The 451825-nt window shown below is 66.1% G+C and carries 423 protein-coding genes, 9 tRNA genes, 3 rRNA genes, 1 other RNA gene, 7 pseudogenes and 1 riboswitch (1 of these 444 cut by a window edge); of the genes and pseudogenes, 254 read left to right on the forward strand and 189 right to left on the reverse strand.

Features of this window, described 5'->3' with window-relative positions; translation table 11 throughout:
• The 4 genes from AB4851_RS19885 to nadC all read left to right on the forward strand — a co-directional run.
• Positions 1-123: the 3' portion of a mechanosensitive ion channel family protein gene (locus AB4851_RS19885; protein ID WP_414451898.1), read on the forward strand. 1122 nt of this gene lie to the left of the window's left edge; 123 of the gene's 1245 nt are visible here — the last part of the coding sequence; its start codon lies off the left edge, out of view; it ends in the stop codon at positions 121-123.
• A gap of 219 nt (positions 124-342) precedes the next feature.
• A complete protein-coding gene (locus AB4851_RS19890) occupies positions 343-1539 on the forward strand; it encodes a fatty acid desaturase (RefSeq protein ID WP_414451166.1) in 1197 nt (398 codons plus the stop codon).
• A gap of 130 nt (positions 1540-1669) precedes the next feature.
• The gene (gene nadA, locus AB4851_RS19895) at positions 1670-2797 is read left to right on the forward strand and encodes a quinolinate synthase NadA (RefSeq protein ID WP_414451167.1); all 1128 of its coding nucleotides are present in this window, start codon (positions 1670-1672) and stop codon (positions 2795-2797) included.
• Complete coding sequence (nadC, locus tag AB4851_RS19900; RefSeq protein ID WP_414451168.1) at positions 2794-3675, forward strand: carboxylating nicotinate-nucleotide diphosphorylase; 882 nt, start codon at positions 2794-2796, stop codon at positions 3673-3675. The genes nadA and nadC overlap by 4 nt, the downstream gene beginning before the upstream one ends.
• 102 nt (positions 3676-3777) lie before the next feature.
• On the opposite strand, the gene nadB is transcribed toward nadC, so the two are convergent.
• The 4 genes from nadB to radC all read right to left on the reverse strand — a co-directional run bounded on the left by nadB (position 3778) and on the right by radC (position 7042).
• Entirely contained in the window at positions 3778-5358 is a 1581-nt protein-coding gene (gene nadB, locus AB4851_RS19905) for an L-aspartate oxidase (protein WP_414442873.1), read from the reverse strand.
• 198 nt (positions 5359-5556) lie between these two features.
• Positions 5557-5724: a 50S ribosomal protein L33 gene (rpmG, locus tag AB4851_RS19910; protein WP_006478046.1), complete on the reverse strand. Its 168-nt coding sequence runs from the start codon at positions 5722-5724 to the stop codon at positions 5557-5559.
• An 11-nt stretch (positions 5725-5735) separates the two neighbouring features.
• The gene (gene rpmB / locus AB4851_RS19915; RefSeq protein ID WP_007586227.1) at positions 5736-5969 is read right to left on the reverse strand and encodes a 50S ribosomal protein L28; all 234 of its coding nucleotides are present in this window, start codon (positions 5967-5969) and stop codon (positions 5736-5738) included.
• A 281-nt stretch (positions 5970-6250) separates the two neighbouring features.
• Positions 6251-7042, reverse strand: a complete 792-nt coding sequence (radC, locus tag AB4851_RS19920) for a RadC family protein (RefSeq protein WP_414451899.1) — start codon at positions 7040-7042, stop codon at positions 6251-6253.
• 147 nt (positions 7043-7189) lie between these two features.
• Between radC and AB4851_RS19925 the strand changes: the two genes are divergently transcribed.
• The 7 genes from AB4851_RS19925 (at position 7190) to AB4851_RS19955 (ending at position 13683) form a co-directional block, all read left to right on the forward strand.
• A complete protein-coding gene (locus tag AB4851_RS19925; protein ID WP_414445646.1) occupies positions 7190-7645 on the forward strand; it encodes an FKBP-type peptidyl-prolyl cis-trans isomerase in 456 nt (151 codons plus the stop codon).
• Between the two features lie 2 nt (positions 7646-7647).
• Positions 7648-8628 (forward strand): 4-hydroxy-3-methylbut-2-enyl diphosphate reductase, encoded by a 981-nt coding sequence (gene ispH / locus AB4851_RS19930; protein ID WP_414442871.1) that lies wholly within the window; start codon positions 7648-7650, stop codon positions 8626-8628.
• A gap of 193 nt (positions 8629-8821) precedes the next feature.
• Entirely contained in the window at positions 8822-9823 is a 1002-nt protein-coding gene (locus tag AB4851_RS19935; RefSeq protein ID WP_414451169.1) for a hypothetical protein, read from the forward strand.
• A gap of 211 nt (positions 9824-10034) precedes the next feature.
• Positions 10035-10985 (forward strand): branched-chain amino acid ABC transporter permease, encoded by a 951-nt coding sequence (locus AB4851_RS19940; protein WP_414442869.1) that lies wholly within the window; start codon positions 10035-10037, stop codon positions 10983-10985.
• A gap of 11 nt (positions 10986-10996) precedes the next feature.
• On the forward strand, positions 10997-12169 hold the full coding sequence (locus AB4851_RS19945) for an ABC transporter permease subunit (RefSeq protein ID WP_414451170.1): 1173 nt from the start codon (positions 10997-10999) through the stop codon (positions 12167-12169).
• A 24-nt stretch (positions 12170-12193) separates the two neighbouring features.
• The gene (locus AB4851_RS19950; RefSeq protein WP_414442867.1) at positions 12194-12967 is read left to right on the forward strand and encodes an ABC transporter ATP-binding protein; all 774 of its coding nucleotides are present in this window, start codon (positions 12194-12196) and stop codon (positions 12965-12967) included.
• On the forward strand, positions 12967-13683 hold the full coding sequence (locus tag AB4851_RS19955; protein WP_414442866.1) for an ABC transporter ATP-binding protein: 717 nt from the start codon (positions 12967-12969) through the stop codon (positions 13681-13683). Before AB4851_RS19950 ends, AB4851_RS19955 begins: the two co-directional genes overlap by 1 nt.
• A 94-nt stretch (positions 13684-13777) precedes the next feature.
• On the opposite strand, the gene AB4851_RS19960 is transcribed toward AB4851_RS19955, so the two are convergent.
• From AB4851_RS19960 to AB4851_RS19970, 3 genes are all read right to left on the reverse strand, one after another.
• Positions 13778-14230 carry a GNAT family acetyltransferase gene (locus AB4851_RS19960; protein ID WP_414451171.1) on the reverse strand — a complete coding sequence of 151 codons (453 nt, stop codon included), beginning with the start codon at positions 14228-14230 and terminating at the stop codon, positions 13778-13780.
• A gap of 22 nt (positions 14231-14252) precedes the next feature.
• Positions 14253-15437: an acetylornithine transaminase gene (locus AB4851_RS19965; protein WP_414451172.1), complete on the reverse strand. Its 1185-nt coding sequence runs from the start codon at positions 15435-15437 to the stop codon at positions 14253-14255.
• A 304-nt stretch (positions 15438-15741) separates the two neighbouring features.
• Entirely contained in the window at positions 15742-16773 is a 1032-nt protein-coding gene (locus AB4851_RS19970) for a CDP-6-deoxy-delta-3,4-glucoseen reductase (protein ID WP_414451173.1), read from the reverse strand.
• A gap of 26 nt (positions 16774-16799) precedes the next feature.
• Here AB4851_RS19970 and AB4851_RS19975 point away from each other — a divergent pair, with 26 nt between their 5' ends.
• Positions 16800-17885 (forward strand): NAD-dependent epimerase/dehydratase family protein, encoded by a 1086-nt coding sequence (locus tag AB4851_RS19975; protein ID WP_414451900.1) that lies wholly within the window; start codon positions 16800-16802, stop codon positions 17883-17885.
• On the opposite strand, the gene AB4851_RS19980 is transcribed toward AB4851_RS19975, so the two are convergent.
• On the reverse strand, positions 17878-18066 hold the full coding sequence (locus tag AB4851_RS19980; protein ID WP_414451174.1) for a hypothetical protein: 189 nt from the start codon (positions 18064-18066) through the stop codon (positions 17878-17880). The genes AB4851_RS19975 and AB4851_RS19980 overlap by 8 nt on opposite strands.
• A 144-nt stretch (positions 18067-18210) precedes the next feature.
• Positions 18211-18927 carry a 16S rRNA pseudouridine(516) synthase gene (locus AB4851_RS19985; protein ID WP_414451175.1) on the reverse strand — a complete coding sequence of 239 codons (717 nt, stop codon included), beginning with the start codon at positions 18925-18927 and terminating at the stop codon, positions 18211-18213.
• A 66-nt stretch (positions 18928-18993) separates the two neighbouring features.
• Here AB4851_RS19985 and AB4851_RS19990 point away from each other — a divergent pair, with 66 nt between their 5' ends.
• Positions 18994-19839 carry a LuxR C-terminal-related transcriptional regulator gene (locus AB4851_RS19990; RefSeq protein ID WP_414451176.1) on the forward strand — a complete coding sequence of 282 codons (846 nt, stop codon included), beginning with the start codon at positions 18994-18996 and terminating at the stop codon, positions 19837-19839.
• A 19-nt stretch (positions 19840-19858) separates the two neighbouring features.
• Here the strand turns inward: AB4851_RS19990 and AB4851_RS19995 are convergent, their stop codons facing one another.
• The gene (locus AB4851_RS19995) at positions 19859-20857 is read right to left on the reverse strand and encodes a GlxA family transcriptional regulator (protein ID WP_414451177.1); all 999 of its coding nucleotides are present in this window, start codon (positions 20855-20857) and stop codon (positions 19859-19861) included.
• A 216-nt stretch (positions 20858-21073) separates the two neighbouring features.
• On the opposite strand from AB4851_RS19995, the gene AB4851_RS20000 reads away from it, so the two are divergent.
• On the forward strand, positions 21074-21772 hold the full coding sequence (locus AB4851_RS20000) for a response regulator (protein ID WP_414442860.1): 699 nt from the start codon (positions 21074-21076) through the stop codon (positions 21770-21772).
• A gap of 223 nt (positions 21773-21995) precedes the next feature.
• Positions 21996-22985, forward strand: coding sequence for a LysR family transcriptional regulator (locus AB4851_RS20005; protein WP_414451178.1), 990 nt, complete (start codon positions 21996-21998; stop codon positions 22983-22985).
• A gap of 398 nt (positions 22986-23383) precedes the next feature.
• On the opposite strand, the gene AB4851_RS20010 is transcribed toward AB4851_RS20005, so the two are convergent.
• From AB4851_RS20010 to AB4851_RS20020, 3 genes are all read right to left on the reverse strand, one after another.
• On the reverse strand, positions 23384-24493 hold the full coding sequence (locus AB4851_RS20010) for a hypothetical protein (RefSeq protein WP_414451179.1): 1110 nt from the start codon (positions 24491-24493) through the stop codon (positions 23384-23386).
• Positions 24494-24852: 359 nt separating this feature from the next.
• A tRNA-Leu gene (locus AB4851_RS20015) sits at positions 24853-24937 on the reverse strand.
• 157 nt (positions 24938-25094) lie between these two features.
• Positions 25095-26036: a CysB family HTH-type transcriptional regulator gene (locus AB4851_RS20020; RefSeq protein ID WP_414442857.1), complete on the reverse strand. Its 942-nt coding sequence runs from the start codon at positions 26034-26036 to the stop codon at positions 25095-25097.
• Between the two features lie 226 nt (positions 26037-26262).
• Here AB4851_RS20020 and AB4851_RS20025 point away from each other — a divergent pair, with 226 nt between their 5' ends.
• From AB4851_RS20025 to cobA, 6 genes are all read left to right on the forward strand, one after another.
• Positions 26263-27942, forward strand: coding sequence for a nitrite/sulfite reductase (locus tag AB4851_RS20025; protein WP_414451180.1), 1680 nt, complete (start codon positions 26263-26265; stop codon positions 27940-27942).
• 18 nt (positions 27943-27960) lie between these two features.
• A complete protein-coding gene (locus AB4851_RS20030) occupies positions 27961-28497 on the forward strand; it encodes a DUF934 domain-containing protein (RefSeq protein ID WP_414451181.1) in 537 nt (178 codons plus the stop codon).
• Positions 28494-29231: a phosphoadenylyl-sulfate reductase gene (locus AB4851_RS20035; RefSeq protein ID WP_414442854.1), complete on the forward strand. Its 738-nt coding sequence runs from the start codon at positions 28494-28496 to the stop codon at positions 29229-29231. The genes AB4851_RS20030 and AB4851_RS20035 overlap by 4 nt, the downstream gene beginning before the upstream one ends.
• A gap of 93 nt (positions 29232-29324) precedes the next feature.
• Positions 29325-30281, forward strand: a complete 957-nt coding sequence (cysD, locus tag AB4851_RS20040; RefSeq protein ID WP_414451182.1) for a sulfate adenylyltransferase subunit CysD — start codon at positions 29325-29327, stop codon at positions 30279-30281.
• A 23-nt stretch (positions 30282-30304) separates the two neighbouring features.
• On the forward strand, positions 30305-31621 hold the full coding sequence (locus tag AB4851_RS20045) for a sulfate adenylyltransferase subunit 1 (RefSeq protein ID WP_414442852.1): 1317 nt from the start codon (positions 30305-30307) through the stop codon (positions 31619-31621).
• A 68-nt stretch (positions 31622-31689) separates the two neighbouring features.
• Positions 31690-32457: a uroporphyrinogen-III C-methyltransferase gene (gene cobA / locus AB4851_RS20050; RefSeq protein ID WP_414451183.1), complete on the forward strand. Its 768-nt coding sequence runs from the start codon at positions 31690-31692 to the stop codon at positions 32455-32457.
• Between the two features lie 96 nt (positions 32458-32553).
• Here the strand turns inward: cobA and AB4851_RS20055 are convergent, their stop codons facing one another.
• Genes AB4851_RS20055 through lptF form a run of 3 tightly spaced genes read right to left on the reverse strand, consistent with a single transcriptional unit; the run spans position 32554 to position 35188 of the window.
• Entirely contained in the window at positions 32554-32928 is a 375-nt protein-coding gene (locus AB4851_RS20055) for a sirohydrochlorin chelatase (protein ID WP_414442850.1), read from the reverse strand.
• A 16-nt stretch (positions 32929-32944) separates the two neighbouring features.
• Positions 32945-34093: an LPS export ABC transporter permease LptG gene (gene lptG / locus AB4851_RS20060; protein WP_414451184.1), complete on the reverse strand. Its 1149-nt coding sequence runs from the start codon at positions 34091-34093 to the stop codon at positions 32945-32947.
• Positions 34094-34096: 3 nt separating this feature from the next.
• Entirely contained in the window at positions 34097-35188 is a 1092-nt protein-coding gene (lptF, locus tag AB4851_RS20065) for an LPS export ABC transporter permease LptF (protein WP_414451185.1), read from the reverse strand.
• A gap of 112 nt (positions 35189-35300) precedes the next feature.
• Between lptF and AB4851_RS20070 the strand changes: the two genes are divergently transcribed.
• The 3 genes from AB4851_RS20070 to AB4851_RS20080 are packed head-to-tail and all read left to right on the forward strand — an operon-like array spanning position 35301 to position 39152.
• Positions 35301-36812, forward strand: a complete 1512-nt coding sequence (locus AB4851_RS20070) for a leucyl aminopeptidase (protein ID WP_414451186.1) — start codon at positions 35301-35303, stop codon at positions 36810-36812.
• 46 nt (positions 36813-36858) lie between these two features.
• Entirely contained in the window at positions 36859-37275 is a 417-nt protein-coding gene (locus tag AB4851_RS20075; protein WP_414451187.1) for a DNA polymerase III subunit chi, read from the forward strand.
• 17 nt (positions 37276-37292) lie between these two features.
• Positions 37293-39152 carry a DUF2486 family protein gene (locus AB4851_RS20080; protein ID WP_414451188.1) on the forward strand — a complete coding sequence of 620 codons (1860 nt, stop codon included), beginning with the start codon at positions 37293-37295 and terminating at the stop codon, positions 39150-39152.
• Between the two features lie 89 nt (positions 39153-39241).
• On the opposite strand, the gene AB4851_RS20085 is transcribed toward AB4851_RS20080, so the two are convergent.
• Together AB4851_RS20085 and ilvD are read right to left on the reverse strand one after the other, a co-directional pair.
• On the reverse strand, positions 39242-39571 hold the full coding sequence (locus AB4851_RS20085) for a c-type cytochrome (RefSeq protein WP_414451189.1): 330 nt from the start codon (positions 39569-39571) through the stop codon (positions 39242-39244).
• A gap of 124 nt (positions 39572-39695) precedes the next feature.
• Positions 39696-41369, reverse strand: coding sequence for a dihydroxy-acid dehydratase (ilvD, locus tag AB4851_RS20090; protein ID WP_414442843.1), 1674 nt, complete (start codon positions 41367-41369; stop codon positions 39696-39698).
• A 130-nt stretch (positions 41370-41499) separates the two neighbouring features.
• Between ilvD and AB4851_RS20095 the strand changes: the two genes are divergently transcribed.
• Positions 41500-42414, forward strand: a complete 915-nt coding sequence (locus AB4851_RS20095) for a LysR family transcriptional regulator (protein WP_414451190.1) — start codon at positions 41500-41502, stop codon at positions 42412-42414.
• Between the two features lie 92 nt (positions 42415-42506).
• Positions 42507-43397, forward strand: a complete 891-nt coding sequence (gene lgt / locus AB4851_RS20100) for a prolipoprotein diacylglyceryl transferase (RefSeq protein WP_414442841.1) — start codon at positions 42507-42509, stop codon at positions 43395-43397.
• 112 nt (positions 43398-43509) lie between these two features.
• Here lgt and AB4851_RS20105 read toward each other — a convergent pair whose 3' ends face one another.
• From AB4851_RS20105 to AB4851_RS20125, 5 genes are all read right to left on the reverse strand, one after another.
• A complete protein-coding gene (locus tag AB4851_RS20105) occupies positions 43510-44211 on the reverse strand; it encodes an SIMPL domain-containing protein (RefSeq protein WP_414442840.1) in 702 nt (233 codons plus the stop codon).
• A gap of 181 nt (positions 44212-44392) precedes the next feature.
• Positions 44393-44854: an EVE domain-containing protein gene (locus tag AB4851_RS20110; protein ID WP_414451191.1), complete on the reverse strand. Its 462-nt coding sequence runs from the start codon at positions 44852-44854 to the stop codon at positions 44393-44395.
• Positions 44855-44964: 110 nt separating this feature from the next.
• A non-coding RNA gene (ssrS, locus tag AB4851_RS20115) (6S RNA) lies at positions 44965-45148 on the reverse strand.
• 89 nt (positions 45149-45237) lie between these two features.
• On the reverse strand, positions 45238-45552 hold the full coding sequence (locus AB4851_RS20120) for a cell division protein ZapA (protein WP_414442838.1): 315 nt from the start codon (positions 45550-45552) through the stop codon (positions 45238-45240).
• The gene (locus AB4851_RS20125; protein WP_414451192.1) at positions 45549-45905 is read right to left on the reverse strand and encodes an ATPase; all 357 of its coding nucleotides are present in this window, start codon (positions 45903-45905) and stop codon (positions 45549-45551) included. The genes AB4851_RS20120 and AB4851_RS20125 overlap by 4 nt, the downstream gene beginning before the upstream one ends.
• A gap of 184 nt (positions 45906-46089) precedes the next feature.
• A riboswitch (cobalamin riboswitch) is annotated at positions 46090-46360 on the forward strand.
• A gap of 67 nt (positions 46361-46427) precedes the next feature.
• Here AB4851_RS20125 and AB4851_RS20130 point away from each other — a divergent pair.
• The 6 genes from AB4851_RS20130 (at position 46428) to cobC (ending at position 52780) form a co-directional block, all read left to right on the forward strand.
• On the forward strand, positions 46428-48350 hold the full coding sequence (locus tag AB4851_RS20130; protein WP_414451193.1) for a TonB-dependent receptor domain-containing protein: 1923 nt from the start codon (positions 46428-46430) through the stop codon (positions 48348-48350).
• Positions 48351-48421: 71 nt separating this feature from the next.
• Positions 48422-49468, forward strand: a complete 1047-nt coding sequence (locus tag AB4851_RS20135) for a FecCD family ABC transporter permease (protein WP_414451194.1) — start codon at positions 48422-48424, stop codon at positions 49466-49468.
• Complete coding sequence (locus AB4851_RS20140) at positions 49465-50277, forward strand: ABC transporter ATP-binding protein (protein ID WP_414451195.1); 813 nt, start codon at positions 49465-49467, stop codon at positions 50275-50277. The genes AB4851_RS20135 and AB4851_RS20140 overlap by 4 nt, the downstream gene beginning before the upstream one ends.
• Before the next feature lie 85 nt (positions 50278-50362).
• A complete protein-coding gene (gene cobT / locus AB4851_RS20145; protein ID WP_414451196.1) occupies positions 50363-51427 on the forward strand; it encodes a nicotinate-nucleotide--dimethylbenzimidazole phosphoribosyltransferase in 1065 nt (354 codons plus the stop codon).
• Positions 51428-51440: 13 nt separating this feature from the next.
• Positions 51441-52199 carry an adenosylcobinamide-GDP ribazoletransferase gene (locus AB4851_RS20150; protein ID WP_414451197.1) on the forward strand — a complete coding sequence of 253 codons (759 nt, stop codon included), beginning with the start codon at positions 51441-51443 and terminating at the stop codon, positions 52197-52199.
• Positions 52184-52780, forward strand: coding sequence for an alpha-ribazole phosphatase family protein (gene cobC / locus AB4851_RS20155; RefSeq protein WP_414451198.1), 597 nt, complete (start codon positions 52184-52186; stop codon positions 52778-52780). The genes AB4851_RS20150 and cobC overlap by 16 nt, the downstream gene beginning before the upstream one ends.
• A 21-nt stretch (positions 52781-52801) precedes the next feature.
• Here cobC and AB4851_RS20160 read toward each other — a convergent pair whose 3' ends face one another.
• From AB4851_RS20160 to cobU, 4 genes are all read right to left on the reverse strand, one after another.
• Entirely contained in the window at positions 52802-53719 is a 918-nt protein-coding gene (locus AB4851_RS20160; protein ID WP_414451199.1) for a cobalamin-binding protein, read from the reverse strand.
• A 3-nt stretch (positions 53720-53722) separates the two neighbouring features.
• A complete protein-coding gene (gene cobD / locus AB4851_RS20165; protein WP_414451200.1) occupies positions 53723-54766 on the reverse strand; it encodes a threonine-phosphate decarboxylase CobD in 1044 nt (347 codons plus the stop codon).
• Between the two features lie 114 nt (positions 54767-54880).
• Positions 54881-55825, reverse strand: a complete 945-nt coding sequence (gene cbiB, locus AB4851_RS20170; protein WP_414451201.1) for an adenosylcobinamide-phosphate synthase CbiB — start codon at positions 55823-55825, stop codon at positions 54881-54883.
• A complete protein-coding gene (gene cobU / locus AB4851_RS20175) occupies positions 55819-56388 on the reverse strand; it encodes a bifunctional adenosylcobinamide kinase/adenosylcobinamide-phosphate guanylyltransferase (RefSeq protein ID WP_414451202.1) in 570 nt (189 codons plus the stop codon). Before cobU ends, cbiB begins: the two co-directional genes overlap by 7 nt.
• A gap of 63 nt (positions 56389-56451) precedes the next feature.
• Here cobU and AB4851_RS20180 point away from each other — a divergent pair, with 63 nt between their 5' ends.
• The 3 genes from AB4851_RS20180 to AB4851_RS20190 all read left to right on the forward strand — a co-directional run bounded on the left by AB4851_RS20180 (position 56452) and on the right by AB4851_RS20190 (position 59426).
• Positions 56452-57963 (forward strand): cobyric acid synthase, encoded by a 1512-nt coding sequence (locus AB4851_RS20180; protein ID WP_414451203.1) that lies wholly within the window; start codon positions 56452-56454, stop codon positions 57961-57963.
• Between the two features lie 119 nt (positions 57964-58082).
• Positions 58083-58514 (forward strand): DoxX family protein, encoded by a 432-nt coding sequence (locus tag AB4851_RS20185; RefSeq protein WP_414451204.1) that lies wholly within the window; start codon positions 58083-58085, stop codon positions 58512-58514.
• A gap of 270 nt (positions 58515-58784) precedes the next feature.
• Positions 58785-59426 (forward strand): ParA family protein, encoded by a 642-nt coding sequence (locus tag AB4851_RS20190; protein WP_414442824.1) that lies wholly within the window; start codon positions 58785-58787, stop codon positions 59424-59426.
• Between the two features lie 114 nt (positions 59427-59540).
• On the opposite strand, the gene panD is transcribed toward AB4851_RS20190, so the two are convergent.
• The 4 genes from panD to AB4851_RS20210 form a co-directional block, all read right to left on the reverse strand.
• Entirely contained in the window at positions 59541-59927 is a 387-nt protein-coding gene (gene panD / locus AB4851_RS20195; protein WP_414442823.1) for an aspartate 1-decarboxylase, read from the reverse strand.
• A 45-nt stretch (positions 59928-59972) separates the two neighbouring features.
• Positions 59973-60812, reverse strand: a complete 840-nt coding sequence (gene panC / locus AB4851_RS20200; RefSeq protein ID WP_414451205.1) for a pantoate--beta-alanine ligase — start codon at positions 60810-60812, stop codon at positions 59973-59975.
• A gap of 318 nt (positions 60813-61130) precedes the next feature.
• Entirely contained in the window at positions 61131-61997 is an 867-nt protein-coding gene (locus AB4851_RS20205) for a segregation and condensation protein A (protein ID WP_414442821.1), read from the reverse strand.
• 4 nt (positions 61998-62001) lie between these two features.
• Complete coding sequence (locus tag AB4851_RS20210; RefSeq protein WP_414442820.1) at positions 62002-62190, reverse strand: DUF3460 family protein; 189 nt, start codon at positions 62188-62190, stop codon at positions 62002-62004.
• 377 nt (positions 62191-62567) lie between these two features.
• Between AB4851_RS20210 and AB4851_RS20215 the strand changes: the two genes are divergently transcribed.
• Positions 62568-64250 carry an autotransporter assembly complex protein TamA gene (locus AB4851_RS20215; RefSeq protein WP_414451901.1) on the forward strand — a complete coding sequence of 561 codons (1683 nt, stop codon included), beginning with the start codon at positions 62568-62570 and terminating at the stop codon, positions 64248-64250.
• Between the two features lie 22 nt (positions 64251-64272).
• The gene (locus AB4851_RS20220; protein WP_414451206.1) at positions 64273-68577 is read left to right on the forward strand and encodes a translocation/assembly module TamB domain-containing protein; all 4305 of its coding nucleotides are present in this window, start codon (positions 64273-64275) and stop codon (positions 68575-68577) included.
• Between the two features lie 83 nt (positions 68578-68660).
• Here AB4851_RS20220 and metG read toward each other — a convergent pair whose 3' ends face one another.
• Both metG and AB4851_RS20230 read right to left on the reverse strand, forming a co-directional pair.
• Entirely contained in the window at positions 68661-70811 is a 2151-nt protein-coding gene (gene metG / locus AB4851_RS20225; RefSeq protein WP_414451207.1) for a methionine--tRNA ligase, read from the reverse strand.
• 458 nt (positions 70812-71269) lie between these two features.
• Positions 71270-71920 (reverse strand): OmpA family protein, encoded by a 651-nt coding sequence (locus AB4851_RS20230; protein ID WP_414451208.1) that lies wholly within the window; start codon positions 71918-71920, stop codon positions 71270-71272.
• Between the two features lie 345 nt (positions 71921-72265).
• Here AB4851_RS20230 and apbC point away from each other — a divergent pair, with 345 nt between their 5' ends.
• The 5 genes from apbC to AB4851_RS20255 all read left to right on the forward strand — a co-directional run bounded on the left by apbC (position 72266) and on the right by AB4851_RS20255 (position 77803).
• Complete coding sequence (gene apbC / locus AB4851_RS20235; protein ID WP_414442816.1) at positions 72266-73354, forward strand: iron-sulfur cluster carrier protein ApbC; 1089 nt, start codon at positions 72266-72268, stop codon at positions 73352-73354.
• Positions 73355-73477: 123 nt separating this feature from the next.
• On the forward strand, positions 73478-74008 hold the full coding sequence (locus AB4851_RS20240; protein WP_414451209.1) for a superoxide dismutase family protein: 531 nt from the start codon (positions 73478-73480) through the stop codon (positions 74006-74008).
• Between the two features lie 107 nt (positions 74009-74115).
• On the forward strand, positions 74116-74685 hold the full coding sequence (gene dcd, locus AB4851_RS20245) for a dCTP deaminase (protein WP_414442814.1): 570 nt from the start codon (positions 74116-74118) through the stop codon (positions 74683-74685).
• A gap of 86 nt (positions 74686-74771) precedes the next feature.
• On the forward strand, positions 74772-77051 hold the full coding sequence (locus AB4851_RS20250) for an Orn/Lys/Arg decarboxylase N-terminal domain-containing protein (RefSeq protein WP_414442813.1): 2280 nt from the start codon (positions 74772-74774) through the stop codon (positions 77049-77051).
• A 2-nt stretch (positions 77052-77053) separates the two neighbouring features.
• Complete coding sequence (locus AB4851_RS20255) at positions 77054-77803, forward strand: lysozyme inhibitor LprI family protein (RefSeq protein ID WP_414451210.1); 750 nt, start codon at positions 77054-77056, stop codon at positions 77801-77803.
• Positions 77804-77833: 30 nt separating this feature from the next.
• Here the strand turns inward: AB4851_RS20255 and AB4851_RS20260 are convergent, their stop codons facing one another.
• The 4 genes from AB4851_RS20260 to ppc all read right to left on the reverse strand — a co-directional run bounded on the left by AB4851_RS20260 (position 77834) and on the right by ppc (position 84641).
• On the reverse strand, positions 77834-78247 hold the full coding sequence (locus AB4851_RS20260) for a DUF4902 domain-containing protein (RefSeq protein ID WP_414451211.1): 414 nt from the start codon (positions 78245-78247) through the stop codon (positions 77834-77836).
• A 248-nt stretch (positions 78248-78495) separates the two neighbouring features.
• The gene (gene argH, locus AB4851_RS20265; protein WP_414451212.1) at positions 78496-79902 is read right to left on the reverse strand and encodes an argininosuccinate lyase; all 1407 of its coding nucleotides are present in this window, start codon (positions 79900-79902) and stop codon (positions 78496-78498) included.
• Positions 79903-80131: 229 nt separating this feature from the next.
• Positions 80132-80995, reverse strand: coding sequence for a helix-turn-helix transcriptional regulator (locus tag AB4851_RS20270; RefSeq protein WP_414451213.1), 864 nt, complete (start codon positions 80993-80995; stop codon positions 80132-80134).
• Between the two features lie 331 nt (positions 80996-81326).
• Complete coding sequence (gene ppc / locus AB4851_RS20275) at positions 81327-84641, reverse strand: phosphoenolpyruvate carboxylase (protein ID WP_414451214.1); 3315 nt, start codon at positions 84639-84641, stop codon at positions 81327-81329.
• Positions 84642-84844: 203 nt separating this feature from the next.
• Between ppc and hemC the strand changes: the two genes are divergently transcribed.
• Genes hemC through AB4851_RS20290 form a run of 3 tightly spaced genes read left to right on the forward strand, consistent with a single transcriptional unit; the run spans position 84845 to position 89152 of the window.
• Entirely contained in the window at positions 84845-85813 is a 969-nt protein-coding gene (hemC, locus tag AB4851_RS20280; RefSeq protein WP_414451215.1) for a hydroxymethylbilane synthase, read from the forward strand.
• Entirely contained in the window at positions 85813-87960 is a 2148-nt protein-coding gene (gene hemDX, locus AB4851_RS20285) for a fused uroporphyrinogen-III synthase HemD/membrane protein HemX (RefSeq protein WP_414451216.1), read from the forward strand. The genes hemC and hemDX overlap by 1 nt, the downstream gene beginning before the upstream one ends.
• Position 87961: 1 nt before the next feature.
• Positions 87962-89152, forward strand: coding sequence for a heme biosynthesis protein HemY (locus tag AB4851_RS20290; RefSeq protein ID WP_414442806.1), 1191 nt, complete (start codon positions 87962-87964; stop codon positions 89150-89152).
• 113 nt (positions 89153-89265) lie between these two features.
• Here the strand turns inward: AB4851_RS20290 and AB4851_RS20295 are convergent, their stop codons facing one another.
• The 3 genes from AB4851_RS20295 to AB4851_RS20305 all read right to left on the reverse strand — a co-directional run bounded on the left by AB4851_RS20295 (position 89266) and on the right by AB4851_RS20305 (position 93055).
• Positions 89266-90570, reverse strand: coding sequence for an MFS transporter (locus tag AB4851_RS20295; RefSeq protein WP_414451217.1), 1305 nt, complete (start codon positions 90568-90570; stop codon positions 89266-89268).
• 175 nt (positions 90571-90745) lie between these two features.
• Entirely contained in the window at positions 90746-91504 is a 759-nt protein-coding gene (locus AB4851_RS20300; RefSeq protein ID WP_414451218.1) for an SDR family oxidoreductase, read from the reverse strand.
• Between the two features lie 111 nt (positions 91505-91615).
• The gene (locus AB4851_RS20305; RefSeq protein ID WP_414442803.1) at positions 91616-93055 is read right to left on the reverse strand and encodes an aldehyde dehydrogenase family protein; all 1440 of its coding nucleotides are present in this window, start codon (positions 93053-93055) and stop codon (positions 91616-91618) included.
• A 227-nt stretch (positions 93056-93282) separates the two neighbouring features.
• Between AB4851_RS20305 and ppa the strand changes: the two genes are divergently transcribed.
• Complete coding sequence (gene ppa / locus AB4851_RS20310) at positions 93283-93810, forward strand: inorganic diphosphatase (protein WP_414442802.1); 528 nt, start codon at positions 93283-93285, stop codon at positions 93808-93810.
• 143 nt (positions 93811-93953) lie between these two features.
• Here ppa and AB4851_RS20315 read toward each other — a convergent pair whose 3' ends face one another.
• Positions 93954-94430, reverse strand: coding sequence for a GIY-YIG nuclease family protein (locus tag AB4851_RS20315; RefSeq protein ID WP_414451219.1), 477 nt, complete (start codon positions 94428-94430; stop codon positions 93954-93956).
• Positions 94431-94879: 449 nt separating this feature from the next.
• On the opposite strand from AB4851_RS20315, the gene AB4851_RS20320 reads away from it, so the two are divergent.
• From AB4851_RS20320 to AB4851_RS20350, 7 genes are all read left to right on the forward strand, one after another.
• The gene (locus tag AB4851_RS20320) at positions 94880-95413 is read left to right on the forward strand and encodes a CS1 type fimbrial major subunit (RefSeq protein WP_414451220.1); all 534 of its coding nucleotides are present in this window, start codon (positions 94880-94882) and stop codon (positions 95411-95413) included.
• Between the two features lie 231 nt (positions 95414-95644).
• A complete protein-coding gene (locus tag AB4851_RS20325) occupies positions 95645-97774 on the forward strand; it encodes a TcfC E-set like domain-containing protein (RefSeq protein WP_414451902.1) in 2130 nt (709 codons plus the stop codon).
• 41 nt (positions 97775-97815) lie between these two features.
• Positions 97816-98496 (forward strand): pilus assembly protein, encoded by a 681-nt coding sequence (locus tag AB4851_RS20330; protein WP_414451221.1) that lies wholly within the window; start codon positions 97816-97818, stop codon positions 98494-98496.
• 23 nt (positions 98497-98519) lie between these two features.
• A complete protein-coding gene (locus AB4851_RS20335) occupies positions 98520-98996 on the forward strand; it encodes a hypothetical protein (RefSeq protein WP_414451222.1) in 477 nt (158 codons plus the stop codon).
• A 41-nt stretch (positions 98997-99037) separates the two neighbouring features.
• Positions 99038-100078, forward strand: a complete 1041-nt coding sequence (locus AB4851_RS20340) for a hypothetical protein (protein WP_414451223.1) — start codon at positions 99038-99040, stop codon at positions 100076-100078.
• A 9-nt stretch (positions 100079-100087) separates the two neighbouring features.
• The gene (locus AB4851_RS20345; protein WP_414451224.1) at positions 100088-100648 is read left to right on the forward strand and encodes a hypothetical protein; all 561 of its coding nucleotides are present in this window, start codon (positions 100088-100090) and stop codon (positions 100646-100648) included.
• Positions 100645-101316 (forward strand): hypothetical protein, encoded by a 672-nt coding sequence (locus tag AB4851_RS20350; RefSeq protein ID WP_414451225.1) that lies wholly within the window; start codon positions 100645-100647, stop codon positions 101314-101316. The genes AB4851_RS20345 and AB4851_RS20350 overlap by 4 nt, the downstream gene beginning before the upstream one ends.
• A 27-nt stretch (positions 101317-101343) precedes the next feature.
• Here the strand turns inward: AB4851_RS20350 and AB4851_RS20355 are convergent, their stop codons facing one another.
• Complete coding sequence (locus AB4851_RS20355; protein WP_414451226.1) at positions 101344-102513, reverse strand: GNAT family N-acetyltransferase; 1170 nt, start codon at positions 102511-102513, stop codon at positions 101344-101346.
• Between the two features lie 108 nt (positions 102514-102621).
• Between AB4851_RS20355 and AB4851_RS20360 the strand changes: the two genes are divergently transcribed.
• A complete protein-coding gene (locus tag AB4851_RS20360) occupies positions 102622-104313 on the forward strand; it encodes an NAD+ synthase (protein WP_414451227.1) in 1692 nt (563 codons plus the stop codon).
• A 54-nt stretch (positions 104314-104367) separates the two neighbouring features.
• Positions 104368-104706, forward strand: a complete 339-nt coding sequence (locus AB4851_RS20365; RefSeq protein ID WP_013699037.1) for a P-II family nitrogen regulator — start codon at positions 104368-104370, stop codon at positions 104704-104706.
• A 218-nt stretch (positions 104707-104924) separates the two neighbouring features.
• Here AB4851_RS20365 and AB4851_RS20370 read toward each other — a convergent pair whose 3' ends face one another.
• The 6 genes from AB4851_RS20370 to AB4851_RS20395 all read right to left on the reverse strand — a co-directional run bounded on the left by AB4851_RS20370 (position 104925) and on the right by AB4851_RS20395 (position 110820).
• On the reverse strand, positions 104925-106019 hold the full coding sequence (locus tag AB4851_RS20370; protein ID WP_414451228.1) for a porin: 1095 nt from the start codon (positions 106017-106019) through the stop codon (positions 104925-104927).
• A 675-nt stretch (positions 106020-106694) separates the two neighbouring features.
• Entirely contained in the window at positions 106695-107474 is a 780-nt protein-coding gene (locus tag AB4851_RS20375; RefSeq protein ID WP_414451229.1) for an ABC transporter ATP-binding protein, read from the reverse strand.
• 17 nt (positions 107475-107491) lie between these two features.
• Entirely contained in the window at positions 107492-108205 is a 714-nt protein-coding gene (locus AB4851_RS20380) for an ABC transporter permease (RefSeq protein WP_414442781.1), read from the reverse strand.
• On the reverse strand, positions 108202-108891 hold the full coding sequence (locus AB4851_RS20385; RefSeq protein ID WP_414451230.1) for an ABC transporter permease: 690 nt from the start codon (positions 108889-108891) through the stop codon (positions 108202-108204). Before AB4851_RS20385 ends, AB4851_RS20380 begins: the two co-directional genes overlap by 4 nt.
• A gap of 174 nt (positions 108892-109065) precedes the next feature.
• Positions 109066-109842, reverse strand: coding sequence for an ABC transporter substrate-binding protein (locus AB4851_RS20390; protein WP_414451231.1), 777 nt, complete (start codon positions 109840-109842; stop codon positions 109066-109068).
• A gap of 417 nt (positions 109843-110259) precedes the next feature.
• Positions 110260-110820 (reverse strand): periplasmic heavy metal sensor, encoded by a 561-nt coding sequence (locus AB4851_RS20395; protein ID WP_414451232.1) that lies wholly within the window; start codon positions 110818-110820, stop codon positions 110260-110262.
• Positions 110821-111052: 232 nt separating this feature from the next.
• Between AB4851_RS20395 and AB4851_RS20400 the strand changes: the two genes are divergently transcribed.
• A complete protein-coding gene (locus AB4851_RS20400; protein ID WP_414442777.1) occupies positions 111053-111778 on the forward strand; it encodes a response regulator in 726 nt (241 codons plus the stop codon).
• Positions 111762-113075 (forward strand): ATP-binding protein, encoded by a 1314-nt coding sequence (locus AB4851_RS20405; protein WP_414451233.1) that lies wholly within the window; start codon positions 111762-111764, stop codon positions 113073-113075. The genes AB4851_RS20400 and AB4851_RS20405 overlap by 17 nt, the downstream gene beginning before the upstream one ends.
• 163 nt (positions 113076-113238) lie before the next feature.
• On the opposite strand, the gene AB4851_RS20410 is transcribed toward AB4851_RS20405, so the two are convergent.
• On the reverse strand, positions 113239-113505 hold the full coding sequence (locus tag AB4851_RS20410) for a hypothetical protein (RefSeq protein WP_414442775.1): 267 nt from the start codon (positions 113503-113505) through the stop codon (positions 113239-113241).
• A 507-nt stretch (positions 113506-114012) separates the two neighbouring features.
• Between AB4851_RS20410 and AB4851_RS20415 the strand changes: the two genes are divergently transcribed.
• Both AB4851_RS20415 and AB4851_RS20420 read left to right on the forward strand, forming a co-directional pair.
• Positions 114013-115773 (forward strand): ABC transporter permease, encoded by a 1761-nt coding sequence (locus tag AB4851_RS20415; protein WP_414442774.1) that lies wholly within the window; start codon positions 114013-114015, stop codon positions 115771-115773.
• Between the two features lie 22 nt (positions 115774-115795).
• A complete protein-coding gene (locus AB4851_RS20420; protein ID WP_414442773.1) occupies positions 115796-117124 on the forward strand; it encodes an AAA-associated domain-containing protein in 1329 nt (442 codons plus the stop codon).
• 108 nt (positions 117125-117232) lie between these two features.
• Here the strand turns inward: AB4851_RS20420 and AB4851_RS20425 are convergent, their stop codons facing one another.
• Together AB4851_RS20425 and AB4851_RS20430 are read right to left on the reverse strand one after the other, a co-directional pair.
• The gene (locus tag AB4851_RS20425) at positions 117233-117733 is read right to left on the reverse strand and encodes a hypothetical protein (RefSeq protein WP_414451234.1); all 501 of its coding nucleotides are present in this window, start codon (positions 117731-117733) and stop codon (positions 117233-117235) included.
• Positions 117730-118362, reverse strand: coding sequence for a hypothetical protein (locus AB4851_RS20430; RefSeq protein ID WP_414451235.1), 633 nt, complete (start codon positions 118360-118362; stop codon positions 117730-117732). Before AB4851_RS20430 ends, AB4851_RS20425 begins: the two co-directional genes overlap by 4 nt.
• A 288-nt stretch (positions 118363-118650) precedes the next feature.
• Here AB4851_RS20430 and AB4851_RS20435 point away from each other — a divergent pair, with 288 nt between their 5' ends.
• Together AB4851_RS20435 and otsA are read left to right on the forward strand one after the other, a co-directional pair.
• Positions 118651-118872: a hypothetical protein gene (locus tag AB4851_RS20435; RefSeq protein ID WP_414451236.1), complete on the forward strand. Its 222-nt coding sequence runs from the start codon at positions 118651-118653 to the stop codon at positions 118870-118872.
• Between the two features lie 134 nt (positions 118873-119006).
• Positions 119007-120422 (forward strand): alpha,alpha-trehalose-phosphate synthase (UDP-forming), encoded by a 1416-nt coding sequence (gene otsA / locus AB4851_RS20440; RefSeq protein WP_414451237.1) that lies wholly within the window; start codon positions 119007-119009, stop codon positions 120420-120422.
• Positions 120423-120523: 101 nt separating this feature from the next.
• Here the strand turns inward: otsA and AB4851_RS20445 are convergent, their stop codons facing one another.
• The 3 genes from AB4851_RS20445 to AB4851_RS20455 form a co-directional block, all read right to left on the reverse strand.
• Positions 120524-121894: an MFS transporter gene (locus AB4851_RS20445; protein ID WP_414451238.1), complete on the reverse strand. Its 1371-nt coding sequence runs from the start codon at positions 121892-121894 to the stop codon at positions 120524-120526.
• A gap of 117 nt (positions 121895-122011) precedes the next feature.
• Entirely contained in the window at positions 122012-122515 is a 504-nt protein-coding gene (locus AB4851_RS20450; RefSeq protein ID WP_414451239.1) for a YbhB/YbcL family Raf kinase inhibitor-like protein, read from the reverse strand.
• Between the two features lie 147 nt (positions 122516-122662).
• Positions 122663-123046: a DUF5594 family protein gene (locus AB4851_RS20455; protein WP_414442766.1), complete on the reverse strand. Its 384-nt coding sequence runs from the start codon at positions 123044-123046 to the stop codon at positions 122663-122665.
• Between the two features lie 183 nt (positions 123047-123229).
• On the opposite strand from AB4851_RS20455, the gene AB4851_RS20460 reads away from it, so the two are divergent.
• Complete coding sequence (locus tag AB4851_RS20460) at positions 123230-123586, forward strand: ecotin precursor (RefSeq protein ID WP_414442765.1); 357 nt, start codon at positions 123230-123232, stop codon at positions 123584-123586.
• Positions 123587-123736: 150 nt separating this feature from the next.
• On the opposite strand, the gene AB4851_RS20465 is transcribed toward AB4851_RS20460, so the two are convergent.
• Positions 123737-124084 carry a hypothetical protein gene (locus AB4851_RS20465; RefSeq protein WP_414451240.1) on the reverse strand — a complete coding sequence of 116 codons (348 nt, stop codon included), beginning with the start codon at positions 124082-124084 and terminating at the stop codon, positions 123737-123739.
• Positions 124085-124252: 168 nt separating this feature from the next.
• Here AB4851_RS20465 and AB4851_RS20470 point away from each other — a divergent pair, with 168 nt between their 5' ends.
• Entirely contained in the window at positions 124253-124813 is a 561-nt protein-coding gene (locus tag AB4851_RS20470; protein ID WP_414442763.1) for an ecotin family protein, read from the forward strand.
• A 16-nt stretch (positions 124814-124829) separates the two neighbouring features.
• On the opposite strand, the gene AB4851_RS20475 is transcribed toward AB4851_RS20470, so the two are convergent.
• The 3 genes from AB4851_RS20475 to AB4851_RS20485 form a co-directional block, all read right to left on the reverse strand.
• Entirely contained in the window at positions 124830-125999 is a 1170-nt protein-coding gene (locus AB4851_RS20475) for a serine hydrolase (protein WP_414451241.1), read from the reverse strand.
• A 184-nt stretch (positions 126000-126183) separates the two neighbouring features.
• The gene (locus AB4851_RS20480) at positions 126184-126396 is read right to left on the reverse strand and encodes a hypothetical protein (RefSeq protein WP_414445638.1); all 213 of its coding nucleotides are present in this window, start codon (positions 126394-126396) and stop codon (positions 126184-126186) included.
• Between the two features lie 125 nt (positions 126397-126521).
• Positions 126522-126791, reverse strand: a complete 270-nt coding sequence (locus tag AB4851_RS20485; RefSeq protein ID WP_414442761.1) for a hypothetical protein — start codon at positions 126789-126791, stop codon at positions 126522-126524.
• Between the two features lie 200 nt (positions 126792-126991).
• Between AB4851_RS20485 and AB4851_RS20490 the strand changes: the two genes are divergently transcribed.
• Both AB4851_RS20490 and AB4851_RS20495 read left to right on the forward strand, forming a co-directional pair.
• On the forward strand, positions 126992-127378 hold the full coding sequence (locus AB4851_RS20490) for a DUF3592 domain-containing protein (RefSeq protein WP_414451242.1): 387 nt from the start codon (positions 126992-126994) through the stop codon (positions 127376-127378).
• Positions 127379-127548: 170 nt separating this feature from the next.
• Positions 127549-128109 carry a hypothetical protein gene (locus tag AB4851_RS20495; protein WP_414451243.1) on the forward strand — a complete coding sequence of 187 codons (561 nt, stop codon included), beginning with the start codon at positions 127549-127551 and terminating at the stop codon, positions 128107-128109.
• Between the two features lie 27 nt (positions 128110-128136).
• On the opposite strand, the gene AB4851_RS20500 is transcribed toward AB4851_RS20495, so the two are convergent.
• The gene (locus tag AB4851_RS20500) at positions 128137-129054 is read right to left on the reverse strand and encodes a LysR family transcriptional regulator (RefSeq protein ID WP_414451244.1); all 918 of its coding nucleotides are present in this window, start codon (positions 129052-129054) and stop codon (positions 128137-128139) included.
• Between the two features lie 92 nt (positions 129055-129146).
• Between AB4851_RS20500 and AB4851_RS20505 the strand changes: the two genes are divergently transcribed.
• Positions 129147-129884 (forward strand): glutamine amidotransferase, encoded by a 738-nt coding sequence (locus AB4851_RS20505; RefSeq protein ID WP_414451245.1) that lies wholly within the window; start codon positions 129147-129149, stop codon positions 129882-129884.
• Between the two features lie 226 nt (positions 129885-130110).
• A complete protein-coding gene (locus AB4851_RS20510; RefSeq protein WP_414450162.1) occupies positions 130111-131067 on the forward strand; it encodes an IS110 family transposase in 957 nt (318 codons plus the stop codon).
• A 16-nt stretch (positions 131068-131083) separates the two neighbouring features.
• Here the strand turns inward: AB4851_RS20510 and AB4851_RS20515 are convergent, their stop codons facing one another.
• Positions 131084-131854 (reverse strand): DeoR/GlpR family DNA-binding transcription regulator, encoded by a 771-nt coding sequence (locus AB4851_RS20515; RefSeq protein WP_414451246.1) that lies wholly within the window; start codon positions 131852-131854, stop codon positions 131084-131086.
• On the opposite strand from AB4851_RS20515, the gene AB4851_RS20520 reads away from it, so the two are divergent.
• From AB4851_RS20520 to AB4851_RS20555, 8 genes are all read left to right on the forward strand, one after another.
• Complete coding sequence (locus tag AB4851_RS20520; protein WP_414451247.1) at positions 131853-132026, forward strand: hypothetical protein; 174 nt, start codon at positions 131853-131855, stop codon at positions 132024-132026. The genes AB4851_RS20515 and AB4851_RS20520 overlap by 2 nt on opposite strands.
• A gap of 100 nt (positions 132027-132126) precedes the next feature.
• On the forward strand, positions 132127-133122 hold the full coding sequence (locus tag AB4851_RS20525) for a 2-keto-3-deoxygluconate permease (protein WP_414451248.1): 996 nt from the start codon (positions 132127-132129) through the stop codon (positions 133120-133122).
• A complete protein-coding gene (locus tag AB4851_RS20530; protein WP_414451249.1) occupies positions 133122-134399 on the forward strand; it encodes a four-carbon acid sugar kinase family protein in 1278 nt (425 codons plus the stop codon). The genes AB4851_RS20525 and AB4851_RS20530 overlap by 1 nt, the downstream gene beginning before the upstream one ends.
• A gap of 32 nt (positions 134400-134431) precedes the next feature.
• Positions 134432-135433 (forward strand): 4-hydroxythreonine-4-phosphate dehydrogenase PdxA, encoded by a 1002-nt coding sequence (gene pdxA / locus AB4851_RS20535; protein WP_414442753.1) that lies wholly within the window; start codon positions 134432-134434, stop codon positions 135431-135433.
• 483 nt (positions 135434-135916) lie between these two features.
• Entirely contained in the window at positions 135917-136966 is a 1050-nt protein-coding gene (locus AB4851_RS20540; protein ID WP_414451250.1) for a glycosyltransferase, read from the forward strand.
• A 1-nt stretch (position 136967) separates the two neighbouring features.
• Complete coding sequence (locus AB4851_RS20545; protein ID WP_414451251.1) at positions 136968-137369, forward strand: GtrA family protein; 402 nt, start codon at positions 136968-136970, stop codon at positions 137367-137369.
• A gap of 15 nt (positions 137370-137384) precedes the next feature.
• Positions 137385-139232: a hypothetical protein gene (locus tag AB4851_RS20550; RefSeq protein WP_414451252.1), complete on the forward strand. Its 1848-nt coding sequence runs from the start codon at positions 137385-137387 to the stop codon at positions 139230-139232.
• Between the two features lie 174 nt (positions 139233-139406).
• The gene (locus AB4851_RS20555) at positions 139407-139931 is read left to right on the forward strand and encodes an HD domain-containing protein (RefSeq protein ID WP_414451253.1); all 525 of its coding nucleotides are present in this window, start codon (positions 139407-139409) and stop codon (positions 139929-139931) included.
• A gap of 79 nt (positions 139932-140010) precedes the next feature.
• Here the strand turns inward: AB4851_RS20555 and AB4851_RS20560 are convergent.
• Positions 140011-140087 (reverse strand) — tRNA-Met (locus AB4851_RS20560).
• A gap of 168 nt (positions 140088-140255) precedes the next feature.
• Between AB4851_RS20560 and AB4851_RS20565 the strand changes: the two genes are divergently transcribed.
• Positions 140256-140456 carry a hypothetical protein gene (locus AB4851_RS20565; protein WP_414452008.1) on the forward strand — a complete coding sequence of 67 codons (201 nt, stop codon included), beginning with the start codon at positions 140256-140258 and terminating at the stop codon, positions 140454-140456.
• A 381-nt stretch (positions 140457-140837) separates the two neighbouring features.
• On the forward strand, positions 140838-141128 hold the full coding sequence (locus tag AB4851_RS20570) for a BrnA antitoxin family protein (protein WP_414451254.1): 291 nt from the start codon (positions 140838-140840) through the stop codon (positions 141126-141128).
• Positions 141129-141184: 56 nt separating this feature from the next.
• Here the strand turns inward: AB4851_RS20570 and AB4851_RS20575 are convergent, their stop codons facing one another.
• The 4 genes from AB4851_RS20575 to AB4851_RS20590 all read right to left on the reverse strand — a co-directional run bounded on the left by AB4851_RS20575 (position 141185) and on the right by AB4851_RS20590 (position 144199).
• A complete protein-coding gene (locus AB4851_RS20575; RefSeq protein ID WP_414451255.1) occupies positions 141185-141475 on the reverse strand; it encodes an Arm DNA-binding domain-containing protein in 291 nt (96 codons plus the stop codon).
• A 328-nt stretch (positions 141476-141803) separates the two neighbouring features.
• Complete coding sequence (locus AB4851_RS20580) at positions 141804-142535, reverse strand: DUF3800 domain-containing protein (RefSeq protein WP_414451256.1); 732 nt, start codon at positions 142533-142535, stop codon at positions 141804-141806.
• A gap of 26 nt (positions 142536-142561) precedes the next feature.
• Entirely contained in the window at positions 142562-143041 is a 480-nt protein-coding gene (locus tag AB4851_RS20585) for a hypothetical protein (protein ID WP_414451257.1), read from the reverse strand.
• 12 nt (positions 143042-143053) lie between these two features.
• Complete coding sequence (locus tag AB4851_RS20590; protein ID WP_414451258.1) at positions 143054-144199, reverse strand: helix-turn-helix domain-containing protein; 1146 nt, start codon at positions 144197-144199, stop codon at positions 143054-143056.
• Between the two features lie 247 nt (positions 144200-144446).
• On the opposite strand from AB4851_RS20590, the gene AB4851_RS20595 reads away from it, so the two are divergent.
• Positions 144447-144653 (forward strand): hypothetical protein, encoded by a 207-nt coding sequence (locus tag AB4851_RS20595; RefSeq protein WP_414451259.1) that lies wholly within the window; start codon positions 144447-144449, stop codon positions 144651-144653.
• A gap of 196 nt (positions 144654-144849) precedes the next feature.
• Positions 144850-145575, forward strand: a complete 726-nt coding sequence (locus AB4851_RS20600; RefSeq protein WP_414451260.1) for a hypothetical protein — start codon at positions 144850-144852, stop codon at positions 145573-145575.
• A gap of 43 nt (positions 145576-145618) precedes the next feature.
• Here AB4851_RS20600 and AB4851_RS20605 read toward each other — a convergent pair.
• Positions 145619-145690, reverse strand: a pseudogene (locus AB4851_RS20605) (DUF4102 domain-containing protein); the annotation flags it as partial.
• 320 nt (positions 145691-146010) lie between these two features.
• Between AB4851_RS20605 and AB4851_RS20610 the strand changes: the two are divergent.
• Positions 146011-147024: a tyrosine-type recombinase/integrase gene (locus tag AB4851_RS20610; protein ID WP_414451261.1), complete on the forward strand. Its 1014-nt coding sequence runs from the start codon at positions 146011-146013 to the stop codon at positions 147022-147024.
• Here the strand turns inward: AB4851_RS20610 and AB4851_RS20615 are convergent.
• The 16 genes from AB4851_RS20615 to AB4851_RS20690 all read right to left on the reverse strand — a co-directional run bounded on the left by AB4851_RS20615 (position 147021) and on the right by AB4851_RS20690 (position 155485).
• Entirely contained in the window at positions 147021-147326 is a 306-nt protein-coding gene (locus tag AB4851_RS20615; protein WP_414451262.1) for a hypothetical protein, read from the reverse strand. The genes AB4851_RS20610 and AB4851_RS20615 overlap by 4 nt on opposite strands.
• Entirely contained in the window at positions 147323-147646 is a 324-nt protein-coding gene (locus AB4851_RS20620) for a hypothetical protein (RefSeq protein WP_414451263.1), read from the reverse strand. Before AB4851_RS20620 ends, AB4851_RS20615 begins: the two co-directional genes overlap by 4 nt.
• A 3-nt stretch (positions 147647-147649) precedes the next feature.
• Positions 147650-148702 (reverse strand): DUF551 domain-containing protein, encoded by a 1053-nt coding sequence (locus tag AB4851_RS20625; RefSeq protein ID WP_414451264.1) that lies wholly within the window; start codon positions 148700-148702, stop codon positions 147650-147652.
• Between the two features lie 18 nt (positions 148703-148720).
• Complete coding sequence (locus AB4851_RS20630) at positions 148721-148921, reverse strand: hypothetical protein (RefSeq protein ID WP_414451265.1); 201 nt, start codon at positions 148919-148921, stop codon at positions 148721-148723.
• An 8-nt stretch (positions 148922-148929) separates the two neighbouring features.
• Positions 148930-149688, reverse strand: coding sequence for a PRTRC system ThiF family protein (locus AB4851_RS20635; RefSeq protein ID WP_414451266.1), 759 nt, complete (start codon positions 149686-149688; stop codon positions 148930-148932).
• Positions 149670-150050: a hypothetical protein gene (locus AB4851_RS20640; RefSeq protein WP_414451267.1), complete on the reverse strand. Its 381-nt coding sequence runs from the start codon at positions 150048-150050 to the stop codon at positions 149670-149672. The genes AB4851_RS20635 and AB4851_RS20640 overlap by 19 nt, the downstream gene beginning before the upstream one ends.
• A complete protein-coding gene (locus AB4851_RS20645; protein WP_414451268.1) occupies positions 150047-150847 on the reverse strand; it encodes a PRTRC system protein A in 801 nt (266 codons plus the stop codon). The genes AB4851_RS20640 and AB4851_RS20645 overlap by 4 nt, the downstream gene beginning before the upstream one ends.
• Positions 150848-150852: 5 nt before the next feature.
• A complete protein-coding gene (locus AB4851_RS20650) occupies positions 150853-151566 on the reverse strand; it encodes a PRTRC system protein B (RefSeq protein WP_414451269.1) in 714 nt (237 codons plus the stop codon).
• Positions 151563-152636: a PRTRC system protein F gene (locus AB4851_RS20655; RefSeq protein WP_414451270.1), complete on the reverse strand. Its 1074-nt coding sequence runs from the start codon at positions 152634-152636 to the stop codon at positions 151563-151565. The genes AB4851_RS20650 and AB4851_RS20655 overlap by 4 nt, the downstream gene beginning before the upstream one ends.
• On the reverse strand, positions 152633-153019 hold the full coding sequence (locus AB4851_RS20660) for a PRTRC system protein C (RefSeq protein ID WP_414440481.1): 387 nt from the start codon (positions 153017-153019) through the stop codon (positions 152633-152635). Before AB4851_RS20660 ends, AB4851_RS20655 begins: the two co-directional genes overlap by 4 nt.
• Before the next feature lie 18 nt (positions 153020-153037).
• On the reverse strand, positions 153038-153598 hold the full coding sequence (locus AB4851_RS20665) for a PRTRC system protein E (RefSeq protein ID WP_414451271.1): 561 nt from the start codon (positions 153596-153598) through the stop codon (positions 153038-153040).
• A gap of 325 nt (positions 153599-153923) precedes the next feature.
• Positions 153924-154124 (reverse strand): hypothetical protein, encoded by a 201-nt coding sequence (locus tag AB4851_RS20670; RefSeq protein ID WP_414440479.1) that lies wholly within the window; start codon positions 154122-154124, stop codon positions 153924-153926.
• Positions 154125-154131: 7 nt separating this feature from the next.
• A complete protein-coding gene (locus AB4851_RS20675) occupies positions 154132-154260 on the reverse strand; it encodes a hypothetical protein (protein WP_414451272.1) in 129 nt (42 codons plus the stop codon).
• Entirely contained in the window at positions 154257-154490 is a 234-nt protein-coding gene (locus tag AB4851_RS20680) for a hypothetical protein (protein ID WP_414451273.1), read from the reverse strand. Before AB4851_RS20680 ends, AB4851_RS20675 begins: the two co-directional genes overlap by 4 nt.
• 8 nt (positions 154491-154498) lie before the next feature.
• Positions 154499-154639: a hypothetical protein gene (locus AB4851_RS20685; protein ID WP_414451274.1), complete on the reverse strand. Its 141-nt coding sequence runs from the start codon at positions 154637-154639 to the stop codon at positions 154499-154501.
• Positions 154640-155023: 384 nt separating this feature from the next.
• Positions 155024-155485: a helix-turn-helix domain-containing protein gene (locus tag AB4851_RS20690; RefSeq protein ID WP_414451275.1), complete on the reverse strand. Its 462-nt coding sequence runs from the start codon at positions 155483-155485 to the stop codon at positions 155024-155026.
• A gap of 60 nt (positions 155486-155545) precedes the next feature.
• Between AB4851_RS20690 and AB4851_RS20695 the strand changes: the two genes are divergently transcribed.
• Positions 155546-155800, forward strand: coding sequence for a hypothetical protein (locus AB4851_RS20695; RefSeq protein ID WP_414451276.1), 255 nt, complete (start codon positions 155546-155548; stop codon positions 155798-155800).
• 35 nt (positions 155801-155835) lie between these two features.
• Here the strand turns inward: AB4851_RS20695 and AB4851_RS20700 are convergent, their stop codons facing one another.
• On the reverse strand, positions 155836-156021 hold the full coding sequence (locus AB4851_RS20700) for a hypothetical protein (protein WP_414451277.1): 186 nt from the start codon (positions 156019-156021) through the stop codon (positions 155836-155838).
• Positions 156022-156122: 101 nt separating this feature from the next.
• On the opposite strand from AB4851_RS20700, the gene AB4851_RS20705 reads away from it, so the two are divergent.
• The 33 genes from AB4851_RS20705 (at position 156123) to AB4851_RS20865 (ending at position 184781) form a co-directional block, all read left to right on the forward strand.
• The gene (locus AB4851_RS20705) at positions 156123-156641 is read left to right on the forward strand and encodes a hypothetical protein (protein WP_414451278.1); all 519 of its coding nucleotides are present in this window, start codon (positions 156123-156125) and stop codon (positions 156639-156641) included.
• 24 nt (positions 156642-156665) lie between these two features.
• Positions 156666-158030: a replicative DNA helicase gene (dnaB, locus tag AB4851_RS20710; protein WP_414451279.1), complete on the forward strand. Its 1365-nt coding sequence runs from the start codon at positions 156666-156668 to the stop codon at positions 158028-158030.
• A gap of 35 nt (positions 158031-158065) precedes the next feature.
• On the forward strand, positions 158066-159115 hold the full coding sequence (locus tag AB4851_RS20715) for a helix-turn-helix domain-containing protein (RefSeq protein ID WP_414451280.1): 1050 nt from the start codon (positions 158066-158068) through the stop codon (positions 159113-159115).
• Positions 159116-159129: 14 nt separating this feature from the next.
• On the forward strand, positions 159130-159543 hold the full coding sequence (locus AB4851_RS20720) for a hypothetical protein (RefSeq protein ID WP_414451281.1): 414 nt from the start codon (positions 159130-159132) through the stop codon (positions 159541-159543).
• A gap of 216 nt (positions 159544-159759) precedes the next feature.
• Positions 159760-159966 carry a hypothetical protein gene (locus AB4851_RS20725; RefSeq protein ID WP_414451282.1) on the forward strand — a complete coding sequence of 69 codons (207 nt, stop codon included), beginning with the start codon at positions 159760-159762 and terminating at the stop codon, positions 159964-159966.
• Positions 159966-160397 (forward strand): HNH endonuclease, encoded by a 432-nt coding sequence (locus tag AB4851_RS20730; RefSeq protein WP_414440467.1) that lies wholly within the window; start codon positions 159966-159968, stop codon positions 160395-160397. The genes AB4851_RS20725 and AB4851_RS20730 overlap by 1 nt, the downstream gene beginning before the upstream one ends.
• 161 nt (positions 160398-160558) lie before the next feature.
• Positions 160559-161062, forward strand: coding sequence for a hypothetical protein (locus AB4851_RS20735; RefSeq protein ID WP_414451283.1), 504 nt, complete (start codon positions 160559-160561; stop codon positions 161060-161062).
• Between the two features lie 44 nt (positions 161063-161106).
• Complete coding sequence (locus tag AB4851_RS20740) at positions 161107-162759, forward strand: terminase large subunit (protein WP_414451903.1); 1653 nt, start codon at positions 161107-161109, stop codon at positions 162757-162759.
• Positions 162759-163052, forward strand: a complete 294-nt coding sequence (locus AB4851_RS20745) for a hypothetical protein (RefSeq protein WP_414451284.1) — start codon at positions 162759-162761, stop codon at positions 163050-163052. Before AB4851_RS20740 ends, AB4851_RS20745 begins: the two co-directional genes overlap by 1 nt.
• Positions 163052-164257, forward strand: coding sequence for a phage portal protein (locus tag AB4851_RS20750; protein WP_414451285.1), 1206 nt, complete (start codon positions 163052-163054; stop codon positions 164255-164257). Before AB4851_RS20745 ends, AB4851_RS20750 begins: the two co-directional genes overlap by 1 nt.
• A complete protein-coding gene (locus AB4851_RS20755; RefSeq protein WP_414451286.1) occupies positions 164247-164912 on the forward strand; it encodes an HK97 family phage prohead protease in 666 nt (221 codons plus the stop codon). The genes AB4851_RS20750 and AB4851_RS20755 overlap by 11 nt, the downstream gene beginning before the upstream one ends.
• 16 nt (positions 164913-164928) lie before the next feature.
• On the forward strand, positions 164929-166146 hold the full coding sequence (locus AB4851_RS20760; protein WP_414451287.1) for a phage major capsid protein: 1218 nt from the start codon (positions 164929-164931) through the stop codon (positions 166144-166146).
• A gap of 132 nt (positions 166147-166278) precedes the next feature.
• Positions 166279-166653 carry a head-tail connector protein gene (locus tag AB4851_RS20765; protein WP_414451288.1) on the forward strand — a complete coding sequence of 125 codons (375 nt, stop codon included), beginning with the start codon at positions 166279-166281 and terminating at the stop codon, positions 166651-166653.
• 2 nt (positions 166654-166655) lie between these two features.
• Entirely contained in the window at positions 166656-167003 is a 348-nt protein-coding gene (locus AB4851_RS20770; protein ID WP_414440460.1) for a phage head closure protein, read from the forward strand.
• Positions 166975-167394, forward strand: coding sequence for an HK97-gp10 family putative phage morphogenesis protein (locus AB4851_RS20775; protein WP_414440459.1), 420 nt, complete (start codon positions 166975-166977; stop codon positions 167392-167394). The genes AB4851_RS20770 and AB4851_RS20775 overlap by 29 nt, the downstream gene beginning before the upstream one ends.
• Complete coding sequence (locus AB4851_RS20780) at positions 167391-167738, forward strand: hypothetical protein (RefSeq protein WP_414451289.1); 348 nt, start codon at positions 167391-167393, stop codon at positions 167736-167738. Before AB4851_RS20775 ends, AB4851_RS20780 begins: the two co-directional genes overlap by 4 nt.
• Before the next feature lie 61 nt (positions 167739-167799).
• Positions 167800-168264 carry a phage tail protein gene (locus AB4851_RS20785; RefSeq protein ID WP_414440457.1) on the forward strand — a complete coding sequence of 155 codons (465 nt, stop codon included), beginning with the start codon at positions 167800-167802 and terminating at the stop codon, positions 168262-168264.
• Between the two features lie 51 nt (positions 168265-168315).
• Positions 168316-168765: a phage tail assembly chaperone gene (locus tag AB4851_RS20790; RefSeq protein ID WP_414451290.1), complete on the forward strand. Its 450-nt coding sequence runs from the start codon at positions 168316-168318 to the stop codon at positions 168763-168765.
• Between the two features lie 2 nt (positions 168766-168767).
• Entirely contained in the window at positions 168768-169085 is a 318-nt protein-coding gene (locus AB4851_RS20795) for a DUF4035 domain-containing protein (protein ID WP_414440455.1), read from the forward strand.
• Between the two features lie 9 nt (positions 169086-169094).
• The gene (locus tag AB4851_RS20800; RefSeq protein ID WP_414451291.1) at positions 169095-173189 is read left to right on the forward strand and encodes a tape measure protein; all 4095 of its coding nucleotides are present in this window, start codon (positions 169095-169097) and stop codon (positions 173187-173189) included.
• Positions 173190-173231: 42 nt separating this feature from the next.
• Positions 173232-173567, forward strand: a complete 336-nt coding sequence (locus tag AB4851_RS20805) for a phage tail protein (RefSeq protein WP_414451292.1) — start codon at positions 173232-173234, stop codon at positions 173565-173567.
• Positions 173568-173570: 3 nt separating this feature from the next.
• The gene (locus tag AB4851_RS20810) at positions 173571-174659 is read left to right on the forward strand and encodes a hypothetical protein (protein ID WP_414451293.1); all 1089 of its coding nucleotides are present in this window, start codon (positions 173571-173573) and stop codon (positions 174657-174659) included.
• A gap of 12 nt (positions 174660-174671) precedes the next feature.
• Positions 174672-175361, forward strand: coding sequence for a phage minor tail protein L (locus tag AB4851_RS20815; protein WP_414451294.1), 690 nt, complete (start codon positions 174672-174674; stop codon positions 175359-175361).
• A 3-nt stretch (positions 175362-175364) separates the two neighbouring features.
• Entirely contained in the window at positions 175365-176093 is a 729-nt protein-coding gene (locus AB4851_RS20820) for a C40 family peptidase (protein ID WP_414451295.1), read from the forward strand.
• The gene (locus AB4851_RS20825; protein ID WP_414440449.1) at positions 176090-176686 is read left to right on the forward strand and encodes a tail assembly protein; all 597 of its coding nucleotides are present in this window, start codon (positions 176090-176092) and stop codon (positions 176684-176686) included. The genes AB4851_RS20820 and AB4851_RS20825 overlap by 4 nt, the downstream gene beginning before the upstream one ends.
• Before the next feature lie 7 nt (positions 176687-176693).
• A complete protein-coding gene (locus AB4851_RS20830) occupies positions 176694-180806 on the forward strand; it encodes a DUF1983 domain-containing protein (RefSeq protein ID WP_414451296.1) in 4113 nt (1370 codons plus the stop codon).
• Between the two features lie 283 nt (positions 180807-181089).
• Positions 181090-181800, forward strand: a complete 711-nt coding sequence (locus tag AB4851_RS20835; protein WP_414451297.1) for a hypothetical protein — start codon at positions 181090-181092, stop codon at positions 181798-181800.
• A 144-nt stretch (positions 181801-181944) separates the two neighbouring features.
• Entirely contained in the window at positions 181945-182319 is a 375-nt protein-coding gene (locus tag AB4851_RS20840) for a hypothetical protein (RefSeq protein WP_414451298.1), read from the forward strand.
• Positions 182297-182479, forward strand: coding sequence for a hypothetical protein (locus AB4851_RS20845; RefSeq protein WP_414451299.1), 183 nt, complete (start codon positions 182297-182299; stop codon positions 182477-182479). Before AB4851_RS20840 ends, AB4851_RS20845 begins: the two co-directional genes overlap by 23 nt.
• Positions 182480-182553: 74 nt before the next feature.
• A complete protein-coding gene (locus AB4851_RS20850) occupies positions 182554-182772 on the forward strand; it encodes a holin (protein ID WP_414451300.1) in 219 nt (72 codons plus the stop codon).
• Positions 182762-183298, forward strand: coding sequence for a lysozyme (locus tag AB4851_RS20855; RefSeq protein ID WP_414451301.1), 537 nt, complete (start codon positions 182762-182764; stop codon positions 183296-183298). Before AB4851_RS20850 ends, AB4851_RS20855 begins: the two co-directional genes overlap by 11 nt.
• Positions 183298-183852, forward strand: a complete 555-nt coding sequence (locus AB4851_RS20860) for a lysis system i-spanin subunit Rz (RefSeq protein WP_414451302.1) — start codon at positions 183298-183300, stop codon at positions 183850-183852. The genes AB4851_RS20855 and AB4851_RS20860 overlap by 1 nt, the downstream gene beginning before the upstream one ends.
• Before the next feature lie 140 nt (positions 183853-183992).
• Positions 183993-184781 (forward strand): DNA adenine methylase, encoded by a 789-nt coding sequence (locus AB4851_RS20865; RefSeq protein ID WP_414451303.1) that lies wholly within the window; start codon positions 183993-183995, stop codon positions 184779-184781.
• Positions 184782-184954: 173 nt separating this feature from the next.
• Here the strand turns inward: AB4851_RS20865 and AB4851_RS20870 are convergent, their stop codons facing one another.
• The 3 genes from AB4851_RS20870 to AB4851_RS20880 form a co-directional block, all read right to left on the reverse strand.
• Complete coding sequence (locus AB4851_RS20870; protein WP_414451304.1) at positions 184955-185335, reverse strand: hypothetical protein; 381 nt, start codon at positions 185333-185335, stop codon at positions 184955-184957.
• Between the two features lie 678 nt (positions 185336-186013).
• A tRNA-Arg gene (locus AB4851_RS20875) sits at positions 186014-186088 on the reverse strand.
• A gap of 109 nt (positions 186089-186197) precedes the next feature.
• Positions 186198-186380 carry a rubredoxin gene (locus tag AB4851_RS20880; RefSeq protein ID WP_414451305.1) on the reverse strand — a complete coding sequence of 61 codons (183 nt, stop codon included), beginning with the start codon at positions 186378-186380 and terminating at the stop codon, positions 186198-186200.
• A 214-nt stretch (positions 186381-186594) separates the two neighbouring features.
• Here AB4851_RS20880 and AB4851_RS20885 point away from each other — a divergent pair.
• The 6 genes and pseudogenes from AB4851_RS20885 to AB4851_RS20910 form a co-directional block, all read left to right on the forward strand.
• Positions 186595-187443: pseudogene (locus AB4851_RS20885) on the forward strand (ABC-F family ATP-binding cassette domain-containing protein); the annotation flags it as partial.
• Between the two features lie 195 nt (positions 187444-187638).
• Positions 187639-187953, forward strand: a pseudogene (locus AB4851_RS20890) (ATP-binding cassette domain-containing protein); the annotation flags it as partial.
• A 171-nt stretch (positions 187954-188124) separates the two neighbouring features.
• On the forward strand, positions 188125-188544 hold the full coding sequence (locus AB4851_RS20895) for a hypothetical protein (RefSeq protein WP_414451904.1): 420 nt from the start codon (positions 188125-188127) through the stop codon (positions 188542-188544).
• A 192-nt stretch (positions 188545-188736) separates the two neighbouring features.
• Positions 188737-190722 (forward strand): DNA topoisomerase IV subunit B, encoded by a 1986-nt coding sequence (locus AB4851_RS20900; RefSeq protein WP_414451306.1) that lies wholly within the window; start codon positions 188737-188739, stop codon positions 190720-190722.
• Between the two features lie 84 nt (positions 190723-190806).
• Complete coding sequence (gene parC, locus AB4851_RS20905; RefSeq protein ID WP_414451307.1) at positions 190807-193131, forward strand: DNA topoisomerase IV subunit A; 2325 nt, start codon at positions 190807-190809, stop codon at positions 193129-193131.
• 287 nt (positions 193132-193418) lie between these two features.
• A complete protein-coding gene (locus AB4851_RS20910) occupies positions 193419-193877 on the forward strand; it encodes a CopD family protein (RefSeq protein ID WP_414451308.1) in 459 nt (152 codons plus the stop codon).
• Positions 193878-193982: 105 nt separating this feature from the next.
• On the opposite strand, the gene AB4851_RS20915 is transcribed toward AB4851_RS20910, so the two are convergent.
• From AB4851_RS20915 to AB4851_RS20940, 6 genes are all read right to left on the reverse strand, one after another.
• Entirely contained in the window at positions 193983-196367 is a 2385-nt protein-coding gene (locus AB4851_RS20915; RefSeq protein ID WP_414442741.1) for an EAL domain-containing protein, read from the reverse strand.
• 416 nt (positions 196368-196783) lie between these two features.
• Entirely contained in the window at positions 196784-197662 is an 879-nt protein-coding gene (locus AB4851_RS20920) for a PhzF family phenazine biosynthesis protein (protein ID WP_414451309.1), read from the reverse strand.
• Complete coding sequence (locus AB4851_RS20925) at positions 197659-198117, reverse strand: RidA family protein (RefSeq protein ID WP_414442739.1); 459 nt, start codon at positions 198115-198117, stop codon at positions 197659-197661. The genes AB4851_RS20920 and AB4851_RS20925 overlap by 4 nt, the downstream gene beginning before the upstream one ends.
• 37 nt (positions 198118-198154) lie before the next feature.
• A complete protein-coding gene (locus AB4851_RS20930) occupies positions 198155-199342 on the reverse strand; it encodes a PLP-dependent aminotransferase family protein (RefSeq protein ID WP_414451310.1) in 1188 nt (395 codons plus the stop codon).
• 46 nt (positions 199343-199388) lie between these two features.
• Positions 199389-200300 (reverse strand): DMT family transporter, encoded by a 912-nt coding sequence (locus tag AB4851_RS20935; protein WP_414451311.1) that lies wholly within the window; start codon positions 200298-200300, stop codon positions 199389-199391.
• Positions 200301-200349: 49 nt separating this feature from the next.
• Positions 200350-201033, reverse strand: coding sequence for a VOC family protein (locus AB4851_RS20940; protein WP_414442736.1), 684 nt, complete (start codon positions 201031-201033; stop codon positions 200350-200352).
• Between the two features lie 364 nt (positions 201034-201397).
• On the opposite strand from AB4851_RS20940, the gene AB4851_RS20945 reads away from it, so the two are divergent.
• From AB4851_RS20945 to mctP, 7 genes are all read left to right on the forward strand, one after another.
• Entirely contained in the window at positions 201398-202891 is a 1494-nt protein-coding gene (locus AB4851_RS20945; protein WP_414451312.1) for a PLP-dependent aminotransferase family protein, read from the forward strand.
• A 164-nt stretch (positions 202892-203055) separates the two neighbouring features.
• Positions 203056-204954: a molecular chaperone HtpG gene (htpG, locus tag AB4851_RS20950; protein WP_414451313.1), complete on the forward strand. Its 1899-nt coding sequence runs from the start codon at positions 203056-203058 to the stop codon at positions 204952-204954.
• A complete protein-coding gene (locus AB4851_RS20955; protein ID WP_414451905.1) occupies positions 204954-205553 on the forward strand; it encodes a chorismate--pyruvate lyase family protein in 600 nt (199 codons plus the stop codon). Before htpG ends, AB4851_RS20955 begins: the two co-directional genes overlap by 1 nt.
• Positions 205554-205561: 8 nt before the next feature.
• Positions 205562-206074: a DNA-deoxyinosine glycosylase gene (locus tag AB4851_RS20960; RefSeq protein WP_414442733.1), complete on the forward strand. Its 513-nt coding sequence runs from the start codon at positions 205562-205564 to the stop codon at positions 206072-206074.
• Between the two features lie 137 nt (positions 206075-206211).
• Positions 206212-207129, forward strand: a complete 918-nt coding sequence (locus AB4851_RS20965; RefSeq protein WP_414451314.1) for a spermidine synthase — start codon at positions 206212-206214, stop codon at positions 207127-207129.
• A gap of 287 nt (positions 207130-207416) precedes the next feature.
• The gene (locus AB4851_RS20970) at positions 207417-207659 is read left to right on the forward strand and encodes a DUF3311 domain-containing protein (RefSeq protein WP_414451315.1); all 243 of its coding nucleotides are present in this window, start codon (positions 207417-207419) and stop codon (positions 207657-207659) included.
• A complete protein-coding gene (gene mctP, locus AB4851_RS20975) occupies positions 207656-209206 on the forward strand; it encodes a monocarboxylate uptake permease MctP (protein WP_414451316.1) in 1551 nt (516 codons plus the stop codon). Before AB4851_RS20970 ends, mctP begins: the two co-directional genes overlap by 4 nt.
• 112 nt (positions 209207-209318) lie before the next feature.
• On the opposite strand, the gene AB4851_RS20980 is transcribed toward mctP, so the two are convergent.
• From AB4851_RS20980 to AB4851_RS21000, 5 genes are all read right to left on the reverse strand, one after another.
• Positions 209319-209753 carry a VOC family protein gene (locus AB4851_RS20980; protein WP_414451317.1) on the reverse strand — a complete coding sequence of 145 codons (435 nt, stop codon included), beginning with the start codon at positions 209751-209753 and terminating at the stop codon, positions 209319-209321.
• 189 nt (positions 209754-209942) lie between these two features.
• Positions 209943-210896 carry a transaldolase gene (tal, locus tag AB4851_RS20985; protein WP_414451318.1) on the reverse strand — a complete coding sequence of 318 codons (954 nt, stop codon included), beginning with the start codon at positions 210894-210896 and terminating at the stop codon, positions 209943-209945.
• A 378-nt stretch (positions 210897-211274) separates the two neighbouring features.
• A complete protein-coding gene (locus AB4851_RS20990) occupies positions 211275-212486 on the reverse strand; it encodes a benzoate/H(+) symporter BenE family transporter (protein WP_414442727.1) in 1212 nt (403 codons plus the stop codon).
• A 168-nt stretch (positions 212487-212654) separates the two neighbouring features.
• Positions 212655-213830 (reverse strand): vWA domain-containing protein, encoded by a 1176-nt coding sequence (locus AB4851_RS20995; RefSeq protein ID WP_414451319.1) that lies wholly within the window; start codon positions 213828-213830, stop codon positions 212655-212657.
• A gap of 85 nt (positions 213831-213915) precedes the next feature.
• A complete protein-coding gene (locus tag AB4851_RS21000; protein ID WP_414442725.1) occupies positions 213916-214758 on the reverse strand; it encodes an AAA family ATPase in 843 nt (280 codons plus the stop codon).
• Between the two features lie 269 nt (positions 214759-215027).
• Here AB4851_RS21000 and AB4851_RS21005 point away from each other — a divergent pair, with 269 nt between their 5' ends.
• Together AB4851_RS21005 and AB4851_RS21010 are read left to right on the forward strand one after the other, a co-directional pair.
• Entirely contained in the window at positions 215028-215390 is a 363-nt protein-coding gene (locus AB4851_RS21005; RefSeq protein WP_414451320.1) for a c-type cytochrome, read from the forward strand.
• A gap of 38 nt (positions 215391-215428) precedes the next feature.
• Complete coding sequence (locus tag AB4851_RS21010; protein WP_414442723.1) at positions 215429-215797, forward strand: c-type cytochrome; 369 nt, start codon at positions 215429-215431, stop codon at positions 215795-215797.
• Between the two features lie 123 nt (positions 215798-215920).
• Here AB4851_RS21010 and AB4851_RS21015 read toward each other — a convergent pair whose 3' ends face one another.
• Positions 215921-216355, reverse strand: coding sequence for a DUF1841 family protein (locus tag AB4851_RS21015; protein ID WP_414442722.1), 435 nt, complete (start codon positions 216353-216355; stop codon positions 215921-215923).
• A 189-nt stretch (positions 216356-216544) separates the two neighbouring features.
• On the opposite strand from AB4851_RS21015, the gene AB4851_RS21020 reads away from it, so the two are divergent.
• Positions 216545-217480 (forward strand): DMT family transporter, encoded by a 936-nt coding sequence (locus AB4851_RS21020; RefSeq protein WP_414451321.1) that lies wholly within the window; start codon positions 216545-216547, stop codon positions 217478-217480.
• Between the two features lie 111 nt (positions 217481-217591).
• Here AB4851_RS21020 and nth read toward each other — a convergent pair whose 3' ends face one another.
• A complete protein-coding gene (gene nth, locus AB4851_RS21025) occupies positions 217592-218236 on the reverse strand; it encodes an endonuclease III (protein WP_414442720.1) in 645 nt (214 codons plus the stop codon).
• Positions 218233-219090 (reverse strand): electron transport complex subunit RsxB, encoded by an 858-nt coding sequence (gene rsxB / locus AB4851_RS21030; protein WP_414451322.1) that lies wholly within the window; start codon positions 219088-219090, stop codon positions 218233-218235. The genes nth and rsxB overlap by 4 nt, the downstream gene beginning before the upstream one ends.
• Before the next feature lie 252 nt (positions 219091-219342).
• On the opposite strand from rsxB, the gene AB4851_RS21035 reads away from it, so the two are divergent.
• Entirely contained in the window at positions 219343-219975 is a 633-nt protein-coding gene (locus AB4851_RS21035) for a TetR/AcrR family transcriptional regulator (protein ID WP_414445634.1), read from the forward strand.
• Between the two features lie 111 nt (positions 219976-220086).
• Here AB4851_RS21035 and AB4851_RS21040 read toward each other — a convergent pair whose 3' ends face one another.
• Together AB4851_RS21040 and AB4851_RS21045 are read right to left on the reverse strand one after the other, a co-directional pair.
• Entirely contained in the window at positions 220087-221628 is a 1542-nt protein-coding gene (locus tag AB4851_RS21040; protein WP_414451323.1) for a polyhydroxyalkanoate depolymerase, read from the reverse strand.
• Between the two features lie 233 nt (positions 221629-221861).
• Positions 221862-223691: a glycoside hydrolase family 15 protein gene (locus tag AB4851_RS21045; protein ID WP_414442717.1), complete on the reverse strand. Its 1830-nt coding sequence runs from the start codon at positions 223689-223691 to the stop codon at positions 221862-221864.
• Positions 223692-223912: 221 nt separating this feature from the next.
• On the opposite strand from AB4851_RS21045, the gene AB4851_RS21050 reads away from it, so the two are divergent.
• On the forward strand, positions 223913-225121 hold the full coding sequence (locus AB4851_RS21050) for a lactonase family protein (RefSeq protein WP_414451324.1): 1209 nt from the start codon (positions 223913-223915) through the stop codon (positions 225119-225121).
• A 212-nt stretch (positions 225122-225333) separates the two neighbouring features.
• Here AB4851_RS21050 and AB4851_RS21055 read toward each other — a convergent pair whose 3' ends face one another.
• A complete protein-coding gene (locus AB4851_RS21055; RefSeq protein WP_414451906.1) occupies positions 225334-229254 on the reverse strand; it encodes a DNA translocase FtsK in 3921 nt (1306 codons plus the stop codon).
• Between the two features lie 144 nt (positions 229255-229398).
• Positions 229399-229947: an META domain-containing protein gene (locus AB4851_RS21060; RefSeq protein WP_414442714.1), complete on the reverse strand. Its 549-nt coding sequence runs from the start codon at positions 229945-229947 to the stop codon at positions 229399-229401.
• A 187-nt stretch (positions 229948-230134) separates the two neighbouring features.
• On the opposite strand from AB4851_RS21060, the gene purT reads away from it, so the two are divergent.
• The 4 genes from purT to AB4851_RS21080 all read left to right on the forward strand — a co-directional run bounded on the left by purT (position 230135) and on the right by AB4851_RS21080 (position 233720).
• The gene (gene purT / locus AB4851_RS21065) at positions 230135-231349 is read left to right on the forward strand and encodes a formate-dependent phosphoribosylglycinamide formyltransferase (protein WP_414451325.1); all 1215 of its coding nucleotides are present in this window, start codon (positions 230135-230137) and stop codon (positions 231347-231349) included.
• A gap of 70 nt (positions 231350-231419) precedes the next feature.
• Positions 231420-231581: a DUF6726 family protein gene (locus AB4851_RS21070; RefSeq protein WP_414442712.1), complete on the forward strand. Its 162-nt coding sequence runs from the start codon at positions 231420-231422 to the stop codon at positions 231579-231581.
• A 58-nt stretch (positions 231582-231639) separates the two neighbouring features.
• A complete protein-coding gene (locus tag AB4851_RS21075; protein ID WP_414451326.1) occupies positions 231640-232023 on the forward strand; it encodes an MliC family protein in 384 nt (127 codons plus the stop codon).
• Between the two features lie 224 nt (positions 232024-232247).
• A complete protein-coding gene (locus AB4851_RS21080; RefSeq protein WP_414451327.1) occupies positions 232248-233720 on the forward strand; it encodes a DEAD/DEAH box helicase in 1473 nt (490 codons plus the stop codon).
• Between the two features lie 103 nt (positions 233721-233823).
• Here AB4851_RS21080 and gluQRS read toward each other — a convergent pair whose 3' ends face one another.
• Both gluQRS and AB4851_RS21090 read right to left on the reverse strand, forming a co-directional pair.
• Positions 233824-234717 carry a tRNA glutamyl-Q(34) synthetase GluQRS gene (gene gluQRS / locus AB4851_RS21085; protein WP_414451328.1) on the reverse strand — a complete coding sequence of 298 codons (894 nt, stop codon included), beginning with the start codon at positions 234715-234717 and terminating at the stop codon, positions 233824-233826.
• A gap of 31 nt (positions 234718-234748) precedes the next feature.
• Complete coding sequence (locus AB4851_RS21090; protein ID WP_414451329.1) at positions 234749-235636, reverse strand: sulfurtransferase; 888 nt, start codon at positions 235634-235636, stop codon at positions 234749-234751.
• A gap of 280 nt (positions 235637-235916) precedes the next feature.
• Between AB4851_RS21090 and dnaE the strand changes: the two genes are divergently transcribed.
• Together dnaE and AB4851_RS21100 are read left to right on the forward strand one after the other, a co-directional pair.
• Positions 235917-239459 (forward strand): DNA polymerase III subunit alpha, encoded by a 3543-nt coding sequence (dnaE, locus tag AB4851_RS21095; protein ID WP_414451330.1) that lies wholly within the window; start codon positions 235917-235919, stop codon positions 239457-239459.
• Positions 239460-239630: 171 nt separating this feature from the next.
• Complete coding sequence (locus tag AB4851_RS21100; protein WP_414451907.1) at positions 239631-240818, forward strand: glycosyltransferase family 9 protein; 1188 nt, start codon at positions 239631-239633, stop codon at positions 240816-240818.
• Between the two features lie 61 nt (positions 240819-240879).
• Here the strand turns inward: AB4851_RS21100 and AB4851_RS21105 are convergent, their stop codons facing one another.
• From AB4851_RS21105 to AB4851_RS21115, 3 genes are all read right to left on the reverse strand, one after another.
• Positions 240880-242172: an O-antigen ligase family protein gene (locus AB4851_RS21105; protein ID WP_414451331.1), complete on the reverse strand. Its 1293-nt coding sequence runs from the start codon at positions 242170-242172 to the stop codon at positions 240880-240882.
• A 211-nt stretch (positions 242173-242383) separates the two neighbouring features.
• Positions 242384-243226, reverse strand: a complete 843-nt coding sequence (locus AB4851_RS21110) for a glycosyltransferase family 2 protein (RefSeq protein ID WP_414451332.1) — start codon at positions 243224-243226, stop codon at positions 242384-242386.
• Positions 243227-243373: 147 nt separating this feature from the next.
• Complete coding sequence (locus AB4851_RS21115) at positions 243374-244141, reverse strand: glycosyltransferase family 2 protein (RefSeq protein WP_414451333.1); 768 nt, start codon at positions 244139-244141, stop codon at positions 243374-243376.
• A 187-nt stretch (positions 244142-244328) separates the two neighbouring features.
• Here AB4851_RS21115 and msbA point away from each other — a divergent pair, with 187 nt between their 5' ends.
• A complete protein-coding gene (gene msbA, locus AB4851_RS21120) occupies positions 244329-246113 on the forward strand; it encodes a lipid A export permease/ATP-binding protein MsbA (protein WP_414451334.1) in 1785 nt (594 codons plus the stop codon).
• A gap of 92 nt (positions 246114-246205) precedes the next feature.
• A complete protein-coding gene (locus tag AB4851_RS21125) occupies positions 246206-246664 on the forward strand; it encodes an RcnB family protein (RefSeq protein WP_414442702.1) in 459 nt (152 codons plus the stop codon).
• Positions 246665-246754: 90 nt separating this feature from the next.
• On the opposite strand, the gene AB4851_RS21130 is transcribed toward AB4851_RS21125, so the two are convergent.
• The 5 genes from AB4851_RS21130 to AB4851_RS21150 form a co-directional block, all read right to left on the reverse strand.
• On the reverse strand, positions 246755-247393 hold the full coding sequence (locus tag AB4851_RS21130; protein WP_414451335.1) for an FUSC family protein: 639 nt from the start codon (positions 247391-247393) through the stop codon (positions 246755-246757).
• A 22-nt stretch (positions 247394-247415) separates the two neighbouring features.
• A complete protein-coding gene (locus AB4851_RS21135; RefSeq protein ID WP_414451336.1) occupies positions 247416-248708 on the reverse strand; it encodes an MFS transporter in 1293 nt (430 codons plus the stop codon).
• A complete protein-coding gene (locus AB4851_RS21140; RefSeq protein WP_414451337.1) occupies positions 248705-249688 on the reverse strand; it encodes a PRC-barrel domain-containing protein in 984 nt (327 codons plus the stop codon). Before AB4851_RS21140 ends, AB4851_RS21135 begins: the two co-directional genes overlap by 4 nt.
• A gap of 340 nt (positions 249689-250028) precedes the next feature.
• Complete coding sequence (locus AB4851_RS21145) at positions 250029-250358, reverse strand: TfoX/Sxy family protein (RefSeq protein WP_414451338.1); 330 nt, start codon at positions 250356-250358, stop codon at positions 250029-250031.
• A complete protein-coding gene (locus AB4851_RS21150) occupies positions 250355-251377 on the reverse strand; it encodes a LysR family transcriptional regulator (protein WP_414451339.1) in 1023 nt (340 codons plus the stop codon). The genes AB4851_RS21145 and AB4851_RS21150 overlap by 4 nt, the downstream gene beginning before the upstream one ends.
• An 81-nt stretch (positions 251378-251458) precedes the next feature.
• Here AB4851_RS21150 and AB4851_RS21155 point away from each other — a divergent pair, with 81 nt between their 5' ends.
• On the forward strand, positions 251459-252679 hold the full coding sequence (locus AB4851_RS21155; protein WP_414451340.1) for an MFS transporter: 1221 nt from the start codon (positions 251459-251461) through the stop codon (positions 252677-252679).
• An 80-nt stretch (positions 252680-252759) separates the two neighbouring features.
• Here the strand turns inward: AB4851_RS21155 and AB4851_RS21160 are convergent, their stop codons facing one another.
• The 10 genes from AB4851_RS21160 to upp all read right to left on the reverse strand — a co-directional run bounded on the left by AB4851_RS21160 (position 252760) and on the right by upp (position 261278).
• Positions 252760-253062, reverse strand: a complete 303-nt coding sequence (locus AB4851_RS21160; protein WP_414451341.1) for a hypothetical protein — start codon at positions 253060-253062, stop codon at positions 252760-252762.
• 132 nt (positions 253063-253194) lie between these two features.
• Positions 253195-254664, reverse strand: coding sequence for a ribonuclease G (rng, locus tag AB4851_RS21165; RefSeq protein ID WP_414442684.1), 1470 nt, complete (start codon positions 254662-254664; stop codon positions 253195-253197).
• Positions 254665-254671: 7 nt separating this feature from the next.
• Complete coding sequence (locus AB4851_RS21170; RefSeq protein WP_414442683.1) at positions 254672-255316, reverse strand: Maf family protein; 645 nt, start codon at positions 255314-255316, stop codon at positions 254672-254674.
• Between the two features lie 42 nt (positions 255317-255358).
• Complete coding sequence (gene rlmH / locus AB4851_RS21175; RefSeq protein ID WP_414442682.1) at positions 255359-255829, reverse strand: 23S rRNA (pseudouridine(1915)-N(3))-methyltransferase RlmH; 471 nt, start codon at positions 255827-255829, stop codon at positions 255359-255361.
• 41 nt (positions 255830-255870) lie between these two features.
• The gene (rsfS, locus tag AB4851_RS21180) at positions 255871-256320 is read right to left on the reverse strand and encodes a ribosome silencing factor (protein ID WP_414451342.1); all 450 of its coding nucleotides are present in this window, start codon (positions 256318-256320) and stop codon (positions 255871-255873) included.
• A gap of 1 nt (position 256321) precedes the next feature.
• Complete coding sequence (locus AB4851_RS21185) at positions 256322-257047, reverse strand: nicotinate-nucleotide adenylyltransferase (protein ID WP_414451908.1); 726 nt, start codon at positions 257045-257047, stop codon at positions 256322-256324.
• A gap of 28 nt (positions 257048-257075) precedes the next feature.
• A complete protein-coding gene (hemF, locus tag AB4851_RS21190; RefSeq protein WP_414451343.1) occupies positions 257076-258002 on the reverse strand; it encodes an oxygen-dependent coproporphyrinogen oxidase in 927 nt (308 codons plus the stop codon).
• A 149-nt stretch (positions 258003-258151) separates the two neighbouring features.
• On the reverse strand, positions 258152-259429 hold the full coding sequence (gene purD, locus AB4851_RS21195; RefSeq protein WP_414442679.1) for a phosphoribosylamine--glycine ligase: 1278 nt from the start codon (positions 259427-259429) through the stop codon (positions 258152-258154).
• Positions 259430-259536: 107 nt separating this feature from the next.
• Positions 259537-260265 carry a YebC/PmpR family DNA-binding transcriptional regulator gene (locus tag AB4851_RS21200; RefSeq protein WP_414451344.1) on the reverse strand — a complete coding sequence of 243 codons (729 nt, stop codon included), beginning with the start codon at positions 260263-260265 and terminating at the stop codon, positions 259537-259539.
• 362 nt (positions 260266-260627) lie between these two features.
• Positions 260628-261278, reverse strand: coding sequence for a uracil phosphoribosyltransferase (gene upp / locus AB4851_RS21205; protein ID WP_414442677.1), 651 nt, complete (start codon positions 261276-261278; stop codon positions 260628-260630).
• 242 nt (positions 261279-261520) lie between these two features.
• Between upp and AB4851_RS21210 the strand changes: the two genes are divergently transcribed.
• Both AB4851_RS21210 and AB4851_RS21215 read left to right on the forward strand, forming a co-directional pair.
• On the forward strand, positions 261521-262300 hold the full coding sequence (locus AB4851_RS21210) for an SDR family oxidoreductase (protein WP_414451345.1): 780 nt from the start codon (positions 261521-261523) through the stop codon (positions 262298-262300).
• A 53-nt stretch (positions 262301-262353) separates the two neighbouring features.
• On the forward strand, positions 262354-262737 hold the full coding sequence (locus AB4851_RS21215; protein ID WP_414442675.1) for a methylglyoxal synthase: 384 nt from the start codon (positions 262354-262356) through the stop codon (positions 262735-262737).
• 42 nt (positions 262738-262779) lie between these two features.
• Here the strand turns inward: AB4851_RS21215 and AB4851_RS21220 are convergent, their stop codons facing one another.
• Together AB4851_RS21220 and AB4851_RS21225 are read right to left on the reverse strand one after the other, a co-directional pair.
• The gene (locus tag AB4851_RS21220; RefSeq protein WP_414451346.1) at positions 262780-262908 is read right to left on the reverse strand and encodes a hypothetical protein; all 129 of its coding nucleotides are present in this window, start codon (positions 262906-262908) and stop codon (positions 262780-262782) included.
• A 69-nt stretch (positions 262909-262977) separates the two neighbouring features.
• Positions 262978-263181: a hypothetical protein gene (locus tag AB4851_RS21225; protein WP_414451347.1), complete on the reverse strand. Its 204-nt coding sequence runs from the start codon at positions 263179-263181 to the stop codon at positions 262978-262980.
• 262 nt (positions 263182-263443) lie between these two features.
• Between AB4851_RS21225 and AB4851_RS21230 the strand changes: the two genes are divergently transcribed.
• The 11 genes from AB4851_RS21230 to AB4851_RS21280 all read left to right on the forward strand — a co-directional run bounded on the left by AB4851_RS21230 (position 263444) and on the right by AB4851_RS21280 (position 277723).
• Positions 263444-264421, forward strand: a complete 978-nt coding sequence (locus AB4851_RS21230) for a quinone oxidoreductase family protein (RefSeq protein WP_414451348.1) — start codon at positions 263444-263446, stop codon at positions 264419-264421.
• A 291-nt stretch (positions 264422-264712) separates the two neighbouring features.
• The gene (kdpF, locus tag AB4851_RS21235; RefSeq protein WP_206130663.1) at positions 264713-264805 is read left to right on the forward strand and encodes a K(+)-transporting ATPase subunit F; all 93 of its coding nucleotides are present in this window, start codon (positions 264713-264715) and stop codon (positions 264803-264805) included.
• Complete coding sequence (gene kdpA, locus AB4851_RS21240; RefSeq protein ID WP_414451349.1) at positions 264802-266610, forward strand: potassium-transporting ATPase subunit KdpA; 1809 nt, start codon at positions 264802-264804, stop codon at positions 266608-266610. The genes kdpF and kdpA overlap by 4 nt, the downstream gene beginning before the upstream one ends.
• A 123-nt stretch (positions 266611-266733) precedes the next feature.
• Positions 266734-268821, forward strand: a complete 2088-nt coding sequence (gene kdpB / locus AB4851_RS21245; RefSeq protein ID WP_414451350.1) for a potassium-transporting ATPase subunit KdpB — start codon at positions 266734-266736, stop codon at positions 268819-268821.
• Between the two features lie 12 nt (positions 268822-268833).
• Positions 268834-269415 (forward strand): potassium-transporting ATPase subunit KdpC, encoded by a 582-nt coding sequence (gene kdpC, locus AB4851_RS21250; RefSeq protein WP_414451351.1) that lies wholly within the window; start codon positions 268834-268836, stop codon positions 269413-269415.
• Between the two features lie 118 nt (positions 269416-269533).
• Positions 269534-272464 carry a DUF4118 domain-containing protein gene (locus AB4851_RS21255; RefSeq protein ID WP_414451352.1) on the forward strand — a complete coding sequence of 977 codons (2931 nt, stop codon included), beginning with the start codon at positions 269534-269536 and terminating at the stop codon, positions 272462-272464.
• Positions 272457-273155 carry a two-component system response regulator KdpE gene (kdpE, locus tag AB4851_RS21260; protein WP_206131301.1) on the forward strand — a complete coding sequence of 233 codons (699 nt, stop codon included), beginning with the start codon at positions 272457-272459 and terminating at the stop codon, positions 273153-273155. Before AB4851_RS21255 ends, kdpE begins: the two co-directional genes overlap by 8 nt.
• Positions 273156-273390: 235 nt before the next feature.
• Positions 273391-273711 (forward strand): quaternary ammonium compound efflux SMR transporter SugE, encoded by a 321-nt coding sequence (gene sugE / locus AB4851_RS21265; protein ID WP_414451353.1) that lies wholly within the window; start codon positions 273391-273393, stop codon positions 273709-273711.
• 367 nt (positions 273712-274078) lie between these two features.
• Positions 274079-274696 carry a DUF4126 domain-containing protein gene (locus AB4851_RS21270; protein WP_414451354.1) on the forward strand — a complete coding sequence of 206 codons (618 nt, stop codon included), beginning with the start codon at positions 274079-274081 and terminating at the stop codon, positions 274694-274696.
• 41 nt (positions 274697-274737) lie between these two features.
• Positions 274738-277263, forward strand: a complete 2526-nt coding sequence (locus AB4851_RS21275; RefSeq protein ID WP_414451909.1) for an ABC transporter permease — start codon at positions 274738-274740, stop codon at positions 277261-277263.
• A gap of 43 nt (positions 277264-277306) precedes the next feature.
• On the forward strand, positions 277307-277723 hold the full coding sequence (locus tag AB4851_RS21280; protein WP_414451355.1) for a group II truncated hemoglobin: 417 nt from the start codon (positions 277307-277309) through the stop codon (positions 277721-277723).
• An 84-nt stretch (positions 277724-277807) separates the two neighbouring features.
• Here AB4851_RS21280 and AB4851_RS21285 read toward each other — a convergent pair whose 3' ends face one another.
• From AB4851_RS21285 to AB4851_RS21340, 12 genes and pseudogenes are all read right to left on the reverse strand, one after another.
• Positions 277808-279667 (reverse strand): ArnT family glycosyltransferase, encoded by a 1860-nt coding sequence (locus AB4851_RS21285; RefSeq protein WP_414451356.1) that lies wholly within the window; start codon positions 279665-279667, stop codon positions 277808-277810.
• Positions 279668-279989: 322 nt separating this feature from the next.
• The gene (locus tag AB4851_RS21290; protein ID WP_414451357.1) at positions 279990-280748 is read right to left on the reverse strand and encodes an SDR family oxidoreductase; all 759 of its coding nucleotides are present in this window, start codon (positions 280746-280748) and stop codon (positions 279990-279992) included.
• Positions 280749-280889: 141 nt separating this feature from the next.
• Positions 280890-281474, reverse strand: coding sequence for a TIGR00730 family Rossman fold protein (locus AB4851_RS21295; RefSeq protein WP_414442663.1), 585 nt, complete (start codon positions 281472-281474; stop codon positions 280890-280892).
• Positions 281471-282184 carry a TetR/AcrR family transcriptional regulator gene (locus AB4851_RS21300; RefSeq protein ID WP_414442662.1) on the reverse strand — a complete coding sequence of 238 codons (714 nt, stop codon included), beginning with the start codon at positions 282182-282184 and terminating at the stop codon, positions 281471-281473. Before AB4851_RS21300 ends, AB4851_RS21295 begins: the two co-directional genes overlap by 4 nt.
• Positions 282185-282398: 214 nt before the next feature.
• The gene (locus AB4851_RS21305) at positions 282399-282956 is read right to left on the reverse strand and encodes a diacylglycerol kinase (RefSeq protein ID WP_414451358.1); all 558 of its coding nucleotides are present in this window, start codon (positions 282954-282956) and stop codon (positions 282399-282401) included.
• A gap of 8 nt (positions 282957-282964) precedes the next feature.
• Positions 282965-283999 (reverse strand): glycosyltransferase family 4 protein, encoded by a 1035-nt coding sequence (locus AB4851_RS21310; RefSeq protein ID WP_414451359.1) that lies wholly within the window; start codon positions 283997-283999, stop codon positions 282965-282967.
• Between the two features lie 43 nt (positions 284000-284042).
• Positions 284043-284819, reverse strand: a pseudogene (locus tag AB4851_RS21315) (UDP-2,3-diacylglucosamine diphosphatase); the annotation flags it as partial.
• A gap of 62 nt (positions 284820-284881) precedes the next feature.
• Positions 284882-284981: pseudogene (locus AB4851_RS21320) on the reverse strand (UDP-2,3-diacylglucosamine diphosphatase); the annotation flags it as partial.
• Between the two features lie 298 nt (positions 284982-285279).
• Complete coding sequence (locus AB4851_RS21325) at positions 285280-285768, reverse strand: RDD family protein (protein ID WP_414451360.1); 489 nt, start codon at positions 285766-285768, stop codon at positions 285280-285282.
• A 23-nt stretch (positions 285769-285791) separates the two neighbouring features.
• Positions 285792-286571, reverse strand: coding sequence for a DUF3106 domain-containing protein (locus tag AB4851_RS21330; RefSeq protein WP_414451361.1), 780 nt, complete (start codon positions 286569-286571; stop codon positions 285792-285794).
• Positions 286572-286600: 29 nt separating this feature from the next.
• Positions 286601-287029 (reverse strand): DUF3619 family protein, encoded by a 429-nt coding sequence (locus AB4851_RS21335; RefSeq protein ID WP_414451362.1) that lies wholly within the window; start codon positions 287027-287029, stop codon positions 286601-286603.
• The gene (locus tag AB4851_RS21340) at positions 287026-287589 is read right to left on the reverse strand and encodes an RNA polymerase sigma factor (protein ID WP_414442656.1); all 564 of its coding nucleotides are present in this window, start codon (positions 287587-287589) and stop codon (positions 287026-287028) included. The genes AB4851_RS21335 and AB4851_RS21340 overlap by 4 nt, the downstream gene beginning before the upstream one ends.
• Positions 287590-287934: 345 nt before the next feature.
• On the opposite strand from AB4851_RS21340, the gene AB4851_RS21345 reads away from it, so the two are divergent.
• The 6 genes from AB4851_RS21345 (at position 287935) to AB4851_RS21370 (ending at position 294929) form a co-directional block, all read left to right on the forward strand.
• The gene (locus AB4851_RS21345) at positions 287935-289698 is read left to right on the forward strand and encodes an acetolactate synthase 3 catalytic subunit (RefSeq protein ID WP_414451363.1); all 1764 of its coding nucleotides are present in this window, start codon (positions 287935-287937) and stop codon (positions 289696-289698) included.
• A 118-nt stretch (positions 289699-289816) separates the two neighbouring features.
• Complete coding sequence (ilvN, locus tag AB4851_RS21350; protein WP_013698880.1) at positions 289817-290308, forward strand: acetolactate synthase small subunit; 492 nt, start codon at positions 289817-289819, stop codon at positions 290306-290308.
• Between the two features lie 90 nt (positions 290309-290398).
• Positions 290399-291415 carry a ketol-acid reductoisomerase gene (ilvC, locus tag AB4851_RS21355; protein WP_414442654.1) on the forward strand — a complete coding sequence of 339 codons (1017 nt, stop codon included), beginning with the start codon at positions 290399-290401 and terminating at the stop codon, positions 291413-291415.
• Positions 291416-291533: 118 nt separating this feature from the next.
• Positions 291534-292178, forward strand: a complete 645-nt coding sequence (locus AB4851_RS21360) for a phosphatidylserine decarboxylase (RefSeq protein ID WP_414442653.1) — start codon at positions 291534-291536, stop codon at positions 292176-292178.
• A 15-nt stretch (positions 292179-292193) separates the two neighbouring features.
• Positions 292194-293060, forward strand: a complete 867-nt coding sequence (gene pssA / locus AB4851_RS21365; protein ID WP_414442652.1) for a CDP-diacylglycerol--serine O-phosphatidyltransferase — start codon at positions 292194-292196, stop codon at positions 293058-293060.
• Positions 293061-293387: 327 nt separating this feature from the next.
• A complete protein-coding gene (locus AB4851_RS21370; protein ID WP_414442651.1) occupies positions 293388-294929 on the forward strand; it encodes a 2-isopropylmalate synthase in 1542 nt (513 codons plus the stop codon).
• 126 nt (positions 294930-295055) lie between these two features.
• Here AB4851_RS21370 and AB4851_RS21375 read toward each other — a convergent pair whose 3' ends face one another.
• From AB4851_RS21375 to AB4851_RS21385, 3 genes are all read right to left on the reverse strand, one after another.
• Entirely contained in the window at positions 295056-296591 is a 1536-nt protein-coding gene (locus AB4851_RS21375; RefSeq protein ID WP_414451910.1) for a SulP family inorganic anion transporter, read from the reverse strand.
• 66 nt (positions 296592-296657) lie between these two features.
• A complete protein-coding gene (locus AB4851_RS21380) occupies positions 296658-297317 on the reverse strand; it encodes a carbonic anhydrase (RefSeq protein WP_414451364.1) in 660 nt (219 codons plus the stop codon).
• Positions 297318-297720: 403 nt separating this feature from the next.
• Complete coding sequence (locus AB4851_RS21385; RefSeq protein ID WP_414451365.1) at positions 297721-298221, reverse strand: hypothetical protein; 501 nt, start codon at positions 298219-298221, stop codon at positions 297721-297723.
• A 497-nt stretch (positions 298222-298718) separates the two neighbouring features.
• Here AB4851_RS21385 and rpsO point away from each other — a divergent pair, with 497 nt between their 5' ends.
• From rpsO to AB4851_RS21510, 25 genes are all read left to right on the forward strand, one after another.
• Positions 298719-298988 carry a 30S ribosomal protein S15 gene (rpsO, locus tag AB4851_RS21390; protein WP_414442647.1) on the forward strand — a complete coding sequence of 90 codons (270 nt, stop codon included), beginning with the start codon at positions 298719-298721 and terminating at the stop codon, positions 298986-298988.
• A gap of 320 nt (positions 298989-299308) precedes the next feature.
• A complete protein-coding gene (gene pnp, locus AB4851_RS21395) occupies positions 299309-301447 on the forward strand; it encodes a polyribonucleotide nucleotidyltransferase (RefSeq protein WP_414442646.1) in 2139 nt (712 codons plus the stop codon).
• 110 nt (positions 301448-301557) lie between these two features.
• The gene (locus tag AB4851_RS21400; RefSeq protein WP_414451366.1) at positions 301558-302577 is read left to right on the forward strand and encodes an NAD(P)H-quinone oxidoreductase; all 1020 of its coding nucleotides are present in this window, start codon (positions 301558-301560) and stop codon (positions 302575-302577) included.
• Between the two features lie 136 nt (positions 302578-302713).
• Positions 302714-303469 (forward strand): triose-phosphate isomerase, encoded by a 756-nt coding sequence (gene tpiA / locus AB4851_RS21405; RefSeq protein ID WP_414451367.1) that lies wholly within the window; start codon positions 302714-302716, stop codon positions 303467-303469.
• 84 nt (positions 303470-303553) lie between these two features.
• Positions 303554-303952, forward strand: a complete 399-nt coding sequence (gene secG, locus AB4851_RS21410; RefSeq protein ID WP_414442643.1) for a preprotein translocase subunit SecG — start codon at positions 303554-303556, stop codon at positions 303950-303952.
• 110 nt (positions 303953-304062) lie between these two features.
• A tRNA-Leu gene (locus tag AB4851_RS21415) sits at positions 304063-304147 on the forward strand.
• A gap of 154 nt (positions 304148-304301) precedes the next feature.
• Positions 304302-304661 (forward strand): NADH-quinone oxidoreductase subunit A, encoded by a 360-nt coding sequence (locus AB4851_RS21420; protein ID WP_414445628.1) that lies wholly within the window; start codon positions 304302-304304, stop codon positions 304659-304661.
• 66 nt (positions 304662-304727) lie between these two features.
• Positions 304728-305207, forward strand: a complete 480-nt coding sequence (locus AB4851_RS21425; protein ID WP_004186402.1) for a NuoB/complex I 20 kDa subunit family protein — start codon at positions 304728-304730, stop codon at positions 305205-305207.
• Positions 305208-305226: 19 nt separating this feature from the next.
• Entirely contained in the window at positions 305227-305829 is a 603-nt protein-coding gene (locus AB4851_RS21430; RefSeq protein WP_414451368.1) for an NADH-quinone oxidoreductase subunit C, read from the forward strand.
• A gap of 9 nt (positions 305830-305838) precedes the next feature.
• On the forward strand, positions 305839-307092 hold the full coding sequence (locus AB4851_RS21435; protein WP_206126139.1) for an NADH-quinone oxidoreductase subunit D: 1254 nt from the start codon (positions 305839-305841) through the stop codon (positions 307090-307092).
• A 165-nt stretch (positions 307093-307257) separates the two neighbouring features.
• Positions 307258-307743 (forward strand): NADH-quinone oxidoreductase subunit NuoE, encoded by a 486-nt coding sequence (nuoE, locus tag AB4851_RS21440; protein ID WP_414445627.1) that lies wholly within the window; start codon positions 307258-307260, stop codon positions 307741-307743.
• Positions 307740-309059: an NADH-quinone oxidoreductase subunit NuoF gene (gene nuoF / locus AB4851_RS21445; protein WP_414442641.1), complete on the forward strand. Its 1320-nt coding sequence runs from the start codon at positions 307740-307742 to the stop codon at positions 309057-309059. Before nuoE ends, nuoF begins: the two co-directional genes overlap by 4 nt.
• 82 nt (positions 309060-309141) lie before the next feature.
• The gene (gene nuoG, locus AB4851_RS21450) at positions 309142-311472 is read left to right on the forward strand and encodes an NADH-quinone oxidoreductase subunit NuoG (RefSeq protein ID WP_414451369.1); all 2331 of its coding nucleotides are present in this window, start codon (positions 309142-309144) and stop codon (positions 311470-311472) included.
• Complete coding sequence (gene nuoH, locus AB4851_RS21455; protein ID WP_414442639.1) at positions 311472-312536, forward strand: NADH-quinone oxidoreductase subunit NuoH; 1065 nt, start codon at positions 311472-311474, stop codon at positions 312534-312536. The genes nuoG and nuoH overlap by 1 nt, the downstream gene beginning before the upstream one ends.
• A 16-nt stretch (positions 312537-312552) precedes the next feature.
• A complete protein-coding gene (gene nuoI, locus AB4851_RS21460; RefSeq protein ID WP_414442638.1) occupies positions 312553-313041 on the forward strand; it encodes an NADH-quinone oxidoreductase subunit NuoI in 489 nt (162 codons plus the stop codon).
• 114 nt (positions 313042-313155) lie between these two features.
• Positions 313156-313818, forward strand: a complete 663-nt coding sequence (locus AB4851_RS21465) for an NADH-quinone oxidoreductase subunit J (protein ID WP_414451370.1) — start codon at positions 313156-313158, stop codon at positions 313816-313818.
• An 18-nt stretch (positions 313819-313836) separates the two neighbouring features.
• Positions 313837-314148, forward strand: coding sequence for an NADH-quinone oxidoreductase subunit NuoK (gene nuoK, locus AB4851_RS21470; protein ID WP_206126132.1), 312 nt, complete (start codon positions 313837-313839; stop codon positions 314146-314148).
• 17 nt (positions 314149-314165) lie between these two features.
• Positions 314166-316208 (forward strand): NADH-quinone oxidoreductase subunit L, encoded by a 2043-nt coding sequence (gene nuoL, locus AB4851_RS21475; RefSeq protein WP_414442636.1) that lies wholly within the window; start codon positions 314166-314168, stop codon positions 316206-316208.
• A gap of 21 nt (positions 316209-316229) precedes the next feature.
• A complete protein-coding gene (locus tag AB4851_RS21480) occupies positions 316230-317723 on the forward strand; it encodes an NADH-quinone oxidoreductase subunit M (RefSeq protein ID WP_414442635.1) in 1494 nt (497 codons plus the stop codon).
• A 24-nt stretch (positions 317724-317747) separates the two neighbouring features.
• On the forward strand, positions 317748-319220 hold the full coding sequence (gene nuoN / locus AB4851_RS21485; protein ID WP_414442634.1) for an NADH-quinone oxidoreductase subunit NuoN: 1473 nt from the start codon (positions 317748-317750) through the stop codon (positions 319218-319220).
• Entirely contained in the window at positions 319221-319520 is a 300-nt protein-coding gene (locus AB4851_RS21490; RefSeq protein ID WP_414451371.1) for a DUF2818 family protein, read from the forward strand.
• Positions 319521-319556: 36 nt separating this feature from the next.
• Positions 319557-320147 (forward strand): NUDIX domain-containing protein, encoded by a 591-nt coding sequence (locus tag AB4851_RS21495; RefSeq protein ID WP_414451372.1) that lies wholly within the window; start codon positions 319557-319559, stop codon positions 320145-320147.
• Between the two features lie 260 nt (positions 320148-320407).
• Positions 320408-320836, forward strand: coding sequence for a DUF1178 family protein (locus AB4851_RS21500; protein WP_414442631.1), 429 nt, complete (start codon positions 320408-320410; stop codon positions 320834-320836).
• Between the two features lie 269 nt (positions 320837-321105).
• On the forward strand, positions 321106-321564 hold the full coding sequence (locus AB4851_RS21505; protein ID WP_414442630.1) for a MaoC family dehydratase: 459 nt from the start codon (positions 321106-321108) through the stop codon (positions 321562-321564).
• A complete protein-coding gene (locus AB4851_RS21510; RefSeq protein WP_414451373.1) occupies positions 321561-322064 on the forward strand; it encodes a MaoC family dehydratase in 504 nt (167 codons plus the stop codon). The genes AB4851_RS21505 and AB4851_RS21510 overlap by 4 nt, the downstream gene beginning before the upstream one ends.
• 61 nt (positions 322065-322125) lie before the next feature.
• On the opposite strand, the gene AB4851_RS21515 is transcribed toward AB4851_RS21510, so the two are convergent.
• The 4 genes from AB4851_RS21515 to AB4851_RS21530 all read right to left on the reverse strand — a co-directional run bounded on the left by AB4851_RS21515 (position 322126) and on the right by AB4851_RS21530 (position 326094).
• The gene (locus AB4851_RS21515) at positions 322126-323346 is read right to left on the reverse strand and encodes an acyl-CoA dehydrogenase family protein (protein ID WP_414451374.1); all 1221 of its coding nucleotides are present in this window, start codon (positions 323344-323346) and stop codon (positions 322126-322128) included.
• Between the two features lie 91 nt (positions 323347-323437).
• The gene (locus AB4851_RS21520) at positions 323438-324550 is read right to left on the reverse strand and encodes a phosphotransferase (RefSeq protein ID WP_414451375.1); all 1113 of its coding nucleotides are present in this window, start codon (positions 324548-324550) and stop codon (positions 323438-323440) included.
• Between the two features lie 25 nt (positions 324551-324575).
• Positions 324576-325295 carry a histidine phosphatase family protein gene (locus AB4851_RS21525; protein WP_414451376.1) on the reverse strand — a complete coding sequence of 240 codons (720 nt, stop codon included), beginning with the start codon at positions 325293-325295 and terminating at the stop codon, positions 324576-324578.
• A 7-nt stretch (positions 325296-325302) separates the two neighbouring features.
• On the reverse strand, positions 325303-326094 hold the full coding sequence (locus AB4851_RS21530) for an oxepin-CoA hydrolase, alternative type (protein ID WP_414451377.1): 792 nt from the start codon (positions 326092-326094) through the stop codon (positions 325303-325305).
• Positions 326095-326277: 183 nt separating this feature from the next.
• Here AB4851_RS21530 and AB4851_RS21535 point away from each other — a divergent pair, with 183 nt between their 5' ends.
• The gene (locus AB4851_RS21535) at positions 326278-326931 is read left to right on the forward strand and encodes a glutathione S-transferase family protein (RefSeq protein WP_414451378.1); all 654 of its coding nucleotides are present in this window, start codon (positions 326278-326280) and stop codon (positions 326929-326931) included.
• A gap of 11 nt (positions 326932-326942) precedes the next feature.
• Here AB4851_RS21535 and AB4851_RS21540 read toward each other — a convergent pair whose 3' ends face one another.
• Both AB4851_RS21540 and AB4851_RS21545 read right to left on the reverse strand, forming a co-directional pair.
• Entirely contained in the window at positions 326943-328115 is a 1173-nt protein-coding gene (locus tag AB4851_RS21540; RefSeq protein WP_414451379.1) for a pyridoxal phosphate-dependent aminotransferase, read from the reverse strand.
• A gap of 72 nt (positions 328116-328187) precedes the next feature.
• Positions 328188-328679 (reverse strand): putative toxin-antitoxin system toxin component, PIN family, encoded by a 492-nt coding sequence (locus AB4851_RS21545; protein ID WP_414451380.1) that lies wholly within the window; start codon positions 328677-328679, stop codon positions 328188-328190.
• Between the two features lie 57 nt (positions 328680-328736).
• Here AB4851_RS21545 and yaaA point away from each other — a divergent pair, with 57 nt between their 5' ends.
• Both yaaA and AB4851_RS21555 read left to right on the forward strand, forming a co-directional pair.
• Entirely contained in the window at positions 328737-329519 is a 783-nt protein-coding gene (gene yaaA / locus AB4851_RS21550) for a peroxide stress protein YaaA (protein WP_414451381.1), read from the forward strand.
• Between the two features lie 69 nt (positions 329520-329588).
• Complete coding sequence (locus AB4851_RS21555) at positions 329589-330740, forward strand: M14-type cytosolic carboxypeptidase (RefSeq protein ID WP_414451382.1); 1152 nt, start codon at positions 329589-329591, stop codon at positions 330738-330740.
• A gap of 97 nt (positions 330741-330837) precedes the next feature.
• Here AB4851_RS21555 and AB4851_RS21560 read toward each other — a convergent pair whose 3' ends face one another.
• The 4 genes from AB4851_RS21560 to AB4851_RS21575 all read right to left on the reverse strand — a co-directional run bounded on the left by AB4851_RS21560 (position 330838) and on the right by AB4851_RS21575 (position 334577).
• Entirely contained in the window at positions 330838-331458 is a 621-nt protein-coding gene (locus AB4851_RS21560; protein ID WP_414451383.1) for a BspC domain-containing protein, read from the reverse strand.
• A 160-nt stretch (positions 331459-331618) separates the two neighbouring features.
• Positions 331619-332293 (reverse strand): energy-coupling factor ABC transporter permease, encoded by a 675-nt coding sequence (locus AB4851_RS21565; protein ID WP_414451384.1) that lies wholly within the window; start codon positions 332291-332293, stop codon positions 331619-331621.
• 60 nt (positions 332294-332353) lie between these two features.
• Positions 332354-333178: a LuxR C-terminal-related transcriptional regulator gene (locus AB4851_RS21570; protein ID WP_414451385.1), complete on the reverse strand. Its 825-nt coding sequence runs from the start codon at positions 333176-333178 to the stop codon at positions 332354-332356.
• 181 nt (positions 333179-333359) lie between these two features.
• Positions 333360-334577, reverse strand: a complete 1218-nt coding sequence (locus AB4851_RS21575; RefSeq protein WP_414451386.1) for a DUF2863 family protein — start codon at positions 334575-334577, stop codon at positions 333360-333362.
• Positions 334578-334885: 308 nt separating this feature from the next.
• On the opposite strand from AB4851_RS21575, the gene AB4851_RS21580 reads away from it, so the two are divergent.
• From AB4851_RS21580 to AB4851_RS21620, 9 genes are all read left to right on the forward strand, one after another.
• Positions 334886-335038, forward strand: coding sequence for a hypothetical protein (locus tag AB4851_RS21580; RefSeq protein ID WP_414451387.1), 153 nt, complete (start codon positions 334886-334888; stop codon positions 335036-335038).
• Positions 335039-335185: 147 nt separating this feature from the next.
• Positions 335186-336716 (forward strand): 16S ribosomal RNA (locus tag AB4851_RS21585).
• A 64-nt stretch (positions 336717-336780) separates the two neighbouring features.
• Positions 336781-336857, forward strand: a tRNA-Ile gene (locus tag AB4851_RS21590).
• A gap of 36 nt (positions 336858-336893) precedes the next feature.
• Positions 336894-336969: transfer RNA gene (locus AB4851_RS21595), tRNA-Ala, on the forward strand.
• Positions 336970-337276: 307 nt separating this feature from the next.
• A 23S ribosomal RNA gene (locus AB4851_RS21600) occupies positions 337277-340156 on the forward strand.
• Between the two features lie 193 nt (positions 340157-340349).
• A 5S ribosomal RNA gene (rrf, locus tag AB4851_RS21605) occupies positions 340350-340463 on the forward strand.
• The 16S, 23S and 5S rRNA genes sit together here with 2 tRNA genes alongside, the layout of an rRNA operon.
• 159 nt (positions 340464-340622) lie before the next feature.
• Positions 340623-341021 carry a Cu(I)-responsive transcriptional regulator gene (gene cueR / locus AB4851_RS21610; protein WP_414451388.1) on the forward strand — a complete coding sequence of 133 codons (399 nt, stop codon included), beginning with the start codon at positions 340623-340625 and terminating at the stop codon, positions 341019-341021.
• A 225-nt stretch (positions 341022-341246) separates the two neighbouring features.
• On the forward strand, positions 341247-341393 hold the full coding sequence (locus tag AB4851_RS21615) for a DUF3563 family protein (protein ID WP_206128603.1): 147 nt from the start codon (positions 341247-341249) through the stop codon (positions 341391-341393).
• Between the two features lie 156 nt (positions 341394-341549).
• On the forward strand, positions 341550-341876 hold the full coding sequence (locus tag AB4851_RS21620; protein ID WP_414451389.1) for a hypothetical protein: 327 nt from the start codon (positions 341550-341552) through the stop codon (positions 341874-341876).
• 21 nt (positions 341877-341897) lie between these two features.
• Here the strand turns inward: AB4851_RS21620 and AB4851_RS21625 are convergent, their stop codons facing one another.
• From AB4851_RS21625 to AB4851_RS21635, 3 genes are all read right to left on the reverse strand, one after another.
• On the reverse strand, positions 341898-342743 hold the full coding sequence (locus AB4851_RS21625; RefSeq protein ID WP_414451911.1) for a 23S rRNA (adenine(2030)-N(6))-methyltransferase RlmJ: 846 nt from the start codon (positions 342741-342743) through the stop codon (positions 341898-341900).
• Between the two features lie 109 nt (positions 342744-342852).
• Complete coding sequence (locus AB4851_RS21630; RefSeq protein ID WP_414451912.1) at positions 342853-343824, reverse strand: potassium channel beta subunit family protein; 972 nt, start codon at positions 343822-343824, stop codon at positions 342853-342855.
• Positions 343825-344156: 332 nt separating this feature from the next.
• Positions 344157-345356 carry an amino acid aminotransferase gene (locus AB4851_RS21635; protein WP_414451390.1) on the reverse strand — a complete coding sequence of 400 codons (1200 nt, stop codon included), beginning with the start codon at positions 345354-345356 and terminating at the stop codon, positions 344157-344159.
• A gap of 326 nt (positions 345357-345682) precedes the next feature.
• On the opposite strand from AB4851_RS21635, the gene uvrB reads away from it, so the two are divergent.
• The 5 genes from uvrB (at position 345683) to AB4851_RS21660 (ending at position 351290) form a co-directional block, all read left to right on the forward strand.
• Positions 345683-347773, forward strand: a complete 2091-nt coding sequence (gene uvrB / locus AB4851_RS21640) for an excinuclease ABC subunit UvrB (protein WP_414442611.1) — start codon at positions 345683-345685, stop codon at positions 347771-347773.
• A 279-nt stretch (positions 347774-348052) separates the two neighbouring features.
• On the forward strand, positions 348053-348604 hold the full coding sequence (locus tag AB4851_RS21645) for an iron transporter (RefSeq protein ID WP_414442610.1): 552 nt from the start codon (positions 348053-348055) through the stop codon (positions 348602-348604).
• Positions 348605-348659: 55 nt separating this feature from the next.
• Positions 348660-348992, forward strand: a complete 333-nt coding sequence (locus AB4851_RS21650) for a cupredoxin domain-containing protein (protein WP_414442609.1) — start codon at positions 348660-348662, stop codon at positions 348990-348992.
• A 58-nt stretch (positions 348993-349050) separates the two neighbouring features.
• The gene (locus AB4851_RS21655; protein ID WP_414451391.1) at positions 349051-349893 is read left to right on the forward strand and encodes an FTR1 family iron permease; all 843 of its coding nucleotides are present in this window, start codon (positions 349051-349053) and stop codon (positions 349891-349893) included.
• A complete protein-coding gene (locus tag AB4851_RS21660; RefSeq protein WP_414442607.1) occupies positions 349890-351290 on the forward strand; it encodes a 4Fe-4S binding protein in 1401 nt (466 codons plus the stop codon). The genes AB4851_RS21655 and AB4851_RS21660 overlap by 4 nt, the downstream gene beginning before the upstream one ends.
• 264 nt (positions 351291-351554) lie before the next feature.
• On the opposite strand, the gene hemP is transcribed toward AB4851_RS21660, so the two are convergent.
• The 3 genes from hemP to AB4851_RS21675 all read right to left on the reverse strand — a co-directional run bounded on the left by hemP (position 351555) and on the right by AB4851_RS21675 (position 353480).
• The gene (hemP, locus tag AB4851_RS21665) at positions 351555-351797 is read right to left on the reverse strand and encodes a hemin uptake protein HemP (protein ID WP_414451392.1); all 243 of its coding nucleotides are present in this window, start codon (positions 351795-351797) and stop codon (positions 351555-351557) included.
• A gap of 219 nt (positions 351798-352016) precedes the next feature.
• On the reverse strand, positions 352017-352502 hold the full coding sequence (locus AB4851_RS21670) for an SRPBCC family protein (protein WP_414451393.1): 486 nt from the start codon (positions 352500-352502) through the stop codon (positions 352017-352019).
• A gap of 105 nt (positions 352503-352607) precedes the next feature.
• Positions 352608-353480 (reverse strand): pirin family protein, encoded by an 873-nt coding sequence (locus AB4851_RS21675; RefSeq protein ID WP_414451394.1) that lies wholly within the window; start codon positions 353478-353480, stop codon positions 352608-352610.
• 112 nt (positions 353481-353592) lie between these two features.
• Here AB4851_RS21675 and AB4851_RS21680 point away from each other — a divergent pair, with 112 nt between their 5' ends.
• Entirely contained in the window at positions 353593-354579 is a 987-nt protein-coding gene (locus AB4851_RS21680; RefSeq protein WP_414451395.1) for a LysR family transcriptional regulator, read from the forward strand.
• Positions 354580-354942: 363 nt separating this feature from the next.
• Here AB4851_RS21680 and AB4851_RS21685 read toward each other — a convergent pair whose 3' ends face one another.
• From AB4851_RS21685 to AB4851_RS21725, 9 genes are all read right to left on the reverse strand, one after another.
• The gene (locus AB4851_RS21685) at positions 354943-355362 is read right to left on the reverse strand and encodes an ExbD/TolR family protein (RefSeq protein ID WP_414451396.1); all 420 of its coding nucleotides are present in this window, start codon (positions 355360-355362) and stop codon (positions 354943-354945) included.
• A gap of 13 nt (positions 355363-355375) precedes the next feature.
• Positions 355376-356110 (reverse strand): MotA/TolQ/ExbB proton channel family protein, encoded by a 735-nt coding sequence (locus tag AB4851_RS21690; RefSeq protein WP_414442601.1) that lies wholly within the window; start codon positions 356108-356110, stop codon positions 355376-355378.
• Between the two features lie 57 nt (positions 356111-356167).
• Positions 356168-356875 carry an energy transducer TonB gene (locus AB4851_RS21695; RefSeq protein WP_414451397.1) on the reverse strand — a complete coding sequence of 236 codons (708 nt, stop codon included), beginning with the start codon at positions 356873-356875 and terminating at the stop codon, positions 356168-356170.
• A 219-nt stretch (positions 356876-357094) separates the two neighbouring features.
• Positions 357095-357331, reverse strand: a complete 237-nt coding sequence (locus tag AB4851_RS21700; protein ID WP_414442599.1) for a bacterioferritin-associated ferredoxin — start codon at positions 357329-357331, stop codon at positions 357095-357097.
• A gap of 170 nt (positions 357332-357501) precedes the next feature.
• Positions 357502-358371 carry a glutamate racemase gene (murI, locus tag AB4851_RS21705; RefSeq protein WP_414442598.1) on the reverse strand — a complete coding sequence of 290 codons (870 nt, stop codon included), beginning with the start codon at positions 358369-358371 and terminating at the stop codon, positions 357502-357504.
• Positions 358372-358419: 48 nt separating this feature from the next.
• Complete coding sequence (gene bfr / locus AB4851_RS21710; protein ID WP_414442597.1) at positions 358420-358896, reverse strand: bacterioferritin; 477 nt, start codon at positions 358894-358896, stop codon at positions 358420-358422.
• 172 nt (positions 358897-359068) lie between these two features.
• Complete coding sequence (locus AB4851_RS21715; RefSeq protein WP_414442596.1) at positions 359069-360592, reverse strand: fumarate hydratase; 1524 nt, start codon at positions 360590-360592, stop codon at positions 359069-359071.
• A 71-nt stretch (positions 360593-360663) separates the two neighbouring features.
• The gene (locus tag AB4851_RS21720; RefSeq protein ID WP_414451398.1) at positions 360664-361239 is read right to left on the reverse strand and encodes a TIGR00645 family protein; all 576 of its coding nucleotides are present in this window, start codon (positions 361237-361239) and stop codon (positions 360664-360666) included.
• A 181-nt stretch (positions 361240-361420) separates the two neighbouring features.
• Positions 361421-362326, reverse strand: coding sequence for a DMT family transporter (locus tag AB4851_RS21725; RefSeq protein ID WP_414451399.1), 906 nt, complete (start codon positions 362324-362326; stop codon positions 361421-361423).
• A 344-nt stretch (positions 362327-362670) separates the two neighbouring features.
• On the opposite strand from AB4851_RS21725, the gene acs reads away from it, so the two are divergent.
• From acs to AB4851_RS21745, 4 genes are all read left to right on the forward strand, one after another.
• The gene (acs, locus tag AB4851_RS21730) at positions 362671-364653 is read left to right on the forward strand and encodes an acetate--CoA ligase (protein WP_414451400.1); all 1983 of its coding nucleotides are present in this window, start codon (positions 362671-362673) and stop codon (positions 364651-364653) included.
• Positions 364654-364795: 142 nt separating this feature from the next.
• Positions 364796-365251 carry a DUF4212 domain-containing protein gene (locus AB4851_RS21735; protein ID WP_414451401.1) on the forward strand — a complete coding sequence of 152 codons (456 nt, stop codon included), beginning with the start codon at positions 364796-364798 and terminating at the stop codon, positions 365249-365251.
• Entirely contained in the window at positions 365245-367260 is a 2016-nt protein-coding gene (locus tag AB4851_RS21740) for a VC_2705 family sodium/solute symporter (RefSeq protein WP_414451402.1), read from the forward strand. The genes AB4851_RS21735 and AB4851_RS21740 overlap by 7 nt, the downstream gene beginning before the upstream one ends.
• Before the next feature lie 384 nt (positions 367261-367644).
• Positions 367645-367908: a PAAR domain-containing protein gene (locus AB4851_RS21745; RefSeq protein ID WP_414442590.1), complete on the forward strand. Its 264-nt coding sequence runs from the start codon at positions 367645-367647 to the stop codon at positions 367906-367908.
• Between the two features lie 173 nt (positions 367909-368081).
• On the opposite strand, the gene AB4851_RS21750 is transcribed toward AB4851_RS21745, so the two are convergent.
• Both AB4851_RS21750 and AB4851_RS21755 read right to left on the reverse strand, forming a co-directional pair.
• Entirely contained in the window at positions 368082-369215 is a 1134-nt protein-coding gene (locus AB4851_RS21750; RefSeq protein ID WP_414451403.1) for a PHB depolymerase family esterase, read from the reverse strand.
• Positions 369216-369486: 271 nt separating this feature from the next.
• Positions 369487-369576, reverse strand: a tRNA-Ser gene (locus AB4851_RS21755).
• A gap of 222 nt (positions 369577-369798) precedes the next feature.
• Here AB4851_RS21755 and AB4851_RS21760 point away from each other — a divergent pair.
• Together AB4851_RS21760 and AB4851_RS21765 are read left to right on the forward strand one after the other, a co-directional pair.
• Positions 369799-370653 carry a lytic transglycosylase domain-containing protein gene (locus tag AB4851_RS21760; protein ID WP_414451404.1) on the forward strand — a complete coding sequence of 285 codons (855 nt, stop codon included), beginning with the start codon at positions 369799-369801 and terminating at the stop codon, positions 370651-370653.
• A 213-nt stretch (positions 370654-370866) separates the two neighbouring features.
• Positions 370867-371838: a cupin domain-containing protein gene (locus AB4851_RS21765; protein WP_414451405.1), complete on the forward strand. Its 972-nt coding sequence runs from the start codon at positions 370867-370869 to the stop codon at positions 371836-371838.
• Positions 371839-372026: 188 nt separating this feature from the next.
• On the opposite strand, the gene AB4851_RS21770 is transcribed toward AB4851_RS21765, so the two are convergent.
• Entirely contained in the window at positions 372027-372740 is a 714-nt protein-coding gene (locus tag AB4851_RS21770; protein ID WP_414451406.1) for a DUF302 domain-containing protein, read from the reverse strand.
• Between the two features lie 116 nt (positions 372741-372856).
• Here AB4851_RS21770 and AB4851_RS21775 point away from each other — a divergent pair, with 116 nt between their 5' ends.
• The 11 genes from AB4851_RS21775 to hutG all read left to right on the forward strand — a co-directional run bounded on the left by AB4851_RS21775 (position 372857) and on the right by hutG (position 386557).
• A complete protein-coding gene (locus AB4851_RS21775; protein WP_414442585.1) occupies positions 372857-374302 on the forward strand; it encodes an NAD-dependent succinate-semialdehyde dehydrogenase in 1446 nt (481 codons plus the stop codon).
• Between the two features lie 296 nt (positions 374303-374598).
• Positions 374599-376062, forward strand: coding sequence for a cryptochrome/photolyase family protein (locus tag AB4851_RS21780; RefSeq protein WP_414451407.1), 1464 nt, complete (start codon positions 374599-374601; stop codon positions 376060-376062).
• Between the two features lie 129 nt (positions 376063-376191).
• A complete protein-coding gene (locus tag AB4851_RS21785; RefSeq protein WP_414451408.1) occupies positions 376192-377181 on the forward strand; it encodes an alpha/beta fold hydrolase in 990 nt (329 codons plus the stop codon).
• Between the two features lie 36 nt (positions 377182-377217).
• Positions 377218-378042, forward strand: a complete 825-nt coding sequence (locus tag AB4851_RS21790; protein ID WP_414451409.1) for a 4'-phosphopantetheinyl transferase family protein — start codon at positions 377218-377220, stop codon at positions 378040-378042.
• Between the two features lie 373 nt (positions 378043-378415).
• Positions 378416-379939: a histidine ammonia-lyase gene (gene hutH / locus AB4851_RS21795; RefSeq protein ID WP_414442581.1), complete on the forward strand. Its 1524-nt coding sequence runs from the start codon at positions 378416-378418 to the stop codon at positions 379937-379939.
• Between the two features lie 4 nt (positions 379940-379943).
• Positions 379944-380639, forward strand: a complete 696-nt coding sequence (gene hutC, locus AB4851_RS21800; RefSeq protein ID WP_414451410.1) for a histidine utilization repressor — start codon at positions 379944-379946, stop codon at positions 380637-380639.
• Positions 380640-380748: 109 nt separating this feature from the next.
• Complete coding sequence (gene hutU / locus AB4851_RS21805) at positions 380749-382437, forward strand: urocanate hydratase (RefSeq protein WP_414449460.1); 1689 nt, start codon at positions 380749-380751, stop codon at positions 382435-382437.
• Positions 382438-382448: 11 nt separating this feature from the next.
• Complete coding sequence (locus tag AB4851_RS21810; protein ID WP_414451411.1) at positions 382449-383084, forward strand: HutD family protein; 636 nt, start codon at positions 382449-382451, stop codon at positions 383082-383084.
• Between the two features lie 4 nt (positions 383085-383088).
• Positions 383089-384345: an imidazolonepropionase gene (gene hutI / locus AB4851_RS21815; protein WP_414451412.1), complete on the forward strand. Its 1257-nt coding sequence runs from the start codon at positions 383089-383091 to the stop codon at positions 384343-384345.
• On the forward strand, positions 384342-385718 hold the full coding sequence (locus tag AB4851_RS21820; RefSeq protein WP_414451413.1) for a formimidoylglutamate deiminase: 1377 nt from the start codon (positions 384342-384344) through the stop codon (positions 385716-385718). Before hutI ends, AB4851_RS21820 begins: the two co-directional genes overlap by 4 nt.
• Positions 385719-385753: 35 nt before the next feature.
• On the forward strand, positions 385754-386557 hold the full coding sequence (hutG, locus tag AB4851_RS21825) for an N-formylglutamate deformylase (protein ID WP_414451414.1): 804 nt from the start codon (positions 385754-385756) through the stop codon (positions 386555-386557).
• 55 nt (positions 386558-386612) lie between these two features.
• On the opposite strand, the gene AB4851_RS21830 is transcribed toward hutG, so the two are convergent.
• A complete protein-coding gene (locus AB4851_RS21830) occupies positions 386613-388097 on the reverse strand; it encodes an aldehyde dehydrogenase (protein ID WP_414451415.1) in 1485 nt (494 codons plus the stop codon).
• A 914-nt stretch (positions 388098-389011) separates the two neighbouring features.
• Here AB4851_RS21830 and AB4851_RS21835 point away from each other — a divergent pair.
• The 4 genes from AB4851_RS21835 to AB4851_RS21850 all read left to right on the forward strand — a co-directional run bounded on the left by AB4851_RS21835 (position 389012) and on the right by AB4851_RS21850 (position 393382).
• Positions 389012-389812 (forward strand): gamma-glutamyl-gamma-aminobutyrate hydrolase family protein, encoded by an 801-nt coding sequence (locus tag AB4851_RS21835; RefSeq protein ID WP_414451416.1) that lies wholly within the window; start codon positions 389012-389014, stop codon positions 389810-389812.
• A 30-nt stretch (positions 389813-389842) separates the two neighbouring features.
• Positions 389843-391177 (forward strand): glutamine synthetase family protein, encoded by a 1335-nt coding sequence (locus AB4851_RS21840; RefSeq protein WP_414451417.1) that lies wholly within the window; start codon positions 389843-389845, stop codon positions 391175-391177.
• Between the two features lie 42 nt (positions 391178-391219).
• A complete protein-coding gene (locus AB4851_RS21845; protein ID WP_414451418.1) occupies positions 391220-392653 on the forward strand; it encodes an aspartate aminotransferase family protein in 1434 nt (477 codons plus the stop codon).
• A 279-nt stretch (positions 392654-392932) separates the two neighbouring features.
• Positions 392933-393382 carry a DUF2846 domain-containing protein gene (locus AB4851_RS21850; protein WP_414451419.1) on the forward strand — a complete coding sequence of 150 codons (450 nt, stop codon included), beginning with the start codon at positions 392933-392935 and terminating at the stop codon, positions 393380-393382.
• A gap of 111 nt (positions 393383-393493) precedes the next feature.
• On the opposite strand, the gene AB4851_RS21855 is transcribed toward AB4851_RS21850, so the two are convergent.
• The 3 genes from AB4851_RS21855 to argA form a co-directional block, all read right to left on the reverse strand.
• Positions 393494-393568 (reverse strand) — tRNA-Val (locus tag AB4851_RS21855).
• A gap of 198 nt (positions 393569-393766) precedes the next feature.
• Positions 393767-394042, reverse strand: a complete 276-nt coding sequence (locus AB4851_RS21860) for an oxidative damage protection protein (RefSeq protein WP_414442569.1) — start codon at positions 394040-394042, stop codon at positions 393767-393769.
• A gap of 48 nt (positions 394043-394090) precedes the next feature.
• Entirely contained in the window at positions 394091-395458 is a 1368-nt protein-coding gene (gene argA / locus AB4851_RS21865; protein ID WP_414451420.1) for an amino-acid N-acetyltransferase, read from the reverse strand.
• Between the two features lie 23 nt (positions 395459-395481).
• On the opposite strand from argA, the gene hrpA reads away from it, so the two are divergent.
• The 5 genes from hrpA to AB4851_RS21890 all read left to right on the forward strand — a co-directional run bounded on the left by hrpA (position 395482) and on the right by AB4851_RS21890 (position 403745).
• Positions 395482-399852 carry an ATP-dependent RNA helicase HrpA gene (gene hrpA, locus AB4851_RS21870; protein WP_414451421.1) on the forward strand — a complete coding sequence of 1457 codons (4371 nt, stop codon included), beginning with the start codon at positions 395482-395484 and terminating at the stop codon, positions 399850-399852.
• 100 nt (positions 399853-399952) lie between these two features.
• A complete protein-coding gene (locus AB4851_RS21875; protein WP_414442566.1) occupies positions 399953-400948 on the forward strand; it encodes a YncE family protein in 996 nt (331 codons plus the stop codon).
• Positions 400949-400964: 16 nt separating this feature from the next.
• Entirely contained in the window at positions 400965-401960 is a 996-nt protein-coding gene (locus AB4851_RS21880) for a sterol desaturase family protein (RefSeq protein WP_414451422.1), read from the forward strand.
• A gap of 145 nt (positions 401961-402105) precedes the next feature.
• Positions 402106-402936 (forward strand): EI24 domain-containing protein, encoded by an 831-nt coding sequence (locus AB4851_RS21885; RefSeq protein ID WP_414451423.1) that lies wholly within the window; start codon positions 402106-402108, stop codon positions 402934-402936.
• Positions 402933-403745 carry a competence/damage-inducible protein A gene (locus AB4851_RS21890; RefSeq protein ID WP_414451424.1) on the forward strand — a complete coding sequence of 271 codons (813 nt, stop codon included), beginning with the start codon at positions 402933-402935 and terminating at the stop codon, positions 403743-403745. Before AB4851_RS21885 ends, AB4851_RS21890 begins: the two co-directional genes overlap by 4 nt.
• A gap of 130 nt (positions 403746-403875) precedes the next feature.
• Here the strand turns inward: AB4851_RS21890 and AB4851_RS21895 are convergent, their stop codons facing one another.
• Positions 403876-404340 carry a rhodanese-like domain-containing protein gene (locus AB4851_RS21895; protein WP_414451425.1) on the reverse strand — a complete coding sequence of 155 codons (465 nt, stop codon included), beginning with the start codon at positions 404338-404340 and terminating at the stop codon, positions 403876-403878.
• Between the two features lie 421 nt (positions 404341-404761).
• Between AB4851_RS21895 and glnA the strand changes: the two genes are divergently transcribed.
• The 4 genes from glnA (at position 404762) to AB4851_RS21915 (ending at position 411307) form a co-directional block, all read left to right on the forward strand.
• Positions 404762-406177: a type I glutamate--ammonia ligase gene (gene glnA, locus AB4851_RS21900; RefSeq protein WP_414442561.1), complete on the forward strand. Its 1416-nt coding sequence runs from the start codon at positions 404762-404764 to the stop codon at positions 406175-406177.
• A gap of 166 nt (positions 406178-406343) precedes the next feature.
• Positions 406344-407486 (forward strand): nitrogen regulation protein NR(II), encoded by a 1143-nt coding sequence (glnL, locus tag AB4851_RS21905; protein ID WP_414442560.1) that lies wholly within the window; start codon positions 406344-406346, stop codon positions 407484-407486.
• Between the two features lie 39 nt (positions 407487-407525).
• Positions 407526-409034, forward strand: a complete 1509-nt coding sequence (gene ntrC / locus AB4851_RS21910) for a nitrogen regulation protein NR(I) (RefSeq protein ID WP_414451426.1) — start codon at positions 407526-407528, stop codon at positions 409032-409034.
• A 152-nt stretch (positions 409035-409186) separates the two neighbouring features.
• A complete protein-coding gene (locus tag AB4851_RS21915) occupies positions 409187-411307 on the forward strand; it encodes a prolyl oligopeptidase family serine peptidase (protein ID WP_414451427.1) in 2121 nt (706 codons plus the stop codon).
• Between the two features lie 14 nt (positions 411308-411321).
• Here AB4851_RS21915 and tssE read toward each other — a convergent pair whose 3' ends face one another.
• From tssE to tssK, 6 genes are all read right to left on the reverse strand, one after another.
• A complete protein-coding gene (gene tssE, locus AB4851_RS21920; RefSeq protein ID WP_414451428.1) occupies positions 411322-411747 on the reverse strand; it encodes a type VI secretion system baseplate subunit TssE in 426 nt (141 codons plus the stop codon).
• Between the two features lie 14 nt (positions 411748-411761).
• Complete coding sequence (tssH, locus tag AB4851_RS21925) at positions 411762-414464, reverse strand: type VI secretion system ATPase TssH (RefSeq protein ID WP_414451429.1); 2703 nt, start codon at positions 414462-414464, stop codon at positions 411762-411764.
• 136 nt (positions 414465-414600) lie between these two features.
• A complete protein-coding gene (locus AB4851_RS21930; protein WP_414442555.1) occupies positions 414601-415086 on the reverse strand; it encodes an Hcp family type VI secretion system effector in 486 nt (161 codons plus the stop codon).
• A 67-nt stretch (positions 415087-415153) separates the two neighbouring features.
• Complete coding sequence (locus tag AB4851_RS21935; protein ID WP_414451430.1) at positions 415154-416914, reverse strand: OmpA family protein; 1761 nt, start codon at positions 416912-416914, stop codon at positions 415154-415156.
• Positions 416911-417609 (reverse strand): DotU family type IV/VI secretion system protein, encoded by a 699-nt coding sequence (locus AB4851_RS21940; protein ID WP_414451431.1) that lies wholly within the window; start codon positions 417607-417609, stop codon positions 416911-416913. The genes AB4851_RS21935 and AB4851_RS21940 overlap by 4 nt, the downstream gene beginning before the upstream one ends.
• A 26-nt stretch (positions 417610-417635) precedes the next feature.
• Positions 417636-418988, reverse strand: a complete 1353-nt coding sequence (gene tssK / locus AB4851_RS21945) for a type VI secretion system baseplate subunit TssK (protein ID WP_414451432.1) — start codon at positions 418986-418988, stop codon at positions 417636-417638.
• Between the two features lie 423 nt (positions 418989-419411).
• Here tssK and tssB point away from each other — a divergent pair, with 423 nt between their 5' ends.
• From tssB to tssJ, 9 genes and pseudogenes are all read left to right on the forward strand, one after another.
• Positions 419412-419924, forward strand: a complete 513-nt coding sequence (gene tssB, locus AB4851_RS21950) for a type VI secretion system contractile sheath small subunit (protein ID WP_414451433.1) — start codon at positions 419412-419414, stop codon at positions 419922-419924.
• Positions 419925-419997: 73 nt separating this feature from the next.
• Positions 419998-421530, forward strand: a complete 1533-nt coding sequence (gene tssC / locus AB4851_RS21955) for a type VI secretion system contractile sheath large subunit (protein WP_414451434.1) — start codon at positions 419998-420000, stop codon at positions 421528-421530.
• An 84-nt stretch (positions 421531-421614) separates the two neighbouring features.
• Positions 421615-421824: pseudogene (locus tag AB4851_RS21960) on the forward strand (hypothetical protein); the annotation flags it as partial.
• A 127-nt stretch (positions 421825-421951) separates the two neighbouring features.
• Positions 421952-422014, forward strand: a pseudogene (locus AB4851_RS21965) (hypothetical protein); the annotation flags it as partial.
• Positions 422015-422027: 13 nt separating this feature from the next.
• Positions 422028-422447, forward strand: coding sequence for a hypothetical protein (locus tag AB4851_RS21970; protein ID WP_414452009.1), 420 nt, complete (start codon positions 422028-422030; stop codon positions 422445-422447).
• The gene (tssA, locus tag AB4851_RS21975) at positions 422444-424036 is read left to right on the forward strand and encodes a type VI secretion system protein TssA (protein WP_414451435.1); all 1593 of its coding nucleotides are present in this window, start codon (positions 422444-422446) and stop codon (positions 424034-424036) included. Before AB4851_RS21970 ends, tssA begins: the two co-directional genes overlap by 4 nt.
• A 9-nt stretch (positions 424037-424045) precedes the next feature.
• Positions 424046-425860 (forward strand): type VI secretion system baseplate subunit TssF, encoded by a 1815-nt coding sequence (tssF, locus tag AB4851_RS21980; protein WP_414451436.1) that lies wholly within the window; start codon positions 424046-424048, stop codon positions 425858-425860.
• Positions 425824-426948, forward strand: coding sequence for a type VI secretion system baseplate subunit TssG (tssG, locus tag AB4851_RS21985; RefSeq protein WP_414451437.1), 1125 nt, complete (start codon positions 425824-425826; stop codon positions 426946-426948). Before tssF ends, tssG begins: the two co-directional genes overlap by 37 nt.
• A gap of 13 nt (positions 426949-426961) precedes the next feature.
• The gene (gene tssJ / locus AB4851_RS21990; RefSeq protein WP_414451438.1) at positions 426962-427489 is read left to right on the forward strand and encodes a type VI secretion system lipoprotein TssJ; all 528 of its coding nucleotides are present in this window, start codon (positions 426962-426964) and stop codon (positions 427487-427489) included.
• 244 nt (positions 427490-427733) lie between these two features.
• Here tssJ and AB4851_RS21995 read toward each other — a convergent pair.
• Positions 427734-427810, reverse strand: a tRNA-Met gene (locus tag AB4851_RS21995).
• A gap of 244 nt (positions 427811-428054) precedes the next feature.
• On the opposite strand from AB4851_RS21995, the gene xth reads away from it, so the two are divergent.
• Complete coding sequence (xth, locus tag AB4851_RS22000; protein WP_414442544.1) at positions 428055-428831, forward strand: exodeoxyribonuclease III; 777 nt, start codon at positions 428055-428057, stop codon at positions 428829-428831.
• A 92-nt stretch (positions 428832-428923) separates the two neighbouring features.
• Positions 428924-429541: a TetR/AcrR family transcriptional regulator gene (locus AB4851_RS22005; RefSeq protein ID WP_414451439.1), complete on the forward strand. Its 618-nt coding sequence runs from the start codon at positions 428924-428926 to the stop codon at positions 429539-429541.
• Positions 429542-429598: 57 nt separating this feature from the next.
• Here the strand turns inward: AB4851_RS22005 and AB4851_RS22010 are convergent, their stop codons facing one another.
• On the reverse strand, positions 429599-430240 hold the full coding sequence (locus AB4851_RS22010; RefSeq protein WP_414445624.1) for an NrsF family protein: 642 nt from the start codon (positions 430238-430240) through the stop codon (positions 429599-429601).
• Positions 430240-430788, reverse strand: coding sequence for a sigma-70 family RNA polymerase sigma factor (locus tag AB4851_RS22015; RefSeq protein WP_414451440.1), 549 nt, complete (start codon positions 430786-430788; stop codon positions 430240-430242). The genes AB4851_RS22010 and AB4851_RS22015 overlap by 1 nt, the downstream gene beginning before the upstream one ends.
• A gap of 417 nt (positions 430789-431205) precedes the next feature.
• Here AB4851_RS22015 and AB4851_RS22020 point away from each other — a divergent pair, with 417 nt between their 5' ends.
• From AB4851_RS22020 to AB4851_RS22035, 4 genes are all read left to right on the forward strand, one after another.
• Entirely contained in the window at positions 431206-431865 is a 660-nt protein-coding gene (locus AB4851_RS22020) for a cytochrome b/b6 domain-containing protein (protein WP_414451441.1), read from the forward strand.
• Positions 431866-431899: 34 nt separating this feature from the next.
• Complete coding sequence (locus AB4851_RS22025; protein WP_414451442.1) at positions 431900-432679, forward strand: molybdopterin-dependent oxidoreductase; 780 nt, start codon at positions 431900-431902, stop codon at positions 432677-432679.
• 77 nt (positions 432680-432756) lie between these two features.
• On the forward strand, positions 432757-433029 hold the full coding sequence (locus AB4851_RS22030) for a pentapeptide MXKDX repeat protein (RefSeq protein WP_414442539.1): 273 nt from the start codon (positions 432757-432759) through the stop codon (positions 433027-433029).
• A 206-nt stretch (positions 433030-433235) separates the two neighbouring features.
• Complete coding sequence (locus AB4851_RS22035) at positions 433236-434465, forward strand: lactonase family protein (protein WP_414451443.1); 1230 nt, start codon at positions 433236-433238, stop codon at positions 434463-434465.
• 65 nt (positions 434466-434530) lie between these two features.
• Here the strand turns inward: AB4851_RS22035 and AB4851_RS22040 are convergent, their stop codons facing one another.
• Positions 434531-435223 carry an aspartate/glutamate racemase family protein gene (locus tag AB4851_RS22040; RefSeq protein ID WP_414451444.1) on the reverse strand — a complete coding sequence of 231 codons (693 nt, stop codon included), beginning with the start codon at positions 435221-435223 and terminating at the stop codon, positions 434531-434533.
• 202 nt (positions 435224-435425) lie between these two features.
• On the opposite strand from AB4851_RS22040, the gene AB4851_RS22045 reads away from it, so the two are divergent.
• Together AB4851_RS22045 and dinB are read left to right on the forward strand one after the other, a co-directional pair.
• Positions 435426-436061: a LysE family translocator gene (locus tag AB4851_RS22045; RefSeq protein WP_414451445.1), complete on the forward strand. Its 636-nt coding sequence runs from the start codon at positions 435426-435428 to the stop codon at positions 436059-436061.
• 162 nt (positions 436062-436223) lie between these two features.
• On the forward strand, positions 436224-437366 hold the full coding sequence (gene dinB / locus AB4851_RS22050; protein WP_414451913.1) for a DNA polymerase IV: 1143 nt from the start codon (positions 436224-436226) through the stop codon (positions 437364-437366).
• 110 nt (positions 437367-437476) lie between these two features.
• Here the strand turns inward: dinB and AB4851_RS22055 are convergent, their stop codons facing one another.
• The 4 genes from AB4851_RS22055 to fixL all read right to left on the reverse strand — a co-directional run bounded on the left by AB4851_RS22055 (position 437477) and on the right by fixL (position 444046).
• Entirely contained in the window at positions 437477-439564 is a 2088-nt protein-coding gene (locus AB4851_RS22055; protein ID WP_414451446.1) for a M3 family metallopeptidase, read from the reverse strand.
• A gap of 257 nt (positions 439565-439821) precedes the next feature.
• Entirely contained in the window at positions 439822-440682 is an 861-nt protein-coding gene (folD, locus tag AB4851_RS22060; RefSeq protein ID WP_414442533.1) for a bifunctional methylenetetrahydrofolate dehydrogenase/methenyltetrahydrofolate cyclohydrolase FolD, read from the reverse strand.
• Positions 440683-440906: 224 nt separating this feature from the next.
• Entirely contained in the window at positions 440907-441545 is a 639-nt protein-coding gene (gene fixJ, locus AB4851_RS22065) for an oxygen response regulator transcription factor FixJ (RefSeq protein WP_414442532.1), read from the reverse strand.
• Positions 441542-444046 (reverse strand): oxygen sensor histidine kinase FixL, encoded by a 2505-nt coding sequence (gene fixL, locus AB4851_RS22070; RefSeq protein WP_414442531.1) that lies wholly within the window; start codon positions 444044-444046, stop codon positions 441542-441544. The genes fixJ and fixL overlap by 4 nt, the downstream gene beginning before the upstream one ends.
• Between fixL and AB4851_RS22075 the strand changes: the two genes are divergently transcribed.
• From AB4851_RS22075 to lpdA, 4 genes are all read left to right on the forward strand, one after another.
• On the forward strand, positions 444045-444170 hold the full coding sequence (locus AB4851_RS22075; RefSeq protein ID WP_414442530.1) for a hypothetical protein: 126 nt from the start codon (positions 444045-444047) through the stop codon (positions 444168-444170). The two genes, fixL and AB4851_RS22075, sit on opposite strands and share 2 nt — an antisense overlap.
• 140 nt (positions 444171-444310) lie before the next feature.
• Positions 444311-447007, forward strand: a complete 2697-nt coding sequence (gene aceE / locus AB4851_RS22080) for a pyruvate dehydrogenase (acetyl-transferring), homodimeric type (RefSeq protein WP_414442529.1) — start codon at positions 444311-444313, stop codon at positions 447005-447007.
• Between the two features lie 66 nt (positions 447008-447073).
• Positions 447074-448717, forward strand: a complete 1644-nt coding sequence (aceF, locus tag AB4851_RS22085) for a dihydrolipoyllysine-residue acetyltransferase (protein WP_414451447.1) — start codon at positions 447074-447076, stop codon at positions 448715-448717.
• A gap of 106 nt (positions 448718-448823) precedes the next feature.
• Positions 448824-450593 (forward strand): dihydrolipoyl dehydrogenase, encoded by a 1770-nt coding sequence (lpdA, locus tag AB4851_RS22090; protein ID WP_414451448.1) that lies wholly within the window; start codon positions 448824-448826, stop codon positions 450591-450593.
• Positions 450594-450793: 200 nt separating this feature from the next.
• Here lpdA and AB4851_RS22095 read toward each other — a convergent pair whose 3' ends face one another.
• Entirely contained in the window at positions 450794-451357 is a 564-nt protein-coding gene (locus AB4851_RS22095; RefSeq protein WP_414442526.1) for a phasin family protein, read from the reverse strand.
• Positions 451358-451825 lie beyond the last annotated feature (468 nt).

The following is a 451825-nucleotide window of genomic DNA, read 5'->3' on the forward strand; positions in this document are numbered from 1 at the left end:
GGGGTGCGCTCGGCCGTCAACCGCAGGCTGTGGCGGTTGTTCGCGGAGCATGGGGTTGCCGTGCCGTTGCCGCAGCGCGAAGTGCGGGTGATCGACGGGCGTTCGTTGCATGTCGAAGAATGAATTCGACCCTTTTCAAGGGTTTCGGGCGTGCCATTGGACCATTTTGGATCGATGGTCCACAGGTGGACTGCAATCCTCTTACGCCGTAGCAACAATCATTCATTTTTGACAGTTGCCGGGAACGGATACAGTAAAATTTCGTCCATACCCGGTATGCTTTCATTTCTATGACGTTGGCGCGCGCATACCGGCGCCATCTCCGAATTACAGGTAAATGCCTTGTTGAATTCTGTGCTCGACTTCCTGGCCCACGGGCTGCTGCACCTCTCCTGGTGGCAGATCATTCTGTTCACGCTCGTTGCCACGCACGTCACGATCGTGGCCGTGACCATCTATCTGCATCGCTGTCAGGCGCACCGCGCGCTCGATCTGCACCCGATCGTCAGCCACTTCTTCCGTCTGTGGCTGTGGATGTCGACGGGCATGCTGACGGGCCAATGGGCGGCGATCCACCGCAAGCACCACGCCAAGTGCGAAACCGAAGAGGATCCGCACAGCCCGCAAACGCGCGGCATCTGGAAGGTGCTGCTCGAAGGCGCCGAGCTGTATCGCGCCGAAGCGAAGAACGAAGAAACGCTGCGCAAGTTCAGCCACGGCACGCCGAACGACTGGATCGAACGCAACATCTACTCGAAGTACACGATCCTCGGCGTGAGCCTGATGATGGTGATCGACGTGGCGCTGTTCGGCATCGTCGGCCTGTCGGTGTGGGCCGTGCAGATGATCTGGATCCCGTTCTGGGCTGCCGGCGTCGTCAATGGTCTCGCGCACTTCTGGGGTTACCGCAATTTCAACTCGGCCGATGCCAGCACGAACCTGATTCCCTGGGGCATCGTGATCGGCGGCGAGGAAATGCACAACAACCACCACACGTTCGCCACTTCGGCGAAGTTCTCGAACAAGTGGTACGAGTTCGACATCGGCTGGATGTACATCCGTATCCTGTCGGCATTCAAGCTCGCGAAGGTCAAGAAGGTCGCGCCCACGCCGCGCCTCGTCGCACGCAAGGCCGTGCTCGACCAGGAAACGCTGCAGGCCGTGCTGTCGAACCGCTATGAAGTGATGGCGCGTTACGGCAAGGCATTCAAGCGCGCTTACCGCCAGGAACTGGCGCATCTGAAGGGCCTCGGTTCGAGCGAGAAGTATCAGTCGCTGCGTGGCGCGCGCAACTGGTTCCACAAGGGTGAAGACGGCCTGAACGAACCGCAGAAGCGCCAATTGCCGGAAATCTTCGCGAACAGCCAGAAGATGGAAACCTACTTCCAGTTGCGCCAGGATCTGGCCTCGATGTGGGATCGTTCGAATGCTTCGCGCGAACAGCTGCTGGCCCAATTGCAGGACTGGTGCCATCGTGCCGAACAAAGCGGCATCAAGGCGCTGCAGGAGTTCGCGACGCGTCTGCGCCGCTACGCATGATCTGAAATCGATTAGAATTTCGGAACGTCACAAACCCCGCGTTGGCGGGGTTTTTTCTTTTGTGCCGCCGATTTGGCGGTGGCCAATCGACAGCGATTCTGCCGTGCAGAGGAAGTAGAGGAGATACGAGATGCAAGCCGCGATCAAACCCGTCGAGTACGACCGGCCCGGCGCCGTGTGTGGAATCGGGCAAGCCTGGGCGAAGGTGCCCGACAGCCCGTCCGCGGCGGAGCGCGATGCGCTGAAGGCGCGGATCAAGGCGCTGCTCAAGCGCGAAAAGGCGGTGCTCGTCGCCCACTATTACGTGGACGCCGAGTTGCAGGAGCTGGCCGACGAAACCGGCGGTTGCGTAGCCGATTCGCTGGAAATGGCGCGTTTCGGGCGTGATCACAAAGCGCAAACCTTGATCGTCGCCGGCGTGCGCTTCATGGGCGAAACGGCGAAGATCCTGAGTCCCGGCAAGCGGATTCTGATGCCCGATCTCGACGCCACCTGCTCGCTCGACCTCGGCTGCCCGGTCGACGAATTCTCGGCGTTTTGCGACGCGCATCCGGATCGCACGGTGGTGGTGTACGCCAACACCAGCGCGGCCGTGAAGGCACGCGCCGACTGGATGGTCACCTCGTCGATCGGCCTGGAGATCGTCGCCGATCTGCACGCACGCGGCGAAAAGCTGATCTGGGCGCCGGACCGGCACCTTGGCAGCTATATCCAGAAGAAAACCGGCGCCGACATGCTGATGTGGCAAGGCTCCTGCCTGGTGCACGACGAATTCAAGGGCATCGAGCTCGACCTGCTGCGCGCCGAACACCCCGGCGCGAAGGTGCTCGTGCACCCGGAATCGCCCGAGAACGTGGTGGCGCTGGCCGATGTGGTGGGCTCGACCACGCAGTTGATCGACGCGGCCGTGAAGCTCGACGCGCAAACCTTCATCGTCGCCACCGACCTCGGCATCCTGCACAAGATGCAGCTTGCCGCGCCGGGCAAGACGCTGATCGCCGCGCCCACGGCCGGCAACAGCGCCACCTGCAAGAGCTGTGCGCAGTGCCCGTGGATGGCGATGAACGGCCTCGCGAATCTGGCCGACGTGCTGGAGCGCGGTCACAACGAAATCTTTGTGGATGCGACGCTCGGCGAGCGTGCCCGCCTGCCGATCGATCGCATGCTCGACTTCGCCGCGCAGCACAAGCGGCGCGTGCAGGCGAGCGGTGATCTGCAGCGCGATGCGCAACTGTTCTCGAACGTGGGGGCGGCATGACGGCAGCGGTGTCCCCGATCTACGACGAAATCGTCCATCAATACGGCGCGGCCTTCGAGGCCGCGATCGCGCGCAATATCGCCGATGCGATTGCCGAGGATGTCGGCAGCGGCGACCAGACGGGTCGCCTAGTGCCCGACGGCCCGGCGCGGCTCGCGCGGATCATCGTTCGCGAGAACGCGGTGCTGTGCGGCGTGCCCTGGTTTCAGGCCGTGATGCGCGCGATCGATCCGGCCATCGAGGTGGACTGGCGTTATCGCGAAGGCGAGCTGATGACGGCCGATTCGACCGTTTGCGAGCTGCGCGGTCCCGCGCGTTCGCTGCTGACGGCCGAGCGCAATGGCCTGAACTTCCTGCAATTGCTGTCGGGTGTGGCCAGCGCGACGCGGCGCTACGTCGATCTGATCGATGGTCAGCGTGCACGTATCCTCGATACGCGCAAGACGCTGCCGGGGCTGCGGCTCGCGCAGAAGTACGCGGTGCGCGTGGGCGGCGGCGCCAACCAGCGGCTTGCGCTTTACGACGGCATCCTGATCAAGGAAAACCACATCGCGGCGGCCGGCGGCGTGGGTGCGGCGCTCGATGCCGCGTTCGCCCTGGATGCCGGCGTGCCGGTGCAGGTGGAGGTCGAAACGCTGGCGCAGCTCGATACGGCGCTCGCGCACGGCGCGAAATCGGTGCTGCTCGACAACTTCACGTTCGACATGATGCGCGACGCGGTGCGCGTGGCCGGTGGCCGTGCCGTGCTCGAGGTGTCGGGCGGGGTCAATGCGGATACGGTCTGCGACATCGCCGCGACGGGCGTGGATCGCATCTCGATCGGCGCGCTGACCAAGGATGTGCGTGCGACCGATTATTCGATGCGGATCGTCGACTGAGAAACGGCTGGCCGCCTAAGCCAAAAACGAAGCCGCTCGCGGATGACCTCCGCGAGCGGCTTTGTCGTTTCGGGCTGCCGGAAATCGGCAGCGGCCGCGCGTTCAGCGACGCGGCAGCAGCACCGACGGCAATGCCTTCGGCAGCGTATCGGGCCAGTCGCGGCTGAAATGCAGGCCGCGGCTTTCGCGCCGCGAGCGCGCGCTTTCCACGATCAGCGACGCGACATCCACCAGATTGCGCAGTTCGAGCAGGTCGGGGCTGACGCGGAAATTCGCGTAGTACTCCTGGATTTCGTCGCGCAGCAGTTCGATGCGGTGCATCGCGCGGGCGAGCCGCTTGTCGGTGCGGACGATGCCCACGTAATTCCACATCAGGCGGCGCAACTCGTCCCAGTTATGGGCGACCACCACTTCTTCGTCGGGATCGGACACGCGGCTTTCGTCCCAGGCGGGCAGCGCACCGTGCGGCAGGCGCGCGTAGCCGGCCGTTTCGATCGCTTCGGCGGTGGCACGGCCGATCACCAGGCATTCGAGCAGCGAGTTGCTGGCCAGCCGGTTCGCGCCGTGCAGGCCCGTGTACGAGGTCTCGCCCACCGCGTAGAGGCCGGCTACGTCGGTGCGCCCGGCCAAGTCGGTGACCACGCCGCCGCACGTGTAGTGCGCGGCCGGCACCACTGGAATCGGTTGCTTGGCGATGTCGATGCCGAATTCGAGGCAGCGTGCGTGGATGGTCGGGAAGTGCTCGCGCAGGAACGCTTCGGGCTGGTGGCTGATGTCGAGATAGACGCAATCGATACCGCGCTTCTTGATCTCGAAATCGATCGCGCGCGCGACGATGTCGCGCGGCGCTAGTTCGGCGCGCGCATCGTGCGCCGGCATGAAGCGCGTGCCGTCGGGCAGCTTCAGCAGGCCGCCTTCGCCGCGTACCGCTTCCGAGATCAGGAACGACTTTGCGTACGGGTGGTAGAGGCAGGTCGGATGGAACTGGATGAATTCCATGTTCGCGACGCGGCAACCTGCGCGCGAGGCCATCGCGATGCCGTCGCCGGTCGCCGTGTCGGGGTTGGTCGTGTACAGATAGACCTTGCCGGCGCCGCCGGTGGCGAGCACCGTGTGCGGCGCCTCGATCGTGACGGTCAGCCCGGTGCGCACGTCGAGCGCATAGAGGCCGACGCAGCGCCCGCCGGGCAGGCCGATGCGTTCCGACGTGATCAGGTCGACCGCGTGGTGGTTCTCGAAAAACGTGATGTTCGGATGCTGGCGCGCCCGCGCGCTCAGGGTGGCCAGCACGGCATGGCCGGTGGCGTCGGCGGCATGAATGATGCGGCGATGGCTGTGGCCGCCTTCGCGCGTCAGGTGGAAGCCGAGTTCGGCGGCGGCGTCGCGCGTGAACGGCACGCCTTGCGAGATCAGCCACTCGATCGCCTCGCGGCCGTGTTCGACGATGAAGCGCGTGGTGGTTTCGTCGCACAAGCCGCCACCGGCCACGAGCGTGTCGCTGACGTGGTTCTCGACGCTGTCGGCCGAATCGAGCACCGCCGCGATGCCGCCCTGCGCGTAGTCGCTCGCGCCCTCCATCATCGATCGCTTCGCGATCAGCGCGACCTTGCGTGTTTGCGCGAGGTTCAGCGCGACCGACAAACCGGCAAGACCGCTGCCGACGATCGCCACATCGAAATTCATCTTGCTTCTCCGTTTCTGCGCCTTCATCCGGTATTCCCGTGCCGGCATGGCCGGCGGGAAGGGCAGAGCATACCGCGAACGCTGTGGCAATGTGTCACGGCCAAGGCAAAAAGACGATCGTCGGGAGGAAAAGCGGCGTGCCAAATAAAAAACCCCGCGATTGCGGGGTTTTTTGTGTCGCTAGACAGGGATCGAAGATTACTTGATCTTCGTTTCCTTGTATTCGACGTGCTTGCGGACGACGGGATCGAACTTCTTGATCGCCATCTTTTCCGGCATGTTGCGTTTGTTCTTCGTGGTCGTGTAGAAGTGACCCGTGCCTGCGGTCGATTCCAGCTTGATCTTGTCGCGTGCGCCCTTTGCCATGCTCGTGCTCCTTAGGCTTCGCCGCGTGCGCGCAGGTCAGCGAGCACGGTGTCGATACCGTTCTTGTCGATCAGGCGCAGGCCGGCGTTCGAAACGCGCAGACGCACCCAGCGGTTTTCGCTCTCCACCCAGAACCGGCGGTTTTGCAGGTTCGGCAGGAAGCGACGCTTCGTCTTGTTGTTGGCGTGGGAAACGTTGTTGCCGCTCATCGGCGCTTTCCCAGTTACTTGGCATACGCGTGCCATGAGAGCACTCCTAATACGCTGAATTCGGGTTCGATTGCCGATGAAGTTTCTTTGCACAACGACTGCGAACTCGCTGCCGTCTCGGAAAGACCTGGCCATCCTGAATGGCTAGACCCCTCGTCCCTTCTTTGGCTTCAGAACTGGTTGGAAAAAAGTCAGACGGCGATTCTAACAGAAAAAATTCTGGAAAATCAACCCTATTTCAGGTGCCGATCTCGGGGCGCGGCGATGGCCCGCGCCGGACGTGCGGGGTCATATCGAATGACGGCCCGTGGCGGGGTTCAGAGCAGCCCGGCGTGCGAAAACGACAAGGTGTCGCTGGCGCCGACCACGATGTGATCGATCAGCCGCACGTCCACCAGTGCCAGCGCCTCGCGCAGCAGCCGGGTGAGGCGGCGATCCTCGGCGCTCGGCCTTACCGCGCCGGACGGGTGATTATGCGCCACGATCAGCGCCGCCGCATTCAGTTCGAGCGCGCGGCGCACGATTTCGCGCGGGTAGACGGCCATCCGCGTCAGCGTGCCGACGGTGCTTTCCTCGCAATCGATCAGCCGGTGCTGCGCATCGAGATAGAGGCAGAGGAACGCCTCGCGGGTGCGGGTGCCGATCGTGAGCCGCAGATAATCGTGCACCGCCTCTGGTGAATCGATCAACGTGCGTTCCTTGCTGCGTTCGATCAGCGCACGGCGCACCAGCTCGGAGGTGGCGATCAACACGGCGGCGCGCGCCGCGCCGATGCCGGGCCGAGCGAGAACCGCCGCGGGCGACGCGTCGAGCAGGGCGCGCAGCGAGCGGAAATGCTCGAGCAGCGCCTGCGCCGTGATGGCGGTGTGCTTGCCGGCGATGCCGTTGCCGATCAGCAACGCGAGCAGTTCGCTGTCGGTCAGCGCGGCCGGCCCGCGCTCGAGCAGGCGTTCTCGTGGCCTGTCGTCGCAGCGCGGATGGCTTCGCGAGGCTTTCCCGGCAAGGCGCGCCGGCGCCAGGGGCGTTGCCGGGGAAGCGGCCGCGGCTGCGGCGGGCAGAGCGGCGCAGGCCGGCGAGGCGGGCGCCGGACCGGTGACGCCGGCGAGCATCGTGACGCGTTGCGGGGCTGACGGCATGGGATTTCTCCGTTTGACGCGCGGGGAGCGGTGTGAGCCGACATTCCGCTCCAAGCGCTCAGGTGACTTACAATGGATGTTTTGCGTTATGCCGCCCGGCGGCGGATTGAACGAGTACACATGAGCCTCATCGATATCTCAGAAGTGAAGCCCGGTTCCCACGTCACGCTTCACTACCGGCTTGCGCTCGGCGATGGTGCCGACATCGTCAACACCTTCGCCGATAAGCCGGCTACGTTGCTGATGGGTGCCGGCCAACTGGCCCCGGCGCTCGAAAGCATTTTGCTCGGCCTGAAGTCGGGGCACCATTCGACCTTCCAGCTAGCGGCTGGCGAGGCGTTCGGCCCCCGCAACCCGGACATGATCCAGCGCGTGTCGATGAAAACCCTGCGCGATAACGGCATGGTGGGCGACGATTTCACGCCCGGCGACCTGATCGAGTTCAACGCGCCCGACGGCGGCCGCTATGCCGGCGTGTTGAAGGAAGTGGGCGAAACCTCGGCGCTGTTCGACTTCAACCACCCGCTCGCGGGCCAGGCCATTACGTTCGAAGTGAAAATCATCGGGATTCTGTAACCATGAGCACAACCGATACGCTGTCCGGCCAGACCGTTGCCGCCGACGCCGAAATCCTGCTCGCTCAGCCGCGCGGCTTCTGTGCCGGCGTCGATCGCGCGATCGAGATCGTCGAGCGCGCCATTGCGATGCATGGCTCGCCAATCTATGTGCGCCACGAAATCGTCCACAACAAATATGTGGTCGAGGATCTGAAGAAGAAGGGCGCGATCTTCGTCGAGGAGCTCGAGGAAGTGCCGTCGGGCAACACGGTGATCTTCAGCGCGCATGGCGTGTCGAAGGCCGTGCGCGACGAGGCCGACGTGCGCGGCCTGCGCATTTACGACGCCACCTGCCCGCTCGTCACCAAGGTGCACGTCGAAGTGGCGAAGATGCGCCAGGACGGCGTCGACATCGTCATGATCGGCCACAAGGGCCATCCGGAAGTCGAAGGCACGATGGGGCAGGTCGAACGCGGCATGCACCTTGTCGAGAGCGTCGAGGATGTGCTCGCACTGGAGCTGCCCGATCCGGAGCGCGTCGCGCTCGTCACGCAAACCACCCTGTCGGTCGACGATGCCGCCGAAATCATCGCCGCGCTGAAGAACAAGTTCCCGGCGATCCGCGAGCCGAAGAAGCAGGACATTTGCTACGCGACCCAAAATCGTCAGGACGCCGTGAAATTCATGGTGCCGCAATGCGACGTGGTGATCGTGGTCGGCAGCCCGAACAGCTCGAATTCGAGCCGGCTGCGCGAAGTCGCGGAAAAACGCGGTGTGGACGCCTATATGGTGGATTCGCCGGATCAGATCGACCCGGCGTGGGTGGCCGGCAAGCGCCGCATCGGCGTGACGGCCGGCGCGTCGGCGCCCGAGGTGCTGGCCCAGGCCGTGATCGCGCGCCTGCGCGAACTGGGTGTGCGCAACGTGCGCGCGCTCGAAGGCATCGAGGAGAACGTCTCGTTCCCGCTGCCGCGCGGCCTCAATCTGCCGCCCGCCGCGTAAGCGGCCCGCTTCCGCCTCTCTCCGCCTCTCGGCCGGCCGGATATTTTCCGGTGCGGTCCCCGCTAAAAAAGCGCGCCCTCCGGCGCGCTTTTTGTTTTTCTGTGCCGATATTTCGTTTTGCAACCGTTTGCTTCGCATGTAGTGCAACCAGGTTGCGATATTTTTGCGGACGCTTCGCAAAAAAACGGTTGCAATGCAGGAAAACCCTGTCGAATCAGGAATATTGGTTATCTATAAATTGGAGTTACAATGCGCGCGTTTTCAGGCCGAAATGCATTGCAGACAAGGATTTTGCGATGCGCAGGAGACCGATTTAATGCAGCACAAGTTGGCCGTCGCCCTGTTCGTGGCATGCGGGGTTGCAATGCGTCGCGCAGCGGTTGAGCGGGGTGCGGCAGAGTGCACCGACGCAGGAAACGCGTGCCGGACCGATTCGGTTCGGCCGGTTCGACGGGGCGCGGCAAACGGGAAGCAGAACGATAACGAGGTCTGTTTGACGATCGAAGCAATGCATTCGCGTGACCGGTGCGCCGCGCGGGATCGCTCTGCGGTTCCGGCGTGGCAGGCGGAAGCGGTCACCCATCAAATTGGCATGAAAATTGCTCAATGGATGGAAAGGCTTGGGGCGGCTGGCGCGACACACGCGACGGTACGGCATGTCCCGGCCCATCGTCTCGGCTTTTTGGATGGTTTGGGTATTGTGCGAAATACGTTTTTCTTGAATCGCCCGGCGGTTGCGACCGTGGTTGCACCATCGGGGGAACGGGATGCCGATTCGATTGCACCGGGAGTGTGCGTCGGCATGCCCGATATCGGGGCAGCAGGGCACGGCGTTGCGCAGCACGTCGCCGTGCCGGCCGCGATCGCGTACCGCGCGACGCGGCAACCTCGCCGTCTCGGCGATGCGCTCGCATCGTCGAACGGTGGATCGGCCGCCGGGCATCACGCCGGCATCGCCGAGCTCAGGCCGACGCGGCAAGCCGCACGGTCATGCCGGACCGCGAGCCGGCAGGACGAGCGCATCGAAGCGCGCGCCACTTACCTCATGTCCGTTCCACGTCGCCCGTTCGCACGCCGTCCGGCGGCCTGCGCGCACCTCGGCGCGGACATGCGGAATGCGGCGGCCTTGGGTGCAAGGATGCCTAACGACTTCAGGGAGGCCAGGATTACCGTCCTCGATGTCGTGGAGATGTAGCGACGGGACTCGTGACGGCGCCGAACCCGTGCGACGCCGTTTTGTACCCATCCCGGTGGCGGACGAGGTTGTACAGGCCACGTACCGCGCGCCGGGATGTCATCACCCTTACCGGTATTTATTCGTACCCGCAGTGCTGTCGAGAGCGCCTATCCGTCGCCTACCCGCGTCGAGCAGCGTCTCCCCGATCGCACGGACCAAGGAGCTTTAAATGGATATTTTTGTCCAGCAGGTCATCAACGGACTGGTGCTCGGCAGTGTCTACGCCATCATCGCGTTGGGCTACACGATGGTGTACGGCATTCTCGGCATCATCAACTTCGCGCACGGCGACGTGCTGATGATCGGCGCGATGGTGGCGTTGTCCGCGATCACCGTGCTGCAGAACCACTTTCCGGGCCTCGGCAACGTCGCCACGCTGACCATCGCGCTGGTGATCGCCGCGGCCGTGTGCTCGATCGTGGGTTTCGCGATCGAGCGCATCGCCTACCGGCCGCTGCGTCGCGCGCCGCGTCTCGCTCCGCTGATCACCGCGATCGGCGTGTCGATCCTGTTGCAGACGGCAGGCATGATGATCTGGTCGCGTAACCCGCTGCCGTTCCCGCAACTGCTGTCGACCAACCCGCTGAACGTGATCCAGGCCACCGACGCGACGCCGGGCGCCGTGATTTCGCCGACCGAAATCGTGATCATCGCGGTGGCGTTCCTCGTGATGGCGGGCCTGCTGCTGCTGGTGCACAAGACCAAGCTGGGCCGTGCGATGCGCGCGATCTCGGAAAACCCGAACAACGCCAGCCTGATGGGCGTGAACCCGAACTTCGTGATCTCGGCCACCTTCATGATCGGCTCCGCGCTCGCGGCGCTGGCCGGTGTGATGATCGCGTCCGAATACGGCAACGTGCACTTCTACATGGGCTTCATCCCCGGCATGAAGGCGTTCACCGCCGCCGTGCTGGGCGGGATCGGCAACCTCGGCGGTGCGATGGTGGGCGGCGTGCTGCTCGGCCTCATCGAACAGCTTGGCGCCGGCTACATCGGCAACCTGACGGGCGGTGTGTTCGGCTCGAATTACCAGGACGTGTTTGCGTTCGTGGTGCTGATCATCGTGCTCGTGTTCCGTCCGTCCGGCCTGCTGGGCGAACGCGTGGCCGACCGCGCATAAGGAGACCCTCCATGACTTCCATTCAACCGATCGAAACCTCGACCACGCTGGTCGAGGAGCGCAACCTGGCCAAGACCCTCACGGTCGGCATCGTGGTGGCGATTCTCGTTGCCGCCGCGCCGTTCGTGATCGGCGCCGCCGGCGGCAATTACTGGGTGCGCGTGCTCGACTTCGCGATGCTCTACGTGATGCTCGCGCTGGGCCTGAACGTGGTGGTCGGCTTCGCCGGCCTGCTGGACCTCGGCTACATCGCGTTCTACGCGGTGGGCGCCTATGTCGCCGCGCTGCTGACCTCGCCGCACCTGACCACGCAGTTCGCATGGATCGCGGCGATGTTCCCGAACGGCCTGCATACGCCGTACTGGGTGGTGGTGCCGGTGGCGATGGCGGTGGCCGCGCTCGCGGGCGTGCTGCTCGGCGCGCCGACGCTGCGCCTGCGCGGCGACTACCTCGCGATCGTGACGCTGGGCTTCGGGGAAATCGTCCGGATCTTCATGAACAACCTCGACCGTCCGGTCAACATCACGAACGGGCCGCAGGGGATCACGGGCGTGGCGCCGCTGCACTTCGGCGGCTTCAACCTGTCGCAATCGCACTCGCTGTTCGGCCTCACGATCACGTCGGTCTATCTGTACTACTACGTGTTCGTGATCTGCTCGCTGCTGGTGATCTGGATCTGTACGCGCTTGCAACACTCGCGTATCGGCCGTGCCTGGGCCGCCATTCGCGAAGACGAAATCGCCGCCAAGGCGATGGGCATCAACACCCGTAACGTGAAGCTGCTGGCGTTCGCGATGGGCGCCTCGTTCGGCGGCCTGTCGGGCTCGATGTTCGGCGCGTTCCAGGGCTTCGTGTCGCCGGAATCGTTCACGTTCTGGGAATCGATCGTGGTGCTGGCCTGCGTGGTGCTGGGCGGCATGGGCCACATCCCGGGCGTGATCCTTGGCGCGGTGCTGCTGGCCGTGTTCCCGGAAGTGCTGCGCTCGACGATGGGCCCGCTGCAGCACGCGCTGTTCGGCCATGAAATCGTCGATACCGAAGTGATCCGTCAGGCGCTGTACGGCCTCGCGATGGTGCTGATCATGCTGTACCGCTCGGAAGGCCTGTGGCCCGCGCCGAAGCACGAGGACAGGATCGCGAAGCTGACCAAGCGCAACGGCAAGAAGACGGCAGTGCGCGCGTAACGCACGGATACGGAGAACCAAGCAATGAGCGACAACATTCGACTGTCCGTGCAGGGCGTCAACAAGCGCTTCGGCGGCCTGCAGGCGCTGTCCGACGTCGGCCTGCAGATCCGCCAGGGCGAGATCTACGGCCTGATCGGCCCGAACGGTGCCGGCAAGACCACCTTCTTCAACGTGATCACGGGCCTGTACACGCCGGATTCGGGCGACTTCAAGCTGGACGGCACCAACTACACGCCGACCGCGGTGCACGAAGTGGCGAAGGCCGGTATTGCGCGCACGTTCCAGAACATCCGCCTGTTCGGCGGCATGACCGCGCTGGAAAACGTGATGGTGGGGCGCCACGTGCGCACCCGTCACGGCCTGATCGGCGCGGTGTTCCAGACGCCGTCGGAGCGCCGTGAAGAGCGCGAGATCAAGGAACGCGCGATCGAGCTGCTCGATTACGTGGGCGTGCTGAAGTATGCCGACTACACCTCGCGCAACCTCTCGTACGGCCACCAGCGCCGTCTCGAGATCGCCCGCGCGCTGGCGACCGATCCGAAGCTGCTCGCGCTCGACGAGCCGGCAGCCGGCATGAACGCGACCGAGAAGGTCGAGCTCACGAGCCTGCTCGACAAGATCCGTTCGGATGGCAAGACGATCCTGCTGATCGAACACGACGTGAAGCTGGTGATGGGATTGTGCAACCGGATGACGGTGCTCGATTACGGCAAGGTGATCGCCGAGGGTCTGCCGCAGGACGTGCAGAAGGATCCGAAGGTGATTGAGGCATATCTCGGCGCAGGGGTGCACTGATGGCAGCGGCAATGTTGAAGATTTCGGGCTTGCAGGTGAACTACGGCGGCATCCAGGCGGTGAAGGGTGTCGACATGGAAGTTCGCCAGGGCGAGCTGGTCACGCTGATCGGCGCGAACGGCGCGGGCAAGACCACCACGATGAAGGCGATCACGGGCCTGAAGCCGTTCTCGGGCGGCGACATCACGTACGAAGGCGCCTCGATCAAGGGCGTCCCGGCGCACGAGCTGCTCAAGCGCGGCCTGGCGATGGTGCCGGAAGGCCGGGGCATCTTCGCGCGCATGTCGATCCTCGAAAACATGCAGATGGGCGCGTACCTGCGCAAGGACAAAGAAGGCATCAAGTCGGACATCGAGCGCATGTTCGGCTTCTTCCCGCGCCTGCGGGAGCGCGCGACGCAGTTCGCGGGCACGTTGTCGGGCGGCGAACAGCAGATGCTGGCGATGGCGCGCGCGATCATCAGCAAGCCCAAGCTGTTGCTGCTGGACGAGCCGTCGATGGGCCTGTCGCCGATCATGGTCGAGAAGATCTTCGAGGTGGTGCGCGAGATCTCGAAGGAAGGCCTGACGGTGCTGCTGGTCGAACAGAACGCACGTCTGGCGCTGCAGGCGGCCGACCGCGGCTACGTGATGGATTCGGGGCTGGTGACGATGGAAGGCAACGCGAAGGACATGCTCGACGATCCGAAGGTGCGCGCAGCGTATCTGGGCGAGTAAGCGGGCAGACCTTGCCTGCATGAAAAAGGCCGCCACGGGAAACCGCGGCGGCCTTTTGTTTTTGCCGCTCGCCCGGGCAGGCGAGGGCGGCCCGTCAGGCCGGCAGCGGAAGCCGCTTGCCGAACGACACGAGCGGCTCGACGCGATAGCCGAGCGCTTCGTAGAAGCGGCAGGCCTCGTCGTTCTCGGGCAGCACCTGCAGGTTGATCTTGGTGCAGCCGCGTGCCGCGAGCGCGGCTTCGGCGTGCGCCATCAGCACGCGGCCGATGCCGAGCCGGCGCGCCGCGCCCGCCACCGCGAACGAGTAGAGCCAGCCGCGGTGGCCGTCGTAGCCGACCATCACGGTGCCGACCAATTGCGCGTCGCGAAATGCCACGAAGAACAGCTCGGGCTGCGCCGCCAGCTTCATGTCGATCGATCGTCGTGGGTCGCGATGCGGCGTGCTCGTATCGGTGTAGCTCGGAAACGCTTCGCACCACAGCGCGATCACCGCTTCGGTGTCCGCACGGTCGAAGATCCGGATCGTCACGTCGTCGTCGGCATGCATCGCGAGCCTCGTCATGGTTCGATCAGAGCGTGTCGAGGATCGAGCGCAGCATCGCCATCATCTGGTCGATTTCCGCGTTCGTCACGTTCAGCGCCGGCATGAAGCGCAGCAGGTTCGGGCGGGCCGCGTTCAGCAGCAGGCCGTCCGGGCCCATGTCGCGCGCCTTCTCGACGATCTGCGGGCCGATGTCCTTGCCGAGCAGCAGCGCGCGCAGCAACCCTTCGCCGCGCTCGCCCTGGAAGCCGCGCTCCGCCGACAGTGTCAGCAAGCTCTGCTTCAGGTATTCAGAGCGTTCGCGCACGCTTTCGAGGAAGCCCGGCGCCACCAGTTGCGAGATCACCGAGTAGCCGACCGCCGTCATCAGCGGGTTGCCGTTGTAGGTGCCGCCCTGGTCGCCGGCCTCGAACACCGCCACCTCGGCCGTCGACAGCAGCGCGGCCAGCGGCACGCCGCTGCCGATGCCCTTGCCAAGCGTCATGATGTCCGGCGCGATGCCCGACAGTTCGTAGGCGAACAGCGTGCCGGCACGGCCGCAGCCGCTTTGCACTTCATCGACGATCAGCAGTAGGTTGTGCTGTTGGGTCAGTGCGCGCAGTTGCTGCATGAATTCCGGGGTGGCCGGGATCACGCCGCCTTCGCCCTGGATCGGTTCGAGCATCACGGCGACGGTTTTGTCGGTGATCAGTTGCTCGACCGAGGCGATGTCGTTCAGTTCGGCCTTCGGGAAGCCCGGCACCTGCGGCGCGTAGATCGTGTCCCAGCCCGGCTTGCCGCTGGCCGACATGGTGGCGATGGTGCGGCCGTGGAAGCTGTGGTTGAACGTGATGATCTCGAACGCGCCGTTCTTGAATTTGCGGCCCCACTTGCGCGCGAGCTTGATCGCGCCTTCGTTGGCTTCCGCGCCGCTGTTGGTGAAGAACACCTTGTCGAACACGCTGTGCTGCGTGAGCAGGCCGGCCAGCTTGGCCATCGGCTCGTTGTAGTAGGCCGGCGACGGGTTCAGCAGGCGCTCGGCCTGGCTTTTCAGCGCCTCGACGACGCCCTCGTTGCAGTGGCCCAGGCTGTTGACCGCCCAGCCCTGGATGAAATCCAGATAGCGCTTGCCGTTGTGATCGTAGAGCCACGAGCCTTTGCCGTGCGTGAACACGAGGTCGGGGCGGGTCGTGATGTACATCAGCGAGTCGATCGGATAATCGTTCAAAGGCATGGCTGCGGGCTCCAGCGGGTAGCGACAGGGGAAAAAAGGACAATAAAAAAGCCACGGAATGCCGTGGCTTGGTAGTTCGAACAGCTTGGGCGTAACGGGTACTGGTTACGCGTGCGTCCGTGACGAGCCGGCGGCATCCGTGCAATGCGGCGAGCGGCGACGTCGGAGGGCGGACAGGAAGCGGTTCATGGCGCAAGCATAAGGCATGACGTGGCGATAAGTAAACCGCGCGGTTGCGACAAACGCATGTCGCGCGGGGATTTTCGGCCGGCGCGTCGCGTGGGCGAGACGCCGGCCGCGCCGCTCAGACGGCGTTCGCGAGGTCGGCTGCGCTCGTGAACGAATCGGCGTAGAACTCGTCGGCCGGCAGCCCGTGATGGGCCGTGAAATCGCGTTGGGCCGATTCGACCATCACCGGCGCGCCGCAGGCGTAGACCTGATGACCGGACAGATCGGGCAGATCCTCGACCACGGCGCGGTGGACGAAGCCGGTGCGGCCTGCCCAGGCGTCGCCGGCGTCGGGCTCGGACAGCACCGGCACGAAGCGGAAATTCGGGATCTCGCGCGCCCATTGCTCGGCCAGCTCGAACATGTAGATGTCCTTCTTGCGGCGCGCGCCCCAGTACAGGCGCATCGGGCGCGTGAAATTGCTGTGCCGGGCATGCTCGATGATCGCCTTGATCGGCGCGAAGCCGGTGCCGGAGGCCAGCAGCACGATCGGCTTCTCGGAATCCTCGCGCAGGAAGAACGTGCCGAGCGGGCCTTCGAAGCGAAGGATTTCGCGCTCCTTCATGGTGTTGAACACGTGATCGGTGAACTTGCCGCCGGGCATGTGACGGATATGCAGCTCGACCGGGCCTTCCTCGTGCGGCGCGCTGGCCATCGAGTAGCTGCGGCGCGAGCCGTCCTTCAGGATGAATTCGAGGTACTGGCCGGCCAGGTACTGCAAGCGCTCGTTGGCCGGCAGTTGCAGCTTCAGCACGGCGACGTCGTCGGCCTTGCGCTCGATCGCGTTGACGCGGCACGGCAGCTTCTTGACCTGCACGCCGTCCACGCCGGCGATTTCACGTACGTCGATTTCGAGATCGCACTGTGCGCTCGCGCAGCAGAGCAGGGCCAGCCCGCGCGTGCGCTCGTCGTTCGACAGCGCCGACGCCGCATGCGGGCGTTGCTCGACCTGCCCTTGCACGATCTGCCCCTTGCAGGAGCCGCACGCACCGTTCTTGCAACCATACGGGAGATGCACGTTCTGCCGCAGGGCGGCCGCCAGCACGGTTTCTTCGGCCTCGACCTGGAATTGCCGGCCGCTTTGCTTGAGGGTTACGTTGAATGCCATAAGTCCATGAACCAAAAGTGGGGACCGTGCGAATCGGGCACGGCGGCTACAATGATTGCGCTACGAATTCCGGTAACACCATGATTGCGACACGAATCCTGCGCCGCTCGCGCGTACTGATCGTCGGCTGCGGCGATGTCGGCATGCGCTGCGTCGAACAGTTGCGCGCGCGGGCCTGCCCGCCGCGAATCATCGCGCTGACGAGCCAGCCGGCCCGCCGGGCGGAGCTGGCGGCAGCCGGCGCGGTGCCGATGATCGGCGATCTGGACCGCCGGGGTACGCTCGCGCGGCTCGGCGGCATCGCGCATCGGGTGCTGCACCTGGCGCCGCCGCAAGCGTCGGGCAACGACGATCGGCGCACGCGCGCCTTGATCGCGGCGCTCGGCGCCCGGCACGGTGCGCGGCGCGGGCCGGCCAGGCCGGCTGGCGCCGCGGCCGTGGGCCGCTTGCGAGCGGCCGGCGCGCCGTTTCAGGCAGCGCGTATTGTACCCGAGGGGATTCGGCCGGCTCCCGCGCTTGTCTATGCCAGTACGAGCGGCGTGTACGGCGATTGCGGCGGCGCGCGGGTGGACGAAACGCGCCCGGTGCGCCCGGCCAACGCGCGTGCCGTGCGGCGCGTGTCGGCCGAACGGCAACTGCGGCGGGCGACCGCACGCGGTGCGCTCGCTGCCCGGATCGTGAGAATTCCGGGCATCTACGCGGCCAACCGCCTGCCGATCGCGCGGCTGGAGCGCCGCACGCCGGCGCTGGTCGATGCCGACGACGTGTATACCAACCACATTCACGCCGACGATCTGGCCCGCATCCTGTTGGCCGCTGCCGTGCGCGGCCTGCCGTCGCGCGTGGTGCTCGCGTCGGACGACACCGAGATGAAGATGGGGGAGTATTTCGAGCGCGTCGCGCGGGCGAGCGGCCGCGCCAGCCCGCCGCGCATCACGCGCGCCGAAGCCGAGACGCGGCTCGAACCCGTGCAGTTGTCATTCATGCGGGAATCGCGGCGACTCGTCAACCGGCGGCTCAAGCGCGAACTGCGCGTGGCGCTGCGTTACCCCACGGTGGACGATTTCCTGCGCACGATTTCGCCGGACAGCGAACTCGGCTCGCTCAGATGATCGCGGGCAGCGCCTCGATCAACATGAAACAGAGCAGGGCGCCGATCAAGGCGCCGATCAGGTTCGGATCGTAGCGATGCCGCAGTCGCATGACGACCAGCAACGCGCCGATGGCGATAACGCCCATCACGGCGAATATCAGCACCATGGATGACAGTTCGATCGGATTGTTGACGTTCATGATCTTCCCCAGGGCCTCGCGGTTTGCTCGTTTTTTATCGTTGTGATTCGAGTATAGCGACGCAACGGCGCACGTCCATGCTGCAATGCGGCGACACCGTCTGATGCGCGCAACGCCATGGCCCCGCGAGGTGGGCAGCCGGTTTCAGCCGGCGGAGGGCACCGCGCGCAGCGAGTCCAGATCGGTGCTGTCGAGCCAACGCCATGCGCCCGGCGCGAGGTCGGCCGGCAACCCGTAGCCGCCGATCCGTTCCCGATGCAGCGCCTCGACGCGATTGCCCGAGGCCGCCACCATCCGCTTGACCTGGTGATACTTGCCTTCCAGCACGGTCAGTTCGAGCGTGCGCTCGCCGCGCGCATTCGCCGCGACCGCCGCGATCGGCTTCGGTTCGCCATGCAGCAGCACGCCGCCGCGCAGCGCCGCGAGTTGCGTGTCGTCGAGCGCGTGCCTGACTTCGGCCACGTAGGTTTTCGGCACCTTGCGCTTGGGCGACGTGTAGGCGTGGACGAACTGGCCGTCGTCGGACAGCAGCAGCAGGCCGGTGGTGTCCTGATCGAGCCGGCCGACGCATTGCACGCCGCGCGCCGCGAATGGTGGCGGCAACAGCGAGAAGACGCTCAGGTGATGCTGCGGATCGTGCGAGCACTCGTAGCCGGCCGGTTTGTTCATCGCGAGATAGGCGCGCTCGCGATAGGGCCAGCGCGTGCCGTCCACCTCGAAGTCGAGGCCTGCGGTATCGAACGCCGCATCGGCGTCGTCGCATGCGGCACCGCCGATCGATACGCGGCCGGTGTCCACGAGTGCGCGGCACTGGCGGCGCGAGCCGAAGCCCTGGGAAAAGAGGATGGTTTCGAGTTTCATGGCGCGCGCATTGTAACAAGCGGCACATCGGCCCACTGCGCGGCGCTGGCAGTTTTCGTGTGAAGCTTGTCCGAATATTTCACGCCGCCTGCCTATGATTCAACTATTAATTTTATGGGCGTGTGCAGCCTTGCCGCTTCGGGGCGGTCATCGCGGCAAAGCGCAAAGCCGACAATAATCATGCACGCACGATCGATATACGAAAAACACAATGGATCGGGAATGGAGCAGCGCGACCGGTGCGAGCCGGTCGCCAGGGAGGGACGGTTCATCGAGGTCGTCATCGCCGATTGCTTTCCCATCATGCGATACAGCCTGATGCGATTGCTCGAGAGCGAGCCCGGCATCGCCGTGGTCGCATCCGTCGGCGCGGTGCGAGATATCTACGCCGCTGTTGAACGCTACCCCCGTTGCACGCTGATCTGCGACTACAACTTCGGCGACGATGCGCAACCGGATGGCCTGCAACTCGTCGAGCGCATCGTGCGCTCGTATCTCGGGGTCAGGACAATCTTCATGTCGACGCACGCTCAGATGCCGATCGTCAGCCGCATTTTCAAACTCGGTGCGCATGCGTTCGTGCGCAAATGCGGCGAGGATCTGGTCGATGTCGCTGCGTTGATCCACAAGGTGCAGGATGGCGCGCGCCATTTCGAGTTCGACGCAACCAGCGTGTCGTTGCCGAGCGGGCCGTTCGGTGCGAGCACGGCGTGCGGTGGCGTGGCGGATTTGTCGGTACGCGAAATCGAAGTGATGCGGATGTGGGCGAAGGGGCTGACCGTCACGGAAATCGCGGTGCTGCGCAAGCGCAGCAAGAACACGATCAGCGCGCAGAAGGCCAATGCGATGAAGAAGCTCGGCGTGCGCAACGCCGTGGAGTTGCTGACCGTAGCGCGCAAGCTGTTGCCGTGAGCGGGCGCGCCGATTCGCTTCAACGAAAGCGCGCCCGGTAATCGAGCGGGCTGACGCCCACGTAGCGCTGGAAATTGCGCCGCAAGGTTTCGGTGCTGCCGAAGCCGCAGCGCTCGGAAATCAGCAGCAGCGAATCGTTCGAATCTTCCAGGCAACGTTTGACCGCTTCGACGCGCGCGCGAATCACGAATTCGGCGGGTGTCGAGCCGGTCGCGCGCGTGAACACGCGGGCAAAATTGCGCGGGCTCATCGCTGCGCGTTCGGCCAGGGTTTCGATGGTCAGGTTCTGATCGAGATTCGCCAGCAGCCACTGCTGCACCTGGCTGATCGGATCGGTTTCCACCATTTGCGCATTGAGCAACGCGCTGAACTGCGACTGCCCGCCGGGGCGCTTCAGGAACATCACGAACAGGCGCGCCACCGCCAGCGAAATCTTGCGGCCAAAGTCTTCCTCGACGAGCGCGAGCGCGAGATCCAGCCCGGCCGTCACGCCGGCCGAGGTATAGACCGGACCGTCCTTGATGAAGACCGGATCGCGATCCACCTGCACTTGCGGATAGAGCGATGCGAGCCTGTCGCATTCGCGCCAGTGCGTGACGGCGCGGCGGCCGTTCAACAGGCCCGCTTCGGCGAGAAAGAAGGTGCCGGTGCATGTCGAGACGATGCGCCGGACTTTGCCGTCCGCATCGGTGAACCAGTGACGCAGCGCCCGTGCGGTGTCTTCGATGATCGACATGTTGCCCGACCCACCGACGATCAACGTGTCGTAGCGCGCCAGATCCGTGTCCGAAAAACCGCGTTCCGCATAGAGCTTGAGGCCCGACGAACTCGTGACCGGGCCCGCTTTCGGTGCGATCAATTCGACTTCGTAGCCGGCATCGGCGCGGCCCTGGCCGGCGAGGCACGCGGTGGCGACGGTAAAGACCTCGAGCGGCCCGATCACGTCCATGAATAGCTCGCCATCGAATACCACGAACCCAATTCGGCGCTTCTGATCGAGGGTTTTATTCAGTGGCATGCAGTCTTATTTCCGGTCTATTGCTGCGGGCCAGTATGGCAGATTTTGTGGGGAAGCTGTCCTAAGAATCAATCGAGCAAAAGCTAGGATATGTCCTAGGCAATATGTTGGACAACCACGCGGCATGACGGATCGGCTTCGGCGTGCGATCGCAAGAAGATCGATCGATTCGAGACCTAGCATGCTTGCCGCACATTAAAGGGTAACGAAATGCAAATGCAATCCTTCATCAAGGGCGTGACCGAGCCAGGCCGCGTCTGCACGGTGCCCATCCGTGTGATCATTGCCGATCGCCAACCGGTGCTGCGTTACGGGCTTTCCCGTTTGCTCGAAGACGAGAACGACATCGACATCGTGGCCACCGCCAGTTCGGTCGACGAACTGTATGCGCAACTGAATCGCACGTCGTGCGATCTGCTCGTGTGCGACTACAACTTCTCGAACGATTCTCAACCCGATGGCTTGCAAATGGTTGAGCGTATTCTGCGTACCTATCCTGAGATTCGTACTATTTTCACGTCGACGCTCGATCAATTCGCAATGGTCGCACGCGTTGTCGAACTGGGCGCCGATGGCTTTATCCGAAAGGGCAGCGAGGATTTGATCGAGCTGGCCAAAATCATCCGCAAGGTATTCGGCGGCAGCAAGTATTTCGATTCGGAAACCTCGTCGATCGTGCTTCAACGCTTCGGTTCGGGCGGCACCGGTTACGGCAACGGTAGCCTGGTCGATTTGTCCTTGCGCGAACTCGAAGTCATGCGCATGTGGTCGAGTGGCATGACCGTCACGGAAATCGCAGCGGTGCGTCGGCGCAGTTGTAAAACCATCAGCGCGCAGAAGAAAGCAGCCATGAAAAAGCTCGGCGCGCGTAATTCGGTCGAGTTGCTGACTGCCGCAAAGCGTTTGTTCTCCTGATCGTTCCAACACGGCAAACAGCCTCATTCAGCGGTTTCTTCGTGGTGTCCCTGGCTACATTCTTTTGACATCGAGTCCCTGATATTAATAAGTTGTCCTGTTGTTTATGTACTGGTCGCGAGATGGTTCATATCTGGGTGCCGGTTGCCTGCATGGGTATCACCTGGAAAATCGAACGTCAGATACGCCGTCGATGAGCGTCATTCGGTATCGGAAGTGGAACATGCAAAACAAGCTACAGAACATGCGCATTTTCGCCTGTGTCGCAAATGCAAAAAGTTTTACCGCCGCAGCTCATCGGTTGAACACGACGATTCCTCAGGTATCGCGTGCCGTGGCGGCACTCGAGGCCTATCTGCAAACGCGGCTGCTCAATCGCACCACGCGCCGCATTGTTTCGACCGAAGCCGGCGAGCGTTATTTGCAGCGTTGCCAGGCGATCCTCGTGCTTATCGACGAAGCCGAAGCCGAGGCGCGCGAAGCCAGCATCAATCCGAGCGGCTGGTTGCGCGTGCATTGTATGGTCAGTCTCGGGCAACATTATCTCGTGCCTGCCGTCGCAAAATACCGGCAGCGCTATCCGGAAGTCCAGATCGAATTGACCCTGTCGCAACGTACACCAGGGCTGGTCGACGAGGGCCTCGATGTATCGGTCTTGGTGGGCGGTGATTTGCCGAATTCAAGCCTCGTTGGCGTCCGGCTCGGTGAAACCTTCGGTGTGTTGTGCGCATCGCCAGCGTACCTTGCGAAGCACGGCACGCCGCGTTGTCTGGCCGATCTCGTTACGCACAGCTATGTAACGTCCGATGCGGCATCGGCGGGCTCGGGTGAATGGGAATTGGTCGGACCCGACGGCAAGGCCAATGTATCGGTAACAGCCGCGCCGTTTCGAGTGAATACCTATGAAGCGATGGCGGTTGCGATTCGCGAGGGAATGGGCATCGGTATCCTGCCCGTCTATTCCGTCATTGATGCGATGCGTGCTGGCGACATCGTGCGTGTGATGCCTGAGTATCGTTCGTCCAAGCGCACCATTTCCGCGCTGTATTCGTCGCGGCACTATATCGATGCCAAGATCCGCACGTGGCTCGATTTTTTGCGAGACGAAATCGGGGCCGCACAACGTATCGAGCAGGAGGCTTTTCGGCCCTTCGACCCGTTGAACGATCCGAATGCGAATGGCACACCGTCGCCCGCTGATAAGCCTGTCTGAGCCTGTCCCCTTCCTCTGTTTTTCTTATTGCCGGCCCCGACATCCCCTATTCGGTTCAGGGTGCGCGTCGTTTGGCTCTCCTTACTCACGGTAGGCTTGCGATCAATGATGATCGCCGCTGCGCGATCCGTGACGTTCAGTCGATCTGTGGCCGAGTGGTCAGGAGTCACGCCCGCTTGCGACGGGGGGCGAGCATCGCCTATTCGCGGCCAAGTAGCAGGCCGCGTCGCCAATCCCCCTTTTTGAAGGCGACGAATGGCGATCGGATCTGGCGCTTGAGAGAGACGTGCGACGCGTTTTCGGTGTGACTCGGACGTCGGTTCGGCGACCGATAGGTCATCGCGTGAGCGACGCCTGTCGATTTCGCTCGGATGGCCGGCTGCGATAGCCAGGAATCTTCAGGCGGGCAGAGCCGCCAATACTTGCCGCAGCACGGCCGGGTCGACGTCGCCTTCGATGCGGATGGTTGCCTTGCCGATCACGATTTCGATATGCCCAGCGGCCGTTTTCGCAGCGGCCGGCATGGCAACGGGCGCGCTTGTGCCGGGCGTTGCGACGAGAATTGCCGGGGTTTCGCTGCGCAGTGGCACCAGCGGCTCCTGGGCACGAGACGTTTGGGCGAGGTGGGCGTGCGATACCGGATGCGCATAGGCACGCGTTGCGGCCGGATCGAGGTTGGGCGTGCCCAGCTTTCCATCGCTTACGGCGTTGACCGGCGCCGGCGTGGGTAGCGCTGCGGCGCGGTGAGGCGCAAATCTTTGCATCGCGCCGATCTCGCGCCAGCGTTGCGCACGCAATGCGTCACGATCATGGGCCACACGCGCATCGACTTTAGGGGCCGCAGCGCGAGGCGCTTGTGTGGTCTTGTGCGCTTGCTTGGTCGCTGGCGCCTTGCCTGCAAGCGGGATCTCATAATTCTGCTTGTGCTTGTGCTTGTGCTTGGCGGTGGCCGCATGTCGAGGCGTGGCGTGATGCGGCATGGCGTGCGACGGGGTGTGGGCCGGTGCTTTCTTCACCGGAGCCGCGGGCGATGGCGTTTCGGGCTGAATCGATGCGGTAGGCGAGGCCTTGCGGCTCTCTTCGGGCGTTGTGAGGCTCGCTCCGGGCGTCGTGACGGAGGCAAGCGCTGCAAGCGGCTTCGCGCCGCTTACGGCGGGCTGCATCGGCACGGCGTTTTCCAGCGGCTTTTCGTTGCTGCGCGAGGTGCCGAATACGAGGCCGCCCAGTACGCCGAGTGCACCGATCGTCCAGTAGGTTGCGAGGCGTATTTCGCGCGGCGAGATGCCGCCGGCCGCGCGAATGGATGCGACGTGCGCCACGGGAGCGGATTGCGGCCGGTTGGCGGTGCCGAAAAACGACGCGAACGCAGCACGACAGGTCGCGCGTACGAACGACGGATGACGATCGGTGGCATGACCAGCAAGCGCCCACGATTCACCGAACGGTACCGTACGCAACGCGTGCCAACCGGGAAGGGCGAGGTCGCCCGCGATGGGGATGAGTTTCATGACCATGATCGGGAAGGGTAGGAGGGGTGTGGGAGGGGCGGCGCGTGGGCCAATCGTTCGGCGCGCGACAAAAGTTGACCGAGTAGGCAAAGTGTAAAGTTCGACGGTGCGCGCGAGGGCACGACTCGGGAAAATCTGGTTTTTCCCGGCAAGGAATGGGGAAATCGGATGGGCTGTTTTCGGAATTTTTCCGATGGTGCTGGTGAGCTAGATGGGCTAGCTATGTGGGCCAGTCGGTGCATCGGGGTGATGCGAAACCCGACACACAACCCGCCGCGGCTACCAATGAAAAACCCGTGGCGATCAGCGGATCGACACGGGTTTTGAGAGGCTCCGGAAAGGTATCCGAAGCGAATATCTGGTGCCCAGGGCCGGAATCGAACCGGCACGCCTTGCGGCGGGGGATTTTGAGTCCCCTGCGTCTACCAGTTTCACCACCTGGGCAGAGAATTCGGACCTTGCGCGTGCGATTGCGCGCAGGCGAAACGGAGATTATGGCGGAAATCGTTGCGACGGGCAAGCAGCGCACCGCGATCGGGTGACAATCCCTTCTATATATAGTCCGCGCGAGATCAATAGGCCGTCAGCGCCGCCCCTTACCTCACAGCTCGTACGATTCCGCCTCGCCCTTGAGCGCTTGCTCGATCAGCTTGCGATTCAGCGTCGGTGAGAGCAGTTCGACCAGCGTATACACGTAACCGCGCAGATACGCGCCCTGCTTGAGCGCGACCCGCGTGACGTTGCTGCCGAACAGATGTCCGACCGGAATCGCGCGCAGGTTGCGGTCGCGCTCGGGATTGAACGCGATGTCGGCCAGGATGCCGACGCCCAGCCCCAGTTCCACGTAGGTCTTGATCACGTCCGCGTCGATCGCCTCGAGCACGATGTCGGGCGACAAGCCGCGCAGCGCGAACGCGTGGTTGATCTTCTTGCGGCCGGCGAACGCGTCGTCGTAGGTGATCAGCGGGTATTGCGCGAGATCGTCGAGCGAGGGCGGCCGGCGCTCCAGCAGCGGATGGTCGGCCGGCACCACGGCCGCGTGGTGCCACTGGAAGCACGGCAGCGACACCAACTCCTTGTAGTCGGCGATCGCCTCGGTCGCGATCGCGAGATCGGCCTGGTCGTGGATCACCATTTCGGCCACCTGCGTGGGGCTGCCCTGCAGGATCGAAAGATGCACCTTCGGGAAGCGCTTCTTGAATTCGGCGATCGCGCCCGGCAGCGAATAGCGCGCCTGGGTATGGGTGGCGGCGATGGTCAGGTTGCCCTGATCCTGCGCCGCATAATCCTTTCCGACCCTTTTCAGGCTTTCGACTTCCTGCAGAATCCGTTCGACCGAGGCGAGAATGATGCGTCCGGGTTCGGTCAACGAGCGCACGCGCTTGCCGTGCCGCGTGAAGATCTCCACGCCCAGCTCGTCCTCGAGCTCGATGATGGCCTTCGAGACGCCCGGTTGCGACGTAAACAGGGCCTTGGCCGCCTCGGTGAGGTTGTAATTCTGGCGGACGGCCTCGCGCACGAAACGAAATTGGTGCAGGTTCATATATAACCCTTCCGCATATGGACAGAATTTTTTAGTCGTTTGAAATATAAGGCGAGTTTATTACGATTCACCTTGGTTTTTCAAATATGGATATCTGTTTTCGTCATTAGCAAATGACACGGCCGCGGGCTAGACGGCTCGATGGGTCAGGCGCAGACGAAAACGGAGGTCGGGCACGGCGTGGCTAGGACGCCGAGCAGTCAACACGAAACCCTGGGGTCCCCGAATGTATCAGTACGACCAGTACGACCAGACGATCGTCGACGAACGCGTCGCGCAGTTCCGCGATCAAGTGCGCCGCCGGCTGTCGGGCGAATTGAGCGAAGACGAATTCAAGCCGCTGCGCCTGCAGAACGGCCTGTACATGCAGCGTCACGCCTACATGCACCGGATCGCGGTGCCGTACGGCAACCTGCGCAGCGATCAGCTCCGGATGCTGGCCCGCATCGCCCGCGAGAACGACCGCGGCTACGGCCATTTCTCCACGCGCTCGAACATCCAGTTCAACTGGATCAAGCTCGAGGAAACGCCCGACATTCTCGCCAAGCTCGCCTCGGTCCAGATGCACGGCATCCAGACCTCGGGCAACTGCATCCGCAACATCACGGCCGACCAGTTCGCCGGCGTCGCGCAGGACGAAGTGATCGACCCGCGTCCGTGGTCGGAAATCCTGCGCCAGTGGTCGACGTTCCATCCGGAATTCGCCTGGCTGCCGCGCAAGTTCAAGATCGCCGTGTCCGGCTCGAAGGTGGACCGCGCGGCCGTGCAGATGCACGACCTCGGCGTGTACCTGTCGCACGACGCGAACGGCCAGGTGGTCGCGAGCATCCTCGCGGGCGGCGGCCTGGGCCGTACGCCGATCGTCGGCGCGATCATCCGCGAAAACCTGCCGTGGCAGCATCTGCTGACCTATTGCGAAGCCGTGCTGCGCGTGTACAACCGCTTCGGCCGCCGCGACAACCTCTACAAGGCGCGGATCAAGATTCTCGTCAAGGCGCTGTCGCCGGAGAAGTTCTCGCAGCAGGTCGAGGCCGAGTGGCAACACCTGAAGGACGGCCCGTCGACGCTGACGCAGGCCGAACTGGATCGCGTCTCGCAATTCTTCGCGCCGCCGGCCTACGAAAAGCTCGCGGACACCGATACGTCCTACGAGCAGCACCTGCTCGAGAACAAGGCGTTCGCGCGCTGGGTCGAGCGCAACGTCGCGCCGCACAAGGTGTCGGGCTACGCGGCCGTCACGCTGTCGCTGAAGCCGAACAACGTCGCGCCGGGCGATGCGACCGACGCGCAGATGGACCAGGTGGCCGATTGGGCCGACCAGTATTCGTTCGGCGAGCTGCGCGTGTCGCACGAGCAGAACCTGATCCTCGCGAACGTCAAGAAGCACGACCTGTTCGCGCTGTGGGAAAAGGCCAAGGCGGCCGGCTTCGCCACGCCGAACATCGGCCTGCTGACCGACATCATCGCGTGCCCGGGCGGCGATTTCTGCTCGCTGGCGAACGCGAAGTCGCTGCCGATCGCGCAGGCGATCCAGGATCGCTTCGACGATCTCGATTACGTGTACGACCTCGGCGAGATGTCGCTGAACATCTCGGGCTGCATGAACTCGTGCGGTCACCACCATGTCGGCAACATCGGCATCCTCGGCGTCGACAAGGACGGTTCCGAGTGGTACCAGATCTCGCTCGGCGGCGAACAGGGCACCGGCGCGGACGGCCTGAAGCTCGGCCGCGTGATCGGCCCGTCGTTCTCGGCGCATGAGGTGCCGGACGTGATCACCAAGCTGGTGGACACGTTCGTCGAATCGCGCATCGACGGCGAACGCTTCATCGACACGTACCAGCGCATCGGTCTCGCGCCGTTCAAGGAACGCGTGTACGCAGCCCGCCAGCCGGCCCACGCGTAAGCAACGAGGAATTAGCAGATGGCTTCGATTATCAAGAACCGCGCCGTGATCGACGACGCATGGCAGGTCGTGCGGGCCGGCGAAGACGGCGTGCTGCCCGACGTGGACGCGCTGCCGGCCGGCAAGCTGCTGGTGCCGCTGGCCTACTGGCAGGCCGGGCGCGACGTGCTGCTGGCCGCGCGCGGCAAGGATCAACTCGGCGTGTGGCTCGCGCCGGACAGCGAACCGGCCGACGTGGTGGCCGACTTCGACAAGCTGACGGTGATCGCCGTCGATTTCCCGCGCTTCGGCGACGGCCGCGGCTACAGCACGGCGCACCTGCTGCGCAATCGCTACGGCTGGACCGGCGAGCTGCGCGCGATCGGCGACGTGCTGCGCGACCAGTTGCTGTACCTGTCGCGTTGCGGTTTCGACGCGTTCGCGGTGCGTGCCGACCGCGATCCGCACGATGCGCTGGCCGCGTTCACGGAATTCTCCGAGCGCTATCAGGGCGCGGTGGACGAGGCCGTGCCGCTGTTCCGCCGCCGCGCCGCCGCTGGACAGGTGAGCGCATGAGCGACGCCCTCACGCCCGAACTGAGCGCGAAGGTGGCCCGGCTCGACGCGTTGCTCGCGTCGATCGCCGAGCGCCACCCGCGCGTGAAGTTCGCGAGCAGCCTGGCGGCCGAGGACATGCTGGTGACGCACGCGGTGTTGTCCAAGGGCGTCGCGATCGGCATCTTCTCGCTGAACACCGGCCGGCTGCACGCGGAAACGCTCGGCATGATCGACCGCGTGCGCGAACGCTACGGCTACGAGATCGAGCAGTTCCATCCGCAGCAGGATGCGATCGACCAGTATGTGGCCGAGCACGGCCTGAACGCGTTCTACGAAAGCGTCGAGCTGCGCAAGTCGTGCTGCCACATCCGCAAGGTGGAGCCGCTGAACCGCGCGCTCTCCGGCGTCGATGCGTGGGTCACGGGCCAGCGCCGCGAGCAGTCGGTCACGCGTGCGGAGCTGCACGAGGAAGAACACGACGACGCACGCGGCATCGCGAAGTACAACCCGCTCGCCGACTGGACCGAAGCCGATGTGTGGGCGTACCTGAAGGCCTTCGACGTGCCGGTCAATCCGCTGCATGCGCGCGGCTACCCGAGCATCGGCTGCGAGCCTTGCACTCGGGCGATTCGCCCCGGCGAGGACAGCCGCGCGGGCCGCTGGTGGTGGGAATCGCGCGACAGCAAGGAATGCGGCCTGCACATCACGGCGGCCCCGGTATCCGAATTGCCGAACCGCGGCGCCAACGCCTGAGCCGGTCGACCCAATCGGCCAGGCAGCACGAACCCTATAGAACGGCGTCGTCCGCCATGACGGACGGCCAGCAACCCAGTAAGGACTGACATCATGAGCACGACGCTCGAACAATCCGCACCGCCCGCCGGCACCGCCAGCCGGATGGGTCACCTCGACTGGCTCGAGGCCGAATCGATCCATATCCTGCGCGAGCTCGTGGCCGAGTGCAGCAAGCCGGCCCTGTTGTTTTCGGGCGGCAAGGATTCGGTCGTCGTGCTGCATCTGGCGCTGAAGGCGTTCGGGCTGGGCGCGGGCCGCAAGACCTCGCTGCCGTTCCCGCTGGTGCACATCGATACCGGCCACAACTACGAGGAAGTGATCGACTTCCGTGATCGCCGCGCCAAGGAAATCGGCGCCGAGCTGGTGGTGGGCCATGTCGAGGATTCGATCAAGCGCGGCACCGTGGTGCTGCGCCGCGAAACCGATTCGCGCAACGCCGCGCAAGCCGTCACGCTGCTCGAAACGATCGAGCAATACGGCTACACGGCGCTGATTGGCGGCGCGCGCCGTGACGAGGAAAAGGCGCGGGCGAAGGAACGGATCTTCTCGTTCCGCGACGAATTCGGCCAATGGGACCCGAAGGCGCAGCGCCCGGAACTCTGGAGCCTGTACAACGCGCGCCTGCACAACGGCGAGCACCTGCGCGTGTTCCCGATCTCGAACTGGACCGAGCTCGACGTGTGGCAATACATCGCCCGCGAGAACCTCGAACTGCCGTCGATCTATTACGCGCACCACCGCGAGATCGTGCGCCGCAACGGCCTGCTGGTGCCGGTCACGCCGCTCACGCCGATGCGCGAGGGTGAAACGAGCGAGCAGGCGCTGGTGCGCTTCCGCACGGTCGGCGACATCAGCTGCACCTGCCCGGTGGACAGCGATGCCGACGACGTCGAGAAGATCATCGCCGAAACCGCCGTGACCGAGATCACCGAGCGCGGCGCGACGCGCATGGACGATCAGGCATCGGAAGCCGCGATGGAACAGCGCAAGAAGCAAGGTTATTTCTGAAGCACGCGAGGACAGAGAACATCATGAGCATCATCGAGAACCACGAAGACCTCGGCGTGTTGCGATTCATCACGGCAGGCAGCGTCGACGACGGCAAGAGCACGCTGATCGGCCGCCTGCTGTACGACAGCAAGGCCGTGCTGTCGGACCAGCTTTCGGCGCTGTCGCGCGCGAAGAACAAGCGCACGGTTGGCGACGAGCTCGACCTCGCGCTGCTGACCGACGGCCTCGAAGCCGAGCGCGAGCAGGGCATCACGATCGACGTCGCATACCGCTATTTCGCGACCGCCAAGCGCAAGTTCATCATCGCCGACACGCCGGGCCACGAGCAGTACACGCGCAACATGGTGACCGGCGCGTCCACGGCGCATGCGGCGATCATCCTGGTCGACGCCACCCGCGTGACGGTCGAGAACGGCGTCACGCAACTGCTGCCGCAGACCAAGCGTCATAGCGCGATCGTCAAGCTGCTCGGCTTGCAGCACGTGATCGTCGCAATCAACAAGATGGATCTGGTCGAGTATTCGGAATCCACCTATAACGTGATTCGCGACGCCTACGTGGGGCTCGCGCAGCAACTGGGCCTGAAGGACGTGAGCTTCGTGCCGGTGTCGGCGCTCAAGGGCGACAACATCGTCACGCTGTCGGACAGCATGCCGTGGTACGCGGGCGAACCGCTGCTCGACCTGCTCGAATCGCTGCCGGTGGCGATCGACGGCGGCGACGCGCTGCGCTTCCCGGTGCAGTGGGTGGCGCGCCAGGACGGCAACTCGGCCGACGATTTCCGCGGCTACATGGGCCGTGTCGAAGCGGGCGAAGTGAAGGTGGGCGACGAGATCGCGGTGCTGCCGTCGGGCCGCACGGCCACGGTGGCGGAGATTGTCGCGCCGGTGCCGGGCGGCACGGCTGCGGTAGAATCCGCGTTCGCCGGGCAGACCGTCACGATCCGCCTGGCCGAGGATGTCGACGTGTCGCGCGGCGACGTGTTCGTGCCGAACGCGCAGCGCATCGAGCCGGCCAAGAAGCTCGAGGCCGACCTGTGCTGGTTCGACGAAACGCCGCTGTCGCCGCAACGCAAGTATCTGCTGAAGCAGACCACCAACACGGTGTTCACGAAGATCGGCGCGGTCAGGCAGGTGCTCGACGTGCATACGCTATCGCAGGCCATTGACCGCCAGGATCTGAAGATGAACGACATCGGCCGCGTGGCGCTGACGCTGCAAAAGCCGATCGTCTGCGACACCTACGATGCGCATCCGGCCACGGGCGCGTTCGTGCTGATCGATGAGGCGACGCACCACACGGTGGCCGCCGGCATGATCCGCGCGTACTCCGCCTGAGGTCCGTACCGCCGGCCGGGGCGCTTTTTGCTGCCCGCCGCCGGCGGCGAACAACCGACGAAGAACATATGGGCAAGGTGTATCTGATTGGCGCGGGGCCGGGTGCGGCGGACCTCATCACGGTTCGCGGCGCGCGGCTGCTCGCGCAGGCCGACGTGGTGCTGCACGACGCGCTGGTCGAGCCGGAGATGCTCGACTACGCGCCGAACGCACGCCGCATCGCGGTCGGCAAGCGCTGCGGGCAGCGCTCGTCGGCGCAGCAATTCATCAACAAGCAGATCGTGGACGCCGCGCGCGAGCACGCCGTGGTGGTGCGCCTGAAGGGCGGCGACCCGATGCTGTTCGGCCGTGCCGACGAGGAAATGCGCGCGCTGGAAGCGGCCGGCATCGACTACGACGTGGTGCCGGGCATCACGGCCGCATTGGCCAGCGCGGCGGCGCTCAAGCGCTCGCTGACGCTGCGCGGCGTGTCGCGCAGCGTGGCGTTCGCCACCCAGAGCCGCGCGCCCGGCAGCGACGAGATCCGCGAGCAGGTCAACGCCGATTCGCTGGTGTTCTACATGGGCCGCGACAGCGCGCCCGGCATCGCGCAGCAACTGATCGACGCGGGCCGCCCGGGCGATACCCCGGTGGCGATCGTCGAGGCTTGCAGCACGCCGCGCGAGCGCAGCTTCGCGTTGACGCTGGCGCGGATGGCGGCGGGTGAGGCGCAGGCCTGGCTCGATGCCTCGCAACCGAGCCTGCTGATGATCGGCAATGCGTTCGCCGAGCGCGGGCGCGAGGCGGGCGAGGGCGATGCCGAGGGTGAAGGCGGCGAGATTCGCAACGCGGCCTGAGCGTCGCGCGTTGCCGCTCAGGCATTCCAGCAAAAACGCCGGCTTTCGAGCCGGCGTTTTTTCATGATGCGTGAAGCGTGCTTATCAGGCTTAGGCTCAGGCGTGCGCCTGTTGCACGCAGTAGCGCGCGATGGCGTCGAGTACCGAGTCGTCTTCGCCGATGGCCGACGCGCTGCGGATTTCGACATTCGGATGCGCGGCGCGGCAGACCTCGATGATCTCGGGCAGGTCGCGGCGCACGTGGCCGCCCTGACCGACGAACACCGGCACCACGGTGATCTTCGCGCAGCCGGCCGTGACGTGGGCGGCGATCGCCTCTTCGAGTTCGGGCGGCATCAGCTCCAGGAAGGCGAGCGCGACGGGACCGCTCGTGTGCGTGGCGCGTACGCGCTCGGCGAGCCGCTCGAACGGCTCCATCCAGCGCGGGTCGCGCGAACCGTGTCCGAACAGGATGATCCCGTGTTTGCTCATCTTCGCTCCTTGTCGATCAGTGGCGGTCGACCCACTTCAGCGCGAACAGCCCGAGCGCGAGGTAGATCAGACCAGGAAGCGCCGCCGTGAGCGGCGCGGGCCAGGTATTCAGCGTGCCGATATGCGAGAACAGCGTGTTGAAGAGCTGGAAGCTCATGCCGAGCATGATGCCGCCGAACACCTTCACGCCGACCACGCCCGCACGCGTATGCAGGTAGGCGAACGGCAGCGACAGCACCAGCATCACGAACACCGCGAACGGGTAGAGCAGCTTGCGCCACAGCGCGATGTCGTAGCGCTGCGTGTCCTGCTGGTTCTCGCGCAGATGCTGGATGTAGCGGAACAAATTGAAGATCGACATCCGTTCCGGCGACACCAGCAGCACCGAGAGGATCTGCGGCGTGAGGTCCGAGCGCAGCGAATATTGCGGCATCGACACCTGTTCCGAGCGGTAGACCGGGTTCAGCGCGTCCTGCGGGCCGGTGGCGGCCGGCACGATCGGCGTGAGCTGGGTATCGGTCACGTCGGTCAGCAGCCAGTGGCCCGGCGGCGCGTAGCGGCCCGCCTTGGCAATTCGCACATTCTGGAGCTGGAACTTCGAATCGAATTCGTAGATCCGCACGTTGCGCACGGTGGAGTCGGGCGACAGCGTGCCGACGTTGACGAAACGCGTGACCGGCTCGCCGTTGTCGCGCGCGGTGAGCGTGTCCTTGACCCATACGCCCGAGGCGAAGTCCGACGACACCGACGACCCGAGCGCTTCGAGCCGCACGCGCTCGGACAGTTGATCCGTGTACGGGCCGACGAATTCGCCGATCAGGTAGGTGGCGATCACGAGCGGCACGCCGATCTTCAGCAGCGAGCGCAGCGCCTGGTTGGTCGCGAGGCCCGACACGCGGAAGATCGTGAATTCGGAGTTCGCGGCCATCTGCGCGAACACGTAGATCGAGCTGATCAGTGCCGCCACCGGGATGATTTCGTAGAAGCGCGACGGCGTTTGCAGCGCCACGCGCAACACCGCGTAGCCGAAGTTGTAGGTGCCGTGCCCGACCGAGTTCAGTTCGCTGATCAGGTCGAAGAAGAAGAACAGGCCCGAGAACGCGAACAGCACGAAGATGAAGGTCAGGTAGATCTGCCGCGCGAAGTACTTTTCGTAGAGCCGCATCGGTCAGCTCCCCCGGCGGAACGTGGCGCGCGAGATCAGCGGCCGGTTGCGCACGCGCATCCAGAACAGGAACGCCACCACGCCGCCCACCGCCAGGTGCAGCACGACCAGGCCGACGGCGAACGGCAGCTTGCCGCGCTCGATCTGCGATTGCACCACGTTGAGCAGGTTCGAATACGTCAGATAGATCAGCACGGCCATCACGAGATTCACGGTGCGGCCGCGCCGCGGGTTCTGGTAGGCGAGCGGAATCGCCAGGATCATCAGATTGATCGCGATCAGCGGCAGGCCGGCGCGCCAGGCGAATTCGGCCAGGTTCTCGTTGGTCGGATTGCGCAGCAGGTCGAGCGTGGGCGTGCTGGTGGTGGTGGGCTGGGTGACCACCGCCTTGCTCTGGATCTTCAGGCCGTAGCGCTCGAACTGCATGATCTTGAAGTTCGGCTGGCCGGGCACGCCGTCGTAGCGCCGGCCCTTCTCCAGCACGATGAAGCGATCGCCGTTGGCTGCGGTTTCGGTGTGGCCCGTTTGCGACACCACCACGTTGACCTTGTCGGCCTCGGTGGTCGTGACGAACACGTTCTGCACCTTGGCCTGATCGGGCGTCATCTTCTCGATGAAGAACACGCGGTTGGTCGCGGGCGATTCGCGGAACTGGCCGGGCGCGAGCAGCGAAACTTCGTCGCGCTGCTGGAAGCGCGCCTTGATCAGCTTGCTCTGCTGGTTCGACCAGGGCCAGCCGACGAACGCGAAGAAGGCGATCAGCAGCACGAGCGGCGTGGCGAACACGCCGATCGGCTTGATGAGGCGCGTCAGGCTCACGCCGGAGGCGAGCCAGACCACCATTTCGGAATCCTTGTACCAGCGCGTGAGCACGATCAGGATCGACACGAACAGGGTGCCGACGAGGATCATCGCGAGGTAGCCGATCACGGTGAGGCCGATCAGCACGAGCACATCCTTGGGGCTGACCTGACCGGACGCTGCGTAGCCGACGATGCGGATCATCATCGACGTCAGCATGATCGTGAGCAGCACCATGAATACAGCGCCGGCCGTATACGCCAGCTCACGCCGGAGGGAGCGTTCGAAGATCATGTTTGATGCGAAGAGGGCGGGGAGGGGCGGGAGCGCGCGCCGCCACGGGAAAAATAGCGGATAATTGCGGCTTTCACCCACATAGCCCAGATTTTATCCGAGGACAAGCGCGATGGACTTTAGCATAAAAGGCTTTGATTGGAGCAAAGGTGCCTCCAAGGGGTTCCTGACCGGCAAGTCCGACTGCGTCGTGATCGGTGTGTTCGAATCGCAGACGTTGTCCGGTGCCGCGCTCGATATCGACGAGGCCACCAAGGGCCTGCTGTCGCGCATCGTCAAGGCCGGCGACATGGATGGCAAATCCGGCAAGACGCTGTTCCTGCACGAAGTCCAGGGAATCGGCGCGTCGCGCGTGCTGCTGGTCGGCCTCGGCAAGCAGGATGCGTTCGGCCAGAAGGCCTACCAGGATGCCACTCGCGCCGCCTGGCGCGCGCTGCTGGCCACCCGCATCGCGCAGGTCACGTTCACGCTCGCGCAACTGCCGGTGACCGACCGCGGCGCCGACTGGGGCGTGCGCGCCGCGATTCTCTCGCTGCGCAACGAAACCTACCGTTTCACGCAGATGAAGAGCAAGGCGGAGCCGGCGCCGGCCACGCTCAAGCGCATCGTGTTCAGCGTCGACACCACCGAAGAGAAGGCCGCCAAGACCGCGCTGAAGCAGGCCGTGGCGATCGCCAACGGCATGGATCTGACGCGCGACCTCGGCAATCTGCCGGGCAATGTCTGCACGCCCACCTATCTGGCGAACACCGCAAAGCAACTGGCCAAGGATTTCGGACTGAAGGCCGAGGTGCTGGGCCTCAAGCAGATCCAGGCGCTGAAGATGGGCTCGTTCCTGTCGGTCACGCGCGGCTCGGTCGAGCCGCCGCAGTTCATCGTGCTGCACTACCAGGGCGGCGGCGCCAAGGCCGCGCCGGTGGTGCTGGTCGGCAAGGGCATCACGTTCGACACGGGCGGCATCTCGCTGAAGCCGGGCGAGGGCATGGACGAGATGAAGTACGACATGTGCGGCGCCGGTTCGGTGCTCGGCACGATGCGCGCCGTGGCCGAAATGGGGCTGAAGCTCAACGTCGTCGCGATCGTGCCGACCTGCGAGAACATGCCGTCGGGCCTGGCCACCAAGCCGGGCGATATCGTCACGAGCATGAAGGGTTTGACGATCGAGGTGCTCAACACCGACGCCGAAGGCCGCCTGATCCTGTGCGATGCGCTGACCTACGCCGAGCGTTTCAAGCCGGCCGCCGTGATCGACGTCGCAACGCTGACGGGCGCTTGCGTGATCGCCTTGGGCCATCACAACAGCGGCCTGTTTTCGACTGACGACGCGCTCGCGGGCGAACTGCTCGACGCCTCGCGCGAAGCGGGCGATGCGGCCTGGCGCCTGCCGATCGAAGACGAATATCAGGAGCAACTGAAGTCGAACTTCGCCGACCTCGCCAACATTGGCGGGCGTCCGGGCGGCAGCGTGACGGCGGCCTGCTTCCTGTCGCGCTTCACCGAAAGCTACCCGTGGGCGCACCTCGACATCGCCGGCACCGCCTGGAAGAGCGGCGCGGCGAAGGGCGCCACGGGCCGTCCGGTGCCGTTGCTGTCGCAGTTCCTGATCGACCGCGCCGGCGCGTGAGCGAAGCCGTGACGAGCAGCCCGGCACGGGCCGGGTGGAGCGCGCGATGACGCGAATCGACTTCCATTCGAACGTCGGCGATTCGCTCGCGTATGCGTGTCGGTTGCTGCGCAAGGCGTATCTGGCGGGGCAACCCGTGGTCGTCTGTGCAGATCCGGCGCGCCTGCGCGCGCTCGACGAGCGGCTCTGGACCTTTGCGCCGCTCGATTTCATTCCGCACTGCTCGGTCGACAGCCCGCAGGCGTCGCAGACGCCGATCGTGCTGACCGCCGATCTGTCCCATGCGCCGCACGACGGCGTGGTGCTGAACCTCGGTGCCGAGGTGCCCGCGCAGTTCGCGCGGTTCACGCGGTTGCTGGAGGTGGTCGGCAACACGCCCGACGAGCTGGCCGCCGGCCGCGACCGTTACCGGTTCTATCGCGACCGCGGCTACGCGCTGAACAATTACAAGCAAGGCGGCTAGTCGCGCCTGGAGCCAACATGCCCGACGCCCACAACGCGTTCGACATTCCCGTTCTGACCGACGTGCTGGTGCCCGGCAAGGCGGCACTGGCGCGCGCGACGCCGCGGCCCGACATACCGCCACACGCCACCGATCTGCCGGACCAGCCGCCCGACGTGGCGCCGGGTGTCGCGGCGTCGGGTTTGCCTGCGGTCGAGGCGGGCCGGCCGCTTGCCACGGCTTACGATGCGCCGGCCGATGCGGTGGGCGCCGATGCGTTGCCGGTTTCGCGGCTTGCGCCGGCTGACGGCGAGCGGGGCGAAGAGGCAGCGCCGTTGGCGGTGGGTGGGCTGGATGCTTCGGCGGCGGCGTTCGTGGCGGACGAGCCTGAGTCGGTGCCACAAGAACTGGCGGCGGAGCCGCAGCCGCTTGAGCCGCATCATGCGCCCGAGCCGGTTGAGCCGACGCAGGCCGAAGCGCCGTTTGCGGCTCACGAGCCTGAGTTGGTGCCACAAGAACTGGCGGCGGAGCCGCAACCGCTTGAACCGCATCATGCGACCGAGCCGGTTGAGCCGACGCAGGCCGAAGCGCCGTTTGTGGCTCACGAACCTGAGTCGGTGCCACAAGAATTGGCAGCGGAGCCGCAGCCGCTTGAACCGCATCGCGCGATTGAGCCGGTTGAGCCGACGCAGGCCGAAGCGCCGTTTGTGGCTCACGAACCTGAGTCGGTACCGCAGGAGCTGGTGGCGGAGCCGCAACCGCTTGAACCGCATCATGCGACTGAGCCGGTTGAGCCGACGCAGGCCGAAGCGCCGTTTGCGGCTCACGAACCTGAGTTGGTGCCACAAGAACTGGCGGCGGAGCCGCAACCCCTTGAATCGCATCGCGCGATTGAACCGATCGAGCCGACGCAGGCCGAAGCGCCATTCGCCGCACCTGAATCCGAACCGGCATTGCACGAACCGGCAACCGAGCCGCAACCGCTCGAACGCCAGGAGACGGCCGCACCGGTCGAGCAGGCACATGCCGAAACACCCTTCCTCGTCCCCGAGCCACAACCACCGATTCCGCCAGCGTCCGCCGCTCAAGCCGAATCGCAGCCGCCCGAACCCGCAACCCTGACGCAACCCGAAGCCGCCTTCGCCTCGCCCGAACCCGCCGTGCCGGCGGAATTCGCAGCGATACCCGAGCCGCTCGCGTTGCATGAACCCACCGACGTGTCCGAGCCGACTCTGGCGGAAGCACGGTTCGTCGCGACCGAGCCGGCCGTGCCGCAAGAGTTGGCAGCCGCCCCCGAACCGTTACCGGTCCACGAACCGGAGCCGTCCGCCGCGCATGCCAGGCTCCCGTCCGTCATCCACGACGACGAACACGACACCCCGGATGGCGACCCGCTCGCCTACGCGCTCAATCTCGAGGACGACGAAGCGACCTCGGCACCTGCGGCGCAAACCGAAGCTGCGGCCAGCGATCTCGCCGACCGCACCGAATCGGCCCGGCAGCGCGCCGATGCGCTGCCGCCGCCTGCCTTCGCGCAACTGGCGCCGTTCGATGCGGTCACGCCGGTGCCGTCGCGCTTCACCGACGTCGAAACGCCGTTGCCGGCCGAGTTGCGCCACAGCGAATCGGTGGTGGTGCCGCAGCCTCCGCCGGTCAAGATCGATTCGCGCCGGATTGCCGAGCGTCTGCAAGGGCGCGTGAGCGCCTATCTGTCGGGCGAGGGGCGTGAGTTGATCGACGCGCGCAGCCGCGAAGTCGTGCAGCAGCACGCGGCCTGGCTGGTGGGCGAGGTGTCGCAACAGGTGGTGTCGGTGCTTGCGCCCGAGATCGAACGCTGGGTGAGCGAGGCAGTGGAAGAGGCGATCGCGCATCGCAACGCGCCCACGTCGGAACACTGACGCGACGCCACGGCAGAGCAAAAGGAAAACGCAGAATCAACGCCGCGCGATGCCTGACCGGCCGCGCGGCGTTCGTTTTTGCCGTCGCCTCACTTCAACGTCAGGATCCACTGCGCCAGCGCGCGAGCCTCGTCGCCCGTCACCTGCGTATTGGCGGGCATCGGCACCGAGCTCCATACGCCCACGCTGCCGCGCACGATGGTTTGCGCGAGATAGTCGACGGCGTCGGGGCGTGGCAGATAGCGGTCGGCAATGGCGTGGAACGACGGTCCCATCAGCGGATTGGCGATGGCATGGCATGCCATGCAATTCTTGCGTTGCGCGAGCACCGGGCCGCTGGCCGATTGCTGCGCGATGGCGGGGGCGCTCGATGCCAGCAGCGCAACAACGAGCGTGGCACCCAGAAACAGGGTTCTCATAGGGGTCTCCGCCGGCTCGTGGGCCGGCCTGGCTGTCCGCGCATTATAGAAGCAAAGGTGCATGGCTTCTTCGCACCTTGCTTCTCGCTGCGCATCGGCCCGCGAACGCGCGCCTGCCGCATGCTTACCCCGTCACGGCGCCCCGATTGGCCGGCAGCGCCAGCGCCGCGAATTTTGCCAGCACGCCACGCGTATAACGCGGCGCGGGGCGTTGCCAGGCGGCACGGCGGCGCGCGATTTCGGCCTCCTCCACGTTCAATTGCAGCAGCAGCCGGTGCGCGTCGATCGTGATCGAATCGCCTTCCTGCACCAGCGCGATCGTGCCGCCGGCGAACGCCTCGGGTGCGACGTGCCCCACCACCATGCCCCAGGTGCCGCCCGAGAAGCGCCCGTCGGTGATCAGCCCGACCGATTCGCCGAGCCCCTTGCCGATGATGGCGGAGGTCGGCGCGAGCATCTCCGGCATGCCGGGGCCGCCTTGCGGGCCGAGATAGCGCAGCACCACCACGTCGCCGGCGCGGATCCGGTCGTCGAGGATCGCCTGCATCGCGCTTTGCTCGTCGTCGAACACGCGCGCCGGGCCGGTGATCACCGGGTTCTTGAGGCCGGTGATCTTGGCGACCGCGCCGTCTTCGGCGAGGTTGCCCTTGAGGATCGCCAGATGCCCCTGCGCATAGAGCGCCCGGTCGATCGGGAAGATCACCTGCTGGTCGGCGCGCGGCACGGGCGGCACGTCGCGCAGCGTCTCCTCGATGGTCTTGCCGGTGATGGTCAGGCAATCGCCGTGCAGCAGCCCCGCGTCGAGCAGGAGCCGCATCACCTGCGGGATGCCGCCGGCCTTGTGCAGGTCGGTCGCGACGAAGCGCCCCGACGGCTTCAGGTCGCAGATCACCGGCACGCGCTGGCGGATTCGTTCGAAATCGTCGATGGTCCAGTCGATCTCGGCGGCGTGCGCGATCGCCAGGTAGTGCAGCACGGCATTGGTCGAGCCGCCGGTGGCCATCAGCACCGACACGGCGTTCTCGATCGAGCGCCGGGTGATGATGTCGCGCGGCTTCAGATCGCGCTTGACGGCTTCCACCAGCACGCGCGCCGATTCGGCGGCCGAATCGACGGTTTCCTGATCGGGGTTGGCCATCGTCGACGAATAGGGCAGCGCCATGCCGAGCGCCTCGAACGACGAGCTCATCGTGTTGGCCGTGTACATGCCGCCGCACGAGCCGGTGGACGGGCAGGCATTGCGCTCGATGCCGTCGAAATCCTCCTGCGACATGCGCCCGGCCGTGAACTCGCCCACCGCCTCGAACGCCGACACGATCGTCAGATCGTGCCCCTTCCAGTTGCCGGGGCGGATCGTGCCGCCGTACACGTAGATGCCCGGCACGTTCAGGCGTGCCAGCGCGATCATGCCGCCGGGCATGTTCTTGTCGCAGCCGCCGACCACCACCACGCCGTCCATCCATTGCCCCTGCACGCAGGTCTCGATGCAATCGGCGATCACCTCGCGCGACACGAGCGAATACTTCATGCCCTCGGTGCCCATCGACATGCCGTCGGAGATGGTGGGCGTGCCGAAGATCTGCGGATTCGCGCCGGCCGCCCTGACGGCCTCGACGGCCGCATCGGACAGCCGCTGCAGGCCCGCGTTGCACGGCGTGATGGTGGAGTGGCCGTTGGCGATGCCGATCATCGGCTTGTCGAAATCCGCCTTCTCGTAGCCGAGCGCGTAATACATCGAACGATTCGGGGAGCGGGCGACGCCTTGCGTGATGTTTTTCGAGCGACGGTTGTGGGACATGAGGGGCTCCATCTCGGGATTCTCGTGACCGGTCGCGAGGCACGGCCGGGGATCAGGCAAGGATGGTGGCTCCGGAAGTGCGTGTCCAATATATTATTCATCGCTTATTGAGTCGCAGAACATATCGATCATGGCTGAACCGACCCCCGATTTACGGCAGTGGCGCTATTTCGTCGCCGTCGCCGACGAGCGCCACTTCGGCCGCGCGGCCATGCGGCTGTCGATGACACAGCCGCCGCTGTCGCAAGCGATCCGCGCGCTGGAGGCGGCGCTGGGCGTCGAACTGTTCGTGCGCACGCGCCGCTCGGTGGCGCTGTCGGCGGTGGGCGCGGCGCTGCTGCCCGACGTGCGCCGGCTGCTGTCGGCGGCCGACGCCCTGCCGTCGCTGGCCACCAGCCTGGCCCGCGGCGAGGCCGGCACGCTGGCGCTGGCGTTCGTGTCGACGGCCGATTACGGCCTGCTGCCGGCGCTGCTGCGCGAGTTCGGCGCGCGCTATCCGCGCGTGCGGCTCAAGCTGACCGAGGCCACCAGCGACGTGCAACTGGAGATGCTGGCGGCCGGCGCGATCGACGCCGGCCTCGTGATCGCGCCGCTGCCGCCACGCCACGCAGCCGGGCTGTCGTACCTGACGGTGGCGCGCGAGCCGCTGGTGCTGGCGATGCCTGAGCAGGCCGCGCCCGGCGCCGAGGCGGAGCCGGTCCGGCTCGACGCGCTGGCCGATCTGCCGCTCGTGATCTTCCCGCGTCGTTTGGCGCCCGGCTTTTATGACATCATTACGGGCTGCTACGGCGCGCTTGGACTCACGCCGCGCATCGGGCAGGAGGCGATCCAGATGCAGACCATCGTCAGCCTGGTGTCGGCCGGCATGGGCGTCGCACTGGTGCCGCAATCGCTGCGTAACCTGCGCCGCACGGGCGTTGCCTACCGTCCGCTCGCGGGCGGCGCGCCGGTCGTCGAAACCGGCCTGGTCTGGCGCACGCAGGAAGTCGGTCCGGTGCTCGCGGGCTTCGTCGACATCGTGCGGCGCCTGGCGGCCACCGATTAAGATGCGCGGCGAACGCGCGCGGGATACGAACGTCAAATGGCAGGCGCGGCTCACGTAGGCCGCGCCGATTCAGCAACTCTCCACACCGACTCATGATCATTCACCCCAATTTCGACCCCGTCGCGATCCATCTCGGACCGCTGGCCGTGCGCTGGTACGGGCTCATGTATCTGCTGGGCTTCATCGCGGCGATCGTCGTCGGCCGCGTGCGGCTCAAGCTGCCGTATGTCGCCGCGCAAGGCTGGACCGCCAAGGACATCGACGACATGATGTTCTACGGCGTACTCGGCGTCGTGCTCGGCGGGCGTCTCGGCTATGTGCTGTTCTACAAGGCCGATTACTACTTCGCGCATCCGCTCGACATCTTCCGCGTGTGGGAAGGCGGGATGTCGTTCCACGGCGGCTTCCTCGGCGTGCTGTTCGCGATGGTGCTGTTCGCGTGGCAGCGCAAGCGCACCTGGCTGCAGGTCACCGATTTCGTCGCGCCGATGGTGCCGACGGGCCTCGCCGCCGGCCGCTTCGGCAACTTCATCAACGGCGAGCTGTGGGGCCGCGTGACGAGCCCCGATTCGCCGTGGGCGATGCTGTTCCCGGGCGCCTCGCGCGACGACGCGATTTGGCTGTCGCAGCATCCGGCGCTGGCCGCCAAGTGGCATCTGAACGACGTGTTCCTGCAATACCAGATGCTGCCGCGCCATCCGTCGCAACTGTACGAGATCGCGCTGGAAGGCATCGCGCTGTTCCTCGTGCTGTTCTTCTTCGCGCGCAAGCCGCGGCCGGTGGGCGCGGTGTCGGCGCTGTTCCTGATCGGTTATGGCCTCGCGCGCTTCACGGTGGAGTTCGCGCGCGAGCCGGACGACTTCCTGGGCCTGCTGGCGCTGGGGCTGTCGATGGGGCAATGGCTGTCGCTGCCGATGGTGGTGGCCGGCGTGCTGCTGCTCGTGTGGTCGTATCGCAAGGCACGTCGCACCGCGGCGGCCTGAGCGCGGCGTCGGATTCGACGCCCGATACGAAAACGGCCCGACCGGCTTGCGCTGGTCGGGCCGTTTGTCTTGCGGGCCACGCCGATGCGCGCCACCCGCTCGACGCCATGCGTTACTTCATCTGCACCGAGCCGTTCACGTTGACGGTGACGGTGGCCTTGCCGCCTTCCACGGCGATCGGCGCGGCGGCCTTGGCCGACATCATCGGCGCCGAATCCATCGCCATCATGCGCGGATACGGCTGCACGCTGCGCCCGCCGCCCACGCTGACCTCACGAATCGCGAAGCCGCCGTAGCCGAACGCCTTGGCGGCTTCGGCGGCGCGGTCGCGGAACGACTGGATCGCCTGCGTCGTCAGCTTCTGCTCGGCCGTGCGCTGCGCTTCCGGCGACAGCGAGAACGCGACGTTGCCGACCTGCAGCGAGCTCGACAGATCGCCCGCGAGTTTCGAGGCGGCCGTGAAATCGCGCGACTCCAGCACGACCTCGGTGCGGCCGCGCCAGGCGGAGATCTTGCCGTCGCGATCGGTGCTCGGATAGACCGAGAAGCCGCCGGTGCGCGCGGTGACGCCCGACACGCCGCGCGCACGCGACAGCGCCGCATCGGCGCGGCGGTTCAGCTCGGCGGTCAGGCTGCCCGGATCTTTCGCTTCCTGTTCGTAGAACAGCGTGATGTCGACCACGTCCTGCGGCACGTCGATGCTGGCTTGTGCCGACAGCGACAGCACGCCGGCCGGCTGCGGCGCGACCTGGGCGTGGACGGCGGGAATCATGGCGGACAGCGCGAGTGCCAGTGCGGCAGCGGATTTTTTCATCGTATGAGCTCCTGTTGGTGCGCGGCGCGAGGCAGGTTCGCCGGGGCCGCGCGTCTTGTCGAGGCAGCCGCGGGCAGCCGTGGCCCGCGATTGCGCGAGCGTTAGGCAGATGAAAGACGCATCGAGTTCCGGCGCTGTGCGGGCGATTTGACGATGTCTGACCCAGCGCAGCATCGGCGCGTCACTTCATCAGCTTCTCGGTGATGAAGCGCCATTCCGCGCGCGTGACCGGCGTGATCGACAGGCGGTTGCCTTTCGCGAGCACACGCATCTCGGCCAGTGCATCGTGTTCGCGCAGCGCCGCCAGTGCGATCAGCGGGCTCTTCTTCACGAAGCGCACGTCGACGAGCGTCCAGCGCGGGTTCTCGTGCGTCGACTTCGGATCGTGATACGGGCTGGCCGCATCGAACTGGGTGGGATCGGGGTAGGGGGTGGACGACACTTCGGCCAGCCCCGCGATGCCCGGTTCGGGGCAGCTCGAGTGATAGAACAGCACGCCGTCGCCGATCTGCATCGTGTCGCGCATGAAGTTGCGTGCCTGATAGTTGCGCACGCCGGTCCACGGCAGCGTGTGCTGCGGCGCCTTGGCGAGATCGTCGATGCTCGCTTCGTCCGGTTCGGATTTCATCAGCCAGAATTGCATGGATGCGCTCGCTGAAAGAGGGGGCTGAAGAGGCGAGAGAGCGGCATGACGCGCGAGAAAACGCGGCCGCCAATGAAAAACGGCACCGGGCGTGGCCCGATGCCGTTGAATAGGTCCCCGCCTTGGCCGCTAGGCCGGCATCCTGAACCAGGGGTTCAGAATTGGTCGCAGTTAGCAGCACTTCGGGTACATCAGACAGAGTGACGCGCTCGCCCGTGCTACAAATTTCCGCAACCGTGCACGAAGGCTATTGGTTCAAGGAATATATGACCTTGGCGAACCAGGCAGGGAAGCTGAGAGAACCTTGTGGATTCGATCTTGTGGACCGGACCCGTATGAACCGCTTGATTCGGAGCAGCCCTGAGGCCGTTCCGACGAGCCGCTTATCGCGCCTCTTGCTGGGCCAGTACCGCACCGAGCTGTTCATTCATGTGGTGCATTGTACGCCGGATTTCTTCCGCGGGAAATGCTTCGCCGTGACGAACGCTTTGTTGCAGCCGGAGCAACTCCGAAGCCAGCGACAGCGCAGCCATCACGGCGATGCGATCGGTGCCGCGCACGGAGCTGTTGGTGCGGATCTTCGACATCTCGGCATCGACGCGCGCCACCGCTTCGAGCAGCGCCGCTTCCGTTTCGGGCGAGCAGGCGAGGCGGTACGACTGGCCGAGAATCGATACTTCGATCTGCTTCGTGGTCATGCATGTTCTCCGTGGCTGGCCGCGTCGTTATCCTTGCCAACGGTCGGTTCCGCGGCGCCGAGCAGATCGAGCTGGCTGTCGCCGTCGGCGGCCTGCTTCGAGCGCGGCAGTTTCTCGAGGATCGCGTTGAGCTTGATCTGCGCATCGTCGATCTTCGCGGAGAGCGTGTCGCGCTCGGAGACGAGACCATTGCGTTCATCGCGCAATTGTTCGAGCTCGACGCGCACCGCTTCGGAATCGGCGCGCAATTGCGCGACCTGTTCCTCGAGCGCGAGCCGCTCGGTGTGATGGCGTTGATTCAGCGCGATCAGGCGGCCAATATTCTGAGATAGGGTTTCGAGTTCGTTAAGCATGTGCTGCGTCCTCTAAAGACCCGGCATTTTAGCGCGGAAAGCCCGCCGTACCGACATTTGTAACGTATCCAGACGTAACACCCCCCTTCCTGACGTGAAATGCGCCGCAAAGCACGGCATTTGATTCGTTGCACGACACGATGGCGGTGCCGGGCGGCTTTCTTGACGCGCAGTTTTGCGGCTCCTACACTGGCGCCGCTTCGGTGCTCGCGCGCCATGCCTCGGCGTGGCGCGCGGTTAAACGGGAAGCAGGGTGCGATGCCGGCAACGGCGCGCCAACCTGCGCTGCCCCCGCAACGGTAAGCGACCGCGTCGACGTTTTCAGCATGAACGCCGACGCAAGCCGTCCCTCGATCGGCCGCCTGGCGGCCGTGGCCACTGCGCGGCCTGTCGCGCGGGAAGGCGGGGCGTGCCGGTCGCCAGCCCGGATACCGGCCGAAGCGGGGAAGCGCGCCGCGCGCGGCTTCCGGAGGCGGGACCTGCGGGGAGGCAGGCGCCGCGCTGGCCCACAGGATGTTCTCGATGCGTACCCCGATTGTCCGCGCCGCGCTTGCCGCGATGTGCGGGCTCCCCTGTTTTGCGAGCGCGCAGGTTGATGCACCGCAGGCGGTGTCTTCCGCTGTGCCGAATGCAACGGCCCAGGCAACCGCCGCCATAACCACCGCCGCAAATCCCGCCGCCACCGCACTCGACCCGGTGGTCGTGACCGCGAGCCGCGGCCCGCAAAAGCTCGCCGACGCCTTGCCGCAAACCACGCTGTTCTCGCGCGACGACATCGCCCGCAGCAGCGCCACCGATCTGCCGGGCCTGCTCGCGCTGGCACCGGGCGCGCAGATCGTGCGCAACGGCGGCCCCGGCTCGACGGCCTCGCTGTTCCTGCGCGGCGCGCAATCGACTCAGTCGCTGGTGCTGATCGACGGCGTGCGGGTGGATTCGGGCAGCCTCGGCGCGGCGCAGATCGCCGACCTGCCGCTCGACCAGATCGACCATGTCGAGATCGTCAACGGCAACGTGTCGTCGCTGTACGGCTCGGGCGCGATCGGCGGCGTGGTGCAGGTGTTCACCAAGGATGGCGGCAATCATCCGCCGCGCTTCGACTTTTCGGTGGGCTACGGCAGCTATCACACGCAAACGCAGCAGGCCGGCGTGTCGGGCCGGCTCGACGCCGACGGGCGCACCACGTTCTCGCTGTCGCTGTCGCGCGAGAAGACCGACGGCTTCTCGGCGATCGACCCGGCGCTGCAGCCCGGCGCGAACCCGAACGCGAACGGCAACCTGAACGAAAGCGTGTCGGCCACGCTGCGGCATCGCTTCACGAACGGCTGGACGGCCGGCGTGAGCTGGTTCCAGTCGAACGACACCAACAGCTTCGACAACGCTTACGGCGCGCCCACCGATCTCAACACGCTCTACAGCCGCGTGCAGCAGATCTCGGCCTTCGCCGACGGCCGGCTGGCCGACTGGTGGACCACCCGCCTGCGCGTGTCGACCGGCAACGACCGCAGCCAGAACTGGCTGAACGGCGCCTACACCGACCGCTTCAACACCGACAATCGCCAATACACCTGGCAGAACGATTTCACGATCGCGCACGGCCAGACGATCCAGGCCGGCTACGAGCGGCTCGATCAGTCGTTCGATTCGGATCTCTATTCGGCACCGCAGCGGCATGTGAATTCGGGCTGGCTCGGCTATACGGGCCGCGTCGGCAACAGCCAGTTCCAGGCCAACGTGCGGCGCGATCAATACTCCGATTTCGGCGGCGCCAACAGCTACTATCTCGGCTACGGGCTCGATCTGGGCGAGCACTGGAAGGTCACGGCCAGCTACTCGGATGCGTTTCGCGCGCCGACCTTCAACGATCTGTACTATCCGCTGTCGGGCAATCCGGCGATCCTGCCCGAGCGCAGTCATTCGGTGGAGGCGGGCCTGCAATACGCGTCCGATGCGCTCGGCCTGCTGCGCCTGAACCTGTTCCAGACGCGCTACGCGAATCTGATTCAATACGTGCCGGGCCCGGGCGGCTTCATCTACACGGCCGAGAACGCGGGTCGCGCCAAGGTGCAGGGGCTGGAGGCATCGTGGCAGGGGCAGCTCGGGCGCACCGATTTGCGCGTGTCGGCCACGCTGCAAAACCCGGTCGACCAGAGCGCGGATCAGGATCTCGTGCGGCGCGCGCGGCGGTTCGCGGCGTTTTCGGCGAGCCATCCGTTCGGCGGCTGGCGCGTCGGCGGCGAATGGCTCGTCAGCGGTGCGCGCGACGATTTCGGCGAGCGGCTCGGCGGCTACGGCGTGGTGAACCTGACGGCGCGCTACGACATCACGAAGGCGTGGTACGTCAGCGCGCATCTCGACAACCTGTTCGACAAGGATTATCAGCTTGCCTATGCGTACAACACGCCGCGGCGCGGTGCCTACGTCACGATCGGCTGGCGGCAGCCGTGACGGCGGCGCGTCATGGAGCGTGACAGGGATGACGGCATGCAACGCGTCCTGAGCCAAGCCCGGAGCGGCCGATGAACGCGCCGATGCCGCGCGCGGCGACCATGACGCGCGCCCGTGCGATGACGATCTGGGCCGGGCTCGCCGTGGCGGCGGCGCTCGTGTTCGTGGCGTCGCTTGCGCTCGGCAGCGTGCCGATGTCGCCTTGGCGCGCGCTCGGTGCGTTGGTCGCGCCGGCCGGCGGCGACCCGCTGACGGGTGAAATCGTGCGCAGCCTGCGGCTGCCGCGTGCGTTGGCCGGCTTCGGTTGCGGCGCGCTGCTGGCGCTGGCCGGCGCGTTGTTGCAGGTGCTGCTGCGCAATCCGCTGGCCGAGCCGTACGTGCTCGGCGTGTCGGGCGGCGCGGCCGGTTTCGCGCTCGCGGCGATGATCGCCGGCGGCGCGTGGTGGCTCGTCGATGCCGCGTCGTTTGCCGGCGCGTTGCTGTCGATCGCGCTCGTGCTCGGCCTGGCGCGCCGCTCGCTGGTGCTGGCCGGTGGCCTGCACGATGGCGCGCGCGACGCTTCGCCCCGCTTGCTGCTGACGGGCGTGGTGATCGCGTCCGGCTGGGGTGCGCTGGTCACGCTGATGCTGTCGATCGCGCCCGACAACCGGCTGCGCGGCATCGTGTTCTGGTTGGCGGGCGATTTGTCGAGCGCCGCGCCGCCGTGGGTCGCGCTAGGCGCGCTGGCGTGTGCTGCTGCAGCGGCGTTGCCGGTCGCGCCGCAACTGAACGCGCTGCTGCACGGTGAAGTGGCGGCCGCCTCGCTCGGCGTGCCGGTGGCGCGGCTGCGCTTGCGCATCTACCTGATCGCCTCGCTTGCTGCCGCCGCCGCGGTGACCACGGCGGGCACCATCGGCTTCGTCGGGCTGGTCGCGCCGCATGCGCTGCGGCTCGCGTTCGGCAACGACCAGCGCATGCTGTTGCCGGCGTCGATGCTGGCGGGCGGCGCGGGCGTGATGGCGGCCGATCTCGTGGCGCGCACGGCGATCGCGCCCGCGCAACTGCCGGTGGGCGCGATGACGGCGCTGATCGGCGTGCCCGCGTTTCTGTGGATGCTGCTGCGCAGGCCGAGCCGATGAACACGCCAGCGTCCTTTGCCTCACACGAATGGCGCGCCCGCGACTTGACGCTGACCGCAGGCGAGCGCCGTCTCGTCGAAGGCTTGTCGCTGCGCTTCGCGCCGGGCGAGCTGTGGTGCATCGCCGGGCCGAACGGCGCGGGCAAGACCACCTTGCTGGCCGCGCTCGCGGGCTTGCGCGCACCGGCTGCCGGCCATGTCGAAGGCGACGGGCAACCGTTGCACGCATGGCGGCCCGACGCGCTGGCGCGTCGCCGCGCGGTGATGGCGCAGGCCCAGCACGACGCGTTCTCGGCCAGCGTGTTCGACACCGTGCTCGCACATCGCTTCCCCCATCTGGCCGGCTGGGGCTGGGAGCGCGACGCCGATCTGGCCGCCGCGCACGACGCGCTCGCATCGCTCGGCCTCGACGCCCTGGCCGCGCGCGACGTGCTGACGCTGTCGGGCGGCGAACGGCAACGTGTCGCGCTGGCCGGCGCGCTGTGCCAGGATGCGCCGCTGCTGCTGCTCGACGAGCCGTTCGCGCACCTCGACCTGCATCATCAGGCCGACTGTTTCGCCGCGCTCGTGCGCTGGCTGCACGCCGCGCCGCGCACGGCGATCGTGTCGTGCCACGATCTGAATCTGGCGCGCCGCTTCGCCACCCACGCGCTGCTGCTCGATGGCCGCGGCGGCGCGCAGGCCGGCCCCGCGCGCACGGTGCTGTCGGCCGAGGCGGCCAGCGCCGCGTTCGGCTATCCGCTCGTGCTGATCGAGCGCGACGGCCATGAAGCGCTGGTGCCGGCGTGGCCGGCCGAGCACGCACGATGAACCGTCACGACCCACGCTTGCCCGATTTCCGACCCAGCCCGGCGCGCCCCGCGTGCCGCATGCCAACCGAACCGACGATGTCCGCATGAACCCTCAATCGATTTCCTACACCGTTCCCCCGATCGCCGTGCCGGACCCGGCGCTGCGCGCGACGCTCCAGCATCTGATCGACACCAAGACCAAGCCGCCCGGCAGCCTCGGCAAGCTCGAAGCGCTGGCGCTGCAACTGGGCCTGATCCAGCAGAGCACGACGCCGCGCATCGAGCGCCCGGTGGTGATCGTGTTCGCGGCCGATCACGGCATCGCGGCCGAGGGCGTGAGCCCGTATCCGCAGGCCGTGACCGCGCAGATGGTGGCGAACTTCCTGGCCGGCGGCGCGGCGATCAACGCGTTCTCGAAGGTCGGCGGCTGCGAGCTGGAGATCGTCGACGCGGGCGTGGCCACGCCGCTGCCGGCTTCGCCGGCGCTGGTGTCGGTGCCGGTCGCGCCGGGCACGCGCAACTTCGCGCAGGAGCCGGCGATGAGCACGGCGCAACTGCATGCCGCGCTGGCGGCGGGCGCGGCGCGCGTGGCGCACCACGCGGCGCTCGGCACCAACGTGATCGCGTTCGGCGAGATGGGCATCGCCAATACTTCGGCGGCCGCTTGCCTGATGAGCCGCCTGGTCGGCGTGCCGCTGGCCGACTGCGTGGGTCGCGGCACCGGCCTCGACGATCGCGGGCTGGCCCACAAGCGCGCGGTGCTCGAAAAGGCGCTCGCGCGCGACGCCGGAGCGGTCGCGCCGCTCGACGTGCTGGCCGCGTTCGGCGGCTTCGAGATCGCGATGATGACGGGCGCGTTCCTGGCCGCCGCGCAGGCGCGCATGACGATCGTGGTGGACGGCTTCATCGCCAGTTCGGCGCTGCTGGTGGCGGTGGCGCTCGAACCGGCCGTGCGCGACTACTGCGTGTTCTCGCATGTGTCGGACGAGAACGGCCATCGCCGCATGCTGGCGCATTTCGGCGCCGAGCCGCTGCTCGCGCTCGACCTGCGGCTCGGCGAGGGCACCGGCGCGGCGCTGGCCTTGCCCCTGCTGCGCGCGGCCACCGCGTTCGTCAACGAGATGGCGAGCTTCGACGCGGCCGGCGTCGACAATCGCGACGACGCCTGAGGCGAGACGCACGATGCGCGCATCCGCCGAACTTCGCTATTTCTTCGTTGCGCTCGGCTATTTCACGCGCGTGCCGGTCCCGAAGCGGATCGGTTATGCATCCGGCGACCTCGATCATGCGGCGCGCTATTTCCCGCTGATCGGCGTGTGCATTGGTGCGCTGGCCGCGCTCGTCTACGGGCTGGCGGTGCGGGTCTGGCCGCCGGGCGTGGCGGTGCTGCTGTCGATGGCGGCCACGCTGATCGCGACCGGCGCGTTTCACGAGGATGGCCTGGCCGACAGTTGCGACGGCTTCGGCGGCGGCTACACGCGCGAGGACGTGCTGCGGATCATGCACGATTCGCGGATCGGCACGTTCGGCGCGGTGGCGTTGGTGGTGTCGCTCGCGCTGAAATGGCAGGCGCTCGCGGCGCTGCCGCCGTGGCGGGCGGCCTGGGTCTTGCTGGCCGCGCACGCGGCGAGCCGTGTCGCCGCGGTCAGCTTGCTGGTGTCGCTCGATTACGTGCGCGGCGAGGGCAAGGCCAAGCCGGTCGCGCAGCGCATGTCGGCGCGCGCGTTCGCGTTCGCGGCGGCGTGCGGGCTGCCCTGGCTGTTCTGGCCGGACTGGCGGCTCGGGCTGCTGACGCTCGGCGTGCTGGTGCTGTTGCGCGCGGCCGTCGCCCGTTACCTGCTGCGGCGGCTCGGCGGCTATACCGGCGATTGCCTCGGCTTCGCGCAGCAACTGGCCGAACTCGCGATCTACTTGACGGTGCTCGGATGGATGTCGTCCTGATCCGCCATCCGGCGCCGGCCGTCGAGGCGGGCCTCTGCTACGGCGCGTCGGACGTGCCGCTGGCCGGCGATGCCGCAAGCGAGGCGCGCGCGATCGTCGCGCGGCTCGATGCGCGCGGGTTGGCGTGGCCCGGCGTGATCGGCAGCAGCCCGCTCGTGCGTTGCGCATCGGTGGCGCGGGCGATGGGCAAGGCGTTGCAATGCGAGGTGCGCGTCGATGCGCGCCTGCGCGAGATCGATTTCGGTGCGTGGGAAATGCGCAGTTGGGACGCGATCGGCGGTGACGCGCTCGATCGTTGGCAGTCCGATTTGATGGGCGCGCGCGAACATGGCGGCGAGAGCGCGGCGCAGTTGATGGCGCGGGTGGCGCCGCTCGGCGCCGAATGGCTCGAAGGCGAGGCGCAGGGCAGCGCCGTGTGCGTCACGCATGCGGGCGTGATGCGTGCGCTGGCCGCGCAATGGCTCGGCGTGCCGCTCGCGAGTTTGCTCGCGCGCCGCATCGCCTATGGCGGATGTCTGTGGTTCACGCACGATGTCGCTCAAGGCTGGCAACTGCGTTTCTGGGACGACACCATCGCATAACGGCGGTATCAGTGCTCGACGTCAACGCCGGCGCGAGCGCGCCACATCCAGATCGCGGCACACCTGCTCCGCACCGAGCGCGAGCCGTGGTGTCGGCCGCGTCAACCAATCCCCGTCGATCGCGAACAGGTTGCCGCGTGCGACCGCCGTCAGTTGCGGCCAGCGTCGCCAGCGATCGAGGCTCGGCAGCGCGGCGTCGCCGACGGTCGCGCCCTGCGCCGTCGCCACGATCGCTTCGGGGTTGGCGGCCAGCACGGCTTCGTCGTCGACGGTCGGCGCGACCGGCTTCAGCGCCGCGAACACGTTGCGGCCGCCGCATACAGTCAAGACATCGCTGACGATCTGCGAGCCGTTCAGCGTGGTCAGCGGGCGATCCCAGATCTGCAGGAACACGTCGACGGGTGGTTTCGACGCGTAACGCTCACGCAGCGCGGCGATCCGCTGCCGATACGCGGCGGCAGCCGCGTCCGCCGTGTCGCGCGTGCCGAGCAGGCGGCCAAGCTTGTCGAGCGAGACGGCCACGTCGTCGAGCCGCTTCGGTTCGCTGACGTAGACGGGGATGCCGAGCGCTTCGAGCTGCGCCGTCTGCCGGTCGGCGTTGCCGTGGCGCCAGACCACGATCAGGTCGGGCTTCAGCGCGACGATCCGTTCGAGATCGAGCGAGCGGTTGTCGCCGACGCGCGGCAGCGCGCGGGCCGCCTCGGGATAGTCGCTGTACGACACCGCGCCGACCATCGCCGGGCCGCCGCCGGCCGCGTAGAGCAACTCGGTGGCGTGCGGCGCGACGCTGATCACGCGCTGGGCCGGCGCGGCGAGCGTGACGGTGCGGCCGGCGTCGTCGGTCACGGCGATGCCCGCCGACGCCGATGAGGAAGCCCATGTGGAAGCGGACGCCGCCCATAGCGCGACGGCGAGTGCGGCAACGTGAATGCGCGCCATCGTTCAGGATTCCGATGCAGCGGCGTGCGCCGAATAGCCGGCGAGCGCGGCTTCGAGCCGTTGCCATTCGTCCGGCGTGCCGGGCAGGCCGATCCGGATGCTCGGTGCGTGCGCGAAGAAGCGCGTCCAGATGCCTTGCGCGGCCAGCGCCTCGTGCAGCGCGAGCGCACGCGCGTCGCCGGTCCAGCAGAACAGCGGCGTGGCCTGTACCGCGAAGCCGTGCGCGGCCAGCAGCGCGGCCAGCCGCGCGCCGTCGGTGGCCAGGCGGGTGCGTGCCGCCTCTTGCCATGCGGTGTCGGCCAGCGCGGCCATGGCCGCATGCTGGGCCGGGCCGCTGACGGTCCATGCGCCGAGCGCGCCGCGCAGTTGCGCGAGCCGCGCCGGCTCGGCCAGCACGAAGCCGGCACGCACGCCGGCCAGCCCGAAGAACTTGCCGATCGAGCGCAGCACGAACAGCCCCGCCAGGTGCGTGTCGGCGGCGAGCGTGGCCGGTTCGTGCGCGCTGGCCGTATCGGCGAACGCTTCGTCGACGATCAAGGCGCCGCCACGCGCGGCCAGTTGCGCGTGCCAGTCGAGCAACTGCGCGCGCTCGATGCGTTCGGCCGTCGGGTTGTTCGGATTGCCGACGATCACGTAGCGCAGCGCATCGGGCAGGCGCGCGGCGCCGATCGAGAAGCGCTCGACGGCGTGGCCGTGGCGCATGAAGGCCGGCGCGTATTCGCTGTAGGCCAGCGCCGCGACGCCGGCCGTGCCCGGCTCGAACAGCGCGGGCAGCGCGCGGATCGCGGCCTGGCTGCCGGCCACCGGCAGCACGTGCGCCGCGTCGGGCGTGCCGTAATGGCGGGCGGCCAGCGCGGCGAGTGGTGCATCGTCGCCCGGCAGTTGCCGCCACGCGGCGGCCGGCACCGGCGGTACCGGATAGCCGATCGGATTGATGCCGGTGGAGAGGTCGAGCCAGTGCTCGAGCGCGATGCCATAGCGGCGCGCGGCGTCGTGCGGGTTGCCGCCATGCGTGATGGTGGGCGGGATCGGCGGGGAATCGTTCATGACGCGGGACGAAGAGGGCGACGCGGGAGGCAGCGAGGAAAGGCGCGAGCAAAGGCGCGAGGAAGGACGCGACGCAGGCGACCAGGAGCGAGGCCGCGCGTGGCGGCCCGGGCCTCAGCCATGATGGGTGGCGACCGCGATCGCCGCGCAGGCGAGCAGCAGCGCGAGCCAGAGGACGACGGTGCGCATCACCAGCGATAACGCCGCGCGCACGTGTCCCGGCGCGGCCGGCTCGCCCGAGCCGAGCGTCGGGCGCGATTCGAGTTCGCCGTGATAGACGGCCGGCCCGCCGAGCAGCACGTTGAGGCTGCCCGCGCCCGCGGCCATCACCGGGCCGGCGTTCGGGCTGTCCCAGTGGCGCGCCTGGGTGCGCCAGCAGCGCCACGCGTTGACGGTGTCGCCGAGCAGCGCGTAGCTCGCGGCCGTCAGCCGGGCCGGCACCCAGTTCAGCGCGTCGTCGATGCGCGCGGCGGCCCAGCCGAAGCGCAGCAGGCGCGGCGTGCGATAGCCCCACATCGCATCGAGCGTGTTGGCGAGCCGGAACATCAGCGCACCCGGGCCGCCGGCCAACGCGAACCAGAACAGCGCGCCGAAGATCGCGTCGTTGCCGTTCTCCAGCGCCGATTCGACGGCCGCGCGCGACAGCGCCGAGGCATCGGCGTCGCGCGTGTCGCGCGAGACGATGCGGCCGGTCAGCGTGCGCGCCGCGTCGAGATCGCCGCGCGCGAGCGCCACGCCGATCGGCGCGATGTGTTCGGTCAGGCTGCGCGCACCGAGCGCGAACCACAGCAGCGCGACGTGCACGGCCGCCGCGAACGGCCAGGGCAGCAGGGCGATCAGCAGCAGCGCGGCCAGCACCGGCGGCAGCACGGCGAGGCACCAGGCCGCGACGCCGAACGGGCGGCCGAGCCGGCCTTGATTGAGCCGCGCCTCGATCGCCTGCGCCAGCTTGCCGAACGCCACGAGCGGATGCGCGCGGCGCGGCTCGCCGAACCGCCAGTCCACCAGAAACGCGGCGACGGCGAGGATCGCGACGGCCGGCAACGAGAGCATCAGCATCGCGGCTCCGTGCCCTTGATGGCCATCGGCAGGCCCGCCACCACCAGCGTCACGCGCGTGGCGAGCGCGGCGATGCGCTGGTTCAGGCGGCCCAGTTCGTCGACGTAGCGGCGCGTTTCGGCGCCGAGCGGCACCACGCCGAGCCCGATCTCGTTGCTGACCACGATCACGCGTGCGCGCGAGGCGAGCAGCGCGGCTTCGAGCGCGCCGATGCGGGCCTGCAGCGTGGCGTCGTCCACGCCCACGCCCACGCCCAGGCAGTCGGCCGGGCACAGCAGGTTGGCGAGCCACAGCGTCAGGCAGTCGATCAGCACGCAGCCGTGCGGATCGTCGAGCGCGGCGACGGCCTCGGCCAGCGTGTCGGGTGCCTCGATCAGCGCCCAGGCCGCGGGCCGGCGCGCGCGATGATGGGCGATGCGGGTGTCGAATTCGGCGTCGCCGACCGTGCGCGCGGTCGCGACATAGGTGACGGCGCGGCCGCTGTCGGCCGCGAGCCGCTCGGCGTGGGCGCTCTTGCCGGAGCGCGCGCCGCCGAGGACGAAGGTGAGGTCATGCGAAGTCATCGCGTGATTGTAACGGCGCGGGCGATAATGCGGCCTTCGCTTTCCGCCTGGCCGCCCCGCACCATGACCGCTCCCGACCGCTCGCTTCCCCCGTTTCCGCGCGGCGCGCTGATGATCCAGGGCACCACCTCCGATGCCGGCAAGAGCACGCTGGTGGCCGGGCTGTGCCGGCTGGTGCGGCGTGCGGGCGGGCGCGTCGCGCCGTTCAAGCCGCAGAACATGGCGCTCAACAGCGCGGTGACGGTGGACGGCGGCGAGATCGGCCGCGCGCAGGCGCTGCAGGCGCTGGCCGCCGGCATTCCCGCGCATACCGACCTGAACCCGGTGCTGCTCAAGCCCACCAGCGATCGCGGCTCGCAGGTCATCATCCACGGCCATGCGCGCGCCAATCTCGACGCGCGGGCCTATCACGCCTACAAGCCGGTGGCCTTCCAGGCGGTGCTCGAATCGTTCGGGCGCCTGCGCGGCGGCTACGACGCGGTGATCGTCGAAGGCGCGGGCAGCCCGGCCGAGATCAACCTGCGCGAGGGCGACATCGCCAACATGGGGTTCGCCGAGCGCGTCGATTGCCCGGTGGTGCTGGTGGCCGACATCGATCGCGGTGGGGTGTTCGCGCATCTGCTCGGCACGCTCGCGTGCCTGTCCGACAGCGAGCGCGCGCGCGTGCGCGGCTTCGTCATCAACCGCTTTCGCGGCGATCCGGCCTTGCTGAAGCCCGGCCTCGACTGGCTGGAGGCGCAAACCGGCAAGCCGGTGCTCGGCGTGGTGCCGTATCTGCATGGGCTCGCGCTCGACGCCGAGGACATGCTGCCGAGCCTCGCGCGCACCGAGGCCTCCGACCGCGCGGCCGGGGTGCTGCGGGTGGTGGTGCCGGCCGTGCCGCGCATCAGCAACCACACCGATTACGACGCGTTGCGCGCCCATCCGCGCGTCGATTTCAGCTACTGGAAGAGCGGCCCGATTCCGGCCGCCGACCTGGTGATCCTGCCCGGCTCCAAGAGCGTGCAGCGCGATCTGGCATGGCTGCGCGCGAACGGCTGGGATACCGCGCTGAAGCGGCACCTGCGCTACGGCGGCAAGGTGATCGGCATTTGCGGCGGGATGCAGATGCTCGGGCGCGGCATCGACGATCCGCACGGCGTCGAGGGCGAACCGGGCCGGGTCGAAGGCCTCGGGCTGCTCGATTTCGAAACCGAATTGCTGGCGCGCAAGACGCTCGTGAACGTCACCGGCCACCTGGCCGACGGCGGCGCGAACGTGGCCGGCTACGAGATCCATATGGGCGAGACGCGCGGTCCGGCGCTTGATGCGCCGGCGCTGCTGCTCGACGAAGCGCACGGCGAGCACGGCGTGCGCGGCGACGGCGCGCGCTCGGCCGATGGCCAGATCCTTGCCACCTACGTGCACGGCCTGTTCGATGCGCCGGCCGCCTGCGCCGCGCTGCTCGACTGGGCCGGGCTCGATGGCGCCGAGGCGGTGGACTGGGCCGCGCTGCGCGAGGCGTCGATCGAGCGGCTGGCCGATACGCTCGGCGCGCACCTCGATCTCGATCGCGTGTTCGGCGCATTTGCTTGAGGCTGGCGTGGCGGTTCGATTGATTCCTTTTGGGAAGTAATTTAAGTCTGGTTGGCGATTTTTCGGTTTCCATGGTTCGAATACAGTTCGCTCCATCCCATCCGAAACAGGAGTTCGCCATGCATCCCAACCGATCCGCCGACCTTGGCGCCACGCTGCTGCGCGTGGTGCTCGGCATCTGGTATCTCGCCCACGTCGCCCAGAAGGTGTTCGTGTTCACGCTGCCGGGCACCGCGCAGTTCTTCGTCTCGCTCGGCCTGCCGGGCTGGCTGGCGTACCTGACGACGGCCGTCGAATTGCTCGGCGGGCTCGCGCTGCTGACCGGTATTCAGGTTCGGATCGCCGCGATCGTGCTGCTGCCGTTCATGCTCGGCGCCGTGCACGCGCATTTCCCGAACGGCTTCGGCTTCGCGTCGCCGAACGGCGGCTGGGAATACCCGGCGTTCTGGGCGGCCGCGCTGGCGGTGCAGGCGCTGCTCGGTGCGGGCGCCTATGCGCTCGGCGGCAAGCGGGCCGGGGCGAACCCGGCCGCGGCGCGGCACGCGGCCTGAGCGGGCGGGGCCGGCGCGGCGGGCCTGAGGCTCACGCGTCGGCACCCGCTTTGCCGGCTGGGCCGTGAAGCTTACGCGTCGGCGCCCGCTTCGCTGTCCGGGCCGTGAAGCTCAGGCGTCGTCACCCGCTTCGCCGGCCCGCGCCTCGTCCGATCGGCAAAACGCCTCGCGCCATCGCGGTGCAGGGCGTTTTGCCGATATCATCGCTCCCTGTATCCGCAACTTTTCGCGGCGCCCCCACCGGCGCCGCGTGGCATTCCGGGGGTGTACATGACGGTGATCGTGGTGGCAAATCCGAAGGGCGGCGTCGGCAAGAGCACGCTGTCCACCAATCTGGCGGGCTTTTTCGCGGCCCAGGGCGCCTGGGTGGCGCTGGCCGATCTCGATCGCCAGCAATCCTCGCACGGCTGGCTCGGCCTGCGGCCGGCCACGCTGCCGGCGATCGAGGCCTGGGCGCTGGATCCTTCCTCGCCGGCCAAGCCGCCGCGCGGCCTCGAATACGCCGTGATCGACACGCCGGCCGGTCTGCACGGCAACCGGCTCGACGTCGCGCTCGATCTGGCCGACAAGGTGATCGTGCCGCTCCAGCCGTCGATGTTCGATATTCTCGCGACCCAGCAATTTCTCGAACGCCTGGCCACCGAAAAGGCCGTGCGCAAGGGGCATGTGCAGGTCGGCATCGTCGGCATGCGCGTCGATGCGCGCACGCGCTCGGCCGAGCAGCTCCAGCGCTTTGTCGAGGGCCTGAAGCTGCCGGTGCTCGGCTACGTGCGCGACACGCAGAACTACGTCCAGCTCGCCGCGCATGGCCTGACGCTGTGGGATGTCGCCCGGAGCCGCGTCGAGAAGGATCTCGAACAGTGGCAGCCGATCGTCGAGTGGGCGCAGGCGAAACCGGCCAAGGGCGACTGAGCCGGGCCGGCTTGCCGGCCGCCGCGTGTTTCGCGCCACAAAGCAAAAAACCCGCCGTCCGCGAGGACGACGGGTTTTTTCTTGGCGGGTCGGCCGGCCGAATACCGCGCCGGTTCAGGTCCAGGTCTGGGTCGGGACGTGATCGCGGCTGCCCTTGATCTTGTTGGCCTCGTCGACGAACACCAGGTCCGGCTTCCAGCCGGCCTTCAGGTCGGCCTCGTCCACCACCGCGAACGCGGCAATGATCACCAGGTCGCCGAGCTGCGCGCGCCGCGCGGCCGAACCGTTCAGCGAGATCATGCCGCTGCCGCGCTCGCCCTTGATCGCATAGGTCGAGAAGCGCTCGCCGTTGTTGATGTTCCAGATATCGATCCGTTCGTTTTCGACGATGTTCGACGCTTCGAGCAAATCTTCGTCGATCGCGCACGAGCCTTCGTAATGCAGCTCGCAGTGCGTGACCGTGGCGCGGTGGATCTTCGATTTCAGCATGTGACGCTGCATGGCGTGTCCTGATGCGGGTTGGGCAGAAACGGCGGCCGTCGGCCGTCAGATTTCGAGGTTGTCGATGAGGCGCGTGGCGCCCAGCTTGGCGGCGGCCAGCACCACCAGCGGTTCGCCGGCTTCGAGCTGCTCGGCGCTGGGCGCGACCAGGTTGGCGCGGCGGCGCACCGAGATGTAGTCGGGCTGCCAGCCGCGCGCGGCCAGCGCCTCGCGGGCGGCCGTCTCGACCCGGGCGATATCGCGTGTGCCGCCCAGCATCGCATCGCGCACCTGGTGCAGCGCCCGCGCCAGCTCGGGCGCCTCGGCGCGCTCGGCGGCCGACAGGAAGCGGTTGCGCGAGGACATCGCGAGGCCGTCCTCGTCGCGCACCGTTTCGGCGGCCACGATGTCCACCGGCAGCGCCAGCTGATGGCACATGCGGCGCACGATCATCAGTTGCTGGTAATCCTTCTTGCCGAACACGGCCACCTTCGGCTGCACGCAGGCCATCAGCTTGGTGACGACGGTGCACACGCCGGTGAAGAAGCCGGGGCGGAACTCGCCCTCCAGAATGCCGCCGAGGTCGTCGGGCGGCTGCACGCGGTATTCCTGCGGCTCCGGATACAGATCGCGCTCGGTCGGCGCGAACACCACGTAGACGCCTTCGTTCTGCAGCTTGTCGATGTCGTCCTGGAGCGTGCGCGGGTATTTGTCGAAATCCTCGTTCGGGCCGAATTGCAGCCGGTTCACGAAGATGCTCGCGACCACCGGGTCGCCGTGCTGGCGCGCGAGCCGCATCAGCGACAGGTGGCCCTCGTGCAGGTTGCCCATGGTCGGCACGAAGGCCGTCCGGTTCTGGCCGCGCAACTGGTCGCGCAACTCCTGGATCGTGCTGATGACTTTCATGATCGGTAAGGCGGTTCCTCGCGCGAGTGGCGCGTTGCCGCCGCGCGGGGCGCGGCGTCGTGATCGAACGGTTCGCCCGCGACCGGGCGGGGTGGCGAGCGTCGGCGATTGTAGAGGATTTGCCGTTGCGACGCATCGATAAACGCACGATCGTTCGCTTTTTATTCTGTTATTTGCCGAGGAATGGGCCGATCGTCGCGGCGTTTCGCGGCCGGGCAACGGGGGCTGGCGCGGGATCGAACGAGGCAGGGGCGAGGCCGCCGGGCACGTCGGCCGCCCCGGAAACCGGGCCGGCCGCACCGCGCGGGACGGCAGGGTTCAGGCGGGCAGGTACGCGAGCCGCACGTAGATCGGCGCGAACGGTTCGGGCTGGGTGATTTCGATGAGCGATTCGCGCGCGAGTTCGAGCATGGCGATGAAGTTGACCACCACCACGCGCACGCCGCGCGAGGTGTCGAACAATTCGGCGAACTCCATGAAGCGCACGTTCTGCAACTGGCGCAGGATCAGGCTCATGTGCTCGCGCACCGACAGTTCCTCGCGCGAGATCTTGTGATGTTGAACCAGCTTGGCGCGCTTGAGCACGTCGGCCCAGGCGGCGCGCAGGTCGTCCGAATCGACGTCGGGGAAGCGCGGCGTGATGCTCTGCTCGATATAGACATCGGCGCGCAGGAAATCGCGGCCGAGCTGCGGCAATTGGTCGAGGCGCTGCGAGGCCAGCTTCATCTGCTCGTATTCGAGCAGGCGGCGCACCAGCTCGGCCCGCGGGTCCTCGGCTTCGTCGCCGGTGTCGGCCTTCTTGACCGGCAGCAGCATGCGCGACTTGATCTCGATGAGCATCGCGGCCATCAGCAGGTATTCGGCCGCCAGTTCGAGATTCGACTCGCGGATTTGATCCACGTAGCCCAGATACTGCGCGGTGACCTCGGCCATCGGAATGTCGAGGACGTTGAAGTTCTGCTTGCGGATCAGGTACAGCAGCAGGTCGAGCGGGCCTTCGAAGGTTTCGAGGAACACCTCGAGCGCATCGGGCGGGATGTAGAGATCCTGCGGCAGCTTGAAGAGCGGCTCGCCGTACAGGCGCGCGAAGGCCGCGATGCCGTCGACCGTGTCGGGCGTCGTATCGACGCCGGCGCGCGCGGCGAGTGCGTCTTCCGGCCGGGCGGCCTCGTCGGCGGCGCTCACGGGATCAGAAGTTCTGGTAGTAGACGTAGGACGTTTGCTTGACGCGCGAGGTTTGCTGGGCCGAACGTTCGTCGAGGTCGATCGGCTGCTTGTCCCACAGCAGCGCGCGGCCCTTGCGCTGTTCGTCTTCGAGCGCCGGCTTCTGTTGCTTGAGCTGGTTCAGAAATTGCGTGACGTCGGACTGATACGACATGGTGGATTCCGTTCTGGACAGGCCAGCCGCGCGTTCGCGGGCCGCCCGAGGTGGGGATGGCGGGATTTTACCGCATCGCGGGAACAGCCGGCGCCAATCCGCGTCGAATGCGCAGCTTGCCCGAACGTCAGGACTTTTGAACATCTTTCAAGCTTTGCCCACGGAAGCGCGATGGCGCTGTGGTCAAATGTGGGCTTTTATCCGATCTATCCTCGAGGGGGCGGTATTTGACAGGGCTGGCCATTCCACCAGACGAGCGTCGCGCCGGGTGCGCGGCCGCATGCGCTCGCACGGCCTTGCGGCCGTCCCCTTCGTTGCTGTCGCTGCCGCGCCTGGCCAGGCTCACGCTCGGCGGCTGCCTGGCCGCCGCGTTCGCGATGCCGGCCTGGGCCAAGTTCGAGGTGAACATCGACGCGCCGCGCTCGGTGCGCAGCCTGCTCAAGCAGCATCTCGACCTGTCGCGCTTCGCCAAGCGCGACGATATCTCCGACGATCAGTTCGAGTTTCTGATTACCGCCACGCCGCAACAGGTGCGCGACCTGACGGCCACGGCCGGCTATTTCTCGCCGGTGGTGTCGACCGACGTGCGCACGCGCGACGGCAAGCGCTCGGTAACGATCAAGGTCGATCCGGGGCCGCAAACCGACGTGTCGGGCGTCGATCTGCAATTCCACGGCCCGGTGGGCACCGAAGATCCGAAACAGGAGACGGCCGCGCGGCTGGCGTTCTCGCTGCACGAGGGCGAACCGTTCACGCAGTCGGGCTGGGACGACGCGAAGAACGCGGCGCTGCGGCAATTGCAAGCGCGCCGCTATCTCGGCGCGAAGATCCTCGCCTCGCAGGCGCGTATCGATCCGCGCACGCGCACGGCGAAGCTGTCGGTCACGTACGACAGCGGCCCGACCTTCACGATCGGCAAGCTCGACGTGTCGGGCGTGCGCCGCTACCCGGGGCAGATCATCGACAACGTCGATCCGCTCGGGGTGGGCGAGATCTACGACGTGCAGCGCATCAACGAACTGCAGCGGCAATTGCAGAACACGCCGTATTACGCGAGCGTGGCGATCGATGTCGGTGACGACACGTCGAAGCCGGACCAGACGCCGGTGCACGTGAAGGTCAGCGAGTATCCGTACAACAGCGTGCGCGGCGGGGTGGGTTACGCCACCGACACCGGGCCGCACGTGCAGGGTTCGTACACCTATCTCGACACGTTCGGCCGCGCCTGGCCGCTGCAGATCTCGGGGCGCATCGACCAGATCCAGCAATACGGGCAGGTGCAGCTGTCGATGCCGCCGAGCCCGCACGCGTGGACCAACAGCGTGCTGGCGTCGTACACCAACACCAACGTGTCGGATGTGCGGATCTACAGTGGGCGGCTCGGCGTGCAGCGCACCAAGACCAGCCAGAACATCGATTACACGTACTCGATCATGTATTACCAGGACCGGCTCGACCAGAACGCCGCCGGCCCGACCACCAGCCGCGCGCTGGTGCCGCAATGGTCGTGGACGCGCCGCAACGTCGACGATCCGCTGTTCCCGCGCTCGGGCAACCTGATCCACGCCGAGGCCGGCTTCGCGATCAAGGGCGTGGCGACCGACCAGACCTTCATCCGCGGCTATGCACGCGGCCAGCAATACCTGCCGGTCGGCAAGCGCGATCTGGTGCTGTTCCGCGCGGAGCTGGGCGGCGTGTTCACGAGCGGCGGGTCGGCCGGCGTGCCGGCCTCGCTGCTGTTCCGCGCGGGCGGCTCGAACTCGGTGCGCGGCTACGGCTATCAGAGCATCGGCAACAACGTCGACGGCTCGGTGCTGCCGACCAAGTACCTGATGACCGCCACCGCCGAATACCAGCACTGGTTCAACCACGATTGGGGCATGGCCACCTTCTACGATCTCGGCACCGCGACCGACGATTGGGGCGACAAGGTGTTCTATCAGGGCGTGGGCGTCGGCGCGCGCTGGCGCAGCCCCGTGGGGCCGGTCAATGTCGACCTGGCCTACGGCATCCGCAACCGCAGCGTGCGTCCGTACCTGACGCTCGGCATTGCATTCTGACCAGGGTTTTCCGGATTCCAGCATGACGAAGGACGATTCCACCGTACCGCCGGCCGGCGCCACGCCGGGCGGCCCGCCACCGGGTGAGCCGCCGCAGCCGCCGTCGACCGAGCCGCCTGCATCGAACCGGCGCCGGGGCCGGCTCGGCCGCGCGCTGGCCTGGACGGCCGGCGTGCTGGTGCTGCTCGTGGTGTTGCTGGTGGGAGCGCTGGCCGCCGCCGTGCTGACCGAGCGCGGTACGCGGCTGGCCTGGAACACGGCGGTCTCGGTGTTGGGCGGCCGGCTGGCCGGCACGCTCGAAGGCGGCTCGCTCGCGCACGGCGTGCGGATCGACAGGCTGGCCTGGCTGTCGCCGGGCGGCACGGGCACCGACGTGCGGATCGACCGGGTGGAGGCGCGCTGGGCGCTGACGCGCGCGCCGCTGCGCTTCACGCTCGATTACCTGCGGGCCGGCACGATCGACGTGAGCGTGGTGCCGTCGCCGCCGAGCACCACGCCGACCGTGCTGCCGCAGAACCTGAACCTGCCGCTGCAACTGGTGCTGCGCGAGGTGCGTTTCGATACGTTGCGCATCCACCAGGCCGGTTCCACGACCGAGCTGTCGCATTTCCTGCTGCACGGCGACAGCGACGGCCGTCACCATACGCTGGCGGTCGAGCGGCTCGACACGCCGTTCGGCGCGGTGAGCGCGAACGCGCGGCTCGACGGCCAGCGGCCGTTCGCGATCGAAGGCGCGGCCACGTATTCGGGCAAGGTGTCGAAGGAGCAGGTCGATGCGCATGCCACGCTGTCCGGCTCGCTGGAGGCGCTCGGCGTCGATCTCGACGCATCGGGGATGAAGCTGGCCGGGCGCGCGCATCTCGAGGCCGCGCCGTTCGGCGCGGTGCCGCTCACGCGCGCCACGCTGGCGTTCGATCACGTGAACCCGCGTGTGCTGGTGCCGAGCGCGCCCGAGGCCGATCTGAGCATCCATGCCGATCTCGCCCCGGCGGGCGAGGCGGCGGACGCGAACGACAGCGTGTCGGCGAAGGCGCTGGCGGCGATCATGGCTTCGGAGGCTTCTGGCGCTTCCGGGGCTTCCGGGGCTTCCGCAGCCTCGGCAGGTGCGTCCGCAACTGTGGCGGGCAGCGCTGCGTCGGCTGGGAAGGTACAAGTCCAATCACAAGCGGCGGCCAAGCCTGCTTCCGGCGCCAGCGGGTCTCAAGCCGCGGCCACCGCGAACTCGCACGCGCTCGTGGTGGTCGGCAAGCTCGCCATCGTCAACGCGAAGCCGGGCACGCTGGCCGAAGGCAAGCTGCCGCTGGTTGACATCCACGCGAACCTCCATCTCGACGCCCACGCCCAACGCATCGACGATTTCGCGCTGCGCCTGCTGCGCAACGGCAGCGTGACGGGCGGCGGCGCACTGGCTTCGCCGCGCGGCCGCTTCGACCTGAACGTCGCCGACCTCGATCCGACGCTGTTCTCCAGCGCGGTGCGGCCGATGCGGCTCGGCGGCCCGGTCGCCGTGACGCTCGACAACGGTTCGCAGCGCGCCACCGTCGATCTCAAGGACCCGAAGCTCGCGCTCGGCCTGAGCGCCGACGTCACGACCGACGCCAACGCCACCACGATCAAGCGCGCGCGCGTGTCGGCCGGCAAGGGCCGTGTCGATCTGAGCGGCGTGCTCAAGCACGACAAGACGTCGAGCTACGACCTCAAGGCCGCGCTCGTCGATTTCAACCCGCTGGCGTTCTCGACGCTGACGCCGGCTGCCAAAAGCGCCCCGGTCGCCAAGGGCGGCAAGCCGGCGGTGAAGGCCGCGGCAAAGCCCGTCGGCCGCCCGGTCGATGCGCGCGTGAACGGCACGTTGACCGCCACCGGCGCGCTCGCGCCGGCGCTGTCGAGCAAGCTTCAGTTCAAGCTCGGCGAGAGCGTCTACGACGGCGTGCCGATGACCGGGCAGGGCACCTTGCAGGTGGCCGGCATGCGCCTGCTGCCGAGCACGGCCGACCTGTCGGTGGCCGGCAATCGCGTCTCGCTGAACGGCAGCTTCGGCGCACCCGGCGACCGGCTGCGCTTCGCGATCGACGCGCCGCAACTCGACCGCCTGGGCTTCGGCCTGCAAGGGCTGGTGTCGGCGCACGGCGAGCTGACCGGCAGCATCGCGCACCCGAACCTCGCCGCTGACTACCGCGCCACCGGCGTGGTGATCGGCAGCAACCGGATCGGCTCGGCGCAGGGCAGCGCCGAGATTCGCGACGGCGCGAACGGCGCGCTGGCGTTCAGCGTCGATGCGAACGACCTGGCGCTCGGCTCGCTCGACCTGAAATCGGTCAAGGCCAAGCTCGACGGCACGCGCGCGAAACACACGCTCGACGCCACCGCGCTCGGCAGCGCCGACGGCCGCGTCATCAACCTGCACGTGGCGGCGGCCGGCGGCCTGATCGAGGCGGGCGGCGCGAGCCGCTGGGACGGCACCGTCTCGCAGCTCGTCAACCGCGGCACGCCGGCGGTATCGCTCGACGCGCCGCTCACCGTGTCGGCCGGCGCGGGCCGCGTGGTGCTCGGCGCCAGCAAGCTGACGATCGAGGGCGCGGTGCTCGACCTGCGCAGCTTCGTGCTCGATCACGGCGCGCTGCGCACGGCCGGCACGCTGACCAACCTGTCGATCGCGCGCGCGTTGCAGGTGCGCGAATTCCTGACCGGCGAGCGCGCGCCCGTGCGCACCGATCTCGTGCTCGACGGCGACTGGGACCTGTCGCTCGCCAATACGGCCAGCGGGCATGTGCAGATTCGCCGCCGCTCGGGCGACGTGACGATCGAGGCCGGGCGCGGCATCGCCTCGCTCGGCATCACCGACCTGAACGCGCGCGCCGAATTCGGCGCGGGCAACCGCCTGAACGCCACGCTGCATGCGAAGGCAAGCCGGATCGGCACCGCCGACGCCACGCTCGGCATCCCGTTCGCGATGAACGACGGCACCATCGGCGTGGCCGAGAACGGGCCGCTGTCGGGCAACATCGCCGTCGACGTGCCCGCGCTGCGCACCACCGGCGGCCTGCTCGGGCCGAGCTACCTGTTCGATGGCCGCGCCGCGCTGAAGCTGACGGTGGCCGGCACGCCGGCCAAGCCCGATCTGTCGGGCGACCTGACCGGCGACAAGCTGTCGGTCACGGTGGTCGATCAGGGCGTGCAGTTGAAGGACGGCATCATCCGCGTCAAGCTGACCGACAATCTCGTCGAGTTCCAGCAGGTGGAGTTCCACGGCGCCGACGGCACGCTGCGCGCGCTCGGCCAGGTGCGGCTCGACGGCAACGCGCCCGACCTGAAGGCCAGCATCGTGGCCGACAAGCTCGAACTGTTCGCCTCGCCCGACCGCAAGCTGTCGCTGTCGGGCAGCGCCAGCATCAAGAACGACGGCCCGCGCGGCCAGCTCGCGATCGACGGCAAGTTCGCCGTCGACCAGGCGCTGTTCGACCTGCCCGAATCGTCGGCGCCGTCGCTGTCCGACGACGTCGTGATCGTGCGGCCCGACGGCACCGTGCCGGGCGAATCGAAGAACGCGGCCGGCCTGCCGAAGTCGGTTGCCGACAAGCCCGCACCCGCGCTCGGCCCGCGCGCCAACATCGACATCGACCTCGGCGACCGCTTCCGGTTCAAGGGGCACGGCGCCGATCTTGGCCTGCGCGGCACCATCACCGTGATGAGCGCGCCGGGCAATCCGCTGCGCGCGGTCGGCAACGTGCGCGTGACCGAAGGCTCGACCTACTCGACGTTCGGCCGCAAGTTGTCGATCGAAAATGGCTTCTTCACGTTCAACGGGCCGATCTCGAACCCCGGCATCAACATCCTCGCGATGCGCCGCAACCAGGAGGTGGAAGCCGGCGTGCAGGTGACCGGCACCGTGCAGGCGCCCACCGCGAAGCTGGTATCCGAGCCGAACGTGACCGATAACGAGAAGCTGTCGTGGCTGCTGTTCGGCCATGGCACCGACACCGGCAACAACCTCGGCCAGCAGAACACCATGACCACCGCGCTCGCGCTGTTGGGCAGCGCGAGCGGCAAGCGCATCGCGCAGACGGTGGGGCTCGACGAGTTCACGGTGGGCCGCAGCGACGTGGGCCTGACCGATCCGCAGGTGGTGCAGATCTCGAAGGCGATCAACGAGCGCTTCGTGCTCGGCTACGAGCAGGGGCTGCAGTCGGCCAGCAACGCGTTCAAGGCGACGCTGAACCTGTCGCGGTTCTGGGCCGTGTCGGCGTACGGCGGGACGTTCCAGGGCGTGGACCTGAACTACACGCGGCGGTTCGACAAGTGGTGGTGGGCGCGGGGGCGCAGGCAATAAAAAACCCGCTCGGGGACGAGCGGGTTTTTTGCAGGGCCGGCGCGACGGGGTGGTCCCGGGGCGCGCGGCCGTGGCGCCGGGCGTCAGCTCACGCGCATGCCCGGCTTCGCGCCGCTGTGCGGCTCGAGAATATACAGGCCCGGTTCGGCGTTCTCGTCCTTCGACGAAGCCGCCAGCACCATCCCTTCCGACATGCCGAACTTCATCTTGCGCGGTGCGAGGTTCGCGACCATCACCGTCAGCTTGCCGACCAGATCCTCCGGCTTGTAGGCCGACTTGATGCCCGAGAACACGTTGCGGGTTTTTTCCTCGCCGACGTCGAGCGTAAGCTGCAGCAGCTTGTCCGAGCCTTCCACGGCCTGACACGCGACGATCTTCGCGATGCGCAGGTCGATCTTCGTGAAATCGTCGATCGAGATGATGCCGTCGCCGGCCGGCGCGGCGGCTTCCTTGGCGGGCTTCTTCTTCGCGTCCTTGCCGTCCTTGGCGGTGGCCGTGGCGGCCGCGCCGGCTTCGCCCGCCGGGGCGAGCGAGCTGCGGTTGGCGGCCAGCAGCGCCTCGATCTGCTTCGGATCGACGCGGCTGGTCAGGTGCTGATACGCATTGACCGGTTGCGTGGACGACAGCGGCGTGGCCGCATCGGCCCAGGTCAGCGGCGCGATGCCGAGGAAGCGTTCGACCGATTCCACCAGCTTCGGCAGCACCGGCTTCAGCGCGAGCGACAGCAGGCGGAACGATTCGAGGCTCACGCTGCAGGTTTCATGCAGCGCCACGGCGTTGGCCGGGTCCTTGGCCTGCTCCCACGGCTTGGCGGTATCCACGTAGACGTTCACCGCGTCGGCCAGCTCCATCGTCTGGCGCAGCGCGCGGCCGTATTCGCGCGCTTCGTAGTGCGCGGCGATCTGCGGGATGGCGTCGCGCAGCGAGGCGATCAGCGGGTGGTTCATCGCGCTGTCCTGCACGCGGCCGCCGAAGCGCTTGAACAGGAAGTTCGCCGCCCGGCTCGCGATGTTCACGTACTTGCCGACCAGGTCGCTGTTTACGCGCGCCTGGAAATCGTCGAGGTTCAGGTCGATGTCTTCCATCGTCGCGTTCAGCTTCGCGGCGAAGTAGTAGCGCAGCCATTCCGGGTTCAGGCCGGTGTCGATCACGCTCTTGGCCGTGATGAAGGTGCCGCGCGACTTCGACATCTTCGCGCCGTCGACGGTCAGGAAGCCGTGCGCGAACACGTTGGTCGGCGTGCGATGGCCCGAGAACTCGAGCATCGCCGGCCAGAACAGCGTGTGGAAGTAGAGGATGTCCTTGCCGATGAAGTGATACTGCTCGGCGTTCGAACCGGGGCGCGTCCACGCGTCGAAATCGAGGCCGAGCTTGTCGGCCAGGTTCTTGAAGCTCGCGTAGTAGCCCACCGGCGCATCGAGCCAGACGTAGAAATACTTGCCCGGCGCGCCGGGGATCTCGAAGCCGAAGTAGGGCGCGTCGCGCGAGATGTCCCAGTCGGCGAGCTTGGCTTCGCCGTCGTCGCCGAGCCATTCGCGCATCTTGTTGGTGGCTTCGGGCTGCGCGAGGCCGCCCACCCAGCCGCGCAGGAACGATTCGCAGCGCGGGTCGGACAGCTTGAAGAAGTGGTGCGTGGAAGTCTTGCGGATCGGCTTGGCGCCCGACACGACCGAGTACGGATTCAGCAGGTCGGTCGGCAGGTAGGTCGAGCCGCACACTTCGCAGTTGTCGCCGTATTGATCCTTGGCGTGGCACTTCGGGCACTCGCCCTTGATGAAGCGGTCGGGCAGGAACATTTCCTTGACCGGATCGTAGGCCTGCTCGATGTCGCGCTCGGCGATCAGCCCGGCCTGCTTCAGCGCCAGGTAGATGTTCTCGCTGAGGACGCGGTTTTCCTCGGAATCGGTCGAATAGAAATTGTCGAACGACACGCCGAAGCTGTCGAAATCGCGCTTGTGCTCGCCCCAGACGCGCTCGATCAGCTGCCTCGGCGTCAGGCCTTCCTGTTCGGCGCGCAGCATGACCGGCGTGCCGTGCGTGTCGTCGGCGCCGATGTAATAGATCTCGTGACCGTGCATTCGCATCGTCCGCACCCAGATGTCCGTCTGGATGTACTCCACCAGATGGCCGATGTGGATTTGCCCGTTGGCGTAGGGCAGGGCGGACGTGACGAGGATCTGGCGGCGGCTCGCGGGAGCGCCGGCCGGCACGGTATTGAGATCGGATGCGGACATAGGGTCGTCAGGAAAGCCGCGGCGAGCGCGGCATGGTACGGGGGGAAACGCGTTGGAACCTGCGATTCTAGCAGGCACGACACAATCGATCGTGGCGCGGGCGGCCCGAACGGTGCTGCCGCCATCGTGTCGTGGATTTTTCGCTGGATTCGGTGCGATTCAAACCGAAATCGGTTGAATTCGTGCATCGCGCGGACATCGCCGCAACAGTCTTTCGAATGGCTTTCCGTATGCGCACGACGCGGAAATTGTTGCAGGGCAGCAGCCGAATTTCAGGCAAAAAAAACCGGGGCGACTGGTGCCCCGGAGCAACAACGACAAGAGGAGAATGGTGACGCATCTGCAATGCAACAGACGCGTACCGTAAGGAAAGACCAAGGCAAAATCAATAAGTTCGAAATTTCTTCGAATCTGCGCCGATTAGCCCAAAGTCCTTGCCCGGTATGCCTCGCGTGTCGTTACTGTTGCGGTTGCTGCGGCGCGCGCAGGTAGATTTCGACGCGGCGGTTCTGGGCGCGGCCGGCTTCGGTGGCGTTGTCGGCCACCGGGTTCGAGGCACCCATGCCTTGGGCCGACAGGCGGCCACCGTTGACGCCGCGCTGCACCATCGCCGTCACGACGCTTTGCGCGCGGTTCTGCGACAGCGTCTGGTTATGCGCGGCCGAGCCGGTGCTGTCGGTGTAGCCCACCACCGCCGCGGTGATCTGCGGGTTCTGGTTCAGCGAGGAAGACAGATCGTTGAGCAGCGGCGCGAAGGCCGGCGTGATCGCGTATTGATCGGTTGCGAACGTCACCGAGCTCGGCACGTTCAGCTTCAGCGAGCCGTCCGGCTGTTCCGTCACTTGCGTGCCGGTGCGTTGCGCCGACGGGGCGATGCGGTTCTTGATCGCCTGCCAGTTGTAGCCGGTCACGCCGCCTGCCAGCGCGCCGATGCCGGCGCCGATCGCCGCGCCCTTGCCGCCGCCCGCCAGCGCGCCGATGCCGGCGCCGAGCGCGGCGCCGGCACCGGTGCCGACCGCGGTGTTGTTGCCCTGCGGGGAGGCGCAACCGGCGAGCAGCGCGCCGGCAAGAGCGAAGACGGACAAGCGCGTCGCGATTTTGGTATTCATGTCGAGTTCCTCTCTGAATTGAACGAGTCGGTCACTACGCGGTGCGACGCCTCGGCAACGAGACGCCGCCGGCAGGCTGCATGCCCCGTTCGAGACCAAGGCTGTTCGGACGAAGCAGCGTCCAGCCTCTACAATATAGGCGTTGCGGGGCCGATGTGGCCCCGAGGTGCACCGCTGGCGATCATTGCGCCCCCGCCGTTTTCGCGCAATGACGTGCAATAAATTCTTTCACTTTTCTTGCCTGCCGCGCTCTCGTCGGAGGATTGACGGCGTTGCGAAGGCAGCATCGCCGGCTGCGCGGCACGCCTCGCGCGGCATGGCGAACCACGATTCCACGGAGTTTCGATGAGTATTGAACGGGCCACTGTCGACGCCGCGCTCGCGGCGCTCGTCGATCCCAACACGAACCGCCCCTACGCGGCGGGCAAGGGTATTCGCGACGTCGCGATCGATGGCGACACCGTCACGCTGACGGTGGTGCTCGGCTATCCGGCGCGCAGCCAGCACGAGGCGGTGCGCCAGTGCATGGCCGAGGCGCTGGCTCGGGTGCCGGGCGTGCGCGCGGCGCGCGTGGCGGTCGAGCAGGACATCGTGACGCACACTGTGCAGCGCGGCGTGAAGTTGCTGCCGAACGTCAAGAACATCGTCGCGGTGGCCTCGGGCAAGGGCGGCGTGGGCAAGAGCACCACCGCCGTCAACCTGGCGCTCGCGCTGGCCCAGGAAGGCGCCACGGTCGGCATCCTCGATGCGGACATCTACGGCCCGTCGCTGCCGACCATGCTCGGCGTGCAGGGCCGCCCCGAGTCGCCCGACAACCAGTCGATGAACCCGATGATGGGCCACGGCCTGCAGGCCAACTCGATCGGCTTCCTGATCGACGAGGACAACCCGATGGTCTGGCGCGGCCCGATGGCCACCTCGGCGCTGGAACAATTGCTGCGACAGACCAACTGGCGCGACCTCGATTACCTGATCGTCGACATGCCGCCGGGCACCGGCGACATCCAGTTGACGCTGGCCCAGCGCGTGCCGGTGACGGGCGCGGTGATCGTCACCACGCCGCAGGACATCGCGTTGCTCGACGCCAAGAAGGGCTTGAAGATGTTCGAGAAGGTCGGCATCCCGATCCTCGGGCTGGTCGAGAACATGAGCATCCACGTGTGCTCGAACTGCGGCCACGAAGAGCACATCTTCGGCTCGGGCGGCGCGGCACAGATGGCGACCGAATACGGCGCGCCGGTGCTCGGCAGCCTGCCGCTCGACATCGCGATCCGCCAGCAGGCCGACAGCGGCACGCCCACCGTGGTGGCCGCGCCCGATTCGGCCGTGGCGGCGCGTTATCGCGAGATCGCGCGCAAGGTGGCGATCGCGATCGCGGAGCGTTCGAAGGACATGACGTCGAAATTCCCGTCGATCGTGGTTCAGAATACGTAAAACCCTGTCCTTCCTGCTGTTTCACGCGCCGGAACCCGGGGTATGATGGCGACTTTCCCCTGGTCCCCTTTTTTCAGGCCTGCGGGCGCGCTTATCCGGCGCGTGCGCCGGCGTGAGGATCGCATGAAACAACGATTCGACGGGACGGCCTGCGCCACCGCGCTCGCCGTTCTGGCCGCGATGGTCGTGCTGAACGGCTGCATGTCCTTCGCGTCGACCCACGAAAAGCGCGCCACCGCGCTGCTGCAACCCACGTTCGGCAGCCAGACGCGCGGCGCGCTGACCTTCGTCGAGCGCCCCGACGGCGTACAGGTGTCCTACAACTTCGTCGGCTTGCCGCCCGATACCGATCACGCGCTGCAGGTGCACGACCGCGGCGACTGCAACGCCGTGGACGGCGCCAGCGCCGGCCCGGTGTTCGCGCCCTCGGCCGACCGGCTGCGCGCCGGCGCGCGGGTGGCGGGCGATCTCGGCAATATCCACGCGGATTCCAACGGCGTCGCCGCCGGCTTCATCGTCGCGCCCGACGTGGCGCTCGACGGCGTGCGCTCGGTGTTCGGCCGCTCGGTGCTGATCCACCGCGACGCGGGCGACCCCGCCTTCCCGCAGCACGGCGCCGGCCCCGGCCTGGCGTGCGGCGTCGTCAGGCCGTGACGCAAGCTCGCGCGCCGGCCGTGATCGCGTAAAATGTGCGCCTTTCCTTGCCACCGGGCATGCCCGGTGGCGCGACCCCGATCTGTAGCCTTATCTGGCGCCTTCTTATGAGCATCAAGTCCGACAAGTGGATTCGGCGCATGGCCGAACAACACAAGATGATCGAGCCGTTCGTGCCCGGTCAGGTGCGCGAGTCCGAGGACGGCCGCAGGATCGTCAGCTACGGCACCTCGAGCTACGGCTACGACATCCGCTGCGCGGACGAATTCAAGATCTTCACCAACATCAATTCGACCATCGTCGACCCGAAGAACTTCGACGAAGGCTCGTTCGTCGACTTCAAGGGCGATGTGTGCATCATCCCGCCGAACTCGTTCGCGCTGGCCCGCACCGTCGAATATTTCCGCATTCCGCGCACGGTGCTGACCGTCTGCCTCGGCAAGTCGACCTACGCGCGTTGCGGCATCATCGTCAACGTCACGCCGTTCGAGCCCGAATGGGAAGGCTACGTGACGCTCGAATTCTCGAACACCACGCCGCTGCCGGCGAAGATCTACGCGAACGAAGGCGTCGCGCAGGTGCTGTTCTTCGAGAGCGACGAAGTGTGCGAAGTGTCCTACGCCGATCGCGGCGGCAAATACCAGGGCCAGCGTGGTGTCACGCTGCCGAAAACCTGATCTGGTTGGATACACGTTTTGCCAACCGGTTACCGGGTGACCGCTGCGCTTGACGCGCCGCGGTCGTTCTTTTTGGAGATTCGCCCATGAAGTTTCGCTTCCCCGTCGTCATCATCGATGAAGACTTCCGCTCCGAGAACATTTCGGGCTCCGGCATTCGCGCATTGGCCGAAGCGCTCGAAAAAGAGGGCGTCGAGGTCAACGGTCTGACGAGCTACGGCGATCTGACGTCGTTCGCGCAACAGTCGAGCCGGGCGTCGTGCTTCATCCTGTCGATCGACGACGACGAGCTGATGCTCGGCGAAACCGGCCCGGACGGCGAGCTGCCCGAACTGGCCACGGCGATCATCGAGCTGCGCGCGTTCGTGACCGAAGTGCGCCGCCGCAATGCCGACATTCCCATCTTCCTGTACGGCGAGACGCGCACCTCGCGCCATATCCCGAACGACGTGCTGCGCGAGCTGCACGGCTTCATCCACATGTTCGAGGACACCCCCGAGTTCGTCGCGCGGCACATCATCCGCGAAACCAAGGTGTACCTCGATTCGCTGGCGCCGCCGTTCTTCAAGGAACTGGTCAAGTACGCCGACGAAGGTTCGTACTCGTGGCACTGCCCGGGGCACTCGGGCGGCGTGGCGTTCCTGAAGAACCCGCTCGGCCAGATGTTCCACCAGTTCTTCGGCGAGAACATGCTGCGCGCCGACGTGTGCAACGCCGTGGACGAACTCGGCCAGCTGCTCGACCACACCGGGCCGGTGGCCGCGTCCGAGCGCAACGCCGCGCGCATCTTCAGCGCCGACCACCTGTTCTTCGTGACCAACGGCACGTCCACCTCGAACAAGATCGTCTGGCACGCCACCGTGGCGCCGGGCGACATCGTGCTGGTCGACCGCAACTGTCACAAGTCGATCCTGCATGCGATCACCATGACGCACGCGATTCCCGTGTTCCTGACGCCCACGCGCAATCACTTCGGCATCATCGGCCCGATTCCGCGCGACGAATTCAAGCCGGAAAACATCCGCAAGAAGATCGAGGCGAACCCGTTCGCGCGCGAGGCGCTGAAGAAGAACCCGAACGCGAAGCCGCGCATCCTGACGATCACGCAGAGCACGTACGACGGCGTGATCTACAACGTCGAGCAGATCAAGGATCTGCTCGGCGACCTGCTCGACACGCTGCACTTCGACGAAGCGTGGCTGCCGCACGCCGAATTCCACGAGTTCTACCAGGACATGCACGCGATCGGCGCGGGCCGCCCGCGCACCGGTTCGCTGGTGTTCGCGACGCACTCCACGCACAAGCTGCTGGCCGGCATCTCGCAGGCCTCGCAGATCGTCGTGCAGGATTCGGAGAACCGCACGTTCGACAAGCATCGCTTCAACGAGGCTTACCTGATGCACACCTCCACCAGCCCGCAGTACGCGATCATCGCCTCGTGCGACGTCGCGGCCGCGATGATGGAGGCGCCCGGCGGCCCGGCGTTGGTCGAGGAATCGATCGCCGAGGCGATCGATTTCCGCCGCGCGATGCGCAAGGTCGACGCCGAATACGGCGACGACTGGTTCTTCTCGGTGTGGGGCCCGGACACGCTGCCGGACGAAGGCATCGGCTCGCGCGAGGACTGGATCCTGCGCCCGAACGATCGCTGGCACGGCTTCGGCAATCTGGCCGAAGGCTTCAACATGCTCGACCCGATCAAGGCGACGATCATCACGCCGGGGCTCGACGTGGATGGCGAATTCGGCGAAACGGGCATCCCGGCCGCGATCGTCACGAAGTATCTGGCCGAGCACGGCATCATCGTCGAGAAAACCGGCCTGTACTCGTTCTTCATCATGTTCACGATCGGCATCACGAAGGGCCGCTGGAACTCGATGGTGACCGAGCTGCAGCAGTTCAAGGACGATTACGACAACAACCAGCCGCTGTGGCGCGTGCTGCCGGAATTCGTCGCGCAGTATCCGATCTACGAGCGCGTGGGCCTGCGCGATCTGTGCGCGCAGATCCACGACGTGTACCGCGCCAACGACATCGCCCGCCTGACGACCGAGATGTACCTGTCGGACATGGAGCCGGCGATGAAGGCGTCCGACGCGTTCGCCAAGCTCGCGCACCGCGAGATCGACCGCGTGCCGCTCGACGAACTCGAAGGCCGCGTGACCAGCATCCTGCTGACGCCGTACCCGCCGGGCATTCCGCTGCTGATCCCGGGCGAGCGCTTCAACGCGACCATCGTCAGCTACCTGCGGTTCGCGCGCGACTTCAACGAGCGCTTCCCGGGCTTCCATACCGATGTGCACGGGCTGGTGGCCGAGGAAGTGAACGGGCGCGTCGAGTACTACGTCGATTGCGTGCGCGACTGACGATGAGCGGCTTCGCGATCTTCAGTCCGGGCCGCCGCGCGCTGCGTGCGCGGGCGGTGGCCGCGGCGGCGCTGGTCGTGGCCGGCTGGTTCGGCGCGGCGGCGCCGGTGCCGGCGCATGCCGAGGTGGCGGCCGCCGATCCGATCGATGTCGCGATGCGCCAGTGTCTGGCACGGCGCGACCGTTCCTCGACGGTCGGCCAGATCCAGTGCATGGACGAGGCCCGCGCGCAGTGGCTGAGTGCCGTGGACGACGCGTTCAAGCAATTGGGCACGGTGGAGCCGGCCAGCGCCAGGCGGGGCTGGCAGGAAAGCCAGCGGCGCTGGCTGCTGTGGCGCAATGACGAGACGCTGCTGACGCAGGCGGTGTACGCCACCACCTCCGGCACGATGTATGCGCTGGCCAGCGCCGACATGCGCATCCAGCCGGTGCGCGATCGCGCGCTGTCGCTGCGCGACGCGGCCGATCGCTACAGCAAGCCGAACGGCGGCGCCGACGCCGTGCATCGCGTGCGCGCCTGTTCGGACGATGCCGCCTGCGAGCACGCGCTGTTCGACCTGAACCGCTATTACGTGAAGCTGCAAAAGCGCATGCCGGCGCGCGGCCGGCCGGTGCTGGTGCGGGCGCAGCGCGCCTGGGTCAGCTTCCGTGACGGCACCACGCCGATGATCAGCGAGCAGCAGCGCGTCGATCTGATCGGCGCGCGCGTGGCCACGCTCAAGCGTCTGTCCGAGACGGTCAACAACAAGTGACGGCGGGCGCGTCATGCGCCTGCTTTCGCTTCAGCCCGGGCGCCCCACCGCGCTGTCGGCGGCGAATTCCCCCACCACGCGTTGCCAGTCGAGCCGCTCGATCACGTCGCGGAACGCGCTGGCGGTCTGGCGCATGCCGAGATCGCGACCCGTTTCATCGAGCAGCATCACGTTGCTGCGCACGTCGTCGTCGGCTAGCGCGGTGCGCCCGCATTCGTCGACGAACCAGTCCCAGCCCACCGTGATGTAGCGGCAGGTGTCGCTGCGGCATTCCCATTCCGTGATGCCGGCGCAGCGCGCCATGATGTTGCCGACGTTCAGTTCGTCGAGCAGGCTGCGGTCGAGTTCGGTCGCGCGGTGCGCGAAGCTGAGCACCCGCAATTGATGCCGGGGAAGCCGGACATAGCCGTCGTTCGGCATGCGGTTCTGCGAGATGACGTGCATATTCGATATAAGGTTCGTCGATTTTCCGATAAGGATGATTTGGATTGCCAACTAAATTCGCGACCATGTAAACACATCGGCGCGCGGGCAATAACTGTCAGTTCTGGCAGGAGAGGGTTTTTGCGTAATCAATTGCGTTCGCAATTGATGAGGGCGTTGCCGTTATGCCTCTTACAGAACGCCGGCGAAAAAAACAAAACCCCACGTTCCGCAGAACGTGGGGTCGAAACCGGCGCGTGACGTTCCGGTCAGGCGAGCGCGGCGCGCGCCGCGGCGATGGCCGCGCGCACCTGGTCGGGCGCGGTGCCCCCCGGGTGATTGCGGCTTGCCACCGAGCCTTCGAGGGTCAGGTAGCCAAACACGTCGTCGCCGAGCAGATGCGCGACGTTCGGCAGATCCTGCTTCATCTGTTCGAGCGTCAGGTCGGCCAGGTCGATGCCGCGGTCGTCGCAGATCTTCACGGCGTGCGCGACGGCTTCGTGCGCGTCGCGGAACGGCAGGCCGCGCTTGACGAGGTAGTCGGCGAGATCGGTGGCGGTCGAGAAGCCCTGCAGTGCGGCGGCGCGCATCGCCTCGGCCTTGACCGTGATGCCGGCCACCATTTCGGCGAAGATCCGCAGCGTGTCGGCAACGGTATCGACCGTGTCGAACAGCGGTTCCTTGTCTTCCTGGTTGTCCTTGTTGTACGCGAGCGGCTGGCCCTTCATCAGCGTCAGCAGCGCCATCAGGTGGCCGTTCACGCGGCCGGTCTTGCCGCGCGCGAGCTCGGGCACGTCCGGGTTCTTCTTCTGCGGCATGATCGACGAGCCGGTGCAGAAGCGGTCGGCGATGTCGATGAAGCCGACGCGCGGGCTCATCCACAGCACGAGTTCTTCCGAGAAGCGCGAGACGTGCGTCATGACGAGCGCGGCCGCGGCCGTGAATTCGATCGCGAAATCGCGATCCGACACGGCGTCGAGCGAGTTCGTGCAGATGCCGTCGAAGCCGAGCGTGGCGGCCACGGCGTGACGATCGATCGGGTAGCTGGTGCCGGCCAGCGCGGCGGCGCCCAGCGGCAGGCGGTTCACGCGGGCGCGGCAGTCGCGCATGCGGCCGGCGTCGCGCGTGAACATTTCCACGTAGGCGAGCAGGTGATGGCCGAACGTGACCGGCTGCGCGACCTGCAGGTGCGTGAAGCCCGGCATGATCGTGGCGGCGTGTTGTTCGGCGAGGTCGAGCAGGGCGCCGCGCAGGTCGGTCAGCAGGCCGCCGATGCGGTCGATTTCGCCGCGCAGCCACAGGCGGATGTCGGTGGCCACCTGGTCGTTGCGCGAACGGCCCGTGTGCAGGCGCTTGCCGGCGTCGCCGATCAGCGCGGTCAGGCGCGCTTCGATGTTGAGGTGGACGTCTTCGAGGTCGAGCTGCCATTCGAATTCGCCACGCTCGATTTCGCCCTGGATCTGCGTCATGCCGCGCTCGATCGCGGCGAAGTCGTCGGCGTGGATGATCTTCTGCGCGGCGAGCATCTTCGCGTGCGCGAGCGAGCCGGCGATGTCGACGAGGGCCAGGCGCTTGTCGAAGAACACCGACGACGTGTAGCGCTTGACCAGCTCCGACATCGGTTCCGAGAAGCGGGCCGACCAGGCCTCGCCCTTTTTGTGCAATTGGGACGTCATGGCGATTCGTAAGGAGAGTGGAGCGGCGCGAGCCGCAGAGCAGATGCGGATTCTAGCATTCGACGGTGCGCGGGCCGGCCCGCAGCGGGCGGTCGGCGCCGTGGTGGCGGGTGTGGTTGCCTACGGCGCGCGCAGCACCACGGTGGTCGATGGCGCTGCCGTTGCTCACGGCGTGGGCGGCGCCACGGTGGCTGGCGCGGCGTACCGGGACGATGGCGGGTGCCGTTGCTTACGGCGTGGGCGTCACCACGGTGGCCGACGGCGTGCCGGGAATCAGCATCACGAATTTCAGATCTTCACGATGGGCGGGCTTCAGCGTGGTCTGCTGATAGACGACGCGGCCGTCGCGCGGATGGTCGAACGCACGCTCGCCGCCCTCGCGCTCGACCACGTCCTGCGAGGCCCAGTAGTGCGCGAATGCCTCGCTGCCGGCCACCAGCGAATCGATCAGCGTGCGGGTGGGCGCGTCGTTCAGGTGCCGGATCGAATCGGCGCGGAATTCGGCCACCAGCCGGCGCGCGCGCGTATCCCAATCGACGATCAGCGTACGTGCGGCCGGCGACATGAACGTGAAGCGCAGCAGGTTGCGATCCTGTTCGCCGCCGTTGCCAAGGTCGCCCGGCTGGTCGAGCCAGCCCGTAAACAGCGCGGTGGCCGGCTCGTTCCAGGCCAGTGCGTTCCATTGGCGATCGAGCACGTAGGCCGGCGCGGCGACCAGCCGGACGGCTGCCACCAGGGTGTCGGGCACATCGGCGGTGGCCAGCTCCGGCTCGGCCGGATCGCGCTGGGCGGCCAGTTCGAACAGGTAGGCGCGTTCGGCGCGCGACAGGCGCAGCGCCACGGCGATACGCGCCAGCGCTTCAGCGGAGGCCGACACCTGCCGGCCTTGCTCGATCCAGGTGTACCAGGTCGGGCTGACGCCGCAGAGCTGCGCGACTTCCTCGCGGCGCAGGCCCGGCGTGCGGCGGCGCGGGCCGGGCGGCAGGCCGACGGCTTCGGGCGTGAGGCGCTCGCGGTGGGCGCGGATGAAATCGCCGAGCGCGCGGGCGGGCGTGGCGTCGAGCGGGGGCGGGGCGGAACGGGACGGACTCATCGGATCGCGATGCGGCGGGGGATCGGAAACTCGAAAACTTGGAAAGCGACGGAAGCGGGTGCTGTCGATACCGGGATAGTGCCGGCCCTGGTACTGGTACCCGTGCGAGCGCCATTGTAGCGGGTCGCCGGGTGCGATGCCGCGACCGGGGCTGCGAACGGGCTGCAACCGGGGCTGCAAGCGGGGCTGCGAGCGGGCTGCGAGCGGGCTGCAAGCGGGGCGGCAACCGGCGCCGCAAAGAAACACGGCGCGAACACCGTTGCCGATGTCCGCGCCGTGGCGGGCCGGGGCCGAAACCCGGGCGTGCGAACCACTGCACGCCCGGATCGGCTTAGCCGGTATTGCGCAGGCCGGCCGCGATCCCGTTGATGCTCAGATGAATCCCGCGGCGCACGCGAGCGTTGGTGTCGCCGGCGCGGTGGCGCTTGAGCAGTTCGACCTGCAGGTGGTTGAGCGGGTCGAGGTACGGGAAACGGTTCTGGATCGAGCGCGCCAGCAGCGGATTGGCCGCGAGCCGCGCTTCGTGCCCGGTGATCTGGGCCAGCGCCGCCGCCGTGCGTTCCCATTCGGCCACGATCCGCCCGAACACCTGCTTGCGCAGCTTGCGGTCCGCCACCAGCTCGGCGTAGCGCGAGGCCACGGCCAGGTCGGTCTTGGCCAGCACCATGTCCATGTTCGACAGCAGGTGCGAGAAGAACGGCCAGGTCTTGTTCATCTTCTGCAGCAGCGCGAGGCGCTTGGCGCGCTCGGCCTCGTTCGCGGCGCCGTCCAGATAGGCGGCGAACGCGCTGCCGAAGCCGTACCAGCCCGTCAGCAGCAGGCGGCACTGGCCCCACGAGAAGCCCCACGGAATCGCGCGCAGGTCCTCGATCTTGCGGTTCTTCGGGTCCTGCAGCTTGCGCGAGGCCGGGCGGCTGCCGATGTTCAGCTCGGCGATTTCGCTGATCGGCGTGGAGGCGAAGAAGTAATCCTTGAAGCCCGGGGTTTCGTAGACGAGCGCGCGATACGCGGCCATCGCGGCGTCCGACAGCGTCTGCATCGCCGCCTCGAACGCCGGCAATTGCGCCGGGGCGTTGTTGCGCGGCAGCAGCGAGGCCTCCAGCGTGGCGGCCACCACCGTTTCGAGGTTGCGGCGGCCGATTTCCGGGTTCGCGAACTTGCTGGCGATCACCTCGCCCTGCTCGGTCAGGCGGATCTGGCCGTTCACCGTGCCCGGCGGCTGCGACAGGATCGCCTGATAGGTCGGGCCGCCGCCGCGGCCGACCGTGCCGCCCCGGCCGTGGAACAGGCGCAGCTTGATGTCGTGCCCGCTGAACAGTTCGACCAGCGCGAGTTCGGCGTGGTACAGCTCCCAGTTCGAGGTCAGGAAGCCGCCGTCCTTGTTGCTGTCCGAGTAGCCGAGCATGACTTCCTGCTCGCCGCCCTGGTGGGCCACCATCGCCTCGGCGCCCGGCAGCGCGAAGTAGTCGCGCATGATGTCCGCGGCGTTGCGCAGGTCGGCAATGGTTTCGAACAGCGGAATCACCATCAGGCCGTGCTTCGCGTTGCCGTGCGTGCCGAAGGTGCCGTCGAGCAGGCCGGTCTCCTTCTGCAGCAGCAACACCTCGACCAGATCCGACACCGTTTCGGTGTGCGAGATGATGTAGTTGCGCACGGCGCGCGCGCCGAACATCGCGCGTACCTCGCGCGCCTTCTCCAGCACGCCGAGTTCGCTGGTCGCCAGTGCCGAGTAATCGAGATACGGAATGCGCAACGGGCGCGGGTCGGCCAGGGCCGCCAGCAGCACGCGCAGCTTGTCGGCTTCGGCCAGCGCGGCGTAATCGGCCTCCACGCCGGCGCGCGCGAACAGTTCGGCGATCACCGCTTCGTGGATGTCCGAGCTCTGGCGCAGGTCGATGCTGGCCAGATGGAAGCCGAACACCTCGGCGGCCCGCACCAGCGGCGCGAGGCGCGGCGTGGCGAGCGAGGCGCCGTGGTGGGCGATCAGCGATTCGTGCAGCACGCGCAAGTCGCGCGCGAACGCTTCCGAATCGGGGTACGGCGTGGCCCGCACGGGCGGCGCGCCGCGGCCGGCGCTGCGCACGGCCACCGCGCCTTCGCCGAGGCGCACGCGCGCGCTCGCGGCGACGCGCGTGTAGATGCCGATCAGCGCGCGGCGGTACGGCTCGTCGACGCGGTGCGGCGACTGGTCGGGCGAGGCGGCGGCCAGCGCCTTGACGTCGTCGCTCGCGCCGACCAGCAGGTGCGAGACCGACAGCTCGGCGCCGAGCTTGTGCACCTGTTCCAGGTAATGCTCGAGGATCACCGTGCCCTGGCGATGGATCGCCTCCTCGAGCGTGGCCGCCGTCACGTTCGGATTGCCGTCGCGATCGCCGCCGATCCAGCTGCCCATCTGGAAGAACGCCGGCACGCGCGCGTCGAGGCCGTGCTCGGCCAGCGCTTCCTCGATGTCGGCGTAGAGCGCCGGCAGCTCGTCGAGGAAGGTCGCGCGGTAATAGGAGAGGGCGTTGTCGATTTCGTCGCCGACCGTCAGGCGCGCGTCGCGCAGCATGCGGGTTTGCCACAGCGTCGTGACGCGGGCGCGCAGCAGCGCTTCGTTGTGCGAACGCTCGCGGGCGGTCAGTTCCTGATCGCGCTGGGCCAGCAGGCGCGCGATGTCGTGCTGCGCGTCGAGAATGCTCTTGCGCTGCACTTCGGTCGGGTGCGCGGTCAGCACCGGCACGATCAGCGCCTCGTCGAAGAAGCGCCGGACCACGTCGGCGGACGCGTCGCCGGCCGCCTTCAGCGATTGCAGCGCGAACGCCACCGTGCCGGCCTGCGGCGCCGAGCCGGCCAGCGCGTGGATGCGGCGGCGGCGGTTGTGATGGCGATCCTCGGCGATATTGGCCAGGTGCGAGAAGTAGCTGAACGCGCGCACCACGCTGACGGTTTGCTCGGGCGTGAGCTTGCGCAGCATGCGGTCGAGCGTGGTGGCGGCCTCGCGGTCGTCCTCGCGGCGGAATTTCACGGCGTGCTGGCGGATCGTTTCCACCACGTCGAACACGGCGTCGCCTTCCTGCTCGCGCACCACGTCGCCCAGCAGGCGTCCCAGATAGCGGATGTCCTCGAACAGCGGCCGATCCTTGTCGTCGCGCGTACGGCCGTTCGTTTTCGGCGCGGCTTTGGTCTTGCCCGCGGCGCGAGCCGGCGCTGCTGCCGCCTTTTCGACGGCGGCCTGGGCTGCGGTCTTGGCAGTGGCGCGCTGTGCGGCGGCCGGTTTCACGGTGACGTCGGCGGCTTTTGCTGCCGGCTTGGCCACGGTCTTGGTGGTGGCACGCTGCGCGACAACCGGGTTCACTGCGGCGTCGACGGCTTTCGCGGCCGGCTTGGCCACGGTCTTGCCGGTGGCGCGCTGCGTGGCAACCGGGTTCACTGCGGCGTCGGCGGCCTTTGCATCCGGCTTGACTGCGGTGCGGGCGGTCCGGGGCTTCGTGGCGGCCGGCTTCGTCGCGGCGGTCGTGGCCGTGGTCTTGGCGGCTTTCGTGGCGACCGTCTTCGTGGCTTTCTGGGTGGCCGATGCGCCGCGGGCGGGGGCGGCAGTTTCGGTGTCGGCGGTGGACGAGGCAGTATTGCGGCGCGCGGTGCGCGCCGATCCGGAGGACTTCACGATGGGTTTCCTTGGGAAAGCACGAGTGAGCAGGGATTTCGGGCACTGACTGCGGTACTGACGATTGCGGGCGGCGGACCGCCGCGCATCACGTCGGCCGCCGGCGGGCGGCCGTGCTCGCGCGCCGCGCCGCCCGTAAAAGGGGGACGGGCGTGCGTGCTACCATTGTCCGATCCTGGTTCCCGTCCTTCGATGCCGCTGCAATGAATTCCGAGACTCTTACGGCCGACGCGCCGGCGACCCTCACGATCGCTTCGCGGGAGAGCCGCCTGGCGATGTGGCAGGCTGAACATGTGCGTGATGCGCTGCGCAAATTATATCCAGCTTGCGACGTGAAAATCCTCGGCATGACGACACGAGGCGATCAGATTCTCGATCGCACCTTGTCGAAGGTCGGCGGCAAGGGCCTGTTCGTCAAAGAGCTGGAGAATGCGCTGGCCGACGGCCGCGCCGATCTGGCCGTGCATTCGCTGAAGGACGTGCCGATGTCGCTGCCGGAAGGCTTCGCGCTGACGGCCGTGATGAGCCGCGAAGATCCGCGCGACGCCTTCGTCTCCAATCACTACGCCTCGCTCGACGAGCTGCCCACGGGCGCAATCGTCGGCACCTCCAGCCTGCGCCGCGAGGCGATGCTGCGCGCCCGATACCTCGATTTCGACGTGCGTGCGCTGCGCGGCAATCTCGACACGCGGCTCGCCAAGCTCGATCGCGGCGAATACGCGGGGATCATCCTGGCCGCCGCCGGCCTCAAGCGGCTCGGCCTCGGCGATCGGATCCGCTCGCTGATCGACGTCGAGACCAGCCCGCCTGCCGCCGGCCAGGGCGCGCTCGGCATCGAGACCGCCGCGAACCGCGCCGATGTGGCGCGCTGGCTCGCGCCGCTGCACGACACGCCCACGGCGCTGGCCACCGAGGCCGAGCGGATGGTGTCGCGCGCGCTGGGCGGCAGTTGCTCGGTGCCGCTCGCGGCGCACGCCGTCTGGCACGGCGATCAGCTCGAACTGACGGGCCGGGTGTCGTCGGTCAACGGCGCACGCGTGTTGAACGCCCGCCGCCGCGCGGCGATCGGCACGCCCGAGGAGGCGCTCGCACTCGGCCGCGAGGTGTCCGATGAGCTGGTGCAGCAGGGCGCCTTCGAAATCATCGAGGCGCTGACCGGAGCGCAAACCTGATGGCCGCCCGCGCGTTCACGGCGGTGCTGACGAAGCCCGAGGGGCAATCGGCGGCGCTCGCCGCGCAACTCGCGGCCGCCGGCATCGAAGTCTTCGATTTCCCGCTGATCGACATCGCCCCCGTGGCCGATCCGGCGCCGCTCGACGCGGCGTTCGCGCGGCTCGATGCGTATGCGCTGGTGGTGTTCGTCTCGCCGAACGCGATCGATCGCGCGCTCGCCCGCTACAACGCGATCTGGCCGCATTCGCTGCCGATCGGCGTGGTCGGGCCGGGCAGCGTGGCCGCGCTGGCGCGGCACGGCATCGCGGCGCCCGCACATCGCGTGATCGCACCCGTTGCCGGGCCGGACGACGAGAGCGGCACCGACGACGCCCCGCGCTACGACTCCGAAAGCCTGTTCGCGCAGATCGAGCGCGCGTTCGCCGCGAGCGGCCGCGCACCGGGCGCTTCGGCTGCCGCCGCGATTGCTTCGGATTCCCTCGAATCGCCGGATCAAGAATCGCCGCATCAATCATCCGACGAAACGCCGGCCCCGGCCGCTTCCACGCCCGCCTCCGGCCCGCTGGCCGGCAAGCGTGTGCTGATCGTGCGCGGCGACGGCGGTCGCGAATGGCTGTCGACGGCACTGCGCGACGCCGGCGCCGAAGTCGACCGGGTGGCCGCCTACCGCCGCATCGCGCCGGAGCCGTCGATCGGCGCCTGGGAGCGCGTGCATACGCTGCTGGCCGGTGCGCCGCACGCCTGGCTCGTCACGAGCTCGGAAGGCGTGCGCAACCTGCACGATCTGGCCGTCGATCACCTCACTTCCACCGAAACCGAAGCGCTCAAGCATGCCCCGGTCGTAACGCCACACCCGCGGATCGCGGACACGGCGCGGGCACTCGGTTTTGATACGATTACGCTGTCCGGCGCGGGCGACGAACGCATCGTCCGCGCATTCCGAACGTTGGCCGACTCGGCCGCTCACGCGGCGCAAGCCGCATCGGTGCCCTCCCGCATGACAGATACCAACGATTCCAGCAAGGCTTCCTCGCCGGGTACCGGCAGCGCCGCCGCGCGTCCCGCCGCACCGGTCACGCCCCCCAATCAACCGTTCACGCCGTTCGAGGCGAAATCCGCGCGACGTTCCGGCGGTGGCGCGGCCGGCGTGCTGCTGTGGTGCCTCGTGGTGGTGCTCGCCTGCGGCGCCGGCGCGGGCGGCTTCGTGCTGAACCGCAAGATCGAGAAGCTCGATCAGGCCACGCTGGCTCGCCAGAAGGCGGCCGACGCCGCCACCGCCGATGTGCGCACGCAGTCGGCCCAGGCGCTGGCGCAGGCGCATCAGGTGGACGAGCAGGTCGCGCAGTTCGCGGGCAAGCTTGCCGACGCGCAGGCGCACCAGGACGCGCTGCAACAGCAATATCAGGACCTGTCGCGCAACCGCGACGCCTGGCTGCTCGATCAGGTCGAGCAAACCCTGCAGGGCGCGAGCCAGCAACTGCAACTGACCGGCGACACGCAACTCGCGCTGGTGGCGCTGCAAAACGCCGATTCGCAATTGGCGACGTCGCAGGGCGCGCAGGCGATCGCCGTGCGCAAGGCCATCGCACAAGACATCGACAAGCTCAAGGCCGCGCCGTCGGTCGATCTCACCGGCATGGCGATCAAGCTCGACGACGCGATCGGCCGCATCGACGCGCTGCCGCTGTCGGGCGAAGCGCCGATCGCGCGCGCGCAGCCGCGCACCGCGCATCCGGGCGACGTGGCGAGCGAAGCCGCCGCCACCGGCCAGCCGAGCTGGAAGATCTGGTGGCACGACATCACGGCCGGCATCGGCGCGCAACTCACCAGCCTCGTGCAGGTGCGCCGCATCGACAACGCCGATGCGATGCTCAATTCGCCTCAGCAGGGCTATTTCCTGCGCGAGAACATCAAGCTGCGCCTGCTGACCGCGCGCCTGTCGCTGCTCGCGCGCAACGAGCCGGCCATGAAGTCGGATCTGCACGCGGCGCAAGCGGCGCTCGCGCGCTACTTCGACGCGTCGTCGAAGGACACGCACACGGTCGAGGATCTGCTCAAGCAGGTCGATGGCGCGTCGCTGGCGGTGGCGGTGCCGAACCTGAACACCAGCCTGTCCGCGATCCAACAGTTCAAGAGCCGGGGGTGACATGACGTTGCGAGGAATCCTCTGGTTGGCCGTGCTGTTCGCGATCGCCGTGGCGCTGGCCACGGTCGGCCGCTTCGACGGCGGGCAGGTGCTGATCGTCTATCCGCCGTATCGCGTGGACGTATCGCTGAACCTGTTCATCGTCGCGATCGTGGTGCTGTTCATCGTGATCTACGCCGTGCTGCGCATCGTGCGCAACATCTGGCGCATGCCGCATCGCGTGGCCGCCTACCGTGCGCGCATGCGCAACGAGAAGGCGCAGGGCTCGCTGCGCGACGCGATCTCCAACCTGTATGCCGGCCGCTTCTCGCGCGCCGAGAAGGCCGCGCGCGATGCGCTGGCCGTCGATGCCAACCAGAGCGCCGCCGGCCTGGTGGGCGCGGTGGCCGCGCACCGGATGCACGAATACGCGCGTCGCGACGAATGGCTCGCGAAGGTCGATGCAAACGAATGGCAGGAGGCGCGGCTGCTGGCCACCGCCGACATGCGCGCCGAGGCGCGCGATGCCGAAGGCGCGCTGGCCGCGCTGGCCGAAATGCAGGCCTCGGGCGGCAAGCGCATTCATGCGCAGCAGGTCGCGCTGCGCGCCCAGCAGCAACTGAAGAACTGGGCCGAGGTGCTGAAGCTCGCCAAGGTGCTCGAAAAGCGCGATGCGCTGCACCCGGCCGCCGCGGTGCGGATGCGCCAGCAGGCCGCCGAGCATCTGCTGCGCGACCGTCGCCACGATGCCGATGCGCTGCTCGAAGTCTGGCAATCGCTGTCGGCCGTGGAGCGGCAGTCGCCGCGCCTTGCCGATCTGGCCGCCGAGCTGCTGGTGGCGCTGGAGCGCCTGCCCGAAGCGCGCCGCATCGTCGAGGATGCGCTGGCCCATCACTGGGATGCGCGCCTGCTGCGCCGCTATCCCGATACGGCCGGCGTCGATGCGCTGCCGCTGATCCAGAAGGCCGAGGGCTGGAAGCGCGATCACCCTGACGACGCCGATCTGCTGGTCGCATTGGGCCGGCTCTGCGAGAAGCAACAGCTGTGGGGCAAGTCGCAGTCGTTCCTCGAAGCGGCGCTCAAGCTGTCCGACAACGACGCGCTGAAGGTGCGCGCGCACCGTGCGCTGGCGCGCCTGTTCGAGAATCTCGGCGACCAGGAAAAGGCCGCACGCCACTATCGCGAAAGCGCGCTGGCGATGCAGGTCGGTTGACACACCGCGCTACGTTGAGCGCGGCATCCATGCGAAACGGCAGCCCTCGGGCTGCCGTTTCGCATTGAGGGGCGACCCGAAAGGCCGCCGTGCCCGCGTGTGTTCAGTTCATTTCAGCGATTGACCAGCGCCTTCGGCACCGACAGCGCCAGCAGGCCGCCGAGCACGCAGAACGCCGCCAGCATGAACATCCCCGCGTTGTTGCTGCCCGTGGCCTGTTTGAGCCAGCCGATCATGTACGGGCTCAGGAAGCCGGCCAGGTTGCCGATCGAATTGACCAGCGCGATGCCGGCCGCGGCCGCGGTGCCGCCGAGGAAGGCGGTCGGCAGGCTCCAGAACAGCGGCAGCGTGGTCAGGATGCCGATCGTCGCGAGCGTCAGGCCCACCATCGCGAGCGCCGTCTGGTCGGCCCAGGCCACCGACAGCAGCAGCCCGATCGCCCCGAGCGCGGCCGGAATCGCCACGTGCCAGCGGCGCTCGCGGCGGCGATCGGCGCTGCGCGAGATCAGGATCATGCCGACCACGGCCGCCGCGTACGGGATCGACGACAGCAGCCCGATCGTGAACGAATCGGTCACGCCGGTGGACTTGATGATGGTCGGCAGCCAGAAGCCCACGCCGTACAGCCCCATCACGAACGAGAAGTAGATCAGCGCCATCAGCCAGACGCGCGGGCTGGCCAGCACGCGGCCGATCGGGGCGTCGTCCTTGAGCGCCTCCTCGGCCTGCACGTTGCGCGACAGCAGCGCCTTCTCCTCGTCGGTCAGCCAGCGCGCGCCGGCGATCCGGTCTTCCAGCCAGATCAGCACCAGCACGCCGACGATGATCGACGGAATGCCTTCGATCAGGAACAGCCACTGCCAGCCGGCCCAGCCGTTCATGCCGTGGAAGCTCTTCAGGATGTAGCCCGACACCGGGCCGCCGATCACGCCCGACAGCGCGATCGCCGTCATGAAGAAGGTGGTCATGCGCCCGCGCCGGTTGGCCGGATACCAATACGTCAGGTAGAGGATCACGCCCGGGAAGAAGCCCGCTTCGGCAATGCCGAGCAAAAAGCGCATCACGTAGAACATCGCGGGCGTTGTGACGAACATCATCGCCGCCGAAATCAGGCCCCAGGTGATCATGATCCGTGCGATCCAGACCCGCGCGCCGACGCGGTGCAGGATGATGTTGCTCGGCACCTCGAACAGGAAATAGCCGAAGAAGAAGATCCCGGCGCCAAGGCCGTACACGGTGTCCGACAGGTTCAGGGCGGTCGCCATCTGCAGCTTGGCGAAGCCGACGTTGACGCGGTCGAGATACGCAACCACGTAACAGAGCATCAACAGCGGCGCGAGCCGCCAGGTGACCTTGCGATAGGTGGCCGTCTCGAAATCGGACGGCTGGCCGGGGTAGGCCGGAACGGTGCTTGCCATGGGTGTTGTCTCCTGTGTGCGAATCGTGCGTCGAATGCGCACTGTGCGATTGTCGCGATGCCACGTCGTCGTGCTGCCACGTTGCGGCGCCGCCCGGGTGATGCGGTTTCGGGCGGCCGCCGGTCTTGCCGGACTACTGAAGATTCGAGGTCCTGCTGTTTTTTTGCCGAGCCGCTCAGATGCAGCGGCCGCCATCCACTTCGAGGCACACGCCGGTGATGAATTCGGCGTCGTCGGAAGCCAGGTAGAGCGCCGCGTTGGCGATGTCCTGCGGCGTCGAGAGCCGGCCGAGCGGGATCGTCGCGAGAAAGCGCTGGCGGTTCTCGGGGGTATCGGCCACGCCCATGAATTCGGTCATCAGGCCGGTTTCGCCGAGCACCGGGTTGATGCAGTTCACGCGGATGCGGTCGGCGCCGAGCTCGGCGGCCAGCGTCTTGCTGGCGGTGATCATCGCGCCCTTCGTGCTGTTGTACCAGACGAGCCCGGGGCGCGGCCGGATGCCGGCCGTCGAGGCGATGTTGACGAACACGCCGCCGCCGGCCTGGCGGAAATACGGCACAAGTGTTTGCACGCTCCAGAACAGGCTTTTCATGTTGACGGCGTAGACGCGGTCGTATTCGGCCTCGGTCACTTCCAGCACCGGCTTGTTGCGGTGGGTGGTGCCGGCGTTGTTGACGATCACGTGGACGCGCTGGAAATCCGCCAGCGCGGCGGCCAGCAGCGCCTGCCAGTCCTCGCCCTTCGACACGTCGCCGGCGATCGCGATCGCCTTGCCGCCGGCCACAGCGATCTCGCTGGCCACGCGCTCGGCCGCCGCGCCGTTCAGATCGTTGACGACCACGTTCGCGCCCTCGCGCGCGTAGGTCTTCGCAATGCCTTCGCCGAACCCCGAACCGCCGCCCGTGACGATGGCTGTCTTGCCTGCAAGCCGCATGAAGTGTCTCCGATGATGGGTGATCCTGCGCCTGGCGCGCGAGCCCGGCCCGCGCGTCGCGTGGTTGCTGCGTGCTGCTGAGTGCTTTTTGCGTGGTAGGTGCCGGCTTGGCTAGCCGTGCCTGAATGCGATGGTCTTGAGCACCGTGAAGCCGTACAGCGCCTCGAAGCCCTTCTCGCGGCCATGCCCCGACCGGCCGCTGCCACCGAACGGCAGCTCGACGCCGCCGCCCGCGCCGTAGTTGTTGACGAACACCTGACCGGCCCGCACGCGCCGCGCGAGCCGCATCTGGCGCGCGCCGTCGCGAGTCCAGACGCCCGCTACCAGCCCGTAGGCGGTGCCGTTGGCGAGCGCGAGCGCCTCGTCCTCGTCGTGGAAGCGCATCGCGGCCAGCACCGGGCCGAACACTTCCTCTTGCGCGAGGCGGTGGTCGGGCGGCACGTCGCGCAGCAGTGTGGGCGCCTGATAGAAACCGCTTTCGGGCGCATCCGGCACCACCTCGCCCTGCGCGGCCATCGCGATGCCGTCGTGCTGTGCGTCGGACAGGAAATCCCAGACGCGCTGCTGCTGCTTGGCGTTGATCAGCGGCCCGCAATCGAGATCGGCGCGGCCGGGGCCGACGCGCAGCGCGGCGAACGCGCCGGCGAGCCGGTCGAGCAGCGGCTCGTAGATGCCGCGCTCGATCAGCACGCGGCTGCCGGCCGAGCACGTCTGCCCGCCGTTCTGGATGATCGCGGACACCAGCACCGGCAGCGCAGCGTCGAGATCGGCATCGGCGAACACGATTTGCGGCGACTTGCCGCCCAGTTCGAGCGTGACCGGCACATGCCGCTCGGCGGCGGCCAGCGCGACGAGCCGGCCGGTGTCGGGCGAGCCGGTAAACGAGATGTGATCGATGCCCGGATGGGCCGACAGCGCGGCGCCGGCCTCGTGGCCGTAGCCGGTGACGATGTTCAGCGCGCCGGCCGGCAGCCCGGCCTCCGCCGCCAGCCGCGCCACGTAGAGCAGCGACAGGCAGGCATCCTCGGCCGGCTTGACGACGCAGGCGTTGCCGGTGGCGAGCGCCGCGCCCACGCTGCGGCCGAAGATCTGCATCGGGTAGTTCCACGGCACGATGTGGCCGGTCACGCCGTGCGGCTCGCGCACGGTCAGCACGGTGTAGCCGGCCTGATAGGGCAGCGTTTCGCCGTGGAGCTTGTCGGCCGCGCCGGCATAGAACTCGAAATAGCGCGCGAGCGCGGCGGCGTCGGCGCGGGCCTGCTTGAGCGGCTTGCCGGTATCGCGGCATTCGAGCTGCGCGAGCGCTTCCTGGTGGTCGGCCACGCGTTGCGAGAGCCGGTACAGCAGCCGGCCGCGTTCGGCGGCGCTGGTGGCGCCCCAGGCGCCTTCGCAGGCGGCGCGGGCGGCCTGCACCGCGGCGTCGATGTCGGCGGCGGTGCCGCGTGCCAGGCGCGCAAACGGCGCGCCGTCGGATGGATCGATGACGGCGAGCGTCTCGCCGTTCGCGGGCGCGACCCATTCGCCCGCGATGAAGTGCCTTGCCTCTTCCATGCCTGCTCCCGGCTCGTTGGTATCGATGCGTGATTCAGGTGTTGCGGATGATGCCCACGGCGATGGCGACGCGCGCCGATTGGATCGCGCGACGGGCAAGTGTGCGCCGAACTTCACCGGAGCGCCATCGGGTGATTGGCTATAATGGCGGCTCCTCGCGAAGGCGCGCCCGCCCAGTCGGTTGCCGCGCCCCGTCCCGATTTCCCATCGTCAAGCAGAGAGCGCTCATGAGCTTCAGCAATGTTCCCGCCGGCAAGGATCTGCCGCACGACTTCAACGTGATCATCGAAATCCCGGCGCAAAGCGATCCGGTCAAGTACGAAGCCGACAAGGATCTCGGCCTGCTCGTGGTCGACCGTTTCGTCGGCACCGGCATGCGCTATCCGGTCAACTACGGCTTCATTCCGCAGACGCTGTCGGGCGACGGCGATCCGGTCGACGTGCTGGTGATCACGCCGTTCCCGCTGCTGGCCGGCTCGGTGGTGCGTTCGCGCGCGCTGGGCATGCTGCAGATGACCGACGAATCGGGCGTCGACGCGAAGCTGATCGCCGTGCCGCACGACAAGGTCTGCCCGATGACGGCCAGCCTCAAGTCGCTCGACGACGTGCCGGCCTACCTGAAGGACCAGATCAAGCATTTCTTCGAGCAATACAAGGCGCTGGAGAAGGGCAAGTGGGTCAAGGTCGAAGGCTGGGCCGACATCGATGCCGCCCACAAGGAAATCACGGAAGGCGTCGCGAACGCGGCCAAGTAAGCCTTCCGGCCGGGCGCGCGAGCGTGCCGGCCTCTGCCGTGCGAAACCGCGCGTGCCCCCTGTCGGGGCCGCGCGGTTTTTTCATGGGCGCGCGATGCGCCCCGGCTGCCCCCGGCACCGGTGTGCGGCGGGAACGGCGGCGATCAGGCCGCTTTGCTGCGTGAAGGGCGGGGGCGTGCCGCACGGCCTTGCGCCATGCCGGGCGAGAGGTCGTCCGCGGCCGTGACGATATCGAGGACGGTGCCGGTGAACGGCGTGCCCGACGTGGGCGCGATCCCGATTGCCGCGGTTGCCGTCGCGTCCGCCGCGACCGTGTCGGGGCGGGCTTGCGCATGCGGCTGCGCCTCGACCACCGGCAGCACCGATTCGAGCGTGCGCTGCCCGCTTGCCAACGCGCGCTTCTGGGCAGGCGCGAGCCGCTTGACCCAGTATTCGGCGCTCGAGGCGCTCGAGCGGTCGGCCCGCGCGAACGAGGCCAGCACCCTGAGCGGCTTGCGCGCACGCGTATAGCGTGCGCCCTTGCCGTTGGCATGCTGCGCGAAGCGGGCGTCCACGTCGGTCGTGATGCCGGTGTAGATGCTGCCGTCCTCGCATTCGATCAGATAGAGAAACCAGGACATGGCGGAGCGGGATAAACCGGTTGGATGAGGCAAGGCCGTCAGTTTCTCAGAAAAAGCGCAGCACCCTCCCACCGAATTCGAAAACGCCGTCGCCCGTTTCTGGCAGAAAGCGAGGATGGCGCGGTAATTCGGACAATCGAGCATGCTCGGCCGCGCAGGATGGTTCGCTCTACAAATCATGCGGACGATATCGCCCTCGCAGCGACCAACAACGTCGTCCGGAGGCCGCGGGGCGGGGGTTCGTTTGCGCTCGATCACGACGGTTGAATATTTCGTAACGCAAAAAAATGTTTCCGTGGGCCGCAAAAATCAGATTTTCCTGATTGATATCAAGTCTTGAACTGGTGATCATGGCGCCTGCAGAAAAGTTTTGCGGGATATGGAGTCGATATTCTATAAATTGCGAAATCTCTGTTATTGGTAGTACTAATTATTTAATAGGTGCAAGTATGAAAATGGAAAAGATGGGTGTGGCGATCGGCGCGGCAGTGCTGCTGCTGGGTACGATGAACGCGGCCCAGGCCGAGGTGGTCCAGAAGAACATCACGTTGACCGCTCAGATCAGCGACAGCATGTTCGTTTCGAAGCCGGACGGCTCCACCTGGTACAGCACCGAAGAGCTGGAGGCGACCGACTACTCGCAGGCGAAATTCTCCAAGACGCTGCCCATTCGCGTCTGGACCAAGAACAAGGATTTCAACATCTCGTTGGCGCAGCCGCTGAAGATGGCAAGCGGGCGTTATGAAATGGCGAATGCCGTGGTTACGCTGTCGAGCAACGCCGGCGACAACGAAATCAAGTTCGGTACGCAGCAGAAGATCACGCAAACGGCGGCGGGCAATGGCGGCTTCGACGAAGTCCACGACCTGACGATCACGGCGAACGCACCGGAGAAAGTCGGCGATGCAAGCACGAACGGCAGTTACAGCGGCGATCTCGTGATGCTGTTCGAGCCGGTCGCGTCGGCCGAGCCCTCCGAGTAAATCGGTTGTTGGTACGGGAGCCTCGTTCGCGCGAGACTCCCGTCATTTGTCATGAATTGCTATGGCTCCTCGATATTCCGTCTCCGCTGCCAATAAGTCCGCGTGTTTTCCGAATCCATTCCGGTTCGACTCAATGCGATATGGGTCGGGGCCTTCCTTTTCATTTCGTCGAACGCGTTCGGGAACCTGAAGGTTTCGTACGGCGTTCCGGAAGGATTCAGTGCGGCCGAGCTGGATGACAGCGCGCACTACGTGGCGACCTTTAGCGGGCGCACCCTCCCGGGCTTCGTGGCCTATTCGTCGGAGACGAACGAGCTTGAATTCGACGAGGAAAAATATCGGGAAAACGGGATTTCCGCGGAGGACGTGGCAACGCTGAAACGGATCGTCGCGCAACTGGATTACAAGCGTTGTCGTAACGGTTGCGACACGCGTATCGACGGCCATTTCGTGACCGTCGACAAAATCAGGCGGTCGATCGCGATACGCGATTCGCGCGACGACTACGTTGCGCCGCCCACGCATTTCGGCATCGTCAGCAACCATGCGTTGGACCTGCGCGCGTCGTCCGACGCCTACCGCGCGGCGAACGTCAATGGCAATACCTGGGTGGGGTTGCCGTCGCAGAGCTTCGGCTATGCGAGCTGGTATGTGAACAATACGTGGTCGCGCCAGTATCGCGGCGGCACACGCGGCGTGTCGTCGTACTACCTGCAGAAAAACTTCGCGAACACCTATGTTCGGGCCGGCAAGCAGAACAGCATCGACTATGCGTCGGGATCGGTCGGCACGCTGATTTCACCGAGTTTCGATCAGTTCGTGACGGTCGGGAGCCAGTCGCATCTGAAAGTCAGCAGCAACACCGCATCGATGATCCTGTATGCCACCGTTGACGGCAATTACGAGTTCTATCGCAGTGGTCGCCTCGTGACCAAGCGGCCGGCCGTGATCGGGCGCAACGAAATCAGCTACGCGGATCTACCCGGCGGCTACTACACGATGGAAGTTCGGCTGGTCGACCGAAACGGCAATATCGTGAGCCGCGAGACGCGCGAGATCAACAATCTCAGCTTCGGCCAGTCCGGCGGCAATGCCTGGCATGTGACGGCCGGCAAGGAGCTGCAATTCGGCGGGTATCTGCTCGAGGCGGCAGCGAGCCGGAATCTGAAGCAGTTCTATCTGAACACGTCCGTGCTGGCCGGGCAGGGCGGCAAATGGGCCGCCGAAGCGAACGTGACGCGTCCGACGCGAATCGCCGGTGCCGAGGTGACGCCCACCTTGGGCATCCTGGCCGGCGAGCGCGGCGCGGGCGGCTACGTGAATCTCGCGGTGTCGCACGAGACGCTCGGCACGCTGTCGTTCAGCCGATACCAGAACACCGATGTTTCGCGCTTTTATCGCGGGCAGCCCAGCATGGCGGCCTCGTACAGCCGGAACATCCGCAAGGCCAGCTTCAACTACAACTACCAGCAATCGAACTTCGGCCGCTCGCACCAGGCCGAGGTGCGTTGGAACTATCGTCCGAACGGCTTGTGGGCCACCTTCGCGCTGGGCGTGCAGCAGGGCGGCTTCCAGCGCGGCAGAAGCGGCTACGGCGTGTATCTCAACATGACCATGACGCTGGATAGGGTGCAGGCGAGCTTCGGCGCCGCACATTCCGGCGGACAGACCCAGTTGAACGCCGATGTGCGAAAGGATTTCCAGGATAGTTTCGGCACCTCCTCGATCGGGTTGAATGCCAATCGCGTGGGCAACGATTTCGGCGCCTATGCCTATGGCAGCCGCTCGGGCACGCGCGGCGACGCGTCGTTGAACATCGGCTACTCGGCGGCTGCCACCAACGTCGATTTCAACTACCGCGGCATGGTGGCCGCGAGCCGGGATGGCGTGGCCCTCGGCCGCTTCGCCGGCAGCGGAAGCGCGATGCTGCTGACGACGCCCAAGATCGAAGGAACGAAATACGGCTTCAATGTCGAAGGCAACCCGGTGGCCGGCAACGGCATCTACGCGGTGCCGCTGGCCGCTTACCGGGACGTCCCGTTCGCGCGCGTGTTCAGCAACAGCCAGGATCTCGACATGAATATCGAGGTGCCCGCGAACGTGGTGCGCGCGCATCCCGGGCAAGTCTATTCGGCGTCGGCGCGCGTCGATATCAGCATGATCTACAGCGGCTTCCTGACCGATGCCGAAGGCCGGCCGCTGAGTGGAACGATCGAGGAGAGCGGCGACACTGTTCACAAGAACGGGCTGTTCTCTCTGGTCAGCAAAAAGATGCTGCCGCAGCTCACGGTCGAGCGCGACGGGAAGCGCTACAACTGCAACCTGAAGGATGTGCAAGGCAGCTATTACCGCTGCCAATGACGCGCATTCGAATTTTTTTGAGAGGCAAGCCGATGAAACCGATGCTGCGAATCGCATCCACCGCATGCTGCATGGCGCTCGCGCTGTGCATGAGCCAGGGCGCACGGGCGGAGGGCGAGCTGATGGTGCTGCCCGCCACCACGAAGGTGTTCAATGCCCACGAACGGCATGTGACCGTCAAGAACCTGGGCGATGCGCCGTTGTATCTCAATATCTCGGTGGAAAAAGTCACCAACCCGGGCATGACGCCGGAGACGAAGGTCGCGCTTGGCGACCTCGACAGCCCCGGGATGCTCGCGAGCCCGGACAAGCTGACGCTCGGGCCGAGCCAGACGCGCTCGATCGTGCTGAAGTCGTTGATGGAGCCCGAGAACGAGGAACTCTACCGGCTGTACGTCGTGCCCGTCAGGGCGCTGCACGTCGATGGCGCGCCGCAGGACAAGATTTCCGCGCCGATGTCGGTGGCGATCGGCTATGGCGTGCTGGTGCGGCACATGCCGGCGCCGGGCAGGCAACGTTCGGGCTGGACGCATCGCTGCGAAGGCGGCGGGCTGACGCTGGAGAACACGGGCAACGTCCGCAAGGTCCTGACCGACGTGGTGGACGATACGGCGAAGCCCGCGCAAAGCGTCGCCATGTTTCCGGGCACGCCGCAGCATTTCGCAACGCATCGGCTGACCTTGAAGGACGACGACGAGCCGGTCACGCTGACATGTCCGTGACGAAGCGCAGGGTGCGTTGGGCGGTGGGCACCCTGGCGGTGTCGTGGTGCGTGACGTGTTCGGCGGCCGGCGCGCTGAAATTGTCCCGGACCGAACTGACCGTGAAGCCGGACGGCACCGCCAGCCCGCTGTGGGTCGAAAACACCGGCGATTCGCCGCTGTATCTCGACGTGACGCAGCAACGGGTCGCCAATCCGGGGCAAGTTCCCGAGCGGCTCGAACCGGTCGAGGAGGTGCCGCGGCCCAGCTTGCTGGTGCTGCCCGGGCGGCTCGCGCTCGCGCCGGGACAACGATACGGGATCGTGCTGAAAGCGCTCGCGGTGCCGCAGCGCACGCAAGTGTGGCGCGTCACGTTCCGGCCTCGGGAGCGCATTGTCGTCGACGGCGGCCGGGACGGCGATACGGCCGCGCCGCTGTTCGTCAGCATCGGATATGGCGTGGTGATTTATCAATTGCAGGGTGGCGACCATCCAGGTCGCGAAGCGAAATCGGCTCCCTGACTCGCCGAGTGGCGTTGTGCGTGCGTTAGCCGCAGCTGTTGTTGCGTTCAGGCGTGGCGGATTTTGCTTCGAAGTTCAAGGTGATTCGAATGGTGGGGAAAACAGGATGTCGCGGAGCGTCGATCGGGGTTGCGCTGCTGGCCTTGCTGCTAACGGGTAGCGCGCAAGCCGCCGATCTGGCGTTGCTCGATGTGGCAAGCGGTTATAGCGGATGCCGTTGGGTTGATCATGGCGGCGGCGATGCCACGGTTTTCGTCGATGTTCATTTCAAGGGAGTGCGGTCCGGAATTCCGGCGGGTGCGAAATTCAGATCGCGAGGTCTGCTGGTGTATTCCTATGATGAAAATGGTGTCGCGAAGCCGATTACGACTTTGGTTCGGAAGATTCTGTTAAATAATAGTACCAATAATCGTGCGTATTTTTTGCGTGATAAATATGTTCTTCATTATTCGGAGGCCAATTTCATTGGTTGGGTGGACTCCGAAGATTTCGTGGCCCATTTCGAGATTTCTTTGAATGGCAATCTTATTTCGTCTTGGCCGGCCATTTCCGTCAGGGCGGGAAATGCCACGAATCGCGGTGACGTCGCCGAAGTATCCGGCGCTGCGTACATAAGACTGGGTGACGATTCAGGGGTCTGCGAAATCGTAAACACCCCGGACATCGCGGGCCCGCTGGACATCAAGATCGGCATGACGGCCCCGGACTGGAACCTCGGCGAATTGCCGCGAGGCGATTCGGAAAAAACCTTTCCCGAAGTGGCCAACCAGCTTTGCTTCACGTATTCCGGGGCGTCGGTCAAGGGCAGGCGCTTCATCGTCAATGCAAGCAATGCCAATGGTGTCGTCGGCAATCGATATCGGCTCAAGAACATGAGCGATGCCTCGCAGTACGTTCCTTACGACCTTGCGTTGTCCGGCGCCACTTCGTTTCCCTTGCCGAATTCGTCGGACGTTGCGCTGACGATGGACCCGTCCGGCAAAACCTGCTTTGTGCCGACATTCAAAACAACGGTCGACAACAAGGTGAAGGATGGCGACTACAGCGACGTGCTGACCTTCACGGTCGTCACCCAACCCTGAGGAAGATCCGTGAAAAAGACCATCTGGCGGACCGGGCTGCTTATCGGATCGATGCTGCCTGCCATGGCGTGCGCGCAGTCGGTGACCCTGAGCGGAAAAACCACCAGCAAGGTGACCGCGCATGTCGCGCGGCCGAACAACCTGTTCGTGACGGACGACAAGGGGGGCTGGTTCGATCAGGGGCTCGAGATGAAGCAGGTCGGCGGCTGGGATACGCCGTTCGAGGCGCAGGCCCGCCTGAAGATCGTATCGAGCAGCGGCACGTTTCAGGTTCGTCTCGATGCACCGCTGACCATCCGGCATCAATCGAATCCCGCGCTGGCATTTCGAACGCCCAAAGTCACGCTCGGCATGGAAGGCGGCGCACCGAAGCCGTTGACGATCGATCGAAGCGCGGCATTCCGGAACCCGGCGCCCGCGGAAGCGGGCGAGGATTCGGAAGGCCATTACGTTCTGGATGTGGCGGCACTGCCGCCAGCCGGGGATTTCAAGCGCACCTCGGGCACCTACAGCGGGGTGCTGTCGATAACGTTCGAGCCGGTCATCACGGAGCGGGAGATTTCACCATGAAGCGCATGTCGATTGCACGGCGTTGCGCCGCCGGCGTGGCGGCGATGGCCGTGCCGATATCGGCGGCCGCGACGATCGACGTCGGTCCGAAAGACGCGACGGTGCGCAGCGGCGTGACGTCGATCACGGTCGTCAACAACGGCAATCGCGCCGAATACGTCAGCGTGACGCTGTCGCGCCTGCTCAATCCCGGCGCGCCGCAGGAGGACGAGCGCCTCGAGCCGGTCGGCGACGCGGCCCGGCCGGCGTTGTATGCCTATCCGTTTCAGATGAGCCTCGCGCCGGGGCAGACGAAAACCATCAAGCTCAAGGTGCTGCATCCGGTCGAGACCGAAACCGTCTATCGGCTGGAGGTCAAACCGGTCGTCAAGCTGCTCGGCGGCGATCGCGCCAAGCCGTCCGCCGCCGTGGTCGCCAATCTCGCGTTCAGCAACATCGTTCGCCAATTGCCGCCGTCCCCCCGCGAGGGGATCGCCGTGACGTGCGAAGCGTCCGGCGCGCGGCTGACCGCGACGGGCAATGTGCACTATCGCGTGGAAGGGGCCGAGGTGGACGATCGGCGCGTCGATGCATTCAACGTGTATCCGGACGTGCCGCGCCTGCTGACGGGCGCGGTCGTGGCGGTGCCCGGCCGTCCAGCCTGTCGCGGGGCGCAGCCCGACCGGTAGCGGCTTCGTCGCGCAATCGATGCGCGATCAGGCCTTGAACGGGTTGTGCTCGCGCAGTTCGTCGACGTAGGCGTGGATCTGACCCGTCTCGCGCTTGAGAAATTCGCCCACGGCATCGGCGAACGCCGGATGCGCGAGCCAGTGCGCCGAGTGCGTGACCGTCGGCATGAAGCCGCGCGCGAGCTTGTGCTCGCCTTGCGCACCGCCCTCGAAGGCCGTCAGCTTTTCGTCGATGCAGAATTCGAGCAACTGGTAATAGGCCGTTTCGAAGTGCAGGCACGGCACATGTTCGAGCGCGCCCCAATAGCGGCCGTACAGCGTGCCGCCGCCGGCCGGATCGCGCCGGTACACGGCCAGCGCGCTGGCGATCGGCCGGCCGTCGGCTTCGGCGATCACGAGCAGCAGGTTCTCGGGCATCGTCTCGCCGATGCGGCGGAAGAAGTCGAGATTCAGGTACGGGCTCGAATGATGCTCGCGGTAGGTTTGCCGGTAGCAGCGCGAGAAGAAGCGCCAGTCGTCGTCGGTGGCGTCCTCGCCGCGCACGCGCCGGAACGTGACGCCGGCTTCGGCCACCTTGCGCCGCTCGGCGCGGATGTTCTTGCGCTTTTTCTGTTCGAGCGTGGCGAGGAAATCGTCGAAGTGCCGGTAGCCCTGGTTGAGCCAGTGGAACTGCACGCCCTCGCGCAGCATCATGCCCATCTCGGCCAGCAGCGTGGCTTCGTCCGCGGTGGGAAACAGCACATGCAGCGACGACACCTCGCTCTGCTCGGCCAGCGCCACCAGCGTGGCGGCGAGCTGGCGGCGCGCGGCGTCATTGGCGGCGATCAGGCGCGTGCCTTGCACCGGCGTGAACGGCACGGCGCACAGCAGCTTCGGGTAGTACGGGATGTCGTTGCGCTGGTAGGCGTCGGCCCAGGCCCAGTCGAATACATACTCGCCATACGAATGATGCTTGGCGTAGACGGGCGCTGCCGCCACCAGCGCGCCGCTCGCCTCGTCGGTCAGGGTCAGGAAGTTCGGCGCCCAGCCCGATTCGTCGACGGCGCAGCCGGTAGCGTGCAGCGCGGCCAGGAATTCATGGCGCAGGAACGGCGTCGGGTGCGCCTGTCGCTCGAGCAGGGCGTTCCATTCGGCCGCGTCCGTTTCGAGCGGAGAGCGCAGGAGCCCCATGCGATAATCGTTGCGTTCGTGTTTCAACCGTCTGACATCCGTTTCGTTCGGCGTGCGCGCGTTTGCGCGCGGTGCGCCGGTGATGCGCCGGCAAGGCGCCTGTCACGCGGCCCGTGAGGCCGCGCAGTTCCCGTCATGAAAACCCGTATCGCTCTCGCCCAACTCAACGTCACCGTCGGCGATTTCGCCGGTAACGTCGCCCGGATCGTCGATGCCGCCCGCGCCGCGCACAAGGATGGTGCGCATTTGCTGGTCGCGCCGGAACTGGCGCTGTCGGGCTATCCCCCGGAAGACCTGCTGCTGCGGCCCGCGTTCTACGTGGCGGCCGCCGAGGCGCTCGCGGAACTGGCCGCGCGCCTCGCGCCGCTCGACGGCCTGGCCGTGCTGGTCGGCCATCCGCTGCGCACCGCCAGCGCCGATGGTAATGCAAACCGTCCGATCGAGCGCGGCGTCAATCCGGTCGATACCTGGAACGCCGCGTCGCTCATCGCAGGCGGCGAAATCCGCGCCACCTATCGCAAGCACGAACTGCCGAACACCGAGGTGTTCGACGAGAAGCGTTACTTCGCGAGCGATCCGCAACCGTGCGTATTCGAATTGAACGGCACGAAGTTCGGCGTGGTGATCTGCGAGGACGCCTGGCATGCGGCGGCCTCGCAACTGGCCAAGGCGGCGGGCGCCGAGGTGCTGCTGGTGCCGAACGGCTCGCCGTATCACATGAACAAGGACGCGGTGCGCGTCGACATCCTGCGCGCGCGCATTCGCGAGACGGGCCTGCCGATGGTCTATGTGAACCTGGTCGGCGGCCAGGACGAACTCGTGTTCGATGGCGGCTCGTTCGTGCTCGACGGCGCGGGCGAACTGGTCGCGCGCATGGCGCAGTTCGAGGAAGGGCACGCGATCGTCGAATTCGACGGCGCGCGACCCGTGGCCGCCACGGCCGAGATCGCGCCGGGGCTGTCCACCGAGGCGCAGGTCTATCGCGCGCTGGTGCTCGGCGTGCGCGACTACATCGGCAAGAACGGCTTTCCGGGCGTGCTGATCGGCCTGTCGGGCGGCGTCGATTCGGCGCTGGTGCTGGCGGTGGCCTGCGACGCGCTCGGCGCGCAGCGCGTGCGCGCCGTGATGATGCCGTCGCGCTACACGGCCGACATCTCCACCACGGATGCGGCCGAGATGGCGCGCCGGGTGGGCGTGCGCTACGACGAGATCGCCATCGCGCCGATGTTCGACGCGTTCCGCGGCGCGCTGGCCGCCGATTTCGCCGGCCGCGACGAGGACGCCACCGAGGAGAACATCCAGGCGCGCATCCGCGGCACGCTGCTGATGGCGCTGTCGAACAAGTTCGGCTCGATCGTGCTGACCACCGGCAACAAGAGCGAGATGGCGGTCGGCTACTGCACGTTGTATGGCGACATGGCCGGCGGTTTCGCCGTGATCAAGGACATCGCCAAGACACTCGTTTATCGTCTCTGTCATTACCGCAACGGCGCGGCCGAGTTCGGCAAGACCGACGTGATCCCGGAGCGGATTCTCACGCGCGCGCCGTCGGCGGAACTGCGCGAGAACCAGACCGACCAGGACAGCCTGCCGCCGTACGACGCGCTCGATGCCATCATGCGCATGTACATGGAGGAAGACCGGCCGCTCGCGCAGATCGTCGCGGCCGGCTACGACGAGGCGGACGTGCTGCGCGTCACGCGCCTCATCAAGATCAACGAATACAAGCGGCGCCAGGCGCCGATCGGCATTCGCGTCACGCACCGGGCTTTCGGCCGCGACTGGCGCTATCCGATCACGTCGCGCTTCAACGAGCGTATCGACTGACGGGGCGCCGCGCGTAGAATCCGTCTCAGTCGTCCCCTTATCCGGAGCATCATCATGAAACGCATTACCGCCATCATCAAACCGTTCAAGCTCGACGAAGTGCGCGAGGCGCTGGCCGAAGTCGGCCTGACCGGCCTCACCGTGACGGAAGTGAAGGGCTTCGGCCGCCAGAAAGGCCATACCGAGCTGTATCGCGGCGCCGAGTACGTGGTCGATTTCCTGCCGAAGATGAAGATCGAAGTGGTGGTCGCGGCCGATCAGGTCGACCAGGTGATCGACGCCGTGATCGGCGCCGCGCGCACCGGCAAGATCGGCGACGGCAAGATCTTCGTGTCCGACGTGGAGCGCGTGATCCGCATCCGCACCGGCGAGGAAAACGAAGCGGCGGTCTGAGCGCCGCCTGCGCTGTCGTCACGCAAAACGCCAACGGCCCGGTGATCCGGGCCGTTGGCGTTTTTGTGTCCGTCTCGGCGGCATGCGCGAAGTGAAGCCCGGCGCGCCAATAAAAAACGGTGCGATACCCGTTGGGGTACCGCACCGATACGCGCCTCTCGCAGCAGCGTGAAACTGAGGATCTTGGTATATCGCTGGACGCCGTCAGGCGCCGGCGATCAGAACAGGTGCTGAATGCCGGCGTAGACACCCGTTTGCGAGCCGCCCGGATGCGGGTTGCCGGTTGCCACTGCCGTGCCCGACGGGTTCGCGTTCAGGCCGAAGTTGGCCGTCTTGCTGTTGCGCAGCGTGGCAGCCTGGATGTCGAGCAAGGTGCGCTTCGACAGGTTGTACGAGCCGCCGATCGTGTAGATCGTCGCGTTGCCGCCGCCGTTGTTCGCGTTCACGTGGTACACCGCCGCGATGATCGCCGCTGCCGGCGTCGCTTGCCACGTCACACCGCCCCAAGCCTGTTGCGTCGACGTGATGCCGGCGTTGCCTGCCGGGCCGGCGCTGTCCGCATGCGACGTCTGATAGGCCGCTTGCAGCTTGAAGGCGCCGAGGAACACGTTCGCGCCGATGAAGTATTCACGCGAGTTGTTGAACACGTCGTCGAACTTGCCGTTGACGCCATCACGCGTTTCGTCGAACAGGCCACGAATCTGGAACAGCGAGTTCGTGTAGGTCACCTGCAGGCCATCGCTGCGGCCTTGGCTGCCGGGTGCGCCGGAGCCGCCGTTGAAGGTCGATTGGTTCGACAGCGAGTACACGCCGTAAGCGTCGAAGCCGTAGATGTTCGGCGATTGGTACGAAATGTTGTTGCTGGTCTTGTTCCAGTTACGACCGCGCACCAGCGATGCCGTCGACCAGTTCGACTGGCCGAACGGATCGAAGTCCCACACGCCGTTGGCGATCGCGAGTTCGCGACCCAACAGCAGCGTACCGTACGCGTCGTTCGAGATCCCGACCGTCGCAAAACGATCCCAGATCGTGCCGCTGGTGCCCATGTTGCCGTTCATGGTGTTGAATGCGCCTTCGAGGTGGAACACCACCTTGTTGCCGCCGCCGATATCTTCGGTGCCCTTGATACCCCAGAGGCTGGTGCCCCAGTCGCCGCTTTCCGCGCGGACCGTGTGACCGGCTTGGCCGCCGTTCAGGTATTCGAGCCCTGCATCCAGACGACCGTACAGCGTCACGCTGCTTTGCGCATGCGCCGCCACTCCGGCAGTCATCAGTGCTGCCGCGAGCAATGCTTTCTTCATCATCTCCTCCATACCCTGTCAAAAAGTCAACCCACCAACTGCGCACATGCCGGATGTTTGGGATGCATCCGGTCAACATGGGATAACCAGAGAGACCGCGTGCGATGCCGGATAGGCACTGCCTGGCGTGCGGACTAACCTCTTTGCAGGCCGTTTTGCCGGTTGGGCAAAGCCGGGGTCTCCTGTTGTCATGAAGCTAAACTACATTTCACGACTTTCGTTTTGCTACTTTGGTTACTAATTTAGCAAAAATACACTTTGGTGGCGACGAAAATCGTTGTTTGACTAGCTGATGTCGCCAAATTGCAATAAACGCTGCCCGGGACACCGCCTAAACGGTGCCAAAAAATAAGACAAGTCCTTGCCGGATAAGGCGTTCATGGATTTCCGGGAGGGGGGTCAAGGATTGCCACTATTGACGCCCGAATACGGCGGGCGTAATTCGATCAGGACCAGGAATCGTTAGCTATCCGTAAAGAAATGACGACGATTTCATGCGCGGCACGAAAATGTTTAGTTGTTTTTAATAAACGAGTGCACGGATTCACGTTGGCGGCAAGCGAACGTGCGCGGGCAACGTGAAGCGAACGAGGCGCAGGGGAGGCGAGTGAGGCGGGGAGCGCCGGCAGCGCGGCGCGAAGCGTGTCGCGCGCGATGCCGGCGTGAGCGGGTGCTCGGGGAAAGAACTTACTTGAGGCTGCCGGACAGGAACTGCTTGAGACGTTCGCTGCGGGTATTGCCGAATACCTCGGCCGGTGCGCCTTCTTCTTCCACGCGGCCCTGGTGCAGGAACATCACGTGGTTCGACACGTTGCGCGCGAAGCCCATTTCGTGCGTGACCACGATCATGGTGCGGCCTTCCTCGGCCAGCTTCTGCATGACCTTCAGCACTTCGCCCACCAGTTCCGGGTCGAGCGCCGAGGTCGGCTCGTCGAACAGCATGACGTCGGGATGCATCGCGAGCGCGCGGGCGATCGCCACGCGCTGCTGCTGGCCGCCCGACAGGTGCGACGGGTATTGCTTCTCGACGCGCGGCTGCAAGCCCACCTTCTCGAGATATTCGCGGGCGCGCTGCTCGGCCTCGCGCTTCGACAGCCCGAGCACGTTGACCGGCGCTTCCATGACGTTTTCCAGCACGTTCATGTGCGACCAGAGGTTGAAGTGCTGGAACACCATCGCGAGCTTGGTGCGCACGCGCTGCAACTGCTTGGTGTCGGCGGCCTTCAGCGCGCCGCCCTTGTCCTGGGCGGTGCGTACCTCTTCGCCGTCGACGAAGATGCGGCCGGCGTTCGGCTGCTCGAGGAAATTGATACAGCGCAGCATCGTGCTCTTGCCCGAGCCGGACGAGCCGATCACGCTGATCACGTCGCCGGCATGCGCCTTCAGCGAAACGCCCTTCAGGACTTCGTTGCTGCCGTACTGCTTGTGGAGATCGTCGACGAAAAGCTTGTGCATCTTGGAATTCATCAGGAGTCCTCGCGCCTTTATTTGCCTTGCGGGCGCAGGTAGGCGAGCCAGCGTCGCTCGGCGCAGCGGAACAGCCACACCAGCGTGAACGAGATCGCGAGATAGAGGAGCGCGGCGATGCCGAACGCGTGGAAGGACATGTAGGTGGCCGAATTGACGTCGCGCGCGATCTTGAGGATGTCGGGCACGGTGGCGGTGAAGGCCACGGTGGTCGCGTGCAGCATCAGGATCACTTCGTTGCTGTACAGCGGCAGCGCGCGGCGCAGCGCCGACGGCAGGATCACGCGGCGGTACAGCGTGAAGGTCGACATGCCGTACGCACGCGCGGCCTCGATCTCGCCGTAGTTGGTCGCCTTGATCGCGCCGGCGAAGATCTCGGTGGTGTACGCGCAGGTGTTCAGCGTGAACGCGAGCAGCGTGCAGTGCATGCCGTCGCGGAAGAACGCGTTGAGCATGGCCGTGTCGCGTACCACATGCAGGCTGTAGAGGCCCGTGTAGCAGAGCAGCAACTGCACGTAGAGCGGCGTGCCGCGGAAGATGTACGTATAGAGCCACACCGAGCCCGACAGCCACTTGCGCTTCGACACGCGCGCGCAGGCGAGCGGCACCGACAGGCAGAAGCCCAGCGCGATCGACACCACCAGCAGCCACAGCGTGATGGTCACGCCCGTGAAGCGATACCCGTCGGTATACAGGTAGTTGCGCCAGTATTCCTGAATCAGTTCGATCATAGGTCAGCCTTGCGGACGCCGGCGGAGTAGCGCTTTTCCAGCCACATCAGCACGAAGTTCGAGATCGTCGTGATCGCGAGGTAGATCGCCCCCGCGAGCAGCGTGAAGAAGAAGAAACGCAGCGTGCCCTTGCCCGCGTCCTGCGACGCCTTGACGACGTCGGCCAGGCCGATGATCGAGACCAGCGCGGTGGATTTGACGAGCACCTGCCAGTTGTTGCCGATGCCGGGCAGCGCGAAGCGCATCATCTGCGGAAACATCACCCGCGTGAACACCTGCCAGCTCGACATGCCGTAGGCCGCGCCCGCTTCGAGCTGGCCGCGCGGCACCGAGAGGAACGCGGCGCGGAAGGTTTCGGTGAAGTAGGCGCCGTAGATGAAGCCGAGCACCAGGACGCCGGCCGCGAACGGGTCGATGTCGATCTGATCCCAGTTCATCAGGTCGGTGAACTGGTTCAGCCAGATCTGGATGCTGTAGAACAGCAGCAGCATCAGCACCAGGTCGGGCACGCCGCGGATCAGCGTGGTGTAGAGCGTGCCGATGCCGTGCGAGATGCGGTTGCGCGAGAGCTTGGCGCCCGCGCCGAGCAGCCCGAGCACGAACGACAGCGCCAGCGACAGCACCGCCAGCTTGACGGTCTGCCAGGTGCCCGAGAGTATCAGCGGGCCGTAGCCGGAAAGAAACATATGAGGTCCTTGACGGCGCATCGTGTGCGCCGCGAAAGACGCGTGCCGCAGGTTGGCGGCGCGCCCCGTGCTTGTGTGTCGGGCTGCCCGGTGATTCCGCCGGGCGGCTTTCGACTTCCTCGTACCGGGCGGGCCGTGCTGGGTAGCGCGGCGGCCGCTCCGGCCGAAACGTGGTTACTTCGCCGAATACACGCTGAACGAGAAGTACTGGTGCGACAGCCTGTCGTACGTCCCGTCCTGGTGCATCGCGGCGAGGGCGGCGTTGATCTTCGCCTTCAGATCCGTGTCCTCCTTGCGCAGGCCGATCGCGGTGCCGTCACCGATCGTCTTCGGATCCTTCACTTCGGGGCCGGCCCACGCAAAGTCCTTGCCGCGCGCCGTGCGCAGAAAGCCGTAGTCGGCCTGCAATTCGTCCTGCAGCGCGGCGTCGAGCCGGCCCGTCCCGAGATCGGTGTAGACCTGATCCTGGTTCTGGTACGGCACGATCGTCACGCCTTGCGTTTCCCAATAGGTCTTCGCGTAAGTTTCCTGCGTGGACCCCTGCTCGACGCCGACCCGCTTGCCCTTCAGCGACGCCACGCTCGGCCGCAGCGGCGAACCGGCCTTGGCGATCATCCGCGCGGGCGCGTCGTACAGCTTGTCCGAGAAGTCGATCTGCTCGCGGCGCTTGTCGGTCACGGTCAGCGACGACACGATGATGTCGAACTTGCGTGCCTTCAAGGCCGGGATGATGCCGTCGAGATCCTGCGCAACCCACTTGCAGCGCACCGCGATGCGCGTGCAGATTTCCCTGGTCAGGTCCACGTCGAAGCCGACGATGTCGCCGTTCTGCGCGACCGATTCGAACGGCGGGTAGCTGGCGTCGACGCCGATGCGGACCGTCTTCCATTCCTTCGCGAAGGCGCTGCCCGCCATCAGGGCGAGCGCTGCGCACAGGGCGAGCTTGTTCATCTGTTTCCTCTTGCGACGCTGACAGGCCGGCTGCTGCCGGTCGCGCGCCGGCCGTATTCTAGACAGCCAAAATTCGGTCACGGCGGCTTCGGCGCGCGGTCGGGCAAGGCCCGGCCGGCCAAAAGCGCGGTATTTTACCCGAGCCGGCGGCGAGCAAGGTCGAATCGGTGCTCGGGAGTTTGCCGGGGTGCCGGAAGGCGGCGCGGGGGCCGGTGCGGCGGAGCGGATGGCGGCGCGAATCGGCCGCAATGGCGGACGATGCCGCCCGTAGGCCGGGCAATGCGCGAACATGGCCGTCCACCTGCCGGCGCATGCGCGGGACGCGCAAAAACAACGAAACGGGGCGACCGCGCAAGCGGATCGCCCCGTTTTCGGGTTCGACCGGGGCCGCTTCGACCCCGGCCGGATGCCATCGACTTACTGCGCCGGTGCCGAAGCGGCGGCGGCCTTCGCTGCATGGCGATTCGCCCAGTGCGCCTTCATCTTCTCGTGGCGCGCCTTCATCTTGGCGAAATCGGCCTTCAGCGCCGTGCTGACCTGCGTCTTCTGCGGGTCGGTCAGGCCGTCGTAGAAGGCCAGCCAGGCTTTTTCGGTCTGCTGGTGCAGTTGGGCGTTCTGCTGGAACACCTGCTCGCGCGCGGCCTGCATCGCGTCGAGATCGAGGATCGACTGGCTTTGCGCGGCGTCGAACTGCGTGCGCGACTGCTCGAAGTTCTTGCGCATCGCGTCGCGGTTCTGCCGGGTGGTGGCCTCGGCCGCCTGGTATTGCTGTTCCTGCGCCGGCGTCAGCTTCAGTTGCGCGTGCAGACGCTTGAACACTTCCAGCGGGCCGCCGTGGTGGCCGTGATGATGCATGCCCGGGCCGCCGTGCGGCGCGTCGGGCGGCGGTGCCGAGTCGGCCGCGTAAGCGGCGGCGCCGAAGGCGAGGGCCAGAACGGAGGCGGCTGCGATAGCCACGCGGGACGTCTTCTTATACATTGCGATGACTCCTGGTCGAATGGGATCGTCGACACGGCGGGGCGGCCCGGCTGGCGCCGCCTGTTTCCGCATCGGGTAAGACGCAGCGTAGCCAAGTGCCTCGGACACCGTGTTACGTCGGGCCTGCCCGCGTTTACCGGGCATTACATCTGCCTTGCGCGGTAATTCGCAGTAACCCATTCGCGAAGATGTTTCAGCCGCCTTCCCCAACCCGCACGGTAAACTTCACGCCATGACTACCCAGATCCTCATCGTCGACGACGACCAAGAACTGCGCGACTTGCTGCGCGACTACCTCGTGCGTCAGGGCATGGAGGTGTCGGTGCTGCACGACGCCGCCTCGCTCGAAAAGCGCCTCGAGCGCGAACGCCCCGACCTGATCGTGCTGGACCTGATGATGCCGGGCGTCGACGGCCTGACCGCGCTGCGTCAACTGCGCGCGGCCGGCGACGACATCCCCGTGATCATGCTGACGGCGCGTGCCGACGACGTGGACCGCATCGTCGGCCTCGAACTCGGCGCCGACGATTACCTCGGCAAGCCGTTCAACCCGCGCGAGTTGCTGGCGCGCGCCCAGGCGGTGCTGCGCCGGCGGCGCGCCACGCCTTCGGCGGCGGCCCCCGAACAGCGCGAGCCTTATGCGTTCGGCCGCTTCGTGCTCGATTTCCAGGCGCGCACGCTGTCGGTGGACGGCAAGCCGGCCACGCTGTCGAGCAGCGAATTCGCGCTGCTGAAGATTTTCGTCAACAACGCGCTGCGCACGCTCACGCGCGAGCGCCTGCTCGAACTGCTGCACGGCCCGGAATACGACGGCACCGATCGCGGCATCGACGTGCAGGTCTGGCGTTTGCGGCGGATCCTCGAAAGCGATCCGTCCACGCCGCGCTTCATCCAGACAGTGCGCGGACGCGGCTACGTGTTCGTGCCCAACGGCGAGGCCCATGCGCAGACCCATTGATTCGCTGTTCGGGCGGCTCGCGCTGCTGGTGGTCGGCGTCCTGCTGCTGTCGCATTTCGCCTGGTATCTGGCGATCCGGCTCGACCGCAGCGAAACCCAAACGCGTTACGCCGTGGAGGAAGCGGCGTTCCTCGTCGATGCCGTGCGCCAGCACGTCGAGCGCACGCCCGACCTGCCGCTGCCGTCGCGGGTGCGGCTGGTGCCGTCCGACAGCGCCGACGTGCCGCCGGACGATCCGGACAAGCCGCCGCCGCTGCGGCGCTTCATCGAGGACCTGCGCGAACACATGACGCCGGGCACCGTGGTGCGCATCGGGCCGCCCGGCAAGCCGCCGATGCTGTGGGTCAAGGAGCCGACCGACAAGAACTGGATCGTGGTGCCGGCGCAGCCGCTGCACCCGCGCCGTTCGCGCGACCGCATGCTGCTGTGGCTCGGCATGATCTTCGCGGCGGCCGTGATGGCCGCGCTGTTCGCGGCCTGGCAGCTTCAGCAGCCGCTGCGTTCGCTGGCGCGCGCGGTCGGCCGTTTCGGCCGTGGCATGCCGGTGCCGCCGGTGCGCGAGAAGGGGCCGCGCGAGCTGCGCCAGCTCACGCGCGGCTTCAATCAGATGGTGGAGCAGGTGTCGCGGGCCGAGAACGACCGGGCCGTGATGCTGGCCGGCGTGGCGCACGATCTGCGCACGCCGCTCGCGCGCATGCGCCTGCGTGCCGAGATGATGGACGACGCGCGCTTGCGCGACGGCGTGGTGCGTGACGTGGATTCCATGTCGCACATCGTCGATCAGTTCCTGGTGTTCGCGCACGGCGGCGTCGATCGCAGCGAGGTGGTGGCGGTCGATCAGGCCTGCGAGCGGATGGCGCGCACCTATCGCGCGGTCGCGCCCAACGCGGCGCCGGTGGAAATCGCGGTGGCGGCCGGGCCGGGCTTCCGGCTGCCCACCGCCACGCTCGACCGGATCCTCTCGAACCTGCTCGACAACGCGCACGCCTACGGCGCGCCGCCCGTGCGGATCGCCACCGAACGCACCGCGGAAGGCTACCTGCTGACCGTCAGCGATCACGGCAAGGGCATCGCGCCGCGCGATCTCGCCGACGCCACGCGGCCGTTCGTGCGGCTCGATCCGGCGCGCGGCGGCAATGGCCACAGCGGGCTCGGCCTCGCGATCGTCGAGCGGCTCGTGCAGCGCGTGGGCGGCCAGTGCCGGATCGGCAATCAGGAGCAGGGCGGCTTGCGGGTGGCGATGGAGTTTCCGTTCGGCGCAATGCCGAAACCGGAGCGGGAGCCGGCGGACGCCTGACTTGGCGTGACGGGAAGCGGGCGTACGGCCGAATCAGGCGGCAATGCCGCGGGGAGCGGCGCGCAACGCGGCAGGATCGATCAAACGGGAATGGAACGCGGAGTGCGGGGGCACGGCGCCGGGCAAGCGGCCTGGCCGCCTCCCCGATGCCGCACGCGTGCGCCTACTCGCCGAACAGCGTGCCGAGCGTTTCGGCGGCGTGGCTGTCGATGGTGTTGTAGGTGACGGTGGTCGCCTCGAAGATATACAGCGTGGTGTACTTGCCGAGCCGTTCCAGGATCTCGTCCTGCAACGATTCCGGCACGATGTTCATGTTCAAATACCACGCGGTGGACGACAGCCGCGCCTGGAACGCGCCGTATTCCTGCATCAGCGTATAGAACGCATCGGCGTCCTGATCGCGGCATACGATAACCAGATTTCCTGCCATTCAGCCCTCCTGCTTGTGACGTTCGATCTTGCGAAGCAAACCCGATCATACCTGCTTCGCCGCGCGCGCTCGGAAGCGGGGCGCCGAACCGCCGACGTGACGCCTGTTGCTTCCTTGCCCGAGCGGGTTTCCCCGCGTCCCGTATCACGGCATAATTCGGCCTGCATCGCACCCGACACGTTGCAACCCGCTTGCAGCTTCTTTCAGTCAGCTCGCATTCCAGCCGATTTGCATGAGGTTCGCCCGCCGTTGCCGGGCGATGTGCGCACATTGCGTGCCACGTGCTTGTGCCTGTCATTCGGTGTGGTGTAGTGTCTGCCGTCGTTGCGTCCGGCCCGTGGGGAGTGCCGCACGGCGCCGGCACGAGGTGGTGTGCGGGCGGGGCAGCGGTAGCCCACGCCCGGCTTGTCGGTCATAAAGAATCGCCGCACTTGCGCGCCGGCCCGGCCGGGCACGCATGATGGCCTCATATTTCGCTCAGCACGGCCATGCCGGGGAGGGTGCCTGATGGATTTTGGTTTCAATCCGAACCGGATCGCGAACGCGAATGCCTCGGCTTGGCGCGTGCTGCCGAATCGCTGGGATTTCATCGCCTTCCCGCTGATCCTCTGCGTCATCGCGATGGCGGCCGTCGGGTTCCATGAAACGATGGCGCCGATCGGCACGCTGACCACCCAGAAAATCTCGCTCGACCCGGCGAACCTGCCCGAATACGCGTTGCGCACCACGCTGCGCATGCTGGCGGCGATGGTCGCCTCGCTGGTCTTCACGCTTGTCTACGGCACGCTGGCGGCCAAGAGCCGCCGTGCCGGCATGGTGCTGGTGCCGATCCTCGACATCCTGCAATCGGTGCCGGTGCTCGGCTATATCTCGTTTACGGTCACGTTCTTCCTGGCGCTGGTGCCGAGCCGCGTGGCCGGCGCCGAGCTGGCCGCGATCTTCGCGATCTTCACGAGCCAGGCCTGGAACATGACGTTCAGCTTCTACCAGTCGTTGCGCACGGTGCCGCGCGACCTGGACGAAGTCTCGCGCAGCTTCCACCTGACCACCTGGCAGCGTTTCTGGAAGCTCGAGGTGCCGTTCTCGATGCCGGGCCTGGTCTGGAACATGATGATGTCGATGTCGGGCGGCTGGTTCTTCGTGGTGGCCTCCGAGGCGATCACGGTCGGCAACCACACCATCACGCTGCCGGGCGTCGGCTCGTACCTGGCGCAGGCGATCACCGAGAAGAACATGGCCGCGATCGGCTGGGTGATCCTGTCGATGACGGTGGTGATCCTCGCCTACGATCAGTTCCTGTTCCGCCCGCTGGTGGCCTGGGCCGACAAGTTCCGCATGGAGAACACCAGCTCGGGCGACGCGCCCGAATCCTGGCTGCTCGACCTGGTGCGCCGCACCCGCCTGATTCACCAGTTGCTGGTGCCGGCCGGCTGGCTGCTGGCCCGCACGGCGCGCATTCCGTTCCGGCTGCCGTCGTTCGACGCCTCGCGTTTCGCGCTGCCGCGCGTCGAGCGCCGGGCTTCGCGCGCGGCCGACATCGGCTGGTCGATCCTGGTGCTGATCGGCACCGCCTACGTGATCTGGCGCGTGGTGTCGTTCGTGGCGACCGGCGTGACCTGGGGCGAAGTCGGCCACGTGTTCCTGCTCGGCCTCGCCACGCTGCTGCGCGTGGTGCTGCTGATCGCGGTGGCCTCGGTGATCTGGGTGCCGATCGGCGTCTGGATCGGCCTGCGCCCGGCGCTGGCCGAGAAGGTCCAGCCGATCGCGCAGTTCCTCGCGGCGTTCCCGGCCAACCTGCTGTTCCCGGTGTTCGTGATCGTCATCGCGCGCTTCCATCTGAACCCGGACATCTGGCTGTCGCCGCTGATCGTGCTCGGCACCCAGTGGTATATCCTCTTCAACGTGATTGCCGGGGCGATGTCCTACCCGAACGACTATCGCGAGGCCGCCGCCAATTTCCGCATTCGTGGCTGGCAATGGTGGCGCCAGGCGATCCTGCCCGGCATCTTCCCGTATTACGTGACCGGCGCGATCACCGCCTCGGGCGGCGCGTGGAACGCGAGCATCGTCTCCGAGCTGGTGCAGTGGGGCGACACGAAGATCCAGGCGCACGGGCTGGGCGCGTACATCTCGCAGATGACCGCCGCGGGCGACTACCCGAAGATCATCATGGGCATCACGGTCATGTCCCTGTTCGTGACCCTGTTCAACCGCCTGTTGTGGCGTCCGCTGTACGCCTATGCCGAAGCCAAGCTGCGGCTCGACTGAGACTCATTGAGAGCGAAACGCGATGCAAAATCCGAATGCTGCCCCGACGCCGCCCGTGCCGCCGCGCCTCGGCGACGAGATCCTGAACGTCAAGGACGTCAGCCGGGGCTTCAACAAGAGCCAGGGCGAGCTGCTGGTGCTCGACGGCGCGAACCTGTCGCTGCGCGAAGGCGAGATCGTCGGCCTGCTGGGCCGTTCGGGCTCGGGCAAATCCACGTTGTTGCGCATCATCGCCGGCCTGATCGAGCCGACCGGCGGTGAGGTCACCTATCTGGGCAAGCCGCTGGACGGCCCGGCCGAGGGCGTGGCGATGGTGTTCCAGACCTTCGCGCTGTTTCCGTGGCTCACCGTGCTGCAAAACGTGGAAGCGGGCCTCGAAGCGCTCGGCGTGGGCGCGCGCGATCGCCGCGAGCGCGCGCTGGCGGCGATCGATCTGATCGGTCTGGACGGCTTCGAGAACGCCTACCCGCGCGAGCTGTCGGGCGGGATGCGTCAGCGCGTGGGCTTTGCGCGCGCGCTGGTGGTCGATCCGACCATCCTGCTGATGGACGAGCCGTTCTCGGCGCTCGACGTGCTGACCGCCGAAACGCTGCGTACCGACCTGCTCGACTTGTGGACGCAGGGCCGCATGCCGATCAAGTCGGTGCTGATCGTCACGCACAACATCGAGGAAGCGGTGTTCATGTGCGACCGCATCCTGGTGCTGTCGTCGAACCCGGGCCGCGTGATCGCCGAGATCAAGGTGCCGTTCAAGCACCCGCGCAACCGCCTGGACCCGGCGTTCCGCAAGCTGGTGGACGACATCTACGCGAAGATGACGGCGCGCCAGACCGGCGAGGCCACCAAGAAGGGGCTGGAGGCCAACAGCTGGCTGCCGCGCGTGTCGACCAACCTGATGGCCGGCCTGATCGAGACGCTGGCCGCCGCGCCGTACCACGGCCGTGCCGACATGCCCGAAATCGCGCGCTCGCTGCATCTGGAGGTGGACGACCTGTTCCCGATCGCCGAAGTGCTGCAGCACCTCGGTTTCGCCGACGTGCGCGAGGGCGACGTGTTCCTGACGCCGCCGGCGCGCGTGTTCGCCGAGTTCGGCACGCAGGAACGCAAGATGATGTTCGCCGATCACCTGCTGCGCCACGTGCCGCTCGCGGCGCGGATCAAGAAGGTGCTCAACGAGCGTCCCGGCCATCGCGCGCCGCGCGTGCGCTTCGAGCAGGAGCTGGAGGATTTCCTGTCCGACAGCGCGGCCGAGGAAACGCTCGACGCGGTGATCGACTGGGGCCGTTACGGCGAGATCTTCTCGTACAACGACCAGACCGAGATCTTCAGCCTCGAGGACGTGGAGTCCTGATCGACGTGGTTGCCGGATGGCGAGTAGTGCGCGATGCGCGCGAGGTCTTGCGACCCGCGCGCATTTGTTTTTCTACGATCGCTGATTGCGGCCGCTGATTGCAGCCACTTACTGCAACGCGCCCCAACGCGTGACGGCCGGCTCGGCCGAGGCCCAGGTCCAACTGCCGCCTTGCGGCGTTTCGCAGGCGCTGGCGAGATACCAGTCGGCGTGCTCGCCGTCCTTCACCGAGAACGCGAATTCCTTGCAGAGCGCGAGCGCCGTGGAGAACGCACGCGTCACGCGCACTTCGCCCTCGCCGTTGTCGATCGGCAGGCGGTTCTTGACCTTCCACGGCGCGACCTGACCGACCGCGAGGCCGCCCGCGGTGGTGGCGATCACGGCTTGCTGGTTGGCGTGGAAACGCTTCATGGTGCGGTTCACGGCTTCGTCGGTGGCGGCCTGCACGGCGATGCCGACGCCGATCCCGATCGCCGGGTTGGCCGTGACCAGCCCGGTGGCCGCCCCGGCCAGCGCGCCGCTGGCCGCGCCGGCCGAGCCGCAGCCGGGCAGCGTGGCGATGGCTGCCGCCAGCGCGCAAGCCACCGCCGCGGTGCGCAGCGGGATCATTGCAGCGCTCCCCAGCGCCCGGTGGCCGGTTCGGCCGAAGCCCATTTCCATTTCGGACCGTCACGGCAGATCGTCGCGACGTAGAACGCGCTGCTCGGCTCCGGCGTGGGGGCGGCGGCCGGCACGGCGGCGCCCGATGCGGCGGCACCCGCTTGCGCCGTTTTCGGCTCGCGCGGGGGATCGGTGTCGACCGAGAACACGATTTCCTTGCAGTCGAGCGGGCCGACGCTGATCAGGCGGCTGACGGTCACGCGGCCGTGTTCGTCTTCCTCGATCGGCACCGAGTGGTTGGTGGACCAGCGTGCCACGCCGCCCACGTCGATCGGGCCGGCCGCGTTGGCGATCTGGTCTTGCGAATAGGTGTGGGCCACACGCTGTGTGTACTGCACGCCGGCGCGCGCGGCGGCCACGGCGCCGAGGCCGATGCCGGAGGCGACGGCGGCATTGTTGGTGACCTTGCTGGCGATGGCGGCGCCGGCGATACCGGCGCCGGTGGTGGCGCCTTCGCTATATAGGGAACTGCAGCCGGAAAGCAGCGTGGAGGCCAGCGCTGTGCCGACGAGCGCGACGAGCGAGCGGCGCGCGGCGCGACGGGCCGGCTGCCCGGGCATGGCGATGCGTGAATTCATGCTGGATGCGGTCCTGTCTGGAATGCGCCGCGCCCGCAGGTGGCGCGGCACCGGCCGCCATTGTCTTGCAAGTATCCGACCCGGATTGCAAAAGATGGACAAACGTTTGCGATTCTGCAAAAGCGGGCAAAAGCGATGGCGGCGCCGGTCGGCGCATAGTGTCTTACAAATCGCGCGGTGAGGGTCGCGTCGTTACAAATTGAAGGTAATTGTTACCTCCGCATGGATCGGGCCAGCCTACACTGGGTTTTCACTGACTGTTTCAACGGCGACACGCCCTACAGCTCGATGAGACACCCTGCCATGCGCCGAACCCGGCGCCATTCCCGCCCCGATCACGACGACGGCTTGCGCCGCGCCGAGGTTCCGGCCAGCCAACCCGCTCCGGCGCCGTCGGACACGACGCCCGAAGCATCCGACGGCCCGGCGGACGGCGAACACAACCAGGGTGGGGCGCGTCCCGAAGGGCTCGACTATCAGCGCGATCTCGGCTCCGAACAGGACGCCTGAACGATCGACGCGCGTCGCGCCCGGCATTTCGTCCATTCGAATGTTTATCCCGTCGCGCCAGGCATGCCGCGTGCTGCGACGGAAGGAACCGGTGCGTCCGTGCGCCGCTTCGTTCAAACACAGGGGCAGGCCATATGAGCAGATTGATCGTGGTTTCGAATCGCGTGGCAGCAGGTCAGGATGCACGGCCGTCGGCGGGTGGTCTCGCCGTGGGCGTGCTCGACGCGCTCCGGCAGTCGGGCGGTGTCTGGTTCGGCTGGAACGGCGAGATCGTGGGCGAGGCCGGCGAGCCGGTGATCGAGCGCGAAGGCAACGTGACCTATGCGACGGTGGGCCTGTCGCGACGCGACTACGACCAGTACTACCGCGGCTTCTCGAACGCCACGCTGTGGCCGGTGTTCCATTACCGCATGGATCTCGCGCGCTTCGATCGGCAGGAATACGAAGGTTATCTGCGCGTGAACCAGACGCTCGCCAAGCAGCTCGTCGCGCTGATCGAGCCGGACGACATCATCTGGGTGCACGACTACCACCTGCTGCCGTTCGCGCATGCGCTGCGCGCGCTCGGCGTGAAGAACCCGATCGGCTTCTTCCTGCATATCCCGTTCCCCGCGCCCGAGGTGCTGCGCACGGTGCCGCCGCACGACGAGCTGGTGCGCTTCATGAGCGCCTACGACGTGGTGGGTTTCCAGACCGAATCGGACAAGCAGTCGTTCGTCGATTACCTGGAGCGGCGCGGCATCGGCACGGCGGCCGACGACGGCATGCTCCATGTGCACAACCGTGTGGTGAAGGTGGGCGCCTATCCGATCGGCGTGTATCCGGACGCGATCGCCGAGGCGGCCGTGCAGCATGCGCAGCGCAAGCCGGTGGCCGCGCTGCGCGATGCGATCCGCGACCGCAAGCTGGTGATGAGCGTGGATCGGCTCGATTATTCGAAGGGGCTGGTGGAGCGCTTCCAGGCGTTCGAGCGGATGCTGACCAACGCGTCGGGCTGGCAGGGCCGCGTGTCGTTCGTGCAGGTGGCGCCGCCCACGCGCTCGGACGTGCAGACCTACCAGCGGATCCGGCAGGCACTCGAACGCGAGGCCGGCCGCATCAACGGCCGCTTCGCGCAGCTCGACTGGACGCCGATCCAGTATCTGAACCGCAAGTACGAACGCAATCTGCTGATGGCGCTGTTTCGTCACGCGCACGTCGGCTACGTCACGCCGTTGCGCGACGGCATGAACCTGGTCGCCAAGGAATACGTGGCCTCGCAGAATCCCGACGATCCGGGCGTGCTGGTGCTGTCGGAATTCGCCGGCGCGGCGGCCGAACTGCCGGCCGCGTTGATCGTCAATCCGTCGGATCTGTCGCAGATGTCGGATGCGCTGGAGCGTGCACTGTCGATGCCGCTCGGCGAGCGCCGCGAGCGTCACGGCAGCAACTTCGCCGCGCTCAAGCGCAACGATCTGGGCGTGTGGCGCGATTCGTTCCTGACCGACCTGCGCAGCGTTGCCACCGCCGCTTCGGTCACGCGCCGCGTCGGTCGGCGCGTGGACGCCTGAGGCGCGCGCAAGCGGCAAGCCGGTTCGCTCCGGCATGCATCCCTTCCACGGCGGCGCTTCGGCGCCGCCGTTGTTCGTTGAGGGGACGAGTGGCCGGCCGTTCAGCCCGCGTGCGCGGGCGGTTTGGCGCCGAGCCGCAGCAGGCTCACGCAGGCCGCCACGGCCGCGAATGCGGCCGCCGCATACAGCGCGAGGGTCGGGCCGCGCGCCGGCACGATGTCGAAGATCAGCGCGACGATCGCCGCGCCGAGCGTCTGCCCGGTGAGCCGCGCGGTGCCGAGCATGCCGCTCGCGCCGCCGCTGCGATGGCGCGGCGCGGACGACAGGATGGTGCGGTTGTTCGGCGCCTGGAACAGCCCGAAGCCCGCGCCGCACAGCGCCATCCGCCAGACGATGTCGAACGGCGCCGGGTGCGCGCCGAGCATGGCGAGCGCGAGCAGCCCGGCCGCGAACAGCCCGAGCCCGATGCCGCCGAGCATGCCGGCCGAATAGCGGTCGGACAGCACGCCCGCCAGCGGCGCGACCACCATGATCACGAGCGGCCACGGCGTCATGTAAAGGCCGGTTTCCACCTGCGACAGCCCGAGCGTGTGCTGCAGCCAGAACGGCAGCGCGACGAACGCCAGCATCTGCGAGGTGAACGACGCCACCGAGGTGCTGATCGACAGCGCGAAGATCGGAATGCGCAGCAGGTCGACCGGCAGCAACGGCGCGGGCTGGTTCAACTGCCGCCGCACGAACACGTAGCCGAGCACCACCGCGCCGATGCCGCTCGCGATCACCATCGCGTGATTCTGGCTGTGGCCGAGCCCGTCGACGGTCATGATCACGAGGCCGAACACGCACGCGTTGAGCAGCGCGCTGACGTAGTCGTAGGGCGCGTCGTGGCCGCGATCGGGCGGCAGCGCGCGCAGGCCGACCGCGACGGCCGCGATGCCGATCGGCACGTTGATCGCGAACAGCCAGGGCCACGCGGCCACCGCCAGCACGGCGGAGGCGACCGTCGGCCCGACCGCCGAGGACAGCGCCACCACCATCGCGTTGAGCGCGATGCCGCGGCCGAGCAGCCGCGACGGGTAGGTCATGCGCACCAGCGCGGTGTTGACGCTCATGATGCCGGCCGCGCCGAAGCCCTGGATCACGCGCATCGTCGCGAGCGAGGTGAGCGAATCGGACAGCGCGCAGCCGAGCGACGACACGGTAAACAACGCCAGGCCGCCCAGATAGACGCGCCGGTAGCCGATCCGGTCGCCGAGCGCGGCCAGCGGCAGCAGCGAGATGGTGACCGCGAGCTGGTAGGCGTTGACGATCCAGATCGAGGCGGCGTCGGAGGCGCGCAGGTCGTGCGCGATGGTGGGCAGCGCGACATTGGCGATCGCGCCGTCGAGCACGGCCAGCGTGATGCCGAGCGCGATGCAGGCGATTGCCCAGTAGCGCTGCGGAAGGGGGAGGCCGTTATCGTCGGCGTTCATGGGCGGGCGAGGGTGCGGGCGGCGTTGCCGTGAGGCGTGGCGCCGCTCGATCGGGTTGCGGACGCAACCGGTTGGGAACGCGGCGGCGCGCCGGGCGCCACCGCCGAGGCGCTGCGCTTACTTCAGGGCGTACAGGCCCGTGTAGCTGGTCGACGCGACCTGGTTCAGATGGATCATGAAGCGCGCCACGGCGTTGGTGGTGTCGGGCGTGATCGGCAGGCTGTCGACCTTCAGCGCGTGCACGGTGAAGATGTAGCGATGCGCGGCATCGCCACGCGGCGGCGCGGCGCCGCCGAAGCCTTCGTCGCCGTAGTCGTTGCGCACCTGCACCGTGCCGGCCGGCAGCGTCGTGCTGCCCGCCGCGCCCGCGTTTTCCGGCAGCGCCGTGGTGCCGACCGGAAGGTTCACGGCCACCCAGTGCCAGAAGCCGCTGCCGGTGGGCGCATCGGGATCGTAGACGGTGATCGCGAGGCTTTTCGCCTCGGCCGGCACGCCTTCCCAGGTCAGCGCCGGCGACGTGTTGCCGCCGTCGACGCCGAAGCCGGCGTGGTTGTACTCCTGCGCTTTCGGCATCAAGCCGCCTTCGGGAAATGCGTGGGTCCGCAGCCGGAATTCAGCCATTGAAGCCTCCAGGATTCGTGGGTTCGACGAAACGGGCGCGTCGCCGAAACGGCCGTGGCTGGCACCGTGGCGCCGACGCGAACCGGGCGAGTGTATCACCGGCTTCCGGGGCGCGACGCCAGGCGCGGGCCGTGCCGCGCGCGCCGTTCAGGCCTCGAAATCGAGGCCGCCGAGCAGCACTGCGGGTTCGGTCTGGGTACGCGATCCGAAGTCGAGACCGCGTGCGCTCTGCCATCCCGGCAGCTTCTTCGCGAGCGCGTCGAGGTAGCGCGCAAAGCGCGTGCCGTCGTGATCGTCGATGACGAGCCGGTCGATTTCCTCGGAATCCCAGGTCAGCGTCAGATGCAGCGCGTGCGGATAGCCGCGCACGTGTTCGGGCGTGGTGCTGGTGACGTCGATATGGGTGGGATGGCCGTGGCCGCCGTAGGGGCGCACGTCGGCGCGGATATGCGGGCCGAGCAGCGCGGTAATGCGCTCGGCGATGCGGGGGGCGAACTCGGCGTCGAACCGGTGCGCGATATCGAGGTCCATGGCGGCGTCTCCGCAGAGTCGTTCTGGTGTCTCGAAAATCCTAGCATGCGGTTTGCCGGGTGGCTTACGGTTGTTTTCGTGACGCTTTACAGCCGTAATCGGGCGTTACCACTTGCTGCACCTGTTACGGAGGACTCGTCCCACAATGGGTTTCATCACGTACCACCTTGAGTGGAGAGCAACATGATCAACAAGAAAATTGTCGCGGTGCTGGTAACGGCCGGTGCGCTTGCGGTGGCAGGGCCGGCTTCGGCTCATGGACGTTGGCACGGCGGTGGTGGCGGTGGTGCCGTGATTGGCGCGCTGATCGGCGGGGCCGTGCTGGGCGCGATCGTGTCGTCGGCCGTGGCGCCGGCACCGGTGTACGCAGCCCCGGCTTATGCGCAACCGGTTTATGCCCAACCGGCCTATCAGCCGGCGCAGTACCAACCGGTTTATGCCGGCCCGCCCCCGGGCGCCTGCTTCGACCGCTATCGCAACGCCTACGTGCCTTGCGGTCCGCAGCCGGCGCCGGGCTACTATCAGCAGCCGGGCTGGTAAGCGCGGCAGGACGCCGGCAGGCGCCCGGAATCGACAACGCCCGCCCGGGAGATCCGGGCGGGCGTTGTCGTTTGATGCGATGACGTGACGATGGTGTTCGCGGATACAACTGGTTGCAATCCGGGGCGTAAATGATGCCCCGAGGCCCGATCAGCGGCCGTGCCCGCCACCGCCGCCGTGACCGCCACCTCCTCGGCCACCGCCGCCGCCACCTTGCCAGTGGCCGCCACCACCGCCCCGGCCGCCATGCCAGCCGCCACCACCGCCGTGCCAGCCGCCACGATCACGCCAACCGTGGCCCCAGCCGCCGCGATCCCAGCCCCCGCCGCCCCCGCCCCATACGTTCACCGTGCCGTAGACGGGCGCGTAGGCCGGTTGGCCGTAGGCATAGCCGTTCGAGTAATAGGGATCGGCATAGCCGTCGTAATAGCCGCCAGGGGCGGCGACGCAGCCTGCCAGGGCGGCTGCGATCCCGAGCGTTCCGAGCAGTCTCAGCATGATGGGGTCCTCCAAAGGTGCTGTCTGTAAGAAAGGGCAGGACGTGCATGGTTCGAGGCGAATTGTGTCGGGAGATTACAATCGCTTGACTCTCGCCGCGCGCGCCGCCACGGCGTGGCGTGCCGGCGTGAATCCTTTCGGCACCCGCCGCTCGATCAGGAGATCCTCATGCATCGTCCGAACCGGCTGTTCGCAGCCGCCGCTTTCGCCGTTTCCCTGTGCGCGTCCAGCGCCGCCATCGCCCAAACCGGCACGCCCGCGCCGGCACCTGTCACGGTTCCCGCCAACCCCGTCGCGGCGGTGCCACCGACGGCCGCCAACGTTGAGCTGACGTCGTTTCCGGCCCCGCAACCGGGCCTCCAGCGCTCGGTGATCGTGCTGCCTGCGTTGCCGCTCGAAGAGGACGTGCGTGTGCAAGTGATCGTCGGCAAGACGCTGCCGGCCGACTGCAACGTCCGCAGCTTTTCGGCGCGGTTGCAGCACGACACGGTGCCCGGCACCGGCTATCCGCTGTATCGCGTGACCGATGTCGGGCCGGTGGTGTCGACCATGATGGCGTGTCCGCCGTCGGCCGCGCCGCAAACGGCGTTCGTGATCGGTCGCGGCGACGGCTTCCTGTTGCGCTACGACAGCCGTCTGCCGGTGGTGGTGTATGCGCCGGTGGGCTACGAGGTTCGCTACCGGCTCTGGCAAGGTTCGAACGAAGTGGGCCGCGCGGCGGTGCGCTGAACGCGGCCCGGCCTGCTCAATGCAGCGAGCAGGCCAGCCAGTCGCGGATGCGGATCGCGTCGGCGAGATGGTCACGCGGGCCGGGGGCGTCGAGCAGCACGATGTCCACCGGCCGGCCGTTGATCCGATAGCGCATCACCACGCAATGCCCGGCTTCGTTGATGAAGCCGGTTTTCTGCAGCGTGATGCGCGGGTCGCCGCCGCGCACCAGCGCGTTCGAATTCACATAGCGCAACTGGCCGTGGCCCGGCCGCACGATCTGGCCGCGATCGGTCGAGAACGTGCGGATCGGCGTGTAGTGGTCGGCGGCCGCTACCAATTGCGCGAGATCGCTGGCAGTCGAGACGTTGTGCGGCGACAGCCCGGTCGGGCTCACGAAATGCGAATGGCTCATGCCGAGCGCGCGCGCCTTGCGGTTCATCGCGGCGAGGAATGCCGGGCGGCCGCCCGGATAGTCGCGCGAGAGCGCCGCGGCGGCGCGGTTCTCCGACGACATCAGCGCGATATGCAGCATGTCGCGGCGCGACAGCACCGAGCCGACCTTCAGCCGCGAGCCGGTGAATTTGATCGTGTCGCGGTCCGCCGCGGTGACGCGGATTTTCTTCGCCAGCGGCGCCGGGTGGTCGAGCCAGACGACGGCCGTCATCAGCTTGGATACCGAGGCAATCGGCCGGATCTGTCGGGCGTTGCGCTCCAGCAGCACGGTGCCGGTGCGTTCGTCCACCACGTAGATCGAGCGCGAGCGCAGCAGGCGCCGGGTGGCCGGCGAGTAGCCGCAGCCAGCCAGCAGTTGCGGTTTCGCGAAGTGGCCGATCGGATCGGCGGTTTGCTCGGCGATGGATGCCTCGCCGCGCTCGATACCGGCCGCGCTGCCGTGCGCCGCATGGGGCACCGGAGGATGCAGCGGATGCCGAGGCTTGCGCTTCGCGTGCGTGCCGCGCGCGGCGCGCTTGCGATGCACGCGCTCGTGCGATGCCACGCCGTGCTTGGGCACTGCGCGGCGGCGCGGTTTGCGATGCACGACGGGATGATGGCGCGACTCGAGCGTCGTCGCATGATGGCCGTGCCTGACGGGCCGGGCGACGCAGCGTGTGCTGTGCGCGACCTGATGGGCGGCGCAGTGGCGTGCGGTGGTGGCCGAAGCCGGGCCGGACACCGCGGACAGCAACGCCGTGGCGAACGTCATCGAGACTAGGGCGAGAAGGCGTCGGGCGGAAGGCGGGCGACGCAGCAGGGAAGCAAACAGTTGGCGAATCATGCGGATGACGGCAATTGGACTGACGCGGCCCGGGCTGGCCGGCGTCGCGCTTAGGACAGGCGCATGACGGAAAGATTCGCGCGCCGCGTTGAATGCGGCGCGTCAGCGGGTGTCAGTCCCAGAAACTGCGGATCGCGACCGCGACGATCACCGGCACCGAGAACACCAGCGGGATCGCGAAATAGGGCGCTTCGCGATCGACCACATAGCTGTAGATCACCCAGCCCGCGCCGGCCGCGAACGTGATCAGGCCGGCAATCACGGCGATGATGTTCTGCGTCCGGATGGACGGGCGGCGCTTGGGTTGGTCGGAATCGGTGGGCATCGTCGGCAGCGGAAACAAGGGCGGCACGCACGTGGTGAGAGCCGGCCGCGCGAGGCGCGACGGCGCCATGATCGCAGCAAAGCGGCGCGCCATGCAAGACGCGGGCTGGGCGCGCGGGGGCGCGATCAGTCGTTGGCGATGTCGGGCGATTCGACGCCGGCCGCGCCTTCGAGCAGGCGGCGGGTGGCTTTGTAGGAATGCAGCATCTGGTCGGGCCACGGCGATTGCAGCATCACGGCCTCGTGATTCTCGAAGGCCGACGACAGCAGTTGCGCGAGCTGCGGCGAGCGCAGGTGGCGCAGCAGCACCGACAGCGCGATCGCGGTGGCCTGGCTGGCGCCGGCCGTTTGCAGTTCGGCGGCGGTCAGCGCGGAGATTTGTTCGTTGATGTTCATGAAGGCGCCTTTCGTGTGACGTGGGCCGCGCCGGGCGCGGCAAAGGCGGGATTTTCGCACGAGCGCGGCGCGGAGATGGGCGGGGGTGCCGGCCGCCGCAGGGAACGCATGGCAGAGAACGCATGGCAGGGAAGCCATCGCAGGGAGGCCATCGCAGGGATGGCCATATCAACCATCGTGTTTCGAGGGAGCCAATCGCAGTGAGACGTCCGAACCATCTGTTTCTCGTCGTCGGGGCCGTGCTGGCGATCGTGGCCGCCGGCATTACCTGGCGCACGGTCGATTACCGGCTGTCGTCCACCGTCGTGACCGGCACGGTGGTGCGGCTGCTGGCCGGCGGCCATCATCCCGAGGTGGCCTTCGACGCGCCCGACGGCACGCATCACACGCGCCCGATCGGCACCTGGCGCTCGCTGGAGCCCGGCCAGCGCGTGCCGGTTCGGCTGCGTGCCGCGACGCCCGAGGCGAGCGCGTCGATCGATACCGAGGTGGATATCTGGGGTGTGCCGGTGTTCCTGTGCGTGCTGGCGGCGGCGTTTCTTTGGAGCGGCATTCGTGGCGCACCCACGCGCGGGCGTTACGGCTGAAAAACCTCGGCAAGCGAGGTTTATGCACAGGCGCAGCACGCCGGATGCCTGTGCATAAGCGCTGTCGGGCGGCCCGTTTCGCATATCGGTCGCCGGCTTCGCCAAGTCGCGCGCGCCGCGCGGCCGTTCGGGTGTAAATGAGTCGCTTCCCTCCGACACAGGCCGCCATCATGGTGACGACAAACCTTCGCAACCTGACGAACGCGCCGGTCGATACCGCGCGCACCGACCCGCGGCAGTCCGCGCCCGGGCAGCGGCAGGACCACGGCGACAACACGCGTCGCGTCTCGATGGGCCAACTGTCGAACATGCCGCCCAGCTTCGCGGCCCAGCAGCGCGCGGCGGGCGGGCGCACGCGCAACCGCACGGCGTCGGGGGCCGATGCCTCGGCGCACTCGGCCCATGTCGCCGCTCATCACCCGCTCGCGCCGCAGCATCACGCGATGCAGTTCATCGCGCAGCACGCGCCATCGCTGCCCGGTTCGGCTGAACTGGCGGAGCAGTACGACATTTCCGCGCTCGGGCCGATGACCGATACCGAAATGATCGGCATGACGGGGCACGCGGCGCAGCACGCACCCGCGCCGGCCGGCGTCGATCCGGACGTGCATCGCGTGCAGCAGGAGATGATCCAGCACATGACGCGCAAGATCGGCCAGGTTCAGGACGAGATGGTCAAGCACCTGGAGCAGGCCAAGGCCAAGAGCGACGACGAAGACAAAGACGACTGACGCCAGGCGCGCGCATCCACGGCACGTTCAGCCCGATGCCCCGATCCGCTGCGCGATGAACGCCAGGAAGCTGCGGATCTTCGGCGCGGTGTGGCGGCTCGGCGAGCAGAACGCCCACGCGTTGCCGTAATAATTCGTCTTGAACACCCAGTCGGGCAGCACGCGCGCGACGCGGCCGTCCTGCAGCGCCGCCGCCGCCACGAAATGCGGCACCCCGCCGATGCCGATATCGGCCAGCACCGCCTCCAGCCGCACGCCCGAATGATTGGCGACGTAGCGGCCGCGCACGTCGACAGCCACCGTCGTTCCCTGTTTCTCGAAGCGCCAGCGCGTGTCGACCGGATCCTCGCTGAGCGTCACGCAGCTGTGCGCGGCCAGCTCGCGCGGATGCGCGGGCGCGCCATGCCGCGCCAGATAGGCCGGCGTCGCGCACACCACATGCTCGATGCGTAGCAGCTTGCGGCCGACCAGGCCGGGCGGCGGATCGTCGGTGATCCGGAACACGATGTCGACCTGATCGGCGGCGGGGTCGAGCGGGCCGTCGTCGAGCTTCAGCACCACGTCCACCGAGGGGTGCGCGGCGAGGAAATCGGGGATGTTCGGATGGATCAGGAAGCGTCCGAGCGCGCGCGGGGCGCTGATGCGCAGCGTGCCTGCCGGTTCGGCCGAGCGCCGTTCGGCCAGCGACATCACCGATTTGGCGGCCGCCACCAGCTCGGTGGCATGGCGCAGCGCTTCCACGCCTTCGTCGCTGAGGCGCAGCCGGCGCGTGGTGCGCACGATCAGCCGCGTGCCGAGCGCGCGCTCCAGCCGGGCGATCGAACGGCTGACCGCCGACGGCGTCGAGCCGAGCCGGCGCGCGGCCTCCGAGAAGCTGCCGGCCTCCGCGACCTTGACGAGGGTCGCCATCTCGACCATCAACGGCGGAATCTGATTTGTGCTCACGGGGAACAGGTCCTTGCTCGGTCGCGCGTATTATCGGCCGCCGGGGTGCTGCGTACAATCGGCGCACCGTCCCGCCATTCGTTGCCCTTTCGATGAAAAAACCGCTTCTGATCGTGATCGCCGGCGAAACCTTCGCCTCGATCCGTGCCGCCCACGACGATTTCGCCGACTGGATCGAGGCCGGCCTCGTGTCCGACCCGGAAGCGGGCCTGCCGGTCGAGCGGTTCGACGCGCGCAGCGCCGAGGCCTTACCCGACCCGCGCGGTTTCGCCGGGATCGTCGTGACCGGTTCGCATGCGATGGTGACGGCGCGCGAGGCGTGGAGCGAGCGGCTCGGGCGCTGGTTGGCCGAATCCGCCGAATCTGCCGACGGCCCGGCGATGCTCGGCATCTGCTACGGCCATCAATTGCTCGGGCAGGCGCTCGGCGGCGAGGTGGGCGACCGTCGCGACGGGCGGTTCGAGATCGGCACGGTGTCGATCACGAAGACGGCCGACGCGGCGGCGGACCCGCTGTTCGGCGCGCTGCCCGCCCGTTTCGACGCGCAGGTCGTGCATTACCAGTCCGTTCATCGTCTGCCTGCGGGCGCGCGCTTGCTGGCCGCGAGCGAGGCCGATCCGTGCCAGGCGTTTCGCTACGGCGCGCGCACCTGGGGCGTGCAGTTTCATCCGGAATTTCCGCAGGCGGCGATCAAGGCGTATCTCGCGATCCTGCGCGCGCAGCCGGGCGAGCATGGCGCGGACGCGGTGCCGCCGAATGTTAGCGTGCGGACCACACCGGTCGCGTTCGGCCTGCTCGGGCGTTTTGCGCGTTTGTGCGCGGGGCGTTGAAGCGCGGGCTGTTTTAAGGCCTGCTATCACGGCCTGCTTCGCGGCCGCCCCCGCCTGCCTTGTATCTTTAAGCCTCGGACCAACTCGGGTAGCCCGAGCGGCCTCTGGGTTGAAACACGAAGCCCGTGACTGAGCACTGGGCGCCCGGGTTGGACCGTCCTTTCTTGCAGCCCGAACGGTTGTAGGAATGTAGAGTTCGCATAAACAAGGATGGGAGCGAAGGGACGTGTCCGATACTGTTTTCGTGGGAATCGATGTGTCGAGCCGGACGCTGGAGGTGGCCACCAGCACGCAAACTGCGACGTGGCAGGCAACCAACGACGCGGCCGGCATCGAACAACTGGTCAGTCAATTGCGTGAACTTCAGCCGGCGCTGATCGTGCTGGAGGCCACCGGCGGCTACGAGTTCGAGGCTGCGTGCGCACTTCAAGCCGTGGGCCTGGCCGTCGCCGTGGTCAACCCTCGCATGGCGCGCGACTTTGCGCGAGCCATGGGCGTGCTGGCCAAGACCGATGCGCTCGACGCCAGGATGCTGGCCGCCTTCGCTCGCGTGCTGCACCAGCATCCCGAGCGCGAGCGTTTCGTCAAACCGCTTGCCGATGCCGAACTCCAGCGGCTTCAAGCCCTGGTGCTGCGGCGTCGGCAACTGGTCCAGATGATCACCGGCGAGCGACAACGCTTGCGGCTTGCCCATGCTGCAGCCCGGGCCAGCCTCGAACGCGTCATCGATTTCCTCAAAAAGGAGCTCGACGACAGCGATACCGAGGTCGCCGCGCACGTTGCGCATCATCATGCCGAACTGGCGCGCACGTTGCGCAGCGTGCCTGGCATCGGCTCGACCAGCGTCGCCGTGCTGCTCGCCGAGCTGCCCGAACTGGGCAAGCTCGATCGCAGACGCATCGCAGCACTGGTCGGCGTGGCGCCGCTGAATCGCGATTCGGGGCTCATGCGCGGTCAGCGCAGCATCTGGGGCGGACGCGCCGACGTGCGTCGCACCCTGTACATGGCCACGCTCACTGGCGTGCGCTACAACCCTGTGCTGCGCGAGTACTACCAACGTCTCGTCCTCGCAGGCACGCGAAAGAAAGTCGCTTTGGTCGCCGCCATGCGCAAGCTGCTGACGATCATCAATGCCGTCGCAAAACATCGCGTCGACTGGAATCCCGACTTTCATATCGCTTGACTCACAAGACGGTTGCTCAGTCGTCCTGCGCCGCACACTCCACCGTCACTTCGCCGCGCTGCTCGAAGCGCGCGAGCAGCGCGGCCTCGGCCTGCGCGTCGGTGACGAGCGTCCAGTTGCGATCGAGCGGCGTCCAGTGCTGCTGGCTTGCGCGTTCGAGCTTGTTCGACGTGACCAGCACCAGCACCTGCGCGGCCTGCGCGGCGATGCATTCCTTCAGATAGGCCTGCTCGGCCGACGCCTCGCACAGGCCGCGCCCGGCCACCACGCCATCCGCGCCCAGGAACGCCTTGTCGAAACTGACGCGCGACAGCGCCAACTGCGCGATCGGCCCGAGCGTGCTCATGCTCGACGGACGCACGTCGCCGCCGAGCAGCGTCACGCGCACCTCGGCCACCGCCAGCGTGGTGACGGCCAGCAGGTTGTTGGTGACCACGTGGATGTCGCGCCGCCCCGACAGCCAGCGCGCGAGCGCGGCGGTGGTGGTGCCGCCGTCGAGAAAGATCGTGTCGCCGTCCTGCACGTGCCGCGCGGCCGCGCGCGCGATCGCTTCCTTCTGTTCGCGAAAGCTCGCGCGTCGGGTGTCGAGCGATTCCTCCGGCTCGTGCATGCCGACCGATGCCGCGCCGCCATAGGTCCGCACGATGCGCCGCTCGTCGGCGAGCGCGCGCAGGTCGCGCCGCACGGTCGCCTCGGACATGCCGAAATGCTCGCAGAGCGCGGCGACGTCGTTCATGCCGGACAGCACGGCCTTGAGCATCGCCTCGCGGCGTTTCTCGACTTTCATGAAGTTCCTGTGCAGTGTTTCGATGCTTGCTGGAGACGAGGCTCGCCAGTGTAGCGGACGCTCCGCGCCCGGCGCCTGCCCGGCGCGCTTCGATCGAATGACCGATATTCTGATCGATTCGATCAATATGGAGCGATTTTTTGCACCAATCGATCAGGGTAATCCCGTGTGAACGAGCAATTGCCGAAGCCCGATGTTGTCGCTACACTCCGTTTTGATCGAATCGGTCAAAGTGTGACCGATTCAAACAGAAACTGCCTGGGGAGACACGGATGGCTCAGATTCACATCAAGCGCGCCATCGAGCGCGTACCGGGCGGGATGATGATCGTCCCGCTGCTGGTCGGCTCGTTGATCGCGACGTTCCTGCCGACCATGCCGAAATTCTTCGGCTCGTTTACCAACGCGCTGTTCACCGGCTCGCTGCCGATCCTCGCCGTGTTCTACGTGTGCATGGGCGCGAGCATCGACGTGAAGGCCACGCCCTACCTGCTGAAGAAGGGCGGGGCGCTGTTCGTGACCAAGGTCGGTGCGGCGATCGTGACGGGCATCGTGCTGGGCCATTTCCTCGGCGAGCAGCCGGTGTCGTCGGGCCTGTTCGCGGGCATTTCGACGCTGGCCGTGGTGGCCGCGATGAACGACACCAACGGCGGCCTCTACATGGCGCTGATGGGCCAGTACGGCCGCTCGGAGGATGTCGGCGCGTACACCATCATGTCGCTCGAATCCGGCCCGTTCCTGACCATGGTCACGCTCGGTGTGGCAGGCTTGTCGGCGTTCCCGTGGCCCACCCTGGTCGGCAGCATCTTGCCGCTCGCGCTCGGCATGCTGCTCGGCAATCTCGACCGCGAAATGCGCGCGTTCCTGAGCCGCGCGGTGCCGGTCATGATCCCGTTCTTCGCGCTGGCGCTCGGCGCCGGCCTCGATCTGCACAAGGTCTGGCAGGCCGGCCTGCTCGGCATCCTGCTCGGCGTCGCGGTGGTGATCGTGACGGGCGTGCCGCTCTACATCGCCGATCGCCTGACGGGCGGCACCGGCGTGGCCGGCGTGGCGGCGGCCAATACCGCGGGCAATGCGGCGGCGGTGCCGGCGCTGATCGCGGCGGCCAACCCCGTGTACACCGAAGCGGCCAAGTCGGCCACGCTGCTGGTGGCGGCCTGCGTGGTGGTGACCGCGATCGCCTCGCCGATCCTCACCGCCGCGGTGGCCAAGCGCGTCAACGCCAAGGGCGGCGCGCGAGCCGGCAACCCGGTGCGAGAGGGCGCGTGATGAGCACGTCCGGTCTGCTGATTGTTGCCGACGACCTGTCGGGCGCCGCCGATTGCGCGATCGCGTTCGCGGCGGCCGGGCGGCGCACCGTGGTGTCGCTCGACGCGAGCGTGCCGGTGCGGCCGGCGGCGGTGGTGGCGGTCGATACCGACACGCGCCGCCTGACGCCCGCCGAAGCGGCACAACGCGCGGCGGATGCCTGGCGGGCGTTGCAGGCGCCGGGCCGTCGGCTCTACAAGAAAATCGATTCGACCTTGCGCGGCAACTGGGCGGCCGAAGTGGCGGCGCTCGCCGCGCTGGCCGGCCCGGCCATCGTCGCACCGGCGTTTCCGGCCACGGGCCGCACCGTACGCGACGGCCGCGTGATGGTGCGCGGCGTGCCGCTCGAAGCCACCGAAACCTGGCAACTGGACAACGCCGGCCAGGACGCCGCGCTGCATGCGATGCTGGAGGCCGCCGGCCTGCGCGTCGAGCATGTCGCGCTCGAAACGCTGCGCGTCGCGCCGCAACGGATCGCCGAACTGCTCGCCGACATGGCGCAGGGCGGTGCGAGCGCGATCGTCGTCGACGCCGAAACCGGCGAGGACCTGGCCGCGATCGCGCGTGTCACGGCTGCGATCGACGCGCCGTTCTTCTGGGTCGGCTCGGGCGGTTTGTCGCGCGAGCTGGCCGATCTGCCCGACCTGTTCGCGGCGCAACGGGAATCCGCGGCCGAACCGGTGGCGCAAACGCCGGCCGATGCCGCCGTGGCCGGCCCGCTGCTGGCGCTGGTCGGCAGCCTGTCGGCGATCTCCGAGCGTCAGTGCGTGCTGCTGCGCACCGAGGCCGGCATCGCCGAATTCATCGTGCCGCCGGCCGTGTTGCGCGAGGGCAGTCGCCACGCGCAATGGCGCGCGTGGCACGACCGCATCGGCGCGTGCCTGCGCGGCCAGCAGGACGCCATCGTGCGCATCGGCCGCGACGACGCGTTCGATCCGGCCGAAGGCTCGCACCTGTCGAACGCGCTCGCCGCGCTCGTCGCACCGTATGTCGACGGCCTCGGCGGCCTGATCGTGACCGGCGGCGAGACCGCCCGCGCGATGCTGGCCGCCGCGCGCATCGGCGGCCTCGAACTGGCCTGCGAGATCGAGGCGGGCGTCGCGCTCGGCCGCCCGGCCGACGGCCGCGGCCCGCGCGTCGTCACCAAGGCCGGCGCGTTCGGCACCGAACACGCGCTGCTCGGCGCCTGGCGGCACCTGCGCGGCGAGCAGATGCCCACGGCGCGCCGCAGCGCCTGAACCCCACGAATCCACCCTGAACGAAACACATCATGAGCAACTATCTTCCTGTTATTGGCATCACGATGGGCGACGCGAGCGGCGTGGGCCCCGAGGTCGTCGTCAAGAGCCTCGTGCACGACACCGTCTACCAGCAATGCCGCCCGCTCGTGATCGGCGATGCGCGCCGGCTGGAGCGCGCGATCGAGATCACCGGCGTGCAGGCCACCGTGCGCCGCATCGAGGGCGCCGCGCAGGCGCGCTATGAGCGCGGCACGATCGACTGCATCGACCTCGAACTGATTCCCGCCGACCTGCCGTTCGGCCAGCTCTCGCCGGTGGCGGGCGACGCGGCCTATCGCTACATCGCGCGCGCCGTCGAGCTGGCGCAGGCCAACCAGATCGACGCGATCTGCACCGCGCCGCTGAACAAGGAGGCCCTGCATGCCGGCGGCCACAAGTTCCCGGGCCACACCGAAATGCTGGCGCACCTGACGGGCGTCGAGGAAGTGTCGATGATGCTGGTCGCGCCGCAACTGCGCGTGATCCACGTCACGACCCACATCGGCATCATCGACGCGATCCGCAAGATCGAGCCGGGCCTCGTGCAACGCACGATCGAGCGCGGCAACGCCACGCTGATCAAGGCGGGCATTGCAAAGCCGCGCATCGGCGTGTGCGGCATCAATCCGCATGCGGGCGAGAACGGCCTGTTCGGCTATGGCGAAGAAGAAGAGAAGATCATCCCGGCCGTGACGCTGCTGCAGGAGCGCGGCCTCGACGTGACCGGCCCGCTGCCCGCCGACACGCTGTTCTATCGCGCCGGCCGCGGCGATTTCGACCTGGTGGTGGCGATGTATCACGATCAGGGCCACGGCCCGGTCAAGGTGCTCGGCCTCGAAGCCGGCGTCAACGTGACGGTCGGGCTGGACGTGGTGCGCACCTCGGTGGACCACGGCACCGCGTTCGACATCGCCGGCAAGGGCATCGCCGACGAAGGCAGCATGCTCGAAGCGCTGCGCCAGGGCGCCGAACTGGCGACGCGCCGCACCTGAAAGCGGCGCGCTTCGCGCCGCCCGGGCCGGCTCGCGACTCCCCTGCGCGAGCCGGCCGATGACGAAGCGGGCCGCTTCCCCCGGCGGCCCGCGTGGTCATGGGGAGGCGCGTCGTCTATCGCGTGACGCGTCGAGGTGTGGCTTATTCCTTCCTTTGCGGCGCTCTGCCGGATGTTTCGGCGGCTGGCGGCCCCAAGTCGGCCCAAGCCTGCGCAGCGATTTGCCGCGCGGCGGCCCGTGTTTTTCCTTCGATCCCGTCATCCTGCGCCCGCCTGCATCGTGCCGGGAGGTTGCTGCGCGCGGCGGCCGGCTCCGGCGCGTCATGCCGCGTAAGGTAGAATCGCACGCTGTTTTTCGACCCGGCGGAATCGGGCAGCCGGGCACGGATTCGATGCGGCGGCGATGCCGGGCCGCCGTCGCCCCAACGGGGGCACGATGCCCTGAATGACAAGGCCGGCGCCGACCGGCCTTGCGGAAAGAATGATGACCACGACAACCATGTTGGACGGCCGGGCCGAGGGGCAGTTGCCCGCAGGCCGGGCGGCGGGCGAACCGCAAGCCGATGCACGATCCACCCCGACGAACGCCGGGGCCGCCGCACCAACGGTTGCCATCCTCGTGCCCTGCTACAACGAAGCCGTGACGATCGCGGCCGTGGTGGCCGATTTCCAGCGCACCGTGCCGGGCGCGATCGTCTACGTGTTCGACAACAACTCGACCGACGGCACCGCTGAGGTCGCCCGCCGTGCCGGCGCCGTGGTGAGCGGCGTGCGCGATCAGGGCAAGGGCAGCGTGATCCGCCGCATGTTCGCCGACATCGAGGCCGACGTGTACGTGCTCGTCGACGGCGACGACACCTACGACGCCACCGCCGCCCAGGCGCTGATCGACGGCGTGTTGATCGACGGGCGCGACATGGTGGTCGGCACGCGCCGCACCGACGAGCAGGCGGCCTACCGCGCCGGCCATCGCTTCGGCAACTGGATGCTGACCTCGTGCGCGGCCTGGCTGTTCGGGCGGACCTTCACCGACATGCTGTCCGGCTATCGCGCGTTCTCGCGCCGCTTCGTCAAATCGTTCCCTGCGCACGCCAGCGGCTTCGAGATCGAAACCGAACTGACCGTGCATACGCTCGAGTTGCGCATGCCGGTGGCCGAGATCGATACCGTCTACCGCTCGCGGCCGGAAGGCTCAGAGAGCAAGCTCAACACCTATCGCGACGGCTTCCGGATTCTGATGACGATCCTGCGCCTGCTCAAGGCCGAGAAGCCGCTCGCGTTCTTCTCCGTGGGTGCGCTGCTGTGCGGGTTGCTGTCCGTCGGGCTGGCGCTGCCGCTGCTCGATACGTATTTGAAGACGGGGCTCGTGCCGCGCCTGCCCACCGCCGTGCTGTCGGTGGCGATCATGCTGGCCGGGGCGATGTTCTTGACCTGCGGCATCGTGCTCGACACCGTCACGCGCGGCCGCAGCGAGACCAAGCGTTTCGCCTACCTGGCCGAGCCCGGGCCGCTGCATCTGCGCTCGCGCCGCTGAGATGCGCGGCCAGCTGTTCCGCTTCCTGATCGCGGGCGTGCTCGGCTTTGCCGTCGACGCGTCGGTGCTTTGGCTCGCACTCGCCGCCGGGCAGGGCTATTTCGTCGGGCGCGCGCTGTCGTTCCTCGCGGCGGTCTGGACCACCTGGCAGATCAATCGCCGCTACACGTTCCGCCAATCCGACGCGCCACGCGGCTCGGCCTGGCGCGAATGGTGGCAATACCTGTTGGCCATGTCGCTCGGCGGCGCGGTGAACTACGCCGCCTACAGCGTCGTCGTGCTGAATGTTCCGGCCACGCGCTGGCTGCCGTTCGCCGGCGTCGCGGTCGGCTCGATCGCCGGGATGGCCGTGAACTTCGTCAGCGCCAGATGGTGGGTGTTCCGGCGTTCTGCACGGCCGTAAATTCTGGATTCCTTGATGTCCGTCTCCCGATCCTTCTCGTCCCGTTCTCATCCGCCAAGCCTGCCGCTCGCTTCGCGTATCGCGATCGTGCTGGTGCCGCTGCTGTTCGGCTGCTATTCGCTGTGGCTCGGCGCCGATTCGAACTGGGATCTGCACAACTATCACCTGTACGCCGCGTTCGCCTTTCTGCACGGCAAGCTGACCACCGACCTCGGCGCCGCGAGTTTTCAGGGCTATTTCAATCCGTTGCTGGACGTGTCGTTCTACTGGCTGAACACGCATTGGCCGCCGCGTCTGGTGGGCTTTCTGATCGGCGCGTTTCACGGGTTGACGTTCGTGCTGCTGCTCGACATCGCGCGCCGCCTGCTGGCCGGCCTGCCCGGCGACGATCGTCAGCGCGTGCCGTTCTGGCTGGCGCTGGCTGGCTGCCTGACCGCGAATTTCCTGTCCGTGCTCGGCAATACGATGGGCGACAGCACCACCGCCGTCGTCTGCCTGGCCGGCGTCACGCTGCTGGTGGCGCACTGGGATGCGCTCGGCCGCCTCAGTGTGCGGGGCTTTGCCGTGCTGCTGGCCGGCGGCCTGCTGATCGGGCTGGCGGCGGGGCTCAAGCTGACCAACGCAGTGTTCGCCGTGGCCGCTTGCGGCGCGCTGCTCGTGGCGATGCCGGGCAAGCTGCTGGTGCGCCTGCGCGTGGGGTTCGTATTCGGTATCGGCGTGCTGGCGGGCTTTGCCGGGACCGGCGGCTACTGGATGCTGCGAATGTGGCACATGTTCGGGAATCCTTTGTTTCCGCAGTTCAGCGCGGTATTTCCGAATCCGCTGGTCAAGCCGCTGTCGATCGTCGATACGCGCTGGATACCGCACAACATCATCGAGACGGTGCTGTGGCCGTTCATCATTTCGCTCGATGCGCATCGCGGCGGTGAGGCAGGGTTGCGGCAGGTCATCTGGGCGATCGTCTATGTGCTCGGGTTGATCTGGGCGGCGCGTGCCGTGTCGGCAAGGCTGGCGGCGCGCGGCGGCGAACGCATGGACCCGCGTGCCGCGTTCGTGATCGCGTATGTCGCGTTCGGCTTCGTGCTGTGGATGAAGCTGTTCGGCATCTATCGCTATATCGTGCCGATCGAGGTGCTCGCGCCGCTCGTCGCGTTCCTCGTGCTCACGCAACTGACGACCCATGCCCGCGCTCGGCGCTGGGCGAAGTGGCTGCTCGCGATCGCCACGGCGATCGTGGTGGCCGGCGGCGCGCCGACCTGGGGGCACAACGGCTGGGCCGATCCGCTCTATCACGCCGAGCTGCCGCCGCTCCAGCAGCCGGCGCGCACCACCGTGCTGCTTGTGAACGCCGAGCAGCCGCGCGCGTGGCTTGCCGCCTTGTTTCCGACCGCGGTGGCGTTTGTCGGCATGGATGTCGGGTTCCCCGAGGGGGCGGGCTACATGCCGCGCGTGCACGAGATCGTCGACAGCCGCAAGGGCCCGGTGTATGCGCTGCTTGGCAGCGCCTACAACGGGCGCGCCGATACCGTCGCGCGACTCGATGTCACGCTCGGCAAGCTTGGCCTGACGCATGGCGAGCGCGGTTGCGCGATGCTGACGTCGCTGGTCAGGCGCCTACGCCTGCATGCAGCGGTGCTGCCGGTTGCCGGGACGGACGGCCCGGCGCGTTGCACGATCGGCTTGCGCGCCGACGATGTGCGCGATATCGACGCTGAGAATCGCGCGATCGTCACGCGAATGGATGCCGTGCTGCATGCCCGCGGGTTCGCGATCGTGCCGGGGAGTTGCGCGGCGTATTCGGCGGGGATCGGGGCGGGGAAGGACCCGTATCAGTTCTGTCGAGTCGAGGTGTTGCGGCGCTGATGTTGCGCGTTGCGACGAACCGTCTCGATCGGGCGATGATTGCCGGCCCGATCGCGATGGCGGGCGCATCCGGAATGCATGTTGTCGTTTTCGAGAATGGAATCGAACGTGTGGGGGCCGGCTATCCCTTACACTTTCGCAAAATCACGCGTGAGAGCGCAGGGGTGGTTACCGATGAGCAAGTTCATTGCCGCACTGGCATTCGCCGCCGAGAGACATCGACACCAGCGTCGCAAGGACGTCGATGCCTCGCCCTACATCAATCATCCGATCGCGTTGGCCAACGTGCTGGCCAACGAGGCCGGCATCGACGACGAGCCGGTGCTGACCGCCGCGATCCTGCACGACGTGATCGAGGACACCGCCACCTCGGAGCAGGAACTGGTGCAGTTGTTCGGCCAGATCGTGGCCGATATCGTGCGCGACGTGACCGACGACAAATCGCTGCCGAAAGAAGAGCGCAAGCGCCTTCAGGTCGAGCATGCCGCGCAGATCAGCCGGCGCGCGAAGCTCGTCAAGCTCGCCGACAAGATCTGCAACCTGCGCGACATCGCCGAGAACCCGCCGGCCGACTGGCCGGAACAACGCAAGCGCGAGTATTTCGATTGGGCGAAGGACGTGGCCGACCAGGTGCGCGGCGTGCATCCGACGCTGGAGAGGTTGTTCGACGAGGCTTATGCGAGGCGGCCGGAGGCGTGAGGTAGGACGTGCCGCCCCGATGTTCGGGCGCGGCACAGCAAAAAGCCCGCTTGCTTTCGCAGAGCGGGCTTTTGATATTTGGTTGCGGGGATAGGATTTGAACCTATGACCTTCGGGTTATGAGCCCGACGAGCTGCCAGACTGCTCCACCCCGCGATGCGTAGTGTACTTGGGGCGAGGGGGGAAGTCAAATGGATCGGGCGTGCAGGAAGGATGAGCTGCGTGTTCATTCCCTCGCATCGTGAGCAATGCCGGCTGTTGGATTTGTGACGCGCCTGCTTTCGTGCCACGATCATCCGTCATTCATAACAAACGGGCCAGATCATGAACGAAGCCACCATTTCCGCTCGCCTCCAGGAGCTGGAGGACAATCACCGTGCCGGCGAAGAGCAACTTCGCGCGCTTGAGAACAGGCAACGCGAATTGCAGCAAACCTTGTTGCGTATCGCCGGCGCGATCCAGGTGCTGAAGGAGTTGCGCGACGAACTTCGTCAGCAAGCGGCGTCTGGCGACGGGCAAGCGTAGCGCACGGTTGCGTCGTTGCCGTCCATCATCTTGTATGGCGCGGCTGCGGCTGCGGCTGCGGCTTTGGCGTTCTTCACGCTCAGGTCTGACAGTGCCATGTGTTGGTATCTCGGTCGTTGGTATCGGCAGGTACCAACAACCGAGATACCAACAAAGGTGCTCGCTGTCTTTGAGCAAGGTCTGATGACGCCGGGGAGCTTGACTGGTCCCCAGACGGCGCACACTCGCAGATCGCACGCGCTGCCAAACGGTTTTGTCTCGTTGCGGTGGGCGGCGAGCTTGCCATCGCGCATGGTCTAGCGGCGCTGGTGTTCACGCCGCGCGGCGGCATGGTTCACGTTATCAGTCTTCGAAAGGCTAATTCCCGTGAGGTGAAGAGATATGAGCAAGCAAAAAACCAGCAAGCCGACTGACGACAATCCGGTGTGGACGGATGCCGACTTTGCGCGCGCGCGACCGGCGGAAGACGTGTTGTCCGAATTGTTCGGCAAGGAGGTTGCGGCCAAGTTGACGAAGCCGCATGGCCGGCCGAAGTCGGTCAATCCCAAGATGCCGCTCGAACTGCGGATCGATTCTGACATCGTGGATGCCTACAAGGCACAGGGCGATGGATGGCAAACACGCATGAACGATGCGCTTAGGGACTACGCGAAATCACACGGCATGATTTGAGGTTGTGTGTCTGGCGTGGCCCGCTCAAGGCGACACGCCCATTTTCAGTGAATGCATCACCTTGCCGGCATCTCGAACGGGTTGCCGGCTTCCGCTTCCGCTGCTTGCTCCTTGCGCGCGTGGCGTGGATCGCCCCTGGCTGCGAGCTGCTGGCGTGAGTCGTCGCACTTTCGCCGCGCTGCGGCCAGCGACACGACCGGATACACGCCCCAGGCGAGCGTCTTCGGTTTGCGCTGGAAACGATAGGACCAGCGCCAGTATTTCGAGCCGTTCGGTTGAACGAACAGGAACATGTCGTCGCCGTCTATCGTTTTGTACGGCGCGGCTGTGGCTTTGGCGTTTCTCACTCTTTGAGCAAAGTCTGATGACGCTGGGGGCTTGGAGCCTTACTGGACAGGCTTGAGAGAGGGGGGGAGGTTTGGGGCTTGATTGGTCCCCGATATAATTCACGCGGCAATGACAGTAAGGATGAGCAGGGTAATTCTCGAAATTCATACCCCAAAAACACCCTCCAAAAAATCGTAGTGGTGGATTGTACTGGTGCGATTCCTAGGGTGCTTGGCTACTGGTCAATAATACGAGGAGGTAGCCACTTGTGGTAGACTATGCCTAAATGGGTTGCGACTACGCGGCCGGCGCTAGGCTCCAGGGACTGCTCTGGGGCCTTTCGCTTTTCTAGGGGAAGATTTTCCTTCCATTGCCGTATGCGGTGCCGCCGCTACCGGTGAAAAACTTCTTCTCCAATATCTCATAGGCGCGATTGGGCTGGTCAGGGCGCAAATGTGACAGTCCTATTGGGCGTGCCATTAGATCGGAGATCTGCAGTCCCTCCGAATTCGCTTTCTTATCGCAAATCACAATGTCGAAGTTGTATGGCACGCGACCTCGATTGTCGCCGCCGCAGACTCTTCGGAACTGTAGTTCGAGGTCTGCGTCCTCCTTTGACCCGCGTGCTTCGCACACGACATGCGTCAGCGCCTCGTGTTGGCCGTTCATGCGAAGGAAATGTCGCACACGCTCGAGGCCGTACTGGATACCGATGTGGTACGGGTTGAATGGATTTGAGTATTTCTCCTTCAACCGCTGCTTATCGATGATGACTGCCACGACGGTCATCTCCGCTTCGTCAATGATCGTAGTCAGTGCTTCCATGAACTGTTCGCGGGGTTCCTTGCTTAGCTTGGCGAACGCTCCACGTTTGCGCCGGATATCGATCTCGTGCAAGACGACACAGTCGTGACCGAATGTGTCGAATTTCAGTTGCTTGATCTTCGGGACCAGGGCTGAGGCGTAGTCGGATTTTTTGATTATGCAAAAACAGAGCACGAAGATCGGGTACTCGGGGTCGATCGAGGTTAGGCTATGGTCGCCGCTTTCGTCGACGAACACGATGTAGTCGCTGTTCAAACTTTTTCCAGTCGCCGCGGTCGCGCTTATGCTGCTTCCTCGTCTTCGTCCGGCGCGTTCTTACGCCATTCGATGTCTTCGGTGAGATCCATCGGAATCACAATCGGCTCTTCATTTTCATGGATGCTATTCCAATGGTCCATATCCAATGACAGTTGGACACCATCTCCAACCATCTGCTCTCGGCGATTGATCAGCGATTTATGCATCTGGAAGCGCGGTGCTTCATCGATATCAATCCACAGCGTGAGCTGCTGTCCTCCTTGAGTGACGGGCAGCGCGTGATTCGCCCGATAGGGCTTACCCGTTTTAGCATCGCGACGAAACTCTTGGCGCGCTGCTTGGGTGAATTCCCGTGCGAGCATCTCGAACGGATCTTTCGGTTTAGGGAGAGGCCATCCACGCTCATTCGCAAATTTGGCCACCTTCTTCATATCTACTTCGTGTTCGCCGGTTGTTTCTTTGTACAGGCGGATCATGTACTGCATTTCGACAATCTTAGTCACAGTCGTTCCTTATCAAAGACCAACCGGGGCTACGTCACCCCACCCATCAACGACCGCGCTAGGAGCGACAATCGAACGAACTTTCACCAAGTGAGCCCGAAAGCGATCATACCGGCCAGTACGATGCTGAAGTTGCCCAGCAATTAGGCCCGGGTGCACATTGATGGTTTTTGCAAAACCTAAAAGATCGCGCTCCGCAAAAAATGGGGCTTTCCGTGCGATGAAAGAATCCATTTTTTTCGTCGGGACACAAAAATCAGCCGCAGCAGCATTGGCTATCTGTTCTTCTTCGCTGACCATTTGTCCCGTCCCGGCTCGCTCGCCTTCAAGCTCCGTATCAAGGATGATTGCATCCTTTCCGTGGCCTTGGAGAACATGTTCTAACTCGTGACGAAGTACAAACCAAAAATTATCGAGTCGATCGTGGCGAATCGTCATTCCGATCACAGGAGAGTGTTCGTTAAGCCACATGCACGCGCCATCGATCTTTGCCGATGTAAGAGACTCAACCAAAACAAATCGGATCCCAGATTCAGCCAAAATCTTTGGCACTTTGCGAGCCTCTTCGGCCGCTGCCAACAGCGTTGCAAGCTTGGTGACTGCCTGCCTGCCCAGCGCTGGTGTGTACTTAGGGACAAGCATTTCGCTTGCAATTTCCCGAACACGGTATAGCCATGCAACCTGAGTGGGGGTGGGCTCTCCATGCACCAAAGTCTTCTTTGCTGCGTGCGGAAGTACTTCGATCGTGTCAGGCGAGTCTGCTTTGAAAAATTTCGCCAGCGCCTGCTCAACTGCTTGGACGTCTCTCGGGTCGTCAGCTTCGAGCCAGCCTCTCTTGATCATCTCAACGACAGGAAGCCCACCAAAAAGCTGTGCGCGCGTCGCCCGATTCGGATCTGGTCGCGCAGTAATTCTGGCCTTCGCCAAATCGAAGGCCTTTTGCAGATCAAGGAAATGCTCAGCGGGAACTTCGAAGATTTCTTCGAGCGATATGGCCATGGCAGCATCAACAGGCCTCTTGTCTGATACCAAGCGATTGATGCTGCTATCGTCAACCCCAAAAATTACTGCAAGGACGCGTTTGGACCAGCCCCGCGCATCAAGGAGAGCTTCGATGTACTGCCCAGGGGTCCGGAAGCCGGTTGGATCGATATTCATAGTAGATGCAGAATATGCCAGTTTGCGCAAAAACGCAAACTGGCATATTCTGCGTGCGCGAGTAGAGTAGCCTGGACAGACGCCTGAGTGGCTGAGAGGGTTTTTTTGATGGTGTGACTTGCCGCACGAATGCCGAGGCTTCAGTTGGTTGGAGCGGCTGCGGTCGACCTAGCACGGGCTTTTTCGTTTCTGATGTGTTCGCTTTCGTGCCAAGATCACCCTCCACCCAAAACAAACAGGCCAGACCATGGGCGAATACGAAGACAGGATCACCGGTCGTCTCCGCGACCTTGAGGAAAACCACAAGGCCGGCGAGCAGCAACTGCGTAAGCTCGAGGAGCAGAAGCAGGATCTGCAGCGCACCTTGCAGCGTATAGCTGGCGCGATCCAAGTGCTGAAGGAAGTGCTTGAGGAGGGACGGCGGAAAGATTCGGCCGGCGAGGGGCAAGCGTAGCGGGCGATCGGGCCAGTCTGCGGCATTTGAGTGCGTGTGCGTGCTCGACGAACCTCGTTGTCACACATTCGGCTTAGCATCGCCGAATGCACACCAGCCGATGGACTGGGCGTAGCACCCGGTCGTCACTGCCAACGCAGTTCGACGCCGCCGACAGGGCGGTTGGCCTTGTGCCCCTTGGCGATCCGCGAGGCCTATGAACAACGCCTTCGCATTCTTTGAGCGAGTCATCTCCCTAATACGCAAGCAGCTCGAGCGGATCGCTTGGTCGTCTGAGGGGGACCATTCCGTCGACGATCTCACCAGTGAGACATGGCTGATCGTAGACGAACTCCACGCAGAGCCTGAAGCGGCTCTGAGCCCCGAAGATGAAAGCGTGCGCGACATGATCGTCGCCCGGCTCCAGAAACAGTTCGGAAAGTTCGTGAATCGCCGGGAGCGCTTCGCGGTGCGTCTCGATCGTGATGAGATAGACGACGATGGGGATTTGATGCCGAATTCGGTTGGCGCTCGGCTGTCAGCCCCTGAGGCCTCAGAGCCGTTGACGGCGCTCGAACTGCGCGAGGATGCTGCGGCTGCGGCGCTCGTGATCGAGGGTCGGTTTTCCGAGGCTGTCGCTTACGTCCGCACCTTCGATCGTTTTGACGGCGATGCTCGTCGCGTGGCCAGCTATCTCGCGATTGGCATGCAGACGTTGGGCCGGCGTGTTTCTCGAGCAGAGCATGTAGAGCGGACTCAGCCGTCGATGTTCGACGGCATTGAGGCAATTCCCGCCCACTTCATGCCGCCGCCTGGTCGCTGGAATTCGCCGCCTCTCAGGCACCACTACCGCAGTACTTGTGCTGCGACGTGGCCAATCCAACTGCAACTGTTCCTGCAATCGTGCAAGCTGTTTTTCAGTCGACGGTGGAAGGAGCGTTAGTGATGAGTGCTCGCTCTATCTTCTGAGCGCACATTTCCGCTTGGCTACCGTCCGTGAGTTTGTACGGGGCTGTGCTGGCCTTCGCGTTCCGTACCTGCTCGTCAGTGAGAGGCATTGTTGGTATCTGCTGATACCAACACTTTCGCCGGCTGTCACTGAGCAACGTTGGGTAACGATGGGGGCGAGATGGCCGCCAGACGGGCTTGAGCGGGGAGTTTGTTGCGAAACTTGGGGGAGGTTTGGAACTTAACTGGTCTCCCCGACAGGGATCTTATGCCCGTCAATCAGATTCCATCAAACGGCCTCATGCAGAATCAAAGCCTTGTGCAGTCAGCCTCTCGGGGCGCGTGCCGGGTACAGATTCGATTCCAAAGCACCGCAGATTCCATCAATTTCCCGTTATCATCTACGCCAAATTTACGCCAAGGCGGACAGATGGCAAGCTACAGGAAGCGTGGCAAGACATGGCGAGCAGAGGTCGCGCGCGGAGGGGTTCGAGAGTCGCAGTCATTCGACACGAAGGCAGAGGCGATCGCGTGGGCGACAAAGCTCGAGGCTGAGATCGATGCGGGAAAGCGTCGATCCTACTCGAAAATTCCGAAGACGCTTTCGGACGCCATCGATGAATACCTGGAGAAGATTTCGCCAAGTATGGTCAAGCACGAATGGAATGTGGCGCGCTTCAAGTTCCTGCGTGAGTCGCTGGGGGATCTCGCCGGGCAACTGCTTCGATCTATAAAGCCGGAGCAGATTGCTGAATGGCGCGACGCGCGGCTGAAGGTCGTGAAGCCGTCTACGTTGAACCGCGACTTGAACCTGATCTCGGCGGTATTTACGGCGGCCCGCGATGAGTGGAAATGGATACACACCAGCCCCATGCCCGACGTCAAGCGGCCGCGTGATCCGCCGCCGCGTGATCGGAGGGTGCCGGACAGCGATGCGGCCGCGATGTGCGGGGCGCTGGGCCTTGTAGATGATGGTCCGGTGGCGACGACGCAGCAATACGTCGCGCTGGCCTTTTTGGTGGCGATCGAAACCGGGATGCGACAGGGGGAAATTCTCGGGCTGACGTGGCCGAACATGCACCTGCAGGCGCGTTACGTGCATCTTCCGAGGACAAAGAACGGGGATTCCAGAGACGTGCCCCTATCTAGGCGGGCGGTCGAGCTGCTGGAGCGGCTGCCGAGCGTCGAGGGGGAGGCGCGATGCTTCCCGGTCAAGCAGGGTAGCGCGGACGCCCTATGGCGGAAGGTGCGCAACAGGTTGGCAAAGACAATGCCGAGCATCGGCACCCTTCACTTTCATGATTCGCGGCACGAAGCGACAACCCGGCTTGCAAAGAAGCTGCATGTGCTGGCGCTCGCGAAAATGATTGGACACCGCGACATACAGTCGTTGATGATTTATTACGACGAGACGGCCGCCGAACTGGCGGCACGCCTCGATTAGACGGCCTTGCGCGGCCGGCCCTTGCGCGGGGTCGGCAGGTGGCCGCGGTTGCGGCGCGCCCACTCGACGACGTCGCTTGCAAACCAGCGCCGCTGAGCCTTGGCGGTGTCAACGGGGCGCACGCCCGGTGGGAAGTCCTGGCGGGTTACGACGCGCAGCTCGACCGTCGATTTCGATAAGCCGAACCACTTCGCGATCTGCTCCGTGCTCCAAAGCGTCTCGTCGAGCTTTTTGGGTTGTGCGAGCGCGTCCACCAGGCGGCGCAGTTCGGCCATGAACTGTTCGGGTTCGCTCATGTTCATCTGGTATCTCCCTGCGATTTGTGAGCTTTGCTGAAGTCGTGCATCTGCATGATGGCGACCACGCGAAACGCTTCCGCCTCGTCCTTGCCTTTGAATCGGTCGGCGTATTCGCCAAACAGCGGCTTGTCGCAGATCACGAGAAGAAGCTCAAGCCACGACAGGCCGCCGCGCGCTGCAAGCCGCTCAACCGTCTGACCGTGGTTCTTCATCGCCTGATCCTCGTGCCGTTTCACAAAATCGAAAGGCACGACGAGCGGCGATGCGAAGTGCTGCTTCTTCGCGGCGGCAATGCTGTCCATGTGGATGGGAAACGTCTTCACACCTCACCCCCCTTTGCTCTGAGCGCCCTGAGCGTCGACACCGGCGTTCGCTACTTCCAGCAATGCCGAGAAGTACTCAATGGCCTCCTGTCCGTCTCCGGTGTCGAACACGCGCAGAGCGTTGGCCTTCGCCGCGCGAACCGACTGGATATCGATCCCGGGCTCTCCCGCATTGGCAGGGGCTGCGGGCAGCGGCGAGTGCTTGGGCTTGGCGGCCTGCTTGGCCCGGATCTTCTCGACCATCGCGGGCGCAGAGATCCGGGCCAGCTCGGTTTCGCCGGCCGCGTGCATGTCCAGCGTGTTCGCGAGGCAGACGGCCGCCAGCGTGACCATGACGCCGCCGACCTCCTGAGACGCCTCGCCGACAGGCCGGCCGAACGTGTAGTCGACAAGCTGGTGGGCTTCCCTGGCCGTGCAGCCCAGCGCTTGCACCAGTTCGAGCGCTTCTTCGAGGAATCGGTGGTTGCGCTCGATTCGATCGGCCGCGATCGCCGGCCCGAAGCATTCGAGCATCCACGGCTGCACGCGCGCTTGGAACGGCTCGCGCGCCTCGGCCTGTGCGTCGCCAGGTGCGGCCGGCAACGCCATCCAATGCGTTACAGCAGGCCCGAGCAGCTCGACGAATTCCCGACGCTCGTCCTGCCAGCATTCGCGCGCGTCATTGCCCGGGAAAAAAGCCGCTTTGCCTGTCCATTTCCCGTTATGTGCCAGAACCCATTCGAGGGGGGCTGGAAGTCGATCGCTGACGACAATCCACGGATCGGTGCAGGTCTGCCTCGCTGCGGCCGGCGCCCCGCCGCTCCATTTCGCATCCGGCCCGGGCTTCGCGAAGCTGCCGCACCATCCGTCTTTTTCTCCGCATTCGCACTGCGGCGATCGACCGCGCAGCGTGCTGGGATCGATTGAATAGCGGCCGCAGTGAGAGCAACGAGCGATAGCGCCTTCGTCATGACAAGGTGTCGCTGGGATGCCGTTCAAGGGGCCGGCAGGGGTCGGTGCGGTCGCGTGCGGGCCGATGTTCAGCAGCCGGCTAGGCGTGTTGGTTTTGTCGGTCATTTCAGATATCGCCCTTAATTACGAGATACGCAGTTCGACGTTGTCGTCGCTGACGACAAAGAGATTCACGTCGGCGAGGCGGTATGTGTTGTTATTGCCGTACACAACGTATTGCCAGCCGCCCTGGTGCTGGATGTGAACGGGAAAACGCTCTCCGGGTTTAGTTTGTCCGTAGTACTTACTATTTCGTTTGATCTTCGCGTAGATCTGCTGGCTCATGAGATCTCCTACACGGATACCGGGCGCACGTTGCCGGTTTTCAGGTTGATGAATGCGCCGCACCACGTCAGGCGGGCATGCCGGAAGAATTCCCAGAGGATGGCCAGGCCTTGCGTGACGACGGCCTGATTGATGAACAGCTCCTGTTTTTCGAGCGCTTCGGCGAGACTGCAGCTTGGCGTGTCGTCCTCTGGGATCGTCGTGTCGACCAGCTCGGGCAGCACGTCATACGGCCAGCGCAGCGGCGTGCTGCCGCCGTCGCGAGAATTCCCGCTGACTTTCTTGTGCGCGCCGAGCAGCACCTGCGCGTCGCTCGCGCGGTTGCCGAGATCCATCACATAGCAATTCGACGCCGCCAGCGTCGGCGCGAGCTTCGCGCGGGCGGCCGCGCTGTCAACGCACATAATCGCCAGATCGGGGCCGCCTCGGATCAGCTGGTCCGGGCCGGCGTGCACCGGCCGGCCGGTCCAGTCGAGTCCGAAGAAAGCATTCACGCGGTGTGTGAGCACGACGCTTTTGTGTTGGCCGACGTCGGCAGGGCTGAACATCTGGCGGCCGACGTTCGCGCTGCTGACGGTGTCCGCGTCGAAGGCGGTAACGTGCAGGCCGGCGTGGCCGAGCTCGACGAGCGCGTGATTTAGCCGGGCCAGGCCGCTCAGCATCTGCGAGCCGGTGCCTCCGCATCCGATCAGCGTCACGTGCACGCGGCGGTCGCCCATGAATCGGGCGGGCGTGTTGTGCTGTTTCATCAAAGCGTTCTCCACCACGGCGCGCCGACGTCGCGGCCGATCTGCGCAGCGCATTCGGTAATTGCTCGGCACGTCGCGCGCTCGCGCTCCGACTTTGCCGCCGCCGGCGTGTCCCGCGCGTCGATGCTGTCGTGCGAGAACTGACGGAACGCGCCGGCGCCAGCGTAGGCCGCGACATAGTCGGCGTGGTGGGTCGTGTCGATGCGCGCGGCGGCAGCCAGATCGAATGCGTCGGCCTTCGATTTCATCGGGTCAAACGACTGCCAGTCGGCGCCGACGTGCGTGCGAACAAACAGGCCGGTCACGTCGCGCACCTTGTGCCGGCGCGATTCCCATCCAGCCGCGCGTGCGGCAAGTTCGAGAATTTCAATCAGGTTCACGCTGCGGTCTCCTGCTTGGCGAAAAACGCCTCGACGGGAACGCGCAGCGTGATCGCCTTGCCGAGGGCGCAAAGGCGGAACGCGACGCTCGGCGTGCCGGTGCCGATGCCGCCGATCACGCCGGCGATCTTCACCTCGCCGGCGTCGTCCAGATCGTCCTGCGCGCTGAATCCCGCCGGGCCGGCGCCGTGGCTGTGCAGATCCATCGCGATGCTTTCGTCGTCGGCGAGCGTCGGGCGGTTGATCGTGATCTCGGTCGGCGACGAGCGGATTACCTCGACCGAGCGGTACGTCAGTTCGTTTCTCGTGCTGTTCCAGATCAGGCAGGCGGCATGCTCATTCGGCATTGCGGCGACCGACTCGTCGGCGAACTGGCGGAAGTGCGCGGCGGCCGTGCCGAGGCGTCCGAACGCGAAGTCAATTTTCGGCTCGATCGAGCCGTAGGGCGGGCGCGGGCCGGCGCTGTCGAGCGGCGTGATCTGCTGGATGAGGTGCAGCCACGGCCGGCGGATCTCGACGAACAGCCCTTCGGCCGCGAGCAGGAAGCGGTGGCCTACGTCGAGCAGTGGGGCAAATTCAGCGTGGCGCGGCACGGCCGCTACCGGTGCGCTGTCGAACAGCGCATTGTCGAGCGCAACGTTCTCGTCGTCGACCCGCGCGGCGATCGCGCGTTGCTGGCCTGCCGTGACTTCGTCGGCGACGGCGCGCGTGAACGTCGACAGCGCTTTACCGAGCTGCTCGAGCACGGCACCGGTGACGGTCTCGAATTCGTTTTTGATGGTTTCGATCTTGCTCATGGCGATTAACTCCGTTGCGTGATTTTTTTGATGGTGGCGGCGACGTTCATTTCGGTTCTGATGAGCCGCTCGGTGGGAAATTGCGCGCCGTCGAGCAGCTCGACCCAGAGGTCAGTCGCGCTGCCTCCGTTGATCAGCTTCGGGGCGTTCGCGTGGGTGAATCTGCTGCGGAAAAACTCGTCGGCTTCGTACTGCTCGATGTCAGTCGGCGTGGGATTGGTCGCAATGTCTACATTGCCGGTGCAAATCCAGCCGTCAGCGCTGACGTTGAAGTACGGAGCTTGATAGACCGGCGTGTCAGGCGTTGGCCTGCGGCTTTCCGCGAGCGCGAACACGTATCGAGACTCGCCTCGCGCGACAAACAGCAGCGCAGGGTGGTGCGTGGCCGCTGAGCGTTCGCCTATCGGCGCATTGGCGGAAAACCAAACCTGCCGCTGTGCGGCCGGCGTCCACCAGGCGACAACACCGGGCGCGGTGAAGATCGCGCGCTCGTGGATGAACCCCTCGTGCCCGACTTGCTTCGATGCCACGGCGACGAAATCGGCCAGTTGCGCGCGCGTGATCGGCGTGCCGGCCATCAGCGTCGGTGCGCCATCGACCACGCGGGCCGAGTGGCTCGTGACATAGACCTGGTTGTCGTGCGCATTCTTGTAGATGAGCAGGGCGGAATGGAGGTTGAGCGACACGTCGCCGTTCCCATAAACATCGACGCGGCTCATACGCGCACCTGTACCTTGACGGGTTCGCCATCGATATCTGACCCGTCGTGCGTCGAGATCAGCGTGACCAAATGCGAAACGGCTTTGGCGAGCTTCGCCGTATTGCGCATGCGATCAAGCCAGCTACCGAGCGCGCGGCCGTCGGTGGAGATGTGAAGCGCCGTGCACGACTCGGGGTCGCCGCACTGCATTTCGCCTTGCCAGAAGTCATCGAGAATCCGCCCCAAGTTGTCGCCTTTGTCCCAGGCGAGAATCAGGGAATAGTCGAGGCAGTATTCGCTCGTGTCTTTCAGATCGACGCGCGCGAAAGGGCCGCTGGTGGTGATGATTCGGTGGATCTCGTCGCACGCGTCGATGGCCGCCCACGCTTGTAGGTTCGTGTCGTAATGCCGGCGCACCTCGCGCGCGTCGAGCGTGCGCTCGGGCTTCACCGCCCACGCGGGGGCGCTCGCAAAGAAATCGGCACGCCGCGGAACGTCGATGTGCGCGAGAAACTCCTCATCGGGCAGCACCGGCTGGCCCGGCTCGTGGTGAGCGTCGCGAAGTTCCTCGATTGCTGCGACTTCGTCGTAGTTGCCGTGCCAGTAGATGTACTCGGCCAGCCCCATTGCCTCGTGCGGCGTGCACACGGACGGCATGTAGTGGTGACAAACTTCGTACAGGACGGCGAGCACCGTTTGCCCGAGGCCTTGCTGGATCGATTCGAGGCGTCGAATTCCCGAGCCAATAAATCGGATCGGGCCGCTTCCTGCCCCTTGGTCCGTGACGATGCGTACGAGCGCGGTGTTCTGCGGGCGGCATCCGTTTTTACCTTCGTCGCTGATCGCAAGGCACCAGTCGAACGCGCCAATATCGCTGGTGATCTCTTTCCAGATTCGCGGCAGCGCCTTCAAGGCCAAGTCGCTCTCGGTCGACGAGTCGTCTAGCTTTGCTGCGTCGGCTTCGGTCAACTGGCGACCGCGCAACAGAGCCAGCGACAACCGGCGCATGAAATCTGCGTCGTCGCCGAGCGTGTAGCGCGTCGGCACGTCGGGCGCGATGCGGGGCAGGGTGAGCGGGGCGGCGATCATGGCAGCAGCGGAACCTGGGATGACGGCAGGCGCAGGCGTTCGGCCGTGTTGTCGTTGTTCGATGCGACACGCGCCACGCTGAATGCGAGGGCGGCGTCGTACTTGCCGATCTGAGTCGGCAGCCGTTGGGCCTGCGTCAGCGTGTTGGTGCGCAGTCGCTTGCTCATTTCGCGCAGCGTCAGGCCTTTCGTGCCAACGGCGCGCCGGAAGGTATAGACGTTGCGGTTTCCCTTGACGGTCGGGCCTTCGATTTCGGCGTTGGTCAGTTCCGGGTAGGTCTGCGAGTAGAAGTCGCGGACCTGCTGCAGCGTGAATGCCGGCGCCGGGTCGGCGAGCTTGGCGCCGTTGTAGATGAATTCGCGCGCGAGAGCTTGGATTTCCATGATGTTGGCTCCGTGCGATCAGTACATGTCGACGCCGTCGTCGGCTGCGGCCGGCGCGATCGGGGCGGCTTCGCCCGGCGCCGGTGCTGCTGCAAGCGCTGGCGCGTCGGCGCTCGGTGCGTCGGCGGCTACCGGGCCTGCGCTGGCGTTGTCGTCGAGGATGGACGTCTGGCGCGGGTCGGCTTGCGGCATTTGGCCGGCGTCGCCGCCGCCGTCGCCCGAGTCGGGGGCCTTGTTCTTCGGCGGCCGGCCGCGGCCGCGCTTTTCTGCAGCGCCGGCAGCGTCGGCCTTAGGTGCCGCCGACGCGGTAGGTTTGTCGCCGCTGCTGTTGGCCGAAGCGCAGGCGCGGGCTTGGTCGAGAATGGACAGTGCGCCCGGCTGATATACCGCGACCGCCTCAGCGAACTGCTCGTCGAGTTCTGCCGGCGTGCCGGCGACCGAGAGCGGCCAGAGTTTTTGCTCTTTCTTCGTCGGTTGCGGCGTGACGTTGACGCGCAGCTGGCCGCCGCCTTCGTCGGAGATCAGGATATTGAGCGGCGCGACGAGCGCCAGCTCATGCAGAGACTGAAACAATGACATGCGAAAACCCCTTATGGTTGGTGGTGTGTCAGGCCGCGAGGCCGTCGTAATTGCGATCAGCGAAATCGGGATCACCCGGGTATCGGCCGGTGCCGTCGGCCCGATGCCAGCAGTACAAAGATCCGCGACGATGGGGGAACCAGTAGCCGGCGCAGCCAAAGCAGCGCATGCGTCCCGTGTCCCGGTTGTTCATCCATTTGTCGACGCGATACGAACGCCTGCCGCAGTCGGTGCAAGCCGGTAGGCGTTCGTATCGATCGGGATGGCGGGGCAGGCAGCGGCGCCGCGTGCAGTGGCGGCAGCGAACATGGCAGCGAGGCATTGATCAGTCCTCGGCGTCGCCGGCCTGCATGCGCTTGATGTCGAAGCGGCCGCGTGCGCGCTCGCGGTTCTCGCGGGCGCGATGCGACGATTCGAGCGTGCGGCGCACGCTGTCGCGCTTGACGGCCTCGTCGAAGCTGCCGCGCATGCGCAGCAACTGCCACTCGACGCGCAGCAGGTGAAGTGGAACGGTCGATTTCTGCATGGCGGCCTCACGCATCGCGCGTCGCGATGATCGGCGCCGCTGGCGCCGGCTCGTCGTCCATCGTCCAGATGACGCAGGCGATGCCGACGCCGAGCCAAAGCAGGACGATTTTCCAGAGGGGCAGGGGTGCGTTCATGCGGCCGCCCCTTGGCGCGCATCGCTGCGGACGTGGGGCATGTTTGCTGCCGTCGCCAGTTCATCCGCGATCGTTACCAGCCCTTTGTCCATCAGCGCTCCGGCCAGCATTGCCAGGAACAGGCGTTGCTTTGTCGGGGTGTAATCGCCCGGGATGGCGGGAAGGGCAACTTCCTTGATGCATTGGATCAGCTGCGCCTCAAGCTGCTTTGCGCTACGAATGTTTGTCATCGTGCGCCTCAGATGCCGTAGGCCGGCGCAATAGCGCTGGCGATGAGGTACAGGCCAAGCAGGCCGACGAGCGGGTGCCAGTCGCGACGACGCAACAGCCTTGCCGCGACCCGCGAAAAGTTTTTGCTGCTGCTCAAAGTCAAATGCATACGAAGCCTCGCCTGTAGATCCGCAGCGGGCTTGCTGCGGCAGGCGAATTTAAGCACACTTAATTTCGACGAGCAACAAAAATTCAGTGTGCTTAATTTGACGATTACATTTGCTTACGGGCATACTGTATGGGCATACAGTGTTTTAAGCCGAGCAAAAAGAACTGAGAGGACAGGCTGAGATGAATGGGGAAGTGCGAGCAGGCGAGCGAGGGTTGCGGCCCGGGGACGTCGCGGTAGTGGACCGATGCGCCAATGAGGCGAACATCGGCCTGTTCGTTCGGATTCTAGGTCCGCATGCGACGGCGGATTTCGACTGGGACGTGGAGTTGCTCGGGTGGCCTGTGCGCGGTCTCGCGATCGATGGAGATCGCATCGGCGAATTTACGTGCGCAGCGGTCTTTGATTGGAATCTTCGTCGGCTGGGGGCGTCGGAGCGTTTAAGTCAAGTAGATCGCCGCGAGACCGAGCATGCATAGCCAGAATCGCGCGCAGCGGGGCGTGCATGGCCGTGACAGCTACGTCGGTCATGCCTAGCGCGATGGCCTTTTTTAGATCCGCGTAAAGCGCTTGGGCCTCGGGCGGCAGTTCGTCGGCCTGCTCTCGCATCGGCCCGCGCTTGCTCCATAGCCAATCAGGTCGCACACGCAGGAAGCGTGCTAGGTTGAATATCGGTGCCGCTTTCAGGTTCTCGAAATTGATTTTCCCAGTGGTCCACTGGGATACCGCGGACGGCGAAACACCGGCCTTCGCGGCGAGTTCTTTGTCATCAATGGACGCGCCCAGCTCCGCCTCGCGGAGCATCTTGGCGTGTCTCAGTCTTCCTACAAACGTATCAAGGTCCATTTCAGCAGGCTAAACCTAGGCATGTAAGTGCACTTCACTTCCGCAGTTAAGTGTGCTTAAATGACGGCCATGAAAACGACCATTAGCGTGGAGCACGCTTCCTACATCATCGACCGCCTCGGCGGGACGGGCGCTGTCGCGGATCTGTGCGAGATCGACGCCGCCGCCGTCTCGCAGTGGCGGCGTAACGGCATCCCGAAGCCGCGCATTCAGTTTCTTCGGCTGGCGCGGCCGGATGTGTTTGCCGATCTCGACGCTGAACTGGTTCGCCGGCGTGTAGCGCGGCAGTCCGGCCCGATCCATTACGTGTCGTGATGTGTGGTCGCAAATTTACTGCGTAGCAGTGCAAATTAAATGAGCGGTGGCCCACCGGGGGAGGTAGCCGCCTGCTGCATCAGGCAGGAAATGAATCGTTCGTAGGCGCGCGCGTCGCGCTCGCGCTGGTTGGACGACTGAATAATCCCGCGCGTGCGTTGCTTGAACTGCATCTGCGTGGGCTTCGAGGTGCGTGTGGTGCGAAAGCGTGTAGGTTTCATGGCCTGTTTTTTTCGTGGTGGATTAAACGGGGCAACACGAATCCTACGGAACTTCGCGGCACGTTAACAGGATGAAATGCAGTGAATTCCAAAGGTAAATTGTGACCAACAAATATAGCCAAACGGCTTGGATCGACGTGCTCTACACGTCAGTCCTAAACACGCCGGGGAAGGTGGAGGACGCCGCTCGATTTCTGACCGAAAGGCGCGGCGCGCGAATTTCGTGTGAGGCGCTTCGTTGCCGCCTGCGTGAGGTGGAGGACACGCGCATATCCGGGGAAATGTTCGAGCTGCTCGTCGAATGGATGCTGGAGAAGAACCAGCCGCACGCGCTCGACGCGGTGCACGCATTCAATGCGCGCTTCGGTTTGGTGGCGACTGCGGTGGAGCGGCCGGAAGGCGAGCAAACCGTGGATGCCCTGGTGCGGTCGGTGTTGACCGTGGCGCGTGGTGCTGGGTCGTTGGCCGATGAGGTCGAGCGGGCCGCAAGGGCTGTCGCGATCGGGCGGAACGAGGCCGAGGCAATCGAGCGTGCCGGCCGCGACGCGCAGCGAGAAATCGAAAAGACCATAGGAATTGCGCGCCGCGTTGCGTTGCGCCGTCGGCGCCGTCGCGCCTAACTGATTAATTCGGAGAACGTTGGAATGGGCGAATTAGACCCATCGGATGCGCTCGCCCGCACGTCTGCGCCCGAGGCTGAGCAAAGCGTAATCGGTGCTCTGCTACTGAGCAATGAGGCATTCGAAGATATTTCCGGGTTAATCGGCGAGAACGATTTTACGGTCGGCGAGAACGCCGTGATTTATCGCGCCATTCGTGACCTCATCCAGCGTGGGGCGGTGGCCGACGCGATTACGGTGTATGAGCGGCTGCGTTCTACCGGGGCGCGCGTTGATGAGCCGCTCGCCTATCTCAACGATCTCGTGCAGTCGACGCCGAGCGCAGCGAATATTCGCGGCTATGCCGAGATCGTGCGCAACCGGTCGATTTCACGGCGCATGCTGCGCGTCGCCGAGCGCATGCGTCAGGCGGTGCTGCAGCCGAACGGTCGAAGCCCGCTGGAGCTGCTCGATTTGGCTCAGTCGACGCTGATGCAGATCGTCGATCAGAACCAGACGGCCGACGCGGAATTCCGGCCAATCGCGAGTGCGCTCACGGCGGTAATTGAGCAGCTCGACGAGCGCTACACCGCAGGCGGCGCTGCGCAGATCGGGGGCGTCGCAACGGGGTATCTCGACCTTGATCGAGTGACCGACGGCATGCACGGCGGGGAGTTGATTATTTTGGCGGGCCGCCCGTCGATGGGCAAAACCTCGCTGGCAATGAATATTGCCGAGCACGTTGCCGTTGCGCTGCGCCTGCCGGTCGCGGTGCTGTCTCTTGAAATGCCTGATGAGCAACTGGCCACGCGAATGCTGGCTGGCACGGCCCGTATCAACCAGCACAAACTGCGCACGGCGAACCTGCGAGACGAGGATTGGACGCGCATCACGCACGGAACGACCGTGCTTGCCGATGCGCCGATTCACCTGCTCGACGCGTCGTCGATCACGCCGCTGCAATTCAAGGCAAAGCTGCGCCGCCTGCAGCGCCAGGTCGGCCAGTTGGGCTTGATCATCGTGGATTATCTGCAGCTCATGTCCGGCGACGGCGGCGGCGAAAATCGTACGGCCGAGGTTTCGCAGATATCGCGCGAACTGAAGAAAACCGCAAAGGAATTCGGCGTGCCGCTGATCGCCCTCTCGCAACTAAATCGCGGCCTGGAGCAGCGCCCAAACAAGCGGCCGATGATGTCGGATCTTCGCGAGTCGGGCGCGATTGAGCAAGACGCGGACGTCATTCAATTTATCTACCGAGACGAGGTGTACAACCCTGACAGTCAAGACAAAGGCACGGCCGAGCTGATCATTGCGAAGCAGCGTAACGGGCCGCTCGCGACCATTCGATTGGGATTCCTAAACGAACTGGCGCGCTTCGAGAATTACGCACAACCTTCGGGGGCATATTGATGGCAGTGCCAACATCATTTACATGGCGCCGCGCAATGACAGAAAGCGACTTGGCGAGCACGACGAAACTCGTGCTGTTCGTGATCGCGGAATACGCCAGCGCGGTCGACGATACCTGCTGGCCGGCGTTGGAGACCATCGCGCAGAAAGCGAGCCTGACGGATCGCGCCGTCGCGACACACCTGGAGATCGCGATCCGCCGCGGATGGCTTATCCGCTGGAAAACGAGACGACGCGAACGGCGGTGGGCGCATTGCCACTATCGGCTCGCGTGGCCCGACGACGTTGCTCGCCGCTTGCGTGACGACATTGAGCTGGGGCTTGCTGCGCGTGAGCACGGCGACGGATCGCCGGGCGAGTTACCTGAACGTGGTTCGGTTGCTGCTCAAAAGATAGGCAAGTTACCTGAACGTGGTTCCGGTAATGCCGGGGAGTTACCTGAACGTGGTTCGGTTGCTGCTCAAAAAACAGGCAACTTACCTGAACCTAGTTCCGGTGGTGCCTACGAATTGGGCAGTGAAAGCGGGGATTACGAAAGTTACCTGAACGACGTTCCGACTAACAACCCAGTAGTCAGAGTAAACGAAACACCCTCTCTTTCTAATACACCCCCGGCGGTATATCTGGGGGGTGAGGGTACAAGCAGAGAGGGAGATCGTCAAGAGCCGAGCGGCGAAAAGTTGGCGCAGTGGATGGCCGACCGCCTGCTCGACAGCGACCCGGGTGCTGCACGTCCGCCGCTAGCGGAATGGATCGTTGCTGTCGAAGCGATGCGTGTCGAAGACGGGCGCAGTGCGAAGCACGTCGCAAGCCTCTGGGCCTGGGCGTTGGCGGATGGCTTCTGGAGCAGCATCGTCACGCATCCCGCTCAGCTTCGGAAGCATTGGGAAAAGCTACGCAAGCGGCGCAATGGTTCGCTGCGAAAGCCTGGCGAGCCGACGACCGCATCGCCCGTCGCCGACGATCGAATCTGTTCGCACGTCGACGAGCACGGCCAGCGATGTACGCACGTCGCGACTTCAATCCTCGGCGCGGGATCGTCGCGTCGGGGCTACTGCCGGCAGCACGTCGGCATCTACGAATAACAAACGGGGTTGGTATGACGTTCGATGAACGAATGGAAAATTGGAAGCGTGTCGAGGCCGGGCGCGGTGGTGGCGGTGGCCGTGACACGCTGGTCGCCAGCATCTACTTCCCGTCGGTGGGCGGCCGCTCGGTAAATGCAACGATCGATGTGGCGGACGCAGCGAAGGTCGAGGCGGCGGTGCGGCGCCTGCATCCGGCGCAGCGGGATCTGCTGCGGATGCTGTACCTCTGGAACGCGAAGCCGGAATTTATCTGCCGTCGGCTGCGCATCAAGGTCTGGCCTGCTCGGCATCTGGAGCTGGAGATTGCGAAGGCCCGGCGTGCGCTGCTCGATCTGCTGACGCCGCCGGCGCCGCCGCGTGTGTTCGTGTCGATGCAGGCGGTCATTGACCGAATTGGAGAGAGGCCTCTTGCGGAATCGAAATAGCTCGCTTACACTCCGCTCCACAATCTGATTCCGGTTCCTACCGAGTGACGCGGCCCTTGCCGGGTCGTGTCACGTCAGGAAGAACTGCAAAGGCCTCGACAGCGCAAGCGTCGGGGCTTTTTGCTTTCAGGTCGCGAGTACGAAAATCCAGCCCGCCCGGTATATGCCGCGCGGGCTTTTTCCATTGGCGCGCGGCGCCGCTACCGAGGGCAACCCATGAAGAACCTGTATGCGCGCTTCGTCTTATGGCTGGCGCAGCCGCTCGTCGATCAGTTCGAGGCCGACAAGAGCGCGCTGTCCGCGTCGATCGACGGTCTGGCAGCCGCGTGCCGTGCGAACGCCAATGCGATCGCGGCCGAGCAGGTTGCCCGCCAGGCCGGCGACGGCGCTCTGTCGGCTCGCATTCAGTCGTTCGAATTCTGATGCCGAAGAAAGCGCCGACACCATGCCGCCATCGCGGATGCGGTCGCCTCGTCGAGACGCCCGGCTACTGCGATGAGCACAAGGCCGACGCCGTCGGCTGGCGGCCCGACCGCGAGCGCGGCAACCGACGCGAGCGCGGCCTCGCGCCGAACTGGGAGCGCACGCGCGCCGAGATCCTGAAGCGCGACAAGGGTTTGTGCCAGGCGTGCCTGCGCCGCGATCGCGTGACATTGGCGACGACGGTGGACCACATCGTGAACCGTGCCGAGGGTGGCACGGACGATCCGGCGAACCTCGAATCGTTGTGCGACGCGTGCCACAAGGCGAAGACCGCGAAGGAGGCGGCCCGTGCCCGCGCGCGGCGACGTCGCGGCCGTCCGGCCTCGACCGTCGACGGGGCGCTCGACAGCTGGAACACGCCTGGGGGGTAGGGGGTTCAATCTCTGCGGCCTGTCCGGCTTCGACCGCACGTTCAGCTTCGATTTTATGGCGACCATTTTTGAGAGAGGGGGGGGTTAAGACTCTCGCCTTGTAGAGCCGATGAAACAAGCCTAGGTGGCTTTTTCGTCGGCTTTTTCTTTGGGAGGGCTCTATGGCCTCGTTTGACGATGTGAGCGGCCCGCCGGATGCGGCCGAAGCGTCGGCGCAGGGCGAGTCGGTTGGAAAGCAAATTCAGTCGCCGAAGCCGCCGCCCGGCGCCCACTTCGACTCCCAGCACCGCAAGGTCTGGGACTACCTCTGCTCGGCGCTGCGCGACGAGGGAGTGCCGCATAAGACTGCGGGCGTGGTGCTCTCGATCGTGTGCACCGACTTCGTCCGCTGGGTCAAGGTGGAGCTCCAGCTCCGCGACTTCGAGCGGCTCAACAATGGCTCGTTCATGACGGTCACGCCGAACGGTCACGCTCAGCCGCACCAGCTGTACTACGCGGCGAAGTCTCTGAAGGAGGGGCTGCTCAAGTGTCTTCCCGAAGCGTGTTTGACACTGCCGTCGATGCTGATCGCGAAGTCGAAGATGCAGGACGAAAACCCGCAGGACGATTTGTTCGATCAACTGACGGGACACGCTCAGTCTCACCCGAGCGCCTTGAACGTCTAGCACCGGCCGCGCCCGAGCTGTGGGACGTCGAGTACGGGTTGCCGGTGCTGCGCGGCGAGGTGGTGGTCGGCGAGTTTGTGTTTCTCGGCGTGCTCCGGCACTACGAGGATCTCGTCGACGGCCCGGCCCGCGGCCTGGTGTTCAGTGCCGCGCACGCGTGGCATTGCATCCGCTATATCGAATCGTCGTTCCTGCATATCAAGGGCGCCCTGGCCGGCCAGTGCTTGACGCTCGATCCGTGGCAGCGGTTCTTTACCGCAGTGCTGATCGGATGGCGCCGGGCCGGGTCGGGCCTGCGCCGCTTTCGCGTTGGTTACGAGGAGGTAGCCCGAAAGAACGGTAAATCGACGTGGAAGGCAGGGCTGGCCGACTACCTGTTCCTGATGGATCGGGAGATCGGCCCCGAGGTGTACACGATCGCGACGACGCGTGAGCAGGCGATGAGCGTTTTTAAACCGGCGCTCGACAACTACAAGCGCCGGCATCGCAAGTCGAAGAAATTCGCCAAGGTCGTGAAGATTTACGACGGAGCGAATCAGGAGCGCATCGCGCTAGGCAGCGGCGTGTTCAAGCCGCTGCCGGCGAACGCGGAATCGCTCGATGGCTTGAACCCGTCGGTTTGTGTCGTCGACGAGCTGCACGCGCATCCGACGCGCGAGGTGTGGGACGTCATGGAATCGGCGTTCGGCTCGCGGTTGCAGCCGTTGTTGCTGGCGATTACGACGGCCGGCTACATCCTCGACGGGATCTGTACCGAGATCCGCGGGTATCTGGTCGCGGTGCTGCGTGGGTTGAAGGTCGACGATGCGTTCTTCGGGTTCATTTTCACGCTCGACGTCGGCGACGATCCGTTCAATCCTGACGTGTGGGTTAAGTCGAACCCGAGCCTCGGGAGCGCGAAGACCCGCGATTACATGGTCGCCCAGGCGACGAAAGCGAAGGATCTGCCGAGCGCGAAGGCGAATTTCTTCACGAAGGATTTGAATGTCTGGGTTAGCTCGGCGCTGACTTGGTTCGACGTGAACGTGTGGGATCGCGGCGGCGAGAAATTCAACGAGCGGCAGCTGCGCGGCCGGCGTTGCTTCGGCAGCCTCGACCTTGCGAGCACGACCGACCTTACCGCGTTCGTGTTGACTTTTCCTCCAATTGATGAGGATGACGAATGGTTCGTTCTGGTCTATTGCTTCGTGCCGCGAGCCAAGGTCGATAGCCAGTCGAAAAGCGATATGGCGCCGTACGCGAAATGGGAGGCCGAGGGCTGGCTCACCGTGACCGACGGCGACGTGCTCGACTTCAAGGTCGTGCGCGACAAGGTGATCGAGGCGCACGAAATATTCGAGCTCGTCGAATGTGGCTTCGACGTGTGGAACGCGACGCACCTCGCTAACGAGCTGATCGAGGCCGGCGTGAACATGGTGCAGGTGCCCCAAAGCGTTGCCGGCCTGTCGCCGGGCGCGAAGTTGCTCGAGCGCCTGGTGTACGGCAAGAAATGGCGTCACGGCGGGAACCCGGTGTATCGCTGGGCGGCGCAGAACGTCGCGCTTTACATCGACGGCAACGAAAACATAAAGCCGGATAAGAAGCGGTCGAGCGGCCGTATTGATCCGATTGTCGCAACCTGCGGCGCGCTGAGCCGCGCGCTGCTGCATGAAACGCCGGACGATCCGTACGCGGAGCGCGGTCTCAGGAGTCTTTGATGCGTGATTTTCTCTTTCGTATCCGGCGCGCGCTGGAGGCGTTGTCGCGCGCACGCAATCCGGTGCGGCTGATCCAGCGTCAGCCGATCGGCGACGACGGCGCGCTCGACGTGGCCGACGGTGACATCGTCGTGGTGCGCTGCGTGGCGCATCCGGCCGAGGAAATGCGGCAGGCGTTGGAGCGTCAGTTTCTCGCGGCGTTTCCGCGGCGCGTGCGCATTCTCGTGCTCGGCCCCGGGATCGACTTCGATGTGCTGACGGCGGCGCCTGCGCGCGAGAGCGGGGAGGCCTGATGGGATTCCTCGCCAAGAGCGCCGCGCCGGGCGTCATCGATTCGTCGCAGGCGCTCGCCGACATGATCGGCTTGTCGTACGAGTCGCTGACCGGCGTGAACGTTTCGGCCGAGACGGCGATGCGGTTCTCGACGGTGTTCTCGTGCGTGCGCGTCATCTCCGAGTCGCTCGGCATGCTGCCTTGCTCGCTGAAGCGCCGCGTCGGCGAGACGCGGAGCAGCGCATCGGACCATCCGGTCGACCGGATTATCCGCGTGGCGGCGAACGAGTTCATGACGTCGGCCGAGTGGAACGAGCTGGTGGGCCTGACGCTCGCTCAGCACGGCAATTTCTACGCGTGGAAAAACGTCGTTCGCGACGAGCTGCGTGAGCTGTTGCCGCTCAATCCAGCGTGCGTTACGCCGAAGCTCGATGCGGGCTGGAACGTGACTTATCAGGTGACATTTCCGTCGGGGGCGACGCGCACGCTCGGTGCGTCCGAGGTTTTGCATATTCGGTTGTTTGCACGCGATGGGCTCACCGGTATCAACCCCATTCAGTACAACCGCGAGACGATCGGCCTAGGCATCGCGGCCGAGCGCCAGGGCGCGCGTTGGTTCAAGCAAGGCACGCGAATTTCCGGGGTGCTGTCGACAGACGGCTCTTTGAAGGATGACGCCTACAAGCGCATTCGCGCTGACTGGGAGCGGACCTACAGCGGCGACGAAAACGCGTGGAAGGTCGCGATCCTCGAGGCCGGGCTGAAATTCCAGCCCGTTGCGATGAGCCCCGCTGATGTGCAGTGGTTGGAGGGGCGAAAGATGCAGCGCTCCGAGATCTGCGGGCTGTACCGCGTGCCGCCGCACAAGATCGGCGACCTGGAGCGCGCGACGTTCACGAACATCGAGCAGCAGAGTCTCGATTTCGTGATCGATTGCATGGTGCCGTACGTGGTGAAGATCGAGCAGCGCTATGCGGCCTCGCTGCTGTCGCCGAAAGACCAGGCCGAGTATTACGCGCACTTCAACCTCAATGCGTTGATGCGAGCGGACATGCAGACGCGGTCGAATTTCTACATGCGCATGCAGCAGTGCGGTGCGCTGAGCTCGAACGAAATCCGCGCGCTCGAGGATCTCAACCCGCGGGAAGGCGGCGACGTGTATCTCACGCCGGTAAACATGGCGGTCAACGGCGGTTCTGGAAAGGAAAAAGGCAATGGCAGTTAAACGAATGGATGTCGGCTTCCAGATCAAGGCCGTCAAGGATACGGGCGAGTTCGAGGGATACGGCTCGGTGTTCGGCGTCGTCGATTCGTATGGCGACGTTGTGCAGCCGGGCGCGTTCACGAAATCGCTCGCGAACTGGGCCGCGAAGGGCCGGCTGCCCGCGATGCTTTGGCAGCACAAGTCGGACGAGCCGATCGGAATCTATACCGCGATGCACGAGGATCAGCGCGGCCTGTACGTCGCTGGTCAGTTGCTGATCGACGACGATCCGACAGCGCGGCGCGCATACGCGCACATGAAGGCGGGTTCGATCTCGGGCCTGTCGATCGGCTATCAGTTGGCCGACGGCGGCTGGTCGTACGACAGCGGGAAGGGCGTGTTTTTGCTGAGCGAGCTGGATTTGTGGGAGGTGTCGCCGGTGACGTTCCCCGCCAACGACGAGGCGCGCGTGCAGACCGTCAAAAGCGCGCTCGCGGCCGGCAGCGTGCCGGATCAGCGGTCGCTCGAGCTGCTGCTGCGCGACATGGGATTCAGTGCGAGCCAGGCCTCCGGCCTGCTCGCGAAAGGGTATGGGGCGCTCGGCGATCGCGTCGAGGTCAGTGGGCTGGCCGATCTGAAGTCGGCGATCGTGGCGCGCGGTAAGGCGCTCGTTTAATTCATAGGGGAAGCATATGGAAGCATTGGTCGAAATCAAGCGGCTCGTTCAGGAGCAGGGCGTCGCGTGGGAAGAATTCAAAAAGCAGAACGACGCCCGCATCGGCAACCTCGAGAAGGGTGGCAGCGGCGCCGACTACGAAGCGAAGCTCGCCAACATCAATACGACGCTCGACGAGCTGAAGTCGGCGCTGAAAGCTGTGGAAACGAAGTCGGGCCGTCTGGAAATGCCGGGCCATCCGGAAACCGACGATCCGGAATACAAGTCGGCCTTCATTGGCTTCGTGCGCAAGGGCGCGAACGAAGACGAGCTGCGCGCGAAATCCGTGAACACCGGCTCGGATGCCGACGGTGGTATTGCCGTGCCGCAGGCGTTCGATCAGTCGATCCTGCAGCTGCTGCAGCGCGAGACGCCGATGCGCGGGGTGGCGAGTCAGATCACGATCAGCACCGACGACTACAAGAAGCTCGTCAATCTCGGCGGCAGTGGCTCGGGCTGGGTGGGCGAGACCGACGAGCGGCCGACGACGGCCAACTCGAAGCTGGCAATGATCTCGTCGTACTTCGGTGAAATCTACGCGAACCCGAACGCAACCCAGCGCGCGCTCGACGATCTGTTCTTCGACGTCGAGGCCTGGGTTTCGTCCGAAGTCGTTCAGGAATTCACGGACAAGGAAAATGCGGCGTACACGGCGGGCGACGGGGTCAAAAAGCCGAAGGGCTTTCTGGCATACCCCAGCAACAACAAGCGCGATGACGCGCGTGACTTCGGCACGCTTCAATTCGTCGGTTCCGGTGCGGCCGCTGCGATCTCCGGCGACGGCCTGCTCGATCTGGTGTACGCGACGAAGAAGGGCTATCGCAAAAACGGGTCGTGGATGCTCAACGGCCTCACGGTTTCGGCGGTCCGCAAGCTGAAGAATGAGCAAGGCGACTATATCTGGCAGCCGAGCCTGCAGGCGGGTGAGCCGGATCAGTTGCTCGGCTATGCCGCGGTCGAGAACGACGATATGCCTGACGTCGCGGCCGGCGCGGTCCCGATCGCCTTCGGCGACTGGAAGCGCGGCTATCAGATCGTCGACCGCGTCGGCGTGCGCGTGTTGCGCGATCCGTATACCAACAAGCCGTTCGTGCAGTTCTATACGACGAAGCGTGTTGGCGGTGGTGTTCTCGACAGCAATGCGCTGAAGCTGATGAAGATCGACGCGGCCGCCGCTGCTGGCGGCGGCGCCTAAGCCAATCGGGCGGCCGGGAGACCGGCCGCCTGCAACGATTCGGGGGAGTCGTGGACAAGCGATATGCAAACCGCGCGCTGAGCATGCCCGATGCGCGAGACCCGCGCGGACGGCTGCCGCGCCCGCGGATGAATGCTGCGGTGGCTCGGCCGGCGCCGGGCGCTCCGCGCGTGCCGGCGCGATTGGTCAAGGGAGGTGGTCGTGATTGATCTCGCCCGCGCGAAATTGCAGTGTCGGGTTGAATCGGCTGATGAGGATGTGCTGCTGCAGGGTTACATCGCGTCGGCCCGCATCGGCCTCGAAGGCTATCTGAAGCGAAAGCTGTACGAGACGGCCGCCGCGCTCGAGGCAGCCGCCGACGGCTCCGGCCTGGTGATGACCGAGGCGCACGACCAGGCGATGCTGCTGCTGATCGGCGAGTGGTACGCCAATCGCGAGCCGACAGTCGGCGCGTTGCCCGCTGCGGTCGCGTGGCTGGTTGAAGGCGACCGCTTTTACACGGTGTGACCATGAAAGCCGGAAAACTTACCGAGCGGGTCGATATCGAGCGCGCCGGCGGCGCTACCAATGAGAATGGCGAGGCATTGCCGGATTCGTGGGTGCTGCATGCGCGCGTGTGGGCGAATGTCGAATTCATCAACGGCGTGAAGCATGTTGTGTCGGGCGCGACGCGTTCGTCGGCGGTGGCCAGCGTGCGCATTCGGTATCGATCGGATATCGACGCCACGATGCGCGTGCGTTACCTCGGGCAGATTTTCGACATCGTTGCCGTGCTGCCGAATCGCGGCGCTGGCCACGTCGATCTGTCCGTCAAGACAGGAGAAAGCTATGTCGGTGCAGGTGATCGGCCTCAGTGACCTGCAGAAAGATTTGCAGAAGCTGGCCAAGTCGCAGACGCGCGCAGTGCTGCGCAAGGCGACGGTGGCCGGTGCGAAGGTGCTCGCGGCCGGCGCTCGAAAGCGTGCTCCGAAAGAGACCGGGAAGCTGCGCAAGAACATCAAGGCGGCAGCGCTGAAGCAGAAGGATGCTCCGGGTTTGGCGGTCGCGGGCGTGCGCGTGAGCACGAAGGGCGGTGCCGATTCGCCCACGAATGCGTTCTATTGGCGTTTCGTCGAACTCGGCACGCGCTATAGCCGAGCCGAGCCGTTCATCCGGCCTGCATTCGACCAGGGCATCGGCGAGGCCGAGTCGGCGGTTCGTACCGAGATCGCGCGCGCGATCGACAAAATTACAGGGGGCTTCGGTTGAGCACGGTCGTTATTCGCGATGTGCTGGCCGGCCTGGCCGGCGGCAAGGGTTTCATCGGCCTTGCTCCGGCAGGGACGGCGGCGCCGTATTTCGTCGTAAGCCTCGTGAGCGGCGACCGCGAGATGGCGCTCGGCGGTTTGACTGGTGGTCGGTCTGGTTCGTACCAGGTGGATTTCTACGCCGCAACGTACGCGGCGGCCGATTCGATGGCCGATCAGGCTTGCGATTTGATGGGAGCGGCGACGGCGCAGTTTTCGCTCGGCGCCGTGACGGATCTGCCCGACGACTATTCGAGCGTCGACAAGACGTTCCGCGTCAGTCTGGAATTTGGCGTGCAGTTCTGACGCCGCTGTTTCGTGTTGAATTTTCGCCCGCTTCGCGCGGGCATTTTTATTTGGAGGATCTATGGCCGGTAAAAGCAAGCGCATCAAGTCGCAGGGGCTGAAGCTCGAAATCTCGAGCTTGCCGAGCGAGGATCTCGACGCCCAAGGGCTGGTGTTCGTCGACCTGAGCACGTCGGGCAAGCAGGTTTCGTTTCAGGGCGGCCAGTCCGACGAAATCGACACGACTACGTTCGCCAGTGACGAGAAGGAATTCGAGCTCGGCCTCGGCGATCCGGGCGAGCTGTCGATCGAGGGCAACTACAAGCCGAGCGACGCTGGCCAGGCGGTGCTGCTCGCAGCGCACACGAGCAAGGCGAAGTACGTGATCCGCGTGTCGTTCGCCGACGAGGATTCGACGAAGTTCCTCGTGGTCGGCATGGTGCGTCAGTACCAATGGCAGGCGGCCGTCAACGGCGTCGTGTCGTCGACGTACAGCCTGCGGCTGAGCGGCGGTTCGAAGATCGTCACGACGCCGGCCGCGGGCTAATCGACGTCACCCACCATTCACCAGGAAATCATCATGACAACCCCGATCGCAATGGCGACCGCCGCGGCGCTGCGCGCTGCAATCCTCGATCCGCTCGTCGGCTGGCCCGTCGAAGTGATGGACGTGCCCGAATGGGGCGGCCCGATAACGGTCCGCTCGCCGTCGAAAGACGATAAGGATTTCTGGCTGGGCGAGCTGACTGCGCTGGCTGATGTCCAGCCCGAGGACGACGTCGATACGCGGACTCGCAAGTTTCTCTCGGTGCCGGAAGCCGAACACGTCAAATCGCACGCTCGTTTGTTCGTGCGCGTCGCGTTCTACCGTGACGAAGACGGCCGTGGCAAGCGGCTGCTCTCGGATATCGACGTCGGCGACGTGGCCGCAACGTTCGGGCCGATTCACGAGCGCGTCGTCGCGAAGGCGATCGAGATCGGCAAGCTGAACGTCGATCCGATCGAAGACGGAAAAAACGTGCCCGCCGAAACCCAACCCTCCGCCTAGAAATGGCGCTCGCGCTCCGGCTCGGCCGCACGTTGGCCGAGCTGCGCGCGCAGATGACAGCCGAAGAATTCAGCCTCTGGCAGTGGTTCGACTCGGAATCGCCGATCTCGGACGATCGAGGCGATTTCCTTGCGGCGATGATGGCGTCGTCGGCTTTCCAGGCGCAGGGCGGCAAGGTGAAGCTGTCCGATATGCTGCCGAACTGGAGCGGCGAACCGGCCGTCGATGTTGGCGAAGCCGAGGACGAGAGCGAGGGCGAGGCGGGGGATATGGAGGGCGGCGGTTCGTTTAAATCCGTACTCCTAAGTATGGCGAAGTAGGCGGAAAATATGGCAACCAGTCTGCGGGAATTAGTCGTCGCCGTGACGGCGAACACGTCGGCGTTCGATGCGCGCATGCGTGCGATGGTGTCGTCGTCGGGTTCGTATTTCGGTGCGGTGGTTGCGGGCGCGCGGACAGTCGACGACGCGCTTGTGGCGAACGCCGCAAGCGTGCAGGTCACGGTGCGCGCGCTGGAGGGCGCGAGCGGCGCCGTGCGCGAATTCGCCGGCGCGGCCGCGGCCGCATTCAGCGTGCACCAGCTGATCGAGTATGCGGACGAATGGACGAACCTGAGCAACCGGCTCAAGATCGTCACGCGTGATCAGGCGGATTTTGCCGTCGCGCAGCAGGCCGTGCTGGATATCGCGCGCGAGACGCGGCAGCCGCTCGACGCGACGGCCGAGCTGTATCAGCGGATCGCGAACAACACGCAGAATCTCGGCCTGACCATTCGGCAGGTCGGGCCTCTGGTGCAGACGATCAGCAAGGCCGTCGCGCTGTCTGGCGTGTCGGCCGACACTGCGCGGCAGGGCATTGTGCAGCTCGGCCAAGCGTTCGCGTCAGGCCAGCTGCGTGGTCAGGATTTGAACAGCGTGCTCGAGGAACTGCCCGCGGTCGCGGACGCGATCGCGCGCGGTATGGGGACGTCGTCGGCTCGCCTGAAAGCGATGGCCGAGGAAGGCAAGCTGACGGTCACGAACCTGGTCGACGCGCTGAATAACGCGGCAAACAGCACGGACGCGCTGTTCGGGAAGCAGGACATTACGGTAGGCCAGTCGATGACACGGCTGCAGACCGAGGTGCTGGCCTACGTCGGTCATGCGAACGAGGCGACCGGCGCGAGCGGCAAGCTGTCGTCGGCGATTCTGTACGTCGCCGACAATCTGTCGGCGATCGTGTCCGTGTCGGCTTCGCTGGCGGCCGGCCGGCTCGGCGTGTATTTCGTGCAGACGTCGGTGGCGGCCGCGACCGCGGCGAAGGCGTGGATTGCCTCACGCGCGGCGCTGGCGGCAGAGACCGTGCAGCAGCGCGATTCCGCTGCTGCTGCGTTGCAGAAGGCCACGGCCGACGCGGAGGCGGCCGCGATGGCGCTGCAGCGCGCGCAGGCGACTGAAGCGGCCACGGCGGCGGAGCTGGCCGGGTTGCGGGCGATGCGCGAAAGCCTCGCGCTGCAAACCGCTTTGACGTCTGGGTCGATCGAGTACACCCAGGCGAAGATCGCCGAGGCCCGGGCGATCGAAGCGGCGGCGGCAGCGCAGGTGGCCACCGCGCGCGGCAACCTGTCGAACAGCCAGGAGATCGGCGCGCGCATCATCGGCACGCCGTACGCGGCTGTCATCGCGCGCGAGACGGTTGCGGCGCAGGCCGAGCTGGAACGATCGGAGGCGGCGCTGTCGCTGGCGCAGCAGCGCCGCGTGGCGCTGGAAGCCGCGCTCAACAAGGGGCAGATCGACCGGCAGCAGTACACGGTTTCGCTGGCGGCGGCAGACAAGGCGCTGGCGGCGGCCGAGCGCGACGTGACGCTTGCCGAGCAGGCGCGCGCGCGCGCCGATACGGCGGCTGCCGCGTCGACGGCGCGGTTGGCTGCGGCGACCGAGGCGGCGGCCGCGTCGCAGGTCGCATTCGCCAGCGCCGGCACGATGGCGCGCTCGATCGGCACCGGGTTGCTCGGCGTGTTCGGTGGCTTGCCAGGCATCCTGGCGACGGTGGCCACGGTGGCGCTCGGTGCGGCCGTCAACTGGCTGGTGTTCCGCGACAACGCGGCAAGCGCTACGTCGAGCATCATCGACATGAAAGCGCCGATCGACGAGATCATCGGCAAGTACCGGCAGCTCACGCCTCTGCTGCAAGAGGCGGAGCGTATGCGCGCGAAGCACTCGCAACAGGACGCGGTGGCCAGTGTGGATTCCGGGTATCGCGGCTTGGCAATGCGCGCTTCCCAGGCCGTTACGCCGGTTGCGTACGACGGCTCGATTCCGCTGGTGTCCGACAGCGACCAGAAGGCGCTGGATCAGTTTCTCGCGGGGCTGGATCGTATCAAGTCCGCCGACATGGGCGTCGACGCTAAGTCGCAGCAGATCAGCGGCCTGATTGCAGCGTTTGTCGGTGCGACGGGTAGCAGCAGCGATCTGCGCGAGGAAATGGTCCGGGCGGCCGGCTCGATCGATACCGCGGCGCTTGCGTCGCAGAAAAGCGCCCAGGCATTCGATGCAATGAGCGCGGCTGCGGGCAACGCGGCCGACGGGATCAAGCTGCTGACCGACGCGAATAATTTCTTCGCGAAGGGCATGGCGGTCGAGGCCTGGGAAAAGTACATCACGAAGATCAAGGAGGAATCCGACGTCGTCGGGCTGTCTGCCCAGGCCAAGGCTGAGTACGAGGCGCGCTCGAAGGGCGCGAACGACGCGCAGGCCAAGCAGGTCGGGCTGCTCGCGGGCCGGGCCGAGTCGTACAAAAAGCTTGAGAAGGCAATCGAGGACAAGGACGGCAAGGCCGCCTCGGGCGCACGCACGAACATCGACAACCTGACGCGTGAGCTGGCGCTCATGAATCAGCAGATGGTCGTGGCCGCGGCGCTGTCGGAATTTCAGGCCGCGATCAACAGCAAGAAATACGACAAATATGGCTTCACGGCTGATGCGGCCGTCGCGGCCGCCGCGGTGCGCGGCAAGAAAGCCTACGACGACACGCTGAAGGAAGCGGCCGATCAGTCGGCGAAGGTGGCGGCGAACGCCGCGGAAAACCCTAAAAAGACGCATGCGCGGGCGGTCACGACGCCCGAGGGCGATCGCACGCTGGAGAACATCCAGCAGCGCATCGCGCAGCTCAAGGTCGAGGCGGTGGCGTCCGACAAGCTGACGCAGTCGGAAAAGGATCTGCTGGCGTTCGATCAGAAGATCACCGATCTGCGCAGCAAGCGCACGGCGCTGACGGCCGCCGACAAGAGCACGCTGCAAAGCGCCGACGCGATCCGGGCCGCGTACACGACGGCGGCGAATCTGGAGCATGAGGTTCGCCAGCGCGAGGCGATCAACAAGCTGAAGGAGCGCAGCGCGCAGCTCGACGCTGAGGTCGCGGATTATTCGAGCGAGCGTGCGCGCGAGGTGCAGCGCTCGCTTGACGCGCTGTCGCAGGGTGACAATGCGCGCGATCTGAACACGTCGATCAGCCGCGTCAGCGACGAATTCCGCCGCCGGCGCGACGAGCTTACGAAGGGCGCCCGTAAGGACGGCACGCTGAACACGCCGGAATACACGGGCGAGATCGCCAAGCTGAACGCGGCCGAGCAGGATCAGGTCGAGCGGGAGCGCGGCTATCTGGCGCAGCGCCTGGCGCTGCAGTCCGATTGGCGCGTCGGTGCGTCGCGTGCGATGGCGCTCTATCAGGAGTCGGCGACAAGCGCGGCGCAGTATGCCGAGGATGCATTCACGAACCTGTTCAAGAGGTCGGAGGATGCGCTCGAATCGTTCGTGACGACCGGTAAGCTCGACTTCAAATCGCTGATCACCAGCATGCTCGCGGATCTCGCGCGCTACGAGGCGCGCGCGGCGATCTCGCAGGGCGCGAGCTGGCTGAGCACGGCGCTTGGCCTAGGCGCGTCGGCGATCAGTTCCAGCGCGCTGATGGGCGGCGCCTCGGTGGCCGGCAATTACGGCGTCGGTCAGAACACGTACGGTTTCACGATCGCGCGAGCGAGCGGCGGGATCGTGCGCGGTGCAGGCACGGCGACGAGCGACAGCATCGACGCGAAGCTGTCCGACGGCGAGTTCGTGGTTCGTGCGGCGGCGGTGCAGCGGCCCGGCGTGCGAGGCCTGCTCGAGCGCATCAACGGGCAAGGCATGGGGGCGGCGGTATCGAGCGGTTTCGCTCGCTTCGCCTCGGGCGGGTTCGTTGGGGGTGGTGGCGCTGCCGGCGCGGCCGGCGGCCTCGCGCTGTCGATCTCGGCTCCGGTCACGGTGCAGAACGGGGCCGGCTCGGGTGGTGCGGCAAACGACGGCCTCGCCGCGCAGTTGCAGTCGATGATCCAGTCGATGATGAAAGCCTTCCTGACCGAGCAGCTTCGGCCAGGTGGCCTACTTTGGAAAATGCAGTACCAGCGTTAATTTTCGGCCCGCCGCGTGCGGGCCTTTTTCATGGGCGCTCGCATGACAGAGACTTTTTCCTGGTCGCCGGCGCTCGGCGGCCAAGGCGATACGACGTGGTCGGTGCGCGAGGCGAAGTTCGGCGACGGCTTTACGCAGCGCGTTGAGGACGGGATCAATAACGAGTCGGATTCGTGGCAGCTCACGTTTCGCGGCCGTCGTGACGTGGTGATGCCGATCCGCGAATTTCTGCGCAAGCATCGCGGCGCGCGTGCGTTTTTCTTCACTCCGCCTGGTGGGGAGCAGGGGCTGTATGTGTGCAAGGCGATGAGCCGGGTTTTCAACACCGCGACCGTCTTCACGATTACGGCCACGTTCGAACAAACTTTTTCTCCGTGAACTATGTCGACTTTTGAGCAAATCAATCTCGGTTCCGACAATGCGGGCACCGGTGGCGATAGCTATCGGGGCGCGAGCGACAAAACGAATCGAAATTTCACGGCGCTCGCGCGCTTGCTGCCCGGCCCGATGGGATACGTGACCGACAACACGCAGTTGGCATTGGCTGACGTGGGAAAGCGTGTGACGCTCATGGTCGAAGCGACAGGCAAGACCGTATGGCTGCCGCTCGCGGGTCAAGCCGGATCTGACGCGACGATCCTCCTCTGGAACCTGCGCAGCGCAGTGACTGTTTCCGGCGCCGGCGCTGATCAGGTGGATATCGGCCAGTTGCAGACGGGAGACTGGGCGGTTTATGTGGCCGATGGCGACAAAATCTGGCACGTCGTGCAGCGTGGTCGGAACGGCTGGAATGAGGTGGTGTCGGGCGACCTTAACGTGCGGGGCGCCGCGTTGCTCGACGGTGAGGTGCGTGTTGCTCAAGCGGCGGCCGAGGGGCGCATCCGTGTCGGGGCCGTCAACGGATACTTCTACGCCCAGCAGGACAGCGTCGGGTACTGGGCTGGTGATGCGGGCAGTTTCCAGTTTGTCTTCGCGGACAAGTCGTTTCGGGTGAGCGGCCATACGGTCTATCACGATGGCAACTTCAACCCGGCCGGGAAGCTCGACAAATCGACAATTAAGCGCATCGGTGTCGGGTACGCAGAAAGCGACGCGATCGTGAACACCGGCGGCGACTCTACCAAGCGCACGCAGATCTTCGGATTCAGCTACACGCAGCCGGCCGGCGGTGCCGGCGCGATGATGCTCACCGCGTTGGTCCGCCCTGCGTGGTTGAGCGGTGCGGTGCCGGTGATCGATATGTCGCTGCGGCTGATCGATACCACGAGCGGCGGCCAGGTGACTGGCCTAGATTGGTCTCAGCAGTTTTCGGCTGCGGAGATGGGCTCTTTCTGGGCGCATGCTCTTTCGATCCCGATCGCGGCCGACGGGTTGGCCCCCGGGCGCGTCTACGAGATTCGCCTCTATGCCGGCAAGAATTCGGACGGTCGATGCCAGCTCGCAATTCTGGGAAGCGGGCTCGCGTTCTAAACGGGGGATTCGATGGGAGTGATTGCGGATGCGCAGCTGCTGCAGCCAGGCGCGGAAGTGTTGCTGTACGAGTTGAATGCGACGGAGATCGGCGGTGACATCGCCTACTTTCACGGCCACCGGCAGGTCGAGCCGATAACGTGGCGCGGCGTCGATTACACCGGTTGGCCGCTTGAGGCGAAGGGCTTCGAGGTATCGGGTTCCGGCACGCAGGCCCAGCCCACGCTGCAGGTGGGGAACCTGGACGGATCGATCTCGGCCTTGTGTGTTGCGCTCGACGACATGGTCGGAGCGATCGTCACGCGCCGGCGCACGCTCGTGACGTATCTCGACGCGGCGAATTTTCCCGACGGAAATCCGAGCGCTGACCCAGGCGAGGAATTCCCGCCAGAGCTTTGGGAGATCGAGCGGAAGTCGCACGAGGATAACGAGTACGTCGAGTTCGAGCTGTCGTCGCCGCTGGATTTTCAGAGCGAGCAGTTGCCCCGCCGGCAGATCATCGCCGGCATGTGCGGCTGGGAATACCGGTCGGCCGAGTGCGGCTACACGGGCGGGCCGTGCGCCGACGAGAACGATGTGCCGACCGCCGATGCCGAAAAGGACCGATGCGGCTTGCGGGTGCGTTCCTGCAAGCGCCGCTTCGGCGAGAACAATGAGCTGCCGTATGGCGGCTTTCCAGCAGCGGGCCTGGTCCGCACCTGATCCATGGAAACGAAAACTCTCAACGCGATTCGCGCTCACGCGATTCGTGCGTATCCGCTCGAGTGTTGCGGGCTGGTGGTGGTCGCGCGCGGCCGCGAGCAGTACGTCGAATGCAGCAATGCCGCGACCGGTGGTGATCACTTCGTGCTGCCGGCGCAGGAATTCGCAGACGCCGAGGATCGCGGCGCGGTGGTGGCGGTGGTGCATTCGCATCCGGACGCGCCGGCTGCCGCATCCGAGGCCGATCAGGCTGCCTGCGAGGCGTCGGGCATCGCGTGGCACATCGTCGAGGTGCGGCGCGACGATAGCGGCGCGGTGGTGGTCGGCGACCTGGTCACGATCGAGCCATGCGGCTTTCAGGTTCCGCTCGTCGGCCGATCGTTCGCGCACGGCGTGCTCGACTGCTACACGCTTGTCCGTGACTGGTGGCGTACCGAGCAGGGCGTCGTGCTGCGCGATTTCGCGCGGCGCGACGAGTGGTGGTGGCAAGGCGGCGATCTGTACATGCAGCACTATCGCGACGCCGGTTTCGAGCCAGTCGCACAGGAGGCCGAGCTGCAGCGCGGCGACGTCATTTTGATGCAGGTGCGTGCGGACGTGCCGAATCACGCCGGCGTTTATCTGGGCGACGGGACGATGCTGCATCACCTGTATGGGCGTCTGTCGAGTCGCGATCCGTATGGCGGTTATTGGCGCGAAATCACGCGCCTCGTTGTGAGGTACGTGCGATGAGCGAGCGAGTTCGAACCATTCGTCTGTACGGCGCGCTCGGCACGCGCTTCGGCCGCGTGCATCGCTACGTCGTGAGCAGCGCGGCCGACGCTGTCCGGGCGCTTTGCATGATGGTGCCGGGCTTCGAGCGCGACCTGGTGTCGAGCCGCGACCGCGGCGTCGGCTACGCGGTGCTGGTCGGCAAGCGTCACCTCGCGCTAGAGCAGCTGGGCCAGCCTGCCGGCGGCGACGATATTCGCATTGCCCCGGTGCTTCAGGGGGCTAAATCCGGCGGCCTGTTCCAGATCCTGATCGGCGCCGCAATGATCGCGGCTTCGTTCATTCCGGGCCTGAACGTCGCGCTTTGGGCCGGGGCATCGGGCTTCTTTCTGGGGACCGGTATCGCGATGGCTGCCGGCGGGATGGCTCAGTTGCTCGCTCCGTCGCCGGAGGGATTGTCGACGAAGGATGCACCGGAGAACACGCCGAGCGCGGTGTTCAATGGTCCGGTCAACACGACGGCGCAGGGCGGCCCGGTGCCGTTGCTCTATGGCGAACTGGAGATCGGATCGGCGGTAGCGTCGGCCGGCATCTATGCGGAAGATCAGATGTAGGGGAAATATGAGCGATATCGTTGGGTACAAAAAAAGCGGCGGCGGCAGCAGCGGCCCGGTAGAGGCCCCGGATTCGGCGCGATCGATCTCCTATGCGCGCGTGCTCGATATTCTCTCCGAGGGAGAGATCGAGGGGCCGGTCAACGGGCTGCAATCGGTTTTCTTCGATGGGACGCCTCTGCAGAATTCCGACGGCTCGTTCAACTTCACGGGCGCGACGGTGGAATTCCGGCCTGGTTCGCAGGACCAGACTTACATCGCGGGTTTTCCGGAGGTCGATAACGACATCGGCGTTAGCGTCGAGCTGAAAGGTGACGCGCCCTACGTGCGTGCAGTGACAAACCTTGATCTGTCGGCGCTGCGCATCCGGATCTCGACGCAGCAATGGCAGAAGGCGGATACGTCGACAGGTAACGTGGGCGGCTATCGCGTCGACTACAGGATCGAGGTCGCAACCGATGGCGGGGCATATCAGGTGATGCTCGTCTCGGCCTTCGATTTCAAGGTGTCGTCGAAATACGAGCGGACGCACCGCATCAACCTGCCGCCGGCGCGTGCCGGCTGGGTGTTGCGGGTCGTGCGGCTAACGCCGAACGCCAACAGCGCGACGGTGGCCGACACGATGACGATCGAATCCGTGACTGAAGTGATCGACGCGAAGCTCCGATATCCAAATTCGGCGCTCGCCGGAATTTCGATCGACGCGTCGCAGTTCAATCGAATTCCGACGCGCTCGTATCGGATGCGAGGCCGCCGCGTTCGCGTGCCGTCGAATTACGATCCGGTGTCGCGCAGCAATGTCGGCGCTTGGGATGGAACGTTCAAGGTCGCGTACACGAATAACCCGGCCTGGGTTTTCTACGATCTGGCGCTGCATCCGCGTTACGGCATGGGGCATCGCATCAACCCGTCGCAGCTCGACCGATACGAGCTGTATCGCATCGGCCAGTACTGCGACGAACTGGTGCCCGACGGGCTTGGCGGACAAGAGCCGCGCATGACTTGCAACCTGTATTTGCAGACGCGCGGCGATGCGACGAAGGTATTGAACGATCTGGCCAGCGTGTTCCGTGGCATGACCTACTGGGCGCAGTCGCAGATTTGGGCGGTGGCGGACATGCCTGCCGACCCGGTTTACACGTACACGGCCGGCAACGTGATCGGCGGGAAATTCGTGCGGCAAGGCACCAGCCGGAAAACACGCTACACCGTGGCGCTGGTTTCGTGGTGCGATCCGTCGAATCACTTTCAGCAGGTGGTCGAGCCGGTCGAAGATAGGCAGGGCAAGCTGCGGTATGGCGTGCGCACCACGGAGCTGACCGCGATCGGTTGCACGTCGCGCGGCCAGGCTATCCGCGTCGGCAAGCACGCGCTGCTGACGTCGAAGCTAGAAACTCAGGAGGTGGCGTTCTCGGTCGGCCTCGACGGCGTGTTCGCGCGGCCTGGCCAGATCGTGCGCATCGCGGATTCGGCGCTGGCTGGGCGGCCAATCAGCGGCCGTATTCATGCGGTTGATGGGCGGACGATCACGGTGGATCGTGATCCGGCCGTGAAGCGCGGCGACACGCTGATCGTGAACCTGCCGAGCGGCCGCAATGAGGCGCGCATCGTGTCCGCCGTGGTCGGGCGGGCGGTGACGGTGTCGGCAGACTGGACGATTTCGCCGGTCGCCGAGGCGGTGTGGGCGGTCGACGCGGACGATCTGGCTATCCCGACCTATCGGATTGTTTCGGTGGCCGAGCGTCGCGACGAAAAGACGTTTCAGTTCGATATCACGGCGGTGCAGCACGAGCCGGGGAAATTCGACAACGTCGATTTCGGCACGACAATCGAGGCCCGGCCAATTACGGTTACGCCGCCATCGGTGCAGCCGCCGCCGAGCAACGTTCGTTTGTCCTCGTATTCACGCATTGATCAGGGCATCGCAGTCACCTCGATGGTCGTTGCCTGGGACGCGGTGCAGGGCGCGGTGCGTTACGAGGTGTGGTGGCGTCGCGATAACGGCGACTGGATTCTCGCCGGCCGGACGGGCGCGGGCAGCATCGAGGTGGAGGGGATTTACGCGGGACAGTACGTCGCGCGTGTGATCGCCTACAACGCACTCAACCTACCGTCGCTGCCCGCCGTGAGCGTGGCCACGCAACTGCAGGGAAAGACCACACCGCCGCCGGTGGTGACGTTCCTGCGCACGGTGGAAAAGCTGTTCGGCATCGGTATCGAATGGGGCTTCCCGAACGGCGCCGAGGACACGCAGCGCACCGAGGTTTGGTACAGCGAGGTCAATGATCGGACGCGCGCGCAGCGGCTCGGAGATTTCCCGTATCCGCAAAACGCGTACACCATGCCCGGCCTCGCGGCTGGCGTGCAGTTCTTTTTCTGGGTGCGCCTGGTTGATCGGTCTGGCAACGTTGGCGCGTGGTTTCCGGAAAACGATGGCGTCATGGGCAAGTCCGGATCTGATGCGGGGCCAATCCTCGAGTACATCCGCGGTCTGATCGATAAGGATTCGCTGGCCAAGGAACTGCTCGCACCGATCGAGCAGATTCCGGATATCGCTAAGCAGGCGAGCGATGCCGCGGCGGAGATCGTGGACGAGGTGAGGAACCGCACCGACGCGCTGAAGAGCGAGGCAGATGCGCGTATTGCTGGGTTGCGGGAAAGCGCCGACGCGCTGGCTGAGGAGGCACGGGAACGCGGCGCCGCGGTGTCGGCGGAGAGCGAAGCTCGGCAGTCCGCTGATGAGTCGCTGGGCCGACGGATCGATATGGTGTCGGCTGCTGCTGGTGATGCTGCGGCTGCCATTCAGGAGGAGGCCGAGGCGCGTGTAGCGGCTGACGCGGCGACGGCTCGACGTGTCGAAACCATCGAGGCGAAGTGGTCGCCGGCGCTTGCCGGCGATGCCTCTGGCCTCGCTGGTGACGATTCGAAGCTGGTCGGCGTGTATACCGAGCGTGATGCAATGGCCGATGCTGTTTCGGCAGTCGGCCGGCGTGTCGATGCGGTAACGGCGACGGTCGGCAAGACGTCGGCCTTTTTGACGTCGGAGCAAACCGCACGCGTCAATGCGGATGGTGCTCTTGGGCAGCGCATCGACGTGTTGAAGGTCGCGGCCGGCGACAACGCTGCGGCGATCACGGCCGAGGCTACTGCGCGGGCCAGCGCTGATGCTGCGACGGCGAAGCGTGTGGACGGCGTCGAGGCGAAGTGGTCGCCGGCGCTGGCCGGCGATGCGGTGGGCCTGGCTGGCGACGCGTCGAGGCTGGTCGGCGTGTATACCGAGCGCGATGCGATGGCCGATGCGGTTTCGGCTGTTGGTCGACGCGTCGATACGGTCTCGGCAGCGGTGGGTAAAGCGTCGGCGCTTTTAACGTCGGAGCAAACCGCGCGCGTCAACGCGGACGGTGCGCTCGGGCAGCGCGTCGACATCGTCGCGGCGTCCGTGAAGGACAACGCAGCGGCGATCACGGCGGAGACGACGGCGCGCGCTGACGCGGTGTCGGCGCTTGGCCAGCAGATCACGACGGTGCAGGGCCAGGTCGGCGACATGCGCGGCACCGTGCAGCAGAACACGCAGGCGATCGCCGATCAGGCGTCGGCGACGGCGCGTCAGATCTCGGACGTGCAATCGCGGATCGGCAGCACGAACGCGTCGGTGCAGGAGGTTTCGCAGTCGGTCACGACACTTGACGGTCAGGTGTCGGCTTCGCACCAGATCAAAACTCAGGTAACCGCGGGTGGTCACACGGTCATGGCCGGGATTACAACCGGCGTGTCTGGCGACGGCGAGACGATCGAATCCCGGGTGCTAGTCGACGCTTCGATGTTTGCGGTTATCGACTCCAGCACCGATGTGCTCGGCACGCCGTTCGTAATCAAAAACGGCCAGGTCTTTATCTCGCAGGCATTTATTGATGCGGGCTGGTTGACCACTGCGATGGTCGGGAATTACATCGAGTCGGATAACTATGTGGCCGGTCGGCAAGGGTGGCGAATCGATAGGGGAGGCACGTTCGAGATGAACGGGACGAATGGTGGCGGGCGCGCGACGTTGACCAGCGATGGCTACTACGTGTTCGACACGAGCGGCGTTAATCGTGTGCAGCTCGGGAGGTTGTCGTGACGACATACGGGCTGCGGCTTTTCGATGCAGGCGGAAATGTTGTGCTCGAAATCAGTGATCGGATAACGCGGTTCGGTGGGCAGATCGATACCGGCACGACGAATGGATCGTTCGCTGTCCCGATGTTTTCGACGGGCGATCCTTGGATTCACGTACGGGATAGTGACCCTATCAGTTCGACCGTCGCCCCGACAGTAATTAAAAACGGGAATGTGATTTCGTGGAGTTTTGAAGCATCCACATATCCAAAGCGTTCCGTGCGTGTTTTGTTCGGAGTGTATTGATGGCCGATTTCGGATTAAAGGTGGTCAATTCATCGGGGTTCATCCAGATCGATAGCACGTACAAAAATCTTGGTCTTCGAACGAAGGGGATTGCTACATCAGGCGGCTCTCCAGTCGGTGACGTTGGCTGGTATTACGCGACGGTCACGATCTCTGCGGGGGTGGGGCCGGTCATTGCCTTCCGGTCGAGCGGGAAAAGCTACTTGCGCTACTCAACGGTGAGCGGCGGCACGATCACGTACTACTTTCACTGCCAAGGTTCAGGGGTGCTGGTGTGGTACTGGGTCTTCGACGATCCGAGCCTTGCCACGCTCTCCGGAACCTACGGTCTCCGCGTGAGAGATGGATCTGGCGCAATTGCTTTCGACTCCAGGACCAGCTATATGCGCGTAATTGACGCCATCACTGGTGCCGGTGCGCCGGGCAGTGATCCGATAGAGGGGGGATTCACTCGCGGCTATTCTGGGGTGCCCGCGGTTGTGCAGGGGCAACTGCGTTATCAGGTGATTAACACGCTCGTGGGCGGACAACCTCCGAACGCGACAACGATTCAAAGCCTGCTGGCAGCTGCGGTTTCTTTCCCGGGGGTAAGTGTTGCATGGCGGCAAGAGAATCCAGCCTCCGCGACTTTCAGTCGGCAGCAAAATGTTGATCCCCCAATCAGCCATCTTGCGTACGACTATCTCGTGCTCGATGTGTCCAATATGTGAGGGAATTTTATGTCTTTGGAGAATAAAAATGTTGGGGCGGGCGACGCAGTCGCCGAGGAGCTTACGCCGATCGCGACCGCGCCCAGTGTACCGAGCGCGCCGAGCGCACCGGTCGCTGCAGCGCCGGGCGAACTGCGCAAGTACGTGATCGCCGATGCGCAGGGCCGGATCGTGGTGTCGGGATCTGTTCCGGCCGACAGCACGGCGCTCGATCCGGTGCTGCTCGGCGGCCGGACTGTGTTCGGTGCCGGCTCGGCCGATAGCGATTATGTGACAGCGGCCGGCGAGATCGCCGTGCGCCCGGGCAACCCGGCGGTGCTGGATGGCCTGGTGCTCGGCAGCCTGCCGGTGCCGTGCGAGATCGTGGTCGATGGCGAGGTGTACCAGTGCGCCGACGTTGACTGCGAGCTGGAATTCGAAAACGCGGGAACGTACTCGGTGACGGTGCGCGCGTTTCCCTGTCTCGACAAGAACTTCAACGTGGAGGTGAAAGCAAATGAAGCTGCTGCACAAAGCTAGTCCGGTGCCGGCCGCGCCGGTGGTGCTGACGGTCGATCAGAAATTGTCGGCCGTCGCCAGCGCGCTCGCGGCGTTGCGCGCGGCCGGCACCGTGTTTCCTGCGGATGTCGTCGCCTGGCTCGACAGCGAGCAGGTGGCCGCGGCGCTGGAGGCGCAATAACGAAATCGGCACACAAAGCCGAATGAAGTGCGGATGCCGCCCACCAGGGCGGCGTTTTCGTTTACGGGGGATAGATGAGGGTGACTCCGGTGGAGGCTGCCAGCTACGCGGGCAGCGCAGTGTCGATGGGCGCGGGTATGACCTTCGACCATTTCGGCGTGGCCGTGGGGATCGTGACCGCGATCCTGACGGCGGTGATCAATGCAATCTACGTGTACCGCAAGGACAAGCGCGAGGAGCGCGAATCGAACGCGCGGCTGCACGAAATCGAGGAAAAGCACTATGGCGGGTAAAAAAACGCTGGTGGGTGTGGTGGGGGCTGCTGCGGCAGCCCTTTTGATTTCTATCGTTCCGGGCTTTGAGGGAACGCGCCTGGTTGGCTACATCGATCCGGTCGGTATCCCGACGAAGTGCATGGGAGATACGCACGACGTTGTCGTCGGGAAGCGCTACAGCGACGCCGAATGCCGCGCGTCGCTCGAGGCGCAACTGGTCGCGCATTCGGAGCCGGTGCTGCGGTGTACGCCCGGCCTCGCCGGCCATCCGTTCCAACTCGCGGCGGCCGTGAGCTTCGCCTACAACGTCGGCGCCGGAGCGTATTGCGGCAGTGCCGTCGCGCAGCGATTCAACGCGGGTAACTGGCCGGCGGCGTGCCGTGCCATGAACGAGACCGACGACGGAAAGCCGCGCTGGGTATTCGCAAATTGCCGGAAGGTACGTGATCCGAAAACCGGCGAACTGAAAACCGTATGCGACACGCTGCCGGGCCTAGTGAAGCGCCGGGCTGCGGAACGCTCGCTCTGCGAACGGGGGCTCTGATGGGTAACGCGTGGATTGGATACCTCATCGTCGCCGCGCTCGCCGGCGTGGCCGGCGCCTTCGGTGCGCATGTTGTCGACGGGCGCGAGCTGGCCGTCGAGCGCGCCGGCCGCGCCGACGACGCGCGGCTGCACGCGGAGCAACTGCAGGCGATGTCGCATGCGGCGCTCGACGCCGAGCAGCGCGCGATCGACGAGCACAACAAGGCGGCGGCCGAGATCGCGGCCGCCGACAAGCAACGAACCGAAGAAAGGATCAAGCATGAAAACGAGAGTCGCGATTATCGCGCTGCTTTGCGCTCGGGTACTGAGCGGCTGCGCATCGCCGTCGCAAGCTGTACCGCCGTCGGTGGCGGTGGTGTCGACGTGCCCAGCGCTGCCGGCGCCACCGGCGTGGGCGATGGTGCGGCCGCCTACGCTGACGTCGACCCAGCGACTGCGGAACGCATTTTCTCCGTCGCAGGAGACGACGAAAACGAAATCGACAAACTGAAGATGTTGCAGGACTACGTCTGTAAGGTTCGCTCCGAAACGGCGGCCTGCGGCGAGCAGTAAAGAACAGGGCGGCCGATCAGCGCGCGGGAACGCGCTGACCGGTCGCCTTTCCACTGTCTGTGCCAGTGAATCAGCCAAGGCCCTGTAACCCACCGGTGGGCGGGCCGGATTCTACACGAAGTTATCGAACGGCTTTCACAATGGCAAAACCAATTATTCCTTGGATCGGCGGCAAGCGCCGTCTCGCAACGCATCTCCTGCCGCGCTTTCCTGCGCACGAAACCTACGTCGAAGTTTTCGCGGGCGGGGCGGCTCTATTTTTTATGCGGCCGCCGGCGAAGGTCGAGGTGGTCAACGACGTGAACGGCGAGCTGGTGAACCTCTATCGGGTGGTGCAGCATCACCTCGAGGAATTCGTCCGGCAGTTCAAATGGGCGTTGACCAGCCGGCAGGTTTTCGAGTGGCTCAAGCTGACGGTCCCGGAAACCCTCACCGATATCCAGCGCGCCGCGCGCTTCTATTACCTGCAGAAAAATTGCTTCGGCGGCAAGGTCGAATCTCAAACGTTCGGCATTGCTGCGACGTCGCCGCCGCGGCTGAATCTGCTGCGCCTTGAGGAGGAGCTGTCGGCCGCGCACCTTCGCTTGGCTGGGGCATACGTCGAGCGGCTTGATTGGTCCGATTGCGTCGACCGCTACGATCGGCCGGCGACGTTCTTTTATCTTGATCCGCCGTACCTCGAGACGGAAGGATATGGCGTGTCGTTTCCGTTCGTCGAGTACGAGAAAATGGCGGCGAAGCTGCGCGGGATCAAGGGGCGAGCGATCGTGAGCTTGAACGACCATCCGGAGATCCGGCGCGTGTTCGATGGGTTTCACATCGAGACGGTACCGATTCAGTACACCGTCGGTGGTGGCGAGGGCGTCGACCGGCAAGAGCTGATCATCTCGAATTGGGATGTTGCGGCCGAGCCTGTCGGGCTTTTTTAACGGCGCCGCTCAGCTCAGGCGATCGCGCTCGGCCTTGATCGCCAGGCGCAGCAGCTTGGCGTCCTGCGAACCGGGTGCGGCCGACTCGACCGATTTAGACAGGCGGGCGAATTTCCGCAGCATGCGGCACTGCTCAGTCGTTTGCGGAGATGGAAAGTTAATCGCCGTTTGAATTAGTCTAGTTCTCGCGTCCGGCGCTCGTCCTGATTGTGTTTCAGGCAAGCAGTTTCGGCTGCCTTTTTGATAACGCTCGACGACACACCTTTAAGGTTTTGCTGCGTGAATACATCCCGCGTCAGCTCGATATAGGTCGGCAGGTACGGATCGTAGCGATATGCGGCCTTCGTTCGGCCCAGAGAGGCGTCAAGCGTAGTGCCGCCGTCGCGGTTATCTGTCGCGTGCGCGGCGACGCTAGAGTAAATGCCGCAATCGATAATCTGAGGCCGATGAGCATGGGCGGCAGTGACTGCGAACATGGCGATCGCAGGCAGCAAGAGTTTGCGCGGCATTGTGGGTTCCCCGGAAAGCTGTTTATTGTGGTAATAATTGTCCACGGGGACTCGCATTCAATCAAGTGGTTTTCTACAAGATTACGGCCTGGGCGATAGAATAAAAATCATTATCAAATAGTCGCTACCAGTCGGATAATCTGCATCCGTCATTTAGTAGTATGCGAAGTTGGTACATCGCGACTATTTCTCCGCCTATGTCCTCCCTCCAGACCTTATCGATGCATCGCCGATGATCCTCGGCGTCCTTGAACATGCGTCGAGTGCGGACGCATTCCAATATCAGTCTGCGGATCAGGTGGTCCTCAGGGTACTGGCGCCATGCTGCGCGCATTTCCTTCATGGTCGGGTACAGGTAGTCGGGAAGCTGTTTCCGGGCGGCCACTGCCGCGACAGCCTGATCCAACGGCACCTCGTTTCGGTCTACCCTCGTCTCAACGATCTTCACCGCATCCAAGTCGGCAGGCGGAAACCCTGTGTCTCGGACGAACTCGTCAACCGTCATGGCCGTGTAGGTCCGGGTCCGCGCGTCCGAGATCGGGCAAGTAAATTCCCAGACGAAAGCCCATAGAGGTTTCATGGCGCTGCTCGTGTGCTGTATGGATGTACAGTATATGCGGCTTGACGTGTGGTGGTTCCGGCTCGATTTTTAGAAATCGTTACGCCAGAATTACGCCAAATTGCGGTGAGAGCCTTGATGGGCGGGCGGTACGGGGGATTTCTTGGTCCCCCCGACAGGAATCGAACCTGTATCTAGCGCTTAGGAGGCGCTTGTTCTATCCATTGAACTACGGGGAGCGGATAGGGCGCCGGTGACGGCGCCGCGATTCAGCGGGGCAGAGTATAGCAAAGCTTCCCGCCCCTAAAACGGCCGTCAAGCGCGTCCGCCCGCAACCTCACCGCAAAATCAAAAATCCACCACCACGAAATCCTCCTTGCCCACATCGCACAGCGGGCAGCGCCAATCCGACGGGATGTCGGCGAAGCGCGTGCCGGCCGGGATGCCTTCGTCGGGCAGGCCTTCCTGTTCGTTGTAGATCCAGCCGCAGATCAGGCAGACCCAGCTTTGGTATTCGACGACTTCGCTCATGATGACGATCGGAAAATAGTGCGGAAACAGTGAAAATTGTGCAGCGGCTGGCCGGCAGACCGCGCAATATACCCGAAACGCCCGGCCGCCCAGCCTGCGCCCGATCAACCTTCGCCGCACCGTCGCGCGCGGCTCGCCATCCGGCCAACTTAGAACCACCCCCGATGCCCGTTACAATGGGCGCTTCCGAATCCCTCTCATCGCCGCTCCCCCCATGTCGCTCTATTCCATTACCGGCGCGCAGCTTGCGTTCGGTCACGTCGCGTTGCTCGATCACGCGGAATTCTCGCTCGAAGCCGGCGAGCGCGTCGGCCTCATCGGCCGCAACGGCGCGGGCAAGTCCTCGCTGCTGAAGATCGTCGCGGAGCTCGCGCGTCCCGACGACGGCCTGGTCACCCGCCAGCAGGATCTGGTGACGGTCTACGTGTCGCAGGAGCCCGAATTCGAGCCGGGTCTGTCGGTGTTCGACGCGGTTGCGGGCGGCCTCACGCATATCCAGGCGCTGCTCGACGAGTTCGACACGGTCGCGCACGGGCTCGCGGACGAGCCGGAAGGCGCCGGGCACGACGCGCTGATGGCGCGCATGAACACGCTGCAGGCGGCGCTCGACATGGCCGATGGCTGGAACTGGCGCACCCGCGTGGCCACCACGCTGGCGCAGATCGGTCTCGACGGCGAACTGCTGGTGGAAGCGCTGTCGGGCGGCATGAAGAAGCGCGTGGCGCTGGCCCGCGCGCTGGTGCTGCAGCCCGACGTGCTGTTGCTCGACGAACCCACCAACCACCTCGATTTCGAAGGCATCCGCTGGCTGGAAGAACTGCTGATCTCGCAGCGCTCGAGCGTGCTGTTCATCACCCACGATCGCGCGTTCCTCGATCGCGTCGCCACCCGCATCGTCGAGCTCGATCGCGGCCGGCTGCTGTCCTATCCCGGCAACTTCTCGCAATATCAAACGCGCAAGGAGCAGCAGCTGGAAGTCGAGCGCGTCGAGAATGCGAAGTTCGACAAGCTGCTGGCACAGGAAGAAGTCTGGATCCGCAAGGGCGTGGAAGCGCGCCGCACGCGCAGCGTGGGCCGCATCGCGCGGCTCGTGGACATGCGCAACGAGCGCGCCGAACGCCGCAATTCGCAGGGCAACGTGCGTCTCGACGTGGCGCAGGGCGAGAAGTCGGGCAAGATCGTCGCGGAGCTGACCGACGTCACGATTCGCTACGACGGCCGCACCTTCATCGATACCTTCTCCAGCACCGTGATGCGCGGCGACAAGATCGGCCTGATCGGCCCGAACGGCGTCGGCAAGACCACCATGCTGAAGCTGATCCTCGGCGAACTCACGCCCGACGAAGGCAAGGTCCGCACCGGCACCAACCTGCAGGTGGCGTACTTCGACCAGATGCGCGCGCAGCTCGATCTCGACAAGAGCCTCGCCGATACCATCAGCCCCGGCAGCGAATGGGTGGAAGTGGCGGGCACCAAGAAGCATGTGATGAGCTATCTCGGCGATTTCCTGTTCGCGCCGGAGCGCGCGCGCTCGCCGGTGCGCTCGCTGTCGGGCGGTGAACGCAACCGCCTGCTGCTGGCGCGCCTGTTCGCACGGCCGGCCAACGTGCTGGTGCTCGACGAACCGACCAACGACCTCGACATCCCCACGCTCGAACTGCTCGAAGAGCTGCTGGCCGACTACGACGGCACGGTGCTGCTGGTCAGCCACGATCGCGCCTTCCTCGACAACGTGGTCACCTCGGTGATCGCGTCGGAAGGCAACGGCGCCTGGCGCGAATACGTCGGTGGCTTCACCGACTGGCAAACCCAGCACGCGCGCTCGAAGGATCTGGCCCGGCAGCAGGAAGTTGCCGCGCGCGCGCCCGCGCCCGCCGCCGCGCCGAAGGACGACGCCGGCAAGAACGCGGCGAGCCGCAACATCCAGCGCCCGGTCAAGCTGTCGTTCAACGACCAACGCGAACTCGACAATCTGCCCCAGAAGATCGCGGCGATCGAAGCCGAGCAGGCCGAGATCAACGCGCAACTCGAAGACGGCACGATCTTCGCGCGCGACGCGAAGGAAGGCACGCGCCTGACCGAACGCTTCGCCACGCTCGACAACGAACTGCTCGTCGCGCTCGAACGCTGGGAAGAACTCGAGGCCAAGCGCAAGCCGTCATGATCGCGCGCGCAAGGAACCAGTAAAATACGCCGCGTTCCGGCCCCGGCGTCGCATGCGGCGCCGCCCGATTTCGGAGCAGTCGCGTCAGCGCATTGTTTCGATTGGCTTTTTTATCGAATTCAACGTTTTGTCCACGATGTTGTCCACACGATCTGGGGATAAGCATCGCGGACGATGGATGAACTAGCGCCTATGTCCACGAAAAAGCCCGCAGCGGCCTATAGCGAAGCATCGATCAAGGTGCTGAAGGGTCTCGAACCCGTCAAGCAGCGGCCCGGTATGTACACGCGTACCGAAAACCCGCTGCACATCATCCAGGAAGTCATCGACAACGCCTCCGACGAGGCGCTCGGCGGCCACGGCAAGCAGATCTCGGTCACGCTGCATGCGGATCAGTCGGTCTCGGTCGAGGACGACGGCCGCGGCATTCCGTACGGCATGCACCCGGACGAAGGCGTGCCGGTGGTCGAAATCGTTTTCACGCGCCTGCACGCCGGCGGCAAGTTCGACAAGGCGGCCGGTGGCGCCTACACGTTCTCCGGCGGCCTGCACGGCGTGGGCGTGTCGGTCACCAACGCGCTGGCCACGCGCCTCGACGTCACGGTCTGGCGCGACGGCAAGATCGCCGAACTCGGCTTTGCGCACGGCGATGTGGTCAAGCCGCTCGTCACGCAGGCGGCCGGCCGCGGCGAGAAGAAGTCGGGCACGCGCGTGCGCGTCTGGCCGGACGGCAAGTATTTCGATTCGCCGAACCTGCCGGCCGGCGAACTGCAGCGCCTGCTGCGCTCGAAGGCGGTGCTGCTGCCGGGCGTCGAAGTGGTGCTGATCACCGAGAAAACCGGCGAGCGTCAGGTCTGGAAGTACCAGGACGGCCTGCGCGGCTATCTGCTCGACGAAATGAACGGCAGCGAGCTGCTGATCCCGCTGTTCGAGGGCGAACGCTTCGCCGATTCGAAAAGCTCGGGCGACGATACCTTTGCCGACGGCGAAGGCGCATCGTGGGTGGTGGCCTGGAGCGAGGAAGGTTCGCTCACGCGCGAATCCTACGTGAACCTGATTCCGACACCAGCGGGCGGCACGCATGAATCGGGGCTGCGCGACGGCCTCTATCAGGCGGTCAAGAGCTTCGTCGAGCTGCACAACCTGCAGCCGAAGGGCGTCAAGCTGCTGGCCGAGGACGTGTTCGCGCGCGTGTCGTTCGTGCTGTCGGCAAAGGTGCTCGATCCGCAGTTCCAAGGCCAGATCAAGGAGCGTCTGAACAGCCGCGACGCCGTCAAGCTGGTGTCGTCGTTCTCGCGCCCGGCGCTCGAACTGTGGCTGAACCAGCACGTCGAGCACGGCAAGAAGCTGGCCGATCTGGTCATCAAGCAGGCGCAGGCGCGCACGCGCGCCGGCCAGAAGGTCGAGAAGCGCAAGAGCTCGGGCGTGGCGGTGCTGCCCGGCAAGCTGACCGACTGCGAAACGCAGGACATCACGCGCAACGAACTGTTCCTGGTCGAGGGCGATTCGGCCGGCGGTTCGGCCAAGATGGGCCGCGACAAGGAATATCAGGCGATCCTGCCGCTGCGCGGCAAGGTGTTGAACACCTGGGAAACCGAGCGCGACCGCCTGTTCGCGAACAACGAGGTGCACGACATCTCGGTGGCGATCGGCGTCGATCCGCACAGCCCCGACGACAACGTCGATCTGTCGAACCTGCGCTACGGCAAGATCTGCATCCTGTCGGACGCGGATGTCGACGGCGCGCACATCCAGGTGCTGCTGCTCACGCTGTTCTTCAAGCATTTCCCGCAACTGATCGAGCGCGGCCACGTGTGCGTGGCGCGTCCGCCGCTGTTCCGCGTCGATGCGCCGGCGCGCGGCAAGAAGCCCGCGCAGAAGCTCTACGCGCTCGACGATGGCGAGCTCGAGGCGATCCTCGACAAGCTGCGCAAGGACGGCGTGCGCGACACGCAATGGTCGATCAGCCGCTTCAAGGGCCTCGGCGAAATGAGCGCCGAGCAGCTGTGGGACACCACCATGAATCCCGATACGCGCCGCCTCACGCCGGTCGCGCTCGGCGGGCTCGATTACGACGCCACGGTATCGCGCATGACGATGCTGATGGGCAAGGGCGAGGCGTCCGCACGTCGCGGCTGGCTCGAGGAAAAGGGCAACGAGGTCGAGGTGGATATCTGAACGGCGTGACTCGCGCCGCGCACCCGATGCGCCGCGCGGCACGCCGGCCGAGCCGCCCCTGAACCGATACGGAAGCGATACCAGATGGACGACAACACCCCCGATTTTTTCGATGAACCGCCCAAGCCGCCCGAAGGCGGCGATGTCCTGACGCTCGGCGATTACGCCGAGAGCGCCTACCTCAGCTACGCGGTCAGCGTCGTCAAGGGCCGCGCGCTGCCGGATGTCTGCGATGGCCAGAAGCCGGTCCAGCGCCGCATTCTGTTCGCGATGAGCGAGATGGGCCTCGGCAACAACGCCAAGCCCGTGAAGTCGGCGCGCGTGGTGGGCGACGTGCTCGGCAAGTACCACCCGCACGGCGATCAATCCGCCTACGACGCGCTCGTGCGTCTCGCGCAGGATTTCTCGATGCGCTACCCGCTGATCGACGGCCAGGGCAACTTCGGCTCGCGCGACGGCGACGGCGCGGCCGCGATGCGGTACACGGAAGCACGGCTCACGCCGATCGCCCAGTTGCTGCTCGACGAGATCGACCAGGGCACGGTCGGCTTCATGCCGAACTACGACGGTTCGTTCCAGGAGCCGCAATTGCTGCCGGCGCGGCTGCCGTTCGCGCTGCTGAACGGCGCGTCGGGCATCGCGGTCGGCCTCGCAACGGAAATCCCGTCGCACAACCTGCGCGAAGTGGCGGCCGCGGCGGTGGCGCTGATCCGCAACCCGAAGCTCTCGCACGCCGAGCTGATGCAACTGGTGCCCGGCCCGGATTTCCCGGGCGGCGGCCAGATCATCTCGAGCGACGCGGAAATCTCCGCCGCCTACGAAGTCGGGCGCGGCAGCCTCAAGGTGCGCGCGCGCTGGAAGATCGAGGAGCTCGCGCGCGGCCAGTGGCAACTGGTGGTCAATGAATTGCCGCCGAACACCTCGGGCCAGAAGGTGCTCGAGGAAATCGAGGAGCTGACCAACCCGAAGATCAAGGCCGGCAAGAAGACGCTCACGCAGGAGCAGGCCAACACCAAGAAGACCCTGCTCGACCTGCTCGATGCCGTGCGCGACGAGTCGGGCAAGGATGCGCCGGTGCGGCTCGTGTTCGAGCCGAAGTCGCGCACCCTCGATCAGACCGAGTTCGTACAGTCGCTGCTCGCGCACACCAGCCTCGAATCGAACGCGCCGCTGAACCTCGTGATGATCGGCCCCGACGGCCGGCCCGCGCAGAAGGGGCTCGGCACGATCCTCGGCGAGTGGGTGGGGTTCCGCCAGCAGACGCTGACGCGGCGTTGCCGCCATCGGCTGGGCAAGGTCGACGACCGCATCCACATCCTCGAAGGGCGGATGATCGTCTTCCTGAACATCGACGAGGTGATCCGGATCATCCGCGAGTCGGACGAGCCGAAGGCCGCGCTGATGTCGGCGTTCGGGCTGACCGAGCGTCAGGCCGAAGACATTCTCGAAATCCGCCTGCGTCAGCTCGCGCGGCTCGAGAAGATCAAGATCGAGAAGGAGCTCGACGAGTTGCGCGCCGAGAAGGCCAAGCTGGAAGAGTTGCTGGGCAACGACAGCGCGATGAAGCGGCTCATGATCAAGGAGATCGAGGGCGACGCCAAGCAGTTCGGCGACGACCGCCGCACGCTGATCCAGCAGGAAAAGCGCGCGATCTTCGAGGCCAAGGTGATCGACGAGCCGGTGACGGTGGTGGTGTCGCAAAAGGGCTGGGTGCGTGCGCTGAAGGGCCACGGGCTCGACCCGGCGAGCTTCACGTTCAAGGCCGGCGACGGCCTCTACGCGGCGTTCCAGTGCCGCACGCCCGATACGCTGATCGCCTGGGGCAGCAAGGGCCGCGTGCATTCGGTGCCGGTGCAGGTGCTGCCGGGCGGCCGCGGCGACGGCGTGCCGGTCACCTCGCTGATCGAACTCGAATCGGGCACGCACCTGATGCATTACTTCGCGGCCGGCGCGGAGCAGCCGCTGCTGCTCGCGTCGAGCAACGGCTTCGGCTTCATCGCCAAGGTGGGCGACATGATCAGCCGTCAGAAGGCCGGCAAGGCCTTCATGACGATCGACGAAGGCGCGGTGCCGCTCGCGCCGATGCCGGTCATGCCGCTCGCCACCCAGGTGGCCTGCCTGTCGGGGCAGGGGCGCCTGCTGGTGTTCGGGATCGACGAGATGAAGACGCTGTCGGCCGGCGGCCGCGGCGTGATCCTGATGGCGCTGGAAGACAAGGAAACGCTGGTGCAGGCGCTGGCGATCGACGGTCGCGGCGTGCTGCTGCAAGGCACCGGTCGCGGCGGCAAGGCGCAGGATGCGGTGCTGGCGGGCGCGGCGCTTGCGCCGCTGGTCGGCAAGCGTGCCCGCAAGGGCCGTGTGCCGGAGCTCAAGCTGAAGCTGTCCGGCCTGCGGCCGATCTTCGGCTGACGTACCGCACGCAGCGCACGCGGCGGCGCGCGGCCTGCGCGCCCCGTATCGGCTTTTGTCCGACTCGGGCCCCGGCCGCGCTGCCCGCGCGCCGGGGTTTTTTCATGGGCGGATCGAGCGTGGCGTCGAATGCGGGCCGCGACATTCGGCGGGATTTCGTGTCAAATGTCGCCCGCGTACCGAACCGGTGCGCCGCGGGCCGGTCGAACCGGTTCAGGCCACCGTCGCGAGTCGGTTTTCGTTTGCCGGTTCGATTCGCCCGATAACAACACCCTCAGGATTGCCCCATGTCCCACGCCATTCCCGTCGCACTGTTCCTTCATCTTCTTGCCGTCGCGGTGTGGGTGGGCGGGATGGTATTCGCGCATTTCTGCCTGCGCCCCGCGCTGTCGGATCTCTCGCCGCAACTGCGGCTGCCGCTGGTCGAGGCCGTGTTCGGGCGCTTCTTCAACTGGGTGGCGGGCGCGGTGCTCGTCACGCTGCTGACGGGCGGCTTCCTGCTGACCGCGTACGGCGGCGCGCATGCCACTTGGCCGCTGCACGCGATGGCCGGCCTCGGCGTGCTGATGATGCTGATCTTCGGCCATATCCGCTTCGCGATCTTCCCGCGCATTCGCCGCGCCGTGCAGGCGCAGAACTGGCCGGATGGCGCACGCGCGGTGGGCGCGATGCGCATGCTGGTGGTGGTCAACCTGGTGCTCGGCGTCGTGACGATCGCCACGGCCGTGCTGTCGCGCGGTTTTTGAACTCGCGGGGGCGCGTTCGGCCGGTTTGAGCACGGCCGGAGGCGGCCCGAAGCCGCCCGAGGCGACACGCGCCTCCCTCACGCACCTTCTCCCGCCCGGCAACGCTCAGTTGCCGTGACCGCCGCCCGGCTCGTGCGAGACGTTCGCGATCCGGGCCAGATGCGCCGCGCTCGACGTCACGCGCGGCCGGGCTTCCAATGTTTCGCACACGCCGAAGCGCGCCAGCAGTGCCTCGATTCCCTCGGCCGGCACCGCCCGCGAGAACAGGAAGCCCTGCGCCTGGATCGGCCCGAGCGCCGACAGCCACGCGACCTGCTCCTCGGTTTCGGTGCCCTCGACCACCACGGTCAGCCCGAGCGCGCGCGCCAGATGCACGATCGACGACACCATCACGCACACGCTGCGATCGGCCGGAATCGCCTGCACGAACGAGCGATCCACCTTCAGCGTGTCCACCGCGAAGCGGTGCAGATACGACAGCGACGAATAGCCGGTGCCGAAATCGTCGAGCGCCACGCGAATGCCGAGCTTCTTGAGCGCCATGATCTTGTCCGACACCAGCTCCGGAAACTCCATCATCGCCGTCTCGGTGATTTCGATTTCGAGCCGATCCGCCGCGATGCCGGTTTCGGCCAGCGCGCTGGAGATGGTGTCGATCAGGTCGCCGCGCCAGAACTGCACGGGCGACACGTTGACGGCCAGCGTCAGCGTGTCGTGGCCTTCGTCGCGCCAGCGCGCCAGTTGACGGCACGCGGTGCGCACCACGAAATCGCCGATCGGCACGATCAGGCCGGTCGATTCGGCCACCGCGATGAATTCGGTGGCGGCGATCAGCCCGTGGGTAGGGTGGTTCCACCGCACCAGCGCCTCGAAGCCGGCGATGCAGCGCCGCGTCAGGTCGATCTTCGGCTGGAATGCGAGGAACAGTTGTTCCTCCGCGAGCGCCACGCGCAACTGCTGCTCCCAGCGCATCAGGTGATCGGCGCGGTGCGACAGGTGCGGGGCGTAGAACTGATAGCAGTTCTTGCCGGCATCCTTGGCGCTGTACATCGCGAGGTCGGCCTTCTTCAGCAGGTCGATCTCGCTCTCGTTGGGCACGGCGTGCAGCACGATGCCGATGCTCGCATGCAGCACGAAGGTACTGCCGCGCACCTCGAACGCGTCGGCGAACATGCCGATGATCGATTCGGCAAGCTGCACGGCGCGGCGCTCGACGTCGTCACCCTTCACCACCACCACGAACTCGTCGCCGCCGATCCGCGACAGCGAACCGTCGTGGCCCACCGCGTCGGACAGCCGCGCGGCCGTCATCTGCAGCACGATGTCGCCGGCGTTGTGGCCGAGCGTGTCGTTGACGGTCTTGAAGTTGTCGAGATCGATGAACAGGATCGCCAGATGCCGCAGGTTGGCCGGCTCGGCCACGTCGTTGCGCAGCTCGCGCAGCGTCGTGTAGCGATTCGCCAGGCCGGTCAGCAGGTCGTACTCGGCAAGCTGCGTCATCTCGCGCTCGCGCCCGAGCAGCTTGCCGATCAGGCCGGTCGCCACGCCGAAGAACGCCAGCATCGCCAGCGTGACGAAGCTCGTCATCAGCAGATAGACGTTGCGCGTGTGGTTGTAGTCGGACAGCTCCTCGCCCTGCGACAGCCCGACCAGCACGCCGAGCGGGTAGCCGTCGAGATGGCGGTACGACACGATCCGCATGGTGCCGTCGATCGGATCGGCATAGGTGCCCGACACGCGCTCGGCGATCGGATACACGCCGGAGGCCGAGAAGCTGCCCGCGGCGCGGCCGGTGCCCGGCGCGCCGGTGCGGCGGGCCAGCACCGCGCCGGTATCGGACACCACGGCGATCACGCCGTCCTTGCCGACCGCCGCGTTGTTGTAGAAATCGCTCGTGAAATAGCTCGGGTCCTCGGACACCACCACCACGCCCGCGAACGAGCCGTCGGGGGCGTTCAGGCGGCGCGTCATCTGCAGCGTCCACTGGCCCGACAGGCGGCCGAGCACCGGCCGGCTGATGTACATCTCGTCGTCGTTGTGGGTGGCATGCACCTGGAAATGCTCGCGGTCGGACAGGTCCACCGGTTTCGGATGCGGATCGGCCGTGTTGGCGAACAGGTGCCCGTTGGCGTCGAGCAGCGAAACCTGGATCAGCGTATCGCTCGGCACCACGCCTTTCTCGACGGTGCTCGCCAGGTTGAAGCGCTCCGGCGATTTCTCGAACTCGAACTTGACGAAGCGGGTGATCTGGTCGACCTGATGGATCGACTTGATGGTGTGCTGCTCGAGCGCCGTGGAGAGGATCGCGGCGGAGGCGGCGGCCTCGCGGTAGGCGCTGTCCTTCTCGATCGACAGCCGCATGACGATCGCCGTCCACAGCAGCGCGATCGCGATCATCCCGAGCAGGGGGATCGCGAACAGCGTGCGGCGGCGAGTGCGGCGCGGGCGCGGCTGGCGCGCAAGCTCGGCGAGTTGACGAAACGAATTCATCGGATGACTAACGGTCGATCGGCATGGAACAGCGGGTTCGGTCATGACGGCTGGGTCACGCGCGACGGAGGCGCCCGCGCGCGAGGCGCAGGCGTGCCGGCGTGTGGCCCGGTCGCGCATGCCGCTTGCCCGGCATCGCGCGATGGTGTCGCCCCCGCGTCGGGCGGGTGGCGCCATGTGTTTTATCCGACTCCTTGGACGGCATGCCGCCGGCACGTATGGGGTGCCGGCCCATGTGGCGACCGCTCGGGTTCGATTGGTCCCGATATTACTGGTTGGTCAGCGAATTAGATAGCGAGGGCAAAAACCGAGGCGGGGCGGATAGGGGGCTATTGAAGAAAGCATGATTTGAAACAAAATTGAGGATCGTTTCGAGCTCATGCGGGCGCGGCCGTGCGACGCACGGCTGGCGGAATTCAGGGCAGCAGGAAGCTGCCGTCGACGACGGTGACGGTGTCGCCGCCGATCCAGATGCTGCCGTCTTCATAGTCGACCGACACGCGGCCGTCGCGGCCGATCGCGGTGCCCTGGCGCACCGTGTAGGCATTGCCGGGGCGCAGGCCCTGGCTGTCGAGCAGGCCGGCGATCGCCGCGTTGGCGCTGCCGGTGACCGGGTCCTCGCCCACGCCGAATTGCTCGCCCGTCATCAGGCAGCGCACTTCGAAGGTGGCCGGGCCGCCGGCCGGGTGCGGCGCGTAGGCCGCCACGCCGTGCGTGCCGACCGAGGCCACGATGCCGGCGAGCGCCTGGGCGTCCGGCGCGAGCGCCAGGCAGTCGGCCGCCGAGGCGAGCCGCACCACCAGCCACGGCGCGCCGTTGTCGACGCCGCACGGGGCCGCGTCGAACACGATGGCCTCGCTGCGCAGCGCCGCCGCCAGCGCCGGATAGGCCGAGGCCGGCAGCGGCGTCACGCGTGCCGGCGGCGCGGCGAACGCGCGGCGGCCGTCGGCCTGCTCGCGCAGCACGACCAGCCCGGCGCCGCATTGCTGGACGAGCCGCCCCGGCGTGCGCGGCACCAGCCCGGCCTCGCGCACCGCATGCGCCGTGCCGAGCGTCGGATGGCCGGCGAACGGCAGCTCGCCGCCCGTCGTGAAGATGCGCACGCGGTAATCGGCGGCCGGATCGGTCGGCGTGCAGACGAAGGTGGTTTCCGACAGATTGGTCCAGTGCGCGATCGCCCGCATGTCGGCGTCGGACAACCCATCGGCGTCGAAGATCACCGCCAGCGGATTGCCGCGAAACGGGGTGGCCGTGAAGACGTCGACCTGCTTGAAGCGAACGCGCCGGGCCGTCATTCGACTTCGGCGATCAGTTCGATCTCGACGCAGGCGCCGAGCGGGATCTGCGCCACGCCGAATGCCGAGCGCGCGTGCTTGCCGGCGTCGCCGAACAGGTCGGCGATCAGTTCCGACGCGCCGTTCGTCACCAGGTGCTGCTCGGTGAATTCGAGCGTCGAGTTGACGAGGCTCATCAGCTTGACGATGCGCTTGACCTTGTTGAGGTCGCCGGTGTGCGCGTGCAGCGTGGCCAGCAGGTCGATCGCCACGTTGCGCGCGGCCAGCTTGCCGTCGTCGGTCGACAGATCGGCGCCGAGCTTGCCGACCCACACCTTGCCGTCCTTCTTGGCGATGTGGCCCGACAGGTAGACGGTGTTGCCGCTTTGCGCGCTCATCACGTAAGCGGCGGCCGGTGCGCCCGCGTTCGGGAGTTCGATGCCGAGAGCCTTCAGTTTGTCGTAGACGTTTGCCATCTGTTGTATGTCCTCGTGTGAATGGATGTCAGGCGGTTCAGGATGCGATGCGCTCGCGCAGCAGCTTGCCGAGCCGCGCCACGCCTTCCTCGATCTGCTCGGGGGGCACCGTCACGAACGACAGGCGCAGCGTGTTCGACTGCGCGTCGTCGGCGAAGAACGGCGCGCCCGGCACGAACGCGACGTGCTGCGCGATCGCGGCGTCGAGCAGGGCCATGCTGTCGATACCCGCCGGCAGTTGCACCCAGATGAACATCCCGCCTTCCGGGCGGTTCCAGGTCACGCCTGCCGGCATGTGGCGCGCGAGCGAGCCGAGCATCGCGTCGCATTGTGCGGCATACAGCGCGCGGATGCTCGGAATATGCGTGTCGAGAAAGCCGTCGCGGATCACCTCGTAGGCGATGCGCTGGGTCAGCGACGGCGTGTGCAGGTCGGTGGCCTGCTTGGCCTGCACGAGCTTGAAGTGCAGCGCCTCGGGGGCGATCACGTAGCCGATCCGCACGCCGGGCGAGAGCACCTTCGAGAAGCTGCCCATATGCACGATGTGGTCGGGCGCCATCGACAGCAGGGTCGGCAATGGCTCGCCCTGGTAGTTCAGCGCGCCGTACGGGTCGTCCTCCAGCACCGGGAACGGGCTGGTTTGCGCGAACCTGGCGAGCGCCTGGCGGCGTTCGAGCGGCATGCGGCGGCCGGTCGGGTTCTGGAAGTTCGGCTGCGCGTAGAGCGCGCGTGCGTCGCGTGTGACCTCGGGCGTGAGCGCCTCGGGCACCAGGCCGAAATCGTCGCTCGCCAGCTGCACGTAGTTCGGCTCGTACATCGAGAACGATTGCAGCGCACCCAGATAGGTGGGCGTTTCCACCAGCACGCGGCTGCCCGGATCGATCAGCGTCTTGCCGAGCAGGTCGAGCGCCTGCTGCGAGCCGGTGGTGATCAGCACCTGGGTGGTGCGCACGCGGTAGCGCTCGGCCACCCACTCGCGCAGCGGCAGGAAGCCTTCGGTGGCGCTGTACTGGAGGGCCGCGGCCGGCGCGTCGCGCAGCACGCGGTCGGCGGCCTCGCGTACGCGCTCGACCGGGAACGTGGCCGGCGACGGCAGCCCGCCCGCGAACGAAATGACCTCGGGGCGCTCCGTGACTTTCAGGATCTCGCGAATGGCGGAGCTGGTCAGCTTGCGGGCGCGTTGGGAGAGGGGCCAGTTCGGTTGGGGCAGGTCGCTCGGGTTCATGGTGTCCTCGATGGTGCGGGGCAAAGGGGAAAGTATCGCTCGCCGATCAGTTCGCGCGGGCGGGTTGGGGCAGGGTGCGCACGGCCGAACGGCGGCCGAGCACCACGGTGGCGATCACGGCCGCCGCGAACAGCCAGGTGGACGGCGCGACGGATTCGCCGAACAGCAGCGCGGAGAACGCGATCGTGAAGAAAATCTGCAGCAATTGCACTTGGCCGACGCGCGCGATGCCGCCCATCGCGAGGCCCGCGTACCAGGCGAAGAAGCCGAGGAATTGCGAGAACACGGTCACGTAGCCGAACGCGAGCCAGGTGGTCAGCCGGGCCGGCTGGGGGTGCGTCAGATGGTGCTCCCAGGCGAGCCAGCCCACCGGCAGCACGAGGAACGGCGCGGACACCACCAGCGCCCAGCAGATCACCTGCCAGCCGCCGATCTGCCGGGCGAGCCGCGCGCCTTCGGCATAGCCGAGCGCACCGATGCCGACCGCGACCAGCATCAGCAGGTCGCCCACTTGCGGCGTGCCGCCGCCGTCGCGCAGCGCATAGGCGATCACCAGCGCGCTGCCGGCCAGCGCGGCCAGCCAGAAGCCGCGCGACGGCCGTTCGCGCGACAGCCACGCCGCGTAGATCGCCACCAGCAGCGGCTGCAGGCCGTTGACCACCGCGCCGTGCGAGGCCGGCACCGTCTTCATCGACCAGGCCGAGAACACCGGATAGGCGACGATCACGCCGGCCGACACCACCGCCAGGCTTTTCAGTTGCGCGCGCGTGGGCAGCGCCTCGCGGCGCCACCAGAGCAGCAGCCCGGCCGGCACGGCGGCGGCCAGCGCGCGGCCCAGGCCGTTGAGCAGCGGGTGGAATTCGCTGACGACGACGCGCGTCATCGGCAGCGTCAGGCTGAAGATCATCACGCCGAGCAGGCCGAGCAGCATGCCGCGGGTTTCGCGGGAATCGGACATTGGGGTCTTGAGGTTCCGGTCGGGTTGAGGGGAACGGCGCGGTCGCGCGTCAGCGCAGCGTGCGCGCGCCTTTCGGCGTGTCGAAGCTCGCGATCAGCTCGGCCGACTGGCCGGCCGAGACGGCCAGCAGCTTGCCCGCACCGAGCCAGTCGAGGTGCGTGGTGATCGCGTCGGAGGCCGGATGGGTGGCGGCCAGCGCAGTCAGCGCGATGTCGTGGTGCGGCAGGGCATCGGACGGATGGCGCGGCGTATCCCACTGGATCAGCGACGGCGCGAGGCCGTGGGCCGGTTGGTCGGGTGCCTGCGGGAATGCACCGTCGTCCGGCACGGTCAGGCTCCACGACCAGTCGCCACGGCGCATCCGCACGACGGGCGGAATCCGCTCGGGATACTGGCGGCGCCAGACGTCGAGATGGCGCGGCGGCTCGACGCGGGCCACCCAGTGCACCAGCGCCGGCGCCTTGGCGATGCGCTTGTGCATGGCGGGTTCATCGAGCGCGAACAGGCGAGGGCGCGGCACGCCCGCCGGCTGCGGCGCATCGGGATCGATCGCGATGACTTCGAGGTAGGCGCCGCCCCACAGCCCGAACAGGCGGTTGTGGGTACGCATCAGCGGATGCGCGCCGCCGCCGGCCGGCTCCGTGCCGAGCGTGTCGGCGACGTAGGCCGTGCCTTCGTCGAGCGTGCGCGCGGCAATCACAAGGTGGTCGAGTTTCAGCGGTCGTGCGGTCATGTCGGTATTCGGTTCGGCAAAAACGGGTGAAGCGCAGGCATACGGGCTGCGTCCAGGCTGCCGGCCCCATGCAACCGGCCCGATACGCTGGTGCGGCGAGGTGCGGTACGGACGGATGGCGTCCGGCGGGAAGGGCGGTGGCCTGCCGTATTGGCTGATGGCCGGATGGCCGGGCAGGTGCAACGCAAGCCGTGGTGGCGGCGCGGAGCGGATGGCTCCGGCGGATGCCTTGCGCCAGGTGGGCAGGCCGCGCGATGAAAGCGGATGCCCGCCTGATGGCGACCTGAAAACTGTAATCGCACGGACCGGAACAGTAACGGTACAATCGGCGCGATACTTTTCTGTACAGTTCCAAGGGATCGCGATGTCCACCGTTCCGCTCGACCAGATTCCCGCGCCGCACGATACCGCCACGCTCACGCTGGTCGATCAGCTCGTGCAGTGGGCGCGCCGTCGCATCGACGAGCGGGTGTTCCGCCCCGGCATGCGGATGCCGTCGATCCGCAAGCTCGCCATCGACAAGAACGTGTCGCGCTTCACCGTGGTGGAGGCTTACGAGCGGCTGGTCGCGCAGGGTTACCTCGATTCGCGGCGCGGCTCGGGCTTCTACGTGCGCGAGCGCACGCCGGCCGCGCTGCCCGGCGAATCGGGCCGGCCCGGCAAGGACACGCCGCCCGCGCCGGTCGACAACACGCTCGACGTGGTCTGGCTGCTGCGCAACATGCTGCACACGGTCAGCCCGGAAAAGGGGCCGGGGCTCGGCTATCTGCCGGCGCGCTGGCTCGACGGCGAACTGATCACCGGCGCGCTGCGCGCGCTGGGCCGCCAGAGCGGCGCGCAGATGCTCGGCCTGGGCAGCGCGCAGGGCTTCCTGCCGCTGCGCCAGCAGTTGCAGACGCGGCTGGCCGAGGTCGAGATCGGCGCGTCGCCCGAGCAGATCGTGCTGGTGTCCGGCGTCACGCAGGCGATCGACCTGATTTCGCGGCTCTACGTGCGCCCGGGCGATGCCGTGATCGTCGGCGACCCGGCCTGGTTCCAGATGTTCGGCCGCTTCGCCTCGCAGGGCGCGCGGCTGGTGGGCATGCCCTACACGCCCGACGGCCCCGATCTCGACGCACTCGAAACGCTCGTGCAGCAATGGCGGCCGAAAATGCTCGTGATCAATTCGGTGCTGCAGAACCCCACCGGCACCTCGCTGTCGGCCGCGCAGGCGTTTCGTATCCTGCGGCTCGCCGAGGCCTACGATTTCCTGGTGGTCGAGGATGATATCTATGGCGACCTGTGCCCGGCGCGCTACCCGGCCACGCGGCTCGCCAGCCTCGATCAACTGAAGCGCGTGATCTACCTGGGCAGCTTCTCCAAAACGCTGGCGGCGAACCTGCGCGTGGGCTACGTGGCCTGCGCGCCCGAGATCGCCAATGCGCTGACCGACCAGAAGATGCTGGCCGGCATGGCCACGCCGGAACTCAACGAGCGGGTGCTCTACAAGGTGCTGACCGAGGGGCATTACCGGCGCCACGTGGAGCGGCTGCGCGGTCGGCTCGACGGCGTGCGCGACAAGACCGCGCGGATGCTGGAGCGGGTGGGCATGCGCCTGTTCACGATGCCGGCGGCGGGCATGTTCCTGTGGGTCGACACCGGCGCCGACGCCAGCGCGCTGGCCGCCGCCGCGCACGAGGAGGGTTTCCTGCTGACGCCGGGCGGGCTGTTCTCGCCGCAGCAGTCGCCGTCCACCTGGACGCGCTTCAACGTCGCGAACTGCGGCGATCCGGCGCTGGCCGGGTTCCTCGCGCGCTACCTCGATTCGGTGCCGCGCCGTACGGCCGAGGCCGAACGCGGCGAGCTGGACGCCGCCTGAACCGCGTATCGTCCCGGCCCCCGCCGGTTCTGATGGGGCCAGATCGATAACATCTCTGGCCGTGGGGTCTTGAAAAGCCCCCCGGCCGACCCCATTTCGGTGCCCGAAGACGATCCGCATGCGGATCCGCACCCATTCAACCGATCAGTCACAGGAAAATCGCCATGGCACATGAAACGATGAGCTTCCAGGCGGAGGTCAAGCAACTCCTCCATCTGATGATCCATTCGCTGTACAGCAACAAGGAAATCTTCCTGCGCGAACTGGTGTCGAACGCGTCCGACGCGTCCGACAAGCTCCGTTTCGAGGCGCTCGAAAATGGCGCCTTGTACGAAAACGATCCGAACCTGCGTATCCGCATCGGCTACGACCGCGCCGCGCGCACGCTGACGATCGACGACAACGGCATCGGCATGAGCCGCGACGAGGCGATCGCCAACCTCGGCACGATCGCCCGCTCGGGCACCAAGGAATTCTTCTCGAAGCTGTCGGGCGACCAGCAGCGCGACGCCGCGCTGATCGGCCAGTTCGGCGTGGGCTTCTATTCGGGCTTCATCGTCGCCGACCGCATCACGGTCGAAACACGCCGCGCCGGCGCGCCGGCCTCGGAAGGCGTGCGCTGGGAAAGCGCGGGCGAGGGCGATTTCACGGTCGACGCGATCGAGCGCACGCAGCGCGGCACCACCATCACGCTGCATCTGCGCGAGGGCGAGGACGACCTGCTGTCGTCGCACAAGCTCAAGTCGATCATCCAGAAGTACTCCGACCACGTCGGCCTGCCGATCCTGATGCAGAAGGAAGAATGGGATCAGGAAAAGGGCGAGATGGTCGCGAAGGACGAGGACGAAACCATCAACCAGGCGAGCGCGCTGTGGACGCGTTCGAAATCCGAGATCACCGACGAGCAGTACACGCAGTTCTACCAGCACGTCGCGCACGATCACAAGGACCCGCTCGCCTGGACGCACAACCGCGTCGAAGGCCGCAGCGAATACACGCAGCTGCTGTACGTGCCCGCGCACGCGCCGTTCGACATGTGGAACCGCGATTACCGCGGCGGCCTGAAGCTGTACGTGAAGCGCGTGTTCATCATGGACGACGCCGAACAACTGCTGCCGCAATACCTGCGCTTCGTGAAGGGCATCGTCGATTCGGCCGATCTGCCGCTGAACGTGTCGCGTGAAATCCTGCAGGAAAGCCGCGACGTGCGCACCATTCGCGACGGCGTGACCAAGCGCGTGCTGTCGATGCTCGAAGAGCTCGCGAACGCCGAGGACGATGCAGGCAAGGACAAGTTCAAGACGTTCTGGAACGAGTTCGGCCAGGTGCTCAAGGAAGGCGTGGGCGAGGACAACGCGAACCGCGAGCGCATCGCCAAGCTGCTGCGCTTCGCCTCGACGCACGGCGATACGGCCGAGCAGACGGTGTCGCTGGCCGACTACGTCTCGCGCATGAAGCCCGAGCAAAGCAAGATCTACTACGTCACGGCCGACGCCTGGCAAGCCGCGAAGCACAGCCCGCATCTGGAAGTGTTCCGCAAGAAGGATGTCGAGGTGCTGCTGCTGACCGACCGCGTCGACGAGTGGATGCTGTCTTACCTGAACGAATTCGACGGCAAGCCGCTCGCCAGCGTGGCGCGTGGCGACCTCGATCTCGGTTCGATCGACGACGCCGAGAAGAAGGCCCAGGAAGAAACCGGCGAGGCGATGAAGCCGATCGTCGAGAAGATCCAGGCCACGCTCGGCGAGAAGGTCAAGGAAGTGCGCGTGACGTTCCGCCTGACCGATTCGCCGTCGTGCCTGGTGGCCGACGATCACGACATGAGCGGCTACCTGCAGCGCATGTTGAAGGCGGCGGGCCAGCAGGCGCCGTCGATGCAGCCGATCCTCGAAGTGAACCCCGAGCATCCGCTGATCAAGCAGTTGAACGCCGACGGCGCCGATTTTGCCGACTGGTGCCACCTGCTGTTCGATCAGGCGATGCTGGCCGAAGGCGGCTCGCTGGAAGATCCGGCGGCCTTCGTCAAGCGCACCAACGCCCTGCTGCTGTCGCGCGGCGCGTGATGCACGGCCCGCGCGTGCAATTCGACGCGGCGGGCGCGGGCTGGAGCGCGCCACCGCGCCCCGGCCTGCACGCGGCGCAGAAGGACTGGCTCACGCGCGGCGGCTCGCTGACCGCGCATCTGGCCACGCTCGGCAAGGTTACCGTGCGCGTGACGCGCGAAGTCGTGGCCGCACCGTGGGCGGGCGAGCCGGCCGCGCTCGGCCTGAGTTCGCGCAGCGCCTGCTGGGTGCGCGAGGTGGTGCTGAGTGTGGACGGCGAGCCGTGCGTGGCCGCGCACAGCCTGACGCCGCTCGGCGCGAGCCGCGGCGTGTGGCAGGCGATCCGCCGGCTGCGCACGCGGCCGCTCGCGGAACTGCTCTACAGCGATCCGCAGGTCGGGCGCTCGGCGCTGGTCAGCCGGCGCGTGATTACCGGGCATCCGGTGCATGCGCTGGCCGAGCGGGCGCTGCCGGCCGGCGAGCCGCCGGTGCATGCGTTCGTCGCGCGCCGCTCGGTGTTCGAGCGGCATCGTGCGCCGCTGATGGTGACCGAATGCATGCTGCCGGGCCTCTGGCGGCGCGTGATCGGTGCCCCGGCCGCGCTTGCCGGCGCGTTCTGATTCCGTACATGGATCCGGCCGGCGCCATCGATTCCGCCTTCAAGCGCTGCTTCCCGCCCGTGGTCGACGGCGGGACGCGCGTGCTGCTGCTCGGCAGCCTGCCGGGCGCGGCCTCGCTGGCGCACGGCCAGTATTACGCGCATCCGCAAAACAAATTCTGGGATCTGCTCGGCGAAGTGCTCGGCGTGCCGCTGCGGCCGCTGGCCTACGAGGCGCGCCTGCACACGCTGTTGCAGCACGGCTTCGGCCTTTGGGACGTGATCGCCGAAGCGCAACGCGACGGCAGCCTCGACAGCGCAATTCGCAATCACCTCGGCAACGATCTGCAACGGCTGGTGGCCAGCCTGCCCGCGCTCGAGACGATCGGCTTCAACGGCGGCAAGGCCGCGACGCTCGGCGAAAAGACGCTCGGTGAACTGGCCTCGCGCTACCGGATCGTGCGGCTGCCGTCGAGCAGCCCGGCGCATGCGTCGATGTCGTTCGCGCAGAAGCTTGCGATGTGGCGCGGGCTGACCGGCTGAAGCCGCGCAAACGAGCGCCATGGCGGCCGCGAAATCAGCCCTGAAGCCCGCCATGAAACGGCCAGCCGCCTCGCGCCGGTGCTATCCTCTCGTCCTCCCGTTCCTACCGAATCGCGCCGCCCGCGCGAGCCATTCAGATGACCCGACTGATCAAGCGCGCGTCCGCCGAGGCGCGCGCGTTTCGCCGCGACAATTCGCGAGCCGACGAAGCCGTTGCCAAGCATGCCGGCGTGCGTTCCAAATCGCGCGCCAACCACGACGATCTCAGCGACGCACCCGTGATCGAGGCGCCGCGCAAGCCGCGTTTCGCGCCCGTGACGTTCTCCGAGGAGCGCGGCGTGCGTTACCTGCATTTCGGCACCGAGTGGGTGCAGGGCGCGATGCGCCTGAGCAAGCCGCTCGCGCTCGAACTCGAATACGCGCAGCAGATGATGGCCTGGCTGCTGTTCCTCGACACGCCCGAGCGCATCGTCCAACTGGGCCTCGGCACCGGCGCGCTGACCAAGTTCGCGCATGCCTACCTGCCGCGCGCACGCGTCGAGGCGGTCGAGCTGAACCCGGCCGTGATCGTGGCCGCGCATACCATGTTCGCGATGCCGCACGACGACGAGCGCCTGACCGTGCATGAAGCGGACGCCTGGGATTTCGTCAACGATCCGGCCAATCGCGGCACCGTCGGCGCGCTGCAGATCGACCTGTACGACGCCACCGCGCGCGGCCCCGTGCTCGACAGCGTGGCGTTCTATCGCGCCGCGCGTGCTTGCCTCGACGAGGCCGGCGTCGCCGTCATCAACCTGTTCGGCGATCATCCGAGCTTCGTGCGCAACATGAAGCACCTGAACGCGGCGTTCGAGCAGCGCGTGATCGCGCTGCCGGAAGTGCACGACGGCAACCGGATCGCGTTCGCGTTTTCCGGCCCGGCGCTGGCGGTAACGTACGCACAACTGAACGAACGCGCGGCGCTGATCGAGGACACGCTGAAGCTGCCGGCCCGCAAGTGGGTCAAGGGGTTCCAGGAATCGGCCGGCGGCGACGCGGCCACGTTCACGATCTGACAGCCGGCGCGCGGCCCGCGCCGCGCTCGCTGCATTTTTCGCTTGGGCTCGCGCCACCGGTTTTCCCGGCCGGCGCGGGCCGTTTCGTTTCTCCCGCCGCAACCCTCCGCCCCGCTGTTTCCCTCGCCGTTGCCGGATGGCCTCCCGCTTCGGGTTCGCCCGCGTATCTGCCGGTTTTTCCGGCTCTTATACTCTGCGAGCCGGGAACCGCCGCCGATCGGCCTGCGTGCGCCCGTGCCGCCCGACTCGTTCAAGACTCCAAACAATCGAGCATGAGAGGAGACGTCATGGCTCACGAAGCCAAGGCCAACCAGGCCGCCAAGCGCTGGCTCTGGTTGCTGGTGTTGCCGGTGGTGGCGATGGTCTGGGTGCCGTCGTACGCCAAGGTCGAACCGCAATGGTTCGGATTCCCATTCTTTTATTGGTATCAGCTCGCCTGGGTGCTGGCCAGCGCGGCGATCACCGCGTTCGTCTACGGCAAGACCAAGCACTGCTGGCGCGCGGGCGGCACGAAGGAGGGCGGGCAATGAACGTGACCGCAACCCTGGTCTTCGTGCTGTTCTTCGTCGGCGTGACGATCCTCGGCTTCGTGGCCGCGCACTGGCGGCGCGGCGATCTGGCCCAGCTCGACGAGTGGGGCCTCGGCGGGCGGCGCTTCGGCACGATCGTCACGTGGTTCCTGCTCGGCGGCGATCTCTATACCGCCTACACGTTCGTGGCGGTGCCCGCGCTGGTGTTCGGCGCCGGCGCGATGGGCTTCTTCGCGCTGCCGTACACGATCCTGATCTACCCGTTCGCGTTCGTGGTGTTCCCGAAGCTATGGAGCATCGCCAAGCGCCAGGGCTACGTGACCGCGGCCGATTTCGTCGGTGCGCGCTACGGCAGCCGGATGCTGGCGTTGGCCGTGGCGGTGACAGGCATCGTCGCCACCATGCCGTACATCGCGCTGCAACTGGTGGGCATCGAGGTGGTGATCGGCGGGCTCGGCATCGACACGCACGGTCTGCTCGGCGACCTGCCGCTGATCATCGCGTTCGCGATCCTGGCGGCCTATACGTACACCTCGGGGCTGCGCGCGCCGGCCATGATCGCGATCGTCAAGGACATTCTGATCTACGTGACGATCGCCGCCGCCATCATCGTGATCCCGTCGCAACTGGGCGGCTTCGGCCATATCTTCGGCTCGGTGCCGCCGGCCAAGCTGATGCTGAAGGCGCCGGACGTATCGAGCCTGAACGGCTACAGCGCCTACGCGACGCTCGCGGTGGGCTCGGCGCTCGCGCTGTTCCTCTATCCGCACTCGGTCACGGCGATCCTGTCGTCGGCCTCGGGCAACACGATCCGCCGCAACATGGCGATGCTGCCGGCCTACTCGTTCGTGCTCGGGCTGCTGGCGCTGCTCGGCTACATGGCGCTGGCCTCGGGCGTGAAGGACATGCCCGAGTTCGCGCCGTACTTCAAGGCCTACGGCGCGAACTTCGCGGTGCCGGCGCTGTTCCTGCACTTCTTCCCGTCGTGGTTCGTCGGCGTGGCGTTCGCGGCGATCGGGATCGGCGCGCTGGTGCCGGCCGCGATCATGTCGATCGCGGCGGCCAACCTCTACACGCGCAACATCCACCGCGAGTTCTTCAACCGCAACATGACGCCGCATCAGGAGACCAACGTCGCGAAGCTGGTGTCGCTGATCGTCAAGGTGGGCGCGGTGGCCTTCATCCTCGGCCTGCCGCTGACCTACGCGATTCAACTGCAACTGCTCGGCGGCATCTGGATCATCCAGACGCTGCCGGCGATCGTGCTGGGCCTCTACACGCGCGTGCTCGACCATCGCGGCCTGCTGGCCGGCTGGGCCGCCGGCATCGTGTGCGGCACCTGGATGGCGATCTCGCTGAAGCTGGCCGGCTCGATCTTCACGATCCACCTGTTCGGCCTGGCGATTCCCGGTTATGCGGCGGTGTGGTCGCTGGTGGTCAATCTGGTGGTGTCGGTGGTGGTCAGCCTGGCCGTGCGCGCGAGCGGCATGGCGCGCGCCGAGGATCGCACGCGGCCCGAGGATTATCTCGACGTGGCGGAGGGGTGAATGCGCGGGCGCCGGAGTTTTGTTCGGATGACGAATGGATTGACGACAGAGGCCGGCCCCGCTGCATGCGGCGGGGCCGGCCTTGCTATTCGATGGCTTGCGTGAGGCGGGTTCAGGGCCGCGCGGCCGGGTCCTCGACGTTGACCATCCAGTGCACGCCGAAGCGGTCGCGCAGCATGCCGAAGCCGAGCGCCCAGAACGTCGGCCCGAACGGCATCACGATCGTGCCGCCCTCGGCCAGCGCCGCGAAGATCCGCTTTCCCTCGTCCACACCGGGCGGGTTCAGCGACAGCGAATAGCCGTCATGCACTTGCTGCGGCGCGCCGGGGCGCACGTCGCCGTCCGAGCACATCAGTTGCGATTCGCCGATGCGCAAGTTCGCGTGCATGACCTTGTCGGCCGAGGCCGGATCGATCGGCTGGCCGGGGTTCGGCGGCGCATCCTTGAAGCGCATCAACATCTGGACTTCCGCGCCGATGGCGCTGCGGTAGAAGGCAATCGCCTCGTCGCAGCGGCCTCCGAAGAACAGGTACGGTTGCACTTGCATCGTCGTCTCCTTGGCAGCTTCGTTCGTCCTGCTGAACAAACGGGTGGGGAACGGCGCCGCCGGCAACGGCGAGCGCGCTCCGTGACGGGAATTGTAGTGCTTGCGCGCGGCCGTTGAAGAAACAACGGAAACGAGAACGGCCGCGCGAGGCGGCCGTTGCGTGAGCTGGCGGGCGATGCCGCCCGTCGATCAGCGCAGCGCTTCGATCAGGCCGTCGAGCTTGACCGCGTCGGCCGAGAACGCGCGGATGCCTTCGGCGAGCTTTTCGGTGGCCATCGCGTCGTCGTTCAGCTGGAAGCGGAACGACGCCTCGTCGATCGCCACGCGCTCGGCCGGGGCGTCCTGGCCGCTGTCGCCGGACAGCTTGCGCTCGACCTTGTCGTTGCTCTCGTGCAGCTTCTGCAGCAGATCCGGGCTGATCGTCAGCAGGTCGCAGCCCGCCAGCTCGGTGATCTGGCTGGTGGTGCGGAAGCTCGCGCCCATCACTTCGGTCTTGTAGCCGAACTTCTTGTAGTACGCGTAGATGCGGCGCACCGACTGCACGCCCGGATCGTTCGCGCCGCCGTTCTTCTCTTCGCTCCAATCGGCGCCGGCCTGCTTCTTGTACCAGTCGTAGATCCGGCCGACGAACGGCGAGATCAGCTGTGCGCCCGCTTCGGCGCAGGCGGCGGCCTGGGCCAGCGAGAACAGCAGCGTCATGTTGCACTTGATGCCTTCCTTCTGCAGCACCTCGGCGGCGCGGATGCCTTCCCAGGTCGAGGCGAGCTTGATCAGCACGCGTTCGCGGCCGATGCCGGCGGCTTCGTAGAGGCGGATCAGTTCGCGGCCCTTGTCGATCGAGCGTTGCGTGTCGAACGACAGGCGCGCGTCGACTTCGGTCGAGACGCGGCCGGGAATGATCTTGAGGATTTCGGTGCCGAATGCGATCAGCAGGCGGTCGATGACGACGTCGGTCGATTCGCCCGCGTGGTCGCGCACGGTTTTTTCGAGCAGGGGCTTGTAGGCGTCCTTCTGGACCGCCTTCAGGATCAGCGAGGGGTTGGTGGTCGCGTCCTGCGGCTGATACTGCGCGAGCTGCTGGAAATCGCCGGTATCGGCGACAACGGTCGTGTATTGCTTCAGCTGGTCGAGTGCGGTAGTCATGGCGAATCGTTGAAGAGGCGCAGCGCGCCGGGTTCGACGGAGGGCCGCGCGGCGAACGCGCGGCGGCGAAGCGGGCCGGCGGCTCGCCCCTGGAACGGAGGGCGGGCCGGCGACCGAAGTGCTCTATTCTAGGCCCGATTCGGGGCGGCGTCCGTGTCGAGCCGAACGCAAGCGAGGGAGCATCGGGCGTGCCCGGGGGCGCGAGGCGGGTGGTACGGGCGGCTTGGCCGTTGTTGCGCCGGTGCGGAATGGCGGCTGAATTTCAGCGCAGGCGCGGTGGAAGCAGCGCGGTGGCTTCTTGGAGAACTTCAGCGGGCTGCCGGGCGCCGATGCACGAATCCGCCAACGTATCGTCCAACCTCGCCGAACCCGCCGCCCTCACCCCCGCCGCGCGTTGAGAATCACCTGCGTGATCACGCCGGCCACCAGCCCCCAGAACGCCGGGCCGATCGACAGCAGCGTCAGGCCCGACGCCGTCGTCATGAACGTGACGAGCGCCGCCTCGCGCTGCCGAACGTCCTGCATCGCGTTGGACAGCCCGCTCATGATCGAGCCGAACAGCGCCAGCGCGGCCACCGACACCACCAGCGCCTTCGGCAGCGCGTCGAACAGCGCGGCGATGGTCGCGCCGAACACGCCCGCCACCAAATAGAACACGCCGCACCAGACGGCCGCCGGATAGCGCCGCGCGCGGTTCTCGTGGGCTTCGGGGCCGGTGCAGATCGCGGCCGTGATGGCGGCCAGGTTGACGCCGTGCGAGCCGAACGGCGCAAGCGCCAGCGAGGCGAGGCCGGTGGTCGCGATCAGCGGCGAGGACGGCGTGGTGTAGCCGTCGGCGCGCAGCACGGCGATGCCGGGTACGTTCTGCGAAGCCATCGCCACCACGAACAGCGGAATGCCGATGCTGACGATCGCCGACACCGAGAACGCCGGCACGGTCAGCACCGGGTGCGCGAACGCGATCCGGAACCGGCTGAAGTCGAGCAGGCCGAGCGCGCCGGCCACGGCGGTGCCGGCCACCAGCGTGGCGACGATCGCGTAGCGCGGCGCGAGCCGCTTGACGACCAGATAGGTCAGGAACATCGCGATCACGAGGCCGGCCTGGAACTGCGCCGCGCGGAAGATCTCGATGCCGATCTCGAACAGGATGCCGGCCAGCAGCGCGGCGGCGATGCCCGACGGAATGCGCCGCATCAGCGAATCGAACACGCCGCTCACGCCGATCGCCGTCAGCAGCAGCGCGCACACCACGAACGCGCCGATCGCGTACGGGTACGGCACGCCGGGCAGCGAGGCCACCAGCAGCGCCGCGCCGGGAGTGGACCACGCCACCACCACGGGCGCGCGATAGCGCAGCGACAGGCCGACGGTGGTCACGCCCATGCCGATCGACAGCGCCCAGATCCACGAGGAAATCTGCGCGTCGCTCAGGTGGGCGGCACGCCCGGCCTGGAACATCAGTACCAGCGAGCTGGTGTAGCCCGTCATCATCGCGACGAAACCGGCGACCAGCGCCGACAGCGAGGTATCCGCGAAGAAGCGCGGGGCGGGAGCGGCCGGCGGCGTGCCGGGCGCGTGGGACGGGTTCATGTGTCAAGCACTCCGAAGCGGGGAGGGGGCGGCGAACCGGGCGCCGCACGGCGATCCGGGCGGATCGGCGGCGGCGTGCAAAACCGGTGAAGCCGGGATATTACGGAAACCGAGGGCGCCTGGGGGGACGAGATGCACCGGCGGCCCGCACGACGGCGGGTGGCGCGCTTACTTGCTCAACTGCCGCATCGCCGATTCGAGCCCGGCCAGCGTCAGCGGATACATGCGCGCGCCGAGCAGGTCGCGGATGATCGACACCGATTGCCGGTACTCCCATAGTCGCTCCGGCTCGGGGTTGAGCCAGGCGTGATGCGGGAACTGGTCGGCCAGCCGGCGCAGCCAGACGCTGCCGGCCTCCGGGTTGTTGTATTCGACCGAACCGCCCGGCTGCACCACCTCGTAGGGGCTCATGGTGGCGTCGCCGACGAAGATCAGCTTGTAGTCGGGCGTGAACTTGTGGAGCAGGTCCCAGGTGGGCGTGCGCTCGGCGTGGCGGCGGCGGTTGTGCTTCCACAGGTAGTCGTAGACGCAGTTGTGGAAGTAGTAGAACTCCAGATGCTTGAACTCGGCCTTGGCCGCCGAGAACAGCTCTTCGGTGCGCTGGATGTGGTCGTCCATCGAGCCGCCCACGTCGAGCAGCATCAGCACCTTCACGTTGTTGTGCCGCTCGGGCATCATGCGCAGGTCGAGCCAGCCGGCGTTGGCGGCCGTGCTGCGGATCGTGCCGGGCAGGTCGAGCTGGTCGGCCGCGCCCTCGCGCGCGAAGCGCCGCAGCCGGCGCAGCGCCACCTTGATGTTGCGCGTGCCGAGTTCGACCGAATCGTCGTAATCGCGGTAGCCGCGCGCTTCCCACACCTTCAGCGCGGTGCGGTTGCCGTTCGACGGGCCGCCGATGCGTACGCCTTCCGGGTTGTAGCCGCCATGCCCGAACGGCGAGGTGCCGCCCGTGCCGATCCATTTGTTGCCGCCTTCGTGGCGCTCCTTCTGCTCGTCGAACAGCTCGCGCAGGCGCTCCATCAGCTTGTCGAGGCCGCCGAGCGCCTCGATCTGCGCGCGTTCCTCGGGCGTCAGCTCGCGTTGCAGCTTCTTTTCGAGCCAGTCGGGCGGGATCTCGAACGCGTCGGCGGGCAGCGTGGCCACGCCGTGGAAATACGCGCCGAACGCCTGATCGAAACGGTCGAAATATTGCTCGTCCTTCACCAGCGTCATGCGCGACAGGTAGTAGAACGCATCGATCGACGGCGGAATCACGTCCTGACGCAGCGCATCGAGCAGCATCAGGTATTCCTTGACGGAAACCGGCAGCTTGGCCGCGCGCAGCGAATAGAAGAAATCGATCAGCATCGCGAAACGCCTGCGCGGCGAGCGCAGGTCACGGGGGCGAAGGCGGGGCGGGGCACGATCGGGTTCCTCGGCGGCGGCGTGGCGTTCAGCGGTTGTGGCGGTTCATCTGCACGAGCCGCTCGAACAGGCTCATGTCCTGCTCGTTCTTGAGCAGCGCGCCGGCCAGCGGCGGCACCACCAGCTTGTGGTCGGTGGAGCGCAGCGCTTCGGGGGGAATATCCTCGGCCAGCAGCAGCTTCAGCCAGTCGAGCAGTTCGGACGTCGAAGGTTTTTTCTTGAGCCCGGCGACGCCGCGCAATTCGAAGAAACTCTCGAGCGCGGTGCGCACCAGCGCCTGCTTGATGCCGGGGTAGTGGACCTCGATGATGCGCTGCATCGTCACCGGATCGGGGAACTGGATGTAATGGAAGAAGCAGCGGCGCAGGAACGCGTCGGGCAGCTCCTTCTCGTTGTTCGACGTGATGATGACGAGCGGCCGGTGCCGGGCGCGCACCATCTGGCGCGTTTCGTACACATGGAATTCCATGCGGTCGAGTTCGCGCAGCAGGTCGTTCGGGAATTCGATGTCGGCCTTGTCGACTTCGTCGATCAGCAGCACGCAGGGCTCGTCGGCGTCGAAGGCCTGCCAGAGCACGCCGCGCACGATGTAGTTGGCGATGTCCTTGACGCGCTCGTCGCCAAGCTGCGAATCGCGCAGCCGCGAGACGGCGTCGTATTCGTACAGGCCCTGCTGCGCCTTGGTGGTGGACTTGACGTGCCACTGCAGCAACGGCATGCCGAGCGCGGCGGCCACTTCCTCGGCCAGCATGGTCTTGCCGGTGCCGGGCTCGCCCTTGACGAGCAGCGGGCGTTGCAGCGTCAGCGCCGCGTTGACGGCGAGCTTGAGGTCGTCGGTGGCGACATATTGCGAGGAACCTTCGAAGCGCATGGCGGCCTGTTTCCTGCAAAAAATCCCAGTATAAGTCAAAGGCGCTGTTGCGTCGGGGCGGCCCTTGGTATCGTGGCGGGCGTTGTCCGGTGGGGGTTTGCGGGCCGGAGCGGGTGGGTGCGGGGCAGGGCTGGCGCGGATGGACTGCGTCGTCGGCAGCGCGGTACAATCGGCCCGCTTTTCGGCCTGCGTGTCTCATCTATAAGCAAAATGACGCAGTCCGTTGCCTTACCGGGCGACAGGTTTTCCCCTCAAGCTAGGTACAAGCTATGAACAATTTCGTCGGCAAACAGGTCGTGGCCGCGGTAATCGTAGCGCTCGCGGTGTCCGCCGCTCCGGCGGCCCGTGCGGCAGGCAGCCCGAAAGACGGGGCCGGCAAGGCTGCGATGTGCATCGGCTGTCATGGCATCGAAGATTACCGCACGGCGTATCCGGAGGTGTACCGGGTGCCGCTGCTGGGCGGGCAGAATCAGCAATACCTGGAAAACGCGCTGAAGGCGTACCGGAAGAAGGACCGCCATTTCGCGTCGATGAACGCGATTGCCGCGTCGCTGACCGACCAGGACATCGCGGATCTCGCCGCGTACTACGCTGCCCAGAAGCCCGATTCGAAGATCAATCCCTACAAATAAGCCCGCGCTGGCGTTCGCTCAGCCGCACAGGAGCCTCCATGACCAAGCCTCAACCGGCATTCCGCATCGCGGCGGCGCTTGCGCTGGCCGCCTGCCTCGCGACGGGCGTCGCGCACGCGGCCGATGCGGCCAAGGGCAAGCAGCTCGTCGAGTCGCACAACTGCGCCGCCTGCCACGGCACCAAGCTCGACAATCCGATCAACGCCGAATATCCGCGCATCGCGGGGCAGCGCGCCGACTACCTCGTCTGGGCGATGCGCCAGTACCAGATGGGCCTGACGAACCCGCTGCTCGGCCGCAACAACGCGATCATGCAGGCGCAGGTGCAGAGCCTGTCGGTGGGCGACATGAACGACATCGCGGCCTATCTGGAATCGCTGCCGGGCAGCCTGGTGTTCAAGAAGTGAGCGCCTGCCGAGGCTGATGCCGGTATGAAATGCCCCGCTTCAGCGGGGCATTTTTTTAGGGGCGCGAGACGTTGGCGGCGAGGCCGCGACGCGTGTTCAGTCGCGCGAGGCCGCGACGCGTGTTCAGTCGCGCGAGGCGCGGCGCAGGATGCGCTGCAGGTAGGCGTCGGTATCGGGCGGCGTACCGGTGCGCTGCGCTTCCCAGATCGTCTCGCCGAGGCATTCCATGATCGCGTGCTGCGCGTCGTGCGCCGACGGCAGGCGCCCGGCCAGCTTCTCGTGCGCGGCGCGGATGCCGGGCGGCTGGTCGATCGACAACTGTTCGCTGATCGCCAGATGCATCGACAGATGCAGGAACGGATTGGTGCGGCCGGCCTCGGGCGGATATTCGCGGACGCCGGCTTCGGTGTCGTCGTCGAGCTCCGCGTGGTATTCGGGATGCTCGACGATCCAGTCGGCGGCGATCGCCTCAAGCGGCGTGAGGATTTCGCCCTGGCGCTGTTTGCGGCGGGCGTCGATGAAGAAGCGACGCACTTCGTCGCGGCTCGGATTGAACATGATTCGGGGGCTCTGGCAGGCGGTCGAGGTGCCGCGAAAGCGGCCATTCTACGCCGCCGTCGCGCGCGCTGCCGGGCCGGGCTGCGCGCTTTCCTGAGTATCGGGCGGGCGCGGCGCTCGCTAGAATCGCCGGTTGGCCGTTCAGCCCTTTCATCTTTCCACCGCAGGTTCGCCCCAGCAGGTTCGCTCATGAGCACCGTCGCCGCGCAGGCCTCGCCGTCCACCACCGTTCGCGGCGCCCTGATCGTCGCGCTGTCGGCCGCCGCGTTCGGCGCGATGGCGATCTTCGGCCGCTATGCGTATGCGGGCGGCGTCGACGTGCTGGGCCTGCTGATCTTCCGCTTCGGCGTCGGCGGTGCGCTGCTGGCCCTGATCGCCTGGCGTCGCGGCGTGGCGTGGCCCGGCGGGCGCGCCTGCGCGCGGATCGCGGCGATGGGCGCGATCGGCTACGTTGGCCAGTCGTTCTGCTATTTCACCGCATTGCAGCATGCGCAGGCCAGCCTGGTCGCGCTGCTGCTGTACCTGTATCCGGCGTTCGTCACGCTGCTGGCGGCGTGGTGGCTCGGCGAGCGGCTCACGCGCAGGAAGGCGATGGCGCTGGTGCTGTGCGTGGCCGGTTCGGCGCTGATGGTCGGCGGCGGCCACGGCGAGCCGCTCGGCATCGCGTTGTCGCTGGCCGCCGCCGTGATCTATTCGCTCTATATCGTGGCCGGCGCGCGCGCCACGCGCGGCGTCGATCCGCTTGCCACCACGGCCATCATCTGCCTGGCCGCCACCGCGATGTTCGTGCTGATCGCGCTGGTGCGGCTGGCCGCGTTCGGTGTCGCGCCGCACTGGCCGCACACCACGACGAGCTGGTTCGCACTGCTCGGTATTGCGCTGGTGTCGACGGTCGGCGCGATGCTGGCGTTCTTCGCCGGGCTCGCGTTGCTCGGCGCGGCGCGCACCTCGATGCTGTCGACGCTGGAGCCGGTGGTAACGGTCGCGCTCGCGGCGCTGCTGTTCGGCGAGGCGCTTTCGCCGCTGCAGTGGGCCGGCGGCGTGGCGGTGCTGACGGCCGTGCTGTGGCTTGTCAAGGCAGGCGGCAAGGCCGACGATGCCGCCACGGCGACCGCCAACGCGTGACGGATCGGACTGCGAAACAATCGACCGGATACTGAACGCTACCGGATGCCGATGCAAAAACGGCGGCCTAAGCCGCCGCGTACTTGCGTATCGCTTCGCATGGCGAACGATTTACTCGATCGGCGCCGGCGTCTTGGGCCGGAATTCGCAAAGCGGCTCGATCGCGCAATGCCAGCATTCGGGCCGGCGCGCCTTGCACACGTAGCGGCCGTGCAGGATCAGCCAGTGATGCGCGTCCTGCAGGAATTCGGCCGGCGTGAACTTCTCCAGCCCAGCCTCGACGGCGCGCACATCCTTGCCGGGCGCGAGGCCGGTGCGGTTGGCGACGCGGAAGATATGCGTATCGACGGCGATGGTCGGCTGCCCGAACGCGGTGTTCAGCACCACGTTGGCCGTCTTGCGGCCCACGCCGGGCAGGCCTTCGAGCGCTTCGCGATCGGCGGGCACCTCGCCGCCGTATTGATCGAGCAGAATTCGGCAGGTCGCCACGACGTTCTTCGCCTTGGTCTTGTACAGCCCGATCGTCTTGATGTAGTCGGTCACACCGGCCTCGCCGAGTGCGAGGATTTGCGCCGGCGTGTTCGCCACCGGGAACATCTTGCGCATCGCCTTGTTGACCGAAACGTCGGTGGCCTGCGCCGACAGCAGCACGGCGATCAGGAGTTCGAACGGTGTGGTGTATTCGAGCTCGGTGGTCGGATGCGGGTTCAGGCTTTGCAGCGTTTCGTAGATCGCGCGTCGTTTGTTGGCGTTCATTCGGTGCGGGGCGGCGTGGCCGGCGGTTCGCCGTTGGAGGTGGCGGCATCGGCTGCCTGGCGTTCGGCCTCGATGCGCTTGCGGCGCGCTTCGGCGGCGTCGATCTGCGCCTGCACGGCCGGGCTGACGTTGTCGGTGTTCTTCGGCACGCTGCCGCTCGCGGCCAGTTCTTCCTTCTTCTTGCGTGCGCGTTCCAGCGCGGCGGCGATGATCGCACGCTTCTTCGCTTCCGGATCGTCGGCGGCCTGCGGCATGGCGGCGCTGGCCTCGACGGCGGGGGCGGCCTCGGCGGTGCTCGCGGCGCTGGCCGCACGGCGTGCCGCCGCGCGGGCCTCGGCAGCCTCGCGCGTGCGCTGCTGGCGGGCCAGGCGCTGGTCGTGGCGCGCGCGTGCGCCGTCGGCCTGTTGCTGGGTCCAGGCATCCCAGCCGGTGCGCGCGCCGGTGACCGGGATCATGTCGATACAGTCGACCGGGCAGGGCGGCACGCACAGGTCGCAGCCGGTGCACAGCTCGGCGATCACGGTGTGCATCTGCTTGGGCGCGCCGACGATCGCATCGACCGGGCAGGCCTGCATGCACAGCGTGCAGCCGATGCAGAGCTGTTCGTCGATCACGGCGAGCGGCCGCGGGCGCTCCTCGCCATGCTCGACGGCGAGCGCAATCACGGGCTTGCCGAGCAACGCGGCGAGCCGCTCGATGCCTTCATGGCCGCCGGGCGGGCACTGGTTGTAGCCGGCCGCGCCGTTGGCGATCGCCTCGGCGTAGGGTCGGCAGCCTTCGTAGCCGCACTTCGTGCATTGCGTCTGGGGGAGCAGATCTTCGATGCGATCCGCGAGTTTCTGGATGTCGGTCACGGTGACGGCAGGGGCGGCGCGCGCCGGGGGAAGGGCGTTTCAGCGCGGCCTGCAGGGTTCGGCAAAGCGCAATTATCGCCGATTTCCCGCCTTGCGCTCGGCTGCGCCTATGCGCATAATCAAGGCGCATTTTTTGCTCGACCGCTGCAGGGCGCGACCGCCTATCCGGCCGGGTCGGCCCCCGGTGCCGGATGCGGATCGGACGCCCCGGCGATGCCGACTGAATCACGCGAATCACGCGGGCCAAAACACATGACTCAGCCGAAAATCAAAAGAGACCCGGAAGGAACCCGGCGCCGCATCCTGCTGGCCGCCGCAGAAGAATTCGCCAGTGGTGGCCTGTCCGGTGCGCGCGTCGACCAGATCGCCCGCCGTGCCGAAACCAACGAACGGATGCTGTACTACTACTTCGGCAGCAAGGAGCAGTTGTTCACGGCCGTCCTCGAACATTCGTTTTCCGCGCTGAACGAAGCCGAGCGCGTGCTCGAATTCGACGGCGTGCCGCCCGTCGAGGCCGTCACTCGGCTCGCGCATTTCATTTGGGATTACTACCGGGATCATCCGGAGCTGCTGCGCCTCGTCAACAACGAAAACCTGCACGAAGCGCGCTACATGATGAAGGCGGACAGCCTGCGCGCGATGATCTCTCCGCTGGTGCAGACGCTCGGCAGCGTGCTCGCGCGCGGCCAGGCGGCCGGGCTGTTCCGTTCGGACGTCGATCCGCTGCGCTTCTACGTGACGCTGTCTGGGCTCGGCTATTACATCGTGTCGAACCGCTACACGCTGGCGGCCATGCTCGGCCGAGACTTCAGCACACCTGAGGAACGCGCCGAAATGGTGCGCATGAACACCGATATTCTGCTGTCCTATCTGTTGCGTCGCTGAGCGCGCGCCTTTTCCTCTTCCGAATGCGCAACGCCCCGCCCGGCTGTGTCTCGCCGGGCGGGGCGTTGTCGTGCGTCGTGGAAGCGGGCGCGTACTGCGCGCCCGCGAGGCTCAGACCGTTTTGCGGGCGCGCGGCGAGCGGGCCGGCGAAGCCTTCGGTGCGACGGCCTTCTTGGCGGCAGGCTTGGTCGACGTGGCCGGTTGGGCCGGCGAACGGCGCGAGCCGGCGGCGCTGCGCTTGGGCGTGGTGCGTTGCGCGGCTTTGGCCGGCGCGGCGTGCGCGGTGCCGGCTGCGGCATCCTGAGCGGCGGCACTGACTGCCGGGCTGGCGGCGGCCTGGGATGCCGTCACGCTGATCGCATCATCGTTGCCCGGTGCTACCGGCGCCGCGCCGGCCGGCGTTTTCGACGCGGGCTGGTGCTCGCGGATGAACTCGCGCAGTTGCGGGTAGATGATGGTGCGCCAGCGTCGGCCCGAGAAGATCCCGTAGTGGCCGCACTTCTCGGCGGTCAGGCTGCGGCGGTGTTCGTCGGGAATGCCCGTGCACAGCTCCTGCGCGACGTGCGTCTGGCCGCTGCCGGAAATGTCGTCGAGCTCGCCTTCGATCGTCATCAGCGCCGTCTGGCTGATGTCGGCCGGCTTGACGCGCTCGCCGCGCACGTCCCAGGTGCCTTCGGCCAGGCCGAATTCCTGGAACACCAGGCGGATCGTGTCGAGGTAATACTCGGCGGCCATGTCGAGCACCGCGTTGTACTCGTCATAGAAGCGGCGATGCGCTTCCGCGTCTTCCTCGTCGCCGCGCATCAGGCTTTGGTAGAAATCCCAGTGCGATTGCGCGTGGCGCTCGGGGTTCATCGCGACGAAGCCGGTGTGCTGCAGGAAGCCCGGATAAACCTGGCGGCCTTCGCCCGGATAGTTCGCCGGCACCGTGTGGATCACGTTGTTCTCGAACCACGCGAGCGAATGGTTGGTGGCCAGCGAGTTGACCGAGGTGGGGCTCTTTCGCGCGTCGATCGGGCCGCCCATCATGGTCATGGTCAGCGGGGTGTCCTCGCCGCGGCTCGCCATCAGCGAGATCGCCGCGAGCACCGGCACGGTGGGCTGGCACACCGAGATCACGTGCAGGTTGCGCGCGCCGATATGGCGGATGAAATCCTGGATGTAATCGACGTAGTCGTCCAGATGGAACGGGCCGGTTTCCACCGGCACCATGCGCGCGTCGATCCAGTCGGTGATGTAGACCTTGTGATCCTGCAGCAGCGTGCGCACGGTGTCGCGCAGCAGCGTGGCGTGGTGGCCCGACAGCGGCGCGCACACCAGCACCACCGGCTCTTCCTTCAACTGGCCGACCGCCACCGAATCGTCGGCGAAGCGCTTGAAGCGGCGCAGCCGGCAGAACGGCTTTTCGATGACCGTCTGCTCGACGATCGGAATGTGATGGCCGTCCTTCTCGATCTGGTGCAGGTTGAATTCGGGTTTTTCGTAGTCCTTGCCGAGCCGGTACATCAGCTCGTAGGCCGCGGACCAGCGCGTGGCGCCTGGCATCAGCGACAGCGGGCTGGACGGATTGGCGAAGGATTTCGACGCGGCCTGTGCCCAGGCGGTCAGCGGACTCAACAACGCCCGCTGGAATTCGTGCATTTGGTAAAGCATGAGGGCTCCCGAGGGGAGAGCGTCGCGGGAGCGCTCTTCGCCGCGGCGCGCAGTCAAGTCCGGGGCCGGACCACGGTATTCGGTGGCCGGCCAGTCGCGAAGATCATAGCGGGTTCCGCCTCATGCCGCAATGCAGCATTTTCCCCATGCGGGGTTGATTTTGCGATGTTTTACGAATCCGCAAACTGACTCGTTATTGTCGCAAAACCGTGCTGCCGAACGGCTCGACGACCTCAGCGGCCGTCGGTTTCCACCGCCATCGGCTGGCCCGCCGCCTGCGCCATTTCTTCCTCGTGGTGCATCAGGTTCATGGCCGTATGCACCAGCGCGACGTGCGAGAACGCCTGCGGGAAATTGCCGACCAGGCGCCCCTCGATCGGATCGTATTCCTCGGCCAGCAGGCCCAGATCGTTGGCCAGCGACAGCAGCCGGCGGAACAGCCGGTGGGCGTCGTCGATCCGGCCGAGCAGCGCGTAGTTGTCGACCAGCCAGAAGCTGCAGGCGAGGAAGGTGCCTTCGCCGGGCGGCAGGCCGTCGTCGAAATCGGTAGTGCGATAACGCATCACCAGGCCGCCGTGCAGCAGCTCGCGCTCGATCGCCTCGACCGTGCCGACCACGCGCGGGTCCGACGGCGGCAGGAAGCCGACCAACGGCAGCATCAGCACGCTCGCGTCGAGTTCGTCGCTGCCATAGCTCTGCGAGAACGCCTGCTTGCTCTCGTTCCAGGCGTTCTGGCACACGTCCTCGTGGATCGCGTCGCGCAGCGCGCGCCAGTGGTCGAGCGGCGCGGGCAGGCGGAACTGCTCGGCCGACTTGATCGCGCGATCGAACGCCACCCACGCCATGATCTTCGAGAACGTGAAGTGCTTGCGGCCGCCGCGCGTTTCCCAAATGCCTTCGTCGGGCTCGCGCCAGATTTTCTCGAGATGGGTGAGCAGCGCGCACTGGACGGACCAGACGGTATCGTCGGCCTGCAAGCCGCCGACGCGCGCCAGGTGCAGCGCGGCCATCACCTCGCCGAACACGTCGAGCTGAAGCTGGTTGGCCGCGTTGTTGCCGATCCGCACCGGTTTGGAATCCTGATAGCCCGGCAGCCAGTCGAGTTCCATTTCGGGCAGGCGGCGTTCGCCGGCGATGCCGTACATGATCTGGATCTGCTCGGGCGAGCCGGCCATCACGCGGCCGAGCCAGGCGCGCCAGGCGCGTGCTTCGTCGTAGTAGCCGGCGCGCATCAGCGCGAGCAGCGTGATGGTGGCGTCGCGCAGCCAGCAGAAGCGGTAATCCCAGTTGCGCGTGCCGCCGATGTGCTCGGGCAGCGAGGTGGTGGGCGCGGCCACGATGCCGCCGGTCGGCTCGTAGGCCAGCGCCTTCAGCGTGATCAGCGAGCGCCGCACGGCGCCGGCGTAGCGGCCCTGGATCTGGCAGCGCGACGACCATTCGAGCCAGTGATTCTCGGTGCGCGCGAGCATCGACAGCGGTTCGCGCGCCGGCGGCAGGCGCAGGTGCGACGGCGCATAGGCCAGCGAGAACGGCACGCGCTCTTCGGCATGCACGGTGAATTCGGCGACGGTGCGCAGGTTTTCGCCCGACAGCGGCACCGGGGTGCGCAGCGCCACCGTGTCGGGGCCGGCGATCGCCTTCATGCCGGCTTCGCGCGACAGCCGCGTGACCCACGGGATCGAGAAACCGTAATCGAAGCGCAGCACCAGTTCCATCTGCATCGGCACGTGGCCGCGCTTGCCGATCACGATGCGCACGAGTTCGGACCAGCCGTTGCCGGGCGGCATGAAATCCACCACGGTGACGGAGCCCGTCTCGCATTCGTAATCGGTTTCGAGGATCAGGGTTTCGCCGCGATAACGGCGCGTGCTCGACAGGATCTTGGCGTCGGCGGACGGGCGGATCAGCCAGCGGCCGTGGTCGGGCGTGCCGACCAGCGCGGCGAAGCAGGCGCCCGAGTCGAAGCGGGGCCAGCAGAGCCAGTCGACCGAGCCGTCGCGCGAGATCAGGGCCGCGGTATGGCCGTCGCCGACGAGCGCGTAGTCTTCGATGAGGGCTGGCATGTATGCAGTTCTCCGTGATGCTGACGATTGGCTTTCCGAGCCGTGCGCGCCGCGAAACGACGCTGGCGCGCACGGCCCCGTATACTTCGTTCGAACGAAACGGGCAGGGGCCGCCCGAATCGTTGAACAATCACAACAACTGAGGCGTTTCGGTGCAGGGAAGTTCCAACGGCCTTGATATTCCCGCACCGCGGCCCCTCCATTTCGAGAGGATTACGCGTATGACACCGCTGAGACTGGGTCACTGGATCAAGGGTATCGCCGTGGTGCTGTCGCTGTCCGCCGCGCACGCGTTTGCGCAGGATACCGCCAATGCGCCGACCGATGCCGTCTATAACCTGCTGGTCGGCACCTACACCGGCGCGGGCAGCGAGGGCATCTACGTGTACCGGTTCGATACGCGTACCGGCGATGTGTCGCCCGTCGTCTCGACCGCGAAAACGGTCAATCCGTCCTATCTGCTGCCGAGCCGCGACGGGCGTTTCGTCTACGCCGTCAACGAGCTGCCCGGCGACGACGGCCCGGCCAGCCAGCGCGGCGGCGTCAGCGCGTTCGCGTTCGATGCGAAATCCGGCACGCTGAATTTCCTCGATCGCGTGTCGTCGGAAGGGAACGATCCGTGCTATCTGAGCCTGTCGCCGGACGGCAAGTACCTCGTCACGGCCAATTATTCGGTGGCGGCGGACCCGGGCGGCAGCTTCACGGTGTTCCCGGTCGAGGCGGACGGCAAGGTGGGCGCCTCGGTGCTGAACGTGCATCACGAGGGCGGCGGCCCGGTGAAGGGGCGCCAGGACGGCGCGCACGTCCATTCGACGGTGTTCTCGCCGGATGGCAACTACCTGTTCGTGCAGGATCTCGGCGTCGACAAGCTGTTCGAATACCGCTACACGCCCGACGGCTCGCGCGGCCTGTTCGGCCCGACCGATGCGCGCTACACGCCGCTGCCGCCGGGCACCGGCCCGCGCCACCTGGTGTTCTCGCGGAACGGCCGCTTCGCCTATCTGACGACCGAACTGAAGGGCACCGTCGAGGTATATGGCTACCAGGACGGCAAGCTGACCCATCTGCAGAGCGTGAAGATGTCGGCGCCCGGCTTTCACGGGCAGGAAGGCGGCGGCGCGATCCACGCCTCGCCGGACGGCCGCTTCCTCTACGTGACGAACCGCGGCGATGCCAACGAGCTGGTGGCCTACAAGATCGACGCCGCGAGCGGCAAGCTCGCGTTCGTGAGCCGTCAGTCGACGTTCGGCAAGACGCCGCGTGAATTCCTGATCGATCCCACCGGCAAGTGGTTGATCGTCGGCAACCAGGAAAGCGGCGCGTTCTACGTGTTCCGCCGCGACGTGGCGACGGGCCGGCTCGATCCCGACGCGCGCAAGATCGCACTGAGCAAGCCGGTCGATTTCAAGCTGGTGCCGGTGCAGCCGTAAGCCGGGCGACGAATGAAAAACGGGCGGGACGCGTGGGGGTCACTTCACGCCCCGCCCGTTTTTCATGAGGCTGGGTTCGGCTGCCGGCCCGGCGATGGCGCCGACCGTTGCATGGGCAACCGACCGCTTGCTCATGCAACGTTTTTCGACGCACCTGGCGCGCAGCGGAGCAATTTCGGTGCCGCGCGCCGCGTATTTTTTTGCGTGTTTTCCTACTCGGCCAGCGGCGGCGCGAGCACTTCGCGGCTGCCGTTGATGCCCATTGCCGACACCAGGCCCGCCGTTTCCATCTGCTCGACCAGACGCGCCGCGCGGTTGTAGCCGATGCGCAATTGCCGCTGCACCGACGAGATCGACGCGCGCCGCGTGCGCACCACGAACGCCACCGCTTCGTCGTAGAGCGGATCGGCTTCGGCGTCGGGCGCTTCGCCGAACAGGTCCTGCGTCGACCCGCCTTCGCTGGTCGGGCCGTCGAGGATGCCTTCCTCGTATTGCGGCTCGCCGAATTGCTTCAGGTATTCGACGAGCCGGTGCACTTCCTCGTCGGCCACGAACGCGCCGTGGATGCGCTGCGGGTAGCCGGTGCCGGGCGGCAGGAACAGCATGTCGCCCTGGCCCAGCAGCGATTCGGCGCCCATCTGGTCGAGAATCGTCCGCGAATCGATCTTCGACGACACCTGGAACGCTACGCGCGTCGGGATGTTCGCCTTGATCAGGCCGGTGATCACGTCGACCGACGGGCGCTGGGTAGCGAGGATCAGGTGAATGCCGGCCGCACGCGCCTTCTGCGCGAGCCGCGCGATCAGTTCCTCGATCTTCTTGCCGGCCACCATCATCAGGTCGGCCAGCTCGTCGATCACCACCACGATCAGCGGCAGCGGCGAGAGCGGTTCGGGCGCCTCGGGCGTCAGCGAGAACGGGTTGCCGATCTTCTTGTCGCGGGCGGCCGCGTCGCGCAGCTTTTGGTTGAAGCTCGCGAGATTGCGCACGCCCACGGCCGACATCAGCCGGTAGCGCTTTTCCATTTCGCCGACGCACCAGTTCAGCGCGTTCGCGGCCAGCTTCATGTCGGTGACGACCGGCGCGAGCAGGTGCGGAATGCCTTCGTAGACGGACAGCTCCAGCATCTTCGGGTCGATCATGATCAGCCGCACTTCCTCGGGCGTGGCCTTGTAGAGCAGCGAGGCGATCATCGCGTTGATCGCGACCGACTTGCCGGAGCCGGTGGTGCCGGCCACCAGCATGTGCGGCGCCTTGGCCAGATCGGTGACGACCGGGTTGCCGGTGATGTCCTTGCCCATCGCGATCGTCAATTGCGAGGCCGAATGCTGGTATTGGCGCGAGGCGAGGATTTCCGACAGGCGGATCATCTGGCGTTTCGCGTTCGGCAGTTCGAGGCCCATGCAGGTCTTGCCGGGGATCGTCTCGACCACGCGAACCGACGTGAGGCCGAGGCCGCGCGACAGGTCCTTCATCAGGCCGACGATCTGGCTGCCGCGCACGCCGAGCGCCGGTTCGATCTCGAAGCGTGTGATGACCGGGCCGGCCGATGCGCCGACCACCGTGACCGGCACCTTGAACTCCTGCAGGCGCTGCTCGATGACCTGGCCGGTCTGGGCCAGATCGGCCTCGGAGATCGGCGGCATGTCGTCGGCGGGCGGTTCGAGCAGGTCGAGGCCGGGCAGTTCGACGTTCGAAGCGGCCGGGGCACGGAATTCGAAGGCGTTCGGCGGGGCCTGGCGGGCCGGCGGTTCGCTGGCGGCGGGCGGGGTGGCCTGAGCGGCCGAGGTGGGCGTTGGCGCGGCAGGTTGCGCGGTGGCCGGGGCGAATGCGCCCGGCAGGAACGCCGGGGCGATGTCGGCCGATGCCGTTGCGGGTTCCGAGGCGGCCAGGCCGGAAGCGAGCGTCTCGCTCGGCGTGGACAGCGTGAACGATGCGTCGGTCGACAGCACCGAGGGCTGCGGCGCGGCGTAGTCGGTGTCGCTGGCCGACGAGAACGTGAAGGCCGATGGCGTCGAGGGTGTCATGGCAGTCAGCGGTGCGCTCAATGTCTCGGCGAAGGCGGATGTCGAGACGGCGGGCGCGGAGGCATCGGTCGGCACGCTCGGCAGCGATTCCCAAGGCGGGACGGCGTGGGTTGCGGGCGGCGCTTCCGTGACGGGTGCCGGTGGCGGAGCGAGGTGGCTGCTGCCGGCGACCGTTTGCGGCGGCGCAGATGCGAACGGGGGTGTTCCGGCGGACGTCCGGGCGGCGTCGTTCGTGTCGACGCTGTCCAGCGGCGCGGCATGGGCGTCCGCAGGCATGACGCTGCTTGCGCCGACTGTTGCCGATGCTGACGTACTGACGGCATCGCCGCTGGCGACGAACGACGAGCGCAGCGGCGTGATGGCCGGTTCATCGGCGTATTGCGCCGTTGATTTGTCGGGCGTTGCCGCAATGGCTTCGATCGGCAGGCTCGGTGCGGCTGGCGCGAAAACGTTGGCGTCGTCGCGCTGCTCCGTAGCCGGGCCGAATGCGACGGGTGCGGCGCGTGTTGTCGAGATGCTGTTCTTGAGATGCGCGGGCGGTTGCGTATCAACGGGTGGTATTTGCGGCGCAAGGCCGACGAAGGCATCGGCGTGATGCGCGAATCCCGCGCCGTCATTCACTGGCGGCAGGAAGGCGCTCATGTCGATGACGGCATCGGACGACGTGTCCGAGCCTTCGTCGTCGGCATCCGGGCTGGGCGGCACGTCGCTTGGGTCGGCCGTCATCTCGAAGGCGGGCGGCGTGCTGGGCAGCGCCGTGTCATCCGATGCGCTGGCCGCGAGCGTATCCGGCAAGGTCTCGCGCGTTGTGAACATCCCCGCGGCTTGTGCGCTGCCCGCCGCGGCCGCGCTTGCGAGGTCGCCGGTGCCCGACGGCGTTACCGTCGCGCCGGCCAGCGCGGCCCATTGCGCCGTGCTGGCATCGATCGAGCGCAGCGCGTCCTGCAGGCTCGGTGCGGGCTCCACAGGCTGCGCCGGTTTCTCGTTCCAGGCATAGAGCGGGGCGCGCGCCGGTGGCGCGGGACGGCGCGGCGTGACGTTCGCGTTCTGCGCCGGTGCGGCCGCGCGCGGCAACGGCCGGGCGGGGGCAGGTTGCGGCGCGGGTGGCCGGGCCGGCGGCGTGATCGGCGGCACCACCGGGCGGATCGGCGTGGCGGCCGGGGCCGCGCGCCGCGTGGACGGATAGCGTTCCTGCAGCACCTTGACCGCCTGCGCGGCGTGCACGGCCGACGAGGCGATGGTCGGCGAAGCCGGCGGCATCGATACCGACGACGGCACGAAGGGCGGCGGCACCGGCGGCGCGGCCAGGGCGGCGCTGCCCGTCGCCGTGGCGGCTTTCGCAGATGCGGTGGTGGCCGCCGCGGCCATGCCGATCGCCCCCGCGGCCATGCCGCTGTTGCCTGACGCCGGCCGCCCGCCCGAATTCGGATTCAACCATCCCTGCGGCGCCGACGGCTCGACCGGCTGCACCCGCGTGATCGGCGGCGGCGTCCAGCCGCGCGGCTCCTGGCGCGTTTCGCGCCGCGCCTCGCCGCGCATGTCGCGCTTCGCGTCGGGCTTCCACAGCGTGGGCCGCGCGAAACGCCCGTTGCGCTTGGGCGCCATCGAGTTGACGGTGTTCGCCGCGGACGGCTGCACGTCGCCCGCGCGCCGCACGCGGCGATCTTCGTCGCGATGCAGCGCGTTGCGCGGCAGGTCGGCGACGGAGCGTGCTTCGTCCTCGTCGCGCCGTCCGCCACGGCCGAGCCGGAAGCCGAACGAGCGGTCGAGCCAGTCGTTGGTGGTGCGCCAGTCGGCGCCGAGCAGCCAGGGCAGGCCGCCGACGAACAGCACGACCATCACCAGCGGCGTGCCGATATGGCCGAACACGCGGTCGAAGCCGGCCGCGAGGGCATGGCCGAATGCGTCGCCGGTGTCGCCGCCCGGCAGCGCCGTGGCGAGCGTGCAACTGGCGACGAACACGCTCGCGAAGCCGAGCCAGAGGCGGATCAAGCCGCGCCCGGCCGTGCCGGCGCCGCCCGGCAGCATCGACTTGACGAGCCGCCAGACCAGGGGAACGAACCAGATGGCCGAGACGCCGAACCAGCCGAAAACTACGCTATGCATACCAGGAAACGTGGAATCGCGAGGACGGGCGCCGCGCGCGGCCCGTCGGGTTAAGCCGGGGGAGGCATCCGATCCCCGCGCGCGGGCCGGATGCACGATGCTGTCGCGCGGCGCATCGACCGATGGCCGCGCGCATCGAAAGGATTACTGGGGGTCGCGACGCGCGAATGTCAGCGTCGCGCCGTCGTCGGTCACCAGGTATAGCTGTTGCGGCGCCTGCATCTGCAGGCCGGCCTTGGAAATATGCGCGAGCGCATCGAGATACGGGCGTTCGAGCTTGCCGCCGGCCGAGGCCGGGCAGGCCATCCGCGTGCCGGCCAGCGGCCCGAAGCCGAGCAGCCCGTTTTTCACGGTATAGGTGCCGGAATAGCGGTTGCAGCCCGAGAAGCCCGACGCGCGGCGCACGCCGTCGGTGGTCGACAGCGTCAGCTGGATCGGCTGGCCGCCGGCGTCGCCTTGCGGCACGTCGCGCTGCGAGCCGTCGGCATTGCGCCAGCTCGCGAGCTGCCAGCTCGTGTCGTCGACCAACTGGATGGCGGCCGGATTGAACGGATCGGACGCGGGGGCGCCGGCATCGGGGTGGGTCGGCATCGCGCAGGCGGCCAGTGCGGCAAGCGCCACCGCGGCGAGCGGCGCGCGCAGCGGCTTCATGAAGCGGTGGGGCGTGCGGCAGGCCGTGGAGGGGTTATGCATGGCCTCGATCCTCGTATTGATGGCGGTGCTGGCAAAGGCGTAAGAGTAACGCAGTCGGCGCGCGGCAGGCGAGCAGACCATCCGCGGCGGCAAACGTTCTGCGTCAGGTTGCTGCGGGCTCGCGTGTTAACATCGCGGCTCGGTCGTTCCTCACACGTTCACCCCAATCATTTCAGCGGGAAATCTCATGCAGATCGGTCAGCGGCTCGGTACGCCGCTTTCGCCTTCCGCCACGCGCGTCATGCTGCTGGGCGCCGGCGAACTCGGCAAGGAAGTCATCATCGCGTTGCAGCGCCTCGGGGTCGAAGTCATCGCCGTCGATCGCTACGCGAACGCGCCCGGGCACCAGGTCGCCCATCGCGCGCACGTGATCGACATGACCGACGCGGCGTCGCTGCGCGCGCTGGTCGAATCCGAACAGCCGCACCTGATCGTCCCCGAGATCGAGGCGATCGCCACGGATGCGCTGGCGGCCATCGAGGCGGAAGGCGTGGTCGAGGTGATTCCCACCGCGCGTGCCACCCAACTGACGATGAATCGCGAGGGCATTCGCCGTCTCGCGGCCGAGGAACTCGGCCTGCCGACCTCGCGTTATGCGTTCGCGCAGTCGTTCGAGGAATTCCGCGCGGCGGTCGCATCGATCGGCTTCCCGTGTGTGGTGAAGCCGGTGATGTCGTCGTCGGGCAAGGGCCAGTCGGTGGTCAAGCAGGACGCCGATATCGAGCCGGCCTGGCAATACGCGATGGCCGGCGGCCGCGTGAACCACGGCCGCGTGATCGTCGAGGGCTTCGTCGATTTCGAATACGAAATCACCCAACTGACGGTGCGCGCGATCGACCCGGCCAGCGGCGAGACCCGGACCTATTTCTGCGACCCGGTCGGCCACGTCCAGGTGGCGGGCGATTACGTCGAATCCTGGCAGCCGCAGCCGATGAGCGCACTGGCCCTGGAACGTTCGCGCGAAATCGCACACCAAGTGACAACGGCGCTGGGCGGCCGCGGCCTGTTCGGCGTGGAACTGTTCGTGCGTGGCGACGAGGTGTGGTTTTCCGAAGTCAGCCCGCGTCCGCATGACACGGGGCTTGTCACGCTGGCCTCGCAGCGCCAGTCGGAGTTCGAACTGCACGCGCGCGCAATTCTCGGCCTGCCGGTCGATCCGACCCTGTCGTCGCCGGCCGCTTCGGCGGTCATCTATGGCGGTATCGACGAGGCCGGCATCGCGTTCGAAGGCGTGGCCGAGGCGTTGGCCGTGCCGGGCGTGGATCTGCGTCTGTTCGGCAAGCCGGAGAGCTTCGTCAAGCGCCGCATGGGCGTGGCGGTGGCGACCGGCGCCGATGTGGACGAGGCCCGCGAGCGCGCACGGCGGGCCGCCGCGGCAGTTCGCCCGGTGTCGGCCCGCTGAGGCGGGGCCAGGCGCCGCAACCGTATCGAAGGCCGTGGCGGCATCCGCTGCCCGGTCAGGGAGTGTCACTATGAAATGGGCATTGATTGCCGTGCTGTGCGCGGCGGTATCGGGTTGCGGCGTGGCCGCCGCGCCGTGCCGCGTCGCGTCGGCCGGGCTGAAGATGGTGCCGTTGGTCGGTCACGTGGCCGCCGCGCCAACCGATGGTTGCGCGGCCGTCATCGATCCTTGATCGATTCTTGTTATTGGGGCCGATTCGTGGTTCGAAGTGGCTCCTGCTCGGAGCACGCATGATCCGCATCACGTTCGCCGCCGGCCTGCTGGCCGCCATGGGCCTGGCTTCGGTTGCGCACGCCGCGCAACTGACCGTCGAGGAAATCGACGCCGACGCGCGCACCGTGTCGACCTACCAATGCGCGGATCGGCCGAAGCCGGTGCGGGTGGCCTACTGGCTGGCCCGCAACGGCCAGAGCTTCGCGCTGGTGCCGGTCGACGGCAAGCCGATGCTGTTCGTCGATACCCTGTCCGCCTCGGGTGTCCGTTATCAGGCGGGCCGCTATGTCTGGTGGACCAAGGGCCGCACCGGCAACCTGCGCGATCAAATCGGCGGCCAGGACGCGCCGCCGCTGCTCGCCGATTGCACGGAGATTGCCCCGCGCGGCAAGCGTCCGTGAGGCGTGCCGCGGCTTCGTCGCAGGCCAGTGCTACAATGCGGGCCTTTCCGTCGGCGTTCGGCCGCACGGGGCGGCGCGCCGGGATCGTTTCCGGCGTCGCGGCGGCGTCGCGCGGCGCGCCGCAGTAGTTCCGTCATTCATTCCATATGTCGTTCGCGCGGCAGCCCGTCACCGGCGCTGCCGCGCCAGATTCCCCGCCGCGCCATTTGAGCGAAACGCCAACCATGTCCGATTCAGCAGCCACGTCCGTCGACGCAACTTTCGATCAGTTCGGCCTCGCGCCCGACATTCTGAAGGCCATTGCGGAGCAGGGCTATACGAAGCCGACGCCGATCCAGGCGCAGGCGATTCCGGTCGTGCTGTCGGGGCGCGACGTGATGGGCGCCGCGCAAACCGGCACCGGCAAGACGGCCAGCTTTTCGCTGCCGATCATCCAGCGCCTGCTGCCGCAAGCGAACACGAGCGCCTCGCCGGCGCGCCACGCGGTGCGCGCGCTGATCCTCACGCCGACCCGCGAACTGGCCGACCAGGTGGCCGCCAACGTTCATTCGTACGCGAAGCACACGGCGCTGCGCAGCGCCGTGGTGTTCGGCGGCGTCGACATGAACCCGCAAATGGCCGAGCTGCGCCGCGGCGTCGAAATCCTGATCGCGACGCCGGGCCGCTTGCTCGACCACGTTCAGCAAAAAACGGCGAACCTGGGCCAGGTGCAGATGCTGGTGCTCGACGAGGCCGACCGGATGCTCGACATGGGCTTCCTGCCCGACCTGCAGCGCATCCTGAACCTGCTGCCGAAGGTGCGCCAGACGCTGCTGTTCTCGGCCACGTTCTCGCCCGAAATCAAGAAGCTCGCCGCGACCTACCTGACCAATCCGCTGACCATCGAAGTCGCGCGCAGCAATGCCACCGCGACCAACGTGACGCAGATCGTCTACGACATCCCCGAGGGCGACAAGCAGGCGGCCGTCGTCAAGCTGATCCGCGATCGCGCGCTCAAGCAGGTGATCGTGTTCTGCAACAGCAAGCTCGGCGCGAGCCGGCTGGCGCGTCAGCTCGAACGCGACGGCGTGATCGCCACGGCGATTCACGGCGACCGCTCGCAAAACGAACGGATGCAGGCGCTCGACGCCTTCAAGCGCGGTGAAGTCGAGGCGCTGGTGGCGACCGACGTGGCCGCGCGCGGCCTCGATATCGCCGAGCTGCCGGCCGTGATCAACTTCGACCTGCCGTTCAGCGCGGAAGATTATGTGCACCGGATCGGCCGGACCGGCCGCGCGGGCGCCTCAGGCGACGCGCTGTCGCTGTGCAGCCCGAACGAGCGCAAGCAACTGGCCGACATCGAAAAGCTGATCAAGCGCGACCTGCCGTTGCAGCCGCTGGCCATCGACGCGCCGGCGCGTCCGCGCCGCGAACACGCCGAGCGCAGCGAACGTGGGGAACGTGGGGAGCGTGGCGAACGCGATCGCAGCGAAGCGCGCGGCCCGCGCCGCTCGCCCTCGCATGGCGGCGAACGCACGCATCATTCGCGCCGCGAGGCGCCGGTCGACGAGTTTTTCCTGAAGCCTTACGTGCCGTCGTCGAGCGCGCGCGAGCAGGAAGAAGCAATCAAGCAGCCGGCCCAGCCGGAGAAGAAGTCGAAGCAGCCGCTGGCCGCGCTGCTGGGCGGCTTCGGCATGCCGCGCCGTTCGTCGTCGTAAGCGGCGGCGGGCCTTGGCCTGACAGCGGGCGGATGCGAAAGCGTCCGCCCGTTTTGTTTGGGTGGCGCTGAAACGGAAGGGTGTCGTGCCTGGTGCGGCTGGGTCAGCGGGTATTCGGCCCGAAGCGCGCGGCCCAGGCTGCCGTTGCCGCCGGGAAGAACGTGTCGAGAGAGGCTTGCGCCGAGGATGGCAGCGTCAGGCCCAGATGGGCGGCCGCCGCGATCAGTGCGGTCAACGGCCTGGACGCATCGAGCGCGGTCGCGCCGGTCTGCTTGCTGAGTTTCTCGCCGTTGGTGTCGACCACCACCGGCACGTGCAGGTACGTGGGCGTTGCCACGCCAAGACATTGCTGAAGGTAGAGTTGCCGCGCGGTGGAATCCAGCAGATCCGCGCCGCGCACGACATGCGTGACCCCGGCATCGCGGTCGTCCACCACCACGGCAAGCTGATAGGCCCATTGCCCGTCGGCGCGTTTCAGCACGAAATCGCCGACTTCGGTGGCGAGGTTCTGTGTTTGCGCGCCTTGCCAGCGATCGTCGAAACGGATCGAGGCCGCCGCGCCGTCGGGCACGCGCAGCCGCCAGGCACGCGCGGGCTTGCCGTGCAGGCCGTCGCGGCAGGTGCCCGGGTAGGCGAGCGTGGTATGGCGTTCGTGGGCGGCGCGCAACGAATCGGCGATTTCCTTGCGTGTACAGCCGCACGGATAGACATGGCCGGCTTGCGTGAGCGCGTCGAGCGCCTGCGTGTAGGCGGTGTCGCGCCGGCTCTGCCAGACGGGCGGCGCATCGGCCGCGAGCCCGAACGCGGCCAGCGTGTCGAGGATCGCGTCGGCCGCGCCGGGCACCGTGCGCGGGCCGTCCACATCCTCGATTCGCACCAGCCATGTGCCGCGGTGGGCTCGGGCATCGAGCCAGCTTGCCATCGCACCGACCAGCGAGCCGAAATGCAGCGGGCCGGTGGGCGACGGCGCGAAGCGGCCGCAATAGCGCGAGTTCAAGGCCGGCCCGGTGCGCGAAAGCCGGCAGCCGTCAGGCTGCGTTCGGCCGCGAGGCCGCGCCGGCGAGGGCGTTGCCACCGGCCGGATGGCAGGCCGGGCAGGACTGGCCCACGACGTACAGCGGCGATTGCTGTTGCTCCGCCGTGACCACGGCGCGGCACGCGAAGCAGGTGACGTTGCCGGTTGGCGCCAGTTGCGGATTCAGTGCGGTGCGGTGGTCGAACACGAAGCAGTCGCCGTGATAGTGGGCGCCGCCGACTTCCTCGAAATACTTGAGGATGCCGCCTTCGAGCTGGTAGACGTGATCGATGCCGATTTCCTTCATGTGGATCGCGGCCTTCTCGCAGCGGATGCCGCCGGTACAGAACGAGACGACCGTCTTGCCTTCGAGATCGGCGCGGTTCGCATCGATCACGGCCGGGAATTCGCTGAATTTGTCGATGCGGTAATCGAGCGCGTGGTCGAACGTGCCGACATCGACCTCGAACGCATTGCGCGTGTCGAGCATCACGACCGGGCGGCCTGCGTCGTCCTGGCCGCGGTCGAGCCAGGTTTTCAGCGTTTGCGCATCGACCGACGGCGCGCGGCCGAGCTCCGGCTTGATGGCCGGCTTCTTCATCGTGATGATTTCGCGCTTCAGGCGCACCAGCATGCGGCGAAACGGCTGCGAATCGGACAGGCTTTCCTTGAACTGCAGGTCGGCGAACTTGCCCTCGAACAGCGGATCTTCGCGCAGATAGGCGATGAACGAGCCGGCGGCTTCGCGCGGGCCGGCGATGAACAGGTTGATGCCTTCGGGCGACAGCAGGATCGTGCCGCGCAGCCCGAGCGACTGGCAGCGCTCGGTGACGAGCGGCCGCCAGGCTTCGGGCGACTCGATCGTGACGAAGCGGTAGGCGGCGAGGTTGACGATGGACATGATGAACCGGTGATGAAGCGGGGCGGGCGCGGCGCACGGCTGCGCCGGAAAGGGCGCAAATGAGGGTGCGATGCCGCGCGGCGGGCCGCCGCGTGAATGAGCGAAACCCGTATTATCCCGCAAACGGGGCGGCGGACCAGTCGGCCGAACGGGGCAGGCAACGTGTCGCACCGACGTGCCCCGATGCGCGACTCCCGCCAGACCTGGCCGGATGGCCAGCGCGGCGTTTTTTCCGGCCGTCGGACGTTGCCTTCGCCACGACGCGGCTACAATAACGCCCATGTCAGATCCCCGCTTCGTCCATCTTCGCGTTCACTCCGAATTCTCGATTGCCGACGGCATCGTGCGCCTCGACGACCTCGTCAAGGCCGCGGCCGCCGACGGTCAGGGCGCGCTCGCCCTGACCGATCTCGGCAACGCGTTCGGCCTCGTCCGGTTCTACCAGGAAGCCCGTGGCAAGGGCGTCAAGCCGATCGCCGGCTGCGATGTCTGGATCACCAACCACGACGATCGCGACAAGCCCTCACGCCTGTTGCTGCTGGTGCGCGACAAGGCCGGCTACCTGAATCTCTGCGAGCTGCTGTCCAAGGCCTGGCTCACCAATCAATACCGCGGCCGCGCGGAAGTCGATGCCCAATGGCTCGAATCCGAACTCGGCCAGGGCTTGCTCGCGCTGTCGGGCGCGCAGCAGGGCGACATCGGCCTCGCGCTGGCGGCCGGCAACCTCGAAGCGGCGCGCCGTCATGCGCAGCGCTGGTCGCGCGTGTTCCCGGGCGGCTTCTATATCGAGCTGCAGCGCTACGGCCAGCCGGGCGCCGAAGCCTACGTGCAGGAAGCCGCCAAGCTCGCGGCCGAGCTGAAGCTGCCGGTGGTGGCCACGCACCCGCTGCAGTTCATGGGCGACGACGATTTCACGGCGCACGAGGCGCGCGTGTGTATCTCGGAAGGCGACATCCTCGCCAATCCGCGTCGCCAGAAGCGCTTCACCACCGATCAATGCTTCCGCACCCAGGCCGAGATGGCCGCGCTGTTCGCCGATATTCCGTCGGCCGTGCAGAACACGGTCGAGATCGCCAAGCGCTGCAACCTCAAGCTCGAACTGGGCAAGCCGAAGCTGCCGCTGTTCCCGACGCCGGACGGCATGTCGCTCGACGATTACCTCGTCCAGCTTTCGCAGGAAGGGCTCGAAAAGCGGCTGGAGCAGCTCTATCCGGACACCGCCGAGCGCGATGCGCAGCGCACCACGTATTACCAGCGCCTCGAATTCGAATGCAACACGATCAAGAAGATGGGCTTCCCCGGCTACTTCCTGATCGTGGCGGACTTCATCAACTGGGCCAAGAACAACGGCGTGCCGGTCGGCCCGGGCCGCGGCTCGGGCGCCGGTTCGCTGGTGGCCTATTCGCTCGGCATTACCGATCTCGATCCGCTGCGCTACAACCTGCTGTTCGAGCGCTTCCTGAATCCGGAGCGGGTGTCGATGCCCGACTTCGATATCGATTTTTGCCAGCACGGCCGCGATCGCGTGATCCAGTACGTGAAGGAAAAATACGGAGCGGATGCGGTCTCGCAGATCGCCACGTTCGGCACGATGGCGGCGAAAGCGGCCGTGCGCGACGTCGGCCGCGTGCTCGACCTCGGCTACATGTTCACCGACGGCATCGCGAAGCTGATCCCGTTCAAGCCGGGCAAGCACGTCACCATCGCCGACGCGATGAAGGAAGAGCCGCAACTGCAGGAGCGCTACGACAACGAGGACGAAGTCCATCAGTTGCTCGATCTCGCGCAGCGCGTCGAGGGGCTCACGCGTAACGTCGGCATGCACGCCGGCGGCGTGCTGATCGCGCCCGGCAAGCTGACCGATTTCTGCCCGCTCTATGTGCAGGGCGAGGACGGCGGCGTCGTCAGCCAGTACGACAAGGACGACGTGGAGGCCGTGGGCCTCGTCAAGTTCGACTTCCTGGGCCTGACCACGCTGACCATCCTCGATTGGGCCGAGCGCTTCATCCGCCGTCTCGATCCGTCGAAGGCCGATTGGTCGCTGGCACAGGTGCCGCTCGACGATCCGGCCTCGTTCCAGATCCTCAAGAAAGCGAATACGGTCGCCGTGTTCCAGCTGGAAAGCCGCGGCATGCAGGGCATGCTGAAGGATGCCCAGCCCGACCGCTTCGAGGACATCATCGCGCTCGTGTCGCTGTATCGTCCGGGCCCGATGGACTTGATCCCGAGCTTCTGCGCGCGCAAGCACGGCCGCGAGAAGGTGGAGTACCCGGATCCGCGCGTCGAACCCGTCCTGAAAGAGACCTACGGCATCATGGTCTATCAGGAGCAGGTGATGCAGATGGCGCAGATCATCGGCGGCTACTCGCTCGGCGGCGCCGATTTGCTGCGTCGCGCGATGGGCAAGAAGAAAGCCGAGGAGATGGCGACGCATCGCGAGATCTTCGCCGAGGGCGCGGCCAAGAACGGCCTCGCGCGCACGAAGTCGGACGAAATTTTCGACTTGATGGAGAAGTTCGCGGGCTACGGCTTCAACAAGTCGCACGCGGCCGCCTATGCGCTGCTCGCCTACTACACCGCCTGGCTGAAGGCGCATCATCCGGCCGAATTCATGGCCGCCAACTTGACGCTCGCGATGGACGACACCGACAAGGTGAAGATCCTGTTCGACGACTGTCTCGTGAACGGCCTGAAGGTGCTGCCGCCCGACATCAACCAGTCCGAATACCGTTTCGAGCCGGTGGCCGAAGCCGACGGCAAGCGCTCCAAAACGATCCGCTACGGCCTGGGGGCCGTCAAGGGCAGCGGCCAGAACGCGATCGAAGATATCCTCCGCGCGCGCAAGGAAGAGGGCCCGTTCAAGGATCTGTTCGACTTCTGCGAACGGATCGACCGCCGTCTCGTCAATCGCCGCACCGTCGAGGCGTTGATTCGCGCCGGCGCGTTCGATTCGCTGACGATCAATCGTGCGCAACTGATCGCCTCGGTGCCGCTCGCGATGGAAGCGGCCGATCAGGCCGAAGCGAACGCGATGCAGGCGGGGCTGTTCGACATGGGCGCGGAATCGCCGCATGCGCATGCGCTCGTCGACGAGCCGGCCTGGGACGACAAGCGTCGCCTGCAGGAAGAGAAGGGCGCGCTCGGCTTCTATCTGTCGGGACATCTGTTCGATGCTTATCGCGACGAAGTGCGCCGCTTCGCGCGCATGAAGCTCGGTGAACTGAAGGAAGGGCGCGACAAGCTCGTGGCCGGCGTCATCGCTTCGCTGCGCACCCAGATGACGCAGCGCGGCAAGATGATCATCGCGCTGCTCGACGACGGCTCGGGGCAATGCGAAATCACCGTGTTCAACGAGCAATTCGATGCGAATCGCGGCCTGTTCAAGGAAGACGAACTGCTGATCGTGCAGGGGCAGGCGCGTAACGATGCCTTCACGGGCGGCCTGCGCTTTACGGCCGAAGCGGTGATGGATCTCGAACGTGCGCGCAGCCGTTATGCGCAGGCGGTTCGCATGACCATGAACGGCAATGCCGATGCCGGCGCGCTGCGCCGCGTGCTCGAACCGCATGTCGCCAAGGCCGAAGCCGCGCCGGTGGCACCGCCGCCGGCACCGTCCGGGCGGGGCGGGCGCGATGGCCGCGATGGCGGGCGCCGTGCTGCGCCGCCCATCCCGAACGGGCTGGCCGTGCAGATCGTCTACAACAACGCGCGTTCGCAAGGCGAGATGCGTCTCGGCGAAGCGTGGCGCGTGAAGCCCAGCGATACGCTGCTGGCCGAACTGCGCGCGACGTTCGGCGAAGGCGCCGTCGAAATCGCCTATTGAGGCTGGCCGGCCCGGCGCCGTGCCGCGCGGTTGCGGCGGGTGCCGGCGTGCATCGCGCGACGGCAATCGCTGTCTGGCCGGTTCGTTTCACGTCCGCCGCGCCTCGCGCGCGGCGTTACCGGATCGAGTGGCGTGCAAGCCTCGATCTTCCCCACTCCAATCATCGAAGCCGTGGCCGACCTGTTTCCCCCCGATCGCCCGCCCCGCAGCATCCTCGTCGTCGCCACGCGCCGGATCGGCGATGTGCTGCTGACCACGCCGATCGTGCGTTCGTTGAAGGCGCGCTGGCCCGATACGCCCATCGACATGCTGGTGTTTCGCGGCACCGAGGGCGTGCTCGAAGGCAATCCCGATATCCGTGACGTGATCGTCGTCGCCCAGCGCGCGAAGCTTGGCGAGCGGCTGCGCGATGCGTCGCGGCTCTGGCGTCGCTACGATCTCGCCGTCGCGGCGCTCAGCTCGGATCGGCCGCGTTACTACACGTGGTTCGCCGGCCGCCGCCGCGTCGGGCTCGTCGATCCGAATCGCGTCAATCTCTGGACGCGTTTCCTGCTGAACCGGATCGCGATCAACGATCACCAGCATGAACACACCGTTGTCAGCACGCTGGCGCTGGCGCCGCAGATCGGCGTCGCGCCGGTACCGGACGTGGTTGCGCCGGGCCTTGGCGGCGATCCGGCGCAGCGTGCGAAGTTCGAAGCGCTGCTGGCCAGCTCGCCGGCCGTGGCGGCCGGGCGGCCGCTCGTCGTGCTGCATCCGTTTCCGATGTTCGCTTACAAGCAATGGCGGCGCGACGGCTGGGTCGAATTGATCGACTGGCTGCGCGGCCTGGGCTATGCGGTCGCGCTGAGTGGCGGGCCGGCGCAGAACGAGCGCGATTACGCCGAGCAGGTGGCGCGCGGGGCGGGCGGTGACGTGTTGAATCTGGTCGGGCGTTTGTCGTTCGGCGAGAGCGCCGAGCTGGTGCGGCGCGCCAAGCTGTTCGTCGGCCCCGATACGGGGGCGACGCACGTGGCGGCGGCCACCGGCACACCCGTGGTGGCGTTGTTCGGGCCGTCCGATCCGGTGCGCTGGGGGCCTTGGCCACAAGGCTGGCGCGGCGCGGGCAATCCGTGGCCGCTGGTCGGCTCGGGGCGGCACGAGAACGTGCTGTTGCTGCAAGGTGAAGGGACCTGCGTGCCGTGCCGGCAGGAAGGTTGCGAACGCAACGTCGCGAGCTACAGCGATTGTCTGATGCAGATGTCGACGGCGCATGTCGCGCAGGCGGCGGCGCAGATGCTGGGCCTGCCGGCCGAGGCGGCGCGCACCGCGCCGTCGGCGATCGTCAATCCGATCAAGCTGGTGCGGCCGGCCGCGTAAGGCGGCCGGCCCGATGGCGCGTGTCGGCGGCAATACGCCGCCGCGCCGCTTATTCCAGCACTCAGCCGCGTGCGGCCGTGCCGCTGGCCGCCTTCGGCGCGCCGGGCCGGTAGCCGCAGCCGATCAGAATCCCCGCCAGCAGCACGAACATGTGGCCTTCGGCGAAATCGAGCAGCAGCGAATTCGCCGCGCTGCCGATCGCAAAGATCGTCAGCCAGGCCAGCAACAGATGGCGTGAGCGCGCATCGAGCGCGCGGCTGCCGCGCCAGACCTGCACCAGCAGATTGATGAACAGCGCCACGCCGAGCGTGCCGAGCTGCACGGCCATCAGCAGATATTCGTTGTGCGGATTTTCGGTCAACTGGCCATCGGCCAGCGTCTTGCCGGCCGACAGCTTCGCGAATTCAAAACCGAGGCCGCCCGCGCCGTAGCCCACCAGCGGCCGTTCCTCATACAGCCCGATCGCTCGCTGGTACCAGGCCAGACGCAGGCCGGTGGAGGTGATCGCGTCGGTCTGCCGGTAGGCTTGCACCTCGGTCACGACCTTCATCAGGCGGCCGCCATGCATCGTGCAGGCCACGCCGACCAGCGCGGCGGCCACGATAACGATCAGCGCGGCCGTCAGCGCCGCGAGGCGAGGCGAGCGATGGCGCAGCACGTTCAGCGTGCGCAACGCGATGACGGCGATCAGCAGCAGCGCGATGACCTGGCCGGTACGGCCTTGCAGCATCACGAACACGTTGACGAGCGAGAGCGCCGCGATCGCGCCGAACAGCCAGCGCGCGCGCGCGGTGCGGGTAGCCAGCATCATGTCGGCCGCCACGTAGAACAGCAGCGCGCCGAACATGCCGGCGGCGATGTGATTCTTGAACACCCAGGCGCGCGACAGCGGCAGCTCGATCTTGTGCGCCGGGCCGATCGCGGTCAGGCCGAGCCAGTTCGTGGTGGACAGCACGAGGATCGCCACCAGCGTTGAAAACAGGCTCCAGCGCACGATCGCCGGCCAATTCGGCGTGGCGTTGCGGAACGCGAGCACGGCGAACGGCAGGGCGAGGATCTTGTCGTACTTGCCGACCCATTGCCAGGCGTCGTGCGCCGGCGCGACCGACCACGCGACGCTCAGCGCCAGCGCGGCCAGCATCAGCACGCCGGCCAGCGCCGCCGGTTGACGCCACAGCGCGGGCAGGCCACGCCAGAATTCGGGCGCGCTCAACAGCGCGACGGCGAACAGCGCGCAGAACACGTTGGTCAGGGCGGTGGATACCGGCACCATGCACAGCGCGATGACGGCGAGGATGCGGGCGGCCGTCAGGCGCCGGGTGGCAGCGGGTGCGACAGAGGCAAACGAGGACATCGGCAGCGGAATCAGCAGGGGTTGGCAGGCAGCCGGGGCAGCGACACGCTACGGTGTCGGGTCGGGTGCCCTTGCGACGAAGTGCGGAGTATACGCGAGCGCCGTTGCCGCCCGGCAAATCCAAGGCCCGGATGTTGTTGCCCGGCTGCGTCAGGCGATTGCAAGGGGGCCGGGCGGAACCGGGCCGCCGCTCAAGTGGCCAATCGAGCGTTCAGGAAAACGCCCGCTTCAGCCGCGAGCGCAGCAGCGCGCGCTTCAGGCTGCCCTCGACGGGCGGCTCGCCCAGCGCCAGCGTCTGGCCGAGCGGCTGACCGCGGCGCAGGTAGAAGCGGTCGAACGTCGCCTGCGTCATGCCCCACTTGTTGAGGAACTGGCGGCGACCGTCGTTCTTGACGACCTTGCCCGTGCTCTTCTGCTGGAAGTGGTAAACGAGGCTGTCGCCGACACCGATGAAGATCCGGCAGCCCGCATCCCACATCTTCATCGACAGGTCGTTATCGCTGCTCATGCCCGGGCTCAGTTCGCTGCTGTAGCCGCCCACCCGGTGCCACCAGTCGCGATGCACGAGCGTCGGCGGCCAGGTCGCGCCGAGCCAGTCGGCACGCTTGAGGCTCGGGGTGGCGGCGGCGAGCGCGTCGAGGTCGAGCGCCTCGGCGTTGCGGCCGAGATCGCGCACCACCACGCACGGGTTGCCGGTGTCGCGCGGTTCGACCATCGTGCCCGACAGCATGAACAGCGTCGACGGCATCGCCTGCGCGCGCGCCAGCAGCGCGCTGTCCCAGCCGGGGCAGACGGCCATGTCGTCGTTCATGTAGACGATGTAGTCGCGCGTCGCGCGCGCGGCGGCGAGGTTCACCGCATGGCAGATGCCGATGTTGGTGGGCGACGCCGTGTGCTCGATGCCTTCCTGGCGAACCCAGTCGAGCGTGCCGTCCGAGCCGTCGTTGACGTGCACGATGATCTGGTGCGCGTGCGCGGAATGGCGGCGCAGGCTGGCCACCACGCATTGCAGGTACGGCAGGTTGTTCCAGGTCGGGATGATGATGGAGAACATGGCGGTCGGCTTCGGAAACGGGGGCGCGCGCGGTGGCACGGACGAACGCGCGTGGCATGCGGCGCGCGGCGGTGGCCCGCATTGTACTCGGCCGGCCGCGCGGGATCGAACCGGCCGTGCGGGCCGGGACGCTCGCCATGGCGCGGCTCAGTCGCCTAGCTTGCCCGCGCGTGGCGGCGCGCCGAGCTTCAGGAACCGGTAATAGACGGTTTCGGCATTGAACACCGCGATCATGAAGCCGGCGCGGCCGTCGAGAAAGCCGCGCCGCAGCACGTAGGTCCGCACGAAGGCCCACAGGCCGCGGCCCAGCGCCTTGCCGAAGCCGCCCTGCTGGCCCGCCGCGCGGCGCTGTTTGGCGCCGGCGCTCGAATAGGCATCGAGCTTGCGGAGCACCGATTCGAAATCCTCGTAGGAGTAGTGCAGCAGCTTGCCCGCGAGGCGAGCGGCCGGGCCGTCGTAAATCAGCCGTTCGTGCACCAGATCGTCGGAGAAGCGCGCGGTGCCGCGCCGGAACAGGCGCGGAATCCAGTCCGGATACCAGCCGCTGTGATGAATCCAGCTGCCGCAGAAGCTCGACAGGCGATCGACGGCATACATCTCGGCGCCGGGCGCGCGGATCGCCGCGCGAATCGCGGCGGCCAGCTCGGGCGTGACGACCTCGTCGGTATCGAGCGAGAGGATCCAGTCGGTCGACAGTTGCGCCAGCGCGCGGTTCTTCTGCGGGCCGAAGCCGGGCCATTCGGGTTCGACCACCACGCGCGCGCCGTGGGCGCGGGCGATCTCGACGGTGGCGTCGGTGCTGCCGCCATCGATCAGCACGACCTCGTCGGCGAAGCCGAGCGCGGCGAGACAGTCGGGGAGGCGGGCGGCGGCGTTCAGCGCGATCAGCGCGACGCCGAGAGTGGGTTCGGCCATGCGGTCGGTCGTCAATCGGAAGGGGGAAGCGGGTGTGCGCGAGTATACCTGTCGGCCCTGGCCGTGCGGCCGGGGCACCGGTTCGCGGCGGGCGGGAAGGCTATAATGGCCGCCATTTTTATGATGTACGGCGTATGGCCGCCGGGCATCGCGCCGCGCGCTGCGCGGCTTTGTCGAAGGACAGTCCTTGGAAAACCAGAACACATTGCGCAAGTCGATCGGAACAGGCGCCCACACATCGCCGCGGGCGGTGTTGCGCCGCCTGTGGCCGTATATCCGGCCGGTGCTGCTTACGCTGGTGCTGGCGATCCTGGCGATGGGCGTGGTGGCGGCCAGCGAGGCGGGCATCCCGGCGATGCTCAAGCCATTGCTCGATCACGGCTTCGGCGCACACAGCAGCGAGCGCGCCAAGTGGTTCGTGCCGGCCGCGATCATCGGGCTGGCGCTGGTGCGCGGGGTGGCCCAGTACGCGTCGAACTACCTGCTCAACTACGTCTCGAACCGGATTCTGCTGCAACTGCGGCTCCAGATGTTCGAGCGGATGATTCACACCGGCGCCTCGTTCTTCCAGCGCGAGACGGCCAGCACGGTCATCAACGCCGTGGTGTTCGAGGTCAACCAGATCCTCAGCGTGCTGACCGGCGTGATGATCACGCTGGTGCGCGACTCGCTGACGGTGTTCTTCCTGCTCGGCTACCTGTTCTATCTGAACTGGCGGCTCACGCTGATCGTCGCGGTGATCCTGCCCGGCATCGGCTGGCTGGTCAGCAAGATCAATCGCCGCCTGCGCCGCCTGAACCGCGAGCATCAGTCGCTGACCAACGAGCTGTCGTACATCGTCGAGGAGACGGTGGCCGGCTACAAGGTCGTCAAGATCCACAACGGCGAGCAGTACGAGATCAGCCGCTTCACCGAGATGAGCAAGCGCCTGCGCGGCTACGCGATGCGCATGACGGTTTCAGGCGGCCTCGCGCAGCCGATCACGCAGTTCCTGTCGTCGATCGCGCTGGCCGTGGTGATCACGATCGCGGTGGTGCAGTCGGCCAACGACCAGACCACGGTGGGCGGCTTCGTGGCGTTCGTCACGTCGATGCTGCTGGTGATCTCGCCGCTCAAGCATCTGATCGACGTGAACCAGCCGCTGCAGCGGGGCATGACCGCGGCCGAGCTGATCTTCGGCCTGATCGACGAACCGGCTGAGCCGAAGGGTGGCGGCCTGCCGCTCACGCAGGGGCGCGGCGAGATCGAATACCGCGACGTGTCGTTCGACTACGGCGCGAGCGAGCGGCCCACGCTCGACCGTATCGCGTTCACGGTGGCGCCGGGCGAGATGGTGGCGCTGGCCGGCCCGTCGGGCGGCGGCAAATCCACGCTCGTGAACCTGTTGCCGCGCTTCTTCGATCCGACCGGCGGGGCGATCCTGGTGGACGGCGTGCCGGTGGCCGACTACGACATCCATGCGCTGCGCAGCCAGATCGCGATGGTGAGCCAGGATGTGGTGCTGTTCAACGACACGGTGGCCGCCAACGTCGCCTACGGCGAGACGCCCGACCGCGAACGCGTGCAGGCGGCGCTGGAGGCCGCGAACCTGGCCGACATGGTGGCCGCGATGCCGAACGGGCTCGACACGCTGGTCGGCGGCAACGGCATGCGCCTGTCGGGCGGGCAGCGCCAGCGGCTCGCGATCGCGCGCGCGATCTACAAGAACGCGCCGATCCTGATCCTCGACGAAGCCACCTCGGCGCTCGACTCCGAATCCGAGCGCCATGTACAGGCCGCGCTAGAACGGCTCATGGAAGGCCGCACCACGCTCGTGATCGCGCACCGGCTGTCGACCATCGAGCGCGCCGACCGCATTCTGGTGCTCGAAGGCGGCCGCATCGCCGAGCAGGGCAGCCACGACGAATTGCTCAAGCGCGACGGCCTCTACGCGCACCTGCACCGGATCCAGTTCCAGCAGCAGGCCGCCTGAGCGTGTAACGCGCTGTCATGTCGCGCATCCGTCCCCATGTTAGGCTTGCCGCGCCGGTCGGCCATTCGGCCGGCCAACCTGGGAGAAACGACATGAAGACGTCACGTTGGCTGCTCGCGCTGTGGCTCGCCGGTTCGCTCGGATCGTCGCTCGCGTACGCGCAGCAACCCCCGCACGGCGGCGATCACGGCCCCGGCCCGGGCGGCCCCGGCGCGCAGGGCGATCATCACGGTGGTCCTGGCGGCCCCGGCGGCCATGGTGGTCCGGCGCCGCATCCGCAACCCCATCCCGGCCACGGTGGCCCTGGCGGCCCCGGTGGTCACCCGCCGCCCCCGCGCGGTGGCGAGCCGGGTGGTTTCATCGAAGGCCATCGCGACTGGCATCGCGGCGATCGCCTGCCGCAGGAATATCGTGACCGCCAGTACGTGGTCGACGATTGGCGCTCGTACAACCTGGCCCCGCCGCCGCGCGGTTATCAGTGGGTCGGTATCGGCGGCGACTACCTGCTCGTGCAGATCAGCAACGGCATCGTGCTGCGTATCGGCCAGTAAGCCGGGCGTGCTAGAACGCCGCGAGCCGGGAATCCGGCTTGCTCATGAAAAATGCCCGCTGGTGTCAGCGGGCATTTTTCATAGTGGAGATCAGTGCGGCGAGGGGGGCTCGTCGGGTGTGCCGGGCGGCGCGTTGGCGGTGTTCGATTCGGCGGAGGGCGCGAGCGCCGGCCACCACCAGCGCTCGATTCGCGCCTGCAAGAGGCACACCAGCAGCGCACACACGGTGCCGAGCGTCACCATGCCGAGCCGGATCAGCGGGATGTCCCACAGCGGCCCGTTGCCGGGAAACAGCAGCACGATGGTGGCGGTCACGCCGCCCAGCCGCGCCGCGCTGCCGACGTTCAGACACCAGCAGATCACGATAGTCGCGGCGATCGCCACCGCATAGGCGAGCAGATGCGTGGTGGTGTTCGCGCTGCCGAGCGCGGCGCCGGCGAACCCGAGCACGCCACCCGCCATCGCGCCGACGAACTGGTCGCGCGACAGGTTCATCGTGTCGGAATACTGGTGCTGGGTGACGGAGATCGCCGTCACGGCGGCCCACACGGCCTGCTCGGAGTGCAGCAGGCGGCCGATGCCGTAGGCGAGACAGGCGCCGAACACGGCTTGCAGCGCCATCGCCGTGCCTTGTCTGGCGCGCTCGCGCAGCGACATCCCCTTGAACAGCGTGGCGATCGACTGCTGGATCTGGCGGCGCGTGTCGTGCAGCGTGCGAATCGTATCCATGAATCCGGTGCGGGCTGGAGGGTCAGGCGGTTGCCGCCGGCGTGCCCGACGAACCGGACGAGTCGTCCGATTTGTCAGATTCGTCTGGCGTGTCGTCGCCGATGCCGGCATCGCGCGTCTCCGGCATGGCCGCGGCCACCAGCGCCACGGCGATCGCGCCGGCCGCGGCCAGCCCGAAGAAGCTCATGGTGTTGCCGAAGTGGTCGGCGGCGAAGCCGGCCAGCGTCGTGCTCAACGTCGCGCCGATCCCGGCCGCGAGCCCGAACAGCCCGATGCAAAGGTTGTAGCGGCCTTTGTCGCCGGCCACGTCGGCCGCGATCAGCGGCAGCATCACGCCGAACACGGCCGCGCTGATACCGTCGAGCATCTGCACCGGCACCAGCAGGTACGGGCTGCTGACGCCGGCGAACAGCAGCGCGCGTATCGGCAGCGCCGAGAAGCCGAGCAGCAGGATCGGCCGGCGGCCCCAGCGCTGCGCGGAACGCCCCACCCACGGCGACAGCATCGCGACGATCGCTTGCGGCACGATGATGCACGCCGCGATCACGAGCTGGACGTTGTCGCCCATGCCGGCCGTCACTTCGCCGGCCGCGAGGTTCAGCATCGCCGCGTTCGACAGGTGGAACAGCACCACGCAGGCCGCGAAGATCAACATGCGGCGATCGCGCAGCAGATGGAAGATCGTCTCGCGCGGCCCGTCGGCCATCGTGTTGCTGCCGCGACCCGGCGCCGGAGGCGGCGCGACCGTGTTGGTCGGCTGGATCATCGACAGCGCGATCAGCGCCGGCATGGCCAGCCCGGCCGTCAGCCAGAACACGGCGCGCGCCGAGATGTACTCGCCGGTCAGGCCCATCAGGCCCGCCGCCACCGCGCTGCCGATCGACGCCCAGCGCGCGTTGCGGCCGAGCCGGTTGCCGAGGTTGGCGCGACCCACCAGCGCGAACGAAATGGCCGCCATGGCCGGCGTCAGCATGCAGCTCGCGAAGCCGTGGAACACCTCGGCCGCGATCACCGGCACGATGGTCGGGCTGACGGCCAGCAGCAGCGCCGACAGGATGATCGCCGCGATCGCCCAGGCCGCCGCGCCCTTCTTGTTCTTCAGCGCATCGACGGCCGCGCCGCCCGGCACCTGGCTGACCATCGCGCTGATCGTGCCGATCGACAGCACCAGGCCGATCTCGCCCTGGGTCCATTTGTGGGAGGCGAGATAGGACGCGATGAACGGGCCGAAGCCCGTCTGCACGTTCGCGACGAAGAAGTTGACCCAATCGAGGGCGCGCAGGCTGCGCGGGGTGACCGCGTTGCCGCCGGTCATCGATTGGCACCCGTGGTGCTGGCCGCCGGTGCTTCGGCGGGCGGTGAAACGGCGATCACCGGCTTGTCGGCCTGGTAGGGCGGCGAGGCCTTCAACTGCGCGTCGGACAGGTCGAGCAGCGCGCGCAGCGCCTTGTCCTTGGTGGCGAAACGCAGCGCCGACCAGCTCGCGGCGATGGTGCGCCGGTCGGGATTCACGAGGCCGCCGAGGTCCAGCACGATGGCCTGCGGTTGAGCATCGCGGTCGATCAGCACGTCGACGATCCGGCCGATTTCCGCGCCGTTCGAGCGCGCGACGTCGGCATCGACCACCGGCAGCGTGTTCGGCGTGGCGTCGCCGTGCGACGAGCCGCTCAGCGAGATGCCCTTCGGCCGGTCGGCCGGCGGCAGCTCGCCCGCGGGCACGTCGAGCAGGATCGGCTGGTTGCGGCCGCCCGGCGTGAAGCGGAACAGGCGCCACGGGAAGCTGACCTTGCGGTCGCCGATGCCCATGAAGCCCTGCAGGTTGACGATCATGCGGTTCGGTTTGCCGGCGGCGTCGGCGATCATGTCGACCGCGCGGCCGATCACCTTGCCGTCGCGGCGGCGCACTTCGCTGTCGAGCAGCGAATGGAGCTGGTTGCGCTCGATGGTGCGGGTCTGGATCAGCGGCGGCGGGGGCGGCGGAGGCGGCGGCGCCGGTTGCGGCGGCGTCGGGCGCTTGACGACGCGCGGGCGCGGCGCCTCGCGGTGCGGCTTCTTCTGCGTGTCGGTGTCCTCGGGCGGCTCGACCTCGGAGGCCGGCTCGGGCGTGGCGATCGGCAGGCCCTGCTCGTCGAGCGTTTCGACCGCCGCGTCGACGATCGGCGCCGGCGCTTGCGGCGGGCGCAGCAGGCCGCAGCCGGACAGCATCAGCATCGCGACGAACGCAGCGGCGACGGGCGCGCGCGACACGGCGAATTTCGGAAAACGGATTGCGAGACGCGGAAGGCCGCCGCTCATCTACGGGAACTCCAAGGGCCGGGGCAGGCCGCATGGGCGGCGCTGCGGCGATTGAGGGTCGATGCCGTGGCGGCACCGCGCAGGGCGTGAGTTTAACCTGTGCGCGCGGCCTGCCGTCGAAAACGGGGGCGCGCCGGGGCACGGCGGGCAGGTCGGTGGCTTGCTCCGGAGGCCATTTCGAGGCCTGCCGCGGAGCCTGTTTCAAGGCCGGTTTCGGAGCCCGTCTCGGAGCGTTCTTGTCGGGCCGCTTCCGGGTTCGCTCGCGGGCCGTTCGCCACGCCGTTCGCGGGCACGCCGGCCTTGCCGCGCGCGGTCCCGACCTGCGGCCCGGCGCGCGCGTTCATTTCGGCGGCAGCGTCCGGACGAACGCCAGCGCCGCGTCGAGCAGGCGCCGCCGCACCGCGTCCTGCGCGCAGCGCTCGGGCGACACCCAGACCCAGCCCGCCATCGGCCGATCGCCGTTGCGCATCGGCTCGATGCCCTGCATCGCCACCGCCCAGCCCTCCTTGCCCTTGCCGAGCCGCACCAGCATGCCGTCGTGGCGCGCGGCGCACAGCAGGTTGCCGTCGGCCATCCAGGCCCAGCCGCCGAACATCGCGCGGCCCGTGATCCAGGCTTCGTCGCGCAGTTCGTCGTTGAGGACTTCTTCGAGACCGAGATCGCGGCTCATGCGGGCTTCCTTGGCGGGGGCGGGGCGGGTGTGCCGACGATGGTAGACGAAGCCGCGCCCGGCTGCGTATCGACGCGACCGTCGGCCGGGGCCAGCGCGGAGAATAGCTGCTCGCGCAGCCAGCGGTGCGCGGCGTTTGCCTCGTCGCGCGGGTGCCAGGCCGCGTTCAGGCCGAAACCGCCGACTTCGACCGGCAGCGGCAGCAGGTCGAGCCGGCTGTCGAAGCGTTCCAGGAAGCGCTCGGGCAGCGCGCAGACGCAATCGGTCGCCTCCAGTACCAGCGGCGCGAGATGGTACTGCTGAACCGACATCGTCACGCGGCGCGTGCGGCCACGGCGCGCGAGCGCGTCGTCCATGAAGCCGTGGAAGCCGCCGCCGTCGCTCGACACGATCACATGGTCGAGGGCGCAGTAGGCGTCGAGGTCGGGCGGTGCGAGGCCGCGCGGATGGCCTTTGCGTTGCGCCATGACGTAGCGCTCGCGCAGCAGCGCGCGCGTCGTCATGCCAACGGGAATCGCGAAATCGGCGGCAATCAGCAGGTCCGCCGAGCCGTTTTCGAGCCACGCGCCGGCCTGGTCGGTCGGTACCGAGCGGAACGCCAGCCGCACGTTCGGGGCGCGCTGCGCCACCCGCTTGACCAGATCGACGCCGGCCATCACGAAACCGTTGTCGCTGGCGATCACGTTGAACGTCCGCGCGTCGTGTTCGGGATCGAATCCAACCCCATGCGCGAGCGCCGCCTGCAGGCCTTGCAGGGCCGCGCGCAGCGGCTCGCGGATCGCCAGCGCGCGCGCCGTCGGCGTCATGCCGCGGCCGTGCCGGGCCGGCACCAGCAGCGGATCGCCGGTCAGCTCGCGCAGCCGCGCCAGTTGCGCCGACAGCGCGGGCTGGCTCAGATGCAGACGCGCCGCCGCGCGTGTCACGTTCGCCTCGTCGAGCAGGACGTCGAGCGAGCCGAGCAAGGCCAGATCCGCGCCGCGCAGCACCGGCTGGATATCCGTCATATCGATGGCTCCCATATTAATAATCGATTTCAAATATACCAAGCATGCCCGCAGACTGTCTCCGTGATCCTTTGACGAACAGGGAGCGGACAGGCCATGACTTCAAAAGAACCGGAGCGCCATGCGTTGCGCGCACTGGCGAGCGCCAATTTCGCCGTGGGGGCGATGTCCTACGGGGTGGTCGGCGCGTTGCCGGCGCTGGCCGGTGCGTGGCGGATCTCGCCGGGGCGCGCGGCACTGCTGATGAGCGCGTTTTCGATCGCGTTCGCGCTCGGTGCGCCGCTGATCCAGATCGTGGCCGGGCACGCGCGGCGGCGCAGCCTGCTGTTGGGTGGCTTGGCGGTGTTGATCCTCGCCACGCTGGCCAGTGCGTGCGCGACGAGCTTCGCCAGCCTGCTGGCGGCGCGGATCGTGGCGGGGTTGGGCGCCGCGGCGGTCACCCCGCTGGCCAATGCGATCGGCGCGGAGATCACGCCCGTGGAGCGGCGCGGCAAGGCGCTGGCCGTGGTGTTCGTCGGCGTCACGCTGTCGAGCGTGATTGCCGCGCCGCTGGCCGCCGTCATCGCGCATGCGTTCGGTTGGCGCGGCGTGTTCGTCGCGCTGGCCGCGATCGGGGCGGCCAGCGCCGGTTGGATCGCCGCGGCCGTGCGCGACGCGTCGCACGGCGAGCGGATGCGCCCGGCCGGCCTCGCGCGGCTGCTGGCGCGCCCGGCAACCGCCGCGGGGCTGGCCGTGATCGTGCTGCAGACGGCGGCGTTCTTCTCCACCTACACGCTGATCCTGCCGCTTGCGGCCGGGCGCTTCGGCGCGAGCGCGGCGCAGGGCGGCGTGGCGCTGCTGGTGTTCGGCGTGACCGGGATCGTGGGCAATCTCGTCGCGCAGCGTCTGTCGCAGCGGCATTCGGCCGAACGGCTGCTGACGATCGTGATGGGCACGATGGCGCCCGTGTTCGTCGCGATCGTGCTGCTCGGCGCGGCGGCCTGGGCCGACGGCGTGCGGCAGGCCGCGTTGCTCGCCCTGCTCGTGGTGTGGGCGCTGATGCAGGATCTGTTCTATCCGTCGCAGTTGCGTCGCGTGGTGTCGCTGGAGCCGGACTATCGCGGGATGGTGATCGCGCTCAATTCGTCGGGCATCTTTCTCGGCGTTTCGCTGGGCGCGGGGATCGGCGGGTGGGTGGCCGATCACGTCGGGCTCGGCGCGCTGGCGGCGGTGTCGGCGGTGCTGACGCTGGCGGCGTTTGCGGCGTTGAGGCTGTCGCAGCGCCAGGTGATGCGGGGCGGTTCGGCGCGGGGGGCGTGCGGCGTGTCGGCGCGCTGACGCAGCAGCGAGGAAAGCAACGCGGCCGGCATTCGATCGCGAATGCCGGCCGCGTTGCTTTGAATGAAGCGATTAGCGGCTCAGTAGCCGTGCGTGACGAGCGACAGCACCGATAGATCCGCATGCGAGCCATCGACGATCATGCTGCCCACCCGCTTCGCGTCGCGAATCGCTTCGTCGGCGGTGGCGAAGCTTTCCTCGCCGTTCGGATGAAACGGCACCGTGTGCCCGGGCAGCGCCGGGCTGGCGCCCGGATGGCAGACATAGCCGATGTAGGTATGCCGGTTCGCTACCGCCGTGGCGGGGCGGACCGTAACGTGGATTTCGTAGCCTTCGTAGGGGATCGTTTCGATCCGGGGCGGGACCTCGAGCGTTGCCGTCATGATGGCCTCCGTGTCGCCGCAGGCGATGCGTGGGTGTCACGCACCGGGCCCGCGAAACGCTGCGTTGAGGTTTTCATTCTAGGTGAGGAAAAAGGGGGCGGCGTTTTCCCGTTCGACGGGGCTGTGCAGCACCTACATCAGCACGATGTCGTACTGCTCCTGGCTCAAATTCGACTCCACCTGCAGCGACACCGGCTTGCCGATGAAATCGATCAGCATCGCCAGATGCTGCGATTCCTCGTCGAGGAACAGGTCGATCACCTGCTGCGACCCGATCACGCGGAACTCGCGCGGGTTGAACTGCCGCGATTCGCGCAGGATCTCGCGCAGCACGTCGTAGCACACCGTGCGCGGCGTCTTCACCTGCCCCTTGCCCTGGCAGGTCGGGCAGGGTTCGCACAGCACGTGCGCCAGCGATTCGCGGGTGCGCTTGCGCGTCATCTCCACCAGCCCCAACTGCGAGAAGCCGTTCACCGTCACGCGCGTGCGGTCGCGCGACAGCGCCTTCTTCAACTCGCCGAGCACGGCGTCGCGATGCTCGGCGTTCTCCATGTCGATGAAGTCGATGATGATGATCCCGCCCAGATTGCGCAGCCGCAATTGCCGCGCGATCGTATGCGCGGCCTCGAGATTGGTCTTGAAGATCGTGTCGTCGAAGTTGCGCGCGCCAACGTAGCCGCCGGTGTTGACGTCGATCGTCGTCATCGCCTCGGTCTGATCGATCATCAGGTAGCCGCCCGACTTCAGATCCACACGGCGCGACAGCGCCCGCTGAATCTCGGTCTCGATGTTGTAGAGATCGAACAGCGGCCGCTCGCCGGTGTAGTGATGCAGGCGCGCGCTGACGGCGGGCGTGAATTCGCCCGCGAACGTCGACAGCCGCGCGAAGGTTTCGCGCGAATCGATCTGGATTTTCGAGGTGTCGTCGTTCGCGAAATCGCGCAGCACGCGCTGCGCGAGGTCGAGATCCTGGTAAAGCAGGCTGGTGGCCGGCAGCCGCTGCGCCTGCGCGACGATGGTCGCCCAGGTCTTGCGCAGGTAGGTCACGTCGGCGCCCAGCTCCTCGCCGCTGGCGTCCTCGGCGATGGTCCGCACGATGTAGCCGCCTTTCTCCTCGGGCGGGATCACGGCGGTCAGCCGCGCCCGCACGGCCTCGCGCTCGGCCTCGCTCTCGATCTTCTGCGAGATGCCGATATGCGGCTCCTGCGGCAGGTAGACCAGCGTGCGCCCGGCGATGCTGACCTGGGTGGACAGCCGCGCGCCCTTGGTGCCGATCGGATCCTTGATCACCTGCACCATCAGCGTCTGGCCTTCGAACACGATCTTCTCGATCGGCGGATGCGGCACGCTGCCGTGCGGGTCGCCCGGCGGGCGCGGTTGCCAGATGTCGGCCACGTGCAGGAACGCGGCGCGCTCCAGGCCGATGTCGATGAACGCCGATTGCATGCCGGGCAGCACCCGCACGACCTTGCCGAGATAGATGTTCCCGACGCGGCCGCGCGACAGCGTGCGCTCCACATGAAGCTCCTGCACCGCGCCTTGCTGCACGAGCGCGACCCGCGTTTCCTGCGGGGTGAGATTGATCAGGATTTCTTCGTTCATGGCGGGCTCAGAAAACGACACGCGCCGCGCGCAGCAGCGCGGCGGTTTCAAATAGGGGCAGACCCATGATACCGGAATGCGATCCGTCGATTCGCTCGACAAACTCCGCCGCGCGGCCCTGGATCGCATACGCGCCGGCCTTGCCGAACGGCTCGCCGCTGGCCACGTAGCGCGCCAGCGCCTCGGCGCCGACCGGCCCGAACTGCACGGTCGAGCGCGACAGGGCCGGCATCAACGGGGTGCCGTCGGCGTCGACCACGGCCAGCGCGGTCAGTACTTCATGGGTGCGGCCGGCCAGGCGCGCGAGCATCGAGAGTGCATCGTCGGCGCTGGCGGGTTTGCCGAGGATGCTGCCGTCGATTGTCACGGTGGTGTCCGCCACCAGCACGGGCGCGGCGGGCAGGGCGCTGGTGACGAGCCGGGCGCGCGCCGCATCGGCCTTCGCGGCGCATACGCGCACCACGTAGTCGGCCGCCGATTCGCCGGGCAGCTCGGCCTCGAGCGACTCGGCATCCTCGTCGGGACGCGGCAGCAGCAATTCGAAGCGGATGCCGAGCTGGCTCAGCAATTCCTGCCGGCGCGGGCTTTGCGAGGCGAGATAGACGAACGGGTAGGTCGTGTCGGGCAGGAGGCGGCGATCGGACATCGTCATGGTTCTCGTGGTGGGCACATGACGGCGCGCGAACGCGGCGCGTCATGCGCGGTGGTAGGGGTGATTCTGCGTGATGCTCCACGCGCGGTAAAGCTGCTCGGCGAGCAACACGCGCACCATGCCGTGCGGCAGCGTGAGGCTGGAGATCCGCAGCAGCATGTCGGCGCGCGCCTTGAACTCGGGGTCGAGCCCGTCCGCGCCGCCGATCACGAACGCGACGTCGCGCCCGTCCTGCTGCCAGCCCGGCAGCGCCTGCGCGAGCTGCATCGAGGTCCAGTCGCGGCCGCGCTCGTCGAGCGCGACGATGCGCGCGCTCTTCGGCAGCGCCGCTTCGATCCGGGTCTTCTCGGCAGCCATCACGCTTTCGGCGCTGCGGCCACCCGAGCGCAACTCGGGCTTGATCTCGCGTAGCTCGATACGCAACTCGGGCGGCATGCGCTTCGCGTATTCGTCGAACCCGTCCGACACCCAGCCGGGCATCTTGTGGCCGACGGCGACGATATGCAGCTTCATGGGTGCGAACTCACTTCCAACGCTTCACGTACGCCCACGCCTCAGCTGCGGCGCAGGTGGCCGCCCTTGCGAGCCGGCTTGGCGGTCGGATCGTCCTCGCCGTCCTCGTCTTCATCGACGGAGACCGACGCGCCCGCCGGGCCGCTGCCGGCAAGCTTCATGCGCACCGGCTTCTCGCCCCAGATTTCCTCGAGGCGGTAGTACTGGCGCAGTGCCGGCTGAAGGACGTGGACCACGGCGTCGCCGCAGTCGACCAGCACCCATTCGCCGGTGTCCTCGCCTTCCGAGCTGATGATCTCGCCGCCGGCTTCCTTGACCGATTCGCGCACGCTGTTGGCGAGCGCCTTGGTCTGGCGGTTCGAGGTGCCGCTCGCGATGATCACGCGGTCGAACAGATCGGTGAGGTGGCTGGTGTTGAACACCTTGATGTCTTGCGCTTTGACGTCTTCGAGGGCGTCGACGATCACGCGCTGCAGTTTGCGAATATCCATGTCAGGAATGGTAGAGACGATGTTGAAGAATATAGGCCCAGACGGCGGCCGGGACGTGCTCGGCCTCCGCGTCGGGGACTTGCGCGCGGCGCGCGATGCACTCGCGCAGGTGGGTACGGATATCGGTGGCGGCGATATCGAATGCGAGCGTGGTATCGACCAGCACGCGGCCGGCCGGGCTGGACTGCAATGCCGCCGCATCGGCGCGGCGTGACTCGATCTGGGCGGCCACCACGGGCGGCGCGGCGCTCAGGTCGAAGCCCGGGCGCGTGGCGACGCACACGTGCGCCAGTTCGAACAGCAATTTCCAATCGCGCCAGGTGTCGAGCCGCACCAGTTGATCGGCGCCGATCACGAACGACAGCGAGGCGTGCGGACCGACGCGCTCGCGCCAGCGCGCCAGCGTTTCCGCCGTGTAGGTCGCGCCGGTGTGCTCGATCTCGTCCGGCGCGACGGTGATGGTCACGCCGGGACGCGCCAGCGACGGCGCGGCGGCGCGCGTCATGGCGAGCCGGTGCTCGGCCGCCGACACGTCGCGCTTCTGGTAAGGCTGGCCGGCCGGCATCAGCACCAGTTCGGTCAGCGCCAGCACGTCGGCGAACCGCCGCGCCAGCGCGAGGTGGCCGTCGTGGATCGGGTCGAACGTGCCGCCGAGGATGGCGACCCGGTGCGGCAGCGGGTTCGGTCGGGCTTGAGTGTCCAGGACGCGTCCTTTGCTTGCGGTCAGGGCTTAGGGTTCATGATGGGCGCGCGGCTTACAGCCAGTCGCGCGGCACCAGGAAATCGCTGTAAAGACGTGCTTCCGGCGTGCCCGGTTCGGGCTGCCAGTCGTAGCGCCAATGGGCGGCGGGCGGCATCGACATCAGGATCGACTCGGTGCGGCCGCCGCTTTGCAGGCCGAACAGCGTGCCGCGGTCGAACACCAGGTTGAACTCGACGTAGCGGCCGCGCCGGTAAGCCTGGAACTCGCGCTCGTGCTCGCCGTAAGGCGTGTCGCGGCGGCGCTCGCAGATCGGCAGGTAGGCGCCGAGGAACGCATCGCCCACCGCCTGCATGATCTCGAACGACTGCTCGAAGCCCGGCTCCGCGAGATCGTCGAAGAAGATCCCGCCGATGCCGCGCGTTTCGTTGCGGTGCTTGAGGAAGAAATACTCGTCGCACCAGCGCTTGAAGCTCGGGTAATACGTATCGCCGAACGGCGCCAGCGCATCGCGGCAGGCCGCGTGGAAATGGCGCGCGTCGTCCTCATAGCCGTACACGGGCGTCAGGTCCATGCCGCCGCCGAACCAGAAGATCGGCGCCTCGCCGGCCTTGGTCGCCACGAACATGCGCACGTTCAGGTGCACGGTCGGGCAATGCGGGTTGCGCGGATGCAGCACGAGCGACACGCCGAGCGCCTCGAAGCCGCGCCCGGCCAGTTGCGGGCGCGCCGCGCTGGCCGACGGCGGCAACGCGTCGCCGGAAACATCCGAGAAACCGATGCCGGCGCGCTCGAAGAACCGGCCGCCTTCGAGAATGCGCGTGCAGCCGCCGCCGCGCAGGCGCTCTTCCGGGCCGCGCCGCCACGCGTGCGTCGCGAGCGGGGCGCCGTCAAACGCGCCGAGCGCGTCGGCGATGCGGGCTTGCAGGCCTTCGAGATAGGCACGTACGCGGTTCGCGTCGAAATTCGATTCGGTGGTCATGACTTGGGAAAGAGGGCGCGGCTCGCGCGTTTCGCTCGGGCGCCGATTGCCGGGATTGTAGACCTTCCGGCCTCGGTGCCCCGGCGCCGGGCGGCGCACCATGAAAAACGCCGCCCGGCGCATGCGCACCGGGCGGCGGCCAAGCGGGTTCAGCCCTGCTTGCGGTTCAGCGCGCGATGGCCGATGTCGCGGCGGTACTGCATGCCTTCGAAGTTGATCTGGTTGATCGCGTCGTAGGCGGCCTGCTGCGCGCCGCGCACCGAATCCGACAGCCCGACCACGCACAGCACGCGGCCGCCCGACGTGACGAGCTTGTCGCCATCGTAGGTCGTGCCGGCGTGGAACGTGACCGCATGGCCGTTTTCATCGGGGATGCCGTTGATGCGATCGCCCTTGCGCGGCGAATCCGGGTAGCCGTGGGCAGCCAGCACCACGCCGAGCGCGGTGCGGCGGTCCCATTCGAGCTCGACCGTGTCGAGCGTGCCCGCGATCGCCTGTTCGACGACCTTCGAGAAATCGCTCTTCAGGCGCGCCATGATCGGCTGGGTTTCGGGGTCGCCCATGCGGCAGTTGAATTCGAGCGTGCGCGGGTTGCCGTCCTTGTCGATCATCAGGCCCGCATACAGGAAGCCGGTGAAGCGGATGCCGTCGTTTTCCATGCCGCGCACCGTCGGCATGATGATTTCGCGCATCACGCGGGCGTGCATCTGCGGCGTGACGATCGGCGCGGGCGAGTAGGCCCCCATGCCGCCCGTATTGGGGCCGCGGTCGCCGTCGAGCAGGCGCTTGTGATCCTGGCTCGAAGCCAGCGCCAGCGCATGCTTGCCGTCCACCATGACGATGAAGCTGGCCTCCTCGCCGTCGAGGAATTCCTCGATCACCACGCGCGCGCCGGCGTCGCCGAGCTTGTTGCCCGACAGCATCATGTCGACGGCTTCATGCGCTTCTTCCAGCGACATCGCCACCACCACGCCCTTGCCGGCGGCCAGGCCGTCGGCCTTGATGACGATCGGCGCGCCCTTGGCGTCGATATAGGCGTGCGCGGGAGCCGCTTCGGTGAAGGTTTCGTACTCGGCCGTGGGGATGCCGTGGCGCTTCATGAACGCCTTGGCGAAATCCTTCGAGCTTTCGAGCTGGGCCGCTTCCCGGGTCGGGCCGAACACCTTGAGTCCGCGCTGACGGAAGTGGTTGACGATGCCGGCCGCGAGCGGCGCTTCCGGGCCGACCAGCGTGAACGCGACCTGCTCGGCTTCGGCGAAATCGGCCAGATCGTCGAGCGAGGTCAGATCGATGTTCTTCAGGCGCGCGTCCTGCGCGGTGCCGCCGTTGCCGGGCGCGACGTAGACGGTCTGAACGCGCGGCGACTGGGCGAGTTTCCAGGCGAGCGCATGTTCGCGGCCGCCGGAACCGACGACGAGTAATTTCATGGGAATCCCCGCAGACTAGAAAATGGGGCGGCCGGCGCGCATCGAGCGGGCCGGCCGCGGTACCGGGCGGTGGCCGCCTTTCACCCGAAAGACGGGCCGGTTCGCGTTCATTCGTCGCCGATGACCGCGTTCGTGTAGACCTCTTGCACGTCGTCGAGATCTTCCAGCACGTCGAGCAGCTTCTGCATCTTGACGGCGTCGTCACCGCTGAATTCGACTTCGTTCTGCGGCTTCATCGTGACTTCGGCCAGCTCGGCCTTGAAGCCGGCCGCTTCCAGCGCGTCCTTCACCGTGGAGAACGCCTGCCAGTCGCACAGCACTTCGATGCTGCCGTCTTCGTTGGTGTTGACGTCGTCCGCGCCGGCCTCGAGCGCGGCTTCCATCAGCGCGTCTTCGGAGGTGCCGGGGGCGAACAGGAACTGGCCGACGTGATCGAACATGAACGCGACCGAACCGTCGGTGCCCATGTTGCCGCCGTACTTCGAGAACGCGTGACGGACTTCCGCGACGGTGCGCACGCGGTTGTCGGTCATGGTGTCGACGATGATTGCCGCGCCGCCGATGCCGTAGCCTTCGTAGCGGATTTCCTCGTAGTTCGCGCCGTCCGCGCCGCCCATGCCGCGATCGATCGCGCGCTTGACGTTGTCCTTCGGCATGTTCGCGTCGGCCGCCTTGTCGACCGCCAGACGCAGGCGCGGGTTCGAGGCGGCGTCGCCGCCGCCCAGGCGCGCCGCCACCTGGATTTCCTTGATCAGGCGCGTCCAGACCTTGCCACGCTTGGCGTCGGCCGCTGCCTTCTTATGCTTGATGTTGGCCCATTTGGAATGACCAGCCATACCCGTTCTCCGTCGCCCGCGCGATCCGGCGGGCGTGTCTTAAGCGATGTGTTGCGGTGCGCCGTGGGGCGAAGCCGCGAGATGTCGTAGGTTCGCGATTGCGCCTGCGCGCGCGATGCCGGCGGCAGGCCCGGGCCGCCCGTGACGGGCTCCGGACGCGAAGCACGCGATTTTACCATGCGACGCAACCCGTACCGGTGCGTCTGCGTGCAAAGGGCGGGGTGTCGGAGCGCGGAGAATCGGGGCAGGATCGAAACGAAGGGCGTGCGGCGGGCGGGCCGGGATGTCGCGCGGGGCGCGGGCGGCCGGCCGCGCAGGCTCGCCTGCGCACCTTGCCCGCGCGCGCGCCCGCCGTCGGCGGCTCAGTTCTTGGTGCCGAACAGGCGGTCGCCGGCGTCGCCCAGGCCCGGGATGATGTAGGCGTGTTCGTTCAGGTGCGAATCGAGCGAGGCCACATAGACCTTGACGTCCGGATGCGCGTCCTGGAACACCTGGATGCCCTCGGGCGCGGCGACCAGCGCGAGGAACGCGATCCGCTCGCCGGGCACGTTGCGGCGCTTGAGCACGTCGACGGCGTGCACGGCCGAGTAGCCGGTGGCGATCATCGGGTCGCACAAAATGAAGTTGCGGTCTTCCAGGTCGGGCAGCCGCACCAGGTATTCGACCGGGCGGTGGTCGTCGGCGCGGAATACGCCGATGTGGCCGACACGTGCCGACGGCACCAGGTCGAGCAGGCCGTCCGACATGCCGATGCCGGCGCGCAGCACCGGCACGATGGCCAGCTTCTTGCCGGCGATCACGGGCGCGTCGATCTCGACCAGCGGGGTTTCGACCCGTTTCGTGGTGATCGGCAGGTTGCGGGTGATTTCATAGCCCATCAGCATCGTGATCTCGCGCAGCAACTCGCGGAACGTGCGCGTGGACGTGTCCTTGTCGCGCATGTGGGTGAGTTTGTGCTGGATCAGCGGGTGATCGAGGATGAAGAGGTTCGGAAAGCGGCTGTCCTGGGTCATGACGGGCGGCGGAAAACGGTGCGTGGAGATCGGGAAGCGGCGCGTGTCGCGCGGCGCGGTGATGCAAGTTTACCGAAGATGGCCGGCGCGATCCGGATATTATCGACCTCTCTCGCGCGGCGGCCCGGCCGGCGGCGCGGGGCGGCTGCGGCGCGGTTTCGCCGGCGGTGGCCGCCCGCGCCGGCCGGGCCGCCGCATCGGTGCGGCTCACGCCGCTCACTGACAGCAAGGAACCGGCTCGAATGGATCTCGGAATCGCAGGACGCACCGCGCTCGTATGCGCGGCCAGCAAGGGGCTCGGACGCGGCTGCGCGCAGGCGCTGGCCGCCGAAGGCGTGAAGCTCGTGATCGTGGCGCGCACCCAGGAAACGCTCGACGCGACCGCCGAACACATCCGCCGTACCACCGGCGCGGACGTCACGGCCGTCGCCTGCGACATCACCACGCCGCAAGGCCGCGAGCTGGCGCTGGCGGCCTGCCCGCAGCCCGACATTCTCGTCACCAACGCGGGTGGCCCGCCGCCGGGCGATTTTCGCGATTTCTCGCGCGACGACTGGATCCGCGCCGTCGACGCCAACATGCTGACGCCGATCGAACTGATCCGCGCCACCGTCGACGGCATGATCGCGCGCCGCTTCGGGCGCATCGTCAATATCACCAGCTCGGCGGTGAAGGCGCCGATCGATGTGCTGGCGCTGTCCAACGGCGCGCGCTCGGGGTTGACGGGCTTCGTCGCGGGGCTGTCGCGCAAGGTGGCCGAGCACAACGTGACGATCAACAACCTGCTGCCGGGCCTGTTCGACACCGACCGCATCAAGACCACGCTGACGGCGTCGGCGCAGGCGGCCGGCAAGAGCGTCGACGAGATGCGCGCGCGCCGGACCCAGGAGATCCCGGCGCGCCGGCTCGGGCAGCCCGACGAATTCGGTGCGGCCTGCGCGTTCCTGTGCAGCGCGCATGCCGGCTACATCACCGGCCAGAACTGGCTGCTGGACGGCGGTGCCTACCCCGGCACGTTCTGAGCGCGCGCCGCGCCCGCCCGTTGCCCCATTTCGACCCACGAGGATTGACCCGCATGGATGCACCCCGCATTGCGCTGATCGCGCACGACGCCAAGAAGGACGAGATCGTCGCGCTCACGGGCGCCTATCGCGACACGCTGGCGCGCTGCACGCTGCTGGCCACCGGCACGACCGGCGGCCGGATCGCGAGCGCGCACGGGCTGGAGGTCGAGCGCAAGCTGTCCGGCCCGCTTGGCGGCGATCAGCAGATCGGCGCGGAACTGGCCTCGGGCCTCGTGCAGATGGTGGTGTTCCTGCGCGACCCGATGACCGCGCAGCCGCACGATCCCGACATCAACGCGCTGGTGCGCGTGTGCGACGTGCACAACGTGCCGGTGGCCACCAACGTGGCGACGGCGCGGGTGCTGCTCGATGATCTGGTGCGGCGGCTGGGGTGAGGTGACGCGCCGGGCATCGAGCCCGGCGCATGCCGATGCCGGTCAGTAGGCCTGCTGGATCAGCAGCGTGGCCTGGCCGGTGTTGTCCGAGCAGACATCGTCGGAGGTGTAGCCGTACAGGGTCGATGCGCCGTTGCCGCCCACATTCACGACGATCGGCTGGGTGGTCACCGGCACACCCCATTTTGCATTGAGGACACCGCCCTGCACGATCACGGTGTTGATCGGGCAGTCGCCGGACTAGCAGGACATGGTGTTCGCCGACAGCGACATCACGTACCGGCCCGGCGAGAGTTGGAACGTCGCGGCGGTGCCATAGGGCGCGGCGCCTGGCGAGAGCGCGCTCTGGATGCAGTTCTGCCGCCCGTCGACAGTGATGGAAGTCGCGGCTTGTGCGGTGGATGCCAGCGCGAGCAGAAGGGTTGCGACAACGGAAATGCGCATGACTCGGATCCTTTCTTCAAGTTATGTGGACTGCACGTTTGCACATCGCGTCGGCACGAGCGCGCCGACCCGTGCTTAACGGCATGAGCGGGCAGGCCTTGATGGTTTTGTCTGAAGAATTCATTGCTTTACATGACGCGGCTTCCCGGTGCCGCTTCCCGGCGTAGCGGCCGCCAGCACGATTTCCCCCGCCGCGCGAAAATCCCCCATCCCGTCGCGAGACGGCCGAATCCCCCGAACATCCAACTCAGGAGCACGACGCATGCCGAAAGCAATCCGTTACGACCAACCGGGCGGCCCGGAAGTGATGAAGTGGGTCGACGTCGAGGTCGGCGAACCGAAGGCCGGCGAGGTGCGCGTGAAGCACCACGCGGTGGGCCTCAACTACATCGACGTCTATTTCCGCACCGGCCTTTATCCGCAACCGCTGCCGGGCGGCCTCGGCCAGGAAGGCGCGGGCGAGGTGGTGGCGGTGGGCGAGGGCGTCGGCGCGCTGAAGGTGGGCGACCGCGTCGCCTACACCGGCGTGCCGCCCGGCTCGTATGCCGAGGAGCGCGTGCTGCCGGCCGAGAAGATCGTCAAGCTGCCCGACGCGATCGGCTACGAGGACGCCGCCTCGCTGATGCTGCAAGGCCTGACCGCGCAATACCTGTTGCGCCGCACCTATCCGGTCAAAGCGGGCGATACCATCCTGATTCACGCGGCTGCCGGCGGCGTCGGGCTGATCGTCTGCCAGTGGGCCAAGGCGCTCGGCGCGACGGTGATCGGCACGGTCGGTTCCGACGAAAAGGCCGAACTGGCCAAGGCGCACGGCTGCGACCACGCGATCGTCTACACGCGCGAGCCCGAGTTCGCCAAGCGCGTGAAGGAGATCACGAACGGTGCGGGCGTGCCCGTGGTGTACGACTCGATCGGCAAGGACACCTACGTTTCGTCGCTCGACAGCCTCGCGCCGCTCGGCCTGTTCGTCAGCTTCGGCAACGCGTCCGGCCCGCTGCCCGCGATCGACTCGAAGGAGTTCGCCTCGCGCGGCTCGCTGTTCTTCACGCGCCCGTCGCTGTTTACCTACATCGCCAAGCGCGCCGATCTCGAACGCGGCGCGGCCGAGCTGTTCGACGCGGTGATCTCGGGCAAGGTCAAGACCAACGTGCGCCAGCGCTATCAGCTGGCGAACGTGGCCGAGGCCCATCGCGATCTCGAAGCGCGCCGCACCACCGGCTCGACGATCCTGCTGCCGTAACGCTCCGCTTCATCCCCCCGCTTCACGCCGCGGCCGCCTCCAGGGCGGCCGCGCGCTTTTCCGGCCGTCCCCCGGCGCCTGCCGCGTTTACGCGTTTTTTACACCCGCCCGCCCACCTTTGACCTGCCCTTTACGCGCATTCCCATAACGTTGCATCCGTTCGAACAGGAACACGGAGAACACAACAATGGATGCGCTGTATATCGGTGGTCTCGCACTGTTTTCAGTGCTGATCGCTGCGCTCGTCGCGGGGTGCGACAAGCTCTCGCAATATGGTCGCGGGGGGCGTCAATGAACTGGATGCTATGGCTCGCGGGGCTGTCGACCGCGCTGTTGTTCGCCTATCTGATCTACGCGCTGCTGCGCGCGGAGGACATCGAATGAGCGCGAACGATCTGATGCAGGCGGGGATCTTCCTCGTCGTGCTGCTGGCGCTGGCGGTGCCCGTCGCCGGCTATCTGACCCGCGTGATGGACGGCTCGTCGCGCGTCGTGCGCGTGTTCGGGCCGCTCGAACGCGTGCTGTACCGCATCGCGGGTGTCGATCCGGGCGCGGAGATGTCGTGGAAGCAGTACGCGTTCGCGACGATCGCGTTCAACGTGCTCGGCATGTTCTTGCTCTACGCGCTGCTGCGCCTCCAGCAATGGCTGCCCGGCAACCCGCAGCAGTTCCCGCCGATGACGGTGGACGGGGCGTTCAACACGGCCGTCAGCTTCGTCACCAACACCAACTGGCAGGACTATTCGCCCGAGCAGACGGTCAGCTACCTCACGCAGATGCTCGGCCTGACGGTGCAGAACTTCCTGTCGGCGGCCACCGGCATCGTGGTGGTGATCGCGCTGATCCGCGGCTTCGCGCGTCATACCGCGAAGACCATCGGCAACTTCTGGGTCGACCTGACGCGCGTGACGCTGTACGTGCTGGTGCCGATGTCGGCGGTGGTCGCGGCGCTGCTGATGAGCCAGGGCGTGATCCAGAACTTCCGCGCCTACACCGACGTGCCGACGCTGCAGACCAGCACGTACCAGGCGCCGAAGCTCGACGCGCAGGGCAACCCGGTCAAGGACGACAAGGGCAACCCGGTGACGGTCGCCACGCCGCTGAAGACGCAGACGCTGGCCTTGGGCCCGGTGGCCACGCAGGAAGCCATCAAGATGCTCGGCACCAACGGCGGCGGCTTCTTCAACGGCAACTCGGCGCATCCGTACGAAAACCCCACGCCGGTCTCGAACATGATCGAGATGCTGTCGATCCTGATCCTGCCGGCCGCGCTGTGTCTGGTGTTCGGCCGCATGATCGGCGACCGCCGGCAGGGCGTCGCGGTGCTCGCGGCGATGACGGTGGCGTTCGCGGCGGCGGTGGGTGTCGAGGCGGCCTCCGAGCAGCGCGGCAACCCGCAGTTCACGGCGCTGCACGTCGACCAGGGCGCGAGCGGCCTGCAGGCGGGCGGCAACATGGAAGGCAAGGAAACCCGCTTCGGCATCGCCCAGACCAGCATCTTCGTGGTCGCGACCACGGCCGCCTCGTGCGGCGCGGTGGACGGCGCGCACGATTCGCTGACGCCGGTCGGCGGCCTGGTGCCGATGCTGCTGATCCAGCTCGGCGAGGTGATCTTCGGCGGGGTGGGCTCCGGTCTCTACGGGATGCTCGTGTTCGCGCTGCTGGCGGTGTTCGTGGCGGGCCTGATGATCGGCCGCACGCCCGAATACGTCGGCAAGAAGATCGAATCGTTCGAGATGAAGATGGTGTCGATCGTGGTGCTGCTCACGCCGCTGCTGGTGCTGGTGGGCACGTCGCTCGCGGTGCTGTCGGAGGCCGGCCGCGCGGGGATCGCCAATCCGGGGCCGCACGGCTTCTCGGAGATCCTCTACGCGTTCAGCTCGGCCGCCAACAACAACGGCAGCGCGTTCGCGGGCCTGACGGTCAGCACGCCGTTCTACAACTGGCTGACGGCGATCGCGATGTGGTTCGGGCGCTTCGGCACGATCGTGCCGGTGCTGGCGATCGCCGGCTCGCTGGCGGCCAAGAAGCGCATCGCCGCGACCAGCGGCACGCTGCCGACGCACGGCCCGCTGTTCGTGGTGCTGCTGCTCGGTTCGGTGCTGCTGGTGGGTGCGCTGACCTATGTGCCGGCGCTCGCGCTCGGCCCGGGTGTCGAGCATCTGATGCTGTTCGTCAACTCGCATTGAGCACGCGCTGAGCGTGCATCGGGCAGGTCGGGCCGCGCGGCAAGCGCCGCCGGCCCGCCGCCCGCCAACAGGAAACGGGAAGTCGGAATCCGCGCATCGTTCGCGATGCCATCGAGGATCACAATGAATCAACATTCCGCTACACGATCGATGTTCGACCCGGCGCTGCTGCGCCCGGCGATCGTCGATTCGTTCAAGAAACTCACGCCGCGCACGCAGTTCCGCAATCCGGTGATGTTCTGCGTCTACGTCGGCAGCGTGCTGACCACCATCCTCTGGATCGCGGCGCTCGCCGGCCAGGCCGAGGCGCCGGCCGGCTTCATCCTGGCCGTCACGCTGTGGCTCTGGTTCACGGTGCTGTTCGCGAACTTCGCCGAGGCGCTGGCCGAGGGCCGCTCGAAGGCGCAGGCCGCGTCGCTGCGCAGCGCCAAGAAAGACGTGATGGCCAAGAAGCTCAACGAGCCGCATCCGAAATCGCCGGTGCGCATCACGACCGCCAGCGACCTGCGCCGCGGCGACGTGGTGCTGGTCGAAACCGGTGACGTGATCCCCGCCGACGGCGAGGTGATCGACGGCGTGGCCTCGGTCGACGAATCGGCCATCACGGGCGAATCGGCGCCGGTGATCCGCGAATCGGGCGGCGATTTTTCGTCGGTGACGGGCGGCACGCGCGTGCTGTCGGACTGGATCGTCGTGAAGGTCACGGCGAACCCGGGCGAGGCGTTCCTCGACCGCATGATCGCGATGGTCGAAGGCGCCAAGCGCAAGAAGACCCCGAACGAGATCGCGCTGACCATCCTGCTGGTCGCGCTGACGATCGTCATGCTGCTGGCCACCGCCACGCTGCTGCCGTTCTCGATCTTCTCGGTGCAGGCGATGAACGCCGGCCACGTGGTGACGATCACCGCGCTGGTGGCGCTGCTGGTGTGCCTGATCCCGACCACCATCGGCGGGCTGCTGTCGTCGATCGGCGTGGCCGGCATGAGCCGCATGATGCAGGCCAACGTGATCGCCACCTCGGGCCGCGCAGTCGAGGCGGCCGGCGACGTGGACGTGCTGCTGCTCGACAAGACCGGCACCATCACGCTCGGCAATCGTCAGGCATCCGAATTCGTGCCGGCCGCGGGCGTGCCCGAGGAAGCGCTGGCCGATGCGGCGCAACTGTCGTCGCTGGCCGACGAAACGCCGGAAGGCCGCAGCATCGTGGTGCTGGCCAAGACCCGCTTCAACCTGCGCCAGCGCGACATGGCGGCGTTGCAGGCCACCTTCATCGGCTTCTCGGCCACCACCCGCATGAGCGGCGTGGATCTGCCCGAGCGCGAGATCCGCAAGGGCGCGGCCGACGCGATTCGTCAGTATGTCGAAGCGCATGGCGGACGCTTTCCCGAGGACGTGCGCCGTGCGGTGGATGACGTCGCGCGCAAGGGCAGCACGCCGCTGGTGGTGGCCGAACGCCTGGGCGAGCGGGGCGCGCGCGTGCTCGGCGTGATCGAGCTGAAGGACATCGTCAAGGGCGGCATCAAGGAGCGCTTCGCCGAACTGCGCAAGATGGGCATCAAGACCATCATGGTGACGGGCGACAACCGCCTGACCGCCGCGGCCATCGCGGCCGAGGCCGGAGTGGACGATTTCCTCGCCGAAGCCACGCCCGAAACCAAGCTCGCGACGATCCGCGAGCATCAGTCGGCCGGGCGCCTGGTGGCGATGACGGGCGACGGCACCAACGACGCGCCGGCGCTGGCCCAGGCCGACGTCGCGGTGGCGATGAACACCGGCACGCAGGCCGCGAAGGAGGCCGGCAACATGGTCGACCTCGATTCGAACCCGACCAAGCTGATCGAGATCGTCGAGATCGGCAAGCAGATGCTGATGACGCGCGGCTCGCTGACGACCTTCTCGATCGCCAACGATATCGCCAAGTATTTCGCGATCATCCCGGCCGCGTTCGCCACCACCTATCCGCAACTGAACGCGCTGAACGTGATGCATCTGGCCACGCCGGCCTCGGCCATCATGTCCGCGGTGATCTTCAACGCGCTGATCATCGTGCTGCTGATTCCGCTGGCGTTGAAGGGCGTGCGCTATCGCGCGCTCGGCGCCGCCACGCTGCTGCGCCGCAACCTGCTGATCTACGGACTCGGCGGGATCCTGGTGCCGTTCGTCGGCATCAAGCTGATCGACATCGTGCTCGCCACGCTCGGCTGGGTATAAGGAAGTTACGCCATGAAAACCATGATTCGTCCGCTCGTCGTCCTGTTCGCGGTGCTGACCGCCGTGACGGGCCTCGCGTATCCGGCCGTGATGACGGCCTTCGGCGCGGCGGTGTTCCCGTCGCAATCGTCCGGCAGCCTGATCGAGCTGAACGGCAAGGTGGTCGGCTCCACGCTGATCGGCCAGCCGTTCGACGCGCCGCAATACTTCTGGGGCCGGCTGTCGGCCACCTCGCCGATGCCGTACAACGCGCAGGGTTCGAGCGCCTCGAACCTCGGCCCGACCAACCCGGCGCTGACCGATCAGGTCAAGGGCCGGCTCGACGCGCTGAAGGCGGCGGGCACCGACCTGAGCCAGCCGGTGCCGGTGGACCTGGTCACCGCCTCGGGCAGCGGCCTCGATCCGGAGATCAGCCCGGCTGCCGCGCTGTATCAGGTGGCGCGCGTCGCCCACGCGCGCGGCATGTCGGCCGACGCCGTGCGGCAACTGGTGGACGCCCACACCCAGGGCCGCCAGTTCGGCCTGTTCGGCGAGCCGCGCGTGAACGTGCTGGCGCTGAACCTGGCGCTCGACTCGGCCAAGTCCGCGCACTGATCGGCAGCGGACTTCTTTTGCGGCGCGGCCTGGCCGCGCCGCCTTTTCTTTTTTCGGGATTTGGCACCACAATGCTTGCCACGACCGTGACTCGCGCCGCCGGCGCACCGCCCTCCGCATGAATCGCCCCGATCCCGACCAGCTTCTCGACAAGCTTCAGCGCGAGGAAGAGAAGCAGCAGCGCGGCCGGCTGAAGATCTTCTTCGGCGCGTCGGCCGGCGTCGGCAAGACCTACGCGATGTTGCAGGCCGCGCGCGTGCGCGCCGACGAGGGCGTGGACGTGCTGGTCGGCATCGTCGAGACGCACGGCCGCCGCGAGACGGCCGCGCTGCTCGACGGGCTCGACCTGCTGCCGCCGCTCGCGCTCGAGCATCGCGGCCGGCAGCTGGCCGAATTCGACCTCGACGCCGCGCTCGCGCGCCGGCCGCAGCTCGTGCTGGTCGACGAACTGGCCCATTCGAACGTGACCGGCTCGCGCCACCTGAAGCGCTGGCAGGACGTGCACGAGCTGCTCGACGCGGGCATCGACGTCTACACCACCGTCAACGTCCAGCATCTCGACAGCCTCAACGACGTGGTGGGCGCGATCACCGGCATCCGCGTCTGGGAGACGGTGCCCGACCACGTGTTCGATGCGGCCGACGAGGTCACGCTGGTCGACCTGCCCGCCGACGAACTGCTCGAACGGATGCGCGACGGCAAGGTGTATCTGCCGCAGCAGGCCGAGCGCGCGGTGCGCAACTTCTTCCGCAAGGGCAACCTGATCGCGTTGCGCGAGCTGGCGCTGCGGCGCACCGCCGACCGCGTCGACGCGCAGATGCGCGAGTACCGCGCCGACCGCTCGATCGCGCGCATCTGGCAGGCGCGCGAGCGGCTGCTGGTGTGCGTCGGGTCGGGGCCGGAGGCGCCCACGCTGGTGCGTGCCGCCGCGCGTCTGGCGGCCGGGCTCAAGGCCGACTGGATCGCCGTTTATGTCGAAACGCCGAAATCGCAGCGGCTCGACGACGCGCGGCGGCGGCCGCCGCTCGACGCGCTGAAGCTGGCCGCCGAACTAGGCGCGGAAACCGTCACGCTGGCCGGCGGCGACCCGGTGGCCGCGCTGATCGGCTATGCGCAGGTGCGTAACGTGTCGAAGCTGGTGGCCGGCGGTTCGCCGCGCGCCGGCCTGTGGCGGCGGCTCGCGCGGCCGTTCGGCGAGCGGCTGGCCGAGCGCGCCGGCGATCTCGATCTGATGCTGCTGCGCACCTCGGCGCAGGACGACCCGCGCCGTGGCGCCGCCGACGCCGGCGCGCGCGCCTGGCGCGATGCGTTCGTGCAGTTGGCCGGCGAGCGCTCGCCGCCGCGCCATTACGTGGCCGCCGCGCTGATCTGCGCGGCGCTGACCGGGGTGGCCGCGCTCGCGCAGGCGCACCTCGACCTGACCAACCTGGTCATGCTCTACCTGCTCGGCGTGGTGTTCAGCGCGGTCCGACTCGGGCGCGGGCCGGGCGTCATGCAGTCGTTCCTGTCGGTGGCCGCGTTCGATTTCTTCTTCGTGCCGCCGCGCATGTCGCTGTCGGTCACCGACACGCAATATCTGCTGACCTTCTTCGGCATGCTGCTGACCTCGCTGGTGATCAGCCATCTGACGTCCAGCCTGAGCCGGTCGGCCGGCGTGGCCGAGCGGCGCGAGCGGCGCACCGGCGCGATGTACGCGATGGCGCGCGAGCTGGCCGCCGCGCTGACGGCCGAGCAGATCGTCGAGATCGGCAGCCGGCACGTGGCCGAGGTGTTTCGCGCGCGCGTGGCGATGCTGCTGCCCGACAACACCGATGGCGCCGAGCAGGTTCGCCAGCAGATCGAGAACCCCGACGAGGCCGTCACGCTGACGGGCGCCGCGCTCGATACCGATGTCGGCCAGTGGGTGTACGACCAGCAGAAGCCGGCCGGGCACGGCACCGATACGCTGCCCGCGGCGCGGGCGCTGTACCTGCCGCTGAAGGCGCCGATGCGAACGCGCGGCGTGCTGGCGGTGCTCGCGCAGGACCCGCGCGAGCTCGATGCGCCCGAGCAGCAGCGCATGCTCGACACGTTCGCCGCGCAGATCGCGCTGGCGCTGGAGCGCGTGCATTACGTCGAGATCGCGCGCGATGCGCTGGTCAGCATGGAGTCCGAGCGCTTGCGCAATTCGCTGCTGTCGGCGATTTCGCACGATCTGCGTACGCCGTTGACGACCATCGTCGGGTTCTCGTCGATGCTGGCGGGGATGCAGGGCGGCAAGCCCGATCAAGCGCCCGAAGCATCGAACGGCGAGGCATCGCCCGGCCTGCCCGCGTTGCCCGAGATGGCGAGCCGGCAGTACGAGCTGGTCGAGGCGATCCACGACGAGGCGCTGCGCATGACCGGCATCGTCACCAATCTGCTCGACATGGCGCGGCTGCAGGCCGGCAGCCTGCAACTGAAGCGGCAGTGGTCGTTGCTGGAGGAAACCGTCGGCGCGGCGCTGGCCGCCTGCAAGCGCGTGTTGGCGCGGCACCCGGTGCAGGTGCGGCTGCCGGCCGATTTGCCGCTGCTGCAGACCGACGCCGTGCTGATGGAGCGCCTGTTCGCGAACCTGTTCGAGAACGCGGCCAAGTACACGCCGGCCGGCAGCGCGCTGACGATCGGCGCGCAACGCATCGAGGAGGGCGGCCAGCCGTTCGTGCGCGTGAGCGTCGACGATCACGGCCCGGGCCTGCGCGCCGGCATGGAAGCGCGCATCTTCGACAAGTTCACGCGCGGCGAGAAGGAGTCGGCCACGCCCGGGATCGGGCTGGGGCTGGCGATCTGCCGGGCGATCGTCGATGCGCACGGCGGTAAGATCGGCGCCCGGAACCGGCTCGCGCCGGACGGCTCGATTGCCGGCGCCAGCTTCTGGTTCACGCTGCCGGTGGATGCGCCGCCGCCCGTGCCCGACGACGCAGCGGCCGATCTGGCCGAACTCGGCGCGCTCGATGCACTCGATGCGCGGGTCGTGCCGCCCGCTGCCGCGCCGCCCTTGTCTTCTCCCTTTCCGCCCGACCATGAGTGAACCGACGCTGACCGTTGTCCTGATCGAAGACGAAAAACAGATCCGCCGCTTCGTGCGCACCGCGCTGGAGGCGGAGGGCATTGCCGTGTTCGATGCGGAGACCGGCAAGCAGGGGCTGATCGAGACGGCCACGCGCAAGCCCGACCTGGTGATCGTCGATCTGGGCCTGCCCGATACCGACGGGCTCGACGTGATCCGCGAGCTGCGCGGCTGGTCCGAACTGCCGGTGATCGTGCTGTCGGCGCGCACGCGCGAGGACGAGAAGGTGGCCGCGCTCGATGCCGGCGCGGACGATTACCTGACCAAGCCGTTCGGCGTGTCCGAACTGCTCGCGCGAATCCGCGCGCATCTGCGCCGACGCAATCTGGGCGGCGCGAACGATACGCCGAGCGTCCGGTTCGGCGAGGTCACGGTGGATCTGGCGTTGCGCGTGGTGACGCGCGGCGGCGCGCCGGTGCACCTGACGCCGCTCGAATATCGGCTGCTCGCGACGCTGGTGCGCCATGCGGGCCGCGTGCTGACGCACCGGCAACTGCTGCGCGACGTGTGGGGGCCGTCGCACGTGGAGAGCCATCATTACCTGCGCATCTACATGGCGCATCTGCGGCAAAAGCTGGAAGCCGATCCGGCGCAGCCGGAGCACATCGTGACGGAGACGGGGGTGGGGTATCGGCTGGTGGGCGCGGCTTGAGGGGATGAGCCGCGCGGGTCGCCGGCCTGTTGGCAGGCTTGCCGACGCGATGCGCCGTGGCGAAGGGCGCACCGACGATACCGAAGCCGCGCATCGCCCTGACGCGCATGGGGTCGATCCCGCACGCCCTGCCGGTTTGTAAGCGCTTTGTTATACTCGCCCCCTGCCCGGGGACGACCCCGGCGCGTCAATCAATCCGCGGGGACGGCCCCGTCCTTCCCGGTGGAGTCGTCTCATGTCCTGGATCCTGCTTTTCATCGCCGGCCTGCTCGAAGTGGCCTGGGCGGCGGGTCTCAAGTCGTCCGAAGGTTTTACGCGGCTCTGGCCGTCGGTGTTTACGGTCGTGACCGCGCTCGGCAGCTTCGTGCTGCTCGCGATGGCGATGCGCCAGTTGCCGCTCGGCACCGCGTATGCGGTCTGGACCGGCATCGGCGCGGTTGGCGCATTCATCTTCGGCATCGTGTTGATGGGTGAGGCCGTGACCGTCGCCCGCGTGGCGAGCGCGGCGCTGATCGTGCTGGGGTTGATCGGGTTGAAGCTGTCGTCGCCGGCCTGAAGCGGGCCTGAGCCGGGCCTGAATGAAGCCGGCTTGAAACCGGCTTGAAACCGGTCCAAAGCCGATCCGAAGCCGATCCAAAACCGGCCCGAGGTCCGCCCGACGCCGCTCCGACACTCGGCCGAGGTCGCGGCGGAGCCGCTCCGACGCCCCGCGCGGCAACCGCAACCGTCTCCCGGCGTTGCAGATTGGGCACGCTCGCCCCCGCCTGCGGGGCAATCCCCTGCAGCCCATGTTGCGGCGCGTCTATAATGCAAAATCATTGTCTCGGAATTACGCCGCCGGTTGCCCGCCCGGGCATCGGCGGCGGTTCCGTTATGCCGGCCGCCCGGCCGGCGTGCGCGTTCGACGCGCAAGGAGACCACACATGGTCGAGGCCATTTCGCTCGGCGCGGGGCTCGCGTGGGCTAGCGGGCTGCGCCTCTATCTGACGGTTCTGATCGCCGGCGTGCTGGCGCGCACCGGCCTCGTGCATCTTCCCGACACGCTGGCCGCGCTGACCTCGCCATGGGTGATCGGCGCCGCCGCCGTACTGGCTGTCGCCGAATTCCTCGCCGACAAGATTCCCGCGTTCGATTCGCTCTGGGACGCGATCCACACGTTCATCCGGATTCCGGCCGGCGCGGTGCTCGCGGCCGGCGCGCTCGGCCATGCCGATCCCACGGTGCTGGCCGTCGCCGGGCTCGCGGGCGGCACGCTGGCCGGCTCGGCCCACGTGGCCAAGGCCGGCACGCGCGCGCTGATCAACCTGTCGCCGGAGCCGGTGTCGAACTGGATCGCCTCGGCGACCGAGGACGGCATGGTGTTCGCCGGCCTGGCGCTGGCCTTCTTCGTGCCGGTGCTGTTCCTGCTGCTGATGATCGGCTTCATGGCGTTCATGGCCTGGCTGCTGCCGCGGCTCTGGCGCGGCGTGTCGGGCGGCTTTCGCGGCATGGCGCATCACATGGTGTCGCGCTTCAATTCACTCGGAGGCAAGCAGGATTGACCACGCAGCATGAAGCAGGGCGCGCCGCGCGCGGCGCACGTCTGACGCCGGGCGAGCTGGTACGGCAATCGATCCGGATGACGATGCGCGACTGGCGCTCGGGCGAGCTGACGCTGCTGGTGCTGGCGCTGGTACTGGCCGTCGCGGCGCTGACCAGCGTGGGTTTCCTGTCCGACCGGCTGCGTCACGGCCTGGAGCGCGACGCGCGCCAGATGCTCGGCGCCGATTTCGTGGTGCGCGCCGATCATCCGGTCGATCCGGCCTTCGCGGCCGCCGCACGCGCGGACGGCCTTTCCACCGCCTCCACGGCGATTTTCCCAAGCATGGTGGGCGGCACCGGCGCGAATGCGCCGTCGCGGCTGGCAGCCGTCAAGGCCGTGTCGGACGGTTATCCGTTGCGAGGCCGGGTCGAGATCGCGGCCGCGCCGAACGCGCCGGGCCGCGCCACCGCCACGATTCCGGCGCCCGGCACGGTGTGGGCCGATCCGGCCCTGCTCGACGCGCTGCACCTGAAGATCGGCGATGTGGTGCGTGTCGGCCTGCGCGACTTCCGCGTGTCGGCGGCGATCACCCGTGAACTCGACCGCGGTTTCTCGTTCGTCAGTTTCTCGCCGCGCCTGATGCTGCGTCAGGACGAACTGGCTTCGACGGGGCTGATCGATTACGGCAGCCGCGTCACCTATCGCCTGCTGGTGGCCGGCCCCGATCCGGCCGTCGCGCGCTTCGCGGCGCTCGCGCACCAGCGCGTGGACGGCGGCAAGCTGCGCGGCGTCGCGCTCGAATCGCTGCAGGAAGGGCAGCCGCAGGTGCGCGAGACGCTCGACCGTGCGCGCCATTTCCTGACGCTCGTGTCGCTGCTGACGGCGCTGCTGTCGGCCGTCGCCATCGCGATGGCCGCGCAGCGCTACATGCGCCGGCATCTCGACGGCTGCGCGGCGATGCGTTGCCTCGGTACCAGCCAGCGCACGCTGGCCGGGCTGTTTACGCTGGAATTCGTCGCGATCGGCATCGTGTCGGGCGTGCTCGGCGCGGCGCTCGGCTATCTCGGCCACCTTGCGCTGCTGTCCGCGCTCGGCAACCTGATCGACGTGGTGCTGCCGCAGCCGGGCATCGCACCGGCGCTGATCGGCGTCGGCGCGGGGCTGGTGCTGCTGCTCGGCTTTGCGTTGCCGCCGCTGTGGCCGCTGACGCGTGTGCCGCCGGTGCGCGTGCTGCGCCGTGAATGGGGCGAGGCGGGGCGTACCGCGTGGCTCGGCTACGGCCTCGGCGTGGTGCTGTTCGCGGCGCTGCTGATCGTCGCGGCCGGCAACCTGCGGCTCGGCCTGATCGTGGCGGGCGGCTTCGCGGGCGGGCTGGTGCTGTTCGCGGCGGTGGCGCGCGCGACGCTGTTCGCGGCGGCCCGCGCGGTGCGCGACGCGCGCGTCGGCGCGGGGCTCGGCTGGCGTTACGCGATCGCCTCGCTGCACCGGCGCGGCACCGCCAGCGCGCTGCAGATCACGGCGCTGGCGCTGGGCCTCATGTGCCTGCTGCTGATCTCGATCACACGTGACGACCTGGTGGCCGGCTGGCGCAAATCCACGCCGCCCGACGCGCCGAATCAGTTCCTGATCGATATCCAGCCCGATCAGCGGCCCGGCGTGGTTCGCTACCTCGCCTCGCACGGCATCGACGATGCACCGCTCGAACCGATGGTGCGCGGCCGGTTGATCGCGATCGACGGCAAGACCGTCAACCCGGACAGCTTCCCCGACGCGAACGCTCGCCGCCTGGTCGATCGCGAGTTCAACCTGTCGTACACGACGCAACTGCCCGACGACAACCGCGTGGTCGAGGGCCATTGGTTCGGCGCCGCGCCGAAGCCGCAGATCTCGATCGAGGCCGGGCTCGCCAAGACCTTGAAGGTGAAGCTCGGCGACACGCTGCGCTTCGACGTGACCGGGCTGACCATCGAGGCGCCCGTCACCAGCATCCGCAAGCTCGACTGGGGCACGTTCCGCGTCAATTTCTTCGTGCTGATGCCGCCGGCCGCGCTGAGCGATTTCCCGGCGATGTACATCACGAGCTTCCATCTGCCGCCCGGCCGTTCGGGCGTGATCGACGGGCTGATCGCGCAGCAGCCGGGCATCACCGCGATCGACGTGGCGCCGATCCTCGCGCAATTGCAGCGCGTGCTGCTGCAGGTGGTGGGCGCGGTGCAGATGCTGTTCGGCTTCACGCTGGCCGCCGGCATCCTGGTGCTGTACACGGCGCTGGCCGGCAGCCGCGACGAGCGGATGCGCGAGGCGGCGCTGCTGCGCGCGCTCGGCGCGTCGCGCAGGCAGGTGGGCGCGGTGCAGCGCGCGGAGTTCGTGATCGTCGGTACGATCGCGGGCGCTTGCGCGGCGGTGGGGTCGCTGGCGATCGGCTGGGTGCTGGCTACCCAGGTGTTTTCGTTCGAGATGGCGATCAACCCGTGGGTGGTGCCGGCCGGCATCGTGGCGGGCGTCGTTTGCGCGGCGGCGGCCGGTTGGTGGAGCCTGCGCAACGTGCTGTCGCGCCCGGCGCTGCACACCTTGCGCGACGCCTGAGCGCGCGGCTGCGGTATCGTTGCGCTTTTTGCCGGATTTCCGTATGACCGACGATGTAACCGATGACGGCGCGCAGGCCAAGCCCAGCGCATTCGAGCTGGTGGGCGGCGAGGCGCGCGTGCGCGAGCTGATCGACCGCTTCTACGACCTGATGGATCTCGAGCCGGAGTTCGCGGGCATTCGCGCGCTGCACCCCGGTTCGCTCGACGGCTCGCGCGACAAGACCTTCTGGTTCCTGTGCGGCTGGCTCGGCGGCCCCGATCACTACGTGAGCCGCTTCGGGCATCCGCGGCTGCGTGCGCGGCACCTGCCGTTCCCGATCGGCAGCTCGGAGCGCGATCAATGGCTGCGCTGCATGGCCTGGGCGATGGAGGACATCGGCCTCGACGCGGCGTTGCGCGAGCGGCTCATGGTGTCGTTCTACGACACGGCCGACTGGATGCGCAACCGGCCCGGTTGATTCCGGAGGCACGGCATCGCCCAACGAAAAAGGGCGCCAGGCAAGCAGCCCGGCGCCCTTTTTCTCGCCTGCGCGAGCCTGGTGTCAGTTGTCGTCCGGCGTGCGGACGTACACGCGCAGCAGTTCCTCGTTGTCGCCGGGCCGAGCGCCTGTCCAGTACAGGTCCCACTCGTCGTCGATCTTCGGCGTCACGGCGCGCAGGCCCTGCACGATCATCCACGTGCACTTCGTGCTGGCCGGATTGGCGGTCGGGCGATGTTCGATGCCGGTGAAGTATTGCAGCATCGGCGCTTCCGATTCGCCGAGCCCGAGGCTGGCCATGCAGTCGCCTTCGTTCCATTGCTCGGCCAGATGCGCGTCGAGATCGAGAAACACCGAGCGGTAACTCTTGGCCACGTCGAGCCACGGCAGCAGCAGCGTGAAGATCAGCCCCCAGACCAGCACCACGCCGGCCGCCCACGACAGCGCGCCGCGCCACTTGCCGGTGGCGCGCAGCCACGGCAGCACCCATAGCCAGCCGATCGTCAGCACCAGCCCGGCAGCGGCGAACCCGAGGTCCAGCGGCGCGGTCCAGTCGAGCGGCAACCAGCGGCCGAGCCAGTGGATCGACGCGCGCGAGGCGTGCGCCGACGTCATGATCGACCAGACATACCAGGCATAGACGGCGACGCAGCCGAACAGCAACCGGCTCGCGTAATCCCACAGCATCGCGGCGCGCAGCGGCATGCGCTCGGGCGCGGCGGCCGCGAGCAGGGCCAGCGGGGCGATGAACGGCAGGATGTACAGCTCGCGCGAGGTGGCCGACATCTGCAACACCATCATGCCGATGCCGCCGAACAGCGCGGGCAGCGTCACCGCCGGGTCGCGCCACGCGCGCCAGCGGCCCGCGAGCAGCGCATAGGCGGCCAGCGGGCCGACCGGGAAGCCGACCGTCAGCAGCGCTCGCCAGATGAACAGCGGCTTGTCGTTTTCGGCGCCGAGGTTGGGCACCGAAAAGCCGAAGAAGCGGCCGACGTTGTTGTCCCAGAACCAGGTCATGAACAGCGTTTCGGAGCGCAGGAACAGCGCGGTCGGCCAGATCAGCGCGAACGGCGCCAGCACCAGCGCGGCGACGCCGAGCGAGCGGAAGAACGCGCGGTTGCGGCAGGTCGGATACAGCGCGAGCACGAGCGTGAGCGTCGCACCGAACACGAGCGGCACGAACAGCCCCTTGGCCAGCAGCGCGATACCCACGCCCGCGCCGAAGCCCGGCGCGGCGAAGCGGCTGGCGGGCCGGCCCGCGACGCGCTCGGTCACGAGTTCGAGCAGCGACGAGAAGGCGATCGCCGCGCCGGCCATCAGTGCCACGTCGGTCATCATGTCGTGGACGTGCTTGACCACCACCAGCGTGCCCGCGCACAACGCGACCGGGCCGATCACGCGCAAGTCGAGCCAGCGCGGCGCGCGCGTGGCGATGCGGGCGGCGCGCGCGGTGAAGCCGAACGCGAGCGCGGCGAACAGGGCGCTCGCGAGACGCGCCGCATCATGCAGTGGCAGGTAGCGGCCGAACAGCCAGGCGAAGGCGGCGGCCGTCCAGTCGTAGATCGGCGGCTTTTCGAGGAACGGCTGGCCGGCATTGGTGGGCACCACCAGGTCGCCGGTGTCCAGCATGTGCTGGATGATGCCGAACGTGTAGGTTTCGTCCTGCTTCCACGGGTCGTGACCGACCACGCCCGGCAGCAGATAGGCACAGGCGATCGCGATCACCAGCAGCCAGACGCGCCAGTTCGCGCGCGCGAACCCGCTCGGCCAGGCGCCGGCATGCGCGGCGTCGCCCGGCAACGGCAGGCTGCCGCCCAGCGCGGCGGCATTGGCGGCTTGCGACGCCCCCTGATGGAGCGCGACATGACGGATCGGGGCACGTGCGGACGAGCGCGGGCCGCCGGGAGCAGTAGGTCCCTGCATCGAAAAACGTCTCAAAAGTCGGTGGGTCAGCCGGCTGCTTCGGCCGGATGATTAACGCTGCCGTGGGGGGGCGATTGCCGCAGTGATGGACCGCGACGGACACTAGTTAAGCACGTTTTTATTACGGCCTGTTACGAAAACTATGGCCGTTCTGTGAGTTTTTCTGGCGTGTGTGTTGTTTTGTGATTTGTACGTTTGCGGGTGTAGCTTTTGCGACACAAGCGTGGCAAAAAAACGCCGGCCCGGAAGGGCGGGGAGCGGGCGAGGTCTGATGATTGGGCTGCGGAACCCGCTTTCGGCGGGCGCCGGCCCGGTATGTGGGTTAGCGTCCGCCGCCGACGTCGACCAGCGTGCCGGTCACATAAGAGGCGGCGCTGCCGAGCAGCCAGACGATGGCTTCGGCCACCTCGTCGGCGCGCCCCGGGCGGCCGATCGGCGTCTGCGCGCCGAGCCGCTCGGCGCGATCGGGTTGTCCGCCGCTGGCATGGATCTCGGTATCGATCAGGCCGGGCCGCACCGCGTTGACGCGCACCCCGTGCGGCGCCAGTTCCTTCGCCAGGCCGAGCGTGAGCGTGTCGACCGCGCCCTTCGAGCCGGCGTAATCGACGTATTCGTTCGGCGAGCCAAGCCGCGCCGCCAGCGACGACACGTTGACGATCGCGCCGCCGCGTCCGCCCCGATTGGTCGGCAAGCGGCGCGCCGCTTCCCGCGCGCACAGGTAGGCGCCCAGCACGTTGACGTCGAACAGGCGGGTGAGCCGCGCCAGGTCCATGTCGGCCAACGGCAGCGGCGGCGCGACGATGCCGGCGTTGTTGACGAGCGCGTCGAGCGGGCCGAGCTCGCGCTCGACGGTGTCGAACATCGCGATCACGTCGGCTTCGGCGGCCACGTCGCCTTGTATCGTCACGGCGCGGCCGCCTTGGCCGCGGATCTCGCCCGCGAGCGCGTCGGCCGCCGCCGCATCGCGTGCGTAGTTGATGCCGACGGCCCAGCCGCGTGCGGCGGCGAGCCGCGCCGTGGCCGCGCCGATGCCGCGGCTCGCGCCGGTGATGAGGACGACAGGATGTTTCGAATCGGACATGACAGGCGGCTCCGTGATGGGCGGATCGGCGCGCGACGTCACGGCGGCGAACCGCAGGGGGACGACAGGAAAGCAGGAGGATAAAGCGAACGAGGCCGGCGCGGTGCGGCGCCGGCCTCGCGGGATCGGATCGAAGCGGGCTCAGGGCGCGTCGGCCACCGGCGTCCACTTGTCGCGCAGCGGCGGCACGTAGCGGCGCAACTGATCGAGCATGCCGTCGGCCGTGGCGTCGACGCACAGCGATTCGACGTAGGTGTTGGCCATGAAACCCTCGTCCACCGTATGACGCAGCATCGCGACCAGCGGATCGTAGAAGCCCTCGACGTTCAGCAGCGCCACCGGCTTGCGGTGATAGCCGAGCTGCGCCCAGGTATAGACCTCGAAGAATTCCTCGAGCGTGCCCGCGCCGCCCGGCATCGCGACGAACGCATCGCTGAGGTCGGCCATCATCTTCTTGCGGTGATGCATGTCGGGCACCACGTGCAATTCGGTCAGGCCGACGTGGCCGACTTCCTTGTCGAGCAGCAGCTTCGGGATCACGCCGACCGCACGGCCGCCGGCGGCCAGCACCGCATCGGCGACGATCCCCATCAGGCCGACCCGGCCGCCGCCGTACACGAGCGTCAGATCGGCGTCGGCCAGCGCCCGGCCGAATCCGCGCGCCGCCTCGGCATATACCGGGCGCACGCCCGGCGACGAACCGCAATACACGCACACCGATTTCATGATTTCACTTCCTTCGGTGCGCCGCGCGGCGGCAGGAAATCGTGGAACTCGCGCTTGGGCAGCTTGCCCGACACCAGATCATCGAAGATCTGCCGCGAGCGGCCGCGCAGATACGGCGCCATCACCGAAATCACGTGCATGCTGACCTGATGGAGTTCGTCGCGGATCGCATCCTGGTCGTTGTATTTGCGCGGATGCATGACGTACTGATACGAGAGCCAGTAGGTGGAGATCACGCCCATGTTGGTGGCGATCACGTCGATCTCGGCCGGCGTGGCCACCAGTTCGTCGTCGGACACCAGCAGATCGCACATGTCGTGCGCAAAGCGCACCTTGTGGCTGATGATCTGCTTGAAGTGGGTTTCGAGCGTGCGGTTGCGGGCGAGCAGGTCGTTCAGGTCGCGATACAGGAACCGGTAGGTCCACATGAAGTCGGCCATGTATTGCAGGTACGACCAGGTTTCGTCGATGGTCGGACGGTGATCTTCGGGAAAGCGCAGTCGCCGTTCGATCTGCTGCTCGAACTGGGCGAAGATGCTGTTGATGATGTCGTCCTTGTTGCGGAAATGGTAGTACAGGTTGCCTGGACTGATTTCCATTTCCTCGGCGATCGTGGTGGTGGTGACGTTCGGTTCGCCGATTTCGTTGAACAGCTTCAACGACAGCTCGAGGATCCGTTCACGCGTGCGGCGGGGAGGTTTCGCTTCCATGTGTCGTCCGGCCCTGAATGTGCCGGACGAGCGGGCGCGGCATGAGGATGCGGCGGCTTCGTCCGGCTCGGGTTAGCTTGTCTTTCGAGACTATCGGACGATTATAAACGGTCGTTCGCTTTTTCGGCGTATTTCGTCGCACAACGGAACAATGGCAAATTTCCGCGCCGATCGTTGGTCGATCGGCGCGGTTGACAGGGTGCGAACGCCGGTATCAGTGGCCGGTCCAGCGCTTCACGAGCGGCCAGAGGATGAAGCCCCAGGTCGCGAGGCAGGCCACCAGCGCGACCGTCACGGCCGCGCTGCCGAGATCCTTGGCGCGCTTCGACAGCTCGTGGCGCTCCAGCGAAATGCGGTCGATCGCGGCTTCCACGCTGGAGTTCAGCAGTTCGACGATCAATACCAACAGCACCGAACCGATCAGCAGTGCGTGCGATACCGCATCGACCGGCATGAACAGGCCAAGCGGAACGAGGATCGCCGCGAGCGTCAATTCCTGACGAAACGCGCTCTCTTCGCGGATCGCCACCTGGAAGCCGTTGACCGAATGCTTGAGCGCGTACCAGGCGCGCGTCAGCCCGCGATTGCCCTTGTACGGATTCGGCGGCAGCGGCGCGAGCGGGTCGTCGGTGCCGAGCGGCTCGTGCGCGTCGCTGCCGTCATGCGCATCGTGGGAATCGTTATCGGCATGCGGATCGCGTGCCGCGGCGGCCGCGTTCAACGCGGGGCGCCGCAGCGGCGACGGCGACGGAGCGGGCGCTTTCGCGCGCATGGCAGGTTTCAAACGGCTGCGCCTTCAGGTTGGGGGCTGGCGGGTTTTTGCAGCGGCTTCAGGTGCGAGGCGAACTGTTCGGACGCGGCGCGCCACGAGAAGCGCTCGGCCCAGGCGCGCGCGGTTTCGCGATCGATCTTCAGCGCATCGAGGCAGGCCTCGCGCAGATCCTCGTTCATCGCGCCGGCAGCGCCGCCGCCGAGCACGTCGACCGGGCCCGTGACCGGGTACGCGGCCACCGGCGTGCCGCAGGCCAGCGCTTCGAGCAGCACCAGCCCGAACGTATCGGTCTTGCTGGGGAACACGAACACATCGGCCGCCGCATAAACCTTGGCGAGCTCCGCCTGCGACAGCACGCCAAGATAATTCGCCTCAGGATAGCGTGATTTCAGCTCGGCAAGCGCAGGGCCTTCGCCCGCCACCCATTTCGAACCGGGCAGGTCGAGCTTCAGGAACGCCTCGACGTTCTTCTCGATCGCCACGCGCCCCACGTACAGGAAGATCGGGCGCGCCGTGTTCAGCACCTTCGATTCCTTCGGCTCGAAGATGTCGAGATCGACGCCACGCGTCCACAGCACCACGTTGGTAAAGCCGAACGCTTCGAGATCCTGCTTGACCACCGGCGTCGGCGCCATCACGGCCAGCGACGCGCCGTGGAACCAGCGCAGGAAGCGGTAGGTGGCCGACAGCGGAAAGCCGAAGCGCGCCTGCACGTATTCCGGAAAGCGCGTGTGATAGGCGGTGGTGAACGGCAGCTTGTGGGCGCGCGCATAGCGGCGCGCGGCCATGCCGAGCGGGCCTTCGGTGGCGATGTGCAGCGCGTCCGGGGCGAACGCGTCGACGCGCGCGCGCAGCTTGCCGTACGGGAACAGCGACAGGCGGATCTCGGGATACGTCGGGCACGGGATGGTGCGGAATTCGAGCGGCGTCAGCAATTCGACCTGGTGGCCGAGCGCCGTCAGTTCGCGCGAGGTGCTCTTCAAGGTGCGCACGACGCCGTTGACTTGCGGTTCCCATGCATCGGTGACGATCATGATCTTCATGCTGGCAGTCCTGTAGGGTGCGGGATGCGGCGAGGCAGGGGGCTCACGCGGTGGCCTTGGCCTTGCGCGAGGTGGTGACGGGCGGCGATTGCATCACCGTCCAGTAGACGATCTTCAACTCGCCTTCCATCGTTTCTACGAGCGCGGACAGGCTTTCGACCCAGTCGCCGTCGTTGCAATACAGCACGCCGTCGATGTCGCGGATCTCGGCCTTGTGGATGTGCCCGCAGACCACGCCGTCACAGCCGCGGCGGCGCGCTTCGTCGGTCATCGCGTTCTCGAACGACGAGATGAAGTTCACGGCGTTCTTGACCTGGTGCTTCAGGTATTGCGACAGCGACCAGTACTGGAAGCCGAGCCGGCTGCGCACGCGGTTGAACCAGCGGTTCAGCAGCAGGATCAGCGTGTAGGCGCTGTCGCCGAGATAGGCGAGCCATTTGGCGTGCTGGATCACGCCGTCGAACAGGTCGCCGTGGACGATCCACAGGCGCTTGCCGGCCAGCGTGGTGTGGAACGCCTCGCCGCGCACCTGGATCTCGCCGAACGCGAGGTCGCAGAACTGGCGCGCCGCTTCGTCGTGATTGCCGGGGATATACACGACCTGGGTGCCCTTGCGCGCCTTGCGCATGATCTTCTGCACCACGTCGTTGTGCGCCTGCGGCCAGTACCAGCCCTTCTTCAGTTGCCAGCCGTCGATGATGTCGCCGACCAGGTACAGGTATTCGGAATCGTTGTGACGCAGGAAATCGAGCAGGTAGTTCGCCTGGCAGCCGCTCGTGCCCAGGTGGATGTCCGAGATCCAGATCGTGCGGTAGCGGTTCGCCGGGCCATCGGCGTCTTCCTGGTGGCCGGAGGCGGCCGACCATGGCGGCGATTCGACCGGGGTGTCGTCGTCGGCCGCGCCGGAGAGGAAGGCCGCGGCCGTCGCGCGTGCGCCGGCCGGATCTTGGAAGAAAGTAGTCGCGGACGTTTTGAGGCCCATGCATGACTCGCGCCGTGTTGGATAACCGGCATTGCGCCATGCGTCGATGACTTCGCCGTGACAGTCACGGGATGTTCTTATTACGGTCGGTCGGCGGTGCAAACCTCGCCTCGGCGCGGCCCGCGCGGCGCGTGGGGCGAGCGTGGCCGCGAGGCGGGCGGCCGGCGAAAAAGGCCGTCGGGTGCGTGATGCATCTTTGCGACAGTCGTGCGCGTCAAGGCCGATTGGTCGGACGATTGAAGCCGGTAAGGGTTGGGAGCGGCGGGGAGGTGGGCGATGCGCGAAGTCGGCGCCGGAATCAGCGCGGCACGAACACGATGCGGGTGCCCGCCAGCCGGTCGTGCGGGAACTGCCGGGCCGGATCGAGGCGCGCGGTAAGCGCCCACAGCACGATCCAGGCGGCCGTGATGGCCAGCGTGACGGGCACAGCGAAGCCCGCCAGCAGATGGAGCGCGAGCGGCGGCAGGAACCAGAGCCAGCCGAGCAGGTAGCGGAACACGGCGCGCGGCACCGTCAGCGGCGTGCCGTGCGCGGTGACCAGACGCAGCCGCCAGGTCTTCATCGGCAAGGTCTGGCCGCCGTGAGTCCAGAACCAGACAAAATACGCGCCGACCACGACGGCGACCCACATGGCGAGCAGTTGGTGATGGACGAGGCCGTTGCGCTGCTGGAGCACGAGCGCGAAGGCGAGCGCGGCGAAAAACACGATGCCGAACAGCAGCACGCCTTCGTAGACGAGCGCGGCGAGACGGCGGCCCACGCTCGGACGGGCGCCGGCTGCATCCATGGCGGGTGCGGCCGGCGCGGCGCTCACGATCCCTTGAAGATCGACGGCGCGTCGGCCGGCGAGACGGGCACTGGCGCGGGCGGCTGCTGGGTGCCCGAGGCGGCGGCGGTCGGCATGGCGGCGCTGGCCGTCGCACCCGGCTCGGCGGCCGGAGCGATCGGCGTCAGCGGCGCGTTGGCCGGATGATCGTGCGCGTTGACGAGGCGATTGATGTCGCGGTCGCTCTTGCCCGACGGCGGCGCGCTGACCACGGTGCGGCGATGGCGCTCCGCCGCGGCCAGCCGGGCCTTCTGCTCGGGCGTCAGCTTCTGGTAATCCTTCCAGGCGCGCTCGCGCGCTTGCGCGGAGAGATCCTTCGACACCTGATAGTTTTCCCGCGCGACGCGCCGCTCTTCCTGCGTGAGGTTGGCCCATTGGGTCATCCGTTCATGCAGGCGTTTTTGCTCTTCGGCCGACATCTTCGGGTAACGCGCGGCGATTTTGAGCCAACGGCGCTTGCGTGCGTCGCTGAAGCTGTCCCACAGGCGCCCGACCGGGGCCAGCGCCTCATGCTGCTGCGGCGACAGCCGCGCCCACGACAGCGGGTTCGCGGCGGGGGCCAGCGTGGGGAAAGCATTCGGCAGCGACAGGCTGACAACCGGCTGGGTCGCCGCCGGCGCGCTGGTGGCGGTTGCGGCCGCGGCGGCCGCAGGGCCGGCGGCTGCAGCCGGTTGATCATCGAAACGCGTGTAGGTGGCCGCGTAAGCAACCACGAGCGCGATCGCGCTCCCGAAAAATATCGCCAGTCCGCGTTTGTGAATCACCCCGTGCGTCCTTGTGTATCTGGTTGCGCTCAGCGCGTGTGCGACAAATAGGCGTTGAACCCGTGGTCGAGGTACGCATTGAGCGGCAGGTCATCGTTCAGCATGGCAGCGTCGATGTCGGCCAGTTCCGCCGTATGCTCCAGATTTTCCCAGTACGCGATGCCGACGATGCCGGCCAGCAGCACCAGCAGCGGCACGGCGCGCACCAGCCGGCGAGCGAGCGAGGCCGGCGGCCGGGCGGCCGGGCCGGGCAGCAGGCCGAAGCCGCCTGCCATGTTGCCCGCGAGCGCCGACACCAGCACGATGCCGGGGTCGGGTTTCTTGCGCGCGAGCGCGGCTCGCCGCGCCACGGCCAGGCGGTCGGTGGCGGACGGGGGCAGATCCGCTGCGCGCTCGTCCAGTGCGCGGCGGATCTTCAGGGCAAATTCGAATTCTTTCTGTTCGGGAGCGAAGCTCATAGCGTGATTCCTTTGGCCTTGAGCGCTTGTGCCAATGCGTGCGTGGCCCGTGAGCAGTGCGTCTTGACGCTGCCTTCGGAACAACCCATGGCGGCGGCTGTTTCGGCGACATCCATATCCTCCCAATAACGCATCAGGAAGGCTTCCCGTTGACGTGCCGGAAGCTTGCGGATTTCGGCGTCGATCAGCGTGAGCACCTGCTCCCGTTCGAGGCGGGTTTCGCTGCTTTCGATACCGTTGCCATTGTCGGCCGTGTCGAGCGTTTCGAGCGGGTCGAAATCCTCGTCGTCGCCGCTGCCGAGCGACGAGAAGAGGCTGACCCAGGTGTTGCGGACCTTTTGGCGGCGGAAGTAATCGTGGATCGCGTTCTGCAGGATCCGCTGAAACAGCAGGGGCAGTTCGGCCGGGGGACGGTCGCCGTACTTCTCCGCAAGCCGGATCATCGCGTCCTGCACGATGTCGAGCGATGCGTCGTCATCGCGCACGGCGTAGGCGGCCTGCTTGAACGCGCGCCGTTCGACGCTCGTCAGAAAATCGGCGAGTTCCTTGTCTGATGCCATTCCGGGAAAAGGTCTGCGCTCGAAGGGGCGGTAGGACGAAAAATTTCGTAAACGGGGCGGATGCTAACAAATTTTCGTGCCGGCCGGCACCTCACGTGGCGTCGCAGCAGCAGGCGAGGGTGCCTGCACGGCGGTGCTCGCCGGGCCGCTCGCCACACCCGGGATTTTTTTCTTGACCACTTGACGCCGACACTATATCGTCGCTGGTTCGCAATATAAGTGATGGTCTCAATTGAAGTTGGCCCAAGAAGCCAGCTTGTCAACTGGACGCGCCGCTTGAACCCGGATCACAAGTTCGGCAGAGAGCACCCGATCAATTTTTTTCCGAAAATTCGAAAGGTCGATATGAACATGCCCAGCGCGGAATTCTCCACGTCGGAACCCATTCCAGCCCCGTCGAGCGACTCGATCGGCGCCACCGTGCTCATGCAGGCACTGGCCGACGAGAACGTCGAATTCATCTGGGGCTACCCCGGCGGCTCGGTTCTCTACATCTACGACGAACTCTACAAGCAGGAAAAGATCCAGCACGTGCTCGTGCGCCACGAACAGGCTGCAGTGCACGCGGCGGATGCGTATGCGCGTTCGACGGGCAACGTCGGCGTGTGTCTCGTCACGTCCGGCCCGGGCGTCACGAATGCCGTCACCGGTATCGCTACCGCCTACATGGATTCGATCCCGCTCGTGGTGATCAGCGGGCAGGTGCCCACCGGCGCAATCGGCCTGGACGCGTTCCAGGAATGCGACACGGTCGGTATCACGCGCCCCTGCGTCAAACACAATTTCCTCGTGAAGGACGTGCGCGACCTGGCCGAAACGGTCAAGAAGGCGTTCTTCATCGCACGTACCGGCCGGCCCGGCCCGGTGTTGATCGACATTCCGAAGGACGTGTCGAAAACGCCGTGCGAGTACGTGCCGGTCAAGAGCGTGTCGCTGCGCTCGTACAACCCGGTCACCAAGGGCCATTCGGGCCAGATCCGCAAGGCCGTCTCGCTGCTGCTGTCGGCCAAGCGTCCGTATATCTATACGGGCGGCGGCATCATCCTGGCCGATGCGGCGCGCGAGCTGAACCAGTTCGCCGACCTGCTCGGCTACCCGGTCACGAATACGCTGATGGGCCTGGGCGGTTATCGCGCCTCCGATTCGAAGTTCCTCGGCATGCTCGGCATGCACGGCACCTACGAAGCGAACATGGCGATGCAGCACTGCGACGTGCTGATCGCGATCGGCGCGCGTTTCGACGACCGCGTGATCGGCGATCCGGCGCACTTCGCGTCGCGCCCGCGCAAGATCGTCCACATCGACATCGATCCGTCGTCGATCAGCAAGCGCGTCAAGGTCGATATCCCGATCGTCGGTGACGTCAAGGAAGTGCTGAAGGAACTGATCGAGCAATTGCAGACGGCCGAGCATGGCCCCGACACCGAAGCGCTCGCGCAATGGTGGAAGGACATCGAGGGCTGGCGCTCGAAGGATTGCCTGAAGTTCGACCGCGAAAGCGAAATCATCAAGCCGCAGCATGTGGTCGAGACGCTGTGGAAGCTGACCAAGGGCGAAGCGTTCGTGTGCTCGGACGTCGGCCAGCACCAGATGTGGGCCGCGCAGTTCTACCGCTTCGACAAGCCGCGCCGCTGGATCAACTCGGGCGGTCTCGGCACGATGGGCTTCGGCCTGCCGGCCGCGATGGGCGTCAAGATGGCCCACCCCGACGACGACGTGGTGTGCATCACGGGCGAAGGCTCGATCCAGATGTGCATCCAGGAGCTGTCGACCTGCAAGCAGTACGACACGCCCGTCAAGATCATCTCGCTCAACAACCGCTACCTCGGCATGGTTCGCCAGTGGCAGCAGATCGAATACAGCAAGCGCTATTCCCATTCCTATATGGATGCGCTGCCCGATTTCGTGAAGCTCGCCGAAGCGTTCGGCCACGTCGGAATGCGGATCGAAAAATCGTCCGATGTGGAGCCGGCGCTGAAGGAAGCGCTGCGTCTGAAGGATCGCACCGTGTTTCTCGACTTCCAGACCGATCCGACCGAGAACGTCTGGCCGATGGTCCAGGCCGGCAAGGGCATCACCGAGATGCTGCTCGGATCGGAAGATCTGTAACGGCGCGTTGGTGCGTCGCGCCCCGTGCTCCCGCTTCCATGAAGAGCGGGCGGCGCCGGGCGGCGCACAACGTGCATTCGAACTGGATTAGTCGAGATCTCATCGGGAAGAAGCGAACATGCGACACATCATTTCCGTGCTGCTGGAAAACGAACCGGGCGCGCTTTCGCGCGTGGTCGGCCTGTTCTCGGCACGTGGCTACAACATTGAAACCTTGACGGTGGCGCCGACCGAAGACAATTCGCTGTCGCGTCTGACCATCGTATCCATCGGCTCCGACGACGTGATCGAACAGATCACGAAGCATCTGAACCGCCTGATCGAGGTGGTGAAGGTCGTGGACCTGACCGACGGCGCGCATATCGAGCGCGAGTTGATGCTGATCAAGGTGCGGGCAGTAGGCAAGGAACGCGAAGAAATGAAGCGGATGGCGGATATTTTCCGTGGCCGCATCATCGACGTGACCGAAAAGACCTACACCATTGAATTGACGGGCGCGAGCGACAAGCTCGACGCATTCATCCAGGGGCTGGACGCCGGCGCGATTCTCGAAACCGTGCGGACCGGCAGCTCGGGCATCGGTCGCGGCGAGCGCATCCTGAAGGTTTGACGCCGCCGTATCGAACGGAGCCGGGTGCGCCGTCATGCCCCGGTAGCAGTACCCATTGAACGAACTCACTGAATTTGCGAAGGAATGATCATGAAAGTTTTCTACGACAAGGACGCTGACCTCTCCCTCATCAAGGGCAAGCAAGTCACGATCATCGGTTATGGCTCGCAAGGCCATGCTCACGCGCTGAACCTGAAGGAAAGCGGCGTGAACGTGACGGTCGGCCTGCGCAAGAATGGCGCGTCGTGGAGCAAGGCCGAGAACGCCGGCCTGACGGTCAAGGAAGTCGCCGAAGCGGTGAAGGGCGCCGACGTCGTCATGATGCTGCTGCCGGACGAGCAGATCGCCGAGGTGTACGCGAACGAAGTGCACGCCAACGCCAAGCAAGGCGCCGCGCTGGCCTTCGCACACGGCTTCAACGTCCACTACGGCCAGGTGATCCCGCGCGCCGACCTCGACGTGATCATGATCGCGCCGAAGGCACCGGGCCACACGGTTCGCGGCACGTACTCGCAAGGTGGCGGCGTGCCGCACCTGATCGCCGTTCACCAGGACAAGTCGGGCGCAGCGCGCGACGTCGCGCTGTCGTACGCGGCAGCGAACGGCGGCGGCCGTGCCGGCATCATCGAAACGAACTTCCGCGAAGAAACCGAAACCGATCTGTTCGGCGAACAAGCCGTGCTGTGCGGCGGTACGGTCGACCTGATCAAGGCCGGTTTCGAAACGCTGGTCGAAGCCGGTTACGCGCCGGAAATGGCCTACTTCGAGTGCCTGCACGAACTGAAGCTGATCGTCGACCTGATCTACGAAGGCGGCATCGCGAACATGAACTACTCGATCTCGAACAACGCCGAGTACGGTGAATACGTGACGGGCCCGCGCATCGTCACGGAAGAAACCAAGAAGGCGATGAAGGCTGTCCTGACGGACATCCAGACGGGCGAGTACGCCAAGAGCTTCATCCTCGAAAACAAGGCAGGCGCACCGACGCTGCAATCGCGTCGCCGCCTGACGGCCGAGCACCAGATCGAGCAAGTCGGCTCGAAGCTGCGCGCGATGATGCCGTGGATCGCGAAGAACAAGCTGGTCGACCAGTCGAAGAACTAAGCATTCGCCGAATGACGGCCCCGGTTTTCGGGGTCCGCTCCGAAAAGCCGCCCGAAGGCCGCAGTGCCGAGGGCGGCTTTTGTTATGCTACGGGCTTTGCTATTCACCGAACGTCACCATGAACTACCCTCATCCGATCATTGCGCGCGAAGGCTGGCCGTTCATCGCGATCGCTGCCGTCGTCGCGCTGCTGATCCATGCAGTCGCCGGGTTTGGCCTTGCCTGGCCGTTCTGGCTGCTGCTCGCTTTCGTGGTGCAGTTCTTCCGCGACCCGGCGCGCCCCATTCCCACCCAGGCCAACGCCGTGCTGTGCCCCGCCGACGGCCGCATCGTTGCGGTGGAAACCGCGCACGACCCGTACGCGAACCGCGAAGCGCTGAAGATCAGCGTGTTCATGAACGTGTTCAACGTGCACTCGCAGCGCTCGCCCGTGGATGGCGCGATCACCAAGGTCGAGTATTTCCCCGGCGCGTTCCTGAACGCGGCGATCGACAAGGCCTCCACCGAGAACGAGCGCAACGCGGTCGTGATCCACACCGGCAGCAACCATATCGTCACCTCGGTGCAGATCGCCGGCCTCGTGGCGCGGCGCATTCTTTGCTACGTGCGCAGCGGCGAGCCGCTCACGCGTGGCCAGCGCTACGGCTTCATCCGCTTCGGTTCGCGCGTGGACGTGTATCTGCCGGTCGGCAGCCGCGCGCGCGTGACGATCGGTGAAAAGGTCTCCGCATCGTCGACGATTCTTGCTGAATTGCCGCAGTAAGCGGCAGGAGGCTCGATGGCAGCATTCAAACCCCGCCGGCCGCGCAACGGCAAATCCCTGCCGCGCTCGTTCCGGCACAACAAGGTGATCGGCACCGATGCGGGCGCCGAGCCGCGTCGCGCCGCGCGCCAGCAGTTCCTGCGCACGCGCGGCATTTATCTGCTGCCGAACGCGTTCACCACGGCCGCGCTGTTCTGCGGCTTCTTCGCCGTCGTGCAGGCGATGAACGTACGCTTCGAGATCGCCGCGATCGCGATCTTCGTGGCGATGGTGCTCGACGGCATGGACGGCCGCGTCGCCCGCATGACGCATACGCAAAGCGCGTTCGGCGAGCAGTTCGACAGCCTGTCCGACATGGTTTCGTTCGGTGTCGCGCCGGCGCTCGTGATGTACGAGTGGGTGCTCAAGGATCTCGGCCGTTGGGGCTGGCTCGCCGCGTTCGTCTACTGTTCGGGCGCCGCGCTGCGGCTCGCGCGTTTCAACACCAATATCGGTTCGGTCGACAAGCGCTTCTTCCAGGGGCTGCCGAGCCCGGCCGCCGCGGCGCTGATCGCCGGCTTCGTCTGGCTGGCGACCGACAACCGCGTGCCGCTCAAGTTGGGCTGGCTGCCGTGGGTGGCGTTCGTGCTGACGATCTACGCGGGCGTGACGATGGTGTCGAACGCGCCGTTCTACAGCGGCAAGGCGCTCGACGTGCGGCACCGCGTGCCGTTCGCGGCGATCCTGCTGGTGGTGGTGGCCTTTGTGCTGGTGTCGTCCGATCCGCCGCTGATGCTGTTCGGGCTGTTCGTGCTCTACGGGCTGTCCGGTTATGTGTTCTGGGGCTATATGGCGATCCGCGGCCGGGCCAATCCGGCCAGATCGTCGCAGCGCGAGCACTGAGGCCAATTTCGCGGCCTTGCACCCGGCGCAGCGCATCGCAAGAACGGCGACCTTCATCGGGTCGCCGTTTTTTATGGGCCCGGCCGGCCCGGTGCGCGGCCCGATTGCACGCCTGCCCGAATGCCGCTATATTCACCGCCATGACCGCATTTTCCCGCCTCTCCCGCCTTCAAGCCGGTGCGCCCCTACGCGCACTAGCGCTAGCGCGCCTGCCGCGCTGATCGGTTTCGCCCTCCGTCAAGCCTCGTCTGTTGTAGAGCGTCGCCAGCGGTGGCGCGAACTCCATCGTTTTCTGGTTCACCTACAAAATCCCCCTGGAGCCTCCCCATGACAGACAAGCTGATCATTTTCGACACGACCTTGCGTGACGGCGAACAATCGCCCGGTGCGTCGATGACGAAGGAAGAAAAAATCCGTATCGCCAAGCAGCTCGAACGGATGAAGGTCGACGTGATCGAAGCCGGCTTCGCGGCCAGCTCGAACGGCGATTTCGATGCGATCCACACGATCGCGGGGCTCGTGAAGGACAGCACGATCTGCTCGCTGGCGCGAGCCAACGACAAGGACATCCAGCGTGCCGCCGATGCACTGAAGCCGGCCAACAGCTTCCGGATCCACACCTTCATCGCCACCTCGCCGCTGCACATGGAGAAGAAGCTCCGGATGACGCCGGATCAGGTGTTCGAGCAGGCGCGCCTGGCCGTGCGTTTCGCGCGCAAGTTCACCGACAACGTCGAGTTCTCGCCCGAAGACGGCAGCCGCTCGGACATGGATTTCCTGTGCCGCGTGCTGGAAGCCGTGATCGCCGAAGGCGCGACCACCATCAACATCGCCGACACGGTCGGCTACGGTGTGCCGGAGCTGTACGGCAACCTGGTCAAGACGTTGCGCGAGCGCATTCCGAACTCCGACAAGGCCGTGTTCTCGGTGCATTGCCACAACGATCTGGGCATGGCCGTGGCGAACTCGCTGGCCGGCGTGCAGATCGGCGGCGCGCGTCAGGTCGAGTGCACGATCAACGGTCTCGGCGAACGGGCGGGCAATACCTCGCTCGAGGAAATCGTCATGGCCTTGAAGACGCGCAAGGATTACTTCGGCCTCGACGTCGGCCTCGACACCACGCAGATCGTGCCGGCGTCGAAGCTCGTCTCGCAGATCACCGGGTTCGTGGTGCAGCCGAACAAGGCCGTGGTCGGCGCCAACGCGTTCGCGCATGCCTCGGGCATTCACCAGGACGGCGTGCTGAAGGCGCGCGACACCTATGAAATCATGCGCGCGGAAGACGTGGGCTGGAGCGCGAACAAGATCGTGCTCGGCAAGCTCTCGGGCCGCAACGCCTTCAAGCAGCGCCTGCAGGAGCTGGGCGTCGCGCTCGACAGCGAAACCGAACTGAACGCCGCGTTCACGCGCTTCAAGGATCTGGCGGACCGCAAGGCGGAGATTTTCGACGAGGACATCATCGCGATCGTCTCGGAAGAAGCCGCCGTGGTCGAGCGCGAGCACTACAAGTTCGTGTCGCTGTCGCAGCGCTCGGAAACGGGCGAGCAGCCGCACGCGAAGGTCGTGTTCTCGGTGGCCGGCGGCGAAGTGACGGGCGAGGCGCATGGCAACGGGCCGGTGGACGCGGTGCTCAACGCCATCGAAACCGAAGTCGGCAGCGGCTCCGAGTTGCTGCTGTACTCGGTCAACGCGATCACCACCGGCACGCAGGCGCAGGGCGAAGTCACGGTGCGGCTGTCGAAGAGCGGCCGGATCGTCAACGGCGTCGGCACCGATCCCGATATCGTCGCGGCCTCGGCCAAGGCCTATCTGTCGGCGCTGAACAAGCTGTATTCGGACGTCGACAAGCTCAATCCGCAACGTTCGTGATGCCGGCCTGGGCCGGCCCGCGAGGCTGGCTCAAGCCTGGACCATGCATGAAAACGCCCCGCGAGGCCTGATGGCTCGCGGGGCGTTTTTCATTGCGCCGGCCGATTGCGCCGGTGCTGCGATCGATTACATGCCGCCCGGATTGCGCAGCATCGAGAACGACCAGCGGTTGGCGTTGGCGCGCATCGGCTGCCGGTAGTCGACCAGAATCTCGCGTGCCGGCGCATCGGCGATGAATGCATCGATCAGGTCGCGCACGTCGTGGTCGATCGTGTCGGCGCGCGTGGCGTCGATGATCACGATGGCGCGGTCCGGAATCTGACGCAGGTAATGCTTGACCTGCACCTTGCCGAGAAACGACACGTCCTTGCGGAACGTCAGCAGGTAGTGATCGTCGTGCTGCGCGAGCGTGGCCGGGCTGCGCAGGTTCGCCAGCGCCACCGCCAGCACGCTGATCACGATGCCGAGCGCGATGCCGAACAGCAGGTCCACCGCGAGCACGCCCGCGATCGTCGCGACGAACGGAATGAAGGCGGCCGGCCCCTGCTTCGCGACGGCCTGGAACAGCTTCGGCTTGGCGAGCTTGAAGCCCGTGTGGATCAGGATCGCGGCGAGCGTGGCCAGCGGGATCAGGTTGATCAGCTCGGTCAGCAGGAACACGCTGACGAGCAGCAGCACGCCGTGCACCACGGCCGAGATCCGGCTTTGCGCGCCCGCATGCACGTTCACCGAGCTGCGCACGATCACCGAGGTGATCGGCAGGCCGCCGAACGCGCCGGCCACCAGGTTGCCCACGCCCTGCGCCTTCAGCTCGCGGTTCGGCAGCGGCGGGCGGCGTTTCGGATCGATCTGTTCGACCGCTTCGAGCGACAGCAGCGTTTCGAGGCTGGCGACGATCGCGAGCGTGATCGCCACGCGCCAGACATCCGGGTTCCACAACTGCGCGAAATGCGGGCCGAATTCCGCAGCCTGCAGGGCGCCCCCGAGCGAGGCCAGCGAATCGAGCGCGGGCAGTGCGACGCGGTGCTCGGCAGGCGGCGCGAAACCGGGCAGCAGCGTATTGAGCGCGAGCGTCGCGGCGATGCCGATCGCCACCACCACGAGCGGCGCCGGCACGTTGCGCACCAGCGCGAAGCGGCGCAGTGCCGGCAGATCCCAGGCGATCAGCAGTGCCAGCGAGGCGACCGCGATGACGGCCGCGCCGATCGCATGGGCGCTGAACGCGGCCGTACCGCCGTGCAGGCCGAGTGCGAACGGCACCTGCTTGACGATCAGCAGCAGGCCGATCGCGGCCAGCATGCCCTTGATGACGGGCGAGGGCACGTAGGCCGCCAACTGGCCCGCGCGCAGCATGCCGAGGCCGAGCTGCAACAGGCCCGACAGCACCACGGCGAGCAGGAACGCCGGAAAGCTGCCGAGCTGGGCAATGCCGTCGATGACGATCACCACCAGGCCGGCCGCCGGCCCGCTGACGGACAGCGGTGAGCCGCTCAGGAACGCGACCACCAGGCCACCGACGATGCCCGAAATCAGGCCCGCGAACGGTTCGACGCCTGACGCGTTGGCAATGCCGAGACACAGCGGCAACGCGACGAGAAACACGACGGTGCCGGCGACGAAGTCGCGCGGGAACGTGGAGAAGACGTTGCGTAGATTCATGATGGGCATCGGATGGGAGAGCGAGAGGGCGGGCGCGCGGGCCGGGGCGAGAACCCGGCCGCGCCGGATTCAGGCGGCCTTCAGCGAGCCGGGATTGGCGAATTCGGTGGGTTCGATTGTTTGGGCCGAGGTGGTGTCCGACGGCTCGTAGCCCGACGACAACACGTTCAGCAGGCCGTCCGACAACGAGAAGATCCAGCCGTGCACGAGCGGCGCGGACGTGCTGTCGCGCACGATCGGGTGTTCGCGCAGGCGTTGCACCTGCTCCAGCACGTTCAGTTCGGCGAGCCGGTTCGCGGCCGTATCGGCCGGCAGGGCATCGAGCGAACTGCGGTGGCGCGCCGCCAACGCGCAGAGCGGCGCGATGCGGCGCGCGACGTGCGGCAGATCGGCCGGCGGCGGCAGCAGCGAGGCACGCACACCGCCGCAGCCGTAGTGGCCGCAAACGATCACGTGATCCACCTTGAGCACGCGCACCGCGTATTCGAGCACGCTGACGCTGTTGTCGTCGTCGGGATGGAACAGGTTGGCGATGTTGCGGTGGACGAACAACTCGCCCGGCGCACTGTGCGTGATCGATTCGGCGGGCACGCGGCTGTCGGAGCAGCCGAGCCACAGCACGCGGGGGTTTTGTCCCTGCGACAACGCATCGAAGAAGCCGGGTACGCGCTCGGCGGTTTCCCGCGCCCAGGCGACGTTGGCGGCGAGCAGGCTTTTGGCGTGATTCATCAGGAATCCTATTCAAATAGGCAAGATATGAACGGTGCGGGAGGCAACACGTTCAGCCGCGCTTTCGGAATTGAAAGCTAGTTGGAAGGAATATTAGGGGTTTATCTGGATGCGAGGCGGGGCTGAAACATTCTGTTTCAAATTACGGAAATGAGAATGCGCTTTGCACCATTTTGGAAAAGAAATGGCTGATGGATGGTGCAGGGCATATCGATGAAAGTACCGCCCATCAAGGAATGTGAGCGGAAAAAGCTACGAATCAGTTTGATAGCTTAAAGATTATTTTTCCGATTTCATTGCGATATGAAGGAATCAATAAAAAAGGCCATTTCGCCGGTTGGCTGAAATGGCCCGAATCGATCCTGTCGAGAATGACAGTATTTTGAAAGATTATGGGTGCCGCTCAGAACGCCGCACGACGGTCGGGATCGTGCAGCGGATCGGGTGTCTTCTGCGTGAGGCGCAGGATGCCCTGGTCGTCGAAATAGAAGCTGTACAACATGTACCAGACGTTGTCCTCGAGATAGCGGTACGTCCACACTTCGCGCTTCATCAGCGGGAAGTACGCGGTTTCCTCGGGGCGGCCGAAATTGACCAGCACGTCGGCCTTCTTCCACTTGCCGATCTCGGCGCGATAGAACTCGTTCGGTTGCAGCACCTGGCGCATGCTGCGCACCTTGCCGGCCGCGTCGACGTCGGCAGCGGTGGTGGTTTCGCCCATCGGCTGGGTCGGCCACATCAGGCGCTTGCCGCCGTCGGGCAGGTCGTAGATTTCGCCCGGCGGACCGAGCCGGGCGATCAGCGCCGACTGATCTTCACCCGCCTGATAGCGCTGCCACGGTTGCGCGCAGCCGGCCAGCAGGGTGGCCGCCACGGCAAGCAGTACGGGAAGTCGTCGAAACATGCGGGTCTCCGTCGGATGCGATGCGCTGTTGTATCACCGCTCGGGTATCAAGTCACGCGCCGCGCGCGGGAGCCTGGCGTGCGGCTCCGGTATGATTCGGGTCCTGAATTCGGCTTGTAAGGAACGCCACGCCGGTTCCGATGGAAGCGCCTCGCTGCCGCCTGCATGGCGTTCATGCCGGTTACCCTGTGCGGGCAGGATCGCGTTGCGGAGCCGGTGTGATCGCGCTGATTGATCGAGCGCAGGTTCGGCCCGCTGGCGATGCCGGGCACCGCGATCATGCGCTTCGACAATGCCGGCCCTGGTTTCCAACCCGCGCTGGCGCTGCCGGCGGCGCTCATCGAACGGCCATCGGCGGCATGCCGAACGGCGCCTCCTGGCAGGCAGCTTAGGCGGGCAAATGACTTGTGCTACAATGCCCGCCGGTTGTCAATTATGACAGCCGTCACGGCACGGCCATTCTTCCGTGTCCGCCTGTTCGCTAGAAAGGAAATCACATGTCGGTTGCAGATATCAAGAAGTCGGAAGTTGTTGCTAATTTCGCGCGTGGCGCCAACGACACGGGTTCGCCCGAAGTTCAAGTTGCGCTGCTGACCGCGCGCATCATCGAGCTGACGGGTCACTTCAAGTCGCACGCGAAGGATCACCACAGCCGCCGCGGCCTGCTGCGCATGGTGAGCCGCCGCCGCAAGCTGCTCGACTACCTGAAGGGCAAGGATGCCGACCGCTATCGCGCGCTGATCGAGAAGCTGGGTCTGCGTAAGTAAGCGGGGCGACGTTCGCCTCTCGCAAATGCCTGTGTCAGTCCGCTGATACAGGCATTTTGTTTTTCAGCGGTACGTCACGATTCGCCGTTGTCTGTACCGAGGGCGCCCGTCCGGAATCCGGACGCGCCGCCCGCCGGCCTGGTCGCCGGGTGGAGCTTTGTGTCATTCCAGTGCGGCGGTTGCCGTCACGCGCCAGTCCCGCCCTGGAATGGCATAAAAAACACACCTCCTTCCCGTCATGCCGGGCCGCACCGCCGCCGCGCACGCGGTTCGCAATCTCGCGCGGCGCATGCCATCAATGAACAAATCAAGGATCGACCATGTCTCTGTTCAACAAAGTCGTGAAGGAATTCCAGTGGGGCCAGCACAAGGTTCGTCTTGAAACGGGCGAAGTCGCCCGTCAGGCGAGCGGCGCCGTGATTGTCGACGTCGAAGACACCGTGGTGCTGGCGACCGTCGTGGGCGCCAAGTCGGCCAAGCCGGGCCAGGATTTCTTCCCGCTGACCGTCGACTACCTCGAAAAAACCTATTCCGCCGGCAAGATCCCGGGCGGCTTCTTCCGCCGTGAAGGCCGTCCGTCGGAGCACGAGACGCTGACCTCGCGCCTGATCGACCGCCCGCTGCGCCCGCTGTTCCCGGAAGGCTTCTACAACGAAGTCCAGGTCGTGATCCACGTTCTGTCGATCAACCCGGAAGTGCCGGCCGACATCCCCGCGCTGATCGGCGCGTCGGCTGCGCTGGCCGTGTCGGGCCTGCCGTTCAACGGCCCGGTCGGCGCCGCGCGCGTGGCCTACATCAATGAGCAGTACGTCCTGAACCCGACGCGTGAGCAACTGAAGGCGTCGAACCTGGATCTGGTCGTCGCCGGTACGGAACGTGCCGTGCTGATGGTCGAATCGGAAGCCGATCAACTGCCGGAAGACGTGATGCTCGGCGCCGTGGTGTTCGGTCACGAACAGATGCAAACGGCGATCGATGCGATCCACGAACTGGTGCGCGAAGGCGGCAAGCCCGAGTGGAACTGGCAGCCGGCGCCGAAGGACGAGGCACTGATCGCCTCCGTCACGGCAGCGGCGCAAGGCGACCTGCTGGCCGCCTACCAGATCCGCGACAAGCAAGCCCGTTCGGCCAAGCTGAAGGAAGTCTACGCCGCCACCTCGGCCAAGCTCGAAGCCGAAGCGGCCGCAGCCGGCACGACGGCGGCCGACAAGGCCACGGTCGGCAACGTGCTGTTCGACATCGAAGCGAAGATCGTCCGTTCGCAGATCCTGAACGGCGAGCCGCGTATCGACGGCCGCGACACGCGCACCGTCCGCCCGATCGAAATCCGCAGCGGCGTGCTGCCGCGCACCCACGGTTCGGCGCTGTTCACGCGCGGCGAAACGCAGGCGCTGGTGGTGGCCACGCTCGGCACCAAGGGCGACGAGCAGATCATCGACGCGCTCGAAGGCGAATACCGCGAGCGCTTCATGCTTCACTACAACATGCCCCCGTTCGCCACCGGCGAAACGGGCCGCGTCGGCTCGCCGAAGCGTCGCGAAATCGGCCACGGCCGCCTCGCGAAGCGCGCGCTGGTCGCTTGCCTGCCGAGCGCCGAAGAATTCGGCTACTCGATCCGCGTCGTATCGGAAATCACCGAATCGAACGGCTCGTCGTCGATGGCTTCGGTCTGCGGCGGCTGCCTGGCGCTGATGGACGCCGGCGTGCCGATGAAGGCGCACGTCGCCGGCATCGCCATGGGCCTGATCCTCGAAGACAACAAGTTCGCGGTGCTGACCGACATCCTCGGCGATGAAGATCACCTCGGCGACATGGACTTCAAGGTGGCGGGCACGGAAGCCGGCGTGACGGCCCTGCAGATGGACATCAAGATCCAGGGCATCACGAAGGAAATCATGCAGGTCGCACTGGCCCAGGCCAAGGAAGGCCGTCTGCACATCCTCGGCAAGATGAAGGAAGCCGTGTCGGGCGTGAACACGCAGCTGTCCGAGTTCGCACCGCGCATGATCACCGTCAAGATCAACCCGGAAAAGATCCGCGACGTGATCGGCAAGGGCGGTTCGGTGATCCGCGCGCTGACCGAAGAAACGGGCACGACGATCGACATCTCCGACGACGGCGTCGTGACCATCGCGAGCACGAGCAGCGAAGGCATGGCCGAGGCGAAGAAGCGCATCGAGCAGATCACGGCTGAAATCGAAATCGGTCAGGTCTACGAAGGCGCGGTGCTCAAGCTCCTCGATTTCGGCGCGATCGTGAACCTGCTGCCGGGCAAGGATGGCCTGCTGCACATCTCGGAAATCGTCAACGAGCGTGTGAAGGACATCAACGACTACCTGAAGGAAGGCCAGGTCGTGAAGGTCAAGGTCATCCAGGTGGACGAGAAGGGCCGTGTGCGCCTGTCGGCCAAGGCACTGCTGAACGAAGCAGGGCAACCGGGCGACGCACCGCAGCAGTAAGCGTAACGAAAGCGGCCGCCCGCATCAGCGGGCCGGCCGTTTTTCCTGCAGGATGGACGGGCCTGCGTCGTGAATCGGCGCAGGCCCGTCCCTATCTTGGAGCGACCCAAATGAAGGCGATCGAAATCACCGAATTCGGCGCGCCCGACGTGCTCAAGCTCGTCGAGCGGCCCCGGCCCGACCCGAAACGCGGCGAGGTGCTGATCAAGGTGGCGGCATCCGGCATCAACCGGCCGGATGTCCTGCAGCGCAAGGGCGCCTATGCGCCGCCGCCCGGTGCTTCCGATCTGCCGGGCCTGGAGGTGGCGGGCGAGATCGTCGGCGGAGAGTTCGGCGAGGGCGCGGCGAACCCGTTCGGGTTCAAGCTCGGCGATCGTGTTTGCGCGTTGCTGGCGGGCGGCGGTTATGCCGAGTACGTCGCGGCGCCGCTGGCGCAGTGCTTGCCCGTGCCGGCCGGTCTGACCGACATCGAGGCGGCGTCCTTGCCCGAAACCTTCTTCACGGTCTGGAGCAACGTGTTCGATCGCGGGCTGCTCGGCCGCGGCGAAGGTGGCGAGCAGGAAACCCTGCTGGTGCAGGGCGGCTCGAGCGGGATTGGCGTGACGGCAATCCAGATTGCACATGCGCTCGGCTATCGCGTGTTCGCGACGGCCGGCACCGACGAGAAGTGCCAGGCTTGCGAGGCGCTCGGCGCCGAACGCGCGATCAACTACAAGACGGAAGATTTCGTCGACGTCGTCAAATCGCTGACCAACGACCGTGGCGCGGACGTGATCCTCGACATGGTGGCGGGGTCTTACGTGCCGCGCGAATTGAGCGCGCTGGCCGACGGTGGCCGGCTGGTGGTGATCGCGCTGCTTGGCGGCGCGAAGGCCGAAGTCAGCCTGGGCGAGATCCTGCGCCGACGCCTGACGATCACCGGCTCGACGCTGCGCCCTCGCGCCGTCGAGTTCAAGGCGAAGATTGCGGCGCAACTGAAGGAAACCGTGTGGCCGCTGATCGAGGGCGGGACGGTGAAGCCCGTGATCTATCGCGTGCTGCCGGCCGCGGAGGCCGCACAGGCGCATGCATTGATGGAAAGCGGCGAGCACATTGGCAAGATCGTGCTCGATTGGGGTGCCAGCGCTTGACATTTCCGGTTTGACCGGTTCTTGCTCGTCGAAGTAAAATCGCCGGTTTGCTTCGTCCGACCGGTTCCGCCACCTTTGCGAGCTCGCCGGATCGGCGGGCGTTACGACGAAGATTCAGTTCGAGATACGAGAAACGATGTCCACAGAACGAGTGAAGCGGGTAGTCGGTAACTGGAAAATGCACGGCCGTCTCGATGGCAATCGCGCGCTGCTGAACGACGTGCTCGCGGGTGCCAAGGATGTGCCGGCCGGCGTCGAGATCGGCGTTTGCGTGCCGTTTCCGTATCTGGCGCAGGCAGGCGAATTGCTGGCGGGCGGCCGCGTAGCCGTGGGCTCGCAGGACGTGTCGGCGCACGAGCAGGGTGCCTACACCGGCGAAGTGGCGGCAGCCATGATCGCCGAATTCGGTGCGAAGTACGCGCTGGTCGGCCACTCGGAGCGCCGGACGTACCACGGCGAATCGAGCGATCTGGTTGCCGTGAAGGCGCAGCGTGCGCTGGCGGCCGGCCTGACGCCGATCGTCTGCGTCGGCGAAACGCTGGCCGAGCGCGAATCGGAAGCGACCGAGCAAGTGGTCGGCGCGCAGCTCGACGCGGTGCTGGCGGTGCTGTCGGCCGACGAAGCCGCACGCATCGTGGTGGCCTACGAGCCTGTCTGGGCGATCGGCACGGGCAAGAGCGCCACGTCGGATCAGGCGCAGCAGGTACACGCGTTCCTGCGCTCGCGGCTGGTGGCGAAGGGCGTGGGTCACGTGTCGGTGCTTTACGGTGGCAGCGTGAAGCCGGAGAATGCGGCCGAGCTGTTCGGCCAGCCGGATATCGACGGTGGCCTGATCGGCGGCGCGTCGCTCAAAAGCAATGATTTCCTGGCGATTTGCCGCGCGGCGCAATAAGCGACGCGGCAAACCGCCCAATGTTTGTGAATCCGGGGTCGCGTACGGAGTGTGCGCAGCAATCCCACAATTCGGGTGAATGAGATGTCTTTTCTGAAAGTCTTGATTATCGTGGTGCAGGTCCTGTCCGCGCTTGGCGTGATTGGTCTGGTACTGCTTCAGCATGGCAAGGGTGCCGATATGGGTGCCGCATTCGGCAGCGGCGCGTCGGGCAGTTTGTTCGGCGCGACCGGTTCGGCGAATTTCTTGTCGCGCACTACGGCAATCCTGGCAACTGTGTTTTTCATTTCGACGCTCGCACTGACTTATCTCGGTTCGTACAAGTCGTCGCCGTCGATCGGCCTGCTCGGCGGGCAGGCTGCGCCCTCGGTGGCCGCGGCTTCCCAGCCCGCAACGGCCTCCGGCGCATCGATTCCGGCCGCTACGTCCGGCGCATCGGCACCGGCTGCTGCATCCACGTCCAGCCAGGACGTTCCGAAGTAAAAAAGGCCGAAAAAGAGAAAATAGTGGTTGATCGGCTCAAAAAAGTCGGGCTATAATTTAATTCTTGTCGCGATTGACTGGAAGCGAATTTCCCAGGCAATCGCCGCAGTGCCGACGTGGTGAAATTGGTAGACACGCTATCTTGAGGGGGTAGTGGCGAAAGCTGTGCGAGTTCGAGTCTCGCCGTCGGCACCAAAGTTTTGTAATGCCAGCCTGCTTCAGCGGCTGGCATTTTTCATTTCAGGATCCCATTTTGCGTTGCCTCGCAATAGCGTGCGGTCCGAAATGACCCTTTGCTCGGAAGGTGATATGCTTCGCTCCGATCAGAACTAACCGATAGAGGATGGCCTTGAACCTCGCTGCCTATTACCCCGTCTTGCTGTTCCTTCTCGTAGGCCTTGGGTTGGGCGTGGCACTGATTGGCATCGGCAAGGTCCTCGGTCCCAACAAGCCCAACAGCGAAAAGAACTCACCGTACGAGTGCGGTTTCGAGGCATTCGAGGATGCGCGCATGAAGTTCGACGTGCGCTATTACCTCGTCGCTATCCTGTTCATCATTTTCGATCTCGAAACCGCTTTCCTGTTTCCTTGGGGTGTCGCCCTTCGCGACATCGGCTGGCCCGGTTTCATGGCCATGATGATCTTCCTGCTCGAGTTCCTGCTGGGTTTCGCCTACATCTGGAGAAAGGGCGGCCTCGACTGGGAATAAAGGGCGGGTCAATCACCGGTTTGCGTGAGGCGGCCACTCTCCGCCGCCTGTCAGGAGTGGAAAGCAATGAGTATCGAAGGGGTCTTGAAGGAAGGGTTTGTCACCACCACGGCCGACAAACTGATCAACTGGACGCGCACTGGGTCCCTGTGGCCAATGACGTTCGGTCTGGCGTGCTGCGCGGTCGAGATGATGCATGCGGGCGCGGCCCGCTACGATCTCGATCGTTTCGGCGTCGTGTTTCGCCCGAGCCCGCGCCAGTCCGACGTGATGATCGTCGCCGGCACGCTGTGCAACAAAATGGCGCCGGCGCTGCGTCGCGTCTACGATCAGATGGCCGAGCCGCGTTGGGTGATTTCGATGGGGTCGTGCGCGAACGGCGGCGGCTACTATCACTATTCCTATTCCGTCGTGCGTGGTTGCGATCGTATCGTGCCCGTCGACGTCTACGTGCCAGGGTGTCCGCCGACAGCCGAGGCGCTCGTCTATGGCGTGATCCAGCTACAAGCCAAGATCCGCCGGACCAGCACCATCGCCCGTCAATAAAGCCCCGAGCACCCACAATATGGCAAGCAAAATCGAGATCCTCAAAGCCAACCTCGAAACCGCGCTCGGTGAGCGCGTGGTCAGCCTGACCGAGGCCATTGGTGAACTGACGCTGGTCGTGCGTGCGCGCGACTATCTCGAAGTCGCTACGCTGCTGCGCGACGACCGGACGCTCGGCTTCGAGCAACTGGTCGACCTCTGCGGTATCGACTATCAAACCTACGGCGACGGTGCCTACGACGGCCCGCGTTTCGCTGCGGTCCTGCAACTGCTCTCCATCACGAACAACTGGCGCCTGCGCCTGCGCGTGTTCGCGCCCGACGACGATCTGCCGATCGTGCCGTCGGTGGTCGACATCTGGAATTCGGCGAACTGGTACGAGCGCGAAGCGTTCGATCTGTTCGGTATCGTCTTCGAAGGCCACCCGGACCTGCGCCGCATCCTGACCGACTACGGCTTCATCGGCCATCCGTTCCGCAAGGACTTCCCGCTGTCGGGCTACGTCGAAATGCGTTACGACCCGGAAGAGAAGCGTGTCGTCTACCAGCCGGTGACGATCGAGCCGCGGGAAATCACGCCGCGTGTGATCCGCGAAGATCGCTACGGCGGCCTGAAACATTAAGAGGGCGGTATGGCTGACATCAAGAACTACACGCTCAACTTCGGTCCGCAGCACCCGGCAGCGCACGGTGTGCTGCGCCTCGTGCTCGAACTCGACGGCGAAGTGATCCAGCGCGCCGATCCGCACATCGGCCTGCTCCATCGCGGCACCGAAAAGCTCGCCGAGAACAAGACCTTCATCCAGTCCGTGCCGTACATGGATCGTCTCGACTATGTGTCGATGATGGTCAACGAGCACGGTTACGTGCTGGCGATCGAAAAGCTGCTCGGCATCGATGTGCCCGAGCGCGCGCAGTATATCCGCGTGCTGTTCGACGAAATCACGCGCGTGCTGAACCACCTGATGTGGATCGGCTCGCACGGGCTCGACGTCGGCGCGATGGCGGTGTTCCTCTACGCGTTCCGCGAGCGCGAGGATCTGATGGACGTCTACGAAGCCGTGTCGGGCGCGCGCATGCACGCTGCCTACTATCGGCCGGGCGGCGTCTATCGGGATCTGCCGGACGCAATGCCGCAATACAAGGCATCGAAAATCCGCAACGAGAAAGCGTTGTCGAAGATGAACGAAGCGCGCCAGGGCTCGGTACTCGACTTCATCGACGATTTCTTCACGCGTTTCCCGAAGTGCATCGACGAGTACGAAACGCTGCTGACCGACAACCGGATCTGGAAACAGCGTCTGGTCGGGATCGGCGTCGTCAGCCCGGAGCGCGCTCTGCAGCTCGGCCTGACGGGTGCGATGCTGCGCGGTTCGGGCATCGAGTGGGATCTGCGCAAGAAGCAGCCGTACGAGGTGTACGACAAGCTCGATTTCGATATCCCGGTGGGCGTGAACGGCGACTGCTACGACCGCTATCTTGTGCGTGTCGAAGAAATGCGCCAGTCTTGCCGCATCGCGAAACAGTGTATTGAGTGGCTGCGGAAGAATCCGGGGCCGGTGATGACCGACAATCACAAGGTTACGCCGCCCAAACGTGTCGACATGAAGTCGAACATGGAAGACCTGATTCACCACTTCAAGCTGTTCACCGAGGGCTTTCACGTGCCGGAAGGCGAAGCCTACGCAGCGGTCGAACATCCGAAGGGCGAGTTCGGTATCTATCTCGTGTCCGACGGCGCGAACAAGCCGTACCGGCTGAAGATTCGCGCCCCCGGTTACGCTCATCTCTCCGCGCTCAACGAAATGGCGCGCGGCCACATGATTGCCGATGCGGTCACGATCATCGGTACGCAGGACATCGTGTTCGGCGAAATCGACCGTTGATCGTCATGCCGCCCGCGTTGCGTGGGGGGCAAGCAGCAAGGCCTTGCAACGCGCGCTCCGTCCCGGTGCGCGTTCGCAGGCAGTCAACAGTGAGCGCCAGGTCTGCCGTCTCGTTCCCGCGGCAGGTTGTTCGTTCGGTAGGAATTGAAAGAGTCGTGTCTGAAAATGATCTCAGCTGAAGGCCTGAAAGAAATCGATCGCGTGATCGCGAAGTATCCCGCCGATCAGAAACAGTCCGCCGTGATGTCGGCGCTGGCCGTTGCTCAGGAAGAGCATGGCTGGCTCGCACCCGAACTGATGCAGTTCGTCGCGGACTATCTCGGCATGCCGGCCGTCGCCGTGCAGGAGGTCGCGACGTTCTACACGATGTACGAGCTCAAGCCGGTTGGGAAGCACAAGCTCACGCTCTGTACGAATCTCCCGTGTCAGCTCGGTCCGCATGGCGGCGCCGAGGCCACGGCCGAATATTTGAAGCAGAAGCTCGGTATCGAGTTCGGTGAAACCACGCCCGACGGCAAGTTTTCATTGAAGGAAGGCGAATGTTTCGGCGCGTGCGGCGATGCACCCGTCCTGCTGCTCAACAATCACAAGATGTGCAGCTTCATGAGCCGCGACAAGATCGACCAGCTGCTTGAGGAGCTCTCGAAATGACGTCTCTCCACGATCGTCACATCAAACCGCTGATCCTTGCCAACCTGAACGGCGAGAACTGGGGTCTCGAAGATTACGTCGCGCGCGGCGGCTATGCCCAACTGCGTCGCATCGTCGAAGAAAAAATTCCGCCCGAGCAGGTGATTGCCGACGTCAAGGCGTCGGGCCTGCGCGGCCGTGGCGGCGCGGGTTTCCCGACCGGCCTGAAGTGGAGCTTCATGCCGCGTCAGTTCCCGGGCCAGAAGTACCTCGTCTGCAACTCGGACGAAGGCGAGCCGGGCACGTTCAAGGATCGCGACATCCTGCGCTGGAACCCGCACTCGGTGATCGAGGGCATGGCCATCGGCGCCTACGCGATGGGCATCACGGTCGGCTACAACTACATTCACGGCGAGATTTTCGAGGTCTACCGCCGTTTCGAGGCGGCGCTCGAAGAAGCACGTGCCGCCGGCCTGCTTGGCGACAACATTCTCGGTTCAAATTTCTCGTTTCAGCTGCACGCGCACCATGGCTATGGCGCGTATGTTTGCGGCGAGGAAACGGCGTTGCTCGAATCGCTCGAAGGCAAGAAGGGTCAGCCGCGCTTCAAGCCGCCGTTCCCGGCGAGCTTCGGCGTGTATGGCAAACCCACCACGATCAACAACGCGGAAACCTTCGCGGCCGTGCCGTTCCTGCTGACGGTCGGCCCGCAGACCTACCTCGAGATCGGCAAGCCGAACAACGGCGGCACCAAGATCTTCTCGGTGTCGGGCGACGTCGAGCGTCCGGGCAACTACGAGGTGCCGCTCGGCACGCCGTTCTCGGCGCTACTCGAACTGGCCGGTGGGATGCGCGGTGGCCGCAAGCTGAAGGCCGTGATTCCGGGTGGTTCGTCGGCGCCGGTCATTCCGGGCGAGCAGATGATGCAAACGGACATGGATTACGACTCGATCGCGAAGGCCGGTTCGATGCTCGGCTCCGGCGCGGTGATCGTGATGGACGAAACCCGCTGCATGGTGCGCGCGCTGTTGCGTCTGTCGTATTTCTACCATGAAGAATCATGTGGCCAGTGCACGCCGTGCCGTGAAGGCACCGGCTGGTTGTATCGGGTCGTGAAGCGGATCGAGAACGGCGAAGGCCGCAAGGAAGATCTCGAACTGCTGAACTCGGTGGCCGAAAACATCATGGGCCGGACCATCTGTGCGCTGGGCGACGCTGCGGCCATGCCGGTGCGCGGCATGCTGAAGCACTACTGGGACGAATTCGCGTATCACGTCGAGCACAAGCATTGCATGGTCGGCAGTCATTCGCATGCGCCGTCCGCCGTGGCGGCCTGAAGCGAAGCCCGATTGCGAAACATCAGCGCCCCGGTGGGCGAGAGCGCGACCGAGCGCTAAAGGTTAAGGACCATACATCATCATGGTTGAACTTGAGATAGACGGGAAGAAGGTCGAGGTGCCCGAAGGCAGCATGGTGATCCAGGCTGCGCATAAGGCCGATAAGTATATTCCTCACTTCTGCTACCACAAAAAGCTGTCTGTTGCGGCCAACTGCCGCATGTGTCTCGTGGATGTCGAGAAGATGCCGAAGGCCGTGCCGGCCTGCGCCACCCCGGTATCGGCCGGGATGATCGTTCGCACGCACTCGGACAAGGCCGTCAAGGCGCAGCAGGCCGTGATGGAATTCCTGCTGATCAACCATCCTCTCGATTGCCCGATCTGTGATCAGGGCGGCGAATGTCAGTTGCAGGATCTGGCGGTCGGCTACGGCAAGTCGGCGTCGCGCTACCGTGAGGAAAAGCGCGTCGTGTTCCACAAGAACGTCGGCCCGCTGATCTCGATGGAAGAGATGTCGCGCTGCATCCACTGCACGCGCTGCGTGCGTTTCGGCGAGGAAGTCGCCGGTGTGATGGAGTTCGGCATGCTCGGCCGCGGCGAGCACTCGGAAATCACGACGTTCGTCGGCAAGACCGTCGATTCCGAACTGTCCGGCAACATGATCGATCTGTGCCCGGTTGGCGCACTGACGAGCAAGCCGTTCCGTTTCAGCGCCCGTACCTGGGAATTGTCGCGCCGCAAGTCGGTGAGCCCGCACGATTCCGTCGGCGCGAACCTCGTCGTGCAGGTCAAGAACAACCGCGTGATGCGCGTGCTGCCGCTCGAGAACGAAGCCGTCAACGAGTGCTGGATCTCGGACAAGGACCGCTTTTCGTACGAAGGCCTCAACAGCGAAGAGCGCCTGACCAAGCCGATGCTTAAGCAGGGCGGTCAATGGGTCGAAACCGACTGGCAGACCGCGCTTGAATACGTCGCGAAGGGCTTGAAGGGCATCGCCGCCGATCACGGCGCGAATGCGTTGGCCGCGCTCGCCAGCCCGCACAGCACGGTCGAGGAACTGTTCCTCGTCGCGCAGCTTGCGCGCGAGCTCAAGGTGCCGAACGTCGATTTTCGTCTGCGTCAGACCGATTTCTCGGCGCCGGTTTCGGGTGCGCCGTGGCTCGGCATGCCGATCGCCGATCTGTCGAATATCGATTCGGCGTTCGTGGTCGGTTCGACGCTGCGCCGCGATCACCCGCTGTTCGCCGCGCGTCTGCGTCAGGCCGCGAAAACCGGCACGCAGGTTCACATGCTGCACGCCACCAGTGATGACGCGCTGATTCCGACGTCGAAGCGCATCGTCGCCGCGCCGTCGGCATGGCTCGATACGCTGGCCGGCATCGCCGCCGCCGTCGCGCAGGCAAGCGGCGCGGCACTGCCCGAATCGCTGGCCGGCGTCGAAGCCTCGGCCGAAGCGCAGGCGGTTGCCAAATCGCTCGCGTTCGGCGAACGCCGCATCGTGCTGCTCGGCAACGCCGTGGTGCGCCATCCGCAATTCGCACAGATCCATGCGGTCGCGCAGTGGATTGCCGAACACAGCGGCGCCACGCTCGGTTTCCTGACCGAAGCGGCCAACACGGTGGGTGCCCACCTCGTCGGCGTGCTGCCGGGCGAGGGCGGCTTGAATGCGCGCGACGTGTTCGCACAGCCGCGCAAGGGCTACGTGCTGCTCAACGTCGAGCCTGAATTCGATACGGCCGATCCGGTTGCCGCGCGTGCAGCGCTCGACCAGGCGGAAATGGTCGTGGTGATGTCGCCGTTCAAGTTCGGCGCCGATTACGCCGACGTGCTGCTGCCGATCGCGCCGTTCACCGAAACGGCCGGCACCTTCGTCAATGCCGAAGGTCGTGCGCAGTCGTTCAACGGTGTGGTGCGTCCGCTGGGCGACACGCGCCCGGGCTGGAAGGTGCTGCGCGTGCTCGGCAGCCTGCTCGGCCTGCCGAACTTCGAATACGAGACATCCGACGAAGTACGGCTCGCCGCGCTCGGCGAAGGCGATCTGTCGTCGCGTCTGTCGAACGCCACCGGCGTGGCACCGGCCCGCGCGGCCGCGCAAGCGGCAAGCGGTGCGCTCGAACGCCTGGCCGACGTGCCGATCTACCACGCCGATCCGCTGACACGCCGTGCCGGCGCGCTGCATTTGACGGTCGCGGCGAAAGCCGCGCATTCGGCCGGGTTGCCGGCCGCGCTGTTCGAGCGCCTCGGCCTTCAGAACGGTGACGCGGTGCGCATCAGCCAGGGAGGCCGTTCGGTCGAACTGCCTGCCGTGCTCGACGCGAATCTGGCCGCAACGGTGGTGCGCGTGTCGGCGGCCACCTCCGCCGGTGCGGTGCTCGGCGGCCAGTCCGGTGAACTCGTGGTGGAGAAGGCGTAATGAGCTTGTTCGATACGATCAATTCGGGCGGTACCGAGCTGCTCGGCGCGGCATGGCCGACCGTATGGGCGCTCGTGCGGATCCTCGTCGTCTGCGTGGTGATCCTGCTGAGCGTCGCGTACCTGATTCTCTGGGAGCGCAAGCTGATCGGCTGGATGCACGTGCGTCTCGGGCCGAACCGGGTCGGCCCGGGCGGCCTGCTGCAGCCGATCGCCGACGTGCTGAAGCTGCTGCTCAAGGAAGTGATCCAGCCGTCGGCGGCCAGCCGCTGGCTCTACGTGATCGCGCCGATCATGACGGTGGTGCCGGCGTTCGCGGTGTGGGCGGTGATCCCGTTCCAGGCCGGCGCCGTGCTGGCCAACATCAACGCCGGGCTGCTGTATGCGATGGCGATCTCGTCGGTTGGTGTCTACGCGGTGATTCTGGCTGGTTGGGCGTCGAACTCGAAGTATGCGTTCCTCGGTGCGATGCGCGCGGCAGCGCAGATGGTGTCGTATGAAATCTCGATGGGCTTCGCGCTCGTACTGGTGCTGATGACGGCCGGCAGCCTGAATTTCTCGGATATCGTGATTTCGCAACAACAGGGCTATTTCGCGCACCACGGCATCAATTTCATGTCCTGGAACTGGCTGCCGCTGCTGCCGGTGTTCGTCATCTACTTCATCTCGGGCATCGCGGAAACGAACCGCCATCCGTTCGACGTGGTGGAAGGCGAATCGGAAATCGTGGCGGGTCACATGGTGGACTACTCGGGGATGGGCTTCGCGCTGTTCTTCCTCGCCGAGTACATCAACATGATCGTGATCTCGGCGCTTGCTGCCACGCTGTTCCTTGGCGGCTGGGACGCGCCGTTCAGCTTCCTGCACTTCATCCCGGGCGTGGTGTGGCTCGTGCTGAAGATCTTCATGCTGCTGTCGGTCTTCATCTGGGTTCGCGCGACGTTCCCGCGTTTCCGTTACGACCAGATCATGCGACTGGGCTGGAAGATCTTCCTGCCGATCTGCGTGATCTGGGTGATCGTGGTCGGCTTCTGGATGATGTCGCCGCTGAATATCTGGAATTGAGAGGGCGGATCCCATCATGACGGCAATCCAACATTTTTTTAAAACCTTCTTCCTGACCGAGCTGCTGAAAGGGCTCGCGATGACGGGCCGCTACACCTTCAAGCGCAAGATAACGGTGCAGTTCCCGGAAGAAAAAACCCCGATCTCGCCACGTTTTCGCGGGCTGCACGCGCTGCGCCGTTATGAAAACGGCGAAGAGCGCTGCATCGCCTGCAAGCTGTGCGAGGCAGTGTGCCCGGCAATGGCGATCACGATCGAGTCGCAGGTGCGCGCCGACAACACGCGCCGTACCACGCGCTACGACATCGACCTGACCAAGTGCATCTTCTGCGGTTTTTGCGAGGAAAGCTGCCCGGTCGATTCGATTGTCGAAACGCAGATCCTCGAATATCACGGCGAGAAGCGCGGCGACCTGTATTTCACGAAAGAAATGCTGCTCGCGGTCGGCGATCGCTACGAAAAGGACATCGCGGCCGCGAAGGCCGCCGACGCGCCGTATCGATGATGCAGGATCGGCCGGCCCGTGTGGGCCGGCCCGAGCGCCGCGGCAACGGTGCGCGGCACGTCGCTGTGCCCGAGAACCGTGCCTGACCAAGGCCTAAACGATGAACCGGTAACCATGGACTTCACGACCGTACTTTTCTACATCTTCTCGCTGCTGCTGGTGATCTCGGGGCTGAAGGTGATCACTGCGCGCAATCCGGTGGCTTCTGCGCTCTTCCTCGTTCTCGCGTTCTTCAACGCGGCAGCGATCTGGATGTTGCTCGAGGCCGAATTCCTCGCGATCCTGCTGGTGCTCGTCTATGTCGGCGCGGTGATGGTGCTGTTCCTGTTCGTGGTGATGATGCTCGACATCAACACCGACGTGCTGCGCCGCGACTTCCGCCGCTTCGTGCCGATGGCTTCGGTGGTGGGGGCGATCATCGTCGTCGAGACGGCGCTGATTCTCTGGCGCGGTTACGGCGCGACGTCGCAGCCGGTGCGCGACGTCGCCTCGGGCGCGCTCGCCAACATGTCGAACACGCGCCTGATCGGCAAGGTGATCTACACCGATTACATCTTCGCGTTCGAAATCGCGGGCCTCGTGCTGCTGGTGGCGATCATCGCCGCCGTGTCGCTGACGGCCAGTCGCGGCAAGGAACGCAAGCGCCAGCGCGTGTCCGATCAAGTGCGCGTGCGCCGCGAGGATCGCGTGCGCATCGTGAAGATGGCGGCCGAAGTTCCGCCGCCGCCGGAACCGGCAACCGCCGAGGCCGATCCCGCTGCGGCGCCCAAGAGCTGAGCGGAGGAGAACCGAATCATGTTGAACCTGACTCTTGCCCATTACCTGGTGCTCGGCGCGATCCTGTTCGCGATGAGCATCGTCGGCATCTTCCTGAATCGCCGCAACATCATCGTGATCCTGATGGCGATCGAACTGATGCTGCTCGCCGTCAATACGAACTTCGTCGCGTTCTCGCATTATCTGGGTGACGTGCACGGACAGATCTTCGTGTTCTTCGTGCTTACGGTTGCAGCAGCGGAAGCGGCAATCGGCCTCGCGATTCTAGTGACGCTGTTCCGCAAACTCGACACCATCAATGTCGAGGATCTCGACCAGCTCAAGGGCTAATTCCAGGCGAGTCTGCTATGTCGACCACACTCAATGAAACCACGCTGCTGGCGATTCCGCTGGCGCCGCTTGCCGGCTCGATCATCGCCGGCCTGTTCGGCAATATCGTCGGACGCAAGGGCGCGCATCGCGTGGCGATCCTCGGCGTCCTGATCTCGTTCATCCTGTCGGCCCTGGTGTTCCAGCAGGTGCTCGGCGGTGCGAGCTTCAACTCCACCGTCTACGAATGGATGCGGGTCGGCCCGCTCAAGCTCGAAGTCGGCTTCCTCGTCGATTCGCTGACCGCGATGATGATGATCGTCGTGACCTTCGTGTCGCTGATGGTGCACATCTACACGATCGGCTACATGCAGGAAGAAGACGGCTACCAGCGCTTCTTCTCGTATATCTCGTTATTCACGTTCTCGATGCTGATGCTCGTGATGAGCAACAACTTCCTGCAGCTGTTCTTCGGCTGGGAAGCGGTCGGCCTCGTGTCCTACCTGCTGATCGGGTTCTACTTCACGCGTGAAAGCGCGATCTACGCCAACATGAAGGCGTTCATCGTCAACCGGGTGGGCGACTTCGGGTTCCTGCTCGGCATCGGCCTGCTGCTCGCGTATGGCGGCTCGATGAACTACGGCGAAGTGTTCGCGAAGAGCAACGCGCTCGCGGCGATGCATTTCCCGGGCACCGATTGGGGCTTGCTGACGGTGGCCTGTATCTGCCTGTTCATCGGTGCGATGGGCAAGTCGGCGCAGTTCCCGCTGCACGTCTGGCTGCCGGATTCGATGGAAGGCCCGACGCCGATCTCGGCGCTGATCCACGCGGCCACCATGGTGACGGCCGGCGTGTTCATGGTCACGCGCATGTCGCCGCTGTTCGAACTGTCCGATGCGGCGCTGTCGTTCATTACGGTGATCGGCGCGATCACTGCGCTGTTCATGGGTTTCCTCGGCGTGATCCAGAACGACATCAAGCGTGTCGTGGCCTATTCGACGCTCTCGCAGCTCGGCTACATGACCGTCGCGCTGGGCGTGTCGGCCTATCCGGTCGCCGTGTTCCACCTGATGACGCACGCGTTCTTCAAGGCGCTGCTGTTCCTTGCCGCCGGCTCGGTCATCCTCGGCATGCATCACGATCAGGACATCCGCAACATGGGTGGCCTGCGCAAGTACATGCCGATCACCTGGATCACTTCGCTGGTGGGTTCGCTCGCGCTGATCGGCACGCCGTTCTTCTCGGGTTTCTATTCGAAGGATTCGATCATCGACGCGGTGAAGCTCTCCAACCTGCCGGGTTCGGGCTTTGCCTACTTCGCGGTGATCGCCAGCGTGTTCGTGACCGCGCTGTATTCGTTCCGCATGTATTTCCTCGTGTTCCACGGCGAAGAGCGCTTCCGCAAGCCGAAGCATCCCGATTCGCCGATGGGCCAGGCCGCCGCGCATGGGCATGACGCGCACGGTCACGACGATCATGCGCACGAGCCGCGCGAAAGCTCGTGGGTCGTTTGGGTGCCGCTGGTGCTGCTCGCCATTCCGTCGGTCGTGATTGGTGCATTCGCCGTCGGCCCGATGCTGTTCGGCGATTTCTTCCAGCACGGCGTTGCGTATGACAAGGTGATTTACATCGGTCAAAACCACCCGGCGCTTGCCGAGATGGCCGGTGAATTCCAGGGCTGGGCCGCGATGAGCCTGCATTCGGTGTCGGGCCTGCCGGTTTGGCTCGCACTGGCCGGCGTCGTCGTTGCCTGGTTCCTGTATGTGAAGCGCCCGGACCTTTCTGCGGCGATCCGCCGTGCGGCCGGTCCGATCTATACGCTGCTTGATAACAAATACTACATGGACAAGATCAACGAGATCGTGTTCGCCCGGGGCTCGGTCGCGGTTGGTCGGGGCTTGTGGAAAGAGGGCGATGTCGTTGTGATCGATGGAGTCGTCAACGGGAGCGCGCGCTTCGTGAACTGGTTCGCGGGCGTCATTCGCTTCCTGCAGTCCGGCTACATCTATCACTACGCGTTTGCGATGATCATCGGCATGTTGGGTCTCCTTACCCTGTTTGTTACGCTCGGCGGCAAATAAGAAAAGGAGAGGAACCCACTCATGCCCGCATTTCCGATTCTCAGTACCGCCATTTGGCTTCCGATCGTGTTTGGCCTGCTTATTCTGGCCGTGGGCACGGACCGGAAGCCCGGCGTGGCCCGTTGGGTCGCGCTGATCGGTTCGCTGCTCGGGTTTGCTGTCACGATTCCGCTCGTCACCGGTTTCGATCCCAGTACCGCTGCACTCCAGTTCGAGGAGAACGCGGTCTGGATAGAACGTTTCAATGTTTCTTATCACCTCGGCGTCGACGGCATTTCGATGTGGTTCGTCGTACTGACGGCGCTGATTACCGTCATCGTCGTTGTCGCCGGTTGGGAAGTCATCACCGAGAACGTCTCGCAGTATCTCGCCTCGTTCCTGATGCTGTCCGGCATCATGATCGGCGTGTTCACGGCGGCTGACGGCCTGCTGTTTTACGTGTTCTTCGAGGCCACGCTGATTCCGATGTACATCATCATCGGCGTCTGGGGCGGCCCGAACCGCGTCTATGCGGCCTTCAAGTTCTTCCTGTATACGCTGGCCGGTTCTCTGCTGATGCTGGTTGCGCTGATCTACCTGTACCGTGAGACGCATACCTTCGATCTCGCGGCCTGGCAAAGCGCGAAGCTTGCGATGACGCCGCAGTTGTTATTGTTCGCCGCGTTCTTCCTGGCGTTCGCCGTGAAGGTGCCGATGTGGCCCGTTCACACCTGGCTGCCCGATGCGCACGTCGAGGCGCCCACGGGCGGTTCGGTGGTGCTGGCGGCGATCATGCTGAAGCTCGGCGCCTACGGCTTCCTGCGTTTTTCGTTGCCGGTCACGCCCGACGCGGCGCACTATCTGGCCCCGGTCGTGATCGCGCTGTCGCTCGTCGCGGTGATCTATATCGGGCTGGTCGCGATGGTGCAGACCGACATGAAGAAACTCGTCGCGTATTCGTCGATCGCGCACATGGGCTTCGTCACGCTCGGTTTCTTCATCTTCAGCCAGCTCGGCATCGAGGGCGCGATCGTGCAGATGATCTCGCACGGTTTCGTGTCCGGCGCGATGTTCCTTTGCATCGGCGTGTTGTACGATCGCCTGCATACGCGCAATATCGCGGATTACGGCGGTGTCGTGAACGTCATGCCCAAGTTCGCGACCTTCGCGCTGCTGTTCGCCATGGCGAATTGCGGGCTGCCGGGTACCTCGGGCTTCGTCGGCGAGTTCATGGTGATACTCGCTTCGGTGAAGTTTAATTTCTGGATCGCGTTCGGCGCGGGCTTCACGCTGATTCTCGGCGCGGGCTACACGCTGTGGATGTATAAACGCGTCTATTTCGGCAAGGTGGTCAACGAGAAGGTAACGACGCTGAAGGATATCGGCGCGCGTGAATTCTCGATGCTCGCCGTGCTGGCCGCGTTCACGCTGTTGATGGGTCTGTATCCGAAGCCCTTCACCGACGTGATGCACGTTTCCGTAGAAAATCTCCTCTCTCACGTTGCGCAATCCAAGCTGCCGCTGGCCCAGCAGTAAGTGTGGGCGGAGGAACCCAAGACCATGCAAAACGCACCTATGAATGTCCTGTTGCCCGACGCGCTCGTGATGTTCGCCATCATCGTGGCGTGGCTGAACGACACCATCTCCGGCGAGCCCGGCCGCCGTCTCACGTATCTGATCGCGGTCGTCTCGTCCGTTGTCGCCGGTGTGTGGTTTGCTGTCCAGGCCCTCGATCCGCACCAGTACTACTTTTTCTCGCGAATGATCGTGGTGGATTCGTTCGCCAGCGTGATGAAGTCGGCCGTGTCGTTCGGCTACGCTGCCTCAATGATCTACTCGCGCCGCTATCTGGCCGATCGCGACCTGTTCCGCGGCGACGTGTTCCTGCTGGGCATGTTCTCGTTGCTCGGCCAGCTCGTGATGATCTCGGGCAACAACTTCCTGACGCTGTATCTCGGCCTGGAACTGATGTCGCTCTCGCTCTACGCGATGATCGCGCTGCGCCGCGATGGCGAGCAGTCGAGCGAAGCTGCCATGAAGTACTACGTGCTCGGCGCGCTGGCCTCGGGTTTCGTGCTGTACGGCATCTCGATGGTGTACGGCGCGACCGGCTCGCTCGAGTTGCATGACGTGCTGAACGCCGTGGCGTCGGGCCGCATCAACGACATCGTGTTGCTGTTCGGTGTGGTCTTCATCGTGGCCGGCGTGGCGTTCAAGCTGGGCGCGGTGCCGTTCCATATGTGGGTGCCCGACGTGTACCACGGTGCGCCGACGGCCATGTCGCTGCTGACCGGCGGCGGCCCGAAGGTGGCGGCGTTCGCCTGGGGCCTGCGCCTGCTCGTGATGGGCCTGCTGCCGCTGGCCGCCGATTGGCAGCAGATGCTGGTGATTCTCGCCGCGCTGTCGCTGATCGTCGGCAACATCACCGGTATCGTCCAGCGCAACGTCAAGCGCATGCTGGCGTATTCGGCGATCTCGAACATGGGCTTCGTGCTGCTCGGCCTGCTCTCCGGCGTCGTGAAGGGCAGCCCTGCGTTCACGGCCACGGCCTACAGCTCGGCGATGTTCTACTCGATCGTGTATCTGATCACGACGCTCGGCGCGTTCGGCATCGTCATGCTGCTGGCCCGCCGCGATTTCGAGGCCGAAACGCTTGACGACTTCAAGGGCCTGAACAAGCGCAGCCCGGTGTTCGCGTTCGTGATGATGGTCATGATGTTCTCGCTGGCCGGCATTCCGCCGACGGTGGGCTTTTACGCCAAGCTGGCCGTGCTCGAAGCGACGATCAATGCCGGCCTGACCTGGCTTGCGATCCTCGGTGTCATCAGTTCGTTGTTCGGCGCGTTCTACTATCTGCGTATCGTGAAGCTGATGTACTTCGATGCGCCGCAGGACACGAACCCGATCATGAGCGATGCGACGAACCGCGCCGTGCTGCTGTTCAATGGCGTTGCCGTGGTCGTGCTCGGTCTTGTGCCGGGCCGGCTGATGGAAGTCTGCCTGCAAGCCATCAGCCATACGCTGCCCCTGTAAATGTCGGCAGCGGGCTGGTTCATCGTATTGTTGGCGCTCGCGGGTGCCAACCTGCCGTTCGTGAATCAACGGGTGTTCGCGTTGATTCCGGCCGGCAGTGCGCCGCGCAAGAACGGCTGGCTGCGAATCGCCGAGATGATCGTGCTGTATTTCGTGGTCGGCCTGCTCGGTTTCTGGCTTGAATCGCGAGCCGGCAACCGCTTCGAACAGGGCTGGCAGTTCTACGCCATCACGTTCAGCCTGTTCGTGGTGTTCGCGTTCCCCGGCTTCACGTTCCAATATCTCGTCAAACGACGCTGACGGTTGCGGCCGTCGCGTCCAACCCTGGAGCCGACGATGGCCGAATTACCGAATCACGATGACAAACTGATCGAAGTTTGCGTCGACAGCGAATCCATTCTCGACGGCCATTTCCTGAAAGTGAAACGCGATACTGTGCGGCTGCCTGACGGCAAGCACGCGGTGCGCGAGTACATCCGCCATCCGGGCGCGGTGATGGTGATCCCGCTGTTCGACGACGGCCGCGTGTTGATGGAAAGCCAGTTCCGCTATCCGATCGGCAAGGTCATGGCCGAATTTCCTGCCGGCAAGCTCGATCCGCAAGAAGGGCCATTGGCTTGCGCGATCCGCGAGCTGCGTGAGGAAACCGGCTATTCCGCGCGCGAATACGTTTATCTGACACGTATTCACCCGATCATTTCCTATTCCACCGAGTTCATCGACATCTACCTCGCCAAGGGCCTGACGGCCGGCGAGCGCCAGCTCGACGAAGGCGAATTTCTCGAAACGTTCACGGCCACGGTGCCTGAACTGCTCGAGTGGATCCGCACGGGCAAGATCAGCGACGTGAAGACGATCATCGGCACCATGTGGCTTGAAAAGGCGCTGTCCGGCACCTGGCCGCTCGGCACGCCCGAGCAGGGCTGACCTACGCTGTTCGCGCCGTCTTCCGCGCCAGAGCGACGAGGAAGATGGCCGTGCCAGCTTGCCCGGCGGCAAGTGCATCGATAGGCCGCCGCGGCCTCCATCCCTGTCTCGCCATTTTTCGCGCCGGCCTCGGCGGCGAATTTCGTCGCAGGCTACAATCCAGCCACGCCGGATCTTCCCCGGCAGCCCCGACCGTGATTTAGCACGATCGTTCTTTCCTTCCAGATTGCGCGTACACTCGCGAAACGCCCCGATTCAGCATGAAGGTCCTCGATTTACAGTGCACGCACGGCCATCGTTTCGAAGGCTGGTTTGCGTCCGCCGACGATTTCGAATCTCAACTGTCCCGCAAGCTGGTCGAATGCCCGGTGTGTGGGGCGACCGAGATCAACCGGATGCCGTCGGCGCCGCGTTTGAATTTGTCCGGCGCGACGCAAGGCAAATCGCAGGCGGCCGATCCGCAGCAGATGCAGGCGCAGTTGATGCGCACGCTGCGCGAGGTGCTGGAGAAGACCGAGAACGTGGGCGAGCGCTTCGCCGAGGAAGCGCGGCGCATCCATTACAACGAAGCCCCCGCGCGCAACATCCGCGGGGTGACCTCGCCCGAGGATGCCCGCGCACTCGTCGAAGAAGGCATCGAGGTGATGTCGCTGCCGGTGCCGGCCGCCCTGAAAGAGCCATTGCAATGATCCGATCCTGATCAGCGCGTGTCTTTCGGGCACAGCCCAAGGCCAGCGGCCAGGAGACACGATATGGATCCGGATGATGTTCTGTCGGCGGCGCGTCCTGCGTTGCCGCTTCAATGCAGCGTGAGGCCCATCGGCCGCGCGCGTCGCCTCACACGCTTTCCCTCCGCACTTTCACGACCCGAGCCGACGATGCACGGCGTTGCTGCACGGCTTGGAATTCGATACGACGATGCGGCCCGAAGCCGCGCAACCCGACAGGAGATATCAGCATGACGTTCGGTTATGAAGACCTGGAAGTCGGCACGTTGACCGAGATAGGCAAACACACGTTCACGCCGGAAGAAATCATCGATTTCGCGCAGCGTTTCGATCCACAGCCGTTCCATCTCGATGAAGCGGCAGGCAAGGCCTCGCCGTTCGGCGGTTTGGTGGCGAGTGGTTGGCACACCTGCTCGGTGTTCATGGGCATGCTGGTGCGCAACGTGCTGCATGATTCGACCAGCATGGGATCGCCCGGCATCGAGGAGATTCGCTGGATCAAGCCGGTGCGGGCCGGCGCGACGATCACGATGCAGCAGCGCGTTCTCGACAAGCGGCTGTCGGCGAGCCGTCCGGATCGCGGCATCGCGACGACCGAATGGATCGGCACCGATGAGCAAGGCGAAACCGTGATCACGGTGCGCTCGAAGATCATTTTCGGGCTGCGCAACCCGCAGGCGGCGGTATGAGCGGCGCGCCCGAAACGAAGCCCGAATTGAATCCGGAGCGGCCGCGCATTGCGTCGATCGAGGCGCTGCGCGCACTGGTCGGCGCGGATGGCTTCGCGAGCCGCTGGATCACCGTTGATCAGGAGCGCGTGAACCGTTTCGCCGACGCAACTGACGATCATCAATGGATCCACGTCGACCCCGAGCGGGCCTCGCGCGAATCGCCGTTCGGTGCGCCGATCGCGCATGGCTTCCTGACGCTGTCGTTGATTCCGTCGCTGATGACCGACGCGATCGAATTCGAGCAGCGCATGGGCGTGAACTACGGGCTGAACCGTGTGCGTTTCCTGCGGCCGGTGCCGGTGGGCGCGAAAGTGCGCGGCCTGTTCTCGGTCAAGACGGCAACCGACAGCAAGCAGGGCGGCCTGCAATGCGCGTGGTCGGTGGCGGTGCAGGTGGATTCTACCGGCGAACCGGCGCTGGCCTGCGCGGCCGAATTCATCACCCTGCATCTGTTCTGATGGCCGGATGAATGGCAACGCGCGCCCGGCCGGCGCGCGTTCGTGATGCCGATTTCCCTGCCTACGCCGTTGTGTAGCGCGCCAGTTCGAGCTTCGCGATGGCGTTGCGATGCACTTCGTCCGGGCCGTCGGCAAAGCGCAGCGTGCGCGCCGACGCATAGGCATAGGCGAGCGGAAAATCGTCGCTGACCCCGCCGCCGCCGTGGGCCTGAATCGCCCAGTCGATGACCTGGCACGCCATGTTCGGCGCCACCACCTTGATCATTGCGATCTCGCGGCGCGCGGCCTTGTTGCCGGCGCGGTCCATCTTCCAGGCGGCATTCAAGGTCAGCAGCCGCGCCTGATCGATCAGGCAGCGCGCCTCGGCGATGCGCTCCTGCGTGACCGTCTGCTCGGCGACCGGCTTGCCGAACGCCACGCGTGCCAAGACCCGCCGGCACATCAGTTCGAGCGCGCGTTCTGCCAGGCCGATCAGGCGCATGCAATGGTGGATTCGGCCCGGCCCGAGGCGGCCCTGTGCGATCTCGAAGCCGCGGCCCTCGCCGAGCAGCAGGTTGGCGGCCGGTACGCGCACGTTGTCGAGCGTGATTTCCATATGGCCGTGCGGTGCGTCGTCGTAGCCGAACACGGTCAGCGGCCGGTGCACGGTCACGCCGGGCGCATCCGACGGCACGAGGATCATCGACTGCTGCGCATGGCGAGGCGCATCGGGATCGGTCTTGCCCATCACGATGTAGAGCTTGCAGCGCGGATCGCCCGCGCCCGACGACCACCATTTGTGGCCGTTGACGATATACGCGTCGCCGTCGCGTTCGATACGCGTGCGGATATTGGTCGCGTCCGACGACGCCACTTCCGGCTCGGTCATCAGGAACGCCGAACGGATCGTGCCGTCGAGCAGCGGGTCCAGCCACATCCGTTTCTGCTCGTCGGTGGCGTAGCGCTCGAGGGTTTCCATGTTGCCGGTGTCGGGCGCGTTGCAATTGAACACCTCGGGCGACCACGGCACGCGGCCCATGATTTCGCACAGCGGCGCGTAGTCGAGATTCGACAGGCCCGCGCCGCGGTCGGATGCCGACAGGAACAGGTTCCAGAGGCCGGCCGCCCGCGCTTCGTTCTTCAGCGTGTCGAGCAGGCTCACAGGCTGCCAAGCGTTGCCGTCGTGCCGGTTGCGCGCGATTTCGTCCTGGAAGGCGCGTTCGTTCGGGTAGATATGGCTATCGAAGAAGGCGAGCAACCGCTCGCGCAGTACGTCGACCGTCGGGGAGTCATCGAAATCCATCGCAACCTCGCTGGAGTGGGACGTTCATCTGCATCGGAGCGGGCAATCGGAAGCGGGTGAAACGGGGTGATGCGTCAGGAGAGAGCACGGTTCAGTGCACACGCTGTGCGTAGCGCCAGGCCAGTTCTGCCATCGGCCGGGCCTGCCGGCCGGCATCGAGGGCGCGTGCGCTCGACGCGGTGCCGTCGGCTACGCGCTTCATGATCCCCTGCAGGATCGCGGCGATCCGGAACATGTTGTAGGCCAGGTAGAAGTGCCAGTCGCCATCGATCGCGAAGCCGGTGCGTTCGACGTAGCGGGCGATCGTATGCCGTTCGTCGGGAATGCCGAGCGCCGCCCAGTCGAGCCCGGCGATTCCGCGGAAGTGGCCCGGCTCGTTGTGCCACGTCATGCAGTGATAGGCGAAATCGGCAAGCGGATTGCCGAGCGTCGACAGTTCCCAATCGAGCACGGCGAGCACGCGCGGCGCGTCGGGCGCGAAGATCAGGTTGTCGAGCCGGAAATCGCCATGGACGATCGCGCTGCGCTCCTGCCCGGCATCGGTGGCCGGGATATGTTGCGGCAGCCAGTCGATCAGGCGGTGCATCGCTTCGATCGGCTCGGTTTCGGTGGCGGCGTACTGTTTGCTCCAGCGCGCAATCTGCCGTGCGAAATAGTTGCCGGGCTTGCCGTAATCGCCGAGGCCGAGCGCTTGCGGATCGAGCGCGTGCAGCGTGGCGATCACGCGGTTCATCTCGTCGTAGTGGGCCGCGCGGTCGGCCTGCGTCATGCCCGGCAGCGACGGATTCCACAGCACGCGGCCTTCGACGCAACTCATCACATAGAACGCGCGACCGATGACCGATTCGTCCTCGCAGAGCGCGAGCATCTGCGGCACCGGCACATCGGTATTGGCGAGGGCCGCCATCACGCGGTATTCGCGGTCGATCGCATGTGCGGACGGCAGCAGTTTGGCGGCCGGCGCCGGTTTCGCACGCAGCACGTAGCGGCGTGCCGGCGTCACGAGCCGATACGTGGGGTTCGACTGGCCGCCGCGGAACTGCTCGATCGTCAGTGGGCCGGCGTAGCCGTCGAGATGGCCGGCGAGCCAGGCGTCGAGCGTGGCGAGATCGATGCGATGCGCCGCGCCGACGGGCATCGTGCCCTCGAAGGCGGAATAGTCGTTCGGGTCCGGATTCGCTTCCGGTTGCTGCGCTTGCGTCATCCTTTCCTCCGGGGCGCGGGTGGGCTCAGTGGGCCGCGTTCGCCAGGGTGAACTGGTGGTATAGCACTTCCATCGTGGTATTGCGGGCGTCGCGATGCAGGGCGTCGGGCGGCGTGTAGTTGATCTGGCGGAGCACCCAGTCGTGCGCGTGCTCGCCGACGTCGAGCACGTTGATGCAGGCGGTGGACTGCGCGAAGCGGCCGATGAAGAGCCGCTGCTCGGGCAGCATCGCATGCGAGAGCAGGGCGCAATTGACACCGCCATGCAGTACCAGCAAGGCCGTGTCCCAGCCCGGGTCGGCGCGCAGCGCGGCCAGCGCCGGCAACACGCGGTCGAGCAATTCCCCGATTGTTTCGCCGCCGAGAAACGCGATGTGCTCGGGCACGACGCCGTCGAGCGCGTCGATGAAGGCGGCTTGCACCTCTTCGGCGGGCACGTCGGCCAGATGGCCGCCGCGAATCTCGCGCCAGGCCGGCTGGATCTCGATCTCGATGGCTTGCCCCGTTTCTTCCAGCACCCGCGATGCCGTTTCGACAGTGCGCTTCAGGCCGCTCGTGATGACGCGATCGAAGCGGATCGATTGTGCGGCGAACGCCCGCCCCGCCGCGCGCGCCTGCGTGCGGCCGTGGTCGTTGAGCGGGACGGTATCGGGATCGATCGGTTGTTGCGTGCTATCGAAATAGGTCACGTCGCCGTGACGCATCAGATAGATACGGCGGCGTTTCGGCAGGATGTATTGGGTCATGGTGGAATCAGCGGTGATAGACGGGCGGCCGTTTCTCGAGAAAGGCCGTGATGCCTTCAAGCGCATCCGCGTGGCGCAGCGACGCGACGAACTGATCACGCTCGGCCACCAGATGCGCGGCCAGCGTGTGCTCGGGCGCATCGGCCAGCAGCGCCTTGATGCGCGTCACGGCGTTCGGCGAAACGCGGCCGAGTTCGTCGGCCCAGGCGATGGCGTCGCCGAGCGCCGAACCGGCACGCGCGATGCGGTTGACGACGCCGAGATCATGCAGCCGTTTCGCTGCGACGGGCTTGCCCTCGATCAGGATTTCCGTGGCCAGCGGGCGCGGCAAGGCGCGCGCCAGGAACCACGAGCCGCCGCCGTCCGGTGTCAGACCCACGCGGGCGTACGACATGACGAACTTCGCGTCGTTGGCGGCCACGATCAGGTCGCAGGCCAGCGTCAACGAAAAACCGGCGCCGGCCGCGGCGCCTTCCACGGCCGCGATGACGGGCTTGGTTGCCGTCTGGATCGCGGTGATCCATTCGCCGAGCAGATCGATGCTGTCGGCTTGTACGGTCGGGTCCTTCGCGCGGTTTTCGAGCAATCGATTCAGGTTGCCGCCCGCGCAGAAGAAGCGGTCCGCGCCGGTCAGCACAACGGCGCGGATCGACGGATCGCGTTCGGCGGTATTCATCGCTTCGAGGCCGGCCGCGTACATGTCGGGATGCAGGGCGTTGCGCGCACCGGGGTTGGAGAGTGTCAGGACGAGTGTCGATTCGCTTTCGACGGGGCGGGATGCGAGCAGTTCGGCGCTCATGCGGGGTGTCTCCTGGAAGGCTGTCTCGTGGCCGGCGCGGCGGCGGGTCGGCGCCGTGCGCCCGGTCGTTGGTTCTGCGAAGTGCTTTAGACTAGCACGCACGTGCTATTCGGCACGGCATGACGGGCTGCCGGCATCGCGAACCGGCCCGTGTTTCGACCCAGCCAGGACAGGAGAACGACGATGCTGCAGTTGTGTGGTTTGCCGGTATCGAATTACTACAACAAGGTGAAGCTCGTGATGCTCGATCACGAGATCCCGTTCGACGAGCAGCTTTTTTCCTTGCCGCTGCGCGATGCCGATGCACTGGCCGCGTCGCCGTTCGGCAAGGTGCCGTTTCTGCGCACCGAGCAGGGCGCGTTGTCGGAATCGCAGGCGATCGTCGATTATCTGGCGGCGCGCTTTCCCGACAAAGGACTTTACCCGGCCGATCCGTTCGAGGCTGCGAAGGTACGCGAGCTGACGATCTTCATCGAGCTGTATCTCGAATGGGTGGTGCGCGATCTGTATCCGCAGGCGTTCTACGGCCGTGTCGTCAACGACGACCTCCTTCATCAGGCCGAGGCACGCCTGAGTCGTGCGCTGGCGGTGCTGCGGCAGATGACGCAGTTCGCGCCCTACGTGTTCGGCGAGACATACGGGATGGCCGACGTGGCCGCCTATATTCACCTGCCGCTGGTCGGGCTGGCGACCAAGGCCGTGTACGGGCGCGATTTCGTCGTCGAGGCGGGCATCGACTGGAAGGCGTACACGAAGCTGATTGGCGAGCGGCCCGCGGCCCGGCGCGTGAGCGCGGACCGCAAGGCCTACCTGGAGGCGGCGGCCGCCAAGCGTTGAGGTGTTCGGGATCAGAGCCTGGACAGGCGCTCGAGTGCGGTGGCGAGCGTGTCTTCGCGCTTGGCGAAGCAGAAGCGCACCACGCCCGATTCGTGCGGCTCGTGATAGAACGCCGACACGGGGATCGCCGCGACGCCGATCTCCGTCGTCAGCCATTGGGCGAATTCGGCTTCGGGCAGATCGCTGATCGCCGAGTAGTCGACGCACTGGAAGTAGGTGCCCGTGCACGGCAGCAGCTTGAAGCGCGTCGATGCCAGCCCGGCGCGGAACAGGTCGCGCTTCTTCTGGTAGAACGCCGGCAGCGTGAGGTACGGCGCCGGGTCGCGCAAATAGGCCGCCAGGCCGACCTGCATCGGCGTATTGACCGTGAACACGTTGAACTGATGGACCTTGCGGAATTCGGCCATCAGCGGCGCGGGCGCGGCCACGTAGCCGACTTTCCAGCCCGTGACGTGATAGGTCTTGCCGAAGCTCGACACGATGAAGCTGCGCGCGGCCAGCTCCGGGTAGCGCGCAACGCTTTCGTGCCGCGCGCCGTCGTACACCATGTGCTCGTACACCTCGTCGGACACGATCAGCACCTCGGTGCCGCGCACGATGGCTTCGAGCTGGCGCATATCCGATTCGCGCCAGACCGTGCCGGTCGGGTTGTGCGGCGTGTTGATCAGGATCAGGCGCGTTTTCGGCGTGACGGCCGCGGCCAGCTTGTCGAACGGGATCGCGTAGTCGGGCGCGTCGAGCGTGACGAACACCGGCTTGCCGCCCGCCAGTTCGATCGACGGCAGGTAGCTGTCGTAGGTCGGCTCGACCACGATCACCTCGTCGCCCGGGTGCACGGCGCAGAGGATCGCGGTGAGCAGCGCCTGGGTCGCGCCGGCCGTCACGGTGATTTCGGTGGCCGGGTCGTAGCGCCGGCCGTAGATCTGCTCGATCTTGTCGGCGATCGCTTCGCGCAGCGGGGTCACGCCCGTCATCGGCGGGTATTGGTTGTGGCCGTCGCGCATGGCATTGGCCACCGCGTCGACGATCTTCGGGTCGCAGTCGAAATCGGGAAAGCCCTGGCCGAGATTCACCGCGCCTTTTTCCGTGGCAAGCGCACTCATGACGGTGAAGATCGTGGTGCCGACCTGCGGCAGGCGGGAAACGACGGCAGGCGTGACGGGCGTGGCGGACGGTGCGTTCATCGTGTGTCGGGCGTTCGGTTCGATTCGTTGAAAGGGCGGCGGCGGTTCGTGTTCCGGTGCGGCGGCGCGCCGTTAGGCGGGCGCCGGTTCGGTTGGCGTCAGCCCGCACGCGACGACGAACGGTGCCGGCTGCAGAATCCGGAACCCGAAATCGCGTTCGGTGCGGCGCGACAGCTTCAGCAAGTCGCGATCCTTGGAGACGAGCCAGTCGGCTTCGACGGCGCGCGCGAGATCGAGAAATTTCTGATCGTCGCGATCGCGGCATTTCGGCAACGGCAGTGCGTCGTCGGGCAGGGGCGCCGAGGTGTCGACCTGCTGCGTGAGCCGCACGACGACGGCCAGGGCGGCGGGCTTGTCGATCTGGCGTGGCGCGAACTGCGGATAATCGAGCACGCGTTCGAGTTCCCTCAGGCAGCGCGCATCGATCAGCGCGACCAGCGTGCCGTTTTCGAGGGCAGTGCGGATAGGGCGCGTGGCCGGGTCGTCGAACACGAGGATATCGATCCAGACATTCGAGTCGAGCACGACGCGGCGCCCGTCTCGCGGAGCGTTGGGGCTGGGCATTCGTTACAATCGGTGATTTTTGTCTGACGGCACCTTAGCGCGTGCCGGCGAGCCTCCATGATAATCGTTCTCTCCCCCGCGAAATCGCTCGATTACGAGACCCCGCCCCATATCCCGACGCATACGCTGCCCGATTTCGTCGACGAGGCGGCCCAGTTGATCGATGGATTGCGAAAATTGTCGCCTCAGCAGATTGCCTCGCTGATGGACATTTCGGACCCGCTCGCTCACCTCAATTTCCAGCGTTACGCCGACTGGTCTCGCCAGTTCACGACCGACAACGCCAAGCAGGCGGTGCTCGCGTTCAACGGCGACGTGTACGAGGGGTTCAACGCGCGCTCGCTGTCGGCCGCCGATCTGGATTACGCGCAGCAGCACGTGCGTGTGCTGTCCGGGCTGTACGGCCTGCTGCGTCCGCTCGATCTGCTGCAGCCGTACCGGCTCGAAATGGGCACGCGTTTCGAAAACCCGCGCGGCAAGGATCTCTACGCGTTCTGGGGCGAGCGCATCACGCGCGCGCTGAACACTCAGCTCGCCGCGCGCACCGCCGATTCGCGCGTGCTCGTGAACTGCGCTTCGACCGAGTACTTCAAGTCGGTCAAGCCGAAGCTGCTCGACGCGCCGATCATCACGCCCGTGTTCGAAGATTGGAAGGGTGGCCGCTACAAGATCATCAGCTTCCATGCCAAGCGGGCGCGCGGCCTGATGGCGCGTTACGCGGTCACGAACCGGATCGCCTCGGCCGAGCGGCTGCGCGATTTCGCAGAGGAAGGCTATGCGTTCGAAGCGTCCGCGTCGAACGATTCCACTTATGTGTTCCGTCGCCGGCTTGACGCGTGATCCACGCGGCGGCCGTCGCGGATTGAATTTTCACGGGGCCTCACGAGGGCGCCGCTTCCAGGAGACAAGATGACGCTGTCGATTTCCACCCAGTTCGACGCCGGCGCGATCGATGTCGTGTCGTGCGACAGCCCCGACGCGATCCGCCTGCGCATTCGCAGCGACAATCAGTCGGCGTTCGCGCAGTGGTTCTATTTCCGCCTGTCGGGCGCGCGAGGCGAGCGTTGCGTGATGCGTTTCGAGAACGCGCACGAGAGCGCCTACCCGGCCGGCTGGCGTGGCTACCGCGTGGTCGCGAGCTATGACCGCGTGAACTGGTTCCGTGTGCCGACCGAGTTCGACGGCACCGTGATGACGATCGATCACACCCCCGATTTCGACAGCATCTACTACGCGTACTTCGAGCCTTACGGCGAGGAGCGCCATGCCGAGTTCCTCGGCGCGGTGCAGCAGATGCCGCAGGCCAACGTGGTCGATCTCGGCCGTACCGTGGAAGGCCGGCCGATGTCGCTGCTGGTGCTGGGCACGCCCGACGAAACGGGCGCGAAGAAGAAAGTCTGGATCATCGCGCGCCAGCATCCCGGCGAATCGATGGCCGAGTGGTTTGTCGAGGGGCTCGTCAAGCGCCTGGCCGGCTGGGGCGACTGGGCCGGCGACGCGGTGGCGCGCAAGCTCTACGATCACGCGACGTTTTACATCGTCTCGAACATGAACCCGGACGGCAGCGTGCATGGCAACCTGCGCACCAATGCCGTTGGCGCCAACCTGAATCGCGAGTGGATGGAACCCGATGCGGCGCGCAGCCCCGAGGTGCTGGTGGTGCGCGATGCGATTCACGGGATCGGCTGCGACATGTTCTTCGATATCCACGGCGACGAGGATCTGCCCTACGTGTTCGTGGCCGGTTCGGAGATGCTGCCGGGCTTCACCGATCGCCAGCGCGAGGAGCAGGACGCGTTCATCGCCGCATTCAAGCAGGCGAGCCCGGATTTTCAAGATGAATATGGCTATCCGGCCAGTAAGTATCGCGAGGATGCGTTGAAGCTGGCGTCGAAGTATATCGGCCACGCATTCGGCTGCCTGTCACTGACGCTCGAAATGCCGTTCAAGGACAACGCCAATCTGCCTGACGAGCGCGTGGGTTGGAACGGCGAGCGAAGTGCCTCGCTGGGTGCCGCCATGCTGCTGCCGATTCTCAATCACGTGCAGCGTTTCGCTTGATCGATCGGGCGCGCTGAAAGCAAAAGGCCGGAATGTCAAAACATTCCGGCCTTTTCGTTTGCTGAACCGGGCCTGCGCCGCTGCGGCGCGCACCGGCTTATTTTTTCGACGCGGGCTTCTTCTTCACGACCTTCTTCGAGTTTGTCGATTTCTTGACCGTGCCGCCCTTGTGCGTGGATTTGCTGCCGGCCTTGGCTTTCGTCTTCGACTTGACGTGCCGGCCGTGGACGACGCGCTTCGACGAACTCGTGCGCTCGACGCGCGGCTTGGCGGGCGGAACCGGATCGTTCCAGCCAAATGCAAGCATCTGGCTGCCCACATAGCCGCAGCGGAACTTCAGCGTGGAGGGATCGCCGCCGTTCTGCGGAATGCCGAGCCCTTCGATGGTCACGATATTGTCGACCTTCACACGTTGCTTGCCTTCGTCGAACGAATCGTTCCACGGCGTAACGGTAGCGTTGTTGCTGTCGAAGGCGCTGGGCGGAAATTCGACGTGATCGAATGCCGACGAGGTGCTGGCGATGAAGTTGCCGTGCGCGGCGCAATCGGCGACGAGCGGATCGGCGTGCATCTCGGTGATGTACTTGTTGATCAGTTCGGTGCGCTGATCGAGCAGATCGGCATAGGCGGGGGCGGAAAGCGCAAGCGACAGGCCTGCGACACAGGCTGCCAGCTTGCCGAACACGCCAAAAAGACGCTGGGCGGGGAAGCTGTCCATCAGGAATTTGAGAGTGCGGAGTGAAGACACCGGGCACGTAAGATGCCCGGCGAAGAACAAGAGTTCAATCTTAGCGCAATTTTTTTGACATGCCGCGATCCATTCGAGGGTGAAGGCGAAATGTCATGAAGCGGAAATGTGGCGGTGCGGTGGGCAGACGTCAGGCTCTCGGGCCGCCGAGCCGGTAACGGCGCACATCGAACGTGGTGACCCATTCGGGCTTGTAGATTGCGATCAGGGCGGTGGCCATGCCGGTGAACCAGGCTTCGCCGAGTGCAAGCAGCACGGTGTTCAGGCCGTAGCCTGCCGGCATCACGAGTGTCGATCCATCAGCCAGCCCGATCTGCACGCCGGCTGCGGCTGCCGCCACGGCAATGATCGTCACGGCCGGTGCGACGAAGCCCTGCCCGACGATGAAGGTGAGCAGGTTGTGCGGCAACCAGGCCGTCGCTGCACGCTGCATCAGCGTGGACACGGCAACCGGAAGTGCGCCATAGACGAGATAGGTGATGCCGATGCCTTGCCAGGTTGCATCGAAGACGACGGCGGCGATGCCGGTGACCGCGCTCATGGCGACCAGCGCGAGTGTCCAGTCAAACAACGTGGCGATCAACGTCGCGCCAAGCAGATGCATGACCAGACCGTCGTCGAGCCATGCATTCGATGCCCACAGCACGGTAATGGTGGCGATCAAGGCGCACCAGACGTGTTGCAGCGTTGGATCCTTCAGGCGATGGAACGGACGTTTCCACAGCGCGAGCGCGAGCAGCACCCCGGCAGCGATCCAGCCACCGGCAGCGACCCAAAGCGGAAGCGGCGTGTACAGGAAACCCATGGTTTTAATATTACTCGTTGAAGCTAAAAAATGGGAACCGATTCGACGTCCGTCCGGCCGTCAGGTGTTGCGTTTCAGCGTCGTCGGTGCGGATTCGGCCGCCATTGGCATCGGTGCATGCGGGCCCTCGCAGGCGCTCATTGGATACTTTTTGCCACGCAACGGAATGACCCCTGGTGCGCCGAGCACCGGCCGCGGAAAGCCTTGTGGCTGGGTGGTCAGTACTTCGAGATGTGGCGGTAGCCAGCCATTGTAGATGGCGACGGCAGCGGCGCGGTTCGCCGCACCGAGCTGTTGGAAAATACTGGCCAGGTGAATCTTGACCGTGCCCTCGCTGATGCCGAGCGTGCGTGCAATCATTTTGTTGGTATTGCCCATATGGACGAAGCGCATGATCTGCGCTTGTCGCGGAGACAGCGTGCCGACCGTTGGCCTGCGACGTAGCGGGATGCGGTTGACGATGTGTGCGGTGCGGGCACCGTCGACCTGCGTTTCGATCAGATCAAGCGCGCCGGGCGGGACGTAGTAACCGCCGAGCAGCACCATTTCAAACGCACGTATCACGAGATGCGAACCCATGTTGCGCGGCACGATGCCTTGTGCACCCGTGGCGAATTGCTGCCGCGCTTCTTCGCGCGAGGTGGCATCGATCAGTACGGCCACCGGTGTGGGTGCGCAGGCGTCGCAGAGCGCGCGAAGATCGTCGAGTCGCAGGCCCTTCGGTGCATCCACGACGATCAGGTCGAAGCTGCCCTGCTTGACCAGGCGCATCGCTTGCCGCCAATCCCTTGCATCGCTGCAACCGCTGCGCCGATCGATCTGACGTAACAGTGCCTTCAAGCCATCGCGGCGTTCCGCATCCGGACTCAACACCATGAATCTCATCTCTGCCTCCTTGTTCGCGTTATTGATGGATGACGATGTAGCGTCCCGGCCATGATGACAAAACGCCTGGGTCGTGTCGGCCTAGCTGAAAGTCATAGGAAGAATCGCAAGTATGTGAAAAAAAAGAGCCGCCTAGTCGGCGGCTCTTTGTCACGGCGAAGTACGGCCGAGGGTCGACGGCTCAGTGGAAGTGCGGCTGTGCCGGCGATGCATCTTCCGGCATTTCTGCGTGGACAATTTCGCCAAGCGGGTCGGCATAGAGCGGAACGCCGCAGTCGTCGCAGTATTCCGGTTCGAAGCGGCCGGCATGGCGGCGGATGTCGGTCACGCCCGTTTCCTTGAGCAGCGAGACGATTTCCTCGAGCGGGCCGTCGATTGGCGTGTCCGCGTCGATCATCGTGTCTTCGGCCGCGACATCACCGTTCTCGCGTCCGTAGAGCGGCCACACGACGCCGTAGATCACGTCGTTGCTGCCGCGGCGGGTGAAGCCGATTCGATATTCGTCAATGCGTCGCTCGCCGAACCCTGCAACCACTGCGCGCAGCTCTTGCGGTGCCGCACCGATCGTATCGAACAGATAGCGGGTCGCCGTGCGCACGGTGTGTGGGCGAACGCGTTCGTCGGCGTCGCGGCAGGCCGAGTAATAGGCATCCGGCAGCAGGCACTCGAATTCGCAGCCCGGCAACGCGACGGACAGATTGGCGCCGCCCTGGCCCGTCCATTGTTCGAGACACTGGCCGCGCTCGATACGCGCGCCCTGATCTTCTTCCTGCCAGCGGAACATGGCCGAACCGGCCGGCGCGGCCACGACGGCGAGCAGGAAGCGCGGATCGGCGAGGATCGGGGATGTCTCGGGCAGGTCGCCAAAATTGATGCGCGGCGTTTGGCCGCCCAATGCGGCTTGCGCCAACTGCTGCGTGAGGCGGTAGGCCTCGACGTGATGGCGCGGCAACTGGTCGATGCTGTAGAGGAACGGCGCGAGCGCCACGTGCGTCTGTTCGGCCAGTACATGTGCTTGCAGATGCGTGTGCAGCACATCAGCGATTTCCGTCTTGAGCGGGCCGGACGGAATCATGTAGCGCGTCCAGGCGAGAATCGGTATCGCGACGAGCAGGGCTTCGTGCGTTTGTCCTTCGTGCTCGAGCAGCAGCGATTCGCTATGCGTCTCGGCCATGTCGGCGAGTGCGCCGTAGGCGTCTGCATGGTTCTGTTGCAGATGGTCGAGCGCCGCGTCAAGGGTCGTCTGATTGCCGTTGCGGATCACCTTCGTGAGCAGCGCGTCGAGCTTCGCTTCCCAGAACCGATCTTCGACGCGACTGCCGGACGCGAACAGCGCGAGCGACAAGCCGACCAGTTTGTCGGCATCGGGGGGAAGGCGTTTGGCGGTTCGCTGGCGCATAGATCTCGATCAATATTAGAGTGGGTGCGATGAACCTGCCATTTTAGTCCGTTCCTGGCGGATGCTGCGGTTCACACCAACGAGCGTGCGTCCTGGCGCAAGCGAGATCGATCTCGGCGACTGAAAGGAGGAGGTATGCGAAAAAAATGCTCGAACCCTCTTGCATGATCGGGAAAGCTTGCTTAGAATTCGGCCTCTCTCGCGATGACGGAAACGCAGGACGGGAGGAGAAGCTAGGCAGGACAAGGAGAGCGCCGGAATTGAGGCCGCTCCTTTGAGCTGGTGAGGAACGCGATCGATGCAGTCTGTTGATCGAAGCGCTGAAAAAAGTAGTTGACGCGCTTCAAAATGTTCTTCATAATCCCGCTTCTCTGCTGCTGAAAACGCAGCGCCGAAACGAAGCCAAGCTTCTCTCGGAAACGCTCTTTAACAATCTACAGCCGATAAGTGTGGACGCTTGATGGAAGCGGTCCTGATCTTAGGATCAGGTCAGCAAAAGTATCAAGAGTCTCACACAAAAGTAAGTCAGGTTTATGAAGTAATTCGTAATCCTGTCAGCTTTGAGTGAGCGACCGGTTCGAAAGAACCGAAAAACAGTAACAGGTATTGAACTGAAGAGTTTGATCCTGGCTCAGATTGAACGCTGGCGGCATGCCTTACACATGCAAGTCGAACGGCAGCACGGACTTCGGTCTGGTGGCGAGTGGCGAACGGGTGAGTAATACATCGGAACATGTCCTGTAGTGGGGGATAGCCCGGCGAAAGCCGGATTAATACCGCATACGATCTACGGATGAAAGCGGGGGACCTTCGGGCCTCGCGCTATAGGGTTGGCCGATGGCTGATTAGCTAGTTGGTAGGGTAAAAGCCTACCAAGGCGACGATCAGTAGCTGGTCTGAGAGGACGACCAGCCACACTGGGACTGAGACACGGCCCAGACTCCTACGGGAGGCAGCAGTGGGGAATTTTGGACAATGGGCGAAAGCCTGATCCAGCAATGCCGCGTGTGTGAAGAAGGCCTTCGGGTTGTAAAGCACTTTTGTCCGGAAAGAAATCCTTGGTTCTAATAAAGCCGAGGGATGACGGTACCGGAAGAATAAGCACCGGCTAACTACGTGCCAGCAGCCGCGGTAATACGTAGGGTGCAAGCGTTAATCGGAATTACTGGGCGTAAAGCGTGCGCAGGCGGTTTGTTAAGACCGATGTGAAATCCCCGGGCTCAACCTGGGAACTGCATTGGTGACTGGCAAGCTAGAGTATGGCAGAGGGGGGTAGAATTCCACGTGTAGCAGTGAAATGCGTAGAGATGTGGAGGAATACCGATGGCGAAGGCAGCCCCCTGGGCCAATACTGACGCTCATGCACGAAAGCGTGGGGAGCAAACAGGATTAGATACCCTGGTAGTCCACGCCCTAAACGATGTCAACTAGTTGTTGGGGATTCATTTCCTTAGTAACGAAGCTAACGCGTGAAGTTGACCGCCTGGGGAGTACGGTCGCAAGATTAAAACTCAAAGGAATTGACGGGGACCCGCACAAGCGGTGGATGATGTGGATTAATTCGATGCAACGCGAAAAACCTTACCTACCCTTGACATGGTCGGAATCCTGGAGAGATCCGGGAGTGCTCGAAAGAGAACCGATACACAGGTGCTGCATGGCTGTCGTCAGCTCGTGTCGTGAGATGTTGGGTTAAGTCCCGCAACGAGCGCAACCCTTGTCCTTAGTTGCTACGCAAGAGCACTCTAAGGAGACTGCCGGTGACAAACCGGAGGAAGGTGGGGATGACGTCAAGTCCTCATGGCCCTTATGGGTAGGGCTTCACACGTCATACAATGGTCGGAACAGAGGGTCGCCAACCCGCGAGGGGGAGCTAATCCCAGAAAACCGATCGTAGTCCGGATCGCACTCTGCAACTCGAGTGCGTGAAGCTGGAATCGCTAGTAATCGCGGATCAGCATGCCGCGGTGAATACGTTCCCGGGTCTTGTACACACCGCCCGTCACACCATGGGAGTGGGTTTTACCAGAAGTGGCTAGTCTAACCGCAAGGAGGACGGTCACCACGGTAGGATTCATGACTGGGGTGAAGTCGTAACAAGGTAGCCGTATCGGAAGGTGCGGCTGGATCACCTCCTTTCTCGAGCTAATACCGCGAAAGTTGAGCGTTCACGCTTATCGGCTGTAAATCAAGACAGACTCAGGGGTCTGTAGCTCAGTTGGTTAGAGCACCGTCTTGATAAGGCGGGGGTCGTTGGTTCGAATCCAACCAGACCCACCACTTAGTCTGGACAGTATCCTTGAGAAGTCTCTGTATGGGGGCATAGCTCAGCTGGGAGAGCACCTGCTTTGCAAGCAGGGGGTCGTCGGTTCGATCCCGTCTGCCTCCACCAATCTTCAATGACAAGCGTTCAGGTCAGTGTGACCTGAGGATTTGTCATTGGCGATTGAGCCAGTCAGAGCGATCTGTACACCATGTGTACTTATCGGCTGTCGTTCTTTAACAATCTAGAAGAAGTAGTAATTTGAATAACGGAAGCGTCTATTTGAGATGGGCGTGAAAGTTATTCGGGTTGTGATTGTATCGATGTATCTCAAGAAGATTCGAACTTAAATGTTCGGCTCAATTGGAATACGGCACAAATGCGAGAACTCAACCTGTAGCGACTGTCGAGCGCAAGCGAGACAGACTCGTTATAGGGTCAAGCGAACAAGTGCATGTGGTGGATGCCTTGGCGATCACAGGCGATGAAGGACGCGGTAGCCTGCGAAAAGCTACGGGGAGCTGGCAAACAAGCTTTGATCCGTAGATGTCCGAATGGGGAAACCCACTCCTTTTGGAGTATCCATGACTGAATACATAGGTCATGTGAAGCGAACGCGGTGAACTGAAACATCTAAGTAACCGCAGGAAAAGAAATCAACCGAGATTCCCAAAGTAGTGGCGAGCGAAATGGGAAGAGCCTGTACTCTTTATTTGTATTGTTAGTCGAACGCTCTGGAAAGTGCGGCCATAGCAGGTGATAGCCCTGTAGACGAAAACAGTATGAAAGAACTAGGTGTACGACAAGTAGGGCGGGACACGTGAAATCCTGTCTGAAGATGGGGGGACCATCCTCCAAGGCTAAATACTCGTGATCGACCGATAGTGAACCAGTACCGTGAGGGAAAGGCGAAAAGAACCCCGGGAGGGGAGTGAAATAGATCCTGAAACCGCATGCATACAAACAGTCGGAGCCTCGTAAGGGGTGACGGCGTACCTTTTGTATAATGGGTCAGCGACTTACGTTCAGTAGCAAGCTTAACCGAATAGGGCAGGCGTAGCGAAAGCGAGTCCGAATAGGGCGTTCAGTTGCTGGGCGTAGACCCGAAACCAAGTGATCTATCCATGGCCAGGATGAAGGTGCGGTAACACGTACTGGAGGTCCGAACCCACTAACGTTGAAAAGTTAGGGGATGAGCTGTGGATAGGGGTGAAAGGCTAAACAAACTTGGAAATAGCTGGTTCTCTCCGAAAACTATTTAGGTAGTGCCTCGCGTCTCACCTTCGGGGGTAGAGCACTGTCATGGTTGAGGGGTCCATTGCGGATTACCTCGCCATAGCAAACTCCGAATACCGAAGAGTGCAATCGCGGGAGACAGACATCGGGTGCTAACGTCCGGTGTCAAGAGGGAAACAACCCAGACCGCCAGCTAAGGTCCCCAAATATAGCTAAGTGGGAAACGAAGTGGGAAGGCTAAAACAGTCAGGAGGTTGGCTTAGAAGCAGCCATCCTTTAAAGAAAGCGTAATAGCTCACTGATCGAGTCGTCCTGCGCGGAAGATGTAACGGGGCTAAGCTATATACCGAAGCTGCGGATGCACATTTATGTGCATGGTAGGAGAGCGTTCCGTAAGCCTGCGAAGGTGCACTGTAAAGTGTGCTGGAGGTATCGGAAGTGCGAATGCTGACATGAGTAGCGATAAAGGGGGTGAAAGGCCCCCTCGCCGTAAGCCCAAGGTTTCCTACGCAACGTTCATCGGCGTAGGGTGAGTCGGCCCCTAAGGCGAGGCAGAAATGCGTAGCTGATGGGAAGCAGGTCAATATTCCTGCACCATTGTTAAATGCGATGGGGGGACGGATCGCGGAAGGTTGTCCGGGTGTTGGAAGTCCCGGTCGCTGCATTGGAGAAGGCGCTTAGGCAAATCCGGGCGCAGAATTCAAGGGTGTGGCGCGAGCTTCTTAGGAAGCGAAGCAATTGGAAGTGGTTCCAAGAAAAGCCTCTAAGCTTCAGTTTAACAGTGACCGTACCGCAAACCGACACAGGTGGGCGAGATGAGTATTCTAAGGCGCTTGAGAGAACTCGGGAGAAGGAACTCGGCAAATTGGTACCGTAACTTCGGGATAAGGTACGCCCTTGTAGCTTGACTGGCCTGCGCCAGGAGGGTGAAAGGGTTGCAATAAACTGGTGGCTGCGACTGTTTAATAAAAACACAGCACTCTGCAAACACGAAAGTGGACGTATAGGGTGTGACGCCTGCCCGGTGCCGGAAGATTAAATGATGGGGTGCAAGCTCTTGATTGAAGTCCCGGTAAACGGCGGCCGTAACTATAACGGTCCTAAGGTAGCGAAATTCCTTGTCGGGTAAGTTCCGACCTGCACGAATGGCGTAACGATGGCCACACTGTCTCCTCCCGAGACTCAGCGAAGTTGAAGTGTTTGTGATGATGCAATCTCCCCGCGGCTAGACGGAAAGACCCCATGAACCTTTACTGTAGCTTTGCATTGGACTTTGAACCGATCTGTGTAGGATAGGTGGGAGGCTATGAAACCGGAACGCTAGTTTCGGTGGAGCCGTCCTTGAAATACCACCCTGGTTTGTTTGAGGTTCTAACCTTGGCCCGTGATCCGGGTCGGGGACAGTGCATGGTAGGCAGTTTGACTGGGGCGGTCTCCTCCCAAAGTGTAACGGAGGAGTACGAAGGTACGCTAGGTACGGTCGGAAATCGTGCTGATAGTGCAATGGCATAAGCGTGCTTAACTGCGAGACCGACAAGTCGAGCAGGTGCGAAAGCAGGTCATAGTGATCCGGTGGTTCTGTATGGAAGGGCCATCGCTCAACGGATAAAAGGTACTCTGGGGATAACAGGCTGATACCGCCCAAGAGTTCATATCGACGGCGGTGTTTGGCACCTCGATGTCGGCTCATCTCATCCTGGGGCTGTAGCCGGTCCCAAGGGTATGGCTGTTCGCCATTTAAAGAGGTACGTGAGCTGGGTTTAAAACGTCGTGAGACAGTTTGGTCCCTATCTGCCGTGGGCGTTGGATATTTGAAGGGGGCTGCTCCTAGTACGAGAGGACCGGAGTGGACGAACCTCTGGTGTACCGGTTGTCACGCCAGTGGCATCGCCGGGTAGCTATGTTCGGAAGAGATAACCGCTGAAAGCATCTAAGCGGGAAACTCGCCTTAAGATGAGATATCCCTGGAGGCTTGACCTCCTTGAAGGGTCGTTCGAGACCAGGACGTTGATAGGTCAGGTGTGTAAGCGCAGTAATGCGTTCAGCTAACTGATACTAATTGCCCGTAAGGCTTGATCCTATAACAAGTCTGCGTCGATGATCGTTTGTGCTTCAGCACTGACGAGCATCCCGTCCTGAACCGCAGGTTCAGGATCTTAAACAGCGCGACAAGTTATACAGCATTGAGTCCTCGTGTGCCGATACACACAACTCATTACTACTTCTTCCAGATTGGATGTGGCGCTCAAGCAGCGACGCATCAACCCCTTTAGCCTGATGACCATAGCGAGTCGGTACCACCCCTTCCCATCCCGAACAGGACCGTGAAACGACTCTACGCCGATGATAGTGCGGATTGCCCGTGTGAAAGTAGGTAATCGTCAGGCTTCCCTCTTCAGAACCCCCGCTGCGAATGCAGTGGGGGTTTTGTCTTTTCGGCCGCAGAAAACATTCCGCCGCAACGGGTCGCCCACGCAGCGGGTGCAAAGTCAGTGGCATTTTCAATATCGCGCTACGATCGGCCGTTATCGACGGGAGAAAATCACGTGAATATCGGTGAAGCTGCGCGCGCCTCTGGCGTCAGCGCGAAAATGATTCGCTACTACGAAAGCGTCGGCCTGATCGAGCCAGCGCAGCGAACCGATGCCGGCTACCGCACGTACGGTGATAGCGAAGTTCATTTGCTGAAGTTCATCCGGCAAGCGCGCAGGCTGGGTTTTCTCGTCGACGATGTCCGAAAGCTGCTGGCGCTTTGGCAAGACCGCTCCCGTGCCAGCGCGGAGGTCAAGGCGATTGCCCTCGAACATGTATCCGAACTCGACCAGAGAATTGCCGAGCTCACGGACATGCGAAATACCTTGGCCAAGCTCGCGGCACACTGCCATGGCGACGATCGCCCGGACTGCCCGATCCTTGAACAACTCGCCGATACCAATACGCACTAAATCGGTGCAATTAAATACGTCGAAAATTCCAGTTTTCGCGCGTGATTCTTAAGTAAATCAACAGGTTGACAGTATTTTTTAGGGTGCATTCTGTTTTGGAATGCAAACTATTCGTGCATTTCATTAGCAAGATGGTGCGTTCTCGCTATAATTCGGGTCAACCCTATACGGGATATCCCTGATTCAGTGTCAGCCGGGGGATCTCAAACTTCCTTGGAGAGCATCATGGTTGCGTACATCGTTGAAAAGCTGAGCTACTGGTTTGAATCTGCTGAACGTGAGCGTCGCGAAGCCTATCTGGCATCGTCGAGCGACATCGTTCAACTCGAGCACCGCATTCGCTCGCTCGAAACGAACGGCTACTCGCTGTAAGCTGAACCCGTTTCGGCTGCATGCGGTTTGCATGCAAAAATGTAAAAAGCCCCGAACTTGTCGGGGCTTTTGCTTTTTTGATCCGATCAATGTGGCACGAGGTCGGCATCCAGCGGTATCGTCTTGAAAACGGGATCAATCCAACTGATGGGCGGGATGAGCAAGATGTCTTCGATGTACTGTGATTCGGGCAAGCGTCAATGGTGGGCGGTGCTGCTGATAGCAATCGCTAGTTGGGGCTCGAATGCGAACGCAAAGCAGCCCACCAAACAAGAAGAGCGGCCGCCGGTGGTGCTCGATACGCAAACCGGTATCCACGATGGGCGCTCCGGAACGGTGCTGCAAACTGCACCGTTGAATCCGGCGCCGATTGTCGAGCCTGCGCAGATCCGGCAGCCCGCTGAATTGCAGCAAAACAACCAGGTGCCTGTTGTTGTAGCACCGTATATTCGCCTGCCTGCTACGCCGGGCTATCGACAATAGCGAACTGCCTCGGCTGCTTGCTCAGGCGCTGCGCAGTTCGAGGCCGAACTTGGCGCCGCCGTCCTGGCCGAGTGCTTCTACGAGATAGGGCAGGGCTTCCCGCATCGATTCAGCCAGCGTATAGGGCGGGTTCAGAATGAACATGCCGCTGCCGTACAGCCCGAATCCATCTGCCGGAGCATGACTGACCGTCAGCGTGAGATGCAGCCAGTTCGTCGTCTGCAGCCGCTTCAGTTGGTCGGGGAAGCGCTCCGATTCAGGGCGCTTGACCTGCGGATACCACACGGCGTAGCAACCGGTCGCGAAGCGCTTCAGCCCTTCCTCGACACAAGCGAGCGTGCGCGCGTAATCGCGCTTGTCTTCATACGAAGGATCAATGAGCACCAAGGCACGACGCGGAGGTGGCGGCAGCAGGGCCTTGAGCCCTTCGAAACCGTCTGTTGCGTAAATCATCGCGCGCCGGCCTGCGTCGCGGAAGTTGTGACGCAGGATATCGATTTCGGTGCTGTGCATCTCGAACAGCCGGATGCGGTCCTGCTCACGCAGCATGCGCCACGCGAGGTACGGCGAGCCCGGGTAGTAGCGCAGATCGGCCGACTCGTTGCAGGAGCGAATTTCGTCGACGTAGTCCGAGAGTGCCGCGGGCAGGTCGTCGGCATTCCACAGCTTGGCAATGCCGGTTTCGTATTCGGCCGTCTTCGCCGCGAAGCCTTCGTCCAGCGCATACACGCCCGCCCCCGCGTGCGTGTCGATATACCAATACGATTTGTCTTTCTTGTTCAGGTGGTGAAGCAACTGGACGACGACGGCGTGCTTGAGCACATCGGCGTGGTTGCCGGCATGAAACGCGTGGCGGTAACTGAACATGGCGGGGATGAGGCGAGTAGAGTCAAAAACGGCCGCCCGAACGCTTTGCCGGCCCATTCAGGCACCTGCATTCGCAATTCGCGCGACCGGCTATTGTACGCGAGAGCGCTTACTGCGCCTGATCGCCGACGATCTCCTCGATATGCTGCTTCAACTCGGGCGTCAATCGAGCCGCCACCTCGATCGCCTTCATGTTTTCGCCGATCTGTTCGACGCGCGAGGCCCCGGTGATGACCGTGCTGACGTTCGGGTTCTTCAGAATCCACGCGATGGCCAACTGCGCCAGCGTGCAGCCGAGCTCGTCGGCGACGCCGGCCAGCTTCGAGACCGCCTGATTCTTCGCCGGATCCGTCAATTGTTCGCGCAGCCAATCGTAGCCTTGAATGGCTGCCCGGCTGTCGGCAGGTACCCCATCGCGATACTTGCCGGTCAGCAGGCCCGATGCGAGCGGGCTCCATGTAGTGAGGCCCAGGCCGATGTCTTCGTAGAGCCGATTGTATTCCTGCTCGACGCGGCGGCGGTGCAGCAGGTTGTACTGCGGCTGTTCCATGACCGGCTTGTGCAGGTGATGGCGCTCGGCGATGTCGTAAGCGGCGCGAATTTCATCCGCGCTCCACTCCGACGTGCCCCAGTAAAGCGCCTTGCCGCGCGCGATCATGTCGCTCATCGCCCAGACCGTCTCCTCGATCGGCGTATTCGGATCGGGGCGGTGACAGAACACGAGGTCGACGTAGTCGAGCTTCAGCCGGCGCAAGGAGCCGTCGATCGCGTCCATCAGATATTTGCGGTTCAGCGTGTGATATTGATTCGGTGCTTCGGCCAGGCCCCAGAAAAACTTCGTCGACACCACATAGCTGATACGCGACCAACCCAGCGACTTCAACGCTTCGCCCATGATTTCCTCGGATTGCCCGCGCGCGTACACCTCGGCATTGTCGAAGAAATTGATGCCGGCATCGCGCGCTGCGGCCAGCGATTCGCGCGCGGCACGTTGATCGACCTGGTTGCCGTACGTGACCCACGAACCGATCGACAATTCGCTGACTTGCAGCCCGGATCGGCCCAGGCGTCGGTAATTCATCATGGCTTTCCTCCTGTTCGGAACAGAGCGGCTAGCTTAGCCCGTTTGCGGACGGCATGCAGGACGCTTCGTGCACGATAGCGGCGCCGGACGCGTGCCGACAACTAGCCGAATGGCCAGCTTGTTTTGCCATGCCCGGCCATGATTTCATTGGAACCTGCTGGATTTGGGAGACGTCGGCATGGATTCGAAACTGAGCGGCAAGGTTGTTGTGGTGTTCACGGGTTGCGCGGCGCTATGGCTACATTTTTATCGCCAATAAAAAACGCGCTCCGTAGAGCGCGTTTCCGGCAGAGCGATATAGCGCGAATCGTTCGCGCCAGTCGCCTGACTTACTTCAGCACCGCTGCAATCGCGTTGGCGACGGCATCGATGTTGCGCGTGTTGAGCGCAGCCACGCAGATCCGGCCGGTGCCCACCGCGTAGATGCCGAACTCTTCGCGCAGACGGTCGACTTGCGCCGACGTCAGGCCCGAGTACGAGAACATGCCGCGCTGGGCATTGATGAAGCTGAAGTCGCGGTCTACGCCGCTCGCCTTCAGGCGGTCGACCAGGCCATTTCGCATCGCGCGGATACGGTCGCGCATTTCGCCGAGTTCCTGCACCCACGAAGCGTACAGGTCCGGCGAGCCCAGCACGGCCGCAACCAGTGCGCCACCGTGGGTCGGCGGGTTGGAGTAGTTCGTGCGGATCACGCGCTTCAGTTGCGACAGCACGCGCGTGGCTTCGTCCTTGCTCGCGGTGATGATCGACAGCGCGCCGATACGCTCGCCGTAGAGCGAGAACGACTTCGAGAACGACGACGACACGAACACGTTCAGGTCGGCCGCAGCAAACAGGCGCACGGCTGCCGAATCGGCTTCGAGGTCTTCGCCGAAGCCTTGATAGGCGATGTCGAGGAACGGCACGAGCTGGCGCGCCTTGACCGTTTCGACGACCTGCGCCCATTGCGCTTCGGTCAGGTCGACACCGGTCGGGTTGTGGCAGCACGCGTGCAGCACGACGATCGTGCCGGCAGCGTAGCTGTTCAGCGCGCCGAGCATGGCGTCGAAGTTCACGCCGTGGGTGGTGGCGTCGTAGTACGGGTAGGCATCGACCTTGAAGCCGGCCGTCTCGAACAGCGCGCGGTGGTTTTCCCAGCTCGGATCGCTGATCGCGACCTTGGCGTTCGGGTTCAGCGTGCGCAGGAAATCCGCGCCGATCTTCAGCGCGCCCGTGCCGCCGATGGCTTGCGCCGTCACGACGCGGCCGGCTGCGATCAGCGGCGAATCGTTGCCGAGCAGCAGCTTCTGCACGGCGGCGTCATAGGCGGCGATGCCGTCGATCGGCAGGTAGCCGCGCGGCAGGCCGGCTTCGACGCGTGCCTTTTCCGCGTCACGCACGGCGCGCAGCAACGGGATCTTGCCTTCTTCGTTGGTGTACACGCCAACGCCGAGGTTCACCTTGGTCGGGCGCGTATCGGCGTTGAAGGCTTCGTTGAGGCCCAGGATCGGGTCGCGGGGGGCGAGTTCGACAGCGGAAAAGAGCGACATGATGATTTCGCAGCAGTAGTAGTGGAATGAAATCGGGGTCCGGTTCCCGCGTGGCGCGGGTGCATGCCGAGGGCCGCAGCTTCCGGAGCGAATCCCGCCATTGTAGCGAATTGCGCCGCGATTTCGGCCAAAGCCGGGTGGGTGATGCAGGTATGGCGAGGCAGAAACCGGACGCAACCTCGGGCGTTGGCCGCGACGTAGCCATTCTGGTGGCGGCATCGCGCCGGCCGAGCCCGTCTGTCCGGACCGCCGCTGCGCCTAACGGTCAGCCCGGCGGTGGGCGAAGCGCTAAAATGCTCTTTTGCACGCGGCCAGGCCCTCGCTCCATGTCCGAACATTCCCCCGATGTGTCCGCCGAACTCGACGAATCGAAATTCGCGACGTTCGACGGTTCGCCATTCCAGCTTTATCAGCCGTATCCGCCTGCCGGTGATCAGCCCACGGCAATCGCCACGCTCGTCGAGGGCGTGGAGGACGGTCTGTCGTTCCAGACGCTGCTCGGCGTGACGGGGTCCGGCAAGACCTTCACGATGGCGAACACGATCGCGCAGCTCGGCCGCCCGGCCATCGTGTTCGCGCCGAACAAAACGCTCGCCGCACAGCTCTATGCCGAGTTCCGCGAGTTCTTTCCGCGCAATGCGGTCGAGTATTTCGTTTCGTACTACGACTATTACCAGCCGGAAGCCTATGTGCCGCAGCGCGACCTGTTCATCGAAAAGGACTCGTCGATCAACGAGCACATCGAGCAGATGCGGCTGTCGGCCACCAAGAGCCTGATGGAGCGGCGCGACGTGGTGATCGTGGCCACCGTGTCGGCTATCTACGGTATCGGCAACCCGTCCGAATACCACCAGATGATCCTGACGCTGCGCGCCGGAGACCGGCTCGGCCAGCGCGACGTGATCGCGCGGCTGATCGCGATGCAGTACACGCGCAACGAGCAGGATTTCCAGCGCGGCACGTTCCGCGTGCGAGGCGACACGATCGACATCTTTCCGGCCGAGCACGCCGAGATGGCGGTGCGCGTCGAGTTGTTCGACGACGAGGTCGAGACGCTGCAACTGTTCGATCCGCTGACGGGCCGGGTGCGCCAGAAGATCCCGCGCTTCACGGTTTATCCGTCGTCGCACTACGTCACGCCGCGCGACACGGTGATGCGCGCGATCGAGACGATCAAGGACGAACTGCGCGAACGTCTCGAATTCTTCCATTCCGACAATCGCCTGGTCGAGGCGCAGCGGCTCGAACAGCGCACCCGCTTCGATCTCGAAATGCTGCAGGAGCTGGGCTTCTGCAAGGGCATCGAGAACTACTCGCGGCATTTCTCGGGCGCCGCCGCCGGCGAACCGCCGCCGACACTGGTCGATTACCTGCCGTCCGACGCGCTGATGCTGCTCGACGAATCGCACGTGCTGATCGGTCAGTTGAACGGGATGTACAACGGCGACCGCGCACGCAAGGAAAACCTCGTCAATTACGGCTTCCGTTTGCCGTCGGCGCTCGACAACCGCCCGCTGAAATTCCCCGAGTTCGAACGCAAGATGCGCCAGGTCGTGTTCGTATCGGCCACGCCGGCCGATTACGAGCAGCGCGTGTCGGGGCAGACGGCCGAACAGGTGGTGCGGCCGACCGGCCTGGTCGACCCCGAGATCGAGGTGCGGCCGGCGACCACCCAGGTGGACGACGTGCTGGCCGAGATCAACGAGCGCGTGAAGGCCGGCGAGCGCGTGCTGATCACCACGCTGACCAAGCGCATGTCCGAGCAACTGACCGAGTTCCTGTCCGACCACGGCGTCAAGGTGCGCTATCTGCACAGCGATATCGACACGGTCGAGCGCGTCGAAATCATCCGCGACCTGCGGCTCGGCACGTTCGACGTGCTGGTGGGCATCAACCTGCTGCGCGAGGGCCTCGACATTCCCGAGGTGTCGCTGGTGGCGATTCTCGACGCCGACAAGGAAGGCTTCCTGCGCGCCGAGCGCTCGCTGATCCAGACGATCGGCCGTGCGGCGCGTAACGTGAACGGCAAGGCGATTCTGTATGGCGACAAGATCACCGATTCGATGCGCCGCGCGATCGATGAAACCGAACGCCGCCGGGTCAAGCAGATCGCCCACAACGAGGCGCTCGGCATCACGCCGCGCGGCGTGGTGAAGCGTATCAAGGACATCATCGATGGCGTCTACAACGCCGACGATGCGCGTGCCGAGCTGAAGGAAGCGCAGCAGCGCGCGAAATTCGAGGACATGTCCGAGAAGCAGCTTGCCAAGGAAATCAAGCGTCTCGAAAAGCAGATGACCGACTACGCGAAGAACCTCGAGTTCGAAAAGGCCGCGCAGACGCGCGATCAGCTCTCGCTGTTGCGCGAGCGTGTGTTCGGCGCCAACGTGGGCGACCGCCTCGAAGGCGCGAACTGATTCCGTTCCCACACCGATCCGGCCACGAAAGTGACCAGATCGGTGCATTTCCGCGATCCACGCCGGCATCGAATGCCGCTTTCCGACCGTCTTCGAAAATCTTCCGAAATCCTTTCTGCGTCAAAGGCTTGAAATTATTCCCCCTTTGTTTCGCGTGCGATTCAATGCTAAACTCGCCAATTATTGAGAATGGTTCGCATTAACGTTCTTGCTTACTCATGTCGCGCGGTAGGAGCCGGGCGGCATTTTTTCATCTGACGATAATAATCAGGAGTCTCAATGTTCGGTTCGTCCATCACCCGTTGTGGGGTCGCAGTCGCGGCGGCACTTTTCGCGATGTCGGCATCGGCCGCCGAGTATCCGATCGGCAAGCAGCAAATCCAGGGTGGCATGGAGGTGGGCACGGTCTACCTGCAACCGATCACGATGGAACCGGAAGGCATGATGCGCAAGGCATCGGATTCGGACATCCACCTGGAGACCGACATCCACGCGGTGAAGAACAACCCGACCGGCTTCGCCGAAGGCGACTGGATGCCGTACCTGCAGGTGGAATACACGCTGACCAAGCAGGGCGACGCGAAGTGGAAGTCGCAGGGCGTGCTGATGGGCATGGTCGCGAACGATGGCCCGCACTACGGCGACAACGTCAAGCTGGCCGGCCCGGGCAAGTACCACCTGGCGCTGACGGTCAAGCCGCCGATGCAGATGGGCCATATGGCGTTCGGCCGCCACGTCGACAAGGAAACGGGCGTGGGCCCGTGGTTCAAGCCGTTCACGCTCGAATACGACTTCCCGTTCGCCGGCATCGGCAAGAAGGGCGGTTACTGATCGGGTTCCACGGCCGGGCGGCATCGCCTCGATGCCGCCTTCTACGAGAAGCACAATGACATTCCCCAAGATTTTCGCCGCCGTGCTCGCCGGCCTGGCTGTTGCAACCGCGGCTCAAGCCGCCGATCTGCCGACCTTCAAGCTCGAGATGGCCGACGGCAAGCTCAACCCGGCCCGCATCGAAGTGCCGGCCGGCCAGCGCATCAAGATCGAAGTCCGCAATACCGGCAAGGGTGCCGTCGAATTCGAGAGCGTCCAGTTGCGCAAGGAGAAGGTCCTCGCGCCGGGCGCCGAATCGTTCGTCGTGATCGCGCCGCTGTCGCCGGGCGAATACAAATTCTTCGACGATTTTCATCAGCAAGCGCAAGGCGTCATCGTCGCGAAGTAGTTCCGATTTATCGTGCGGCCGCGGACGTCCCGCCGCGGCCGGGACACGGAGGTTATCAATGGGTCAAATCATTTTCATCGTCTGGCGTGAAAGCGTCGAGGCGCTATTGGTCGTCGGCATTCTCTATGCGTGGCTGCGCAACGGCGACGCCGAAACGCGCCGCGGCTTGCCGTACCTCTGGGTTGGCGTGGGCGCGGGCCTGTTGATGGCGCTGGGCCTGGGCGCCGCGCTGGTCGGGTTCACCGAAGTGCTGTCGGGCGACGCGCAGGATTACTTCCAGACCGCGATGGTGCTGGTCGCCTGCGTGCTGATCGTGCAGATGGTGTTCTGGATGAAGAAACACGGGCGCACGCTCAAGCGCGACATGGAGCAATCGCTGCAGGAAACCACCAAAACCGCCAACTGGTGGGGCGTGGCGGTGCTGGTGGCGCTGGCCATTGCGCGCGAAGGCAGCGAGACGGTGATCTTCCTGTACGGCCTCGGCTTCGGCCAGAGCGGCCATGTGGGCGGCGCTCAGGTGCTGGCGGTCGTGATCGGCCTCGCGCTCGCGTTGTTCACCTTCTATCTGCTGCAACTGGGCGGCAAGATCTTCTCGTGGCGCCTGTTCTTCCGCGTCACCGAAATCATGTTGCTGTTTCTCGGAGCGGGCCTGTTCGAGGCGGGCGTCGACAAACTGATCGACAAGGAAATCCTGCCGCTGGGCATCTCGCAGCTGTGGGACAGCTCGGCGATCCTCGACGATTCGAGCACGTTCGGCTCGCTGGTCGCCACGCTGACCGGCTATCGCGCACATCCGGCGCTGACCAACCTGGTGGCCTACGTGCTGTATTGGGGCGTGGTGTACGGGCTGCTGAAGATCGCGACGCGCCGTCCGGCCGCCGCGGCAGGGCGTGCCGCATGAGCACGCCGGCGAGCGGCCTGCGCTGGAGCCGGCTGACCGAAGCCGGTCACTGGATGCAGCGGCACGGCGCGTGGATTCGCGGCATCCAGTGGGTGGTGGTACTGGTCTATGCGTTCCTGATTCTCGTGCCGGCGTTCACGCCGTTGCCTGACGACACGGCGCACCTGTGGAACAACCTGACGCTCGCGGCGCAGTTCGTGTTCTGGGGCATCTGGTGGCCGTTCGTGCTGCTGTCGATGGTGATGCTGGGCCGGGTGTGGTGCGGCGTGCTGTGCCCCGAGGGGGCGCTTGCCGAATTCGCCAGCAAGTTCGGCCGCGGCCGCGCGATTCCGCGCTGGATGCGCTGGGGCGGCTGGCCGTTCGTCGCGTTCGGCATCACCACCATCTACGGCCAGATGGTCAGCGTCTATCAATACCCGCGCGCCGTGCTGCTGGTGCTCGGTGGCTCGACGTTCGCGGCGATGGTGATCGGCCTGCTGTACGGCCGCGAGAAGCGCGTCTGGTGCAAGTATCTGTGCCCCGTCAACGGCGTGTTCGCGTTGCTCGCGCGGCTTGCGCCGGTGCGCTTCAAGGTCGACGAGGCCGCGTGGCGCCGCTCCTATACGGAAGGCGAGCACGGCCATCGCGTGATTCCGATCAACTGCGCGCCGCTGGTGCCGCTGCGCAACATGAAGGGCGCGGCCGAGTGCCATATGTGCGGCCGTTGCAGCGGCCATCGAGACGCGATCGCGCTGACGGTGCGCTCGCCGTCCGAGGAAGTCGTCGAACTCGGCGATGCGCAGGCGAACCCCTGGGACACCGCGCTGATCCTCTACGGCCTGCTGGGCATCGCGATCGGTGCGTTCCACTGGTCCGCCAGCCCCTGGTTCGTGACGATCAAGCAATGGCTGGCCGGCTGGCTGATCGACCGCGACATCACCTGGCCGCTCGAAACCAACGCGCCGTGGTTCCTGCTCACGCATTACCCCGATCAGAACGACGTGTTCTCCTGGCTCGATGGCGGCCTGGTGGTGTCGTATATCGTCGGCACGGGGCTGATCTACGGCACGGCGCTGCTGATCGTGCTGGCCGGCGCGTCGGCGCTGCTGGGTCGCTTCGATCGCGTGCGCCTGCATCACCTGACGCAGGCGCTGATTCCGCTGGCCGGCGCGGGCGTGTTCCTCGGCCTGTCGGCCACCACGCTGTCGTTGCTGCGCGCGGAGCATCTGCCGCTCGACTGGGCCTCGCCCGTGCGTATCGCGATCCTGGTCGGCTCGAACCTCTGGAGCGCGTGGCTGGCCTGGCGCGTGACGGGGCGTTATGCGGCATGGCCGCGCCGGTTCGCCGCGATGGCGGGCTTCGGCTTGGCGCTGGCGATCGTCGACAGCGCCTGGTGGCTGATGTTCTGGGTGTTCTGACACGGCTGATCCGCCGTATCGTCCTGCGCCATCCGCACCGCATGGATGGTTTCCCGTTGTTCTCCCGCCAATGAAAAAAAGCGACGTGCCCGTCAGGCACGTCGCTTTCGCTGCTTCAGTATGAGAACCAAAAAAATGGCTTGGCTTGCTGTAACGACTGCTTGAGTTGGGTTGCACGAAGGGGTCTAGATCTCGCGTGCAAGCCGTTACGGCTGGCTACTGCCCAACACCTCTCAGGGAGGTGGTCCCCACAATACTCGGTACTTACTTCGTCAGGATCAGCTTGCCCAGACGCGTGGCACGAAGCTGATAAGTTTCGCCGTTATGCATGATCGAGACGAGCTTGCGGCCTTGCAACAGGGCATCGCTGGACACGACGCGCTGATTCGGCTCCGGGTTGTCGGTGCTATCCGACTTCGTGACAGCCGCAACTTTCGTCCGGCCACCGGGCGCCGCGCTGCTGGTGCGGCGCAGGCTGAGTGTGGAAGTTCGCATAAGTTCGGTCATTCGGGCCGTTCAATCAGTGGTGTGTCGATGGAATGAATTCTAAATGATAATTATTCCCATTTACTAGCGATGTTTTTTAATCGACTGAGCTTGATCGATAGTTTTTGATAAGCGGCGGAACGAGCGCGAAAAGAACGCGAAATACGGGGCGGCGAAGCGGGGCGGGAAAGGGCGGCGAAGCAGGACCGGCGGCGCGCGAGCGGGCCGCCGGTGAAGCGTTCAGTGCAGCGGATCGGGATCGCGGCGGCCCTGCGCGTATTCGCGGATCAGGCGGACCGTGTCGATATCGGAGGTGCGGTACGCCTCCTTGACGATGCCCTGGGTCTGCCGGGCATCCTCGGTGTCGGCCGTGTCCGGCAGCGTGGTGGCGTAGGTGAAGCGCAGGAACAGCGCCTGGTCGTCGTGCTCCTCGATCGTCATGGTCAACGAGCCGCCGATCTCGCCGTTGGCGGCGTGGATGTCGTAGCGGACCTGACGATTCGGCGTGAACGTGACGCGATCGCGGATCGTCGCCTGGCCGAAGTGCAACTCGCGCTCGAGCGTGGTGTCGGTTCGATCGCTGATCTTGCAATCGTCGAGGCCGATCACGAACAGTTGCGGCTGTTCGGCGCGCAGGACGAGGCCTTCCCAGAGTTGGTCGCGCGTCAGCGTCGGCAACATCGGGTTGTCCGTCGCGTTGATCTGGATCAGGTGTTCAAAATTCAAGGCGAGAGCTTCCTTCGGTCGTCGCGGCGGTGAGCCGCAAAAGGCAACTATTGTGACGGAATTTGGAAGCGCCGTCCGGGGCCGGATCGGCGCGTCATCAGGGGTTCAAGGCGCGATCGACCCCATCCGGCCGGCCTGGTAATCGGCCACGGCGTCGCGAATCTCCTGCTCGGTATTCATGACGAACGGGCCGTAGCGCACGATCGGCTCGTTGATCGGCCGGCCGCCCACCAGCAGTACATCGAGTGGGGCGTCGCCGGCGCCGATCTCGACCGTATCGCCGTCGTCGTCGAACACGATCATCTGCTGCGGGCCGCTGATCTGCCCGCTCGCGCCGTAACGGCCCGCACCGCAGAGCGGATAGGCGAACGCCCGGAAATCGCACGGCACCGGCACGCTGACCTGCGCGCCGGGCTGCAGCGCCAGGTGCAGGTAGAGCAGCGGCGTATGCGTGTCGATGGCGGCCTGCACGCCGAACGCCTCGCCCGCGATCACCTTGATGCGAGTGCGGCCGTCCTCGGACGTCACGCTGGGCAGCGACGACGACGCGATGTCCTGATAACGCGGCCGGGCGCGCTTGTCGTCGCGCCGCAGGTTCACCCAAAGCTGGATGCCGTGCACGCGGCCGCCCGCCGCCGCGAATTCCGGGTCGGGCATTTCGCTGTGAATCAGCCCCGAGCCGGCCGTCATCCATTGCACGTCGCCCGCACGCAATTCGCCGGTATGGCCGGCCGAATCGCGATGGCGGAAATGGCCGTCGAGCACGTAGGTGACGGTTTCGAAGCCGCGGTGCGGATGATCGGGCGCGCCTTTGGCCGCGCCCGGCGCGTAGTCGATCGGGCCGAGCTCGTCGAACAGCAGGAACGGGTCGAAATCGGCGAGCAGACGGGTGGGGAACGGGCGATGAACCTGGAAGCCGGCGCCTTCCGTCGCCCGTAACGACGGATAGACGCGCAGGATGGAGCGCGATACGGGCATCGGATATTTTCCTTACGAGCGTTTGAGCGAAGTCAAAGGCTATTATATGGATCGGCCTGCGGTTGAATTCCGCGCGATCCGCAATGGATCGTTCTGCCATTGGAACGATGAAATGAATATCGATGCACACAATCTGAACGACCTGATGTATTTCTCGCAGATCGTCGAGCACGGTGGGTTTTCGGCCGCCGAACGCGTCCTGGGGATTTCGAAGTCGCGTCTGTCGCGCCGGCTCACGGAGCTGGAGGCGACGCTCGGCGTGCGCCTGCTGCAGCGCTCGACGCGCAAGCTGGCGCTGACCGAGGCCGGGCAGCTGTTTTACCAGCACTGCCAGGCGATGCTGGCCGAGGCGCAGGCGGCGATGAACGCGGTGCAGCAGTTGCGAGCCTCGCCGCGCGGCACGGTGCGCGTCAGCGTGCCCGTGACGCTGTCGCAGACGATGATGTCGCGGTTGCTGCCCGAATTCCTGCACCGCTACCCGGAGGTGCGTGTGCAGGTGCGCGTAACCAATCAGGTGATCGACCTGTTCGAGGATTCGATCGACATCGCGTTGCGTGTGCGTTCCGAGCCGCCGGAGAACGCGAATATCGTCGTGCGGCCGCTGTGGCGCACCGAGCAGATGCTGGTCGGCTCGCCGAGCCTGTTGGGCCAGAATGCGCCGCCGCTGGAGCCGGGTGATCTGTCGCGCTTCGAGACGCTCGACACGCCCTCGGGCGATGGCCGGCACGTCTTCAATTTGATCGCGCCGGACGGCGCGCGCCATGTGCACGAGCACGAGCCGCGTCTCGTCACGGCCGACCTGATGACGATCCGCGAGGCCGTGCTCGATGGGGTCGGGATCGCGGCGCTGCCGGAGATGATGTACGGCAATGCGTTGCGCGCCGGGCAACTGTCGCCGGTCATGCCGGGCTGGACCTTGCCGGTGCCGCGGCTCTATGCGGTGTTCGTGTCGCGGCAGGGGATGCCGCCGGCGGTGCGCTCGTTCGTCGATTTCCTCGTCGAGAAACTCGACAACGATTACCGCGAGCCGCAGTGCCCCGAGCGGGAAAAGAAGCAGCAGGCGGAGCAGGCTGCCGTGGCGGCAGCCGCGGCTGTGTGAGCGTGGATCGGTTTTGTCATTGAAGCGCCGCCTGTCATCGCGAGATTCAATCGGGGCTCGCTTGAATGCCCCGATAGCGCCGCCTATATTGGAATTCCACTTCGCGAAGGGATGTTCCGAGCGAATCCGGTGGCTGCATATATTGCCAGCCAGATAGGGCAGAACGCGCAAGTCCGTGCAGACCACGGCGTGTCGCATTGCGTTGCTCCAGGCGCCTGACGCCGCCGAAGAGCCCGCCGCCCGAAGGCGCCCGCGTGCGCATTAAAAAAGGCCTTCATCGTTCGATGAAGGCCTTTTCCATTGGTGCCGCCGAAACGAAATCATTTCGGACTGCTTGCGATGGGCGGGCGGGCCGCCGCGTGCTTATTTCTTCGCTTCGGTCACGAAGCCGAGCTTGGTCAGGCCGCCGGCCTGCGCCGCCGACATCACCTGCGCCACGTTCTCGTAGGCGATCTTGTGATCGGCGCGGATATGCAGTTCCGGCTGCGGATCGACCTTCGCGGCCTCGGCGATCTTCGCGTCGAGTTCGGTGGTGCTGACCGGCTGGTCGTTCCACGTGACCGTGCCGTCGGCCTGGATCGCGAGATCGATGGTCTTCGGCTTTTCTTCGACCTTCTGGCTGCTCGCATGCGGCAGGTCGATCTTGACCGCGTGATGGATCGCCGGAAGCGTGACGAGGAAGATGATCAGCAGCACGAGCATGACGTCGACGAGCGGCGTCATGTTGATCTCGTTCATCAGGCCGTCGTCGTCATCGTCGCCGAACGAGGTATTCATTGCCATGGTGGGCCTCCGCTCAGTTCGCGCGGGTGGTGGCGAGACGGATCGCGTCGCGCTTCTTGGCCGAGGCGAGGCTCGAACCCGTCACGAAGTAGGCGTGCAGGCCGTGCGCGAAGCGGCGCAGCTTGGTGACCACGCCCTTGTTCGCACGCGTCAGCGCGTTGTAGCCGAGCACGGCGGGAATCGCGACGAACAGGCCGAACGCCGTCATGATCAGCGATTCGCCGACGGGGCCGGCCACCTGATCGATCGAGGTCTGGCCGGTGGCGCCGATCACGAGCAGCGCGTGATAGATGCCCCACACCGTGCCGAACAGGCCGACGAACGGCGCCGTGCTGCCGATCGAGGCGAGGATCGCGAGGCCGCTTTGCAGGCGCGCGACGCCGTCGTCCATGGTGTCCTTCAGGCAGCGCGTGACCCACTCCGACACGTCCATGCGGTCGTGCAGGTGCGGCTGCGTTTGCTGATGGTGCTCGGCCGCTTCCTTGCCGGCGAGCGCCAGCGCGAGGAACGGGTTGTCCTGCGCGGAGCCCGATGCGTCGCGCAGCTTCTGCACGCCCTTGTCGAATTCGTCCGAGTGCCAGAACGATTGCTCGGCATTTTTGGTCAGGCGGCCGAGCCGCATCACGTTCCAGCCCTTGACGATGATCACGAGCCAGGAGAGCACCGACATGACCAGCAGCGTGATCGCGATGGCGCGTGTCACGAAATCACCTTGCGCCCAGACGTGCGCGATACCGTAGCTTTGCATTTCCTTTCCTTTGTTTGAATCCGGTGTAACTGAATCGGGTGTCGATCGAACGATCGATCAATCGTCGAGCGTGAAATTGAACGGGACCGTATAGCTGGCCCGCATCGCCTGGCCATCCTGCTTGTACGGCTTGCAGGTCGAGGCGCGGGCGGCGTCGAGCGCGGCGTCGTCGAGGCGCTGGAAGCCGCTGCTCTTGGCGAGCGACACGCCGCCGATCTGGCCGCCGATGTCGGTCACGAAGCGGACCATCGCCGTGCCGGTTTCGCCTCGACGCTTCGACAGCGTCGGGTAATCGGGCTTGAGGATCTGGCACGACACCGAAGCGCCGCCCTTCGGCGCCGCGATTTCGAGCGTCGGGCGCGGCGCGGGCGGGGCCGGCGGCGTAGGCGCGGCGACCGGCGCCGGCGGCGCGGGTGTCGGCGTGGGCGCTTCGATGGCGTGCGTGGACGGTGCCTGCGCAATGGGCAGCGGTGTGGGTTTGACGACCGGGCGTGGCTTCGGCGTGGGCTTCGGTACGGGTTTCGGCGGTGTCGGCGTAGGCTTGGATTCGACCGCGACGGGCTTCGGAGCGGGCTCCGAAATCAGTTGCACCGTCATGGCGGATTCGATCTTGGGCTTGGGCAGATCCTGGTCGGGCATCAACAGCGCGCCGGCGATCAGCGCCGCATGCGCGAGCACCACGATGACGGCCGCGCTGACGATACGGCGATTGAAACGAGGCGCGACCGAAACGGCGCCGGTCGGGATGGAAGTCGAGGCCTGCATGTCTGCCAGTCTAGGCGGCGACGCGCTGGGCGCCTGCCGCGGAGTAACGCATCACTTGCGGAAGATCAGCAACGAAATGCACAGGGTGGTTACGAATCCGATCAGCAATTCCATCACAGCTCCTTGGCGAATGGCCGCTGGCTAGCGATTTCCAGGCTCGCTGACGGATGATCAAACGAAAGCGCGGCCGTGAGCCGCGCGAGATAACGTTGCCGCCGCTCAGGCTGCCTTGCGTTCGTAGAACGTGATGGGCGCCGGTTGCGCGTGCGCGGTGACGCCGCAGTGGCTTTCGCAGATGCCGTGTTCGGCCATCAGTTCACGCACCGACTCCTCGCATTTGCCGCAGCAGGAGGCGACGCCGAGCTCGAACTGCAACTCATCGAACGAATCGACGCCTTCCGCGAGGGAGGCACGGATCTTTCGGTCGGACACGGACTTGCACACGCAGACGATCATGATGAACGCGGTAGCTAACGTTAATGCGAATTATTATCATTATATTTGACCGCATTGGCAAGCCCGGGTCGGGCTTTTTTGTAACTAATCCATATGCTTAGCAGGGATAAGGGAAAAAATGACCGCTCGCCGGGCCGGTGGGGTGCGGCTGCCGTTGGCGCGCGATCGACTCAGGCCGAGAGGGCCGGATCGGCGAGGTCGGCGCAGCGCGGCGACGGGATCACGACCGTTTCCGCGGCCGCGTCGAGGTCGAGCAGGGCGGCGGCGAGCGCCTGCAGGCGGTGGCCGTCGTCGGTGGAATACAGGCGTGGCGCCTGAGCCACGGTGCCGGCCGGCGCGCGCAGGCCGCGCTCGTCAAGGATGCGTGCGAGCTGGCGGGCGATGGCCGCGCTCGTGTCGATGAGGGTCAGACGATCCTGCGTCAGTTCGCGGATCGTCTTGTCCAGAAACGGGTAGTGAGTGCAGCCGAGCACCAGCGTATCGGCTCCGGCGGCCAGCATCGGTTCGAGATAGCCGGCGAGCCGCGCGCGCAGTTCGGGCGAGCCGGTGTCGCCGCGCTCGATCGCCTCGACGAGCCCATGGCCCGGCTGGCGCAGAAAGCGGCAATCGGCGGCGTAGCGCTCGATCAGCGATTCAAAGCGGGCGCTGCGCAGCGTGGCCGCCGTGGCGAGCACGCCGGCCACGCGGCTGGCCGAGGCCAGCGTGGCCGGCTTGATGCCCGGCTCGACGCCCACCAGCGGAATCGACAGTTTTTCGCGCACCACCGCGATCGATTGCGCCGTGGCGGTGTTGCAGGCCACCACCAGCGCCTTGGTGCCGCGCGCGGCCAGCCACTCGCCGATGGCGAGCGTGCGTTCGATGATGAAGGCGTCGTCGCGCTCGCCATAAGGTGCGTGGCGTGAATCGGCGACATAGATGAACGATTCGTCCGGCAGCAGCGCGCGCACGGCGCGCAGTACCGAGAGACCACCCAGCCCGGAATCGAACACGCCGACCGGAGCGGCGGTGGAAGATGCTGACGCGAAGTCGGGGCTGGGCATGGCAGGGTGAAGCGGCGGATGGCGATCCGCCATATTACGACGACGTGCTTACGTCGGCGAGCCCATCATGGTTTGCTGGTAGTTCTGGATGCCGACCTTGCCGACCAGGTCGATCTGCGTTTCCAGCCAGTCGATGTGCTCTTCGGTGTCGTCGAGGATCTTCTGGAACAGCTCGCGCGAGACATAATCGCGCACCGATTCGCAGTAGGCGATCGCATCCTTGCAGGTGCCTTGCGAGATGTACTCGAGCTTCAGGTCGCACTTGAGGATCTCTTCCGTTTCCTCGCCGATCAGCAGCTTGTGCAGGTCTTGCAGGTTCGGCAGACCATCGAGCATGAAAATGCGTTCGATCAGCCAGTCGGCGTGCTTCATTTCGCCGATCGATTCATCGTATTCGTGCTTGCCGAGCTTTTCGAGACCCCAGTGACGATACATCCGCGCATGCAGGAAATACTGGTTAATCGCGGTCAATTCATTCTTCAACTGTGCGTTGAGAAATTCGATAACTTTCTTATCGCCTTGCATGGCTATTCCTTCCTGTAACGTGGGTTCCGGACACGAAAGATAAACGTTCGAACTACGCTTGCCAAGGGCTAAAGCACTGAAAATTCGAATATTTCTGCTTAATGAGAATGATTAAGAATCAAAAAGGCCGGGTTGAAACCCGGCCTGAAAATCATTCTCAATCAGCGATGCATTATGCCGTCGCAACCGGGATTTTTCCGATCTTTGCCTGCCATTCCTTCGGGCCGGTCTGGTGCACCGACGTGCCGCTCGAATCGACCGCCACCGTCACCGGCATGTCGACCACGTCGAACTCGTAGATCGCTTCCATGCCGAGGTCCTCGAACGCGACCACCTCGGCGTGGCGGATCGCCTTCGACACCAGGTAGGCGGCGCCGCCGACGGCCATCAGGTAGGCGGCCTTGTGCTTCTTGATCGCCTCGATCGCCACCGGGCCGCGCTCGGCCTTGCCGACCATCGAGATCAGGCCGGTTTGCGCGAGCATCATCTCGGTGAATTTGTCCATGCGGGTGGCCGTGGTCGGGCCGGCCGGCCCGACCGCCTCGTCGCGCACCGGATCGACCGGGCCGACGTAATAGATCACGCGGTTCGTGAAATCGACCGGCAGCGGCTCGCCCTTGGCGATCATGTCGGCGATGCGCTTGTGCGCCGCGTCGCGGCCCGTCAGCATCTTGCCCGACAGCAGCAGCGTCTGGCCCGGCGTCCAGCCGGCCACTTGTTCCGGCGTCAGCGTGTTCAGGTCGACGCGCTGGCTGGTTTCCGTGTTCGGTTCCCAGTTGACCTTCGGCCAGGCGTCGAGCGACGGCGGATCGAGGCGGGCGACGCCCGAGCCGTCGAGCGTGAAGTGCGCGTGGCGGGTGGCCGCGCAGTTCGGGATCATCGCGACCGGCTTCGAGGCCGCGTGGGTGGGTGCCGACAGGATCTTGACGTCGAGCACGGTGGCCAGGCCGCCCAGGCCCTGCGCGCCGATGCCGAGCGCATTGACCTTCTCGTACAGCTCGACGCGCAGTTCTTCCGCCCAATCCTTCGGGCCGCGCTTGATCAGATCGTGGATGTCGATCGACTCCATCAGCGATTCCTTGGCCATCAGCATCGCCTTCTCGGCGGTGCCGCCGATGCCGATCCCGAGCATGCCCGGCGGGCACCAGCCGGCGCCCATCGTCGGCACGGTCTTGAGCACCCAGTCGACGATCGAATCGGACGGGTTCAGCATCACGAACTTCGACTTGTTCTCCGAGCCGCCGCCCTTGGCCGCGACCTGCACGTCGACCTTGTCGCCCGGCACGATCTCGTAGTGGATCACGGCCGGCGTGTTGTCCTTGGTGTTCTTGCGGGCGCCTTCCGGCGGGCTGACGATCGACGCGCGCAGCACGTTGTCCGGATGCGTGTAACCGCGGCGCACGCCTTCGTTGATCATGTCGGTGACGCCCATGGTGGCGCCTTCCCAGCGCACGTCCATGCCGACCTTGACGAAGATCGTCACGATGCCGGTGTCCTGGCAGATCGGACGGCGGCCTTCGGCGCACATGCGGCTGTTGGTGAGGATCTGCGCGATCGCGTCCTTGGCGGCCGGGCTTTGCTCGGCCTCGTAGGCGCGGCCGAGGGCCTCGATGTAGTCGAGCGGATGGTAGTAGCTGATGTATTGGAGCGAATCCGCGACGCTCTGGATCAGATCTTCCTGCTTGATGACGGTCATGGCTGTGACTCAGTGGGGACGATTGGAATGAAACGGGTGCGGCCGGTCTGGTGCCGGCTCACGGCTGGCTGTTACGCCGGCTCGCGAGGCGCGTGCGGCGCCTCGTCGAAATGCTTGGGATGCGTTTGCGTGGTCAGTCGGTCGATCCAGGCCATCACGAGCGCCGACACGAGGAACGACAGGTGGATCAGCACCTGCCACATCACGGCGCGCTCGGAGTGGGTGTCCGGATCGATGAAGGTTTTCAGCAGATGAATCGAGGAGATGCTGATCAGCGCCATCGACAGCTTGACCTTCAGCACGCCCGCGTTCACGTGGTCGAGCCATTCGGGCTCGTCCGGGTGGCCTTCCACGCCGAGCTTCGAGACGAAGGTTTCGTAGCCGCCGACGATCACCATGATCAGCAGATTCGAGATCATGACCACGTCGATCAGGCCGAGCACGGCCAGCATCACGTTGGTTTCGTCGAGCGAGGCGGCGTGCGAGAGCAGGTGCCAGACTTCCTTGAGGAACAGGTAGACGTAGATGCCTTGCGCCACGATCAGGCCCAGATAGAGCGGCACCTGCAGCCAGCGGCTCATGAAAATCAGGGCCGGGAGCGGCTTCATGCGGCGTCGGGTGTGCGGATCGGGCTGGCGTGCGGACATGGTCTGGCGGCCTGGAGTCGCGGGTATCGCGGGTGGATTCTGAAAAACGGCGCGCTATTGTAACGCGCACGTCGCGGGGCGGCGTCGAGCCGCAAGCGGCGGCCGGCTCGGGACGCGGCGGCACCGAAGGGGGGCGAGGCGTGCGGCAAGCGTGAGGCAAGCGGGCCGCCTCGCTCGCCGCTTACGACGCCGCGTTCGGCGTACTGCGCGGCTTCATGCTCGCCAGCAGGATGCCGGTGACGACGCAGGCCAGCGCGAAGCCGTGCGCGAGCGTCGGGCGCTCGCCGAGGAATGCGATGCCGTAGATGGCGGCCGAGATCGGCAGCACGGCGCTGAACACCCCGGCCAGGCTGCCCGGCACGTGGCGGATGCCGATCATCCACAGGCAGAACGAGAAGATGCTGGCCGACAGCGCATACCAGGTGATCAGCGCCCAGGTGCCGGGCGTCACGGCCGCGTAATCGAAATGCGGCAGCGCGGCCAGGCCGAGCGGCAGCATCATCAGCATGCCGAGCAGGTGCGTGTAGGCACAGATGTCGAGCGGGCGCAGCGTTTCGGTCAGGCGGCGCGACAGGATCACGTAGAACGATTCGCAGCAGACGGCGCCGAGGATCAGCAGGTTGCCGACGAGCGAGCTTTCGTGGCCCGGGGCGCTGGCCGCGGCGTGGCCGCTCTGGGCGAGGTTGATCGCCACCACGCCGACGATCGCCAGCGCGATCGACAGCAGCGCGCGACGGTTCGGCCGCTCGCGCAGGAACAGCCAGGCGAACAGCGCCACCACGGCGGGGATCGTGCTGGTGATCACGCCGGCCGCCACGGCGCTGGTGCGCTGCACGCCCATCAGCATCAGCAGCGTGAACATGAAGGTGCCGAAGAACGCCTGCAGGAACAGGTTCAGCCATTCGTCGCGGCGCACGGCGCGCATCTTCGACGGTTTCCACAGCGGCCAGAGCACCGCGTTGGCGATCACGAAGCGCAGCGTGGCGAGGATCACGACGGGCACGGCGACCACGATGGTCTTGCCGATGCCGACATTGCTGCCGACCAGCAGCATCGACAGGATGAGGATGAAGGCGTAGCGATTCAAACTGGAGTCCGGGCGTTGAGTTCAGTTAGGATTGTAGCGGCCCGCGCGGGTCGCTCAGGCCGGCGGGCGTAAGAGACAGGTAAGTTCGAGAGCTTATCGTGTCGAGACGCTCGCTCGAGCGCGGCGGCGTCGCGCGATGCGGCGCTGCAACATCCCGCAGGGCGCGCGAAGCCGGAAACACAAGTACCAACAAGCACCAATCAGACACCAGCAGTACCGTGCGCCGCCCGGCCCCGACCGGCGGCGCCTGCAGTTCAGGAGGCACGGCGCCCCGCGCGCCGTGGAAGCGGCGCATCCACACGCGCCGTCATGCAGTGAGTTTCACCTTCATCAAGGGGTTGTCGATGTCTGCGATTGAATCGGTTCTGCACGAACGCCGTCAGTTTGCTCCACCCGCCGCTGTCGAACAGGCGGCCACCATTTCCGGCATGGCCGCGTATCAGGCCCTGGTCGACGAAGCCGGTCGCGATTACGAAGGCTTCTGGGCGCGTCTCGCCCGCGAGACGCTCGACTGGCACAAGCCGTTCGCGACCGTGCTCGACGAATCGAACGCGCCGTTCTACAAGTGGTTCGAGGACGGCGAACTGAACGCGTCCTACAACTGCCTGGACCGCCACGTCGCGGCCGGCCTCGGCGAGCGCGTCGCGATCGTGTTCGAGGCCGACGACGGCACCGTCACGCGCGTCACCTACGCCGACCTGCTCGGCCGCGTCTCGCGTTTCGCCAACGCGCTCAGGCAGCGCGGCATCGGCAAGGGAGACCGCGTCGTCATCTATATCCCAATGTCGATCGAAGGCATCGTCGCGATGCAGGCCTGCGCGCGGATCGGCGCGACGCACTCGGTGGTGTTCGGCGGCTTCTCGTCGAAATCGCTGAACGAGCGCCTGGTTGACGTGGGCGCCAGCGCGCTGATCACGGCCGACGAACAACTGCGCGGCGGCAAGACGCTGCCGCTCAAGAGCATTGCCGACGAAGCGCTCGCGATGGGCGGCTGCGAGGCGGTCAAGAGCGTGATCGTCTATCGCCGCACGGGTGGCAAGGTCGCCTGGGACGACAGCCGCGACCTGTGGATGCACGAGCTGGTCGCGAACCAGTCGGACGTGTGCGAACCCGAATGGGTCAGCGCCGAGCATCCGCTGTTCATCCTGTATACGTCGGGTTCCACCGGCAAGCCGAAGGGCGTGCAGCACAGCACGGGCGGCTACCTGCTGTGGGCTGCGCAAACCATGAAGTGGACGTTCGACTGGAAGCCCGACGACGTGTTCTGGTGCACGGCCGACATCGGCTGGATCACCGGCCACACCTACATCACGTACGGGCCGCTGGCGACCGGCGCGACCCAGGTGGTGTTCGAGGGCGTGCCGACCTACCCGAACGCGGGCCGTTTCTGGAAGATGATCGCCGACCACAAGGTCACGATCTTCTACACGGCCCCCACCGCCATCCGCTCGCTGATCAAGGCGGCCGAGGCCGACGAGGCCGTGCATCCGAAGGCTTACGACCTGTCGAGCCTGCGCATCATCGGCACGGTGGGCGAGCCGATCAACCCGGAAGCGTGGATCTGGTATCACAAGAACGTCGGCGGCGAACGCTGCCCGATCGTCGACACCTGGTGGCAGACCGAAACGGGCGGCCACATGATCACGCCGCTGCCGGGCGCCACGCCCACCGTGCCGGGTTCGTGCACGCTGCCGCTGCCGGGCATCGCCGCGGCGGTGGTCGACGAAACCGGCCAGGACGTGCCGAACGGGCAGGGCGGCATCCTGGTCGTCAAGCGGCCGTGGCCTGCGATGGCGCGCACCATCTGGGGCGATCCGGAGCGCTTCAAGAAGAGCTACTTCCCCGATGAACTGGGCGGCACGCTGTACCTGGCCGGCGACGGCACCGTGCGCGACAAGGACAGCGCCTATTTCACGATCATGGGCCGCATCGACGACGTGCTGAACGTGTCGGGCCACCGGCTCGGCACGATGGAGATCGAATCGGCGCTGGTGTCGCACGAACTGGTGGCCGAGGCGGCCGTGGTGGGCCGCCCGGACGACACGACCGGCGAGGCCGTGGTCGCGTTCGTGGTGCTCAAGCGCACGCGTCCGGAAGGCGAGGAAGCGCAGCAGATCGCCAAGGCGCTGCGCGACTGGGTCGGCAAGGAAATCGGCCCGATCGCCAAGCCGAAGGACATCCGCTTTGGCGACAACCTGCCGAAAACCCGTTCGGGCAAGATCATGCGCCGCCTGCTGCGTTCGCTCGCGAAAGGCGAGCCGATCACGCAGGACACCTCGACGCTCGAAAATCCCTCGATCCTCGACCAACTGGGCGAGGTGCGCTGAACGGCCGGCCGACCGTTCATTCGGTCGGCCATCATTCGGTCGGCCATTTGTACCGCCGGGTTCCACCCGGCATGCGCCCCGGCGCGGCAATCCCGATTCAATCCCGATTGCCCGCACCGGGGCTTTTTTGTTAGATAAGCGGATGTCCGCTTCCTCGCGCCCGCCCGTGGCCCCGACGCCACCCTCGCCCTCGACGCCTTCGTCTGCGTTCCCGCATCGCATCGAGCCGCCACCGGTGCCGGCGGGGCTCGCGCGCGCCCATGCGCGCTACTGGCGCTTCAATCTGATCCTGATCGCGGTGCTGATGACGATCGGCTTCGGCGTGTCGTTCGTCGTGCCGTTTTTCGCGCCGGCGCTGGCCGGGCTGCGCTTCGCGGGTTTCAGCCTGCCGTTCTATCTCGGCGCGCAGGGCGCGATCCTGATCTATCTGCTGCTGATCGCCGTCTACGTGCTGCTGATGCAGCGCGCCGACCGCACGCTGCGGCGTGACTACGCGGCGTTCGACACAGGGCAGGGTGGCGAGCCCGAATCGGCGGAGCCGGGCGTCACACGCCACATGCACGACAAGCACACCGACACGACGGGCCGCCCATGCTGACCCACCGCCTGATTCGCGCCTACGCGCTCTATACCGTCGGCTTTCTCGCGTTCGTGCTGCTGCTCTGGCGCATCGAGCGCTCGACCGGGCCGGGCGTCTGGATCGGCTACGTGTTCCTGTTCGTGCCGATCGCCGTGTATGCCGTGATCGGCCTGCTCTCACGCACCTCGGATCTGGTCGAGTACTACGTGGCCGGGCGGCGCGTGCCATCGGCGTTCAACGGCATGGCGACCGCGGCCGACTGGTTGTCCGCCGCGTCGTTCATCGGGCTGGCCGGCTCGCTCTACGCCACCGGCTACGATGCGCTCGCCTACCTGATGGGCTGGACCGGCGGGTTCTGTCTGGTGGCGTTCCTGCTCGCGCCGTACGTGCGCAAGCTGGCGCGCTACACCATCCCCGATTTCCTCGGCACCCGCTATTCGAGCACGCTGGTGCGTGCGTTGGCGGCCGGCGCGGCGATCCTCTGCTCGTTCGTCTATCTGGTCGCGCAGATCCAGGGGATCGGGCTGATCGCCACGCGTTTCATCGGCGTCGATTTCGCGATCGGGATCTTCTGCGGGCTGGCCGGCATTCTGGTGTGCTCGTTTCTGGGCGGCATGCGCGCCGTGACCTGGACCCAGGTGGCGCAGTACGTGATTCTGATCGCCGCGTTTCTGATTCCGGTGTCGTTGATCGCGATGAAAAACGGCCTCGGGCCGCTGCCGCAGGCGAACTACGGCAAGCTCATGACGAAGGTGGAGGTGCTGGAGGCCGAGGTGCGCGATTCGGCCGACGAGCGCGCCGTGCGCGAGGCGTTCCGGCAGCGCGCGGGCGCCTTGCAGGGCCGCCTCGACCGGCTGCCGGGCTCTTACGGCGAGGCGCGCACGCAGTTGGTCGACGAACTGGCGGCGCTGCGCCGGCGCAACGGGCCGCTCAGGGAGATCAACCAGCGCGAGCGCGAGCTGGCCGAATTCCCGCGCGATCCGGCCGCGGCGCGCGTGGTGTGGGAGCAGGCCCGCGACGAGCTGCTGGCGCGCGCGGCCGTGCCGCTGCCGATGCACGTGCCATTCCCGTCGGCCACCGACGACGAGCAGCGCCCGCGCAAGCGCAACTTCCTTGCGCTGCTGCTGTGCCTGTCGCTCGGCACGGCGAGCCTGCCGCACATCCTGACGCGCTACAACACCACCACCTCGGTGGCCTCGGCGCGCCGCTCGGTCGGCTGGACACTGTTCTTCATCGCGCTGTTCTACCTGACCGTGCCGGTGCTCGCGGTGCTGATCAAGTTCGAGATCCTCGCGCACTTGGTCGGGCAGCCGTTCGCCGAGATGCCGTCCTGGGTCACGCAATGGCAGCATTTCGAGCCGGACCTGATCGGCGTGGTGGATGTGATTCGCGACGGCATCGTGCACTGGTCCGACATTCAGATGCAGCCCGACATCGTGGTGCTGGCCGCGCCCGAGATTTCGGGGTTGCCGTACGTGATGTCGGGGCTGATGGCGGCGGGCGCGCTGGCCGCGGCGCTGTCGACCGCCGACGGGCTGCTGCTGACGATCGCCAATACGCTGTCGCACGACGTCTACTACCACATGGTCATGCCCGATGCGTCGGCGCAGCGGCGCGTGACGATCTCGAAGGTGCTGCTGCTCGGCGTCGCATTGTTCGCGTCCTACGTGGCTTCGCTCAATACCGGCAAGATCCTGTTTCTGGTGGGCGCGGCGTTTTCGCTGGCCGCATCGAGCTTCTTTCCGGTCCTGGTGCTCGCCGTGTTCTGGAAACGCACCACCACGCGCGGCGCGGTGGCCGGCATGGTGACCGGATTGGGCGTATGCATCTGGTACATCCTGTCGACCTATCCGTTCTTCACGCAATTGACCGGGTTTGCCGGGCCGACCTGGTTCGGCATCGAACCGATCAGTTCCGGTGTGTTCGGCGTGCCGGCCGGGTTTGCCGCCGCGATTGGCGTGAGCTTGCTCGACAAACGGCCGGATGCTTATACCGAGGCGTTGGTGGATTACATTCGGCATCCTTGAGGCGGTGCGCGGCTGCGCTGAAGGCGGGCAAGTGGTGCGGATTTCGCTCGGCCGTCTGAAACGCGGCGAGCCGGCATGGATGACGCAAGCCGATCTCGACGCGTGAGTGGGCCATTCCGTTGATGGCGTCGTGCGCGTTATGTCTTTCCGTCATTGCTGCGCTTGAGCGAGCAGCCGCACGCGTTGACATGGGGGAGCGCGTATTCGATGCGCCGTCGTTGCCGATCATGCCGTGATGCCCCCACGATTCATGCGCTGCGGCCAGCGTGGTATTGTGGCCGGCCGCCGGATGTCGTCATCGATTCCGTGTGACGTGTGAGTGCCCGCGTTGGCCGAGAGAGCGGCCGGCGTGCGGTGGAAACTGAAAATCATGGGAGAAAACGCGTGAAAAACGTGATTCGCGTCGGCGATCCGACGAGCCACGGCGGGGTGGTCGAAACCGGCGATTCGAGCCTTTTGGTCGAAGGCAAACCGGTCGCGCGGGTGGGCGACGTGTGCATCTGTCCGATCGCCGGCCATCAGGGCTGCGTGATCGTCGAGGGCAACGAGAATTTCACGGTCGGTGGCCGCGCCGTGGCGTTCGACGGACACAAGACGAGCTGCGGCGCCACGCTGCAATCGACGCTGACGACGTTCGGCAACGCTTAGGGTTGGTTCGGCTGGCCTGTCGGATCGAGCGACCGGCTTGCCACGTATTTGCCACGTATTGCGCCGCCGCTGGGGTCGTACATGGCGCGCTGGCTTTCCACTTCTCGCATGCCGCCGAGTGCGGGCATCGCGGCAGCGCCATTCGATATCGATGATGATTCGACCGCCCGGGTTCAGCGGTCGCGTCGGCGTGTCCGGAAGAACGACCACATCAAGGCGCTCGCATCCGGCCCGCGCGCGGAGTTGAACGGCAAGCGCTCGTCGCCGCCGCTCCAGGCGTGGCCGAGGCCGCGCACCATGCATACCCGCACGATGGTGCGGCGGCTGCGGCGGTAATCCACCACCAGCCGGTCGCCGTGCTCGGCCAGCACGCGCGTGCCGTTCGTTTCGTCGCCGTTCGCGTCGAGCATCCCGTTGACCCGCAGCCACTGACGTGCCGCCTGATCGGCGTTGACCTTCGCGACCACGCCGTCGAGTTCGCCGTGCACGATCAGCACCGGCATGCCCGGATGACGCTCGACCGCCACCATGGCGTCGATCAGCGCGACCGGATCGTCGCGGCTGCCGCGTTGCATGACGTGCAGCGCGTTGATCGTCGAATGCGCGGCTCCGGCCACCGCGCCGGAATGCAGGCCGAGCGCCGCGAACAGCGACGGTTCGTGCAGCGCAAGTTGCGCGGCCAACCCCGCGCCGGCCGACATGCCGGCCAGATAGATACGCGCCGGATCGAAGCCGTGCCGTTCGATCGTCGCGCGCACCAGCGAGCCGACCGCATCCGCATCCGAGCCGGCCGCCGGCACGGGCGGATCGAACCAGTTCCAGCAGCGATGCGCATGCCGGCCGGTCGACTGCTCCGGCAGCAGGACGGAGAAGCCGTGCCGGTCGGCGAGGCGGTCGATCCGGGTGCCGAGCGCAAACGCTTCGGCGGTCTGCTTGCAGCCGTGCAGCATCACCACGAGCGGCCCGTCGTGCGCCGCGCCGGGTGGCTGGTAGAGCAGGTAGGTCAGGTGATTGACGAGCTGGCCGGGCGCGGGCCGGGCCGAGTGGAACGAGCGGGTCCAGATGCCGCGCGCTGACAGCGTGGGGTGGGCGCGTGCGGCACGTTGCGTGCCCGCCGGCTTGGCGGATTTCGGCGCGGCTGGTTTCGCGTTCGGCGTGCTGCCTGCTCGCTTGAGCGGCGCGGGTGCGCGCTTCGCCGCCGATTTCGACGGCTTGGCGGCCGCGCGGCGCTTCGGCTTGTGCGTCGCCAGCTTGGAGAACGCACTGAGCAGCTTGAGCCAGGTGCTGGCGGATCGACGACGGGGCATGATCGGGCGGCGGGGCTCGTGAGGGGCATCGTCAGTGCCGAATCGGTTGACGAGCTACGACGATACACGAGGACGGAGGTGGGTATCGGGGTGGGACGGCCGGCGTCTCGTCAATTGCTGTGAGATACCGCGAGATATTCGATGTGTCGATCCATTCGCTGGATTGGTGCACTCGAATATCCGATTATCTGGCGATAGCCGATCGGCGATCGATAAAATAAAAAACCCCGCAAATCATCGATTTTGCGGGGTTTTTTATATCAACAAATTCTGGCGGAGAGACGGGGATTCGAACCCCGGATAGGTATTAACCTATACACGCTTTCCAGGCGTGCGACTTAAACCGCTCATCCATCTCTCCAACAAGAGCGAGAGTATAGCAGACTCCTCAAGCGTCTTGCCACTCCCTCGCGGCGTTCTCCCACACGATCCGATACCGCTTCGTCTCGCTCCCATCCCGCATCCCGACGCGTTTCGCATTTCCGGCGAACGCTTCGCACCGAGCGGTTGCCACGTCGGCTCGGCCCCTACAGTGACGGCATCGCACGCTTCATTGCAGCGCCATCCATCAAGGAGGATGCCCATGTCGTTGTCCGTCGATTCCGTCGGGTCGAACAGTCTCGATTCGCTGCAGGGTTCCGGCGCCGGAAATCCGCAGGCGCTTCAGGCCTTGGCCAAGATCGAGCAGATCATCCAGGAGCTGATCGCCGCCTTGCAGATGTTCTCTAAGCTCGGGGACAACAATTCGCCATCGGCCGGCGGTGGCGGCGGAAGCGGCGGCGGGACAGGCGGCATGCCGTCGTTCCCGGACAGCGGTGGCGCCGCGCCGCAGTCGCTGGCGGCAACGCCCGGTGCAGGCTCACCCGCTGCAGGCACCGGCGACGGCAGCGCCACGGCTGCCCCGTCCACGCCGGCGGCAGCCGATTCGTCCACGCCGAGCGCCGCGGCAACGTCGGCGCCCCCGGCTGCCTCGACCGACCCGGCCGCCAGCACAGCCGTGCAATCGACGCCCGCGGCATCGGGCGGCGATATGACGCCGCAGCAGGTCGCGAGCCAGTACAAGAACGAGATCGCCTCGGCCTCGCAGGCAACGGGCGTGCCGCCCGGCATCATCGCCGGCCAGATCTGGCAGGAATCGAAAGGCATCGCCAATACGCCGGGCGGCGGCCTGATGCAGCTCGGCCCGAACGAATTCCAGAAGTACGGCGGCGGCGACATCTCCAACCCGGCCGACAATATCCGCGCCGGCGCGGCCTACATGAAGGATCTCTCGACGCAGTTCGGCGGCAACATGGGCGCGGCCCTGCGCGCCTACAACTCCGGCCCGAACGGGGTCGATCTCGCCAACCTCAATTCGACGCCGGCCGGCACCGGCGACCCGACCTACGTGCAGAAGGTCATGCAGGCCGCCCAGCAATCGGGCCTCGCCACGGCCTGATCCGCCCCGAAGCGTTGTACCCCGTCACCCGCGCGTTCGCTTTGAGCGACCGCGCGGGTGTTGCCATTGGGGACCGCCGATTTTCTGATCAGCGTAACCGACACCTCACACAAAATGAGGTATTTGGTGATATTATTTCGATAATATATGCCTATTCGTCTCATTCAATGCGACGAACAAAGCAACCTCATCCACCTCAACCGGACCTCCCCGATGGATCTGCTGAGTCGCCTGCTGGACCTGATGCCCGTCAGCGGGCAACTCGACGCGCGCTGTCATCTCGGTGCGCCGTGGCGCATCGAAGGCGCGCAGGGCACCGCGCGCGAAATCCACTATCACGTACTGCTGAGCGGCGAAGCGCTGTTCGAGGATGGCGCCGGCCCGCCGCTGACGATGCGGCCCGGCGATATCCTGATGCTGCCGTCGGGGGCGGAGCACGTGCTGCACGACGGCAGCGGCGCGCAGTCGATCCCATCGACGAAACAGTTCGTCGCCGGTTTCGAACTGGTGTCGAACCAAGGCGGCGGCGCGCCGGCCGACGTGCTTTGCGGCCGCTTCCTGCTGCCCGCTATGCCGCGCCAGTTGATCCGCGATCATCTGCCGGGCCGCTTGCTGATCCGCACGGCGAACGGGTCGAACGAGGCGGGCGACGCGCCGGCGGGCAACCGGCTGACGCGGCTCGTCGAGCTGATGCGCGAAGAGGCGAACGAACTCGGCCCCGGCAGCATGGCGCTCGTCAATCATCTGTCGGGCGCGCTGTTCGCGCTGGCGATGCGTTTTGCAAGCGAATCGGGCGAGCCGCCGCGCGGGTTGCTGGCGCTGGCGGCGCGCCCGCGCCTGCAGCCGGCGCTGTCGGCGATGTTCGACGCACCCGAGCATCCGTGGTCGCTGCCTGAGCTGGCGGCGCTTTGTCATATGTCGCGTGCCACCTTCGCGCGTCATTTCGACGAGGCGATCGGCCGTTCGGCCAGCGACCTGCTGACCGAGATCCGCATGACGATGGCGGGACGCATGCTGGCCGAGGGCACCATGGCCGTGGCGGAGATCGGCGAGCGCGTCGGCTATCAGTCGGACGCGGCGTTCCAGCGCGTCTTCAAGCGGCAAACCGGGCTGACTCCGGCGCAATGGCGTACGCAAAGCCGCGAACGCGAGCGCGGCGCACAGCCGGAAGGCGAGGTGGTCTGATTCGCGGTGCGTTACCGGCCGGCTGGCCGGCCGCCGTCCGTTACGGCACACGGCACACGGCACACGGCACACGGCACACGGCACACGGCACACGGCACACGGCACACGGCACACGGCACACGGCACACGGCACACGGCACACGGCACACGGCACACGGCACACGGCACGGCGCCGGCCGCCGATCACATCAAGCCGTGATCGCCGCCTGCAGCAGCGCCGGCACGCGCGCGAGCGGCGCGAGCAAGGCCGTGTCGTCGATGCCGTAACCGTGTTCGAGCACGCGCGCGGCATCGAGATAATCGACCTCGACGCGCCCGTCCGCCGTCTGCCGCACCACCAGCTTCAACGGCAATTCCACGGCCGCGCGCGGCTCCCGCAGCATGACCGGCGTGCCGGCCGTCGGATTGCCGAACAGGATCAGCACGGTGGGCGGCATCGTCATGCCGGCATCGGCGGCGGCCGCCGCCTGATCGATCTCGGCGAAGATCCGCAGCCCGCGTTCGGCGAGCGCGTCGCGCAGGCGCGCGAGCGTGGCGTCGAAGCCGACTCCGCTCGGCCAGGTTGTCACCGCGTCGCGGCGTGATTCATTCAGTCGATCCAGCGAATCCATGCGCATCTCCCGATGGGTCCTGCGGTTTTCCGCGAGCTTGCGCGCAAACGGCCGCAGCGCCCAGCGCCGTTCGTCTCGCCGACATGCCCGAACGTCTCGTCGTCGCGCGCTCCTGTGCAGGAAATCGTCGCGATACGTGCGGTCCCATGTCACGCAGACTTTCTCCGAACGTTGTACGCTTACGGCTTCGCGCGGATTGGCGCTGCACTGTGCCGGTGCAAGCCGCCCGGTCACGCATCGATATCCCGCCGCTTCATCCCGCAACGGCATGACACAGGTCCGGCCCGTCATGCCGTCACAGTGCGCTCCGGTTGGCAAGCCGCAACGGGCGCACGTCGCGCCGGCCGACGCGCCGGCGCACGCATGACGAATTGGCCGCTCCTTTTCTCGATCAGGTGGATACCCAGATGACGACTACGAATTACTCGGACACCCAACTTCTCATCAACGGCGAGTGGTGCGACGCCGTGAGCGGCAAGACCATCGACGTGGTCAACCCGGCGACGGGCAAGGTGATCGGCAAGGTGGCCCACGCCGGCATCGCCGATCTCGACCGTGCGCTCGACGCGGCCCAACGCGGCTTCGAGGCATGGCGCAAGGTGCCGGCGCACGAACGCGCCGGCGTGATGCGCAAGGCCGCCGCGTTGGTGCGCGAACGTGCCGACGCGATCGCGCAACTGATGACGCAGGAGCAGGGCAAGCCGCTCGCCGAAGCGAAGATCGAAGTGATGTCGGCCGCCGACATCATCGAATGGTTCGCCGACGAAGGCCGCCGCGTGTACGGCCGCATCGTGCCGCCGCGCAACCTGTCGGTTCAGCAGACGGTGGTCAAGGAGCCGATCGGCCCGGTCGCCGCGTTCACGCCGTGGAACTTCCCGGTCAACCAGGTGGTGCGCAAGTTGAGCGCGGCGCTGGCCACGGGCTGCTCGTTCCTCGTCAAGGCGCCGGAAGAAACCCCGGCCTCGCCCGCGCAACTGCTGCGCGCGTTCGTGGATGCGGGCGTGCCGGCCGGGGTGGTGGGCCTCGTTTATGGCGATCCGGCCGAGATCTCGAACTACCTGATCCCGCATCCGGTGATCCGCAAGGTCACGTTCACGGGCTCGACGCCGGTCGGCAAGCAACTGGCCTCGCTGGCAGGCCTGCACATGAAGCGCGCCACGATGGAGCTGGGCGGCCACGCACCGGTGATCGTCGCGGAAGACGCCGACGTCGAACTCGCGGTCCGGGCCGCGGGCGGCGCCAAGTTCCGCAACGCCGGCCAGGTCTGCATCTCGCCGACGCGTTTCCTGGTCCACAACAGCCTGCGCGACGCGTTTGCACAGGCGCTGGTCAAGCACGCCGAAGGCCTGAAGGTCGGCGACGGCCTGGCCGCCGGCACGCAACTCGGGCCGCTCGCCAACTCGCGCCGTCTGACGGCGATGGCGAAGGTGGTGGACGACGCGCGCAAGACGGGCGCGAAGATCGCCACGGGCGGCGAGCGCATCGGCAGCGAAGGCAACTTCTTCGCGCCGACCGTGCTGACCGACGTGCCGCTCGAATCGGACGTGTTCAACAACGAACCGTTCGGCCCGATCGCGGCGATTCGCGGTTTCGATTCGCTCGACGAAGCGATTACCGAAGCAAACCGCCTGCCGTACGGCCTGGCCGGTTACGCGTTCACGAGCGCGTTCAAGAACGTGCATCTGCTGACGCAGCGTCTCGAAGTCGGCATGCTCTGGATCAACCAGCCGGCCACGCCGTGGCCGGAAATGCCGTTCGGCGGCGTCAAGGATTCGGGCTACGGTTCGGAAGGCGGCCCGGAAGCGCTCGAGCCGTACCTCGCGACGAAGGCCGTGCAGGTCACGGCGGCCTGAGTGCGGGCTTGACACGCTGCACCGACAACGCGCCCTGCGGGGCGCGTTTTTTATGCCTGCGACCATGTGATGCCTGGCTCGGGTGAAAGATGCGCAGCCCGTGTACCGACGCGGCGTGCGGTCCGAAAATTGCTGCACCCGCAACGATGCGCCGCCGCGTGCGGGGGCCGATCTTCGATGCCCGCTTGTGCCGGCCCCTGCGTGGTTTAATGGCGCCGATCTGTTCGCGCGCCAGGCGGTAACCCCCACCGGCCGCCGCGATTCCCGCTCATCCTTTTCATGCCCGGAGCTTGCCCGTGTCTGCCGAATCCCCCGTTCAACCCGCGATCGTCTGGTTTCGCGACGACCTGCGCATCACCGACAACCCGGCGCTCGCGCGGGCGGCGGAATCGGGCCGGCCGTTTGTCTGCGTCTACGTGTTCGAGCGCGACGGCACCCGTCCGCTCGGCGGCGCGGCGCTCTGGTGGCTCGACGGCGCACTGCGCGCGCTCGACGCATCGCTGGCCGCGCACGGCGGCAGCCTGCTGGTGCTCGAAGGCAACGAGCGCGAGACGATCGCCGAACTGGTGAGCGCGCTCGATGCCGGCGCGATCTACTGGAACCGCCGCTACGACGGCCTGGCACGCGAAACCGACGCCGCGCTCAAGCATGATCTGAAAGAAGCCGGCGTCGAGGTCGAGAGCTTCAACGGCGCGCTGCTGCGCGAGCCGTGGGAATTGCAGACCGGCAGCGGCAGCGCGTTCCAGGTGTTCACGGCGTACTGGCGCGCGGCGTTGCGCAGCGGCGATGTGCGCGCGCCGCTGCCGGAGCCGGCCGAGTGGACGTTCCATGCGCTGCCGGCGGCCGTCGCACGCCGCGCCACGCGCATCGACGCGCTCGGCCTGTTGCCGACCCGGCCCGATTGGGCCGGCGGCATGCGCGAGGCGTGGACGCCTTCCGAGGACGCCGCGTTCGAGCTGCTCGAACGTTTTCTCGACAAGCGGATTCGCGGCTACGGCGACCAGCGCGACCGCCCCGATCTGCCGGCCACGAGCCGGCTCGCGCCGTACCTGCGCTTCGGCCAGTTGTCGGCGCGGCAGGTCTGGCATGCGGCGATGACGACGTCGCGCGAGGGCGGGGCGGCGGTGGGCGCCGATATCGAGAAATTCGTCAGCGAGCTGGGCTGGCGCGAATTCAACACCAGCCTGCTGTTCCACTTCCCCGAACTGCCGACCCGCAACTACCGCGACCGCTTCGACGCAATGCCGTGGCGCACCGACGACGCCGGCTTCGAGGCCTGGTGCCGCGGCCGCACCGGCTATCCGCTGGTGGACGCCGGCATGCGCGAGCTGTGGACCACCGGCTTCATGCACAACCGCGTGCGGATGGTGACGGCGTCGTTCCTGATCAAGCATCTGCTGATCGACTGGCGCGCCGGCGAGCGCTGGTTCTGGGACACGCTGGTCGATGCCGACATCGCCAACAACTCCGCGAACTGGCAGTGGGTGGCCGGTTGCGGGGCCGATGCCGCGCCGTATTTCCGCATCTTCAATCCCGTCACGCAGGGCAAGAAATTCGATCCGGAAGGCGATTACGTGCGGCGCTGGGTGCCCGAGCTGGCGGGCCTGCCGGCCGATGCGATTCACGAGCCGTGGCGGGCCAAGCCGATGGTGCTGGCTGCCGCCGGCGTGCGGCTCGGCCACACCTATCCCGAGCCGATCGTCGATCACGACATGGCGCGCAAGCGTGCGCTCGATGCCCTGGAGGCGACCAAGGGCTGACGCGCCGGTGCGTGTTGTTCAGTTGTGTTGCGCGGCCGTGTCCGGGTTGAACCGGACAGTACACGCGCCACGCCCCCCGACTGGAACGCCTGTGGCACAGTGCCTCGACCTGTCTGCGAGGAGACCGCGATGTCCGACGTTCCGCCGAGCCTGCCGCCCGAGCCGTTCACCGTGCAGGCCGCCGACGGCTTCCCATTGAAGGGCTTTGCCTGGCGGCATCGCGCGCCCGACACCGAGCGCCCCGTGGTGATCGTGCAGTGCGCGACCGCGGTGCGCTGCCGCTATTACTTCCGCTTTGCCGCCTGGCTGTTCGCACAGGGCTGCGACGCGCTCGTCTACGACTATCGCGGCATCGGCGAATCGCGCCCGGCGTCGCTGCGGGCGCTGCGCGCCAACTGGCTCGATTGGGGCCGGCTCGACAGCGAGGCGGTGCTGCAATACGTCATGCGGCAGTTTCCGGGGCAGCCGATCGACATCGTGGCGCACAGCGTGGGCGGCTTCGCGTTCGGGCTGGCCGCCTCCAACGGCCGGGTGCGGCGCGCGGTGACGGTCGGCTCGCAAACGGCCCACTGGCGCGATTACGCGGCCGGCATGCGGCTGCGCATGACGCTGAAATGGCACGTGGCGATGCCGTTGCTGGCCCATCTGTGCGGCTATCTGCCGGCGCGCCGGCTCGGCTGGATGGAGGACGTGCCCAAGGGCGTCGCGCTGTCGTGGAGCCGCAGCCGGCCGCGCTTCGAGGACACCTACGTGCGTGCGCCGATCGTCGAGACGCCGCAGGAGCGGGGCGCGATGGTCGAGCGCTTCACGCGCTTGCGTGCGCCGCTGCTGGCGATCAGCGTGACCGACGATCCGTTCGGCACCGTCGCCGCGACCGAGCGCCTGCTCGGCTACTACGTCAACAGCCCGGTGACGCATCTGCGCATCGCGCCGGGCCGGATCGGCGTGGATGAAATCGGTCATTTCGCGTTTTTCCACAGCCGGTTCGAAGCGAGCCTGTGGCCCGTCGCGTTGCACTGGCTGCGTCACGCGGCGTTGCCGGCCGACGCGCCGGGCGAGGTGCTGCGCCAGCCCGCGCCGATGCCCGAGGCAGCGCTGCCGCCCGGTGCGATCCGGTAAGATCGGCGGCTCCTGTTCGCTGCCCCGTTTCGCGTCATGGCTTTCTCACCCGATTCCGCCTCGTCTGCTTCCTCCGGCTTGCCGGCGCTGCCCGTGCCTGCCGCGGACGCGATCGCGCCGCACCGGCTCGTGCCGCTCGCCGTGCCACCGGCCGCCGAGCGGGCCGGGGTGGGGCTGCTTCGTGTCGATTTCGCGTTCGGCACGCCGCTCGACGCGCCGGCCCATGCCGCGCTCGACGCGGCCGAGCGCGCGCGCGCCGCGCGTTTCCTGCGCGCCGACGACGCCACGCGCAGCGCGGCCACGCGTGCCGCCTTGCGCGCCGTGCTCGGCCTGACGCTCGGCGTGCCGGCCGCATCGCTGCGTTTCGTGGCCGACGAGGCGGGGCGGCCCGCGCTCGCGGGTGCGGTCGAGGCGGGGGCCGACGGGGTGGCCGATTCCGCACAGCTCGATTTCAACGTCTCGCATTCGGGCGCGCATGCGCTGATCGCATGGAGCGCATCGACGCGGGTCGGCGTCGATATCGAAGCGCCGCAGGCGCGCGTCGAATGGGCCGCACTGGGCCGCATGGTGTTCGCGTCCGACGATGACGCTGCCGTCCACAGCCTGCCGCCCGACGCGCGACGCGACGCGTTCTTCCGCGTGTGGACCGCGAAGGAGGCGCTGCTGAAGGCGCTCGGCGTGGGCATCGCGGGCGGCCTGAGCGCGTTCTCGGTGCTCGATCCGGCCGCGCCCGGCGTGCTTGCGCCGCGTGTGGTCGAGCCGGCCGCGCCGGCCAGCGGTGTGGCGGCGTTTACCGCCGCGTGGATTGACGCCGCGCCGGGGCATCCGGCCTGTCTTGCGTGGCGGCCGGTGGCGGGGTAACGCCGGGGCTTCGGCCTGTTATCGTCCGCAACAAGGCTCGCCGCGCGCGTCGCCACGACCTTCCGCATCGCCTCCCTGTCGCCGCTCTCACGCCGTGATTTTTGCCGCGGCGGCGCGATCGCGCGCGTCGTTTCCTGCCCGGCGCGCCCGGTTTTCATCGGTCATCCCGATCCCGCCTCGGCCGCTGTCCGACAAGCCTGCTGGCCATTCGGACAGGCCCCCGCCAGCCCGTTTTCCGATCCACCCGACCCGGCTGAAACCCACCCCAATCGCTAGGGAAATCCCTGAGCGCCGAATTTTGAAAACGAGTTGTCTATACAAGTGTGCGCGTCTACACTTCTCGGCACCTTACTTGTATAGACAGGACGCTCTCATGATCACGTTGACCCCCGGCCATCTGACGCTTGCCCAACTCCGCCGCATCGCCCGCGAGCCGGTCCGGATCGAACTCGATCCCGCCAGCTTCGCGGCGATCGACCGGGGCGCGCAGGCGGTGGCCGACATCGCGGCAAAGGGCGAGCCGGCCTATGGCATCAACACCGGCTTCGGCCGCCTGGCCAGCACCCATATCCCGCACGACCAGCTCGAACTGCTGCAGCGCAACCTCGTGCTGTCGCACGCCGTGGGCGTGGGCGAGCCGATGAAGCCGGCCGTGGTGCGGCTGCTGATCGCGCTGAAGCTGTCGAGCCTCGGCCGCGGCCATTCGGGCATCCGCCGCGAAGTCATGAATGCGCTCGTCACGCTGTTCAACGCCGACGTGTTGCCGCTGATCCCGGTCAAGGGCTCGGTGGGCGCCTCGGGCGATCTGGCGCCGCTCGCGCACATGTCGGCCACGCTGCTCGGCATCGGCGAGGTGTTCGTGCGCGGCGAGCGCGCCAGCGCGGCCGACGGCCTGCGCTCGGTCGGGCTCGCGCCGCTCACGCTGCAGGCCAAGGAAGGCCTCGCGCTGCTGAACGGCACGCAGGCGTCCACCGCGCTGGCGCTCGACAACCTGTTCGCGATCGAGGATCTGTACCGCAGCGCGCTGGTGTCGGGGGCCTTGTCGGTGGACGCGGCGGCCGGCTCGGTCAAGCCGTTCGACGCGCGCATCCATGAACTGCGCGGCCATCGTGGCCAGATCGAGGCTGCTGCTGCCTATCGCGCGCTGCTCGATGGCTCGAAGATCAACGTCTCGCACCAGGATTGCGACAAGGTGCAGGACCCGTACAGCCTGCGCTGCCAGCCGCAGGTGATGGGCGCCTGTCTCGACCAGATGCGCCACGCCGCCGACGTGCTGCTGATCGAAGCCAACGCCGTGTCCGACAACCCGCTGATCTTCCCGGATACCGGCGAAGTGCTGTCGGGCGGCAATTTCCACGCCGAGCCGGTGGCGTTCGCGGCCGACAACCTCGCGCTGGCCGCCGCCGAAATCGGCGCGCTGGCCGAGCGCCGCATCGCGCTCTTGATCGACGCGACGCTGTCGGGCCTGCCGCCGTTCCTCGTCAAGGATGGCGGCGTGAATTCGGGCTTCATGATCGCCCACGTCACGGCGGCCGCGCTCGCCTCGGAAAACAAGACGCTGGCGCACCCCGCGTCGGTCGATTCGCTGCCGACCTCGGCCAACCAGGAAGATCACGTGTCGATGGCCACGTTCGCCGCGCGCAAGCTCGGCGACATCGCCGAGAACGTCGCCGCGATCCTCGCCATCGAGCTGCTGGCCGCCGCGCAGGGCGTGGACCTGCGCGAGCCGTACGCCACCAGCCCGGCGCTGCAGGGTGCGATGCGCACGATCCGCGAGCAGGTTCCGCATTACGACCTCGACCGCTACTTCGCGCCCGACATCGCCTCGATCACGCAGCTCGTGCGCGGCGGCGCGTTCGCCAAGTTGAGCCCGCTGTCGTTCGCGTCCGAGCAATAAGTCGATGAGTACGCCGGCTTACCAGGAAATCAAGGACTTCATCCTCGCCCGGATTCACGCGGGCGAGTGGGGCGAGGGCGACCTGGTGCCGTCGGAGAACGAACTGGCGCGCGACTTCAAGGTGGCGCGCATGACCGTGAACCGCGCGCTGCGCGAGTTGACGGCCGAGCAGGTGCTCACGCGCGTGCAAGGCGCCGGCACGTTCGTGGCGCGGCCGAAATACGAATCGACGCTGGTGGCGATCCGCAGCATTTCCGACGAGATCGCCGCGCGCGGCCATCGCTATCAGGCGCGCGTGCTCGAACTGGTGACGATCGAGGCCGATGCGGCGCTGGCCGGCGAGATGCAGGTGGCGCCGGGCGCGTGCCTGTTCCGCTCGGCCGTGCTGCATGCCGAGAACGACGAGCCGGTGCAGTTCGAACAGCGCTGGGTCAATCCGGCCGTGGCCGGCGAATACATGCAGCAGGATTTCACGCGCGTCACGCCGAACCAGTACCTGATGCGCGTCGCGCCGTTGCAGCGTGTCGAATACCGGATCGAGGCAACCGCGCCCGAGGCGGCGTTGCGCGAGCAACTGGCGATGGGCGAGGCCGAGCCGTGCCTCGTGCTGCATCGGCGGACCTGGTCGCAGGGCATCGTCGCCTCCATCGCGAACTTGTGGCACCCGGGCAGCCGCTACCGCTTCACGGGGCATTTCTGAACACCTGAATCGAACCGGGCCGGCCGCCGCGTGCGGGCCGCGCCTTGCCAGCCTGATCGCACTATTTGGCACTATTTCGCACCATTCACTTTCGTTGGGAGCAGCCGTCATGAACCATCCGAAGCATATCGATCCGCGTCTCGATCCGACCCGCGTGATCCGCGCGCCGCGCGGCAGCGAGAAGACTTGCAAGACCTGGCTGGCCGAGGCGGCCTATCGCATGTTGCAGAACAATCTCGATCCCGAAGTGGCCGAGCATCCGCATGCGCTGGTGGTGTACGGCGGTATCGGCCGCGCCGCGCGCAACTGGGATTGCTTCGACCAGATCCTGGCCTCGCTCAAGGATCTGGAGGACAACGAAACGCTGCTGATCCAATCGGGCAAGCCGGTGGGCGTGTTCCGCACCCACGCCGACGCGCCGCGCGTGCTGCTCGCCAATTCGAACCTCGTGCCGCACTGGGCCACCTGGGATCACTTCAACGAACTCGATCGCAAGGGCCTGATGATGTACGGCCAGATGACGGCCGGAAGCTGGATCTACATCGGCAGCCAGGGCATCGTTCAGGGCACCTACGAAACCTTCTTCTCGGTGGCGAACCAGCATTTCAACGGCGATCCGTCGGGCCGCTGGATTCTGACGGGCGGCCTCGGCGGCATGGGCGGCGCGCAGCCGCTGGCGGCCACCATGGCCGGCTTCTCGATGCTGGCCGTGGAATGCGACGAGTCGCGCATCGATTTCCGCCTGAAGACGCGCTACGTCGACAAGAAGGCCACCACGCTCGACGAAGCGCTGGCCATGCTCGACGAAGCCAAGCGCGCCGGCAAGCCGGTGTCGATCGGCCTGCTCGGCAACGCGGCCGACGTGTTCGCCGAAGTGGTGGAGCGCGGCATCGTGCCCGATTGCGTGACCGACCAGACCAGCGCGCACGATCCGATCAACGGCTATTTGCCGCAAGGCTGGCGCGTCGAACAATGGCGCGAGGCGCAGAAGGTCGATCCGCAAAGCATCGTGCTGCCGGCCAAGCAATCGATGGCCAAGCAGGTGCAGGCGATGCTCACGTTGCAGGCGCGCGGCGCGGCCACGCTCGATTACGGCAACAACATCCGCCAGATGGCGCTCGACATGGGCGTGAAGAACGCGTTCGACTTCCCGGGCTTCGTGCCGGCCTATATCCGCCCGCTGTTCTGCGAAGGCAAGGGGCCGTTCCGCTGGGTCGCGCTGTCGGGTGACCCTGAGGACATCTACAAGACGGACGCGAAGGTCAAGGAACTGATCCCCGACGATCCGCATCTGCACAACTGGCTCGACATGGCGCGTGAGCGCATCGCGTTCCAGGGCCTGCCGGCGCGGATCTGCTGGGTGGGCGTGAAGGATCGCTATCGTCTCGGCCAGGCGTTCAACGAGATGGTGAAGAACGGCGAGCTGAAGGCGCCGATCGTGATCGGCCGCGATCACCTCGATACCGGCTCGGTGGCCAGCCCGAACCGCGAAACCGAAGCGATGAAGGACGGCTCGGATGCGGTCAGCGATTGGCCGCTGCTGAACGCGCTGCTCAACACGGCGGGCGGTGCGTCGTGGGTGTCGCTGCATCACGGCGGCGGCGTGGGCATGGGCTTCTCGCAGCACTCGGGCGTGGTGATCGTGGCCGACGGCACCGATGCCGCGCACGAACGGCTCGGCCGCGTGCTGTTCAACGATCCGGCCACGGGCGTGATGCGGCATGCCGACGCCGGTTATGAGCTCGCGCGCGACACGGCGCGCGAGGCCGGCTTGAAGCTGCCGATGCTGGGCCGATGAGCGAGGCCGCGATGCGAACCGAGCCCCGTGTTGCGCTGATCCGGGCCGACGCGCTCGTTGCGTCGCCGTGGAAGAACGGCGGCGGCGTGACGCGCGAGATCGCGGCCGAGCCGCCGGGCGCGTCGCTCGATGCGTTCGCGTGGCGCGTTAGCGTCGCCGACGTCGCGCAGCCCGGCCCGTTTTCGCGCTTTCCCGGCATCGATCGCACGCTAGTGCTGCTGTCGGGCGCAGGCATGACGCTGGTCGCCGAGGGTGGCCCGCGCACGCTGCTGGCCGAGCCGCTCGATCGTTACGCGTTCGATGGCGAGTTGGCGCTGTCGGCCGAGTTGACCGACGGCCCCACGCGCGATTTCAACCTGATGACGCGCCGCAGCGCCGTGACGGGCCGCGTGTCGGTGATGACCGACGGCGCGTCGCTCGAATCGCGCGCACCGTGCGTGCTGCTGTTCTGCGCGCATGGCACGCCGGCCGTTGCGATCGACGGCGGTGCCGAGCACCGGCTGGGCGCGCTCGACACCGTGCGTATCGATTGCGACCTCCAGGCCGACGCCATCGCCGCGAGCGCATCCGTGCGTTGCACGATGCGCGGCGACGGCGCGCTGCTCTGTATCGAACTGTTCCCGAAGGCGGCCGACTTGGCTGCATGACACCATGACCGCGACTGTCTGGCTTGACCTCAATCTCTGCGCGTCGGGCGACCCCGAAGACGCGACCCTCGATGCGGCGATCGCCGTCGATCACGATGGCACGATCGCCTGGCTTGGCCCGCGCGCCGACCTGCCTGCCGCCCATGCCGGCTGGCCGCGCGAAAGCCTTGGCGGCGCGTGGGTGACGCCGGGCCTCGTCGATTGCCATACGCATCTCGTCTACGGCGGCCAGCGTGCCGACGAATTCGCACTGCGGCTGGCCGGCGCGAGCTACGAGGAAGTGGCGCGGCGCGGTGGCGGCATCGTTTCGACCGTGCGCGCGACGCGCGAGGCCGACGAGGCCACGCTGTTCTCGCAGGCCGCCGCGCGCCTCGCACCGTTGCTGGCCGAAGGCGTCACCGCGATCGAGATCAAGTCGGGCTACGGCCTCGACCTCGACAGCGAGCGCAAGATGCTGCGCGTCGCGCGCCGGCTCGGCGAACGGTTTCCGGTGGACGTTTACACCACGTTTCTCGGCGCGCACGCGCTGCCGCCCGAATACGCGGGCCGCGCCGACGACTACATCGATCTTGTCTGCAACACCATGCTGCCCGCGCTGGCGGGCGAGGGGCTGGTCGATGCGGTCGACGTGTTCTGCGAGCGGATCGGGTTTTCGCTGGCGCAGAGCGAGCGCGTGTTCGAAGCCGCGATGCGGCATGCGCTGCCGGTCAAGATCCACGCCGAGCAGTTGTCGAACGCGGGCGGCACGGCGCTGGCCGCACGCTACCGCGCGCTGTCGGCCGATCACCTCGAATATCTCGACGAGGCCGGCATCGAGGCGATGAAGGCGGCGGGCACCGTGGCCGTGCTGCTGCCCGGTGCGTACTACTTCATCCGCGAAACGCAGTTGCCGCCGCTCGATCTGCTGCGCCGGCATGGCGTGCCGATCGCGATCGCCACCGATCACAACCCCGGCACCTCGCCGCTGACCTCGCTGCTGCTGACCATGAACATGGGCTGCACGCTGTTCCGCATGACGGTGCCCGAGGTGCTGCTCGGCGTGACGCGCCATGCGGCGGCGGCGCTCGGCCAAAGCGGCCGGCACGGCCTGCTCGCCGCAGGACGCGCGGCCGATTTCGCGGTCTGGCCGGTGACGACGCTGGCCGAACTGGCCTACTGGTTTGGCCGCCCGCTGTGCGAGCGCGTGGTCAAGCGCGGCGCCACCGTGTTCCGGCGCGCGCCGCAGGCGCACGCCATCAACGAAGGGAATCCGACACGATGAATCAGGCGATGCTGTTTGCCGAGCATGCGTTTCTGCCCGATGGCTGGCAGCGCGACGTGCTGTTGAGCTGGGACGAGCACGGCATGCTGGCCGAGGTGGAGGTGGGCGCCGAATGCCCGCGTGGCGTCGCTCGGGCACGCGGGCCGCTCGCGCCCGGCATGCCGAACCTGCATTCGCATGCGTTTCAGCGCGCGATGGCGGGCCTGACCGAATATCGCGCCAATCCGTCCGACAGCTTCTGGAGCTGGCGCGACCTGATGTACCGCTTCGCGCTGAAGCTCACGCCCGACGCGCTCGGCGCGATCGCGCGCTGGCTCTATGTCGAGATGCTGAAGTGCGGCTATACGTCGGTTTGCGAATTCCATTACGTCCACCACATGCCGGACGGCGCGCGCTATCCGCGGCAGGAGGAACTGGCGCGGCGCGTGGTGGACGCCGCGCGCGAGGCCGGCATCGGCATCACGATGCTGCCGGTCGCCTACCGCTACAGCGGCTTCGGCGAGAAGCCGCCGCGCGACGACCAGCGCCGCTTCATCAACAGCACCGATCAACTGCTCGGCCTGCTCGATGCGTTGCGCGCGGGCGTGCCCGAACATGGCGGCCTGCGCTACGGCGTTGCGCCGCATTCGCTGCGCGCCGTGTCGGAAGACGGCCTGCGCGCGCTGCTGGCGGGGCTGCCGGCCGATGCGCCGGTGCATATCCATATCGCCGAGCAAACCGCCGAGGTGGACGACTGCGTGCGCACCACCGGCATGCGCCCGGTGCAATGGCTGCTCGATCGTTTCGCGGTGGATCGTCGCTGGTGCCTCGTGCATGCGACGCATATCGACGAGGCCGAGACGGCCGCGCTCGCGGCGAGCGGCGCGGTGGCGGGCCTGTGCCTGACCACCGAGGCGAATCTCGGCGACGGCGTGTTCCCGGCCGTCGATTATCTGGCGCAGGGCGGCGTGATCGGCATCGGCTCGGACAGCCACGCGAGCGTGGACTGGCGCGCCGAGTTGCGTCTGCTCGAATACGGCCAGCGGCTCGTGCGCCGCGAGCGCAACGTGCTGGCCAGCGCCGCGCAGCCGCAGGTGGCCGACCGCCTGTTCGCGGCCACGCTCGACGGCGGCGCGCAGGCGGCCGGCCGCGCGATCGGTGCGCTGGCCGTCGGCAAGCGCGCCGACTGGATCGTGCTCGACCCCGATCACCCGTCGCTGATGGAGCGCGGCAGCGAAAGCTGGCTGTCCGGTGTGGTGTTTGCCGAGCATGGCGATACGCCGGTGCTCGATGTCTATACCGGCGGCGAGCGGGTGGTCGAGGCGCGCCGTCATCGCGACGAGGCGCAGGCCTACGCCGGCTACCGCCGCGCACTCGCCGAACTGCTGCGCTGAAACCCGTCGCCCCCTTCGACAAGGATTCCCAACCGATGAACGCCGTGAACCCCCCCGCCGTTTTCACGCTGCATCCGGGCAGCCTGCCGCTGCTCGTCTCGATTCCGCATGCGGGCACCTATCTGCCCGACGACATCGTGCGCACCATGATGCCGGTCGCACGCCACGTCGACGATTGCGACTGGCATCTCGAACGGCTGTACGGCTTCGCGCGCGCGCTCGGCGGCTCGGTGCTGGCGCCGTCGCATGCGCGCTACGTGGTCGACCTGAACCGGCCGCCCGACAACGCGAACCTCTATCCGGGGCAGGACACCACGGGCCTCGTGCCGGTCGATACCTTCGACAAGGAAGCGCTGTATCCGGACGGCGGCCAGCCCGACGAGGCCGAGATCATGCGGCGTCGCGATCGTTACTGGCTGCCGTATCACGCGGCGCTGAAGGGCGAACTGGCGCGGCTGGTGGCCGTGCATGGCCGCGCGCTGTTGTGGGAGGCGCATTCGATCCGCTCGCATGTGCCGCGCTTCTTCGACGGCCGGTTGCCCGATTTCAACTTCGGCACGGCCAACGGTGCGAGCGCCGCGCCGGGCCTCGGCGAAGCGCTGGCCGAGGTCGTCACGCGGCAGGGTGCGTTTACGGCGGTGGCGAACGGGCGTTTCAAGGGCGGTTACATCACGCGTCAGTACGGTGCGCCCGAGGCGAATATCGATGCGGTGCAGCTCGAACTGTCGCAGATCACCTACATGGACGAGGCGCGTCCGTATGCCTACGACGAGCGCAAGGCCGAGGTCGTCGCGCCGTTGCTCGAAACGCTCGTGAAGACGGCGCTCGCGTATCGGTGAACGCGGTGCGCGGGAGAGGATGGACGACAACGGGCGGCGCGATGCCGCCCGTTTTTCATCGCAGGCGGATCAGCGTCGATTTCAGTTCGGTGTACTTCTCGAGCGCGTGCAGCGACTTGTCCCGGCCGTTGCCCGATTGCCGGTAGCCGCCGAACGGGAAGTTCATGTCGCCGCCTTCCTCGTAGCAGTTGACCCACACCGTGCCCGCGCGCAGGCGGCGCGATACGTCGTGCGCGGTGGCCAGATCGCTGGTCCACACGGCGGCTGCCAGCCCGTAGTCGCTGTCGTTGGCGATGCGCACCGCTTCGTCGATCGTGTCGAACACGATCACCGAAAGCACCGGCCCGAAGATTTCCTCGCGCGCGATGCGCGTGGCGGCATCGGTTTCGAACACGGTGGGCTCGACGTAGAGGCCGCCCGACGCGTCGTTCACGCGCTTTCCGCCCGCCAGCAGCGTGGCTTCCGCGCGACCGGTTTCGATATAGCCGAGCACGCGTTCGAGCTGGACGGCATCGATGATCGCGCCCATCGAGGTGGCCGGGTCGAGCGGATTGCCGGGGCGATAAGCCTTGGCGGCACCGAGCAGCTTTTCGACGAAGCGCTCGCGTATGTCGCGATGCACGAGCAGGCGCGAGCCGGCACTGCACATCTCGCCCATGTTGTAGAAGATCGCGCCGGCTGCGGCGGCCGCCGCGCGATCGAGATCGGGGCAATCGGGCAGCACGATGTTCGGCGACTTGCCGCCCAGTTCGAGCCAGACGCGCTTCAGGTTCGATTGCCCCGCGTATTGCATGATCTGCTTGCCGACCGCGGTCGAGCCGGTGAACGTCACGCAATCCACGCCGCCGTGCAGCGCCAGCAGCTTGCCGGCCTCGCCGCCGCCCGGCAGCACGTTGAACACACCGGCCGGGATGCCGGCCTCGAACGCGAGCTGGGCGACACGGATCGCCGTCAGCGGCGATTTCTCCGAGGGCTTCAGCACCACGCTGTTGCCGGCCGCGAGCGCCGGCGCGAACTTCCAGGCCGCCATCAGCAGCGGGAAATTCCACGGCACGACTGCTGCCACCACGCCCACCGGTTCGCGCGTGACGAGGCCGACCAGCTTCGGGTCGACGGGCGCGACCTCGCCGCCGATCTTGTCGATCGCCTCGGCGAACCATTCGACGCAATAGGCCGCGCCGGGGATGTCGACCGAGGTGGTGTCGGCGATCGGCTTGCCGGCGTCGAGCGTTTCGAGCACGGCCAGTTCGTCCTGGTGCGCGCGCAGCGCCGCCGCGAAACGCAGCAGGATCGCGCGCCGCTCGCGCGGCGCGAGCGTGGCCCAGCCGCCGCCGTCGAACGCGCGGCGCGCCGCCGCGACGGCGGCGTCGACCTCCTCGGGGCCGCTCTCGGTGACGGTGGCCAGCACGCGGCCGTCGATCGGGCTCAGGCAGTCGAAATGATGGCGGGCGGTGGTGCGATAGGCGCCGTCGATGAAGGCGCGGCCTTCGATCGACAGCGAGGCGGCAAGCTTCTGCCAGTCGGCGAGCGTCGTGTTCATCGGCATATCCTCGTGCATGAGCGGGCGCGGATCGGCGTTTCGGCCGGCACCCGGGTGGCGCAAGTGCAGGGGCGGGTGATGATTTGTAGCAGATCGGGCGCGCGGGTTTCAAGCGCCGTTCGCGCTCTGGCGATTTTTGAAACCTGGATTGACGGCTTGCCGGAATCCGTTAAGCTGATCGACAGCAAGCCGTCATGTCGATCGTACCGGCCCGGGTTTCGCCCGCTGGCCGGCCTGCGCGAGGTTGCCGATGCGCGCAGCAGTGTCACGATCGTCGCCGACGGCCAGCCGGCGTGTCGAGCGCTCGTGCGAATTCATCTCCCGTGGGGCTCGGCGCGTTCACTCCGTCCAACAGTCAGTCGAGTGTGATCGTGAGAGTCCTTGGCCCCCTGGTCAGACGGGATCGACGTTGCGTCGCGGCCTCGCCGCATGCGGCGTCGTCACCCGAGCCGGGCTACGGCGAGTACCGCGTCAGCCCAAACCTGCCTATCTTCGGCGTCCTGTCGCGACGCTGCGTGCGCCGCTTCAATGTCGGCTCGGTTCGTGCGCATAGCGCGCTGCGGCCGTATCACGTCGCTTCCTTGTTGCCCTAGCGCCTCCGCGCCCGGTTTCTTTCCGCTGTGTTCCGTGCCGTCTTGCGGCGGCGATCCGCTTGCGCCGGGGTGGGTGCCGACCGTCGCGAGCCGCGGCGGCGTTGCACCTTCCGCGTGGCCGTGCATTGGCATGGCGAGGCGGGCGTGCGCAATGCCTGCGCCAGCCGTCGCGTTGTCTTGTGCGCTTACGCGTCACCGCCGAGCGTTGCGGAACGCGCGTAAGGCGTTCGTACCCCAAGCAGCGAAGCGCGATCGCTCACGTGAGGCCGGTGCGGCGTCGCGCCCGCTCGCGCTCGTTCCTGCCCCCGAACCGGAGGCCCCATGATTCCGTTCCGATCCGGCAAGCCGCTGGTGGCCGTCAGCGCCGATCGCGTGATGGCCGGCCCGCATCCGTCGCATTCGGCCGGCGAGAAATATATCGATGCGGTCGTCGATGGCGCCGGCGCGCTTGCGCTGGTGTTGCCCGCGCTCGGCGCCCGTCAATCCGTCGACGATCTGCTCGACACGATCGACGGCCTGTTGCTGACCGGCAGCTATTCGAACGTCGAACCGCAGCGCTACGCAGGCCCCGCCAGCACGCCCGGCACGCTGCACGACGTCGCGCGCGACGCCACCACCTTGCCGCTGATCCGCGCGGCGATCGATGCCGGCGTGCCGGTGCTCGCGCTCTGCCGCGGCCTGCAGGAGCTGAACGTGGCGTTCGGCGGCACGCTGCACGCGCGCGTGCACGAGGTGCCGGCCCGCTTCGATCACCGCGAGGACAAGGCCGCGCCGCTCGATGCGCAATACGGCCCCGCCCATGCGATCCACATCGTGCCGGGCGGCCTGCTGGCGCGTATCACCGGCGGCGCGACCGAGGCGCAGGTCAATTCCTTGCATGCGCAAGGCATCGACCGGCTGGGCGACGGCCTGGTGATCGAAGCGGTGGCGCCCGACGGGCTGATCGAGGCGATCGGCGTGCGCGACGCACCCGGCTTCGTGCTCGGCGTGCAGTGGCACCCGGAATGGCAGTACGTGAAGCATCCGCTTTCGCAGGCGATTTTTGCAGCCTTCGGCGAGGCATGTCGTGCCCGAAGGCGCACCGCGGCTGCTCAGGCCGCCCGGGCATCGGTGCGCACCTGAGCGCACCGATGCCCATTCAACGAGGCTCCCATGCAAGACCTTGATGATTTCATGAAGCAGCACCGGATCACCGAAGTCGAGGCGATCATTCCCGATATGGCCGGCATCGCGCGCGGCAAGATCATTCCGCGCAACAAGTTCGAAACCGGCGAATCGATGCGGCTGCCGCAGGCCGTGATGGTGCAGACGGTCACCGGCGACTATCCCGACGACGGTTCGCTGACCGGCGTGACCGACCCCGACATGGTGTGCGTGCCCGACGCCTCCACGATTTGCCTGATTCCGTGGGCGTCGGATCCGACCGCGCAGGTGATTCACGATTGCGTCCACTTCGACGGCACGCCGGTGGCGATCTCGCCGCGCTACGTGCTGCGCCGCGTGCTCGATCTCTATCGCGCCAAGGGCTGGCGGCCGGTGGTGGCGCCCGAGCTGGAGTTCTATCTGGTCGAGATGAACAAGGACCCGGACCTGCCGCTGCGCCCGCCGATCGGCCGCACCGGGCGAGCCGAAACGGGCCGCCAGTCGTATTCGATCGAGGCCGTCAACGAGTTCGACCCGCTGTTCGAGGACATCTACGAATACTGCGACCTGCAGGGCCTGGACATCGACACGCTGATCCACGAAGTGGGCGCGGCGCAGATGGAGATCAACTTCCAGCACGGTGACGCGCTGTCGCTGGCCGATCAGGTGTTCCTGTTCAAGCGCACCGTGCGCGAGGCGGCGCTGCGCCACAACATGTACGCGACGTTCATGGCCAAGCCGATGGAGAACGAGCCGGGCTCGGCGATGCATATTCACCAAAGCCTGGTCGACGTCGACAGCGGGCGCAACCTGTTCGTCGACGCGCAGGGCGAGTCGACCGACCTGTTCCGCCACTACCTGGCCGGGCTGCAAAAGTACACGCCGGCGCTGATGCCGATCTTCGCGCCGTACATCAATTCGTACCGCCGGCTGTCGCGCTTCATGGCCGCGCCGATCAACGTGCAGTGGGGCTACGACAACCGCACCGTGGGCTTTCGCATTCCGCACGCGGGGCCGGCCGCGCGCCGCATCGAGAACCGGATTCCGGGCGTGGATTGCAACCCGTATCTCGCGTTGGCGGGCACGCTCGCGGCCGGCTATCTCGGCATGACGCAGCAGTTGAACCCCACCGCGCCGCTCGCGGCCGACGGCTACAACCTGCCGTACCAGTTGCCGCGCAACCTGGAGGAAGGACTGACGCTGATGGCCGCGTCCACGCCGCTGGCGGAAATCCTCGGCGAGAAGTTCGTGAAGGCCTATCTGGCGCTGAAGGAAACCGAATACGAGGCGTATTTCCGCGTGATCAGTTCGTGGGAGCGCCGCCATCTGCTGTTGCATGTCTAACGCCATCGCGGCGCTGCGGCGCCGCCACACGGAGGACCCATCATGACCCAACGCATCGGCGAATCCGCCTATGTCCAGACCGTGCAGGCCTCGGCCCCGGCCAAGGCCGCCGCGCGCTCCACCGCCGAATACCGCGCGCTCGACGCGGCTCACCATCTGCATCCGTTTTCCGACATGGGGGCGCTGAACGCCGCCGGCAGCCGCGTGATCGTCGGCGCGCACGGCGTGCATCTTCAGGATTCCGATGGAAACCGCATCGTCGACGGCATGGCCGGCCTGTGGTGCGTGAACGTGGGCTACGGCCGCGAGGAACTGATCGAGGCCGGCGCGCGCCAGTTGCGCGAGCTGCCGTTCTACAACACGTTCTTCAAGACCACTCATCCGCCCGTGATCGAGCTGTCGGCGCTGCTGGCCGAGATTGCGCCGCCCGCGTTCAATCGTTTCTTCTATTGCAACAGCGGTTCGGAGGGCAACGACACGGTGCTGCGCATCGTGCATCAGTACTGGCTCACGCAGCGCCAGCCCGGCAAGAAATATGTGATCTCGCGGCGCAACGGTTATCACGGCTCGACGATCGCGGGCGGCACGCTCGGCGGCATGGATTACATGCACGAGCAGATGCCGTCGAAGGTCGAGCACATCGTCCATATCGATCAGCCGTATTTCTTCGGCGAGGCGGCCGACGGGCAGACGCCCGAGGCGTTCGCGCTGGAGCGCGCGCGCCAGCTCGAAGCGAAGATCCTCGAACTCGGCGCCGACAACGTGGCCGCGTTCATCGGCGAGCCGTTCCAGGGGGCGGGCGGCGTAATCTTCCCGGCCTCGACCTACTGGCCCGAGATCGAGCGGATCTGCCGCAAGTACGATGTGCTGCTGGTGGCCGACGAGGTGATCGGCGGCTTCGGCCGCACCGGTGAGTGGTTCGCGCATCAGCATTTCGGCTTCGAGCCGGACCTGATGACGCTGGCCAAGGGGCTGACGAGCGGCTATGTGCCGATGGGCGCGGTGGCGCTGTCGGACCGGATCGCCGATGCGCTGATCGCGCACGGCGAGTTCAACCACGGCATGACCTACTCGGGGCACCCGGTTGCGGCGGCGGTGGCCGTGGCGAACCTCAAGGTGCTGCGCGACGGCGGCGTGGTCGAGCGCGTCAAGCGCGAGATCGGGCCGTATTTCCAGCAGCGCCTGCGCGACGCGCTGGCGGGCAGCCCGATCGTCGGCGAGATCGCCGGTGCGGGGCTGGTGGCCGGCATCCAGCTTGCGCAGGATCGCACCGCACGCCGGCGCTTCGCCAACGGTGGTGAGGTCGGCACGATCTGCCGCGACTATTGCTTCAACGGCAACCTGATCATGCGCGCGACCGGCGACCGCATGCTGCTGTCGCCGCCGCTGGTGGTGAGCCGGCAGGATGTCGACGAGATCGTCGACAAGGCCGCGCAGGCGATCGCATCGACCGCGAAGCAGATCGGCATGGCGTGATCGATCGCCGCCGCCGCTGTCTGTGGCCCGTGGCTCGTTGCCGAAACGTCGCACGATCGTGACAGGACGCCGTGTGATTGTTTCGTATTGTTAAGGATGCGTCGCATCGCGGCGACGGCTGTCGCAAGGCCGAGACGGATCGTCTATGCTGCTTGAACGAGGCCGGCGCAAGTGCCGGCCTCGCCGCATCGAAGCACGGCGGAGAACAGGCCGCGGACAGCGGCCACGATCGGAGGCGTTGCGATGAAGTGGAACGGGCGGACGAGCTGTGCGGTAACGATGCTGACGGCAGCGCTGGCGATGACGGGATGCGCGTCGTCGGGGCCGCAGAAGCCGGTGTATCGCGACATGTGGGCGTCGGTGCCGGCTGCGGCGGCCGGTCAGGGGCGCATCGTGTTCTTCCGTCCCGAGGCGCGGCTCGGCGGCGTGAGCGGCGACAAGGTGCGGATCAACGATCAACTGGTGGGCGAGGTGCCGAACGGCGGCTTCTTTTACCTCGATGCACCGGCCGGCCAATACGTGATCACCACGTCGAGCGCACCCGACAAGCCGTTGACGGTCGATCTCCCGCAGGGCGATACCCGATACGTGCGCTTGCAGGTGCCGTTCGCGCTGATCGCGGGGCCGCTGACGCCGTCGCTCGAACGCGAGCCGGCCAAGGCGCGCGAGGCGTTGACGATGCTGCACTACGTGGGGAATCGGCCCGGTGCGGGCGGCAAGGCGCAGTAGGCGAGGGCGCGCGTATTACGCGAACTGCGTGGCAAACCGGACGCGCAAAGAAAAACGGCCTGAATCGCGAGATTCAAGCCGTTTTTTCTAGGCGTTGCCGCCTGAATTCTTTGGTGGGCGGTACTGGGATCGAACCAGTGACCCCTGCCGTGTGAAGGCAGTGCTCTACCGCTGAGCTAACCGCCCAAAGAGCCTTGAATTATGACGGGGCTCGGTTACTTCGTCAAGCCTTTTTTCGTCTCATTCCATCCGGCGGGATGAGACCCGTGCCGTAGCGCGAATCGAGGCGTGATTCTAACGGGATCGTTCACTTTTTTCCAGCGTTATTTCATATCCTTGTCGCAGCGGCTGCGAGGGGACGCGAACGAACGCCGGAAAACGCCGTCAGCCCTGCGTCGGCGGCACGAAACCGGTTGCCTGATCGGCGCCTTCGCCGAAGAAATACTTTTCGGTCTGCTTGATCAGATACTGGCGCGCACGCGGGTCGGCCATGTTCAGGCGGTTCTCGTTGATCAGCATCGTCTGCTGCTTGAGCCAGCCCTGCCAGGCTTCCTTCGAGATGCTTTCATAGATGCGCTTGCCGAGTTCGCCCGGCAGCGGCGGAAAATCGAGGCCTTCGGCTTCCGTGCCGAGTTTGGCGCATTGAACCATACGGGTCATCGTTGACTTCTCCTGTGATCGACGGGGAGGTGGCGCGCGTTGCGCCGCTCAGAGCTGCTTCATCAGCACGAGCGACTTGCGCTGCCAGTTATAAAGTTTGCGGCGGTCTTCGGGCAGGTCTTCCACGCTGACCTTGACGAAGCCGCGCTTCAGGAACCAGTGTTCGGTGCGCGTGGTCAGCACGAAGATCCGCGTCAGGCCGCGTGCGCGTGCGCGTTGCTCGACGCGCTTGAGCAGGCGCTCGCCGTCGCCCGAGCCTTGCGCTTCGGGCGCGACGGTCAGGCAGGCCATCTCGCCGATCTTCTCCTGCGTATACGGATAGAGCGCGGCGCAGCCGAACAGCACGCCATCGTGCTCGATCACCGAGAAGTGATCGATGTCGCGCTCGATCTGGTGGCGGCCGCGGCGCACCAGCGTGCCGTCGCTTTCGAGCGGCTCGATCAGCGTCAGGATGCCGCCGACATCGTCCGGCGTGGCTTCGCGCAGGCTTTCCAGGTTCTCGTACGAGATCATGGTGCCCACGCCGTCGTGCAGGAACAGTTCGAGCAGCACGCTGCCGTCGAGCGAATACGGCAGCAGGTGGGCCCGCGCCACGCCGCCCCGGCAGCCACGGATTGCGTGTTTCAGGTAGAACGCCTCGTCGCCCTGCACGTTGCCCGAATCGAGCAGGTCCGCAGCCGCGTCGAGCGACATTTCGCGGATCAGCTCGTTCTCGGCGTCCATCACGCCGAGTTCCTCGGTCAGGAAGATCAGCTTGTCGGCGCGCAGCGCGATCGCGGCGGCCGAGGCGACGTCTTCCATCGACAGGTTGAACGCTTCGCCGGTGGGCGAGAAGCCGAGGGGCGAGAGCAGCACCAGCTTGCGGCTTGCCAGCGAGTGGCGGATCGACTCGGCGTCGATCTTGCGGACCACGCCCGTGTGCTGGAAGTCGACGCCGTCGACGACCCCGACCGGCCGCGCCGTGACGAAGTTGCCCGACACGACGCTGATGTGCGCGTGCGCCATCGGCGAGTTCGGCAAGCCCTGGCTGACCGCAGCCTCGATGTCGAGACGGACTTCGCCGGCGGCTTCCTTCGAGGATTCGAGCGCGCGCGCATCGGTGATGCGCAGGCCGTGCGAAAACTCGGATTCGACGCCGTGCAGGCTCAACTGCTCCTCGAGCTGGGGCCGCGAGCCGTGCACCAGCACGATCTGGATGCCCATCGCCTGCAGCAGCGCGATGTCGGCAACCAGCGCGTTCAGCAAGCCTTGCTGCACCACCTCGCCGCCGAAACCGACGACGAAGGTGCTGTTGCGGAACTTGTGAATATAGGGAGCGACGGAGCGCATCCAGTCGACGAACTGGGCGTGGCTGATCGCGGTCGCGTCGACGGGCGACGGCGCCGAGGCGGCGGGGAGGTCGGTTTGGGAATTCATGGGCGGGATTATAATGCGCCCCCATGTCGAATGTACCCAAAAGCTCCGCACCGAATCGCACCGATGCGCCGGCCGGCGACGCGCCGCAGGCATCGCGCCCGGAGCGGCGCCCGCAAGCCGCGCCGTCCTCCGTTTCTTCCCCGTCCGGCCAGGTGTCGCAACCAGCCCACAGCCCGCGCGCCGAGCGGCCGCCCCGCGAAGGCGGCGAGCGCCGCGAGGGCAAGCCGCGCCGGGAATCCGGCAATGGCCGCGAGGGCCGCGAAAGCCGCGAGGGCAAGCCGTCACGGCTCCCGCGCGAGGCCGGTCAGCCGCGTCAGGCCGGCGAATCGCGCGCCGATGCCCGTGCCGAGTCGCGTCCCGATTCCCGTGTCGAAGCACGTCCGGAACCACGCCCGCCCCGTGAGCCCCGCGAGCCGCGCGCTCCCCGGCCGCCCGTGACGCCGAATCCGGTCCCGCCGATCACGTTCCCCGAAAGCCTGCCCGTCTCGGGCAAGCGCGAGGAGATCGCGCGCGCGATTGCCGCCAACCAGGTGGTGATCGTCTGCGGTGAAACCGGCTCGGGCAAGACCACCCAGTTGCCGAAGATTTGCCTGGAACTGGGCCGCGGCCTGGGCGCGGGCGGCAAGGGGCTGATCGGCCATACCCAGCCGCGCCGGCTGGCCGCGTCGTCCACCGGCCGCCGGATTGCCGAGGAACTGGGCACGCCGTTCGGCGAGGTGGTCGGCTACAAGGTACGTTTTACCGATAATCTCGCGCCCGGCGCCTCGGTCAAGCTGATGACGGACGGCATCCTGCTGGCCGAAACCCAGACCGATCCGCTGCTGCGCGCCTACGACACGCTGATCATCGACGAGGCGCACGAACGCAGCCTCAACATCGATTTCCTGCTCGGCTACTTGCGGCAGGTGCTGCCGAAGCGCCCCGACCTGAAGCTGATCGTGACGTCGGCCACCATCGACGCCGATCGCTTCGCGCGCCACTTCGGCAGCGAGACGAAGCCGGCGCCGGTGATCGAGGTCAGCGGCCGGCTGTACCCGGTCGAAATGCGTTACCGCCCGATCGCCGACGATCGCTCGGCGGCCGTGCGCAACGCCGAAGGCGCGTCGAGCGGGCGCGAGCGTCAGAAAACCGCGCGCGAGGCCGAGCGCGACCTGATGGACGGCATCGTCGATGCGGTGGACGAGCTGTGCCGAGAAGGCCCCGGCGACGTGCTGGTGTTCCTGCCCGGCGAGCGCGAGATCCGCGACGCGGCCGAGGCGCTGCGCAAGCACCATCCGCCGCATACGGAAATCCTGCCGCTGTTCGCGCGGCTGTCGGCGGCCGACCAGGAGCGCGTGTTCAAGGGTTCGAACGCGCGCCGCATCGTGCTGGCCACCAACGTGGCCGAAACCTCGCTGACGGTGCCGGGCATCCGCTACGTGGTGGATACGGGGCTTGCGCGCGTCAAGCGCTATTCGTATCGCAACAAGGTCGAGCAGTTGCAGGTGGAATCGATCTCGCAGGCCGCCGCCAACCAGCGCGCCGGCCGTTGCGGCCGGGTGGCCGACGGCGTCTGCATCCGGCTCTACGAGGAAAGCGACTACACGGGCCGCGCGCGCTTCACCGATCCGGAAATCCTGCGCTCGTCGCTGGCCGCCGTGATTTTGCGGATGAAGTCGCTGCACCTCAGCTCGATCGAATCGTTTCCGTTCATCGAACCGCCGCCGGGCCGCGCGATCGCCGACGGCTATCAGTTGCTCAACGAACTGGGCGCGGTGGACGACGACAACGCGCTGACGCCGCTCGGCCGCGAGCTGGCGCGCCTGCCGCTCGACCCGCGCGTGGGCCGCATGATCCTGGCCGCGCGCGACCAGCAGGCGCTGCGCGAGGTGCTGATCATCGCCAGCGCGCTGTCGGTGCAGGACCCGCGCGACCGGCCGATCGAGGCGCAGGAGCAGGCCGACCAGGCGCACCGCAAGTTCGCCGACGAACGCTCCGAATTTCTCCAGTGGCCGCGCATCTGGGCCTGGTTCGAGGAGGCGGTGGCGCACAAGAAGTCGAACCGTCAACTGGTGGACGCCTGCCGAGCCAACTTCCTGTCGCATCTGCGGCTGCGCGAATGGCGCGACGTTCATTCGCAACTGCTGACGGTGGTGCGCGAGCTCGGCTGGCGCCTCAACGAAACCGAGGCGACCTTCGAGCAGGTGCATTTGTCGCTGCTGACGGGCCTGCTCGGCAATATCGGCATGAAGGCCGACGACGAGCCGCATTACCTCGGCGCGCGCGGCATCAAGTTCCATCTGTGGCCCGGCTCGGCGCTGGTCAAGAAGGCCGGGCGCTGGGTGATGGCCGCCGAACTGGTGGAAACGAGCCGGCTCTATGCGCGCGGGCTGGCGAAGATCGAACCCGAATGGGTCGAGAAGGTCGGCTCGCACTTGCTGAAAACCTCGCTGTCCGAACCGCACTGGGAGAAGAAGCCTGCCCAGGTGTCGGCATTCGAGCGCGGCGTGCTGTACGGCCTGACGATCTACAACCGGCGCCGCGTGGCGTTCGGCAAGCAGGACCCGAAGCGCGCGCGAGAGCTGTTCATCCGCGGCGCGCTGGTGGAGGGCGAATTCGATACGCGGCTCGCGTTCTTCGCGCACAACCGCAAGCTGCTGGCCGACATCGAGCAGCTCGAACACAAGTCGCGCCGGCAGGACGTGCTGGTGGACGACGAGCTGATCTTCGGCTTCTACGATCAGGCCGTGCCGGAAGGCATCCACACCGGCGCGTCGTTCGAGCGCTGGTATCGCGACGAACTGAAGCACAGCGGCCAGCCCGAGGACAAGCTGCGCCTGTTGTATCTGTCGCGCGACGACCTGATGCGCCACGAGGCGGCCGGCGTGACGACCGAGCTGTTCCCGAAGCGCCTGACCATGGCCGGCGTGGAGATGGGGCTGTCCTACCACTTCGAGCCGGGCTCGCCGCGCGACGGCGTGACCTTGCAGGTGCCGCTCTACGCGTTGAACCAGGTCGACGCGCGCCGCGCCGAATGGCTGGTGCCGGGCATGCTGAAGGAGAAGGTGCAACTGCTGCTGAAGTCGCTGCCGCAGAAGCTGCGCCGCCATTGCGTGCCGCTGCCCGAGTTCGCGGCCGGCTTCGTCGAGCGTTCGGGCGCCGAGCGCTTCGGCGCGGGCGCGCTGGTCGAGCTATTGATCGCCGACATCCGCCATCAGACGCAGATCGCCATGAAATCCTCGGATTTCAAGCTCGAAACGCTGCCGGCGCACCTGTTCATGAATTTCAAGGTGATCGACGAGCACGGCCGCCAGCTCGGCATGGGCCGCAATCTCGCGCAGTTGCGCGGCGAACTGGGCATGCAGGCGCAGCAGCATTTCCAGAAGATCGCCGCGGCGGCCACGCTGACGGCCGCCGGCGAGGACGAACCGGTGCAGCAGCCGGGCGGCCCGCGCGGCGCAGCACCGGGCGGCGGCGCGGCGAATGCGGCCGGCCGGACCGCGCCGCCGCGCACGGCGGCGGGCGGAGCGCCGGCAGCGGGCGAGGGCGGCACCGCCACCGCGCTGTACGAAAACCTGACCACCTGGAATTTCGGCAAGCTGCCCGAATTGCTCGAAATCCGCCGGCGCGGCCAGACGCTGTATGGCTACCCGGCGCTGGTCGATCGCGGTGCGCATTGCGACGTCGAGGTGTTCGATTCGCCCGAGGAAGCGGCGCGCATCCACCGCGCCGGGCTGCGCCGCCTGTTCGCGCTGCAACTGAAGGAGCCGATCCGCTTCCTGGAGAAGAACCTGCCGGGGCTGCGCGAGATGGCGATGCAATACATGACGCTCGGCACCCAGGACGAACTGCGCGACCAGTTGATCGACACCGCGCTCGACCGCGCCTGCCTGCAGGACCCGCTGCCCGACGACGACGCCAGCTTCCATGCGCGCCGCGACGAGGGGCGCAGCCGCCTGAACCTGCTCGCGCAGGAGATCGCGCGGCTGGTGGGCGGAATCCTGGCCGAGTACGCCTCGCTCGGCAAGAAGCTCGCGCAGGCCAAGCCGTTCGCGGCCGCCCACGCCGACATGGTGTCGCAGCTCGGCGCGCTGGTCGGCAAGCGCTTCGTGATCGACACGCCGTATCCGCAGCTCGCGCATTTCCCGCGCTACCTGAAGGGCATCGCGTTGCGCATCGACAAGCTGAAGGCCGACGCGACACGCGATGCGCGCCAACTGGCGGAGTTCGCGCCGCTTTCGCAGCACCATCAGCGGGCGCTGTCGCAGCGCGGCGGCGCGGCCGACGCGCGGCTGATCGAGTTCCGCTGGCTGCTCGAGGAACTGCGCATTTCGCTGTTCGCGCAGGAACTCCGCACGCCGATGCCGGTCTCGGTGAAGCGCCTGCACAAGGTCTGGGAATCGCTGCAACGCTGACGAAGCCGGCGAGGGGCGCGGAAAATCGAACGGGCTTCCGGTCAACCGGCGGCCCGTTCGAACGTTCTACAATGACGGTTGTTTCTCGACGTGAGTCTCCATGCGCAATTTCCTGTCCCTCGGTCGGGCCGCCCTGATGTTCGGCGCACTGACTGTCGCCGCGGCGCCCGCCGCGTTCGCCAATAACGTCATCGTGCTGAATTCGGCCGAGGCAACGCTGTCGCTGATCGATCAGAACACGCACCAGGTGGTCGGCACGATGCCGACCGGCAAGGAGCCGCATCACTTGATGGCGACGCCCGACAATTCGTCGCTGATCGTCGCCAATTCGGTCTCGAACAGCCTGATGTTCCTCGACCCGCGCACCGGCGCGCTGCAACGCACGGTCGAAGGCATCGACGATCCCTACCAGCTCGGCTTCTCGCCCGATCGCAAATGGTTCGTGGCGGCCGGCCTGCGGCTCGATCGCGTCGATATCTACAGCTACGACGGCCATGACGTGCACCTCGCCAAGCGCGTGCCGCTGCAGGTGATGCCGAGCCATCTGGCATTCCCGGACGCCCGCACCGTGCTGGTGTCGCTGCAGGTGTCGGGCGAACTGGCCGCCATCGACCTGCCGACGCAAACCGTCAAATGGAAGATGAAGGTCGGCAAGGTGCCGGCCGGCCTGTGGATGACGCCCGGCAACAAGTACGTGCTGATCGGCATGACCGGCGCCGATTACGTGGCGGTGGTCGACTGGCGCAACCAGAAGGTCGTCAAGACCATCCCCACCGGCAAGGGCGCGCACAACTTCCGCTCGCTTGACGACGGCACCCACGTGGCCGTAACGAATCGGGTCGCGAACACCATCAGCATCATCGACGAGAACACGCTGACCAACGTCGGCGAAATCTCGGGCCTGCTGCCCGGGCCGGACGACATGGAGCTGTCGGCCGACCGCAAGACCCTGTGGGTCACGTTCCGCTTCGCCAAGAAGGTCGGCGTGATCGACCTGGCGAGCCGCCGCCTGATCCAGACGATTCCGGTCGGCCGCTCGCCGCACGGCATCTATTTCTTCGACCGCGCGCCGGTGACGGCGCCGAACGGCGCCTGACGGCGCGGGAGCGCAGATGTATCACGCGATCGCCACGATGCTCGACACGTTCGTGTCGAACCTGCAGACCTGGCTGTACGTCGATATCGTGCAGCCGACGCTGTTCAAGTTCGACCTGATGGATTACGACGAGGACACCTACGACGCGCTGTACTGGGTCATCATCGGCGCGCTGCAGGTCGTGGTGATGTTCGTGCTGCTGCGCCCGCTGGAGGCGCTGCGTCCCGCCGAAACGTGGCAGCACCGCCGCGAGACGCGCGTCGACGTGCTCTACACGCTGATCGCCAAGCTCGGCATCTTCACGCTGTTCTTCTTCTTCGTGATGCAGCCGTTCTTCGACCAGTTCCAGTCGTGGCTGCGCATGAAGGGCGTCGCGAACTACAACCTCGACGCGCTGTGGCCGGGCGTGACGTCGCAGCCGCTGGTCGCGTTCGTGATCTACCTGGTCGTGATCGATTTCGCCGGCTACTGGTATCACCGCTGGCAGCACCGGTTCGGCGTCTGGTGGGAACTGCACGCCGTGCATCACAGCCAGCGCCAGATGTCGCTGTGGACCGACGACCGCAATCACCTGCTCGACGATCTGATCCAGGGCTGCTTCTTCGCCGCGATCGCGCTCGTGATCGGCGTGCCGCCGTCGCAGTTCGTGGTATTGACGGCCCTGTCGAATTTCATCCAGAGCGTTCAGCATACGAACGCGCGCCTGCCGTTCGGCTGGCTCGGCGAGCGCCTGCTCGTCAGCCCGACGTTCCATCGCCGCCATCATGCGGTCGGTTACGGCCATGAGGGCACGGCCTACGGCTGCAATTTCGGCGTGCTGTTCCCGTGGTGGGACATGCTGTTCCGCACCGCCTCGTGGAACAAGACGCCCGAGCCGACCGGCATTCGCGAGCAGTACCAGGGCGTGTCGTACGGCGAAGGCTTCTGGTCGCAACACTGGCTCGCGATGGTGCGGATCGTGAAACGCGTCGTGCAGCGCAAGCCGCGGGTATCGTCGGCCGAAACGGCCTGACGACGCCTTGCGCCGTCCGCCGGCCAGCGTGGGCGGCGGATAGCTGGCGGGCGCGATCACCGCGCGCATGCGGTTTTGGCGCCGAGGCGCGCAGTGGTTTATGCTTGGGGCCGCCTTTACCCCATTTCTCCACGTACCCGCCCGCATGACCGATCTGCTGCGCTCCTTCGGCCGGGCATTCGCAAGCGCGCTGCACCCGCGGATGCTCTGGCTCACGTTCCTGCCATTCATCGTCGCCGCGCTCGGCTGGGGCCTCGTGCTCTGGTTCGCCTGGCAGCCGCTGGTGGGCCTCGCGCGCGTCGCGCTCGACGGCTTCATGCTGACCTCCTGGCTCTACCGCTTCTTCTCGTCGATCGGCGTGCCGCAACTGCATGCGGTGGTGGCGCCGTTCGTGGTGGTGTCGGCCGCGATCCCGCTGATCGTGCTGACGGTGCTGCTGCTGATCGCCGGCATCTCGATGCCGGTCGTGATCGGCCACCTGTCGCGGCGCCGGTTCGCCCAGCTCGAACAGAAGCGCGGCGGCACCTGGTACGGCAGCGCGGTCAATGCCGTCTGGACGGCGCTGGTCAGCATCGTGGTGCTGGTCGTGACGCTGCCGCTCTGGCTGATCCCGCCGTTCTTCGCGCTGCTGCCGCCGCTGATCTGGGGCTGGCTGACCTATCGCGTCATGAGCTACGACGCGCTCGCGCTGCACGCGGGCGCGGACGAGCGGCGCGCGCTGATGCGCCGGCATCGCTGGCCGCTGCTCGGCATCGGCATCGCGAGCGGCCTGCTCGGCACGGTGCCGACCTTCGTATGGGTATCGTCGATCTGGACGATGGTGCTGTTCCCGTTCGTCGCGGCGGCGATGATCTGGGTCTACGCGTTCATCCTCGTCTTCTCGGCCCTGTGGTTCGGTTTCTATTGCCTGCACGCGCTGCAGGATCAGCGCGCGGCCGCCGCCGCGCAGTCACACGCACTGACGAGGCAAGCATGAGCATCGGCATCATCATCATCGGCGACGAAATCCTCTCCGGCCGCCGCCAGGACAAACATCTCTCGAAGCTGATCGAATTGCTCGGCGCACGCGGGCTCGCGCTCGACTGGGCCGAATACGTCGGCGATTCGCGCGAGCGGATCACGGCCACGCTCGCGCGCGCGTTCGCGGCCGGCGACATCGTGTTCTCGACGGGCGGCATCGGCGCGACGCCGGACGACCACACCCGCCAGTGCGCGGCCGCCGCGCTCGGCGTGCCGCTCGAACTGCATCCCGAGGCGAAAGTGCTGATCTCGGAGCGGATTCGCGACACGCACACCGATACCGCCAAGCCGGTCGATCTCGATTCGCCCGAGAATCGCCATCGCTTCGAGATGGGCACGTTCCCGTGCGGCGCCAGCATCATCCCGAACGGCTACAACAAGATTCCGGGTTTTTCATATGGCGACGTGCACTTCGTGCCCGGTTTCCCGGTCATGGCCTGGCCGATGATGGAATGGGTGCTCGATACGAAGTACGCGCATCTGCACCACGCGACGCCGTTCGCCGAGCGTTCGGTGCTGGTGTTCGAATTGCCGGAATCCACGCTGACGCCGCTGATGGAGCAGATCGAGCGCGATTTCCCGGGCGTGCGCGTGTTCAGCCTGCCGAGCGTGGGCGATGCCGAGCGCGGCGGCGTGTATGCGCGCCGCCATATCGATCTGGGCGTGAAGGGCGAGCCGGAGGCGGTGGCCGCCGCGTTCGTCAAGCTGCGCGAGGGCGTCCATCATCTGGGCGGCGACATCGTCGAGCCCGACGCGTCGCACTGACGTGCCAGCGGCCCCGGCCGGGGCCGCATCGTTGTTGCGTTTCGAACTTGCACACGCAAAACGAAACGGGCCGCATCGCGCGGCCCGTCATCCCGGTGTCATCGCCCGGCAGGACGATAGACAGCGACGCTCAAGCGCCGATCCAGGGCAGCTTGCGATAGCACCAGCCTTCGACCGTCTTCCGATGACCCTGCCCGTCCTTCGCACCCTCGAAGCCTTCCAGAATGTCGAACGCGCGGGTCAGGCCCGCCTGCGTGGCGGCGACCGCCGCCAGCTTCGAGCGCGCCGCGCTGCGGCACAGCAGCAGCACCGGCGTGCCGGCGTCGGCCACTTCCTTCAGTTGCGCGATGAAATCGGGGTTCGGCACGCCGCCCGGGTAACGCGTCCATTCGATATGCACGTACTGGCCGTCGCCGACGAGCGGGCGGCCGATCCAGTCGAGCTCGGCGCGCGTGCGCACGTCGACGAGCCGAGCGGCCGGATCGAGCTGCAGCAGTTCGAAGCTTTCGGCCGGCGACAGCGCCCCGGCGTATTGAAGCTTGCCTTCGGTGCGGCGCGCGTCGGCTTGCGCGTAGAGCTGGTCGAGCGTGGTCATGGCGGGGAGGTCTCCTCCGGATCAAACAGCCATTCTAGCGCGCCGGGCACCGCGCACGTGCGGGCCGCCGAGGCGCCGACGACATGCTTGACGGCAGCGCGTATCGGCACCGAATTGGTGCCGATTTTTCCTGTCGAAATAAATTTGCATCGAGTTAGTGCAATTTTGGGATTTTTGCCTATATTTGGTGCGTGCCATGCGCCGCGCCGGGCAGGCAAAGCCCCGAAAGCGCGCGGGACGGCCCTGTCCCGGCGCGGGTTGTGGCCCTTCGCGCCGAACTGGCGCATGGGTGGCATGGAAGCTGCTTTATATGCATCGGTCAAGTCGGCCCGTCGCAGCGCTCAAGTACGGAAGCCGGCCTCATCCGCTTAACGGAGGCGGTCCCAGTCCGCCGGAATTGTTCAAATCAGGAGAAGAGGTTATGAGTAAAACCGTCGCCGACGTCATGCAGCTCGTGAAGGACGAGGACGTCAAGTTTGTCGATTTCCGCTTCACGGATACGCGCGGCAAGGAGCAGCACGTGTCGGTGCCGGTGTCGGCGTTCGACGAAGACAAGTTCGAAAGCGGCCACGCATTCGACGGTTCGTCGATCGCGGGCTGGAAGGGAATCGAAGCGTCGGACATGCTGCTGATGCCGGATCCGAGCGCCGCATTCGTCGACCCGTTCTATGAAGAGTCGACCCTGGTTCTGACCTGCGACGTGGTCGAGCCGGCCGACGGCAAGGGCTACGAGCGCGACCCGCGTTCGCTCGCCAAGCGCGCGGAAGCCTACCTGAAGAGCACGGGCATCGGCGACACGGCCTACTTCGGTCCGGAACCGGAATTCTTCATTTTCGACTCGGTCCAGTGGAGCACGGACATGTCGGGCACCTTCGTGAAGATCAATTCCGAAGAAGCCCCGTGGTCGTCGGGCAAGGATTTCGAAGGCGGCAACACGGGCCACCGTCCGGGCACCAAGGGCGGCTACTTCCCGGTCGCGCCGGTCGACACGTTCCAGGACATCCGTTCGGAAATGTGCCTGCTGCTCGAACAGATCGGCATCCCGGTCGAAGTGCACCACCACGAAGTGGCGGGCCAGGGCCAGAACGAAATCGGCACGAAGTTCTCGACGCTGGTCGAGCGCGCCGACTGGACGCAATGGCTGAAGTACATCGTGCACAACGTTGCGCACTCGTACGGCAAGACGGCCACGTTCATGCCGAAGCCGGTGGTGGGCGACAACGGTTCGGGCATGCACGTTCACCAGTCGATCTGGAAGGACGGCCAGAACCTGTTCGCGGGCAACGGCTACGCCGGCCTGTCGGAAACGGCGCTGTTCTACATCGGCGGCATCATCAAGCACGCCCGTGCCCTGAACGCGATCACGAACCCGACGACGAACTCGTACAAGCGTCTGGTCCCGCACTACGAAGCACCGGTCAAGCTGGCCTACTCGGCACGCAACCGCTCGGCCTCGATCCGCATTCCGCACGTGTCGAACCCGAAGGGTCGCCGTATCGAAACGCGCTTCCCGGACCCGATGGCCAACCCGTACCTGTGCTTCTCGGCGCTGCTGATGGCAGGTCTGGACGGCATCCAGAACAAGATCCATCCGGGCGAAGCTGCCGACAAGAACCTGTACGACCTGCCGCCGGAAGAGGATGCAAAGATCCCGACCGTCTGCGCGGGCCTGGACCAGGCACTCGAGGCACTCGACAAGGATCGCGAATTCCTGACGCGCGGTGGCGTGTTCACGGATGCGATGATCGACGCGTACCTGGGCCTGAAGGAACAGGAACTCGCGAAGTTCCGCATGACGACGCACCCGATCGAGTTCGAGATGTACTACTCGCTGTAAGCGTGACGATGGCGCTTCGTCACGTCATCGAACGAAGCGCCGTCCTGTCGTCGGCTTGCCGGGAGCGAAACACGCCCGGCGGCCGCGACTACACGAAAGGGACGGCTCCCGGCCGTCCCTTTTTCATTGCACGGTTTCTCAAGACAAACGCGAGCATCCACGCAAGATGGTTCTGAAGAATCTGATCAAGGCCAGGGCAGGACAGCCGGAGCGGCTGTCGGAAGACGAGCGGTTGCTGCGCTCGGGGCTGCTGACCGGTCTCGAGGCGTTGCCGACGGTCGTGCTGGTGATCGATCGCCGCACGCTGCAGATTGCGTTCGCGAACCCGTCCGCCGAATCGATGCTCGACATTTCGCGCCGCCAGCTCGCGCAGATGCCGTGGAGCGACCTGTTCCCGAATTCGATGGAACTCGCCACCACCATCACCGCGATCGGCGAAGGGCGTTTTCACGCCACCCATCTCGACACGGTGCTCGAACGGCCGGGCCGCGAGGCGCTGCATGTGCATGCGATCGTCGGTTTCCTTGAGGGCGCGCCCGATTACGTGCTGGTCGAGCTGTTCGAGAACGAACGGCAATCGCGCACCGACCGCGAGGAGCGCATTCACGACCTCACGGCCGTCAACAAGCACCTGATCCGCAATCTCGCGCACGAGATCAAGAATCCGCTCGGCGGCATTCGCGGCGCGGCGCAACTGCTCGAATTCGAATTGAGCGAGCGCGAGCGCGGCGAGCTGCGCGAGTACACGCAGGTCATCATCAAGGAATCCGACCGGCTGCAGACGCTGGTCGACCGGCTGCTCGAACCGCACCGGCATCCGCACATCGTCGGCGATGTCAACGTGCACGAAGTGTGCGAGCGGGTGCGCGCCGTGATGCTGGCCGAGTTTCCGCGCGGCCTGACGATCGAGCGCGACTACGACGTCAGCGTGCCGGACCTGCGCGGCGACAAGGAGCAACTGATCCAGGCGCTGCTGAACATCGTGCGCAATGCCGCGCAGGCGCTGCGCGAGCGCATCGCGCAGGGCGACGCGCGCATCGAGTTGCGCACCCGCATCGCGCGCAAGATCACGATCGGCAAGAAGCTGTTCAAGCTGGCGCTGGATCTCCACGTCATCGACAACGGCCCCGGCATTCCCGAGGAGATTCGCGACCGGATTTTCTACCCGCTGGTTTCGGGCCGTGAAGACGGCAGCGGCCTCGGCCTCACGCTCGCGCAAACCTTCGTGCAGCAGCACGAAGGCACGATCGAGGTGGAAAGCCGGCCGGGCCGAACCGAATTTCAGATTTTGTTGCCGCTCGATCATTGAGCGGCCTTGCAGCGACTCACCGATACATCTGACCGACCTATGAAGCCGATCTGGATAGTAGACGACGACCAATCGATCCGCTGGGTGCTCGAAAAGGCACTCGCGCGCGACAGCTTCGCAACCCGAAGCTTCTCGAATGTGCGTGATGCGCTGGCCGCGCTCGACCACGAAACACCGCAAGTGCTGGTATCCGACATCCGGATGCCGGGCGGTTCCGGGCTCGAACTGCTGCAGGCGATGCACGAGCGGCTGCCCGGGCTGCCCGTCATCATCATGACCGCGTTCTCGGACCTCGACAGCGCGGTGGCCGCCTTCCAGGGCGGCGCCTTCGAATATCTCGCTAAGCCGTTCGACGTCGACAAGGCGGTCGAGCTGATCCGGCGCGCCGTCGAGGAAAGCCTGCGCGGCGGCGTGCCCGAGGACGACAAGCTCGCCGACGCGCCCGAGATGCTCGGCCAGGCGCCGGCCATGCAGGACATGTTCCGCGCGATCGGCCGCTTGTCGCACTCGGCTGCCACGGTGCTGATCACCGGCGAATCGGGCACCGGCAAGGAGCTGGTGGCCCGTGCGCTGCACCGGCACAGCCCGCGCGCCAATGGCCCGTTCATCGCGCTGAACACCGCGGCGATCCCGAAGGATCTGCTCGAATCCGAACTGTTCGGCCATGAGCGCGGCGCGTTCACGGGCGCGCAGACCACCCGCCAGGGCCGCTTCGAGCAGGCCGAGAACGGCACGCTGTTTCTCGACGAAATCGGCGACATGCCGTTCGACCTGCAGACGCGCCTGTTGCGCGTGCTGTCGGACGGCCAGTTCTATCGCGTCGGTGGCCACAACCCGCAGCGCGCGAACGTGCGGGTGATCGCGGCCACGCACCAGAACCTCGAATCGCGCGTGCGTCAGGGCCTGTTCCGCGAGGACTTGTATCACCGTCTCAACGTGATTCGGCTGCGCCTGCCGGCGCTGCGCGAGCGCAGCGAGGACATCGCGCTGCTCACGCGCCACTTCCTGCAAAAGAGCGCGCGCGATCTGGGCGTCGAGCCCAAGCGCGTGGCGGACGAGGCGCTGGCCTATCTGACCTCGCTGCCGTTCCCGGGCAACGTGCGCCAGCTTGAAAATCTCGCGAACTGGCTGACCGTGATGGCGCCGGCGCAGACGGTCGAGATCAAGGATCTGCCGCCCGATCTCGGCCCCGCGCAGGCCGCGCACGGCGAAGGCCTGACGCCGGCGACGATTGCGGTCAGCACCGACGCGTTGTCGAACGGCATGGCCGCCGCCACGCTGCCCGGCGCACCGGTCGCAAGCGGCGCGGTGGCTGCGCCCGCGTCGAGCAACCCGGTATGGGAGCAAGGCTTGCGCAGCGAAGTCGCGCGTTTGCTGCGCGAGAACTCGGCCGATGTGATGGACGAACTGGCGCGCCGTTTCGAGGCCGCCGTGATCCGCGAGGCGCTCGACTTCACGCGCGGCCGCAAGGTCGAAGCCGCCGAGCGGCTCGGTATCGGCCGCAACACCATCACGCGCAAGATCCAGGAACTGCATCTGGAGCCGTGATGCGGCGGGCGCGGTGCGCGGCGGCCATCGGCTGCCGCGTGCCGGCCGCCACTTGTTTGCGTTCGCGCGGGTTCTTCGTCTCGAAGGAGGTTTTCCGCTGCCCGCATCGCGATCGGACATAATCGGGGTTTGCTTTCAGTCCGAACCTCTCGATGTCCGATACGTCCCACTGGCCCGACGGGCCGGATCCGTTCAAATTCCTCGAATCGCTCGACAGCCGCCGTGCCCGCACCTGGGTCGACGAGCAGAACGCGCGCACCCATGCCGCGCTGCGCAACGATGCGGCGTTCACCGCGCTGTCGGCGCGGCTCGCCAAGGCCTATCTGCCGCGCGAGCGGCCCGTGATTCCGGCGCGCTGGCGCGACTGGGCCTACGACCTCTGGCAGGACGACCTGCATCCGAAGGGCCTCTGGCGCCGCGCGCGCTGGGACGACTGGCGCGCCGGCCGGCCGGACTGGCAGGTGCTGCTCGACGTCGATGCGCTCGGCGCGCAGGAGCACGAATCGTGGGTGTTCGAGCAGGATGCGATCCTCTATCCCGATGGGGATCGCGCGCTGCTGTCGCTGTCGCCGGGGGGCGCCGATGCGGTCGTGATCCGCGAGTTCGATCTCGAACGGCGCTGCTTCGTCGAGGACGGTTTCCGCATCGACGAGCCCGGCAATCACACCGTCGACTGGATCGACCGGGATACCGTCTACGTGAGCTGGGAACGCGACGAGGATGCCGTCACCGACGCCGGCTACCCGTACGAGGCGCGGCGCTGGACGCGCGGCACGCCGCTCGACGCCGCCCCGGTGGTGTTTCGCGGCGAGCGCGACGACATCAGCGCCGGCGCCGGCTTCGACCCGGTGGAGGGGCGCCATACGGCCTGGCGCAGCGTCGATTTCTTCGACGTGCACACCTACCGGCTCGGCGCGGGCGGCGAATGGCTGCGCTACGACGTGCCCGCGCAGGTGGGGGTGGGCTTCTGGCACGGCTGGCTGGTGCTGGAGCCGCGCCTCGACTGGGCGTGCGAGGGCGCGCTGCATACCGGCGGATCGCTGCTGGCGATTCGCGAGGACGCGTTCCTGGCCGGTTCGCGCACGTTCACCACGCTGTTCGCGCCGGGGCCGTCCACCTCCGCCTGCACCTGGACGCACACGCACACCACGCTGATCGCCAGTTGGCTCGACGACGTGCGCAACCGCACGCTGCTCTGGCAGCCTGTGCAGGATGCGGCCGGCCAGTGGCAGTGGACCTCGCGCGCGTTCGCCTGGCCGAAGGAGGCCGAGATCGACATCGAGCCGATCGAATCGACGCTGAACGACGAGATCTTCGTCGATGTCGATACTTTCCTCGATCCGCCCGAATGCTGGCTCGCCGATCTTGCCGACCGCGCCGACGATGCCGCGTCGCGCCGCGTGCTGCTCGATCGCCCGCCCGTGCAATTCGATGCGAGCGAACTCGTGGTGCGCCGCGCCGTGACGCGCTCGCGCGACGGCACCGAGGTGCCCTACACGTTGATCGGTCCGCGCGACGCGCTCGACGGCATGACCGACGCGGCCGGGCAGGTGCGGCGCACGGCGCGGCCTTGCTTGTTGTCCGGTTATGGCGGCTTCGCGATTCCGAACCTGCCGGCCTATAGCGACGCGCTCGGCATCGCCTGGCTCGAACGCGGCGGCGTGGCGGCGTTCGCGCATATCCGCGGCGGCGGCGAGTTCGGCTCGCGCTGGCATACCGATGCACAACGCGAGCATCGCCAGCGCTCGTTCGACGATTTCATCGCGGTGGCCGAGCATCTGGCCGCAAGCGGTGTGACGACGGCCGCGCAGCTCGGCATCGAGGGCGGCAGCAACGGCGGCCTGCTGGTCGCGGCCTGCATGGTGCAGCGCCCCGAACTGTTCGGCGCGGTGCTGTGCCAGGTGCCGCTGCTCGACATGCGGCGTTATCCGAAGCTGCATGCGGGCGCGGCCTGGCTCGACGAATACGGCGACCCCGACGATGCGCAGCAGGGCGCGGCGCTCGCGGCCTATTCGCCGTACCACCGCGTGCGTGGCGATGTGATGTATCCGCCGTTGCTGCTGGCGACCTCGACGCGTGACGATCGCGTGCATCCGGCGCATGCGCGCAAGATGGCCGCGCTGATGCAGTCGCTCGGTCACGAGCAGGTGTGGTATTGGGAAAATACCGATGGTGGCCACGGCAGTGCCGACGATCTCGAACGCGCGCAATCCGATGCGGCCGATTTCGGGTTTTTGTGGGCGCATCTGGGGCCGGCGCCGGAGCGGGGGTGAGACAGGCGGTGCGGCTAGCCGCGCTCCGTCACCCGGCGTTTCACCCGCATGCGGCCCGGCGGCTCGAAGTACGTACCGAACCGCACCAGCCCGGCCTTCTTCAGATGGCATGTCATCTCGAAGTTGACCAGCACGCCCGGATCGTCGTTGTCGAGCAGATCGACGTCGATCGAGCGGATGCGCGGCTCGTATTTCAGGAGCGTCGTTTCCATCTGCTGCCGGAGCAGATGGGCCGAGGCCGGCAGCGCCTTGTAGATGTTGGTCAGATCGGGTAACCCGTAGTCGGGCAGATGCTTGAGCGCCCCCGCGCGCGTGTTCAGAATCCGTTGCACGTTGTGCTGCACGCTCATGCATTCGAGCGTCCGGCCGTCGTAGGCGTCGAGCGGCTCGCCGCCGATCTGGCCAAGCAACATGTCGTAGAGCGAGGGGCCTGCCTGCATGGTGTGACCTCTCGCTATGCCGTGACGCACGTGGCAGCCTGTCGGTCGATGAAGTCGATCGTCAGGTCGCCGGTGTCCGAGCTCGACAGCAGGATGGCCGAGGGCGCGGTGCCGCTGGCCATGCGCGCCAGCAATTCACGCGATACGGCCGGCAGGACCCGCTGATTGAGAAACGCATCGACGTTGCGGGCGCCGGATTCGCGTGCGAGGCAACGCTCGGCCAGCGCGCCGATCAGCGCTTCGTCGCAGCGTAGTTCGACGTCGTGCTGCCGGCGCAGGCGCTCGGCGATCTTCGCGAGCTTGAGCCGCACGATCGAGGCCAGGGCATCGGCATCGAGCGGGCGGTAGACGAGCGACTGGAAGCGCGCGAGCAACGCGGGCTGGAAGTGCGCCACCAACTGCGGGTGAATGGCGTCGAGCAACGCCGGCTGGGCGATGCCGGGTTCATCGGCGGTGAGCGCGTCGATCCGGGCGCTGCCGAGGTTCGAGGTCATCAGGATCACGCAGTGGCGGAAGTCGATCTCGCGCCCCTCGCCGTCGCGCATCGTGCCGCGATCGAACACCTGGTAGAACATGTCGAGCACGTCGCGGTGGGCCTTCTCGACTTCGTCGAGCAGCACGACGCCGTAGGGACGTTGCCGCACGGCTTCGGTCAGGATGCCGCCGCGGCCGTAGCCGACATAACCCGGCGGCGCTCCCTTCAATTGCGACACCGAGTGGGCTTCCTGGTATTCCGACATGTTGAGGGTGGTGAGCGCGGCTTCGCCGCCGAACATCAGGTCGGCCAGCGCCAGCGCCGTTTCGGTCTTGCCGACGCCCGACGGCCCGACCAGCAGAAACACGCCCAGCGGCGCATGTTCGCTCTTGAGGCCGGCTTTCGCCGTGCGCAGGCTTTCCGCGAGCGCCGCCAGCGCATCGTCCTGCGCCACCACGCGCGCGCTCAACTGCCGTTCGAGGTTCAGCAGGCGCAGCAGTTCGTCCTCCATCAGGTTGCCGACCGGCACACCCGTCCATTCCGCGACGACGCGCGCCACGGCCGCCGCGTCGACATCCACGAAGACCAGCGGCGTTTTGCCCTGACGGTCGGCCAACTGGCGTGTTGCCTCGTCGAGGGAGGCGGTATCGGGCGGCGTGCCGTTTTCGCGGCGTTCGGCGCGATGCTGGTGGATCAGGCGGACCCAAGCGAGTTCGTCGGCATGGCGGGCTTGCGCGCTCGCGAGGTTGTCGCGCGCATCGGCCAACGCGTTCGCCAGCATCGTGCGACGCATCGCGATATCGCCGCCGCCTGCCCGTGCATCGGCATCGAGCGTCGCCTGCTCCAGTTCGAGTGCGCGGATCGTGGCCGCCGCCCGTTGCAATTCGGCGGGCGGCGATTCGAGCCCGATCCGTACGCGTGCGGCGGCCGTGTCGATCAGGTCCACCGCCTTGTCCGGCAGTTGCCGGGCGGGGAGATAGCGACGCGACAGCTTCACGGCCGCGACCAGCGCGTCGTCGCGAATATGCACGTCGTGATAGTGCGCGTAGCGCGGCTTCAGGCCGCGCAACATCAGGCAGGCGGCTTCGTCGTCGGGCTCGTCGACCTTGATGAGCTGGAAGCGGCGTTCGAGCGCGGCGTCGCGCTCGAAGAATGCCTTGTATTCCGACCAGGTGGTGGCGGCGATCGTGCGCAGTTCGCCGCGTGCGAGCGCGGGCTTGAGCAGATTCGCGGCGTCGGCGCCGCCGGGCGCGTTGCCCGCGCCGATCAGGGTGTGCGCTTCGTCGATGAAGAGCAGAACCGGCACGGGCGAAGCCCGAACCTCGTCGATGACGTTCTTCAGGCGCTGCTCGAACTCCCCCTTCACGCCGGCGCCGGCTTGCAGCAGGCCCAGGTCGAGCGTCAGGATGCGTACGTCGCGAATCACGTTCGGCACGCTCCCTTCGGTGACACGCAGCGCCAGGCCTTCGACCAGCGCCGTCTTGCCGACGCCGGGCTCGCCGACGAGGATCGGGTTGTTCTTGCGCCGCCGTGCGAGCACGTCGACCATCTGCTGGATTTCGCGATCGCGGCCGAGCACCGGGTCGATGGCGCCGGCGCGCGCCATGGCGGTCAGGTCGGTCGCGAAGCGTGTGAGGGCGTCGCCGTCCGTGGTGCGATGGGGGCTCGGCGTAGCGGCGGCCGCGTGCGTGGACGTTTCCGGGGTGGGGCTGTCCGATTGCGCCATGGCTTGATCGTCAGCGCTTGTCTCGATGTCGTCCGGTCGTGCGCTCTCGCAGGACCGATGTGCCAGGCGCAGCAGAAGGCGGCGGATCTGTGCGCTGCCGATGGACAGCAGCGGCCAGGCATGGTGCGTACGCAGCACATGCGGCGTATCGACGATCGCCTGCAGCAGATTGCCGGACCGGATCGGCGCTTCATCGGCGTCAGACGCGGCGTGCTGCCATGCATCCTGAAGCACGGTCGCCAGTTGCGGCGAGAGGGCGGGCTTGCCGCGCAGGTTGCGGGGCAGATGCGCGATCGAGGCGAGCAGGGCATCCCAGACGCTATCGAGATCGACGTCGTAGTGCCGGAGAATGGCCGGGATGTCGCCGTCGCGTGCTTCGATCAGCTTCAGCAGCCAATGCTCAACCGTGATTTCGTCCGCGAGACGCGTCTGGCACAGGCTGACGGCGGCTTCGAGCGCCTGGGCACAGTGCGGGTTGAGCCGGCGGAGCAGGTGAGTCGTGTCTCGGGAGGTCATGTCGGTGTAGGGGGCCGGAAAGACAGGGGCCGTAGTGGGAGGCCGGGCGTGCCTTGGTAAAAAAAGCCAACCTGAACGCGTCAGGCTGGCCAGGGAACCGCCAGGGGGCTGGCGGTTCGATCACGAGGTAACGCGCTCAGGAGCGCTCGTTCCAGCTGTCCTTGTGGATGATGTTGCCGTCCTTGTACGACCAGGTGATCGTTTCGTAGCGCAACTCGATTTTTTCGAGGTGGTTGTGCTTCTCGTAAGCCGGGTTCTTGATGTCGTGCATGACCGGATTCACGGCGACGACCTTCACGTTGTCGAGCTGCGTGTTGAAGTACTCCTTCTCCTTGCCGGCGTCGTCGATCCTGTACCACTTGATCTCGACCGACTTGAGCGTCTGGCCGCTCGTCACGGCCTTGTACAGATACGGCGTCGACGCATCGGTTTCCTTCGTCAACGTAATCGGCTTATGAACCCGCGTGCCGGTCAGCTTGCCGGTATTGCCGTCGGTCGGGATATGCACGCCGTGGTCGAACGCGACCAGCTCGACGCTGCCTTCGCGATCCTGCACCGTCACCGAACCCTTGATATCGGCGCCGCCATCATCCTTGAGCCACATGTAGGCCGGAATTGCCATCTTCTTACTCCCTGTTCGCACTACTTATCTTGCCCGGAGCCAGCCTCCGGGCTTCCCAAACCCTCGATCAGAACGCGTCGGGGGCCCAATCGGTTGTTGACTGCCTCGCATCCGGAACCAGGGTGATTTCCACGCGGCGGTTCCGGGCGCGTCCGTCGGGCGTGGCGTTGCTCGCGATCGGCCGCGTCATGCCGTAGCCCTGGATGGCAAAGCGCGTGGCCGGGATGCCCGATGCGTCGACCAGCCAGTCGCGCACGGCCTGCGCGCGTGCCGTGGAAAGCGCTTCGTTGCTGCCGGGGCTGCCGACGTCGTCGGTGTAGCCGGCGACGAGAATCCGCTTGTGGGGATGCGCCTTGATCATGTCGAGCGCGCCGATCATTGCGCGGTTCGAGCCGGGCTTCAGGCGCGCGCGACCGCTGTCGAACAGCGACATGCTGTCGAGCGTGACGACGGCGGGCGGCGCAGGCGGTGGCGGCGGTGGCATGTACGAGGCGATCGCGTCGTTCAAGGCCGGCAACAGCGCCGCGCCGCGATACATGCCGAATGACAGGTACAACGGTGTGCCGGCACGCGCATAGCGGTCGAGCTGGTCCCGGTGCGCGACCAGCACGCGCCGCGCATCGCGTCTTGCCGCATCGTGGTCGGCCGGGATCGCCGAGTAGCGGCCGAGATCGGTGTCGATGCGCTTCATCAGGCTTTGGTTGTTGTTCGCCGCGCCCCAAGTCGCGACGGTCGCCGCACAGGCCAGCAGCGCGAGCGCGTGGCCTGCGGCGGCCAGGCGCGGCGATCTCCAGTGTCGCGGCGGCATCGCTTCGATCAGCGGCTGCGGCAGTGGCCACGGCGTTGGCGAGGCCGAGGAGGCCGCGCGCGCTACCCGGGTCCGCATCTCGACATCGCGCGCCCACGGATTGCCCGGGTGGCTCGCGGGGCCGCAGTCGATCCAGCCGGCCCCGCACAGCAACCACGGCGGCGCTGGCTGTTGCCGATCGGTCAATGCGTCGAATACGGCGCGCCGTGTCCATGCGATGAGCGACGCCAGCGCGGCGGCGCGGGTCGCGGCGCCATGATCGCCGTTCGCTTGCAGGATTTCGCGTTCCGCCGCCCGTATTGCCGGCTCGAAGCAGGCGTTGCCCGCCAGAGGCGCAGCCGAGGACATGCCGTACCACCGTGGTGGTGCCATACCGAAGGGGCCGGGCGCGAGCCGTTGATACACGGCGACATAGCCCGGCAGTCGCGTGCCCAGCATTCGGGCCGCGTCGCCGGTGGCTTGCCGAATGGCGCGCAACGTGTGCGTCACCACGTCGGCTTCCGCATGCAAGGCCGGTGCGAGCGACAGCACGATGCCGTCGGGGGCGCGTCCGTCGCGCCATTGCCTGACTGCAACGGCAAGCTGCGGCAGGTCTTGCGGTCGATCCACGCGCAGCCAGATGGCGCCGTCGCCAATCAGCACATGCCGAATTTCGCCCGCTCGGTCGAACAACTCGGGCAGCCCGTCGCCGGTTACGAGCACGAGCGGCATGCGGGTGCGCAGCCTGATCGGCACGTCCGCCGTCGTGGCGCCCAGGGTGGAAAGCACGTGCGCGCTTTGGCGGCGCGCGCCGGCTATCCGGTGCGTGTGCCATCCGATCAGCGCGAACATGGCGAGCCCGACGATCGCCGACAGCGCCCAGGCGGTGCCGGCGTCGAGCCGAAGCACGCGCCAGATCACGGCGAGCGCCAGTGCTGCCGCGAACGCGACCACGAGGCGGGCCGGATATCCGAGCCCTTCGTGGCCGCGATCGGGGCGGCGCGTCGACGCCTCGGCGAGAGCAGAGAGGTCGGATTTCACGGGCGCGCGGCCTTGGCCGAAACGAGATGCGCAAGCTGCGCATCGAGTGCGGTAGACCACGCGCCCCACGTGATGGCCGCGACAACGCAGGCGATGCCGGCGATCGCCCAAGGCGACAGCCGGTGAAGCCAGTCCGACGCGCGTCGGCCGCCGCGATGCGTCATGAACGGACGACCCGGGGAGGCTTGCAGCGATTCGAGCCGGGCGTTCAGCGCTTCGATCAAGACGGTCCGTTCAGCCGCGCGGGAGCGGGCATATCGGCCGGCGAAGCCCATGCCGAGGATCGCCGCATAGCACTCGAGCAGCGCGATGGGCGGCGACGCTTCGAGCAGGCGCGCATCGAGCCGCTCGAACACGCGCTCGCCGGCGTCATGTAGATGGAACTGCTCCACTTGCAGCGGCGTGTGCTCCCATCCGGATCGAAATTCGCTGGGCAAATACCGCAGCGCCGCTTCGTCGAGCAAGCCGCATTGGGCGATCCGCGCCTCGTTGCGCACGTCGTCCGGAAAGCCGCGTCGTGCCAGATCGCTCCCGAACTGTTCGACCAATTGCTTGCAGCGCTCACGCAACGCATGCGCGTCCTGCGTGTGTCCGCCCGAGGCAAGGGTGGTCACCAGCAGCGCGGTGTCGCGCAGCAAATCGCGAATCCCTTCGCCGGGCGGATTGCCGGCCAAGACGCTCGGCGTCGGGGACATCGCTTGGGGATCGGGACGCGAAGTGATCATGAACGCAGCACCGCGTAGAGTTCGAGCGACGCATCCGGGATCGATGCGGGCAGATAGATCTGGCAGGCACGCGCGGCAAGCATCTTCGCGTGCACCGTGCTCGATGCGTCCAGCGCGAAGTAGTGGTTGTCCAGGCGCACGGGAATCGCGCCCGGCACGCGTTGCACGGCCTTCAGCGGAATGCCGAGCAGCGCCGAATTGACGATGTGTTCGACATCGTCGGGCGCGCCGATCTTGCAAAGCCGCGGGAATTGTTCGACCAGTTCGAACGCGGGCAGCGGCGCGTTGATCGACAGATACCAGTCTGCCGTGTCCGCCACGATGCGTTCGTCGAGGAACTGGCCGGACCAGGTGGTCGGCCCTTTGCGGGTGAGATCGATCGACACGACCCGAGACGGAATGATGGCGTCGAGCAGCGTGCGAATCATCGATTCGAGCGTGGCGAACACCTCGTCGGCGCAGGCGTGGTCGTACGCCGGAATGTCGGTGAGCCGGGCGTTGGTGGAGAACGTCATGAGCGCGCTCGCCAGTTGGGCGAGCGTCGAATACAAGTGCTCGGGTGGCCTGCCCGGGTGCGTGGCGAACAGCCTGAGCTGCGGCCATGCGGCGTGGATGCAATGAAGCAGCCAGAACAACTGCACGTCGGCCACGCCGTATTCGGCCACCTGCTCGAGGCGTTCGCTGCGGCGGCTGCCGAGCGCCAGGCTCTTGGCGTGCAGGATATCGGCCAGGCGATGGACTCGTTCGAGGTGTATCGCATGGCTGGCGAGCGTCAGGCATGGCGGCACGAACCGACGATCGACCTGAAACTGACCGTTGGAACCACGGGTGAGTCGCGCGATCGCGCAGACCGTGTCGTCGGCGTGCGACTCGAAGTCGAAGAGTAGCCGCACCGCATGACGTTCGGCCGCGATTTCGGCCACGTCGGTTCCATTCAGATCAGTGACCTTGGCGAACTCTCGATATGCGCGACGGGGCCGCGCCAGTGTGGTTTCGTCGAAGCGGCAATTGCTGCCGTTCGCATCCGGTAAGGCCAGCGCCGCGAGCACGACGACGCTTTGCAGATCGGCGGGCACGCCCTGCGTCAGGTCGCGAGCGGCAGGCAGCGCATCGGCGAGGGTCGTGTCGATCGGCGTGCCGTCGGGCAAGCGCAGTATCAGCCGCGTGAGCTTGAGGCGCGCCGTGACCAGTGCCTCTTCGTCGATTTCGACGGCGAGGGTGCCCCATGGCTCGGCGAGTGCCGCCGCCGCGATCTGCTGCATCGCGAACCCGGCCCATCGTTCCTGTTGCTGGAAGTGTTGTTGCGTGAGGATCAAGCCCTCATGCCAGAGCGGTTTGTGGATCCGCATAGGTGTGGTCGTCGGTTTGTCGTGCGCTGTTATGAGGTAATTGTTTTTATCTTTGTTGGTATATTTTTGGTCTGATCTTAAGTTTTTGTTTGGATATTAAGGTGATGGATTTTTTAAGATATTTTTGAAGATGAATAGTTGCTGATCTGCTTAAATTTGATTCCCGTCAAATTTATTGATTGTCATTCCGCGCCGATGATTATGCTTACACCACGTGAGTGGGAATTCGCAATTGGGTGGTTGACGAAATTTTGGTGGAGATGGAATGATAATTTCAATTATTTTTTTGGAAATTAAAATTCTTTGACGTTGATGAGGTAAACATGTTTAATTCCGATTCGAATCGAAGTGGTACGAACGGCAGCCATCACATAAAAGGCGCTCCGAAGGCGTCATGAACCTGAGAGATAGATAAGGAATCCTATGGATAGCTTTCAGCGCGAAATTCCGAAGAGTCGCGTCTCGATCACCCTGGATCTGCATACGGGCGGGGCCCGGAAGAAGGTCGAGCTTCCGCTGAAGCTGCTGGTTGCCGGCGATTTCAGCGCAGGCCGTGAGCAGGCGCCGCTTGCCGAGCGGAACAAGGTCAACGTCGACAAGAACAATTTCGATGCCGTTCTGGCCGACTACGCACCCGATCTCAAGATGGCGGCGGCCAATACCCTGGCCGGCGACGGCTCGGAACTGCCGGTGAATCTCTCGTTTCGCTCGATGAAGGATTTCGAGCCGGAGCAGGTTGCCCGCCAGATTCCGGAGCTGCAAGCCATGCTGGCCATGCGCAATCTATTGCGTGACCTCAAGTCGAACCTGCTCGATAACAGCACGTTCCGCCGCGAGTTCGAGAAGGTTTTGAAGGATCGGCGCCTGTCCGACAAGTTGCGTGGCGAGCTCGGGCAGATCGCCACGGCCACCTTGCAACAGGAAGGCCATGCGTGATCGCGGCCGGCCGAAGACGGCCGTGACCGCTTCCCGCAATCATTCATCCATTCGAAACGAGGCCGACAGAACCATGCATCAGAACGAATCGCAGCAGGGCATCACGGAAACGCTCGTGCTGGACCACGACAGCGTGTACGCCGCGTTGTGCAACAAGATCAACCTGAAACCGGTGGCCGAAGCGCGGCCGATCGAGGCGTTTCGCGACAACGATGCGTTGTCCGAGGCATCGGCCGACGAGCGTGTCGCGCGCGGCATGGATGCGCTGCTCAACCTGATCGCGAAGGAAAGCCGGCCGGTCGATCGCCTGGACAAGTCGCTGCTCGATTTCCATATCGGCCAGCTTGACCGGCAGATCAGCCGCCAGCTCGATGCGGTCATGCATACGCCGGAATTCCAGGCGCTCGAAGGCCGCTGGCGGGGCCTCAAGATGCTGGTTTCTCGCACCGATTTCCGCAAGAACGCCCGAATCGAAGTGCTGGACGTCTCGAAGGACGCGCTGCAGCGCGACTTCGAAGACACGCCGGAGCTGATCCAGAGCGGCCTGTATCGGCTCACCTACATCGAGGAATACGACACGCCCGGCGGCCAGCCGATCAGCGCGATGATCAGCGATTTCGAGTTCGCGAATTCGCCGGTGGATATCGCGCTGTTGCGCAACATCTCGAAAGTGGCGGCGGCAGCGCACATGCCGTTCATCGGTTCGGTGGGCGCGGCGTTCTTCGGCAAGCAGTCGATGGAAGACGTGGCGGCGATTCAGGACATCGGCAACTACTTCGATCGCGCCGAATACATCAAGTGGAAGAGCTTCCGCGACACCGACGATGCACGCTACGTCGGCCTGACCATGCCGCGTGTGCTGGGCCGGCTGCCGTACGGCAAGGACACCACGCCGGTGCGCGCGTTCAACTACGACGAGGCGGTCAAAGGCCCCGATCACGATAAATATCTGTGGGTCAACGCGTCGTTCGCGTTCGCCGCCAACATGGTGCGCAGCTTCGTCAACAACGGCTGGTGCGTGCAGATTCGCGGCCCGCAGGCGGGCGGGAAGGTCGAGGATCTGCCGGTGCACCTGTACGACCTCGGCACGGGCGTGCAGCCGAAGATCCCGACCGAAGTGCTGATCCCGGAAACGCGCGAGTTTGAATTTGCGAATCTCGGTTTCATTCCGCTGTCGTTCTACAAGAACCACGATTTCGCCTGCTTCTTCTCGGCCAGTTCGACGCAAAAGCCGGCGTTGTACGAGACCAAGGAAGCCACGGCCAACAGCCGGATCAATGCGCGCTTGCCGTACATCTTCCTGCTCTCGCGCATCGCGCACTACCTGAAGCTGATTCAGCGCGAGAACATCGGCACCACCAAGGACCGGCGTCTGCTCGAGCTCGAGTTGAACAACTGGATCAAGGGGTTGGTGACCGAGATGAAGGACCCGGGCGACGAGCTTCAGGCATCGCATCCGCTGCGCGATGCGAAGGTGAGCGTCGAGGACATCGACGACAACCCCGGCTTCTTCCGCATCAAGCTGTTCATCGTCCCGCATTTCCAGGTGGAGGGCATGGATATCGGGCTGTCGCTGGTGTCGCAGATGCCGAAGGCCAAGGGCTGATCGATGTTTCCCGTCGCATGACGTACCGGAGCGCCTGACCTTGCTCCGGTGTCGGTGCCGTGCGGGCGAACCTGAGAGAAAAAAATGTCGATGGTACTGCCGTCGCAGGCATATGAATTGAAGCTGGCGCCGCACCCGGCGCCAGCTTCCGTACTCCGCTTCGCGGGGCGCGATGCGGTGAGCGAGCTGTACTGCTACGACATCGAGTTCACGAGCCCGATGGCCGGCATTCCGATGAACCAGGTCGTCGGGCGCCCCGCCAAATTCACCGTTGCGCCGGTGGATCCGAACCTGGGTTGCCGACCGCCGGCGATTACGCGGGCCTGGGTGAGCAGGGGGGCGTCTCGGCGATCTGTTTCGCGTGCCGTTCGCTCAAACATGACGGGCCGTCGCATAGCCGACGACCTTGAGTCTGGACGAGATGTGGCGCAGTGCGATCGTCGCCGACCGGAGTAGGACGTTCGCGGGCCGCTATCCGTTTGTCAATTTCGATAACGATGCGTCGTTTCCCGAGGTGGCGCCGCTTCACGCTGCCGGCACGGGCGTTCGCGACGCATGTCGTGAACGCCGCGCCGATCGCGTCGACGGCCAATCCGCCGCCACTTCCGGCCGAGGCGATCGTGGCCGCCCGTCATGCCACCGTGCCGTTGCCGCCGGGGCTTCCGGGCCACGTGCCGTTGCCGGACGCTGCCATGCCCACGAATGCAGATACGGCAGACCGCCAACTCACCGCGACGAAATCGCCTGAAACGATGGCGCCGCGGGTCACGTCCGGCGGCCGTGTTCCATCAACCGATCCTCACGCGGCGATGTTGCCGCCGGTGACGATGGCGTCATCGTCCGATGCCGCGTCCCGCCCGTTCGGATACGCCCTCCGCTTGTTGGGCGACGCATTGGCGCTCGAAGACATTCAATGACGCTTGCCCATTTCGTAAAGACGCTCGTCGTCGGCCCGCGCAGCGATTCGCAGCTCGATTCGCCGCTCGATTCGCATGAGGAACCCTGGGCGGCGTGGCTTGCCCCGATCGCGGGCGAGCACGCATGCGGTCGCGACCCCGGTTATGAAGACGCGTTCTTCGAACTGAAGGACGAGGCGAACAAGTTGTCGGGCATCGACGACGGATTGATTGCTCGTCTCTGCGAGCAGTTGCTCAAGGAGACCGGCAAGGATCTGCGTCTGGCCGGCTACTACGCGTTCGCGCGGCTTCGCATGGATGGTCCGGCCGGGTTTGCCGATGCGATCGAGCTGGCTGCGTGGCTGGTCGACCGGTTTGGCGAAGCCATGTCGCCGGCGCGCGCCGAAGCGAAGCGAGCCGCGCTGGACATGTTCGCAACGGCCCGAATGATCGAAACGCTGGATAGCCGGGACGCGTTCACGCCCGCCGATGCCGAGCGTGTGATGGCGGCGCTCGACAGGCTCGTCGCTCGAACGAGCGCGTGGCCCGAAGCCGCGCGTCCGAATCTGCAGCCGCTCGTTGCCCGCTTCCACGGCCAGGACGAGCCGGTTCGCAGCGTCGGTGCGGACGCGGCAATCCCGTCCATGGTGGTCTCGCCGAGCGCGGCGGGCGGATCGATAGCGTCGGCGCGCGATCTGCTCGAGCAGGCCCGCGCGATGTCGGCGTGGCTGCGCGATCAGGAAAACGGCTACCTGCCGGCGGCGCGCGTTGTGCGCAGCGTCCGATGGGACACCTTGCACGACGTGCCGCCATCGGATGCGGCGTTGCATACGCGTCTCGTCCCGCCGCGTTCCGAGTTGCGCCAGCAGATGAAGCGCCTTGTGCTGCAGAAGCAATGGCACACCTTGCTCGAACGCGTGGAGGGGGCGTTCATGGAGGGCGTGAATCACCTCTGGTTCGATCTGCAATATTTCCAGCACGTCGCGCTCGATCACGTCGGCGCGCCATACCGAGCATGGAGCGAATTGCTGCGCGCGGATTTCGCGTTGTTTCTGGCGCGGCTGCCCGGCATCGAACGACTGACATTCGACGACGGCACACCGTTCGCGGACGACACGACGCTCGAATGGATCGCGCGCCACGCGGTGGTGCGCGACCTGGAGGCGGGCGAGGCGGTGGAGCCGCTGCTGGTATCGGCGAATGGCGAAGGCGAGGCCGGCGACTGGCCGGAAATCGAAGCGCAAGCGCGGGATCTCGCTGGCCGCGATGGCGTGGAGGCCGCGTTCGCGTGGCTCGATGCGCTGCCCGGCATGAAGACCGCGCGGCACCGCTATCTCCAACGGCTCGTGATGGCGCGTCTGGCCGACCATGCCGGGCGGCCCGATGCGGCGCTCGCCTTGCTGGCCGAACTCGACGCGCTGGCCGGATCGCTCCCGCTGATTCGCTGGGAGCCGTCGCTGGCATTCGAGGTCAAGCAGCAGCTCGTGCGCACCTTGACGGCGACGAGCCACCGCAAGGATGCCGACAAGCCGGCGCTGGCGCGCCGCATCGCCGACCTGCACGCGGAGCTGACCGTGCTCGACCCGGCGCGCGCGCTGACTCATTCGTAACGGAAGTCCATGGAAAACAACGATCCGATCCTGCGCTATTACGAAGCGGAAATGCGTTACCTGCGTGAATCCGGCAAGGAATTCGCGAAGGCGCATCCCGATCGCGCCCGCCTGCTCAACCTCGATCGCGTCGGCGATCGCGACCCCTATGTCGAGCGGCTGTTCGAAGGTTTCGCATTCCTGACCGGCCGGCTTCGGCAAAAGCTCGACGACGAACTGCCGGAGTTGACCGAAGGGCTGGTCAGCCTGTTGTGGCCGCACTATCTGCGGATGATTCCGTCGTTGTCGATCGTGGAGCTGGCGCCGCTCGCGGGCAAGTTGCAGAAGACCGAAATCGTGCCGGCCGGCGTGCCGGTGCGCTCCGCACCGATCCCGGTGCCGCCGGCCGCCGGTGCGGAGGGCACGGCACCGACGACGGTCCAGTGCCTGTATCGCACCACCCAGCCCGTCGCGTTGCAGCCGATCTCGATCACGCATGCCGGCCCGGCTCTGCGCCAGGATGGCCGCTCGGTGATTCGGCTCGGCTTCGCGCTCGACGGATCGGCGCTTCGCACGGAGACGGACCTGTCACGGTTGCGTCTGCATCTGAGCGCGGACCTGCCGACGGCGTTCGCGATGCACCTCGCGCTGACGCGTCGGATCGACACGATCGTCTGGCGCATACCGGAAGTCCGCGACGCAGACGCCGTGCCGCTCGCTGGCGTCACGATCGAGCCGGCCGGGTTCTCGACCGAGGAGCGGTTGTGGCCGAATGCCGACGCGGGGTTCTCGGGGTATCAACTGCTGCTCGAATATTTCACGTTCCGCGAGAAATTCCTGTTTGTCGATCTTTGCGGGCTGGACGTTGCAGCGTTGCCAGAAGGCGCGACCCGCTTCGAGCTGGAGATCGTGCTGACGCAGGCCTACCCGACCGACCAGCGCTTCGGCGCGGAAAACGTCCGGCTGTTCTGTTCACCGGTCATCAACCTGTTCGAACTCGATGCCGAGCCGATCGAGATCGACCATCACGAAACCGAGTATCGCGTGGTGCCGGCCGGCCATCAGCGCGAGCATGTCGAAACGTATTGCGTCGATGCGATCGAGGCGTTCGATCACGAAACGGCCGAGCGATATGCCTACGTGCCGTTCGCGACGTTCCGGCACCGCGGCGGCATGCTGCGCCACGAGGCGCCGGAGCGCTATTTCCATTCGCGGGTGCGGCCCGGCATGTCGGGCTTGCACGAGACCTGGGTGATCCTCGGCGGTCACGCGTGGGATGCCAGGGAGGCGCTTCCCGAGGAAAGCCTGTCGCTGCGCGTAACGGGCACGAACGGGATGCTGCCGCGCAAGGGCCTGCGTGAAGCCAGCCTCGACCAGCTTGCGGGCAGCACGCAGAACGTCGCCGGGGTGCGCAATCTCGTTTCGCCGACGTTGCCGCTGTATCCGCCGACCGACGACCGGTTCCAATGGCGCGTGCTGTCGCATCTGGCGCCGAACTTCCTGTCGATGATGAACGCGGAAGTATTGCGCGGCGCGCTCGCGCTCTACGACTGGACCGACGACGAATTGAACCGTCGTCGGCTCGCGGGCATCTTGTGGGTATCGCAGGCGCTGATCGAGGAGGTATCGGGCGGCTCGGTCGAGCGGGGCGTCGCGATCGAGGTCACGCTCGACAGTCACGCATTCGTCGGGGAGGGCGATTTGATGTTGTTCGGCGAACTGCTGCACCGGTTCTTCGCGCTCTATGCCGACCTCAACCTGTTCACGAAGCTCGCAATCACCAGCCTGCCGTCGCAGGAGCGGATCGAATGGCCGCGAAGCAAGGCGCAGCGAGCCGCGCTATGACACACACCGGGCTTCCGAATCTCGATCCGCTCGTCGCGTCGCTGCTGGCGCGCGCACCGCGCATGAACTTCATGCAGCTTTGCCGGCTGCTCGAGTTGCGCGCGCCCGATCGCGCCGGCTTCGGTACGCGCGATGCGCTCGACCACGAGCCGGTGCGTTTCCGGCCGAGGCCGCGCCTGGGTTTTCCGACCGGCGAAGTGGCGTCGGTCGAGTTCGACGACGTGTGGCCGGATGCGCCGCCGGTCGTGTGCACGACGTTCATGGGCTTGTATGGCGTCGACGCGGCGATGCCGTCGCACATGATCGACGAGATCGCGTTGCGTGAGGAAGGGCACGAGGCGGTCGAGGCATTTCTCGATCAGTTCAACCACCGGTACGTCACGTTGCTGTATCGCGCGTGGCGCAAGTACCGTTACCCCGAACATTTCCGGCCCGGCGGCGTGGACGTCCATTCGCGCAACCTGCTTTGCCTGGCCGGGTTCGGCTGGGGCGACAAGCCGAAGCGCGCGGGCTTGCCCGATTCGAGGATGCTGGCGCTGTTGGGGCTGCTGATTCAGCGCACGCGTACGCCGGAAGGATTGGCGGGCGTGGTGGCGTTGGCGATTCCGGGCGTGGGCGTGCGGGTCGACGAGTTTTGGCCTGTCATGACATCGACCGGCCGGCCCTGTCCGCTGACGTCGGCGCGCGCCGGCGCCGAACCGGAAAACGGCCGGCGCGGCGGCCTGGGTAGCGGCTATGTCCTGGGCAAGCGAATGACCTACCGCGGCCGGGCTGTGCGTGTGACGTTGCGACCCGCCGACGAGCGGCAGGCGAATGGCCTGTTGCCCGGTGGGGCGCTGCACCGCGATCTGATGGCATTCGTGCAGTTGTATGTGGGCGTCAAGGCCGATGTCCACCTGCGCATGGAGATGTCGTCACGGTTCGTACCGCGCCCGGCGATCGGCCGAGGGCACCTCGATCCCGCGCCGCGATTGGGATGGACTACGGTGCTGCCCGCCGAGGGCGAACGCCTGATCAACATTGCGCTCGGTCGCTACCTCGCTGTTCCCGCACCCGAGCCGAATCCCTATTTGCTTCAACCTGCCTGATCGGAGATGGCCGATGCTTATTCGTTTTATTTTGCTCACCGTGGCTGTTGCCACGCTTTTGTCGGGATGCGGCGCCTGGCAGGCCGTTTCCGACGCGTCGTCGAGTGCGTACCGCGCAACGTTCTTCAAGCAGGTCAAGGTGCTCGACGTCGATCTGTCCGCTCGCGAAGCGTTGAATCCCGACGAGGCGGGGCGTGCGACGTCGGTTGCCGTGCGCGTGTATCAGTTGAAGGATCGCAAGATGTTCGACGGTGCGTCCTATGAGGATCTGCTGAAAAACGACCGGGTCGTGCTGGCGCAGGATCTGCAGGCGAGTCTCGCGACGGTGCTGAACCCGGGCGGGGCCGCGAGTCTTTCGCAGCCGATGCGGGCCGACACGAAATTTATTGCCGTCGTGGCGTTCTATCGTCACCCCGGTAGCGGCGATGGATGGAAATTCGTGATCGAGAAAACCAAGCTCGATGCGGACAAGCCGCTGAAGCTCGAATTGGTCGATCAGATTGTGCTGGCCCGTGGGGGGACCGCTGATTCGTCGCGTTAGCGATCGGTCATCCGGTTTCCATGGTTGAACGTCGACGTGGTGCTGCCGTCTTGTGACGACGATCGATGGAGAGGAGGGGACGTAACCCGGGCGTGATGCCGGTTGGGCGGCGCACGTTCGGTTGCGAAGCAAGCGATGGCCTTACGTTGAGGCAGGCGCGGCAACTGCACGACCAACTGCAAGACGAAAAGCGGCCCGAAAAGCACAAAGGGTTACAGCCGATAGCTGTAACCCTTTGAATATCTGGTTGCGGGGACAGGATTTGAACCTGTGACCTTCGGGTTATGAGCCCGACGAGCTGCCAGACTGCTCCACCCCGCGTCTGAGAAAATCGAGTATAGGGGTATTACGCGCATGTGTCAAACGCTAGCGCGAAAAAAATTTCACGGCGCCCGTGCGAACGGAACAAATCCTCTCCGCTGGTACACTCCCGTCGAGCCGGTCTGACCGCGCGGCGCAGGCCGCCCGCGCGATATCCGGCGTGTTTGCATCCCCTTCGAACCGCCTCGCCGCGCAAGCGCGATACGCGCGCGCCGCCCCTGATTCACCACGGAACTCCGCATCGATGAAGATCGCCACCTGGAACGTCAATTCCCTGAACGTGCGCAAGCAGCATGTGCTCGACTGGCTCGCGTCGAGCCACACCGACGTGCTCTGCCTGCAGGAACTGAAGCTCCCCGACGAGAAATTCCCGAAGGCCGATCTCGAGGCGGCCGGCTATCGCAGCTGGTTTACCGGCCAGAAGACCTATAACGGCGTCGCGATTCTCGTGCGCGACAGCCTGAGCGTCGACGAAACCGATGTCGTCAAGAACATCCCCGGCTTCGAGGACGCGCAGCAGCGCGTGATCGCGGTCACCGTGAATGGCGTGCGGATCGTCTCGGCCTATTTCCCGAACGGCCAGGCGCCCGACTCGGAGAAGTTCACGTACAAGCTGCAATGGCTCGATGCGCTGCAAGCCTGGCTCAAGAGCGAAATGGCGCGCTATCCGAAGCTCGCGCTGCTCGGCGACTACAACATCGCCCCCGAGGATCGCGACGTGCACGATCCCGCCAAGTGGGAAGGGCAGAACCTGGTGTCGCCGCAGGAGCGCGCGCATTTCGCGGCGCTGCTGGAGATGGGCTTCGTCGATGCGTTCCGCCGCTTCGAGCAGCCCGAAAAAACCTTCACCTGGTGGGATTACCGGATGATGGGCTTCCGCCGCAACGCCGGCCTGCGCATCGATCACATCCTGCTGTCGCCGGCGCTGGCCACCACGCTCACGGCCTGCGAAGTCGACCGCGAGCCGCGCAAGTGGGAGCAGCCGTCCGACCATACGCCGGTGATCGCGACGCTGGACTGAGCGCGGCTCGGCACGTTCCAGAACGATTGATCTAAAATGTCGGGCGCGGCCCGCAACGGCGGCCGCACCACGACACGGAGAAGCAAGCAGCGATGGCTCGCCCACGCGAATTCGACGAAGACGCCGCACTGGATGCCGCGATCGCGCAGTTCTGGGCGTACGGTTATACGTCCACCTCGGTGCGTGACCTGGCCGCCACGATGGGCATGACGGGCGCAAGCGTCTACAACGCGTTCGGCGACAAGCGCGCGCTCTACATGCGGGCGTTCGAGCGCTACGTCGAAGGCGGCTTCCGCGACCGCGTGCGCCGCTTCGAGCATCGCCTGCCGCCGCGCGATGCGATCGTCGCGTTCTTCGACGAGATCATCCGCCTGACCGTCAACGATGCGCAGCGCAAGGGCTGCCTGATCGTCAACGCCGCCGTGGAACTGGCGCCGCACGACGCCGATCTCCAGCCCGTGCTCGAATCGATCCTGAAGGACGTCGAGGCGTTTTTCCTGCGCTGCGTCGAGGCGGGGCAGGCCGCCGGCTCGATTCCGGCCACGCTGGCCGCGCGCGACGTGTCGCGGATGCTGTTCACGATGCTGATGGGGCTGCGCGTGCTGGCGCGCGTGCGGCCGCAGCGCGACCTGCTGGAAGATGCGGTGCGGCCGATGCTGGCCATGATCGGCGCATCGCTGGCCGCGCCGGACGCGCGCCGCGCGGCCTGAGCGAACCGCAGACACGACAAGAACGACCGCGCGCTTCGCGGCGTCGTCGCTTCGCGCCTACCAGCGCAGCAGGCGCGGCCCGGCCAAGGCGCCGATCGCCGCCGGCAACAACAACCCCGCCACGTACCACACTCCCCAGAACGCCGGGCTCATCTCCGGGCAATGCAGGCAGTAGGCGACGGTCGCGATCGCGCTGGCCAGCAGCCCCGATACGGCGCCGGCGCGCCGCGGCTGGGTGGCGGCAAGGCCGCGCATGGCCCAGAACACGGCCGCGAAGCTCGGCACCGACAGCAGCAGGATATTGAACGGGCAACTGCGCCACGAGTGGCCCAGCAGCATCGGCAGCCGCGCGTCGGGCGCGGCGGCGATCAACAGCGCGGCCCCGCCGATCCACACGGCCAGGAACGGCACGGCGAGCAGCCACCAGCGGTAGCCGCCGCGCAGCCCCGGCCTGCCGAGACGCTGCACGAGCAGGAACGCCATCACGGCGATCGCGAGCGGAAACGCCAGCTTGACCCAAAACAGCGCGGCATGCGTGGCGAGCGCCAGGTCGTGCCGCCAGCCGAACACGAACCAGGTCAGCAGCAGCGAACCGGCGAAACCGAGTGGCAGCGTGACGCCGAAGTGACGCGGGATCGGATCGCGGCGGCCGGGTACGAGGCCTGCCGCGAGCAGTTCGATCAGGTCGTCGGTATCGATCATCGCTGGCCCCGGATCTTGGCGGCCAGCGCCTTCAGCCCGCGATGCACGCCCACTTTCACGGCCGATTCCGACAGCCCGGTGATCGCCGCCGTTTCGGTGACCGACAGCCCTTGCAGCTTCACGTGCAGGATCGGCAGCCGCTGCTTGTCGGGCAGATGTTCGAGCAATTTGCCGAGGTCGTGGCGCGCCTGCGCCGGCTCGTCGTCGGGCGCGGTGAACATCGCTTCGTGATCGTCGTCGAACGGCACGTTGAGCGATTCGCGGCGAAACCGCGAACGGAAGAAATCCATCAGCTTGTAGCGTGCGATCGCGTGGACCCAGGCGGTCAGCGGTTCGTCGCTGCGATAGGTGTGGCGCGCATGATGCACGGCGAGCAGGATTTCCTGGACCAGATCCTCGACATCGTCGTGCATCTGCGGAATGCGCTTGCGCAGGTAGCCGCGCAGGTGACGCGTCAATTCCTGCAGAAAGCCGCGATAGTCTTGGGCGTTGCCGTCGAGGCCGCTGACGAACAGCGCTTTCAGGCGGTCTTCCGCTGCGTACAAGGGTGGTCCTGTGATGACGGGGCGGCTGACGCGGGCGGGGCGCATCGCCGGACTGGCATCGACCTTGGGCGGCGCGGATCGCGCGCCTGGGTGCGACGGCTAGGATTCTAGAGCAAGTGTTTTAGAATAGCCGAACGGTGTGGCCCCTGCAAGCACCGGGCCTGGCCGCATCGCCCCGCCGTTGCGCGCTTCGCGTCTTGTCTGGCGCGACTTTTCTCGTTTGCTCCCTTTTTGGGCGGCCTGCCGGCCTCGCCCGTCCGGCCGGGCCGATTTCCCCTTCCGCAAAAAATATTTTCAGGGCGCTGTAACCGGCACGCCCGCGCTGCCGAATTGCTTGTCGTAACGGGTGGCATTGCTCGACGAGCAGGCGACCCACGATGAAACCTGGCGCATCGAACGATGCCGTGCGAGCCCGACATGACCCTGCTTTCGACCCGCTCCGCCCCTCCGGCCCGATCCGGCCGTGCTGCCCCCGCCGGCGCGCCGCGTGCCCGGCCGGCGCACCCGGTCTGGCTGCGCGTCACCCATTGGCTCAACGCGCTGGCCGCGTTGCTGATGATGCTGTCGGGCTGGCGCATCTACAACGCCTCGCCGGTGTTTCCGTCGATCGTGTTTCCGTCGTCGTGGACCATCGGCGGTTGGCTCGGCGGCGCGCTGCAATGGCATTTCGCGGCGATGTGGCTGCTGGTGTTCAACGGGCTGACGTACCTGACGATGAGCGTGGCGACCGGCCGTTTCGCGGCGCGCTTCCTGCCGCTGTCGCCGCGCGCGGTGCTGCGCGACCTGGCCGCGGCGCTGCGCGGCAAGCTTCAGCACGACGATCCGTCTCATTACAACGCGGTGCAGAAGTTTGCCTACGTGGGGGTGATCGTCGACCTGATCGTGCTGGTGCTGTCGGGGCTGGCAATCTGGAAATCGGTGCAATTCCCGCTGCTGCGCGAGCTGTTCGGCGGCTACGACACGGCGCGCGTGGTGCACTTCTGCGCGATGGCGGTGATGGCCGCGTTCGTGATCGTTCACGTGGCGATGGTGGCGCTGGTGCCGCGCTCGCTGCTGACCATGTTGCGCGGCCGTTGAGCCGGCGCGCCCCAAGCGATATCAGGACTTCGAAATGAAACGGAACGACCTTCCCGCCCAACCTGGCATCGACCGCGAGATCGTGCTCGCCGATGCGCAGCGCGAACTCGCGATGCCGTCGCGGCGCCTGTTCGGCAAACGGATGCTGACGCTGGGCGGCCTGTCGATGCTGACCGGCTGCACGCTGAGCGACGACGCCTCGGTGGACGGTTTTCTTTCCGCCGTGTCGCGGCTGAACGATCGCGTGCAGGCCGCGTTGTTCGATCCGCGCGCGCTGGCGCCCACCTATACCGAGGCGCAGATCACGCGGCCGTTTCCGTTCAACGCGTTCTACGGCATCGATGACGTGCCCGAGGTGGACGGCAGCGATTTCCGCCTGAAGGTGAGCGGCCTCGTGACGGGGCAGCGCGCCTGGACGCTGCCCGAACTGTATGCGCTGCCGCACGCCGAGCAGATCACGCGGCATATCTGCGTGGAAGGCTGGAGCGCGATCGGCCGCTGGGGCGGCACGCCGTTCTCCGAATTCCTGCGCCGCATCGGCGCCGATACCAGCGCGAAATACGTGGGCTTTCGCTGCGCTGACGATTACTACGAAAGCATCGACATGGCCACCGCGCTGCATCCGCAGACGCTGCTCGCCTTCGATTACGACGGTCAACGGTTGCCGGCGAAATACGGCTATCCGATGAAACTGAGGATGCCGACGAAATTGGGCTACAAGAACCCGAAGCATATCGTCGAGATCTTCGTCACCAATGTGTACCCGGGCGGCTATTGGGTCGATCAGGGCTACAACTGGTTCGGCGGGTCCTGACGGGCTGCGCGCGAACGATTCATCAACAGGTCCGCATCGAAAGGACCGATTTTTTTTCACCCGGCAAGGAGCAAATCATGAAGAAACTGGCAATGGCAATCGTGGCGGCAACGCTGAGCATCGGTGCAACGGCGGCATTCGCGCAAGCAAGCGGCGCAATGTCGAACGATGCGATGTCGCACGACGCAATGGGCAACGGCGCGATGAAGCACGACGCGATGGGCAAGGGTGCGATGAAGCACGATGCGATGGGCAAGGGCGCGATGAAGCATGACGCGATGGGCAAGGACGGCATGAGCAAGGATTCGATGAGCAAGGATTCGATGGGCAAGGACGCCATGTCGAAGTAAGCCGTCGCACGGCACGACGATGCCCGCGGTGCCGCCAGGCCCGCGGGCATCGTCGTTTACGCCTTCCTGCAAGCGGAAAATCATGCAGAAATTTTTTAATCCGTTGTAACCGCAACCTTCAGTTACCCGAATTGATGGGCGCGCGATCGAGAGAAACCAGCAAGCAACGATCGCTAACCCGACTACTGACGACCAAGGTGAAACGGATGAAGCTCAAATTGATCACGGCCCTGACCACGACGGCCATTCTCGCGGCATGCGGCGGCAGCGACGACACCCCCACGCCGCCGGCCGTGGCCTCCGCGCCGGCTCCCGCGTCCACGCCGGCGCCCGCGCCGCAGAAGACCGCGCAACTGTTCGCGCAAACCAACGACACGCAGAACGCGGTGCTGCATTTCGTGCGCAACGCCGACGGCACGTTGACCGCCAAGCCCGTGCTGGCGACGGGCGGCAAGGGCACCAACGGCGTGAACTACTTCATGGGCAACATCGTCGCGCCCGACGCGCTGACCAGCAACAACAGCGTCGTGGTCTCGCCGGACGGCACGCGCCTGTTCGTCGCCAATGCGGGCGACAACACCGTCAGCGTGTTCGCGATTTCGGGCAGCGATCTGAGCTTGCTGGCGGTGTCGCCCACGGGCGGCGTGCGGCCGACTTCGCTCGCGTTCGCGAACGGCGTGCTCTACGTCACGCATCAGCAGGGCGCGCAGGAACTGGGCGCCTACCGCCTTGGCGCGGACGGCAAGCTCACCTCGATCGGCCAGTACGCGGTGGTGGTGCAGGATGCGCTGCCGACGGAAGTGTCGGTCAGCCCCGACGGCAAGTACGTGATCGTCAACGGCTTCCTGCGCACCGTCACGCCGACCGCGCCGCTGAACATGCTGCTGGCCTTCCCGGTGCAGGCCGACGGCACGCTCGGCACGCCGGTCGACAGCAGCTCGATCGGCGTCGGCCCGTTCGGCGCGCGCTTCGGCTCGGGTGCGCTGGCGTCGAGCTATTTCGTGACCGACGCGGCGGGCGGCACCGTTGAATCGTTCGGCTTCTCGTCGTCGACGGGCGCGTTCGCCTCGACCGGTTCGCCGATCACCGTGACCGGCCAGGCCGCGCCGTGCTGGATCACCGTGACGCCGGACAACCGTTTCGCCTACATCGGCAACGGCAGCGGCGCGATCTCGCTGTTCTCGATCGACAGCACCGGCAAGATGGCGCTGGTGAACGCGTCGATCGCCACCGAAACGCCGGTCGCGGGGCAAACGTCGGCGTTCGCGAACGATTCGTGGGTCAGCCCGGACGGCAAGTTCCTCTACCAGGACTACGCCGGCGACGACAAGATCGTCGCGTATGCGATCGGCGCGAACGGCGCGCTGACCAAGCTCGGCGAGCAGCCGGCCAACACCCAGTCGAAGATCAGCCTGCAGGGCATGACGGGGATCTGACGCGGGCGGGCCTTGGGCGGCCCTGAGCCGTTACAAGCGGCCCGAGCCCACGGGCCGCTTGTAGCTCAATCCGCCGCGAACGCCACGGCGGCGTGCGCATGCAGCGCCGTCGTGTCGTAGACGTTCAGCGGCGAATCCTGTTCGCCGATCAGCAGCGTGATCTCGGTGCAGCCGAGGATCACGGCCTGCGCGCCGCGCTCGGCCAGCCGGCCGATGATGGCCGCGTAGGCGGCGCGCGAGGCGGCCTCGATCCGGCCGTGGCACAGCTCATCGTAGATCACGCGGTGCACCGTCTCGCGATCGTCGGCATCGGGCGTCAGCACCTCGATGCCGAAACGTTCGGCGAGCCGCTGCGCGTAGAACGGCAGTTCCATCGTGTAGCGCGTGCCGAGCAGGGCGACGCGGCGCACGCCGGCCGCCTGCAGCGCCGCGCCGGTCGGGTCGGCGATATGCAGGAACGGCAGCGTGACGGCCGCCTCGATCGCCTCGGCCACGCGGTGCATGGTGTTGGTGGTCAGCACGATGAGGTCCGCGCCGGCCGCCTGAAGCTGGCGCGCCGCGCCGGCCATCCGTTCGCCGAGCGCGTGCCAGTCCTGTTCGCGCTGCAAGGCCTCGATCTCGGCGAAATCGACCGTCACCAGCACGCTTTTCGCGTTGTGATGGCCGCCGTGCCGCGCCTTCGATTCGCGATTGATCAGCCGGTAATACTCCGCCGACGATTCCCAGCTCATGCCGCCGATCAGGCCGATCGTTTTCATGGATACTCCGTGCGTGTGGGTCGTGAGGTGCTGCCGAGTATAGGTCGCGGGCCGCCGCGGTGGCGGTACGGTTCGGGGCGGGAACGGCCGGTACGGATCGAGCGATCGGGCCATGACGGCGAAGGTTGATCGGGCGAGCGCGGCTGCCGTATGCTCGTGGCCTGACCACTCTGCGGCGCTTGCATGCGCAAGGACGGCTCCCATGCTGCACTACGACCCGGCTCACTGGATGGCGTTTTTCGGCATGGCCGTGCTGCTCAATATCGCGCCGGGGCCGGACATCGCGTTCATCCTCGGGCACACCGTTCGCAATGGCCGGCGGCACGGTTTCGCGGCCATGCTCGGCGTATGGAGCGGGGCGCTGTTCCATGTGGCGTGCGCGGCCGTGGGGCTGTCGGCGATCCTGTATGCGTCGGCCAGCCTGTTTCTGGCCGTCAAGTGGATCGGCGTGGGCTATCTGGCCTGGCTCGGCATCCAGTCGCTGCGCTCGAAGGGCGGCGCGCTCGAAATCCCGTCGCCCCCGCCGCGCACCGTCGCGCAGGTCTACCGGCAGGGCGTGCTGATCGACATCCTCAATCCGAAAGTGGCGATTTTCTTTCTCGCGCTGCTGCCGCAGTTCGTGGTGGCGGGCGCCGGCCCGGTACCGCTCCAGCTCGGCGTGCACGGCACGCTGATCATCGCCGTGGCGGCGCTGATCGAGCCGCCGCTGATCGTGCTCGGCGCCAGGCTCTCGCAGGGCCTGCGCGCCAACCGCCGCGTGTCGGCGTGGCTCGACCGGGCGCTCGGTGCGTTCTTCCTCGGGCTGGCCGCCAAACTGGCCGCGTTTCGGCACGGATAAACCGCTGATCCGGCCCCGCCGGCCGGTTTTGCCCACGCAGGCAAAATCGCAACGCGACAACACGGCGGCACTGTTTTTTTGTACAGTATCGCTACCTTGGATACGCCCGCCACGCCCCTCGATTCCGCTGATTCCGTTGCGCCGTCCGCCTCGCCGGGCGGCGTGGCGGCGTTCGCGCGCAAGATCATCCATCTCGATTGCGACTGCTTCTATGCGTCCGTCGAGATGCGCGACGATCCCTCGCTGCGCGGGCGGCCGCTCGCGGTCGGCGGCCGGCCCGACCGGCGCGGCGTGATCGCCACCTGCAATTACGAAGCGCGGCGCTTCGGCGTGCATTCGGCGATGTCGTCGGCGCTGGCCATGCGCAAGTGCCCGGGCTTGCTGATCATCCCGCCGTCGATGGAGAAATACCGCATCGCGTCGCGCGCCATCATGGATATCTACCGCGACTACACGCCCGAGGTCGAGCCGCTGTCGCTCGACGAGGCCTACCTCGACGTGAGCCGCGCCGAGCGCTGCCAGGGTAGCGCCACGCTGATCGCGCGCGAGATTCGCGAGCGCGTGCGCGACACGGTGGGGGTGACCGTCTCGGCCGGCGTCGCGCCGAACAAGTTCATCGCCAAGATCGCCTCCGACTGGAACAAGCCCGACGGCCTGTTCGTGGTGCGCCCGCCGCAGATCGACGCGTTCGTGGCCGCGCTGCCGGTGCGCAAGCTGTTCGGCGTGGGCCGCGTGACCGCCGCGAAGCTGGAGCGGCTCGGCATCGAGACCTGCGCGCAGTTGCGCGGCTGGTCGCAGATCGACCTGCATCGCGAATTCGGCTCGTTCGGCCGGCGGCTGTTCGAGCTGTCGCGCGGCATCGACGAGCGGCGCGTGCATGCCGATCGCGAGCGCAAGTCGGTCAGCGTCGAAAACACCTACGTGAGCGATCTGACCACGCCCGCGCAATGCGCCGAGGAGTTGCGCAAGCTCGTGGTCCAGCTCGACGCGCGGATTGCGCGCACCAATTCGCTGCGCACGATCCGCAAGCTGTTCGTGAAGATCCGTTTCGCCGATTTCCAGCGCACCACGGTCGAATGCGTGGCCGAGGCGACCGATGCCGATACTGCCGTGGCGCTGCTCGAAAAAGGGCTGGTGCGGCGGCAGCAGGCGGTGCGGCTGCTCGGCGTGGGCGTGCGTGTCGATGAGGATACGGCCGAGCGGCACGGCCAGATCGCGTTGTTCGGTGATGACGATGACGATGAAGGCGACGGCCAGGACGGCAACGGTGAGGATGAAGCGGGCGAGGGCATCGTCGCGCCTTGAGCCGAGCGCCCGGCTGCGGCCAATGAAAAACGGCGCTCACTGCGAAGTGAGCGCCGTCGTGCACCGGCAGCGCGTCAGTCGTGCGCCGCTGGTTCGGGGCCGTGCCGGCCTCAGTGCGCCGTCGCCGTCATGCCGTTGTGACGCAGCAGCGCGTCGATTTCCGGCTCGCGGCCGCGGAACGCCTTGAACGATTCCATCGCCGGGCGGCTGCCGCCCACTTCGAGGATCTCGCGGCGGTAGCGCGTGCCGGTGGCCGCGTCGAGCACGGTGCCGCCGGCTTTCGCCGCTTCCTCGAAGGCCGCGTACGCATCGGCCGACAGCACCTCGGCCCACTTGTAGCTGTAGTAGCCGGCCGCGTAACCGCCCGCGAAGATATGGCTGAACGTGTTCGGCCAGCGCGAGAACGGCGATTGCGGGATCACGTGGAAGCGCTCGTTGATGTCGCGCGCGAATTCCACCGCGCCCACCGTGCCGGCCGGATCGAAATCGATGTGCAGCAGCATGTCGTACATCGAGAACACGATCTGGCGCAGCGTGCCGAGGCCGCTCTGGAAGTTCTTCGCGGCCAGCATCTTGTCGAACAGCTCGCGCGGCAGCGACGCGCCCGATTCGACGTGCGAGGACATCGAGGTCAGCACGTCCCATTCCCAGCAGAAGTTCTCCATGAACTGCGACGGCAGTTCCACCGCATCCCATTCCACGCCGTTGATGCCCGACACGCCGAGTTCCTCGACGCGCGTCAGCATGTGATGCAGGCCGTGGCCGAACTCGTGGAACAGCGTGATCACTTCATCGTGCGTGAAGCAGGCGGGCTTGCCGCCGACCGGCGCCGAGAAGTTGCAGGTCAGGTAGGCCACCGGCGTCTGCACGCCCGTGGCGCGTTTGGCGCGGGTGCGAGCGTCGTCCATCCAGGCGCCGCCGCGCTTGCCTTCGCGTGCGTACAGGTCGAGGTAGAACTGGGCGACCAGCGTGCCGTCCGGGTTCTCGACGCGGAAGAAGCGCACGTCCGGATGCCAGACCGGCGCGTCGTCGCGGCGGATCTTCACGCCGAACAGCGTTTCGGTGACGGTGAACAGGCCTTGAAGCACGGCCGGCTCCGGGAAGTACTGCTTGACCTCGTTTTCCGAGAACGCGTAGCGTTGCTCGCGCAGCTTCTCGGCCGCGAACGCGATATCCCACGGCGCCAGTTCGCTCATGCCGAGCGTGCCCGAGGCGAACGCGCGCAGTTCTTCCCAGTCGCGCTCCGCGTGCGGACGCGCACGCACGGCCAGATCTTCGAGGAACGCGGTGACCTGGGCCGGCGATTCGGCCATCTTCGGCGCGAGCGAGACTTCCGCGAAGTTCGCGTAGCCGAGCATCTGCGCTTCCTCGCGGCGCAACGCGAGTGTTTCCGCGACGATCCTGGTGTTGTCCCATTCGGTCTTGCCGCCGCCGTATTGCGGGCCGAGTTCCGAGGCGCGCGTCACGTAGGCGCGGTACATCGTCTCGCGCATCGCGCGGTTTTCCGAGTATTGCAGCACCGGGAAATACGACGGGAAGTGCAGCGTGAATTTCCAGCCGTCCTTGCTTTCGCGCTGCGCCGCTTCGCGGGCGGCTTCGATCGCGTCGCCGGGCAGGCCGGCCAGTTCGGCTTCGGATTGCGCGTAGTACGCATAGCCGTTGGTCGCGTCGAGCACGTGGTCGGAGAACGCCTTCGACAGCGCGGCCTGCTGCTCCTGCAACTCGGCGAAGCGCGGCTTGCGATCTTCGGGCAGCTCCGCGCCGGACAGGCGGAAATCGCGCAGCGAGTTGTCGAGGATCTTGCGGCGCTCGGCCGACAGCGTGGCGTATTCGGCGCCGGCCGCGATCGCCTTGTACTTCTCGTAGAGCGCGAGGTTCTGGCCGACGCTCGACCAGAACTCGGTCACGCGCGGCAGGTTTTCGCCGTAGGTGGCGCGCAATTCGGGGGTGTCGGCGACGGCGTTCAGATGGCCGACGATGCCCCAGGCGCGGCCGAGCGGCTCGGTCACGCGCTCGACGGCTTCGACCACGTCGGCCCAGGTAGCCGGCGTGGCCGGATCGGCCGCGTGTTCGACGGTGCGCCCGGCTTGCTCGAGCAGCGCGTCGAGGGCGGGCGTGACATGGTCGGGACGAATCTCGCCGAAGCGGGGCAGGCCGGAGAAATCGAGAAGCGGATTGGCGTTGGCGCTGACGGACATGGGGCTCCCTGCGGGGTCGGATGGCGAATGAACGGCGCGGCTGCGTGGCCGCGGCATGTCGACATTATTGGGGCGGTGTTGCCGGTTTCCAATCGGAAGTTTCTAACGCGGCGATTGGAAACGGCAGGCAGCGTGCCGCCGAAGCGGCCGGCATGCTGCGTTTTGACGGGCCGCGCGCGGGAAAGATCCGAGCGCGGCCGCAAGGGCGGTGAGGCGTGAAGCGGGTACAGACAATACGTTATGACAGCGCGCGGCGCTCAGGCCGCCGCGTCGGCCGCGCGTTCGGCGGCTTCGAGCGTGTTGATCAGCAGCATCGTGATCGTCATCGGGCCGACGCCGCCGGGCACCGGCGTGATGAAGCCGGCCACTTCGCGCAGGCCGTCGAAATCGACGTCGCCGCACAGCTTGCCTTCGTCGTTGCGGTTCATGCCGACGTCGATCACCACGGCGCCAGGCTTGATCATGTCGGCCGTCAGCACGTTGCGCTTGCCGACCGCGGCCACCACCACGTCGGCCTGGCGCGTGTGGGCGGCGAGGTCGCGGGTCTTGCTGTGGCAGATCGTGACGGTCGCGCCGGCTTCGAGCAGCAGCATCGACATCGGCTTGCCGACGATGTTCGAGCGGCCGATCACCACCGCGTTGGCGCCGCTCAGATCGATGCCGTGCGCCTCGAACATCTTCATGACGCCGTATGGCGTGCACGGGCGGAACAGCGGCTTGCCCGTCATCAGCGCGCCGGCGTTGGCGACGTGGAAGCCGTCCACGTCCTTCTCGGGCGCGATCGCCTCGATCACCTTGTGGCTGTCGATATGGGCCGGCAGCGGCAGTTGCACGAGGATGCCGTGGATCAGCGGGTCGCGGTTCAGCGCGTCGATGTGCGCGAGCAGTTCGCCTTCGGACAGCGTGGCCGGGAACAGGTCCTTCTTCGAGTAGAAGCCGTTGTCCTGGCAGGCCTTGATCTTGTTGCGGACGTAGACCTCGCTCGCCGGGTTGTCGCCGACCAGGACGACCGCCAGGCCGGGGCGGTGGCCGCGTGCGGTCAGGGCCGCGGCGCGTTCGCCCGCTTGCGCGCGCAGGGTCTTGGAAAGGGCGTTGCCGTCGATCAGGGTGGCTGTCATGGTGAAATTCGGTCCGGATTGGGAAAGCGGGGGCGCGGCGAACGCGGTTCGGCCGCTGCAAGGCACGGAATTATACCCATCGCCTGTCGGGACCCGACATCGGGCAGCGCTGGCGCGCCATGACGAGGCGGCTGCCCAATGCAAAGCCGCGGCCTCCAGGCGGGGGCCGCGGCTTGATTGAGCTGCAGGCAGGGCGGGGCGGCCGCGCGGGCCGCCCCGCAGGCTTACGCCTGCTTCTTGGACAGCGCGAGACGCAACAGGTCGGCGACCGTGTTGACGTTGAGCTTTTCCATGATGTTGGCGCGGTGCGCCTCGACCGTCTTGATGCTGATGCCGAGATCGTCGGCGATCTGCTTGTTCAGGCGGCCGGCGATGATCCGTTCGAGCACCTGCTGCTCGCGCGCGGTCAGCTTCGACAGGCGTTCGGTCGCGGCGCGCTGCTCCAGCACGCTCTTGCTTTCGTTGCGGGCCTTGTCGAGCATGCGCTCGACGAGCTTGCGCAGCTCGGCTTCGTCGAACGGCTTCTCGATGAAATCCATCGCGCCCTTTTTCATCGTCGAGACCGCCATCGGCACGTCGCCGTGGCCCGTCACGAAAATGATCGGCAGCGCCGCGTTGTCGGCGATCAGGCGCTCCTGCAACTCCAGGCCGCTCATGCCGGACATGCGCACGTCGAGGATCAGGCAGGCGATCTGCCCGGCCTGCAACGCGGGCTGGTAGCCGTCGAGAAACTGCTCGGCGCTCGAGAAGCATTGCACGCGATAGCCGTTTGCCTCCAGCAGCCAGCGCAGCGAATCGCGCACGGCTTCGTCGTCGTCGACCACAAAGACGGTTTCCTGAGGGGTGGTGACTGGGCTATTCATATCTCTCCCGTAACAGTATGTGATGCCAGGCCGCCACGGCCGTGGTCCTCGGGTGCCCCGATGGGCAGACTGCAATGGAACGTCGCGCCGGAAACGCGGCCGTCCGCCTCGATATTGTTCACGACCCAGAGCCGCCCGCGGTGCGACTCGATGATCGAGCGACAGATGTTCAGCCCCATGCCCATGCCGTCGGACTTGGTGCTGTAGAACGGTTCGAACAGCCGCTCGGCGCTGGCTTCGTCGACGCCGGTGCCCTGGTCGATCACGCGGATGTCGACGAAACCGGCCTCGATGTCGGCGACCACGCGAATCACGCCGTCGGTGTTCGGATCCTTGACCTCGCCCATCGCCTCGGCCGCGTTCTTCATCAGGTTCATCAGCACCTGCTCGATCAGCACGGGGTCGACATAGATGATAGGCATTCTGGCGCGGATTTCGGTGACGATCCGGATCCGGCGCTTGCGTGCCTCGATTTCGGCGAGCCCGACCGCGTCGGCCACGATATCGGCCACGCGGGCGGCTTCGCGCTTCGGCTCGCTGCGTTTGACGAACTCGCGGATGCGTTTGACGATCATGCCTGCACGCAGCGCTTGCTGGGCGGTTTTTTCGAGTGCCGGCAGCAGGGTTTCGGCGGTGCCGCGCCCGCTCTTGACCAGCGCCACCGTGCCCGAGCAGTAATTGTTGATCGCGGCGAGCGGCTGGTTCAGTTCGTGGGCGATCGACGAGGCCATTTCGCCCATCGTCATCAGCCGGCTCGTGAACTGCAGCTTTTCTTCCTGCTGGTGCGCCAGTTCCTGCGCCTTCTTGCGGGTGGTGATGTCGGTCGCGATCTGCATCTGCGCGAGGTGGCCGTCCACCCACTGGATGTACTGGCGGCGCACCTCGAACCATTTCTGGATGCTTTCGACGTACACCTCCTGCGCGTCGGCCGTGCTTTCGGTGAGCGCGGTGGCGGGCAGGCCGGCGAAGGCGTCAACCAGGTCGATCGAATCGGAGGACGCCTGGGTGCTGTCGAAGCCGCCGCCCGACAGTTCGAGGTGGCCGTCGGGGCGGATGCCGAACAGGTGGCGGTAATAGCGGTTCGCGAACAGCAGCTCGGCCTCGTCGGCGGCCAGCACCGAGACGGCCGCGTCGAGGCTTTCGAGCACCGTCGTGAAGCGTTCGTGCGCGGCGGCCAGCTCCTCGCGGGCGCGCTTGGGCTCGGTGATGTCGGTCATCGACGACATCCAGCCGGTCTGGCGGCCCGAGCTGTCGATCAGCGGCGACACGTACAGCCGCGCGTGGAACATCGAGCCATCCTTGCGGCGCACGCGCAGCTCGAAACCCGAGGAGGGCGCCTTGCCACGCAGCGTCATGTCCACCTGGCGTTGCATTTCCGGGTAGGCGTCGCGCGGCCAGTACGGGAACGGCGGGACCTTGCCGACCAGATCGGCCTCGTCCCAGCCGGTCATGCGGCAGAACGCCGGGTTCACGTGGGTGATGCGGCCGTGCATGTCGAGCACGCGCATGCCGATCAGCACCGAATTTTCCATCGCGCGGCGGAAGAACGCCTCGGCGTACAGCGCCTGCTGCGCCTCGAAACGTTGCCGTGTGTGCTTCCACAGGCTCCACAGGCTCCACAACACGAAACACGACAGGCCGGCCACGAGCCAGACGAGCGTGTTGTTCGTCAGGTTCGTCATCTGCGGGTACGAATAGACGCGTACCGTCAGGCCCTGGCCCGGCGGATCGAGCGGCAGATCGTAATGGGCGTCGCGCGGCAGGCGCGGGCGCGAGGAGGTGGAGGCCAGCTCGCGGTTGTTGACGTCGGTGATCGAGATCTTGTACTTGGCCGACAGCTCGGGCGGGATGTCGTGCTTGAGAATGCCCTCGACCGAGAACACGGCGGCGATCGAGCCGAGGTATTCGCGGTCGCGCGTGACCGGAGTTTGCAGCGTCACGAAGCCGTTGCCGAAATCGTCGTAGGCGATCGCCGAGTAGGCCTGGCGGCGCGTTTCGCGCGCTTCGGCATAGCCGCCGCGCACGATCTCGGCCAGTTGCGCGTCGTTCGGGCGCGACAGCCGCTGGCCGAGCGCGGGCAACTGCATGTCGGGCCAGCGCGGCGTGCCGGCCGGCATGTACCAGTTGACGTAGAGGATTTCGGGGTGCGCCTGCATCACGTCGCCGGCCGCGGCCTGGAAGCCGCTGACATTGATGCGACCGAGCGCCAGGTCGCGCGAGAACGCCTGCAGTTGTTCCTGGGCGCTCGTCATCGACAGGCGGATCTGCTGCTGCGCCCAGGCGACGTTGCGATAGAGGGTGTCTTCCTGCTGCTGCTGCTCGCGGCGGTTGAGGCTCCAGAGGATCAGGCTCATCACCACCAGAAACACCAGGATCGACAGCAGCGGCGTCAATAGATAGGAGTTGGACCACCACGGTCCGTGGTGCCAGCGGGACGGCTGCGAATCGGCCGGGGCACCGGACGCTCGCGCCGAGCGAGTAAAGAGCCGATCGGTCAACATGGCACGCATTGTAGCGCAGCGCCATGCCGACAAAACGGTGTGCCGCATTGTTGAACTGAAAGCGAAATTTGTCGCGCCTGCGTCATTCTTCATAGGTGCGGCGCAGCATTATTTCGCATTATGAGAAACAATCTCACCAACCGAAAATTTTGTTGCATCGGCCCGCGCAGCCTCCGTACAATCCGCCGGGAGCTTGCCGCAGCCGGTCGAATCGCGTCGTCTGCACGCAGCGCAATCCTCACACTCAGGACTCAGGAGACGAGCATGTCCGCCGTACCCAATGAAGTGATGAAGTATGTTGCCGCCGAGCACGACGAAGACGCTCAGGAAACCGTCGAATGGCTCGAAGCGCTGGACGGCGTGATTTCGTCCGTCGGTCCTGGCCGCGCGCACTACCTCATCGAGAAGCAGATCGAATTTGCCCGCATGAACGGCGAGCATCTGCCGTTCTCCGCGAACACCCCGTACATCAACACGATCCCCGTCGGCCAGCAGGCCAAGAACCCGGGCGACCAGGATCTCGAGCACCGCATCCGTTCGTACACGCGCTGGAACGCGCTGGCGATGGTGCTGCGCGCCGGCAAGGACACCAACGTGGGCGGTCACATCGCCTCGTTCGCCTCGGCCGCGACGCTCTACGACGTCGGCTACAACCACTTCTGGCACGCCCCGTCGGCCGAACACGGCGGCGATCTGATCTTCGTGCAGGGCCACTCGTCGCCGGGCGTCTACTCGCGCGCGTTCCTGCTCGGCCGTCTGTCGGAAAACCAGCTCGACAACTTCCGTCAGGAAGTGGGCGGCAACGGCATCTCGTCGTATCCGCACCCGTGGCTGATGCCCGATTTCTGGCAGTTCCCGACCGTCTCGATGGGCCTCGGCCCGATCATGGCGATCTATCAGGCCCGCTTCATGAAGTACATGGAAGCGCGCGGCATCGCCAAGACGCAAGGCCGCAAGGTCTGGGCCTTCCTCGGCGACGGCGAGACCGACGAGCCGGAATCGCTCGGCGCGATCGGCATGGCCAGCCGCGAACGCCTCGACAACCTGGTGTTCGTGATCAACTGCAACCTGCAGCGTCTGGACGGCCCGGTGCGCGGCAACGGCAAGATCATCCAGGAACTGGAATCGGAATTCCGCGGCGCCGGCTGGAACGTCATCAAGATCGTCTGGGGCAGCCGCTGGGATTCGCTGCTCGCGCGCGACAAGACGGGCGCGTTGATGCGCCGCATGATGGAGGTGGTCGACGGCGAGTACCAGACGTACAAGTCGGAATCGGGCGCGTATGTCCGTGAACACTTCTTCAACTCGCCGGAACTGAAGGCGCTGGTCGCCGACTGGTCCGACGACGACATCTGGAACCTGAACCGCGGCGGTCACGATCCGCACAAGATCTACGCGGCGTTCCACGAGGCCAGCAATTCGAAGGGCCAGCCGACGGTCATCCTGGCGAAGACCATCAAGGGCTACGGGATGGGCGAGGCCGGTCAGGCCATGAACATCACCCACCAGCAGAAGAAGCTGCCGGTCGAGCAACTGAAGCGCTTCCGCGACCAGTTCCGCCTGCCGATCGCCGACGACGTGATCGCCGACGTGCCTTACCTGAAGTTCGAGGAAGGCTCGAAGGAACTCGAATACATGCGCGCGCACCGCCAGGCGCTCGGCGGCTACCTGCCGCAGCGCCGCCAGAAGGCGGAATCGCTGCCGGTGCCGATGCTCGAGGCGTTCGAACCGCTGCTCAAGGGCACCGGCGAAGGGCGCGAGATTTCCACCACGATGTCGTTCGTGCGGATCCTGAACATCCTGCTGAAGGACAAGGCGCTGGGCAAGCGCGTGGTGCCGATCGTCCCGGATGAATCGCGCACGTTCGGCATGGAAGGCCTGTTCCGCCAGATCGGCATCTGGAATCAGCAAGGCCAGAAGTACGTGCCGGAAGATTCCGATCAACTGATGTTCTACAAGGAATCGGAAACCGGCCAGATCCTGCAGGAAGGCATCAACGAAGCAGGCGGCATGTGCGACTGGATCGCGGCGGCAACGTCGTATTCCACGCACAACGAGATCATGGTGCCGTTCTACATCTTCTATTCGATGTTCGGCTTCCAGCGGATCGGCGATCTGGCCTGGGCCGCGGGCGACATGCGTTCGCGCGGCTTCCTGCTCGGCGGCACCGCCGGCCGGACCACGCTGAACGGCGAAGGCCTGCAGCACGAAGACGGACACTCGCTGCTGTGGGCGGCTTCGGTGCCGAACTGCGTCAGCTATGACCCGACGTTCGGCTATGAACTGGCCGTGATCATCCAGAACGGTCTGCAACGCATGGTCGCGGATCAGGAAGATGTGTACTACTACATCACCGTGATGAACGAGAACTACGAGCACCCGGCGATTCCGCAGGGCGAGCACGTGGCTGCCGACATCATCAAGGGCATGTATTCGTTCAAGAAGGCCGACGCCGATGCGAAGGCGCCGCGCGTGCAACTGCTCGGCGCGGGCACGATCTTCAACGAAGTGATTGCCGCCGCCGCCCTGCTCAAGAACGACTGGGGCGTCGCCGCCGACCTCTGGAGCGTGCCGAGCTTCACCGAACTGGCCCGCGAAGGTCACGAAGTCGAGCGCTGGAACCTGCTGAACCCGACCGAAGAGCGTCGCCAGTCGCATGTCCAGAAGCTGCTGAAGGACACGCAAGGCCCGGTGATCGCCTCGACCGACTACGTGCGCGCCCTGGTCGATCAGATCCGCGGTCAGGTCGAACGCCGCTTCGTCGTGCTCGGCACCGACGGCTACGGCCGTTCGGACACCCGCGCTGCGCTGCGCCACTTCTTCGAAGTGGATCGCTACTGGGTGACCGTCGCCGCGCTGAACGCGCTGGCCGACGAAGGCACGATCGATCGCAAGGTCGTGGCCGAGGCGATCAAGAAGTACGACCTCGACCCGTCCAAGCCCAACCCGATGACGGTTTAACGCAATCGTGCCATGTGACGCCGCGCAAGCCCGCCAGGGTGCGCGCGGCCCAGGAGACACTTACAGATGAGTCAAGCGATCGAAGTCAAGGTGCCGGATATCGGCGATTTCAACGAAATTCCCGTCATCGAGGTGCTGGTCAAGGTTGGCGACAAGGTCGAGAAGGAGCAATCGCTCGTCACGCTCGAGTCGGACAAGGCGACCATGGACGTGCCCAGCTCGGAAGCGGGCACGGTCAAGGAAGTGAAGGTCAAGGTCGGCGACAACGTGTCGGAAGGCACGCTGATCGTGATCCTCGAAGGCGATGCGGGCGAAGCGAAGGCCGAAGCGCCGAAGCAGGAGCCGAAGCAGGAAGCCGCGCCGGCCGAGGCGCCGAAGCAGGCCGCCGCGCAAGCCGCGCCGGCCGCCGGCGGCGGCACGATCGAGGTGAAGGTGCCGGATATCGGCGACTTCAAGGGCATTCCGGTCATCGAGATCGGCGTGAAGGTCGGCGACAAGGTCGAGAAGGAGCAATCGCTCGTCACGCTCGAATCCGACAAGGCGACCATGGACGTGCCGAGCCCGGCCGCCGGCGTCGTCAAGGAAATCTTGGTCAAGCTCGGTGACAACGTGTCGGAAGGCACGCTGATCGTCGTGCTCGAAGGCGGCGAAGGCGCACCGGCTGCTGCCGCGCCGAAGGCCGAGGCCCCGAAGGCGGAAGCGCCGAAGGCCGCACCGGCGCAAGCCGAATCGAAGCCGGCCGCCGCCGCGCAGGCGTCCGCGCCGGCGCCGGCCCCCGCTTCGAGCGGCAAGGCCAGCCATGCTTCGCCGTCGGTGCGCAAGTTCGCGCGCGAACTGGGCGTGGATGTCGGCAGCGTGGGCGGCACCGGTCCGAAGGGCCGCATCACGAAGGAAGACATCACGTCGTTCGTGAAGGGCGTGATGACGGGGCAGCGCGCACCGGCAGCCGCCGCTGCGGCGCCGGCGGGCGGTGGCGAGCTGAACCTGCTGCCGTGGCCGAAGATCGACTTCACGAAGTTCGGTCCGGTTGAAGCGCAGCCGCTTTCCCGCATCAAGAAGATCTCGGGCGCGAACCTGCATCGCAACTGGGTCATGATCCCGCACGTCACGAACAACGACGAAGCGGACATCACCGATCTCGAAGCGCTGCGCGTGCAGTTGAACAAGGAAAACGAAAAGTCCGGCGTGAAGTTCACGATGCTGGCGTTCGTGATCAAGGCCGTGGTCGCGGCGCTGAAGAAGTTCCCGAACTTCAACGCGAGCCTCGATGGCGACAACCTGATCCTCAAGCAGTACTTCCACATCGGTTTCGCGGCCGATACGCCGAACGGCCTGGTGGTGCCGGTGATTCGCGACGCGGACAAGAAGGGCCTCGCCGACATCGCCAAGGAAATGGCGGATCTGTCGAAGGCGGCCCGCGACGGCAAGCTGAAGCCGGACCAGATGCAAGGCGGCTGCTTCTCGATCTCGTCGCTGGGCGGCATCGGCGGCACGCACTTCACGCCGATCGTCAACGCGCCGGAAGTCGCGATCCTCGGCCTGTCGCGCGGTGCGATGAAGCCGGTGTGGGACGGCAAGCAGTTCGTGCCGCGTCTGACCTTGCCGATGTCGCTGTCCTACGATCACCGCGTGATCGACGGCGCGGCGGCGGCGCGTTTCAACGCATACCTCGCGTCGATCCTCGGCGATTTCCGCCGCGTGATTCTCTGATCCCCGACGGTCGCCTGGCCGGCATGCGGTGCGCTTTCGAAGCGCCGCGCGGCCGGCCGGGCGCCTCGTGCGGTCGGCGGTAGCCCATACAATCAGGGGACAGTTCATGAGTCTCATCGAAGTGAAAGTGCCGGACATCGGCGATTTCAAGGAAATTCCCGTCATCGAAGTGCTGGTGAAGGCGGGCGACACGGTCGAGAAGGAGCAATCCCTCGTCACGCTCGAATCGGACAAGGCGACGATGGATGTGCCGAGCTCGGAAGCCGGCGTCGTCAAGGAAGTGAAGGTCAAGGTCGGCGACAACGTGTCGGAAGGCACGCTGATCGTGGTGCTCGAAGGCGCAGCAGCGGCCGCGGCACCGGCCAAGGCCGCCGAAAAACCGGCTGAGAAGCCGGCGGACAAGCCTGCCGAGAAGGCCGCTCCGGCGGCTGCGCCGCAGGCGGGCAGCTACTCGGGCAGCGCCGACATCGAATGCGACATGCTCGTGCTCGGCGCCGGCCCCGGCGGCTATTCGGCAGCGTTCCGCGCGGCCGACCTCGGCATGAAGACGGTGCTGGTCGAGCGTTATGCGACGCTCGGCGGCGTGTGCCTGAACGTCGGTTGCATCCCGTCGAAGGCGCTGCTGCACACGGCGCTGGTGGTCGAGGAAGCGGCGGCGCTGGCCGATCACGGCATCTCGTTCGGCAAGCCCGAAGTCAACCTCGACAAGCTGCGCGACTTCAAGTCGGGCGTGGTCGGCAAGCTGACCGGCGGCCTGGCCGGCATGGCGAAGGCCCGCAAGGTCGAAGTCGTGACGGGCCTCGGCACGTTCGTCGATCCGTACCACATGGAAGTGCAGGGCGAGAACGGCAAGAAGGTCGTCAAGTTCAAGCAGGCGATCATCGCGGCCGGTTCGCAGCCGGTGAAGCTGCCGTTCATGCCGGAAGATCCGCGCGTGGTCGATTCGACCGGCGCGCTCGAACTGCGCCAGTTGCCCAAGCGCATGCTCGTGATCGGCGGCGGCATCATCGGCCTCGAAATGGCCACCGTCTACTCGACGCTCGGCGCCGAGATCGACGTGGTCGAAATGATGGACGGCCTGATGATGGGCGCGGACCGCGATCTCGTGAAGGTCTGGGAGAAGTACAACGCGAAGCGTTTCGGCAACGTCATGCTGAAGACGAAGACGGTGGGCGCCGAAGCGAAGGAAGACGGCATCTACGTCAAGTTCGAAGGCGAGAAGGCGCCGGCCGAAGCGCAGCGCTACGACCTGGTGCTGGTCGCCGTGGGCCGCAGCCCGAACGGCAAGAAGATCGGTGCCGACAAGGCGGGCGTGACGGTGACGGATCGCGGCTTCATCGAAGTCGACAAGCAGTTGCGCACCAACGTGCCGCACATCTTCGCGATCGGCGACATCGTCGGCCAGCCGATGCTGGCGCACAAGGCCGTGCATGAAGGCCACGTGGCAGCCGAAGCGGCGCATGGCGAGAAGTCGTATTTCGACGCGCTGCAGATTCCGTCGGTGGCCTACACCGATCCGGAAGTGGCGTGGGCCGGCAAGACCGAAGACCAGTGCAAGGCCGAAGGCATCAAGTACGGCAAGGCGGTGTTCCCGTGGGCCGCATCGGGCCGCGCGATCGCGAACGGCCGTGATGAAGGTTTCACGAAGCTGCTGTTCGACGAGGAAACGCATCGCGTGATCGGCGGCGGTATCGTCGGCCTGAATGCGGGCGACCTGATCAGCGAAGTCTGCCTCGCGGTGGAGATGGGCGCGGACGCCGAGGACATCGGCAAGACGATCCATCCGCACCCGACGCTGGGCGAATCGGTCGGGATGGCCGCCGAGTTGTACGAAGGCGTGTGTACCGACCTGCCGCCGGTGCGCAAGAAGAAGTAAGCGCCGCGTGCGTGCTCCGGCCTGCGGGCCGGGCGCGTTGCGGGCAGTACGGCCCCGTTCCGGTTCGTCCGGGCGGGGCCGTTTTCGTTGGGGCGTGCGTCAGCCGGACATGGGCGACAGGCGAAAAAAAACCGCGCGGCTGCGCGGTTTTTCCGTTGCGGCCCGAGGTTCGGGGCCGCTCGACGGTGTGACTTTGAAACTCAGGCCTTCGCAGCCGGTCGGCGTGCGGCGGCGGCCGTGGCGGCCTTCGTAGCGACGGCGGCAGCGGCGTTGAAGTTCGATTCGGCGATTTCGACCGCTTGCTTCGTGGCCTTGTGCACCGTTTCGTACGACGTGTTGACGGCGTTGATCGCCGACTTCAGCGCGGCGACAGCCGTTTCCGAACCGGCCGGGGCGTTCTTCGCGACGTTGTCGACGAGTGCCTGGACCTTGCGGTTGTGATCTTCGTACTGCGCTTCGGCAACCTTCGCGAACTCGGCTTGGGCCGACGTGGCGATGTCATACAGGTGACGACCGTAGGCCAGGGCCTTTTCAGCGGCCGGCTGGGCCAGGCTGGCTTGCAGTGCGACCAGTTCTTGCGCGTCCTTGATCGACAGCGCGCGCTGCACGTTTTCCTGGCTTTCCGCGAGCGTCGACTTCACGACTTGCACGTTCAATTCGATCAGCTTTTCGACGCTTTCGAAGGCCTTGGTCGTCAAGCCGAACAGGCTTTCGAGGTTGGCTTTCTGGGCGGCGGCGATTTGTTCCGGGGTCAGCACGGACATGTCAGGCTCCTGAATGACGATCGCGGCTAGGTGGCGATCGCGTGAGTGAATGGCTCAACTTAGAAGGCACAAACGGTATGCGATGTCTGGCGCAATGCGTTGGTGCATCGCAACAACGGTTCCCATTTTAGGGCGTCCACAGCGCTTGTCAAGCGCTATTTGTGCGCTGCACAAAATTGCAATTCTTACGGAAAAACAAAGGCTTGGATCGTTTCATATGGAATCGGTTTCGGTACGCGAACTGTCACACCGTGATCACATGTCACGTGTGCATCTGCACCATCCGAGGTCGGTGCAGATTGCGCCGGGGGCGGGGGTTTGGGGGTTTACCTCGCTCAACTCAGGTAAACCGAAACGGCAGATGGAACGTTTGCTATGCATCCCGGTCGAAAAACGCCATTCATGTGCGCGATCCAGGTTGCCGCTGTCGGGCTGGTGGCCGACCTGCTCCAAGCAGGCTGTTCCGGT

Source organism: Burkholderia sp. 22PA0099 (assembly GCF_047497165.1).
GTDB lineage: Bacteria > Pseudomonadota > Gammaproteobacteria > Burkholderiales > Burkholderiaceae > Burkholderia.

Bases quoted from the DNA above. Each gene is read 5' to 3' on its own strand.
- AB4851_RS19935 (WP_414451169.1), top strand. From the start codon at position 8,822: ATGCAGGAAAACCCTGTCGAATCAGGAATATTGGTTATCTATAAATTG.
- AB4851_RS20185 (WP_414451204.1), top strand. From the start codon at position 58,083: ATGCATCCCAACCGATCCGCCGACCTTGGCGCCACGCTGCTGCGCGTG.
- AB4851_RS21650 (WP_414442609.1), top strand. From the start codon at position 348,660: ATGACATTCCCCAAGATTTTCGCCGCCGTGCTCGCCGGCCTGGCTGTT.
- AB4851_RS19985 (WP_414451175.1), bottom strand. From the start codon at position 18,927: ATGAAACTCGAAACCATCCTCTTTTCCCAGGGCTTCGGCTCGCGCCGC.
- AB4851_RS20295 (WP_414451217.1), bottom strand. From the start codon at position 90,570: ATGGCAAGCACCGTTCCGGCCTACCCCGGCCAGCCGTCCGATTTCGAG.
- AB4851_RS20485 (WP_414442761.1), bottom strand. From the start codon at position 126,791: ATGAACATCAACGAACAAATCTCCGCGCTGACCGCCGCCGAACTGCAA.
- AB4851_RS20965 (WP_414451314.1), top strand. From the start codon at position 206,212: ATGACCCGACTGATCAAGCGCGCGTCCGCCGAGGCGCGCGCGTTTCGC.
- AB4851_RS21160 (WP_414451341.1), bottom strand. From the start codon at position 253,062: ATGACGGCAACGCTCGAGGTCCCGCCCCGGATCGAAACGATCCCCTAC.
- bfr (WP_414442597.1), bottom strand. From the start codon at position 358,896: ATGCAAGGCGATAAGAAAGTTATCGAATTTCTCAACGCACAGTTGAAG.
- nadB (WP_414442873.1), bottom strand. From the start codon at position 5,358: ATGAATTTCGATGTGGCGATCGTCGGCAGCGGTCTTGCCGGTTTGTCG.
- AB4851_RS20420 (WP_414442773.1), top strand. From the start codon at position 115,796: ATGCAAAATCCGAATGCTGCCCCGACGCCGCCCGTGCCGCCGCGCCTC.
- AB4851_RS20495 (WP_414451243.1), top strand. From the start codon at position 127,549: ATGGTGACGACAAACCTTCGCAACCTGACGAACGCGCCGGTCGATACC.
- AB4851_RS21970 (WP_414452009.1), top strand. From the start codon at position 422,028: ATGCGTCGTTTCCCGAGGTGGCGCCGCTTCACGCTGCCGGCACGGGCG.
- AB4851_RS21835 (WP_414451416.1), top strand. From the start codon at position 389,012: ATGATTCCGTTCCGATCCGGCAAGCCGCTGGTGGCCGTCAGCGCCGAT.
- tssJ (WP_414451438.1), top strand. From the start codon at position 426,962: ATGCTTATTCGTTTTATTTTGCTCACCGTGGCTGTTGCCACGCTTTTG.
- purT (WP_414451325.1), top strand. From the start codon at position 230,135: ATGCAGATCGGTCAGCGGCTCGGTACGCCGCTTTCGCCTTCCGCCACG.
- AB4851_RS21360 (WP_414442653.1), top strand. From the start codon at position 291,534: ATGAACTACCCTCATCCGATCATTGCGCGCGAAGGCTGGCCGTTCATC.
- AB4851_RS21480 (WP_414442635.1), top strand. From the start codon at position 316,230: ATGCCCGCATTTCCGATTCTCAGTACCGCCATTTGGCTTCCGATCGTG.
- yaaA (WP_414451381.1), top strand. From the start codon at position 328,737: ATGATAATCGTTCTCTCCCCCGCGAAATCGCTCGATTACGAGACCCCG.
- AB4851_RS20035 (WP_414442854.1), top strand. From the start codon at position 28,494: ATGAGCGACGCCCTCACGCCCGAACTGAGCGCGAAGGTGGCCCGGCTC.
- AB4851_RS20785 (WP_414440457.1), top strand. From the start codon at position 167,800: ATGGCCGGTAAAAGCAAGCGCATCAAGTCGCAGGGGCTGAAGCTCGAA.
- AB4851_RS21170 (WP_414442683.1), bottom strand. From the start codon at position 255,316: ATGACGATGTCCGATCGCCGCCTCCTGCCCGACACGACCTACCCGTTC.
- glnA (WP_414442561.1), top strand. From the start codon at position 404,762: ATGAGTAAAACCGTCGCCGACGTCATGCAGCTCGTGAAGGACGAGGAC.
- folD (WP_414442533.1), bottom strand. From the start codon at position 440,682: ATGACAGCCACCCTGATCGACGGCAACGCCCTTTCCAAGACCCTGCGC.
- AB4851_RS21915 (WP_414451427.1), top strand. From the start codon at position 409,187: ATGTCCGATACGTCCCACTGGCCCGACGGGCCGGATCCGTTCAAATTC.
- AB4851_RS20505 (WP_414451245.1), top strand. From the start codon at position 129,147: ATGAAAAAACCGCTTCTGATCGTGATCGCCGGCGAAACCTTCGCCTCG.
- AB4851_RS19995 (WP_414451177.1), bottom strand. From the start codon at position 20,857: ATGCCACTGAATAAAACCCTCGATCAGAAGCGCCGAATTGGGTTCGTG.
- nuoE (WP_414445627.1), top strand. From the start codon at position 307,258: ATGATCTCAGCTGAAGGCCTGAAAGAAATCGATCGCGTGATCGCGAAG.
- purD (WP_414442679.1), bottom strand. From the start codon at position 259,429: ATGAAATTACTCGTCGTCGGTTCCGGCGGCCGCGAACATGCGCTCGCC.
- AB4851_RS20595 (WP_414451259.1), top strand. From the start codon at position 144,447: ATGGGCGAATACGAAGACAGGATCACCGGTCGTCTCCGCGACCTTGAG.
- dcd (WP_414442814.1), top strand. From the start codon at position 74,116: ATGAGCATCAAGTCCGACAAGTGGATTCGGCGCATGGCCGAACAACAC.
- AB4851_RS19955 (WP_414442866.1), top strand. From the start codon at position 12,967: ATGGCAGCGGCAATGTTGAAGATTTCGGGCTTGCAGGTGAACTACGGC.
- AB4851_RS21300 (WP_414442662.1), bottom strand. From the start codon at position 282,184: ATGGAAGCGAAACCTCCCCGCCGCACGCGTGAACGGATCCTCGAGCTG.
- AB4851_RS21520 (WP_414451375.1), bottom strand. From the start codon at position 324,550: ATGACGCAAGCGCAGCAACCGGAAGCGAATCCGGACCCGAACGACTAT.
- AB4851_RS20380 (WP_414442781.1), bottom strand. From the start codon at position 108,205: ATGATCGAACTGATTCAGGAATACTGGCGCAACTACCTGTATACCGAC.
- kdpB (WP_414451350.1), top strand. From the start codon at position 266,734: ATGAATCAACATTCCGCTACACGATCGATGTTCGACCCGGCGCTGCTG.
- AB4851_RS20435 (WP_414451236.1), top strand. From the start codon at position 118,651: ATGAGACACCCTGCCATGCGCCGAACCCGGCGCCATTCCCGCCCCGAT.
- ppa (WP_414442802.1), top strand. From the start codon at position 93,283: ATGAGCTTCAGCAATGTTCCCGCCGGCAAGGATCTGCCGCACGACTTC.
- AB4851_RS20815 (WP_414451294.1), top strand. From the start codon at position 174,672: ATGGGAGTGATTGCGGATGCGCAGCTGCTGCAGCCAGGCGCGGAAGTG.
- AB4851_RS20835 (WP_414451297.1), top strand. From the start codon at position 181,090: ATGGCCGATTTCGGATTAAAGGTGGTCAATTCATCGGGGTTCATCCAG.
- lgt (WP_414442841.1), top strand. From the start codon at position 42,507: ATGATCATTCACCCCAATTTCGACCCCGTCGCGATCCATCTCGGACCG.
- AB4851_RS20855 (WP_414451301.1), top strand. From the start codon at position 182,762: ATGGCGGGTAAAAAAACGCTGGTGGGTGTGGTGGGGGCTGCTGCGGCA.
- AB4851_RS21150 (WP_414451339.1), bottom strand. From the start codon at position 251,377: ATGGGAGCCATCGATATGACGGATATCCAGCCGGTGCTGCGCGGCGCG.
- AB4851_RS20180 (WP_414451203.1), top strand. From the start codon at position 56,452: ATGACCGCTCCCGACCGCTCGCTTCCCCCGTTTCCGCGCGGCGCGCTG.
- fixJ (WP_414442532.1), bottom strand. From the start codon at position 441,545: ATGAATAGCCCAGTCACCACCCCTCAGGAAACCGTCTTTGTGGTCGAC.
- AB4851_RS20720 (WP_414451281.1), top strand. From the start codon at position 159,130: ATGACGTTCGATGAACGAATGGAAAATTGGAAGCGTGTCGAGGCCGGG.
- AB4851_RS20765 (WP_414451288.1), top strand. From the start codon at position 166,279: ATGCTGCGGTGGCTCGGCCGGCGCCGGGCGCTCCGCGCGTGCCGGCGC.
- AB4851_RS21400 (WP_414451366.1), top strand. From the start codon at position 301,558: ATGAAGGCGATCGAAATCACCGAATTCGGCGCGCCCGACGTGCTCAAG.
- AB4851_RS20365 (WP_013699037.1), top strand. From the start codon at position 104,368: ATGAAACGCATTACCGCCATCATCAAACCGTTCAAGCTCGACGAAGTG.
- AB4851_RS21280 (WP_414451355.1), top strand. From the start codon at position 277,307: ATGACCGACGATGTAACCGATGACGGCGCGCAGGCCAAGCCCAGCGCA.
- AB4851_RS21525 (WP_414451376.1), bottom strand. From the start codon at position 325,295: ATGACCCAATACATCCTGCCGAAACGCCGCCGTATCTATCTGATGCGT.
- ilvN (WP_013698880.1), top strand. From the start codon at position 289,817: ATGCGACACATCATTTCCGTGCTGCTGGAAAACGAACCGGGCGCGCTT.
- AB4851_RS20470 (WP_414442763.1), top strand. From the start codon at position 124,253: ATGCATCGTCCGAACCGGCTGTTCGCAGCCGCCGCTTTCGCCGTTTCC.
- AB4851_RS21230 (WP_414451348.1), top strand. From the start codon at position 263,444: ATGCCGAAAGCAATCCGTTACGACCAACCGGGCGGCCCGGAAGTGATG.
- AB4851_RS20030 (WP_414451181.1), top strand. From the start codon at position 27,961: ATGGCTTCGATTATCAAGAACCGCGCCGTGATCGACGACGCATGGCAG.
- AB4851_RS21210 (WP_414451345.1), top strand. From the start codon at position 261,521: ATGGATCTCGGAATCGCAGGACGCACCGCGCTCGTATGCGCGGCCAGC.
- AB4851_RS20610 (WP_414451261.1), top strand. From the start codon at position 146,011: ATGGCAAGCTACAGGAAGCGTGGCAAGACATGGCGAGCAGAGGTCGCG.
- AB4851_RS20525 (WP_414451248.1), top strand. From the start codon at position 132,127: ATGGCTCAGATTCACATCAAGCGCGCCATCGAGCGCGTACCGGGCGGG.
- AB4851_RS20760 (WP_414451287.1), top strand. From the start codon at position 164,929: ATGGAAGCATTGGTCGAAATCAAGCGGCTCGTTCAGGAGCAGGGCGTC.
- cobT (WP_414451196.1), top strand. From the start codon at position 50,363: ATGAACCCTCAATCGATTTCCTACACCGTTCCCCCGATCGCCGTGCCG.
- AB4851_RS20150 (WP_414451197.1), top strand. From the start codon at position 51,441: ATGCGCGCATCCGCCGAACTTCGCTATTTCTTCGTTGCGCTCGGCTAT.
- fixL (WP_414442531.1), bottom strand. From the start codon at position 444,046: ATGTTGACCGATCGGCTCTTTACTCGCTCGGCGCGAGCGTCCGGTGCC.
- AB4851_RS21740 (WP_414451402.1), top strand. From the start codon at position 365,245: ATGCTGACCCACCGCCTGATTCGCGCCTACGCGCTCTATACCGTCGGC.
- AB4851_RS20230 (WP_414451208.1), bottom strand. From the start codon at position 71,920: ATGAATACCAAAATCGCGACGCGCTTGTCCGTCTTCGCTCTTGCCGGC.
- AB4851_RS20770 (WP_414440460.1), top strand. From the start codon at position 166,656: ATGAAAGCCGGAAAACTTACCGAGCGGGTCGATATCGAGCGCGCCGGC.
- AB4851_RS21620 (WP_414451389.1), top strand. From the start codon at position 341,550: ATGAGCAAGATGTCTTCGATGTACTGTGATTCGGGCAAGCGTCAATGG.
- kdpE (WP_206131301.1), top strand. From the start codon at position 272,457: ATGAGTGAACCGACGCTGACCGTTGTCCTGATCGAAGACGAAAAACAG.
- uvrB (WP_414442611.1), top strand. From the start codon at position 345,683: ATGTCCGAACATTCCCCCGATGTGTCCGCCGAACTCGACGAATCGAAA.
- AB4851_RS20140 (WP_414451195.1), top strand. From the start codon at position 49,465: ATGAACACGCCAGCGTCCTTTGCCTCACACGAATGGCGCGCCCGCGAC.
- AB4851_RS20935 (WP_414451311.1), bottom strand. From the start codon at position 200,300: ATGTCCGATTCCCGCGAAACCCGCGGCATGCTGCTCGGCCTGCTCGGC.
- AB4851_RS19980 (WP_414451174.1), bottom strand. From the start codon at position 18,066: ATGAACGTCAACAATCCGATCGAACTGTCATCCATGGTGCTGATATTC.
- AB4851_RS20565 (WP_414452008.1), top strand. From the start codon at position 140,256: ATGAACGAAGCCACCATTTCCGCTCGCCTCCAGGAGCTGGAGGACAAT.
- AB4851_RS21465 (WP_414451370.1), top strand. From the start codon at position 313,156: ATGGACTTCACGACCGTACTTTTCTACATCTTCTCGCTGCTGCTGGTG.
- AB4851_RS21875 (WP_414442566.1), top strand. From the start codon at position 399,953: ATGCGCAATTTCCTGTCCCTCGGTCGGGCCGCCCTGATGTTCGGCGCA.
- nth (WP_414442720.1), bottom strand. From the start codon at position 218,236: ATGAACGCCAACAAACGACGCGCGATCTACGAAACGCTGCAAAGCCTG.
- AB4851_RS21000 (WP_414442725.1), bottom strand. From the start codon at position 214,758: ATGCGCTTCGAAGGTTCCTCGCAATATGTCGCCACCGACGACCTCAAG.
- lptG (WP_414451184.1), bottom strand. From the start codon at position 34,093: ATGCGGCTCTACGAAAAGTACTTCGCGCGGCAGATCTACCTGACCTTC.
- AB4851_RS21840 (WP_414451417.1), top strand. From the start codon at position 389,843: ATGCAAGACCTTGATGATTTCATGAAGCAGCACCGGATCACCGAAGTC.
- AB4851_RS21035 (WP_414445634.1), top strand. From the start codon at position 219,343: ATGACTCAGCCGAAAATCAAAAGAGACCCGGAAGGAACCCGGCGCCGC.
- AB4851_RS20260 (WP_414451211.1), bottom strand. From the start codon at position 78,247: ATGCACGTCATCTCGCAGAACCGCATGCCGAACGACGGCTATGTCCGG.
- AB4851_RS20055 (WP_414442850.1), bottom strand. From the start codon at position 32,928: ATGAGCAAACACGGGATCATCCTGTTCGGACACGGTTCGCGCGACCCG.
- tpiA (WP_414451367.1), top strand. From the start codon at position 302,714: ATGTCCACAGAACGAGTGAAGCGGGTAGTCGGTAACTGGAAAATGCAC.
- kdpA (WP_414451349.1), top strand. From the start codon at position 264,802: ATGAGCGCGAACGATCTGATGCAGGCGGGGATCTTCCTCGTCGTGCTG.
- AB4851_RS20360 (WP_414451227.1), top strand. From the start codon at position 102,622: ATGAAAACCCGTATCGCTCTCGCCCAACTCAACGTCACCGTCGGCGAT.
- AB4851_RS20830 (WP_414451296.1), top strand. From the start codon at position 176,694: ATGAGCGATATCGTTGGGTACAAAAAAAGCGGCGGCGGCAGCAGCGGC.
- rpmG (WP_006478046.1), bottom strand. From the start codon at position 5,724: ATGGCAAAGGGCGCACGCGACAAGATCAAGCTGGAATCGACCGCAGGC.
- AB4851_RS21225 (WP_414451347.1), bottom strand. From the start codon at position 263,181: ATGCGCATTTCCGTTGTCGCAACCCTTCTGCTCGCGCTGGCATCCACC.
- AB4851_RS21110 (WP_414451332.1), bottom strand. From the start codon at position 243,226: ATGTTCTCCATCATCATCCCGACCTGGAACAACCTGCCGTACCTGCAA.
- dnaB (WP_414451279.1), top strand. From the start codon at position 156,666: ATGGGCGAATTAGACCCATCGGATGCGCTCGCCCGCACGTCTGCGCCC.
- AB4851_RS21510 (WP_414451373.1), top strand. From the start codon at position 321,561: ATGAGCGGCGCGCCCGAAACGAAGCCCGAATTGAATCCGGAGCGGCCG.
- murI (WP_414442598.1), bottom strand. From the start codon at position 358,371: ATGCCCAGCCCCGACTTCGCGTCAGCATCTTCCACCGCCGCTCCGGTC.
- AB4851_RS21010 (WP_414442723.1), top strand. From the start codon at position 215,429: ATGACCAAGCCTCAACCGGCATTCCGCATCGCGGCGGCGCTTGCGCTG.
- AB4851_RS19925 (WP_414445646.1), top strand. From the start codon at position 7,190: ATGAGCCTCATCGATATCTCAGAAGTGAAGCCCGGTTCCCACGTCACG.
- AB4851_RS19940 (WP_414442869.1), top strand. From the start codon at position 10,035: ATGGATATTTTTGTCCAGCAGGTCATCAACGGACTGGTGCTCGGCAGT.
- AB4851_RS20350 (WP_414451225.1), top strand. From the start codon at position 100,645: ATGAAGCGCATGTCGATTGCACGGCGTTGCGCCGCCGGCGTGGCGGCG.
- AB4851_RS20980 (WP_414451317.1), bottom strand. From the start codon at position 209,753: ATGCAAGTGCAACCGTACCTGTTCTTCGGAGGCCGCTGCGACGAGGCG.
- AB4851_RS21820 (WP_414451413.1), top strand. From the start codon at position 384,342: ATGAATCAGGCGATGCTGTTTGCCGAGCATGCGTTTCTGCCCGATGGC.
- AB4851_RS21135 (WP_414451336.1), bottom strand. From the start codon at position 248,708: ATGACCGGCGGCAACGCGGTCACCCCGCGCAGCCTGCGCGCCCTCGAT.
- AB4851_RS21775 (WP_414442585.1), top strand. From the start codon at position 372,857: ATGACGACTACGAATTACTCGGACACCCAACTTCTCATCAACGGCGAG.
- xth (WP_414442544.1), top strand. From the start codon at position 428,055: ATGAAGATCGCCACCTGGAACGTCAATTCCCTGAACGTGCGCAAGCAG.
- AB4851_RS21940 (WP_414451431.1), bottom strand. From the start codon at position 417,609: ATGTCCCCGACGCCGAGCGTCTTGGCCGGCAATCCGCCCGGCGAAGGG.
- AB4851_RS20430 (WP_414451235.1), bottom strand. From the start codon at position 118,362: ATGAATTCACGCATCGCCATGCCCGGGCAGCCGGCCCGTCGCGCCGCG.
- aceE (WP_414442529.1), top strand. From the start codon at position 444,311: ATGTCCGCCGTACCCAATGAAGTGATGAAGTATGTTGCCGCCGAGCAC.
- AB4851_RS21540 (WP_414451379.1), bottom strand. From the start codon at position 328,115: ATGAACGCACCGTCCGCCACGCCCGTCACGCCTGCCGTCGTTTCCCGC.
- ilvC (WP_414442654.1), top strand. From the start codon at position 290,399: ATGAAAGTTTTCTACGACAAGGACGCTGACCTCTCCCTCATCAAGGGC.
- AB4851_RS20795 (WP_414440455.1), top strand. From the start codon at position 168,768: ATGGCGCTCGCGCTCCGGCTCGGCCGCACGTTGGCCGAGCTGCGCGCG.
- AB4851_RS21680 (WP_414451395.1), top strand. From the start codon at position 353,593: ATGAATATCGATGCACACAATCTGAACGACCTGATGTATTTCTCGCAG.
- htpG (WP_414451313.1), top strand. From the start codon at position 203,056: ATGGCACATGAAACGATGAGCTTCCAGGCGGAGGTCAAGCAACTCCTC.
- AB4851_RS20045 (WP_414442852.1), top strand. From the start codon at position 30,305: ATGAGCATCATCGAGAACCACGAAGACCTCGGCGTGTTGCGATTCATC.
- AB4851_RS21685 (WP_414451396.1), bottom strand. From the start codon at position 355,362: ATGGCAATGAATACCTCGTTCGGCGACGATGACGACGACGGCCTGATG.
- AB4851_RS21790 (WP_414451409.1), top strand. From the start codon at position 377,218: ATGGCTTTCTCACCCGATTCCGCCTCGTCTGCTTCCTCCGGCTTGCCG.
- AB4851_RS21045 (WP_414442717.1), bottom strand. From the start codon at position 223,691: ATGCCAGCCCTCATCGAAGACTACGCGCTCGTCGGCGACGGCCATACC.
- AB4851_RS21575 (WP_414451386.1), bottom strand. From the start codon at position 334,577: ATGCGCCAGCGAACCGCCAAACGCCTTCCCCCCGATGCCGACAAACTG.
- AB4851_RS20240 (WP_414451209.1), top strand. From the start codon at position 73,478: ATGAAACAACGATTCGACGGGACGGCCTGCGCCACCGCGCTCGCCGTT.
- AB4851_RS20135 (WP_414451194.1), top strand. From the start codon at position 48,422: ATGAACGCGCCGATGCCGCGCGCGGCGACCATGACGCGCGCCCGTGCG.
- AB4851_RS19970 (WP_414451173.1), bottom strand. From the start codon at position 16,773: ATGGCATTCAACGTAACCCTCAAGCAAAGCGGCCGGCAATTCCAGGTC.
- cbiB (WP_414451201.1), bottom strand. From the start codon at position 55,825: ATGCTGATGCTCTCGTTGCCGGCCGTCGCGATCCTCGCCGTCGCCGCG.
- AB4851_RS21530 (WP_414451377.1), bottom strand. From the start codon at position 326,094: ATGAGCGCCGAACTGCTCGCATCCCGCCCCGTCGAAAGCGAATCGACA.
- AB4851_RS21615 (WP_206128603.1), top strand. From the start codon at position 341,247: ATGGTTGCGTACATCGTTGAAAAGCTGAGCTACTGGTTTGAATCTGCT.
- rng (WP_414442684.1), bottom strand. From the start codon at position 254,664: ATGAACGAAGAAATCCTGATCAATCTCACCCCGCAGGAAACGCGGGTC.
- ispH (WP_414442871.1), top strand. From the start codon at position 7,648: ATGAGCACAACCGATACGCTGTCCGGCCAGACCGTTGCCGCCGACGCC.
- AB4851_RS20550 (WP_414451252.1), top strand. From the start codon at position 137,385: ATGTCCGTCTCCCGATCCTTCTCGTCCCGTTCTCATCCGCCAAGCCTG.
- AB4851_RS20730 (WP_414440467.1), top strand. From the start codon at position 159,966: ATGCCGAAGAAAGCGCCGACACCATGCCGCCATCGCGGATGCGGTCGC.
- hutG (WP_414451414.1), top strand. From the start codon at position 385,754: ATGAACGCCGTGAACCCCCCCGCCGTTTTCACGCTGCATCCGGGCAGC.
- AB4851_RS20940 (WP_414442736.1), bottom strand. From the start codon at position 201,033: ATGACCGCACGACCGCTGAAACTCGACCACCTTGTGATTGCCGCGCGC.
- nadA (WP_414451167.1), top strand. From the start codon at position 1,670: ATGCAAGCCGCGATCAAACCCGTCGAGTACGACCGGCCCGGCGCCGTG.
- AB4851_RS20315 (WP_414451219.1), bottom strand. From the start codon at position 94,430: ATGTCCTGGTTTCTCTATCTGATCGAATGCGAGGACGGCAGCATCTAC.
- cobD (WP_414451200.1), bottom strand. From the start codon at position 54,766: ATGAACGATTCCCCGCCGATCCCGCCCACCATCACGCATGGCGGCAAC.
- hutI (WP_414451412.1), top strand. From the start codon at position 383,089: ATGACCGCGACTGTCTGGCTTGACCTCAATCTCTGCGCGTCGGGCGAC.
- hutC (WP_414451410.1), top strand. From the start codon at position 379,944: ATGAGTACGCCGGCTTACCAGGAAATCAAGGACTTCATCCTCGCCCGG.
- AB4851_RS20010 (WP_414451179.1), bottom strand. From the start codon at position 24,493: ATGAAACTCATCCCCATCGCGGGCGACCTCGCCCTTCCCGGTTGGCAC.
- AB4851_RS20625 (WP_414451264.1), bottom strand. From the start codon at position 148,702: ATGACCGACAAAACCAACACGCCTAGCCGGCTGCTGAACATCGGCCCG.
- AB4851_RS21690 (WP_414442601.1), bottom strand. From the start codon at position 356,110: ATGCAAAGCTACGGTATCGCGCACGTCTGGGCGCAAGGTGATTTCGTG.
- AB4851_RS21125 (WP_414442702.1), top strand. From the start codon at position 246,206: ATGAAGACGTCACGTTGGCTGCTCGCGCTGTGGCTCGCCGGTTCGCTC.
- AB4851_RS21155 (WP_414451340.1), top strand. From the start codon at position 251,459: ATGACTTCAAAAGAACCGGAGCGCCATGCGTTGCGCGCACTGGCGAGC.
- nuoI (WP_414442638.1), top strand. From the start codon at position 312,553: ATGACGGCAATCCAACATTTTTTTAAAACCTTCTTCCTGACCGAGCTG.
- AB4851_RS20540 (WP_414451250.1), top strand. From the start codon at position 135,917: ATGACCACGACAACCATGTTGGACGGCCGGGCCGAGGGGCAGTTGCCC.
- AB4851_RS21675 (WP_414451394.1), bottom strand. From the start codon at position 353,480: ATGCCCGTATCGCGCTCCATCCTGCGCGTCTATCCGTCGTTACGGGCG.
- hemDX (WP_414451216.1), top strand. From the start codon at position 85,813: ATGGCCGCCCGCGCGTTCACGGCGGTGCTGACGAAGCCCGAGGGGCAA.
- hutU (WP_414449460.1), top strand. From the start codon at position 380,749: ATGAACCATCCGAAGCATATCGATCCGCGTCTCGATCCGACCCGCGTG.
- AB4851_RS21370 (WP_414442651.1), top strand. From the start codon at position 293,388: ATGACAGACAAGCTGATCATTTTCGACACGACCTTGCGTGACGGCGAA.
- AB4851_RS20520 (WP_414451247.1), top strand. From the start codon at position 131,853: ATGAAGTTCCTGTGCAGTGTTTCGATGCTTGCTGGAGACGAGGCTCGC.
- AB4851_RS21015 (WP_414442722.1), bottom strand. From the start codon at position 216,355: ATGTTCAATCCGAGCCGCGACGAAGTGCGTCGCTTCTTCATCGACGCC.
- AB4851_RS20450 (WP_414451239.1), bottom strand. From the start codon at position 122,515: ATGGCTGAATTCCGGCTGCGGACCCACGCATTTCCCGAAGGCGGCTTG.
- AB4851_RS20455 (WP_414442766.1), bottom strand. From the start codon at position 123,046: ATGGACCTCGATATCGCGCACCGGTTCGACGCCGAGTTCGCCCCCCGC.
- tssG (WP_414451437.1), top strand. From the start codon at position 425,824: ATGGCCGCGAAGCAAGGCGCAGCGAGCCGCGCTATGACACACACCGGG.
- AB4851_RS22040 (WP_414451444.1), bottom strand. From the start codon at position 435,223: ATGAAAACGATCGGCCTGATCGGCGGCATGAGCTGGGAATCGTCGGCG.
- AB4851_RS21715 (WP_414442596.1), bottom strand. From the start codon at position 360,592: ATGACCGTCATCAAGCAGGAAGATCTGATCCAGAGCGTCGCGGATTCG.
- AB4851_RS20020 (WP_414442857.1), bottom strand. From the start codon at position 26,036: ATGAACCTGCACCAATTTCGTTTCGTGCGCGAGGCCGTCCGCCAGAAT.
- AB4851_RS21435 (WP_206126139.1), top strand. From the start codon at position 305,839: ATGGCTGACATCAAGAACTACACGCTCAACTTCGGTCCGCAGCACCCG.
- nadC (WP_414451168.1), top strand. From the start codon at position 2,794: ATGACGGCAGCGGTGTCCCCGATCTACGACGAAATCGTCCATCAATAC.
- AB4851_RS21735 (WP_414451401.1), top strand. From the start codon at position 364,796: ATGTCCGCTTCCTCGCGCCCGCCCGTGGCCCCGACGCCACCCTCGCCC.
- kdpC (WP_414451351.1), top strand. From the start codon at position 268,834: ATGAAAACCATGATTCGTCCGCTCGTCGTCCTGTTCGCGGTGCTGACC.
- tssB (WP_414451433.1), top strand. From the start codon at position 419,412: ATGGATAGCTTTCAGCGCGAAATTCCGAAGAGTCGCGTCTCGATCACC.
- rlmH (WP_414442682.1), bottom strand. From the start codon at position 255,829: ATGAAGCTGCATATCGTCGCCGTCGGCCACAAGATGCCCGGCTGGGTG.
- AB4851_RS21285 (WP_414451356.1), bottom strand. From the start codon at position 279,667: ATGCAGGGACCTACTGCTCCCGGCGGCCCGCGCTCGTCCGCACGTGCC.
- AB4851_RS19960 (WP_414451171.1), bottom strand. From the start codon at position 14,230: ATGCATGCCGACGACGACGTGACGATCCGGATCTTCGACCGTGCGGAC.
- AB4851_RS20110 (WP_414451191.1), bottom strand. From the start codon at position 44,854: ATGCAATTCTGGCTGATGAAATCCGAACCGGACGAAGCGAGCATCGAC.
- AB4851_RS20515 (WP_414451246.1), bottom strand. From the start codon at position 131,854: ATGAAAGTCGAGAAACGCCGCGAGGCGATGCTCAAGGCCGTGCTGTCC.
- nuoN (WP_414442634.1), top strand. From the start codon at position 317,748: ATGCAAAACGCACCTATGAATGTCCTGTTGCCCGACGCGCTCGTGATG.
- AB4851_RS20530 (WP_414451249.1), top strand. From the start codon at position 133,122: ATGAGCACGTCCGGTCTGCTGATTGTTGCCGACGACCTGTCGGGCGCC.
- tal (WP_414451318.1), bottom strand. From the start codon at position 210,896: ATGACTACCGCACTCGACCAGCTGAAGCAATACACGACCGTTGTCGCC.
- AB4851_RS21760 (WP_414451404.1), top strand. From the start codon at position 369,799: ATGTCGTTGTCCGTCGATTCCGTCGGGTCGAACAGTCTCGATTCGCTG.
- AB4851_RS21765 (WP_414451405.1), top strand. From the start codon at position 370,867: ATGGATCTGCTGAGTCGCCTGCTGGACCTGATGCCCGTCAGCGGGCAA.
- panC (WP_414451205.1), bottom strand. From the start codon at position 60,812: ATGAAAGTCATCAGCACGATCCAGGAGTTGCGCGACCAGTTGCGCGGC.
- AB4851_RS20735 (WP_414451283.1), top strand. From the start codon at position 160,559: ATGGCCTCGTTTGACGATGTGAGCGGCCCGCCGGATGCGGCCGAAGCG.
- nuoH (WP_414442639.1), top strand. From the start codon at position 311,472: ATGAGCTTGTTCGATACGATCAATTCGGGCGGTACCGAGCTGCTCGGC.
- AB4851_RS22045 (WP_414451445.1), top strand. From the start codon at position 435,426: ATGCTGCACTACGACCCGGCTCACTGGATGGCGTTTTTCGGCATGGCC.
- tssC (WP_414451434.1), top strand. From the start codon at position 419,998: ATGCATCAGAACGAATCGCAGCAGGGCATCACGGAAACGCTCGTGCTG.
- cobA (WP_414451183.1), top strand. From the start codon at position 31,690: ATGGGCAAGGTGTATCTGATTGGCGCGGGGCCGGGTGCGGCGGACCTC.
- hutH (WP_414442581.1), top strand. From the start codon at position 378,416: ATGATCACGTTGACCCCCGGCCATCTGACGCTTGCCCAACTCCGCCGC.
- radC (WP_414451899.1), bottom strand. From the start codon at position 7,042: ATGCTCGCCGGCGTCACCGGTCCGGCGCCCGCCTCGCCGGCCTGCGCC.
- AB4851_RS21335 (WP_414451362.1), bottom strand. From the start codon at position 287,029: ATGAGCTTCGCTCCCGAACAGAAAGAATTCGAATTTGCCCTGAAGATC.
- tssA (WP_414451435.1), top strand. From the start codon at position 422,444: ATGACGCTTGCCCATTTCGTAAAGACGCTCGTCGTCGGCCCGCGCAGC.
- aceF (WP_414451447.1), top strand. From the start codon at position 447,074: ATGAGTCAAGCGATCGAAGTCAAGGTGCCGGATATCGGCGATTTCAAC.
- AB4851_RS20960 (WP_414442733.1), top strand. From the start codon at position 205,562: ATGGATCCGGCCGGCGCCATCGATTCCGCCTTCAAGCGCTGCTTCCCG.
- AB4851_RS20685 (WP_414451274.1), bottom strand. From the start codon at position 154,639: ATGCATTTGACTTTGAGCAGCAGCAAAAACTTTTCGCGGGTCGCGGCA.
- AB4851_RS19945 (WP_414451170.1), top strand. From the start codon at position 10,997: ATGACTTCCATTCAACCGATCGAAACCTCGACCACGCTGGTCGAGGAG.
- AB4851_RS21310 (WP_414451359.1), bottom strand. From the start codon at position 283,999: ATGAAGATCATGATCGTCACCGATGCATGGGAACCGCAAGTCAACGGC.
- AB4851_RS21860 (WP_414442569.1), bottom strand. From the start codon at position 394,042: ATGACCCGTATGGTTCAATGCGCCAAACTCGGCACGGAAGCCGAAGGC.
- hrpA (WP_414451421.1), top strand. From the start codon at position 395,482: ATGTCGAATGTACCCAAAAGCTCCGCACCGAATCGCACCGATGCGCCG.
- AB4851_RS20475 (WP_414451241.1), bottom strand. From the start codon at position 125,999: ATGACGTTCGCCACGGCGTTGCTGTCCGCGGTGTCCGGCCCGGCTTCG.
- AB4851_RS21770 (WP_414451406.1), bottom strand. From the start codon at position 372,740: ATGACGGGCCGGACCTGTGTCATGCCGTTGCGGGATGAAGCGGCGGGA.
- AB4851_RS20630 (WP_414451265.1), bottom strand. From the start codon at position 148,921: ATGAGCCAGCAGATCTACGCGAAGATCAAACGAAATAGTAAGTACTAC.
- AB4851_RS21895 (WP_414451425.1), bottom strand. From the start codon at position 404,340: ATGACCACGCTCGACCAGCTCTACGCGCAAGCCGACGCGCGCCGCACC.
- AB4851_RS20160 (WP_414451199.1), bottom strand. From the start codon at position 53,719: ATGGCGCGCATTCACGTTGCCGCACTCGCCGTCGCGCTATGGGCGGCG.
- AB4851_RS20460 (WP_414442765.1), top strand. From the start codon at position 123,230: ATGATCAACAAGAAAATTGTCGCGGTGCTGGTAACGGCCGGTGCGCTT.
- AB4851_RS20390 (WP_414451231.1), bottom strand. From the start codon at position 109,842: ATGAACAAGCTCGCCCTGTGCGCAGCGCTCGCCCTGATGGCGGGCAGC.
- AB4851_RS22095 (WP_414442526.1), bottom strand. From the start codon at position 451,357: ATGTCCGTGCTGACCCCGGAACAAATCGCCGCCGCCCAGAAAGCCAAC.
- AB4851_RS21060 (WP_414442714.1), bottom strand. From the start codon at position 229,947: ATGCATAACCCCTCCACGGCCTGCCGCACGCCCCACCGCTTCATGAAG.
- metG (WP_414451207.1), bottom strand. From the start codon at position 70,811: ATGTCCGCATCCGATCTCAATACCGTGCCGGCCGGCGCTCCCGCGAGC.
- AB4851_RS20810 (WP_414451293.1), top strand. From the start codon at position 173,571: ATGTCGACTTTTGAGCAAATCAATCTCGGTTCCGACAATGCGGGCACC.
- AB4851_RS20385 (WP_414451230.1), bottom strand. From the start codon at position 108,891: ATGTTTCTTTCCGGCTACGGCCCGCTGATACTCTCGGGCACCTGGCAG.
- AB4851_RS20805 (WP_414451292.1), top strand. From the start codon at position 173,232: ATGACAGAGACTTTTTCCTGGTCGCCGGCGCTCGGCGGCCAAGGCGAT.
- lptF (WP_414451185.1), bottom strand. From the start codon at position 35,188: ATGATCTTCGAACGCTCCCTCCGGCGTGAGCTGGCGTATACGGCCGGC.
- AB4851_RS21050 (WP_414451324.1), top strand. From the start codon at position 223,913: ATGACACCGCTGAGACTGGGTCACTGGATCAAGGGTATCGCCGTGGTG.
- AB4851_RS20095 (WP_414451190.1), top strand. From the start codon at position 41,500: ATGGCTGAACCGACCCCCGATTTACGGCAGTGGCGCTATTTCGTCGCC.
- AB4851_RS21215 (WP_414442675.1), top strand. From the start codon at position 262,354: ATGGATGCACCCCGCATTGCGCTGATCGCGCACGACGCCAAGAAGGAC.
- AB4851_RS22030 (WP_414442539.1), top strand. From the start codon at position 432,757: ATGAAGAAACTGGCAATGGCAATCGTGGCGGCAACGCTGAGCATCGGT.
- AB4851_RS21720 (WP_414451398.1), bottom strand. From the start codon at position 361,239: ATGTCCGCACGCCAGCCCGATCCGCACACCCGACGCCGCATGAAGCCG.
- AB4851_RS21070 (WP_414442712.1), top strand. From the start codon at position 231,420: ATGAAATGGGCATTGATTGCCGTGCTGTGCGCGGCGGTATCGGGTTGC.
- AB4851_RS20445 (WP_414451238.1), bottom strand. From the start codon at position 121,894: ATGAACGCCGACGATAACGGCCTCCCCCTTCCGCAGCGCTACTGGGCA.
- hemC (WP_414451215.1), top strand. From the start codon at position 84,845: ATGAATTCCGAGACTCTTACGGCCGACGCGCCGGCGACCCTCACGATC.
- AB4851_RS21845 (WP_414451418.1), top strand. From the start codon at position 391,220: ATGACCCAACGCATCGGCGAATCCGCCTATGTCCAGACCGTGCAGGCC.
- AB4851_RS20250 (WP_414442813.1), top strand. From the start codon at position 74,772: ATGAAGTTTCGCTTCCCCGTCGTCATCATCGATGAAGACTTCCGCTCC.
- AB4851_RS20000 (WP_414442860.1), top strand. From the start codon at position 21,074: ATGCAATCCTTCATCAAGGGCGTGACCGAGCCAGGCCGCGTCTGCACG.
- AB4851_RS21325 (WP_414451360.1), bottom strand. From the start codon at position 285,768: ATGGATGCAGCCGGCGCCCGTCCGAGCGTGGGCCGCCGTCTCGCCGCG.
- AB4851_RS20995 (WP_414451319.1), bottom strand. From the start codon at position 213,830: ATGCTGATCGATTTCTTCTATTCGCTGCGCGCGGCCAAGCTGCCGGTT.
- AB4851_RS22020 (WP_414451441.1), top strand. From the start codon at position 431,206: ATGACCCTGCTTTCGACCCGCTCCGCCCCTCCGGCCCGATCCGGCCGT.
- AB4851_RS20725 (WP_414451282.1), top strand. From the start codon at position 159,760: ATGAAGAACCTGTATGCGCGCTTCGTCTTATGGCTGGCGCAGCCGCTC.
- AB4851_RS20665 (WP_414451271.1), bottom strand. From the start codon at position 153,598: ATGTCATTGTTTCAGTCTCTGCATGAGCTGGCGCTCGTCGCGCCGCTC.
- AB4851_RS21080 (WP_414451327.1), top strand. From the start codon at position 232,248: ATGTCCGATTCAGCAGCCACGTCCGTCGACGCAACTTTCGATCAGTTC.
- AB4851_RS20845 (WP_414451299.1), top strand. From the start codon at position 182,297: ATGAAGCTGCTGCACAAAGCTAGTCCGGTGCCGGCCGCGCCGGTGGTG.
- AB4851_RS20300 (WP_414451218.1), bottom strand. From the start codon at position 91,504: ATGCGGCTTGCAGGCAAGACAGCCATCGTCACGGGCGGCGGTTCGGGG.
- AB4851_RS21290 (WP_414451357.1), bottom strand. From the start codon at position 280,748: ATGTCCGATTCGAAACATCCTGTCGTCCTCATCACCGGCGCGAGCCGC.
- AB4851_RS20320 (WP_414451220.1), top strand. From the start codon at position 94,880: ATGAAAATGGAAAAGATGGGTGTGGCGATCGGCGCGGCAGTGCTGCTG.
- AB4851_RS21880 (WP_414451422.1), top strand. From the start codon at position 400,965: ATGTATCACGCGATCGCCACGATGCTCGACACGTTCGTGTCGAACCTG.
- pssA (WP_414442652.1), top strand. From the start codon at position 292,194: ATGGCAGCATTCAAACCCCGCCGGCCGCGCAACGGCAAATCCCTGCCG.
- AB4851_RS20790 (WP_414451290.1), top strand. From the start codon at position 168,316: ATGGCGACCGCCGCGGCGCTGCGCGCTGCAATCCTCGATCCGCTCGTC.
- upp (WP_414442677.1), bottom strand. From the start codon at position 261,278: ATGACCCAGGACAGCCGCTTTCCGAACCTCTTCATCCTCGATCACCCG.
- AB4851_RS20930 (WP_414451310.1), bottom strand. From the start codon at position 199,342: ATGAACCCGAGCGACCTGCCCCAACCGAACTGGCCCCTCTCCCAACGC.
- cobU (WP_414451202.1), bottom strand. From the start codon at position 56,388: ATGACTTCGCATGACCTCACCTTCGTCCTCGGCGGCGCGCGCTCCGGC.
- nuoL (WP_414442636.1), top strand. From the start codon at position 314,166: ATGTCGACCACACTCAATGAAACCACGCTGCTGGCGATTCCGCTGGCG.
- AB4851_RS21340 (WP_414442656.1), bottom strand. From the start codon at position 287,589: ATGGCATCAGACAAGGAACTCGCCGATTTTCTGACGAGCGTCGAACGG.
- AB4851_RS20290 (WP_414442806.1), top strand. From the start codon at position 87,962: ATGACGTTGCGAGGAATCCTCTGGTTGGCCGTGCTGTTCGCGATCGCC.
- AB4851_RS20085 (WP_414451189.1), bottom strand. From the start codon at position 39,571: ATGAGAACCCTGTTTCTGGGTGCCACGCTCGTTGTTGCGCTGCTGGCA.
- AB4851_RS20850 (WP_414451300.1), top strand. From the start codon at position 182,554: ATGAGGGTGACTCCGGTGGAGGCTGCCAGCTACGCGGGCAGCGCAGTG.
- AB4851_RS20425 (WP_414451234.1), bottom strand. From the start codon at position 117,733: ATGATCCCGCTGCGCACCGCGGCGGTGGCTTGCGCGCTGGCGGCAGCC.
- AB4851_RS20255 (WP_414451210.1), top strand. From the start codon at position 77,054: ATGAGCGGCTTCGCGATCTTCAGTCCGGGCCGCCGCGCGCTGCGTGCG.
- cobC (WP_414451198.1), top strand. From the start codon at position 52,184: ATGGATGTCGTCCTGATCCGCCATCCGGCGCCGGCCGTCGAGGCGGGC.
- AB4851_RS20330 (WP_414451221.1), top strand. From the start codon at position 97,816: ATGCTGCGAATCGCATCCACCGCATGCTGCATGGCGCTCGCGCTGTGC.
- panD (WP_414442823.1), bottom strand. From the start codon at position 59,927: ATGCAGCGTCACATGCTGAAATCGAAGATCCACCGCGCCACGGTCACG.
- AB4851_RS21625 (WP_414451911.1), bottom strand. From the start codon at position 342,743: ATGTTCAGTTACCGCCACGCGTTTCATGCCGGCAACCACGCCGATGTG.
- nuoG (WP_414451369.1), top strand. From the start codon at position 309,142: ATGGTTGAACTTGAGATAGACGGGAAGAAGGTCGAGGTGCCCGAAGGC.
- AB4851_RS20700 (WP_414451277.1), bottom strand. From the start codon at position 156,021: ATGAAACCTACACGCTTTCGCACCACACGCACCTCGAAGCCCACGCAG.
- AB4851_RS21500 (WP_414442631.1), top strand. From the start codon at position 320,408: ATGAAGGTCCTCGATTTACAGTGCACGCACGGCCATCGTTTCGAAGGC.
- AB4851_RS20955 (WP_414451905.1), top strand. From the start codon at position 204,954: ATGCACGGCCCGCGCGTGCAATTCGACGCGGCGGGCGCGGGCTGGAGC.
- AB4851_RS21115 (WP_414451333.1), bottom strand. From the start codon at position 244,141: ATGGCCGAACCCACTCTCGGCGTCGCGCTGATCGCGCTGAACGCCGCC.
- secG (WP_414442643.1), top strand. From the start codon at position 303,554: ATGTCTTTTCTGAAAGTCTTGATTATCGTGGTGCAGGTCCTGTCCGCG.
- parC (WP_414451307.1), top strand. From the start codon at position 190,807: ATGGACGACAACACCCCCGATTTTTTCGATGAACCGCCCAAGCCGCCC.
- AB4851_RS21490 (WP_414451371.1), top strand. From the start codon at position 319,221: ATGTCGGCAGCGGGCTGGTTCATCGTATTGTTGGCGCTCGCGGGTGCC.
- apbC (WP_414442816.1), top strand. From the start codon at position 72,266: ATGAGTATTGAACGGGCCACTGTCGACGCCGCGCTCGCGGCGCTCGTC.
- AB4851_RS20660 (WP_414440481.1), bottom strand. From the start codon at position 153,019: ATGGAAATCCAAGCTCTCGCGCGCGAATTCATCTACAACGGCGCCAAG.
- AB4851_RS20480 (WP_414445638.1), bottom strand. From the start codon at position 126,396: ATGCCCACCGATTCCGACCAACCCAAGCGCCGCCCGTCCATCCGGACG.
- AB4851_RS20750 (WP_414451285.1), top strand. From the start codon at position 163,052: ATGGGATTCCTCGCCAAGAGCGCCGCGCCGGGCGTCATCGATTCGTCG.
- AB4851_RS20025 (WP_414451180.1), top strand. From the start codon at position 26,263: ATGTATCAGTACGACCAGTACGACCAGACGATCGTCGACGAACGCGTC.
- AB4851_RS20395 (WP_414451232.1), bottom strand. From the start codon at position 110,820: ATGTATAAGAAGACGTCCCGCGTGGCTATCGCAGCCGCCTCCGTTCTG.
- AB4851_RS20680 (WP_414451273.1), bottom strand. From the start codon at position 154,490: ATGACAAACATTCGTAGCGCAAAGCAGCTTGAGGCGCAGCTGATCCAA.
- AB4851_RS19965 (WP_414451172.1), bottom strand. From the start codon at position 15,437: ATGCCTTTGAACGATTATCCGATCGACTCGCTGATGTACATCACGACC.
- rpsO (WP_414442647.1), top strand. From the start codon at position 298,719: ATGTCGGTTGCAGATATCAAGAAGTCGGAAGTTGTTGCTAATTTCGCG.
- AB4851_RS21630 (WP_414451912.1), bottom strand. From the start codon at position 343,824: ATGAATTACCGACGCCTGGGCCGATCCGGGCTGCAAGTCAGCGAATTG.
- AB4851_RS21305 (WP_414451358.1), bottom strand. From the start codon at position 282,956: ATGCGCGCGAAAGCGCCCGCTCCGTCGCCGTCGCCGCTGCGGCGCCCC.
- AB4851_RS21570 (WP_414451385.1), bottom strand. From the start codon at position 333,178: ATGAGATTCATGGTGTTGAGTCCGGATGCGGAACGCCGCGATGGCTTG.
- AB4851_RS20670 (WP_414440479.1), bottom strand. From the start codon at position 154,124: ATGCAGAAATCGACCGTTCCACTTCACCTGCTGCGCGTCGAGTGGCAG.
- argH (WP_414451212.1), bottom strand. From the start codon at position 79,902: ATGACGTCCCAATTGCACAAAAAGGGCGAGGCCTGGTCGGCCCGCTTC.
- AB4851_RS21750 (WP_414451403.1), bottom strand. From the start codon at position 369,215: ATGCCCCGTCGTCGATCCGCCAGCACCTGGCTCAAGCTGCTCAGTGCG.
- AB4851_RS20375 (WP_414451229.1), bottom strand. From the start codon at position 107,474: ATGAATTCCAAGATGCACAAGCTTTTCGTCGACGATCTCCACAAGCAG.
- AB4851_RS21385 (WP_414451365.1), bottom strand. From the start codon at position 298,221: ATGTTTCGACGACTTCCCGTACTGCTTGCCGTGGCGGCCACCCTGCTG.
- AB4851_RS20555 (WP_414451253.1), top strand. From the start codon at position 139,407: ATGAGCAAGTTCATTGCCGCACTGGCATTCGCCGCCGAGAGACATCGA.
- AB4851_RS22025 (WP_414451442.1), top strand. From the start codon at position 431,900: ATGAAACGGAACGACCTTCCCGCCCAACCTGGCATCGACCGCGAGATC.
- AB4851_RS20825 (WP_414440449.1), top strand. From the start codon at position 176,090: ATGAGCGAGCGAGTTCGAACCATTCGTCTGTACGGCGCGCTCGGCACG.
- AB4851_RS20545 (WP_414451251.1), top strand. From the start codon at position 136,968: ATGCGCGGCCAGCTGTTCCGCTTCCTGATCGCGGGCGTGCTCGGCTTT.
- AB4851_RS20080 (WP_414451188.1), top strand. From the start codon at position 37,293: ATGCCCGACGCCCACAACGCGTTCGACATTCCCGTTCTGACCGACGTG.
- AB4851_RS21075 (WP_414451326.1), top strand. From the start codon at position 231,640: ATGATCCGCATCACGTTCGCCGCCGGCCTGCTGGCCGCCATGGGCCTG.
- AB4851_RS20775 (WP_414440459.1), top strand. From the start codon at position 166,975: ATGTCGGTGCAGGTGATCGGCCTCAGTGACCTGCAGAAAGATTTGCAG.
- AB4851_RS20215 (WP_414451901.1), top strand. From the start codon at position 62,568: ATGCCGGCCTGGGCCAAGTTCGAGGTGAACATCGACGCGCCGCGCTCG.
- AB4851_RS20075 (WP_414451187.1), top strand. From the start codon at position 36,859: ATGACGCGAATCGACTTCCATTCGAACGTCGGCGATTCGCTCGCGTAT.
- AB4851_RS20820 (WP_414451295.1), top strand. From the start codon at position 175,365: ATGGAAACGAAAACTCTCAACGCGATTCGCGCTCACGCGATTCGTGCG.
- AB4851_RS21505 (WP_414442630.1), top strand. From the start codon at position 321,106: ATGACGTTCGGTTATGAAGACCTGGAAGTCGGCACGTTGACCGAGATA.
- AB4851_RS20675 (WP_414451272.1), bottom strand. From the start codon at position 154,260: ATGAACGCACCCCTGCCCCTCTGGAAAATCGTCCTGCTTTGGCTCGGC.
- AB4851_RS20745 (WP_414451284.1), top strand. From the start codon at position 162,759: ATGCGTGATTTTCTCTTTCGTATCCGGCGCGCGCTGGAGGCGTTGTCG.
- AB4851_RS20270 (WP_414451213.1), bottom strand. From the start codon at position 80,995: ATGAGTCCGTCCCGTTCCGCCCCGCCCCCGCTCGACGCCACGCCCGCC.
- AB4851_RS20755 (WP_414451286.1), top strand. From the start codon at position 164,247: ATGGCAGTTAAACGAATGGATGTCGGCTTCCAGATCAAGGCCGTCAAG.
- AB4851_RS20590 (WP_414451258.1), bottom strand. From the start codon at position 144,199: ATGAATATCGATCCAACCGGCTTCCGGACCCCTGGGCAGTACATCGAA.
- AB4851_RS20865 (WP_414451303.1), top strand. From the start codon at position 183,993: ATGGCAAAACCAATTATTCCTTGGATCGGCGGCAAGCGCCGTCTCGCA.
- AB4851_RS21545 (WP_414451380.1), bottom strand. From the start codon at position 328,679: ATGCCCAGCCCCAACGCTCCGCGAGACGGGCGCCGCGTCGTGCTCGAC.
- AB4851_RS20600 (WP_414451260.1), top strand. From the start codon at position 144,850: ATGAACAACGCCTTCGCATTCTTTGAGCGAGTCATCTCCCTAATACGC.
- AB4851_RS21515 (WP_414451374.1), bottom strand. From the start codon at position 323,346: ATGGATTTCGATGACTCCCCGACGGTCGACGTACTGCGCGAGCGGTTG.
- AB4851_RS21140 (WP_414451337.1), bottom strand. From the start codon at position 249,688: ATGAGCGGCGGCCTTCCGCGTCTCGCAATCCGTTTTCCGAAATTCGCC.
- AB4851_RS21645 (WP_414442610.1), top strand. From the start codon at position 348,053: ATGTTCGGTTCGTCCATCACCCGTTGTGGGGTCGCAGTCGCGGCGGCA.
- AB4851_RS20210 (WP_414442820.1), bottom strand. From the start codon at position 62,190: ATGTCGTATCAGTCCGACGTCACGCAATTTCTGAACCAGCTCAAGCAA.
- AB4851_RS20305 (WP_414442803.1), bottom strand. From the start codon at position 93,055: ATGGAAGAGGCAAGGCACTTCATCGCGGGCGAATGGGTCGCGCCCGCG.
- AB4851_RS21005 (WP_414451320.1), top strand. From the start codon at position 215,028: ATGAACAATTTCGTCGGCAAACAGGTCGTGGCCGCGGTAATCGTAGCG.
- AB4851_RS20465 (WP_414451240.1), bottom strand. From the start codon at position 124,084: ATGCTGAGACTGCTCGGAACGCTCGGGATCGCAGCCGCCCTGGCAGGC.
- AB4851_RS21130 (WP_414451335.1), bottom strand. From the start codon at position 247,393: ATGGATACGATTCGCACGCTGCACGACACGCGCCGCCAGATCCAGCAG.
- AB4851_RS21555 (WP_414451382.1), top strand. From the start codon at position 329,589: ATGACGCTGTCGATTTCCACCCAGTTCGACGCCGGCGCGATCGATGTC.
- pnp (WP_414442646.1), top strand. From the start codon at position 299,309: ATGTCTCTGTTCAACAAAGTCGTGAAGGAATTCCAGTGGGGCCAGCAC.
- AB4851_RS20125 (WP_414451192.1), bottom strand. From the start codon at position 45,905: ATGCTTAACGAACTCGAAACCCTATCTCAGAATATTGGCCGCCTGATC.
- AB4851_RS20655 (WP_414451270.1), bottom strand. From the start codon at position 152,636: ATGATCGCCGCCCCGCTCACCCTGCCCCGCATCGCGCCCGACGTGCCG.
- rsfS (WP_414451342.1), bottom strand. From the start codon at position 256,320: ATGGATATTCGCAAACTGCAGCGCGTGATCGTCGACGCCCTCGAAGAC.
- AB4851_RS22055 (WP_414451446.1), bottom strand. From the start codon at position 439,564: ATGTCCGTCAGCGCCAACGCCAATCCGCTTCTCGATTTCTCCGGCCTG.
- AB4851_RS21830 (WP_414451415.1), bottom strand. From the start codon at position 388,097: ATGAACACGACGCTCGCCGACTGGCAGAAGCTTGCCGCCTCGCTGTCG.
- kdpF (WP_206130663.1), top strand. From the start codon at position 264,713: ATGAACTGGATGCTATGGCTCGCGGGGCTGTCGACCGCGCTGTTGTTC.
- AB4851_RS21200 (WP_414451344.1), bottom strand. From the start codon at position 260,265: ATGGCTGGTCATTCCAAATGGGCCAACATCAAGCATAAGAAGGCAGCG.
- tssE (WP_414451428.1), bottom strand. From the start codon at position 411,747: ATGCAGGCAGGCCCCTCGCTCTACGACATGTTGCTTGGCCAGATCGGC.
- hemF (WP_414451343.1), bottom strand. From the start codon at position 258,002: ATGACCACCGAATCGAATTTCGACGCGAACCGCGTACGTGCCTATCTC.
- AB4851_RS19950 (WP_414442867.1), top strand. From the start codon at position 12,194: ATGAGCGACAACATTCGACTGTCCGTGCAGGGCGTCAACAAGCGCTTC.
- AB4851_RS21930 (WP_414442555.1), bottom strand. From the start codon at position 415,086: ATGGCAATTCCGGCCTACATGTGGCTCAAGGATGATGGCGGCGCCGAT.
- AB4851_RS21425 (WP_004186402.1), top strand. From the start codon at position 304,728: ATGAGTATCGAAGGGGTCTTGAAGGAAGGGTTTGTCACCACCACGGCC.
- AB4851_RS21560 (WP_414451383.1), bottom strand. From the start codon at position 331,458: ATGGACAGCTTCCCCGCCCAGCGTCTTTTTGGCGTGTTCGGCAAGCTG.
- AB4851_RS20130 (WP_414451193.1), top strand. From the start codon at position 46,428: ATGCGTACCCCGATTGTCCGCGCCGCGCTTGCCGCGATGTGCGGGCTC.
- AB4851_RS21565 (WP_414451384.1), bottom strand. From the start codon at position 332,293: ATGGGTTTCCTGTACACGCCGCTTCCGCTTTGGGTCGCTGCCGGTGGC.
- glnL (WP_414442560.1), top strand. From the start codon at position 406,344: ATGGTTCTGAAGAATCTGATCAAGGCCAGGGCAGGACAGCCGGAGCGG.
- mctP (WP_414451316.1), top strand. From the start codon at position 207,656: ATGAACGTGACCGCAACCCTGGTCTTCGTGCTGTTCTTCGTCGGCGTG.
- otsA (WP_414451237.1), top strand. From the start codon at position 119,007: ATGAGCAGATTGATCGTGGTTTCGAATCGCGTGGCAGCAGGTCAGGAT.
- nuoK (WP_206126132.1), top strand. From the start codon at position 313,837: ATGTTGAACCTGACTCTTGCCCATTACCTGGTGCTCGGCGCGATCCTG.
- acs (WP_414451400.1), top strand. From the start codon at position 362,671: ATGTCTGCGATTGAATCGGTTCTGCACGAACGCCGTCAGTTTGCTCCA.
- AB4851_RS21040 (WP_414451323.1), bottom strand. From the start codon at position 221,628: ATGCTTTACCAAATGCACGAATTCCAGCGGGCGTTGTTGAGTCCGCTG.
- AB4851_RS21850 (WP_414451419.1), top strand. From the start codon at position 392,933: ATGCTGACGGCAGCGCTGGCGATGACGGGATGCGCGTCGTCGGGGCCG.
- tssH (WP_414451429.1), bottom strand. From the start codon at position 414,464: ATGACCTCCCGAGACACGACTCACCTGCTCCGCCGGCTCAACCCGCAC.
- AB4851_RS20615 (WP_414451262.1), bottom strand. From the start codon at position 147,326: ATGAACATGAGCGAACCCGAACAGTTCATGGCCGAACTGCGCCGCCTG.
- hemP (WP_414451392.1), bottom strand. From the start codon at position 351,797: ATGACCGAACTTATGCGAACTTCCACACTCAGCCTGCGCCGCACCAGC.
- AB4851_RS20415 (WP_414442774.1), top strand. From the start codon at position 114,013: ATGGATTTTGGTTTCAATCCGAACCGGATCGCGAACGCGAATGCCTCG.
- AB4851_RS20695 (WP_414451276.1), top strand. From the start codon at position 155,546: ATGACGGCCATGAAAACGACCATTAGCGTGGAGCACGCTTCCTACATC.
- AB4851_RS21105 (WP_414451331.1), bottom strand. From the start codon at position 242,172: ATGTCCTCGTTTGCCTCTGTCGCACCCGCTGCCACCCGGCGCCTGACG.
- AB4851_RS22035 (WP_414451443.1), top strand. From the start codon at position 433,236: ATGAAGCTCAAATTGATCACGGCCCTGACCACGACGGCCATTCTCGCG.
- AB4851_RS20925 (WP_414442739.1), bottom strand. From the start codon at position 198,117: ATGGCAAACGTCTACGACAAACTGAAGGCTCTCGGCATCGAACTCCCG.
- AB4851_RS21430 (WP_414451368.1), top strand. From the start codon at position 305,227: ATGGCAAGCAAAATCGAGATCCTCAAAGCCAACCTCGAAACCGCGCTC.
- AB4851_RS21890 (WP_414451424.1), top strand. From the start codon at position 402,933: ATGAGCATCGGCATCATCATCATCGGCGACGAAATCCTCTCCGGCCGC.
- AB4851_RS21270 (WP_414451354.1), top strand. From the start codon at position 274,079: ATGGTCGAGGCCATTTCGCTCGGCGCGGGGCTCGCGTGGGCTAGCGGG.
- cysD (WP_414451182.1), top strand. From the start codon at position 29,325: ATGAGCACGACGCTCGAACAATCCGCACCGCCCGCCGGCACCGCCAGC.
- AB4851_RS21495 (WP_414451372.1), top strand. From the start codon at position 319,557: ATGGCCGAATTACCGAATCACGATGACAAACTGATCGAAGTTTGCGTC.
- AB4851_RS20715 (WP_414451280.1), top strand. From the start codon at position 158,066: ATGACAGAAAGCGACTTGGCGAGCACGACGAAACTCGTGCTGTTCGTG.
- AB4851_RS20570 (WP_414451254.1), top strand. From the start codon at position 140,838: ATGAGCAAGCAAAAAACCAGCAAGCCGACTGACGACAATCCGGTGTGG.
- AB4851_RS21660 (WP_414442607.1), top strand. From the start codon at position 349,890: ATGAGCACGCCGGCGAGCGGCCTGCGCTGGAGCCGGCTGACCGAAGCC.
- AB4851_RS20370 (WP_414451228.1), bottom strand. From the start codon at position 106,019: ATGGAGGAGATGATGAAGAAAGCATTGCTCGCGGCAGCACTGATGACT.
- AB4851_RS21785 (WP_414451408.1), top strand. From the start codon at position 376,192: ATGTCCGACGTTCCGCCGAGCCTGCCGCCCGAGCCGTTCACCGTGCAG.
- AB4851_RS21255 (WP_414451352.1), top strand. From the start codon at position 269,534: ATGAATCGCCCCGATCCCGACCAGCTTCTCGACAAGCTTCAGCGCGAG.
- AB4851_RS20650 (WP_414451269.1), bottom strand. From the start codon at position 151,566: ATGAGCCGCGTCGATGTTTATGGGAACGGCGACGTGTCGCTCAACCTC.
- sugE (WP_414451353.1), top strand. From the start codon at position 273,391: ATGTCCTGGATCCTGCTTTTCATCGCCGGCCTGCTCGAAGTGGCCTGG.
- pdxA (WP_414442753.1), top strand. From the start codon at position 134,432: ATGAGCAACTATCTTCCTGTTATTGGCATCACGATGGGCGACGCGAGC.
- AB4851_RS20220 (WP_414451206.1), top strand. From the start codon at position 64,273: ATGACGAAGGACGATTCCACCGTACCGCCGGCCGGCGCCACGCCGGGC.
- AB4851_RS20880 (WP_414451305.1), bottom strand. From the start codon at position 186,380: ATGAGCGAAGTCGTCGAATACCAAAGCTGGGTCTGCCTGATCTGCGGC.
- AB4851_RS20970 (WP_414451315.1), top strand. From the start codon at position 207,417: ATGGCTCACGAAGCCAAGGCCAACCAGGCCGCCAAGCGCTGGCTCTGG.
- AB4851_RS21700 (WP_414442599.1), bottom strand. From the start codon at position 357,331: ATGATCGTCTGCGTGTGCAAGTCCGTGTCCGACCGAAAGATCCGTGCC.
- AB4851_RS21295 (WP_414442663.1), bottom strand. From the start codon at position 281,474: ATGAAATCGGTGTGCGTGTATTGCGGTTCGTCGCCGGGCGTGCGCCCG.
- AB4851_RS21090 (WP_414451329.1), bottom strand. From the start codon at position 235,636: ATGTCCATCGTCAACCTCGCCGCCTACCGCTTCGTCACGATCGAGTCG.
- nuoF (WP_414442641.1), top strand. From the start codon at position 307,740: ATGACGTCTCTCCACGATCGTCACATCAAACCGCTGATCCTTGCCAAC.
- AB4851_RS21145 (WP_414451338.1), bottom strand. From the start codon at position 250,358: ATGAGCCGCGATCTCGGTCTCGAAGAAGTCCTCAACGACGAACTGCGC.
- AB4851_RS21055 (WP_414451906.1), bottom strand. From the start codon at position 229,254: ATGCATAGCGTAGTTTTCGGCTGGTTCGGCGTCTCGGCCATCTGGTTC.
- rpmB (WP_007586227.1), bottom strand. From the start codon at position 5,969: ATGGCACGCGTATGCCAAGTAACTGGGAAAGCGCCGATGAGCGGCAAC.
- AB4851_RS22005 (WP_414451439.1), top strand. From the start codon at position 428,924: ATGGCTCGCCCACGCGAATTCGACGAAGACGCCGCACTGGATGCCGCG.
- AB4851_RS21345 (WP_414451363.1), top strand. From the start codon at position 287,935: ATGAACATGCCCAGCGCGGAATTCTCCACGTCGGAACCCATTCCAGCC.
- dnaE (WP_414451330.1), top strand. From the start codon at position 235,917: ATGTCAGATCCCCGCTTCGTCCATCTTCGCGTTCACTCCGAATTCTCG.
- AB4851_RS20105 (WP_414442840.1), bottom strand. From the start codon at position 44,211: ATGAAAAAATCCGCTGCCGCACTGGCACTCGCGCTGTCCGCCATGATT.
- AB4851_RS20920 (WP_414451309.1), bottom strand. From the start codon at position 197,662: ATGACGGCCCGGCGCGTTCGCTTCAAGCAGGTCGACGTCTTCACGGCC.
- AB4851_RS20400 (WP_414442777.1), top strand. From the start codon at position 111,053: ATGACTACCCAGATCCTCATCGTCGACGACGACCAAGAACTGCGCGAC.
- AB4851_RS20860 (WP_414451302.1), top strand. From the start codon at position 183,298: ATGGGTAACGCGTGGATTGGATACCTCATCGTCGCCGCGCTCGCCGGC.
- AB4851_RS20120 (WP_414442838.1), bottom strand. From the start codon at position 45,552: ATGACCACGAAGCAGATCGAAGTATCGATTCTCGGCCAGTCGTACCGC.
- ilvD (WP_414442843.1), bottom strand. From the start codon at position 41,369: ATGTCCCACAACCGTCGCTCGAAAAACATCACGCAAGGCGTCGCCCGC.
- AB4851_RS20005 (WP_414451178.1), top strand. From the start codon at position 21,996: ATGCAAAACAAGCTACAGAACATGCGCATTTTCGCCTGTGTCGCAAAT.
- AB4851_RS21885 (WP_414451423.1), top strand. From the start codon at position 402,106: ATGACCGATCTGCTGCGCTCCTTCGGCCGGGCATTCGCAAGCGCGCTG.
- AB4851_RS20900 (WP_414451306.1), top strand. From the start codon at position 188,737: ATGTCCACGAAAAAGCCCGCAGCGGCCTATAGCGAAGCATCGATCAAG.
- tssF (WP_414451436.1), top strand. From the start codon at position 424,046: ATGGAAAACAACGATCCGATCCTGCGCTATTACGAAGCGGAAATGCGT.
- AB4851_RS21635 (WP_414451390.1), bottom strand. From the start codon at position 345,356: ATGTCGCTCTTTTCCGCTGTCGAACTCGCCCCCCGCGACCCGATCCTG.
- lpdA (WP_414451448.1), top strand. From the start codon at position 448,824: ATGAGTCTCATCGAAGTGAAAGTGCCGGACATCGGCGATTTCAAGGAA.
- AB4851_RS20800 (WP_414451291.1), top strand. From the start codon at position 169,095: ATGGCAACCAGTCTGCGGGAATTAGTCGTCGCCGTGACGGCGAACACG.
- AB4851_RS22075 (WP_414442530.1), top strand. From the start codon at position 444,045: ATGGCACGCATTGTAGCGCAGCGCCATGCCGACAAAACGGTGTGCCGC.
- AB4851_RS20405 (WP_414451233.1), top strand. From the start codon at position 111,762: ATGCGCAGACCCATTGATTCGCTGTTCGGGCGGCTCGCGCTGCTGGTG.
- AB4851_RS20410 (WP_414442775.1), bottom strand. From the start codon at position 113,505: ATGGCAGGAAATCTGGTTATCGTATGCCGCGATCAGGACGCCGATGCG.
- AB4851_RS20910 (WP_414451308.1), top strand. From the start codon at position 193,419: ATGTCCCACGCCATTCCCGTCGCACTGTTCCTTCATCTTCTTGCCGTC.
- AB4851_RS20690 (WP_414451275.1), bottom strand. From the start codon at position 155,485: ATGGACCTTGATACGTTTGTAGGAAGACTGAGACACGCCAAGATGCTC.
- AB4851_RS21535 (WP_414451378.1), top strand. From the start codon at position 326,278: ATGCTGCAGTTGTGTGGTTTGCCGGTATCGAATTACTACAACAAGGTG.
- AB4851_RS20070 (WP_414451186.1), top strand. From the start codon at position 35,301: ATGGACTTTAGCATAAAAGGCTTTGATTGGAGCAAAGGTGCCTCCAAG.
- tssK (WP_414451432.1), bottom strand. From the start codon at position 418,988: ATGCGGATCCACAAACCGCTCTGGCATGAGGGCTTGATCCTCACGCAA.
- AB4851_RS20915 (WP_414442741.1), bottom strand. From the start codon at position 196,367: ATGAATTCGTTTCGTCAACTCGCCGAGCTTGCGCGCCAGCCGCGCCCG.
- AB4851_RS20645 (WP_414451268.1), bottom strand. From the start codon at position 150,847: ATGAGCAAGATCGAAACCATCAAAAACGAATTCGAGACCGTCACCGGT.
- ntrC (WP_414451426.1), top strand. From the start codon at position 407,526: ATGAAGCCGATCTGGATAGTAGACGACGACCAATCGATCCGCTGGGTG.
- AB4851_RS20945 (WP_414451312.1), top strand. From the start codon at position 201,398: ATGTCCACCGTTCCGCTCGACCAGATTCCCGCGCCGCACGATACCGCC.
- AB4851_RS20990 (WP_414442727.1), bottom strand. From the start codon at position 212,486: ATGAACCCGTCCCACGCGCCCGGCACGCCGCCGGCCGCTCCCGCCCCG.
- AB4851_RS20190 (WP_414442824.1), top strand. From the start codon at position 58,785: ATGACGGTGATCGTGGTGGCAAATCCGAAGGGCGGCGTCGGCAAGAGC.
- AB4851_RS21380 (WP_414451364.1), bottom strand. From the start codon at position 297,317: ATGAATCACGCCAAAAGCCTGCTCGCCGCCAACGTCGCCTGGGCGCGG.
- AB4851_RS21020 (WP_414451321.1), top strand. From the start codon at position 216,545: ATGAGCACCGTCGCCGCGCAGGCCTCGCCGTCCACCACCGTTCGCGGC.
- AB4851_RS21695 (WP_414451397.1), bottom strand. From the start codon at position 356,875: ATGCAGGCCTCGACTTCCATCCCGACCGGCGCCGTTTCGGTCGCGCCT.
- AB4851_RS21655 (WP_414451391.1), top strand. From the start codon at position 349,051: ATGGGTCAAATCATTTTCATCGTCTGGCGTGAAAGCGTCGAGGCGCTA.
- AB4851_RS21810 (WP_414451411.1), top strand. From the start codon at position 382,449: ATGCGAACCGAGCCCCGTGTTGCGCTGATCCGGGCCGACGCGCTCGTT.
- argA (WP_414451420.1), bottom strand. From the start codon at position 395,458: ATGAATTCCCAAACCGACCTCCCCGCCGCCTCGGCGCCGTCGCCCGTC.